A 461,373-nucleotide genomic window follows, 5' to 3' on the forward strand; every position below is an offset into this window, starting at 1 on the left:
ACATCGGCTTGTACCAGTCGCCTGATGAAAGCATTACAGCGGCAAGTCACCGCACGGTACAGCACATGGCGGACAAGCTTGACCTCAAACCCACCAGCAAGCTGCTGGACATTGGCGCTGGCTATGGCGGGGCTGCCCGTTATATCGCTACCCGGTTTGGCTGCAAAGTCACCGCGCTGAACCTGAGCGAAAAGGAAAACGGACGCGCCCGCCAACTAAACAAACAAGCCGGTCTGGATGGGCAAATTGATGTCGTTGACGGGAGTTTTGAAACCATACCGGCCCCTGATGCCTGTTTCGATGCGGTGTGGTCACAGGATGCCATCCTCCACAGCGGGCAACGCCAACAGGTCGTTAAGGAAGTCGCGCGGGTATTGAAACCGGGTGGCCATTTCATTTTCACCGACCCCATGCAGTCGGATAACTGCCCTGAAGGCGTGCTGGAGCCTATCCTTGGCCGTATCCACCTGGATTCCCTGGGTTCACCCGGCTTTTACCGTTCCACTGCGGCTGAACTGGGTATACAACTGCTTGGATTTGAAGAGCTGACCCCGCAGCTAACCCAACACTACACCTGTGTGCTGGAAGAGACGGTAAAACGTCAGGCCGAACTCGAAAAAACCGTGGATGCCGCTTATCTTGAGCGCATGAAAACAGGGCTTGGGCACTGGATTGAAGGTGGCAAACAAGGGTATCTGGCCTGGGGAATATTCGTTTTCCAAAAGCCAGCATGACACAGGAGCTGAACACGTCTGCCAAAACCCGCTATCAAGTAGGGCAGGATAATATCCAGCTTTGGGGATTCGACATCCATAACCCTGTATTCATGCTCAGTGCCATGCTGATTTTCATCTTTGTCATCGGCACCTTGCTGTTTCCTGTTGACGCCAAAAGCCTGCTGGAAGCCGCCAAGGAAGGGATCATCCAGCATTTTGACTGGCTGTTCATGTTGGCAGGCAACCTGCTGATCGTGTTTTGCCTGTTGGTCGCGGTATTGCCAACAGGCCGGATCCGTCTAGGCGGGAAGGATTCCAAACCGGATTTTTCCCGGCTTTCCTGGTTCTCGATGTTGTTTGCGGCAGGTATGGGCATTGGCCTCATGTTCTGGAGTGTGGCTGAACCGGTCGCTTATTACACGGACTGGTATGGGACGCCCTTAAACCTGACCCCCGGAACCCCTGAAGACGCCGACCTGGCCATGGGGGCAACCTTATACCACTGGGGTCTGCACCCGTGGGGCATTTATGCTGTGATTGGCTTGTCATTGGCCTTTTTTGCCTACAACTGGCGGCTCCCCCTGAGCATCCGTTCCGCCTTCTACCCCTTGCTCGGGGAGCGGTGCTGGGGTTGGGCAGGCCATATCATTGATTTGCTGGCTGTGCTCGCCACCATTTTTGGTTTGGCGACCTCCCTGGGGTTGGGTGCGCAACAAGCCGCGTCAGGGCTGCATTTTCTGTTTGGCATTCCCGACGGCATTGATCTCCAGATTGGCATCATCATTGGCGTCACATCCATCGCGGTGATTTCTGTCGTGCGCGGGCTGGATGGTGGCGTCAAGATACTCAGCAACATCAATATGGGGCTGGCGCTCCTGCTGATGCTGTTTGTACTGCTTGCCGGGCCGACCCTGGCAATTTTCTCGACCGCGCGCGCAACAGCCATGAGTTACGTCGAGAACCTGATCCCTTTAAGCAACTGGGTCGGGCGTGAGGACGAAACCTGGATGCACGGATGGACAGTCTTTTACTGGGCCTGGTGGATATCCTGGTCGCCCTTTGTTGGCATGTTCATTGCCCGCATTTCACGGGGACGCACAGTCAGGGAATTCATCATTGCCGTGCTGCTGGTGCCTACTTTGGTAACATTATTATGGATGTCGGTGTTCGGCGGAACCGCGCTGGAACAGGTAAAAGACCATATCGGCCCCTTGAGCGACGGTATCAGCAGCGTCTCGCTGGCCATGTTCCAGATGTTTGAAAACCTGCCTTTTACAGCCTTGATTTCATTTCTGGGTATTGTTCTGGTGCTGGTATTTTTTATCACGTCCTCGGATTCCGGTTCGCTGGTGATTGACAGCATCACTGCCGGTGGAAAACTGGACGCCCCAGTCCCACAACGCATTTTTTGGGCAACGCTCGAAGGCCTGATTGCAGCTGTCCTGCTGTTTGGCGGTGGCAATCAGGCACTCAACGCGCTTCAGGCTGGCGCTATCACAACCGGCTTGCCGTTCACACTGGTCTTGCTGCTCATGTGTGTCAGCCTGTTTTCAGGTTTGCGCTCGGAATTGCATAATCCGTACATTCAGGACTGAATCCAGCCTTCAATCGCTGCCTTGGAAGGCAGGCCGCCTGCATGCACCACCTGCCCGTCGATCACCACACCGGGGGTCGACATCACCCCGTAACTGAGGATCGCAGCCATATCGCTGACTTTTTCCAGCGAAATTTCCACGCCCTTGGCAGTGGCAGCTTCCTGAATCAGTTTGGCGGTTGTGTCGCAATTGGTACAGCCGCTACCCAATACTTTGATCTCTTTCATGTTGGTTTCCTCGATTAGCAACAGGGTTGGCCGGAAGCGGTCGGGCTACAGCAGGGCGTGGCTTCTTCCTTCACCGCAATGTTTAGCATTTTCGGTTTGGCTACCGCTTTTTCCGCACTGGTGTTGAGCGGACTCGAAGCACAACAATCAGCCTCATCCGGGCAGCATTCTTCGTTGAAAGTTGCATCCAGCTTTTGCGACGCTTCGTCGCGGATGTGGCGGGCAATCTCGATTACGGTGCGGATGTGCGCTTCCGGCACACCCATCTGGCGCAGCTTGTCGATCTGACACAGACCCATGTCAGGGTGCTTGGAAGCAATGCCGGACGCCAGCGATACCAGCGCGACAATAGATGAATGCAGGGATGGTTCAGACATATACAGTTCCTCAATAAAATAAGGCCAGCAGGTTGAAAGCCCAGCCGACCAGTGTGAAGGCAAGTGCCAGTACGGCGGCGTAAATACCCAGTGCTTTCCAGTGGATGACCTTGCGCAAAATCAGCATTTCCGGCAGCGATAACGCGGCGATGCTCATCATAAACGCCAGCGTCGTGCCCATCGCCACGCCCTTGCCAATCATGGCCTCCGCCACCGGAATCACACCGGTTGCGTTGGAATACAGTGGCACGCCCAGCAACACTGCCAATGGCACGGTATACCAATCATCGCCGCCCAGATGCTCCATCACCCAAGCTTCCGGCACGTAACCGTGGAATAGCGCACCAACAGCGATACCCAGCAGCACCCATTTCCAGATACGGCGCACGATTTCCTTTACTTCACCCACGGCGTAACGGTGACGACCCAACAGTGAAGTATCCGGCGCTGCCATCTGTAGCTTACCCATCTGGATTTTCCACACGTAATCTTCCACCCAGCGCTCCGGCTTGCACCATTCCATCACTACCCCACCGACGTAGGCAACCGCCAGACCGGCCAACACGTACAACGCTGCCAGTTTCCAGCCTAGGATTCCGGCAAGCATGACAACCGCGACTTCGTTGATCATTGGGCTGGCAATCAGAAAGGAAAAGGTTACGCCCAACGGAATGCCCGCTTCCACAAAGCCGATAAACAGTGGTACGGATGAGCAGGAGCAGAACGGAGTGACCGCCCCTAGCAGAATGGCCAGCGTGCGTGCCAGCCATTTGGGTTTGCCGCGCACGTATTCGCGCACTTTTTCCGGGCTGAGCAAAGCACGCAGCAGACCCATGAGATAAATGATGACGATCAGCAGGACGAAGATTTTCGCCACGTCCATGACAAAGAAATGCAGGGCAGCGCCAAAATGAGATTCGGGTGGCAGCCCCATTCGCTGGTAGACGAGCAGATTGGCGAAGGTTTCAAACATGGCTCTGGCCGGATTGAAAATGAGCCACCACTATATACGTTAAATTATATATATGAAATAGCAGATATATAATTCAGGGCCATTAGTTGCATGATGGGCAAACCAGATTCTGCCTCTCCGCACCCAACAGACGTATGCTGTCAGCTGCGAAAGGTTCCTGCCCTGCCCCAGCCGTTTGCAGAACATTCATAATATCTTCCACCCATTGCGGCAATTCCGGATGCAGACGGTAGTAAACCCATAACCCAGACTTGCGATCCAATAGCAAACCGCTTTCGCGCAGGATGGCGAGATGGCGCGAAATCTTCGGCTGTGCCAGTTCCAGCGCCTGCGTCAGTTCGCACACGCACAACTCTTCCTTGCCCACCAACAGCATGAGGATGCGCAAACGGGTCTGATCGGCCAGGGCTTTAGTGAAGGTTTCCAGTTGCATGTTCAGCTCCGCTTGGTAACATCTGGGCATGACATATTATGTATCACAATTCGGATTATTTATGGGTTGCCAGAATAATACCTTTGCCATATTCTCAAAACATTAGGGCTATATTGAAATAACATCATGTATTTTCATCATCAATCACGTTTGTTGGCAACCGCCATCATATTATGCCTCATGCTGACCGCTTGCGTGCCTTCCAGCATGATCCGCAAAGACAAAACGCAAGATGACCCCCATCTTGAAGCAGCCGACACCAACGCGCAAATCCTCTGGTGGAAAAGGTTCGATGACCCACTCCTGACTTGGCTGATCCAGGAAACACTACGGGCAAACCCGGATCTGAAGACAGCTGAAGCCAACCTGCGCAGTGCGCGCGCCAGACGGAAAATGGCTGACGCCAGCTTGCTACCCAACCTGTCAGCCAGCGCCTCCACCCCACTGGAAGAAGACAACAGCAACAGCTACAACGCTAATCTCGACGCCAAATGGGAAGCTGACCTGTTTGGCAGCAACCGCCTATCAACCCAAGCCTCCGCAGCCGATGTCGAAGTATCCAAAGCCCTGCTGAAAAGCCTGAAAATCTTTCTCGCCGCCGAAGTCGCCAGCACCTACGTCGACCTGCGCCTAACCCAGGCAGTGCGGGAAGCCTATCTGCAAAACCTCGGCTCCCGCAGCCAGGCCATCAACCTGAGCCAACAGAAACGCCAAAACCACTCACTGCGCAGCCTGGAAATCGGTCAGGCCCAACTGAACCAGGGTGAGCTGCAAGCCCAACTGCCCGCGCTGGATAACAGTATTGAGCAATTCCAACATGCGCTTGCCGTACTCAGCGGCATGGAACCACGCGCCATCAAGCCCTACCTGACGGCTTCCCGCCCCATTCCCGGCGATGCTGTGAATCTGGCACAAACGGTTCCCGGCCACGCCATCCAGCGGCGTCCCGACCTGTTGGCTGCCGAATACCGGGTCAAAGCCGCCAGCCTGCGTCTGGGCCAAGCCAAAGCCAACCTGAAACCGCGCATCGAACTGGGCGGCTCTTTCAACCTCAACGACCTTAGCCTGGATGTCGGCAGCATCGCCCGCACCCTGCTGACCTCGGTCAGCCTGCCGCTGTTTGACGGCGGCAAGCTCAAGCAGAATGTCGAAATCAGGAGCGCCGAATACGACAAGACCCTGTACGACTACCGCAAAACCATCCTGATCGCCCTGCAAGACATGGAAGACGTTTATTCCAGCCTGCAAGCCATCCGCCGACAGCACCCGCAAGTAACGCACAATCTGGAACTGGCACAAACAGTGGAAAAACTGTCGCAACGCAACTATCTGGCTGGTCGGGTCAATATCCAGAACTTGCTCGATGCCCAAACTGCCATGCTGGATAACCGCAAAGCTTTGTTAACCCTCCAGGCAGACAACACCCAGGCCATCATTACCCTGTACAAGGCCATCGGCGGCGCATGGTAGGCATGGTAAGGTGGTAACATTGCCCTAGACTACACCGACACAGAGGCCGCGCCATGCCACAGTACGAAACCTTCTACCGCGCCGAAGCCCTCGGCCATGAACCCCGCCAATTACCTGCGGAGCACTACAACGCCCTGCGCCTGCTACTGGATTTCAGTGGCAAACCCTGCGTGTTTGTACCCATCCGCAGTATGCAGTACATGGCGGTGATTGATCAGGAAGAAGTGATTTTCGTCGATGCCCAAAACAAGACCGACATTGAATTTGCCTGGCGGTATTTTCACCCACAAGTACGCGCAACCCTGCAAGACCCTGTGCCCTACACCTTCGAGTACTATCACCTACGGGGGCTGGAAACCATGAAACGGGCGCAGGGCGAATTTTTCCTTCACGTCCAACAGCTTGCCGGGCGTATGCGTCAGCAGCAACCCACCCGAGGCGAAAAGGTAATTAGCCTTGCTCCCCGCAAACCCTGATCATCCTCATTTCCCTGCCTCTACGTAGTGGGGCGCTTCCTTCATGACGAAACGTTTGAACTCCTGCGCAATCGGCGACAGGCGTTTACCCTTGCGCATGACGATGTGCCAATGACGGCGGATCGGGAAATGTTCCACGTTGAGGACAGCCAGCCGCCCTGCTTTTAGCTCGGGCTGGATGGTGTGCAAAGAAACGATCCCCAGCCCCAACCCGGCCTCCACCGCGTGCTTGATGGTTTCGTTGCTGCGCATTTCCAGGGTGGAAGTGCACACTTGGTTGAAGCGGTGAATATGGCGCTCAATCGCGCCGCGCGTGCCGGAACCTTTTTCACGGATGATGAAACGCTCGGTCATTACCTCTTCCAGCTTCAGCTTTTTGTGATGGGTAAATGGGTGGTTGGGGGAGGCAATCACCACCAGTGGGTTATCCATCAAGCGCTCGGATTGCAGATTATAGCCCTTGGGTGGCTCACCCATGATCACCATGTCCGGCTCGTGATTTTCGAGCTGATCCAGCAGCATGTGGCGGTTGGTGACATCCAGGGTGACATTGATGCCCTCGTGCTGGCGGGAAAATTCGGCCAGCAACTGGGTGACGAAATAATTGGCTGTGGTGGCAACCGACACAATCAGATGGCCACCTTTGATGCCCTTGCACTCCTCCATTGCCACCAGCATGTCGTTATACGCCTGCAATACCTGGCTGGCATAGTGCAACAGGTCGCGCCCGGTGTGGGTCAGGCACATACGTTTGCCCTGCCGCTCAAACAGCGCCAGCCCGCTGCTTTCCTCCAACTGTTTGATCTGCATTGAAATGGCTGGCTGGGTCATGTGCAGCTTCTCTGCCGCCCGCGTGTAACTTTCGTACTGGGCGACTGCCTCGAATATCCTTATTTGGCGCAATGACAAATGCATTTTTTGTGATTCCTCAAAACATCAGTTTTTCTTATTTTCAGACTATGCATTATTGAGTTTCAATTATACATACAATTCGTAATAATATGCCCCGTCGCAGCTATGCGAACAATTTCCCAACAAACATCAACCTCATTCTGGAGGCACACTTCATGGCAGTTAAGAACTACAGTGCGGGCGTTAAAGAATACCGCGAAACCTACTGGATGCCGGACTACACCCCGAAAGACACCGACATCCTGGCTTGCTTCAAGGTAACACCACAGGCTGGCGTTCCACGTGAAGAAGTTGCTGCGGCGGTTGCAGCAGAATCTTCCACCGGCACCTGGACAACGGTATGGACTGACCTGCTGACCGACCTGGACTATTACAAGGGTCGCGCTTATGCAATCGAAGACGTACCGGGCGACGACACCTGTTTCTACGCATTCATCGCTTACCCGATCGACCTGTTCGAAGAAGGCTCTGTAGTTAACATCATGACCTCCCTGGTGGGTAACGTATTCGGCTTTAAAGCCCTGCGCGCCCTGCGTCTGGAAGACATCCGCTTCCCGATCGCTTACGTCATGACCTGTAATGGCCCACCACAAGGCATCCAGGTTGAACGTGACATGCTGAACAAGTATGGCCGTCCGCTGTTGGGTTGCACCATCAAGCCTAAGCTGGGTCTGTCTGCCAAGAACTATGGCCGTGCGTGCTACGAAGGTCTGCGCGGCGGTCTGGACTTCACCAAGGACGACGAAAACGTCAACTCCCAGCCATTTATGCGCTGGAGACACCGTTTCGACTTCGTTATGGAAGCGATCCACAAAGCTGAAGCCGAAACTGGCGAGCGCAAGGGTCACTACCTGAACGTAACTGCACCGACTTCTGATGAAATGATGAAGCGTGCAGAATACGCCAAGGAAATCGGCGCACCGATCATCATGCACGACTACATCACTGGCGGCTGGTCTGCAAATACTCAACTGGCGCAATGGTGTCAGGACAACGGCATGTTGCTGCACATCCACCGTGCGATGCACGCGGTTCTCGACCGTAACCCGCACCACGGTATCCACTTCCGCGTACTGACCAAGATCCTGCGTCTGTCCGGTGGTGACCACCTGCACTCCGGTACCGTTGTGGGCAAGCTGGAAGGCGACCGCGACGCGACGCTGGGCTGGATCGACATCATGCGTGACAGCTACGTCAAAGAAGACCGTTCACGTGGTATCTTCTTCGACCAAGATTGGGGTTCCATGCCAGGCGTACTGCCAGTGGCTTCCGGTGGTATCCACGTATGGCACATGCCTGCGTTGGTTAGCATCTTCGGTGACGACTCCGTACTGCAATTCGGTGGCGGCACACTGGGTCACCCATGGGGTAACGCTGCGGGTGCTGCTGCCAACCGTGTCGCGGTTGAGGCTTGCGTTGAAGCACGTAACATGGGCCGTCATCTGGAAAAAGAAGGCAAGGACATCCTCACCAATGCTGCCAGGCATAGCCCTGAACTGGCTGCGGCGATGGAAACCTGGAAAGAAATCAAGTTTGAATTCGATACCGTTGATAAGCTGGACGTTTCCCACAAGTAATATCCAGACAGCATGAAGTGTATGGTTTGGGGGAAGCACTCCTTCCCCTGTTCCTCCCTCATGTTTTACGACATCGAATTGACATCATTTTTGGAGCTTTATCATGAGCGGAATGCAAGATTACAACTCAAGCCTGAGCGATGCAGCACAGAGCCGCAAGTTTGAAACTTTCTCTTACCTGCCAGCGATGTCTGACGAGCAGATTCGTCAGCAAATCCAGTTCATCATTTCCAAGGGCTGGAACCCTTCCATTGAACACACCGAGCCAGAAAACGCCCGTGGTTCATACTGGTACATGTGGAAACTGCCAATGTTTGGTGAAACCAGCGTTGACAACATCCTCGCTGAGTGCGAAGCCTGCCACAAGGCTCACCCTGATAACCATGTACGCCTGCTGGGTCTGGACAACTACGCCCAGTGCGCCGGTGCTTCCATGGTCATCTACCGTGGCACGCCAGCATAAGGCTTTGGCCTGATGCACAAAATGCTGTGCCGGAGGCAGATTTTCTCTATACTTCGGCACAGCATGTTCCCAAGACAGGATCCCCTCATGAACAAGAAACCAGACAGATACGTCGGCATCCACAACGACCTTAACGGCGGCATGACCACCATCGGCAAGATCATCCGCGACGCATGGCTGTTTGGGCTGATTCCTGAGACGGAAACCTGTGAAAACTGGAACCTAGCCGGGATTGACGCTTTACTGCAAAAGGTTAATGCCGAGTGGGACAAATACGGTTGTCTGGTCAGCAGACTGCCGCCGGAACTGGCCGAGCGCCATCACCAACTCTACGAAGCCGCCATGGCCAAAGCCCGGGCTGCTGGCTGGTCGGGTGAAACTGAAACCGACGACGAAGACTAAACTGCAGACGACCATTCCCAACAAGACAGACACACTATCGAGAGGCGTTTCCATGTCTACTGTAGATCCCAACCAGTATCTCGTTAAAAACGAACCTTACTACGAAGCCGTCGGCGATGAAATTACGCTGTACGAAGCTGCCTACAACGCCCGTATGCCCATGATGCTGAAAGGCCCGACCGGTTGTGGTAAATCCCGTTTCGTGGAACACATGGCCTGGCGTCTGAAGCGCCCGCTGATCACGGTTGCCTGTAACGAAGACATGACCGCCTCCGACCTGGTTGGCCGTTTCCTGCTCGATAAGGACGGTACCAAATGGCAGGATGGCCCGTTGGCCACCGCTGCCCGCATTGGTGCTATCTGCTATCTGGATGAAGTGGTGGAAGCCCGTCAGGATACCACTGTCGTCATCCACCCGCTGACCGACCACCGCCGCACCCTCCCGCTGGACAAGAAGGGGGAGCTGATCGAAGCGCACCCGGATTTCCAGCTGGTCATCTCCTACAACCCCGGCTATCAGAGCCTGATGAAGGATCTGAAGCAGTCCACCAAGCAGCGTTTCGGCGCACTGGACTTTGATTATCCGGCGGAAAATATTGAGGTTGCAATCGTTTCCAAAGAATCCGGCGTAGATCAAAAAACTGCGGGCAAGCTGGTGCAAATCGCCCACCGTGCACGTAACCTGAAAGGCCACGGTCTGGACGAAGGCATTTCCACCCGTCTGCTGGTTTACGCAGGCCAGTTGATCGGCAAAGGCATTTCTCCGCAGGCAGCATGTACCATGACCATGGTGACACCACTGACGGATGACCCGGATATGCGCGATACGCTGAACGCGGCTGTACAGACCTTCTTTGGGTAAAAAACCTGGGGGAAGAAACTTATGCCAATTCACCGGGAAGAATATCAGGAGTTTCTGGGAAAGTTTTCACCGGAAACGCGCGAAGTCTTTAACAGCACCTATCAGGAAGCGACTCGTGTCATGTCGCCAGCGGGTCTGACCGACTATCTGGATGGAGCCAAGGGCCTGTGCAAGCTGGGACGTGGCAACGATCTGGTCATGACCTTTTTGCAGGAAATGCCGATGGTCGCCAAAGAATGCGGCGAAGACATTATTCCTGATGTCGTTACCGCCGCCATGAAACTGTCTTCCATGGTATCCGGCGAAGTCATCAACCTGATGCTGGCTACGTTGCCCAATGCTGCCCGTCACCTTGGCGATGCAGAACTGGTGCGCGGCTACCTGACCTTTATCCACCAGTTTTCATCCACCGCCGCGCGTGGTTTGCGGCCCATGCTCAACCACATGGATGAGCTGCTGTCCAAACTGACCCTGAGTGGCTTACGTCGCTGGGCAAACTTTGGCGCACAGGCTTATCGCCGTGATTTCAATAACCTGACGGCTTATTTTAATCTGGAATCTGCGGACAGCAAGGCGACCTTGCAGAAAGAGCGGCGTGGTGTGCTGTTCGTCAAGACCCAACGCAAACTGAATTTCTACCTGCGTGCCTTGTGGGCGCGTGATTTCTTCCTGCGCCCGACGGGGGCTGATTACACCGATTTCCGCCCGTACATCGAACATCGCATCTTCCACATGCCGGATGCCGTTGATGATCTGGGCGATATTCCGGGGCTGGAACTGTATCGCGCCACCGCCGCGCACATGGCTTCACACCTGATGTATGCGCGTGCCGCGATTTCGGCGGAACAGCTTAGCCCGGCACAGATGTTTTTCATCGGCTTTCTGGAAGATGCGCGGGTTGAGTACAAAGCTGTGCAGGCATTTCCGGGCCTGAAAAACCTCTGGTCACGGTTGCTGACGGTCGACTATGAAGGCAATGTCGAGCATCCGACCATGAAAATTCTGGAGCATGTGGCGCTGATGTTGCTGGATGCTTCCGTGCGTTCCGGTGATGATGAAATCAACCATTTCGTCGACAGTTTCCACGCCAATATTGCCGACCGGCAGGATGACCAGCATTTCTCCTGGCTGATGGGGATGGAGCTGTTCAACATCTTCTCCGCCCGGCGTGAAGTGCCGAGCCTGCGTATTCTGGAACGCATCCGCATTCCGTACCGCGATGACAACCGTATCGTGTGGGAATTCGAGGAACTGACCTGGGATGTCGGTTTCGAATATGTTCCGGCCAGTCAGCGGCAAGTACGTAAAACCGTCAGCGTCATGGAAATAGCCAACGAGGTCGATTGCGAACTGGCCGGTGATGATGCACAGGAAATCTGGACGTGTTCCACCGAGATGTACCCGTATGAAGACGATCTGGAAAACACCAAGAGCTTCAACGAGATGTGGGGCAAGGAACCGGTTTCCGACCCCTTCCATTACCACGAATGGGACTACCAGATTCAGTTGCACCGCCCTGATTGGGTGACGGTGTATGAGCGCCGTCAGCAACGGGGCGATCCGGATGATATTCGCACCATCGTTGACGACTACCGCCCGGTTGCACATCGTATCAAACAGATCATCGACCTGCTGACGCCGGAAGGCGTACAACGTCAGCGCGGGCTGGAAGATGGCGATGAAGTCGACATCAATGCCGCTGTTGACGCGATGATTTCCATCCGCATGGGTGAGCAGCCGAACCCGCGCATCACCATGCGTAACGTGCTGAAAAGCCGCGATCTGGCGGTGGTGGTATTGCTGGATTTGTCCGAATCCACCAACGAGCCGATGAAGGGTTCCGACAAAAGCGTGCTGCAACTGACCCGCGAAGCGTCCACGTTGGTGGCGACCGCAATTGAGGGGATTGGCGACCCGTATGCGATTCACGGTTTTGCCTCCGATGGCCGCCACGATGTGCAGTATTATCGCCTGAAAGATTTCAACCAGCACTTCGATGATGAAGCGCGTTCACGTCTGGCTGGCATGAAAGGTGGCTTGTCTACCCGTATGGGTGCGGCTTTGCGCCATGCTGCCCACCACCTGCACAAGCAACCTGAACGCCGCAAGCTGATCTTGCTGGTAACGGATGGCGAACCTGCCGACATCGACGAACGCGATCCGCAGCACCTGCGCTTTGACGCCAAGAAAGCGGTGGAAGAGCTGTATACCACGGGCGTGCTGACTTACTGCCTGACGCTTGACCCGCACGCGGATGATTACGTGAAGCGGATTTTTGGGCAAAATAACTACACGGTTATTGATCATGTGGATCGGTTGCCGGAGCAGTTGCCGTTGTTGTTTGCCAGTTTGACGAAGTAACTGGAGATACCCCACCCCTACCGGCAGCCTCCTGATCAGGAGGCTCGCTTTGCCTGCATTTATGCCTTCGTAACTTCTCATTATCCACAGATAAATCCACCTTCCGATGCCGTCGAATGCGGGTTTTACCTGTCAGTAATGAGAAGTTACATACCTTCTTTATAACTACCTGTAATATAGATAATTAAAGTCAACGATCCAAGACCTTGCCTGGAAACCACTTGCTATCCAGCAAAAGATAGCTAGATGAGTAATAAACAATCTCATCATCAACGTCCAATCGTGAAAAGACATTGCCAATGTTTTGAAATGTCATTAAAAACCTGCCTGCTGTTACTGAGCCAATGACTTCCAATCATTATAACCTATTGAAAATAAATAATATTATTTCCAATTTTTATTATTGAATAATTAAATCATTGATTCGCTAGATTGCTGTTTATATCTATACTAACATCCCCTCCCGAAAGGGATAGATTGGCAGGTAAGGTTATATCCCTTTCGGCATTTACACATAAGAAAGCATAACCACCTTTAACCGCTAACCAGAGGATTGATCCATGAGTATGGATTTTCACGATACCGACCCGCAGGAAACGGGTGAATGGCAGGAAGCCATCGACGTGGTTGTCGAGCGCACCGGCGTTGACCGTGCCCGTTACCTGCTGCAAAAGACTGTCGAGGCCGCCGCCGAAGCCGGGGTGGAGCCACCCGACACGCATACCCCTTACATCAATACCATTCCGGTCAGCCAGCAGCCTGCCTACCCTGGCAATCTGGAGCTGGAGCGCCATATCCTGCGCGCCCTGCGCTGGAATGCCACCGCCATGGTGGTCAAGGCCAACCGCAAGCCTGCCGAACCCGGCGGCCATATCGCCTCTTTCCAGTCGTCCGCCATCATGTATGAAGTCGGCTATAACCACTTCTGGAAAGGCCACGATCACCCCAATGGCAGCGATATGCTGTTTATTCAAGGGCATACAGCACCAGGAACCTATGCACGCGCGTTTCTGGAAGGCCGTATCAGCGACAGCCAGCTGGAAAACTTCCGTATTGAGGCGGCTGGCAAGGGCATTTCCTCCTACCCGCACCCCTACCTGATGCCGGATTTCTGGCAGTTTTCCACCGTCTCCATGGGCCTTGGCCCAATCATGGCCATCTATCAGGCCCGTTTTTTAAAATATCTGGAAAACAGGGGTTTATCGAAGAAAGCTGAAAATCACGCGGAAGGCCGCAAGGTGTGGGCATTCCTCGGTGACGGCGAAATGGACGAGCCGGAATCCCAGGGCGCAATCGCATTGGCTTCCCGCGAAAAGCTCGACAACCTGGTGTTCGTGGTCAACTGCAACCTGCAACGGCTGGACGGCCCGGTGCGCGGCAACGGCAAGATTGTGCAGGAACTGGAAGGCAACTTCCGTGGTGCGGGCTGGAATGTCATCAAGGTACTGTGGGGTTCCGGTTGGGATCGCCTGCTGGACGACCCGAAATACGGCAAGCTGCTGCGCCAGCTGATGATGGAATGCATCGACGGCGAATATCAGAACTTCAAGAACAAGGGCGGTGCTTACATCCGCGAAAAGTTCTTCGGCAAGTACCCCGAGCTGAAGGCCATGGTCGCCGACATGAGTGACGACCAGATTTATTACGACCTGATCCGTGGTGGTCACGATCAGGCAAAGGTTTACGCCGCCTATCATAACGCAGTGAACAGCGTTGGCCGCCCGACTGTAATCCTGATGCACACCGTCAAGGGCTACGGCATGGGCGAAGCTGGCGAAGGCATGAACATCAGCCACCAGCAGAAAAAACTCAGTTCCAGTCAATTGGGCAAGCTGCGTGACCGCTTCCACATTCCGGTGACGGACGAACAGGTGGAAAAAGCCGAGTTCTACCAGCCAGCCGCCGACTCGCCGGAAATGCAATACCTGCACGCACGTCGTCAGGCGCTGGGTGGCTATCTGCCTAACCGTCCGCAGAATTTCGAGACGCTGGACGTGCCTGACCTGTCGCTGTTCGAGGCACTGCTGAAAGACACCGGCGAGCGCACCATGTCCACCACCATGGCGATGGTGCGGGTGATGGTTGCCATCGCGCGTCACAAGGAACTCGGCCCGCGTCTGGTGCCAATCGTGCCGGATGAAGCGCGCACGTTCGGCATGGAAGGCATGTTCCGTCAGGTCGGTATTTATGCGCCGGAAGGCCAGAAATATGAGCCGATGGATGCCAACGACATCATGCCGTACAAGGAATCGCAGAAAGGTCAGCTGTTACAGGAAGGTATCAACGAAGACGGTGCCATGTCCTCCTGGATTGCGGCGGCGACCTCCTACGCCAACAACCACAAGATGATGATTCCGGTCTACATCTTTTACTCCATGTTCGGTTTCCAGCGCATCGGCGATCTGGCCTGGGCAGCGGGTGACATGCTGGCGCGCGGCTTCCTGATCGGTGGCACCTCCGGGCGTACTACGCTGAACGGCGAAGGCTTGCAGCATCAGGATGGTCACAGCCAGCTGTTTGCCGGTTTCATCCCCAACTGCATGTCCTATGACCCGACCTTTGCCTACGAAATGGCGGTGATCTGCCACGACGGCATGAAGCGCATGTACCAGAATGGCGAAAACGTCTTCTATTACATCACCACCCTCAACGAAAACTACGCCATGCCTGCCATGCCGGAAGGTGCCGAGGAAGGCATCATCAAGGGCATGTACCAGTTCCGCAAGGCGGAAGGCAAGGCGAAACAGCGCGTGCAACTGCTGGGCTGCGGCTCGATCCTGCGCGAAGTGATTGCGGCGGCGGAACTGTTGCAAACCGACTGGGGTGTAGCCGCTGACATCTGGGCGACCCCAAGCCTCAACGAGCTGGCGCGCGACGGTGCTGCCTGCGCCCGCTGGAATTTGTTGCATCCGGATCAGGAAGCCCGCAAGCCGTGGGTCACGCAATGTCTGGAAGGCGCGGAAGGGCCGGTGATTGCTTCCACCGATTATATCCGCAACTTTGCCGAGCAGATTCGTGCGTATGTACCGGGTTCCTACAGCGTACTGGGGACGGATGGCTTTGGCCGTTCCGACAGCCGCGCCGCCCTGCGTGCGCATTTCGAGGTTGACCGTCACTACGTTACCGTTGCTGCCCTGAAAGCGCTGGCTGACCAGCAGCAAGGCAGTAAGGCCAAAGGCGCGATCACGGCCAAAACTGTGCTGGAAGCGATGGCCAAATACGGTATCGACCCGGAAAAACCCAACCCACTGTATGCCTGATGCGGAGTAGTAACCATGAGTATTGAAATTCACGTACCCGACATCGGCAATTTTTCCGATGTTGATGTTATCGAAGTGCTGGTCAATGTCGGCGACACCATCGCGATTGACGATGCACTGATCACACTGGAATCCGACAAGGCTTCCATGGACATTCCCGCCCCGCGCGGTGGCGTGGTCAAGGAGATCAGAATCGCCGTGGGCGACAAGGTTTCCGAAGGCAATCTGATCCTGTTGCTGGAAGATTCCGCCGAAACCAGCGTCAACGTGGCGTCGGCAGCGGCACAGCCCAAGCTGTCCAGCAGCGCGGCGGGTGCCACGCCGGTCACGGCCCCGACCGGCCTGGAAGAAATCCAGGTACCGGACATTGGCAACTTCAAGGATGTGGATGTCATCGAAGTGCTGGTACAGGTCGGCGATGAAGTGGCAGCGGAAGATTCACTGATCACGCTGGAATCCGACAAGGCTTCCATGGAAATCCCTTCCCCCAAGGCAGGCAAGGTCAAGGAAATCAAAATCGCAGTCGGCGACAAGGTTTCCGAAGGCAGCCTGATTCTGGTGCTGGAAGTGGCAGGTGCCAAGTCGGGCTTCGACTCCGCTCAGCCCTCGGGTGAGGTTCCACCCCGTTCCCTGAGCGGAGTCGAAGGGAACACCCCCACCCAATCACCCCCCGTGGATGCGGAAGCGTTCCGCAGAGCACATGCAAGTCCATCCGTTCGCCGCATTGCCCGTGAACTGGGTGTGGATGTGAGCAAAGTGGCTGGTACTGGCCAGCATGGGCGCATAACTGAATCAGACGTTCGCGCGTACTGCGGCACTGGAGGACAGCCGGTTGCCGCAGCTTCGGTTGCGGCACTGGCTACAACAAGCCCGGCGGCCAGTACCCCAGCCACGCCTGCCAAACCGGCAGCGAGTGGCGAAATGGGCATTCCACTGATTACCCAGCCGAACTGGAGCCAGTTTGGTGCGGTGGAAACCGTCCCGATGTCACGCATCAACAAGCTGTCAGCCAAGCATTTGCACCGCGCCTGGCTGAACGTGCCGCAAGTGACGCATTTCGACGAAGCCGACATTACCGAGCTGGAAGCCTACCGCAACAGCATGAAGGGCAAGGCCAAGGAACTGGGCTTCAACTTCACCCCGCTGGTGTTCATGATGAAAGCCGTGGTCGCCGGTCTCAAGGAATACCCCAAGTTCAACTCGGCAATGGATGACGCAGGCGAAAACCTGATCCAGCGCAAGTTCTACAACATCGGCATTGCGGTCGACACGCCGGATGGTCTGGTGGTGCCGGTCATCAAGGATGTGGATCGCAAGGGTCTGTTTGAACTGGCGCGTGAACTCGGCGAAGTGTCGAAAAAAGCCCGCGAAGGCAAGCTCAAGGCTGTCGACATGCAGGGTGGCTGCTTCTCGATTTCCAGCCTCGGCGGCATCGGTGGCACCAACTTCACCCCGATCGTCAATGCGCCGGAAGTCGGTATTCTCGGCCTGACCCGTGCGCAGGATCGCCTCAAGCGCGTGAATGGCGAAATCGTTGACCGGCTAATCCAGCCGCTGGCGGTTTCCTATGACCATCGCGTCATTGATGGCGCGTATGCCGCGCGTTTCGTCAGCCATATCGCATTCGTCCTGTCCGACGTGCGCAACCTGATTCTGTGAGGGGAAAGTCATGAGTAATATGAAAGCAGATATTAGCTGCCAGATGCTGGTGCTGGGCGCAGGCCCCGGCGGTTACACTGCCGCTTTCCGTGCTGCTGATCTGGGTATGCAGACCGTGCTGGTCGAGCGCTGGAGTACGCTGGGCGGGGTGTGTCTGAACGTGGGTTGCATTCCCTCCAAAGCGCTGCTGCACGCCGCCAAGGTCATGGATGAAGCGCACGAAGCGGCGGAATTCGGTATCGAGTTTGCCAAACCCGCCATCAACATCGACAAGCTGCGCAGCTGGAAAGATCAGGTGGTTGGTCGTCTGACCGGTGGCCTGAGCGGGCTGGCCAAGGGGCGCAAGGTGCAGGTAGTCAGTGGTGTTGGCACCTTCCTCGACCCGAACCATGTGGAAGTCATCGGCAACGATGGCAAGAAAACCGTAGTGCGTTTCGAGAAAGCCGTGATCGCGGCGGGTTCCGAAGCGGTCAAACTGCCGTTCATTCCGGATGATCCGCGCGTGATCGACTCTACTGGCGCACTGGCGCTGGAAAGCGTTCCTGAGCACATGCTGGTCATCGGCGGCGGTATTATCGGGCTGGAAATGGCTACGGTTTACGCCTCACTCGGTAGCAAAATCACCGTGGTCGAAATGCTGCCGAACATCATCGCCGGAGCCGACAAGGATGTGGTCAAGCCTTACTTCAACCGCATCAAGAAGCGTTACGAAAACATCTGGCTGGAAACCCGCGTCACGGCAGTGGAAGCGACTCCGGCGGGCATGAAGGTCAGCTTCGAAGGCAAAAATGCACCAGCCGAACCGCAGGTGTATGACCGCATTCTGGTCGCGGTCGGGCGCACCCCGAACGGTAAGCGCATCGGTGCGGAAAAAGCGGGCGTGGCAGTTGACGAACGCGGTTTCGTGCAGGTGGTGGATACACAGATGCGTACTACCCAGCCGCACATTTTCGCCATCGGTGACATCATCGGCCAGCCGATGCTGGCGCACAAGGCCGTGCACGAAGGCAAAACGGCGGCGGAAGCGGCTTCCGGCATGGCCAGCCATTTCGACGCACGGGTGATTCCATCGGTGGCCTACACTGACCCGGAAATTGCCTGGGTCGGAGTGACCGAGGAAGAAGCCAAGGCCAAAGGCATGAAGGTCGGCAAGGGCGTGTTCCCGTGGGCCGCCAGTGGCCGCGCCCTGTCATTGGGTCGCGACGAAGGCATGACCAAGCTCATTTTCGATGAGGAAACCGACCGCGTAATCGGCGCGGGCATCGTCGGCACCAATGCCGGTGATCTGATCGCCGAAGTCGCGCTGGCCATCGAAATGGGGGCGAATGCGGCTGACATCGGCCTGACCGTGCATCCGCATCCAACGCTGTCCGAAACGGTGGCGATGGCGGCGGAAATGTTTGAAGGCTCCATCACCGACCTGATTCCACCGAAGAAGAAACACTGAGGCTGAACTGAGTTAGGCGAAAAGGGCGGGATTTTCCGCCCTTTTTAATAAAAGCTTAACGTATCACCGGATATTTGATCGATCATTCCCTTGCTTTCAGTTAGGGAAACGGCTAAAGCCGACCATCAGCCTTGACGGCTACATAAAACCAGATTGACAGAATATTTTGCGAAAAATCAACATCATGATTTATTTCAGAATTTTGCATTTCGTCAATGCCACACTACTTCATCCCCAAGTAACTTTCTCGGAAATCCTGGTTTTGTGGAGCAAAACAAATGCAGAACGACAACACAGTCAACAAAGGCCGCCGCCGTCTCCTGATCGCCGGAACCTCGGTAGTCGGTGCAGCCGGAGCCGCTGCCATCGCCGCCCCTTTTCTCACTTCCTGGTCGCCCAGCGCCCGCGCACTGGCGGCTGGTGCACCGGTGGAAATGGATGTCAGCAAGGTCGAACCCGGCCAGCAAGTGCGCATCATCTGGCGCGGCAAACCGGTGTGGGTGGTCAACCGTACCGAGGAAATGCTGGCCAACCTGCCCTCCAACGACCCCAACCTGCGCGACCCTGCGTCCACAGTCGCCGAGCAGCAACCGGCTTACGCCCAAAACCCACACCGTTCGCGCAACCCCAAATATCTGGTGCTAGTCGGCATTTGTACGCACCTGGGTTGCTCCCCCACCTACCGCCCGGAAGTTGCGCCGGAAGATTTGGGTGCTGAGTGGAAAGGCGGCTGGTATTGCCCCTGCCACGGCTCCCGCTTCGACTTGGCCGGGCGCGTTTACAAGAATGTCCCTGCCGCCACCAACCTGGTCGTGCCGCCCTATTTCTACAAGGATGACACCACCATCCTGATCGGCGAAGACGGCCCGGCAGCAGCTTAACCAACGAGGTAACACACATGAAAACAGGTCATCTAAAAATCGGCGTCAGCAGCCAGAATTTCCGCACCATTACTGGCCACGCAGGCAAAGGCCGCCGCTTTTTCGTCTTTGAAGCGCCCGATGGCGCGGACGTGCAGGAAATCGGGCGGCTCGACATGCCCAAGGAAATGTCCCTGCACGAATGGAATGGCCAGGGCGAACACCCGCTGTTTGAACTCGACTACCTGATTACCGGTAGTTGCGGCGATGGCTTTATCCGCAAAATGGGTAGCCGTGGCGTGATGGTCAGAACTACCTCCGAAACCGACCCACTGGCGGCAGCCAAAGCACTGCTGGCGGGAACCCTGCCGGAAGGTGCTCCGCATACCCACGAGCATGGCCATGACCACCATCACGGGCATCACCACCATTAAAGATTCCAATAACCAGAGCCATTCTCACCTCCCAATGCCTGCCCGATAATGGGCGGGCTTTTTTTATGCAGGAGCACCACATGGAAGTTTTTCCAAAAACCCTGTTGCTGGCTGGCGTGTTGCTGGCCAGCGTTACCAATGCACAAGCACTGGAACTGCGTTACGGCAGCGGTGATTTCAACATGGGCGCAGCGGCCAAGCCATTGGTCGATATGGATGTCACGTTGGATGTCGACACATGGACACTGGCGGAACCGCACAAGAACATCAACGATTCGCGCTATTACTATCAGTTCCGCGCTGATTACTTTGATTCGGATACCGTCAACCGGGCAACTGACCTTACCAGCCTGCCACTGACCACCAGCTTGCCGGTGATTGGCAGCAGCGTGACCGACCTGATTGCCAACAACACCGAGATTCCGGTGCCTGCCGATTACCGTATTCATGGGCTGAATGTGGACGCTGGCATTGGCTACGACGTGATCAAAAACGACAAGGGGCATCTGGGCGTGGGTGTGAATACCGGCGTCAGCACCCCGTTCATGAAAGTCCGCAACATGCTGCCTGCCGCCAACCTGGCACTGGAAGTGATGGACACGTTCGACACCAAAGTGACCACCTACAAAGCTGGCGTCAGCGTGCAGGGCAGCTATCAGGCCACACCGTGGCTGGAAGTCAGCGGCAATGCCTCCCTCAACCACCAGACCGGCGAAATGGATAACGGGCTGGTTGGCTCAGGCGTGGATATTGACGGCAGCTACCGCACGCTTGAAGTCGCGGCCAAAATCCGCCCTGCCCCATTGCTGAAACAGCCGGTGCTGAAGAATGCTTTCGTCACCATCGGCCATAGCCGCAGTGATTGGGATTACGACGAGGCGGACATCACAACGCCGGTGGGTAATTTTCAGGTTCCCGGCCTGTTTGATGCAGATTTTGAACATTCCAGCACTTATGTTGGCGTTGGCTATGACTTTTAACCCTCGAATAAACCCGAGTGTTTTAGTTTGTTTTTTCTCAATGCCCTACGACTGACCGCCCATTAAACTGTCTCTCATTATTTGAACTATCCATACGAAAGGAATACCCATGAAACAAACCATGTTGATGGAAAAATACCCTATTTACACCATCGAAATCGGCAAGGATGAAATTGTCCACAACACGATGGACGGCATTCTAGGCTACTTCCAGGCCAAGATTGATGCACATCCGATTGCCAGCTTCATCGCCCTGTTCGACCATTACACCCACACCAAGGCGCTGGGTGACAAGGGCGAAATGAACCCTGAAATCCTCGACGCACGTGATGTCGTGTTCTGCTTCGGCCAGAAACTGCCAACCCCGCAGATGCTGGCCATCCGCCCACGTTCCATCGGCATCGCGGAAATGGCCGACAAGTTCGTCATCAGCTTCCTGGAAACACCCATGCCGCACGCTAACGAAGCGATGGAAGCCTGGGCCAAGGGGCTGGTAGCCAACTAAAGAGGTAATAATGATGGAAAACACGCCCGAACAACCGCAAGGCCGTCTGGCTCACTTCCCGATTTCCTTTTTCGCCATGGTGATGGGGCTTTCCGGCCTGACGATTGCCTGGGAAAAAGCCCAGCACGTATACCAGCTTGATTTTGGTATCAGCCCGTTGTTGGTGGGGCTGACGGTGTTGGTGTTCAGCGTGTTTGCCATCATCTACGCCAGCAAAGCGCTGGTATGCCGCGAAGCGGTGGCGCAGGAACTCAGCCACCCGGTCAAACTGAGCTTCTTCCCAACCATTTCCATCAGCCTGTTGTTGCTGGCGGTTGCCTTGCTGGAATTCATGCCGGAAGTCAGCCGGGGGTTGTGGGTAGTGGGTGCAGCCTTGCATCTGCTGTTCACCCTGTTTGTGCTCAATGCATGGATGCATCAGGAGCATTTCCACATCCAGCACATCAACCCGGCGTGGTTTATCCCGGCGGTGGGTAATGTATTGGTGCCGGTGGCGGGAATGCCGCTGGGTTACACGGATATTTCGTGGTTCTTTTTCAGCATCGGCATGTTGTTCTGGATGGTGCTGATGGTGATCATTTTCTACCGTATCCTGTTCCATACGCCGATTGATGCGCGTTTGTTGCCGACCCTGTTCATCCTGATTGCGCCGCCTGCTGTTGGCTTTCTTGCCTACGTGAAACTGACCAATGGCGTGCTGGATGGCTTCGGTCGTTTCCTGTATTTCGCCGGGCTGTTCCTGACCTTGTTGCTGTTCAGCCAGCTCAGCCGTTTTCTGAAACTGCAATTTGCGCTGTCATGGTGGGCGTATTCGTTCCCGACCGCCGCCATTACCATCGCCACTTTCCTCATGTATGAAAAGTCTGGCAATTCCTTTTACCTGGGGCTGGCAAGCATATTGCTGGCAATCCTGACCGGCGTGGTAGGCTTATTGCTGGTGCGTACCACCATGGCAGCCATGCGCGGTAAAATCTGCGTGCCAGGACACTGATATTGCCAGCAGGAGAAAACATAATGTCCAGAGAAACCTATAAAAGTCTGGTGGCGGGTGTTGCCCCGCTGGTCCAGGAAGTATTCCCCTGGGATGTGGCGGAAGAGCAGGAGGCAGGCAAGGATTTCCTGATTCTCGACATCCGCTGCCCGTCGGAATTTCAGGTGATGCACATCGACGGCTCACTGGATGTGCCGCGCGGCATTCTGGAAATGGCCTGCGACTACGGCTACGAGGAAACCGAGCCGAAACTGGTGGAAGCCCGCGCCCAAAACATCCTGGTGGTGTGCCGCTCGGGCAACCGCAGCATCCTCGCCGCCCACACCCTGCAACTGCTGGGCTACCAGCATGTTTACTCCCTCAAAACCGGGCTGCGCGGCTGGAGCGATTACGAACTGCCGCTGGTCTTTTCCAACGGAAATCCGGTTCCACAGGATACTGCCGACAAGTATTTCGAGACTGTGCTGGCGCCGGAGCAGAAAGGGCCAGTAGCAGCGTAACGGTTGCCCCCGCCGGATAATGGGGGGTGTTGGCACTGGACATCTGTCATGCATGGTAGTCTAATTCCTGCATTGCAATAAGCGACAAGAACTACCCAACATGAGCGAAACCAGCAAACCCCTGAACTTCATTGAGCGCATCATCGAAGACGACTTGGCCAGCGGCAAGCACACCAGTATCCGTACCCGCTTTCCACCTGAACCGAATGGCTACCTGCACATCGGCCACGCCAAATCCATCTGGCTGAACTTCGGGCTGGCGCAGCGTTACGGCGGCCAGTGCAACCTGCGCTTCGATGACACCAACCCGGTCAAGGAAGATGAGGAATACGTCGAGTCCATCCAGCGCGATGTGCAGTGGCTCGGTTATCAGTGGGACGGCGAGGTTCGCTACGCTTCCGACTATTTCGACCAGCTTTATGAGTGGGCGGTTTACCTGATCAAAGAGGGCAAGGCGTTTGTCTGCGACCTGAATGCGGATGAAATGCGCGAATACCGGGGCACGTTGAAAGAACCGGGAAAGGAAAGCCCGTTCCGCAGCCGTTCCGTGGCAGAAAACCTGGAGCTGTTCGAGAAAATGCGGGCTGGGGAATTCCCTGACGGAACCCGTACCTTGCGCGCCAAGATCGACATGGCGTCGTCCAACATCAATATGCGCGACCCGGTGCTGTACCGCATCAAGCACGCCAGCCATCATCAGACCGGTGATAAATGGTGCATTTACCCCTCCTACGACTATACACATGGGCAGAGTGATGCGATTGAATACATCACCCATTCCATCTGTACGCTGGAATTCGAGGCGCACCGCCCGCTGTACGACTGGTGCATCCAGAACCTGCCGGTGCCTGCCGAACCGCACCAGTTCGAATTCTCGCGCCTGAACGTCAATTACACCATCACCAGCAAGCGCAGGCTCAAGCAACTGGTGGATGAAAACCACGTTGACGGCTGGGATGACCCACGGATGCCAACCATTTCCGGTATGCGCCGTCGCGGTTACACGCCCAAGGCCATCCGCAACTTCTGCGACATGGCAGGCGTGACCAAGGTCGAAGGCGTGGTCGATGTCAGTATGCTGGAATACGCCGTGCGCGAAGACCTCAACGAAATTTCCCCGCGCGCCATGTGCGTGCTGCATCCGCTCAAGGTCACGCTGACCAACTACCCGGAAGACAAGGTGGAAACCATGACCGCGCCGGTGCACCCGCAGGATGAAGCCATGGGCACGCGCGACATGCCGTTCTGCCGCGAGATCCTGATCGACCAGGACGACTTCCGCGAAGAAGCCAACAAGCAGTACAAGCGGCTGGTGCTGGGCAAGCGCGTGCGCCTGCGCAACAGCTACGTGATCGAAGCCGAGGAAGCTATCAAGGACGCCGACGGCAACATCATCGAAGTGCGCGCCCGCGTGCTGGAAGAAACCCTCGGCAGCAACCCGGAAGACGGCGTGAAACCGAAGGGCGTGATCCACTGGGTATCCGCGCGTGAAAACGTCGACTGCGAAGTGCGCCTGTACGACCGCCTGTTCAATGACCCTGCGCCGGATGCGGGCGGCAAGAACTACCTGGAATCGCTCAACCCCGGCAGCCTGGAAATCCTGCAAGGCTGCAAGGGTGAAATCGGGCTGGCGAACGCCACGCTGGATGACCGTTACCAATTTGAACGGGAAGGGTATTTTGTGCTGGATTCCAGGTATTCCACAGCGGAAAAGCCGGTGTTCAACCGGGTGATCGGGTTGAAGGATACGTGGGAAAAGGCGGCATCCTAATACTCTCCAGCCACGTAATACCAGCGCCCGCCCTCTTTCACAAACCGGCTGGTTTCATGCAACTGGCCGGGTTGCCCGCCATCCTGATAACGGGCGATGAATTCCACGATACCTGCCGTATCCTGCTCCCCGCCCTGCTCCGTACGGACGATTTCCAAACCCAGCCATTCGGTTGGTGGCAGTTGCATCAGCCCTTTCTTGTTTGGGCGGGTGCTGCCGTGCCAGCTTCGGTGCAGGTATGCGCCATTACGCAGTACGTAAGCACTGTAACGCGAGCGCATCAGCGTTTCTGCTGTTGGCGCGGCCTTGCCATCGTGGTACTGGCGGCAGCACTGGTTGTAGGTCTTTCCCGAGCCGCATGGGCAACTGTCCATAAGCATCCGCTCCGTGTTTAGCCGTGTAAACCGCAGGATGTTACTGCGGAAGCCTTAGCCTGCCAACACATGGTGGTGATGAATACCCGACCTTGCTGTCGCGTTTGCCTGACGGGCTTCAAACCGCTTCCACGCCTTTTCGTGGAAATAGAACCCGACCGTGTTGATGGCAGGCTCGATCAAAGCCATCATCCCACCAATGAGGACGCTGCCGGTCAACACATACGCAACCGTGAAAGCAATGCTGAAATGCAAGATGGCGAAAGTGAATGTCTTGGTCATGGCGTTATCCTCCAGATGTTTCATAAAGGATAACGTTTCTCATTTAATTAAAAAATCAGATTGTTTTTATTATAACGAACCACTAAACAGAAGATTCATGCAACACCTGCCCATGATGCCTGGGCAAGCCTGCATTTCAGGACAGCAAACTCCACCTGCTGTTAAAATGCCCCTGACAACCACGAGAGAGGAAAGCCGCCTTGATCAAATTGCCTGAATTGCTGCAAGCCTGGGATACCCCCGGCTTTGCCCAGACCTTTACCACCACGATCCAGCAACTGGCTATTGCCGACCTGCCCTTGCAACAAGCCCTGGCGCACAGCAGCCACGTCAGCGATAGCCCGCGCACCGTTGTCATACTCGATTCCAGTGCCAGCGACGGCCACATCCGTATCAAGGCGGGCATTTTCTACGCTGGCCTGATTGCCGGAAGCTGCTGCGCCGATGACCCCTCCCCTGCCTGCGAACAAACCGAATACTGTGAGGTGCTGTTTGACATCGACCGGGAAACGGCGCAAACAATGCCGCACCTGTTAACCCCGTAACTGAGCCGTAGAATGCCCCCAGCCCTGACGCCACCCATTCTCCGCCTGCTGAAATTCCTCCAGCGTTCGCTGGCCGGTTTCCGCGCCAATCAGGGTATCCTGCTGGCTGGCGCAATTGCTTATTACACCCTGCTGTCGATCATCCCGCTGTTCACCCTGCTGATCGTGGCCTTGTCGCATTTGATCGACGAACAGCAACTGCTGACTATCGTGCAGAACAACCTCAGCCCAATCTTCGGCACGCAGGCCAAAGTCATCACCTACCAGATGGATCTGTTCCTGCAAAACCGCCAGACCGTGGGCTGGATCGGGCTGACAGTCCTGCTGTTTTTCAGCTCCATGGCGTTCACGGTACTGGAAAACGCCATGTCGGTGATCTTTTTTCATCGCGTCAACATTCACCGCCGCCATTTCCTGATATCAGCCATCATCCCGTATGCTTACATTCTAGTGCTGGGCATCGGCATCCTGCTGATCACCATTATCAGCGGGGCGCTGGATTTGCTGCATGGCGAAGTGGTCACCGTGTTTTTCTGGCGGCTGCAACTCGACCACATGACCGGCGGCATCCTGTATGGGTTCGGCATCCTGGGTCTGACGTTGCTGCTGACTTCGTTCTACATGGTGATGCCAGTGGGCAGGATTTCCTTTCACCATGCGCTGGTGGGTAGCTTCTGCGTGGCGGTGCTGTGGGAAATCACCCGCCACCTGCTGGTATGGTATTTTTCCACCTTGTCGATGGTGAACATTATCTACGGTTCACTGACGACTGCGGTGGTGGCCTTGCTGTTTCTGGAAGTGGCGGCGATCATCCTGCTGTTTGGCGCACAGATGATCGCGGAATACGAGCGGCTGGAGCGGGAAGACGGCAACAACGATACCGATTTGCACACGGGAGACTAAGGCTTGGATATTTCCATCGGCGTAGTGTTAATCAGCGCCATCGCCAGTTTTATCGCCTGTTTCTTTTCGGCACTGGCGGGCGGCGGTGCGGGGCTGATCCTGCTGCCCATCCTCATCATTGCCGGGTTGCCCTTTATCAACGCGCTGGCCTCGCACAAGCTGGCAGTGGGTTTCATCGGCATTGGCAGCACCTTCCGCTATGCGCGCGAAAACCTGATCGACTGGAAAATTTTCTGGTGGAATGCGTTGCTCGGTGCACCTTTCGTGGTGGCGGGCACGCTGTTCGCCACTGCCCTCGACCAGAACCTGATGCTGTTGCTGGCGGGACTATTCATCCTGCTGATGGCGGGTGTTTCCTGGCTGAAAAAATCCAGCGGGCTGCACCATTCGCCATATATCCAGCGCCAACAGGTTATTATCGGTAGCCTGCTGCTGGTTCCGATCGCGTTTTATTCCGGCTGGATTTCAGTCGCCAGCGGCGTGTTCACCACCATGCTGTATGTCTACCTGCTGCGCTACGACCAGTTGCACGCCACCGCCATGACACTGGCCGCCAACGGGCTGGTGTGGAATGCGATTGGCGCAATCGCGCACCTGACGCTGGGGCATATTGACTGGGAAATCGCGCCGGGGCTGGTGATTGGCGCGGTGAGCGGCTCCTACCTCGGTGCATCGCTAGGGATCAGGCAGGGCAACAAGTTCCTCAAGCCCGTTTTCCTGCTGTCGGCGGTGGTTTCCGGCCTAGTGCTGGTGTACAAGGCACTGTAAAAGCGTATTGCCCCGTGTTGCTCCGGTATTATCCATACTGCCTGATGCATCCTGTATAATGGCGCACGTTATTAACAACCGGTCACCTTTTCATGCTGTTATTCACCCTTGCTGTCCTCACCGGCCTTATCCTGCTGGCGTGGAGCGCTGACCGTTTTGTACTGGGCGCAGCCAGTCTCGCGCGCCTGACCGGCATATCACCGTTGACCGTCGGGATGGTAATCGTCGGCTTCGGCACCTCCGCCCCGGAGATCCTGGTTTCTGTCATTGCAGCGCTGGATGGCGCACCCGGCATGGCGCTGGGCAATGCGGTCGGTTCCAATATTGCCAATATCGCCCTGATTCTGGGTGTTACCGCCCTGCTGACGCCGCTGGCCGTGCATTCCCGCATCGTCAAGCGTGAGTTACCGATTGTGCTGGGAGTGGGGATTTTTTCCTGGCTATTGCTGCGGGATGGCGATGCATCCCGGCTGGATGGAGCCATCCTGCTGTCATTGCTTGTGGGGCTGCTCGTCTGGCTGGTGTACAGCGCCAAACGCTCCTATTTCCTGGAACCCCTGACGGCGGAAATGACTGGGGAGGTGCAGGAAATCCAGGCTGATTTAACCATGCCCCGCGCTATTTTCTGGACGGTAGCCGGGCTGATCCTGCTGGTCGCCAGTTCCCGTCTGCTGGTATGGGGAGCCAGCGGCATTGCCACGGCTTTCGGCATCAGCGACCTGGTGATCGGCCTGACCATCGTCGCCATTGGCACCAGCCTGCCGGAACTGGCAGCATCCATCGCCAGCGCCCGCAAAGGGGAAGCCGATCTGGCCGTAGGTAACATAGTGGGTTCCAACCTGTTCAATAACCTGGCAGTCATTGGCTTGCCTGCCATGATCCACCCCTTGGCCACGCCACCGGAGCTGCTAAGCCGGGATTTACCCATCATGATTGGCCTGACCCTGCTGCTGATCGTGTTCAACTATACGCCGCCGAAAAACAATATGATTACCCGCCCGGAAGGGCTGATCCTGCTGGCGGCGTTTATCGGCTACCAGCTTTTGCTGTACATCCAAAGCGTTCCCGCCGGATCCTGAAACCATGCCGCACCACGCCAAAGACCTGCTTGCACTGGCGAAAGCCGTGATTGATACCGAAATCGCCGCCCTCAGCGCCTTGCCCGCTCGGCTGGATGATGACTTCCTGCGCGCCTGCGAAGCCATGCTGAGCTGCCGGGGTCGTGTCATCGTCACCGGCATGGGCAAATCCGGGCATATCGGCAACAAGATTGCGGCGACGCTTGCCAGTACCGGCACACCCGCGTTTTTCCTGCACCCCGGCGAAGCCAGCCACGGCGACTTGGGCATGATTGTGAACGGCGATGTCATCATTGCACTATCCAACTCCGGTACCAGCGAAGAAATCCTCTCCATCATGCCCGTCATCCGGCGGTTGGATGTGCGCGTCATCGCCATGACCGGTAACCCCGCCTCCCCGCTGGCGGAAGCGGCGGATTTCCACATTGACACGGGTGTGGACAAGGAAGCCTGCCCACTGGGGCTTGCACCAACCTCCAGCACCACTGCCGCACTGGTAATGGGCGACGCACTGGCAGTTGCCCTGCTGGAAGCGCGTGGTTTTACCGCAGAAGATTTCGCCCGCTCCCACCCCGGCGGACGGCTGGGCAAGCGCCTGTTGGTGCATGTACGCGACATCATGCACACCGGCGAAGAAATTCCGCAGGTGCGCCCGGAAGTCAACCTGCAACAGGCGATTCTGGAAATGACCCGCAAGAAACTGGGCATGACCGCCATTACCGACACCTTCGGCACGCTGCTGGGTATTTTCACCGACGGCGACTTGCGGCGTTCATTCGAGAAGGGTTTGAACTTGCAGGAACAACCCATTGCCGCCCTGATGACCCCGCACTGCCGCAGCATCGATGGCGACAGCCTCGCAGTGGAAGCCCTCAACCGGATGCAGGAACACGCCATCACCGTACTGCCAGTCGTGCAGGACGGGCGCGTTACCGGTATCATCCACATGCATGACCTTTTACGCGCAGGAATCGCCTGATGTACCACTTCGACAAGCTCCCCGCCAACGTGCTGGAACGCGCCCGCAACACCCGCCTGGTCATTTTCGACATCGACGGCGTGCTGACGGACGGCAGCCTGTTCTACGACAATGAGGGGCAGGAATACAAAGCCTTCAACTCCAAGGATGGCCACGGCATCCGTATGTTGCTGGAAAGCGGGCTGGAAATGGCGCTGATTACCGGACGCCAATCCGAACTGGTGCTGCACCGTGCTGACAACCTGAAGGTTCCGCGCGACCGCATCTGGCAGGGTTATCGCGACAAACGCCCCGCCTTCGAGGATTTGCTGGCTAAAACCGGACTCAAGCCGGAAAACATCGCCTACGTCGGTGATGACGTGGTGGATTTGCCAGTGATGGCACAGGTCGGTTTCGCCATCGCCGTCAACGACGCCCATTACTACGTCAAGCAACACGCCCACTGGACAACGGCAACCCCCGGCGGGCGCGGCGCAGGCCGTGAAGTCTGCGAACTGCTGCTGCACGCCCAAGGCAAACTGCAAGCCAAACTGGAAAGCTATCTCACATGAAACGCCTGCTTGCCCTGATGGTCATATTGTTATCCATCCTGCTGATTACGCGGGTGGAAGACTATCTGGGCAAGACCGACCTCAGCAAATTGGCACTGGAAAAAGACCAGATCGACTATTACCTGTCGGATTTTTCCATTATGGCAGTGGCAGCGGACGGCAAACTCAGCTATGAACTCTCCGGGCGGCATCTGTCGCACTGGCAAGGCAAACGGCAAAGTGAAGTCATCCAGCCTGTGGTCACAACCAGCGACGGGTTAACATTGCGTACAGAGCAGCTTTTTTATGATCAGGCCACCCAGACCATTTCCACCCAGTCGGTAGTGTCGATAACTTCGCCATCCGGGGAGATGCAATCTACCGGCCTGACCGCTAAACTTGACCAGGATTTACTGAAATTTGACTCCAATGTACGTTCAACCTACCAAGTTAAATAAATGGCTGCTGAGCCTGCTTCTGGCGGGCATGGTTTCCAGCGCCCACGCGCTCAAGTCGGATGTGGCGGAGCCGGTCAATATCGAAGCAGATTCGGCTGTATTCGACAAAATGGCCGGTACAGCCACCTACGACGGCAATGTCAGCATCCAGCAGGGAACCTTGCGCATCCTGGCTGCACATATCGAAATCAATGCGCCAGACAACGAAATCCAGGCCATCATTGCCACCGGCTCCCCCGTCAGCCTGCAACAAAAAATGGATAACGGCAAACTGGTACAAGGCAAGGCGCAGCAAATCCGCTATCTGGTCAAGGATAAGCGCCTGATCCTCGACGGTGACGCCGAACTGATGCAGGACAAAGACCACTTCACCAGCAACCATATCGAATACCTGCCCGACACAGGCCAGTTGAAAGCCGGTGGGCAAGGCAAATCCGGGCGCGTTTCTGCCGTATTCTACCCCAGCAACAAAGCCACCAAATGAGCGATACCCATATCCTGGCTGCCCGCGACCTGCAAAAAAGCTACAAGAAGCGCCAAATACTCAAAGGCGTGGATTTGCACGTCAACAATGCCGAAGTGGTTGGCCTGCTCGGCCCGAATGGCGCAGGCAAAACCACCTGCTTCTACATGATCGTCGGCCTGGTCGGGGCAGATGCGGGGCAAGTGCTACTCAACGACAAGGACATCACCGCAGCCCCCATGCACGAACGCGCCCGCGAAGGTATCGGCTATCTGGCGCAGGAAGCCAGCATCTTCCGCAAACTGACCGTGGCGCAAAACATCATGGCGGTGCTGGAACTGCGCAAAGACCTGAACCGCGCCCAACGCCAGGACAAGGTCGACAGCCTGCTGGAAGAATTCCAGCTTACCCACCTGCGCGACAGCCAGGGCATCAGCCTTTCCGGCGGGGAACGCCGCCGCGCCGAAATCGCCCGGGCGCTGGCCAGCGAACCCGCCTTCATCCTGCTGGACGAACCCTTTGCTGGGGTTGACCCCATTTCGGTCCTGGAAATCCAGAAGATCATCCGCCATCTGGTTGGGCGTAATATCGGCGTCCTCATCACTGACCACAACGTGCGCGAAACCCTGGGCATCTGCCACCGTGCCTACATCCTCAGCGAAGGTAAAATTCTGGTCGAAGGCTCCCCCGATGCCATTTTGCAGAATGAACAAGCCCGCCGTGTCTATCTTGGTGAAAATTTTACCCTGTAAATCTGCTCAGCGCCCGTTCATCCCGCTTACCGCATCTTTGCACCAGCTAACGTTTAGAGTAGTATGAAAGCCATGAAAGACAGGATTCATCGGCTATAGGTAAAAGGAATAACAAGAACAATGCTTAAACAGGGATTTGATCTCAAACTCGGTCAGACCTTATCCATGACCCCGCAGCTTCAGCAAGCCATCCGCTTGTTGCAGTTGTCTTCACTCGAACTGCAAAATGAAATCCAGCAAGCGCTGGAAGAAAATCCCCTGCTCCAGCTCACCGATGATGCTGAAGACCATTCAGTCGACACTAACAACGACCAGAAAGCAGACACCGAAACAGACGTTTCCGAAACGGCCAGCGAAAACTCCTCCCTGGACGACGCCATCCCCAGCGAATTAAGCATCGATGCCGAATGGGAAGACGTTTACGACACCCGCAGCAGCAACAGCGACAGTGGCGGCGACGCCAACGGTTTCCTGGAAAACCAGGGCGATAGCGCCGATGATGGCTTGCAGGAGCACCTGCTGTGGCAAATCCACATGAGCAACCTCACCAGCATCGACAAACAGATTGCCGAAGCCCTGATCCGCTCGCTGGACGAGGCCGGTTACCTATGCGACCCGCTGGAAGAGATTTTTGCCACCCTCAACCAAGAATTGCTGATTGACCTGGAAGATGTGGAAGTTGTCCTCAAGTACATCCAGCAACTTGACCCGATTGGCGTAGGCGCGCGTGACCTGCGTGAATGCCTGCTGCTTCAGTTGCATCACCTGCCAGAAAGCCGCACCCGTTTCAAGGCGCAGCAACTGGTGGAAAAAAATCTGGACTTGTTGGAACGCCGCGACTATAAAGAAATCAAAAAGAGATTAAAAATAGAACAAAGCGAACTGGAGGAGATCATCCTGTTATTGCGTGGCCTGCAACCTAGGCCAGGTAGTGCTTACTCCTCATCCGCCGCCGATTATATTGTTCCTGACGTGTTCGTCCGCAAGTTGAAAGGAAAATGGGTGGTATCACTAAACGCGCAAGTCACGCCGAACCTGCAAGTCAACCAGTTCTACGCCGACATGCTGGGGCAGGTCAAAAGCGAAAATGACGCAAGCTATTTCAAAAGCAACCTGCAACAGGCACGCTGGCTGATCCGCAGTGTGGAAAGCCGCAACTCCACCCTGCTGAATGTCGCCAAGGCAATTGTTGAACGCCAGAGTGCCTTTATGCAATACGGGGAACAGGCCATGAAACCCCTGATACTCCGGGATATAGCAGAAGAGCTGGAGATGCACGAATCCACCATCTCCCGCGTCACCACCAACAAATACATGTATACCCCGCGCGGTATCTTTGAATTCAAATACTTTTTCTCCAGCCAGGTTGATACAGACACAGGGTCTAGCTGTTCATCAACCGCCATCCGGGCCATGCTCAAGAAATTGATTAGCGAGGAAGACCAACACTCACCCCTGAGTGACAACCAATTGACCACCCTGCTTAACCAGCAGGGCATCAACGTGGCGCGCCGAACCGTCGCCAAGTACCGTGAAGCCATGTCGATTCCTTCATCCCATGAACGAAAAGCATTGCTTCCAACCTGAACCGCGTTTTCTGCCCTGGCTGCGGGCTGGCAACCCCAGCTACGCCATGACGGTAACGTGGTTTCTTCCATGACCTGAACAAGGAGCTTGCATTATGCAATTAGAAATCACTGGTCATCATCTCGAAGTGACAGACTCCATGAACAACTACGTGCGTGAAAAGGCCGAGCGCCTGAAGCGCCACTTTGACCAGGTAATGAAGATCCACTTCATTCTGGAAGTCGAAAAACAGCGCCACAAGGCGGAAGCGACTTTCCACGTCAATGGCAACCACATGTTCGCGGACGCCTACGCCGACGACATGTATGCCGCCATTGACGCACTGACCGACAAGCTGGATCGGCAGATTGTCAAGCATAAGGAAAAACTGAAGAGCCACCACCGCCAGGAGGCTGCGCAAATGGTGGCAGCCGCTGACTCCGTGGAATAACCCCATGGACATTACTACCCTGCTTTCTCCCGAACGGGTCAGTTGCGAAACGGAAGTTTCCAGCAAAAAGCGTGCGTTTGAACAGCTCGCCGCTCTCTTGGTCACTGGCTATGCGGGGCTTGAAGCGGAAACCATTTTTCACGCACTGATCAACAGGGAAAAGCTGGGTAGTACAGCCATTGGCAACGGCGTGGCCATTCCCCACGCCTGCCTGCCCATACCACAACCCCTGGGGGCTTTGTTAGTGCTGGAAGACGGGATCAAAATGGATGCCCCGGACAAAAAGCCAGTGCAACTGTTCCTGGCCATCCTCGCGCCCGCCAACGAAGCCCCCAACTATTCCGAACTGATCACCCGCTTAACCGGCACGCTATTACAGAAATCCCTGATAGAACAAATGTGCCGTTATAATGACCGGCAAGGGATGCTGGATCAGTTCCGCGCTTTTTTCGACCCACCTGAGCGCCCTCCAGAGGGCGTGCTGGCAGCCTGACCATGCATTTGGTCATCATCAGTGGCATGTCGGGCGCAGGCAAAACATACGCTTTGCATACCCTGGAAGACAATGGCTATTACTGCATCGACAACCTGCCCTCCCAACTGCTGGAGGCTTTGCTCGGCACGCCACAAATAGCCAAGCAACCCCATCTGGCGGTTGGCATTGACATCCGGGGCGGGCGCGACAGCCTGCTGGATACCCCTGCCATCATCAAGCGCATCCGCCAGCGGATAGCCAACACCCAACTGGTTTACCTGTATGCCGAGCAGGAAATCCTGCGCAAGCGTTACAATGAAACCCGCCGTCGTCACCCCCTCACCAGCGAAACCCAGGAACTGGACAAGGCCATCCTGCTGGAAGCCGACCTGCTGGAACCGCTGGCGGTTGATTCCGACCTGCGGCTAGATACTTCACACATTGGTGTTTACGAACTGGGTCGGTTATTGACCGCCCGCATCTGCCAAAGCACACCCCAACGCCTGTCACTGATGATCCAGTCATTCGGTTTCAAGCACGGGACACCTTCTGATTCTGACTTCCTGTTCGATGTACGCTGTCTGCCCAACCCTTATTGGGAGCCTGACTTGCGCACGCTGACAGGCCGTGATGCTGGCATCATCCAGTGGCTGGAACAACACGATGACGTCCAGCGTATGTACACCGACATCGAAGGCTTCCTCAGCCATTGGCTGCCCTCCCACGATGCCAATTGCCAACGGGCTTACCTGACAGTATCCATTGGCTGCACAGGCGGGCGTCACCGCTCCGTCTACCTCGCGGAACGCCTGTACCAGCACTTCCGCCACAGCATGGGTGAAAGCGTTATCCTGCGCCACCGTGAACTCAGCTACGTCCGCTAATCCACCCTTCTCGGCCTCATCTGCGTGGTATCCCGTCTCCGGGCTGTTACAATAACGGCGCCAGTATTCCAAGGTTGCGCCATGTCTAAACTATTCCACCAACAAAACAGCGAACAACGCCTCAAAGCCATTGATGACGCCATCGAAAGCGGGGCGCTGTTTCAAGTGCGGCGTGCCCTTAATGCCCTGCATCCGGCGGAAATCGCCGACATGCTGGAAGCCGCGCCACACGGGCAACGTGAGCTGATCTGGGAACTGGTTGAGCAGGAAAATGAAGGCGAAGTCCTGATAGAGTTGAGCGAAGACATGCGCCACAGCCTGGTCGAGGAAATGGATGCAGGTGAAATCCTCAATGCTATCAAGGATCTTGACTATGACGACATGGCCGACTTCCTGCAAAGCCTGCCGGACGAGATCATCCAGCAAACCCTGGACGGGATGGATAGGCAAGACCGCGAACGGGTGGAAGCCGTACTCGCTTACGACGAAAACACCGCTGGCGGGATCATGGATACCGAAACCGTCACAGTGCGCGCCGACGTAACCCTGGATGTGGTATTCCGCTATTTGCGCCACCAGCATGAGCTGCCCACCCATACGGACAACCTGATTGTAGTCAGCCGCTATGACCAGTATCTCGGCATCCTCCCCCTTGTCGACCTGCTGACCAGCCAACCAGACCTGACAGTTGGCGCAGTCATGTCCACCGACCTGCCAGGCATCCCCGCTGATATGCCCGCACGCAACGTCGCCCGTTTGTTTGAAGACCATAACCTGGTTTCCGCCCCGGTCGTGGATGGCAGTGGCAAACTGCTCGGGCGCGTCACCATCGACGACGTGGTTGACATCATCCGCGAGGAAGCTGAACACTCGGTCATGAGCATGGCGGGTCTGGATGATGAAGAAGACCTGTTTGCCCCCATCATCAGCAGCTCCCGGCGGCGCGCCATCTGGCTGGGAACCAACCTGATTACTGCCCTGCTGGCTGCCATGGTCATTTCACGCTTTGAAGGCACGCTGGAAGCCAAAGTGGCGTTGGCCTTCCTGATGGGCGTCATACCCAGCATGGGTGGTGTAGCGGGAACCCAAACCCTGACACTGGTAATACGCGGGCTGGCGCTGGGGCAATTGGGGCAATCCAATACCCGATCACTGTTCTTTAAGGAACTGGCTGTCAGCCTCATCAACGGCATACTGTGGGGAGCTGCCATCTTTTTCGTCGCCTGGTTTTTTATGCAGGATGCAGGCATCGGTGTGGTCATCGGCATCGCCATGGTGATCAACCTGCTGGCAGCCGCCGTTTCCGGCGTTTATTTGCCAATTATTATGCGCAAGCTGAATATTGACCCGGCGCTGGCGGGCGGCGTTGTGCTGACAACGGTGACGGATGTGGTGGGGTTTGCTGCGGTGCTGTGGTTGGCAACCTTATTGTTGCCGCTCTTCCAGTAAAGGGAAATTGCCTGCCCCCCATCCTAACCTTCCCCCGCGAGGGGGGAAGGGACAAGAAGTATCCCTATCCGACTATTATTTCACCTTGGCGCGCACGCTTTCGGCCAGCAGGTGCACAGTCATGGCGTAGTAGTTGCTGTGGTTGTAACGGGTAATGACGTAGAAATTCTTGTAACCAATCCACGGCTCCTTATACCCACCCGGCACTGTGCTCAGCGCCAGCAAATACACCTGCCCGCCGGAACCGCGACCGTAACGCGGCGTAATACCCTTGCTGGCCAGCGTGCCGAGGTTGTACTTCACCTTGTAACCATCCGGCATACTGGCATAGGCCGCAGAGGTAACTTCAGCCGGAACCGCCACTTCCCCACCACGCTGCCAGCCATGTTTGGCGAAATAGTTGGCGATACTGCCGATAGCATCGACCGGGTTCCACAAATCACGCACCCCATCGCCATCAAAATCCACCGCGAAATCATGGAAGCTGCTGGGCATGAACTGGCCATAACCCATTGCCCCCGCGAATGAACCTTTGGGCGCGAGTGGATCCATGCGTTCGCTGCGGGTCATCAACATGTAATTCTTCAATTCGTCAAAGAAGAACTGGCTGCGGCGCTGGTTGGTCAGGGCAGAAGTCGTCAGGGCATCAATCACGCGATGCTTGCCGAAAATGCGCCCCCAGCGGGTTTCCACCCCCATGATGCCAACGATATATTCGGCTGGCACGCCGTACTTCTGCTCGGCACGCTGCAAATGACCAGCATATTGCTGCCAGAATTGCGCCCCACGTTGAATGTTGGCAGCATTGACGAAACGGGAGCGATAAGCATTCCAGCCTTGCGGGCTGCCTGCCGACGGCTTGCTCCAGAGCGCAGCCACATCATCACGGTTACGCACCTGACTGAAAACACCGTACAGGTAATTACGGTCAAACCCTTGCCTGCTCACCAAACCATCAATGAAAGCCAGCAAACGGGGATCGCCAGCAAAGTCGCCGCCCAAGCTGGCAGCAGAATAATTACCAACGCTTTTGCCACCGTAGCGGATAACCTGGGGCGCATCAGGCTGCGCTTTTTTTTGCGGCATCTGCTGCTGGACAACCTGTTGGGCGCTACCATCAGCAGATTCCTGTTTTTCGGGCGTTGAACTGCACGCCCCTAAACTTAGCCCTAATACCACAATAGCGCTGAGAGCAAGAGAACTCCTCGGCGAATACATGCAAGCCTCCGACATAAATTAATATTATTTTTCCAAATAACTAGGCTAATAGTCTAACACGATAGTTTTAGAATTTAAAAGGCGTCATATTGCCAACGTCATCAAGGGGTACCATATTACCCGCCTCTTCCGCGAATGGCGGCACCTGATTGGCAATCGCGTCACTCACTGTGACCGGGTCAGGCGAGCTGAAAGAAGGGAAGCGCCAGCCGCCCGGCATACGCCCCATATCAAAGGGGGCATTGATCATTTTGTCCCAGGCATCGCCGGTAAAATCTGTATAAAAATCAGGCCAGATATAGCGGGTATCCCCCCACGGATGGGTTTCTTTCTTCTTCTGCGGAACCCCCATGTTTTGCGGGACTGGCGGGCGTAAAGCGTAAGGCGTCATGCGCGGAACCATCGCATAAGGGCTGTAGGACGGGTACGCATAAGGGCTATAGTATTGCGCGTAATAAGCACTATAGGGCTGCTGCCCATAGGTGTAGCTGGAATACCCCGGATAAGCATAACCCGTAGACGGGTACGCCAATTGCTGCTGCACGTAAGCCTGGTTGGGAAATTGCACGCCCTGCTGCCCAACACCTGGGTATTGCACTTGGTTACCCATGTTCTGCTGGGGCGGGAAAGTCAATGTCTGCTGCGCTGCCTGTGGCTCCTGCGCCATCAGGTTATTGGCAGCCAGAAGCACCAGCATTAACGCCAACGCCATTCCTTGTTGTGTTTTCATAAGACTACTACCTGACAGGTTGAATATCTGGAAGAATACCAGACATGCCCCGGAAAAGCGCGGCTCCCCACCAAAAGAAAGGATGAACACATGACAGCCAGGCTAGACCCGACCGCCGCCAGCAGCGCCCTGCACCAACAGATGCAGGCATGGCGGCGCGACATCCATCAACACCCGGAAACCGCTTACGAGGAGTTCCGCACCAGCAAGCTGGTGGCCGAACGCTTACAAGCATTGGGGCTGGAAACCCACACCCAGATCGGCGGCACCGGCGTGGTCGGCATCCTGCGTGGCAAACACCCCGGCGACAGACACGTGGGCTTGCGTGCCGATATGGATGCCCTGCCCCTGACGGAGCTGAACACCTTCGCCCATGCCTCCTGCCATCACGGCAAGATGCACGGCTGCGGGCATGACGGCCATACCACCATGCTGCTGGGCGCGGCCACCATCCTGGCGCAGAACCCGGATTTCGCGGGTACGGTGTATTTCATCTTCCAGCCCGCCGAGGAAATGCAGGCAGGTGCCAAACGCATGATTGAGGATGGCCTGTTCGAGCGCTTCCCGATTGCCGAAGTGTACGGGATGCACAACTGGCCGGGCATTCCGGCGGGGCATTTTGCGGTACACCCAGGCGCGGTGATGGCCTCCACCGATGGTTTCGACATTGAAATCTGCGGCAAGGGTGGCCACGCGGCAATGCCCGACACCCTGACCGACCCGGTACTGGTCGCAGGCCACATCATTACCGCCACCCAGAGCATCGTTGCCCGCAACCTGAAGCCCACCAGCAGCGGTGTCATCAGCATTACCCGCATGGTTGGCGGCAGCGCCTACAACGTCATTCCGGAACAAGTCAGCCTGCACGGCACCATCCGCACGCTGGAGGAAAGCCAGCGCGAACTGATCAAGCAGCGCCTGCAACAACTGGTGGAACACACCGCCAGCGCGTTTGGCGCTTCCGCCAGCATCCGTTACAACCCCGGCTACCCCGCCACTATCAACCGGCAGGCCAATGCCGAAACCTGCTATCAGGTCACGACCGGACTGGTGGGGGAAACCTGCGTGCAATGGAACCCGCCGCCCAGTATGGGTGCGGAAGATTTCGCCTACATGCTGCAACAACGCCCAGGCGCGTACATCTGGATCGGCAATGGCGACGCCAGCGAAAGCCGCGCCCTGCACAACCCGCATTACGATTTCAACGACCAGATATTACCGTTGGGGGCAAGCTATTGGGTGCGGCTGGTGCAACACCTGTGCATTTAAGGCTTGCCGCCCTCCCCGGCCAGCGCTTTGCGCAATTCGCCCATGATGGGCCTTACCCGGCCATCGCCTGCCACGCAGGGGCGTGAATCCGCTGACGGGCGTTTGCACTCCAACGCCAAGTTCCAAATCATGACGCCCCCCAGCCCCTGTTGTTTGGCGTAACGCACCTTTGCAGCAACCGAACGCGGGTCGTTGAAGGAAATGAATCTGTCATCCGCTGTCCCCGGCTTATCAATGCTCAGATAGGAAACCTTGGCGTCATCATCCCAGTGGTAATACTCAGGCTTGTAAGCGTAACGCCCATGAGGGTCAACCAGGTTGGCGAAACTGTCGCGCTGCGTGCTGCCCTCATTCCAGTTTTTGGGTTTTACATCCCATGCTTCCAGGGGTCGGGTAACGCCATTGTCGGCATCCTCGACTTTGCCCCCCTGCCAGACGCGGATCTCCAGACTGATACCCAGACCCAGCTTGGCCGGGGAAACGCCCGCGCCGATGAATTGCTGTAGTGCCCTGTCCACAGACACCACCGAGCGCTTGGTATTGTCGGGGTATTTGTTGCCACCGTCATACAGGGCGGAGTCATGCCAGACGATTCCCTCAAAGGAGGTGGACAGGTCGTAGCCCATGACATTGATCTGGTCGAGCTTGTCCTGAAGCCGCGTCAGCAGCTTGCGCAGGGTTCCGCTATCCTTGTCCTCGGCATTTTCGATGCCGGTAGCAATGGTCAAAAGTGGGCGCGTGGCCAGCATGTTGGGGTTATTGTCCTTGTTGACGGCTTTCATGCCAGCGTGCAGCTCATCAATGAAAGCTTCGTAGGAAGGGTTATTACCGCCCCCGTCAGCCTTGATCGGCTCAAGGTCAATGTCGATGCCGTCGTAGCCCTCCTTGAGAATGCTGAGCAATTGCCCAACCAGCTTCTCGCGTTTGGCGCGCTTGTTCAACACCGGGCCATATACCGTTACCCAGGCAGCAACGCTGAACAGCACAGGCACGCCATGTTCATGCGCAGTGCGGATCGCGGCGGCGCGTCTGGCTGGGCTGAAACCCTCAGTGGTTTCATCCAGGCTGCCATCCTCCTTCACCCGCCCGGCGAAGTGGATAACATGGGTCAGACCTTGCCAGTCTTCCTCACCCATGAAGGCAATCTTGCCATCCTGATCCTGCTCATAGGCGGGCAGGTAGCCGGTTACCCAGGGTTTACCCCCCCTTTCACCCGCGTTCACGCTCGGGCTGGCCAGCATTCCCACCATTAACACAGAGATGGCAAGCTTACACATTATGTTCATTCTCATGGGGCCGTATCCTCCCTATTTCTTGTTGTCCTGAAAACCGCTATGTTAGCTGAATCGGCCTTTGCCGGTAAGAAACCAGCCCCTTAAATCCCTTACCCAAAAAAATTTTACTGGCATCCGTTCCCAGTCCTGTTGGAGAATACCAACGCGGCGCAGGAATCTTAGCTGTCAATAGAAAAAATAATGGCAGATCTCCTGAACCACTCAAATTGTTCCCAGTCTAACAAGACACCAGAGATTAGAAAAACCTGGCAGGCAAATGCCAACACAAACACATGCTTAATCAAGGAGCTATACATGAAAACCATTACTTACTCGTTGAGCGCCATTGCACTGGCGGCAATGCTGAGCGCCTGTGGCGCGCCGATGAACAATTCCCAGGCAGGTTCAATGGCGGGGGCTGTACTCGGCGGCGTCGCCGGCCACCAGTTTGGTGAAGGTGAAGGCAAAACTGCTGCCACCATCGCTGGCACTATGGTAGGCAGCTACGTCGGCGGCCAGGTTGGTTCGCAGCAAGACCGCTACTACCAACAGCCACAACCAGCACCTTACTACAACCGGGGCTACTAAGTCCCCGAGCTGGCGGGCAGCGCGAACAAGTTGCCCGCCATTCTGATACAAGAAAAGGAGTGTCCCCATGAACAAATCCATTACCCGTTCTTTGGCAAGCGTAACCCTGGCATCCTCACTGGCACTAGCCGGATGCGTAGGCACTGCCCCCATGAATAACGCCCAAACCGGTGCCATGCTGGGCGCAGTCCTCGGCGGTGTGGTCGGCAACCAATTTGGCAATGGTGAAGGCAATACGGCCATGACCATCATCGGCACCATGCTCGGCAGCTATCTGGGCAGTCAGTGGGGTGCTCAACTGGATACCCGCGACCAGCAGTATCTGGGTCAAGCAGTATACAGCGGGCGTCCCGCCAGTTGGTACAACAGCAATACCGGCTACCAATACAACGTCAACCCAGGCCAGGTTTACCGCGCCAACTACAATAACCAGGCAGCGCTGTGCCGCCCGGTCACGATTAGTGGCGTCATTGACGGCAGACAACAAAACATCCAGACCAAAGCCTGCCAGGATAGTAATGGCCAATGGCAACTGGCTAACTGATTAGCCCGTCATTATCAGGCAAATCCTCCAGCCCATACCCTTTCTAACAGGGTATGGGCTGGTTGTATTACAATCCATTCCCACACACTGACAACAAGAGCACGGTATGGATACAGTCTACGTGCGCGACCTGAAGATGGATGCCCGCATCGGCATCTACGAATGGGAAAAGCGCATCCGCCAAAAAATCCGCGTCGACCTGGAAATGGCCTGGGATAACCGCATCCCTGCCGCCAGCGACGACATCAAGGACACCCTCAACTACAAAACCGCCGCCAAACGGGTCATACAGCTAGTGGAAAACAGCCATTACGAGCTGGTCGAACGGCTGGCAGAAACCATTGCCACCACCCTGATGGACGACCTCGGCGTACCCTGGATCCGGGTCACGGTAGGCAAGCCCGGCGCAGTACGTGGCTCCAGCGAAGTCGGCGTGCAGATAGAACGGGGCAAGCGCGAATAATGCCGCGCGCCTACATCAGCCTCGGCAGCAATATCGACCCGGAAATGCATATTTGCGCCTGTATCCAGCGGCTACGGCAGGATTTCCCCGATCTCATCTGCTCCCTCGCCTACCAAACGCCTGCGGAAGGGTTCGCGGGTGCGCCATTCCTCAACCTGACGGCAGGTTTCACCACCGGCCAGTCGTACACAGAATTGAAACAGTATTTACGCACCCTGGAAGACGCCCAAGGACGGGTCAGGAATGGGGAAAAATTCAGTTCAAGGACGCTGGATGCAGACCTGCTGTTGTACGGCGACCTACTGTTACCGGAGCAGAACCTGCCCCACAAGGATATTCTGGGCTATGCTTTCGTGCTTTACCCACTGATGGAAATCGCCCCAGCACTGACCTACCCCGGGCGGCAGCAAACCGTATCAGAACTGGCCAGCCAGTCCGCCCTACCCCGCCATACACTAAGCCCGATTGACCTGGATTGCCTCAGGCAGTGAAGTGGGCTTGCAATTGGTGGATGAAATGATCCAGGCTGCGGTCAGGGTCGCCACTGATACGCGCCTTGATGCGCCCCCAAGGGGTACGGGTTTCCAACATTTCCGTGAACGTGACGCGCGTACCGCCCGGCACAGCGTTCAGGCGCGCCTGACGGGTACCTTTGCTGCCACGCTGGCGCATTTCCAGCAACAGCTCTTTCAGCGGCGTTTCCTTGAGTTTGCGTAGGGTAACGGCCTTGCCACCCTCTGACTGCTCGACCCAGCGCAGGCCAGCGTCGTCGTCAATCATCTGCATACTTTTCAGGTCAGAACGCCACTGCGCCTGACGCGGCAGGTCAGCCAGCGCTGCCCAGACCTCATCAGCGGAAGCCTTGATCAACTCAACCCGCGTGACCTGTTGATAGGGCGAAATCAATAACCCCAACAGCAGCGGCATTAACAAAAACAACAGGCTGACGCCCACAATAGCCCACATTAAACCATTTTCCATAGCATTTTCCACAAACGCAAAAACCCGGCAACGAGCCGGGCTTTGGAAAGAATCGCAGGAAACCAGACCAATTACTTGATCTTGGCTTCCTTAAACATGACATGTTTGCGCACAACCGGATCGTACTTGCTGAACTCCAGCTTGTCTGGCGTAGTACGCTTGTTCTTGGTTGTAGTGTAGTAAAAACCAGTTCCTGCGGAAGAAACCAGCTTGATCTTGTCGCGACCACCTTTCTTAGCCATTTGCTGTTACCTCCGTCAATTAAACTTTTTCGCCACGAGCGCGCAGGTCGGCAAGAATGGTGTCGATACCTTTCTTGTCGATGATACGCATACCTTTCGTAGAAACGCGCAGACTGACCCAACGATCCTCGCTTTCCACCCAGAAACGTTTGGAATGCAGGTTGGGCAGAAAACGGCGCTTGGTCTTGTTGTTGGCGTGCGACACGTTGTTACCTGTGATCGGACGCTTACCTGTTACCTGGCATACACGAGACATCGGGATACTCCAAATTCTGCGATTCTTGAACTCTAAAGGCGCGGAAGGATACCAGACCCCCCCCGCACAAGCAACCAGTACAAGCATTTTTTTACAACAGTACGGCCTGTTTCATCACGGCGACTGGCGCGGGCAAATCCGCCAGACCGTGAACCCGCTGCTGCAACTGCGCATGGAACATACGCGCCAGCTGCGGGGCAAGGTAGTTGTCGGGCGTATGCAGGAAAATCCGTGGGCGTTTGCCCTCTTCCAACCAACGCGCGGCCTGTGCCACCCAGCGGTCGAGCCAGGCATGGTTTTTCGCCAGCACGGGATGACCTATGTAACGCAGCACCGGCTGTTCCGCCGTCGCATCCAGCTGCACCGGCAGGCGCGGCTTTCTCGCCTGGGTTTCGCGGGTAGCAACATCCAGCGGCGGCGCGGCGTGTACCGGGCGGCTTTCAAAAATCACCCGATCCACGCCCAGGCGCTCCAGCAAAGCATTATAAGCCGCGCGTGCCTCCACCTGGGTGAAAAAAGCCGGATGCCGCACCTCCACCGCGTAACGGTAATCCGCTGGCAGACTGCGCAGAAAGCTTTCCAGCATCGGCATTTCACTGGGTGAAAAGGAAGCAGGCAGTTGCACCATCAGACCGTCCAGCCGCTGCCCCAGCGGCTCCAGACGTTGCAGGAACTCCTGCGTCTCCTTCCCCGCATGGATCAGGTGATGCTGATGGGTAATGGTGCGGGGAAATTTGAAGCTGAAACGGAAGCTTTCCGGCGTCGCATTCACCCAGCGCAACACCATCTCCACCGAAGGTACAGAATAGAAGGTGGTGTTGCCTTCCACCACGTTGAAGACCCTGGCGTATTGGGAAAGAAATTCCGCAGGCTTGGCATCCGCGCTGAACAGCGAACCCTTCCATTGCGCATTGGCCCACAAGGGTAAACCAAGGTAATAGGGCAGATTTTCCATCGCCATGATCTCAATATTTTAATATCAACAAGTTAACATAAAATATCAGTTACTTACAATAATGGCGCGACTAAACGGGCAATACTTTCCGCAAAACGTTGGCGTTTGCCCAAAAATTGGCGCTGTTGCGCCGTCACTTCGCGCACATTGGCGCAAATGGCCAGGAAATCCTGCTCCAGCCTGCCCGCGATTTCCGTGCCGTAAAAGAACACATTGCCCTCGAAATTGAGGCGGAAACTGCGCTGATCCATGTTCGCCGACCCCAAAGTGGCGAAATTGCCGTCTATCATGACCGCTTTGGCGTGCGGCATCGCCCGATCCATTTCAAACACCCGCGCCCCTGCCGCCAGCAGGTCGTCGATAAAGGAACGCCCCGCATACAACACCAACGGGTGGTCGGAACGCCCCGGCAACAGCAGGCGCACATCCACCCCGCGCAGCGCCGCCGTCTGCAAGGCCATCACAATCGGGCGGTCAGGCACGAAATACGGCGTCTCGATCCAGATACGCTGACAGGCCAGATTCATGGCAGCGAACAACAGGGTGTGGATGGCCTGCCAACGTTCATCAGCAGGTCCACTGGCAAGAAACTGCGCGCAAATGTCACCGGTTTCAGCAATGGCAGGGAAATAGGTTTCGCTGACCAAATCCTCACCAGTCGCGTGATACCAATCCTGACAGAACACTTCCTGCAAAGCGGAAGCCACCGGCCCACGAATACGTGCGTGCAAATCCTGCCATGGCTCTCCCCTGCCCGCGTACACATCCCCCACGTTCATGCCGCCAGTGAAGACCAGCTTGCCGTCAATCACCACCACCTTGCGGTGATTGCGGTTGTTCAGGTTCAGGCGACGGCTGAACAGGTTGACCTTGAGAAAGCGTTCCACTCGCCCACCCGCTGCCAGCAAGGGGGCAAAAAAGCGTTTGTTTGCCTGCCGCGAACCCACGTCATCGACCAGCAGCCGCACCTCCACACCACGCTGCGCCGCCCTGACCAGAGCATCACGCAGGCATGTCCCCGTGAAATCCGGTTCCCAGATGTAATAGACCAGATGGATGTGCAGGGTCGCGGCATCAAAAGCCTGTTCCAGCGCCGTAAACACGCTTGCCCCATCGCGCATGACCTCAACGGCATTGCCACCCAACGGGCCGACATCATCCAGTGTCCGCACCAGTTTCAGCAGGGAGGAGGAAAGGCCGTCGATTTGGCGTTCGCCATTCAGGCCAACCTGCACCCGTTGCAGCGCGGGAGCCAGTTTTTCCTCCACCTTGCGGCGTTTGCGGCGGCGCAAATGCAGCCGGGTAGTGCCAAACACCCAGAACCCCAGCAAACCGATGAATGGCAGCAACACAATCACCAGCACCCACGCCAGCGTCGCGCCGGATTCGCGGCGTTGCTGCACTACAGTGGGCAACAGGGTGGCGACGATCAGGATGTCCAGCAGTAATAGCGCCGAATTGAGGCCGCTGCTCAAATAAGTAAGCAACCTTGTTCCTTAACATTTTTCACAAGAACAAGGTTGTACAGGAATCTTCCCGCTTTTTGAAGATGGCGCTGCCAAGAGGCAATCTGACAGCAGTAACTGGCAAACTTACTCAGGGGCTTTCTCTATTTGCTGAATAAGCCCCTGAACCTCAGCTTGTTCCTCTGGACTGTCGTCCAACATCGGCAGCAGTTTTTTCCAGTGTTCCAGCGCTTTGGCCTTGTCGCCTTTTTCGGATGCGCCCAGCCCTGCCAGCCATAACGCGGTGACGTTTTCAGGCTCTTTCGCCAGTGCTTTGAGCGCCAGTTGCTCCCCTTCATCGGTCACTTTGCCGTCATTGCTCATCGCCAGCGCATCGGCCAGCAGCAGCATGACGCCCGCATCTTCCGGCTGTAACTCGTAGAGCTTGCGGTAGGCGTCGGCAGCTTCGGTGAATCGTTCCATGTTCATATAGGAACGCCCCAACATGTTCCAGCCATCCGGGTTGTTGGGGTTGGCTTCCAGCTTTTTACGCAAGCCTTCCACCATTTTGTTGATGTCAGGGGCTTGCTGCATACCACCAGTCATGGGGGGATGATCCGGGGGAAGTTCCTGTGCCTGCTGAGCGGTACTCTGCAAGGCTTCCGGCGTACCCAGCCAGCCATACAGGGCAAAGGCGGCTATCGGCACAAACAACCCTGTCACAATGGCTGTCATCTGCGGGGAAATGGTTTTGCGTGACGCGGGGGTGTTGTCCTGTTGCAGATCGATCAGCAGGGCTTTTTCCAGTTCGTCTTTGGAAGCCTGATATTCCGTAGCATCCAGTTCCCCGGCGGCGTTCATGCGCTCCAGTTCGGCCAGTTGTTCGCGGGCAATGCGGATGTTCTGTGCGTTGCGTTCCGAATCCTGTTGTGTCTTGGGTTGGCGTAACAAGGGGATCACCAGACCGGCAACCGCCAATACCACTAGCAGGAAAATGATCATCCAGAAAGTCATGGCTTGCCTCCGCCCAGCAGTTGTTCGGCACGTTGCCTGTCAGCCTCAGAGATGGGTTGACTGACCTGCCGGGATTTTTTACGCAGGAATGCGAACAGGATACCCAGCCCCAACAACATGAACAGTAACGGCCCTGTCCACAGTAACAGGGTGCTTTGCTTGACCGGTGGTTTATAGAGAACGAAATCCCCGTAACGGCTAACCATGAACTCAATGATTTCGTCGCGTGAAGAGCCAGCCATCACCAGTTCGTAAGTTTTGCCACGTAAATCGCGTGCCAGTTCGGAATTGGAATCCGCCAGATTCTGGTTCTGACAGACCAGACAGCGCAACTCGGCAATCATCTCGTTGTAGAGTGCTTCCTGTGTCGGTGTCTGGAACTGGTGAACTTCGATGCTGGCAAAAGCGGCCACGGGAGCCAGCAGCAACAGGATCAGCAACAGGCGTTTCATGGCGTGCCTCCCTTGCGCAATTCAGTCAGTAGCGGCAGGATTTTTTCTTCCACGGCTTTGCGGCTCATCGGGCCGATCTGTTTGTAACGGATAATGCCGTCACGGTCGATGATGAAGGTTTCCGGTGTACCATATACGCCCCAGTCCAGCCCCACTTTGCCTTTGGGGTCAGTCACAATGCGGGCAAACGGGTTGCCAAATTGCGCCAGCCAACGTTGTGCATCAGCAGGTGCATCCTTGTAATTCAGCCCTACTACCTTGATTTTTTGCTCCGCAACCAGATCGGTCAGCACAGGGTGTTCACGCTGGCATTCGCCGCACCAGGATGCCCACACATTCAGCAACCATACCTCACCTTTGAGTGAAGAGCTGGAAAATATATCGGCATCTGTATTCAGCTGTGCCGCATCAATTGCGGGGGCAGGTTTGCCGATAAAGGGGGAAGGCACTTCGCGCGGGTCAAGTTTCAGGCCGACTGCCAGCAACACGACCAGCAGCAGGAATGCACCCAATGGCAGGAAATATTTAAGCATTGGTTTCCCCTTATACTTTCAGGCGATAACGCCGGTCAAACGCAGCCAGTACCCCGCCGATGGACATGAAGATTGCCCCCAGCCAAATCCAGCGGATGAAAGGCTTATGGTACACCCGCAGGCTCCATGACTCGCCTTCCAGCGGTTCGCCCAGCGCCACAAACAAGTCGCGGAACAACCCGGCGTCAATTCCGGCCTCGGTCATCGGCATGGTCTGTACCCGATAAACCCGTTTCTGCGGTTCCAGATGACTAATCTGTTTGCCTTCACGGGTGATGTTCACCGCACCTTGATAGGCATCGTAATTATCCCTGGAAACCTTCTTTACGCCTTCAAACTTGAAATCGTAGCCAGCCAGTTGGTATTGCTGCCCGGCGGTGAGGCGCACGTCCTTTTCCATGCTGTATAGCGAGGTCAGACTGATACCGATGATGGTGACAGCCATGCCGACGTGGGCAAGGGCTGTACCCCACACCGAAGCGGTACGTTTCTGTCTCCATGCCCAGAATACGGTGGTGACAGTGATCCACATAGCCATGACCAGACCCACGGCTTCCATGATTTTCCAGTCGTATTGCAGCAGCAGGGAAAGCAACAGGCCAACGCCCACGGCAATAATCACCATCAAGACCAGATTGGCTCCCAATCGGTTGATAGTGTCACGTTTCCAGCGCAGCAATATGCCCAGTCCCATAACGATCACCAGCGGAATACCCAGCGGCACGATTACGCTGTTGAAATAGGGCGGCCCGACGGAAATCTTGCCGATGCCCAGCGCATCCATCAGCAGCGGATACAGCGTGCCCAACAATATGGTCGCGGCCATAACCACCAGAATCACGTTATTGAGCAGCAAGCCTGTTTCCCGCGAAAACAACTGGAAACTGACATCGGATTTGAAACGGTCGGCGCGCAGCGCATACAGCATCAGCGACAAGCCCACCACCACAGCGAGGAACAGCAGGATGAACAGCCCGCGCCCCGGATCGCTGGCAAACGCATGTACTGAAGTCAGCACCCCGGAACGCACCAGGAAGGTTCCGAGCAGACTCAGCGAGAACGCAAACACAGCCAGCAACACCGTCCACGCCTTGAAGGTGGCGCGTTTCTCGCTAACGGCCAGCGAATGGATCAGTGCCGTACCCACCAGCCATGGCATCAGCGAAGCGTTTTCCACCGGATCCCAGAACCACCAGCCACCCCAGCCAAGTTCGTAATACGCCCACCAGCTACCCAGTGCGATACCCAGGGTCAGGAATACCCAGGCGATATTTGTCCACGGGCGCACCCAGCGCGTCCACGCCGCATCCAGCTTGCCACCCAGCATCGCCGCCACGGCAAACGCAAACGCCACCGAAAACCCGACGTAACCCATGTACAGCATCGGCGGATGCACCGCCAAACCGGGGTCTTGCAGCAACGGATTCAAACTACGTCCATCCGGTGGGGCAGGAATCAGCCGCTCAAACGGGTTGGAAGTCACCAGCAAAAACAGCAGGAAACCTACCGCTACAAAGCCCATCACCCCCAGCACCCGCGCCAGCATGACCCGTGGAATGCTGCGGCTGAACACCGTCACCGCACCCATCCACAAACTCAGGATCAGCGCCCACAACAGCAAAGAGCCTTCATGCGCCCCCCACACCCCGGAAATCCGGTACAGCAACGGCAGGCTGGAATGCGACGTGGAAGCCACATACTTCACTGAAAAATCAAAAGTAATAAAGGCGTAAGTCAGGCAGCCATAGGAGAGCAGCATAAACAGTAACTGCATCCGCGCCGCCGGTTTGGCAATGCCTATCCAGCGTTCGTTGCCAAGCATTGCGCCCAGCAATGGCAACACAGTCAGCACCACCGACACCACCAGCGCCATGATCAGGGCAAAGTGACCGATTTCAGGGATCATTTTGCCTCCTGACCGGGTTTGTGGGGGAGGGAATCCGCCACTTCCGGCGGCATGTAGTTTTCATCGTGTTTGGCCAGCACTTCCTGCGCCTCGATCACGCCATCCGGCAGCAAGCGGCCACGTGCGATGATGCCTTGCCCTTCGCGGAACAGGTCGGGCAGGATACCGGTGTATTTCACCGTCACGGTTGCGGTCATGTCGGTCAGGTCGAAACGCACATCCAAGCTGTTGGGGTCACGCTTGACTGTGCCTTCCACTACCAGCCCGCCGACGCGGAAATCATGGTTGGCCGGAGCCTGCCCCGCCTTGATGTCTTTCGGTGAGTAGTAAAACATCATGTTCTGGTTAAAAGCCTGCAACACCAGCGCGGCGGCAATGCCAACCCCCAGCACCAGCGCCAGGATCAGCCACAAACGTTTCTTACGGACAGGTGTCATGGTGTATTCTCCAACTCATGAAAATCCGCCGCCTTGCGCAAAATCTCCCGGTGTTTCTGCATCGGCAACAGCACGTTCAGCAGCAACACCACGCAGGCAATGCCCAGCGCAGGCCAGACATACAGGGCATAGCCGCCCATGTGGAAAAACTCAGCCATCGTTTTCCTCCACCAGTTGTTTCACCCACTTGCGCGGCAGTTCGCGTTCCAGCAACTCATTGCGGGTACGCAGCAGCAGGCTGATCGCAAAAAATACCTTGAATGCGCCCGCCATCAGCAGTAACGGAATCAGCATGTCGATGTGGATGGAAGGCTTGTCGAACTTGGTCACGGTCGCGCCCTGATGCAGCGTGTTCCACCATTCCACCGAGTAATGGATGATCGGAATATTGACGATGCCCACCAACGCCAGAATCGCCACGGCGCGGGAAGCCATGCGCTTGTCTTCGATCGCGTTATACAGGCCGATCACGCCCAGATACAGGAACAACAGGATCAGCTCCGAAGTCAGGCGTGCATCCCACACCCACCAGGTTCCCCACATCGGCTTGCCCCACAGCGAGCCTGTCACCAGCGCGATGAAGGTGAAACTCGCCCCAATCGGCGCGCAACTGACCATCACCATTTCCGCCAGCTTCATGCGCCAGATCAGCGCAATCGCGCCGCAGACCGCCATCACCATATAGACGAACATCGACAGCCATGCTGCCGGTACATGCACGTAGATAATGCGGAAGGAATCCCCCTGCTGGTAATCCGCCGGTGCTGTTACCAGTCCGCCGTACAGCCCGGTTGCCAGCAAGACGGCAAACAACACCCATAGCCACGGCAACAATTTGCCGGAGATTTGATAGAACCAGACCGGCGAACCCATGCGGTGGAACCAGCGCATGAACAATCCGGGCTTTTTTGGAGAAACGGGGTTAATGTGTGAGGCATTACTATTCATTGTGAAACACTCATCCTCAAAGCGGCGGCAATTGCTACTGGAGCCAGCGTTACAGACAGCACCAGCATCGCTGCCAACAAGTACAGTTGCCCACTGACCGGCAATCCGGCAGCCGCAGCATCAATGGCGTTACTGCCAAAAATCAGTACCGGCACGTATAGCGGCAGCACCAGCAGAGCCAGCAACATACCGCTGCGTTTCAGGCTTACCGTTAGCGCCACGCCAATCGCGCCAACGAAACTCAGCACTGGCGTGCCCAGCAACAGGGTCAGCTCGGCAATGCCAATGGAATGTGCATCCAGCCCGAAGGACACTGCCAGTAACGGTGCCAGCAACAGCAGCGGAACTGCGCTGACCAGCCAGTGCGCCAGTACCTTGGCTGTCACCATCACCGGTAGCGGCTGTGGACTAAGCACCAGTTGTTCCAGCGTGCCGTCTTCATAATCCGTGCGGAACAGGTTGTCTGCCGCCAATAACGCCGCCAGCAATGCAGCTACCCACAAAATCCCCGGCGCAATGGTTTGCAGCAGCTTCGGGGAGGGGCCGACACCCAGCGGAAACAGCAATGTCACCAACGTAAAAAACAGCAACGGATTGAGGATTTCATTACGGTGGCGGAACGCGACCATGAAATCCTGCTTCAACAGGGCGGCGAAGGCGCTGGCTACCCGCATCAGGCCGCCAGTACCAGTCGCTGGACATGTGAACCTTGCAGCCCGACATCGTGATGGGATGTCATGATGGCGCTTCCCCCCTGTTGCAGATGTTCGCTGAGTATGGACTCAAACAGCTGGATTCCGGCTTTATCCAGTGCTGCCTGCGGTTCATCAAGAATCCACAGCTTGGCGCTGGAAAGCAGCAGGCGGGAAAGGGCAAGGCGGCGTTTCATGCCTGCCGAGAAGTGACGGGGAAAACGATTCCCGTTACCCGCCAGCCCCATCTGCTCCAGTACGTATTTCAGTGGGGAGGATGGGGAACGGGGGGGACTCAAAGCCTGCATCATCTGCAAATTTTCCAGCGCGGTGAGGTCTTCCTTGATGCCGTTGGAATGCCCCAGCCACACAAACTGCTGGCGGTATTCCGCACCCCATGCCGCAATCGGTTGCTGTTGCCACAACACCTGACCGGCATCCGCTTCCCGTAAACCGGCCAGTGTTTTCAGCAGGGTGGTTTTGCCGCTACCGTTGCGGCCTTCCACCAACAGCAACTGCCCGGCTTCCAGAGTGAAAGCCAGATCCCTGAACAGGGAACGATACCCTCGTGTGCAATGAAGACCTGCAACTTCCAGCAGCATGAAACCTCGCGTTTTACCCGAACATATCGGCGGTGATGTTTTTCAGCCAGCTATAGGCGTATTCCGCTTCCAGTTCCCGGTCGCGCTCAGATGCGCCCAGTGGTGAAATTCCCCCGGAATCAGGAACGGGGACTATTTGCCCACCTTCCAGCCTGTAGACTGCCGCCACGGAAATCCCGTGACCCGGTGCAATTACACTATAGCAAGTGTTGACGTAGGAGGGTTCGGGAACTGGCTGTCCATTGACGGATGTCACGATTGCGGCAGCGCACACCTTGCCTTGCGAATTGGCTGCATAGCCGGACTTGGGCATCTTGCCCGCCACGCTGGAATCGCCGATGACGTACACATCCTTGTGGAGGGTGGATTCAAAGGTGCGTTGGTCAACCGGACACCAGCCGCTTTCATCGGTAAGACCTGCGGCGAAGGCAATGGCTCCGGCTTTTTGCGGTGGAATGATGTTGATTACGTCACCGGTAAAGTCTTCCAGTTCGCCAGTTACGGTCATGGCATCCGGGTTGACTGCGCTGATTTTGCCGCCTTGCTCGCCGGACACCCACTCGATCATGTCACCGTAGTGCATCTGCCAGCCCTGGGTGAACAGACCCTGTTTGGAGAAACCAGCTTTGTCGTCAAGGATGATAACTTTGGACTTGGGATTGTGCTCCTTCAGGTAGCTGGCAATCTGCGCGGCGCGTTCATACGGCCCCGGCGGGCAGCGGAACGGGTCAGGTGGAGCAGTGATGATAACCGTGCCGCCATCTTTCATGCCTTCCACTTGTTTACGCAGCAGAGTGGTTTGCGCACCGGCTTTCCAGGCGTGGGTAATTTTGCTTTCGGCCAGTTCCGCGCTGTAGCCTTCGATCGCTTCCCATTTGAAATCGACGCCGGGGGAAACCACCAGCTTGTCGTAAGGGACTTCCTGACCACCCGCAGTGACGGATTTTTTCACCGGGTCGATGGCGGTGACTTCGGCGATGATGACTTTCACCCCATGCCCTTCCAGCCCCTTGTAGTTGAAGGTCAACGACTTGAGGTCGCGTTCCCCCGACAGGACTTCGTTACTGAGCGGGCAGGAAATGAATTCTGCGTTCTTTTCGATCAGGGTAACTTCAATGGATGGGTCGGCCATGCGGATGTATTTGGCGACAATCGTGCCGCCATAGCCGCCACCGACCACCACCACGCGGGCTTTGGCAGCGGCAGTGGTCTTTTCAGTATCCGCAGCGGATGCATACAGCGGGAAGCCGCAAGCCGACAGGAAAGCGATTCCGCCCGCACCCCTGATAAAATCACGGCGTGACATTTTGCTCATTTCTTCTCCTCCTGCTGGCTGGCGTAATAGTGGCTGAGGGCTTCAATTTCTTCCTGTGACAGTTTCTGCACCCGTTGGCGCATTTTCAGCGGCTGGGTGCTGGAACGCTTGATGTCGTGCAGGTCGATCAGCAGGTTGTTCAGGTAAGCACGCCATTGTCCGGCGATGCGTGGGGTTTCCTTGCTGCCGTTCACTGCGCCGCCCTGTTCGTGGCAGGATTCGCAGTTTTCCTTGTGAATTTTCTGCCCTTCCTTGGCCAGCTTGGGGTCAAACTCGGCCTTGGCGCTGACCCATTCCTGGTTAGCAAAAAAATCCGCCAGTTCTTTCACTTCCCTGTCGGAATAGCCTCGAGCCAGTCGCCCCATGATGGTGGAAGGGCGTGCGCCGGACTTGAAGTCCTGCATGGTTTTGACGAAATAGCGTTCATCCAGCCCTGCCAGTGATGGCATGGTTTCGCCAGCGCTGTGCCCATTCGTGCCGTGACAGCCTGCGCACGTGTTCGCCAGCATGGAAGGGGTGCGGATAACGTCGGGCGCTGCTGCCGGGGCAGGCACGGCGGCTGTTGGCGCAGCAGGGTCGGCAGGTGCGGCTGGCAACGGTTTTTTCACCGGGTCACAGCCACTAACCAGCGTACATTTGTATGGCGAGGATTTTTCAGCCGTATTGGCCGGAGACTTGTCGTCAGCGTAGGCTGTCTGGAACAAGGTCAGGGCAGCGAGCGCCACAATCAGTTTACTTGGGCGAGGATTCATGGCTTGACCTCCTTCTGCGGCTCAGGCTTGGGCAGACTGTGCGGTAATGCTTCCGCTTTTTCTTCTGCCGTCAGCCTGTTGTCAATCCAAGTCATGACCTCATCCAGTTCTTTTTTGTCCGGTTGCAGTTTTTTGGCTTCCTCGAAAGCAGCCCTAGCGGTGGTGTAGCGCCCGGTATGCAGGTAGGAAATCCCCATGCCGATGAATGCGCCTGCATTTTTGGGATCTTTGCCGATGGCCTGCTGGAAAATCGGGATGCTTTCGCTGTATTTCTGGGATGCCATCAAGGAGCCGGCCAGCCGCGAAAGCGCCAGCGAGGAGGCAGGTTCTTTTTCCACGGCTTGCCGGTAAAGGGTGGTGGCTTTTTCCCAGTCGCCACTGGTGGAGGCTTTTTCCGCCTCGGCCATCAGATCCTGGTTGTCGGCGGCGAACGCCCCGGCTGGGGAGCCGCATAACAGCAGGATGGCTAAAAGCGTGCTGTATCTGTTCATGTATAAACTCCTGAAACGGGTTAATGACACGCGATAAAAACCGCGTACCCCGTCGGGGCAGGATACGCAGTTACAGGAGGTTTATTTGAGCGCGCCTTTGCCGTAGCGCTCTTCGTAGCCTTTGCGAACCTTGTCGATCTGTTCCTTGCTCAGGCCGTTGAAGTACCAGTCGTGGCCTTCGATGTCGCCGAAGTGCTTTTTCAGCATTTCGTCCGCTTTGGCGGTGTTGCCATCCTTGTGCATGACCACTTCTTTCAGCTCAGGAATCCACTCGAAGTAGGTGTTCTTGGCTACATCGTAGATACCGTGCCACCAGGCGTAGTCCGGGCCACTCATGGATGCACCGTGACGGGCGCGGCGGCCTTCATGGTGCCAGATTTCCCACCAGACCCATTCGATCTTTTCGTCAAATGGTGCAGGGGTGATGTAGCCTTCTTTCTTCAGGTCTTCCATCATGGCGGCGATGGGTTTGGCGAACTTGTCGTTGTACAGGTCAACCAGATCATCGAACTGCTTGTAGTGGCCAGTCACCATGCCTTCGCTGTGGCAGGCCAGACACACGCTCTTCATCTTGTTGCGGCGGTCTTCCCAGGTCAGCACTTCAACGACCTTGGATTCCTTGGCGACATCGCCCACTTTGGGCAGCGGATCAGGGCCGCCTTCCGGTACATCGAATTCCTGACCGTTTTCCAGTTTGACCAGATTGAGCTTTTTGGAAATCGGTGGGCGCAACGTCCAGGAAATGCGTTCGCCGACGTTGTGGGTCTTGCCTTCCTTGCCGCCAGCACTCATGTGGCAGGTGGCGCAGGTGGGGGCGGCGGAATAGTCGATACCGGCAACCCATTTGTCAGAGTCGAGGTTCATTTTGTCTACGCTGGCACGGTAAACGATGCCATGCTTGGATTCGTTGTAAATTTCGATTTGCGGATGGTCAGGGCCGACGTGGCACTTGCCGCAGGTGTCAGGAGTACGGGCTTGTGCCTTGGAGAAGCCGTGACGGGCGTGGCAGGCGCTGCATGAGCCTTTGCTGCCATCCGGGTTGATACGACCGATACCGGTGTTTGGCCAGCTGCCGGGGGTCGGCTTGCCGTCTGCCCCGATTTCGATGGTGCCACCGTGGCATTGCTTACAGCCAACAGTTACCGCCGCAGGGCCGCCGATAACTTCACCCATCAGGTTATCCAGCGAATTGAGGATGTCACCAGCCTTGGCGTGGTGGGAGCCGTCCATTTCCTCGAATTCGGTCTTGTGGCAGGTGGAACAGTCTTTGGGGGTGACGATAACGGATATGCGCTCACCTTCGTGTTCAAAACCGTCCTTGTCTTCCGGCTTGGCTTGGTGGCAGTCAAGGCAGTTGACGCCGGACTGGCCGTGCTGGCTATGATTCCATTCCTGGGTCAGGCCGGGGGATTCGGCCAGATGGCATTCAACGCACTCCTTGCCCTTTGGGTTGCCCCAGTCTTTGCCGATTTCGCCAGTGGGGCGGGCGGCCTGAAGTGGATTGCTGAATAATAACAGGGCAAATAATAAACCCAGCCATAGCTTAATAGACGGATGGAATAACCCACCCACACGATACCGTTCCATTATGTGGCTCCTCTCTAGCGTGACAAAACACTTGTATCTAAAAACTTTTTTGTTTTTTTACCACAGTGTTTGAATGGAAATCCTTGATGGTGCTCAAGAACAAAAATATAAGTAAACGCTTATGTTTTAGAAAAATTGATTAATATCACAATGGTGGTGAGGCGCCATTTTCACCACCACTTGATTAAAGGTTCGTCTTATGAAAATCAGGTAACGTCTACTTCGGCAGAATCCGTTGCTCCCTTATTATCCTTCCAGGTGAGTTTTAATTTATCACCAACTGCACCTTTATATTGGAAAGACATAAAGGGATTCTTGGAAACAGACGCACCCCAATAAACATTTACCAATGGCGCATCTGCTTTGGTGACAGTAATTTCCTGGATGAAATGAGCCGGGACAATTTCGCCGGTCGCTTTGTCCTTGCGCAGGCCGGTTTCCATTGGGTGGGTGATCAGCGCCTTGACTTCGACGGTTTCGCCTTCCGCCTTGGCTTTCAGTTTGATGCTTGACATTACAGTGTTCCTCCCCGAATCAGGCGCAGCCGCCGACGGTTACCTTGACTTCTTTTTTGGCCGAATAAACCTTGTCGCCGGACTTGACCAGCACCACAACATTGGAGGTTTTGCCAAACTTGAGCACCACAGCCGCTACCGGGTCTACACCTTGAGTGAGTACGAAGGTTGAGGCTAGCGGCATCGGATTGGTTTCCACCAGGAAGCTGATTTCGGACACATCCGGCAGAGTGGTGGATGCCTTGACCCGAACGGTAGCGCCATTGGCGGCAACATCCGGGGCGTCAATGCTGATGTCGGCGGATTCTTCGGGAGTTGCGCCCATGGCTTTCAGGGCCTCATCCAGGGATTTGGATTCAAATGCGGTAGCGCGGGTTTCATCAGCCAGCAACAGGCGTGGAGCCAGCAAACCGGCATTGGCAGCGAGGCCGATTGTACCGGCTGCCAGCGTACCGCGCAGGAATGTTCTGCGGTTCATCTCAATGTTCCTCTCTAGCGTTTAATTAATATACTGCTTGCGCAGTTGTTCAAGGTCGTATACGTGTATGGATGTGCGCTCCACCCGGATCAGCCCCTTGTCCGACAGGACATGCAGCTCACGGGAAAAGGTTTCCGCCGACAGATTCAGGCTGGATGCGACCACCGCCTTGCTGACCGGCAATGAAACCACGCCTTGTGTCCGGTTTCTGCCAACCGGCTGGGCATTTTGCAGCAGGAAGTCGTTGACCCGCTGGTGGGCATTGCGCAGGCAGCAGACATACATGCCTGCCAGCAACTGGTTGATGCGCGCACATGCCAGTTCCAAAAAGATACTGCCCATTTCCGGCCATTGCTGGATTCCATCCAGGATGGCATTTCGGTCGATGCATAATAAGTCGGACTGGGTAATGGCCTGCGCGTAAACAGGCGCTTCATGGGGTTTGAAAATGCCTGCCTCGCCAAATGTTTCACCGGGCAAAACCACGTCAATGGTGCGTTCGTTACCGCTGGCGGCGATAATGCCCAGCCTGATTCGCCCTGCTTTTAAACAAAATATGCCAGGACATTGATTGCCGTTTTCAAACAGGCGTTCCTGCCGGGAAACTGCCAGTCGACGGGAATGGTCCAGTAAATATTCCTTTTGTGGGCGCGGCAATTTTTTAAAACACTTGAAGGCTGATAATCCGTCATCTCCCAAAAGGTTTCCCTCCTGCAATATAGGGTGAAAGGTTTTACACCCCTAAAGCCTGTATTTATTTATAGTGGGTTTTTCTTAATCGAGGTTGTATTCCTTCTTCTGTTCGTCACTCAAAGGGGAAACATCCGGCAATTCATGGGCAATACCTTTATGGCAGTCGATACAGGTTTTACCTTCCTCAAAGGCTGCCGGATGTTGGGCAGAGCCGCGCGGCCCCTGCATGGTGTAATCCATGTAGTCGTAGTTGTGGCAATTGCGGCATTCACGCGAGTCATTGGCTTTCATCCGTTCCCACTCGTGGGTGGCCAGTTCCAGCCGCTTGGCATCAAATTTTTCCGGGGTGTCGATTGTACCCAGCGCCTTGTGGTACAGCTCGTTGCTGGCCTTGATCTTGCGGATGATCTTGTGTGTCCAGTCCTTGGGCACATGGCAGTCCGGGCAGCTTGCCCGCACCCCGGTACGGTTGGCGTAGTGGATGGTGTTGCGGTATTCCTGATACACGTTGTCCTTCATTTCGTGACAGGAAATACAGAATGACTCGGTATTGGTCAGCTCCAGCACGGTGTTGAAACCGCCCCAGAAAATAATCCCGGCCACAACACCGATCAGCATGACGGTAATGACCGACCACTTGTTCAGGAAGCGTGACAAACCTTTCAACATGATGGAACCTCCATTTATTTCAGGGTGTTATTTGTTCAGTTCATCAACAGGTTTGAACTCGTTTTCAATCAGTGGCGCCGCATCAACCTGGGGTACATGGCACTGGGTGCAGAAGTAACGGCGGGCAGCCAGGGTGGAATGATCCTTGCCATCACGATCCTTGAAATGGGTCTGGCTGATCTTGGTAGCTCCTGACTCCTTGTACTTGTCCCAGCTATGGCAGGACATGCACTTGTTGTTGTTGACGGTGATGCGGTACTCGTCGACCTTGTGCGGAATCAGTGGTGGCTGCTGAAAGTAGTTGCGGTCGAGAGCCGCACCATCCAGACGGTGTTTGATTTCCGGGGCAGCGCTGTCAGCGTCAGGGGCAGCGCCGCCAATTTCACCGATCTGGCCAGTGAATTCGGCTACGTCAGTGGGAGCTGCGCTGGCGCTGGTATCCCCTCCGGTACTGGCGGTAGTGGTTTCCGCTGGTTTGGCTTCTTCGGCAGGCGCAGTAGCGGTATCTGCCGGTTTGGCTTCCTCTGCCGGAGCGGCTGCGCTATCCGCAGGTTTGGCCGCGTCTTCGGCATACAGATTAGCCGCCATCCCGCCCAATGCCAGGCTGAGAACAATGTTCAGGATAAATGTTTTTTTCATGACACGACCTCTTTCACTTCTTTGGCAAGTACGTTGTGAGTGGTGTTGTGCACACGCACGTCAAACCGGAAAACATCCTTGGCGCACACATCAATGCAGCGCCCACAATTGGTGCAATGGCCGGAGGTAATCACCGGGCCAAAGCCTTTGGCCTCCCCCTTGAGCGGCAGCTTGATCACCTGCGGCTCGGGGCAAACCTTGAAACAATCCATGCAGTCATCACACTGCGCCCGTTGGAAGGCGCTGACGCGCAGCACGCTGGCCTGACCCAACAGGCCGTAAAACGCGCCCACCGGACACAGGCTGCCACACCAGGCATGACGGCTGACCAGCAAATCCAGCAGGAAAATGGCGATGATCACACCCCAGCCCAGCCCCATGCCGAACACCAGCCCACGGAACACCATCGACACCGGGTTGACCAGTTCCCAGGCAAGCGTGCCGGTGATCAGCGCCAGCAGCAGGGTAAAACCCAGAATCCAGTAACGGGTGTCGCGGCTGATGTGAGCACCCCCCTTGATAGCCAATTTGTCGCGCAACCAGGCAGCGGCATCCGTCACCATGTTGATGGGGCAAACCCAACTGCAATACACCCTGCCACCGACCAGCAGGTAAAACGCCAGCACGATGGCCGCGCCGATAAAGCCGGTCGTGACCGGCCACAATCCGGCCAGCAGCGACTGCAACAGCACGTAAGGGTCGGTCAGTGGCAACACATCCAGCGTCAGGCTGGAAGCCAGATTGCCTTTCACCAGCCACACTTCGGTCTGCTTGGCGATCCACGGGCTGAGCATGAACAACGCCAGAATGCCGATCTGGCTGATGCGCCGCAGGATCAGATACTTGTGCGCACCGACCCAGCCTTTCAGCCTGACAGCCTCCGCCCCCACGATTTTCTCTTTTAGCCCCTCTCCCCTTAGAGGGTCGCCGCCATGGCGGCTGGGTGCGGGGTTGGGGTGAGGGGTTCTTCCGCCAGCCATCAGGGCGCTCCTTTGCGATTAAGCGTTTCCAGCGGATTGTCCGGGAATGGCGAATCGCTTCCGGCAGGTGGCGTGCTGCCTTGTGGCAAGCCTTCCTGCGGCTGCGGGTCAATCACCAGACCTTTACCTTCGTAGTCGTAACGCATCCCTTCCGGCAGGTTGAACTTGTGTTCGGTATCCGGCGCAACCAATGCTTCCCCGCCGTGTTTGGCTTTCTCTTTCCAGCCGAAACGGTAGTGGCCGGAACCACCGGATTTCGCCAGATGGGTCGGGATCACCTTGATGGCAGCCTCGCCGTCGACAATGCAGGCTTCCTCGCATTTGCCGCAGCCGGTGCAATCGCTGGAATGCACCACCGGAATGAAGAAAGCGTGCCTGCCGGTGCGGGCGTTATGCTGTTTTTCCAGCGTGATCGCCTTGCCGCGTACCGGGCAGACGTTGTAACAGACTTCGCAACGCAAACCCTGGAAGGCGATGCAACCTTCCTGATCGACAACCACGGCCAGCCCCATACGCGACTGGTTGATGTCGGTCAGATCATGATTCAGCGCCCCGGTCGGGCAGGCTTTTACGCAGGGGATGTCCTCGCACATTTCGCAGGGAATCTCCCGCGCGGTGAAATAGGGCGTACCCAATGCCACCGTTTCGCCCACTTTCGCCAGCTTCAGCGTGTCGTAGGGGCAATCCCGCACACACAAGCCGCAGCGCACGCACGCTCCCAGAAAATCCTCCTCCGCCAACGCACCGGGTGGGCGCAGGGCAGGTGCGGGCAGGGCGCGTGACTGGCGGCTGTACAGCCCCAGCACCAACGCACCCAGCCCGACCGCACTGGCTGTCTTCAGTGTGGAGAGAAGAAACTGGCGGCGGGTAGCTTCCATCGTTATGCCTTACGCCTTTTCCACCTTGACCGCACACTTCTTGTAGTCGGTCTCCTTGGAAATCGGGCAGGTGGCGTCCAGCGTGACCTTGTTGATCAGGCGGCTGGCGTCGAACCATGGCACGAAAATCAGCCCCTTGGGCGGCTTGTTACGGCCACGGGTTTCGAGGCGCGCGACAATATCACCACGGCGGCTGGAAACCTTGACCGGCATCCCGCGTTGCAGGCCGAGATCCTTGGCGTCATCCGGGTTCATGAATACTTCCGCATCCGGCACGGCGCGGTACAGTTCAGGCACGCGGCGGGTCATGGAGCCGGAGTGCCAGTGCTCCAGTACACGCCCGGTGCACAGCCACAGCGGGAATTCCTTGTCCGGTGATTCGGCTGGCTCTTCATACGGTAAGGCGATGATTTTGGCCTTGCCATCCTCGTTGCCGTAGAATTTGACCTCGCCTTTTTCGCCTTTGACGTGCGGGTCAAAACCTTCGCGGTAACGCCACAGGGTTTCCTTGCCGTCAATGACCGGCCAGCGTAGGCCGCGCGCCTTGTGGTAGGCGTCGAATTCGCCGAGTTCGTGGCCTTCATGGCCTTCCAGACCGAAACGGCGGTATTCCTCGAACAAGCCCTTTTGCAGGTAGAAGCCGAAGTCTTCCATCTCCTTGTTGGCGTAAACGTTGCCGGAGTCGTCTTTCACATCCTGTTTGGCGAACTTGTCGACGGAACCGTTGCGGTACAGGACTTCGTACAGGGTCTTGCCTTTCAGCTCGGGTTTTTTCGCAATCAGCTCTTCCGGCCAGGCTTCTTCCACCTTGAAACGCTTGGAGAACTCGACCAGCTGCCATACGTCGGAACGGGCTTCGCCCGGCGCGCTCACCTGTTGCCGCCAGAACTGGGTGCGGCGTTCGGCGTTACCATACGCGCCTTCCTTTTCCACCCACATCGCGGTTGGCAGGATCAGGTCGGCGGCCATCGCAGTCACGGTGGGGTAAGGGTCGGAAACCACGATGAAGTTGTCTGGGTTACGGTAGCCGGGCCAGCCTTCCTCATTCATGTTGGCGGCGGCCTGCATGTTGTTGGTGCATTGCACCCAGTAAACGTTGAGTTTGCCGTCTTTCAGCATCCGGTTCTGTAACACGGCGTGGTAGCCGATTTTGCCGGGGATGGTGCCTTCCGGCAGTTGCCAGATTTTTTCGGCGAAATCACGATGCTCTTTCTTGTTGACGACCAGATCGGCTGGCAGACGGTGAGAGAACGTGCCGACCTCACGCGCCGTACCGCAAGCGGATGGCTGACCGGTCAGGGAGAATGGCCCGTTGCCCGGTTCGGAAATCTTGCCGGTCAGCAGGTGGATGTTGTACACGAGGTTGTTTGCCCAGGTGCCACGGGTATGCTGGTTGAAACCCATAGTCCAGTAGGAAACCACTTTGCGGTTCGGGTCGGCGTATTGCTGCGCCAGCTTTTCCAGGTTTTCCTTGGGTACGCCGGATAGTTCGCTGGCTTTTTCAACCGTGTATTCGCTGACAAACTTCTTGTAAGCCTCGAAATCAATCGGATCCATTTTGCCGGGGTTGCCCTTCGGCTTGCCGTCTTCACCGGGGTAGCCGTTGGCGTTGGATGCCTGTTCCAGCGGGTGTTTAGGGCGCAGGCCATAGCCGATATTGGTCACACCCTGCATAAAGTTGACGTGTTTTTCGACGAAATCCTTGTTCACCGCATCGTGTTCGATGATGTAGTTGGCGATGTAGTTGAGGATGGCCAAATCGGTCTGCGGCTTGAACACCAGCGGATTGTCGGCCAGTTCAAAACTGCGGTGCTCGTAAGTAGACAGCACATGTACCTGCACATCCTTGCCAGTCAGGCGGCGGTCAGTCAGGCGCGACCACAGGATCGGGTGCATTTCCGCCATGTTGGAACCCCACAGCACGAAGGTGTCGGCGTGTTCCAGATCGTCATAACAACCCATCGGCTCGTCCATGCCGAAGGTACGGATGAACCCGGCCACGGCGGAAGCCATGCAGTGACGCGCGTTCGGGTCAATGTTGTTGGAGCGGAAACCGGCTTTCATCAGCTTGGAAGCCGCATAGCCCTCCCACACCGTCCACTGGCCGGAGCCAAACATGCCGATGGTGGAAACCATTTCGTCGACGGTTTTACCCTTGTTGATTTCCTGATCCTTTTTCAGTGCGGCCTTCCATTTTTCGGCCATGATGTCGAAGGCTTCTTCCCAGGAAACCGGGGTGAACTCGCCTTCCTTGTCAAACTTGCCGCCGCTTTTACGCAGCATCGGCGTGGTCAGACGGTCTTTGCCGTACAGGATTTTGGGCAGGAAATAACCCTTGATGCAGTTGAGGCCACGGTTGACCGGCGCATCCGGGTCGCCCTGGCTGGCCACCACGCGCCCATCCTTGACGCCGACCAGTACGGAACAGCCGGTGCCGCAGAAGCGGCAGGCTGCCTTGTCCCAGCGGATGTCCTTGTCGCCTGTGGCTTCTTCAGCTCTGGCGTTTAAGCCCGGAATAGTGATACCCGCAGCGGCAGCCGTCGCGGCAATTGCATTTGTCTTGATAAAGTCTCGGCGTGTCAGTTTCATGATTGGCTCTCACTTTGGGTAACTTCGAGTTCTTCGGCGTGGTGGTAGATCAGGGAGGCGGACAGCACGCCCTTCATGGTCTGTAACTGGTTGAGTGCTTCGGCGGCCTCGGTGTAATCGTCGGCTTCCACCGTCACTACCAGCTTGCCTTCCGGGCTGTCGGCATGAATTTCCAGCCCCGGAATTGCCAGTAACTGCTGTTTCATGGCCTCGCGCTGTTCGAGGCGGATTTGCACCAGCACGCCGCAGATGTTGGTAAGGGCTGTGTTGGGTGTGGCTGTCATGCGGCGATTTCCTCCTGACGGGGCATATTCTTGATGTCAACGGCGTTGACCGGGCAAACACTGAGGCAGGCTCCGCAACCGGTGCAGTTTTCCTGCTGGATATGGGGAACGGCGACGGCGCGAGTCTGTAGCTGGAAGCGGATGGCGCGTGCATCGCAGTGGTCACCACAGGTGCGGCATACCACGCCGTTCAGCGACAGGCAGGATGGCTGGATCGTGACCGACAGGTTCCAGGCATTGCGGGCGCTGTGTTCGCCGGGCTGGAAGGCTCCATCCTTGCAGGCATCGGCGCACTGGCCGCAGAAGGTGCATTCCCCGTTGCGGAAGCTGATTTCGGGGTAACCGCCATCGCCACGTTGCAGGATGTGTTGTGGGCAGGCAGCGATGCAGTCATCGCAGCGGGTGCAGGCATTGACGAATGCGGCTACGGGAAGCGCCCACGGCGGGCGGATGGCAGTTGGGCTGAAACGGGGGCTTCTGCCACGCAAAAATGCCCTCCGCCCCATATTGGGTAAGTGCATGTTGTTGCCCGCCGTGTCATTCCGTATCGTCATTACCCGTGGCCTATTCCCGGACTGTGGATGATTCCACTGTTGTTTTACGCCGAAGGCTTGCCGCTTTCCAGCCGGGGCAAGCTGGAAATGACAGGCGGATTACCACTAAAGTGGTATAGGTGCTATCATTTAACTAATTGTTTTTTATTTATTTTAAATTTTTTGATGAAACTTGCCGTCATACCCTTATGCTGAAGTGGTACAACCAATTACCCGCCCTTTCCACCAACAGGATGTATTAGTCTTGATGAAAGCAGATTCCCCCGTTCCATGGAGCATCCTTTTGGCGCGCGATATATGGCACAAATTGAAGAATTCCCTGCTGGTTCAGTTGGGCGGGATGATTGCAGCCATTACCCTGCTGGCGCTGGCCGGGATGTCGGTTTCCTGGCGGGTGGCGGAAACCATCCAGGGCAACGGCGAAGCCATCAACATTGCCGGTAGCTTGCGGATGCAAAGTTGGCGCATGGCCTCGTTCCACCAGCGCCTGTTGCAGGACGACACCCGTGATTATCGGGAAACCTTGCAGGAAGCCATTACCCGCTTTGAACATGATCTGGTGTCCGAACCCATCCTGGCTATTGTGCCGGATGATGACGATGTGCCCCTGCGGCAGGTTTACCAGGAAGTTGAAACCCGCTGGTTGACGCGGGTCAAGCCCGCCCTGTTGCCCAAACCGGAGGCGATTGGGCAACTGGCGGTACTGGATGAAATTCCTGTATTCGTCGACCGTATCAACGATCTGGTCAAACAGATGGAAGAAACGGTCGAGGCCAAAATCCTGTTCCTGCGGATTATCCTGGCCACCACCATCGTCGGCACGTTGCTGGTGGTGATGCTCTCGATTTACCTGCTTAACAACATCCTGTTCGCCCCGCTCAAAAGCTTGCTGGGGCTGACTGAGCATATCCGTCAGGGCGACCTTACCGCCCGTACTCACCTGACTGGCGAGGACGAAATCGGCCAGTTGGGGCAAGCTTTCAACCGCATGGCGGAAGACCTCGCCAAGCTTTACCAGAATCTGGAAACCCGGGTGGAGCAGAAGACGGCGGAACTGACCCGCAGCAACCGTTCGCTGGATTTGTTGTACCGCTCCATCACCCGCCTGCACGGCATATCCCCTGACCGCGAAGTATTCCAGAATGTGCTGCGGGACGCCGAAACCGTGCTGGGGCTGGGGCATGGCACGATCTGCCTGAAAGGGGATACGGAAAACCTTGGTCAGGTGGTCGCGACCACGGTGGAAGGCGGTGTCAGCCCGTTATGCCAGCACGCCGCCAACTGCGTCGAATGCCATGATGTCCATGCCGTGCGCATGAATACGTTGCCGGATGGGCGGCATGTGTTGCGGATGCCGCTGACGGATACCGACAAGCGTTTCGGCATCCTGGCGGTGGATGTACCCGCCGGAAGTAGCGCCGAACGCTGGCAAATCCAGTTGCTGGAAGCACTGTCACGCCACATCGGCATCACCATCGCTTCCGAGCAGCGCATTGAACAGCACCGCCGGGTTTCCCTGCTGGAAGAGCGCGCCGTCATCGCCCGCGAGTTGCACGATTCCCTAGCACAATCGCTGGCTTACATGAAAATCCAGGTCAGCCGCCTGCGCACTGCGCTCAAGTCTCCGGAAGAAGGTGAGGAAATTGCCGAGGCGCTGGAAGATTTGCGCGAGGGGCTGAACAGCTCCTACCAGCAATTGCGCGAACTGCTGTCCACTTTCCGTCTGCGCATGGAAGACGCCGATCTTGGCATGGCGCTGGCGCAAACCACGACCGAATTTGCCGAACGTGGCAATTTACCAATTACTCTCGACGCCAATCTGGACAGCATCAGCCTGACGCCCAATGAAGAAATCCATGTGTTGCAAATTGTGCGCGAAGCCCTTTCCAACGTCCTCAAACATGCCAAAGCCAGCCATGCCTGGGTAACGGTACATGGGCAACCTGACCACAGGTTGCGCCTGCAAATTACCGATGATGGCATCGGTATCCAGAAAACTGCGTCTATCCACCATTACGGCGTGGCGATCATGAACGAACGCGCCCGCGCCCTCAAAGGCACGCTACAATTTTTCCCACGGATCGGCGGAGGAACCTGCGTGCAGCTCGACTTTACCCCGGCCAATACCCATCATTTTGCGCCTGACCCAAGGATTGCCCATGCCGCCTGACACACCACAACGCCTGCTGATTGTTGATGACCATCCCTTATTCAGGAAAGGTGTCCGCTATCTGGTCAACATGGTTCCCGATTTCACGATCGTGGGCGAAGCGTCTTGTGGCCAGGAAGGCATCGAAATGGCGGCAGACCTTGAACCCGACATGATCCTGCTGGATCTGAACATGAAGGACATGAGCGGCATCGAGGTACTGAAAGTCATCAAGGCATCCGGCAATGATGCCCGTATCGTAATGCTGACGGTTTCCGACCAGGCAGAAGATCTGGTGGCTGCCCTGCGCGGTGGCGCGGACGGCTACCTGCTCAAGGAAATGGAGCCGGAGGATTTGGTGGCAAAACTGGCGGAAGCTGCCGCCGGGCGTATCACCCTGACCGAACGGCTGGTCAACCTACTGGCGCACGCCATGCGTTACGATGCCTCCCACCCGAAAACCCCTTCGGAAGCCGGTCTTACCGAGCAGGAACAGCGCATCCTTGAACTGGTCGCCGTCGGCAAGAGCAACAAACTGATCGCGCGCGAACTGGGCATTACTGAAGGCACGGTCAAGGTGCATGTCAAACACCTGCTACGCAAACTCAACCTGCGTTCACGGGTGGAAGCAGCAGTCTGGTATGTGGATCAGCAAAAATAGTTCTTGACCTGCATCAAGGATACGAAGATGAACCATCAGTACCCTGCCACATGTTGCATCCCGGTGAATTATGCCTTGCGCGTGCGTTCCACCTGCTTGACCCGCAAATGCAGTGCCGCCTTCGCCATCATGTGCGCACTTACAGGCGCAGTCATGAACAAAAACAACGTCACCAGCACTTCATGCAAACTGATCCCATCGGTATTAAACGAAAAATACAAGGCCGAAGCCACCAATACAGACCCTACCCCCAGCGTAGTCGCCTTGGTCGGCCCGTGTAGGCGCATAAAAAAGTCCGGCATTTTCGCCAGCCCCAATGAACCCAACAGCGTAAAAAACGCCCCGACCAGTACCAATATTGCCAAAACCGTATCCAGCATCGCCCTACTCCATAATATCGCCGCGCAGCAAATACTTGCTCAGCGCAATCGTCCCCACAAAACCCATGACGGCAATCAGCAACGCTGCTTCGAAATACAGCGCGCTGCCCTGCATCAAGCCAAACAAAACCAGCAAGGCAATCGTATTCAGATACAGCGTATCCAGCGCCAAAATCCGGTCAGGCACATCCGGCCCCACCAGCAAGCGGTACAAGCTCAGCAACAAGGCTAGCGATACCATCCCGAAAGCCCACGGCAATACCATGCTCAACATTCGCCTAATACCTCCATCAAGGGTTGCTCGTAACGCTGTTTCATTTCCCGGATACTCGCCGCCGCATCCGTCACATGCAGCGCGTGAACCAACAATTGCCGCCGGTCAGCCGACACCTCACATGAAACGGTTCCCGGCGTCAGCGAAATCGTATTCGCCAACAAACTCACACCCAACGGCGAACGGATATCCAGTTCCAGCACCATGAATGCAGGCTGGAGTTTACGGGTAGAACCCAGGATCAATACCGCCACATGCAGGTTTGCCACCACAATATCCCACAACACCACCGCCATGAACTTCAGCAACACCCACGGGCGGCGCACACATACCTGTTCCGGCCAAAAGCCTATGGTCAGAAACGGAATCACCAAAGCCAAGCCTGCACCCAGCACCACATGCCCCATAGCGATGGTATTGTTCAATAACAGCCAGACCAACAACAGCAGCAAACTCAGGAGAGGATGCGGCAACCATCGTTTCAACATGCTCATTTACCTCCTGCCGCAGGGTCAAAGACTGCTGCCCGATACCCCGACGCATCCAGCGTTTGCGCTGCCACCTGTTGCATCACCCCGGCAACCGGCTGCGCCAATACCACCAGCAAAGGGATAGCCGCCAACAACCACAACACGGCTACCAAGCTTGGCCCAAATGCCGGAATCTGCGCTGGCAATACCGGGTCAGCCGCATCCGGGCGATCTTTTACCTTGTAAAACAGCACTGAACCACTACGCGCCAAAGCAATCAACAACAAGGCACTACTCAGCAATACAGTTACCAATACCACCCAACGCCACGGATGCCCCAATGCTGCCTGCAAAATCCACAACTTACCGAAAAACCCCGACAATGGCGGCAAACCCAAGGCTGCCACCGCTGCAAACATAAACAAGCCACCCAGCAAACGATGGTGTGGCAAGCGCATACCGGGGTCAAAACGGTCGGCATACGCCCCGCGCCCCCGCACAATCACATCCGCCAACAGGAACAAGCCACCCGCCAACAAGGTGGAATGCACCAAGTAATACAAAGCCGCCGCCAGCCCCGCTTCAGAATGCAGCCCCACCGCAATCAGCAGCATGGCCACCGAAGCCAGTACCAGATAAGCCACCTGAAAACGCAAGCGGAACGCCGCCAGCACCCCCAGCGCCGCCAGCACCAAGGTGGTCAACCCCAACCCCAGCAACCACGGTGCATGGAAATACGCCAGACTGCCCGCATCCGCCCCAAACACCGTACCATGCACCCGGATAATCGCGTACACCCCAACCTTAGTCATGATCGCAAACAAGGCCGCCACGGGTGCTGATGTCCGTGCATATGCCACTGGCAACCACAAATACAGCGGGAACATCGCCGCCTTCAGCCCGAATACCAGCAACAGCAACAAGCCTGCCGCCATCACCAACCCTTCCCGCTCCGCAGGCAATGCTGCGACTTTTGCCGCCATATCGGCGATATTCAGTGTCCCCAACGCACCATATAACGCACCCAACGCAAACAGGAATACGGTCGAACCCACCAGATTCACCACCACATAATGCAGCCCCGCCACAGTACGGTTCTTGCCGCCACCGTGCAGCAACAAGCTGTAGGAAGCCAACAACAACACCTCAAAGAATACAAACAGGTTAAACGCATCCCCGGTCAGGAATGCCCCATTCAGGCCAAACAACTGCATCTGGAACAACACATGGAAATGGCTGCCCTGCGCATCGGTTTCCGTGACAATCGCATACCACAATGCACCTACCGCCAGTACTGCCGTCACCAGCAGCATCAAGGCCGCGAGTTGGTCAAACACCAGAGTGATCCCAAACGGCGCGGGCCAATTCCCCAGCGCGTACACCTGCCGGGATCCCGCCAGCGCAACATCAAACAGCCACACCGCCAGCAACAGCAAGGCAAACGCCAGCGCAAAACCCACCACGCGCTGTACCTGCAAACCCAGCGGGCGTAATAACAACAACAGAATCCCGGCCAACAGCGGCAACAGAATCGGAAGGATTGGCAAATGCATCATGGGAGCTTCCCCCCTATCTCCGGCTCTTTTCCATCCACATGATCACTGCCTGTTTCCCCGCGCGCCTTCAACGCCAGCACAATGCTGAACGCGGTCATGCCAAAGGCAATCACAATCGCCGTCAGCACCAGGGCTTGTGGCAACGGGTCAGCATAGCCCGGCGCATCCGGGCGCACAATCGCAGGCACGCCAACCGCCAGCCGCCCCATCGCAAACAGGAACAGGTTGGTCGCATACGACAACAAGGTCAGCCCCATCACCACCGGAAAGGTACTGGCACGCAGCACCAGATACACCCCGCACGCCACCATGACGCCAATACTCAAGGCAATCAGCAGTTCCATTACACACCTCCCGTTGGTGCAGGGGCAGGCGCATCCAGCCGGTTCAGCTTGCCCAGTTCCACCAGAATCATCACGGTTGCCCCGACCACCACCAGAAATACCCCGGTATCAAAGAACATTGCGCTGGCCACTTCAAACTCACCCACGACCGGCCAATGCAGATGCGCAAACGCCGAGGTGAGGAACGGGTAGCCCAATGCCACCGCCACCAGCCCCGTGCCTGCCGCCACCAGCAAACCCGCCGCCAGCCACGAATGCATATCGCTACGAATCCGTTGCGCCGTCCAGCCAATGCCGTTGGCTAGGTTCTGCAACACAATCGCCAGGGCCGCAATCAACCCGGCGATAAACCCACCACCCGGCAGGTTATGTCCACGCAGGAACACAAATACCGCCACCATCAACATCAGCGGAAACAAAATACGGCTAAAGGTTTGCAGGATGAAGGGGTTCGCCTCCAAAGCCCATGGCCGCCCACCGCTATCCGTAGCAGGCGCATACAAGCGGATCTGCTGCAACAAGGCAAAAATCCCCAGCCCCGCCAGCGCCAGCACAGCGATTTCCCCCAGGGTATCAAAGCCCCGGAAATCCACCAAAATCACATTGACCACATTCTTGCCGCCACCGCCCGGCACGCTTTGCGTCACGAAGTAATCCGCCAAAGTCGCGGTATCACGGGTCATCACTGCCAATGCCAGCACCGCAGCCCCCAAACCCAGCAAACCCGCCAGTACCCCATCACGCCACTTGCGCCACGTCACGCTCGTCCGCCGGGTATATTGCGGCAGGAAATACAAGGCCAGCATCAGCAACACAATCGTGACAATTTCCACCGACAATTGCGTCAATGCCAAATCTGGCGCGGAAAACTTCACGAATGCCAGTGACACCACTAGCCCCACCGCGCCCAATACCACCAGCGCAATCAGGCGTTCCCGATGCAATACCACGCTCAACAGGCTGGCAAGGATCAAGGTTGCCCCGACCACGAGACTCACCGCATCCAGCGGCAACAATGCCCGCCCACCCAGCAATGGCGCAGCACTGGACAGGAACCCAGCCCCCCCCATCAGCAAGGTGAAACCCAACACCCAAAACAGTTTGTCCTGCAAGGAATTACGATCCAGCCCCCGCACGACAGTGCGCGCCAACCTATACAACCTGTCGATGCCCCAGTCATACCAATGCCGCAACCACTGCCCCCTGACCCGCGCTTCATACCACGCAAACAGCGGCTGACGCACCGCATACACAGCAACCCCGCCCATCAGCGCGATAAAACTCATCAGCAAGGGTTCATTAAACCCATGCCAAATCGCCAGGCTGTATTCGGGGGGGCCACTTTGCAACGTCCCCTGCACCGCCACTGCCAGCAAGGGAGCCACCGTAAACATCGGCAACATCCCCACCGCCAAACACAAAACCACCAGCACATCCACCGGAATCCGCATAAACAACGGCGGCTCATGCGGCGTTTTCGGCAAATCAACCGGCTCACCATTGAAAAACACGTCATGGATGAAACGCAGCGAATACGCCACCGAAAATACCCCGGCCAAGGTTGCCAATACCGGAATGGCCAATGCCCACCACGAAGTACTGGATGCCACAACCGCCTGATCAAAGAACATTTCCTTGCTTAAAAAACCATTCAGCAACGGCACACCCGCCATAGCCGCCGCCGCAATCATAGCCAGCACCGCCGTATGCGGCAGGTATTTCAACAAACCATTTACCCGGCGCATATCCCGCGTACCGGCTTCATGGTCAATGATCCCCGCCACCATGAACAGCGACGCCTTGAAGGTGGCATGGTTGATAATGTGGAACAAGGCCGCCACCGCCGCCAGTTCCGTCCCCAGCCCGAACAGCAAGGTGATCAAGCCCAGATGGCTGATGGTCGAATACGCCAGCAAGCCTTTCAAGTCATGCTGGAACAAGGCGACGAACGCCCCCACCAGCAAGGTCAGCATCCCCACCGTACCAATCAGCCATGACCATTCCGGTGTCCCGGACAGTACCGGAAAAAAGCGCGCCAACAGGAAAATCCCCGCTTTCACCATCGTTGCCGAATGCAAATACGCCGACACCGGGGTGGGGGCAGCCATCGCATTCGGCAGCCAGAAATGGAACGGGAACTGCGCCGACTTGGTAAACACCCCAAGCGCAATCAACACCAGGGTCGGCAAATACAGTGCATGGGCGCGGATTTGCTCACCCGCCAGCAATATATCAGACAGGTTGTAACTGCCCGCCATCTGCCCCAACAGCAAAATGCCCGCCAGTAATGCCAGCCCGCCACCGCCGGTAATGGCCAATGCCATGCGCGCCCCTTGCCGCGCATCTTCCCGGTGTTGCCAGTAACTGATCAGCAGGAAGGAACTGAGCGAAGTCATTTCCCAGAACACCATCAATTGCAACAGGTTTTCCGACAGCACCACCCCTAGCATCGACCCCATGAAGACCAACATGTAGGCAAAAAACCGCCCCATCGAATCTTTGGCCGACAGGTAATAACGTGCGTAGAGGATGACCAGCAGACCAATGACCAGGATCATCAGCGCAAACAACGCCCCCAGACCATCCAGCCGGAAGGCGAAATCCAGCCCGATGGCAGGCATCCACGACCAGGACTGGATGAGGGTTTCCCCGGCAAACACGCGCTGCAACGCTGGCATCAACACCAGCAGCGAACCCAGTGTCACCAGCCCCGCCACCCATGCCGCAGCCACCCTGTGCCGTGTACTGAAAGCCGCCGCCAGCAATGCCCCTACAAAAGGCAAAAGGACTGCCAACAGCAAATCAAAACTTGTTACCATACTTCACCATTGAAAAAAGCGGATATTGGCTCACGGACGATTACATTCTAGCGCAAGCGCCTGCCGAAACCCGCATTACGCCACATTGAAGGGGTTAAATACCCCCGCCCCTGAAGAGGAATGACCCATATGAGCATGATTAGCGTTGAACAAGCGCAAGCCCACATCCTGGCGGCAATCACCGCCCTACCTCAGCATGAAACCGTCACCTTGTGGCAAGCGCAGGGGCGCATTCTTGCACAAACGGTCACTGCCCCATTCGACGTTCCCCCGCACCGCAACTCGGGGATGGATGGCTATGCGCTGCGCCACGCCGACATCAGCAATGGGCAATCCCTACGGGTCATCGGCAGCTCATTTGCAGGCCGTCCTTTCACCGGAACAGCCCAGGCAGGGGAGTGCGTGCGCATCATGACCGGCGCAGTCGTGCCCGATGGCACAGACACAGTGGTGATGCAGGAATATGTGCAGCGCGACGGCGATGCCATCCAGGTAGATAAAGCCCCCGAAACGGGTGAAAACGTGCGCCATCCCGGCGAAGACATGCGCACTGGCGACACGGTGCTGGCGGCGGGGCATAAGCTCAATGCAGCTGATCTGGGCTTGCTCGCCTCGTTAAGCCTTGGTGAAGTTGAGGTTTTACGCCGCCCACGGGTTGCCTTCTGCTCCACTGGCGATGAACTCAAAAGTATTGGCGAACCCCTGCAACCCGGTGACATTTACGACAGCAACCGTTACACCCTTCATGGTTTGCTCAGCAAACTGGATGTGGAAATCATCGACCTCGGCGTGGTGCGCGATACCCCGGAAGCGGTGGAACATGCTTTCCAGCAAGCCATGCAGCAAGCCGATGTATTCATCACCAGCGGCGGGGTTTCAGTGGGTGAAGCCGATTTCGTCACGGCCACCCTCCAGCGCCTGGGGAAAGTGGATTTCTGGAAAGTTGCCGCCAAACCGGGCAAGCCACTGGCTTTCGGCACGCTCGGCAACACGGTTTTCTTTGGCCTGCCGGGGAACCCGGTGTCGGTGATGGCGACTTTCCTGCTGTTTGTGCGCCCTGCCATTCTCACCCTGCGTGGCGAAACCGTGCCGCTGGTGCCGGAATACAGCGCCATCTGCGAAACCGGCCTGAAGAAAACACCGGGGCGCAAGGATTACCAGCGTGGTATTTGCGAACGCGATGCCAACGGCCAGTGGCGGGTGCGCAGTACCGGCGGGCAAGGTTCGCACATTTTGCGCTCCATGAGCCAGGCCAATTGCTTTATCGTTTTGCCGCTGGAATGGGGAGACGTGGAGGCGGGAACAACCGTGAGCATCATCCCATTTGACGGGCTGCTATAAACAAAGAGGGCTACTTACGTAGCCCTCTGGTTGCCATCCCGAATTATTGTGCAGCTGGAGCCGCTGCCGGTGGTGGCGGCGGTGGCGGCATGTCTGGTGATGCCGCAGGCACCGGGGCAACTGCGGCGGCTTCGCCTGCTGCCGGGGCTGCGTCTGGCGCACTGGCTTCAGCCGCTGGCGCTTCAGGCTTCGCTTCGGTGGCTGGCGCAGCAGCGGCTGGTGTAGCAGCCTTGGCAGCGGCAGCCTGACGCTCGGCCATGGCCTTGCGGCGCTCTTCCATCCACTTAAAGAAAGCGTCAGCCTGGGCGCGTTGCATCAGCATTTGCTGATACATCTGCTCATAGCTGGGAGCCTGCATCGGCATGGCATAGCCCGGAGCCATCATCATGGGCTGACCGGACATGCCAGACATTTGCCCCTGGGCTGGCGCGGCTTGACCCTGAGGCATCATCGGCATACCGCCACCGTAACCACCCCACGGGTTGTTCTGGTAGGTATTGCTATAGCCATACATGTTGTTGTAACCACTGCCATAACCGTCACCGTAGCCATACAGGTTAGCGGCGGTGTCGCCCCGGCCACTGCCTGACAGGTCGGAGGCCATATCGGTCTTGCCCTTGCCTTTCAGGGTGATGGTGAAATCGACCTCGCCATCGGCGTCGCCCTTGCCACGTCCCCAGCCGGACATATCACTAGCACCAGAACCATAACCCTGGCCGTAACCGCTGGTGTTGCCCTGGCCGGATCCGTAACCCTGCCCCATGCCACTGCCATTGTCAAAACCGTCCATGAATTCAGCAGAAGCCACGCCCGAAACCGCCAATCCTGCGATCAACAGGGCAATTTTTGTCTGTTTCATAATAATATCATTTCCTCTCTAAGATGGTTTCAGCCCACTTAATAGCGGACAGAACAATATCCCCGCCCTTGCGCCCAACCGGACGTCTCTCCGCAGGGTAGCTCATGATCACACACATGCTTCCGCCCTGGCAACAGGTGTATCAGGCAGTAAGGTTTTCCGGGTAGAATCCCGCAAAACACCACACGGATAGCCCCCATGAGCACCACCTTCCCTGCCAGACTCGAAAAAATTTCCCTCACCCTACTGGCACTGATCACACTCGCTGTCATCCTGCTGTTCATTGCACTGGGGCAATATGCGCACCCTTCCGCCGATGATTTCTGCATGGCCGAAGGCGTGCGGCGCGAAGGCTTGTGGCCGCATTTGTGGCATCACTACCAGGAGTGGAGCGGGCGTTATTCCGGCAATGCCTTTTACGCCATTTACCCGCTGTTGTCGGGTGGGCTGATCTATGGCTACAAATTCATTGCGTTGCTGCTGTTGCTGTCGTTGTTCACGGCTGCGGCGTTTTTCCTCTCGCGTTTGTTCCTGACCCGCATGAACGGGTGGCCGGTTGTGATAACGGCGTTGCTGTTCACCGCCGTGTACGTACTGGGTTTGCGCAGCCCAGCCAGCAGTTTGTACTGGATGGCAGGGTCGTTGTCTTACCTCACAGCCAATATCCTGTTACTGCTGATGGCGGGCTTGATGCTCCAGCTTACCGACCGGCAGCATGAAGGGAAAGGGCTGGCCTTACCCCTGGCAGCTTCGCTGCTTGTGGTGCTGCTGGCCGTTGGCGCAAACGAAACCGGGATGCTAATGACAGCCGCCGCAGTCACAGCCATGCTGCTGGCAAGGTTGCGCAAGGGCTGGCGGGCTGCCTGGCCGTGGCTGGTTTTGTTTGCCATCGCCGCTGCTTGCAGTGCCATTGTGTATTTTGCGCCGGGCAATACCGTGCGGGAATCCACCTTCCGCTATGGACATGACTTGGTGCGCGCCATCAAGGGCAGCCTGGGGATGGGGGCATGGACTATGCCAGGGTGGGTGCAGAACCCGGTATTCCTGCTGGCCACCATGTTGACACCGTTCATGGCTGCATTGCTGGCACGCAGCGGGATGCGGCAGTTCCAGCCACGCAAACAGCATCTGGCCTTGTTTGCCCTAGCGACCTTACTGTTACCGATATTGCTGGAATTCCCCGCTTGGTGGGCAATCGGCGGCTGGCCACCAGTACGTACAGTGGACGCCATTTATTTCGTGTTCCTGTGCACCTGGCTGTTTACGGTCGGGGCGTTTTCGTTGTATTTCATGCCCAACAGCTGGCGGGAAAATGGCTCGGCCCGACCCTGGACAGCGGGCATATTTCTGGCCGGGGTAGCGCTGTTCGCACTGGCGATATACACCAACGGCAAGTTCCAGCACGCCATCATGGACTGGCAGCAAACAGCGCCAGTGTTCAATAACTACATCCAGCAGCGCTATGCCCTGATTGAGGATGCAAACCAACGTGGCAAACGCCGCCTGATCGTCCCGGCTTTTGAGGGTGAGCGCCCGCGCACCGTTTATTTCAACGACATCATGCCGTTGTCGCATGACTGGCGGAATATCTGTTACGCACGCTACTTTGATTTGGATCTTATCAAACGCAAGCGTAGCCAGAACAAACCCCAGAAATCGAAGGTGCGCCCACCCTCCCCCGCATGGACACAAGCACCCCCTGAGGAAGAACCATAAACATGTGGGAAACCGGCCTGCTTTCCATCGCCGTACCCTGTTTCAATGAACAAAAGGGTCTCCAGCGTTTCGTGGAAGCCGTTACGCCAGCACTGGAGACACTCGGCCACCCGTATGAAATCCTGTTCGTGGATGACGGCAGCACCGATGACACGCTGGCGCTCCTGATTGCCTTGGCCAACGCTAACCCCCACATCAAAGTGATCGGCCTGACGCGCAATTTCGGCAAGGAAGCGGCGCTCACGGCGGCGCTGGATTTTGCCAGCGGCGATGCCGTCATCCCGATGGATGCCGACCTGCAAGACCCGGTGGAGTTGATCCCGCAGATGGTGGCGCACTGGCAAGCCGGAGCCGACGTGGTGCTGGCGCACCGCCAGTCCCGCCCCGGCGATACCCCTGCCAAACGCTGGGCGGCACGGCAGTTTTACCGCATCATTTCCCGCCTCAGCGCCATCCCCATCCCCGAAGACGTGGGCGATTTCCGGCTAATGGATCGCAAGGTGGTGGAATGCGTGCGCCAGTTGCCGGAAAAGACCCGCTTTATGAAAGGCATCCTCGCCTGGCCGGGCTTCCGTACTGAAACGCTCGAATACACCCGCCCTTCCAGGCAGGCTGGCAACAGCAAGTGGCCGTTGTGGAAACTGTTCAATTACGCGCTGGATGGGATTTTTTCGTTTTCCACCGCACCCCTGCGCATCTGGACGTACCTGGGCGCAAGCTTGTCGCTGTTATCGCTGGGCTACCTGCTCTGGGTCATCGGCAAAACCCTGCTGCTGGGGGTGGAGGTGCCGGGTTATGCTTCCATTCTCTCGGTGATCCTGTTTTTCAACGGAGTCATCCTGATCGGGCTGGGGATTCTGGGGGAATATGTGGGCAGGGTATTTATTGAGGTCAAGGGCAGGCCGGTGTATCTGGTGAAAACCCGGGTTGGTTTTCAAACAGAAAACCAACCCTGAGTCCGCCCTTCCTTTACTCCGATTCTTCAATCCAAGCCATCTGGATGGCTTCAAGGATTTTCTCGTTGGATTTGTTAGGGTCGTCGCTGAAACCGTCCAGTTCCATCACCCAAGCGTACAAATCGGTAAAGCGCACATAGCGCGGGTCAACATCCGGGTGCGCCTCAGTGAGCTGGATGGCGATTTCCAGCGTATCCGTCCATTTGATCTCATCCATTGCCTCCCCTCCTAGTGGTGTTCGGAAACCATGTTGATGGTGTATTTCGGAATCTCGATCACGAGGTCTTCATCCGCCACTTTGGCCTGGCAACTGAGGCGCGAATCCGGATCTACGCCCCACGCCTTGTCGAGGTAATCTTCCTCCTGGTCGGTGGCCTCGTCCAGCGAGTCGAAACCTTCACGGATGTAGACATGACAAGTGGTGCAAGCGCAGGATTTTTCGCAGGCGTGTTCGATTTCGATGCCATTTTGCAAGGCTGCATCGCAAATGCTGATGCCGGGTTCAACGTCAATGACTGCGCCTTCCGGACAAATGTCTTCGTGCGGTAAAAAAATCAATTTTGGCATGGCTTATTCCTTGAATTCATCAATCCGGTGCCCGGCCATAGCCGCGCGGATGCTGGCGTTCATGCGGCGCTCGACATAGGCTTCAGCGGCTTTTTCCAGCGCCTTGATGCCGTTTTCGATGGCCTGAAAGTCAGTTCCCTGACGCAGTTCCGCCAGCTTGGCGCGGGCGGCCAGCAGGGTGGCGTGTTCTTCCACAGTCAGCAAAACATCACCGTCGGCTGCGAGGGCAGCATCCAGCGCTTCGAGGGAACGGTCGGCTTCCACCTGCTGTTCACGCAGACGGCGGGCTTCCATGTCCTCACGCGCGTGGGTCATGGAATCGCGCAGCATGGTTTCGATTTCGTTGTCGCTGAGGCCGTAGGAAGGTTTCACTTCCACGCCCGCGCTGACACCGGTGGTTTGTTCCTGTGCCGTGACGTTCAGTAAGCCATCGGCATCCACCTGGAAGGTGACAAGGATACGTGCTGCCCCCGCCACCATCGGTGGAATGTCACGCAGCGAAAACCGCGCCAGCGAACGGCAGGTTTCCACCGTATCGCGTTCGCCTTGCAGGACGTGGATCGACATGGCAGTTTGCCCGTCCTTGAAGGTGGTGAACTCCTGCGCCCGCGCCACCGGAATGGTGGTGTTACGTGGAATGACTTTCTCGACCAGCCCACCCATCATTTCCAGCCCCAGCGACAGCGGGATCACATCCAGCAGCAGCATGTCGGAATCGGGCTTGTTGCCTGCCAATACGTCCGCCTGGATGGCTGCACCAAGAGCCACTACCCGGTCAGGGTCAATATCGACCAGCGGTGGCTTGCCGAAGAATTCGGCCACTTGCTCACGCACAGCAAGGACGCGGGTGGAGCCACCCACCATGACGATATCCTGCACATCTTCCTTTTGCAGGTTGGCGTCGCGCAGGGTGCGGCGGCAAGCCAGCAGGGTTTTCTTGATCAGCGGGGCAACCAGCCCGTTCATGTGGCTGCGGGTCAATTTACCCTGCCAGTCGCCTAAAGCGACCGGCGCACTTTCCGCTTCGGTCAGGGCTTCCTTGGCATTACGCGCGGCCACCATGGCAGTGCGCAATACCACCTGATCGGAACTGCCAACCAAACCCGCTTCCTGCAACAGCCACTCAGCAATCACATGGTCGAAGTCATCGCCACCCAGCGCGGAATCACCGCCAGTAGCCAGCACTTCAAACACGCCTTTGCTCAAACGCAGGATGGAAATATCGAATGTCCCACCGCCCAGGTCGTACACGGCAATAACATCTTCCGCCTTCCGGTCCAGCCCGTAAGCAACCGCTGCCGCCGTCGGCTCGTTCAGCAAGCGGAATACGTTCAAACCAGCCAGTTTGGCAGCATCCTTGGTCGCCTGCCGTTGGGCATCGTCAAAATAGGCGGGAACCGTAATCACCACACCGGTCAGATCGCCACCGAGGGTAACTTCCGCCCGCTGTTTCAACACCCGCAGGATGTCAGCGGACACCTCAACCGCAGACACGGCACCCGCAGCAGTTGCAACACGCGGCACAACAGAATCGCCCGTAACAAACTCATACGGCAAATGCCCCCCGAGCTGTTTTATATCGCCGACCCCACGCCCCATCAGGCGTTTGGCGGAGGCAATCGTATTCAAGGGATCAGCGGTAATCGCGGCCTTGGCGTCATACCCCACAACCGGCACCGCATCCGCCTGATAGCGCACCACGGAAGGCAGCAAATGACGCCCCTGATCATCGGGAAAAGTATCGGCCTGCCCACTACGCACGCTCGCCACCAGCGAATTGGTGGTACCAAGGTCGATACCTGCCGCCAGCCGGTGCTGGTGGGCAGTGGTGGACATGCCGGGTTCTGAAATCTGTAGTAATGCCATGATAGTCCTAGAGGCTGTCTTCCAGACGCTCTTCGCGTTGGCGCAAGTCTTCCAGTAGACGTTCGTAAAAACGCATCTTGAGCATAGTGTCTTTGGCGACGGGGTAGTTTTCCGCAACCCATGCCGCCGCGAAACCTGCCTCCAACTCACCGATGGTGTGGCGGATGTCCGCCCCCACCGCATCCAGCGCGGCAAAGGGGTCAGCCGCCTGCTCAGCGTCTTCCAACGCCTCACGTATTTCCATCTGCTGCATCAGGAAAGCGGGGTCGGACGTAATGTCGCGTTCGTCATTGATTTCCACCCCTGCCAGCGTCAGCAGGTAGCGGGCGCGCAAACGTGGTTGCCGCAGGGTTGCATATGCCTCGTTGAGGAAAGCGGTAATCTGCACCGCCAGCCGCCGTTCCTGGTCACTGCCACTGGCAAAACGGTCGGGGTGGTACTGCGACTGGAGTTCACGGAAACGCCGGGTAAGTGCGCCGTCATCCACCCCAAACTGGCGAGGCAAACCAAACAGCTCGAAGTAATCCCGCTTAAGATCCTGCAACATCATCAAACAGTGAAGCTCTCACCACAACCACAACGCGCCTTCTCATTGGGGTTAGTAAACTTGAAACCTTCGTTCAAACCTTCTTTCGCATAATCGACTTCGGTTCCATCCAGATACACCAGCGCTTTGGGGTCAACGATCACCTTGACGCCATTGCTTTCGAACACAGTATCTTCATTCTGAAGCTCGTCCACAAACTCCATGACGTAGGCCATCCCGGAGCAACCATTGGTTTTGACACCAAGACGTAACCCCATGCCTTTGCCACGGTTGGCAAGGAATTTGGCTACGCGGTCAGCAGCGGTTTCAGTCAGGGTAATCATGTCATGTCTCCTGTCGCTTGCTTACTGTTGCTGCTTCTTCTGGTAATCTTCGATCGCGGTACGGATAGCATCTTCCGCCAGTACCGAACAATGCACCTTGACCGGCGGCAGATCCAACTCAGCGGCGATGTCAGTGTTCTTGATGGCCCTGGCTTCATCCAGCGTCTTGCCCTTGACCCACTCGGTCAGCAGGCTGGAGGAGGCAATCGCGGAACCACAACCGTAAGTCTTGAACTTGGCGTCTTCAATAATGCCCTGCTCGTTGACCTTGATTTGCAGTTTCATCACGTCGCCGCAGGCAGGCGCACCTACCATGCCAGTACCAATGTTCACATCGGCCTTGTTGAAGCTGCCCACATTGCGTGGATTTTCGTAATGGTCAATGACCTTTTCACCGTATGCCATAGCTATCTACCTCTCAAACAAATCTTAATGCGAAACCCATTCAACCTTGCTCAGGTCGATGCCTTCCTTGAACATTTCCCACAGCGGGGAGAGTTCACGCAATTTGTCGACTGCAATATGGATGCGTTCAATCGCATAGTCAACTTCCTCTACTGTGCTGAAACGCCCCATCGACAAACGCAGGGAACTGTGCGCCAGTTCATCGCTACGCCCCAACGCACGCAGCACGTAACTCGGCTCCAGACTGGAGCTGGTGCAGGCGGAACCGGAAGACATAGCCAGCCCTTTCAGCGACATCATCAGGCTTTCACCTTCCACGTAGTTGAAGCTGATGTTCAGGATACCGGCCACCCGATGTTCCAGATCACCGTTGACATAATGCTCTTCAATGTTTCTCAGGCCATTATACAACCGATTGCGCAACATCAGGATGCGGTCGTTTTCGGCATTCATTTCTTCGCGGGCAATGCGGAAGGCTTCGCCCATGCCGACGATCTGGTGGGTCGGCAATGTCCCGGAACGCATCCCGCGCTCGTGGCCACCGCCGTGCATCTGCGCTTCGATACGCACACGCGGCTTGCGGCGCACGTACAGCGCGCCAATGCCTTTCGGGCCGTAAATCTTGTGGGCGGAAAAGCTCATCATGTCAACCTTGAGCTTTTCCATGTCAATCGGCACTTTGCCTGCGCTTTGCGCCGCATCGACGTGGAACACGGTCTTGTTGGCACGGCACATTTCACCAATGGCAGCGATGTCCTGAATCACGCCGATTTCGTTGTTGACGTGCATGATGGAAACCACCGTGGTGTCTTCGCGCATGGCGTCTTTCAGCTTGTTCAGGTCGATCAGGCCGTTCGGCTCAGGGTCGAGATAGGTCACTTCAAAACCTTCACGCTCCAGCTGGCGGCAGGTATCCAGCACCGCCTTGTGCTCGGTTTTGCAGGTGATAATGTGCTTGCCACGACGCTCGTTGAAATGCGCAGCACCCTTGATGGCCAGGTTGTCGGATTCGGTGGCACCGCTGGTCCAGACAATCTCCTTGGGGTCGGCATTGATCAGGTCAGCAACATGCACGCGGGCTTGCTCCACCGCTTCTTCCGCTCCCCAGCCAAAAGCATGGCTTTTGGAAGCCGGGTTGCCAAATACACCGTCCAGCGTCAGGTATTGCATCATTTTCTCGGCAACACGCGGGTCAACCGGGGTAGTCGCGGCGTAATCGAAATAGATGGGCGTTTTCAGTTCACTCATGGGGGCTTGTCCTGCACTGGCGTTTTAGTGGGAATGTGAATGGGAGACGAAATCAATGCGCTTGCGGTTTTGGCGGTCGGCGGTTTCCTGCACGTCCAGCCGTGAAGTCATGTCCGCCAGGGTAATTTCGGACAGGAACACACGAATCTGGTTGCTCAAATCCATCCACAAATCATGGGTCAGGCAACGCTTGTTGTCCTGGCAATCGCCGAGGCCGCCACAACGGGTGGCATCCACATGCTCATCAACCGCGCTGATAATGTCGGCAACCACAATATTTTCGGGCGCGCCATTGAGCTGGTAACCACCGCCTGGCCCGCGCATACTAACCACCAGACCGGCCTTGCGCAGCTTGGCAAACAGTTGCTCCAGGTAGGAAAGTGATATATCCTGCCTTTCCGATATTTCAGCCAGCGATACAGGGTTTTCGCCATTGTGCAGCGCCAAATCCAGCATCGCAGTCACCGCGTAACGTCCCTTGGTCGTCAATTTCATAATCAATGCTCTCCATTCAGGATGAAGTCATCCTAACAATACCCGACAAAACTAGTCAAGTATTAGGGTTTTGACTATCCCTTTTGGATGAGCCAGAAATACCACCTTCAGCCTGCTCTTCACCAAAACCTTCCGCCACCAGTTCCGGCAACGGCGTCACTTCCAGAACCCCGCCCAGCCGGTGTATTTCCTCGCACAATTTATCCATGCGTTCATCCATCTGGTGGATGTGGTCGAGCATCCGGTTGACAGCATTGGCTACCGGGTCAGGCATGTCCTGGGTCGCACCGTAGGCGTCGAAACCCATTTTCTGGGCGATTTCCTCGCGGCGCTTTTCATGCAGTTTGCGCGGCGTGACCACCTTGCCGGGAATGCCAACGACAGTAGCGCCTTCCGGCACATCTTTCACCACTACCGCGTTGGAGCCAATCCGCGCACCGTTGGCCAAGGTAATGGGGCCGAGGATTTTCGCGCCCGCGCCAATCACCACATCATTGCCAAGCGTGGGGTGGCGCTTGCCTTTCTGCCAACTGGTGCCGCCCAGGGTAACGCCGTGATAGAGGGTGCAATCGTCGCCAATTTCAGCCGTTTCGCCGATCACCACGCCCATGCCGTGGTCGATGAAAAAACGCCTGCCAATGGTTGCGCCGGGGTGGATTTCAATCCCGGTGAACCAGCGGGCGACATTGGATAGCACCCTTGCGAACCATTTGAAACCCTGCTCCCACAACCAATGGCTGATGCGGTGAATAATAATGGCATGGATGCCGGGGTACGTGGTGATGATTTCAAAGACATAGCGGGCGGCGGGGTCACGCTCGAAAATGCAGTAAATGTCTTCGCGGATGCGGCTAAACATACGACGCCTCAAACAGTTGCGGAATCAGGTTGCGTAGTATGCCTGCATCGGCAGTTTGACGCCAATCGTGGGGTTTGGCGGTCATTACAACGCCCCACCCCGCCCCCGCAGCCAGCCGGTAATGCTGAAACGTTCCCGCCGGGCAGGCATCACTTCGTGCCAGAAACGGGTACTGAGGAACAATGCCAGCGTACCCGCATGGGGAAATATATCGAGGTAATCGCCACCATTGTCGCCGGAGGTGTAAAACCGCAATTGCCCACCGTCACATTCCTGCCAACCCTCATTCAAATACAACACTGCGGTCAGCAAACGGGCGCTGGTTCCGCGAAAATTATCCACATGCGGTTTGTAGAAAGCCCCCGGCGGGTACACCGCAAAGTGGGATTCAAACTCATGCAAGCCCATGTACAACAGGCGGTTAAGGTTCTGGCGTAGTACTTCGATGAAAGCCTGGTAATCAGCCAACGCCCCGCTGCTGGCGCGCTCCAGCCACTGCACCTGGTCGCTGCGTACCGCTTCGTTGATATTCAGCGCTTGCCCACGGCCAATACCGGCGGCGTGAAACCCTCCTACCTGCCACTGTGCCTGGGCTTGCGTCCGCAATTCGCGCACATCGCCCAGCGACAAAAATTTCGGCAATACAATCCACCCTGTGTCAGCCAAGGCATCCGCAATCCGCTCCAGTTGTTCTTCCATCAGCGTTTCAGCCCCAGCCCACGCGCCAGCCGCGATTGCTGTTGACGCATCCCCATGCCTTGCCGCGCATTCCAGTGGCGCAGCGGCGCAATCCGGTCAACCGCCAGTAACCCCGCCGCGCGTGCATGAGCTAACGGCGCAAAATCGTTGGAAAATACCCGTACCAGCGTATCGGTGTAGCGCAACACTCCCTGCTGGTCTGGTTCCCGCAGCGTCTGGTAACGCGCCAGCAATTCCGCCGCTCCGGGGTCACCTCCCACCAACGCCGCCTCCGCCAGCAACTCCGCCAGTTGCGCCACATCCCGCAGCCCCAAGTTCAAACCTTGCCCCGATACCGGGTGTAGCGCGTGGGAAGCATTACCGATCACCACCGCGCGCCCCGCCACTTCCCGGACAGCTTTCTGCAACACCAGCGGATAAGCGGCGCGTTGCCCAACCCGGGTAAACATGCCCTGCCGGTAGCCAAACTCCAGCTGCAACCGATGCAGGAAACCTGCATCATCCAGCGCCAGGGTAGCGGCAACATCCTCATCACGGTGCGTCCAGACCAGCGAATAACGCCCTTCAGTCAGGGGCAGCAAAGCCAAGGGGCCATTGGAGGTGAAACGTTCGTAGGCGGTATTGCGGTGCGGTTCGGCGGTGGTGACATTGGCAATCAGCGCAGTCTGGTGGTATTCACGGCGGCTGGTTTCGATCCCCAAGGCTTCGCGCACGCCGGAATCGCGCCCATCCGACACCACCAGCAGGCGCGTTTCCAGCGTGTCGGCCACACCCTCACGTTCAATGCTGACCTGCACCCGGTCAGCCAGTTGTTCCACCTGAAAAACCTTGGCCGGAACGATCAGTTCAACGTCACCCTCTGCCAGCTCTTGGTACAGCAGCTTGCCCAGTACCCGGCTTTCCACCACGTAACCCAGTGCAGGCACGTTTTCCTCACGGGCTTCCAGCCGGGTAACGCCGAAATGCCCACGGTCGGAAATATGGATGTGCTCAATGCTTTCCACACCAGAACGCAGCTTGCCCCACAAGCCCATGCCCTGATAGATGCGGCTGGAACCATACGAGAGCGCAATGGAACGGTCATCGTAGCTGGGCTGTTCCGCCACCCCAAAGTTGAATGCTTCGATCAGGCCAACTTTCAGCTGCAAGGGCTTGAGCGCCACTGCCAAGCTTGCGCCCACCATGCCGCCACCCACGATCAAGACATCAAACATCCCGTTTCTCCCACTGGAATCATGCACCCATCGTTGGGTAAAGCTGGTCACCTGTCAAGCACTCTGCATTTCCGATAAAACGATATATAATCCAGATAAAGAGACAAGAATCCCATAGCATATTTCGTAACAGAGGGGCGCGAAATATACCCGGTTCAAGTGATTACCTTGTCGACATTTCCAGCATAGGCTAGAGGCTCACTTGTTCACACCAACCCCAAGCGAGAGGAAGTACCCCATGCGTAACAAACAAATGGGCATGTTGTTGCAAGATCCATCCGTGCCTGACCTGCATCAGGAATACCTGTTTTCACTGGAAACTGACTACCTTGCCGGAATGGGCTCCAGCAAACTGACGGTGCGCGACGCTGATGAGTGGGATAACCCGCTCTATCAGGGACTGGACTGGGCGAATACCGACCTGTCTTTCGCCACCATGAACGTCAAAGGCGATTTCATCGACAACCCCCAGTTCCACCAGGTCAATGTGTTTGCCGTGGCAGCACACACACTGGAGCTGGTGGAACGCGCCATCGGTCGGGAGATGAAGTGGAAAAACAACGCGCCACTGGTAATCCGCCCACACGCTTTCAATGATGCCAATGCCTACTATGACCCGATGTCGCCATCCCTCAATTTCGGCTCGTTCAACTCGCCGTTCCGGCGTGCGCCCATCTGGACCTGCCTGTCCCACGACGTGGTAACGCACGAGCTGGGGCACGCCATCCTCGATTCCTTCCGCCCGGATTTCATCTTTTCCGAGGAAGTCGATACCGGCGCGCTGCACGAATCGTTTGGCGACCTGGTTGCCCTGTTTGCCGCCCTCAGCCACAAGCCGGTAGTGGAACGCCTGTTTGCCGAATCCGGTGGCGACATGATGAACCCCAACCTGACCAGCGGACTGGCAGAAGAATTTGGCATCGGCCTGTGGGGCGTCAGCTTCCCGTTCCTGCGTTCCGCCCTGAAAGGCCCCAATTATGACGAAGCACCGTGGGAAATCCACGACCGCTCCACCGTCTGGACAGCCGCGCTGTATGAAATCCTCGCCACGCTGGTAAAACAGGCATTGTCGCCCGAAGTCATGGAAACCCTCTCCAGCTCGCCCACCACCAACCGGGCAGCCGTACAGATGGACATCATGCAACAAGCTCCCCTCAAACAGCCGCGCGCCCCCGAATTTGAAGCCTTCTACGCCCAGCCAGAAGTCCGCAACAACTTTGACACCTTCTACGACGCCATCGTCAAAGCCAGCGAACGGGTCAAGGGCATGATGCTGCGCGCCTTGCAAGATGTCCCCCCCACCGGCGTTACCTTGCTGACCTTGGCACGGGTACTGTACAACGCTGACGCCCGCCTGTTCCCGGACGATGCCAATCCGCGTGAGGTTGCCAAGGAAGTGTTCCAGCGCCGCATGTTGTGGTCGGAAGACATTGACCTGAGCGCCCCCGGTGGCCTCGGCCCACAGCTGGAAGAACCCGCCCATGCCGGTAACGCCGCCCTGATGCAAGCCGTTTACGAGAATGCCGACGCGCTGCGCATCCCGCTCGGCGAAGGCGCGCGCATCCTCAACGCCCGCGTCAGCACCGTCAGCCGCACCCTTGACGCCGCCGGTGAACAGCGCGGAGCCGGCATCAAAAGCGTAACCGAGCGCTACCTGTATTTCACCTATGAAACCTTGCAGGAATCCTGCTTCCCCACCCCGGACGGCGGCTTTGCCATGGGCATGGTCAGTATCCTCAAAGGCGGCACACTGGTGATGGATGAAGACTGGAACGACATCCAGCTCACCACCGACCCTGACCTGTGGATTACCCCGGAAGAAGACGGGGGGGATATCCCACCAGAAGGCGATAGCGTCGGCGCGCGCATGGTGCGGCGGGCAAAAAACCGTTTCGTCCGCATCAACCGGCGGGCGCTGCGGGCATACCGCGACGGCTTGGTGGATGCCCACGGCCACTTGCCGAGCGGTGAACTGGCGCTGCCGTTCAAAGTGGTGAGGCAATCCAGCGGCGCGGGCAGGCTGATCCGCCACCGTTGCCATTTGAAAGAGCACTTGCTGGGCATTGCTGGCAAGCATGGGGGGTTCCCGTTCAAGGTGGATTGAAGAAAACCCTTCACCCCTAGCCCCCTCTCCCCCAAAGGGAGAGGGGGAGCGAGAAAGACGCCCCTTAAGCAGTAGCATTTACCGCACTATTCGCCTTTTCGTGGCGGGATTCCCTATAATGCGCCCCAATCCATGCCAAGAGAGGAAAAAATCGTGCGCATCCGCCTGAAAACCAAATGGAACAAACAGGAACGTGAAGTTTCGCTGGAAGATACCGTCGGCGTACTGGCCTTCAATACCTGGAAAGTCGGGATGCAGGCGCTGCTGGAAATCGAAAACGAAAACTTCCAGACCGACACCCAAATGCAGCGGGTGATGGTGATGGAAGAAATCATGGCGTTCATGATCCACGTACTCGACCGCATTGCCCACGACGTGCTGAATGACGAAGACCGCGCCGCCCTGATCACTACGTTCGCCCTGAAAATTGCTGACCATGTGCAGGATAATGCACGTGATTTTGGTGGCCCCGGCGATTACCGCAACCCCTTCATCAACAAGCTGAACCAGCGCATGGGTGATTATGCGGAAACATCCTGGGGCAAGGTCGGGCAGGAACCGGGCTTTTCCATGGGGTTGATGTTCGGCAACTTCATCGCCGAAGCGCTTGGCCCGCGTGACCGCAAATGGGTGTTGGACTACATCCAGCGGGTGTTAATGCCCGAGATCCTCAGCACCTACAAGAAAGTGATTGCACGGCTGGGTTTCCTACAACCACCGGACATGGCTTAACGCAAGTTAGCAATAAGTTGTAAAACTGCAAAAACCGTTGATGACCAAAATAGTGAGGGGACGTTGCTCCTCTTCTTCCGGCCCGGTCTGCCCCGGCAACCCGGAACAGGCGGAAATCAGGAATAGAACAAGGAATATGGGTAGCCTAAACACTTTCATTGTGTGAATCCGTCGCAATTATCGTTTTCCAGAGTGTAGCGGATTCGATACAGGCGTGGGAAGTAGGCAACAAAACCCACTTCCCGGTAAGCATTACCAGGCAATAAACCCAGCCACCTTGTCGGCCAACTCATCGGCATACAGATCAAGGAAGAAATGATCCGCGCCATCCACGGTCTCAACCGTCAGGTTATCCTGCTTGACGCCTGCCAGCTTGGCGGGCAAATCAGCCACCACATCATCTTCAGACCCCACCACAATCAGCATCGGCTTATGGATTTTAGGCAGCAGGTTAGGGGTATTCTTGCGTTCGTCGTCGCTATAGTAAGAAACGATACTGGCAGCCGTCGCCTTGGCGTTTTCACAATAGACAAAACCAGGGACTTCCAGCGGGATTTCACCCTTGCCCTCTTCCACCAGTTTGCTGGCTTCGGCCATGATGTCCGCCAGCGGCTTTTTGTAGCGTTCTTCGTATTCCTTGCTGGTCTTGTCAGCATCAGCAGTGGCTGGCGCTACCATCACCACTTTTTCCAGCAGGCCGGTATCTTTTTCGGCTGCGTACCAGGCAACTTGATTGCCGCCACGGGAATGCCCGAGTAACGCGACTTTGCCAGCGCCCTGATCTTTCAGCCAGTTCATCCAGGTATCCAGTTCGGTCACGGCGTCTTCGTGTTTGTGCTTATGTTCGATGCTGCAATCCAACATTTCAGAGGGGCGCTGGTCGATGCCGAAGCTGAGGTTGACGCTGAGGGTGTTGTAGCCTTTTTCCTTTAACAGGCCAGCCAAAGACTGCATGATTTCCATCTTGTTGTTGGCCAACGTGCCATGCAACATCATGATGACGCCATCCTTGACGGTTTTACCTTCCGCCAGTTCCAGATCGGCACGCAAGGTGGTGTCACCCTGCTTGACGGTGACTTCTTCGGCGTGAAGGCTGGAAAATGCCGTCAGCAACGGCAACAGAATAATGCTGGCAACTCGACTCAAGGGCTTCATGGTTTCCTCCGGAAATTGTTTTGTCGTGCTGACGAAGTTTAGATACCCATCGCCCGCTTCGCCATCTCATATTTCAGGAAACCCATGCGGTTGACAAGATTCAACCCCGAATTACGGAGAATTTTCCACGGCGTCAGGGTGTTGCCGAACAACAGGCGGAAGCCTTCCATCGCTTTCTGGGTCAGCACGTTGTCGCCCCGGCGGGCGCGTTCGTAGGCGCGCAAGACTCGCAGGCTGCCGATGTCGCCGTGCGCCTGGTGGATCTGCGCCGCCAGTTCCACCGCATCCTTGATGCCCAAATTGACGCCCTGCCCCGCCAGCGGGTGAATGGTGTGGGCGGCATCCCCCACCAGCGCGATGCGTTCCAGAATATAAGGCTCGGCATGGCGGCCACGCAGGGAAAAAGCAGCGCGTTCGCCAACGGCGGTGATTTCACCCAAGCGATAATCCAGCGCCTGCGCCAATTCGCGGCAGAAACTGGCTTCATCCAGCATCACCAGCGCATCGGCACGGTCGGCAGGTAGCGTCCAGACGATTGAACAGGAGCCGCCCCCTAATGGCAGAAAGGCTAACGGGCCGTTTGGCATAAAGCGCTGCCAGGCTGTTTCCTGATGGGGAAACTCGGTTTGCACCACGCAAACCAGCCCTTTCTGACCGTAGTCGTTGGTTTCCAGCCCGATACCAGCAAGCTGGCGTACTTCGGATTGTGCCCCATCCGCCCCCACCAACAGCTTTGCCTGCAACACCGTGCCACTTTGCAGGGTTACCTCAATGGCGTCCGGGTTGACAGAAAAAGTAGCCAGCTTGTCAGGGCAATACAGGTCAACGTTTGCCTGTGCGTTGATGGCATCCAGCAAGGCCAGCTGAATCACCCGGTTTTCGACAATATGCCCAAGATCAGGCTCACCCAGATCGGCAGCATCGAAACGGATTTCACCATCGCCGGTCGCATCCCACACGAACATGGCTTCATACGGCGTAGCGCGGCGGGCTGCAACGCCAACCCATGCCCCGGCATTGACCAATGCCCGTTGCGAGGCACGGCTAATGGCGGATACCCGCAAGTCATAAGGGTCGGAGGGGGAAAACGCCTGTGGCTGATGCGCTTCCAGCACAGCCACGCGCAAACCCACATTGCCCAGCAGACAAGCCAGCGTGGAACCTACCATTCCACCACCGGCAATGATGACATCGTATTGTGTTGGCATGTTCGATCCTTCTTCAGACGGAGCCTTTTCCAATATGAAATGAGCCTGAAACAGCTGCTTGATCCCAGCATACAGTGAGCCAGGAAGTTTGAGTTTACCTGTTCACCGTCAGGAGATGAAGACAGCCATGAATCTCGATGAACCGTAGCAAATACTGGGCATACCCCATAAATCAGCGTGGTTATTTGGCAAGGTGACTTGAGAGCACCGGTCAGGTTGGCTAGACTCAGTGCGCTTGTCAACCATCAACAACGAGGGGCAAAACCGTGAAAGATCCAGTCGTCATTATCGGTATCGGGGAAATCGGGGCAGTCTTCGCACGCGGCTTCCTGCGCACCGGGCATCCCGTTTACCCAGTTACCCGCGATATGGATATGCAAACACAATGCAGCCACATCCCCGAGCCTGCCGTCGTCATCGCCGCCGTGGGTGAGACCGATCTGCACCCGACCCTGGCAAACCTCCCCGATGCCTGGAAACCCCGCGTCGCCCTGATCCAGAACGAATTGCTACCCGCCGACTGGCAACGTCACGGCCTGGCTAACCCCACCGTGATTTCGGTCTGGTTCGAGAAAAAGAAGGGGCAGGATGTCAAAATCGTGGTTCCCTCCCCGGTTTACGGCGAACATGCCGAACTGTTAACCGGCAGCCTGAATGCGCTGGATATTCCCGCGTATCTGGTGCATGATCAGGAACAATTATTATTCGAGCTGGTGCGCAAGAACTACTACATCCTGACAAGCAATATTGCAGGGCTGAAAGTCGGGGGCAATGTCAGCGGCCTTTGGGCAAACCACGAACCTCTGGTGCGCGCAGTTGCAAGCGACATCCATACCTTGCAGGAACACCTGACCGGCCAAAAGCTGGATCATGAGGAACTGTTGCAAGCCATGTTGACCGCATTTGAGGGCGACCCCCAGCACCAGTGCATGGGGCGCAGCGCGCCCGCGCGGTTGCAACGTGCCTTGCAAATTGCCGATGGTGCGGGTTTGGAAGTTCCGGCCTTGCGTGAAATCGCCGCCAGCCGACAGTAAACGGACAACAGGTTGTTAATGAAATCGCATAACAGGTTCAAATCCTTCCTTTCCACCGGGGTCATTGCCTGCTCCCTGTGGCTGCTGACAGCTAGCGCCGGTTTACAGGCCGAAGAGGCTACCCGCATCAACTTGCAGGATACCGACATCCGCCAACTGATCGACATCGTGGCCAGGAGTACCGGCAAGAACTTCATCGTCGACCAGCAGGTGCGCGGCAAAGTAACCTTCATTTCCGGTAACGGGCTGGACAAGGATGGCCTATACGAAGCCTTCCTGTCAGTGTTACAGGTACACGGCTACGAAGCAGTGCAATCCGGCGACCTGATCAAGATTGTCCCCTCCGGCAAGGCGCGCGGCAACGTCGCCCCGCTGGTGGCGGACGCCACCGAAAGCGATGCGGATGAAACCATCACCCAGGTCGTCAACCTCGATTACATCCCCGTGACTACCGCCATCCAGACCTTGATGCCGCTCAGTGGTCAGGGTGAAACCAGCATCCTGCCCAACCAGGCCAGCAATTCACTGGTCATCAAAGGCAAGGCGCAGAATGTGGCGCGCCTGCTGGATGTCATCGCCAGCGTCGACAAGCCCAACAACGAAGATTTCGAGCTAGTTCCACTGGAATACGCAGTCGCCTCGCAAGTCGCCTCCACCCTGCAAGGGCTGATGTCCGGCGGCGCAGCGGCAGCTGGTGGTGGCGTCATCCCCGCCACCGGCAAGGTGTCAGCGGATGAACGTACCAACAGCGTCCTTATTTCCGGCGACAAGCAAACCCGCGAACGCATGAAAAAAGCCATCATCCGGCTGGATGTGAAACGCGCCATCGAAGGCGATACCAAAGTCATCCAGCTCCGTTACGCCAAGGCAGAAGACGTGGTAAACGTCCTCAATGGCGTCGCGCCCAACCTGCAACAGTATAGCGGCAGCGGGGGTGGGCAATATTACGATTACAGCTACACCCCACCAGGCTCGGGCGCTGCCGCTGCTGGCGGAAGCGGGCAAGGTGCGGTCAGCGCAACTTCCGGCGGCGTCAAGGTACTGGCCGATAAGAGCAGTAATTCCGTCATTATCAGCGGCCCGCCTACCTTGCAAAAGAACATGATCGCGGTCATCAACCAGCTTGACCGCCGCCGCGCCCAGGTACTGGTGGAAGCGGTCATCGCGGAAGTTTCCACCGACCTGTCCAACCAAATTGGGGCAGCCCTGATATCCAACGGTGCCAACAATGGCGGTAACGGCGCGGTCGGTTACAGCAACTTTGGCGGTTTGAACACCCTAGCGGGGCTGTACAGCGGCGTTACCACCAGCACCCTGACTGGAGTCCCCAACGGTTTCCTGATGGGGGGCGGCAATAACAGTTTCGGGGCGATCGTCGAAGCCCTCAAAGGCGACGCCGCCACCAATATCCTTTCCACCCCAACCCTAGTGACCATGGATAACGAGGAAGCGGAAATCACCGTCGGCCAGGAAGTACCCTTTATCACCGGCCAATCCACCAGTGCCGCCAACACTACCACCAACCCATTCACCACCATCGAACGTAAGGATGTTGGCCTGACCTTCAAGATCACCCCGCAGATCAACCGGGGTGAAACCGTCAACCTGAAGATTGAACAGGAATCCTCCACCCTGGCTTCCAGCAGCACCGGCGCTGCCGACCTGATCACCAACAAACGCCGCATAGCCACCAACGTCATGGTGGAAGATGGGCAGATTCTGGTATTGGGTGGCCTGATCCAGGACAATTACCGTGATTCCGAAAACAAGGTACCACTGCTGGGTGACATCCCCATACTGGGCGGCGCATTCCGCAATAACACCACCAACAAAACCAAAAGCAACCTGATGGTGTTCATCCACCCCGTCATCCTGCCGGATGGGCAATCCGCCGACGCCTACACACGCATGAAATACCACACCATGCAACAGCAACAACAGCGCAGCAAGGTACTGCAACGCACCCCACTGGCCGAAGGCGCATCCACCCTGCCACCGGACATGAACCAGGTCAGCAATGGCACGGCTGACGCCCTGCACAACCCGCCGCCGCCACGCGCACCAGCCAAAAAGACCCAGCAAACCCAATGCAACAAGGCAGACCCGTTCTGTAACGGGACGCTATGAGCGACAGGGAAGCCGCCAATAGCCCGGAGCCACAGGCCACAGAACCCCTGAACCTGCCCTACAGTTTCGCCAAACGACATGGCGTGTTGCTGCAAACCAACGGGCAACATCCACAAGTGTTGTGCCGCAGCGGCGTTGCCCCGCTGGCGCTAGCGGAAGTGCAACGGCTGATCAGCGGTGACCTGTATTTCCAGCCAGTCGACAATGAAACCTTCGACCGGCTACTGGCCACCCATTACGACCGCAGCCAGGTTGGCGCGTCCATGATGCAGGACATTGGCGACGATGCCGACTTGCAGGACATCGCCGGTTCCCTGCCCGAGCCGGAAGACCTGCTGGAATCGGAAGACGACGCCCCCATTATCCGCCTGATCAACGCCCTGCTCACCCAGGCGGTCAAGGAAGGCGCTTCCGACATCCACATCGAAACCTTTGAAACCCGCATGTCGGTGCGGATGCGCGTCGATGGCATCCTGCGCGAAATCATCGAACCGCCACGCAAGCTTGCCCCCATCATCATTTCCCGCATCAAGGTCATGGCACGGCTGGACATCGCCGAAAAACGCCTGCCGCAGGATGGGCGCATTTCGCTGCGCATTGCCGGGCGGGGCGTGGACGTGCGCGTTTCCACCCTGCCCTCCGGCCATACCGAACGGGTGGTATTGCGTCTGCTCGACAAGCAGGCAGGCCGCCTGAACCTGTCGCATCTGGGCATGGAGCCACGCATTTACGCCCGCCTGCAAGCTCTGATCGAAAAACCGCACGGCATCATCCTCGTCACCGGCCCGACCGGTTCCGGGAAAACTACCACGCTGTATGCTGCCCTCACCCATCTGAATGACCAGCGCCGCAACATCCTCACGGTAGAAGACCCGATCGAATACTACATCGACGGCATTGGCCAGACCCAGGTCAACAGCAAGGTCGACATGACCTTTGCCCGCGGCCTGCGCGCCATCCTGCGCCAAGACCCGGACGTGGTGATGGTGGGCGAAATCCGTGACCTGGAAACCGCCGAAATTGCCGTGCAAGCCAGTTTGACCGGGCATCTGGTGTTTTCCACCCTGCACACCAACACCGCTATTGGCGCGGTCACGCGGATGCAGGACATGGGCGTGGAGCCGTATTTACTGGCTTCCAGCCTGCTGGGGGTGATCGCCCAACGGCTGGTGAGGTTGTTATGCCCCGAATGCAAGCAGCCAGCCGCCGCCGATGATGGCGAAATGCAAATCCTGCGCCTTCAGAATACGCCCGGTTCCCAGCGCCCCATCCTCTACAAACCTGTCGGCTGCCCCACCTGCAACCACCGGGGCTTCGTCGGTCGTTTGGGTATCTACGAGCTGGTGGAGCTGGACGACGGCCTGCGCCAGATGATCCACGACCGCCGCAGCGAAATGCAGATGGAAGCTTATGCCCGCCAGACCTGCCCCAGCATCCGCGAGGATGGCATCCGGCTGGTGCTGGAAGGCAACACGTCGCTGGATGAAGTGTTGCGTGTCACCCGCGAGGATTCCCATTAGTGCCTGCGTATGAATACCTCGCACTCAATGCCGCCGGCAAGGAAGAGCGCGGCATCATGGAAGCCGATACCCCCCGGCAAGTACGCCAATTGTTGCGTAATCGTGACCTGATCCCGCTGGAAGTCAACGAAGTCGCGCAAAAACAGAAAAAGGCTGAAAGCCGTTCGTTTCTGGGTGGTGGACGCCTCAACCCTGCCGATCTTGCATTGATGACCCGCCAACTGGCCACCTTGGTGCGCGCCGGTTCCCCGATTGAAGAAGCCCTCGGCGCGGTAGTGCGCCAGACCGAACGCAACTCTGCCCGCCGCATGTTTTCTGCCATCCGTTCGCGGGTGATGGAAGGGCATCCGCTGGCAGGCGCACTGGGGCTGTTTCCCGGCGCATTTCCGGTGCTGTACCGGGCGACGGTAGGCGCAGGTGAACAGTCCGGCCACTTGCCCGAAGTGCTGGAGCGGCTGGCCGATTACACCGAAAACCGCCAGCATAACCAGCAAAAAGTCACCACCGCGCTGGCTTACCCTGCCGTGTTGCTGGTGGTAGCCATTGGCGTGGTATCCGCCCTGCTGCGGTTTGTGGTGCCAAAAGTGGTGGATGCTTTCGCCACGCTGGACATTGAACTACCCCTGCTGACCCGGATGCTGATCGCCGCCAGTGAATTCCTGCAACATTACGGGTTAGCACTGCTGATCGGCGTGCTGTTGCTGATTGCCGGTATTGTCTGGTTACTCAAACGCCCCGTCTGGAAACGCCGCTACCATAAGTGGTTGTTACGCCTGCCGATGGTCGGGCGTATCGTGCGCGGTGTTAATACCGAAAACTTTGCCCGCACCTTCAGCATCCTCAACAGCAGCGGCGTGACAGTGCTGGATGCGATGAAAATTTCCGCAGAAGTTGTCATCAACATCCCCATGCGCGAATCGGTACTGGAAGCCGCCGAACGGGTGCGCGAAGGGATGCCGATCCACAAGGCGCTGGAACGTTCCGGCTACTTCCCGCCGATGATGATCTACCTGATCGCCAGCGGTGAAGGCAGCGGCAAGCTGGATGAAATGCTGGAGCGCGCCGCCATCCAGCAGGAACGCGAAGTCCAGACCAAAGTTGCCACCATGTTAAGCCTGCTCGAACCCGGCCTGATTCTGGTGATGGGCGGTATTGTCACCATGATTGTCCTTTCCATTATGCTTCCTGTCATGGGCGGCATGTCTCAAATAATGCACTAAGTGCCATTACTTACCCTGATCACGCATTTCGTCAGCTAAATAGCTGCGATTATAAGTCATTGCGTTGAGGCTGATCGCTCCACAGTCGCATAGTGCTCCTATCGCAAACAATAAATTTTTTATTGAATATCAAAAATAATGACCGCTGGGATTTCTCCGTAATCCCGCGATCCACATGTGGAGCAAACGTCATGTCAGATACAAGCCTAGCGTTTCGGTTGACAGCAGCTTCTTTCTTTCAGGAAGGGGAATCAAGCAAGCAGGCTGCCCCCAGCATCCTGTATATCTATGCGCCTGAATACGACGTAACCCACATAACCGAGGTACTTAACCGTCACGGCATTCCTCATCTCGTTAACCAGTATAATATCCATGAATATGCCGGAAAAACCTTCTGCTTTTACCGGCGTTCAGAGTTAAGCAGTAAACAGCTCGCCTTTCTAGTCAATGCCGCCAGCGCAGGTGGTCAGGTCAATGCCCTGCTGGATTACCTCGACCAGCAATTGCAATTTGTGGAAGTTGAATTGCTGCACGGTGACTATTTACTGGAAAGCAACCTGCTGCACCGGAAGCTGCACCGGCAAACCCAATGGCAACGGCGTCTGTTGGACATTGCCATGGCGACCAGCCTGCTGGCACTAACCTTGCCGATATGGATACTGGCCGCGCTGGCTATCCGGCTGGAATCACCCGGGCCGGTATTTTTCCGCCAACGCCGTACCGGATTATTCAACCGCGAATTCGACATCATCAAGTTCCGCTCCATGTGCGAAGATGCGGAAAAGAATGGTGCGCGCTGGGCATCCCGCAATGACAGCCGCGTGACCCGAGTCGGCCAGTTTATCCGCCGTACCCGGATTGATGAGTTGCCGCAACTGTTTAATGTGCTGAAAGGCGACATGTCCCTGATTGGCCCACGCCCGGAACGTGAAGTCTTCATCCGCGAACTGGAAAAGCACATCCCGTTCTACCGCTTCCGCCACATGGTCAAACCCGGCGTCACTGGGCTGGCGCAGGTACGTCATACCTACGGTGCTTCCATCGAAGACGCCATGCACAAACACCGGCACGACATGTATTACCTCAAACATCAAAGCGTGTGGCTGGATCTGAAAATCCTGCTGAAAACCATCCAGATCGTGGTGACAGGCCAGGGGGTGTGAACCGCTGCGATCAAGCGGTTGAGGGCAGCACGGATTTTCCCGTATCATGCTGCCCTTCACCCTGACAAGGATTGCCGCGCATGGACACCCCTATCCGCATGACCGAATACAGCCACGGCTCTGGCTGTGGCTGCAAGATTGCCCCCGCCGTACTGGATGTAATCCTGCACAGCCAGCTTCCCGCCGATGTTTGTGACGCCCTGCTGGTGGGTAACAGTTCCCGCGATGACGCCGCCGTTTATGACCTTGGAAACGGCACTGCCGTCATCAGCACCACCGATTTCTTCATGCCGATTGTCGATGACCCATTCACCTTTGGGCGTATCGCCGCCACCAACGCCATCAGCGACATCTACGCCATGGGCGGCAAACCAATCATGGCAATTGCCATTTTCGGCTGGCCTCTAGATAAACTACCGCCGGAAGTCGGGCGCGAAGTGGTGGAAGGCGGGCGCAAAGCCTGCCAGGACGCAGGCATCCCACTGGCTGGCGGCCACAGCATCGATGCCCCCGAACCCATTTTCGGCCTGGCAGTCACCGGCATCGTCGAAACCCGCTGCCTCAAGCAGAACAGCACCGCTAAAGCTGGCAACAAGCTGTTCCTGACCAAACCCTTGGGTATCGGTATCCTCACCACGGCGCAAAAGCGCAAGGTATTGCTGCCGGAACACGCCAACCTCGCCATTGATGCCATGTGCCGCCTGAACACTATCGGCGCGCAATTTGGCGCTATGGAACACGTCAGGGCACTGACCGACGTAACCGGTTTCGGCCTTGGCGGCCACCTGCGCGAAATGTGCGAAGGCAGCGGCTTGCAGGCTGTCATCCAGTTCGACAAGGTTCCCGTACTGCCCAATATCCACCACTATCTGGAACAGGATTGCTCCCCCGGCGGTGCCCAGCGTAATTTCGACAGCTATGGCTATGCACTAGGTGACATGAATGAGCGCCAGCGGCAAATCATCTGCGACCCACAAACCAGTGGCGGCCTGCTGGCGGCAGTTGACCCTGCTGGTGAGGCGGATTTCCTGATGACCTGCCACGATGCGGGTCTGGATTTGCAACCCATCGGCTACCTACGCGAAGCCGTCGCTGGCGCAGCCTTGATCACGGTCGAATAAACCATGCCCCTATCCTCAGCAGGCAAAGGTTTACCGGTCGTGGAAGATTTGCAGGCACTGTTCCTGCAAGACCTGCCCATGATCGACGTGCGCGCACCGGTTGAATTTCGGGAGGGCGCATTCCCGCACAGCGCCAACCTGCCACTGATGAATGACGCTGACCGCGACGCCATCGGCAAGCGCTACAAACAACTCGGCCAAAACGCCGCCATCGAGTTGGGTTTACAGCGGGTCAGCGGTGACATCAAGGCAACAAGGGTCAACGCCTGGGAAACTTTCGCCCGCCAGCATCCTGAAGGTGTACTGTACTGCTTCCGTGGTGGGCTGCGTTCGCGCACTTCCCAGCAATGGCTGTACGAGCAGACCGGCATTGCCTACCCACGTGTACAAGGCGGGTACAAGGCCATGCGCCGTTTCCTGCTGGAGCAGCTGGAAAGCCTACCTGCGCAACTTCGCCCCGTGATTCTGAGTGGGCGCACCGGCTCGGGCAAAACCCGTTTCCTGCGCACTTTCCAGCAACAGATTGACTTGGAAGCATTCGCCAACCACCGTGGTTCGGCATTCGGCACGCAACCGACCCCCCAGCCCACCCAGATCCATTTTGAAAATGCGCTGGCCATAGCCATCATGCGCAAATTACATCAAGGGCAAAGCGCACTGCTGTTTGAAGATGAAAGCCGCATGATTGGTTCGGTGCATATTCCCGAGATTTTTTTCAACGTTTTGCGGAATGCGCCGCTCGTTCTGATGCAGGTAGCGGATGAAGAACGGGTAGAAATCAGTTATCAGGAATATGTGGTGGATAATCATGCAGCATTCACCGCGCTTGCTGATGGTAACGCCGAGGCTGGCTTTGCTGCGTACAGCGCCTACCTGCTGGGCAGCTTGGATAAAATCCAGCGGCGGCTGGGCGGGGTACGTTACCAGCAGGTACGCAAGATTATGCAGACAGCGCTGGAACAACAAGCCGCTACAGGTTCAACGGAAGCCCATTACGATTGGGTACGCTTTATACTGCTGGATTACTACGACCCGATGTATGACTACCAGATCAGTAAGAAACAACATCGACTGGTGTTTAGCGGTTCACCAGCCGATGTGCGGGAATACCTGCGGGATCAAAACATTACGTAATCACATCGGCAGCTTCGCGCCCGGTCAATTCCTCGATCCGCGCGACCTGCTGGGCAATGGCGAGCAGATCCGCCAGCGCTTCCTGCACATCCTGATCATGCTTGCTGGCATCCGGTTCGTATTTTTCCAGATAGACGCGCAGGGTTGCGCCTTGTGTGCCAGTTCCGGACAGGCGGAAAATGATGCGCGAACCATCGGCAAACAGGATGCGGATACCCTGGTTCTTGCTGACGGAGCCATCCACCGGGTCGGTGTAGGTAAAGCTGTCTGCCTTGTCAACTGTCAATGCACCGAACTGTTTGCCTGCCAGTGAGGGCAACTGCCCCAGCAAGGCATCGACCAGCACATTGGCGTCTTGCAGCTCAATCTCTTCGTAATCGTGGCGGGAATAGTAATTGCGGCCATATTCAGCCCAGTGGCTACGCACGATATTTTCCACCGAATCCTGCTTTTCCGCCAGCAGGTTGAGCCAGAACAGTACTGCCCACAGCCCATCCTTTTCGCGTACATGGTCGGAACCGATGCCGAAGCTTTCTTCGCCGCACAGGGTGATTTTGCCTGCATCCAGCAGGTTGCCGAAGAATTTCCAGCCGGTGGGCGTTTCATAACAAGCCAAACCCAACTTGGCGGCTACCCGGTCTGGTGCCTGGCTGGTCGGCATGGAACGCGCCACCCCGGCAATACCGTTACGGTAGCCCGGAACCAATGTGGCATTCGCCGCCAGCACCGCAAGGCTGTCACTGGGTGTGACGAAAAAGCGCTTGCCGAGGATCATGTTGCGGTCGCCATCGCCATCCGAGGCTGCGCCGAAATCAATCTCCGAATTGCGGGCGTAGAGCAGGTTCATCAGCTCCTTGGCGTGCGCCTGGTTGGGGTCAGGGTGGCCGCCACCGAAATCCGCCAGCGGCTGGCCATGAATAACCGTGCCAACCGGAGCACCCAGGCGCTGTTCCAGAATCCTGTGCGCATAAGGGCCAGTCACCGCGTGCATGGCGTCAAAACGCATCTTGAATTTGCCGGATTGCAGCAACGCAGCAATCTTGTTGAAATCGAAAATGGTTTCCATCAGCGCCAGATAGTCACTGACGGAATCAATCACTTCGATCTTCATGCCAGCGAGTTCATAGCTACCCAGCTTGTCAACAGGGATAGGTTGGATCGGCGCAATGTGGTATTCCTGAATCTGTTTGGACGCAGCAAAAATGGCCTCGGTCATACTTTCCGGCGCTGGCCCACCGTTCGGCCCGTTGAACTTGACGCCAAAATCGCCTTCCGGCCCACCTGCATTGTGGCTGGCTGACAGGATAATGCCACCCGCCGCCTGATACTTGCGGATCAGGTTGGAAGCCGCCGGGGTCGACAGTATGCCCCCCTGCCCCAAGATGACCCGCCCAAAACCTGCTGCCGCCGCCATCCGCAGAATGATCTGGATGGCCTCACGATTAAAATAACGCCCGTCACCACCCAGGATCAGGGTGCTACCCCCAATGTTGTCCAGGGTATTGAAAATGGCTTGTACAAAAGTTTGCAGATAATCCGGCTTCTTGAACTGTTTGACGCTCTTGCGCAAACCGGAAGTACCGGGTTTTTGGTCATCAAAAGGTGTGGTCTTGATTATCTGGATAGTCATGGGAGTACGCTTGCCAGTTGGTTTTTGTTAGGATCAGGAATTGTCTGCACAGCATCGCAGCCGTACAAAATGTTGACCCATTATGGATTTATGTTAGTTAAAGAACAACCCGCAAACATATCCCCCCAGCCAAAATCTTTTGCCGCGCTGATGGAGATGTACGAAATTAATTACATGCAACTGCGTCTGTTATGCGGCGACATCCGTATATTGCCTAAAGACACGGTTTCCAGGGTCGAAGGCAGCATCCCTGTGTTGCTGAGCATTGAGGAAAACACCCGCCACACCACCACACTGCTGCTGACTTACCTGTTCCATGAGAACGACGGCAGCCAGGATAACCGCCCTGACATGCTGGTTCGGGTTTACCACGACTCCCGGCAGGCGGAGGTCATCAGCCACCGCTGCCGTTTGTCGGAAGACCGCATTCAGTATTGGGGCAAGGAGCTCGACACCATGCTGCTATGCCGTTGGCGCATGAACCGCTTTTTATACAAATGGACAAATTATTTACGGCGACAAGGACATTGCTTTTCGTGATACATATTATGTACAATTTTTGAATAATTAAAATTTTGTAATCTTTCTCTTGTTATACAAAATAACACATAACATTTCATATTTTGTATAGATATTGTCTGTCAATATTCTTGACTACCCCACTCGGATTAATTACAATACCAACTAATTCAGTCGGGAATTGAAATGCATAAGGAGCATAGACATGAAGCTGTCGACAAAAGGCCGGTACGCAGTTACCGCGATGATGGATCTGGCGATCCATGACCATGAGGGCCCAGTTACCTTGGCCGACATTTCCCAATGCCAAGGCATATCCCTGTCTTATCTCGAACAATTGTTCGCCAAATTGCGCAAGGAAGGTTTAGTGGAAGGTGTACGTGGGCCAGGTGGCGGATATCGCCTGGGGCGTCCTGCCAGCCAGATCAGCATCGCGGAGATCATCAACGCGGTTGATGAAAACATTGATGTTACCCGTTGTCTTGGCAACAAGGATTGTCACGGTGGTGAAAAGTGCCTGACCCATCAATTGTGGGAAGACCTGAGTAACCGGTTGTACGAATTCCTGGATAACCTGACATTGGCAAATTTTATCAACCGCCCTGAAATCCGCGAGGTATCGCGTCGGCAGGACACCATTGCCAGCCGCATTGCGACCATGTTCCCGCCCCGCCCCAGCATTGGCGCAGTTGCGAACTTCTAGGTTAGGGTTTTAGGGGTTGGGAAGGCGGCCACTGGCCGCCCAACTATTACGCGGGAGTATGTTCTTCTGTCTCGGTACGGACATTGAACTGATGCAAGGTCATGACCGGTTGTATTTGCAGCATAGTCAATTTGCCCAGGCTTCGGTCATCCAGCAGTGATGCGCCCGTATCAATGTAGTAAAAATTTGCCGTGCGCAAAGGTTTGCTGACCGGGGTATGGCCGAACACCACAAGATCAATCCCTTCTACTGGGACTGTCCGTCCCATCATTTTGAAATGCTTGTAGCGGTTACGCGACCACAGGGCATATTCTTCCATATCCGGGTCGGCTTCCAGCGTGCGGATGAACTGATGCCATGGGATGCCAGTGGGAATATCAGCGTGGACAATGCCAATATGCCCATTAGCGGTTGATACCTCAAAAGCCAGCGGCAATTTCTCCACCACGTTGCGGATACGTGGGCGCATATTCTCGGGAACTTGTCGCCACCAAGCGCCGCCATTGTAGCGTGTCCAGTTTTCAAGAACTGCCTGACTGTATTCAGAATCCAGCAACATGCGCTCATGGTTACCCATGATTGCATGGAACCAATCGTAATTCAGGAACTCAATAACCCGATGCGATTCCTGCCCCCGGTCAATCAAGTCACCGACGGAAAATACCCGGTCGCGGCTGCGGTCAAAAGCAAGCCGTTGCAACATTTGTTCAAACGCAGAAAAAGAACCATGGATATCGCCCACGACGAAGTCGCGTCCATTTGAATTCTTACCGAAAAATTTGAAAGGCGTGTAACACATGGTTTGATCTCAGGAATAACCCAACTAAAAATTAGCCAGTCAGAACAGGCTTGGTAATTTTCTTTGTTATGACACCCACTTTACCAGCATTCCTTCTGGAAAAAAGCTTACCGCATATAACTGTAATAAGAAATAACTTTCCACTATATTTTTTCTGAATTAAAGGAATTTAGCGCGGCAATAAATACCAGCGCCCAACCGATGATAAAGCTCGCCCCGCCCACTGGGGTTACTGCGACGATACTTTTATATCCTGTCAAAACATAAACATACAGGCTACCGGAAAACAATACAATACCCAGTGTAAAAGCGTGGCCAGCATAGTTGATCAATTTATTCTTCACTTGATTATAAAATATATTTATTATTAATAATGCTAACGAATGATAAAACTGGTACTCGACACCGGTATGAAATCGTTGCAACATCTTGGCGTCCACCAGTTTCTCCAGCCCATGCGCCCCGAATGCCCCCAACATGACTGCGAGCATTCCCGACAGGCTGCCAATCATCAGAAAATAGTTTTGCTGCACAACTTAAGACCTATGGATACACACGTAAAACGCCAATTATACCGCATCATCCTCAAACTGATGGCGTGGCTGGGGATTTTTCTATTGCTAGGCGTGTTCTTGCGCAGTTGCTTTGCCTAAGTAAACATCATAACGGACTGCCTTCCCGCCAATCACGAAAGCAGGCTGGCTCCCCGCCAGCACTGGCGCGTGGCGCGGGCGCTTCACCACTACCCGGTGTTTGGCGTAACGGCAAGCCAGCCCCAGCAGGCTGTCGCTGTCTGCGTCAGCCCCCACTACCGCGTGGAAAAAGCGCATTTCTTTTTGTACCAAGGCTGTCTTGCGCCGTTCCGGAAACATAGGGTCGCAGTAGATTACGTCTGGCTGGGAAACAGCGCCAAATTGTTCCAGCCATGCGTGCGCATCGGCCAGATGCAAGGTCATGCGGCTGACAGTTTCCAGCACTTCGGCGCTATCGCTTGCCAGGGCGCGCTTCATGGCATCCTCCAATAACGCATGGACAATGGGTGAGCGTTCCAGCATGGTAACGCTGCAACCCAGGCTGGCTAACACAAAAGATTCGCGCCCAAGTCCGGCAGTTGCGTCAATAACATGCGGTTGTTTGAATTTGTGCAGGCCAATGGCTTTGGCGATATTCTGGCCTTTGCCACCACCGAACTGTTGGCGGTGGCGGGCTTTGCCCTCCAGAAAATCCACATAAACAGAACCAATTTTGGCGTCCTGCGTGTCGCGTAGTTCCAACCGTTCGGGTGTCTGCACCAGTTGATAACGGCCTGACATTAATAATGCGGGGGCGGGGGTTCGTCAGCCGAGCTACCCAGCAAGGCGGGTTCAAGCGCTTTGAGCTTGTCTTTGAGACGCTCGATTTCACCCAGAGCGCGGGTGATTTCCTGCTGTTGCAAGTAAACCTGCTGACTGAGGACTTCAATGGTTTGCTCCTGTTGCATGAACAGGAGCTCCAGTTTTTCCAGACGTTCTTCCATGGAAAAGATTAACGCCCCTTGTTGGCCGCAATCCGCATACGCAGGGCGTTGAGCTTGATGAAGCCTTCCGCATCTTTCTGGTTGTATGCGCCGCCATCATCATCGAAGGTGGCAATGGCGGAGTCGAACAGGCTGTCGTCAGACTTGCGGCCAGCGACAGTGGCAGCACCCTTGTACAGCTTCATGCGCACGATACCGTTAACGTGTGCCTGGGATGCGTCGATCATCTGCTGCATCATCTTGCGTTCAGGACTCCACCAGTAGCCGTTGTAGATCAGTTCGGCGTATTTCGGCATCAGGCTGTCTTTCAGGTGGGCAACTTCGCGGTCGAGAGTCAGGGATTCGATGGCTCGGTGGGCTGGCAGCAAGATGGTGCCACCAGGGGTTTCGTAGCAGCCACGGGATTTCATGCCGACGTAGCGGTTTTCCACCAGATCCAGGCGACCGATACCGTTGGCACCGCCCAGTTTGTTGAGGGTTTCGAGAATAGTCGCCGGGGACATTTCCTGACCGTCCAGCGCGACTGCATCGCCGTTGCGGAAGGTGATTTCGACGTAGGTTGGCTTGTCAGGGGCAGTTTCCGGGGAAACGCTCCAGCGCCACATGTCTTCTTCGGCCTCGAACCATGGGTCTTCCAGCGGGCCGCCTTCGTAGGAAATGTGCAGCAGGTTGGCGTCCATGGAGTAAGGGGATTTTTTGCCAGCCTTTTTGAAGTCAACCGGAATATTGTGCTGTTCAGCATAGGCCATCAGGGCTTCGCGGGAATTCATGTCCCATTCGCGCCACGGGGCAATGATTTTGACACCTGGTTTCAGTGCATACGCGCCCAGTTCAAAGCGTACCTGGTCATTACCCTTGCCGGTAGCACCATGGGAAATGGCGTCAGCACCGGTGGCGTTGGCGATTTCCACCAGACGCTTGGCGATTAGCGGGCGGGCAATGGAAGTACCCAACAGGTATTCACCTTCATAGATGGTATTGGCGCGGAACATGGGGAACACGTAGTCGCGCACGAACTCTTCGCGCAGGTCTTCGATGAAGATTTCTTCCGGCTTGATGCCCATGGCGAGGGCTTTGGCACGGGCTGGCTCGACTTCTTCGCCCTGGCCGATGTCAGCGGTGAAGGTAACAATTTCGCATCCGTAATTTTCCTGTAGCCATCTGACGATGATGGAGGTATCCAGCCCGCCGGAATAGGCCAGCACGACTTTCTTGACTGACTGTGCCATGTCTGTGTTCCCGTTTGGTGATCGAAACGGGGCATTATATGCGCTACACTCCTGCCTTGCACTACCAACAAAATGTATTCGGAAAACACCCCCGACAAACCGATGGAGGAGACACCATGGAACGCCGTTCATTCCTGAAAAAAGCGGCGGGCGCTGCCGCACTTGCCGGTACTGCCCCTGCCACCCTACTGGCGGCTGATGAAGCCAAATCCGCCGATCTGCCCACCATTAGCTGGCGTCTGACTTCCAGCTTCCCCAAATCACTCGACACCATTTTCGGTGCCTCCGACGTACTCGCCTCAGCCCTCGACAAAATGACCGGTGGCAAATTTACCATCAAGGTATTCGCTGCCGGTGAAATCGTCCCTGGCCTGCAAGTACTGGATGCGGTGCAGAATGGCACGGTGGAAGCCGGCCATACCGCCTCCTATTACTACTTCGGCAAAAACGCCGCGCTGGCGTTCGACTGCGCCGTACCCTTCGGCCTCTCCTCCCGCCAGCAAACCGCGTGGATGCTACACGGCAACGGCATGAAACTGACCCGCGAGCTGTTCGCCGAATACAACGTAGTCAACTTCATGGGCGGCAACACTGGCGTGCAGATGGGCGGCTGGTTCAACAAGGAAATCAACACCGTCAAGGATCTGGAAGGGCTAAAATTCCGCGTCGGCGGCTTCGCAGGCAAAGTACTGAGCAAACTGGGCGTGGTGCCGCAGCAATTACCCGGCGGCGACATTTACCCGGCACTGGAAAAAGGCACTATTGATGCGGCGGAATGGGTAGGCCCATACGACGACGAAAAGCTCGGTTTCGCCAAGATCGTCAAGAACTACTATACCCCCGGCTGGTGGGAGGCAGGCCCGCAACTTTCTTTCTACGTCAACAAGGAACAGTGGGAAAAACTGCCCGACCCATACAAAGCTGCTTGGGAAGCCGCCTGCCAACTGGCACACAACGACATGCAGGCCAAGTACGACGCCAATAACCCGCAGGCACTGGCCAACCTGCTGCAAGGCGATGTGAAACTGCGTTCCTTCAGCGACGAAATCATGGAAGCCTGCTTCAAAGCCACAATCGAAACCTTTGACGAAGAAGCCAAGAACAATGCCTCCTTCAAGAAGATTTACGACGACTGGAAAGTTTTCCGCAATAATCAGGCGCAGTGGTTCAACGTGGCGGAACAATCCTTCGCCAAGTTTGCCTTTAACAAAAAACTGTAACGTTTCTTGCATTCAAGCTGGTGGCGACAATACCACCAGCAATTACCCGCCTTGCCGCTGCATCAACCGGAACCTGCGGGCACGCAACTTTCCGGCAAGCATAAAACCCTATCGGGCAAATGCCCCAAAACCGCATCCCCTGACCGTTTGCCGCCTCACCCCCCTGCCATTCCATATTTATACTGCCCGCTCATCGACAGGATTCGGGAAGTATCATGCTCAACTGGTTCACAGAATTTTCCCTCGCCCAACGCTGGTTGGTGCTAGGCGTAACGCTACTGCTGGCCGCACTCGGTATCCGCGCCTTCCAGCAACTGCCGATCGACGCCTTCCCGGACGTTTCCACCACCCAGGTTAAGCTGATCCTGAAAGCCCCCGGCATGACTCCGGAGGAAGTCGAAAACCGCATCACCCAGCCGGTCGAAACTGAACTGCTTGGCATCCCCAACCAGACCATCCTGCGCAGCGTGTCCAAATACGCGCTGGCCGACATCACCATCGACTTTGCGGAAGGCACCGACATTTACTGGGCACGCAGTCAGGTTTCCGAACGTTTCGCCAACGTCAAGGGTGACTTGCCGGATAACGTCGGCGGCGGGCTTGCGCCCATTTCCACCCCGCTGTCGGAACTGTTCATGTTCACCATCGAAGGCGACTTGTCCTTACAGGAAAAGCGTACCCTGCTGGACTGGACAATCCGCCCGCAACTGCGCGCCCTGCCTGGCGTGGCGGACGTGAATGCACTGGGCGGACGTGTCACCACCTTTGAAGTCACCCCCGACCTCGCCGCCCTTAACGCGCGTGGCCTCACCCTCGACGACCTACGCGTGGCGCTGGAAAGCAACACCCGCAACGACGGCGCAGGCCGCGTCAACGAAGGCGAGGAAACCTGGGTGGTACGTATTGAGGGCGGCGTCAAGGAACTGGACGACCTGCGCCATATCGCCATCAAAAGCATGGGCGACGTGCCGGTCACGGTTGCCGACGTTGCCAAAGTCGAACTCGGCGAACTCACCCGCTACGGCGCAGTCACCCAAAACGGCAAGGGTGAAGCTGTTGAAGGTCTGGTTCTCGGCCTGCGCGGCGCGAATGCCGGTCAACTGATCACCACGCTCAAGGCCAAGCTGGAAGAAATTTCCACCACCCTGCCGGAAGGCACCACCATCGAGCCGTTCTACGACCGCGCCACCCTGGTCGACAAAGCCATCCACACTGTGAGCAAGGCATTGCTGGAAGCCGCCGTGCTGGTCGGTGTCATCCTGTTCGCCTTCCTCGGCAACGTGCGCGCCGCGCTGGTAGTGGCACTGATCCTGCCGTTGTCAGTCCTCGGCACCTTCATCCTGATGCGCCAGTTTGGCCTTTCCGCCAACCTGATGAGCCTCGGCGGGCTGGCCATTGCCATTGGCCTGCTGGTTGACGCCGCCGTGGTTATCGTCGAAAACATCGTCGCCCACCTTGCCCACGACGACGAAAAGGCCAAGACGCCGCAAGCGCAGAAAGTGCTGTGGGCAACCCAGGAAGTTTCCGCCCCGGTCAGTTCCGGCATCCTCATCATCGCCATCGTGTTCCTGCCGCTGCTGTCGCTGGAAGGGCTGGAAGGCAAGCTGTTCGCGCCGGTCGCCATGACCATCGTGTTTGCGCTTTCCGCCTCGCTGCTGTTTGCGCTGACCACCATTCCGGTCATGGCCTCGTGGCTGCTGAAGAAAGCCTCGCACGAAGACCCGTGGCTGCTACGCATTTCCCGCAAAATCTACATCCCGGTACTGGATGGCGCGCTGAAATTCCCCAAGCCCGTCTACCTGCTGACCAGCGTATTGCTGGCTGCAGCGGTCGCGGTTTACCCCCTCATCGGCAAAACCTTCATGCCGGTGATGGACGAAGGCGACATGATCGTGCAGCTGGAAAAGCTGCCGTCCATCAGCCTTGAGCAAAGCGTTGCCATCGACCAGAAAGTGCAGGCCGCGCTGCTGGCAAAGGTTCCCGAAATCAAACGCATTGTCGCCCGCGTCGGCTCGGATGAACTCGGCCTCGACCCGATGGGGTTGAATGACACCGATTCCTTCCTCGTCCTCAAGCCACTGGAAGAATGGCGAAACCCCGACAAAGAATGGTTGCAGGAAGAAATCCGCCAAGTGCTGGATACCTTCCCCGGCATTGCCTACGGCTTTACCCAGCCGATCGACATGCGCGTATCGGAAATGCTCACCGGCAGCCGTGGCGATGTCGCCATCAAGGTATTCGGCCCCGACCTCAACAACCTTAACGACTACGCCCAGCAAATCGCCACCTTGCTGGAAAAGATTCCCGGCGCAACCGACGTATACACCCAACAAAACGACGGCGTGCAATACCTGAAAGCGGAAATTGACCGCGCTGCCGCCGGGCGTTTCGGCCTGACTGTGGATGACATCTCCGCCCTGCTGCGCACCCAGCTTGAAGGCGAAATTATCGGCACGATCCAGCAGGAAGGCCGCCGCATTCCGCTGCAACTACGCGGTTCCGCCGACCTGCGCAACGCTCCTACCGCATTGCAGAATATCCGCCTGACGCTGAATGATGGGCGCACCATCAGCCTTGATCAGGTGGCGAAACTGATCCGCACCAACGGGCCGGTTGCCATCAAACGCGAAAACGCCGGGCGCTTCGTCACCATCCAGAGCAACGTTACCGGGCGCGATCTGGTGAGTTTCGTGGAAGAAGCACAGAAGGCCGTAGCGGAACAAGTGAAATTACCCGCCGGTTACAACGTTACCTGGGGCGGCCAGTTTGAAAACCAGCAACGCGCCGCGCAACGCCTGATGGTGGTCGTGCCTCTGGCACTGCTGCTAATCGGTTTGCTGTTATTCCTGACTTTCCGCGACCTGCGCCAGACCGTGTTGGTGATGGGAAATGTGCCGCTGGCGCTCATCGGCGGCATTTTCAGCCTGGGGATTTCCGGGCAGTACCTGTCAGTACCAGCTTCGGTAGGCTTCATCGCATTGCTGGGGATTGCAGTACTCAACGGCGTGGTGCTGGTGACGTTTTTCAATCAGCTGCATCAGCAGGGGTTCCGTGGCACGGCTGTGGTTCGCGAGGGGGCGCTACGCCGCCTGCGCCCGGTACTGATGACGGCAAGTATTACTACCTGGGGTCTGGTTCCGCTGCTGTTTGCGACTGGCCCTGGTTCCGAAATCCAGAAGCCGCTGGCAACGGTGGTGATCGGCGGGTTGGTCAGCTCCACCACGTTGACGCTGATTTTGCTGCCGTTGCTGTACCGCCAGTTCATCCTCAAGGGTGAAAAGTCGCGGATGCCGTCGGCTGCGCACGGAACCCACGCCTGACATATAAACTTACCGTTACGGAGATAACCCCATGTTCAAACCTGCCAGCAACTTTCTTGCCATCCTGACACTGCTGGGTGCAACTGCTTGCGTGGCTGCCCCCCACTCAAGTAACGATACCATGTTCATCACCAATACCCACGCGGCATCCGTCGCTTTCCGCTCGCTGCGGATAGAAAATGGCACGGATGGCCAGCCAACAGTTGTTAAAGGACAGATCCACCTGACTGGGCGTGATCCAGTATATGTCGGCCACGTAGATTATGCGGTGCTTGAGGCCAGCGGCAAGGCACGGGAACAAGGCTGGGTAGAACACACATCAGCTATCCGCTTACGCCAGGCACACCGGCCTTCACTGTTCAGCATCAACCTGCAACAGCCATTGGCACAGGGTGAAAGGGTGCAGTTGACTTATCATATAGGGAATCATTAACTTGCTTCCTTCATCATGCAAAATGCACCTGATCTTTATTATTTGGTGTGGCGGTAACCCGTTAAGAGCGCTACCATGGCCGTATCCACATAACGCTAACAAGGGGGGAACCCAATGGATACCACTACTTTATTCTGGGGGTTGTTGTTCAGTTCCATCGGCTTGGGTTATTTCGTGTACGGCAAAAAGCAACACAGCCCAATACCCTTGCTATGCGGCATAGGATTGATGGTTTACCCTTACTTCGTTTCCAGTAATCTGTTGATGGTCATTGTAGGTAGCGTCCTGGCTGTGATCCCTTATTTCATCCGCTTGTGAAACAGCAAAGCATTCTCGATTTACGAACCTACCTTCATCAACTTAGGTGATTTACCTCAAAGACATTACCCAAAAACAGGGCGAATCAGAATGTCCCATTTTGGTAAAGCAGCATTTCTTTCCAGCCTCGCCTCAACAGCCTCCATAGCTTTTTTGCTGAGGGTCACACCCTTCTCATAAACCTTGTGGCTGAATTCGACCATGGGGTTGATGCCTTTCCAGGTCATGGTTTTTGCCCATTCCAGCAGGGTTTCGGCATCCTTGAGCTGGGTGCCGTTCCAGTGTTGTTCCAGAATCCCCCAGCAGCGTTCAATCGGGTTGTACTTGCTGTGGTAAGGCGGGTAGTACAGCAGGTGGACTGTCTTACCGGTATGGTTGGCGAATTCCACCATGCGCTTGAGGAATTGCGTCCTGATCCCGCTGCTTTCCGGGCCATTGTCCGCTTTGATCTGGATGCACTGGCAGGCGTCCTTGTCAGCAGAAGGCATCTGTTCCCATACCCGGCACAGGGAATCCACGATGAAGTCACTGGTTTTGCTGGAACTGCCGAAGGTCAGGTAAACCTGCCCACTGTCCTCATCCAGTACGCCAAAAGGGATGTATTTCTCTTTGCAGCCCATCTCATGGTCAGCGGCTTTATTGTCACCCCGTGTTTTCCCGCCCCGTGAGTAGTCACCGATGTTGACGGTCGCCTTGCAGTCCATGCTCAGGCGTTTGACCGCCCCATCGGCAAACTGCCCATCGTTGGCCTGGATATTGGCGAAGATGGCGTCGGTTTCTGGAATTTTTTTTGCGGCTTGGCTTTCTCCACCTTGCGCAGGCGGTAGCCATTCCGGTTGAGTATCCGCGCCATGGTGCTGGGGGCGGGCACTTGTCCACCGCTGAAACCCATGGCCTGTAACTGCCGGATGGCTTCCGCCGCCGTCAGGCGGGTGTAGGCGATGCTGCTGCGGAATGTCGGGTCTTGCTGGCTATGTGCTTCCGCCAGCGCCAGCAAGGCGGCTGCCGCTTCCGGCTGGGTTTCCTCCCAGCGCTTCTGGCCACAATACGCCGCCTGCGCACCCACGCAAACCATGCCGCTGCGCTGTTCCTCCAAACCCAACTGCACCCCCTCCCGACCCCAGCCAAAACACCTTTCAGTCTGGCGGGCGTTGCCTGCACAATATTTCCGGCTCATGTCCGCCTGGAACGCACGGCGGGTGCTGCCAGACATTTTCGAGGCCGCCAGTTTCAGGTCGGCTATCTGGGATTCACTCAGGATCGGGTTAGCTGTTTGGGGTTCGGGGGGCATGGGGATAGGGACTCCGCTTGTCGATAAGACAAGTGTAGCCATTGCGGGGGAATCTTTCAGGGAAATCCCCTTACCGCCTTGCTTGTAAGCCAGTGTCTCCAGAATGATACCGTTGGTGTTGGCTGTGATAGCCTTGTTGGGTTCGCCACTGACCTCATACAGACCGGAATACCAACCACGTTGTGGGTCAGCCAGAGATGATACTTTTTCAACCAGCTTTTGAGTGTACGCGGTTTCATACAGCATATGCCAACCAAACGCCGCCTTGGTGCTCAAGCTCTTGAACTTGCTGGCGTCTTCCCCTGTTTCGGTAATTGCGTTCCATGCCTTGCCGCTGGTAAACACGGTGTTGTAAACGAAGTACGGTGGCTGGTCGATGTTGTCTTCGGAAACGGCTGTCAGGATGCCCGTTTCGGCAGCACGCTTTTCCTGTGCCTTATAGACGCGCCATGCCAGTTCCTGCGAAATATGATCCCAACCAAACTCGATGCCATCAAGGATGTATGGCTCGCTCACCACGTAGTTGTGCGCCCCGTATTGCTGCGGGTCACGGCTATCAGTAGCAACCTGGATACCGCCAATATCCACAAACTTGAGGAAGTCGGTGTAGCGCAACGAATTGGAAACATCCAGCCCCATCAGGTTGAAAGACTTGGCTGCATATTCCTCATAACCAAGGCGGCCTTCCTGCGGGTATTGGGTTTTACCAGAATCTGATACTGCCGCGCCGTGCAGGACACCATCGACCAGCAATGGCTCAGTATTCCAGCTTTCCAGCACTTTTTTCACGGAAGTCGTGTGCTGCGGGTAATTCCAGGCCAGCGTATTGAATGGCACCAGAATGCGGCCAATATCAATGGCCGACCAGCCAATACCTTTTTCGCTGGGCTGATTGGTGTAATCGACCATTTGCAGGGAAAGGGTATTGTAAGATTTATTGGGCAGCTTGCCTTCAAACAACGGTATCTTGGCGAGAGAATCCAGCGCCTTGAAAATACGTGCGTCGAACTCAGTCTGGTCGATAATACCGAGGCGTTGCGCGGCAATCACCGCCATCAAGTAGGATGACGTATCCCACAGGGTCGAAGCATTGTAGTTATCAACGGAATTGACCAGCCCGGTAGCGGGGATGGTGTTGTTCTGGAAATAACGCCATGCCGTGCGTGCCCATTCCATTTCCTGCGCAGTCAGCGGGCGGCTGGGGGCAATGTTCACGTCCGCGCTGGTTTCGACCACCGCTTCCGGCGTGGCTGCATTGCCCATGCTAACGCCCTCCAGCCAGCCGACCAGCCCGAAGGCTGTCACCAGTCCGGTCAAAAAAATGATGTGGCTGCGTGCGCGAACCAGTCCCTGTTTGAAACTCATGCAATAACCCCTTTATTGTTATAAGCAGGCGCGGGTTGTATTTCCTCAGCAACGGCTTCCTCCTCTTCCGGTTTCCAGAAAGCCGCCAGCACAATCCCGCTGAGGGCAAAAACATTGTTCAAACCCCAGAAAATATTGACCAGAATCCCACCCAACGAATAGTCGTTATTACCCAGCGCGAAATACTGTACCGACGCATACGCCACACCCACTACCGTTAATACGATCACGGCAAACTGCGGTAACACCAGATGGAAAAAATTGCCCTCCTGCCGGTCTTTGGGCGTGACCGGAAACTTGATTTTCTCACCTTTCAGCACTGTCCAGATGGCTTGCAGGTTCACTGGGAAAAACGACAAATAGCTGGCTTTGGAACGGTAGCCTGCGATCCCCCACGTCCCCACCATAAAGGCCAGCTCCATGAAAATCAGGAAGGGTAGAATGTGCTTGAAAAAATCGCCGGTATACGCGCTGACCGGCGCAATCCCGCTAAACAGGTACACTAACGGCGCGATCAGGAAAACCGCATTCCAGATACCGCCGAGGTATGACCACACGGTTGCGCCATACATCAGGCGTTGCGGCCAGCTCATGCCGGGGCGCGTTACCGGGCTGTCGTGCAGCGCGATGTCAAGCGTACCGCCTGCGTACTTGAAGCGCTGCACCGTCCAGCTCAGCAAATCCTGCGGTGACAGCATCTTGGATTCGACCGCCGGGTGCATCACCGATTTCCAGTTGCGGTCTGCGTCCGCGTGCAGCACGATCGAGGTGTAAATGTCTTCAGAAACGTGGAAGCGGTAGGGGGTGAATTCGTGTTCGCCTGCAACCTGATGACGCATTTCCTGCACCAACCCACCGTCGAGATCAGCACCGCCCATAAGTTTCTGTAACTGTTTCGATTGTTTGCCGACTTGCTTCTCAATGGTGTCGGCATAGCACTTGAGGGCGGCTTCCATCACGGCTTCACGGCGGTGGATCGAGCCTGCGCCACAGCAAAAAGAGGCATTCGCCCAGTTACGACGACGCTGGATCACATCGTAGAACATTTTCGGCTCATTGACGAAAGGATCTTCACCCACGCGCACTGCACCGATCACCGCTTCCACACCCTTACCCAGCCAGCGACCCGGCGCCTTCAAGTATTTGCCCAGGAAATCAGGCAGGCGCTTGCCTTCCGGCAAATCAAAAAACCACTGAGGGGTTTGCACCCACGCTACATCGGGGTCACGGAAATAGCCCAGCGTATGTTCGAGAATGGTCGGAAACGGGCGTGTATCCGCGTCACAGATCACGATGAAATCACCGTGGGTCTGTTCCATCGCATTGCGCAGGTTGCCCGCCTTGAAGCCGATGTTGTTGGTGCGGGTAATGTAACCAACCCCTTCTTCGGCGGCGACCTGCTTCATCTCCGGACGTTTGCCGTCATCCAGTACGAAGATGTTGAGGTCGATCGGGTGCGGATAGGTGACTTTCTTGGCGTCGATGATGCTCAAACGCACCAGTTCGACTTCTTCGTTGTACGTGGGGAAAAACACATCCACCTTGATTGGGCGGTCTTCCGCATGATCGGGGCGCACCACCTCGCTGAAATTAGCAGGCGGTGGCAATTGCTCGTAGTCTTTCACCTTCCACAGGTTGAAGACGAACAGCCCCAGGCCGAAATAAGACGCCGTTTCCGCAACTACCAACGGCACGGCATACCACAGCGCTTCCGGGTTAAGGGATGCCGTCCAGCGCCACCACAAATACCACGCCCCCAGTGTCATGGCGATCACGGCGAGGAATTGCCAGATGCTTTCCGTTACAGCGGAATACCGCAACGGCGGCTCCGGCTGCCGATCTTCAAACTTGTCGAAATAGAATCCCATAACGGTACGTCTTATTGTTGTGATTGGACGGTAAAACGGTATTCGTTGCGGCTGATCAGTTTGCCCTGCGCATCCAGAATTTCGGCTTCAAGGCGGTACTCACCCGGCTCCGCGACGGGTGCGGTGTAGTCGCGCAAATGCCGGTACATATCGGGCGTCAGGTCAACTTGCCAGTTTTGAGTATCCAGCTTTTTACTTCCCTGGAACAGTGAAACCCGATAGCGGGTAGCAGGATAGCTGGAAAAACTGTCATTCAGTGCCCATAAACCGATATTGACCGCTTCACCTGCGGCGTATTCCACTTTGTTCCAGGCAAGGCTGGGCAGCACGGGTTGGTAAGCACGTTGCAAGGCAAAATAGCCCGGCTTGGGTTTGCGCCAGAAATCGACGACGCCCCAATTCATCGACGGCCAGTCTTCCACCAGCATGAACTGGAACAGCGAACCTACCGGGCGATAGGCTTGCCGCCGGTAGGATTCCGCTGCCAACTGGGTCAATTGCGCCTGATACTGTTGGGTATTGGTGATGAATTCGTCCAGCGTTTTGCCTTTGGGTACTTTGGCGATTTCCAGCGTCTCTTTGCGCTGGAAGTTGTGGAACAGCCATTCCTCCCAATCGGCATCGGTTTCCGGCAGCTTCGGCGCATGGCCAAGAATCCTGGCCAGGGTCGCTTTATCAGGCAGGGCTTGCGCGCCAAATTCGGCAATGGTGGGGTGTTTGGTGGGCTTGGCGTAATCCAGCCAGCTTCCCGAGTACCAGCCCAGCCAAGGATGCGATACTGTGGAGGAAATCCTGTCGATCGGGCGGGTCTTGTCCAGCGTCATGGCGGCCTGATACAGCTTGCTGTCCAGCACCTTGTTCTGCTGCGGATCGTATTCATCCTTGTATTTCCACTTCATCCAGTCAGCGTCCCACGGTGGTTCGTTGTGCAGTGTCCACTGGATGATGGAAGGGTGCTGGCCGAACTGGCGGATCATGTCGCCGACTTGCGCCACTGCTTGCTGGTGGAATACGTCCGTATCCTGATAGCCCCATTGCAGCGGGAAATCCTGCCACACCATGAGACCCATTGCGTCGCACAAACGGTAGAATTCGGGGCTGGTGACGTGGGCATGAACACGCACGGTGTTGATGTGCGCATCCTGCATCAACTGGATGTCGTGGCGGAAATCTTCCGTACCCATGTCCGCCAGCCACTGGTTGGCGATGTAATTCGTGCCCTTGAGCAAGATGCGCTGGTCGTTGATGTACCAGATTTCCTGCGGCGTTTTACGCAGCTTGCGGAAACCGATGTCACGGCTGAAGCTGTCGAGGAGTTTACCGTTTTGTACCGCACTGACGGTCAGCCGGTAGAGGTTGGGTTCGCCGTAACCTTTGGGGAACCAGAGTTTGGGGTTGGTGATATTGAAAGAGGGCGTATGCAATACGCCCCTACGCGGACACTGTAGGGGCGTATTGCATACGCCCTTTTCGGTAAACCCAACCGGCTCCAGCTCCCATTGCAGCTGAGTACCCGCAGGCCATTTCCCGACCCTATCCAAATCAACGCTGACCAGCCACCGCTCCAATCCCTTGGTCGGCTGTACCTGAATCTGCCGTGGCGCAATCTGCACCTGCTGCGTCTGCCGCAAGCGTACCTCGCCCCAAATGCCGCCAGTATTACGCTCCTGCCCGCGCTCCGACCATGCACCGCCAGGGCGCGTATCATGATGGGAAAAAATCCCCTTTATCAACCGCTTGCGTAGCGAAAAATCTTCCGGCTTTTCCAGCGGGCTGTTGACCCGCACCAGCAGAGTGTTGTCCCCGGTTTGCAGGTGTGGCGTCACGTCGAAGGAAAACTGCTGGAAATAACCCTCATGCGAACCCAGTTTCTGCCCATTTAGCCAGACATCGGCGAAGTAATCGACACCCGCAAAATGTAGGCTGGAAACCGTTTCCGGAGAGGTTACAGCGGTGAATCTCAGCCGATACCAGGCAATGCCGTGATGGTCATAACCCTGCGTGTACCAGTTGCCGGGAACCTTGATGTGCTGCCAATGGGCGTTATCAGCAGGCATATCCGCCGCACCGGACGGGAGGAATTCCCACATTCCGGCCAATGAACCATATGTGGCAAAAGGCTGCATGGACGGCATGACGCTACACCCCTGCAACAAAAGAAACAGTAACGCCACCCAAATTCCTGCAACCTGTTTCATCTCACACCAGTTGCTTGCTGACGTACAGGTGATTGCCACGCGCATCACGGATATAACGGATGGAATCCGCCAAGGCATGGATCAACCCCATGCCCCAACCACCCTCCGGCAGGTCTTCCGGATCGGGCATGTCACGGGCTTCAGCGTGCAATTCATCCGGCATGGCGTGACCGTGATCGGAAATGATCAAGTGCACCTCCTGCGGGTTGTATTCCACCCGGACATGCACGTCATTGCCTGCCTGTAACTGGTAGGCATGTTCGATGACGTTATTGACGGCTTCCACCATCATCAGTTCGAGTTGCCCCAGTTTGTCATCGGAAAGCGCCAGTTCCTGCCCGATGCCGCGCAAAGCGCCGGAAAGAACCCGCACCTGCTCCAGACGGCTATCGATGGAAAGGCGAATATTGTATTCCTTGAAGGTGGTATCCATCAGGCTGCCTCCTTCTCCCGTGCCTCAGTTCCATAGAAACTGAGCATATTGCTGAACAGCATCATGTCGGTATTGATGGTGTTGGAAACGGCTTCTTCCGGTTTGGGTTTTTCCTGGAATTGCACGATGCGCTGCTGTTCGTCGAGCTTCACCACGCCGTATTCGATCACCGGCTTGCGCAGGATCAGGATCATCGGTTTCGCTACTTCATGGGTAATGGGGCGCACCCGCGTCCCCTTGCCTGCCGCTAGAATCATGGCTTTCATTCAGCTATCCCTTTCAGCATACCGCCAGTCAGATTATCAGGCAGCAACCATGCCCAATGCGGCATCCACGTCAGATGCCATACGGAATACACGATCCATACGGGTCAGCTTGAACAGGTCGGCGACAATGCCCCTGGCCCCAACGATGATGAGATCGCCCCGATTGCCGGCCATTTTCAGCAAACTAACCAATGCACCGAGGCTGCTACTATCCATGAAAGTAACGGCGCTGATGTCCAGCATGATGTGGCTATTCCCGTCATTGAACAGCTGGGCAACACGATTTTTGAGTTCGGGGGCAATGGCAGCATCCATGCGTGCATCAAGGATAGTGGCCACGGTGAAACGGCCTTCGGTACGGGTGGAGAATTGCACTGTTATTATCCTCGTTGGTAATTGGAGTGTATTGAAACTTATCATTTTAATTAATAAAGCCATTGTATACCGATCAGAGAACTGGCAGCAACAGGTGGATTAATACGCTTACCTTATTGATAGAACTTTCTTATAAATAGAGGCTTGGGTAGAATACCGGGATAGTCATCATAATAATAACGGTATGTAGGATCTCCACTATGCTTGCATCTCAGCCACCAGCCCATCTGTTTGTTGACACCAGCGGCAGCTGTGAGGGTTTGTTTGCTTTGCTCGGTCGCGCTTTGGAATACGGAGCGAAAAGTCTGCTGGTCTTGGCTGCTGATGCCAACAATTTTACGCCAGTGCAATTGGACGCACGCTTGCAGGCACTGCCGATCCCGGTGTTTGGTGGCATCTTCCCGGAAATTATTGCGGACGGGCAACACCTGAAGCGAGGAAGTTTGGTGTGTGCGTTGCCGATTGTGGCGCAAGTGCACCACATCGACGCGCTGTCTGATCCGACCGTGGATTACTTTACCGACGCGGAAACCTTGAAAGCACGCACCCCTCCCGGTGCGACCTTGGTCACATTGGTAGATGGGTTGAGTAAGCGTATTGCGGCTTTACTGGAAAACCTCTATGAAGTGTTTGGAGACCGTTACCGCTATATTGGTGGTGGCGCAGGTTCGCTCAGCTTCACGCAAAAGCCGTGCCTTATTAGCAATCAAGGTCTGCGTGTGGATTGCGCCCAAATAACGGCACTATCTGTACCGATTAGCCTCGGCATTGATCATGGCTGGCACAAATTTGCAGGGCCATTTTTTGTAACAGGGGCATACGACAATACCATCACGGCGCTTGATTACAAGCCAGCTTTTGAGGTCTACCGTGCTGTGGTGGAGGCTGACAGTGGTAAGCAGTTTGGCACAGATAATTTCTTTGATTTGGCGAAAGCCTATCCGTTCGGTTTAGAGCGTTTAGCGGGGGATGTGGTGGTACGTGACCCCTTATTCCATGATGGCAACAAACTGGTGTGTGTTGGGGAAGTGCCGCCTAACCATATCGTGTATATCCTCAAGGGCGAGGCGGATAGTTTGTTGGAAGCCTCTCGCCGTTGCGCGCAGCGTACTCAAACGGATGCTCCGCCATTGATTGGGTTATTGTTTGACTGCATCAGTCGTACCCTGTTTTTGGAAGCGCGCTTCATTGAAGAGGTGAATAATATCCACCAAGCTTTGCCTTCAGGTCTTCCATTAGTGGGGGGGTTGTCCTTGGGCGAAATTGCGGATGCAGGGAATACTTGTCTGGAATTTTTCAATAAAACGGCGGTATTGGGGATTCTCAGCAGTGAGGAGCAAGGGACATGAACATGACTTTAGAGCTGGTTTCTGTCCAATATGCGTTGGCGTTACTGGTTGGGCAAGACCTGGATTTACGCACTATGCTGCGCAAATTTTTGCCTCCAGCATTGAAATTACTCAATTGCCGTCGTGGCTACATTTGGTTACACAATGGCAATATTCCCGCAGATATTACCAATATTGCCCCAAACCCTTGCTATGGCTACCCGGCATTACATGGCACACTTGAGCAAGACCAACCTTTGCTCGCAGCCGAAATCCAATCTATTGCCGCACAGGGATGGCACGTTAATAAACCGGGTGACATTCGCACACTGGCGGGTGTGCATTACCATTTTATGCCTGTGGGGATAAACGCCTTATTGGTATTGGTACGTGACCCGCCCTTGCCGGAAGCCTATTTGTTAGCATTAGGCTTGGTATTGAAGCGTTTGGAAACAGCTTGTTTAGCATGTCAACAACATGCCCATTTAGAGGAGGCGCGTGCCGAAGCACTCAGGGCTAAAGTAGCAGCTGAACAGGCGAGTAAAGCTAAAAGTGAATTTTTGGCAATGATTAGCCATGAAATCCGCACACCCATGCACGGCATTATTGGTTTGACTGACTTGATGCTGTATAGCGACATTTCGGTATCGCAACGTGAATATTTGGAAATGATCCAGTCATCATCCAATGCCATGCTTAATATTATCAACGAAATTCTTGATTTTTCACGTATTGAGGCAGGGACATTGACACACAATCCTGCTCCGTTTGAATTGAGAACAGTGCTGCAAGAGGCTTGTGTTCCGTTACAGGTTCGAGCACAGCAAAAACAGTTGGCGTTTCGTTGGTCAGTTGCCGCTGAAGTGCCGGACTGCTTGGTTGGCGATGCAGGGCGTTTACGTCAGGTGATGATTAACCTGATTGGGAATGCCATTAAGTTCACGGAGCAGGGGGAGGTGGTTGTCAATATCTCCCTGTACAGCGGTGCGCCGCCGGGGCAAGCACATTTGCTGTTTGCGGTGCGTGATACAGGGATTGGCATTCCGATGGATAAACAAATCAGCATTTTTCAGCCCTTCCAGCAGGCTGATGGCTCTATTAGTCGCCGTTACGGTGGGACAGGGCTGGGTCTGACGATTTCTTCGCAATTGATTGGGATGATGGGGGGCGAGTTACGGGTGGAAAGTGATGCGGGGCAAGGCAGCATTTTCCATTTCAATCTTCCGTTACCTATTGTGGATCAGGTTGTTGTGCCTGCCTTTGATCCACGACCACGCCCTAAGGTGATTTACCTCAAAGACATTACCCAAAAACAGGGCGAATCAGAATGTCCCATTTTGGTAAAGCAGCATTTCTTTCCAGCCTCGCCTCAACAGCCTCCATAGCTTTTTTGCTGAGGGTCACACCCTTCTCATAAACCTTGCGACTGAATTCGACCATGGGGTTGATGCCTTTCCAGGTCATGGTTTTTGCCCATTCCAGCAGGGTTTCGGCATCCTTGAGCTGGGTGCCGTTCCAGTGTTGTTCCAGAATCCCCCAGCAGCGTTCAATCGGGTTGTACTTGCTGTGGTAAGGCGGGTAGTACAGCAGGTGGACTGTCTTACCGGTATGGTTGGCGAATTCCACCATGCGCTTGAGGAATTGCGTCCTGATCCCGCTGCTTTCCGGGCCATTGTCCGCTTTGATCTGGATGCACTGGCAGGCGTCCTTGTCAGCAGAAGGCATCTGTTCCCATACCCGGCACAGGGAATCCACGATGAAGTCACTGGTTTTGCTGGAACTGCCGAAGGTCAGGTAAACCTGCCCACTGTCCTCATCCAGTACGCCAAAAGGGATGTATTTCTCTTTGCAGCCCATCTCATGGTCAGCGGCTTTATTGTCACCCCGTGTTTTCCCGCCCCGTGAGTAGTCACCGATGTTGACGGTCGCCTTGCAGTCCATGCTCAGGCGTTTGACCGCCCCATCGGCAAACTGCCCATCGTTGGCCTGGATATTGGCGAAGATGGCGTCGGTTTCTGGAATTTTTTTTGCGGCTTGGCTTTCTCCACCTTGCGCAGGCGGTAGCCATTCCGGTTGAGTATCCGCGCCATGGTGCTGGGGGCGGGCACTTGTCCACCGCTGAAACCCATGGCCTGTAACTGCCGGATGGCTTCCGCCGCCGTCAGGCGGGTGTAGGCGATGCTGCTGCGGAATGTCGGGTCTTGCTGGCTATGTGCTTCCGCCAGCGCCAGCAAGGCGGCTGCCGCTTCCGGCTGGGTTTCCTCCCAGCGCTTCTGGCCACAATACGCCGCCTGCGCACCCACGCAAACCATGCCGCTGCGCTGTTCCTCCAAACCCAACTGCACCCCCTCCCGACCCCAGCCAAAACACCTTTCAGTCTGGCGGGCGTTGCCTGCACAATATTTCCGGCTCATGTCCGCCTGGAACGCACGGCGGGTGCTGCCAGACATTTTCGAGGCCGCCAGTTTCAGGTCGGCTATCTGGGATTCACTCAGGATCGGGTTAGCTGTTTGGGGTTCGGGGGGCATGGGGATAGGGACTCCGCTTGTCGATAAGACAAGTGTAGCCATTGCGGGGGAATCTTTCAGGGAAATCCCCTAACATTTTGGCACAGGAAAAGCGTTCGTTGCGAGTGTTATTGGCAGAAGACAATCCGGTTAATCGGATGTTGGCAGTACGTTTATTGAATAAGGCGGGACACCAGACCATCGTCGCGGAAAACGGGCGTGCAGCGGTGCAAGCGTGGCAAACCCACCCAACCGACGTGATTTTGATGGATGTGCAAATGCCTGAGATGGATGGTTTAGAGGCTACTCGCTTGATCCGCAAAGCCGAACAGCTCGGCCAACTTGCCCCCACCCCTATCATTGCCCTGACTGCGAATGCCATGGAAAGCGACAAGCAGCACTGTCTAGTGGCAGGGATGGACGACTTCCTCAGCAAACCATTCCAAATCCAAACCCTGCTGGAGACTTTGCAACGTGCCTGCCCCAATACGGAACCCAGCAGCAGCATCCCAAGAGCCTGCATAGCAGTAAAATGAAAATGGAAAACCATAACAGGCATACTTCCCAGGGTGATGGCTTCTTCACCCGCTACATTGTATACATCCTCTCATTCCTGCTACTGATTGGCTCGGCAGTGGTGTTCTGGGTCAGTTACCAAAAAAGTCACAGGATCAATCAGGAAATCGCGGTTTATGAAGCCAGTCAATTCACCTCTTCCGTCAGCCGCTTCCGCACGTTTTATTCCCAGCAATTTGTACCGCGCGCCCAGAAAAATGGCATAAAAATCACCCATGACTACCAAGCTAACGAGGATACCCTGCCCCTGCCAGCGACCATGATAATGGATTTGGGTAAATTTCTGGGCGAAGGCAAGGAAAGCGCCTACAAAATACGGCTATACAGCGACATGCCTTTCCCTTGGCGCAAGGATGGGGGTGCGCGTGATGACTTTGAAAAATGGGCTCTTGGGGAGCTACGCAAAAATTCAGAGCAAGCGGTATGGCGGTTTGAAGGGGAAGGCGATGCCCAAGTGTTACGTTATGCCCGTGCTGACCGTCTGGGGGAAAGCTGTGTGGGCTGCCATAACACTTACCCCGGCACGCCCAAAAAAAACTGGAAGATAGGGGACGTGCGCGGCGTGCTGGAAGTCAGTCGCCCCATCAACGGTTTTGAAAAAGTTACCCAACAGGCGATGATGGAATCCTTCCTGATGTTGGTGGGCTTGGGTTTGGCCTTGTTGGTGATGTTGGGGATCGCCTTGCGTAGCCTGCGCGTTTCCCTTAAGGCATCCGAAGAATCCGCCGTTGCAACCAGAGTTGCCAACCAGAAATTAATGCTGGGGATTGAGGAACGTGAACGCCTGACAGAAGCCTTTAAAGCCAGCCAGATCAAGAGCCGTACTGTTATTGATTCAGTGCTTGACGCCATTATTGTGATCAACTCACAGGGCGTCATTATCGAAACCAACCAGTCAGTTGAACAGGTACTGGGATACACATCAGAAGAGCTGCTGGGGAAAAACGTCAGCATACTTATGGCAGACACAAACCAAGCGCAACATGATGGTTATCTCCGGCACTACCTGCAAACGGGTGAGCAGCAGATTATCGGCAAACCCCGCCAGCTAACCGCACGGCGTAAAGATGGCTCATTGTTCCCTATCGACCTTTCCGTAAACGAGGCACGCTTCGGCGACAATGTTGTGTTTACCGGCATCATCCGCGACATCAGCCACCGTATTGAAGCGCAACAGGAACTGGCTAAAGCCCGCGATGCAGCACTGGAATCGGCCCGCCTCAAATCCGAATTTCTTGCCAACATGAGCCACGAAATCCGCACCCCCATGAATGGCGTCATTGGCATGACGGAACTACTGCTGGGTGGCAAACTGAACCGCGAACAGCGCGACCAGGTACGCACAGTGCAGCATAGCGCGGAATCCTTGTTGAGCATCATTAATGACATACTGGATTTTTCCAAGATTGAGGCAGGCAAACTTTCCATCAGCAACACCCAATTTGAGCTGTTGCCCATCATCGAAAGCGTGATGGACTTGTTGATGGAAGATGCGCAAACCAAAGGCATAGAACTGGCATTTTTTATTGACCACAACGTGCCGAAAGCCATGGTCAGCGACCCTGTACGTATGCGCCAGATTTTGCTCAACTTGCTGAGCAACGCCATCAAATTCACCGAACGTGGCTATGTCATCCTCAAAATCAGCACGCTGGATCTGGAATGCAGGCCACCCGGTGAAGCGCAGCAACTGCGTTTTGAGGTGCTGGATACCGGCTGCGGCATTCCGGAAGAGGCGCAAGCCAAACTGTTCAGGGCATTTTCCCAGGTAGATGGGTCAGTAACCCGCCAATACGGGGGCACGGGTTTGGGTCTGGCCATCAGCAAACAGCTTGCACAGCTCATGGGTGGGGGTATTGGCCTGCTCAGTAAGGTTGGCGTTGGTTCGAGCTTCTGGGTGACGATTACGGTGGAAGTCAGCGCTGTTGGCGAACGCCCCGCCGTTGCCCACCCACTATCGGTATTACTGCTGGGTTCCAAACCGTTGATGAATACCTACTATGAAGCCCAGATGCGGGAATGGGGCATGGAGCCGGTGACGGTAGACTCCCTCAACAGCCTGCTGGTAAGGCTAGAAGAAAACAACCATGCATACGATGTAATCGTGCTGGATGCCGACATGTTTTACCACAAACCCGAGCATCCCCTGGGCGTGCGAACCCTGATCCATTCGGTACGCGAACACAGCCAGTCACCCCTAATCATTTACGGTAGCAGCAGGCAAATAGCCCAACTGGAAATATCACAGCAGCTGGGGCGTCAGGTTCACTTGCTGCCCAAACCGATCAAACATTCATTGGTACTGCGTTATCTGTCGCGTTTCCAGATTCAGCCCGCTCCGGTTGAACCCATCATGCAAACAGATGGCGCAACCATCCTGGCAGTGAACAAGAAACGCATCCTGCTAACTGAAGATCATTCGGTCAACCAGAAAGTGGCACTGGCCATGCTCAAAAAACTCGGCCATACCCATATCGACTGCGCCCTCAACGGCGAAGAAGCCCTGCAAGCCGTACAACAGAACGCTTACGATCTGGTGCTGATGGATTGCCAAATGCCCAAAATGGATGGCTATGAAGCGACCCGCCAAATCCGCCAATTACCAGCCCCACTCTATCAAGCACTGCCTATCATTGCCTTGACGGCTCATACCATGAAAGGTGACGATGAAAAGTGCTATGCCGCCGGCATGAATGACTACCTATCCAAGCCTGTGCGTCTGGATGAATTACAGAAAAAACTGGAAAAGTGGCTCACAGTGAAACTGGAACAAACTACCCCGGCCTGATCCAGGTTCAGTTTCAGGGTTCTGCTGCCGCCAAATCCATGATTAACAGGGAGATGTCATCCGGGCGCAGCGCAGCTGATTGCTCCAGCCCGAGCTTGCTGCGTAACTGCCCGATAACCTCAGCCGCTGGCTGGCTGTTGACGGTTTGCAGACAGTCCATCAGAGCGGCCTCAGTCAGTATGCCGCCCTTGGGGGATGGCAATTCCAACAAGCCATCAGAATACAGGATAAAACGGCTACCACTGGGAAAGGGGACACTGATGGCATCATATTCCACCTCTTGCAGCAAGCCGATCGGGAAACCGGTACACGCTACCTGAACCAGCCCTTCGTTGCCTGGAGTGTAGAGGAATGGCTGCGGATGGCCAGCCTGCACAAAATGCAGCTGTTCCTGTTTAATGTCGATTACGCCCAGTATCAGCGTCAGGTAATGGTCTCCTGTATCCAGCTGTTCATGCAGGTGCTGGTTCAGCCGGGTCGCCAGTCGTGCCGGAATCAAGGCAACATCATGAGGGGATGTAAGCTCCTCAGGGCAGTGTAGCTCGCTGGTGGCGCTCAACAAGGTTTGCAGGCACATCGACAACAAGGCGGAAGCAATACCATGCCCTGAAACATCAATCGAATAAAAAAAGAATAAATCCTCATTGATCGGAAAATAATTAAAGGTATCGCCACCAATGTACTGCGCCGGTTGAAAGAACCAGTCGAGTTTAATGCGCCCAAACTGTTTCTGGTTGGGCAAAACGCCCGTTTGCAGGATGGCAGCGCGTTCCAGGTCGCCTTGTATCAGGCGTTGGGCAGCGGACAGCGATTGGTTAGCCTGTTCCAGATGGCGGTTTTTGTCTTCCAGATTGCGCTCCAGTTCCAGTACCCGTTGGGCGGCCCGCAGGCGTACTTCCAACTCCTCGCGCACAATCGGTTTGGTGGCGAAATCGTCTGCGCCCGCCTCCATGCCCTGGATCAGGTTTTGCTTGCCTGACATGCCGGTGAGCAAGATGATGTACACGTAATGCGGCAGGTTGGCAGAGCGTACCTTGCGACACAGGGTGGGCCCATCCATGATGGGCATTAACCAGTCACTAATAACCAGTTGGAAATGCTGTTGCTGGATTAATTTCCAGGCAATTTTGCCATTATCCGCCAACACTACCTGATGTCCCATCAGGGTAAGTGTGCGGCGCAGAATCAACTGCATATCCCTAGCATCGTCGACAACAAGAATATTCATGCGTTAAGTTTTTTATGATCTAGTTAACACTCAGTCATGACTATGCTACCATCAATAATTAAAATGTCCATATAGATAGAAACTATAAATTACGATTCCGGCAGGCGGTACATGCCGGGCTACCTAATAATCTTTAAATATAACAGGTTGCCAAAATGACAATAATGCCAAGCTCCCCCATTGATGAAGAAACCTACTCACAATTACTCGACATCATGGCGGACGAGTTCGCGGAATTGGTCAATTGCTTTCGTGACGACTCGGATCAAGCCCTTCGGCTCCTCCAACAGCATGTCAACGCTGAAGATAGCGCTGCGGTTGGGATTATATGCCACAAACTGAAGTCCAGCAGCAAACTGATTGGTGCTTTCAAAATGGCTGAATTCGCCCGCCTGCTAGAGGATTACAAGGACGATAACGACCAACAACTGGCCGAAACCCATGTGCAACAGCTGTGCGACGAGTACGCCCGCGTTCAGGAGTGGCTGGACGCGCACGTTGTTGCCTGTTAATAACCACCCACCCATCGATAATCGACGCTATTCCAGGGGAAAAATATGAAGGGCTTGGTATTTACCGAATTTATGGAAATGGTAGAGCAAAAATTTTCTGCCAACATGGTTGACGACATTATTGATGCATCGGAATTGTCATCTGGCGGAGCCTATACTGCGGTGGGCACTTACCCGCACTCCGAGATGGTATCGTTAGTACAAAATCTTTCCAGCCGTACCGGCATTGCCATACCACTCTTGATCAAAACGTTTGGACAATATCTATTTAGCCGTTTCGTGAGCTTGTACCCGGTATTCTTTGAGAACACCCCAGATGCGTTTGATTTTCTAGAGTCCATTGAAAATCATGTTCATACCGAGGTACGTAAACTCTACCCTGACGCTGAATTACCCACCTTTGAAACCTTTCGTGAAGGGGAACGCTCCCTGGTCATGATCTACCGTTCCCAACATCCCTTTGCATCGCTGGCGGAAGGGTTGATCGAAGGCTGTCTGGAACATTACCGAATCAAAGCGCAGGTCGAAGTTATAGACCGCTCAGACGGGCGCGGCACACAGGTCGAGTTCCACATCACCCGCATAGATGTGTAATGAACGACGAAATCAGCCGCCTGCAACGCCGTCTGGAACGCGAAAAAAGCGCCCGTAAACAGGCCGAACAGCTACTGGAAAACAAAAGCCTGGATCTTTACCGGGCTAATCAGGAGCTGCGTGCGCTGGCGGATTCGCTCGAAAACACCGTCGGGGAACGTACCCGCGAACTGGTTGAAGCACGTGACCAAGCAATGGCTGCCAGTCGTGCCAAAAGCTCGTTTCTGGCTGCAATGAGCCACGAAATCCGCACCCCCATGAATGGCATCATTGGCATGGCGACCCTGTTGCAGGATACCCGGCTCGATGCAGGCCAGCAGCACCAGGTTGCCACCATTCTGCAATCCGCACAGGCATTGCTGGGGATACTCAACGATATTCTCGACATTTCCCGTCTAGAGGCAGGCAAACTAGAACTGTTGTCAGAAACTTTCCGCCTGTATGACATACTGCCAGGGATGCTTGAGACCATGCAAGCGATAGCCCGGCAGAAGCAACTGGAACTGCTCAAGGACATCCACGCACAGACGCCAGATATCATGTGCGGGGATAGTTTACGCATACGCCAGATTCTGACCAACCTGATCGGCAATGCCATCAAGTTTACCCCGCAGGGCACAATTACTCTACGTATCCATCCATCCGCCACACATCCGGGCAGTATCCGCTTTGAAGTACAGGATACCGGTATCGGCATTCCACTGGAAAAGCAAGCCGACCTGTTCCGCGCTTTCAGCCAGATCAGCCGCTACGACCAACACAATAGCAGTGGCACTGGGCTGGGGTTGGCCATCTGCCGCAGGCTTGTCAATTTGATGGACGGCACCATCGGTCTTGTGAGTACACCCGGTGTAGGCAGCACATTTTGGTTCGAAATTCCTCTGGCCGCTTCGCCCACGCAGATCGCAGTAAAGCAGGCCGGACATGAAAAACTGCCCGCATCTGCCACAATGCAATACGCAAACACTGGCCACCATGTACTGGTGGTTGAAGACCATAAGGTCAACCAACTGGTCGCCAAAGGTATGCTGACGAAACTGGGCTACAAAGTCACGCTGGCAGAAACCGGCTTCCAGGCAGTCGAACTGCTACGCAGTCAGGATGACTTTGACCTGGTACTGATGGACATCCAGATGCCAGGCATGAATGGCGTAGAAGCAACCCGCATTATCCGCAATGAATTCCCTGATCGGCCACTACCCATCCTGGCCCTCACCGCCAACGCCATGAAAGGCGATGAGCAGGAATACCTGGCTGCTGGCATGGATGCTTGCCTGACTAAACCAATCCAGATTGTCCAACTGGCAGCAGCACTCAGGGAATGGTGCCGGGCAACAGCTGGATAACAATAACCATGACAGAGCCAATGCTAATGAACAGTTTGCACCATGTATTGATAAGCACCTTGCTGGTTTTGCAGACGTATCTGGTGTTCCAAAACCAGCAACTACGCACAGAAATGGATGGGGTCAAAACCCTGCAACGCGATTCTGCTTCAGTACTCGCTGAATCACTTACCCCCCTGAGCGAAAAGCTGGAAACCATCGACGCCGTCACCACAAAACTCGGCGGCGCAACAGATGAGGAAAGCAATAAGAAAATCAGTGCCCTGCAACAGCGTCTCGACTTGCATGGAATCCTGATCACGGTCAATCAGGCCGATCAGCTGCGCGCGGAAGGCAAAAGCGGGGCAGCCGCAGACAAGCTGAAAAGCGTCAAAGAACCCATCTGGCAGGCAGGCGACACACTCAAGGAACAAAAAGCCCGCTTGCAGGGGTTGATGCAACCCATCGACACACTGGTCGCCGCTTGGCAAGGGAACGATACCACCACCGCCCCTGACACAATCCGTAAAGAACTTGAAACGGTTCTGGGAGAACTTGGCAAATGAGCGAAAACAATAACAATAAACGGACTGACCTGTTTACGCACCTCCCAGTCAGGATTGGGCTGGCCTGGCTAAGTGGTCTGGCACTGGCAGGCATTATCATCTACCTAATCAACAGCCACGCACCAACAACCACTGTCGCCGGTAATGCCAACATCATGCAAATGTTGAAATCCGGCAGCGAGGCAAACCCCGATTCCTTCTGCGCTCTGACCGTCAGCCCTGACAATGCCTGCCTGGGCGTCCCAACAGCGTTGTGCAGCAAGGATCTGGAAATGGCGCAAATTGCCTGGAAATATTTCGAAAACAACTACAACCCTAAAACCGGCCTCTACAATGCGGCGGATAAATACCCGTCCACCACCATGTGGGATACCGGTTCGGCATTAGCAGCCACCATCGCCGCGCATGATTTCGGTTTCATCGATGACAAGGACTTCGATGAACGTATCCAGACCATGTTCAAGACCCTGGTCAACATGGAGCTGTTCAACAAAGAGGCACCTAATAAAGCCTATAACACCGAACAGACTGAAATGGTGGATTACCGTAACCAACCAACCACTGACGGTATTGGCGTTTCAGTACTGGATTTGGCACGTATAGTGTCGTGGCTGAACACCCTGAGCTGTATGCACCCCAGGTACGCCTATCCCGCGCAAAAAGTCATTGAACGCTGGGACATGAAACGCCTACTGGCCGACGGGCAAATGTACGGCCTGTACCGCGACCCAGTGTCCAAAGAGATAAAAGTGGTACAGGAAGGCCGCTTGGGCTACGAACAATATGCTGGCAAGATTTTCCGCTCCCTTGGTTACGACCAACGCATTTCCGCCACTTACGACAATGAATTCCGTGCGACCATCAATATCTATGATGTGCCGGTTGCGTATGACCAGCGCGATCCGCGTGATCTGGGGGCATATAACTATGTTGTTACCGAATCCTACGTCATGGATGTGGTGGAAAATGGTCTTGATGCAGAAAACCGCCCGTTGCTGGACAACATCTACAAAGTGCAAAAACGCCGCTGGGAACAAACTGGTATTGTTACTGCCGTTTCGGAAGACAATATCGACCAGGAACCATACTTCCTCTATAACACCATTTTTACGGCTGGTTTGCCGTGGAATACCACCACCGATAAAGGTGTGCGTTACGACAACCTGAAAACGGTTTCCACCAAAGCCGCCCTGGCACTGGCAATGCTGTTCCCGGATGACCCGTACAGCAAGACGCTGGCTTACACCGTCGGCAATGCGTATAACCCTGAACGTGGCTGGTATTCCGGCATTTACGAAAATGGCGGCGGCTACAACACGTCGATTACCGCCAACACAAACGGCATCATCATGAGCTTGTTACTGTATAAAAAGTATGGGGAATTTTATCCATCCTGCCGGGCGTGCAAGCGTGGATTAACCTCGAAGCTTGCTAACACCCAGCCCTGCGATGCCTGCGCAACCCAATAAATACTGGCTGCTGGCGCTGGGGGCAGCGTTGTTGATAACGCGGGCGGCGGCAACCGAACCAGCGTCGTCGCCCCTGCTGCAAACGCTCGAAAAGCTGGAATGCGCCCCGGATGCCAAAGCCGCCCGGTCAGTGCTGAATAAACTCTTCAACATTTCACCACCAGGCCAGGAGTGGCCGGACGAATGGATGGGGACAAAACCTGAAAACCCTGCCCTCTACGCCGGTACGCTGGACATTGCTCTCAGCACACTTAGCTCCACCGCTAAACGTTTCCCCACATTACGTGAAGAAAGTGAACGGGTTGTCCTGCAATGGAATTACTGCGATGTGCTGGAAGATCAACGTTTCCAGAACTTGCGGCTGAAGAATAATAGTCTCCAGAAAATAGCGGCGGCCAACGATGCACCACTGAAATGGGATGGTTTTCGCCATTGGGGGTTCCTGTCCCCCGATCCCAAAGACCGGCTCGTACCCTTGTTACTGGCTGAAATCCGTCTGGCTCCCGAAGCCTATCATTTGTTTCTGCACCGCGTATATCGGCAACACTGCTTCCCCCATCCTGAAAGCGGTTTGCGGGTAAGCGAGGAAGACGCGCCACGCGAGCCATTAGCGCCACATTCCATTACAGGGGATATCCAGGAAGCCCAGACAGCGGAACCCGCACCATACCCGTTTCTCTGGAAACCTTCCTGCCGGATTGCGCAACAGAAGCCCATAAAAAAACCAACCCTGCAAGTTGCAGCAGCCTACCCATCTGAAAAACAATCCGTAATTAACAACGAAACACCCAAAAAACCGGCAAAATCCGCTGTAAAAAAAACGGCGCAAAAAGCTGAAACAAGCAGTAAAACTAACCGTATCAACAAACAGGCAGCCTCTCCTGCACCTATCCAACATACAGAACCCCCACCCCCGCAAACTGCTGCCGAAATAACCCTGCCTGAGCCTGGAACACCAGTGATACCAGCACCTACTAAACACAGCGACGCTTCCACAGAGGGAGCCAAAGGTGATACTGGCTCCGCCACGAAGCCGGAAATATCGTTGGAAGAACGGGGCAAACTGCCTAGCCCGCCGCCTGGCCTAGCCATATTGCCAACCATTGCCCAGACAGCACCAGACAGAGCCATTCCCATGTTCTACGAAGAGGAAGAGCTGGAAACACAGGAACAAGCCCATAGCACAACTGGCATCATCAACGAACCCGGCAAGGGTGAGAACAAAGACAAAAAGAAAAAGCTGCGTCTGGCAGGTTCAATCTCAGACACCCTTTCACTCAAGGATGGCAGCAATTCATTTTCAGCCAGCGCTACCTGGTCACCCGCCCCCAACTGGTTTGCAAGTGGCAATGTCTCTGTCAGGAATGGCGAGTTGGGTTATTCATGGAGTGCGGGTTATGCCGACTGGGAACCGGGCACATGGTCAGCGCAGATCAACAACTGGGGGCCATTGAAGCCGGGTGAAGGGCTGGCTCTAGATAAGGCGGTCACCAATATCGGCTACAAGTTCAAATCTAATACACTGGAAAAGCACAAAATGGCGGCTTCCGGCAATCTAAGTGTTCCGGTCAACGGCGAACCCAGCGTTAGTGGAACCGTGCAATGGTCACCAAAACACAACTGGTACGGACGCGCCACCGCCAGCGTTCCACTGGATGGCGGCAAACCAAACTGGAATTACGGGCTCGGCTATACAGACCCACGCCCCGGCAAATGGCGGGTCGAATATTCTAATTACGGCCAGAACGATTTTCTGGGCGACAATCCTGGGGATGGTTCCATCATCATCAGCCGGGGTTGGCAATTCTAGCCGAAACCTGTTGCGGTGAATTCGTATCATAAGTGCATAACCCGTGAACCGAGACGGGAGGCTGCTTTCCTCCAGGGGACAGAAGCGAGATGAGGTAAAAAGCATCCCGAAAAACCAGCTGGGCTGATTCTTCATTCCGTTGGGGCAGGCATCGCTGTATGTGTTTTTCATCCACGTCTTCCTGCTGCTGGCAATCGCCAATACGCCGCTGCCGGGGTACGGCAATTTCTGGATAAACACCGGTATCCATGCAGGTTTGCTGTCGCTGGTATGGGTGATGGTAAAAAAGGAATTCCTGTTCCGCTGGATTCCGCACTAAACTTGACGAAATGAATAGTATCGCATCTTATGCCGCTGATCCTGCCTACACACAGGGTCGCTGTTATTCGGAACCCGCGCCGCAATACCGCAGCGAATTCCAGCGCGACCGCGACCGCATCATCCACGCCAAGGCGTTCCGGCGGCTGGAATACAAGACGCAGGTGTTCGTCAACCACGAAGGCGACCTCTACCGCACCCGCCTGACCCATTCGCTGGAAGTGGCGCAGATTGCCCGTTCCGTCGCCCGCAGCATGGGGCTGAACGAAGATTTGACCGAAGCGATTGCGCTTTCCCACGACCTCGGCCACACGCCGTTCGGCCATGCGGGGCAGGATGAACTCAACGACTGCATGAAAGCCTACGGCGGCTTTGAACACAACCTACAATCGCTGCGGGTGGTCGATGTGCTGGAAGACAGCTATGCCGATTTCCCTGGCATCAACCTGACGTTTGAAACCCGCGAAGGCATCCTCAAGCATTGCGCAGTCAAACATGCGCAGCAGCTTGGTGATGTGGGTCAACGCTTCCTTAACAAAACCCAGCCCTCGCTGGAAGCACAACTCACCAACCTGGCTGACGAAATCGCCTACAACAACCACGACATTGAGGATGGTTTGCGTTCCGGCCTGATCACGCTGGAACAATTGCAGGCTGTGCCGGTGTTTGCGGAGGAATATCAGCGCGTGTTGCAGGCATATCCCGGTTTGCAGGGGCGGCGGCTGATCCGCGAAGTGTTGCGGCGCATGATCGGCAAGATGGTGATTGACCTGATCGAAAGCAGTCAGGCTGCACTTCAGGCTTCCGGCGTGCAGACGCTGGCGGAGGTGCGCCGTCAGCCCGCCGCGCTGATGCGCTACGGCGACGACATGCGCCAGCAGAAAAATGCGCTGAAGAAATTCCTGCGCAACAACCTGTATTTCCACCCCACCGTTTATCGCATGACCTGGCGGGCGCGCAAGGTGGTGCGGGCGCTGTTCGATGCTTACATGCAGGATACGCGCCTGCTGACGCCAAAGTTCCAGGCATTTGCCCGACAATATGAAGCCGACGATGGCGAGGCCGGGCGGGCGCGGGCAATTGCCGATTTCATCGCGGGCATGACCGACCGTTACGCGATGCGCGAATACGGGCAGTTGTTTGATTTGTCAGGCTTGCGTTGAGGCACTTTCCCTGTCCAGCAGTTGCTGCACGGTCAGGTGCTGATTCTGCGCCACCGCTTCCAGCCACTGCTCATCCAACCCGGTGCGTTGCCGGATTTGCTGTGCCTGCCGCTGCTGTTTAGCGCTTCCCTGCCAGAAATGGCGGCGGATGTCGGCCACCGTCAAAGTATCCGGCGCAACCCGCAGCAGGTAATGTGGCGGTTCTTCATCGTCACGGCTGAGGATGCCGTAGCCGATCAGTTCCCGCAATGAATCTTCCAGCAGAAAACGGGACACCGGAATGCGGCGGCGCAATTCATCCAGCGTGGGCGGAGCCTGCTGGCCAAGGAAACGCTGGCCGATTTCCCGCAGTACCAGCACTGCCAGCAATTCACGGGTTTGCACGCTGGTTTCCTCTGGCTGCTGGCTCATGCGCACCGCATCGGGGTACTGGAAATAGTACGCCAGCCGCGAGCCGGTCAGCACAATGACCCAACCGACATACAGCCACAACATGAACAAAAACAGGCTGGCAAAAATGGAATAAATCGCCGTCTGCTGCCCGGAACTGACCACGAAAGAAGCAAACAGCCAGCCCGCCACCTGCCACATGATGCCCGCGATCGCTGCGCCGCCCAGCGCTGCCAGCGGTTTCACCCGCGTGTTGGGCATGAACAGGTACAGGAAAGTAAATGCCAACACCACCAGCATCACCGGCAGCAGTTTCAGCAAGCCCGCCAGCACCATGCCGAACGGCTCGGTCTGGGTAATGGTTTGTACCAGGTTGGTATTTTGCAGGGAAGTCCACAGCCCCAGCGCCGTGAACATCAGGATTGGCCCGACCAGGATCACGCTCAGGTAGTCACGGAACTGGCTCACCAGCGAACGTGGCTGTTTCACATGCCAGATATGATTGAATGCGCTTTCGATCTTCTGCATGAGACCGATGACGGTATAAAGCAGGACAGCGAGGCCGGTCACGCCCAGCACCCCAACCTGGATGTTGTCGACGAAACCGAGTATCTGCCGGGTGAATTCCTCCGCCTTTCCCCCCAGTGGCGTCAGCAGGCTGAGCAGCAGCGGCTCCATCTGGTTATGGACGCCGAAGCCTTTCAACACCGAAAAGCTTAGCGCCAGCAGTGGTGCAAGCGACAACAGCGTAGTGTAAACCAGGCTCATGGCACGCAGGGTGATTTCGCCGCGCTGGATGTCGTGGAACAGCGCGACGGGCAGGGCTTTGAGGAAGTCAGGGAGCTTGTTGGGCATGGAGACTGTCATCAATTTCATCCGGGATGTCGGCTTACCATAGCACTTTCAAACAATGGCCAGCCATTTTTTGTCATCAATCTGGACTTTCTTGATGTCGGTCAAGAGCGCTAATAGGTGAGGAACATAGCATACGTGCCACGACCTCACCTTCAGATAAAAGGATAAATAGCGCATCATTGACCAGCGCCTGAAAGCTACCCTTCTATAGGAATACTCATGGAATACCTGCTGCTAGCCGTGGCATCCATTTTCGCCAGCGCCCTGACCGGGACGGTTGGCGTCGGTGGCGCGCTGCTCATTGTTCCCGCGCTGACCGCGACGGCTGACCTGTTCGGCCTGCTGCCAGCGGAAATCCGCTTCATTGGCTACACGATGAATTTCATCAGCCTCGCGCCCATCGTTTACAAAAACCGCCAGCAAATCGACTGGAAAATTGCCCGGCTACTGACGGTAACGGCGATGACAGGCGCAGTGATCGGGGCGAATATTCCCCAGTTTGCCAGCGCGAAAACCCTGTCATTGGGGCTGGTGGCAACCTTGGTGCTGGCTATCCTGCTGCTGATCCGCAAGCTGGGGGATAAAACCCCGGCAAAGCCTGATTTCCCGCATACACAACGCGGCTGGATCAGCATCATGCTGATTGGCGGCATTGTCGGGCTGGCTTCGGGGCTGTTCGGCATTGGTGGCGGCATTTTCATGTTGCCGCTGATTTCGCTGCTGCTGGGGGTGAAGCCGACAAACATCGTGCTGCTGACGCCGGTCATTGTGTTGTTTTCGACCGGAACCGGCATCCTCACCAGCCTGTGGCATGGGGCAACGTTCAGCAATGCAGCGCTTGCCGTGATCGTGGTGCTGGGGGCAGTGATTGGCGCGGGCTGGGGCGACAAACTGCGTGGTACGCTGCCGGATAAAGCGCTCAATATCCTGATGATTGGTCTGCTGGCATTGCTTGCTGTACGGATTTTTATACAGACGATTTAATGGATGTTGGTGGTTTCTGTACATAAAATGGAATCCATAACGCCAAAAAACCCTGTAAAATGGCATTACGGACTCCATTTTATGGTGATATAGATGTATAAGCGGCTGTTTACCCCACCCAACAACAAAAGCTTTTTCCTGTTCGGCCCACGCGGCACAGGCAAAACCACCTGGCTGAAAACACATTTCAAGGATGCCATCTACCTCGACTTCCTGCGCCCGGATTTGTATCAGCGTCTGCTGGGATCGGAAAACCGGCTGGAGGAATACATCCCGTCGGACTACAGCGGCTGGGTGGTGCTGGATGAGGTACAGAAAATCCCCAACCTGCTGGATGAAGTCCACCGCCTGATTGAGGAACGCAAGGATTTATTCTTTGTCCTGACCGGCTCCAGCGCCCGCAAGCTGCGCCGCAGTAACGTCAACCTGCTAGCGGGACGCGCCTTGCAATACCACCTGTTTCCCCTGACCGTGCGGGAAACAGGCGGTGATTTCGTGCTGGAACAAGCCCTGCGCTACGGGATGCTGCCCTCCGTGTTCAGCGAGGAAAATCCCAAACATTACCTACAAGCTTACATCCAGACCTATCTGGAACAGGAAGTGCAACAGGAGGGTCTGACCCGCAACATCGGCGCGTTCAGCCGCTTTCTGGAAGTCGCCAGCTTTTCCCAGGGCGAATCGCTGAACATTTCCGAAGTGGCGCGCGAAGCCAACATCAACCGCAAGGTGGCGGAAAACTATTTCACCATCCTCGAAGACCTGCTGATTGCCTACCGCCTGCCGGTGTTCAGCAAACGCGCCAAACGCAAGCTGACCCAGCACCGCAAGTTTTACCTGTTCGACACCGGTGTTTATTACCACGTGCGCCCCAAGGGCGTGCTGGACAGCCCGGAAGAACTGGAAGGGGTCTGTCTGGAATCACTGGTATTGCAGGAAATCCGCGCCATGAACGCCTACCGCGACTGGGGCTACAGCCTGTCCTTCTGGCGCACGGCGACCGGCGTCGAGGTGGATATTGTCTGCTACGGCGAAAACGGCTTTTATGCGATTGAGGTCAAGCGCAACCGGCAGGTTTCCGGCAAGCACCTGAGCGGGCTGAAAAGTTTCCGCGAGGATTACCCGCAAGTGACGCCGTATCTGCTGTATGGCGGCGAGGATGTGCTGGAGGTGGATGGGGTCAAGGTGATTCCGGTTGTGACTTTTTTGCAGGGAATGGAGCGGCATTTGATGCCGGGGCGGGAAGGGTGAACCGCATCATGCATCCGGTAACTCATTTTTCCAGCAGATCAGCCATCTGTCGCGCCGTAATAATGCGGGTGTGGGCATGATTTTGCAGGGCCAACAAATCGCTTTTGTCGCCTGTCACCAAATAATGGGCTGATGCTGCCTGCGCCGTTGCCAGCAGGTAATCATCATCGGGGTCGGGGGAACGTTCGACCACCGGCAAAGGGTCGAACATCAACGCAAGGCGGCGGATGTCGTTGACCATGCGCCCCATTTCACTGGGTTTCAGGCGTGCCTGAAAAAAGGGGTAGCGTGAAACCCGGTTGAGTTCATCCAATTGCCGCTCGGTGGAGGCGAGATCAAAGCGCCCTTGCCGCCAGGCTTCATACAGGTAATCCGGGGGAGTCCCGCATACCATCAAGGCAGATAGCAGGATGTTGGTATCCAGCACCACGATCATCCGTTTTGCGCCGTTGCCTTGCGTTCAGCCCGTACCGCCCGCACGGCTTCGTCAATCATGGTTTCCAGCGCATCAGTGGCAATATCCTGATTCCGCGCCTTCACCATTTGCACGGTACGGTCAAGCATCCGCCAGCGTACCGCATCTTCAACAAATTTGGACAAGTCGCCTTTTTTCATGCCTTGCGCACCCAGAAAACCACGCAGGGACAAGTCGGTTTCCGGGGAGACAGAAATTGTCCAACGAACTGTATCAGCCATTGCATAACCTCCTATCAGGATAAGCATATAAACATCTATCCATCCAAGTTTAGCGGGCTGGCCAGCTTACAGCAAACTGTATGGCTGGTACGACTGCGCCTCTTGTCGTTTTCACAGGTATCGGTGCGCTATAACCCCCGAAGCGCTGGAGTATTGCCGCTCCACGGGCAAGGGTTGGCAGACGCGGATGGATGAGGTGCTGAAGGAATATGTGGTGCGGTAAACTGCTGCGTAACACCTGCCTTCGACTGCGCTCAGGCAACAGGGAGTCTGGTGGCTGAGCGCACCCGAAGCCACGTGCAGGCAATCATTCCAGTTCCTTTAACCGCCTCCGCATATCCTCCGGCCAGCCTTGCTGGGAAGCATTCAACAAGCCCGCTTTTTCCAGTGGCTCCAGCACAACCAAGGCGGCCTTGATGTGTTTTTTCGCTTCCTTTTTGTCGCCTTGATCCAGTGCGATAAACATCAACTTGGCACGTGAAACCACCACATCCGCCTGCCAGCCCGCATTGCTGGGGTCGTTCTCCGACAGCGTTTGTCGAATCGAACGGCTTTGCTCAAACACCGCTTTGGCCTCGTCGAGCTTGCCCTGAGCGGAGAGGATGTCGCCGATCTTGTTAAGGCTGACCGACAGGTCGCGTTGCCAGCCTGCATTGCTGGGGTCGTTGTCGGCGCGTTGCTGGTCGGACTGAAGAGCTTCGCGGTACAGCTTTTCGGCTTCCGGCAGTTTACCTTGGGCAGCTAGCGTATCGGCTTACTGTTTCAGGTTGGTGGCGCATTGCCGTTGCAGTTCGTCACCCTGGATGTTGTCGCCCAGATTGTCGTAATAGCTGCTCACACGCGCCTGTACGTCATTCATGATGTCCAGCCGCCCGATGGGCCGCAGTTTGTCGCGCAGGTCGAAGTTGATGAAGTTGATCACGTTGTTCGCTTCATTCAGCGATAGCTCCGCCCGTTGTTCCGAGGCTCGTGCGCTGAACGCTTGCCACATCGCCAGTGCGGCAACCATCGCCAACATGATGACACCCCCGATCAGCCGTTGCCGCTCTTTTTTACGGCGCTGTTCTTCGGCTTTGCGTTTGGTTTCTTCAGCCTGATGACTGTGGCGGATGTAGTCCTTTTCCGCCGCGCTCAAACCCGCCCGGTTGGCGAACAGCCATTCCCGCGCCCGTTCCAGTGCGATGCCCTGCAACAGCCCCTTGTTGCGCTGCGCTTCCGGCAGTTGCAGCCAGTCGCGCAGGCTGTGTTCCAGTTGCTGCTTGCCGAGCAGGAAGTCGTGTTCTTCGCGCAGCCAGCCGTTGAGCAGCCGCCAGTGGCGCAGCAGGGCTTCGTGCGCGACTTCCACCCGCTTGCCGCGTTCGTCGCTGCGCTGCACCAGCAGGCGGGCGTTGGTGAGCTGGTCAAGCAGCGGTTGCGCCCGCACGGACAGGTCGTCCCAACGCGCCGGTTGGCGCGCGTAGTCCCCGGCGTCGTTGACCCGCACCATGTGGGGGATGAAGGCGTCGCGCAGGGCTTGCAACGCTTCCGCACCGAGCCGGTCGGGCTGGATGGCCTCGCTGGCCTTGTGCTGCACGGCGTTTTCCAGCGGGTTGAGCGTGTCGGAGCCGAGGCGGCGGTATTCATCCAGCGTCAGGTCGCCGTCCGCGCCGAAGCGCTCATACAGTTCGCGCAGGGCGAAGGCCAGCAGCGGCAGGGCGTCGGCGGTGGCGGCATCGTGGGTGGCGGCGGTGATCAGGCCGTCTTCGACTGCCAGCCCCACCACTGCCGCCGGGCCACGGATCAGGTCGCTGACCCGTTCCAGCGGCAAGGGGTCGAGCGCGAACAGGCTGAACGGCGGTTTGTCGGCAACGGTTTGCAGAGCTTCCAGATAATCGCTGCGCAGCGCCATCAGGGTCAGCAGTGGCAGGCGTTCGGCTTGCGCCCGCGCCAGCAGTTGCAACAGTTGCGTGGTTTCGGCGGGTGGCGCGGTGCTGAACAGTTCCTCAGCCTGGTCGATACTCAGCAGCAGGGTGGCTTCGCGTTGCTGGCTGCGGCTACGCAATTGCCTGATGCGTTGCTGCAAGGCATCCAGCGCCTGTTCGCCCTGCAATTGTTGGTATAGGGATGCTTCGGCTGTTTCGTCGGTTTCTCCGGCTACATCCAGCAACACTTGCGCCAGTTTGCGCAACGGCTCCTGTTCCGGGCGCAACGCATCCAGCACGATCCAACGCTGGGCGTCACGGCGCAAGCGCGGCAGCAACCCGGCTTTCAGCAACGAGGACTTGCCCGCGCCGGAAGCCGCCAGCATCACCAGCAAGCTGTCGCCGCCCTGGGTGCGGAGCTGCTGGAGGCGTTCGCGCAGACGGTTGATTTCCGCATCGCGCCCGAAAAATACCGGTGCGTCCGCTTCCTCAAACGCCAACATGCCGGGATAAGGCGGGCGCTCCTTATCCCACACGAAACGCTGCTGGATGTTGAGGGTCAGTTCGGTGAGTCCCGTCAGCAGGCGTTGCAGTTTCTCCTCACGATCCTCCGTCAGATCAAGATGCTGGATGTCGCTGGCGATGCTGGTTTGCAGCCCGGCCTGAATGCGCAGCGGGAAAATGCTCTTGCCCAGCGCCCGCGCCTGCATGAATTCAAACCCGCACCATTGCGAGCTGATCCAGTGGTCGCTGAGCAGGAAGATGAAAGCGTCAGCGCGGTGGATTTCGTGATACAGGGTTTTCTCCCATTCGCTGCCTGCTTTGATGCCATGCCGCGCATCGGAGTCGAGGAACAAAAACTCGAAGCCCTTGCTTTCGAGCCATTGCATGAGTTGTACCGCTTCCGCCTTGTCTTGGGAGGAATGACTGATGAAGATTTTCGCCACGGTTTGGTTTACTCGTGGTTGAGGAACGGAGTGAATATTTTATAGACGCGCCAGCACCGTAAGTCCAGTGCAATAGACGGTGGATTTTTCCATGGCGGGAGAGAACGCCACCTCCCGTGCTATTATCCAAACGTAGCCATTTGCAGGAACCCGCATGAAAATCCCCTACGGCGAAAGCAATTTCAAAACCGTCCTTACCGGCGGTTACGTGTACGTTGACAAGACCGCTTACATCCGCAAGCTGGAAGAGGCTGGCAAGTACCTGTTCCTGCTGCGCCCGCGCCGTTTCGGCAAAAGCCTGTTCGTTTCCATGCTGGAGCATTACTACGATGTGTTGCGCCGGGATGAGTTTGACGCACTGTTCGGCGGGTTGCATATTGGGCAACACCCCACTGCGTCACGCAACGGCTATCAGGTGCTGGTCATGGATTTCAGCGGCATCAGCACCGATTCCCGCGACAATATTTTCGATGCGTTTTGCAGTAAGATAAACAACACGCTGCTCGGTTTTCTGGAGCGCTACGGCTACCCCAGGGACTACCATGCCGCCATTAGCGCAGAAGCGTTGCCCGCCAACAAAGTGGAAGCCCTGCTGCGCATTTGTCAGGGGCAGAAAATCTATCTGCTGATTGATGAATATGACCATTTTGCCAACACACTGCTGGCGGATGACCTTGAGTACTTCCAGCAAATCATGGGCAAGGGCGGGTTTGTGCGGGCATTGTTCGAGGTGCTCAAGACCGGCACGCGGCAAGGCATACTGGATCGGCTGTTCATTACCGGCGTCACCCCGCTGATGCTTGACAGCCTCACCAGTGGCTTCAATATCGGCGAAAACCTGTCACTGCATGAAGATTTCAATACCGCGCAGGGTTTCACCAAAGAAGAAGTCGCCGGATTGCTGCACCCCCTGCTGGCGGAGTGCCCGCTGGGCGAGGCGCAATTGATGGCCGACATCACCCGCTGGTACAACGGCTACCGCTTCAACGCACACACGGAAGAAACTGTCTACAACGCCGACATGGTGCTGTATTTCCTGAAAAACTTCCGCCGCAAAGATTGTTCCTATCCCGAACGGATGCTGGATGAGAACATAGCCTCCGATTACCGCAAAATCATGGCCATGTTCAGTATCGGCGACCGTGACGCCAATTTCGCGGTGCTGGATGAGCTGATCAACCAGGGTGAAGTGGTTACTCGGCAACGGCGTAAGTTTGAGTTCGACAAGGGCTTTGACCGTGATGATTTCATCAGCCTGATCGGTTACAAGGGCTTCGTTTCACTGCAACGCAAGACACTGGCAGGCGAGGTGTTCGGCATCCCCAACCACGTCATGGAAGAACTGTATTTCCAGTATTTCAAGGTGGAACTGGAACGGCGCAACCAGATCAGCATCTCCAACCGGGCGCTGGCGCTGGCGGTGGAAGCGCTGGCTTTGCACGACGACATGCAGCCGCTGGTAACGGAAATGCAGCAGGTATTGCAGGCGCTTTCCAACCGTGATTTCACCAATATGGATGAAAAGCACCTCAAGACGCTGCTGCTGACTCTGCTATACCAGAATCCGGTGTATTTCATCCAGAGCGAGCGCAAACTGAACCAGCGTTATCCCGACATCCTGCTGCTGGAGCGCAGCCCGTTTGTAGTCAACCATCAGCACCTGATTGAGCTGAAATACGCCAAGAAAAGCGGCGGTGAAGCGGCTTGGAAGTACAAGCGGGAACAGGGCGTCCAACAGGTGCAAGGCTATTTGCAGTTGCCGGAAGTAGCCGCCCTCGCCAAGCTCAGCGCGTGGCTGGTGTTGACAGATGGGGAACAGGTGGAAGCAGCCAAAGTGAAATAGATCACTCCCATTTCCGCCGCCCTGCCAATTGCTGCCGCGAAGCACGAACTTCATCCAGCAACTCCAGCGCCAGCGCCGCGCCCGCCAAGTTCACGCCAAGGTCGCGTTGCAGGCGCATCGCCCGCTGGATACGCACCACGCTGCTGCCAGAAAACTGCCAACGCGAATGCGTGACGCGGGTTTCCAGCGGTTCGACAATGCCGTATTCGACCATGACCATGACTTCCTCGGCTGGCAGTGAGCAGCAGCGGCACAATTCAGCCAGTGTCACAGTCTGGGTTTCATCAACGACCAAACCGGTCAGCAAATCCATAACATCTTTCCTCATGGGTTCACCCCCAGTTTTGCGCGCGGATTAAAGCCCTGATAGGCTTGTTGCAGGGCTTCGTACAGCTTTTTGTCCTGCTCGCCGATATTGTCCGGCAAGACGATTTCCAGCGTCACGTAGAAATCACCCGGCGTTTGCCCCGGAATGCCGCGCCCTTTCAGGCGCATGCGTTTGCCGCTGGATGTGCCGACGGGGATTTTCAGGTCAACCTTGCCAGCCGGGGTAGGAACTTGCACCTTGCCGCCCAGTGCCGCTTCCCATGGCGTAACTGGCAATTCCAGCGAAACATCGCGCCCTTCCACCTGATATAGCGAATGCGGGTTGAAAGCAATTTCCAGATACAAATCGCCCGCTAGACCACCACCGATGCCGGGGCTGCCCTGCCCTTGCAGGCGGATATGCTGGCCTTCGCGCACACCCTTGGGGATTTTCACATTGATACTGCGTTCATGCACTTGCGGACGGCCATCCGCCCCCACTCCAGCGGAACGTAAGTTGAGGCTACGGGTCGCGCCCTGATAGGCGTCTTCCAGGTCGATGAAAACCTTGGCATGACTGTCTTCGCCGCGTGTCTGCCAGGTTCCGCCAGCAGAATGGCCAGCGCTGCGGTGGACGCCACCGCCACGCCCGAACAGGCTCTCGAAAAAGTCGCTGAAATCGCCCGCGCCGGTGTAGCCACCGCCATGGAACTCGAAACTGCCATCCCAGTCCGGCGGCGGCTGGAAGCCTTCCTGCCCGGCTTTCCAGTTAGCGCCGAGCTGGTCATAGGCAGCACGTTTTTCCGGATCTTTCAGCACTTCGTAGGCTTCACCGACTGCCTTGAAACGGTCTTCGGCGTCGGTTTCCTTGCTCACGTCCGGGTGGTATTTACGCGCCAGCTTGCGGTAGGCGCGTTTGATGTCGTCCTGCGCGGCGTCTTTGGCCACGCCCAGTATCTGGTAGTAGTCCTTGTATTCCACGGTGATCCTGCTCTCGTGTGGTTGCACTCATTACCTTCAAATCTGGGGATAATATTCGTGATTTCAAAGCTAATCAGGATACCTGCAAGGCATGATGGATTTTCTCTACCAGCATGTCGATGTTGAAAGGTTTTGACATGTAATCATCCATACCCACCGCTTCACAACGGGCGCGGGTTTCATTCTGGACATCGGCGGTCAGCGCGATGATCGGAATGCGGGGCAGATGCTTGTCCTGTTCGAATTGACGAATCGCTTGGGTGGCATCGAAGCCATCCATTTCAGGCATGTGGCAATCCATCAGGATCAGGCGATATTCTGTGCGTTCACGCGCATCCCTGGCCGCTACCCCGTTATCGACGGTATCCACCTCGAAACCCAGTGTTTCGAGATGATCGCGGGCAATGATCTGGTTAATCACGTTGTCTTCCGCCAGCAATACATGACCCGTGAAAGCGGATGCCTGACTGCCGCTGGCTGGCACTGCTGCAACAATGGACGGAGTAGCCACCTGTTGCGGAATGGTAAAAGGTAGCTCACAGTGAAAGGATGAGCCGACACCTTTGACGCTTTCCACACTGATCTTGCCACCCATGGCCTCCACCAGACTGTGGGTGATCGACAAACCCAGGCCGCTACCACCAAAGCGCCGGGTAATGGAACTGTCTTCCTGGGTGAATACGTTGAAAATTTTGCCTAACGCGCCTGCCTCGATACCGATACCGGAATCCCTAACGGTAAACCGGATGCGGCAGGTATCCCCTGCCCGTGCTGTCTGCATCAGTATCAGTTCGACGCCGCCCCGCTCGGTAAATTTCATGGCATTACCCAACAGGTTGAGCAAAATCTGGCGCAAACGGAACGAGTCACCCAACAGGAGCAGAGGCAGCAGCTCAGGTGGTGGCTTGAACACCAGTTTCAGCCCCTTTTCCACCATGCGAGGCTCAACCAGTTGTAGGGACTCACGGCACACGTCCACCAGATGAAAAGACTCGTTCACCAGCTCCAACCGCCCACTTTCGATCTTGGAGAAATCCAGAATGTCATTGATCAGACGTAACAGGTTAGTGGCTGATTCCTGTACAATCGTGACATAGTGATGGTGACGCGGCTCCATTTGCGCCGACAGTAACAGTTGGGTCGCGCCAATGATGCCATTCATGGGTGTGCGGATTTCATGGCTCATGCTGGCCAGAAACTCACTCTTGGCACGGCTACCGGATTCGGCGGCCTCCTTGGCTTCCTGCAATTCTGCCGTGCGCTGCAAGACCTGCTGTTCGAGGTCACGCTGGTGTTCCTCCAACGCCTGCTGCGCATGACGGCGTTGGAGGATTTCCTGTTCCAGCCGCGCATTGAGCCTGTCGGCATTTTCCTTCTGTTTGCGCAGGAAGTTGGCCAAAGAAGCCTTCTCGAAACGCAAATGCAGCGCCGTCATGAGAATTTCAAAATAATTGTTGGCCGTGCGCATGATAACCAGGATATAAACGAGCATGCCCACGTTGAGGAGGTAATAATCGAGCTTCTGTTCTGCTATGTACAGCATAAACGTAACCAGCGCTGCCGGACCAAAATAAAGCAGCAGTATAGTTGGGAAAAATGACAGCACAGGTACAGCCAGTGCCCCCATGCCAAACGTCACCAGCAAGGTCAGCACATTAAGCCAGGTATTAATGCCGTAAGCAATCCAGACAAACCATGCCCAACACAGGCCAACCATGGCAGTATGCAAAGCATAACGTCTTACCCAGGTCAGGGTAGTGGCGGATGCACTGGAACGTATGTAGCGACGCACCAGGAATATTCTGGCAATTGCCATGGTAACAATGCTGGTTAACCACAGGAAATTGGTGCTATTGGGAATATCCCCGTATAGCATGGCAGACAACAACAAACTGGCAGTGATGACGATGACATTTGACATAATACCATTTGTGTACAAAAGCCTGAGACGCTCTGCATACATTTCCTGCGTAATCGTATCTGTCTCCGGCAATTCCCAGTTGGCCAGAAACGCTGCATCATCCCTGTATACTTTCACAAATGAGCCGAGTTTAGTGCTCAAAAAACCCATGGGTTGTCGTTACCTTGTTATCTTTGATCTATCGGCCTGATCGCCTTTCATGGCGAAGCTACTTCAATGTTGAACCCTGCTTGCCTTTCTTCGGTTAATTTTTATGACTTGAAAAGCGTTATGAATCATAGTAACCCAAAGCAGCCCTTTACGTCATGTTCTGCGCGCATATCAGCAAAAACTTATGGATAATTCGGGTTTTCCCAACAACCCTGTTACATTGCCGTTATCACGATTTCCGGAGTTACCCCATGAATGCAAAAGTTTACATGCAGGAACTGAAAGAGCGCGTCAATAACCATCCCTTTTTGCACCACCCCTTCCTGCAACGGATCTCCACCCAGCAGGTGACGTTCGAACAGGCGCGCACCTTTGCCCTGCTGTATTACCCACACATCCTGCGCACCCGTTTGTATCAGGCCAACGCGCTGGGGGTAACGCCGGATGAAGGCATTCAGGCCGTGCTGGCCGACATCCTCTACGACGAATACGGCAACGGCGACCCGTCAAAATCGCACATGGAAGTTTACCGCAAGCTGCTGCGGGCGCTGGATTTCAGCGAGGAAGAAATGGCCAATGCGCCGATCACGCCAGAGCAGCAAGGCTACATCGACACCATGATGCGCCTGACCCAAGGAACCGACTGGCTGGCGGCGGTCGGCGTAGCCGGTATCGCCGGGGAATGGCCGATACCACCCTATTACCGCATGTTGCTGACCGGGCTGCGCACGGTTCCCGGTTTGAGCGAAGACGCACTGGAACTGTTCGTCGGCCACATCGACCTCGACATCCACCATTCCCAGATTGTGGAAGACGCCATCCTGCCGTATCTCGACAGCCGCGAAGGGCAAGCATCGCTGTGGCGCGGCATCGAGCTGAACCTGAATGCTCGGCTGGTGCAGTTGAATGGCTTGCAAAGGGAAGTGTTCGGCGCAGCCTGAACAATAAAGTTTCCCTACCCCCCAAACGTGCGGCCACCCATTGATGGCGGCCACACGTTAATCAGCAAAGCCTTTAACGCAAGGTTCTGCCAATCCGTTGCGCGAAATCCAGCCCGATTTTCAGGCGCGTAGCCTGCGCATCAATCCCTTGGTGCAAGGCTTTTACCATACGCTCCTGCAACGCACCCCTGATGTTGTCAGACAGCCCTTCCGCCAGCACTTTGCGGGCTTGCTCTTCCGTTATATCAGCAGGCAACATCCGCGCCACTTCCGCCAGCAATGCGCCATATGCGCCTTCCACCAGTTCGGTACGCCCCAGCACGCTACCCCCGGCAGTCAGTAAATCTGCCGTATCCTGAAGCCCCTTGTCCGCATTCAACAGGCCGAGAATCTGATCATCCAGCGCTTCGCTGCCCTGCACCTGCGCGATGATGCGCTTGGCTTCCTGCCCCAGCCCCACCAGGTCACGCCAGTTTTCCATACGGTCGACCTCCAACAGTTCCTCGAAAATGGCCGGGGTAAAACGTACCGCCACCAGATCCCAGAACAGCCCGCACCAAACCCGGTTGGCCGGTTGCAGCCACAAGGCAATATTGCGGTAGTAAGCGTAGATTTTTTCCAGCGCGGCGGAAGGTGTGAAGCTAGCACCACTGCCTGAACCCAGCCCGGAACGCCCGGAACCCGTACCATCCAGATTGATATTCACGAAATGATGCCAGGTGGAATCACAGGCAATCCGCCCCGGACGCTGGTTGTTGCCAGGGTAAGGCTGCGCCAGCCGACCGTCATAGGCTGAAATCACCCCGAACATGCGCGGCTTGACCGGCGGTTTCCAGACCCCATTCAAAACCGCACGCCCGCCCGCAACCGCATAGGCGACGATTTCAGCCCCGACACGCTGGGCAGGATTGGCCGCACTGGGCTGGAATTCAGCAAAGTTCTGCCCGCTAATGTTATAAGCGCCCGCCAGGGTGGTGGCGGCAGTGACTTCGTAGCAGACGCTTTCATGCGGATGGTCCGGCAACACGTCAATATCCTTGCTGAAACCTTCCGGCACATTGGCAGCACTACTGCTGCGGGTAGCCAAAGCCCCTGGCAGCATCAGCAACGGATGCACGCTGGCTTGCCACGCCGAGCCTGCCAGACCGTCGCTATCCGTCACCTTGTAATGGGGGTAGATACGCTGTGGGATACCATCCGATTGGTCGTCGAACTCGTACAAACCGTTCGCGCCGGGGTCAACCACCGTATCAATGCGCATGACCGCGCGGTTAACATCCGTCTCTGTCCCCATCGGCACGCCGCCGCTATTGGCGTCACGCCATTCCCGCATATGGCGGATACGCGGCAGGGAACCGCACAGGGAGCGCCCCAGGGAAGCATGGTCGCCGGTCGCAAACACACCGCCGCCACCATTCATGAACGCAGAAACTACCCCCACTTCCGCGCCGGACAAGGCAAAGCCCCCGGAACCAATCCCGAAAATCCAGATCTGGTCATAATTCGCCAGCGTCACCGCCGGGTTGGCCGTATCAAACCTGAAATTATTTTGTACATTGTAGGTATCCGCCCCCACTGTCACGCTGGCCGTTGGATGGAACCCCCGATGTGCCAGCGTCAGCACTGGCTTGTTGGTCACGCCAGCCGCCACGGTCAAACCATGCAGGAAACGCCACAGCCCAAAACCATTATTTTCCCGGTAATCCAGCCCATCCACCAGCATCAGGATGCGTGGGTGGCAACGGAAACGCCATTTGAAAATCAGCTCCTGGTTAAAACGAGCAGCCAGCGCATCCGTCAGGATGTCCCGTTTGATTATGTTCATACCCTATCCCTCTTTCGCTTTGAAATATTTGCTATGCCAACAACGGCATCCATTTGCCGCCGTCAGGGACAGTGTGGCTGAAACGCTTCCCGCGCATAATCACGCCAACCCGGTATTTTCCGCCCGCCCGGCTACCCTGTTTTAGTGAAAGGAAAACGCTGAAACACAAAGAAAACCGCTGACAGGCAAGCCCGCAGCGGTGAAACGCAGATGAAATGAAAGAGCCGGGGCTACAGCATCCCCAATGACTGTACTATAGCCCCGTTTCCCGTTATCCCTGAGAAGAGAGTCAAGCAGGAATGTGACCATTATTAACCTGATCCATCCTTGGTGACAGCCCACGAACAGGGTAATTTATTCCGCCATATCCCCAGAACAGGGGATTAAATCCGATAAGGCACAAAATTAGACTGCTTGCTAAACTTACACCTACCCCCATGACCGCGAGCATTCCCCATGAGCAAGCCGACCCGAGTCATCATTGTGGAAGACAACCCCGAAGTCCTCCAACGCTTCACCAACATGATTGTTGTTAGCCCCCATTTCCAGCTGATCGCAGCCTGTGACAATGCCACTGACGCCAGCAAGGCCATCGACAATTTCCAAGCCGAAGTCTTGCTGACCGACCTTGGCCTGCCCGATGGCAATGGGCTGGATTTGATCAGGCAGGCATACCAGGCCCATCCCGACATGCACATCATGGTGATCAGCGTGTTCGGCGACGAAAAGCATGTGGTGGCCGCGATTGAGGCAGGCGCGACCGGTTACATCCTCAAGGACGACGACCTCGCCGAAGTGGAAGGCGCCATCCTGCAAATGTGCGCAGGCGGTTCCCCGATCAGCCCAGCGGTCGCCAGCCACCTGCTGAAACGCCTGCGCCCGGAAACCGACAGCGCCAACCTGACCAAAACGGAACTGGAAGTCCTGCAACTGATAGCCAAAGGCTTCACTGCGCAGGAAGTCGCCGACATGAAACACGTTTCATACCACACCGTTACGTCCCACATCAAAAACATCTACCGCAAACTGCACATCAGCACCCGCGCCGAAGCCGTGCAGGAAGCCATCCGCAGGCGGCTACTGTGAAAGCATTGCGTTTCCTGCGCGTATTCTGGTGGCTGCCACTGTACATCGCTGGCCTGTACCTGCTGACCCAGCAACTCGACCGGTTGGATTTCGCCCCCGATGCGCAATGGAAGGTATCACTCAAAGGCGAACAAGACGGTCTGACCTACACCACCCGCCTGCCCGCTTACATCACCCAGGTCGACAAACCCAGCCTGTTGGTGCTGAACGTGCAGCAGAACGTCGCCATTTATTACGCAGATAATGCCCAGGCAGGCGGCAGCGGCAGGATGCAAAAACCGGTATCGCGCAACAAGCATCGCCCGCTGCTGTTTCCCCTCTACGATAGAACTACCCTGCAACCCGGCGAATTGCTTACCCTGAAAATCGCCACTACCAGTACTCACCGCCCCTTTGTAGCCAATGCCTACCTTGGCCCCGCCGCTGCACTGGAGCGCTCCTTTGACCTCAACAAACTGTGGCGGCAGGAAACGGTCAAGGCGGTAGTTGCCATCCTGCTGCTGACCTCGCTGGTAATCGGCAGCATCTGGCTGGTATACCCGCGCCGCAAGGAATACCTGTGGTACGCGATCGGCACATCGCTGTGGGCAGCGCACAGCAGCAACCTGTTGGTGCGCGACATTCCGGTATCCGACGAAGTATGGGCAGGTCTCGTACCTCTCTTGATCGGGCTGAGCATGGTGTCGCTGATCACCATGATTTACTACTATGTCGGCCTCAACAAACGTACTTCACGCCCCTACCGGCGCTGGCTGCGCTACCTGTGGGCAAGCGTGCTGGTGCTGGCGATACCGCTGTTCCCCGTACCCGGCATCCCCCGGCTGGAGTTCGGCTACAGCCTGATCTGGAACAGCATCCTCAGCCTGCTGTTCAGCCTGGTGCTGCTGTACTTGCTGTGGCTGTACTGGCGGGAACAGAACATCCGCCGCCTGCTGCTGGTGCTGTGTGCCTCCGCCATGCTGGTGTTTGGCGTGCATGACGCCATCGCCGCGCAGACCCCGTATTCCACCAGCCCGTTCCTGCTGCATTTTGCCGCCATGCTGACCTTGCTGGCGCAGTATTATTTGCTGGTAAAACGCTTCATTTACAGCCTCAAGCAAAGCCAGTATTACGCCACCCATCTGGAAACCCTGGTGGCGGAACGCGAGCAGGAACTGGAGCAACGCTACCAGCAAATCCGCCAGATGGAGCAGGAAAAAGCCAAGGCGGACGAACGCGAACGCATTATGCGCGACATCCACGATGGTTTCGGTGGGCATCTGGTTTCCACCCTCGCCATGCTGGAACGCCCCGACGCCCGTCTTCCCGAGATCAAAACCAACATCCAAGATGCGCTCAGCGATTTGCGGCTGGTGATCGACTCGCTGGATTTCGACTCGCAGGACATCACCACCGCACTCGGCATGTTCCGCAGCCGCAACATGCGCAAAATCAAGCAGGCTGGTTTCGACCTGAAATGGGGTATTGAGGATATTGCAACGCCAGCGGATTTCGGCGCGGAAAAGACCCTGCAACTGCTGCGTATTGTGCAGGAAGCCATCACCAACAGCCTCAAGCACAGCGGCGGCAACAGCATCACCGTCAGTACCGGCACGGATGAAAACGGCAACAGTTTCGTGCAGGTTGCGGATAATGGCAGCGGCATTCCCGTCAGCTATCAGGCGGGCAAAGGGCTGGCCAGTATGCACAAGCGGGCGGCGGCGATTAGCGCGGGCATTGACATCCGCAACGCGCCCTCAGGCAAAGGCGCGCAAATACACATTACGTTGCCAGCAAATGATCCAGCACCTGCGCAATCACCGCATACGCATAAACAAGAGGCTGCCGTAGGTATCTGATCCAGCACCTGAGCAATCACCGCATACGCATAAACAAGAGGCTGCCGTAGGTATCGAAAAAGCCGGAGCCTTTGCCCGCCACATTGCCCCCACCGTATCGCTGTGGTAGCCGCCGTCAAATGCCAAGAAACGGGTACGACGGGAGCGCCCTGGTTTGGTTACGCCAGTATTGCAGCGCCATTTTCAGCGGCACCCGTAACCCAACTTGAGGGCTTCCACCGCTGCATAGACACGCCGATCCTTCTCGCTGAGCGTACTATAAAACCGTTGCTTCGCTTGTTCCATTTCAGGGCGGTATGCGCATATCACTGTTTAAATCACCAGATGGAGGATGATGCCAGAGGATAGCGACATACCGGTAGGCTGGCTATGCAGACTTTGGGAAATTGTTTCGTGCACGTTCCTAAATGCGCTTAGTGGGGTGTCCGGTTTTACTTGACCAGAACAACCGCATCCGGGCGCACATCGCCGGACTTGAGTTCAACCTGAGCATTTTCACCTTGGGAAATTAATTGACGAATAACGTCACTCATCCTGCTTATTCCTGCATTTTGGACAATCAAATAAGCCCTAGCGTAACACGGAACAACTCACCAGACACTCGTACCATTTGACCACAACACAACCAAAACCTACCAGCAACAAGTTTTATGGGCTAGAATGCCCCGATGTCAGTTATTTACAGAGTAGTGTTAGAAATTTACCTATGAAAACAAGGATGTCGATCCGACAACTCCTGATGGCTGTTGTCTTGTTATGTGTATCCATCAACGGTTTTGCCGCTTCATGCGACCAGCAGCATGTGAATGTGCTGCTCCAGAAGGCCGCCACCTACAACGACGCCATTAACGCCGCCGCCAAACGCCACCGCATCAACCCCGCCCTGATCAAGGCCGTCATTACCGCCGAAAGCTGTTTCAGGAACGAAGCCCGCTCCAACAAGGGCGCTGGTGGCCTGATGCAGCTCATCCCCGCCACTGCCAAGCGCTTTGGGGTCAATGACCGCTTCGACCCAGCGGAAAACATTGAGGGTGGTACACGTTACCTGCGTTGGCTGTTGAACCGCTACGGCGGCAGCGTCCCCCACGCTATTGCGGCTTACAATGCAGGGGAAGGCCGGGTAGACCAGTACGGTGCGGCAGTGCCATTTCAGGAAACCGCCATTTATAGCCGCCGGGTATTCAATGCGTATAACAAGCTGGCTAATAATGGGCGCAAACCTGCACCTGCCAAACCTGTGAAAGTGGTTCACCGACCCGCACCGAAACCGGAAAACCGCTGGCAATGGGATGAATACGGCGACTAACAGGTGGCATTAGCCTGCATCTGATAGTGTATAATTGGCTCATTTGCTATTGGATAAACAGGAAGCACAAACATGAGTTGCATACTGCCCCCTGTCTGCGTTTTCTGCCAGCATTTTCTGGAGAATGACCCTGACAGGGAATGTCGGGCATTCGCCGAAATCCCCGGCGTGATCATAGAAGGTAAGTGCGACCACATTGACCCCTACCCCGGCGATGGCGGCTACCGCTTTGCCCTGATCCCCACTGAGCTGGAAACCTTCCTGGAATTGAATGAAGTCAGGCGCGAATTCAACCTGACCGAGTACCGCCTGCCAGCAGCTTAAGCCTCTCCCAACCCCTGCATCAGGTCACGCTGTATATCCTGAATATTTTCCAACCCGACCGATACCCGCAACAAGCCATCGGCAATGCCGGACTGTCGCTTTTGTTCAGCTGACAACCTACCATGAGTGGTAGTCGCAGGGTGGGTAATAGTGCTTTTCGCATCGCCCAGATTCGCGGTAATCGACAACATACGGGTGGAATCAATCACCTTCCAGGCCGCTTCCTGCCCTCCTCTGACAATGAAGGAGACAATCCCGCCGAAACCGCTTTGCTGCTGCCGAGCCAGTTCATGCTGCGGGTGTGCGGCAAGGCCGGGGTAAAACACCTGCCCGATTGCCGGATGCGCCTCCAGCCAATGGGCAAGTTGCATAGCATTGTCGCAGTGCGCCTTCATCCTGAGGCTCAGGGTTTCCAGCCCCTTGAGGAAAATCCACGCATTGAATGGGCTCATGCTGACGCCGCCGGTGCGCAACACACCGTACACATCCTTGCCTACCCGTTCGGCATCGCCAACGATAGCACCACCCAAAGCGCGCCCCTGCCCATCCAGATACTTGGTGGCGGAATGCACTACGATGTCCGCACCCAGTTCCAACGGGCGCTGCAAGGCCGGGGTACAGAAACAGTTGTCAATCACCAGCAGGCTGCCGTTGCGGTGGGCAAGTTCCGCCAGTTCGCGGATGCTTACGACCTCGGTCAACGGGTTGGCGGGCGTTTCTGCAAACAGCAAGCGGGTATTGGACTGTAAACCTGCCTCCCAGTCAGCCAGGTCGGTCAGGTCAGCGAAACTGATTTCCACTCCGAATTTGCCGATATAGTTTTGCAGCAGCAGCGTGGTCGTGCCAAACACGGAGCGCGAACACAACACATGGTCACCCGCTTTCAGCAAGCCCAGCATGACCGCAAGGATGGCAGACATGCCCGAAGACGTTGCCACGCAACTTTCACCGCCTTCCAACGCTGCCAACCGTTCCTGGAAATAGCGTACAGTCGGGTTGGTGAAACGGGCGTAGATATTGCCCGGCTCGCTGCCACCAAAACGTGCTGCCGCCTCCGCCGCGCTGCCAAACACAAAACTGGAGGTGGGAAAAATAGCCTCAGAGTGTTCCCCTTCCGCAGTGCGCACATGCCCCGCGCGGATCGCCAGGGTTGCAAATTCCCATGCATTGTTATCCAAAACTGCTTGTCCTGCCTAGGGTTTACGGGCGGCGATGACCACCAGCGTGTCTTCGCCTACCCGGTCGAACAACTCCATGACATCGCGGTTGCGCATACGGATGCAGCCGTGCGAAGCAGGCCGCCCCAGCTTACCTTCTTCGTCTGTACCGTGGATGTAAATGTAGCGTTCGTAAGAATCGACACTACCACCCTTGTTGAAACCGGGTTCCAAACCATCCAGCCACAGGATTCGGGTGGTCACGTTGTCTTCACTGCTATCCTGATCAGGGCGGGTGAGGATATTAGCAATGCGGCCACTGTTCTGACGGGCTTTGAAAATGGTGCCCAGCGCTGCGCCTGCGCCAATTTTCTGCGCTATCCTGTGTACGCCGAGGGGCGTCTGCTCGCTACCCTTGCGGCTTCCCACCCCCTTGAGCGCGGTTGAAACCACCCATTCACCGCTAACACGGCCATTTTCCACCAGTTGCATTGTTTGCGCACTGGCATCCACCAACAGGAACCTGTCAGCAGAGTAAGCAGGAAAGCGCTTTGCCAGGTCGTGGGCGATAAAACCCATGTTTGCCCCTTGTTCATGGTTGGCTGCTGCCATCGGCGGTGACGGCTGGGGCGCTGGTATTGGCCGGGGCTGGGCTTGCGGCGGCGGCATCATCACCATGCCTGCACCCCCTGTTGGGCCTGCCGCGCTGCACCCTGCATTAAGCACTATCGCAAATATCAATGGCAGCCATATCCTTGTCGCGTTTAGTTTGTTCTTCATCATTGCGTAAAGCCTCCAGTTCAGCAAAATAATCACCGTCTTCCCCTGTTGCATAACAGCCGGTGAATACCGAGCAATCAAACGCTTTCAGGCGGGTATTGCCTTTGCTGACCGCTGCAATCAGGTCTGGCAACGGCAGGTAGACCAGCCAGTCAACGCCGATGGCCTCCCCTACTTCCTGATCATTACGCCCGTGGGCAATCAATTCCCTGGCGGCTGGCATGTCAATGCCGTAAATGTTGGGGAATTTGATCGGCGGCGATGCTGACGCAAAATACACCTTTTTCGCCCCGGCGTCGCGCGCCATTTGCACGATTTCGCCCGAGGTCGTGCCTCGCACGATGGAATCATCCACCAGCATGACGTTCTTGCCCTTAAACTCCAGCCCCAGCGGGTTGAGTTTCTGGCGTACCGACTTCTTGCGCTTAGCTTGCCCCGGCATGATGAAAGTACGCCCGATGTAACGGTTCTTGATGAAGCCTTCGCGGTAGGGGACACCCAGGGTATAAGCCATTTCCAGCGCTGAGGTGCGGCTGGTGTCGGGGATCGGGATCACCACATCAATGTCATGCTCCGGCCACTCGCGCATGACGTATTCCGCCAGCTTGCGCCCCATGCGCATCCGCGCCTTGTGAACAAATACATTGTCGATGATCGAATCAGGGCGGGCAAAATACACGTATTCAAAAATACAGGTCGAATATTGCGGGTTAGCACTGCACTGGCGGGTAAACACTTGCCCATCCGGGCAGATGAAAATGGCCTCACCCGGCTCAATGTCGCGCACCAGCTTGTAGCCCTGCGCATCCAGTGCCACGCTTTCCGACGCCAGCATGTATTCCTTGCCATTTGCGCTTTCACGCATCCCATACACCAGCGGGCGGATGCCATGCGGGTCGCGGAAACCCACCAGACCGTCACGGGTCAGCATGGCCACTACCGCATACGCTCCCTTGCAACGCTTGTGCACGCCCCCCACCGCCGCAAAAATGTCATCTGGTGTCACATGCAGGGCATTCTGGCGCAACAATTCCTGGGCAAACACGTTCAGCAGGATTTCGGAATCCGACTCGGTGTTAATCTGGCGGCGGTCTTGCTGGTACAACTCCTTTTTCAGCACAGGCGCATTGGTCAGGTTGCCGTTATGCGCCATCGAAATACCGTAAGGGCTGTTGACGTAAAACGGCTGCGCTTCGGCAGAAGATGACGAGCCTGCCGTCGGGTAACGCACATGCCCAACACCCATGTTTCCTTGCAACATACGCATATGCCGCTCATGGAAAACATCTTTTACCAACCCGTTTTCACGTCGCAGGTAAAGCTTGCGCCCATCGCTGGTGACAATCCCTGCCGCATCCTGCCCCCGGTGTTGTAACACAGTCAAGCCATCGTACAGCGCCTGGTTGACTGGCTCTTGAGCAATAATCCCGATAATTCCGCACATAACTATGCCTTCACGCGCAACGAAAACGTCATATTCTAACCCCGTAAAAACAAAACAGCCATGCACGATACATGCATGGCTGCAAACTGTCCTGCGGAACCCGCTTTTGCCTATGGCTGGGCTGGAGCGCTGACCGGACGTTCAAGATAATTGGAGAAATCCTGCGGGATCATGCCCCTGACAACCGTCGCTGTATTTTCAAACCAAGGCATCAGGATGGAGTCCTTCCACCACGCCTGTTTCGGGTAAGCCGTCAGCCCCATCAGCAACACCAACAGGGTAATGATCAGACCACCACGCAACACACCAAACGCTCCGCCCAGCAAGTGGTCAACCCCGCCCAACCCAATGGAAGCCACGGCAGCACTGAGCAAGTAATTGATGAAAGCGCCAATGATCAGCACACCGAAAAAAATGATGGCGAACGCAATACCCATGCGCACCACCTCACTTTGCACGGCAAACGGCAACTGGCTGGACAACGGCTTTACATACAATATTGCAAAGCCGAAGGCCGCTACCCAGGTCGCGAGGGAAAGCGCTTCCCTGACGAACCCCCTGATCAGGCCAATAATGGCCGACAATACGATTAGGACAATGATGCCCAGATCCAGGATTTCTGCTGTCATTGCTTAGTTATTTGCTGGTCACGAAGCTGCTTTGCACGTGCTGGTTCTGGGAGTAACGTGACTTCATTTTGGCCTGAGTGGCTTCGGCAGCGGCGCGGTCAGTGAAACCGCCAATGCTGACACGATAAACAGTCTTGCCACCTACATTGGCAGGTGAAACCCGTGCATCATAACCGTCAGCCCTGAGCGGAGTGGCGACCCCCTCTGCCTTCGCCTTGTCGGAACTGGCAATAACCTGTATGGAGAAATTACCCTTACCTGCATTTGCAGCCGGGGTGGCAGCCAGATCCTTGGCTTTTGCTGCGGCAGCCTTCTCAGCGGCAGCCTTCTCAGCAGCGGCTTTGGCGGCGGCACTTTCCGTAGATTGTGCTTTTGGCACCGGCCTCTCGTTCACCAGCACAACCTTGGAACTGCCAGATGACGCTGGCTTGCTGGTCGGCGGGGTGCTGCTGGCTGGTTTGTCCTGCTGGGCCAGGGAAGCGCTGCCGCCTGTTGCGGGCTTGCTGGCAGATGCCTGTTGCTTCCCCTGGGTTGCACCACCAGCGGTATCCGACCCCGCGCCACCCATATCCACTGACTGGGCATCACCGGTTCCCATACTGCCAGTGCCTTTCTTGACCTGACCGTCAGTATCCACTACGTCACGGACTTCACCGCCCGGGCGCACACTCAAACCGGTGGTATTGGCAACCGTCTCAGGCATTTTCACCTCAACACCAGGAATCAGGCCACCATTCTGCTGGGCAGCACCTGCTTGCTCTTGGGAACCATCCGTCCCGGTCATGCCGATACCTTGCTGCTGGGTTTGGTCGCCGACATTTTCGCCTTCACCCACCACGCTTGGTTTCTGTTCATCACCACCACCAACACCAGGGAATCCTAGAATCGGTTTGGTTTCGGCTGTCTGGTCCATCGCCATGCCTTGCTGGCCATCACGGTTTTTGCCTTTCAGCAACCACGCCAATAACAACGCCGCGACCAGCACCAGTACGACTGCGCCGATCATGCGTTTGGTTGTAGCCTTATTATCCATATTGATTCACTGCTCCTTTATATGTGACTGTGAAATGACACTCAAAAACGTTTTTGCTCAAATGTTATGACTGGATGACGCTTGATCTGCCCTGTGGTGGGGCAGTAATTCCAACATACCGGATACTACCAGAAAAGAGCCGAAAGCAACCACCCTGTCCTGTTTTCCCGCGCTTAAGCGCAACGGCTCCCAGGCTGACTGAAAATCAGGGCAGACATGGATGGGCGTTTCCACCCCGGCTGCACGCATGGCCGTTTCCAGTGCTTTGATCTCAGTGGCTCTACCCGTCGGCAGGGAAACTAGCCACCAAGCATCCACGCACTCCGCCATTGCCGTTACTACCCCGGCAAGATCCTTATCCGCAAGTATAGAAAAAATTGCAAATGTTTTACCCTTCACGCCATTTTTTTTCAGCCAGGAGGCCAGTTCCATGGCGGCCTGGGGATTATGGGCAACATCCAGGATCAATTCAGGCTGTTCGTGCACGTGCTGCATACGCCCGGTCAGGGTAACGGCAGCCAAACCGCTGGTGACCACCTCCCCCGACACCGGCAAGCGACCTGCCAATTGTTGCAAAGCAGTGATGACACAAGCCGCATTGCGCACCTGCACTTCCCCACGCAAGGCAGGTGCTGGAACACCTTCCGTACTAAAATCACGCCCGTATTGCAACAGCTTTGCACCAACCCGGGCTGCTTCGCTGGCGATGGAAGCCGGTGGTTGCGGGTCGCCACACACGACCGGCTTGCCAGCACGCATGATGCCGGCTTTTTCCTTGCCTATGTCTTCACGGTTATCGCCCAGCCAGTCGACGTGATCAATGCCAATACCGGTAATAATAGCAACGTCGGCATCCCACAGGTTACAGGCATCCAGCCGCCCACCCAGACCGACCTCCAGTACCATGACATCAACGTTTTCTTGCAGGAAACACCAGACTGCCGCCAGCGTACCAAACTCGAAATAGGTCAGGTCAGTCTTGCCCCTGGCCTTGTCGATGGTTTTAAAGGCGGCACAGATGGCAGCATCCATTACCGGCTCGCCATTGATGGCAATACGCTCGTTGTAGCGCAACAGATGGGGGGAGGTGTAAGTGCCGACCTTGTAACCCTGCTGCCGCAGGATTTGTGTCAGCATGGCGCAGGTGGAACCTTTGCCATTGGTGCCGCCTACCGTGATGACGGGTACGGGAAGCTGGAGCAGCCCCATGCGCCCCGCCACCAGACGGATGCGTTCCAGACCCAGTTTTATCGCTGACAGGAACAGATTCTCCTGCCAACGCAGCCAGTCATCAAGTGTTTTCAAGCAGCTTCCGGTTGTTGGATAGGGCTGGGCTTATGTTGCAACATGGAAACCAGATCGGCAATGGTTTCGCGCATTTTATTCCGGTGCACGATCATGTCAATGGCACCCTTTTCTTGCAGGAACTCGCTGCGCTGGAAACCTTCCGGCAATTTTTCGCGCACGGTCTGCTCGATAACGCGCGGCCCTGCAAACCCGATCAGCGCCTTAGGCTCACCAATCTGAATGTCACCCAGCATCGCAAAACTGGCGGAAACCCCACCCATGGTCGGGTCGGTCAATACCGAAATGAACGGCACATGCTTTTCGCTCATGCGCGTCAGCACTGCACTGGTTTTGGACATCTGCATCAGGGAGAACAGTGCCTCCTGCATCCGTGCCCCGCCACTGGCCGCAAAACAGATGTAGGGCATTTTCCCCGCCATGGCAGCTTCCGCCCCACGCACAAAGCGCTCACCGACCACCGACCCCATGGAGCCGCCCATAAAACGGAAATCGAATGCAGCCACCACCATCGGCACGCCCACCACCGTGCCTTTCATCACGATCAGGGCGTCTTTTTCACCGGTTTCCTTCTGCGCGGCCATCAAGCGGTCTTTGTATTTTTTGGTATCCTTGAACTTGAGCATGTCGGTCGGTGCAACATTGGCCGCAACCTCTTCGCGCCCGTCATTATCCAGAAAAATATCCAGACGGCGGCGGGCATTGATACGCATATGATGCTCGCACTTGGGGCAAACATCGTTGTTGCGCTCCAGCTCAGCCCGGTACAACACCGCTTGGCAGGAGGGGCACTGATGCCACAAACCTTCCGGAATGGATTTTTTCTCGGTAATTGCCGTATCGGTGCGAATGCGTGACGGCAGCAGTTTTTCAAACCAACTCATGGAATGTGTTTACTCTTGGGTTCAGGCATCCATTGCAGTGCGCATGGATGCCAGCAAATGACTGATATTATGCATAATGGCGGCATGATCATCAGGTGTTGCCTCAATCTGTTTGATCACGGCACTACCAACCACCACGGCGTCAGCGACTTTGGCAACGGCAGCAGCGGATTCGGCATCCTTGATACCGAAACCAACACCCAGCGGCAAATCGGTATGTTCGCGGATTTGGGCTATGCGTCCGGCGACTGCGCCAACGTCCAGCGTGCTTGCGCCGGTGACACCTTTCAGCGATACGTAATAGACGAAACCACCACCGGCTTCCGCCACGCTTTTCATGCGCATGGCTGGTGTGGTGGGCGACAGCAGGAAAATCGGATCAATGCCGTGCTCCTTGAACATCGGTAGTACCCCCATACCCTCTTCCGGTGGCAAGTCGACGGTCAACGCACCATCTACACCCGCCTCTTCGGCTGCTTTGGCGAATTCCTCATACCCCATGATTTCGATCGGGTTCAGGTAACCCATCAGCACCACTGGCGTGGTCTGGTTGGTCTGGCGGAATTCTTTCACCATGGCGAGGATGTCTTGCAGGCTGGTTCCGTGTACCAAGGCGCGTTCGTGCGCCTGCTGGATAGTCGGACCATCCGCCATCGGGTCGGAAAACGGCACGCCCAGCTCAATGATGTTGGCTCCGGCTTCCACCATGCGGTGCATCAGCGGTACGGTAATGGAAGGGTGTGGGTCGCCAGCAGTGACGTAGGGAATCAGCGCGGTCTTGCCCTGCGCTTTCAGGTCGGCGAAACAGGCTGCGATGCGGCTCATAGGGTGATGCCCTCCAGACGCGCGATGGTGTTGATGTCCTTGTCGCCACGCCCGGACAGGTTGACGATGATGATTTGATCCTTATCCATGGTCGGTGCGAGTTTCATGGCGTAGGCCAATGCGTGGCTGCTTTCCAGCGCCGGAATAATACCTTCCTTGCGGGTCAGGGCGTGGAAACCTTCCATCGCTTCCTGGTCAGTCACGGCGACGTAGTTGGCGCGGCCTATATCTTTCAACCATGCGTGTTCCGGCCCGACACCGGGGTAATCCAGACCAGCGGAAATGGAATGCGTTTCGATGATCTGGCCGTTGGTATCTTCCATCAAATAGGTACGGTTGCCGTGCAGCACGCCCGGCTTGCCTGCGCACAGCGGTGCTGCGTGCTTGCCGGTTTCGATGCCATCACCGGCAGCTTCCACGCCGTAGATTTTCACGGATTCGTCTTGCAGGAACGGGTGGAACAAGCCGATGGCATTGGAACCACCACCGACACAGGCAACCAGCGCATCCGGCAAACGGCCTTCCAATTCCTGAATCTGTTGGCGTGCTTCACGGCCAATCACGCACTGGAAATCACGTACCATCGCAGGGTACGGGTGCGGCCCTGCCACCGTACCAATGATATAGAAAGTATCGTCGACGTTCGTCACCCAGTCGCGCATCGCTTCGTTGAGCGCATCCTTAAGGGTTTTGGAACCGGATGTGACCGGAACGACTGTCGCCCCCAGCAATTTCATGCGGAATACGTTGGGAGCCTGACGCTGCACATCCTCTGCACCCATGTAGACCACGCATTCGAGTCCAAGGCGGGCGGCGATGGTGGCGGAAGCCACGCCATGCTGACCCGCGCCGGTTTCAGCGATGATGCGTTTCTTGCCCATGTATTTGGCGAGCAGTGCCTGACCGATGGTGTTGTTGATCTTGTGCGCACCGGTGTGGTTCAGGTCTTCGCGCTTGAGGTAAATTTTTGCGCCGCCCAGTTCACGCGTCCAGCGTTCCGCCAGATACAACGGGCTGGGGCGACCGACGTAATATTGCAGGTCACGGTCAAACTCGGCCTGGAATACCGGGTCGTTTTTGAGCTTTTCGTAGGCTTGTTCCAGTTCATAGATCGGCTCCATCAGCGTTTCCGCGACGAAACGCCCGCCGTATATGCCAAAATGCCCCGCGTTGTCGGGCATGGCGTTCCAGTTGAATTCGCTGAATTTCACTGACCAGCTTCTCCTGCGTATCGGTCGTACAAAACGGGGTAAGTTACCATAAGCGGCAAAACCTATCCATGCTGCAAACGGGCTATCAACGCAGAACTGCTTTGGCAATTACCTGAATGTCAGGAATATTGGTATTCGAGCCATCCTCCTTTGCAAAAGGAGGAGGCTGGGGTGGTGGGGATTTTACTCCGCCTACATACGGCGAAGGTCAAGCGTATACGGATAATCCGCATTCGTCTCTTCCTGCGGCGGAGCCATCGGGCGTGCCGGATGCGTGTAGAACTCGCGGGTAGCATCCGACAGGAACTTAGGCTCCAGCATCCCCGGCGTATGCTGCTCACGGAAGCGTGAGAAACGCCGCCCTTCTGCCTCATACGCATTCACAGGGAAGGTGTCGTAGCTACGCCCACCCGGATGCACCACATGGTAGGTACAGCCGCCGATCGAGCGCCCTGTCCAGGTGTCGATGATGTCGAACACCAGCGGTGAATGGATGCCAATGGTCGGATGCAGCGCGGAAGGCGGCTGCCAAGCACGATAACGTACCCCGGCCACATACTCACCCTGCACCCCGGTCGGATTCATCGGCACACGCCGCCCGTTGCACGCCACCACGTAGCGCGAATCGGTCAACCCGTTGATCTTGACCTGCAAGCGCTCAATAGAGGAATCCACGAAACGCGCCGTACCCATGTTACTGAGTTCTTCACCCAGCACATTCCAAGGCTCCAACGCCGCACGCAGTTCCAGTTGCACACCGCAATACTGCACCCGCCCGTAAACCGGGAAGCGGAACTCATGGAACGGCGCAAACCACTCCTGCTGGAACGGATAGCCCGCCGCCTGCAAATCCTCGCACACATCGCGCATGTCATCCCACACGTAATACGGCAGCATCCAGCGGTCATGCAGTTCCGTGCCCCAGCGCACCAGACGGTGTTTGTACGGCACATTCCAGAAACGCGCCACCAGCGTGCGCAGCAGCAGCATTTGCACTACCGACATACGCGCGTGCGGCGGCATTTCAAACGCACGGAATTCCACCAAACCCTGACGCCCGCTGAAAGAATCCGGCGAGTACAGCTTGTCGATGCAGAATTCAGCGCGGTGGGTATTACCGGTCACGTCAATCAGCAGGTTGCGCAGCAAACGGTCGACAATCCACGGCTGGCTGTTATGCCCACTCGGCATTTGCTGGAAAGCGATTTCCAGCTCATACAGCGCCTCATCACGCGCCTCATCGACACGCGGAGCCTGACTGGTCGGGCCGATAAACATGCCAGAGAACAGATAGGAAAGCCCCGGATGGTGCTGCCAGAACGTCAGTAAACTGCGCAGCAAATCCGGCTGACGCAGGAACGGGCTGTCACCCGGCGTCCACGAGCCCAGCGTGACGTGATTGCCACCGCCAGTGCCGGTATGACGCCCATCCAGCATGAATTTTTCCGTGCCCAGACGCGCTTGGCGTGCTTCTTCATACAGCACCTCGGTATTGTCGACCAGCTCCTGCCAGTTGCTGGCCGGGTGAATATTAACCTCGATAACACCCGGATCAGGCGTGACCTTGAAGGATTTCATGCGCGGGTCGCTCGGCGGCTCATAACCTTCCAGCAGCACCGGCATATTGAGTTCGGCAGCCGTCTTTTCGATGCTGGCGACGATCATCAGGTAATGTTCCAGATAATGCAGCGGCGGCAGGAATACATGCATACGGCCTTCGCGCGCCTGGATGCACAGAGCCGTGCGTGGCACATCGCGCCATTCCTTTGCCAGTGGGCGGCTGTCGGCGTGCTGTACTTGCGGTTCCGGCGGGGCGACCAGCTCGCGGTAACGCCATTCCACTTCGCCGTGAAAATCCGGCAGTGGCGGGCGGTCTTCAAACGGGCATGGCTGGGACTCTATGTCGCGCTCATCCTCGGTAGACCACGGCAGTGAATCCAGCGGCATCCGGAAACCCATCGGCGAGTTGCCGGGAATCAGATACATGTTTTCGCGGCGGAACTCCCACGGCGCACTGCTCCAGCCCTGCTTGCCGTAATCCCAGCGTACCGGCAACGCATAGCCAGTCGGCACGTCCAGCCCGTGTTGAAGGGCCAGTACCAGATCGTTGCGGTTTTTGCTGTCGCGCAAGTTCAGGGTCAGCCAGTCGACGTTGGCGGGCTGGTTAGCCTCTTTCCACAGGTAATACAGACGATCTTCGTAACCTGGCACGAGGTATTTGCTCTTCAGACCAAGGTGGCCGCACAGGGTTTCGGAAAACTGTTTCGCCTCAGCATCGCCGAAGCCGTAATCCTTCTGGTCATCAGCGATCAGGCGCTGGTTTTTCCAGATCGGCAACCCGTCGACACGCCAGAAACAGGCCAGTGCCCAGCGCGGGAACGGTTCGCCCGGATACCACTTGCCCTGCCCGAATTGCAGTACGCTGCCGTCGTTGGAAAACACTTTTTGCATCCGCCGCAGCAAATCGCCCGCCAGCGCGCGTTTGTGTTCACCCAACGCGGCGCTGTTCCACTGCGGTGATTCCATGTCGTCGATGGAAACGAAGGTCGGCTCGCCACCCATGGTCAGGCGCACGTCACCCCGGATCAGGTCGGCTTCCACCTGATTACCCAGCGCCTGGATGTGCGCCCATTGCTCGTCGGAATACGGCTTGGTGACACGCGGGTCTTCGTGGATACGGGTGACGGTGTTGCTAAACTCAAATTCAACTTCGCACTTGTCGGTCATGCCGTCGATCGGCGCGGCGCTGCCCGGTTTTGGCGTACAGGCCAGCGGAATGTGGCCTTCGCCCGCGAACAGGCCGGAGGTCGGGTCAAGCCCTACCCAGCCCGCGCCCGGCAGGAACACTTCCGTCCAGGCGTGCAGGTCGGTGAAATCGGCCTCCGGACCACTGGGGCCATCCAGCGATTTTTGATCGGCAGTCAACTGCACCAGATAGCCGGAAACGAAGCGTGCCGCCAGCCCCAGATGGCGCAGGATTTGCACCAGCAGCCACGCCGTGTCACGGCAGGAACCGCGCTTGATGGTCAGCGTTTCCTCGCACGGCTGGATGCCCGGTTCCATGCGGATGTTGTAGCCGATGTCCTGCTGCAAACGCTGGTTGAGCGCAACCAGAAACAGGATGGTATTGGGCTGCTCGAAATCCACACCCTTGAGCCATTCCTGTAATTTTTCACCATCTTCGGTGACTTCCAGATAAGCATCCAGCTCACGCTTCAGTTCCGGTTTGTATTTGAACGGGTACTCCTGCGCGTAATCCTCGACGAAAAAGTCGAACGGGTTGATCGTGACCATATCGGCCACCAGATCGACTTCCACGCTCAGCTCGGTGACTTTTTCGTTAAATACCAGCCGCGCCAACCAGTTGCCGAACGGGTCTTGCTGCCAGTTGATGAAATGATTTTCCGGCTTGATATTGAGGGAGTAAGCCAGGATCGGGGTACGCGAATGCGCTGCCGGGCGCAGGCGCACCACATGCGGCGACAGGTTGACGGGACGGTCGAACTTGTAGACTGTGCGGTGGTTTAAAGCGACGTGAATACTCATTTAAAGCCCTTGTGATTGTGACTGCTGTTGTTCATCCCGGTCAGGGTGGAACCATGTTTTGGCAATTTCGGCATGTAACAAGCCCAATTCACCCTGCAAATAATCCATCACGGTATGTACCTGCCCTTCCGGCAACAGGCTGGAAATATCCTGTTCCTTGAGGTAATCAACCAGACGCTGCTGCATGACCAACGGTATTTCCGGGTCAGGCAATTGCCGCAGATAGTGCCCGGTAGCGGTCAGTGTGTAAAACAGGGAACGCGGGAAATCCCCATCCATCATCAGGAATGGCAACACATCACTGCCTTTGACGCGGGAGCGTACCCGTTGCTGGTACATCTGTCGCGCGCTCAATGCCTGCAACAAGTTTGTCCACAGAATGCCTTCGTACTTGCGCAGGTTGTCGCTACGGCCTTTCGATAACAACAGGGAGGTCATTTCCAGTATCCGGCTGGTCATGTCCGCACGTTCCAGGTACTTGCCCACCTGCATGAAACGGAAAGTGTGGTCGCGGCTCATATGGCCGTCGATAATGCCGCGCATGGTCTGACACTGCTTAAGCAACATCCGCAGCAAGTTTTGCCGCGCATGGCGATTGGTCAGGGAAGCCATGGAATTATTCATGTTGATGTGGGTCTGGTTAACCTGTTCCCAGGTCGCATCCGGCAGCAAATCCAGTGAGGTGCGCACGTTTTCACGTACATACCAGAAAGTGCTGGCCAATGAACCAGGATTATCCCGGTCAGCGATCAGGAAGTTCATTACGTTGGCTTCCGTGGCCCGGTCGTATTTCTCGAAAAACAACTTATCTGCATTGAACAGGCTGATCAGTGTATACCAGTTGATTTCCATCTCGCCCGGCAAATCCAGCAACAACAGGGAGTGGACATTGGCCAGACGCGCCACGTTTTCGGTGCGTTCCAGATAGCGCGACATCCAGTAAACGCGCTCGGCTACACTTGACAGCATCATGCTTCGTCCTCCTCTTCCACTTCCTGCACGGTTCCTTCGTCCACAATCCAGGTATCTTTACTGCCTCCACCCTGGGAGGAGTTGACCACCAGTGAACCTTCCACCAATGCGACGCGGGTGAGGCCACCGGGGGTGACGTAAATATCCTTGCCACTGAGGATGAACGGACGCAGGTCAAGGTGACGCGGCGCAATGCCGCCCTTGTCAGTATGGGTTGGTGTCACCGACAGGCTCAAAGTCGGCTGGGCGATGTAGTTATTGGGGTTTTCCTGGATCAGGGAGCGGAACTCCTCAATCTTTTCCGGGGTGGAATGCGGGCCGACCAGCATCCCGTAGCCGCCGGATTCGTTGGCCGGTTTCACCACCAGTTCGGCCAGGTGTTCCAGCACGTATTCGCGCTCTTCGGGGCGGCGGCACACCCAAGTAGGCACGTTCGGCAAGCTGGGTTCCTCACCAAGGTAATAGCGGATCATGTCAGGCACGTAAGCGTAAATTACCTTGTCGTCCGCTACCCCGCAACCGGGCGCATTGGCAATAGCAACCTTGCCCTGTTTCCACGAACGCATGATACCGGGCACACCGAGGATGGAGTCTGCGCGGAACACTTCCGGGTCAATGAAATCGTCGTCGATACGGCGGTAGATCACATCCACCCGCTCCAGTCCGTGGATGGTTTTCATGTAGACGTAATCATCCTTGCCCACGATCAGGTCAGCACCTTCCAGCAACACCAGACCAGCCTGCTGAGCCAGGAATGCGTGCTCGAAATAGGCCGAGTTATAAATGCCGGGGGTCATCAGCGCAATGGTGGGCTTGTCCAGATCAGGGCGCAGGGATGCCAGCATTTCATACAGATGGGCGGGGTAATCACGCACCGGGCGGATCGGCAGGGTGTTGAAAATTTCCGGCAATACCCGTTTGGTAATGTTGCGGTTTTCCAGCATGTAGGCCACGCCGGAAGGAACGCGCAGATTGTCTTCCAGCACGTACATGACGCCATCACTGTGACGCACCAGATCGGAACCGCAAATATTCGCCCACACGCCGTGCGGGGGGGTGATGCCGAGACAGGCTTCGCGGTAACCTTTGGATTGCATTACCACCTCTTCCGGAACAACCCCATCCTTGATAGCTTTACCACCGTTGTAAACGTCCTGGATGAACATATTAAGTGCGCGGATGCGTTGCTTCAGCCCCATTTCGGTGCGATCCCATTCTGAGCCTGGAATCACGCGCGGAATGATGTCAAACGGCCATGCCCGGTCGATATTGCCCGCGTCGCTGTAGACGGTGAAGGTAATCCCCATTTCGCGGATCACGGCCTCCGATTCCTGTACGCATTGGTTAAAGTATTCCGGGGTAAGATGTCTAAGGTAATCAACCAGTTTGTAACTGGCCTTACGCGGTTGATGCTGGGCTACGATCAACTCATCGTAGAAAGCCCCAGGGTTGTAGTCATTCCATTCTTGTTTCATATTTATATCCAGGCGTTCAGGACATTGAACAACAACACCAACCAATGGCGTTGCTTATTATAAGTGCACTGCAATATGCGTGCCTGTAAGCCAGAGCCATAACGTTTACAATCATTTATTGTTGTTATGAATCAGGGCAAAGTGCATAACCACGGCATCTTGCAATGCAGCAATATTATATCACAGTACCCGTTTTGCCAGCCTGATAAGCGGCTTTCAATGCATTTTTGAGTTCAGGATGCCCATCCAGATCCACAATGTGCATGTGTTCATGGGCAATTTGAGCCAACAGGGGATCTCCAGCAGCAGAAGCTGCCTCCCGACAGGCTTGCAAGTAGGCAGGTGAATCCAGTTTGCCATCCTCGATAAAACGGCTGATCAACCCTGTGGAGTCAGAAAAGTGGACGGGCTGCATCTCCATGGCTTCATAAGCGTAGGAATAGGTATCCAGCCCACCTTTGCTGGCGATGATGCGGTAAATCGCACCTTCATTACCGTTTTCCAGCAACTTTGTCAGATAGGCAACTTCCAGTTTCACCACCAGTTTGTAATGTTTGCCCTGGAAAGAAAATTCGACCGTTGCGGTGATGGTATCGCCACCCAGGTTCATTTTACCCACCCATTCAGCCCTGGTATTCGCCTACCAGATGGTAGCTACGCACGGTGCGGCCATCCGGCTCTACCGAATGCAGGTGCACATCATACCCCCACAGCCGGTGGACGTGACGCAGCATTTCGTTGACATCATTGTTCAACGGGCGGCGCTCATTCAGCATGTGCTGTAAGGTCAACGAGCGGTCACCGCGCACATTCACCTTGTAGACCTGAATATCCGGCTCCTGCTGGCTGAGGTTGTATTGCTGGGAAAGCATTTCCCGCACCCGCCGGTAACCGTCGTCATTATGGATCGCCATCACGTCGATGGTATTCTTGCGGTCATCGTCTTCCAGCGCAAAGAAACGGAAATCACGGATCACTTTCGGTGACAGAAATTGCAGGATGAAGCTTTCATCCCGGTAATTGCGCATCACGTAATCCAGCGTCACCAGCCAGTCGGAACCGGCAATATCCGGGAACCAGCGTTTGTCTTCTTCATTCGGATTTTCGCAAATACGGCGGATGTCAGTCATCATCGCAAAACCCAACGCATAGGGATTGATACCGCTGTAGTACGGGCTGTCGAAACCGGGCTGCATCACCACGTTGGTGTGGGAGGTAAGGAATTCCATCATGAAACCTTCGTCCACTAACCCTTCGTCATACATTTCGTTAAGGATGGTGTAATGCCAGAAGGTCGCCCAGCCTTCGTTCATCACCTGGGTCTGGCGCTGCGGGTAGAAATACTGTGCCACCTTGCGCACGATACGGATGATTTCACGCTGCCAGGTATCCAGCGCCGGGGAATTCTTTTCGATGAAATACAGCAGGTTTTCCTGTGGCTCTTCCGGAAAGTGTCTGGCTGCGTGCTCCTCTTCGCGCTCCTTGCCACGATGCGGCAGGGTGCGCCACAAGTCATTCAGGTGTTGCTGGATGTAGCGTTCCCGCTCCTTCTGCCGCTGTTGCTCCTCCGCCGCTGAAATCGGCGCGGGGCGCTTGTAACGGTCGACCCCGTAATTCATCAGCGCGTGGCAGGAATCCAGCAGCAGCTCCACCTGCTCCACCCCGTAACGTTCTTCGCACTGGCTGATGTATTTCTTGGCGAACATCAGGTAGTCGATGATGGCTTCAGCATCCGTCCAGGTGCGGAACAGGTAGTTGCCCTTGAAAAAGGAATTGTGCCCATAACAAGCGTGCGCAATCACCAGCGCCTGCATGGTCAGGGTATTTTCCTCCATCAGGTAGGCAATGCAGGGGTTGGAATTGATGACGATTTCATACGCCAGCCCCATGCGCCCACGGGTGTAGTTCTGTTCGACATTGACGAAATGTTTGCCGTAAGACCAGTGATTGTAGAACACCGGCATCCCAATGGAGGCATAGGCGTCCATCATCTGGTCAGAACGGATAATCTCGATCTGGTTGGGGTAAGTGTCCAGCTTGAACTTGTCGCGGGCAATACGGGCGATTTCGCGCTCGTAGGTTTCGATAGTTTCAAACGTCCACTCCGAGTCGGTCGAGATGTAGTTTTTTTGCTTACCTGCCGTTTCCATGTTGTCCATCAACCAACCTCCTCACCGGCATGTTTACGGAACAGCTCACGGAATACCGGGTAAATTTCAGCATTGTTACGCACCCGCTGGATGGCAAAGCGGTCAACGAAATCACGCTGCAAGTGTTCATACAGATACCACAAGCCCTGCGGGTCGCGGTCGCCAATCTCAATGTAGGTGTAATACTGCACGAATGGCAGGATGCTGCTCACCAACGCATCATGGCAGTGTTGGTTGTCTTCGTGCCAGTTATCGCCGTCGGACGCTTGCGCCACGTAGATGTTCCACTGGTTAGGTGAATAGCGTTCCTCGATGATGTTACCCATCAGGTTGAGGGCACTGGACACTACCGTACCACCGGTTTCGCGGGCGTAGAAGAAGGTTTCCTCATCCACTTCCTGCGCCTGGGTATGGTGGCGGATGAACACCACCTCGATCTTTTCGTAGTTCTTTTTCAGGAACAGATACAACAGGAAAAAGAAGCGCTTGGCGGTATCCTTGATGTCCTGGGTCATCGAGCCAGATACATCCATCACACAAAACATGACCGCCTTGGGAGAAGGGCGCGGCATTTTGACCTTGAGGTTATATTTCAGGTCAAAGTCATCCAGCCAGGGAATGGCGTGGATTTTAACGTTCAGATGCCCCAGCTCCACTTTCAGCAGAGCGCGCTGTTCTTCCACTTCATCAGTGGTTTCGAGCAGGGATAGCGCCTCCAGTTCCGCCAGAATCTCGCGGCGGCGGCGGCGATCCTTGCCACGCAGGGCAATACGGCGGGCATGGGCGCTGCGCATGGAACGCACGATATTGATCTGCGACGGATTGCCCACTTCGCTGACGCCTGCACGGTGGAAATCAAACGAATCCATACTCAGCAACTGGCGCTTAACCATATTGGGCAATGCCAAGTCCTCAAACAGGTATTCAAGGAATTCCTTCTGCGAAATCTGGAAGACGAAATCATCCATGCCTTCGCCGCCACTAGAAGCATCACCAGAGCCACTGCCACCACCGCCCCCCCCACCGGGTGGGCGCTGGATACGGTCGCCTTCGACGAATTCCTTGTTGCCGGTATGCACAATCTCGCGCTTACCGCCCTGACCGTGACGGAAAACCGGCTCGGAAATGTCACGCTTGGGGATCGTGATACTCTCCCCTTGCTCCATGTCCGTGATGTTGCGGCGGCTGACAGCATCCGACACGGCGCGGCGAATCTGTTTCTGGTAACGCTTGAGGAAACGCTCCCGGTTTACCAGACTCTTGTTTTTGCTGTTCAGCCGACGGTCGACGATATAAGCCATGGTTGCTCCTTTACTGCGACTTGCGTACTCGCAGATACCATTCGGCCAACAGACGCACCTGTTTCTCGGTGTAACCACGTTTCATCATACGCTCGACGAAATTGTCATGCTTGCGCTGCTCATCCATGCTGGATTTTGCGCCATAGGAAATGACCGGCAGCAAATCTTCAGTGCTGGAGAACATTTTCATCTCGATGACACGGCGTAACTTTTCGTAGCTAGTCCACGCCGGGTTACGGCCATTGTTGTTGGCACGGGCGCGCAGCACGAAGTTAACAATTTCATTACGGAAATCTTTCGGGTTACTGATGCCAGCCGGTTTTTCGATCTTTTCCAGATCGGCATTGAGCGCGGCGCGGTCAAGGAATTCACCGGTTTCAGGGTCACGGAATTCCTGATCCTGAATCCAGAAGTCGGCGTAAGTGACATAGCGGTCGAACAGGTTCTGGCCATACTCGGAATAAGACTCGAGGTAGGCAGTCTGGATCTCCTTGCCGATAAAGTCGACATAACGCGGAGCCAAGTATTCCTTGATGAAGCGGATGTAACGCGCCTGCAACTCGGCCTGATACTGCTCTTTCTCGATCTGGCGTTCCAGCACATACATCAGGTGCACCGGGTCAGCCGCCACTTCGGTAGCATCGTAGTTGAACACCTTGGAAAGGATCTTGAAGGCAAAACGGGTGGAAAGCCCGCTCATACCCTCATCCACGCCTGCCGCATCCTGGTATTCCTGGATAGTCTTGGCCTTGGGGTCAATATCCTTCAGGTTTTCACCATCGTAAATGCGCATTTTGGAATAGAGACTGGAATTTTCCGGCTCCTTCAGACGCGACAACACGATAAACTGCGCCAGCATCTTGAGCGTATCGGGCGCACACGATGCCTGTGACAAGGAACTGTTCACCAGCAGTTTTTCATAAGGCTCAATATGCGTTTCAGGGTCTTATCCCAACAGCAGCGAAAGCAAGGACTGTAAGGCAGCTTGCCCCCGTTTCCTGATGTTGTGAAGAGACTCGAAGAATGCAAGGTAACACGGTAGCTTTTCTTGTGAGATCCCCCGATGAGGTCGTAACCATGAGCGTAACAGTGACCAAAAACCTTCCATCGTATTGACGTGGACTTCATGGAAACCGTCACCATCTTCGTCACGGGCATATTCGCCTGCGCCATGGTTGACGGTTTGTGGGCATAGCCCATTCTTCCAATCGGCTGTAAATGTTGTACTCATCGGTGTAGACCAGCGTGCCTGCTGCCACCGTTTCCACAATCAACGGCTTGATCGTCGTCTGTTTCACATTCGCCAGCATACGGATCACGACCTCCCCGGAACGCTGGATCATGCCGAAAATGGGTGGTTTGTCCTTTTCCAGTGTCCCACGCCCCGGCGCACCTTTCAGGGCGCGGCGGCGACCTTCACGCCCAGCATCCGCGACGGCTTCGGGGTTTCCCTTGTGTCCAGCCTTGACATAAACCTCATCAAATTCAACATTCCCAAACAGGTTTACTGGCGTTTTTCTCGACACCACGCCGTAACTGTTCCGTCATCGCCTGAACATCATCCTTGTTCAACCCCAATTCGCGGGCGATTTGTTGGTTGGACAGGTTCAACGACATCAGGTACAGGCACAACACCCACACCTTCAGCGGCTGGTGGTGGCCTTCAAACACCGTTCCCGTCAGGTCATCAAAACGCTTTTGGCAATCCTTACACTGGTAACGCTGGCGTTCCTGCTGGGTGTCATCCTTGCCTCGACGGATAGTGTCCTGTGAACCGCAGTGCGGACAAATCACCCCATTAGGCCAACGCACGGAACGGACTTGCTCGAAACAGGCGGCATCACTGGTCAGGCTGGAAATACTGATGAGCGAGGTCATAAAGCCTCTCCTTGGCTATCGGAAATGACTAACTTTACCGCTATCCATCACGTTTGCAATGCCGGGGAAAACAAGACCCTGAAACGCATATTGAGCCTTTTTATTTTTCTTGGCTTAGGTGTGATTTCCACAGCCATACCAACATTAGGTTTTGCAATTGTTTCAAAAAAACTACCTGCCATTATAACTTCAATGATTTCTCTATTCATTCCATTATTTTCGGCAATCTTTGCTTATCTAATACTTAAAGAAGAACTTTCTATTATATTTTTTATTGGTTGTACTTTTGTTCTTGGGGGAGTGGCTATTATTATGAATAAAAGACAAATAATAAAAAAAGTCTAACAATTATGTCGACGACGGACGCGGTGACAGCCCGCGACTTCGCACAATTAACTCCCCGCCGCGCCCGTCACACATGACGTTAGCGCGGTACACCGGCACGCCGAATGGGCGTCCCGAAGAAACATACAGCAAGATCATGGCAACGACAAATCAATGACTTACAGGCATGTTTCTTAAGAGGGAACCTCTAAAAAGCCGGAGTAGCGCAGCACTTAGCTTTACCCTTCCGGTATTTTGTTAAAAAATAATCAAGCCAACCCATTTTTGGGGTGTATCAAGCCTACTTTATGCCTATTTTCCCGCCTTCTTGCGGATTCTGGGGGGATTTCCCCTCAAATGGGCGCAACTCCGCTTTCTTTGAGCGAACAAAGCCGCCGCAGGTTGTAAACAGCCGCCTTGATGCTTAGGCCAAATTCTGCTCGCGCCAACCCAATGCTGCGGATCCGTTTCCGCCCATCGCCAACATCGCCCCAAACACATGCTCGACCCGTGCACGTGGTTTGGCGATACGGGTATTGCGGCGTTTCTGGCATTCGGATGGCGGCTTGCCACGTTTGGCTTTGTGCTGGATGTGCAACCGCCAACCGTTTTGCTGGAGGCGTTGTTCTCGCGCCCTGTCCTCATACCCCTTGTCCGCCCACACGTCACGGCTGGTGTTAGCGGGATCAAGTACGTCTTCAAAGTGGTTGGTGTCGTGTTCTTTGGCGGTGCTGACGTGGCGTTTGCGGATCAGTTTATATTTCCGGTCGGCACTGATGCTGAGCTTGTAACCGTGGTGGCTTTTGCCATGCTTCTTTGTCCAACTGGCTTCGGTGTCTTTCTGGCGGCGTTGCGCGTCCGTCCACTCCGGTGGTGTTTCACCCTGTACCAGCTTTTCTTTCTCCGCTTTTGCGGAAATGTTGCCGGGGAGCCTCCACCAGCGTGGCGTCAACGATTTGCCCGCCACGGGCAATGAACCCGTGTTGCTGCAACTGACGCTGCACGGCATCAAATAAGGCATCAGCACCTCCTGCCGCGCTGATCCGTTCACGGAAGACCCACAGGGTGTTGGCATCCGGGATGCTGCTGGAATGCCGCAGACCGCAGAAGCGCTGGAAGGACAGCCGGTCAAGCAGTTGGTATTCCAGCGCTTCGTCCGACAGGTTATACAGATGCTGCAGTACCAACACCCGCACCATCAGTTCGGTCGGGTAGGGCGGACGGCCTCCCTGTTTTCGGTTGGGGCGCGGGGCAATCCGGTCGATTTCAGCAGCCAGATCGGAAAATTTGACGTGTTTTTCCAGCGTGGACAACAGGTCCCCCTTACGGTCGAGTTTCTGTTCCCGCTCTTCAGCGGCAAATAGACTGGTTTTGATGGCGCTTTCTTACTCATCGTGATCGGGGCTGTTTGTCGGTCAAGTGGCTATTTTCGCATAGTCGGCGCGGGAACGGGGGTTTTTAGAGGTTCCCAAGAGAATATGAACCAAGTAGAAAATAAATTAAGGCTCAATATGCGTTTCAGGGTCTTATCCCAACAGCAGCGAAAGCAAGGACTGTAAGGCAGCTTGCCCCCGTTTCCTGATGTTGTGAAGAGACTCGAAGAATGCAAGGTAACACGGTAGCTTTTCTTGTGAGATCCCCCGATGAGGTCGTAACCATGAGCGTAACAGTGACCAAAAACCTTCCATCGTATTGACGTGGACTTCATGGAAACCGTCACCATCTTCGTCACGGGCATATTCGCCTGCGCCATGGTTGACGGTTTGTGGGCATAGCCCCATTCTTCCAATCGGCTGTAAATGTTGTACTCATCGGTGTAGACCAGCGTGCCTGCTGCCACCGTTTCCACAATCAACGGCTTGATCGTCGTCTGTTTCACATTCGCCAGCATACGGATCACGACCTCCCCGGAACGCTGGATCATGCCGAAAATGGGTGGTTTGTCCTTTTCCAGTGTCCCCACGCCCCGGCGCACCTTTCAGGGCGCGGCGGCGACCTTCACGCCCAGCATCCGCGACGGCTTCGGGGTTTCCCTTGTGTCCAGCCTTGACATAAACCTCATCAAATTCAACATTCCCAAACAGGTTTACTGGCGTTTTTTCTCGACACCACGCCGTAACTGTTCCGTCATCGCCTGAACATCATCCTTGTTCAACCCCAATTCGCGGGCGATTTGTTGGTTGGACAGGTTCAACGACATCAGGTACAGGCACAACACCCACACCTTCAGCGGCTGGTGGTGGCCTTCAAACACCGTTCCCGTCAGGTCATCAAAACGCTTTTGGCAATCCTTACACTGGTAACGCTGGCGTTCCTGCTGGGTGTCATCCTTGCCTCGACGGATAGTGTCCTGTGAACCGCAGTGCGGACAAATCACCCCATTAGGCCAACGCACGGAACGGACTTGCTCGAAACAGGCGGCATCACTGGTCAGGCTGGAAATACTGATGAGCGAGGTCATAAAGCCTCTCCTTGGCTATCGGAAATGACTAACTTTACCGCTATCCATCACGTTTGCAATGCCGGGGAAAACAAGACCCTGAAACGCATATTGAGCCTTTTTGAATTTTCAGATCCACCTTTAGGGCGAATATGAAATCTAAATATGGTCATGTGTTGTCCTTTGGAAATCTAACGTCTCGGTTGACGGGCGCGGCGGGGAGTCAGCGAATCGGAGTCGCGGGCTGTCACCGCGTCCGTCGTCGAATGATGGAATGGTCTCCACAGCCCCAGCACGGCATCATAGTGCCACTGTTAAACGCTGAAAACCATGGAGACCAAGCATGAAAATACCATTATCACCATCGACCTTGCCACTTCTGTTTTCGAGTTGGCGATTGCCACCCCACAATACCGCATCACCCAGCGGCGGCGGCTTGACCGCGACGCTTTCCGTCAGTTTATCCATGAACAAGAGCCAGCCCTGCTGGTGATGGAAGCCTGCGGCAGTGCCCACCATTGGGGCAGGTTATTCCGTGAATGGGGGCACGAAGCCCTGTTGCTGCCCGCACAATATGTCCGCCCCTACCGCCGCCGCAACAAGACCGACCGTACCGATTGCGAAGCCCTGCTGGAAGCGTACCGCTGTGAAGGGATCAAGCCGGTGGCCATCAAAAGCATCGGGCAGCAGGAACTGCAACAGATGCACCGCTTGCGTGAACAATGGAAACGCACCAAGGTGGCACGGATGAATTTCCTGCGCGGCGTGTTCCGCGAACAGGGCATCCCGTTGCCTGCCAGTGACCGCGAAGCCTTGCGGGAAGCCAACCTTCATGTGGGCAGTTGTCCTCACTCACCTTGTACATGCTGCGCCCGTTGATGCAGGAACTGGAAACGCTGGAAACCCATATGGCAGGACTGGACAGCAGCTCATCCATGCCACCCGCCAGAATGAAACGGTTGCCAACCTGCAAACCATCCCCGGCATTGGGTTGCTGACCAGCACTGCCCTGGTCGCGGCGGTCGGCAAAGCCGAACAGTTCCAGTCCGCCCGCCAATTTGCCTCATGGCTGGGGATCACCCCACGCGAAAGCAGCAGTGGCAACCGCCGTTTCCTGGGCAGCATCACCAAACAAGGCAACACCTACTTGCGTACCTTGCTGGTCCACGGGGCGCGGTCGGCTTTGGTGGCTGCCAAGCGGCAGGCGAAATCCGGCAAACCCCTTGCCCGCTTGCAGGAATGGGCGGTGAAGCTGGAACAGCGCAGCGGGCATAACAAAGCCGCTGTCGCCCTTGCCAACAAACTGGCGCGGACCGTGTGGGCGTGCTGGAAAAGCGGCAAACCTTACCAAGCGGGGTACTGCCCAGCCTGATACCCCGTTTTCCCCTCCCTGACCTTGCGTAGACGACAGTACGTTCATGGTTTGACAGGTTAAACCAGTAGCAGGAAAGCCGGTAACGAGAGTGGCGCAATCCAAGCCCGGTCGAACGATAGGCACCTGCTACGCGGTTTCCATGATGGCTCAGGGGCAATGCGCCCCGCGTAAAGAAGCCGGATATACGAATGCAGTTTGGTCTGTCCAATGCCTGTCCTTGAGCAAAACCGTCACCCGCAACACAGGGGGAAAACACACATGACGAAGACAACAGCCCGCCAACAGGATGCCTTACACACCGGCATTGTCAAGGAGCTTCCCTGCGGGACTCCTCCTTGACAATACCGGCGTTTCAGGCAAAGAAGCCAGCATGGGCTGTTGCACCAAAAGGCACAGGAACTGCGCCTTGAGGGTTTTTATTGGATCTTTGCTGGAAAGGGTTGACTGTGGAGACCATATATGCTCGTTATGTTTTTTTGCTCTTTTCAATTAGCTCATATGCTTTAGCTCTAAGTGAAGCATCACAAGCACCAGTAATATCAATCATCTCAATTAATCTATCAATTTGCTCTTTTGACTTGTATTCGTAAGACAGAAGTTCTTCTAGTTGCTTATTTGTCAGATATTGAGAAAGATAAATATATGGGTCTTGGCTCAATATGCGTTTCAGGGTCTTGTTTTCCCCGGCATTGCAAACGTGATGGATAGCGGTAAAGTTAGTCATTTCCGATAGCCAAGGAGAGGCTTTATGACCTCGCTCATCAGTATTTCCAGCCTGACCAGTGATGCCGCCTGTTTCGAGCAAGTCCGTTCCGTGCGTTGGCCTAATGGGGTGATTTGTCCGCACTGCGGTTCACAGGACACTATCCGTCGAGGCAAGGATGACACCCAGCAGGAACGCCAGCGTTACCAGTGTAAGGATTGCCAAAAGCGTTTGATGACCTGACGGGAACGGTGTTTGAAGGCCACCACCAGCCGCTGAAGGTGTGGGTGTTGTGCCTGTACCTGATGTCGTTGAACCTGTCCAACCAACAAATCGCCCGCGAATTGGGGTTGAACAAGGATGATGTTCAGGCGATGACGGAACAGTTACGGCGTGGTGTCGAGAAAAAAAACGCCAGTAAACCTGTTTGGGAATGTTGAATTTGATGAGGTTTATGTCAAGGCTGGACACAAGGGAAACCCCGAAGCCGTCGCGGATGCTGGGCGTGAAGGTCGCCGCCGCGCCCTGAAAGGTGCGCCGGGGCGTGGGACACTGGAAAAGGACAAACCACCCATTTTCGGCATGATCCAGCGTTCCGGGGAGGTCGTGATCCGTATGCTGGCGAATGTGAAACAGACGACGATCAAGCCGTTGATTGTGGAAACGGTGGCAGCAGGCACGCTGGTCTACACCGATGAGTACAACATTTACAGCCGATTGGAAGAATGGGGCTATGCCCACAAAACCGTCAACCATGGCGCAGGCGAATATGCCCGTGACGAAGATGGTGACGGTTTCCATGAAGTCCACGTCAATACGATGGAAGGTTTTTGGTCACTGTTACGCTCATGGTTACGACCTCATCGGGGGATCTCACAAGAAAAGCTACCGTGTTACCTTGCATTCTTCGAGTCTCTTCACAACATCAGGAAACGGGGGCAAGCTGCCTTACAGTCCTTGCTTTCGCTGCTGTTGGGATAAGACCCTGAAACGCATATTGAGCCTTTCATAAATTTTGATTTCTTCGGTCACGCGCAAGCAGTAAGGCACCTTAACGATGGATACACGATCAATGAATGCCTCATTATTGCGATTATTTTTGAACGTCTGCCACTCAGACTCGTTGGAATGCGCCAAAATGATGCCTTGGAACGGAATTGCACCAATACTTTCCGTGCCATTGAAATTGCCCTCCTGGGTCGCGGTCAGCAATGGGTGCAGCACCTTGATCGGAGCCTTGAACATTTCCACGAATTCCATCAGCCCCTGGTTAGACAGGCACAGACCACCGGAATAGCTGTAGGCGTCGGTGTCATTCTGCGGGTAATCTTCCAGCTTGCGGATGTCGACCTTACCGACCAGCGAGGAAATGTCCTGGTTGTTTTCATCGCCCGGCTCGGTCTTGGATACCGCAATCTGGTTGAGCCTCGACGGGTAACGCTTGACCACGCGGAATTTAGTGATGTCACCGCCGTATTCGTGCAGGCGCTTGACCGCCCACGGTGACATGATGGTCTTCAGGTAACGCTGTGGAATGCCAAAATCTTCTTCCAGGATCGCGCCGTCTTCCTCGACGTTGAACAAACCCAGCGGGGATTCATTAATCGGCGAACCCTTGATGCTATAAATTGGGGCTTTCTCGATCAATGCTTTCAGACGTTCCGCCAGTGAGGATTTACCGCCCCCGACTGGCCCCAGCAGATACAGCACCTGCTTGCTTTCCTCCAGCCCCTGCGCGGCATGACGGAAGAAGGATACGATCTGCTCGATGCAGTCCTCCATGCCATAGAATTCGGAAAAAGCCGGATAGCGGCGGATAATTTTATTGGCGAAAATCCGGCTCATGCGCGGGTCGCGGGAAGTGTCGATCACCTCCGCCTCGCCAATGGCAAACAGCATCCGCTCGGCGGCGGTCGCGTAGGCCATGGAATCCTGCTTGCAGATATCCAGATACTCTTGCAACGAATATTCTTCTTCTTGTAAGGCTTCGTATCGGGATTGATAGTGATTGAAAATGCTACTCATTGTGTACCTCTTTCACGGTAACTAAACAGGCAGTCTCCTGCCCTCATATCATTATTGCCAGACGACTATCTTCGTTTGATATTGACAGTTTGCAAGTCAAATGCCAAGTGACAAGAATCTGGCTGCGGTTGAATTTATCCATGTGCCTAACTTTAGACTACAGCTATCTGGAAAAGTCTAGTACCGCTCAAGCTTTATACAAAACTTCCTGCCCCATGCCATGGCCTGAACACAATTTACCCCTAAGCAAGCTTTTCGCACACCTTGGGCAGATAAACGGAAGCATCAACGCAAACCTGGCAGAAAAGTTCCTTCCCTAACGTTGCTTTATCTGTTATACCGGATAGCGTCAAAGTGCCAATGATAATTATTGATTTTTTCAATAGTCATAAGTGAGGAGGAGATTTTACATGTTGAAACGGATAATGCCCGCAGTTTGCCTGCTGGCAACGCTTTCCAGCCCGGCCTTTGCCGGTGAATTCATGGACGTTGCCTGGGCAAAACAGGCTTGCGCTGCCTGGAATGCTGATAGCACCCTGACTGCCGGACTGGTCGATACCGACGGTTATTCCTGGATCGGCAATGACAACAAGCGTGGCTATAAACTTATCCAGATGTACCGCACTGATTGCGGTGAAAGCACCAAGGTGCAACTGAACATTGCCCTGCAAGACGGCAAAGCCACTTGTATCTATGGCGGCTCACCTGACGGCAAAACCATGGACTCTAGCTACGATTATCTGATGCACGCCACCGACGCCGACTGGACCTGCATGGGCGAAGGCAAGTTTGGTTGCGGAGCCATGGGCGCAATGGGAACCGGCAAACTGAAATTCAACGGCCCCAAAATGGAAGCCATGAAAGTCATGTCGCCGTTTGAAAACTTCCTGAAACTGACCGGCAAGGTAGCGGGAACCAAAACCGAGTGTAAAGCCAAGTAAATCCAGCCATGACGGGGTGTAAGCCCACACCCCGTTTCATGCTATCATCTGCCCCGTCAATATCAGGATCAAGATACATGCCGGAGCTGCTTCCCCTACCCTCCCCCCCCAGTCACCCACCCACCCCGCCAAGCCTCCCCGGGCTGCGTATACTGGCGATTGCCCTGCTGGGCCTACTGATGCTGATACCTCTGTTCATGGCAGGCAAGGTAGTGGAAGAGCGCAGTGCTTACTACAACAATGCCTTGCGCAATATTGCCAATGCATGGGGAACCAGGCAAACCATCACCGGCCCCATTCTGGTGCTGCCTTACGTTGAACATTTCACCAGCGTTGACACCTTGACCGACGAAAATGGCGAAAGCCGCGTCGTCAGCAAAGACATCTACAACGACCGCACGGCCATCCTGCTGCCGGAAAAGCTGGAAATCCGCACCGATTTGAAGCAAGAGCACCGCCAGCGGGGCATTTACGACGCCTTGGTGTATACCGCCAATATCAGCCTGAGCGGAACCTTCAACCACGAGGCAATCTCCAACGCCAACGCAGGGGAACGGCGCATCCTGTGGGATAAGGCATTCATCACCATCGGCCTGGATGACACCCGCGCCATCAACACCGCCTCCAGCTTTTCCTGGAATAACGCCCGCATCGGGCTGGAACCAGGCAGCCGCATCAGCACATTGTTGCCCACCGGTTTCCATATACCCCTGCCGGTCAGCAACGAAAGTAATACCAGCAATGATTTCAAACTCACCCTTAGCCTGCGGGGCAGCGACAGCCTGTTTTTCGCGCCACTGGGTGAAAATACCTCCATCCGCATGACCTCCCCCTGGACCCACCCTAGCTTCCAGGGGGAATTGCTGCCAGACAAACACGAAACCACGGAACAGGGCTTCCATGCTGAATGGGACATCCCGCATCTGGCGCGCAATTACCCGCAATTCTGGGTACTGGAAGACAAGCAGGAATATGACCTGCGGAAAGTAACGGCAGGCGTCAGCCTGTACGAGCCGGTTTCCCTGTACGCACGCATCAGCCGTGCGGTGAAATACGGCGCACTGTTCATCGGCCTGACGTTTCTTGTGTTGCTGATGTTTGAACTCAGCCTCAAGCAGCGCCTGCATGTGCTGCAATACACATTGGTTGGGGTAGCCTTGTCGCTGTTTTACCTGATCCTGCTGGCGCTGGCGGAACACCTTGGCTTTGTTTACGCCTATCTGGCCGCTTCAGCCACCACCATTTTCAGCATTACCCTGTATATGGCCGCCATTTTGCGTAACAGCCGCCATACGCTGGGGATGCTGCTGATATTGGCAGCGCTATATGGCTTGTTATACCTGTTGCTGCAAACGGAAGATTACGCCTTGCTGGCAGGCGCTGCCCTGTTGCTGCTGGCAACCGGCATCACAATGTATGTGACTCGCCACCTGCCCCAACCTGATTGACCCTGCCCATACCCATTCCTGCGAGACACCTATTCCTGCGGCGATGGGGCGGAAGTAGTGGCTGACCTGGGCCGTCTGCGGCGGCGTCTTTTTTTCTCCGCGCCCGGCTCATGACCAACATCACTACTCGCCGACACTGTGCTTGCCGGGGAGGCTGGGGGATTATCATCCCGTTGTGGTTTAATCCTGCTGCGGGGCGGACGCTTGCCATTACTGTGCCGGTCATCATGCGGACGCCCTGCTCGCTCACGCTGGGTACGCTGCGGGCGCTGCAAATCGGCGGGAATCAGGTCAGCCGTGATTTTTTCCACCGGGATAGCCTTGCCGGTGTATTCCTCGATTTCAGGCAGGTAAAACGCGGTATCCTCACAGGCAAAGCTGTGCGCTTCACCCGATGCGCCCGCACGCGCGGTACGCCCGATACGGTGGACGTAATCTTCCGCCATTTGTGGCAGGTCGAAGTTGAATACGTGGGAAACATCCGGAATGTGCAAGCCACGCGCAGCCACGTCGGTGGCGATCAACACCTGAAAATCGCCCGTCTCGAACGACCTCAGCAACTTTTCACGCTTGTTCTGGCGCACATCCCCCGAAATCAGGTCGGAACTGATGCCATTGCCGCGCAGATAATCATCAATTTTCTCCGCGATGTGCTTGGTATTGACGAACACGATCGCCCGGAACGGGTTGAGCTTGCGGATCAGCCCAATCAGCAGCGGTACTTTTTCCTCATTGGCGGGAAAATAGACATGCTCGGCAATGTTGTCCGCCCGCACCGATTCGGCCTCAATAACAATCTGTTGCGGATTGTTCATGTGCTCATAGGCCAGCTCCAGCACCCGCTGTGACAGGGTGGCGGAAAACAGCATATTGAGGCGCTTGGTAGGTGGCGGCATCTTGCGGATCAGGTAGCGCACATCGGCAATGAAACCCATGTCAAACATACGGTCAGCTTCATCCAGCACCAGCGCCTGTGCATATTTGAGGGTGAAAACGTGCTGCTTCCAGTAGTCAATCACCCGCCCCGGCGTACCAATCAGCACATCCACCGACTCTTCAAACTGACGGCGCTGCTTATCGTAACCCGCCCCGCCGTACACCAGCACCGAACGCAGGCCGGTATGCTTGCCCAATTCCTCAGCATCGCGCGCAATCTGGATCGCCAGCTCGCGGGTAGGTGCAAGGATCAGGCTACGCACCGAACCGCCTTCCGCATTCGGCAACGGGTTCTTCAACAGATGCTGGAAAACGGCGACCAGAAATGCACCGGTCTTGCCAGTACCGGTTTGTGCCTGCCCGGCCACATCCCGACCCGCCAATGTCAGTGGCAGGGTTTCCGCCTGGATACGGGAACAAAATTCAAAACCGGTCTCCCTGATGGAGGCTAATAACTGTTCATCCAGCGGGAATGCATCGAAACGTGTTTGACTTAAGTAGAAATTTTCCATGTTGCGAGAATATCACACTGACCGTGCACAACGTCACAAAAAGCGCAACGATCCCCCGGATTTTTCAGGAAAATACGGAACCCGCTAACATTGTCGACATTTAGTATTTCTTATGTCGACAATATAGGGAAATTTTGACTGAAATCAGACGAATGATATTCTAAAAGTCAACATTATCTACTATCATCTTTTGCCTTCTTTGAGTATTCAGACATTATTGTCGACATTAAAAGCGCTACCGGAGGCGTCACATGACTACAACAGCCGCACTGGCACAACATCTTGCCAGCACTTTGGGGCTTCAAAACCTGCAACATATTTACTGGAACCAGTCTTCCCCCGTCCTTTACGAGCAGGCCCTTAACAGGAGTGAAGGCAAAATCAGCGAAAATGGCGTGTTTGTCGCTTATACCGGTGCTTTTACCGGGCGCGCGCCGAATGACAAATTTATCGTCGACGATGCTGACAGCCATGACAAGGTATGGTGGGGAAAAGTCAACAAGGCACTGACTGAGGCACAGTTCGACCGGATGCTGACAGACGCCCTCCAGTTCCTGGACGGCAAGGAAGTGTTTGTGCAAGACCTGTTGGCAGGGGCAAATGAGGCCGATGAGCTGCCAGTGCGCGTCATTACCCAATATGCCTGGCACGCCCTGTTTGCCCGCAACATGTTCATCCGCCCGGACGACCTGAACCGCACACTGGAGGTGGCAGAACCACGCTTCACCGTCATCCATGTGCCTGACATGCTGGCTGACCCGGCCATCCACGGCACCCATTCCAGCGCTTTTGTGCTACTGAACCTGACGCGCGGCCTGATCCTGGTTGGTGGCACCCACTATGCTGGTGAAATCAAGAAATCCATTTTTTCAGTGCTCAATTACCTGCTGCCGCAACGCGGCATCATGTCTATGCATGCTTCCGCCAATGTGGGTAAGGAAGGGGATGTCGCCATCCTGTTCGGCTTGTCCGGTACTGGCAAGACCACCCTCTCCGCCGACCCCAACCGTGCCCTGATCGGTGATGACGAACATGGCTGGAGTGACAACGGCGTCTTCAACCTGGAAGGCGGCTGCTACGCCAAGGTCATCAACCTGTCGCCGGAACAGGAACCCCTGATTTATAAGACTACCCAAACTTTCGGTACCGTGCTGGAAAATGTGGTCATGGATCAGGCTACCCGCAAACTCAACCTGGATGACAACAGCATCACCGAAAACACCCGTGCCAGCTACCCGATCACCCAGATTCCAGGTGCGCTGTACCCTGGCAAGGCAGGCCACCCCAAACACATCATTATGCTGACCTGCGACGCTTTTGGCGTTTTGCCACCGATTTCAAAACTGACGACTGAGCAGGCGATGTACCATTTCATTTCCGGCTATACCGCCAAGGTGGCAGGCACGGAAAAAGGCGTCACCGAACCCACAGCCACCTTCAGCACCTGTTTCGGTGCGCCGTTCATGGCATTGCACCCATCCGTATATGCAGACCTGCTGGGGCAGAAAATCAACGGGCATGGCGTCACCTGCTGGCTGGTCAATACCGGCTGGACAGGTGGTGGCTACGGCGTTGGCAAGCGCATGAACATCCACCATACCCGCAGCATGGTCAATGCGGCACTGAATGGCGAGCTGGATGGGGTGGAAACCCGCACAGACCCGGTTTTCGGCCTGAACATTCCGGTATCCTGCCCCGGCGTACCAGCAGAAGTACTGGAACCTTCCTCCACCTGGGAAAACCAGGCAGCCTATCTGGACAAAGCGACCCAGCTGGCCATGTCATTCCACCAGAATTTCACCCAATACAGTGACGGTATTGCGGAAACCATACTGGCGGCTGGGCCTGTCGCTGGGCGGACATAATCACAGACAAACCGCCCAAAACTTCCCCTCACCCTATCCAGGCCGCATTGCACTGTAAATGCGGCTTTTTTATGTCCACCAAATAATCAGCTCAATATATCGCTAGCAAATACATAAAATTTTTCTGTTCATAATATGTTTAAAATAGCGCCATCACTTCCCGAAATGTACTATTTTTACTCAATAGCAAAAGAGGATACTGACAACACAAGTCAGGATTGACGTTATGCATTAACAAAAGGATGGTTGTTTATGAATAGTAACAAATGGTTGGCGATTCTTTTGTCTGGCATCCTGTTGTCGGGAATCGGTACTGCATTTTCAGCACCTGAAGCAAACGACAGCAATACCGCCAAAGCTTTCATCATGACCACGCTGAACAATGGCCCGGTGATGAACGCCATTGAATTGGAAATCAGGCAAACCGACGCCAATAACAAGCTTGTTGAAAAGACCCACAAGCACACCACTGTGCTGGCATTGACGCCAGGCACATACATGGCCACAGCCAAGATGGACAATGTTACCCGTTACCGTCAGTTCTCAATTATCGACCAGAATCTGGTGAATATTGTCATTGCAATGGATGCGCAGTAAAGACAAAAAAAAGCCCAAGCATTATCGGCTCGGGCTTTCAGAAATGGTGCCGGCAATCGGATTCGAACTGATGACCTACTGATTACAAGTCAGTTGCTCTACCAACTGAGCTATGCCGGCTAAGGAGTGCGAATTTTATAGAATAGATTTTGGGCGCGCAACTACTTTTTTCATTTTCAACCAAGCAATGCCGCAACTTTCTTGCGATCAGCCCGTTTCATCCCCTTACCTGTCACAGGGCTGATCGGGGGGCTGGCAAAACGGCCATCATGCGGGAACACCATCAGTTCTACCTCCACATCGTCCACATAGAAACGCAGTAACGGGAAATATTCCTGTTTCTTGTTGCCCATACGGGTACGCCGCTCATGCACCTGAAACGGAATACGCTGATCTTCGAGGAAAAACATGACCTCTTCCACGCCTTCTGCAAACAGGGACAGGGTAACAGCGGAATGCGGGCTGGACGTGCCTTCCAACGCCGCACCGGTAAGATAAGGTTGGTAGTGCTGCAAAAACTCCATGGCTTCCAATGCCACTTCCCGGTGATGGCGCAATAGGGCTGGCTGGGTTTCAGCATCGAATAGCCGGATACGCTCATGGATGGCGGCTTCAACTTCCTCGTTGGAAGGCTGTACGCTGCCCCCCCGCGAACTGACGCCCAGCTGCTCCGCTGCCCTTTGTTTGGCCAGACGGTAATCCCGCATCCCCTCTTCATAGATGAGGCGGGCAGCTTCCTCCGCCAACAAGTAACGGAGTTCTTCCCGGGTATTGCGCATCAGAAAAGCTGCTCAGGAATTTCCACCCGCTCCGGAGGGCGTCTAGGTACGGCAACCTGCTGTTGCTGGGCTGGCCTGCGCGGCATAACATCGCGCTCGCTCTTGTACTGGAAGCCGCTGCCTTGGGAACTGCTGGCTGACGCCTCCCGCCGGTAACGCCGACTGGGGGTAGCGCCCGGCTCACCCAGATCAGCTGCTTTCAGATCCACTGGCCTTTCCCATTCTTTCGATGGTGTCCCTTCCAGTGCCCGGTGCATAAAGTCAATCCACATGGGCAATGCCACGTTGGTCGCGGTTTCACCCTCCCCCAACTTGGACATGTCATCAAAACCGACCCACGAAACGGTCACAATATCAGGCGTGAAACCGCAAAACCAGGCATCTTTCTGGTCATTGGTTGTACCTGTCTTGCCGGCGATGTCTTTACGCTGCAAGCTGCGCCCGGCGCGTGCTGCCGTGCCGAATTGCGTGACACCTTGCATCATGCTGACAATCTGGTATTGGGTACGGTTATCCATAATCCGTTCGGCTGCCGGGTAAACGTCTTTGTCGCCCAGTTTTGGCCCAACAACAGCCTCAGTTTCCCAGATAGGTTTGTCTGCCAGCTCTGCCTTCTGCTTGTCAGGACTGTTTTCACCTTCCTTGTCTTTTACGCCCTTACCATCCACGCCTTCCGCCCCGGCTGCTTTTTCCTGCGTGGTTTTTTTGATAACGCAGACTTTGGCATCACCCCCACAAATACGCGGCGAGGTTTCTTCAAACAGCTTGTTGTGATGACGGTCTTCGATACGGGTGATAAAATATGGCTCAATCTTGTAGCCACCATTGGCAAAAGCGGCATATGCCCCCGCCATTTGCAGCGGCGTTGTCATGCCTGTACCCAATGCCAGGGTCAGGTTGGGGGGCAGATGTTCACGCGGGAAACCAAACCTGGTCGCGAAATCCACCGTATAATTGATCCCGACACTGCGCAACAAGCGGATGGAAACCAGATTGCGCGACTTGGCTAGCGCTTCCCGCAAAGTCGTCGGGCCTATATATCTGCCACCAAAGTTCTCTGGCTTCCAGTTACTGCCGGGAATGGTGATGGGTGCGTCATTGACCACGCTGGTTGGCGTGAACCCTTTCGTCAAAGCCGCAGCATAGATGATTGGCTTGAAACTGGAACCCGGCTGGCGCAGCGCCTGGGTAGCGCGGTTGAACTTGGAGTGGTAAAAATCAAACCCCCCCATGACTGCGCGCACCGCCCCGTCACTCGGGTCAAGCGACACCAGCGCGCCGCCAACCGCCGGAATTTGCGATAATGTCCAGACATCCTTTTCCTTATCCGTCTGCCGCACACGTACAATATCACCGGCTTTAAGGACATCGCTGACCCGCTTCGGCGCACTGCCCCGCCGGTCTTCGGTCTTGAACGCCCGCGCCCACTTGACTGCATCCAAGCCCAAGTGGATACGGGTTTCGCCGACCAGCAGCTCTGCCCCACCTGCATCGGCGCTCAACACCAAGGCAGGATGCAAATCACCAAACATCGGATAGCTAAACAGTTTGTCGCGCATTTCATCTTCATTGTCCAGCTCACCCAGGTTAACCGTCTCTTCAGGGCCTCGGTAACCATGCCGCCGGTCATAGGAGAGCAGGGAACCCCGCAGCGCTTCCGCCGCCTGCTGCTGCCGCGTGGAATCCAGCGTGGTGTAAACGTGGTAGCCTTGCGTGTAGGCATTGGCTTCCCCAAACCGCCTGACGATTTCCGAACGTACCATTTCCGCCAGATAAGGGGCCTCGGTTTCAATTTCGGTCTTGTGTTGCTGCGCGGTATTGGGTTCATTGATGGCTACCTGATATTCCTTCTGGCTGATATGCCCCAGTTCCAACATACGCTTGAGAATGTAATCACGCCGGATCATGGCGCGTTCCGGGTTGGCCAGTGGATTGTAACGGGAAGGTGCTTTCGGCAACCCGGCAATCATCGCGCTTTGCGCCAGGGTCAGCTCATCCAGCGTCTTGCCATAATAGGTTTCTGCTGCAGAGGCAACACCATAAGCCCGATTGCCCAGGTAAATTTTGTTCAGATAAAGTTCCAGGATCTTGGCTTTGCTGAGTGTCTGTTCGAGCTTGATTGCCAGCAACGTTTCCTTAAATTTGCGCTCAAGGTTCTTGCCGGAATCCAGAAAGACATTCCGCGCCAGCTGCATGGTAATGGTACTGGCACCCTGACTGGCCGACCCGGTGGACAAGACACTGCGGATGGCGCGGGCAACCCCTTTCACATCCACGCCCTGATGCTCGTAAAAACGGGCATCCTCAATATCCAGGAAAGCCAGTTGCAAACGTTCCGGCACATCGTCCAGCTTCACCGGGCGGCTGCGGCGCTCGCCATATTCAGCCACCAGCTCCCCCTCGCGGGTATAAATGCGCAAGGGCACCTGTATCTCAATTTTTTGCATTTCTGCCTCATCCGGCAGTTGCGGCGCATAATGTGAATACAAAGCAAACAGGCCGACCGCCCCAAGCGTCAGGAGCGCAAAGAAAGCGCCAAAAATAATTTGCAGGAGTTTGAAGATGAACCGCATATATAGATTAACTTTTATTCGTTTACGCACGGCTCCCGTTTATCTGAAAGCACGCCACCCAAGGCTGGCAGAGTAGACTATTTTAACATTCGACGCTACCATGGGCATGCAAATAATTAAAAGACTTAACCACTACGCTCAATAATAACAATAACCTTGGGATTACCTGTGTTTTCATTTTACCCACGCAAAGAAAGCCTGCTTGGCCTCGACATCAGCTCTTCAGCCGTCAAGCTGGTTGAAATGACCCGCAGGGGACGCGATTACCGCATTGAAAGCTATGCAGTCTCCCCGCTACCAGAAGGCGTCGCCAACGAAAAGGATATTGTGGAACCAGAGCCGGTTGGTGAGGCTATCCGCCGTACCCTGCGCGACAGCCGCACCCGTATCAAGCGTTGTGCCCTGGCGATCCCCACCTCGATGGCAATCAGCAAGATTATCCCCATGCCCGCCACCATCCCGCCTGCTGAACTGGAAGCACAGATGTCGATGGAAGCCGAGCAACACATTCCCTACCCCATGAATGAAGTCAATTACGACTTCGAAATCCTCGGCCCCTCCGCCAATTCACCAGAAACCGTCGATGTCCTGCTGGCCGCCACCCGCTCGGAAAATGTCGAAGTCCGGGTTGCCGCTGCCGAAATGGCTGGCCTGAATGTGGAAGTTGTCGACACGGAAACCCATGCGCTGGAAAAAGTCCTGCGCCACCTGACCAATGAACTGGAACAACATGATTCACTGGCCATCGTCGACTTCGGTGCCACCATGACCGGCATCAGCGTATTCGAACAGAGCCGCCTGACCTTTTCCCGCGAACAGGCATTTGGCGGGCGGCAATTGACGGAAGAAATCATGCACCGCTACGGGCTGACCTGGCAGGAAGCCGGGCTGGCGAAAAAGGAAGGCAACCTGCCTGAAAACTACGTATCCGAAGTACTGGAGCCGTTCAAGGACAGCATGGTGCGCCAACTGCACCGCTTCCTTCAGTTTTATTACGCCTCCAGCCAGAAGGACAACGTGGCGCAAATCCTGATTTGCGGCGGTTGCGCGCGGATTCCGGGGGTGGACGAGCAAATCCAGGCCGCTATTGGCATCCCTGTCCGGGTCATCAACCCGTTTACTAGGGTCGCCCTTGGCTCACGGGTAAGCCCGATCCGCTTTACCAATGACATGCAAGCCTTGCTGATCGCGGCTGGCCTTTCCCTGCGAGGACTTGAGTAATGGCCGGATTGAACCTGCTCCCTTGGCGGGAAAAAGCCCGGGAACAAAAGAAGAAGCAATTCTTTACCCTGGTTGGGATGAGCGTCGCGCTAGCCGCAGCAGGCGTGTTAGTCGCGCACCAACTGATGCTGCTCACCATGGAACACCAGCAAGACCGCAACCAGTTACTGACCAGCGAAATTGCCCAACTGGACAAGCAAATCAAGGAAATTGAGCAGCTGGACACAACCCGCCAGTCGCTGCTGGATCGGATGCAAGTGATCGAAGATCTGCAAAGCACCCGTCCGGCCATCGTGCACCTGTTTGATGAAATGGTAAACGCCCTGCCCAAGGGCATGTACCTGCTGCACCTGAAACAGGAAGGCACCAAGGTGCAACTGGAAGGTAAAGCGGAATCCTACGCGCGGGTTTCCAGCTATATGAACCGGCTGGATGCCTCGCCGTGGCTGAGTTCCTCCAATCTGAACATCATCTCGGCTGCCAGCGACAGTAAAAAAGAAGATGACGACATCCAGCTACGGGAATTCAAACTGGATGTCACGCAACTGTTGCGCCAAACCCAGGATGAACCTCAGAACGGGGAACAACCCCAAGGCAAAACCAACACCACAGTAGGTGAAAAAACCAACGGCAAACAGGGGGGCAGTTCATGAACATCCAGGAACTCAACAACCTGGTTGACGACCCGGGCAGCGTTTCCTGGTCGATCAAGTCGCTGGCGCTGATCGCCATCATGGCGGCCCTATTATTCCTTGGCTACCAATTGGTAGTCGTCAAGCAACTGGAAGGGCTGGATGGGCTGGAACGCAAAGAACAAGAACTGCGTAAAGACTTTGATAGGACTTACGCATTGACGGCGGCCTGAAATTGTGGGTTGAGGTGCTGCTTGCCTTGCATGAAGCGGCTGACAAAAGCAGCCACAGCATCCGTGTACAAGTCGCGTTGCCATTGGTAGGCGTTGCTGATGATGTCAACAAACTGCATCTGTTGCAGGTGGACATAGCTGCACAAGGCGGCAAAGATATGGTTACGTATCGGGACGTTGCCGCGTACCTGGAATTTCTCGATATGGCAGACCTGCTTGATCATGCGGTGGTATTGCTCAATCTGCCAATGCTGGTCATGCAGGGTCTGGAAATCCGCTTGCTGGAAGGTGTCATAGGCGTCAGCATTCGGGAGGAAAACCACGTAATGGCGCAGTTGGTCTTTTAACTGCGTCCGAAACAGCTTTACCTCGCCAAATTCGCGTAACCAGACCCTCAGCCCGTCAGCAGGGATGTCCAGTTTCTGTACCTGCACCCATGACCCCTTTTCGGTGGATACCCGGCGGTTGCTTTCCACAGCGAACAGGAACCCCATGCGGTGGTTTCTTACCGTTTTGAGGTTGCCCACACAGGAATACCAGCTATCCCCGGTCATGAAGGCGGGTTGCAGCCCCCATGCCAACACGTCCTCCAGCATGTCGAGGAAATAATCATTCTTGGTCTTGCCCTCTGCCTTGTCATACACCCGGTAGTTGACCGGCAGGCTGCGCCCTTGCGGGTCACTGTAATACAACGTGATCAGGTTCAGCCCCTTGACCACCCGGTGGTGCTTGCCTGACCAGAAGTGTCCAACCAGCTCCATATGCTGGCTGTAGGGTTTGTCCAGCGTACTGTCATCCACATTCAATGTCCCGCCCACCAGGTTCAGCAGCCGCGATGCTTCGTTGAACAGGTCTTTTGGCTCATAGGCTTCCCGCAACAGGAAGCGGTTTACACTGTCATGCGAGATGCCCATCACTTCCGACAGGCGGGTGCAGGTGCTTGATTTCGGTTCACTCATCAGAAACCCCATGTACATTGGCAGGGTGCAATTGGCTGTCGGTGGGCGTTTGGGCCTTCTTATCATTGGCTTTTATGTCGCGTGAAAAACTTATTCCTGACACAGACAGGGCTGCTTCGTCAATGCGTAAGTCCTATTTGAAACCAAACAACAACGTGCCAGCCAGCTGCCACAGTACAAAGACCAACTGGAAGAGATGCAGCGCTCATTCGGCATCCTGTTGCGCCAGCTGCCCAGTGACACCGAAATTCCGGGGCTAATCCTCGACATATCGGAAAAGGGCCTATCCAACGGTCTGGAGCTGGAACTGTTTGAACCCCAAAGCGAAATCACGCGGGAATTTTACGCCGAAAAGCCCATCACCATCATCGCCAATGGTTCATACCGTGAACTGGCCACTTTCGTCAGCGACATTTCCGGTCTCTCCCGCATTGTTACCATCAACAATATCGACCTGAAACTGGCGGAAGACAGCAGCCGCCTGCGCATGGAGGCAACCCTGAAGACCTTCCGCTACCTGCAAGATGGCACGGAAGAAAGCACCACGCCAGACAAGGGCGAAAAAGGGAAAACCAAACAAAAGGCAACCACGCAGCCTGACAAAAAATCTACCACCGGGGAAAAGGGAGTCAAAAAAGGATGAAAGGCAATACCACCCCCGCCGGCCTGAACACGGGAATTAAGTTATCAGCAGGTTTCGCCCTGCTAGTATCGCTCGCTGCCTGTAGCAAGGACATGAGCGACTTGAACCAGTATATACAGACAGTAAAAGCGAAACCTGCTGCGGTCATTGAACCCATCCCGGAAATCAAGCCGTATGTACGCTTCATTTACCCCGGGCATGAACTCGACCCGTTCGACTCCAAGATACTGGCACCGGACACCAAGCCCGAAGCAGGCAGTGCCATCGCGCCAGACAAGGATCGTATACCGGAATTTCTGGAAAGCTTCCCGCTGGACAGCTTACGCATGGTCGGCACCATCAACCAAAGTGGCGCACTGTGGGCGCTGATCCGTATTCCCGATGGCGCTGTGCACCGGGTCAAGGCTGGCAATTACCTCGGCAAGAACTACGGGAAAGTAACCAAAGTGGAAGAAACACGGGTCAGTGTACAGGAAGTTATCGAAAACGGGTTTGGCGGCTACAAGGAACGCGACAACAGCATTGCCCTTTCCGACCCGCAAGACACAAAACAATAATATTTCAACAATAATAACGACTTGTGTAGAGACTCAATTAAGGACTGGCAACCAATGAAAACAATAAGACAAAGCGTTGCTCTGGCAATCATGATAGCCTGCATCCCCACCAGCAGCCTGGTTATGGCAGCGGACAAACAGTTGCAGAATATTGCTGTCCAAGCTGTCGGTAATAACAAAACCCAGATTCAACTAAAATTCAATACCCCGGTGGAACTCCCCAAGGGTTTTGTGATGGAAAACCCATCACGCATTGTCTTTGATTTCCCCGCCACGGAAGTTAGCCCCAACAGCCGCGGCAAAGCCGTTAACCTGGGGCAAATCCAGGCTATCGACGCCGCCAACAATAAGGGTAAGGCAAGGGTCGTAGTACATTTGAACAATCTCGTTGACCACACCGTTGAAACACGTGGTAACCTGGTCGTCATGACCTTTGACAATTCTGGCAAGGTAGAACCCGCCGCACCCCAAGTACAGCGTAGCAGCAAAGCCATGGAACCCAGACTGGCAACACCGCAGCCAGTGGAAAACAGCAAACCCTATTTCGTCATACCCCCGCCAGCACTGGTATCCAGTACGCCAAGCACTACGGTAATGCCAGCGAAAACCAGGCCTGTGTGGGAAGCAGCGGCGACCACCAGAGCCGCGCTGACCCTACCAGAACTGCCAGTACCTGCGGCACCCGTCGCCAGGCAAGCACCGGCCCAGCCAGCCATGCCACCGGTATCCGCTGCGCCTGACGTTACCAGGCCAGTGCCCACCCCCAACAACCTGGCAATGCAGCAACCCGTTTACACCCCGCCACCCATCACAGCCAGCGTACCAACCGCACCAGTAACCCCTGTTTTGCAGGGTGTGGATTTCCGGCGTGACCCAGATGGTGGTGGCCGGGTCATTATTAACCTACCGTCAACCAACACCCAGGTTTCCGACGACAAGCGCGGCAACGTCGTCACGCTGACCCTGACGGATGTCGACGCGCCAACACACCTGCAAAAACGCATGGATGTGACCGATTTCGGTACCCCGGTCAGTGACATCAATGTATCGCAACGTGACTCGGGAACCCGTATCCAGATTTCGGCACGCGAAGGCTTCGACTACCACACCCGCCGCAGTGGCAGCGAGTACACGGTTTACCTGGACAAGCTCAAAGTTTCCGCTGAAGACAAACTGGCGGCGGAACAGAAGAAAAAGACCTTTAGTGGCGAAAAACTGTCACTCAATTTCCAGGACATTGAAGTCCGCGCCGTCCTGCAATTGCTGGCGGATTTTACCAACAAGAACATCGTAGTCAGTGATACTGTCACTGGCAACATCACCGTGCGCCTCAAAGACGTGCCTTGGGATCAGGCACTGGACATCGTGCTCGAATCCAAAAACCTGGCTATGCGTGAAAACGGCAACGTCATCTGGGTCGCACCTGCCGAAGAACTGGCGGCCAAGGAACAACAGCAGTTGGAATCCCTCAAGGCCAAGCAGGAACTGGAACCGCTGGTGACGGAATACATTGCCGTCAACTTCGCCAAAGCGGTTGATCTGATGGCGCTGATTGAAAAATCCAAGGGCGAAGACAAACAGTCCCTGCTCTCCCCGCGCGGCAAGGTATCGGTGGACGAGCGTACCAACACACTGCTGGTACAGGATACCGCCAGCCAGGTCAGGGCTATCCGCGATCTGGTCAAAGTGCTAGATGTACCGGTCGAACAGGTGCTGATTGAATCCCGTATTGTCATTGCCAACGACACCTTCGGCAAGGATTTAGGCGCACGCTTTGGCGTCACCCCCAAATGGATGAACAGTGACAGTTACGGCATCGCCACTGGCAATCTGGGCGACGGCACAACCGAATACTTCAACAGCATCGCCGCAGCACAAGCTGACGCCATCAAAAACGGAGGCACAACCGACAAGATCATCACCATCCCGGGGCTGGACGACCGTTTGAGCGTCAACCTGCCCGTCACTGGCGCGGCGGGCAGCTTCGGTTTCTCCATCCTCAGTTCCGACTTCATCGTCGACCTGGAACTGTCGGCCTTGCAGGAAGAAAGTAAAGGTGAAATCATCGCCACACCGCGTGTGATCACCTCTAACCAGACCAAGGCACTGATTGAGCAGGGCGTGGAAATCCCCTACCTGCAAGCATCTTCCAGTGGAGCCACCAACGTGGCCTTCAAGAAGGCAGTGCTGAGCCTGGAAGTCACCCCGCAAATCACGCCGGATGAGCACATTTCGATGGATCTCAAGGTCAACCAGGATACCGTCGGGCAAGTCTTCGCCGACATCCCCAGCATCAACACCCGTGAGATCCAGACCCGCGTACTGGTGGAAAACGGCCAGACCGTCGTACTGGGTGGTGTGCATGAAGAAGAAAACCTGCACGGCGAAACCAAGGTGCCGGTTCTCGGCGATGTGCCCATCCTCGGCAACCTGTTCCGCAGCAGCAGCAACAGCAACAAGAAACGGGAATTGCTGATCTTCGTCACCCCGAAGATTGTGGATAGCAAATCCTGATAAGCGCTTGATTCCCGCGCCCGGTGCTGGCATAAAGCCGGGATGCAACACAACATCATTCTGGTGGGTCTGATGGGCGCGGGAAAATCCACCATAGGTCGACAACTCGCACGCCGGCTCAACCTGGAGTTCTACGATTCCGACAAGGTCATTGAGGAACGCACCGGCGTCAGCATACCTACCATTTTTGCAATTGAGGGCGAACAAGGCTTCCGTGACCGCGAGGAACAGATCATCGAGGAACTGTGCGCCCTACCCGGCATCCTGCTGGCGACGGGCGGTGGCAGTGTGTTGCGTGAAACCAACCGCGCCCACATCAAGGCGGGCGGTTGCGTCATTTACCTGCGGGCCAGCGCCGACCAGCTTTTCCAGCGCATCAAGCACGACAAAAACCGCCCCCTGATGCAAACGGATAAACCGTTGCAAACCTTGCGCGACCTGCTCAAGGCGCGGGAACCTTTGTACATGGAAGTGGCCGACCTGATCGTGCCCACCGGCAAGCAGAAAGCCAACATCATCCTGCGCGACATCCACAACAAACTGAAACAGTTACAGGAAACCTCCCATGCAAACGCTCCATCTTGACCTTGGCGACCGCAGCTACCCCATCCACATTGGTCAGGGCCTACTGCAACAGACCGAGCTGGTCAGACCCCACATCCTGGGCAAAAGCGCCGTTATCGTTTCCAACACCACGGTCGCACCCTTGTATTTGCAGGCTGCCCAACAGTTGCTGGATGGCCTGAAACAGTCCGCCGTGACCCTGCCGGATGGTGAGGAATACAAAAACCTCGACACCCTCAACCAGATTTACACCCATTTGCTGGAGCAAAAAGCTGACCGCAAAACCACCCTGATTGCGCTTGGCGGCGGCGTGGTGGGCGACATGACCGGATATGCAGCGGCCAGTTACCAGCGTGGCGTCAACTTCATCCAGATTCCGACCACCCTGCTGGCGATGGTGGATTCTTCCGTCGGCGGCAAGACGGGCGTCAACCACCCGCTGGGCAAGAACATGATCGGCGCGTTCCACCAACCCAGATGCGTGCTGATCGACACCGATACGCTCAACACGCTGGCAGACCGCGAACTCAGTGCCGGGATTGCCGAAGTGGTGAAATACGGCCTGATCCGCGACCCTGCGTTCCTGCAATGGCTGGATGCGAACATGGACAAACTGCTGGTGCGCGACCCGGCAGCGCTGACTTATGCCATTTACCGCTCCTGCGAACACAAGGCGGAAGTAGTGGCGGCGGATGAACGCGAATCCGGCCAGCGCGCGCTGCTGAACCTCGGCCATACTTTCGGCCACGCCATCGAAGCCGCCATGGGTTATGGCAAGTGGCTGCATGGCGAAGCGGTCGCCACCGGCATGGTCATGGCGGCGGAACTATCACAGCAAATGGGCTGGCTTGCCGCTGATGACGTGGCTTACGTGCGCCATATCCTGCGACGCGCGCGGCTGCCGGTTGCCCCACCGGTGGAGATGTCCGGCGATGATTTCATGCGTTACATGTCGGTGGATAAAAAAGTGCTGGATGGCAGCTTGCGGCTGGTCTTGATGAAATCGCTGGGTGAATCCATTGTCACGGCTGAGTTTGACACTGAAGCGCTCAAACGAGTACTTAGCCGGAATAGCTGAGAACGGAGCCTGAAAACCGCATGATTGCAGCGAATCCCCCCAGCCAATAAAATACAGCGTTTTCGCCCCAGGAATTCCACACACATGACAATTGCTGCTTCCAATCTGCCCGTCACCCGCGCCCTTCTCAGCGTGTCTGACAAATCCGGCGTGCTCGAATTCGCCCAGTTCCTGCATGGCCAGGGCGTCCACCTCCTGTCCACGGGCGGCACCGCCAAACTGCTGGCGGATAACGGCGTGCCGGTCACGGAGGTTTCCGACCATACCGGTTTCCCCGAAATGATGGACGGGCGCGTCAAAACCCTGCACCCAAAGATCCACGGCGGCATCCTCGGGCGGCGCGGTACTGACGACGTGGTGATGCAGGAACACGGCATTGGCCGCATCGACCTGATCGTGGTCAACCTTTACCCATTTGAAGCTACCGTCGCCAAACCCAGCTGCACCTTTGAGGACGCGGTGGAAAACATCGACATCGGTGGCCCGGCCATGGTGCGTGCCAGCGCCAAGAACCACGCCCACGTCACCGTCGTGGTCGAGCCTGCCGACTACGCCCGCATCCAGTCCGAAATGGAAGCCAACGGCAACTGCATCAGCCCGGCTACCCGTTTCGACCTCGCCATCAAGGCGTTTGAACACACAGCCCATTACGACGGCATGATCGCCAACTATTTCGGCTCGCGGGTCGCGGACGGTACGCACGAACAGCCTGCCGCGTTCCCGCGCACCTTCAACCTGCAAGTACGTAAACAACAGGATTGCCGCTACGGCGAAAACAGCCACCAGGGCGGCGCGTTCTACGTGGAACCCAACGCACCGGCAGGCACCATCGCCACCGCGCGCCAGATCCAGGGCAAGGAACTGTCCTACAACAATATCGCCGACACCGACGCAGCGCTGGAATGCGTGCGCCAGTTCGAGTTGCCTGCCTGCGTCATCGTCAAGCACGCCAACCCTTGCGGTGTGGCGATCGCAGCTGACATCCTCACCGCTTATGACCGCGCCTATGCCACCGACCCGGAATCCGCTTTCGGCGGCATTATCGCCTTCAACCGCGAACTGGATGGCGCAACCGCACGCACCATCGTCGAACGCCAATTCGTGGAAGTCATCATTGCCCCCAGCGTTTCCGAAGACGCCGCCAACTTTATCAGCCTCAAGAAAAACGTGCGCCTGCTGGAATGCGGCAAGCTGTCTGGCCATATCGACCAATTCGATTTCAAGCGGGTCACCGGCGGGCTGTTGTTGCAACACAATGACGCGCTGCTACATGCTGACCTGAAAGTCGTCACCGAGCGCGAACCCACTACCGAAGAATATGGCGACTTACTGTTTGCCTGGAAAGTGGCCAAGTTCGTCAAGTCCAACGCTATCGTCTATGCGAAGGACAGCATGACCATTGGGGTGGGCGCAGGCCAGATGAGCCGGGTGAATTCAGCGCGCATTGCCGCCATCAAGGCCGAGCACGCGGGGTTGAAAGTGCCGGGTTCGGTGATGGCTTCCGATGCCTTTTTCCCGTTCCGCGACGGTATCGACAATGCGGCGGCGGCGGGTATCAAGGCCGTCATCCAGCCGGGCGGCTCCATGCGTGACGAGGAAGTGGTTGCTGCTGCCAATGAACATGGCATGGCGATGATCTTCACCGGAATGCGCCATTTTAGGCACTGACCCAAAGCAAAACAGGGCTTGATTACTCAAGCCCTGTCATATACTTTGCCCGTGAATAGCTGTTAAATAATGAGAAGCCCTCAAGCAAAGTACGGCTGTTATTGGCAACCGGTCGTCCTTTCCATGATCCAGATAGACTTCAGCGAATCCGATCAAACCGCCTTGAATGAGGGGCGTTACCGCCATGCCCACCCTCGCGTCCGCCAACGGATGGAAGTGTTGTGGCTAAAAAGCCAGGGAATGGCGCATGGGGACATTGAACGGCTGGCACAGGTGAGTTCAACGACCGTCACCCGTTATTTGAAACGTTACCAACAAGGCGGGATCGCTGCCTTGGAACAACTGGATTTCCATCGCCCAACCCGCCGCTTGGAACCTTTCCATGAACCCCTGAAGAAACATTTTGAGAAGCATCCACCAACCCGGATCAGTCAGGCGATCGCTGATATACAGCGCTTAACCGGCCTTGAACTCAAGCGGGAAGCCGTGCGGCTATTCCTGCATGACTTGGGTTTGTCCGTCAGGAAGGTGGGGATGATACCGGCGAAAGCCGATCCTGCTGCCCAGGAGACTTTTAAAAAAAGAGCTGGAGCCGCGTCTTGAGGAGGCCAAGGCCGGAAAACGCGCCGTTTTCTTTGTCGACGCCGCCCATTTTGTCCTGGCCCCGTTTCTGGGGTTCCTGTGGTGTTTCACCCGGCTGTTCATCCGCGCCCCTGCCGGACGCCAGCGCTACAATGTCCTCGGTGCGTTGAATGCAGTCACCCATGAACTGGTCACCGTGACCAATGACAGTTACATCAACTCCCAAAGTGTTTGTCAGTTGCTTCGGCAAATCAAGGCATTGGCCCTGAATGTCCCGGTGACCTTGGTGATGGACAATGCCCGTTACCAGCGCTGTAGCCTGGTACAAACATTCGCCCAAACACTCGGGATCGAACTGTTGTTCCTACCCGCTTATTCCCCCAACCTGAACCTGAACCTGATTGAGCGCCTGTGGAAGTTTGTGAAGAAGGAATGCCTGTATTCACGTTACCATGAAAACTTTACCGCCTTTGCGCAGGCCATTGATGCCTGTTTGTCACAAACCCACACTACGCATAAAAAAGCCTTGGACTCTTTGCTGACCCTCAACTTTCAGACCGTAAGCGCTTCTAAATCCCCCTCCTTTCAGCGCCCCACGTAATCCCGGACACTCAGCCCATCAGCAACAGATTGCATGGGAGAACACGATGAATCCAGGTCAAGATGGGCGTCTGGCGTACTGGCAAGCCCAGCTCCAACGCTTCCAGTCCTCCGGCCTTTCCGGAGTCCAGTATTGTGAACAGGAACAGTTGAGTTACCACGGCTTTGTCTACTGGCGGCGCAAATTATGCGGTACGGCGGGCAAGCCGCCCGGGGATGGCAAACGCCCGGTATTGCCAGAGCCTTCCGGTTTCGTGACTGTCCGCCCGGCGCAGCCGGGGACAGACGCCCGGACGGGCGATGGCCTGGAGCTGTCCCTGCCGAATGGCCTGGTGATCAGGAATATCCACCCCGGCAATGTGGCCTTGCTGCGCCGGTTGCTGGGGCAGTTGTAATGGCCCGTTATTTCCGCCCCGCCGGGGAGATGCCGGACATTTACCTTTACCGCCCGCCCATTGATTTCCGCAAGGCCGCCCAGGGGCTGGCGGCGATCGTGGCGCAGGAATTGGGCCACGACCCGTTTGCCGGGGCGCTGTACGCCTTCACCAACCGCCAGCGCACGAAAATCAAATGCCTGTATTGGGAAGACAATGGCTTTGTGCTGTATTACAAAGCCCTGGCGGAAGAGAAGTTCCATTGGCCGCAAACGGGGGATGGCGGGGTGATGGCGCTGACGGCCCAGCAGATCAACTGGCTGCTGGACGGTTATGACATCAGCCTGCTCAAAGGGCATAAAAAGTTGTGCTACGGGGCGCTGTTTTAGCGACTTATCCTGATGATTTTGTTATCATTTAACCCATGGATTTAGCACCGCCGCCAGCCCCCAAAACCACATCCCATAGCGACCTGGACGCTGCCCGCCTGCGCCAGTTGCTGGCGCAGCAAGAGGCGGAATTTGCCGCCGTCCTGAAACAGCGTGACCACCATATCCAGCTCCTGGAAGAAATGCTGCGCCTGGCCAAAATACAGCGGTTTAGCGCCCAGTCTGAAAAGCTCCCCTTCCAGATTGACCTGTTTGATGAAGCCGAGTTGGCAACCGCGCTGGAGGACATCGCCGGACGACTGCCGGAGGCGGAACCCGCCAGGCCCCGCCCCAGCCAACGCCAGCGCGGCTTCCCGCCCGGGCTGAAGCGCCAACGGGTGGAGCTGTTGTTGGGTGATGCGGAAAAAGCCGGGGCGACCCGCACGTTTTTCACCAAGGTCAAGGAAGAGCTGGACTACATCCCGGCGCAACTGGTGGTGCTGGAATACTGGCAGGAAAAAGCCGTGTTTGCCGCCGGGGCCAGCCAGGATCCCGCCCCGGCAACGGCAGATGGCGGGCCAACGCTGGTCGCCGCCGCCCGTCCGCCCCATCCGTTGGGCAAATGCCATGCCAGCCTCAACCTGCTGACGCAGGTCATCATCGCCAAATACGCCGATGGCCTGCCCCTGTACCGCCTGGAGGGCATTTTCAAACGCCACGGCGCGGAACTCAGCCGCAGCAGCATGGCCCACTGGATCATCCGTCTGGAGGACAGCTTCAAACCCCTGCTCAACCTGCTGCGCGAAACCCAGAACAGCGGCGCTTACCTGCAAGGCGATGAAACCCGCATCCAGGTGCTGAAGGAGGACGGCAAAACCGCCCAGGCCGACAAATGGATGTGGGTGGTGCGGGGCGACCCGCCGAACCAGGTGGCGGTCTTGTTTGAATACGACCCCAGCCGGGCGGGGAGCGTCCCCGAACGCCTACTGATGGACTTCCACGGCATTTTCCAGGCCGACGGCTATTCCGGTTACGCCGCCGTGTGCCGCAACAACGCCATCACCCGCATTGGCTGCTGGGACCATGCCCGCCGCAAGTTCGTGGAGGCCGTCAAGGCGGCGGGCGGCAAACAGGCCCGTGGCAAACCCACCCTGGCGGATATTGCCCTGGGCATGATCCGCAGGCTCTACCGCATCGAGGACAACATCAAGGGCCTGGACACGGCGGAGAAATACCGCCTGCGCCAGCAGTTGAGCGTGCCCCTGCTCAACGAACTGAAAACCTGGCTGGAAACGCAGGTCGGCAAGGTGATGAAAGGCGGCCTCACCCGCAAGGCGATGGAATACTGCCTCAACCAGTGGGAATACCTGAGTGGCTACTGCCAACGCGGCGACCTGCATATCAGCAATGTGCTGGCGGAGAACGCCATCCGCCCCTTTGCCGTGGGCCGCAAAGCCTGGCTGTTTGCCGACACCCCGCATGGCGCGCGCGCCAGCGCCGCCTGTTATTCCCTGATTGAAACCGCCAAGGCCAACGGCCTCGAACCGTATGCCTATATCCGCTATCTGCTGGAGCATATCGCCCAGGCCGACACCCTGGAAAAATGGGAGGCCCTCCTGCCATGGAATGTGCCGCTGGAGAAATGTGCGAAAAAAGTCCCTTTTTTTGACAAGGGCAAGTAGGGCGATTTAACGGCGCTTACTTCAGACCTTTGAGGAATCTGCAATTATGGGCGGTTAAAGTATATGTGCAGCCAACCGGTTTGCAAACAATTCAGAAATGGGCCGGGAACAAGTGGCGCAGGCTTTCCTTCAAACGGCGGCTGGCGGGTTCCGCCGGTTGCGGCTTGCCAGGGAAAATCTCCCGTGGCCCATAGCCGTAAGTTTCGTTGAACATGCTGAAGTCGATTTTGAAACTTTCCCCTTCCACATAAAAGGAAAGCAGCTCTACCAAGGGCATTTCACGGTCATTGTGTGGTTTGACCGTCTTGATGAAACCCTGTCGGCTCAGCTCTGTGACAGCACTGACTGCACGCTTACGGTTATTTTCATCGGTTATGTGCCAAGTGATTGAACCCTGCTCAGGGGTATCCTGATCATGGTCAATGGCGTTCAAGGTGAATGTCTTAATCATATTTGTATTCCTGTGACCCACCAACAGAAACAAGTTATCATAGAATTATTTTATAATACATACATACCATTAACCATTACTGAACAAATATTAATTACTGCGTAACTACTCAGTCTATGCCAAAACCGATCTGAGGGACTCAAACGGATTCCGTCCCTGCAGCTTGTTGGTTTCCCAAACGGAACGGATGACACAGAAGGCATCGGCACCACCGATAGCCCGGAATCCGCCCGCCACCTTGAGTTTGACTTTCACGGGGCGCACTGCCCGCTCGGCGAGGTTGTTGTCAAACGGCACGTCAAACCGCTGGATGAACAGCAACACCGAATCCTTGAAGTCGCGCAAGCGGCATAACAGGTTTCTGGCCGGGTGCTGCTTCGCTTTACCCTGTTTGGGGTGGGTTTTGGGCAGTTCAGGGAAGACCAGCAGGCCGTGGTTCACCCATTGGTCATAACGCTGCCCCAGTTCTGCCATCTGGTCAGGCGTCAGGGAGTCATGTTGTGCTGCCCTCGCTTGTGCCACGGCGGTTTTGGCATCAACCAGGACTTGTTTGAGCTGTGCAGGCCATTGGTGCCGGAGGGTTTCGTCAAAGTAGTTCAGCTCACGCAGCAGGTGTGCCCCACACAGGCCATGCACCACGTTGTCGAAGCGGAAGTAAGGTTTCCAGTGGTCATGCACGGCAACCCCGTTGAAGACAGGCAGGATACCGGCGGCGACCATGGCTTCCTGTCCCCGCTTGGCATGGGCGGTGTAGTACACCGCTTCCGGGGTGGCGGCCACATGCAGCCATTGGGTTTTGCCTTGGGCCCGGATACCGCTTTCATCAAAGTGTGCCACCGGGCTGGTGCTGATGGTTTGCCGGATGTCGCCGTAGGTGGCGGTGAGGCTGCCGCTGGCCTGGCTGACCCAGCGTTGCACACTGCCATCGGAAGGCTTGATGCCATATTGGTCAGATATGACCTCCGTTACCCGCGACAGCGAGATGAAATGCCCATGAACCAGGCCGACCGCATACGCTTTCAGGCGTGCCCCATAACTGATGTACGGGGGCAGTGATGCGGGGAATTCCCCTGCATGGGCTTTGCCACAACGGCAAGTGCTGATGATCTGGCGATATTCCGTCACCACGATTTGCGGGGCGGGGATGTCCCATTGCTGGCGGCGTTCAGCCACGGCCACAGCCGCTTCGGATAGCGGCAGGCCACAACCACAGTAGCCGACGGCACGGCAATCCTCAACGTAATCGGGCGATGGGTGCATGACAAGGCTATGCCCCTTGTGTCCCGGCTGGCCACCTTTGGGGCGTTGGCCTGCTTGACGGGGTTGGGCTGGTTGGCGCTTCAGCCCATCCGATGACGGCGGTTTGTGCGAATTCTTGCTGTTTTTGCCCAACTGCGCCTCCAGTTCAGCTACCCGGGTTGCCAGTGACGATAGCTGTTCTATCGTGTCAAACAGCGACAACACCAAATCCACCAGCTGGGCGTGGCTCAACTGCTGCAAATCTTCTCTCGTGGGGTGGATGAACTGGTTCATAAGGATAGCGTAGCTGATTTTTTAGGGAACTGAGTAGTTACATTACTGCTTATATTTTAGCGGGCAGGTGGCTCCAGTTGCCATTCAGCAAGCCTTCAATTGGCTGAAAACAAGTCTTGTAACGCATCTTGGGGGACTCGGCAATCCAGTAGCCAGGGTAGACATACGCCAACCCGAGCCGTTGCGCCTGCCCAATCTGCCACAGGACAGCATAGACGCCCAAGCCGCGCTGCTCACCTTCCTCCGGGGCAAAAAAGGTGTAGACCGACGAAAGGCTGTCTTTCAACTCATCCACCGCTGCCACTGCCAACAACCGGGGACCATCCCAGAACTCCACCAGCACGGTATTGCACCAATGCGTCAGCAGGAAGCTGGCGAAAGTGGCAGTACTATCAGAATCCATCCCACCCCCGGCATGACGCTGGTTGATATAGCGCCGGTACAGGTCGTCGTATTCCGGCTTGAAACCCGTCCGATTGACGACCACGCTCAAATCACTGTTACGCTTGAGGTTACGCCGCTGGGAACGGTTGGGCATGAAACCCTGCACGGCAATGCGGGTGGAAACGCAGGAACTGCAACCCTTGCAATGTGGCCGGTAGACATCTGCCCCGCTGCGGCGGAAGCCGCTTTCCAGCAAGCGCGCATACAGGTCGGCGGTCATGCGGTAACAAGGGTCGACCAGCAGGTTCATGGCCTGCCGTTCGGGGAGGTAAGGGCAAGGATGCACGGCAGTGATATACAGGTTCAGGCTTGCTTCCGCCGACATCCGGTTCATGGATCAACAGCTCCCGCTGGAACAGGCTGCCTTGCGCAACCCGTCAATATCCTCGATCTGGATGCTGCCGCGCTGCTCGTTGATGTAGCCTTGGCGTTTCCAATCAGACAGAAAACGGCTGACGGTTTCGATGGTCAGACCCAGCAACTCACCGATTTCCCCGCGCGAGAGCGGCAAGGGTGACCAGCCGCCGTTGCTGTTTTCACACCAGCGGATCAGGAAAGAGGCCAGGCGCTCGGCAGCCTTCTTGGCCCCCAGCTCCAGCATCATGTCCTCGGCTTCGCGCAAGTGCTGAATCCAGCGCCGCATCATGGTGTTCTCGATTTCAGGGTTTTGCTTCTTCAGTTCTGCCAACTCGCCCAAGGGCAAACGGCAAACCTCAATTTCACTCAAGGGAATGGCAGTATGGTTGTAGGATTCACCGGCGAAACCATCAAAACCGAACAGGTCGCCGGTACGCAGCACGCGCACGATCTGCGTGCGGCCATTGGGTAGTGTCTTGATCAGCTTGACCAATCCCTTGCGCAGGGTGAAGGCGTTTAAGGAAGCGTCGCCTTGGTGATAAATGGTTTCGTCAACAGCGTAGATGACGACCGAAGGCTGGAACGCCTGTATTTCAACCAACCTGTTAATCGGCAACTGGGCGAAAATGCTCAGATGCCTGATTTGACAGGATTGGCAGTGTCCCCTGCCCTTGATGTTTGACATACCCTCTCCTTAGCTTGTTTCTACCGGCGAACACCCCCAACAGAGGATATTACTGCGTTCAACCGCGCAGGACAAAGCCTAAGTGTAAGGAAAGGGTATGGCAAATAGCCAGTGTCAGGGCGCGAGATTTTTCACGACGACGAACGCGCCGCGCAAGTCGCCTTCCTTGAAACCGGTCGCTTTGTCATCAGGGTACAGCTCGGTCAGTTTGGCGGAAACTTCCGGGCTGATCTCGGTTCCATGGCATTTCAGGCAAACCGCGCCGGTCGGGATAGCTTTCATGAAACGGAATTCATTGCCCGCCACTTCCGCATAAGCCAGTGCTGCCGGGTCTTCGCCTGCCGCCTTGCGGGTTTCAAACTCATTCAGTACCTGGGTTTGCCATTCGTTGGGTGCGCCCATGACAGGATTACGGTTTTTCAGGCTGACGCGGCTGACCTGCATCCCTTTGTCGGCGGAAACGGCCTTGGCAATTTCAGGGGCACGGGTATGGCAAACATCCAGCGCCTCCACTGGGCCACCCGCTTTCATCGCGGTTTCCAGTTCACCTTTCAAAGTACCACCGAGTGCCTGCACTGCGGCTTTGGCTTCTTCGGCCAGCGCAGCCTTGTCAACAGCCGGTACAGCCCCCTGTTCTGCCGATGCCTGTTGCATGGCTTGCTCTGCCGGGGCGGCTGCCTGTTGTTCGGTTTTAGGTGCTTCCGCCTGTTTTTCTGCGCCACACGCGGCCAACAAGGCTGAGAGGCTGATCATCAATACGTGTTTTTTCATTATCAGTTCCTTTGTGCTCTACAAACTCGTAAGAGAAACTGCCACACGATGAAGAGCATTACATTGGGATATGTCAAAGCCTGGCTTACCCATTGCACCGAGTGGGCGCAAAGTGAGCCTATAAACCCTTCACCCCGCATGAAAATAATGGGGGAGTTCATAACCACAAAAATATACCTGCCCGAAGCGGGCTGTCGTTGGGGTAGGGGTTGCGAGTCTTCATCGCTTGACCAAAAAAACACTGCGTCTAGCAGTGAAGAAAATTATGAACAGGTTCTAAAAAATATGCAATTTACGCAAAATTTACTGACAAACTGCACACAACCTGCATTCAAAGATTGATTTTGTCGACAATATAAAAAAATTCGCTCAATTTATTAACAAATTTTACTGCTTTTGTCCTACAATATTCAATGCATTTTGATGAAATGCCCCGAAGAGAAACCTCGCTCCATTCAGCAACAGCATGGGGTGAGGGAGGAGAATCAAACATTGAGAGGAATGACCCCAAATGAACAAATTAACATCCATTTTTGGCGCAACCCTGATTGCTTTTAGCCTGAACGTATTTGCTGACGATGCCCCAGCCATGGGTACTGAAGCGGAAGCACAGGCAATGAGTGAATCTGCCGCTGAGCTGGTCAACAAGGATGGTGAAGCCGCTTTCGATACCTTTGGCAAAGAAGGCGACTTCCAACAGAAGGATCTGTATGTGTTCTGCATGGACATGGAAGGCAAGATGCTGTCACACCCCAAAAAGCCGGAACTGGTTGGGCAGAATCTGCGTGACTTCGACAAATACGGTGACAAGCTGTTTGACAACATGATCAAGCTGGCTGAAACCGACGGCAAGGGCTGGGTTGCATACAACTGGCCGTATCCCGGCACTGAAGATTTGAAAGAGAAGAAAAGCTACATCATCAAGAATGATAAAGGCTTCTTCTGCGGCGTGGGTGCATACGCTGCTGACAGCGCAGCGGCCCCTGCTGATGGTGCGGCTCCAGCAGCGCCACCCGCGGCTGGTCAATAATTCCGACTAACCCTTGATAACAAACAGGGGGCTGCCTCGCAAGCAGCCTCCTGTTCCCCTGTGAACAATCGAACCAGCAAGCGGGCATCAAGCGCCTGGCCACCGAAACCGGCGCTGGCCAGTGGGGCAGTTCACTGGCACTGGCGGGGCAAATGTTCGGCCTCGACGTGCGTGTCTACATGGTGAAAATCAGTTACCAGCAAAAGCCCTACCGTCGCTCCATGATGCAAACCTGGGGCGCGGAAGTGTTCGCCAGCCCCACCGACATGACCAACTCTGGCCGCGCCATTCTCGCCGCCCACCCGGATTCCGAAGGCTCACTCGGCATCGCCATTTCCGAAGCCGTAGAAGAAGCCGCCAGCCGCGCCGACACCAACTATGCGCTCGGTTCCGTGCTCAACCATGTGCTGCTGCACCAAACCATCATCGGCCAGGAAGCACGCAAGCAATTGGAAATGGTCGGCGATTACCCCGACATGATTTTCGCCCCGTGTGGTGGCGGCTCCAACTTCGGTGGCATCGCCTTCCCGTTCTTCGCCGACAAGGCCGCAGGCAAGGATGTGAAACTGGTCGCGGTCGAGCCAACTTCCTGCCCAACCCTGACCAAGGGCGTGTATGCGTATGATTTTGGTGATGTGGCGGGCTATACCCCGCTAATGAAAATGTTTACCCTCGGCCACGACTTCATGCCACCCGGCATTCATGCGGGCGGCTTACGCTACCACGGTGATTCCCCACTGGTCAGCCAGCTACACCAGGAAGGACTGGTGGATGCAGTAGCCGTACCACAGCTGGAAACCTTCGCCGCAGGCATCATGTTCGCCAAGTGCGAAGGCATTATCCCCGCACCGGAATCGACCCACGCCGTTGCTGCCGCCATCCGTGAAGCCAAAAACTGCGCCCAGACCGGCGAAAGCAAAACCCTGTTGTTCAACCTATCCGGCCACGGCCATTTCGACATGACTGCATATGATCGCTATCTGCAAGGTGAGTTAACCGACTTCGACTACCCGGAAGAAGCCATCAAGGAGTCGTTAGCGCATTTGCCAAAGGTGGGTTAAACCTCATTCAGTGGGTTCCCTTTGGGGCGGACTCCTCCGCTTCAAAGGCGCTCCATTCCACCCATTTTTCTACCCGTTTTTTGCCGTTGAATCGGATCAGGAACCATTCGGAACCGTCCTCGTTTTCCCGATAATCCAGCAGTGTGGGTTTGTCACCCTTGATCAGGTACATCCTGGTTTTGCTGTCCGCATCCGGCTTGTCATACAGCGGAGCCTTGGCAACGACAATCTTGCGCACTGCCGCTGGCGTTTTTCCATCAATGCTGGAGGGGTCTTGCGTTTCCGCCACGACCTTTTTTAAAATCTTGCCGGCGGAATTGTATAATTTGGCGAAATACAGGTCGCCTTCACTGCCCACCATCGCACTTTCCGAATAAACATAAGGCTTGTTATTGCGGAAGCGGTAATCTGTCGTGTACCAGCGCGGCCCGGAACGCTGACCAGTGCTAAGGGTCTTGGTCTCCTTGGTCAAAGTTGGGTTGCTGATGGTTTCCTTGAATTCCTGAAACGTGCCAGCAGCTTTGTCCCACAGGTAGAGGCGGTAAAACAGGTTGACCCCGCCATACCCTACCCCATCCAGCACAGCGACATCGCCCAGCCCGTCGAAATTGAAATCATCCTGTAACAACAAACCATCTATTTCCTGGCTACCTTCCGGCACATCCGGCATTTCCCCCAGCAGCTGGGTTTTGCCATTTGGCAACTTGGCGATGACGGCATTTTTCTGCTGCTCTACACGCACTTTGAGCTTGGGAACAGGCGAATAACTGACCGGCAATTTGGCGTAACCTTTGGGGGTTGTGAATGCTGCGGCATTCAGGGAAAGCAGGCTGATGCCCAGTAGAATGATGCCGACCCGGGAAATGCTGTGCATGTTGCTTTCACCTCGTTGAATAATGCCAGTCTTGCAAATTAGACTCCTAAATCCCGAATCGTTCAACTGCACTCAGATAATGGCAAGCAGCACCAGCGGCAGGGTCAGCATCCCAAACAGGGTTTCACCGGTAATCAACACTGCCATCATCGCCGCATTGCCACCCAGCTGGCGGGCAAGGATGTAAGCCGAAGACGCCGTAGGCAACGCCGCGAACGTCACCAACACTGCCTGTTCCAGTTCACCCACCTGCCACCACGCACACAGGCCGAATACCAATGCTGGTAATAGCAGCAGTTTGGCCACGGAAGCCACAAACAGCGGCGCACCGGAAGCTTGCAGTGCTTGCAGCCGCAAGCCAGCCCCAACCGCCAGCAAGCCCATTGGCAAAGCCATCTGCCCCAGCTTTTCCAGCACCTTCAGCACGACTTCGGGGATAGCGAACGGCAACAGGTTCAGCGCAATACCCAACAGACTGGCCATGATCAGGGGGTTTCTGAGGATGGATACCAGCAAGGGCAGCAAGCGCATCTGCCCGGCAGTAAAATACGCAAACACGCCAATGCACAACACATTCACCAGCGGAATCATCACCGCCACCACAATCGCCGCCAGCGTAAGGGCTGATGCAGGAAAAGCCGCTGCCACCACCGCCAGCCCGATGTAGGTGTTGAAACGGATGCTGCCCTGATAGAAAGAGGTGAAATCCGCCCCGTTGAGGCGCAACAAGGATGCTGCCAGGAAAGCCAGCACCGATGCCAACAGCGGCGTCAGGGCAGCCAGCAGCAAGACAGTTCCGGCGGAGGCAAAATCCATCTCCGCAGTTGCCAACCGCCCGACCAGCAAGGCAGGAAACAGGACGTAGTAAGTGCCTTTTTCCGCCTCCTGCCAGAAACTGTCCGGCAGAAAACCGCTGCGGCGTGCCACATTCCCCAGTACCAGCAAGGCAAAAACGGGGAAGATGGCAGCCAGAACCAGACTCATTTAATCGGGGTAAAGTTTGGCCAAACCGGCAGTATCCTTGTGCTGGCCTTGGGTTGCAGGTTTGAAACCCTGGATAGACCCCCACAAGCCAGTGCCTTTCCAGCCATCGCTGCTACGCCCGTACAAGACGGCATTCAGGGCATCGATTTCTGCCCGCAGGCTCGGGCTGGCCTGTTCCCGCAAGCTGGAAATCAGGGCGGGGTGGATGCCCAAACCCACATCCATCCATTGCACCAAGGCATCGTGGGCTGCTTGCGGCTTGTTTTGCTGGCAAGCCTGCTCCAGCTTCTTCAGCACGGCTTTCGCGTCGGGTTTGCGGTCATTACCGGGAACCACTGTTGCGGCTATCTGCGCAGCCTTTTTCAACACCCCTCCGGACTTTTTCCACCAGCGCCATACCAACCAAGCTACCGTCAAGCCCAGCCAGATCAACAGCAAAGCCATCGCATACCAGTCCCACGAAAACCATGAGAACCAGCCTGACTCTCCAGAAGTTTCAGTTTGTCCGGCAGCTGTGTCAGGCTTGGCCGCAGCCTGCGGCTGGGTGGTAGCGGTTGTCTGCGAGGTTGCGTTGGCCGGTGCAGCCTGCCCGCCAGTCACCACCAGTTTCACGGGGTCAACCTTGGCGGTTTCCTGCTTGCCGCTAGTAGTGTTCCACCAGTCTACTGACAGACCAGGGAATCCATACTCGCCATTGTAAGGGGCTACCACCACCCACTTTTCCTGGCGCACGCCGATGACGCCGCTGTTGCCTGCTTCATTGCGCAGTTCCGGCTGGTCGGTGTATGCCTTGATGCCAGTGGGGGCCTGTACTTCCAGCTTGGGCAGTTGTTCGGCTGCCAGCCCATCGGCAACGATGGCCAACGTCAGGGTGACAGGTTCGCCTGCCTTGAGCTTGTCGGGCGGGATTTGCCAGTGGGCGTTGAGGGTGATGCTGCGGGCTGGCAGCCATTGCTTGCCGGCATAAGCAACGGGTTGCCCCTGTACCTGCAAGGTCAGTGGCTGGGAAAAGCGGCGGATGCGTTTGCCGCTAAGCCCAAACGGGTCATAGGTGCTCGGCCCCGGCTCGGCGAGGATACCTTCAAACACCGTGCGCCCCAGTGTCAGCTCACCGCTTTGCTGCGGGATCAGCGCGTAACGGCGCTCGATTACCTGATAATTACGGCCATTGCGCATGATGGTGGTATTGCGGGTGCTACCGATTTGCTGGATGCTACCCTTGCCACTTTCAACCGGCGGGTGGCTAAGGCTGGCTTGCGGCTGCAATGGCGAAACGTGGTACATGCGCTGAGTGATGACGGTTTCCTGCTGCACGTAAGGTTGTTTCGGCTCAGCCTCCAGTTCAATAAAGATGTCGGGGGCATTGCCAGTGGCGGGCGTGGGTTGCTCTACCACCTGCAAATCCAGCGCCTGGCTCTGGTCGGCTCCGAAATCAATGGGCGGAATGGGTATGGTGCCGGTCTTAAGCGGTAGCAGGGTCAGTTCCCAGGTCGTATTGGCACTGCTGACCCCATTGACGAAGCTGAAACTGGTGCTTTGGGAACGACCCCGGATTTCAAAATCCTGCTGCAAGGGGGAGAAATCCGGTTCGCCCGAGGTGACGCCAGTAGCGGTGAACTGGATAACAACCGGGTCACCCAGTGCCACCGGATTGCGGTCAAGCTGCGCGATAATGGTGGCGGCCTGTGCCCACAGCGGGGAAAACCACAATAGTGCAATCAATAGCAACCTTACCATTCGTCACCTCTCGCCTGTGCGCCATGCTGCTGGTACTGGTACTGGAATTTGCGACGCCACAAGCCTGACGGGTCGTCGGGGATACGCCGTAGCCATTGTTCCGTAGCCTGATCCTGCTCACGCTGTTGCGGGTCTTCCTCGCCGGGTTGCGGTTGCTGGCTGGCTGGCTGCTTGTCTTGGCCGTCTTCGCCGCCTTCCTTGCCCTGTTGTTTTTCCTGTTCAGCCTGCTGTTGTGCGTCCTGTTGCTGCTTGTTCTTGTCCTGATCCTGCTGGCCGGATTGCTGGTTTTGCTGTTGATCCTGTTGCTGACCCTGGGCATTGTTTTGCTGCTGGTCCTGCCCCTGCTGGCCTTGTTGCTGTTGCTGGTTGTTACCGGCATGGGGCTGCTGTTGCTGGCCGGACTGATCCTGCTTGTCCTTGTCCTGCTGCTGGTTGGAAGACTGGCTTTGCTGTTGATCCTGCTGCTGTTTCAGCGCCTGCTCCACTACTTCCAGATTGTGTTTGGCGTCTTCATGCTTGGGGTCGGCTTCGAGTACGCGCTTGTAAGCGGTAATGGCTTCCTGGAACTTGCCCTGCCTTGCCTCGGCATTGCCGTAGTTGTACTGGCCGGTGATGTCCTGCTGGCTGGCGTATTGCTCGGCAGCGGTTTTGTAATCCTTGTTTTTGTAAGCGGCAGCACCTTTCCATTCCTGATTCTGGAACAGTTCGGCAGCACGCGCAGGCTGCCCGTTATCCAACGCTGTTTGTGCCTGCTGGTCGGGCGTCTGCCACAGGTCATTCCAACCGAAAGCATAGGACGGTTGCGGTTGCGGCAGCAGCACGCAAACCAGCGCCATACCCAGCCAGCCGCGCCGGAAAGCCAGCGCCGCCAGCGGCAACAGCAGCAATACCAGCCAGTAGCCTTCATTCACCCACACATCGGTTTGCCGCCCCTGCGCATCACTCAGCTTGCCATCAGTAGCAGCTTTCCACGCCTCACTCAGGGCAGTTACGTCAGCATCCCCCAACGCCGCTTGCACGAATACCCCACCGCCAGCCTTGGCGATGTCCCGCAAATCATCCACATTGACCTTGGCAACCACGGTCTTGCCAAAACTGTCGAGCAAGAAACCACCATTGGGGCGCGACACCGGTGCGCCATCCGCCGTGCCAACCGCCAGGATTGACACGCTATAACCACTGCCCCATGCCTCATCCGCTGCCGAAACTGCGCTGGATACGTCTGCGGCCCCATCGGTAATCAACAGGATGCTGCCTTTTTTCATCCCTGCTTGCTGGAGCAGTTCGACCGAACGCTGGATGGCAGGCGTCAGCAGGCTACCCGGCGCGGGCATAATGTCAGGAGTCAGATTTTTCACCTGTTCCTCAATGGTGGCGACATCATCCGTCAACGGCGAAACGGTAAAGGCATCACCAGCAAACACCACCAGACCATTCTGCGCATCCCGACGGGCATTGAGGATATCGAGCAACTTGAAACGCGCCAGGGTCATGCGGTTGGGCTTTTCATCTTCAGCCAGCATCGAGGTGGAAAAATCCATCGCTACCACCAGCGGTTGCTGGTTACGGAACACCGGCACTTCGCGTTTTTCCCAGGCTGGCCCCGCCATCGCCATCACGGCAACCAGCAAAGCCAGCGACAGCAGCACCAGCGGCAGCCAGCTTTGCTTGCCTGCCTTACCACTGAGCACGAACGGCATCAGGTGCTTGTCGACAATGCGTTCCCATTCCCCCTGTCGGTGGGAACGCAACCACCGCATACCCCAAACTGCCGGTATCAGCAGCAGTAGCCAGAGCCATTCAGGGTGCAGAAAATGCAGGTCGTTCACGTCTTACTCCCGTTCTATCCGCAATACGGCAGTCAGTAAAGTCAGCACGAAAGCCGCCAGTAAGGGCCAGCGGAACAGTTCCTGTTGCGGACGCCAATGTTCCGCTTCTTTTTCGACGGGTTCCAACCGATCCAGTTCGGCATAAATATTATGGAACTCCTCGGTGTCACGGGCGCGAAAATACAGTCCACCGGTTTTTTCGGCAATGGCCTTGAGGGTGCGCTCATCCAGATCAGCGGCAGGGTTCATTAACTGAAAACCGAAAATGCTGCGCATCTGGTCACTTTCCGAACCAATACCCACCGTATAAATTTTCAGGCCAGCAGCTGCCGCCATGTCCGCCGCTTCCAGTGGGCTGACGCTACCAGCGGTATTGGCTCCGTCAGTCATCAGGATCAAGACGCGGTTTTTCTCCGGGCTGCCTTGCAGACGTTTAAGGGCAAGGCCGATGGCGTCACCAATCGCAGTGCGCTCCCCCGCCAGCCCGATCGCGGATTCGTTCAACAATTGCAGCACAGTCTGGCGATCAAAGGTCAGTGGAGCCTGCAAGTAAGCCTGATCGCCGAACAGCACCAAACCGATCCGGTCGCCGGTACGCTTGCGGACGAATTCCCCTGCCACCGCCTTGGTCGCCGTCAGCCGGTCAACCACCTGGCCGTTCAGGATGAAATCCTGCTCCTGCATACTGCCTGAAAGGTCAACCGCCAGCATCAGGTCACGCCCGGAAACCGGCATCGCCACAGTATCGCCAATCCACACCGGGCGCGCCGCCGCCACGACCAGCATTAGCCAAGCCAACGTTCCCAACAGCAACGCCAACAAACCATACCAGGAACGCCCCAACAGCTTGCCACCCTGCTGGAAATCGTCCAGAAACGGCACTTTCAACGCTACGCCAGCACTTGCCTGTTTTACCGGCTGCAGCAACCAACGTACCAGAAATGGCGCAGGCAACAGCAGGAACATCCACCACCAGAGGAACTCATACATGTTCCTTCCCCCGCTGCATCCTGATCCAATAGCGTACAGCCAGCACCAGAGTGGATGTTTCCGCCTGGGTTTCCCGGCGGTAAGGCATTTCCGTCAGCAAGTGTTCCAATTTGCCGCTGAACAGTTTTTCCCCCACTTTATCATCGAGAAATTTGACCCAGGCACTGCCGGTCAGGCCGGATACCTGCCGCCGCCCGTAACGGCTGATGGCAACCCGGCGCAGCAACACAGAGAGTTCGCGCAGCAATTCCTTCGTATTCGCGCCATGTTTGGCCTGCAAGCGTTCCAGCTCAAGCAAAGCCAGATCCAGTGACTTTTCGCCACGCTGCTGCCGCCACCGCTTCCAGAACAGGAAGGCAATCACGGCCAGCATCAGCAAGGCCAATCCCCACCAGCCCGGCGCAGGTGGCCACCAGCTAACTGGGTCAGGCAAATGGATGTCGTGCAGTGGCAAGTCTTCCGGATTCATCGCAGCCCCCGCGACAGTTTCAGCAGGCGTTCGTTGTCATTATCGGCAGTTGAAATCTGCACCAGCGGAATGCGGTGGCCACGACTGAAGTCGAGCAGGGTTTTGGCAGCCTGCGTAGCACGCTGGGTATATCGATCGCGCCAGAGCCTTTGCCCCAAGCTGAGCAGCAGGTTACGCTTGCCATCGGTCAGGCGCAGGTTGCCCTGTTGCGGCAGCGTTTCCTCAAACGGGTCGTGGATCGAAAGCAAAGTCACTTGCGAGTGGCGCGCAATCATCGCCAACTGGCGCAATGCATTGGGCGTAGCCTGCCGGAAATCGCTCAGCACAAACACCTGGCTGCCTGGCTGCGCAACCCGGCGCAAGCGCGTCCAGCTGGTTTGCAGGTCTTCGCCCCTGTAAACCACGCCATTTTTCCCCAACGGCTGGATGCGGGTCATATCGCTCAACTGGCGCAGGAAGTGCAAGGCAGCAGAACGGCTGCGGGAAGGCTTGAATTCCACATGTTCGCCGTTTTGCAGGATGCCGCCAATGCGGTCGCCATCCTTGAGGGTTTTCCACAGCAACAGGGCGGCAGTTTCGGCGGCCAGCACCGACTTGAAACGGCCACGGGTGGCGAAAAACATGGAGGGGCGCAAATCCAGCCACAACAGCACCGGCTTTTCGCGTTCTTCCTCGAATACCTTGGTGTGGACGCGCCCGCTGCGCGCCGTCACCCGCCAGTCGATGGTGCGGATGTCGTCGCCGGGCTGATACATGCGCGATTCGGCGAAATCCATCCCACGCCCTTTGTAAACCGAACGGTGCAGACCGGCATGACGGGCGCGGATGTGCTTTTTCGCCAGATACAAAGTGCTGACTTGCGCCTGCAAGCGCAGCAGGGATTGCAGGGAGCTGAAGATGATGCCTTCGCCCCCCCTGCCCCCTTCAACCTTGCTTTGGGTATGGCGTCCGGCAAACGGTACGGCCATCAGGGTACTGCCACCAGTGCCAGCAATTCGTCGATAATGTGGTTGGAGGTCATACCGTCAGCTTCCGCCTCGAAGGTCAGCAGCAGGCGATGGCGTAACACATCGTGGGCGATGGCTTGCACGTCTTCTGGGCTGACGAAATCACGCCCGGCCAGCCAGGCATAAGCGCGGGAACAGCGGTCGAGCGCCAGTGTGGCGCGCGGGCTGCCACCGTAGGCGATGCTGCCAACCAGTGACTTGCCGTAGCGTTCCGGGTTGCGGGTGGCCATTACCAGTTGCAGCAGATAGGTTTCCACTTTTTCTGCCATGTAGATGTTGAGCACATCCTGGCGCGCGAGACGGATATCTTCGCGGCTGACCAACGGGGCAATCGTCTCCTGCTCGTGCCGTACCTGTTGCATGGCCTCCTTGCGCCCCAGGTGCAGAATGACTTTTTCTTCCGCTGGGGTTGGGTAATCAACAACCACATGCATCAGGAAACGGTCGAGTTGCGCCTCCGGCAGGTGGTAAGTGCCTTCCTGTTCGATCGGGTTCTGGGTTGCCATGACCAGGAAAGGTTCGGGCAACTTCCAGGTCGTGCCAGCCACCGTGATCTGGCGCTCGGCCATCGCTTCCAGTAGGGCGGACTGCACCTTGGCGGGCGCACGGTTGATTTCATCAGCCAAGATCAGGTTGTGGAACAGCGGGCCTTTCTGAAAATGGAATGAACCATCGTTGGGGTGGAACACTTCCGTCCCAGTAATATCGGCTGGCAGCAAATCCGGCGTGAACTGCACGCGATGGAAATCCCCCTCAATGCCCTGCCCCAGCATCTGGATAGCACGGGTCTTCGCCAGCCCTGGCGCACCCTCCACCAGCAAATGCCCATCAGCCAGCAAGGCAATCATCAGACGGTTGATCAACGATTTTTGCCCGATGATTTTGCTCTGCAAATACTGGGACAACTTGTCAAAACTTTGTTTTTGGTTCATGTTCGCGGGTAATTTTACGTGAGTGTGGGGCGAAATATACGCGCCCTGTTCCGGTCGTTTCAAGTTAATCATCGTTAATCCATTAGCCCATTTAGAGCCTTATCCATGAACATGCAGACACAGATTGAGCAGAAAATCCAGCAGGCCATGCAACCTGATTTCCTCGAAGTCATCAACGAAAGCCACATGCACAACGTACCGCCCGGCTCCGAGTCGCATTTCAAGGTGACGGTTGTCAGCGGGCAGTTCAACGGGAAAATGCTGATTGCGCGGCATCGGCAGATCAATGGCATCCTGGCGGAAGAGCTGAACGGGAAGATTCATGCGCTGGCGCTGCATACCATGACGCCGGAGGAGTATTTCGAGAAAGCAGGCAAGGTGGCGGATTCGCCGTTGTGCATGGGTGGCGGGAAAGGTTAACGTGCTATTCTTGCCGAAGATAAATCCCCCTTCCCCCTTTTGCAAAGGGGGGAGCAAAAGTTGAGGCAAGCGAGATGGCTTACAGTGATTTTTCCTTAAAGAAAGTGAAAGACAGCTTTGGCTTACAGTTGGTTGAGGGTGATTCACTTTTTGCGGCAGTGCCGCCGGTCGCTGTCAGCCAGTTATTGCAGGCGACGCTGGCGCGCAACCTGCCGCTGGCGCAGGCCATCAATACCGAGAAAGCCCGTTCTGAGTTGTTAATCATTAACTTGCTGTTGGAAGTTAAAGAGCAATTGCAAGGCAGGATCAGCCTATTTTCCGGCATTGATTTCACCGTGGACAAAGAACGCGGGCTGGCTGGGTATTGCGACTACATCATTGGCGGCTCACCGGAACAATTTTATCTGGATAGCCCCGTTGTTGTCGTAGTGGAAGCCAAGAACGAAAACATTGTTTCCGGGCTGGGGCAATGTGTTGCGGAAATGTACGCCGCGCAGCTTTTCAACCAACAGGAAGGCAAGCCGCACCCCTATATTTATGGCGCGGTCACAACTGGTGATGAATGGAAATTCCTCAGACTGTCCGGCAATGCCGTTTCCGTAGACAAAGACAGCTACTTCATCAGTGAGGCAGGCAGGATTATTGGGATTCTAGTGATGATGGCGGGTGGTTAGTCCTTCCTGAGGGGCTAACCGTTAATTGTTAACCACGAACCCTGGGTGGGTGGTAATTGTAGTACCTCCCACGTTTGGCTTTTACTGTTTTGTTTGGATTCCTCCGTTCAGTAGCCTTGACAACATCCAGCACAACCCATGCACCATTACATAGCCTCCTCCCTACATGACAGCAATCACTATCAATGGTGGTATTGATAGCAACAAAATTAGTCGAGTTTGAGCCAATATTGGAACGTGGCAGGTACACTACTGGTGGTATAAAACATACACACCCCTAAAGTAATAAAGAAATTACAAATTTCATCATGATAAAATAAATAGCACGTGTGATTACCCTAGGAAGGTGTGTGGCTTTGGAAAACGGACAACAAAATGGGACTAATTACTGGAAAATAGGACTACGCATCATACAGACATTTGTAGGTGTGGTTGTCAGTTTCTATGCCTCACTACTCACGATATTTTTTGCTTTCGAAAAAGTAAACCAAGTATTTGATCTTCCTGAGAAAATTAATAAAATAAGTAATGAGATTCATGAAAAAAGCACAACATTTGAGAACAAAGTAGACGCAACAAACAAAGACATCATACAAAGATTAGAAACCGTGGATAAAAACATAAAAGCAATGGACGCCGAAGCGCAAAGTTCCCACACAAACTCATTTCTTGCCAACGGTTTTAAAGATATTAAAATCAGAAAGAGTGACAAAAGAGATAAAGATCAAACAACCATTTATTATGACGCAAGTAGTGGTAATTTTTCAGAACTGATTGAAGACGGGGCAAAACATAAATACTTCATTATCCTCAAGAATGAGAACGGTGATTCCCAGCCTTACCTGCTTTCCAAGTTTAGAGGCATAAGCAATAAGAATAAATCTATAAACCAATCAGGTACAGACATAACATTTGAAGTGTCTGAATCAATTTTTAATGCTTTAGGTGGGACTGACGGCTCAATCTTCCTGCAAGTGCAAGCAAAAACAATACTTCGGGAGAAAATCTCACCTTAGAAACCTGAACTGCCTGCGTAACCCCAAGAAACTTTTAAAATCAATTGGCTACATCAAAGAAGCAGGGTTCCCGTTTTCCATGAAATCCAACAGTTCGTCAATTAAATATTGATGGCTGGCGATGGCTGACCTATACTACTTCACACATTAAGTAATAATGGATAATCCATTATGGACAGTTTATACCTTGCATTACCCATAATAGTAGGGGTGGCAATTGTTTTCGCTATCGAAGTTGTCTTGAAGAAAATGGGCAAGAATGGAAAAAGACGGATAAAACATGACGCTAAGCATGTTTATGAACACCACTAAAGATTTAGGTGAATCCTCCGTCTGTTCATTGCGTATAGTTAACCCTCCTATTTTTTCATCACAACTTGTACAGGTGAATGAGTTTTTGCGTAGATTGTATAGAAATTTATATACATAACGTGCACAACTTCCTCTGCCAGCAAACTGACTCCACCCTGCGCTGATACCCATCGAACCGGGAAAGCCCGGAGATACCGGGCTTCTGTGAAACATGTTTCAAAATGTATTCGTGCTGGCTTTAGCCTATCCCCAACACAAACAGCACCACATCACACTTGGTAATGATCCAGTTTACCAGTGCCGTTTCCGTGAAGAAGATGCCCAGTGCAGCATCCATAGATGAATTTTTGACCGTCAAGCAAGCACGACATGCTTCTGGAAAGGAAATCGCTTTCCTGCTCTTTAAGTCAGGTAGAATTACTTGTTGCATCAATTTCTGCATAAAATGATGCCCACATAATACAGACAGATACACCACCATGCGCACAACCCTCAACCTCGATGATGAACTATTATACCACGCCATCGAACTGACCGGCATCGCCGGGAAAACCACGTTACTGCGCGAGAGCCTGAAAGCTCTGATTGAACGCGAAAGTGCGCAGCGGCTGGCCTTGCTGGGCGGTTCCGAACCACAACTGGAAGCAATACCCCGCCGCAGAGCCACGGAAGAAGCCCTGTGATTCTGGTCGATACTTCGGTCTGGATTGATCACTTGCGGCAAAAAGAGGAATGACTGGCCTTGCTGTTGCAACAAACACAAGTTTGTATGCATCCCGTGGTGTGGGGTGAATTGGTCTGTGGTTGCCTGAAAAACCGGCCAACCCTGCTACGCTTGTGGCAAAACCTGCCGGGTATCATCCAAGCTAGTCATGCCGAGGCCATGTATTGTCTGGAACAGCGCCAGTTGATGGGCAAAGGTATTGGATATGTGGATTTGCACTTGCTGACCGCTGTACTGCTGTCACCAGGAACCCAGCTTTGGGCGTCTACGGGGTATTGCAACTGAATCAGGAATTGGCTGGCAGGAGTCGCATTAAAAAAAGCGAGGCTGCTGGCTCAGGGCAACCCCGCTGAGGGATGCCGCCCGGAGGAGTCGTGGGCGACATTGAGAGCAACTTAAAATACTTACATTGCTATTTGAGCGCCGAAAGCGGGTTTTGGTTCACGCGCGGGGAACATTCTTGCAATCATGCTGGCAGTTTCCCCCATCTTGAAGGTCTTGCGCGGCAATTCATGCCCTTCCAGCAGGCTGTCCAGCGTAATGTTTTCCATGAAGCGGTAAAACTGACCGCTCAGGTCATCCCACATCTGCTGCACCAGATGCTGGTCCACTGAATCAGCAGGTTTGCGCCGTTGTTCAACTTCCGGTTCGTCTTCCGCCGCCAGCACGATGTCGGCCAGCGTGATGTCTTCGGCATGGCGGCTCAGGCGGTAACCGCCGCCCGGACCACGGATGCCTTCCACCAGACCTTCGTTGCGCAACCTGGCGAATACCTGTTCCAGATAGGACAGCGAAATTCCCTGCTTTTCAGCCAGATCGCTCAGGCGCACCGCACCGTCATCTTCGTGAACCGCCAACGCCAGCATTCCCATGATGGCATGTTGACCTTGTGTGGATAGTTTCATGTCTGTCTCCTGAAAATTCATTTCATGAATCCTTGACAAGAACTATACGGCGACACGATGATAAGAAAAAGTCGAATTTGATACATAAATACATCGAAAAAACCGAAGAATTGGGTGGCCGGATATGCTCAACTACAAACACCTGTACTATTTCCGCGAAGTGGCGACAGTCGGCAGCATTGCACGCGCCAGTGAAAGCCTGCACCTGATGCCGCAAACCATCAGCGGACAACTGACGATGCTGGAAGAATCCCTGGAAACCAAACTGTTCCAGCGCAATGGCCGCCATCTGGAATTAACCGAAGCTGGTCAGGTAGCCTTGAAATACGCCGATGAAATCTTCCAGATCGGGGAATTGCTGGAAGAAGCGATCAAGCACTACCCCAAAGATGGTGCTCAAGTGTTCCGGGTAGGCGTGTCGGATGTCGTACCCAAATCCATCGCCTACCGGCTGCTGGAACCGGCAATGAACCTGTCAAAACCCATCCACATCGTCTGTACCGAAGGCAAGCTGCCCGACTTGCTGGCGGAACTGGCCGTGCACCGCATGGAACTGGTCATTGCCGACAGCCCGATGCCACCGACCATGAACGTGCGTGGTTTCAACCACGAATTGGGTTCCAGCAGCATCAGTTTCTTCGCGGGAAAAGCCGTGCGGGAGCAATTGCAAGGTGATTTCCCCTACTGTCTGGATGGTGCTCCGCTACTGATCCCCAGCGAGGGAACGGCGGTACGCAGCAAGTTGCGGGAGTGGTTCCATCAGCAACAGGTTCACCCACGGATCGTCGGCGAATTCGATGACAGCGCGTTGATGAAAGCCTTCGGCCAGGCTGGTACGGGCGTATTTGTCGCACCTACTGCGCTGGAAGCCACCATGATGCAGGAAGCCCCGGTGGAATTGCTGGGGCGGGCTGAGGATATTAATGAGCAGTTTTTTGCGATTTCGGTAGAACGGCGCATTACCCACCCTGCGGTGATGGCAATTACCAAACACGCACAGGACTGGTTACGCAAGGGCAGGGTTCGCAAGGCCAATAGCAATTAGCTCTTACGCAACATATCCAGATTGCGCCGGGCGTCGGCGTTACCACTGCGGGCGGCCTCCGTGAACAGTTGTTCGGCACGCTTGGGGTTTTTATTCACGCCCTTGCCGAGGACAAACAAAACACCAAGGTTGTTCTGCGCTTCCCCAAACCCGGCACGGGCGGCTTTGTCATACCAATAGGCTGCCTGTTTGTGATCCTGTTTTACGCCACGGCCATCCTCATACAACAGGCCAAGGTTGTACTGGGCTTTCGGGTAGCCCTGACGTGCGGCCTGCTCATACCAGTAGGCAGCTTCGCGCAAATCAGAGGGCAGACCACCCACGCCGTCTTCGTACATGGTTCCCAGCATCAGTTGCGCCTGCTTGTCGCCTGCTTCGGCTGACTGCTTCACAACGGCTGGCTCAATACCCGTCAAATCCATGCTGGCGGATGCGCCGGAACCGTTATCCGCAGGCGTTTGCAGGGAGGCGTTCATGAGCGCAGGTTCCGGGCGGCTGGCCGGGTCAGCCAGCGGTGCTGTTTTGGGCATCAGCATCGGTGGTGCAGATGGCTCGGCTAGCGCAGCAGCAGACGGGGATTCCTCCAGTTGTAGGGCGGCAAGCTTTTGCGTGGTGCCTGCGGCAGGCGGAGACGGCGCAACCGGCACTGCTGGCTGGGCCGCCAACCTGACTGGTTCAGCATCGTTACGCAATTGGGTGGAAGCAGCAACCGCCAGGGCGGATGAACCATTGTTCAGCGATACCAAGGCGAGTTTGGCGGCGACATGCCCTTGCTGCGCCGCTTTCTGGAACCAGTTGCGTGCAAGGTTGTTATCTGCCGGGACATATTGGCCATTGGCGTAGAGAACACCCAAACCATATTGGGCTTCGGCATTCCCACCAACGGCAGCACGTTGCTGCCAATCCAGGGACTTTTTGATGTCAGCGTTGGGATTGTCACTACCACGCAATTGCATAGCCAAGCGGTATTGGGCACTGGCATCACCTGCCTGCGCGGCACTTTGCAGGGCTGACAGTGAGTCCTGCGGGTTGCCGGTGGAAGGGCGGCGGTTGCGGTACCAGCTTTCCACGCTGGAACCAGACTCTACCGTTGCGGGTGCGGCGGCAACTGCAGGCGCTGCCTCTACGGGAGCTGCCGTTTCAGCACCCGCCGACGGCAAGTTGGCCCACGGCGGCGCGGCTTCACTCATGTTGACTGGCGTTGGTGGGGCAATGTCCCGATTGGCAGCAGAGGCTGATGTAGGCAGCATGGAGCAGGCAATGCCCAACAGCAGTATTTGGGAGGTTAACAGGGAAAAACCCCAATGTGTTGTTCCTATGGTTTTCATGGCGGCCCTGGTCTACGATCAAGCTGTACGGTTTAGAATGATGGACATGGTTTATCAGCATGTATGCATAAAGCCAGTTATACGGACAAACAGCCTAACCGTGGATGAACACCACCCGGTTTCCCGACGGGCTGCAAAAACTTTCCCACCCCACGCAAACTCGCCTAGACTAGGCACATGAATGATGAACTCTTGCTCCGGTATAGCCGCCAGATCCTGCTGCCTGATATTGATGTCGGCGGGCAGGAACGCTTGCAAGCAGCCCGCGTACTGGTTATCGGTTTGGGTGGGTTAGGCGCGCCGGTCACACTCTACCTGGCGGCGGCGGGTGTTGGCCAGTTGACACTGGTGGATTTTGACACGGTGGATTTGAGCAACCTGCAACGGCAAATCATCCACGACACCGCAAGCATCGGCCATGCCAAGGTGGCCTCAGCCGCGCGTGCCGCGCAAGCCCTGAACCCACACATACAAGTCCGCACCATCCAGCAAAAACTGGATTTTGGGCAACTGCTGGCACAGGTGGCCGCGCACGATGCAGTAGTTGACTGCAGCGACAATTTCCCGACCCGTTTTGACCTCAACCTTGCCTGTCAACGTTCAGGCAAACCATTGGTTTTGGGGGCTGTCATCCGCATGGAAGGCCAGGTGACCACGTTTGATTTCCGCCAGCCGGGCACTGCCTGCTACCACTGCCTGTACGGGGAGGAAGGCGAAACGGAGGATACCTGTTCCACCACCGGCATCCTTGCACCGGTGGCGGGCATTATCGGCAGCATCCAAGCAACGGAAACGCTCAAGGCATTGCTGGGTTTGCCTACCCTGCATGGCCGTTTGCTGTTGCTGGACGCCAAACGGATGGCCTGGCGGGAAATGCGTTTGCGGCGTGACAATGCCTGCCCGGTCTGCAATAGCGGGGCTAGGCCGTTGCCCCCCAGCCCTGATTGACATCGCGCACCGTCGGGTACAAGCGCTCAACTTCATCCTCGATCCGGCGCAGCACCAGCTCAAACATTTCACGGGTTTCCTTGACGAACTGGGCATGATCCTTGATGCGCAATTCCTTGTTCTTGCACCAACGCTTCAGGTATTGGCTGAAGACACGTTTGATTTCGCCAGAACCGGACAGGAACATCCGTGCAGTGTTGCACACCTTGTTATCCTTGTGGCTCAACAACGCCTGGTACAACTCCCGCTCCTCAACATCCAGATGCATGCGTACCCTGTCCACATAGTCAAAAAACAACTCACATGTCACGCTGGTGTCGCATACCGCCCGGTCATCAATCAGATAACTCAGTACATTGGAAAGCTCGGTAATTTTGTCATTCTGGGCATTCAACTCATTAAACGAAATCATTATTGTCCTCCTGTGGTGCGCAAACTGGATTTTACCTGGTGCAGGATACCCACTCTGCTACAAACCGGCTTGATATTTATCAAGCGATATCAGTGCCTGCGCTTTCATGCCGGAAAGCTTGACCATTATCGGAAAAAACGTGGCAGATTGCCCGCAGTGAGCTACCCTCCATTGATGCAGGCTGGAATCACATTCGTCCTGTCAGATATACGGGTTTAATCAATCAATAATTGGAGGTATGCATGAGCTTTGTAAGCGAATTCAAAGAGTTTGCCATGAAGGGTAATGTGGTGGATCTCGCCGTTGGCGTGATCATTGGGGCTGCATTCGGAAAAATTGTCTCTGCTTTTGTCGAAGGTATCGCCATGCCACTCATCGGCCTGCTGGTTGGTGGGGTTGATTTCACCAAAATGGGCATCCTGCTGAAAGCTGGCGACCCGAATGCGAATCCGCCCGTACCGGATCTGATGCTGGCGTATGGCACATTCATCCAGACCGTTTTTGATTTCGTTATTGTGGCGCTGGCCATTTTCATCGCCATCAAGGCCATGAACAAGCTCAAGCGCAAACAGGAAGCCGCTCCTGAAACACCACCAGCCCCTTCCAATGAAGAAGTGCTGCTGGGAGAAATCCGTGACTTGCTGAAAAAGCAATAAGCCCTGTGCAAAGGGCGTAGCCATCACGCCCTTTGTCCCCGCCTGCACGATCTTGCCGTGACAAACCCAGCCCGGCATTGCACAATGTCTGTCGGACAAAATTCCAGTCTGGTAGACAACTAAACGAAATGCACCTTAAAACGAAACATCTCGACCTGCTTGCCGATAACAACCTGCCCCAAACCGTCCTGTTCAACGTTTTCGACACAACCACCATCCAGCGCGGCATCGAATACTTTGATACTGGAAGGGTCATCAGTTTTCGCGCAGAAAAAATCAGCAACGGCAATGTTTCCATCACCGCCAAAGTGCAAGGCAGCAACCAGAACCCCTACGTCACTACTGTCAACTATAACGATCTATCCCCACGCTGGATCACCGGGGTCTGTACCTGCCCCGTCACCGTAGGCTGCAAGCACGCGGTCGCTGCCCTGTTTGAATACCTTGACCATGCCCGCAAGCAAAAAGCCCGTGAGCCACAGCGTAAGCCCGCACCCAGCTTCCTGGCCGCTACCATGCCCACCGCTGCGGTCAAACCTGTCACCCGATCGCCAATAGATACATGGCTGCAGTCGCTAGGCAGCGCCGACCAAGCGCCCTTATCCATCTATGCTGCTGACGAGCTGAATGAACCCCATGCCAACCTGCTTTACCTGCTGGGTTCCGAGGCTCATCACCCCGACCTGATCACGCTCAGCCTTTACCGGGCCAACGTGCTGAAAAAAGGCGGCTACGGCAAGCCTGGCCACGTGCAACTGGAATCCCTACTGACGCCTTACCGGGCGCGCAATTACCAGTACGAGCCGCAAGACCTGATGATTGCCCAGCTGCTGGCCCTGCCCGGAATGCGCTTCCTGCATCACTGGAACAAGGGCACATTAACCGGCAAAGCGGGCGAACAAGTCCTGCTCGAAGTCCTGAAAACCGGGCGCGCTTTCTGGGCCAATATCGACACCTGGCAGCGTAACAACCAGCCCTTGCACTATGGTGACGTTATCAATTTCCAGTTTCAGTGGCGAGAAAATGCGCAGGGGGAATATGTTACCGCGCTGGAGCCGGATATTCCCATCGACAAGCATTTCTGGCTGAATGGCAAACTCTGGTACATCGACAACCTCAACCTGACCTGCGGATGGTTGGAACACCCCGACCTGACACCCGCACAAGTGGAAAAATTCCTCAACGCGCCGCCCATCCCTCCTGCACAGGTGGATTCCGTCAGTGAGCGTTTGCTGGAAATCTTGCCTGATACTGACATTCCTACCCCCTCCCCCAACGTCCTCCAGCAAATTGAAGAAGTACAGGCCGAATTAGTACCAGAACTTTACCTTCGCACCACCACCCTCCCGGACACCGATACTGCCACCCCGATTGCCAGCCTGCGTTTCAATTACGGTGGCAAACTGCTGCAACCTGAGCAGAACAAGGCCAGCAGCTTGCTGAAAACTGGTGGCAAACGTTACCGCATCCAGCGCGACATGGCTGGCGAACAGGCCGCGCTGGAAGCACTGGAAGAATACGGCTTTGAACCCGCCTCCAACCGTTTCAGCCACCTCAAACGGCTAGAACTGCTGATGCACCCAGACAACCCCGGCCTGACCGCCCTGCGCTGGCACGATTTCCTTGACCACGGCGTGGCAGCGCTGCGGCACGAGGGCTGGGACATCACCCTGGATGACAATTTCGACCTGCAATTCGACGTGGTGGGCGACCTCGACGCCGCCTGGGAAGAAAGCGAAACCGGTAACGACTGGTTTGAAATCAGCCTCGGCTTCGAGATCGAAGGCCAGCGCATCAACCTGCTGCCAATCCTGGTCAACATGCTGCACGACATGGAAAGCCCGCAGGCACTGCGTGAACTGCTGCAACGCCAGCCCTACCTGTTTGTGCCACTAGCGGGCAACCGCTGGGCCAAATTGGAAGCGCAACGCATTGGCGGCATCCTCGACACCCTGGTGGAACTCTACGACCAGCAACCGCTCAATGCTAACGGCAACCTGGAACTGAGCAAATACCAGGGAACCAGCCTCGGCGAACTGCTCAACGCCCCCGGCATGAGATGGAAAGGCGCGGAAGAACTGCTGGCCTTGACACAAAAACTGCGCGACTTCCAGGGCATCCAGCCGGTAGCGCTGCCGGAAGGCTTGAACGCCGACCTGCGCCCCTACCAGCACGAAGGTCTGAACTGGCTGCAATTCCTGCGCGAATACCAATTCAACGGCATCCTCGCCGACGACATGGGGCTGGGCAAAACCCTCCAAACCCTTGCCCATTTATTGCTGGAAAAACAATCCGGGCGTTTGCAGGAACCCGCCCTGGTGGTCGCCCCCACCAGCCTGATGGGCAACTGGCGGCGCGAGGCGGCACGCTTCACCCCTGACTTGCGGGTGCAAATTATCCACGGTACTGACCGGCACAGGCATTTCGACAGCTTCGGTGATTATGACCTGATCCTCACCACCTACCCGCTGATGGTGCGCGATGAAGAGCAATACCTGAAACACATTTTCCATTACCTGATCCTGGATGAAGCGCAAGCGATCAAGAACGCCGCTGCCCGCACCACCCAGATCATTTACGGCTTGAAGGCAAACCATCGCCTATGCCTGACCGGCACCCCACTGGAAAATCACCTCGGCGAACTGTGGTCGATGTTCCATTTCCTGATGCCCGGCTTCCTCGGCCAGCACGACAAGTTCACCCGCCTGTTCCGCACCCCGATTGAAAAGCAGGGCGATGGCGACCGCCAGTGGCAACTGCGCAAACGTGTGCAACCCTTCATGCTGCGCCGCACCAAGGAATTGGTCGCCCATGAACTGCCACCCAAGAGTGACATCATCCGCAGCGCCACCCTGGAAGGCAAACAACGCGACCTGTACGAAACTGTACGACTGGCGATGGACAAAAAGGTACAGGACGAAATCAGCCGCAAAGGGTTCGCCCGCAGCCAGATCATGATCCTCGACGCCCTGCTCAAGCTGCGTCAGGTGTGCTGCGACCCGCGTCTGGTCAAGCTGGAAAAGGCTCAGAAAGTCAAACAATCCGCCAAGCTGGAATTGCTGATGACCCTGCTGCCGGAAATGTTGGAAGAAGGCCGCAAGGTGCTGCTGTTTTCGCAGTTCACCTCTATGCTGGCGCTGATCGAGGAAGAGCTGGAAAAAGCTGGCATCGTTTACAGCAAGCTAACCGGCCAGACCAAGAACCGCGACGAAGCCATTGCTGCTTTTCAGGAAGGCGACGCCAAGGTATTCCTGATCAGCCTGAAAGCAGGCGGCACTGGCCTCAATCTGACCGCTGCCGACACCGTGATCCACTATGACCCCTGGTGGAACCCGGCGGTGGAACAACAAGCTACCGACCGCGCCCACCGAATCGGGCAGGACAAACCCGTATTCGTCTACAAACTCATCACCGAAGACACGGTGGAAGAAAAAATCCTCAAATTACAGGAAAAGAAACAGGCGCTGGCGGACGGCCTGTATTCCGACAGCGAAACACGGGAAGGGGTACATTTCAGTTCCGACGACCTGATGGATTTGCTGAAACCGCTGGAGCAATAGTCTTGCCGCAGCGGGTACAACTGCCAAGCCTGTTTACTTCACAGTAACCTTGACAGTGAACTTGCCACTCCACGGGTCAGCCTTTTTGCATTCAACCAACTGGATTGCGTAATCACCCGCCAGAGTGGGTTCGACGGTTGCACGGCTATGGCAGGAAAGGTCCAGATCGTTGGCATTCTCACCTTTGGGATCAGTGATATAGATAGAGACAGTTCCGGCACTTTTCTTGTCCAGTTGCTCTACTGTCATGGTTTGGCCTTTACCTACTTCAATGACGAAGTTCTTTTCATCATCAAAACCGGATAGTTTGCCACTAACCACAGCGCTGACCGCGCCTTTGGCAAATTTGATGCGCTCTGCCGCTTTCTTGCTGCTTTTAGGCTTGGCGGGCTGCTTATCCCATGCGCAGACTTTGCCTTGCTTGCCAACCCAGCACGCACCATCGCGCTTGAAGTCCTCACCCAACAATTCCTGGGCATGGGATGCCTGCGACTTACCATTCCAGGACACGTTGGCATACCCGTCATCAAGCGTACCCAGATAAACAAAATACTTGTCGCCAAACAGACGGAAAGAGCCATCCTTGTCAGCATCGTACATGCAGGTACCCTTCAGGTAGGTTTTGCCTTTGACTTGCAACAGACAATCGACTTCACGGCCTTCAGCGCCTTTGCGCCAGTCATCGGCGTGGGCAATTGTCACCGCCACCGGAAAAGTTGCCATCAGCAACATGGCGACTGCTACTGATTTCAGCCCATTCCTCATAACAAACTCCCTCTTTTCAGTAAAAAAGATCACCAATGTACACTACAAGCTGTTTTGATGATTATCAATGTCAAACTTAGCTCACTTGGCCTGCATTCCCGCCTCCAGCGGATTACTGCTAAACTTCACCCCTTGATTTGCAGCCCCGGTCAGACATGAGCAAAGAGACGCAACACACCCCGATGATGCAGCAATACCTACGCATCAAGGCCGAATACCCCGACATCCTCTTGTTCTACCGCATGGGGGATTTCTACGAACTGTTCATGGAGGATGCGAAAAAAGCCGCAGCCCTGTTGGACATCACCCTCACCTCGCGCGGTTCCTCCGGCGGCGAACCCATAGCGATGGCAGGCGTACCCTACCATGCGGTAGAACAATACCTCGCCAAACTGCTAAAGCTGGGCGAATCCGTTGCCATTTGCGAACAGGTTGGTGACCCGGCCAAATCCAAAGGCCCGGTCGAACGCAAGATCACCCGCCTGCTCACCCCCGGCACAGTTACAGATGACTACCTGCTGGACGACCGCCGCGACAACCTGCTGATGGCCGTATGCGGGGAAAAAGGGGGGAAAACCTACGGTATCGCCTGCATCGACCTCAGCACAGGCCGCTTCACCGTGCAGGAAGCCGAGTCCGACACCACCCTGCACAATGAAATCGAACGCCTGCAACCGGCGGAAATCCTGCACGACGAAGACTGGCGGCCAGCCTTCTCCCGTAACCACCACTGCACTGCCCGCCCCACCTGGCATTTCGACCGCGAAACAGCCCAACGCCTGTTACTGCGCCAATTCGGCACTCACGATCTCTCCGGCTTCGGCTGCGACCATCTGCCGCTGGCCATCACCGCCGCCGGAGCCTTGCTCAACTACGTGCAGGAAACCCAGCGCACCGCCCTGCCCCACATCAACAGCCTGACGGTGGAGCTGAGCGACGAAGGCATCATCCTCGACGCTGCCAGCCGCCGCAATCTGGAACTGGAAAGCAGCCTCAGCGGCGAACACAAAAACACCCTGATTTCGGTGATCGACAAGACTGCCACCAGCATGGGCAGCCGCCTGTTACGCCGCTGGCTGAACAAGCCGCTGCGCGACCGCAACACCTTGCGCAACCGCCATCAGGCCGTTGGCACGTTACTGGAACAATACCGCTACGAAGACCTGCACAATACCCTGCGCGGTATCGGCGACATCGAACGCATCGCCAGCCGCATCGCGCTCGGTTCCGCCCGCCCGCGTGACCTGTCCACCCTGCGCGATTCACTGCATGTCCTGCCGCACATCCATGCGCAAATCCAGCCGTTGGATAACCCGCGTCTGCAAGCTTTATTGCAGGACATCAACCCGCACGCAGAACTCCGCCACCTGCTGGACAGCGCCATCATTGACAATCCACCGGTCGTGATCCGTGACGGCGGCGTCATTGCCAGCGGTTTCGACGCTGAACTCGACGAACTGCGCAACCTTAGCGAAAACGCTGACCAGTACCTGCTGGATCTGGAAACACGCGAAAAAGCCCGTACCGGCATCGACAAACTCAAAGTCGCCTACAACCGCGTGCATGGCTATTACGTGGAAGTGCCGCAAAGCCAGCTCAGCCGCATTCCCGCCGACTACATCCGCCGCCAGACCCTTAAGGGGGTGGAACGCTTCATCCTGCCGGAACTGAAAAAGTTTGAAGACAAGGTGCTCTCCGCCCGCGAACGTTCACTGGCGCGGGAAAAAGCCATCTACGAAGACCTGTTGCGCACACTGGCCGAACACCTGCTTCCGCTGCGCCAAAGCGCCCAAGCCATTGCCGAACTGGACGTGCTGGGCAATTTCGCCGAACGCGCCAGCACCCTCAATTACAACTGCCCCGCACTGGTGGAAGGCTCAGGCATCCAGATTGAAGGCGGACGCCACCCGGTTGTCGAACGCACCCTCGATGCGCCCTTCGTCCCCAACGACCTGTACATGGACTCACGCCGCCGGATGCTGATGATCACCGGCCCCAACATGGGCGGTAAATCCACTTACATGCGCCAGGTCGCGCTAATCGTGCTGCTGGCGCATATTGGTAGCTACGTGCCTGCGCAAACCGCCCGTATCGGCAACATCGACCGCATTTTCACCCGCATCGGCGCACACGACGACCTCAGCACCGGGCGCTCGACCTTCATGGTGGAAATGACCGAAGCCGCCAACATCCTCAACAACGCCACCGCCCACAGCTTGGTGCTGATGGACGAAATTGGGCGCGGCACCAGCACCTTCGACGGCCTGTCGCTGGCCTGGGCATTCGCGGAATATCTGGCGCGTGAACGCAAGGCTTTCACCCTGTTCGCTACCCACTACTTTGAGCTGACGGTTTTGCCGGAACAGATCAGCACCATCGTCAACGTCCATATCGACGCGATTGAACACGGCGACAAGATCGTGTTTTTACATGCGGTCAAGGAAGGCCCTGCCAACCAGAGTTACGGCTTGCAGGTAGCGCAACTGGCGGGCGTACCCAAACCCGTGATCGCTCAGGCCAGAAAGAAACTGGTATCGCTGGAAAAGCACAGCCAGCAAGCCCCGCAGCAAGGCCAAACCCTGCCGCTAATGTTTGGCACACCACCAGAACCTAAAGATGAAATCGCGGAAAAAGTGAAGGCCGCGCTGGAAGCCATCGACCCCGATGACCTGACCCCACGGCAGGCACTGGATGAGCTATATCAGTTACGGAGATTATTGAAAGGATAGGCGAATCTACCTCCCCCTTCCGGGGGAAGGGGTCGGGGATAGGGGTAACTCCCGCCATCAATTCGTCTTGGTCTTATCCTGTGAATCCAGCATCTTGACCAGCTGGTCAGCCGGACGGAAACCCGGGATCATCAGGCCATCCGCCGTCACCAGCGCTGGCGTGCCATTCACGCCCAGTTTCCGGCCCAGTTCAAAATCAGCCGCCACCGGGTTTTCGCATTCCTTGGCTTCGATGGTTTCACCACTTTTTACCTTGGTCATGGCTTCCTGCTTGTTGTCAGCACACCAGATATTCACCATTTTCTTGTAAGCCGGTGAACCGACTCCCGCACGCGGATACGCCAGATAACGGACTGTTACACCCTTTTCATTGAGGGCCGGGACTTCCTTGTGCAGCTTGACACAGAACGGGCAGTCCACATCGGTAAAGGCGTACAAGACATGCTTTTCCTCGCCCTTGGCCTTGAACTCGATGGTCTTGCCGACGTCAATGTCTTTCATGATGGCCTGACGGTCAGACGATCGGGACTCTTCCGTCAGGCTGGTTTTGGTCTGGGCATCAATCAGGTCACCGGCCAGCACATAGCGCGCATCCGCGCTGACGTAAATGATTTCACCGCCGAATTTAGCCTCGAAAATACCCGGCAACGGCGTTGACTTGAGGGAATCCGGTGCGCCACCAAACAAGGGTTTCATCTTTTCGCCAAGATCGGCTGGTACATCATCAGCCATCGCCCCATTGGCCAGCAGCGCCATGCCAACCACCGCGCCCAGAATCATCTTCTTGTACATCATCTCTTTAGTTCCTGAAATAAAAATGGATACTGCGAAATTGCTTATTGTTTAATCACATAGGCATAGTACATTACCATGCCTTACTGTAGTGTGTATACGTTTCCCCAGTTTGGATGGATGCAGCCGCAGCAAGTTCCCGCCTCAGCCACGCGGATGGTGTTGGCGGTGCAATTCCTGCAAACGCGCCTTTGCGACATGGGTGTAAATCTGCGTGGTGGAAAGGTCACTGTGGCCGAGCAACATTTGCACTACCCGCAAATCCGCCCCGTGGTTCAACAGGTGAGTGGCAAACGCATGGCGCAGGGTATGGGGGGAAATATGCCGCACCATGCCCGCTTCCGTCGCATAGCGCTGAATCAGCACCCAGAACATCTGCCGCGTCATGCCAGTACCACGGTTGGTGACAAATACGTGTTCATCCAGCTCCTTGCCTTCCACCAGCAGCGGGCGGGCATCGCGTAAATAGGTCTGCACCCAGTCGTGAGCCTCCTCGCCCATCGGCACCAGTCGTTCCTTGTTGCCCTTGCCGGTAATGCGGACTATGCCGTTTTGCAACATCATCTCCCCCAAACGGATACCCACCAGTTCGGAAACCCGCAAGCCGGTGGCGTATAGCAGTTCCAGCATGGCACGGTCGCGCAAGCCCAGCGGGTTGCCAGTATCCGGAGCCTGCAACAGTGCCTCAACCTCCGACTCCGCCAGCGAACCGGGCAACATCCTGCCCTGTTTCGGTGTTTCAATCTGAGCGGAAGGGTCATCCTTACGCAAGTTTTCCCGCACCTGCCAGCGGTAAAAACGCCGCAAGCTGGACAACAAACGGGCAGTCGAGGACGCTTTTGCCCCTTCGCGCACGCGGATAGCCAAGTATTCCAGCAAATCGCCACGGCTGGCTTGGTCAAGCGCCATTCCCCGCCCATCCAGCCAGTGGCATAACAGGCGCAGATCGCGTTCATAGCTGGCCAGGGTATTACGGCTCACGCCCCGCTCCGACCAAAATTCATCCAGAAAACGGTCAATTAATGCCTGATTCAGGCATTTTGAACGAATGATAGCGGCTGGGGATTTTTTTTCGGGTTTCATTGTCTTATCCGGGGAGAATGAAATTTAGGCATCCTCTATCCACATCCAAGGTACTAACAATAATGGCTAATAATGACTATCAGACCCTGTTGATGTCGCATTACATGCTGCGGGAATTCCAGGAGCAACGCAAGCAACAAGAAGAGGCATCAATGGAACCGCCAGCAGTAGGCGAATACCAGCACTTCCCCGATGAAGCGTTGGCTTACCCGATTTTCTCCAACCATGCGTGCGGGCAACAAAATGCCAGGGAATTGCTGGCTGTCGGCAGCGATACAAACTATGGCGAGCGGTGGCGGTTTTTCTACTCGCCTGACCCTCTGCAACTGCCCCATATCAATTACCAGCAACAACTGGAGCAGGAAGTAGCAGCATTGCAGCAACGCCTGCGCACCCTCAATTCCCCCCGCCTGATCCTGTTCGCCAGCATTTTTTTCATGGTCATTTTCCTAGTGATGCGTGGCCACTTCATACTGCCGGCCATACCGATCATTGCCCTGGCTTGGTATTGGTATGTGTCCGAAGTCAAAATCCACCAAACCCAGGCGCAATTGCGCCAACATCACCACGAATGGCAGGTACTGGCCAGCCAGACAGACAAGATAGCGCAACAGCTAGACAACTTGCCTCGCCCCGCCGGTCTGGAACACATGCAGCAGCAATACCAGCTGGCGGTAGAACACCTGTTCCGCAATACCTTGTTGCAGACACTGGCCCCACATGAGCTGGGCGATCTTGCCCTCACCCTCAAAAACCGCCAATGGGAAGGCTTCATTACCGAAAGTTGGGGCTACCTGCAAACACCGTTGGCAGCGCAATCCGGCAGCGCCATCAAGCATTTGCTGCTGGATGCCAACCATGTCAGCCTGAGCGCCTTGCAACCCGACCCACATGGGCGCAAGGGGCACAACCTGTACCGGGTGCAATACCTGCATGTGTGGATTCTGACCCAGCGTGGCCTGTTGATGGGGCAAGGCTACTACGACCGGGTAGCCAACCAGTTCCTGAGCGAGGAGCAGGAATTTTACCCTTATGCCCGACTGACCCATATCCATCTGGCGGAACAGCCCACGCCAGAATTGCCCGTGCTGCAGGAATGTCTGCCGGAGCGTATTTACCAGCGCCATTTCGGCCAGCCTGTCAGCATCCTGACAGTGGGTGCGGCGGACGGGAAAACCTACGAATGCGCATCATTGCCAGTCAGTGAACGCCCGTTCCGGCAAACGGAATGGCAAGACCGTTACGAGCTGGATGCTGACATGCAGCGGCTGAACCGCCGTCTGCATGAGCGTGTTTACGGCACGGCAACGATGGCTAGCTAGTCATCAACGCAGCAATTTTTTCGGCACTGGGGTGTTCGACCACCCCTTTCTCAGTCACCAGTGCATCCACCAGGGAGGCAGGGGTCACGTCAAAGGCAGGGTTCCATGCCTGGGTGTGATGGGCGGCAATCCGCTGTGTGGCGACGTTGAGTACTTCTTCCTGCGGGCGTTCCTCAATCGGGATGTCATCACCGCTAGCCGTACCAAGGTCGATGGTACTGGTTGGGGCAACCACCATGAGCTTGACGCCGTGGTAACGGGCATTGACCGCCAGGCTGTAAGTGCCAATCTTGTTGGCTACGTCGCCATTGGCGGCAATACGGTCGGAACCGACAATCACCCAGGAAACCTTGCCCTGCTTCATCAGGTGAGCGGCAGCGCCGTCGCATAACAAGTGGGCAGGGATTTTGTCCTTGGCCAGTTCCCAGGCAGTCAGGCGCGAGCCTTGCCACCACGGGCGGGTTTCATCAGCATACACGTGCTCAATCTTGCCGCTACTGTAAGCGCTGCGGATAACGCCCAGCGCAGTGCCATAGCCACCGGTTGCCAGTGAGCCGGTATTGCAGTGGGTCAGCACTGAGTGGGAAGGCTCGATCAGGGCGCTGCCCAATTCACCCATGCGGTAGTTGGCGTCAATGTCTTCCTGATGCAGGCGCTGGGCTAGCGCCAGCAGCGGCTCTTCGGGGTCACCTTGAACATTTTCCACCTCGGCACACATGCGCTTCAGTGCCCACATGAGGTTGACGGCGGTGGGGCGGGCGTTCCGCAAGGTTTCAATTTCAGCTTCCAGCCGGTTGCGCCAGTCGCTCGGATACTGCTTGTAACTCTTGCGGGCTGCCATCACCACCGCATAAGCAGCGGCAATGCCAATGGCCGGAGCACCCCGTACCACCATGTTGCGGATAGCTTCAGCAGTATCCTCCGCGCTGTACAATTGCACGAACTGCTCGTTATGTGGCAGTTTGCGCTGGTCGAGCAGCACCAGATGATTATCCTTCCATTCCACTGCACGGATCGAATCGTGTTGACTCATGAAGATTTTCAGCATAAATAGGTTGCTTTAAAGTGGCGATCTTACAACACCCAGATGGAAATTGAATTACTTATCATTCCCGAATGGATCATTACGGTCAATCCGGAAAACCAGGTTCTGCGACACCACGCTTTGGCTGTGAATAATAGCAGGATTGTCGGCATCCTGCCTGCCTCTGAGGCAGAAAAACACTACCGCCCGCGTAAAATTGTCGCTTTACCGCAACATGCCTTACTACCTGGGCTGGTCAATGCGCATACCCACGCAGCCATGGCGTTGCTGAAAGGGCTGGCTGACGACCTGCCGCTGATGGACTGGTTGCAAAACCACATATGGCCTGCCGAAGCACGTTGGGCGGATGCCGAATTCGTCCACGACGGCACGCAACTGGCGATTGCCGAAATGCTCCGCTCCGGCACGACCTGTTTCAACGACATGTATTTTTTCCCGGAAGCCACCGCGCAGGCCGTGGATGAAGCCGGTATCCGCGCCTGCATCGGTCTGATCGTCATCGACTTCCCTACTGCCTGGGGCAGCGGCCCAGAAGAATACCTGCAAAAAGGGCTTGCCCTGCACGACCAGTTGCTGGAAAAACCGTTGCTGACCACTGCACTGGCCCCCCACGCCCCCTACACGGTGTCGGATGAGCCACTCAAGCAACTGCTGCACCTGGCCTGCGAGATGGACATCCCCGTACACATGCATGTGCACGAAACCGCGTTTGAAGTCCAACAGGCGCAAGAACAGAACGGCGCGCGCCCACTGGAGCGGCTGAATCAGCTTGGCCTACTCGACAAACATTTCCTCGCCGTGCACATGACCCAGCTCAGCGAGGACGAAATTGCGTTACTGGCACAAAAAGGTACGCACGTCATTCACTGCCCGGAGTCCAACCTGAAACTGGCCAGCGGTTTCTGCCCGGCAGCGCAACTGTTGACGGCTGGCGTCAATGTCGCCCTCGGCACGGATGGCAACGCCAGCAACAACGACCTCGATATGCTGGGCGAAATACGCACAGCCGCCCTGATTGCCAAAGCCGTAGCGCAGGACGCCAGCGTCGTACCCGCCATGCAAGCATTGCGCATGGCCACCATCAACGCTGCCAAAGCTTTGGGGCTGGAGCAGGAAATCGGCTCGCTGGAAGTTGGTAAGGCAGCTGACATGATCGCCATCAACCTTGGTACACTGGAAAGCCAGCCGCTGTATGACCCGGTTTCACACCTGGTTTACTGCACCAGCCGTGATCAGGTTACCCATGTCTGGGTAGCAGGCAGGATGTTGTTGGAAAACCGCAGTCTGACCACACTGGACGAAACCGCCCTGATCGCCAAAGCCCGCCAATGGCGCAAAAAAATCGGAGAAACCCCATGACTAGCACAACCGCCAACGTCGACCCCAACGAAATCCGCAAATTTGAAGAACTGGCCTGGCGCTGGTGGGATCGTGACAGCGAATTCAAGCCCCTGCACGACATCAACCCCCTGCGCCTGAACTACATCGACGACCGTGTCCGGTTACAGGGCAAACAGGTTATCGACGTGGGCTGTGGCGGCGGCATCCTGGCCGAAAGCATGGCGCGGCGTGGCGCGCAGGTAACCGGCATCGATATGGGTGAAACCCCGTTATCCGTTGCCAAGCTGCACGCGCTTGAATCCAGGGTTGAAGTCAATTACCGGCAGATCAGCGCCGAAGCCATGGCGGAAGAAGCCCCCTGCCAGTTCGATGCTGTCACCTGCATGGAAATGCTCGAACACGTCCCCGACCCTGCATCCGTCATTGCCGCCTGCGCCCGCATGGTCAAGCCGGGTGGCGACGTGTTCTTTTCTTCCATCAACCGCAACCCCAAGGCATTCCTGCTGGCCATTGTCGGCGCGGAATACGTGCTTAACATGTTGCCCAAAGGCACGCATGAATACGGCAAATTTATCAAGCCCTCCGAACTGGAAGGCTGGGCGCGTTCCGTCGGGCTGGAACTGCGCAATATCTCGGGGATGACATACAATCCGCTGTTCCAGAGTTATCGTCTGGGGCGGGATGTTGATGTCAATTACCTCATGCATTTCAAAAAGGAAAACTGATTGATGCTTAATCTGAAAAGGCTGTTGTTGGCGTTGATGGCTGTGCTCATGGTCAGTGGCTGCGCCGTCCATTACGACGAGGTCTACCTGACCAAGGATGGCAACCCACGCCTGACAGCGCTTAGCCCCAAAATGAAAAAGCAGATGGATGAACTGACCGGAGCACTGATCGCCCTGGATCCAGCCATCATTGACCCGCGCGAAGCACAGGATGTCGCACATGACGCCTATGTTTACCCCATGTACCTGGCCAATGACTGGAACCTGACCTGGCCACCCCTGATCCACAACACCCTGCGCAATTCCAAGGAACGCAAGGCTGGCCTGTGCGTAGACTGGGCGCGCGCCATGCGGGCAAGGATGCGCAGCAAGCATCTGAAAACCTTTGACCTGTGGTGGGGCGTCGCCTACAAGGGCAACCCATGGCGCGAACACAGCACCCTGATCGTCACTGCCAAAGGCAAACCGTTTGCTACCGGCATCCTGCTCGACCCATGGCGCAACTCCGGCGACTTGTACTGGAGCACCATCCCGGATGACCTCCACTACCCCTGGAAATACTTTGAAGGCCCAGGCTAAGCCTGCTTGTGGAAGGTCAACACCAGCACATCCCGCCACGCAGGTTGTGCTGGGTCTGCGGGGCTGATTTCCGTCACGCCATGATAGACTGCATGGTCATTCACCAGCATCAAATCCCCCGCCTGCTCCAGTGAACCTTCAGCCAGCGGGCGCATGTCATTGCCGAAAACACAGCTGACCCCACCCCGAATATTTTGCCGATCCATCATCATGATGAGGATGTATTCCGCACCATCCTTATGCACACCCTCTGGCGTCGGCTTACCCAGCTGGTCTTCACGCGCCACGATGCGGAACTGGTGCGCCTGAATCCGCCACAACTGCGCTGGGCCACCTGAAAACTGGCTAGTCGTCCAGCGGATAATTTCCTTCAGTACCGGGTTTCGCAGGGTAGTCGGCAACCACTCGCGAAAATGCCGGTTAAAGCCGCCGTGCACCTGATTGTAGTGGGTGCTTTGGTAATGCGGCTCGTGCGGCAACACCTCCAGCTCAGCGTTTTTCCAGTGAAACACGGAATAGCGCCGGTAACGGTAGCTGCCACCATCACGCAAATAAGGATCAAGCAACAAACCATCCCAGCTTTGCCGGAAACGCCTGTAAGCCTGCCCCATGCGGCGGACAAGCTGCTGGTGCAGACAGCTGGTTTCACCCATTGCCATCATGAATCCTGGTTTTTGCAGTTGCGTATTCACTCGACCCACTTCAACGTTAATGTCTCATCATATTGTAATAAACCAATATACCATTGAACAGTTAACCCGGTGCATTGGCCAATACGGTGGCGCGCACTGGCGCTGGGTAGCCTTCAACCGTGCTGCTGCTGTCTGCCGGATCAAGAAAATCAGCCAGCGACTCGCCCTTGCTCCATGGCGTGCAGCGCTGTTCTTCCACTGTCGTTGTGGTGACATCCACTACCCGAATATGGGCGAAACCCAGCCTTTTCAACCACAATTCCAGCATGGGCACGGATGGGATAAACCAGACGTTGCGCATTTTGGCGTAGCGGTCGTGCGGCATCAGCGCGGTATGCTCATCCCCCGCCACCACCAGGGTTTCCAGCACCAGTTCTCCGCCGGCGCGCAGGGCGCGGCGCAGTTCCTGCAAATGCCCGAGAGGATCACGGCGATGATACAGCACGCCCATCGAGAATACGGTGTCGAAACCTTTCTGGTGAAAATCAGGCAGGTTTTCGCTTTTCAACGGCAGCATCCAAACTGGCAGCTGTTCTCCCGCATAATGCTTGATTAACTGAAACTGGGCCAGGAACAGCAGGGTCGGATCGATACCGATGACGGCTTCAGCGCCCGAGCCATACATGCGCCACATGTGATAGCCACTACCGCAACCGACATCCAGCACCAGCCGCCCGTCCAGCGGACTGAGGTAGGGAAACACCCGCTCCCATTTCCAGTCAGAGCGCCATTCGGTATCAATCGGGATGCCGAACAGTTTATACGGCCCCTTGCGCCACGGGATCAGGGACTTCAGGCTTCCCATCAACCGCTCTCGCACTGCTACATCCGTATCATTTTCTACACCAATCCGCATTGTGTTGCTGTTGAAATCTACACTGGAAGCCGATATTTCTGGCAAAGCATCCAGAATTGCCCGCCATTCTGCTTGCCTGCCGTGTGGGTTTTCTGCCGCAGCCTGAATTAGTTGAGCAGGCAAACTATCAAGCCATAGTGCAAGCCGGGAGGTTTGCAGAAAATGGGACACAGTTCCAAGCATATTGGCATTCATTCTTCAACGTGTGGCAGGGAAAGAGATACTACCCATTCATACCCACCGCTGACAACCGGCAGAATGGGCATCAGGGTTTACCCCTGTTTGTCATCCGCTTATTTTCCATACAAATTATAGACATATAAGTGACAACTCTTTTGCTTGCACTATAGTCTGTTAATTAAGCAAGAGGGAGATTTTGGCTATGTTCAATGTCATGGTGGTGGAAGATGTTGAGTCAACCTGCAACTGGATGCAGGTCTTGCTCGGCAAAGCATTTCCTGATGTGAAAGTAGTGTTTGGTCATACGCTGGCGGAAGCACGGGGACAGTTGGGCCAACAGTTTCTCGCTTTGGCACTGGTCGACCTTAACCTGCCTGACGGTAGTGGGCTGGAATTGATTCCGCATATTCGTAGGCACAGCCCGGAAACCAGGATTATCGTCATGACCATCTTTGATGATCACGAGCACATCTTCAACGCTATCCGCGCCGGGGCGATAGGCTATCTGCTGAAAGACCAGTCCGAGAAAATCCTGATCAACAAGCTGCGCGGCGTTATGGAAGGCGACCCGCCGCTATCGCCCCTGATTGCCCGCAAGATTCTGGAACAGGTACGTGACAGTGATCCGATACAGGAGAATCATGCAGTTAATCCTCCGCTGCATATCGACCTGAACCAACGCGAAGAAGAAATTCTGGTGCTGATCTCCAAAGGCATGAACCGCACGGAAATTGCCGAAATACTCTCCCTCTCGCCGCATACCGTCGCCCGCTACATCAAGGATGTGTATCAAAAGCTGGATGTTAGCTCGCGGGCGGAAGCAGCGATTATGGCCTGCCGGATCGGTCTGGTCAGGATGTCCTAACTCACGCAGGTATTCACAGCCTGCCGTAAACGTTGAAATTGGCTTTATGAATTGGCGACTTTCGCCCGTGCAGTTTATTGTTACTGTTCTAAGCGGGTTCCTGGTGATTGCAGTTCTGGTTATCTGGCAGGTGACAGATCAGCTATGGCTGGGGGTGCGTTTTGAAGCTCCCCCTGTCGGTGAGCAGGGCGGGCTGATTGTTGCCAAGGTTGATAAGAATGGGCCTGCTGCAGGAAAACTGGCGGTAGATCAGCGCCTATTAGCTATCTCGGATGAAAACCAGAGTATCGTTTTGCTGGAACGCTTACTGGAAGCGCCTGACGTGTTTCCGACTTATGCCGGGTTCAATGCTTTTCTTCAGGAGCAGCAACAGGCGGCAGAGATTTTGTCGTCCAAAACGGTCACTTTTCTGCTGGCGGATGGCAGTACTGTTGTCGTAAACCCGGAACCCCGCCACTCACCTGCCAGTATCCCCGGTCTTTATCTGCTTTACATCCTGTGTGGTTTTTTCTGTTGCGGGATGGGACTGTTGTTATGGTATTACCGTGCCGGACTGTTTGTCAGTTATCTGGTATTGGTGGCCGGAATCGGCACCCTGATCTATTACCTAAGCGTGGTTTTACAGTATCGGGAACTTGCCTTGCCGTTGGCATGGATGAAGGCTACTGCAGCTACCAGTATTGTTGGCACCAATCTGTTTGCCTGGGGGTATTTATCCATCTTCGCGGTTTATCCGTTGCGTGTGGCGAGCAACCGGGTTGTTTGGGGAATATTAGGTGTCATGACCCTGCTGACGTTTAATAACCTGGAACAGTGGGTTGACCTGCCACTCCATACCTATATGCTTCAGTTTCTTTTTGTTGGAATCGGAATATATTGGCTGCTGGTGTTGCAGTGGCGAGTTACGCGCAAACATCCAGTAGAGCATGCAACGGTACGTCTGTTCATTATGACGATGGCAGTGCCTTCGGTATTGATCATTTTGGTGTGGTTGGTTCCGATACTTCTGGGTAAACAGGCTTGGCTGTCGCATGAGTTTGCAAGATTGATTTTTGTGCCAATCGCTACTGGCTGGGCGATTGCAGTTTTCCGCTACCATTTGTTCAATGTTGAATGGTGGTGGTATGTGAGTGTTATGTGGCTGGTCGGGGTCACTGTTATTCTGGTTCCCTATGCCATTCTTGTCTATTTGTTCGATTTTGAACCTCTGTTAGCATTGAGCCTGACTTTATTGTCAGCCGTGTTCTTGTACTTTCCTGTAGAACGTAAAGTTATCCTTCGTGTTCGCCATGACTTACCAAGTTCAGCGGATGCTGCTGTCTCAACACTGGTTAAATGTTTGGGTAAGGCTTCGACTGATAAAGATATCCAAGAGATATGGCATAAAACTCTTGAGTATAATTTTCGGCCTATTTCTATTCGTCACGGCTCTGAATGGCAGAAACACGTCTTTTTTAAAGATGAAGGTGTATGTCTTTGTGTTCCTGATGTTGTGGGAGAGGGGTGTTATGAGCTGGAGGGTAAGCAACAAGGTGACTGGCTTTTCAATGAAAGGGATGTACAGGTTGCACAGTCTCTGTTTGAGCTGACTCATGCGATTCTGAAAGCCACCCACGCGCGTGAGGAAGCGACCCTGGCAGAGCGTACCCGAATCATGCGCGACCTGCACGATTCGCTGGGTGCCAAGCTGCTGTCGATGGCGCAGCGTTGTCGGGGGGTGGAAAGCGAAGACCATGCGCGCGAGGCGCTGCAAACCCTGCGGGATACGGTGCATCTTTCCACGACTGCGGAGCAGCTGGATTTGGCCGCTTTGTTGGGGGAATGGCGGGTGGAAACACGCGAGCGAGTGGAGATTGCCGATGCAAAACTGCACTGGAAGGTCGATGGGGTGGGTGAGGGTTTGTATCTCAGCTCGGCAAGGGTGTTGCTGTTGCGTAGTTTCCTGCGGGAAACGGTTAGTAATGCCCTGAAGCACGTGCGGTCTGAGAATTTGTATGTCCGGTTTGCAAGAGAGGATAACGTGCTGTATTTGTGTGTGGGGAATGATAGTGTTAGTGCCGATCCCACGAGCTGGAAACTGGGGTTTGGGTTGAGCCATTTACGGGATAGGTTAGTGCGGGCTGGTGGGGAACTAAAGATTATTCAGCGGCAAGTCGCGGGTGGGGGAACTGTTGACGAGATTTGGGCAAAAATTCCTTTATGACCCAAGTGGGTAACTCAGGTAGGGCTATTAAATTTATCGGACGAGGGTAATCTTTGAACTTCATGCGGTTGATCGGTCTATGAAGGAGTAAACCCAATGAAAAACTTTACCTGTAAATTTTCAACAAATGTCACCGGATATAAGTGGGAGAACTAGACCATGAAAGCGACACGGGTGGGTGGTATGTTACTGTCGGGTTGTCTGATGTCAATACAGGTTTTGGCAGAGCTGGAATACCAAGGGCAAGGTGGCTGGCGTACCAGTGATGGGCAAGGTGGCTGGGCGCAAAACGATATGGGCGAGAACCTGTTTAACATCGGTATCGCGGCTTGCAAGCAGACTTGTGAGGATGACAACGCTTGTAAGGGTATCGAATACGTTTCTGATCCTGCGGGTTGGCAAGAAGCGGGAATGCAGGTTTTCAACAAGTGTGAGATTCACCATGACGCTTATGCACATTGTGACAGTAACGCGGGAGGTCGGGGTTCTGACGATGACGGTTGCTGGGTAAAGAAACCCAAACCTAATTTCCCTAATGGACCTGATGACGTTACACCTAAAACTGGCGGACTTAACGATACGGGTATCATCAAATATGGAACTACTACGGCATCTTCCCGCCTGCAAGAAGATGCCAGCTCTGGTCGAGATCGAACACTTAGGGATGACAGTGACGGTCATGCCGGGTTCAGTTTTATCAAAATTAGTAGTAGTGGGCAGGTATTAGCTGCTGACGTAGCAGACTGGAGTTGTGTCAAAGACAATGTCACGGGTCTGCTGTGGGAAAAGAAAACAGAAAATGGTTTGCATAGCAAGGGCTGGTCGTATGCCTGGTATGAACCGGATAGCAGTAAAAACGGAGGTGACTCTGGTGATCTAGGACCTGCTGGCAATGATTGCGGCTTGTCCGATAATTGCAATACCTGGGAATACGTCAAGGCAGTAAATGAAGAAGGCTTGTGTGGCAGAAACGATTGGCGGTTGCCAACTCTGGAGGAACTCAATTCCATCGTTAATTTTGGTACTCGTTCACCAACTATCGATCTCAAGTATTTCCCCAATACACAAAAAGAATTTCATTGGAGTTCAGATACGGTGCCTGATGCGAGAAATAACTGGAGAGCTACCGCAGCGGGTGGTACCGGTTTTAAAGATGGCTGGAGTGGTGCTACGCCTAAGCGAAATATTAGTACCGATTTCAAAGCTGTCCGCTTGGTTAGTGGGCAATAAAGGAGTAACAACATGAGTCTGTTTAATAATGGAAGATCATGGATTGGAATAGTGTTGAGTTTAAGCTTGCTGCCATTGGTTAGTCACGCGCAGGAATGTCTGTCAAATGTCGAACGAAGTACACCCACTAGTCGTTTTACCCTGCACGATGACGGTACTGCCACTGACAATCGAACAGGGCGAACCTGGAGGAGATGCAATGAAGGTGAAACTTGGAATAGGTCGACAAAAGCTTGTGTAGGTGCTTATAAAACTTATACATGGAAAGACGCACTCTTGCACGTAAAAGCGCTTAATGCTGCTGGTAGGGGAAATCCGGTTGGCAACTGGACGACAGAAGTATTAGAAGCGTCTCCAGATACTGAATGGCGCTTACCCAATATCAAAGAGTTACGGTCGATCATCGAGGTCACTTGTGTGGAGCCGAGTGTCAATCTTGCTGTTTTCCCGACCACGCCCGTTACGGTCGCCTCAACCAAACCAGACAACTACCCGCTTTATTGGTCTTCGTCACCCGCTAAAGATAAGGAAAGAGAAGCTGCATGGGCGATCTATTTCTCTGACTTGCCAACCAATGCAATTAATGGGGAATCAAGCGAGTGGAATAGAAAAGATACACGCTTAGAGCAGAACGGCAAGTTGTTGATTCGGTTAGTAAGAGACTAAGCCAAAGCGCTATCTGTTTAAACTCATATGAGTAGCACAGATGGGTCTGTTTATTGAGAAGTAGTTAGATAATATTGCGACGTTACAAGTTCATTGGTCATGTCGTGTTTAGGAAAAAATTGTCATGAATATTTTAAAGCTTATATTGTTTTTTACGTTCTTGATCCCCATTCAGAGTTTTTCTGAAGTCGTCAGGCTATCCGATAGCACAGGGAATGTAGTTGATAAGTTATCGGCAATACCCGTCAATAGCCATATTCTGGTGACGACAGCCAAAGAAGGTGTAGGTGGGAATCTGCTATTGCAAAGCTGGAGGGTGGATGATGATGGCAGTATGACTGAGCGTGATTCAATTGCTGCTGGAGCTGTTACTGCCATTGATACGGTTTTGGTTAGTCCTGGCAAAATAGTTAGTGCGGTACGGCAAAATGACAGCAATTTAAAAGTTATCGCTTGGTCAGTTGGTTCGGGAGGTGCTATAGATCGTTTAGGCTCTGAAAGTGCAGGTAATGTTTCTGCATTAGCAGTATCCAGGTATGCGAACGACAAGTTTGTAATAGCTGCGAAAGACGGGGCAGGTGAGCTGAAGCTTATTTCCTGGCAAATACGCGCAGATGGCTCTGTTATTCGACTGGGTAGCAGTTCGGCGGGTGCTATCAAGGATGTAAAGCTGGAATATGTTGGTGCAGACAGAGTCGTCACCGGCGTAAAAATGATGAATGACAAGCTAAAACTGATTTTGTGGCGAGTTGCTGAAAATGGCAGTATTGAAAGGTTAGCTGATAGTGGCGATCAAGCCGGAGAAATCGGTGATGTTGACTTGCGTGCGGTATCTCCTCAGTTTCTGGTGTCAGCTATTTCAGAAAAAGCCAATGAAAATTTGAAGCTAATTACCTGGGATGTAAGCAACACTAATATTAAGCGACTGGCTTCGGTTGCTGCTGGAAGCGTTAGTGGTTTATCCATTTTTTCCAAAAATCAGGGGAATTTTGCTGACTTGTATACTGCCGTAAAAACGAAGGATAAAAGTGCGCTGAGTCTGATACTCTGGTCTTTTAATGGCGATGATTATTTTCATAAAACGACAGACAAGGTTTTCTTGGATAGAATAACAAGTACATCGGCAGGTCAGATTGGTCTTGTTGATGTGAGCTATATGTATGATAAAGATGTTATTGTAACTGTGGTGAAAGATTCGCAGGGTTTTATGAAATTGATTTCCTGGCGTTATATTCCTCCTCCTCCGGCTGAATAAAAGTTTCCAGCAAATCCAGAAACCCAGATGTGTATCGGACTTCGTTTTCAGTGGGAAGGTAAATTCAACCTGCACAGCGAAGGCGATCCTTAAGTAAGTAGCTATCAAAGATTATGAGAAAAATTCTTCATGGGAATTTCTAAAGAGCCAGAATTATTTATAGTCTTAAATGGGTAAGTCAGTTGGGAGCTACGAAATCTGCCGAACGACAAATGAGAGTAATCTCGAGCCTTATCCAATCTATCAATCCATAAAGGAGTAAATTCAATGAAAACATTTACCTGTAAATTCTCAGTAATGTCCCTGTTTATTGCCATATTGGGTACGGCTTCCGTAACGGCAACGGCCGGCGTAGTCTGCAAATGCGGAGATGCATACAGCATCAGGCTGGGAAAATGTTATGAGGTAGTCGCCAAGAATGTAGAGAGCAAATATCGTAGCGATAAGGGTTGTTCAAGCTTAGGTGGAGATACATACGACAAAGAATATACCCAGTGCCTTAAAACTTATAAACCTCAACAGGGGGAATAGTAAGTACATGAGCCAAAGTTTTCGCGTATTCCATTCTCATAACTCATTGAATTTCAATGTACCGAATGCACGAAAACTTTTTTCTGGTTACTTAATTCACTATTGTTCATCCCCCTCATCGTCTCGATCTTACTACAGATGACAGATCAACGAGTTATGCGGGAAACGAGGCGGCTTTAGCGGAGGGGGCTGAACAACTACTTTAGGAGAGTAGTAATGAAAATATTAGCTTTGCTAGTGGGTATCGCATTGACAGCGACTTTTACTGTTCAGCCCGTAATAGCTAAAAGATTTTCTGATGGTGGTAATTTTGCCGCCCCAGGTATTGATGGAGGGAGGAAAGAAGGAGGAGACTACGCTGAATGTTTTCCTGCGGATAGTGCGCGCTGTGATGAATTCGTTACGTCATGTGATAACGATGATTGCGGCGTTGGTAGTGTGGAGGGGAGTGGTGTTTCTTGCTCTTGTCCTGATGGTAAAATAGCTCCCCGGGTTCCAGATAAGTTTCGCTCTCCTCAGTAAGAGTTCGTAGATTTCGTCGGATAGATAGGGGGCGAAATGAATTTCGGTAGTGACTGGCTTGTAATCAGTCCTTCACTGCTAGCAAAGAGGCAAAGTTAAGCCCTTGGAACCATTTCACAACCTGCCTAAAACCAGCCGACTGCAAACGCTCAACATGTTCTTCAAACGTATCAGGAACCAGCACATTTTCCAGCGAGGAACGCTTCTGGCTAATTTCCAGCTCGCTGTAACCATTGGCACGCTTGAACTCCAAGTGCAGATCGGTCAGCAAAGCCTGTTCGGTGGCATCAGCAAAGCGCAGCTTTTCCGACAGCACCAACACGCCACCAGGGCGCAGACCTTGGTAAATCTGGCGCAACATCTCCAAACGGTCATCGGGTTTGAGGAATTGCAGGGTAAAATTCAGCACCACCACCGAAGCGTTTTCCAGCACGACATTCTGGATGTCGTCGCAAACCACCTCGAAGTGACCATCAGGCAAGCGGCGCTGGATGATCTGTTCACAACGGCTGGTCATGGCACTGGAATTATCCACGCATACAAAACTAACACCCGGCACACGGATTTGAGAAGCCATCGACAAAGTTGCCGCCCCCAGCGAACAGCCAAGATCATAAATCCGGCTATCCGCCTGGGCATAGCGGCGCGCAAGCACGCCCAACAAGCTGATGATGGTTTCATAGCCGGGGACGGAACGGCGGATCATGTCGGGGAATACGTCCGCCACCGCTTCAGTAAAAGCGAAATCCGCCACCAGCCCATGTGGCTGGGCGTAGATGGAATCGCGTTTCATTGCCGCCTATGCCGTCCCGCCTGGCCAACTCGCATCGGCAGGCTGACGCGCCAGTTTCAGGTGTTCGCCAGTACGTTGCCCCGCGTCCGGGCCAAGGTAGTACAGGAATGGCCCTACCAACGCAGCTGGCTGGGCAACGCTATTCGGATTTTCGCCAGGGTAATTCAGCACGCGCATACTGGTACGGATCGGTCCGGTATCGACCGTATTGACGCGGATGAAATGCTTGGGGTCGTCGTATTCCGCCGCCAGAATGTCGCAGTAGGCATTCATGCCCGCCTTGGCCACACCGAATGCGCCGAAATACGCCTTGTTGGATTCATGCGCCGCAAACACGATAGACGCATCCGGCGCTGCTTCCAGCATTGGCAGCACTGCGCGGGTCAACAGGAAATTAGCATGCAGGTTCACCATAATCATTTTTGACCACATTTCGGCGTCATAATGTTTGATCGGGGTAAAAGCGGATAGCCACGCCGCGTTCAGCACCACGCCATCCAGCCGCCCGAGTTGTTCGCGGATATTATTAGCCAGATCGTCGTAATCCTTGGCGGTAGCGCCCTGCATGTCGAGGGGGTAAATGGCCGGTTCCGGGTAGCCTGCATTGACGATTTCGTCATAGGTTTCCTCGGCATGACGCACTTCCTTGTCGAGCATAACAATGGTCGCACCGAATTGGGCACAAGCCTTGGCGATGGCCTTGCCCAGCCCTGCCGCCGCCCCTGTCACCAGAATCACGCGCCCTTGCAATGCGCCTGCCGCAGGCACATAGCCCAGTAAATCTTCCTGCATTCCTGTCTCCGCTTGGGGTCAACCTGAAAAGGGGTAGAGTTTAGCGCTTATCACAGCAGTGGAGTAGGAGAAAGGTCAAAAAAGAGCGGGACACCCCCCTGCCACTTTCCCCAACCCTCAGTCAAGCCGCCAGCAAATATTGGGAAGCTAGCACGCCCTGATTGACAACGCCCAGAGCAATGAACAGACATCCCCCTGTTTTGGTAATGCTGTGAAACCAGTCTTACAATATAATAGTATGCAAAATAACCAACAGTATCAGGAGACCCACCATGCCCATACTAGGCGGCTTACTCGTTCTCATCCAGATCGCCTTTGCCATTCACGTCATCCGCAGCGGGCGCGAAATGTATTGGCTTTACCTCATCCTGTTCTTGCCCGGTATCGGCTGCGCAATTTATTTCTTCACCCAGGTCATGCCGGACATGCAGAACAACTACACTGTCCGCAAGGCTGGCAATCGCCTGCTGAAAGCCATGGATCCCGCGCGGGAATTACGCCACCGCAAGGATGAGCTCGAAATCGCCGATACTGTCGAGAACCGTGTCAAACTGGCGGATGAGTGCATAGAAGCAGGTTTTCACGATGAAGCCATCAACTTGCTGCAACGCTGTCAGCAAAACGGGCATGACGACCCCGACATCCTACTGAAACTGGCGCAGGCACAATACGGGGCAGACCAGTATCAAGCCAGCGTCGACACCTTGGACACCCTGATTAGTACTCACCCCAATTTCCGTTCCCATGATGGGCATCTGCTGTATGCGCGCGGCCTCGAAGCGCTCGGAAATATTCCGCAGGCGTTGGAGGAATATCAGGCACTAGCAACCTCTTTCCCCGGTGAAGAAGCACGCTGGCGCTATGCACGGTTACTGCAACAGCAAGGCCAAAACGGGCGGGCACGGCAAGTGCTGGAAGAAATTCTGCTGCGCGTAAAACGCGCCCCCAAGTACTACCGGCGCAAGGAGCAGGAGTGGGTCAAGCAGGCAGAGCAAACACTGAAAGACACACGCCCCCCCTCAGCATAATTTTGCCGTTATTGGCAGCGGTAGCCGCTATGCCATGCTTTATAAGTAACCTTTTTTTTACATAAGACAGAATATGGGGTTCGCAGGGGAAAAGGATGAAATGTACCGATTCAGGGTTAATAGGCCAGCAACCGTTTGGGAGCCAGCACGCCGTTGCCGCAAACCCCCAAGCCAATAAACTCACCGGATTCGCTGTAAAAGCGCATCAGCGCGGCATCTGCCGGAACCGGCTCCATCCGTACTTTCTGCCCTTGGCGCAAACGCAGTATGGTTGCTTTTGACAAAACCAGCGCTGGCAGGTGCGGCACAGCGCTGTCCAGCGGCAGCAGCACGGCATCCAACGCTTCCCGCCCCTGTCCCACCAGCGCCCGCAGACTTTCCAGCGTATGCATGGGTAAGCCGCCAAATGGCTCCACCGACTCACGCCGCAGCATCGACACATACGCGCCACAGCCGAGCGCTTCGCCTATGTCTTCCACCAAAGTGCGGATGTAGGTTCCCTTACTGCAAGCCACATCCAGTGTCAGGGTGGTGGCAGTACGCTCCAGCAATCGCAAGGAATGGATGCTCACGGCTCGGGCTTCCCGTTCCACCTCCACGCCTTGGCGCGCCAGCTTGTATAGCGGCTGACCATCCTTTTTTAGCGCGGAATACATCGGTGGGATCTGCATGATATCGCCCCGGAAGCGCGCCAACACAGCTTCGATGGCAGCGTCGGCCAGTTCCGGAACCGGGCGCGGATTGACCTTTTCACCCTCGGCATCGCCCGTGGTGCTGGTATAGCCCAAGCTAGCCGTCGTGACATAACGTTTGCCGGAATCGAGCAGGAAAGCGGAAACCTTGGTAGCCTCGCCAAAACAGACCGGCAACATGCCGGACGCAAGCGGGTCAAGGCTGCCGGTATGCCCGGCTTTTTCCGCCTGAAACAGGAAACGTGCATCCTGCAACGCCTTGTTGCTGGACACGCCCAACGCCTTATCCAGCAGCAGGATACCGTTGAGCTTACGGAACTGGCGGCGGCTCAATCTTCGGCCGCACCATTGCCGCCACCCTCGCTGCCATGACGGTCGGAAGCAACGGCCTTGTCGATCAGGGCAGACAACACATTGCCACGCGACTGGGTGTCGTCGTAGAAAAAGTGCAGGGCAGGCGTCACCCGAAGTTTCATCATGTGACCCAATTCATGGCGCAGGAAGCCGGCAGCATGGTTGAGCGCTTCCTGCGCCTCCAGGCCATGCTCGGCTTGCAGCACGTCGAACCACACCTTGGCATGGGCAAGATCTTTGGACACTTCCACATCCAGTAGTGTGACCATGCCGACGCGCGGGTCTTTCACCCGGTCGCGCACCAACATGGAAAGCTCGCGGTGGATTTGTTCGGCTACCCGGTCAGTGCGGGCGTAGCCGTGATGCGAATGGCGGGCTGGCATGGGTTAGAGCTTCCTCGCCACTTCGATGCGTTCGTAGCATTCAATCTGATCGCCCTTGCGCACGTCGGTGTAATCCTTGATCGCGATACCGCACTCAGTACCCATCGGCACTTCCTTGACATCATCACGATGGCGGCGCAGGGATTCGAGTTCACCCTCGAAAATGACCACGTTGTCACGCAATACGCGAATCGGGTTGCCACGCTTGACAGAGCCATCCACCACCAGACAGCCTGCTACTTGGCCGAAGCCGGAGGCACGGAACACGTCGCGGACTTCCGCGATACCCACGAAGACTTCGCGGACTTCAGGCGACAACAAGCCGCTCATGGCTTCCTTCACGTCGTTGAGCACGTCGTAAATGATGCTGTAGTAACGGATTTCCACACCTTCATCGGAAGCTGACTTGCGCGCCGTAGCGTCCGCCCGCACGTTGAAGGCCACGATAATGGCCTTGGAAGCGGCAGCCAGATCCACATCGCTTTCATTGATGCCGCCGACACCGGAAGACAATACCCGGACTTCGACTTCATCGGTGGATAACTGGAGCAATTCGCTGCGGATAGCTTCCACACTGCCCTGTACATCGGCCTTGACCAACAGGTTGACCTGGGCACGCGTACCTGCCTGCATCTGACTGAACAGGTTGTCGAGCTTGGCGCTGCTTTGGGCGGCAAAACGGCTGTCGCGCTGCTTTTCGCGGCGCAGCTCGGCAATTTCCTTGGCCTTACGCTCATCGGTGAGTACAACGACTTCATCGCCAGCCTCGGGCGCTGCTGACAAGCCCAGCACAGAAACAGGGATGGAAGGCCCAGCTTCCTTGACCGGACGCCCACGCTCGTCAAACATGGCACGCACACGGCCATACTCGGTGCCGCACAATAGCAGGTCGCCCTTTTGCAGGGTTCCCTTACGCACCAGAATGGTGGCTACCGCACCACGGCCTTTTTCGATACTGGCTTCGATGACGTTGCCTTGCGCAGGTGCTTCAACCGGCGCACGCAGTTCCTGGACTTCGGCAACCAGCAGCAAGGTTTCCAGCAATTCATCGATGCCTTGGCCGGTTTTGGCGGAAACGCGCGCTACCGGCACGTCCCCCCCCCATTCCTCGGTCAATACGCCGTTCTGGGACAATTCGCTCAATACCCGCTCAGGATCAGCTGCCGGTTTGTCAATCTTGTTGATCGCCACCACCAATGGAACACCCGCCGCCTTGGCGTGCTGGATAGCTTCCTTGGTTTGCGGCATAACACCATCATCTGCTGCCACGATCAAAATCACGATGTCAGTTACCTGAGCACCACGCGCGCGCATTTTGGTGAAAGCTGCGTGACCCGGCGTATCCAGAAAAGTGACCGTGCCATGGTCGGTGTCAACATGGTAAGCACCGATATGCTGGGTAATGCCGCCCGCTTCACCTGCTGCAACGCGGGTTTCACGGATGTAATCCAGTAATGAGGTCTTACCGTGGTCAACGTGACCCATGATGGTTACGACCGGCGGACGCGGCGACTCCTCGTATTCGGCATCCTGATCGATCATCGCCGCCAGCATGGAAGCGTCATCCATTTCCTGCATTGGCTTGGCCTTGTGACCCAGTTCTTCCGTTACCAGAATGGCTGTATCTTGGTCAATGGACTGGTTAATGGTCACCATCATGCCCATTTTCATCATGGCCTTGATGATTTCAGTGGCGCGGATAGCCAGCTTTTGCGCCAAATCAGATACGATAATGGTAGGTGGAATTTCTATCTCACGGATAACCGGAGCAGTCGGCTTTTCAAAGCCATGCTTGGCCTGTTGGCGTAAATCCGGTTTGCTGACTTCCCGTCTGCCGCCTTTCTTTTTGCCAGCACGGTTACCCGCCGGAACATGCAGTTCTTCACGGCTACGACCACCTACTTTCTTGACCACTTTTTTGACAGACTTTTTATCGCCACTACGGTCGGATTCACTATACTTGTCTGTGCTGGCTTCCTGCTCAGGCTCTGGCGCACTGCTGTCAGCAACCTGACGCGGTGCCAGCGACTGCTTGGGCTTGGCTTTGGAAGGCCGACGCTTCAGGGCCGCCGCAGCCTCTTCCCGCGCGGCAGCGGCAACAGCTTCACGCTGCTCCCTTGCACTCAAGTTTTCGCCAACAGCTGGTTCAGCAGCTGCCGCTTCAGTGGCGGGAACGGTTTCGGTGGGTGCTTCAGTGGTGGGAACGGTTTCAGTGGTGGTAGCTGTTTCATCCGCACCCCCAACAGATTGTTCTTGTGCTGGCGCATCAGTCATTACGGTCGCTTCAGATGCCATCTCAACAGCAGGAGCCGATATCGGTTCCGCGTGCTCTTCAATCTGCGGTACGGCGGGGAGTTCTTCTTCCTGCGCTGCTGGCTCAGCAACAGCCTGGCGCTGCTGTTCAAAACGCTGCGTTTCCCGTTGGCGACGCTCCTGCTCCGCTTTCTGGATGAGGGCTTCCCGCGCTTTGCGCTCAGCTGCCATTTGGCGTGCCAGCTCCTCGGTGCGGCTGGTACGCGCTTCCGGGGCAAAGGTTTGCCCACCTGACCCGGCAGGTTTGTCCGTGTCAGTGGAAATGGTTTTCTTGCGCCTGACTTCCACACTGACGGTTTTACCGCGCGTACCTGGGCCAACCGTCATTTCACTGGTGGAACGACGTTTGAGGGTAATCTTGCTGCCACCACCAGCAGGGGCGGCAGATGCACCCTGGCGAATATGCGCCAACAAGGTTAACTTTTGCGCATCGGTAATCCATGCGTCAGGGCCATCAACGTGAATCCCGGCATCCTGCAATTGCTTGAGCAGGACTTCAACGGGAGCATTGACTATCTCGGCAAGTTTTTTGACTGCTATGTCCGACATTACTTTCCTCCCGCAGAATCAGGCTTCTGCACTCTCATCCGACGCGAACCAAGGTTCCCGTGCTTTCATTATCAAGCTGGCGGCACGGGTTTCATCAATCCCGGCCAGTTCCATTAATTCATCCACTGACTGTTCGGCCAGATCTTCCATGGTGCAAACACCACTATTGGCCAGTTTGAAGGCCAGTTCATCATCCATGCCCTCCATGTGCAACAAATCTGCCGCCGGGAGGTGAGTATCCTGGGATATGGCCTGGGACAACAGGGCTGTTTGGGCACGGTCACGCAACTCATTGATAATGTTTTCATCGAAACCTTCGATTTCCATGAATTCTTCAATCGGTACGTAGGCAACTTCTTCCAGAGTGGAGAAGCCTTCTTCCACCAGAATAACCGCGACTTCCTCATCAACATCCAGTTTTTCCATGAACAGGTTGACGATAGCCTGCTGCTCAGCCTGGGTCTTGGCTTCGGCGTCTTCCACGCTCATCACGTTGAGTGTCCAGCCGGTCAGTTCGCTGGCCAAACGCACATTTTGGCCGCCACGGCCAATCGCTTGTGACAGCTTGTCGGCATCCACACCGATGTCCATGGTCTTGGTTTCTTCATCGACCACGATGGAAAGGACTTCCGCCGGTGCCATGGCGTTCATGACATAGGTGGCGATGTCCTCATTCCACAACACGATATCGACGCGCTCCTTGCCACCCAACTCGTTGGTGACGGTCTGGATACGGGAGCCGCGCATCCCGACGCAAGCGCCAATCGGGTCAATATTGGGCAAATTGGCGTGCACCGCGACTTTGGCTCGTGAACCCGGGTCGCGCGCCGCACCCATGATATCGATCATTTCCTGGCTGATTTCAGGTACTTCCAACTTCATCAGTTCAATCAGGAAATTCACGTCGGAACGGCTGATAATAATTTGCGGGCCACGCGCATCCTGGCGGATTTCTTTCAGGAAACCACGCACCCGTGCACCGACATGTAACATTTCACCCGGCACCATTTCTTCGCGCGGAATGAAGGCTTCAGCATTTTCACCCAAGTCAAGGATAACACCTTTGCGGTCGGCACGTTTGACCACGCCCATGATCAAATGGCCGATGCGGTCGCGATAAGCAGACACCACTTTTTCGCGTTCGGCCTCGCGCACCTTGGCGACAATGACCTGTTTGGCCGTCTGGGCAGCAATACGGCCAAATTCAACGGATGGAATCGACTCTTCGATATAGTCGCCGATTTCTACATCCAACCCGCGATCCTTGGCGTAACTGAGCAGAATTTGACGCTCCGGGCTTTCAAACTCAGGGTCTTCATCATCCATGACCTTCCATCGGCGGTAGGTTTCATAGTCACCGGTTTGCCGGTTGACGGCAACACGCGCATCCATACCCATGCCATAACGCTTGCGGGTGGCCATGGCGAGTGCAGTCTCAACCGCCGAGAAAATCAGTTCCTTGCTGACGCTTTTCTCATTGGAGACTGCATCAACAACATAGAGGATTTCTTTGTTCATGTGTGCTTACCGCCCTTACGCTGAGGTCGAATATCCAGTACCAACCTTCCCCGGTCGATCAGATCGTAGGGAATTTCATAGGTGACGCCTTCTACCTGCATGGCAATCCGGTTGTCATCAACATCCGTCAGTGTGCCGACAAAGTTGCGCCGTTTTTCCACCGGCATACGGGTACGCACCTTGATTGGCTGGCCAGTGTAACGGGCATAGTGCGCCGGGATGAATAACACCCGGTCAAGTCCAGGCGAAGATACTTCAAGAATATAGGCAACAGGAATCAGGTCTTCCACATCCAGCGCTGCACTCAACTGGTTACTGACACGCCCGCAATCATCTACAGTAATACCCTGATCAGAATCAATGAAGATACGCAGCAGGGCGCTCTCTTTCTGCGGGCGGTATTCATACCCCCACAAGTCATAACCGAGACCGGTTACCGTTGTATTGATCAGTGTATCCAGTTGTTCTTGCATCAGTTTTTTTCGTGCCTTCCTGTGCGTAGATAATAAAAAAGCCCCTGATAGGGGCCTTCTTGTATTTGGTAGCGGGGGCAGGATTTGAACCTGCGACCTTCGGGTTATGAGCCCGACGAGCTGCCAGACTGCTCCACCCCGCATCAGAGGTGTGAACTATAGAGAAAACCGGCTGGACTTGCAAGGGCAATATTAACGGAATTTGAAATTAGCGGATGTGACGGTAGATAAAGCCCGGAAAGGCAAACACCATGAACAGGAACAAAGTCACCCAGTAAAACTCCCAGTCCTGCGTATGCAGGGAACCGGTCACCCGCTGCTCCAGCAACAAGCCTAGCCCCCCTGCAATGGCATACAAGGCCAGCCATTCAACCAGCCGCACCCACACCGGCTTATGTTCACATTGCAGTATCAGGAAACAGCGCTGGCTCAACCACGGCAGGTTGGCCAACAGCAAGGCAATGGCGAGGAAACCCCATTGCAGGACAGACAAACTCATAAGCGACTGGCGACCATGGCAGCGGAACAAATACCCATCAGTGCGCTCGGGAGGATTCCCAACAGCACCATGAGCACGCCATTAACGCTGATCAACACATTAAAATCAAGTTCTGCCCGGATAGGTGCGGCATGTTCCGGCGGCTCATCAAAATACATCATCTTGATGGCACGCAGGTAATAGAACGCCCCCACCACCGACATGACCACCATAAACACCGCTGGCCACAGATAGCCCGCCTGCATCACAGCCTGGATAATGGAGAGTTTGGCGTAGAAACCAACCGTTGGCGGAATCCCCGCCATGGAAAACAGGAACAGCATCATGAGGAAGGCATACCATGGGTTGCGCTCATTCAAGCCCTTGATGTCATCCAACGTTTCTGCCTCCACGCCATCCTTGCCTAACAGGATCAGGATACCAAAACCGCCCGCCGCCATCATCGCGTAAGTAATGGTGTAAAACAGGGCAGCCCCGTACCCTTGCGTGGTTCCGGTCAGCGCCCCCATGAGGATGAAACCCATGTGTGCAATGGTGGAGTAAGCCAGCATCCGTTTTAGGCTGAACTGGGCAATCGCCACCAGATTACCCAGGAACACCGACAACAGGCCAAATACCAGCAGCAACTGCGCCCAACCCGGCTGGGCACTACCCATGGCTTCCGCCAGCACCCGTAGCAACATTGCCAGCGCCGCCACTTTCGGCACGCTGCCAAGGAACATCGTGACAGCCGTCGGCGCGCCCTGATAAACATCCGGCACCCACATGTGGAATGGCACAGCCCCGAACTTGAAGGCAATCCCCGCTACAATGAACACCAGCGCAAACAGCAATGGGGTATTTTGCATGACATTCTGGGAATTGACGTATTCCAACACGCCAGCAAACTCCAGCCGCCCGCTTAGGCCATACAGGATGGAAATGCCATACAACAACAAACCGGAGGCTACCGCACCCAGCACAAAATATTTCATTGCCGCTTCGGTGGAACGCCCGTCATCACGGTTGAACGCCACCAGCGCATACATGGACAAGGCCAGCAGTTCCAACCCCAGGTACACCACCAGCAAATTGTTGGCGGACACCATGACCAGCATCCCCAATACCGCAAATAAACCCAACAGGAAAAACTCACTATGCCAAATATGACGGTCTTTCAGGTACTTGCGCGCATAGACAAACACGCCTGCCGTCAATAACAGGATGCTGATTTTCAGCACACCCGCGAGGTCATCATGCATATACATGCCATACAGGCCAGTGACCTTGCTACCATCCATCATCGCAAAGACCAGCAAGGCTGTCGCCAGTACAGCTACCTGAGTCAGCAGGTAAGTCACCATGCGGCAGTCTTCACGCAGGAATAAGCCTATCAGCAAAATAAAGCAAATGGTGCTGAGCAGAAAAATTTCCGGCATTGCAATAGCAATATTCATAACTGGCACCCCCCTACGAAGCCCGTACAGAGCTTGCTTTGCAAAGCCTGGGACAACAGGTTTTCAATTGATTTTTCCATGACATCCGTCAACGGCTGGGGCCACAGACCCAATACCAATACCGCGACCGCCAACACCGCCAGCATGATGAATTCACGCTTGCCAATATCCTGCAATTTAGCTACTTCGCCATTACCGATGTCACCGAAAATAATGCGCTTTACCAACCACAGCGTGTAGGCAGCCCCCACAATCAAGGTAGTCGCCGCCAGGAACGCAATCCACGGGTCAGCACGGAAGCTCGCCAGAATCACCATAAACTCACCGACAAAGCCGGAAGTGCCCGGAAGCCCGGTATTTGCCATCGCAAACAATACATAGAACGCCGCAAATACCGGCATCTTGTTGGCCACCCCACCATAGGCATTGATGTCGCGGGTATGCATACGGTCATACAGCACGCCAATACAAAGGAACATTGCCCCGGAAATGAAACCATGCGACACCATTTGCACCATACCGCCCTGCACCGCCAGCACCGCGCTGTTCATGCTGGCGCTATCCTGCGCTTTCAGTGCGATCATGTACACTGCGAAGAAACCCAGTGTCACAAAACCCATGTGCGCAATCGAGGAATACGCCACCAGTTTTTTCATGTCCTGCTGCACCAGCGCCACAAAACCGATATACACCACCGCCGTCAACGACATGAAAATCACCAGCCAATCCAGATGCTCAGCCGCATCCGGCACAATCGGCATGGCAAAACGCAGGAAAGCATAACCACCCACTTTCAGGGTAATCGCCGCCAGGATCACCGAACCACCGGTCGGCGCTTCCACGTGCGCATCCGGCAACCAGGTATGCACTGGCCACATTGGCACTTTCACCCCGAACGCCAGCAGGAATGACAGAAAAATCAGGATCTGCGGCAGCATATCAATTTTCAATACATGCAGATCAGCCACCGCGAAACTGCCACCCAATTGGTACATGTAGATCAGGCTAATCAGCAGAAATACCGAACCGAAGAACGTATACAGGAAAAACTTCAAACTGGCGTAAACCCGGCGTGGCCCACCCCAAATACCGATAATCAGGAACAGCGGAATCAGCATCCCCTCGAAGAAGATATAGAACAACATGGCGTCGAGTGAAGCGAACACACCATTCACCAACCCTTCCATGATCAGGAAAGCCGCCAGATACTGGGAAATGCGGTACTTGATCACCTCCCAACCGGCGATTACCACCAGCACGGTAATGAAGGTATTCAACAGGATCAGCGGCATGGAAATGCCGTCCACGCCCAAAGAATAGTTAATGTTGAATGCTTCTACCCACGGCATCAGCTCACCAAACTGCATGGCAGCCGTCGTGCTATCAAAACCGGTATACAAAGGTATGCTCAGCAGGAAAGTCAGAATCGCAATCCCCAGTGCAAACTGCCGCGCACCCGAACGGTCGCCGACAATCAAGACACCCATGCCGCCGACAATCGGCAGCCAGATCAGAAAACTCAGTATTGGCAAATCAAGCATGTGTATTTCCAGGTAAATCCAAGGCGCTTATCTGAAGAACAGGAACCAGGTAAGCATCAGCAGGATGCCCGCCACCATCGAGAAGGCATAATGGTACAGATAACCCGTCTGGAGATGACGTGCCAGACCGGAGAACCACCCCACCACTTTAGCCGATCCATTCACGATCAGGCCATCAATCACCAGACGCTCACCAAACGCCATCAGTCCGTTGCCCAGACCAACAGCCCCTTTGGCAAATACCGCCTGGTTGAAGTCGTCCATGTAATATTTCCGGTCCAGCAAGCTATGCAGCCAGCGGAATTTGTCATACGCCCAGCGGGCAATCGAGTCATCTTTCATATAGATGAACCAAGCAGATGCCAAACCCGCCATCGCCAGCCAGAATGGCGGAGCCATCAGGCCATGCAGGATAAAGGCCATCACACCATGGTATTCCTTGCTGATTTCCTCGATACCTTCATGCGCCGACAACCAGGCAGCCCAACCAGGGTCAAAACCATGAGCCGCATCATTCACATAAATGGCGTTGCGGAAAAACTCTCCCACCACCATCGGATCCAGCAAATACCCAGCCACCACGGACGGAACCGCCAGCATCATCAACGGCACAGTCACCACCCATGGAGACTCGTGCGGCGTACCGCCGTGCCCATGATGGTCATCGCCGTGGCCGTCATGATGCCCATGATCATCGTGGTGGCCATGCGTATCGAAACGCTCCTTCCCGTGGAACACCAGGAAGAACATGCGGAAACTGTAAAACGCCGTCACAAACACGCCCAGTAACACCAGCGTATAGGCATAACCCGCTGCGCCCAGATGTGACTCATGTACCGCTTCGATGATCAAATCCTTGGAGAAAAAGCCGGAGAACCCCGGAAAACCGATCAGCGCCAATGAGCCGATCAATGAAGTCCAGTAAGTAATCGGCATGTACTTCTTCAAGCCACCCATCTTACGGATGTCCTGCTCATGGTGCATTGCTATAATCACCGACCCTGCCGCCAAGAACAGCAGCGCCTTGAAGAACGCATGGGTCATCAAGTGGAACACTGCTGCCGAATAGGCCGACGCACCCAGCGCCACCGTCATATAACCCAGCTGCGACAGCGTGGAATACGCCACCACCCGCTTGATGTCATTCTGCACAATGCCTATCAGCCCCATGAAGAAGGCCGTGGTTGCGCCAATCACCAGAATCACATTCAGGGCGGTATCAGACAGCTCGAAGATTGGTGACATACGCGCCACCATGAAAATACCCGCCGTCACCATGGTCGCCGCGTGGATCAAGGCCGAAATTGGGGTTGGGCCTTCCATCGAATCCGGCAGCCATACATGCAAAGGCACCTGCGCCGACTTGCCCATCGCGCCGATGAACAACAGGATGGCGATCAGCGTCACCACATTCCATTGCCAGCCCGCGAAAATTTCAATGTCCACACCGGCCACATTGCGGATATTGGCGAAAGTTTCCGCGTAATCCAGTGTACCGCAATACATCAGCACCGCCGCAATCCCCAACAGGAAACCGAAGTCGCCCACCCGGTTGACCAGAAACGCCTTCATGTTGGCATAGATAGCCGTATCCTTCTTGAACCAGAAACCGATCAGCAGGTAGGACACCAAACCGACAGCCTCCCAGCCAAAGAACAACTGCATGAAGTTGTTGCTCATGACCAGCATCAGCATGGAGAAGGTAAACAACGAAATGTAACTGAAGAAGCGCTGATAACCGGGGTCATCGTGCATGTAGCCGATGGTGTAGATATGCACCATCAGGGACACGAATGTCACCACCAGCATCATCATGGTACTGAGGTTATCGAGCAGGAAACCCACCTCAAAGCGGATGTCGCCGATCACCGCCCAAGTATACACCGTGCCGTTATAGGTATTGCCGTTGAAAATGACATCATTCGCCACCACCACCGACAACACGAACGCGATGGCCACGCCCAGAATGGTTACCCAGTGGGAAGCTGTGCGCCCGATTTTCCAGCCAAACAAACCCGCGATAATCGCACCCAGCAAAGGCGCAAGTGGAATTGCTGTATAGATTGCTCCCATTCCCTTACCCCTTCATCGCGTCAAGTTCTTGGACATTGATGGTGCGGCGGTTACGGAACAGCGTCACCAGGATCGCCAGACCAATGGCTGCTTCCGCCGCCGCCACCGTCAGAATGAAGAATACGAACACCTGCCCCGCCATATCCCCCAGATAATGGGAAAAGGCAATGAAGTTCATGTTTACCGACAACAGCATCAGCTCGATGCACATCAGCAGGATCAGCATGTTCTTGCGGTTCAGGAACATGCCCGCAACGCTGATGGAGAACAGCACGGCGGCAACTATCAGGAAATGCGACAAAGGGATCATGCTCGTTACTCGCTTCTCTCGGACTTCATTTTGACCAGACGTACACGGTCTTCACGGCGTACCTGCACCTGCTGGGATACATCCTGTTTTCTGGAATCAGGACGGCGGCGCAAGGTCAGGACAATCGCGGCAATGATCGCCACCACCAGAATCACGGCGGCAATCTCGAACGGGTACACATACTCGGTATACAGCAATGCACCCAGCGCTTCGGTATTATTGGGCGCAGCCGGAGCCGCAGGCACGGTTGCCTGGAATGGCCCGCTATTTACAACCAGGATCATTTCCACCGCAACCACGGCAGCCACCAAGAAACCGACCGGTAAATAACGCGCAAACCCTTCCTTCAACAGGTCAAGGTTCAAATCCAGCATCATAATGACGAACAGGAACAGCACCATGACCGCCCCCACATACACCAATACCAGCACGATGCCGAGGAATTCCGCCTCCAGCAGCAACCACAGCGCCGCACTGGTAAAAAAGCACACAATCAGGCTGAGTGCTGCATATACCGGGTTACGCACCGTCACCATACTGATCCCCGCAGCTACCAGCGTGACAGAGAACAGGTAAAAAATGAGTTGTTCAAATGACATATCTATTTGAGTCCCTGCCTTATCGATATGGTGCGTCGGCTGCTTTCATCTTGGCGATGTCGGCTTCGTACTTGTCGCCAATGGCCAGCAGCTTGTCTTTGGTCTGGATGTTCTCGCCGCGATTCTCGAAGTGGTACTCGAAAATATTGGTTTCGACGATGGCATCCACCGGGCAGGCTTCCTCACAGAAACCGCAGTAGATGCACTTGAACATGTCGATATCGTAACGGGTGGTACGGCGCGTGCCGTCCGGGCGCTCTTCCAGATCAATCGTGATCGCCAGTGCAGGACACACCGCTTCGCACAGTTTGCAGGCAATGCAGCGTTCTTCCCCATTCGGGTAGCGGCGCAGCGCATGATGCCCACGGAAACGCGGCGAAATCGGCGTTTTTTCTTCCGGATACTGGATTGTGAACTTGCGCTCAAACAGATACTTGCCCGTTACGCTCATGCCCTGCATCAATTCCCGCAGGGTGAACGACTTGAGGTAATGTTTCAGGTTAAAACCCATCTCAACCTCCATGCAGCCAAGGCTGCCAACCGAGAGCGACTGCCAGCCCTTCGCCAAAAATCCACACCAGCGTCACCGGGATCAGGATTTTCCAGCCCAGCCGCATGATCTGGTCATAGCGGTAACGCGGGAAAGTGGCGCGGAACCAGAAGAACAGCAGCATAAAGAACGATGCCTTCAACAGCAGCCAGTGAACACCATCACCGAACAATAAGCCGATAACCGGTGTATCCGTCAGGAATGTCAGCCCCTGGAACGGCGACAACCAGCCACCCAGGAACATCAGTGAAGTCAGCGCCGCGATCAGCCACATATTGGCGTATTCCGCGAGGAAGAAAATCGAGAACGCCATGCCGGAATATTCCACATGGAAACCCGCCACAATCTCGGATTCACCTTCTGCCACGTCGAACGGCGCACGGTTGGTTTCCGCCACCCCGGAAATGAAATACACCAGAAACAGCCCAAACAGCGGCCACACAAACCAGCTGAAAATGCTGCCGGATTGCGCCATCACGATGTCGCCCAGATTCAGGCTGCCGGACGCCATCAGCACCCCAACCAGCGCAAAGCCCATGGCGATTTCGTAGGAAACCATCTGCGCCCCGATCCGCAGCGCCGATAGTTGCGCGTACTTGGAGTTGGATGCCCAACCTGCGAGGATAACGCCATACACGCCCAGCGAAGTCAGCGCCAGCAGGAACAACAGGCCGGCATTCACATTCGCCAGCACCATGCCATCACTGAACGGGATTACCGCCCAAGCTGCGAACGCAGGCCCCATCGCCAGCAACGGCGCGATCAGGAACAGGAAGCGGTTGGATTTGGCCGGAACCACAATTTCCTTGAAGATCAGCTTGAACATGTCCGCAAACGGCTGCAACAAGCCCTTGAAGCCTACCCGGTTCGGCCCCATACGCACCTGCATATACCCGATAATCTTGCGTTCGGCGTAAGTCGCGTAAGCCACCAGCAGGATCAGCGGCAGGATGATCGCCACAATCTTAAGCACGATCATCACCAGCAACGCTAGCCAGTCCGGCAGGAAGCTGGATAACAGGTTGTTCAGAAATTCGACCATTCTATTACCCCGCCTTTGCTATCTGGATGGAACCGAAGGCTGCACCCAATACGCTGGATACTTCGATACCGGACTGCAAGCCTGCGCAACCTGCCGGGATGCCTGCATCGACAGCGGCAGGCAGCGTGATGGAAACACCGTTTTGCGTCACCTTGACGGTATCGCCAGCGGCAACACCCAGCTTGTCGGCATCCGCCGGATTCAGGCTGACCGCAGCTTCCGGCATCATGGCCTGCAAGGCTTTGGCGCGGCGTACCAGCGGGTCAACGCGGTACATTTCCACATCGCCGATGCGTTGGAAATCTCCGGAAGAAACCCCTCCCGACCTCCCCTTATCAGGGGAGGAGGAAAATCCGTTATCGGCATTGTTGCAGACTTCTACGCCATGCAGTTCCAACTTCAGTTCAGCGGTGATTTCTTCAGTCGTTACCCAGTCAAACTCGGGTACACCGGCGTTGTTACCGAGGACGCGCAAAATTTTCCAGGTAGGGCGTGCATCACCCAGAGGTTCAGTTACGCCCTTGAAAGATTGCCAGTAACCGGCGGCATTGATGAAAGTGCCGGATGTTTCGGCAAACGTCGTGCCCGGCAGTAGCACGGTTGCATACTTGCGGGTCACGTCATCCGCAAACGGTGAAATCACGATCACGTTGTCGGCAGCAGAGAATGCCTGCATCGCCTGCTGCGGATTGGCAAAATCACCCAGCTCTGCATTCAGCAATACGAAAGTGCGGGTGTTGTCGTGCAACACTTCATTGACCGGAGCACCAGGCTGCTTGAGTTCGCGGCCTGCGGACAAACGATGCGGTACGACACCGGCAACCCACGCCCCGACGCTGTTGGCACTTTCCGCCAGATAACCGAATTTAGCGCCAGTCTGTTTGGCAATCTCGCTAGCCAACGCCCGTAAGGATGCAAAATCAGGATGCTGGGCTGCCACGTTACCCAACAGCACCACCGCATTTTCAGCGTCTTTCAGCACTTTCATCACCGGATGACCAGCGTCACCCGCCATCGCAGCCAGTGTTTGCAGCATATCCGCCGGAGCCACCGCCTGCTGGTCGATGTCGTAGTTGAAATCGAAAGCGCGTGGGTTCAACGCCATGACTTGCCCGCCGTTCAACGCAGCCTTGCGGATGCGGTGGTTCAGCATTGGCTGTTCCTGACGCACGTTGGAACCAATCAGGAAGACGGCGTTTTGCTGCTCCAACTCGGCGGTTTCCATGCCCAGATACGGGCAAACCGGCGCAGCGTTCTGGTCGCTGAAATCGGTCTGGCGCAGACGATGGTCGATGTTGCGCACATTTAGTCCGCGCATCAGGCGCTGGAACAGATAGAGTTCTTCCAGCGTGGACGTAGCATTTGCCAACGCTGCGGTTGCTTCCGGGTTAGCCGCACGCAGGATTTCAGCGGTCGCTTCCAGAGCCTGTTGCCAGCCGACCTCCTGCCATTCGCCGTTACGCTTGAGCATCGGCTTGCTGATACGGTCAGGGCTGTTAATGCCTTGATAGCTGAAACGGTCACGATCAGAAATCCAGCATTCGTTGATGGCTTCGTTGTCGCGCGGCACGGCACGCACCACTTCCTTACGGAAGGTATGGACGTGGATGTTGGAACCAACCGAGTCATGCGGGGCGATGGAATCGTGCGATTTCATTTCCCAAGCACGCGCCTTGTAGCGGGAAGGCTTAGCGGTCAACGCACCGACCGGGCACAGGTCGATGACGTTGCCGGAGAGTTCAGACTTGAGTGACTTTTCGATGTAAGTGCCGATTTCCAGACGGTCGCCGCGCCCTACCCCGCCCATTTCGCGCATCCCGGCGATTTCGTCGCCGAAGCGCACGCAGCGGGTACACTGGATGCAGCGGGTCATTTCGGTTTCGATCAGCGGGCCGATGTCCTTGTCTTTGACGACGCGCTTGATTTCAGCGTATTGGGATTTGTTGCTGCCGTAGCCGACGGAGACATCCTGCAACTCACATTCACCGCCCTGATCGCAGATCGGGCAATCCAGCGGGTGATTAATCAGCAGGAACTCCATGATGCCTTTCTGTGCGTCTTTCGCTTTCTGCGAGCGCGTCCAAAACTTCATGCCCGCGTTGACCGGCGTGGCGCAGGCGGGAACCGGCTTCCAGGATTTTTCCATTTCCACCAGACACATGCGGCAGTTAGCAGCAACTGACAGTTTCTTGTGATAACAGAAACGTGGAATGCTGATCCCGTTGTCGTCGGCCACTTCGATCAGCATCGCGCCTTTGCGTGCTTGTACCGGCTGGTCGTTAATCTCGATTGTGACGAATTCTTCTGCCATGTATTACCCCTTCGCCACCATGCTACGCCCGTGCTCGACGTAGTATTCAAATTCTGCGCGGAAGTTTTTGACGAAACTCCACACGGGCATCGCCGCCGCTTCACCCAGTGCGCAGATGGAGCGCCCTTCGATGTTGTGGGAAATTTCTTCCAGCCGCGTAACGTCTTCCGGCTTACCCTTGCCTTCCACGATGCGGGTCAGCATCCGGTACAACCAGCCGGTACCTTCGCGGCATGGCGTGCATTGGCCACAGGATTCGGAGAAGTAGAAGCGCGAAATGCGTTGCAACACCTTCACCATGTCGGTGGTTTCATCCATCACGATCACCGCGCCGGAGCCGAGGTAGGAACCTGCCTTGGCGATGGTGTCGTAGTCCATGGTCAGGCCCATCATCACATCGCCGGGCAGCACTGGCACCGAAGAACCACCGGGGATAACCGCTTTCAGCTTGTGGCCGTTGCGCACCCCGCCAGCCATTGCCAGCAGCTCAGGGAACGGTGTGCCCATCGGAATCTCGAAGTTGCCCGGATTATTCAGGTGGCCGGACATGGAAAACAGCTTTTCGCCCCCGGAATTCTTCACGCCCATATCGGCAAACCATTTGCCGCCGTTGCGCAGGATGATCGGAATGGAGGAAAGCGTTTCCGTATTGTTGATGGTGGTCGGGCGACCGTACAGGCCGAAGCTGGCCGGGAACGGCGGCTTGAAACGCGGCTGGCCTTTCTTGCCTTCCAGTGATTCCAGCAGTGCGGTTTCTTCGCCGCACACGTAAGCGCCCGCACCCAGCGTGCCGTGCAGGTCGAAATCGACACCGGAACCCTGAATATTTTTACCCAGCAAGCCGAGTTCGTAGGCTTCCCTCACCGCCTGCTCGAAGCGGATGAAAGGCTCATCCATGAACTCGCCGCGCATGTAGTTATAGCCAACCGTCGCGCCGATGCTGTAACCGGCAATCGCCATGCCCTCCACCAGTGCGTGCGGGTTGAAGCGCAGGATGTCACGATCCTTGCAAGTACCCGGCTCAGATTCGTCCGAGTTGCAGACGATGTATTTCTGACCCGGCATCTTGCGTGGCATGAAACTCCACTTCATACCGGTCGGGAAGCCTGCACCGCCACGACCACGCAGGCCGGAATCCTTGATTTCTTCGATGATGTTTTCGGCAGACGTTTTTTCCTCGAGGATTTTTCTCCACGCCTGATAGCCGCCCGTTTTTAGGTAGCTCTCCAGCGTGTGCGCCTGGTCGCCGAATTGTTTGGTGATGAAACAGACCTGATTTGCCATGCGATTACTCCAGTCCGTCCAGAATCTCATCCACCTTTTCCGGGGTGAGATCGGTGTGGTACACGTGGTTGACCTGCATCATCGGGGCGCTGCTGCACGCGGCCAGGCATTCTTCTTCCACCTTGAGGAAGAATTTGCCGTCGGGTGTGGATTCGCCCAGCTTGATGCCAAGTTTGTTTTCGACATGTTCCAGAATCTGGTCGGAACCGCACAACATGCAAGAAACATTGGTGCAAACCGAAATGCTGTATTTCGCCGCTGCCTTTTGGTCAAGTTCATACATAGAGTAGAAACTGGCAACTTCGTATACGGCGATTTCCGGCAGGCCAAGGTAGTCGGCAACCGCGTCCATTTTTTCACGTGAAAGATAATGGTCTTCATGCATGACGGCGCGTAAAGCTGCCAGCAGCGCGGACTGTTTTTTGTCTTCGGGATAGCGCTTAATCCAAGCGTCAATATCTTCACGCTCGTGATGGCTGAGCCGGTCGCGTTTGCGTTTGAGTTCAGTCATCAGCGGTCAACCTCCCCGAATACGATGTCTTGTGTGCCGATGATGGCTACTACGTCCGCCAGCATGTGGCCTTTGGACATTTCGTCCATGCCGGACAGATGGGCGAAACCCGGTGCGCGGATTTTCAGGCGGTAAGGTTTGTTAGCACCATCCGAGACGATGTAGCAACCGAACTCGCCTTTCGGATGCTCAACAGCAGCGTAAGCTTCGCCTGCCGGAAGGCAGTAACCTTCAGTCATCAGCTTGAAGTGCTGAATTAGCGCTTCCATATCTTCTTTCATGTCGGTGCGCTTGGGCGGCGCGACCTTACTGTCTTCCAGCATGACCGGCCCCGGATTTTTGCGCAGCCAAGCAATGCACTGTTTGATAATACGGTTGGATTGACGCATTTCTTCCACCCGTACCAGATAGCGGTCGTAGCTATCGCCTTGCACGCCAACCGGAATATCGAAGTCCATTTTGTCGTAAGCGGCGTAAGGTTGTTTCTTACGCAAATCCCATTCGATACCTGAGCCACGCAACATCGGCCCGGAGAACCCCAATTGCAGGGCGCGTTCCGGAGAAACCACACCGATGCCGACCAGACGTTGTTTCCAGATACGGTTGTCAGTCAGCAGGGTTTCGTATTCGTCCACATAGCCGGGGAAACGGTTGGTAAAGTCTTCCAGGAAGTCCAGCAACGAGCCGCCACGGTTGGCGTTCAGGCGTTTGGCTTCGGCTTCCGAACGGAAACGGTTGGACTGGAACTGCGGCATGGAATCCGGCAGGTCTCGGTACACGCCACCCGGACGGTAATAGGTTGCGTGCAAACGTGCGCCGGAGACGGCCTCATACGCATCCATCAAATCTTCACGCTCGCGGAATGCGTACAGGAACATGGTCATCGCGCCCACGTCCAGCGCATGAGCACCGATCCACAACAGGTGGTTGAGGATGCGGGTAACTTCGTCGAATAAGGTGCGGATGTAGAGCGCACGTTCCGGCGCGGTAATCCCCAGCAGCTTTTCGATCGCCAGCACATAACCGTGTTCGTTACACATCATGGATACGTAATCGAGACGATCCATGTAACCGATACTTTGGTTGTAAGGCTTGCTCTCCGCCAGCTTTTCCGTGCCACGGTGCAGCAAGCCAATGTGCGGGTCGGCACGGACGATGGTTTCACCATCCATTTCCAGTACCAAGCGCAGCACACCATGCGCAGCGGGGTGAGCCGGACCAAAGTTCAGCGTAAAGTTGCGAATTTCAGGCATTAGTCATCACGCTCCTCTGCCGGGGAGAATCGTTGATCATTACGGATGGTACGCGGAACCAACACACGCGGATCAATGGAGACAGGTTCGTAAATCACCCGCTTTTGCTCGGCGTCGTAGCGCATTTCCACCTGCCCGATCAGCGGGAAATCCTTGCGGAAAGGGTGGCCGACAAAACCATAATCGGTGAGGATACGGCGCAGGTCAGGGTGGCCGCTGAACATGATGCCGAACAGGTCGAAGGCTTCACGCTCATACCAGTTGGCGGAACTCCAGATTTCGACCAGCGAAGGAATGACCGGGAAAGCATTATCTGCACACCAGGTGCGTACCCGGATACGCATATTACGGGAAACGGATAGCAAATGAATGACTACTGCGTAGCGTTTACCCTGGACTTCCGGCTGCTCTTCCTGCTCGCCGAAGTCGAACGGGTCAGCGTCATCTGCCTGTACCGCGCGGCTAAAACCACTGCGGGTTGCGGTCGTCACATCCCACTCGGCATCGCCATAAGTCAGGTAGTCAACACCACACAAATCGGTCAGTTGCGCACAATCCAGCATGTCGTCATGGCGCAGGAAACGGGCAACCTCGATCCAGTGTGAAGCAGGCACTTCCAGCGTCAATTCGCCCACCGTCAGACTGGCTCCTGACAACTTGTCGCCCAGCCCTTCCTTGAGGTAATCCCGGATGAATTCGAGTGATACAGTCATGAATTATCGCGCTATGGTATTGGTTCGACGGATTTTGTTCTGCAACTGGATGATGCCATACAGCAGCGCCTCAGCAGTCGGTGGGCAACCCGGCACGTAAATATCGACCGGCACCACGCGGTCGCAACCGCGCACGACTGCATAGGAGTAATGGTAATACCCCCCCCCGTTGGCACAGGAACCCATGGAAATCACCCAGCGCGGCTCTGCCATCTGGTCATAGACCTTGCGCAATGCCGGAGCCATCTTGTTGGTCAGCGTACCCGCCACGATCATCACGTCAGACTGGCGTGGGCTGGGACGGAACACGATGCCGAAACGGTCAAGGTCGTAACGTGAAGCCCCTGCGTGCATCATTTCCACCGCGCAACAGGCCAGACCAAACGTCATCGGCCACAATGAGCCGGTACGTGCCCAGTTGATCAGGGCATCGGCTGTCGTGGTGACGAAGCCTTTTTCCAGAACTCCCTCTACTCCCATTCCAGCGCCCCTTTCTTCCATTCGTAAACGAAACCGACAATCAGGATAGTCAGGAAAATACCCATGGCGATAATCCCTGGAACGCCAATGGTGTCAAGCACCACTGCCCAAGGGAACAAAAAGGCAATTTCCAGGTCGAAGATGATGAACAGGATGGCAACGAGATAATAGCGCACGTCAAATTTCATACGCGCGTCTTCAAACGCGGGGAAGCCGCATTCAAAGGGCGAATCTTTCTCAGCATCCGGTCGACGCGGCCCTGCCAGCAAACCCAACCCCAGCAATACTACTGCCAAAGCAAAGCCAACTGCCAGAAACACGAGAATAGGAAGGTATTCTCCTAGCATGGTAACTCCTGGTGCAAACCGTTCGTGCCTCTCTCTCACTTCCGGTTATCTGTCGTCATGATCACAAATCCACACGATTTGTGCCATTGTTCATTATCAACCGAATATAACGGTGCATGAACAACAGATTAACTCCCCAAAGTGGGTATTGTCAGTATATCAGCAATACAGAGTTTTGGGGCATGTGAAGCCACTATCATGGTATCTAGCAATGCATAAACATGACTGTCGACAATATACCTCAAAGTGGATAGATTCAAAGTAAATATTCCATAAAAATGTCGACAATTATCATGCAAAACCATGTATCGCGTTAGACGCACAAAAAAAAAGCCCGTTACTTTTGAGTAACGGGCTTTTTTTTGCGTATGGTACCGACGACCGGACTCGAACCGGTACAGCTTTCGCCACTACCCCCTCAAGATAGCGTGTCTACCAATTCCACCACGTCGGCAAAGCAGGCGGGCATATTACCCTAGTCTTACTTGTCTTGCACGGACTTTTCATCCGCCGCAGGCAGTTCCTTCGCTTCAGCACCAGCAACCGGTTTGTCTTCGGCTGTAGCCGCAGGCGGAACATCTGTCTTGACCTGTTCCGCATCTGGCGCGGGAGGCACATCAGAACCAGCCGCATCAGTGCCCGGTACTGGCGGAACATCACCGGCAGCTACGGGCGATTCCACCGCCTGCTGGGTTTTGGACTCCAGCTGCGCGGCAGAGTCCATGATGCTGCCATTTTCTATCGTCCGCCCGGAAGCCAGGAACGCCAGAGCAATGGAGTTCAGGAAGAAAACCGTCGCCAAAATCGCCGTGGTGCGGCTCAAGAAGTTAGCGGAACCCCGCGCCCCAAACACCGTACCCGAAGCGCCGCTACCAAATGCAGCCCCAGCATCCGCGCCTTTACCCTGCTGCATCAGCACCAATACGATGATACCGACAGACACAACGATCTGAACAATCAGTAAGACATTATATAACATAAAGTTTTTGCTTAACCTTAATTACCGGCTTGGCAAATGGCCAGAAATTCTTTCGCATCCAGGGATGCGCCACCAATCAGGCCACCGTCAATATCCGGCATTGCAAACAATTCAGCGGCATTCGCGCCCTTGACGCTACCGCCATATAAAATTTGTACTTTTTCCGCCACGTTTGCATTCAGCGCAGCCAGCTTACCACGGATGAAAGCGTGCACATCCTGCGCCTGCTGCGGGCTGGCTGTTTTGCCAGTTCCGATAGCCCAGACAGGTTCGTAGGCAATCACGCCATCAACCAAGGCTTCCACCCCTTCCAAAGCGATCACAGCATCCAGCTGACGGGCAACTACCTGCTCGGTAATGCCACCTTCGCGTTCTTCCAGCGTCTCGCCCACGCACAGGATGGGTTTCAAGCCATGCTTGCGGGCAGCAGCAAACTTGCGGGCAGTATCTTCATCCTTTTCACCGTACAACGCACGGCGTTCGGAGTGGCCGACAATGGCGTATCCACAGCCAAATTCATTCAGCATCGGGCCGGAGACTTCGCCGGTAAATGCGCCGGAGTCCTGATCCGCAATGTCCTGGGAACCCAAGCCAACCTTGCTGCCAACCAGCAAACCCTGCGTCATCGGAATGTAAACATAGGGCGCGCATACGGCAACACCAACGTTATTCATACCATCCATACCAGCCAGAATCCCACCCACCAAGGCTTCGATACTTGCCTTGGAACCGTTCAGTTTCCAGTTACCTGCTACCAGTTTTTGACGCATGATTTCACCTCTCCTTCAAAGCAAGGGCGAAAGAGTACCTGCATAAAGCGTGGAAATCAATCTTCATTCCGGGCAGGTCAGGCAGCGGCGCGGACAGCACTGGCGATTTCCTCTGCCAGCTGGGCTGTTTCCTGCCCGTCTTCACCTTCCACCATGACGCGGATCAGCGGCTCAGTGCCGGAAGCGCGCAACAACACCCGACCCCGGTTACCCAGTTGCTGCTCAACCTGACGTACTGCATCCTGAATACCCACTGACTCTTCCAGATTGATCTTTTGCCGGGTAGGCACATTAACCAGGGTTTGCGGGTATTTGGACATAACCTTTTTCAGGTCACGCAGGGGCTTACCGGAAACATTCATGGCGCGCAGCACCTGCAAGGCGGCAATAATGCCATCCCCCGTCGTAATGAAATTGCGCACAATGATATGGCCGGACGATTCCCCCCCTAACTCACAGCCATGCTGGTTCATCAGCTCCAACACATAGCGGTCGCCAACATTGGCCCGATAGAACGGCACATCCAGCGCCTGAATGGATTTCTCCAACCCCAGATTACTCATCAGGGTTCCAACCACCCCGCCCTGCAATTTGCCTTCCGCGTGACGCTGATGGGTAATGATCGCCAGGATTTCATCGCCATCCACAAGCTGTCCACGATGGTCAACCATGATCAACCGGTCACCATCACCATCCAGGGCAATCCCGGCATCAGCTCGGTAGCGTGATACGGCCTCCTGCAAGCTATCCACATGGGTTGCACCACAGCTGTCGTTGATATTCAAACCATCAGGGTCATTGCCAATGGCAATCACTTCCGCACCCAGCTCACTGAATACATCCGGCGCTACGTGATAGGTGGCACCATTCGCGCAATCCACCACCAGGCGCAAGCCCTTGAGGGAAACGGCATTAGGCAGGGCACGTTTGCAGAATTCAATATAACGTCCGGCAGCGTCCTTGGCGCGTTCAACCTTGCCAAGCTCGTCGGATGAAACAGTCTTGAAATCTTTTTCCAGCCAGCTTTCGATTTCTTCCTCCACTGCATCCGGAAGTTTGGTGCCATCACCAGAGAAGAACTTGAGGCCGTTGTCATCGTAAGGGTTATGGGAGGCACTAATAACAATACCAGCTGAAGCACGGAACGCGCGGGTGAGGTAGGCCACCGCTGGCGTTGGCATCGGCCCCAGCAAACGGATGTTGACACCTGCCGCCACCAGCCCGGCTTGCAGGGCGGACTCCAGCATGTAACCGGAAATGCGCGTATCCTTGCCAATTAGCACCAGTGGATGCCCATTGGTAGCCAGCACTTTGCCAGCCGCCCAGCCCAGTTTCAGCACAAAGTCTGGCGTCATCGGATAACGGCCGATTTTGCCGCGGATACCATCCGTACCGAAATATTTCCTTCCCATTTTTCCCGTCAACCTCGTTGTTGATTGCTTATGACAGCAGCCACCAGCTTGATGGCGTCGGCTGTCGCCAATACATCATGCACCCTAAGAATACTCGCGCCCTTCATTGCCGCGATAACTGCTGCGGCTACGCTGCCATACAGCCGCCCATCTACCGGGCGATTACCCAGCAATGCACCGATCATGGATTTGCGTGAAATGCCCGCCAATATCGGCAAGCCAAGCGATGAAAACTCATCCAGCCTGCTTAACAGCGCCACATTGTGCTGCAAATTTTTGCCAAATCCAAACCCAGGGTCAAGTATTAGCCTCTCCCGTGCAATCCCCACCTGCCCACAAGCCGCTATCCGCTCGACAAAAAAACGGCTGATGTCTTGCACAACATCATGATAGTGGGGAGATTGCTGCATGGTGCGTGGCTGCCCCTGCATGTGCATCAGGCAAACCGGAACCCGCAGACGGGAGCAAGCCTCCAGCGCCCCCGGCTCCTGCAAGGCACGTACATCATTGACCATATCAGCACCAGCCCCAACTGCCGCCAACATCACTTCGGGTTTGCTAGTATCAACCGACACCACTACCTCAAAGCGCTCACGGATAGCGGCAATTACCGGCACAACCCGATCCAGTTCCGCCTGCACCGACACCGGCTGCGCACCGGGACGGGTGGATTCGCCGCCTACATCAATGATGTCAGCGCCGTCCACCAGCATCTGCTCGACCTGCCGCAGAGCGGCCTCCCGCTGCTGGAACAAGCCGCCATCAGAAAATGAATCCGGGGTGACATTAAGGATGCCCATTACCTGGATGGAGGACTCAATCGTCTGCCACGCCATCTTACCTACCAAAGAAAAAGGCGCGGATTCAACATCCGCGCCTTGTGATTACCTGATTAGCTCAGTGGGAACTGGCCGCCCCACCGATGACATCATCGCCAGCACCCGCCTTCTTGCCATCATTCGGCTGAATGGAATGCGGCGTACCCTTACCACCGGAAGAATCATCATCCTTCCAGTCAGCCGGTGGAGGCGGCTCTTCCCCTCGCATGATGGCATCAACTTGTGCACGATCAATGGTTTCATACTTGACCAACGCCTTTGCCATAGCGTGCAGAATATCGAGCTTCTCATTTAGAATCTGCTTCGCACGGCTGTAGTTACGGTCAATGACCTCACGAATTTCGCGATCGATCGCGTGAGCCGTCTCATCCGACATGTGCTTGTGCTGGGTAACGGAACGGCCAAGGAATACCTCGCCTTCATCTTCCGAATACGCCAACGGCCCCATGCTGTTTGACAAGCCCCATTTGGTCACCATGTTGCGGGCAATACTGGTGGCACGCTCAATGTCATTGGAAGCACCCGTGGTGACACCCTCAAAACCATAGATCAGCTCTTCAGCGATACGGCCACCGTACAGGCTGGAAATCTGGCTTTCCAGGCGCTGCTTGCTGGCACTGTAACGGTCTTCTTCCGGCAAGTACATGGTCACACCCAAGGCACGGCCACGTGGAATGATGCTGACCTTGTACACTGGATCGTGCTCAGGCACGCTCAGACCCACAATGGCATGACCCGCTTCGTGGTAAGCCGTCGCCAGCTTTTCATCTTCCTTCATCACCATGGACTTGCGCTCAGCGCCCATCATGATTTTGTCCTTGGCCTTTTCAAACTCGGCCATGTCAACGGTACGCTTGTTGGCACGTGCCGCGAACAGGGCAGCTTCGTTGACCAAGTTAGCAAGGTCTGCACCAGAGAAACCGGGCGTGCCACGAGCAATCAGGGACGGCTTGACATCATCACCCACGGGAACCTTGCGCATATGTACCTTGAGGATTTGCTCACGGCCACGCACATCCGGCAACGGCACCACGACCTGACGGTCAAAACGACCAGGGCGCAACAAAGCAGCATCCAGCACATCCGGGCGGTTGGTGGCAGCAATCACGATAATGCCTTCGCTACCTTCAAAACCATCCATTTCCACCAGCAACTGGTTGAGGGTTTGTTCACGCTCGTCATGACCACCGCCCAAACCAGCACCACGCTGGCGGCCTACCGCATCAATCTCGTCAATGAAAATAATGCAAGGTGCGTGTTTCTTGGCCTGATCGAACATGTCGCGCACGCGGGATGCACCCACACCAACGAACATTTCCACGAAATCGGAACCAGAGATACTGAAGAACGGTACTTTGGCCTCGCCCGCAATAGCTTTCGCCAGCAAGGTTTTACCGGTACCTGGGGAACCCACCATCAACACACCACGCGGAATCTTGCCACCCAGTTTCTGGAACTTGCCGGGGTCACGCAGGAACTCAACCAGCTCGGCCACTTCGTCTTTGGCCTCTTCACAGCCTGCCACGTCATTGAAGTTAACCTTGACCTGATCTTCAGTCATCATGCGGGCGCGGCTCTTACCAAACGACATGGCCCCACGGCCACCGCCACCGCCTTGCATCTGGCGCATGATGTAAATCCACAGCCCGATGATCAGCAGGAAAGGCACCCAGCTGATAATGATTTCCCACAGAATGGAACGCTCTTCCGGCGGAGCCGCCTGGAACTTGACGTTATATTTGACCAGATCATCAACCAGCTTGGGGTCATTGGGCGGGCTGTAGGTAACAAAACGGCTGTTGTTGTTATCCAGACCAATGATCTTTTGCCCCTTGATTTCCACTTCCTTGATGCTGCCATTGTGGACATTGGTCAGGAAGTCAGAATAAGGGACTGACGATGCCTGTTGGGTAGGCACACTAAATTTGCTGAAAACTGCAATCAGGACGAATGCAATCACAGCCCATATCAGCAAATTTTTGGTTAAATCGTTCAACTGATTTCTCCACTGTCAACTGGCGTTATCCATTATGTAACACCGATACCTGACATATTACAACACAAAACCCTGTGCTAACACATAAACCTCCCGGCTTCGCGGTCTTGAGGCCGCCGGTTTGCGCACTTTTACTGTCCGAAAACTGCTGCGGACATCCCGGAGAAATGCTTCCGAACCATCTCCCTGGAATAATTTCACCAAAAAGGCTCCATTTACCTTTAATACCTGCTTTGCCATATCCAGTGCAAGTTCACACAGATGAATGGCGCGCGGTTGGTCGACAGCATCCACCCCACTCATATTGGGGGCCATGTCGGAAATAACAAGGTCAGCCTTCTCTTCCCCCAATAAACCCAGGATTTCCGCCAGCACGGCATCTTCCCGGAAATCACCCAGCACGAATTCAACGAATGGCAACGGGTCTAGCGGCAGGATGTCACTTGCCACAATCCGGCCTTTTTGCCCCACTACCTGGGTGGCGTACTGGCTCCAGCCGCCGGGCGCGGCACCGAGATCCACCACTTTCATACCCGGTTGCAGGATGCGGTCTTTTTCCTGGATTTCCTTCAACTTGTAAACCGCGCGCGAACGGTAACCTTCCTGCTGCGCCTTTTTGACGTATTCATCACTGAAATGCTCGCCCAGCCAGCGGTTACTGCTTTTGCTTCTTGCCATGCCTCGTTGTCACTCATACACTTGCTGAATTTACGGAAGCGTACCATGGAACTGAACGAAGCACAGAGAAAACGCCTGCGTGGCCGCGCCCACGACCTCCACCCTGTCGTCATGATTGGCCAGCACGGCCTGAAGCCTACCGTACTGGAAGAAATCTCCAGCGCCCTTGACCATCATCAATTGATCAAAATAAAGTTGAACGTCGGCGACCGCGACTTACGCGATGAAATGATTGAACAAGTCACCCAATACAGCCAGTCGCAACTGATTCAACGGATAGGCAATGTTGCCGTGCTGTATCGTCGTAATCCGGACAGGCCAGACATCCTCAAAGAAGCGATATAACCGTCACAGTCGGGGCAAGCGCTTTTACCCGGGTAAACCATGCAAAACAATGATACAAAAAAACCGTCCCGACCCGTTACTCGCCAGGGTCAGATTGAACACATCCTCAGCCAGCTTACACCCGAACAATTACGGGCGTTTGTACAGGAAAAAGCCCTGCAGGATACGGACTTCCGCGACACCCTGCTGATCTGCTTTTCTGACCTGTTGGGCAGTGATGAGCCTGCCGAACCGAAATACCGGCAAATGCTGATGGATATGGCACAACGTTACGCCACCAGCGAAGGTTACATCCATGCCACCAATGCGCAAAACCTGACGGATACCATCCGTAAAATGCTGGAAGTCGCCCGCAAGGCCACCACACCCACCCGCGAAACCACCGACCTGTGCCTGGCCGTGATTGGCAGCCTGCCGCAACTGGCGGACAGGATAGAAGACCCGGAAGAACATGTGTACACCCTGATGCGCACGGCCTGCACAACGCTGTGGGAATGCTCCAGCATGCTGCCCGCCGAACGTCAGGAACAATTGTTTGAGCGTATTGTGCAGGAATATGGCAACCCGGCTTATGTCGACCTAGACCTGGACAACTCCCTGCTATCCCTACTTAAAGATTGGGCAAGGGATGACAAAAAACGTCAAACCGCCTGCCTGCGCCAACTTGAGCAACTGCTGAAATCGCCCGAAAAAGACAACTGGCGCAAAAACTATTTGCTGGAACAGACCAACAGTTTGATCGGATTCTGGAAAGACAAGTAAGTTCGGTGTGCCTTGCCTTTACGGTAAACCCACAGTAGCCATCCGCAAATGACCCAGCTCACTTGCTGGAACCTGCACCAACACAGGATTTGCCGCAGGTTTCAGCCACACCAGCACTTCCAGCAGATTTTCCTTCGACATTGCCGTACAGCCGGAGGTCGCCGCCTCAGGATCAAGCCAGACATGCAGGAAAATGGCGCTGCCCCGCCCCGCTACAGTGCCCAGCATATTATGGCCAACGATCATGCCGTATTCGTATTGGTGGTCGTCACGGCGCATCCGCTCAAAAGAGTTCCAGAGCTGTTTGGGTTCGTTAGCTTGCGAAAGTGGAATGCTTCGCCAGTGGTTATAGTCGGGTGAGTCGGTTGCATCGACAAAATAATCGCGGTCGCCAGCCTGACGGTAAAGCATTTGCACACCTGCCGGAGCTTGCCGCGCATAGCCAAAGACTGTTCCCAACGGAAAGATGCCCGCAGGGGCTTTGCCATCACCCTCCCTCTTTTGTACACCCGCGCCATCGACATGCAAGCCACGCCCCCAGCCGAGGCCGTTACGCCCTATCCTGACCGGGATGCTACCCCCAACCACATGCCACTGACCTCCGGTTTTTTCCATCCGTTGCAGACTGGCAGTGGAAACATCCCAGTCGACAGCCGTAACCAACAGAACCTGGGTAGTAGCGGCGGGAAGGTCGGGCATACCCACCGCCAGCTCGGGTTTTGGAGAACAGGCAGCAAGCAGCATAGCCAGTAAACTGGGGAAAAGCCGAAAAAGGTTAGACATATCGGGAGGATCCCATATTGAAGGCGAGGATTGCACATTACACATGATGACTAATAATTATAGAGTTATTAGCAGCTAAAACTAGGGGTATCAACAGGATAGGGATACCTTCTGCTACTTTGGTTCGAGCCTGAAAACTTGCTATGGTTAGAAGCGAAAACACACACTAGTTAATGATAACAATTTCGACCCTCACACACTCCCTCGGCCACCCAGTGGGTGGCCTTTTTATTTTCAACAACCCGTCATCTCATCATAAAAACCATTGATTATCTCGTCATATAACGTTTGGGCTGGTTGATAACCTTGTCCAGCTGCCGTATAAGCAAGACTCTTTGCTTTATCCCTATCCACAGGCACACCATCCCCATGCAAATATTGCAGGCTCTCACGGTACAAGCTGGCAGCCTCATCTGACTGCTGGCCTATGCCCGGTTTTCGGTCAGTTTTATCGCAAGCGCTGAGGGTAGCGCTGCCAAAGGCGGATAACACCAGCCCGACACCGCATAAAGCCTTAATCAGCTGTTGGCAAAACATGGCTCGGCTGTGGCTACGCTGCAAACGCAGGCTGAGGAAAATCGCCCCAGTGCTGCCCGCCCGGATGGCGTGGGCATTATGCAGGGTAGTCAGACCCACGCAGCCCTCACCGGCAAACAGTACTTGACAGTCGGGTGTATGACTGCGCCTACCTGTCAGCGTATCCACTGAATATTGTTCAACCTCAATGGAACCATCCACTGCCAGCAACAGATTGAAGATGCCAGGGTGGGCATGGGGCGGAATCTGCATACCTTGCGGTAGCGCATGGGCCGCCATTTTCCAGCCCAGATCTTCCGCAAACTGCATGACATGATACTGTTGCGGATGCTGGAACAATCGCTGCCGTAACTCCGTCAGACCACGCTGCACATGCTTATCATGGCACAAAACGGGGGATAATTTATGTAGATAACACAGGACTTTGCCCTGATAGCCAGCAGTCTCGGCATAGTAAGGGGGGGTTGCCTGCAATTGGTGGCGCAAGCGCCATAACCCGAACTGTAGCCGGGGTGAAAAACATCTGTTGTTGTGCATGATTGCCTCTCCAGATTACTGGTTCAGTCATCAAGTCCCGCTAGATATTTAGTTGGCTATGCTTGACCAAATAAATCCGACCAGTGCGGAACCGGCCTTATCACCAATACCACGCGCCCCAGCATTCAAAGAAGGTGGTCATAAATATAATTCTATCAATATTTTCACCCTATTAATCCAATTCACACCCCCCCATCCTTCCACAAAAATCTGCTTTTACAGATTCATAGTCCATATCCATATAACTTTGAGGTTGTGATGCTAAATTTGTCGGGGTAAACCCAAGCAGAACCAAGGGCGTACTTCCAGTTGAATAAAACAAAGCTCCATTAGCTGGATTATGAAAATAATAGCCACTAGGGGCTGTATAACCCAAGGCTATATCCAGAATAGGATATTCGTATTCACTAGCCATTATTCCATTAAACATTATTACGCGGCTATCGGCATTAACGGATACACTTCCAAGGGTAAGAGTTAGTCCAAAAAAAGCCAAGCGAAAGAATTTTTTGCCAAACATGATAATACCTCCTTAAAATTCAAAACTGTTGTTGCGTTTAGATTAAAAGGGTTATGCTGTACCGGCAATGATACTTAAGTACCATCCAAAATCCCTGATAACCAGCTATAAATAAAACAAGCCCACAAAACTGGAAGACGGAGCCTGTTGTGCCTGATTCCCCTGAACACGCCATCCAGCATGAAAAGCTCAGGTTGCTCTACCGCAACCTGAAAGCCTCCCTGCCCGGCAACCTGGTGGTGTGCTTCATTCTCAACGGCGTATTCTGGGAAGAAGTTAGCCAAGCCTACATCGTGGGGTGGGCGCTATCCCTGAAAGCCTTGCTGCTGGCACGCTACCTTGACTACCGCCAGTTCTGGAGCGGGCAGTTTGAAAAGCTTCCGACCCGCTACTGGGAGTGGCGTTTCACTGCCGGGACAGCCCTGACAGGGGTGATGTGGGGTATCCTGTTTACCCTGTTCCTGATGCCGGAAAAACCGGATTATGTGTTGTTCATCCTTGGCATCTACACCATCCTGATTACAATAGCGAATATCACCACGGCGGCGCGGATGCCTGCATTCCTGGCGTTTTTGCTGCCAACCTCTCTGCCCTTGATTGTCAGTCTACTATGGGTCGGGGAAACGCTGTACACGGTGATGGGCATTAGCTTCCTGATGTTTGTCGCGGTGAATGTCTTCATTTGTCACATCTACAGCCGCAACATCCATCGGACTATCAAGCTCCAAATTGAAAATGCCCAGTTGATCCAGCGCTTGGAGAATGAAAAATACCGCGCTGAAAAGAACCAGTCGGTTGCCGAGCAGGCGATGCAAGCCAAGGATAAATTCCTCGCCGCCGCCAGCCACGACCTGCGCCAACCGCTGCATACCCAAGGGCTGTATCTGGATGCCATCGAATCCTTTGTCCACCCCAAGGGTGTTGGCCATCTGGGAGCTTTACGCAAAACCAATGCCGCGCTTTCCAGCCTGTTTGACAGCCTGCTGGATGTGTCGCGCCTGAATGCAGGCATTGTGGAAGCTGCCCCCATCCACGTTTGTCTGAACCGCGTCCTGCTACGGCTACGTGACGAATTTCAACCCCATGCAGCCAGGAAAGGGCTATTCCTGAAGCTGGAGTGTGAAAACCTGCCGGTATTTACCGACCCGGTACTGCTGGAACGGATTGTGCGCAACCTGCTCGCCAACGCCATCCGCTACACCCATGCGGGCGTCATCGCGCTTTCCTGCCACCAGGTAGGCAAGGATCAGGTACGGGTACTGGTATCCGATACCGGCATTGGCATCCCGGAACATGAACAGCCGCATATTTTCGATGAATATTACCAACTGGATAATCCGGAACGTGACCGCAGCAAAGGCTTGGGGCTAGGGCTGGCCATTGTCAAAAAGCTGTGCCAATTGCTGGACATCAGCATAACCTGCCAGTCAGCGGTGGGGGAAGGCTCCACCTTTACCCTGCATGTACCGCTGGGCGACGCCGAACTGGTAAGGCAAGAGCGCAAACCCGCCCAGATCATCCCCCTGGAAGGCGTGCGGGTGCTGGTGATTGACGACGAGCCGGACATCCTCGCCAGTATGGGGCATTTGCTGGGAAGTTGGGGATGCCTCCCTATCACGGCGGAATCAGCCACGGAAGCGTTGCAAACCATCGACCGCAGCGGCCTGCAACCGGATCTCATCATCGCCGACTACCGCTTGCGGGCAGGGCAAACCGGCGCGGAAGCAATTGCCACCATCCACCGGCACTGCCAGCGTGCAATCCCCGCCATGATCGTCACCGGCGACACCAGCCGCGAACGCCTGCGCGAAGCCAACGCCAGCGGTTTGTACCTGCTGCACAAGCCGGTCGCGCCGGGGCAGCTACGCGCTACCATGAACCAGTTGATCAAAGCGTAAAATATGTCCCTTACAGATTGTCGTGCTTTTGTGGACTGTAGCTGTCTATGCACTAAACTTTATCTACCCTCCCCATAAATAACCTCTTGGCAAAGAGGCGCAAGAAAAAGGTTTGGTATGCAGGAAGCGTTGGTTGTGGAAGACGTGGCCGAATCAGGCCGCTGGTTACGCTGTTTGCTGGAAGAAGCCTTCCCCGGCATAAAGGTTTCCGTGTGCCGCAATTGCCGTAGTTCCGTTGAATATTTGTCAGCAAACCACCCTGACCTAGCGTTGGTCGACATCAACCTGCCGGATGGCAACGGCCTGCACCTGATTCCCCACATCCTGCAAACATCGCCCCAAGCATCCGTCATCGTCACTACGATACTGGATGATCAGGAACACATCCTCACCGCTTTGCAGGCAGGCGCGCATGGCTATCTGCTGAAAGACTTGTCTGAGCAACAATTTATCCGCAAGCTGCGCGGCATCCTCAAGGGCGACCCGCCGCTATCGCCCAAGGTGGCGCGCAAAGTGCTGCAATACTTCAACGGCAACGGAGCATCCGCAACCAACAAAGACATGACCGCCTCCCCAACAGCAACGGAAGTGGAAGGTCTATCGGAACGCGAACGCGAGGTCTTCGTGCTGATCGCCAAAGGCTTGAGCCGCAAGGAGGTGGCGGAACTGCTGCACCTGTCCGACAACACCATCGCCACGCATGTGCGTAATGTTTACCGCAAGCTCAATATTTCCAGCCGGGCGGAAGCCGCGCTGGAGGCGTGCCGTTTGGGGCTGATCAGCACGGAGTTTTGACCGTGGTTATGTTTCTGGCGAAAGGTCACTGCCCTGCCCGTCGGTGCAGGTGATATGCGAAAAATGATGCCCGCCGGTCACTGTGCCCCATTCGCCGTCCAAGGCATCGCCGTCCTTGGTATTATGTATCCAGATGGCGTGATCTTCCGGCCAGTTAAGGCTAATGCTCCAAGCATCCTGGCTGGGATGGGCAACACCCTTGAAACCTTGTTGCCGACAAAATGCAGTGGCGATATGACGTTGACTGGCAGCGCCGCAACGTTCACGGTTCAGGGGATTAAACAAGTCAGTCGGATCGCCCCAACCGGAGCCAGCAACACACTTGTCGATCGGCAGGCCATTGGTTTCAGGAGGTTCAAAGCGGGTCTCCGTGGCATACAGCAACTGACCCGATAATAGCAAGGGTAACGTCAGGAGTTTGCTTGTGATTGACAGATGGTTGATTTTCAAGAGATGGCTTCCGGCTTCTGTTTTTGTTCTGTTTATTGTAACCAGCCAGCTAGTAGCCTTCCACTTGTTGCTGACACAGCCGTGGACAGGTTTGCGTTTACAACCCGACCCCGAATCAGGCTTCCTGCGGGTTACAACAGTGATAAGCGGCTCACCCGCAGAGGAAATCATCCAAACAGGCACTATCCTGACTGCATTACAAGGGGAAAACCTGCATATTCCACTAACGACCGATTTACTGATGTTCCCTTTTTTGAGCCATGCTCCGGCAAAACATACACTGTATCAGGCAGCATTCGATGGCGTGCGACATATTCTGGAACAGGAAGCCCTCCCCATTTTTCAGGGAAGAAACGGGGAACACTATGTCATTGCGCCGATGCAAAAGACCCCATTTTCCGCCCTCCCGCCAGACTTCTGGCTTTTCATTGGGCTGTTCACGTTTGTACCCGCAGCCTGCCTGACAGTTTGGTGGAATAAACCGCTAACCTGGGAAACAGGGTGCTTATTAATCGCAGGGGCAGCTTATTATGCCTTTTTCCTGGCACTGGCAGTGAGAACATCCAAAGAAGTTTCCCTGGGTGCATGGGAAAGCAGCATAGCAAATGTACAATGGCTGACATTGTGCGTGTTCATGCTAACGTTATTGCTATTAGCCCTATTACATCCCCACCAACTTCTAAAGCATAGGTTCACCAAGTGGCTATTGTTGGCAACCGCTTGCATAGGACTCAACGCCTTTTTTTCCTGGTTGCCTTTTATCTTGCATGACAGTTTCATCCTGCAATATCTGGTGTTATTAGCCGGGCTACTGATGGTTGCCCATATGCAGGTACGCAAAACGCTTGGCCAACCACTTGAATATGCTGCTGCCAGAATGGAGCAGTTGGCGCTAATGCCTTTATTTTTCATTTTTTTCCTGTTTGCCTTGCCGGTTAGTCTACAGATGACTCCCCTGATCAGTTACTGGTTTTTGTATCTGCTCGCCAGTACCGTATTTATCGGCTTGGCTCTCGCCCTCTTGCGTTACCGTTTGCATGACATGGAATATGGCTGGTTCCAGTTATGGCTATGGCTATCGGGCGGCAGCATTGTCATTTTGTTTACCATTCTGTTAATTTGGCCCTTTGGATTACCGAATACTTATGCCATGGGAATAGCGATGGTGTTGGCTGGCTTCTTATATTTCCCGTTAAGAAGCTGGTTATATCAACGTTTACTGCCGCTGGATAATCAAACCCTGAATGAGTTTTTACCCCTGTTCAGTGCAGCCGTATCACAAGCCAAAACCCAGCAGGCTTTTGACGACAGTCTGGAAGCCGCGCTACGCAAACGTTTTTCCCCCCAGACATTACGTAAATGGCGGGCAGAACTTGAGGCTGCCGAAGTTACCGAGGGTGGAGTAAGTTTATGGGTTCCGGCAGTACAGCCCGGTTATGCCTACCAGTTGAGCGGTAAGCAGAACGCTGCCCGCCTGTTTAGCGGCATAGACATAACAGCCGTGGAATCATTGCACGGTATTGCCCGCATGGCTTTCAACGCCAGCGAAACCCGCCAACAGGCCGTATTGGCTGAGCGCGAACGTTTGCTGCACGAGATGCGCCACACAATCGGCAAACGCCTGCAAACGCTGGCGGAGGAACTCCCCAAACCGTATCAGCGCGCAGCCGCCAAGGAAACCCTGCAAACCCTGGATGAAACTGTGCGCCTTTCGCTGCCCAACACCTCGCTGCAATTAACGGATCATCTGGCGAAGTGGGAAACGGAAACCCGGCAACGAACACAAGCCGCCGGAACCAGCCTGAACTGGCGCGCAGACCGACGCCTTGCCGACAAAGAACTCTCCCCCCGGCAAGCGCTGGAACTGATGCAGTTTGTGCGCGAAGCCGTCAGCAATGCGCTCAAACACGCCAACCCGACCTATCTGTTGGTGGATTTCACCCGCAGGGATGAACATATACACATACAAATAAGCCACGACGGTGATATTAAGCCGCCCGAAACCTGGTGCGCGGGAACCGGCTTGCGTAGCATGGAAGCGCGCATCAACGCCCTGAATGGGGAATGGGGCATCCAGCCGCTGCCCGACCAGCAAGGCATCAGCATTAACGCCAAGGTTCCACTTTAAGCCAGCTATTCAGCACTGTTCCCACGGCAACCCATGCAAACGTATCAAACCAGAACGTATTTCACGCCAATGCCCGTAATCACAACACCCAACAAGGCCTGCAACCAGCGCTCCCTCGCCAGCCGGTTCAAGCGGGGGCCAATAATCGCCCCCACAACCCCACCGATAGCCAGCAACACCAGCACGCCATAATCCGGCTCTGCCCCCAGCCGCAAGTAATTTGCCACCGAAACAGAGCAACCAATCAGGATCGGGATCGCAGCAGTGGCCGGTACAATGTACATCGGCATCCCCAGCAAGGAGGCCATAAAAGGCACCAGCAGAAACCCACCACCCACACCAAACATGGCCGCCACCATCGCAATCAGGAACCCCGCCAGTAACGGATGCCAAACTGCGATATGAAACGCCCGCGTTCCGTGACTGAAATCCAGATGCCCCTTGCGTAGCGAAAACCCATGCACGCCTTGGCTAACAACCGGCTGTTTTGCCGCTGACGGGCGGAACAAGACTTTCCAGAAAATCTGCACGGCAATCAACACCGCCAACACGCCAAACAAGGGGCGGAACACCTGCATGTCATGCAAATACTGGCTCGAAAACGAGCTACCCAGCCACGCCCCCGCCACGCTGCCAACACTCAGCAACAAACCCATGGAAGGCACGCAGGCGGCGCGTTGCCAATAAAGGGGCAAAAAGGTCATCACCATCACCAGCGTCATGATTTGCGCCATCGGCTTCACCGCGTTCGGGTCAGTCACCCCAACCAGGGTCATCAGGCCAAACGAAGCCAGGATGCCGCCCGCCGCGCCAATGATGGAGAAGACCACGCCCACCAACAGTCCCCAACCCAATAATAATGCAATGCTTTCAAGCTCCATGTGCAGTCTCCCACCGCAGTCTGGCGTTGTTTCCGATACATTTTTCTGTTTATCGGTGCATGTCACTTATTCTTGATCAGGTGGAAATAATCGCAATGGTACTTAAGTACCATGTTCCATCAGCTATCAGCGTCTATAATCAGAAAAACAAGGTATTTCAGAGGAGTAACGACCATGCCAAAAATTACCGGGCGCTGCTTGTGCGGTGCAGTCCATTACGAATCCGACGCTGAGCCTGTCATGGTGGCTGCCTGTCATTGCACGACTTGCCAGAAAAACACCGGCTCGGCATTTTCCCTCAATGTCGTTATGCCCACTGGTAGTGTCACCATCCATGGCGACAGCCTGAAAACCTATGCTGAACAAGCCGATGACGCGGCAGAACCATTCTACCGTTCTTTCTGTACGCAATGTGGCTCACCCATTACAGGCCAAGGGGCAGCCTATCCGGGGATTATGTTCATCAAGGCGGGGACGCTGGACGACCCGTCCTGGGTAAAACCGGATATGCATCTCTGGTGTTCAGAAAAACAGCCGTGGCTGCAAATCGTGGATACGGGTAAACAATGTCAGGCTGGGCCTGAATAACGCCTTTCCGCTATGCCTTTCAAGTTTCGCAGTGCAAGGCGCAAGCTATAAGGTGATTGAGAACGCAGCCCATCAATGGCCGGGCAAGCCCGCACTTTCCCCCGCCAACATCATGTTACTCACCCTGCTGTTCATCCTGCTATTGCAGGCAGTGGCAGCCTACATCTTTACCCATCAACCCTGGACTGGGCTGAGGCTGGAACCTGACCCACATTCCGGCTTTTTGCGCGTTACTTCCGTTGCCGAAGATTCACCGGCTGAAGGCATCATCCCGCCGGGTACACTGTTAGCCACCCTGCAAACCGCCGAAAGGCAAATCCCCCTGACGCCCTTCGCACTGATTGATCTGCGGGAACTCAACAACCACAACATTTATGCCGACAGCATACGCTTGCAACAGCAATTACATGCTGCCGTGAAGTTTGGCGAACCTCTACGCTTTGCAAGCGACAGCGGCAATGTATTTGCCGTTGAGCCCAGGGAAACCATGCCGGTTCGGGCCATACCCACCTACTATTGGGTGTTATGGTCACTTGGGTGTGTCGGTTTGTTGATTTGCTCGCTGGTCTGGAGCTACCAGCCTTTCCGTTTGGAGGCGTTATTCCTATTCATTACCAGCGTTGGTTATTACGGGTTTTCGATCACGCACAACATCCTCAGTAACCGGGAATTGTTCATGGCTGCGGATGTATTGGACGGTTTGAATTTTGGCGCGGTATTATTCACACACTATTTCATCTTTGGCATGTTCATGCTTCAGGTTTCCTACCCGGTCAGGCTATTTCCGCTGCGGCTGTTATATGTAGTCGCCTTGCTGGATGTGCTGTTATCCGTGAATTATTACCTCAAAATCATTGAGCTGCCGTTGCATATTTTCTTTCTGCAATACGTCCCGTTTTTCATGGTGGCGTTGGGGTTTACGGTGTGGCAGTGGCGGGCTTCCAAAGGGCATCCGCTCAACCGTGTTGCCCTGTTGCTGTTACAGATTTCCATTATGTTCCCCAGCCTGATTGCGGTAGTGTTTTACGCCATCCCCCTGATCATGGGGAAAACACCCCTACTTAGCCATACAATGGTCATACAGGTGATGTCGCCCATTATTTTCATCGGCTGGGCAGGTGCCGTTTTGCGTTACCGGCTGTTTGAAATTGAATACTGGTGGTTCAAATCCTGGCTGTGGCTGCTGGGCGGAGCCTTGGTTATCCTGCTGGATGTAGTGCTCGTCACCCTGTTTTATACGCCGCAGGTGTACGCGCTGGGTTTGTCGGTGGTACTGGCCGGTTTCCTGTATTTTCCGCTGCGCCAGTGGCTGCTGGGCAAGCTGATGCCGCTGGATAGCCAGTCGGTGCAGGATTTTCTGCCGACCTTCGGTAACCTGATGTCAGGGGCGGCATCCGGCGAAGAGTTTGAGCTGCGCTGGCAGGCGGTCTTGCAAAAGCGCTTCCGCCCACTGCATCTGGATGCCCAGCCTGATGTACTGAAGCACCCCATGCTGGCGGAAAACGGTTTGCACCTGAGCGTACCCGCCCTGGATAACGCGGGAAGTTACCGCCTGACCGGCAAGCAGATGGCCGCCCACCTGTTCAGCAAGGCCGATGTGCATACGGTCGCTTCCCTGCTCGACATTGCCCGCATTGCCAGCAACGCCAGCGCCACACGTAAACAGGCCGTGCTGGCCGAACGCCGCCGGGTAATGCACGACTTGCACGACACCATCGGCGCGCGCCTGCTCAGCCTTTCCCATGACATCACCAGCCCACAGCACCGCAAGGCCACGCAGGATACCTTGCAGCTGCTGCGTGACATGATCCACCTGACCCTGCAAAAAACGCCCTACCGGCTGGAGGAACACTTGGCCGACTGGCGGGCGGATACCGTGGAGCAGACCGAAGCGGTGGATGCACAGTTGCGCTGGCAAACGGAACCGCAAGTAGAATCCCTGGCTCTGCCCCCCAGCCAGCTAATTGAGTTGATGCTGTTTGTGCGTGAAACCGTGGATGCGTTTTTGCAACAACCCGACATCCAGTCCCTGGATATTGCGTTTCGACTGGAAAGCGACGCATTACTGGCCGACATTTCCATTAACAACCAGCCGTTGACGGCAAAAAATCTGACGCTTGCCCTAACTGGCCAAGCATGAGTTCACGGCTGTAGCGATCAACAATCATCCCCTCCCCCGAACACTTCTACCTCTTCCTTCTGCGGTTCCCGGCTATCGATAAAGCGGCTTAACTCCTTTTCTGTCAGCGCCCTTGCCTGTACTGTCACCAATTTGCCGTCGGGGTTATAAAACAGGAACGTGGGCGTGCCGACAAAGCCTTTCCCAGCAGCATCAAACAGGTACTGGTTCATTTCCTCCTTGTCGCTGAGGAGATTGGGAAACCGCAGCTCCTGATCATCAATAAAGCGTTGAGCGTTGGCTTTGCCGCTGACGCCATCCATCGAGATGCCGAAAATACCCACGTCCGGGTGTTTGGCCTTGAAGTTGACGATGTGCTGGATGCTAAGCTGGCACATGCGGCAGTCTGATGCCCACACCTCGGCCACGCTCCATTTTCCTTTTCCGGTCAATGACTTGATATTGACTGGCTTGCCATCCATATCCGTCAGGGCGGATGCGGGTGCAGCCAACGTGGCCAAACCCATGAACATCATGCCAAACCAGGCTGTCTGGATGCGTTTCATACCTGAGTCTCCTGTATTGCTGTGATGGCTGACAGCTTAGAGCAGATAGCATCCCTTTCAATGGTACGTTCGTATGACTTGCAACGCCGGAATCACGCAAACGGCTTTTTTCACCCAAAAGGGTGAGGCCGACGTGACAACCCTGAACGTATAATCGGGATATAAAAACCAGGCATCACTTGCGTTGCAGTTAGGGGATTTCCCTGAAAGATTCCCCCGCAATGGCTACACTTGTCTTATCGACAAGCGGAGTCCCTATCCCCATGCCCCCCGAACCCCAAACAGCTAACCCGATCCTGAGTGAATCCCAGATAGCCGACCTGAAACTGGCGGCCTCGAAAATGTCTGGCAGCACCCGCCGTGCGTTCCAGGCGGACATGAGCCGGAAATATTGTGCAGGCAACGCCCGCCAGACTGAAAGGTGTTTTGGCTGGGGTCGGGAGGGGGTGCAGTTGGGTTTGGAGGAACAGCGCAGCGGCATGGTTTGCGTGGGTGCGCAGGCGGCGTATTGTGGCCAGAAGCGCTGGGAGGAAACCCAGCCGGAAGCGGCAGCCGCCTTGCTGGCGCTGGCGGAAGCACATAGCCAGCAAGACCCGACATTCCGCAGCAGCATCGCCTACACCCGCCTGACGGCGGCGGAAGCCATCCGGCAGTTACAGGCCATGGGGTTCAGCGGTGGACAAGTGCCCGCCCCCAGCACCATGGCGCGGATACTCAACCGGAATGGCTACCGCCTGCGCAAGGTGGAGAAAGCCAAGCCGCAAAAAAAATTCCAGAAACCGACGCCATCTTCGCCAATATCCAGGCCAACGATGGGCAGTTTGCCGATGGGGCGGTCAAACGCCTGAGCATGGACTGCAAGGCGACCGTCAACATCGGTGACTACTCACGGGGCGGGAAAACTCGGGGTGACAATAAAGCCGCAGACCATGAGATGGGCTGCAAAGAGAAATACATCCCTTTTGGCGTACTGGATGAGGACAGTGGGCAGGTTTACCTGACCTTCGGCAGTTCCAGCAAAACCAGTGACTTCATCGTGGATTCCCTGTGCCGGGTATGGGAACAGATGCCTTCTGCTGACAAGGACGCCTGCCAGTGCATCCAGATCAAAGCGGACAATGGCCCGGAAAGCAGCGGGATCAGGACGCAATTCCTCAAGCGCATGGTGGAATTCGCCAACCATACCGGTAAGACAGTCCACCTGCTGTACTACCCGCCTTACCACAGCAAGTACAACCCGATTGAACGCTGCTGGGGGATTCTGGAACAACACTGGAACGGCACCCAGCTCAAGGATGCCGAAACCCTGCTGGAATGGGCAAAAACCATGACCTGGAAAGGCATCAACCCCATGGTCGAATTCAGCCACAAGGTTTATGAGAAGGGTGTGACCCTCAGCAAAAAAGCTATGGAGGCTGTTGAGGCGAGGCTGGAAAGAAATGCTGCTTTACCAAAATGGGACATTCTGATTCGCCCTGTTTTTGGGTAATGTCTTTGAGGTAAATCACCTTAGCTGAGTGGATAGGAGTATCGTATGAATATCCTGATCCTTGATGATCACCCGTTATTCGCCGAAGCCTTGCGGCAAATTTTGCTGCGGTTGGGCAACCATGTGTTTGTGCATGTGACGGATCATGCGCATCGTGCGATTGGCTTGATAGATGGAGGCAAAACGTTTGACCTGATTCTGCTGGATCTCAAGCTGCCGGGGCTGGATGGCTTTGCTTTCATGCGCCTGTTGCGGGATCGGTTTGTCACCGCACCGGTGGTCATCGTGTCGGCGTCACGGGACGCAGACAAAAGCCAACAAGCATTGGAACAGGGCGCGATGGGTTACATCCACAAATCTTCTGATGCAAAAACTATCCTGTCAGGTATCCATCAAGTACTTGCTGGAAATATGTACTGCCTTCCCCTACAGCCAGCCGCTCAACCCATCAACTTCCCGAACGTTGGCAATCTGTCGCCCACTGAAATCGGCATCAGCGAACGCCAGTTCGACACGCTATTGCTGATGGATCAGGGTTTTTCCAACAAGGAAATTGCCCGCGAAATGGGGATTACGGAATCCACCGTCAAAACCCACGTATCCCGCCTGATTTCAGCCTTGGCGGTACACAACCGCACCGCCTGCGTGTTGGAGGCCAAACGGCTCGGTTTGCTGTAAAACCGTGGCGGTTAGCCGACATCCACCCCATGCTCACGGGTGGAATGGAACTGGATGTCCGGCCATTTTTCCTGCGCCAGTTGCAGGTTGACGCGGGTCGGGGCGATATACACCAACTCGCCGGAATGGTCGTAAGCCAGATTCTGCGCCGCCTTGTTTTTGAACTCTTCCAGCTTCTTTTCATTGGTGGACGTAACCCAACGCGCCGTCTGCACGTTCACGCCCTCGAAAATAGCGTCGACCTTGTATTCATCCTTCAGACGCTGCGCCACCACGTCGAACTGGAGCACACCGACCGCACCAAGAATCAGGTCGTTGTTATTGATGGGTTTGAATAACTGGGTTGCACCCTCTTCGCACAATTCTGCCAAACCTTTCTGCAACTGCTTCATTTTCAGCGGGTCACGCAATTGCGCCCGGCGGAACAGTTCCGGCGCAAAGTTGGGGATACCGGTAAATTGCAGGTTTTCGCCCTGGGTAAATGTGTCACCGATGCGGATGCTGCCATGGTTGTGGATGCCGATGATGTCGCCGGGGTAGGCATCTTCCACATGCTCACGGTCGGAAGCCATGAAAGTGAGCGCGTCGGGGATTTTCACATCCTTGCCGATGCGCACATGTTTGGCCTTCATGCCCTTCTCGAACTTGCCGGAACACACCCGCAGGAAGGCGATACGGTCACGGTGTTGCGGATCCATGTTCGCCTGGATTTTGAAAACGAAGCCGGTGAACGGCTCTTCGCCCGCTTCGACCCTGCGGGTAGTGGTCGGGCGGGCTTGCGGTGCGGGCGCGTGTTCCACGAAGTCGTCCAGCAGTTCACGGATGCCGAAGCTGTTAAGCGCAGTGCCGAAATAGACAGGAGTGAGCTTGCCATCAAGGTATTCCTGCAAGTCAAATTCGTGGCTGGCACCTTGCACCAGCTCAATTTCGTCACGTAAATCCTGCGCCTGGGAACCCAACACTTCGTCCAGACGCGGGTTATCCAGCCCCTGGATTTCCTCGTATTCCTGACGGCGTTCGGTGTCGGGCTTGTAGAGGATCACCTTGTCCTGATATAGGTGGTAGATGCCCTTCAGTCGCTTGCCCATGCCGACTGGCCAGGTGATCGGCGCGCATTTGATCTTGAGAACGGTTTCCACCTCATCCAGCAGTTCGATCGGTTCCTTGCCCTCGCGGTCAAGCTTGTTGATGAAGGTCATGATTGGCGTGTCGCGCAAGCGGCAGACTTCCATCAGGTTGATGGTGCGTTCCTCGACGCCCTTGGCCACGTCGATCACCATCAGGGCGGAATCGACGGCGGTCAGTACGCGGTAGGTATCTTCCGAGAAATCCTCATGCCCCGGCGTATCCAGCAAGTTGACGATGCGCCCGTTGTAGGGGAACTGCATGACGGATGAGGTGACGGAAATCCCGCGCTCCTTTTCCATCGCCATCCAGTCGGAAGTGGCGTGGCGGGCAGCCTTGCGCCCCTTGACCGTCCCGGCCAGCTGGATTGCGCCCCCGAACAGCAGCACCTTTTCGGTCATGGTGGTCTTACCGGCATCCGGGTGGGAAATGATGGCGAAGGTGCGGCGGCGGGCGGTTTCTTGCAGGCGGTCGGTCATGGTATTTCGGGGCTAACAGATTGGAAAGGAGGCGATTATAACCGTACTTGCAGATTCATGCCTTACAGCGATGCAGGTTTTTGGTCACTTTCCAAGGCAGCCTTCAATTCCTGCTGTATGGTTTTCCTTACCACATCAGCCAATGCCTGCCCCTGAAGGAATTGCTTCAGGGCGTCGTTCATCATGCTTTGGTAGCTACCACCCGCCATTTCAGCGCGCGCCTTGAACATGGCCAATACCGTGCTATCGACACGCATGGTGATGCGGGTCTTGCCGCCTGATTCGGCTTGCAATTGCGCCAAGGCAGGGATTTGCGCAACAGGTTTGGCATCGGCAAAATCATCATCTTTGAATTTTTCGTACATATCATCTGAACTGGCTTTCATAGCGCCTCCGTTGTGGCTGGTTGGCCTTCCACGCGGAAATAAGGCGTTACGCCTTCGTGGTTGATTGGGTTAAGGGCGGCTTTGTCCGGATCGAATTCTATTTGCATACGTTAATGATATGTACAAAAGTACATATTAACAAGATGAACTATATACCAAACCAACCACCAAGCTATTATGCGTCAGGTGTGGCGGCAGGCGCTCTCCTGTAAACGGCCGGTCATGTCGGGTTAGGTTCTGAAGGGGAAGCCAACGCTTAATAGCGGAAAACACGAATAGCTGGTACATTTCTACAGCCGTGCCCCCCTACCCAATACATTTATAAATACAGCCCCATGTTTGACGAACAGAAATTCCTCCAGTTACCTGAAGCCAACCAGCAGTTGCTGGAATTCATGTCCATTATCTACGCGCCGATTGCCGCCACGCCCTTGTCGAAGCTGTCCCCGGTAGCGACAGATCCCAAGGTGTTGCGCCCCGTTCTGGCAGAAATGGCGGAGGATGGCTGGCTGACCGTTAGCACGAACAATTATTTTGCCTGTAACCCTGACATCCGTGATGAACTGACCCGCCGCAGCATTCAGGAAGGGCGCTTTGCCGGACTGGCGAAAATCGTGCTCGACGCCCTAGCCCCGGAAGCACCCAAGGGGTGGTATCAAAAGCGTTGGCCAACGGTAGAAGCCGCCCTGCGCGATTTGCGCCTGAATGCGCTGCTGGGGGAAACTCATAAACTCTCCAGCCTGTTATCAGAGGCCGACCAGCAATGCAGCAATAGCCCCAAATTCCAGCCGCACCCCTGGTTTACCTTGTGGGGGCATCCGCTGGATGAAGCCTGGCTGGACTACCTGCCCGAACCGGTATTTCTGCAAATGGTCGCCCCGGCTTATCTGCGGCAGGCCGACTGGAAAATGGAAAATGCCAGCAACTTGTGGGAACGGTACAGTGCTTTGTTGCGAACGGCGGGGTCTGGGATGTCAACCGTATGGGCGAACTTCGGCGGCACGATTTACTGGCAATTGTTCCAACGCTACCAATGGGATAGCGACCTGGCCGCCGTACCGCCAGGTGATGGCGGGGTACGGATGGAACATTGGCACCTGTTCACCGCTATCCGCGCCTTGTCGCAGGGCAAGCGGGACGAATGCATGGCCTTTTACCAAGCCGGGCTGAAACTGGTGCGCAAACGCCAGGGCAGCCGCAAGGCGCTGTATGGGACACCACTGGAATCACTGTACGTCCTTGCCCTGCTGGTTGACGGCTCAGCCGCAGCATTTAAGGAAATTACCTCCTATTTCAAGGAATTTGCTGCCAACAACCGGGGTTACCTGGCACTGGCCTATTTCGCGGATGCACGGCTGACAGGCAAGGCTCCGCCTATGGAGGGTGATGTCACTTTCTACCAGCAGACACCCCTGACTTTCCTGCTGGCCCTGATCGTGCGCCACTGGATAGGGCAGACGCTTCCTGCCGAGTGGCTGGACGGAGCCGCAAGCTACTACCAGAAGCTGAATGGCATAGGCTACCTGTGGCTGGCCGGGGAATATGCTGCCGTTCTGGCACAAGCCCTGCCTGACAAGGACAAGCGCAGATCCCTGTACCAGGGGCTAGCTGAAGCCACCCACAGCAAGGCAGGCACACAACCCCTGATCAATTTGTACCGCCCACAACAGGAATGGGAACGCACCCTGCTGGCCCTTCAACGCCTGGGCAGTGCCGCCGCCGTCAAGACGCCAGCCACCAAGGCGGGGGTAGAACGGGTGGTCTGGTTGCTGAGCCGCCACAAATATGGCTCCGGCGCAGTCGAGTACAGCATCGTGCCCAAATTGCAGAAAAACACCAAAAAAGGTTGGACGGACGGGCGCAATATCGCCCTCAAACGTCTGGCGACCGAGCCGGAGGCATTCCCGTTCCTGACGGCTGAAGACCGCCATCTCTGCCAGTCCATCAAACTTTACAGCTACGGCTATTACGACAAAAGCTACGAATTGCACATCCAGGACGCCTGGCCACACCTGATCGGGCATCCCCGCGTGTTCTGGGCTGATGCGCTCAATTCCCCGCTGGACATCCAGCAAGGCAGGGAGGAACTGCTGATCCTCAAGGAACGCGGCAAGTTGCGCATCAAGCTCTCCCCCGACATTCCCACCCACCATGACTGGAAGCCCGACAGCCATTTCGTGGTGGAGGAAACCACCCTCCAGCTGAAGCTGTACCGGCTGACGCCGAACCTGCTGCAACTCCTGCAAATCCTGGGCAAGGATGGCCTGCTGGTGCCAACGGAAGCCGAAGCCAGCGTGCGCCAGACACTGGAAGTGCTGGCTCCGATGATCACCATCCAGTCCGACATTGCGGGCATGGATAACGCCGCTACGGTGGAGGCTGACCCGCGCACACATGTGCACATGCTTCCGTGGGGCGAAGGTGGTCTGCGTTTCCTGATGCGGGTGCAACCATTGGGTGAGGCCGGGCCGACATTCCCACCCGGCGCGGGGCGCGGCAACGTGATGGCAGAAGTTGACGGCAAACTGCTGAAAACCAGCCGCAACCTCAAACAGGAACGCAAACAGGCCGATGCGCTGTTGCAGGATTGCCCCGCCCTATCGGGCTGGGAGGATGTCAACGACGACTACGCCACCGACGACCCGGAACAATGCCTGGAAGCCCTGCAACAACTGCACGAACTGGGCGAACGGGTGGCGCTGGCGTGGCCGGAAGGCGAAAAGCTGCGCGTCACCCCACAAGTCGGTGCCAACAACCTGACACTCAAAGTCAGGCAGTCCGGTGACTGGTTTGACCTGGACGGCAAGCTACGGGTGGACGACCAACTGGTGCTAAGCCTGCGCCAGTTGCTCGACCTCAGCCAGACGGCGACCGGGCGTTTCGTGCAACTCGGGAATGGTCAGTTCCTGACCCTGACTCGGCAATTCCAGAAAAAGCTCGAACTGCTGCGGGCATATGCGGAAACCACCGGTAAACAGGGGCTGAAAGTCGGCGCTCTGGCCGGCATGGCACTGGAAGACTTCATTGATGAGGCGGGCGAACTCGATGCCGACAAACACTGGAAAGCGCAGGTCAAACGGCTGAACAAAATCCGCCAAAGCCAGCCCGGCGTTCCCGCTGATTTGCAGGCCGAACTGCGTGACTATCAGGAAGAAGGTTTCCGCTGGATGGCGCGGCTGGCGGAATGGGGCGTGGGCGGCTGTCTGGCGGACGACATGGGGCTGGGCAAGACAGTGCAAACACTGGGCGTGTTGCTTGCCCGTGCCAATCAAGGTGCGGCGCTGGTCGTTGCGCCTGTGTCGGTGTGCAACAACTGGTACAGCGAATGCCAGCGGTTTGCCCCATCCCTGCGCCCGCTGTTCTATCGCGGCAAAGACCGCCAGCAACTGCTGGAAGGCTTGCAACCCCACGACCTGCTGATCGCCAGCTACGGCCTGTTACAGCAAGACGCGGAAGCTTTCCAGACTATCCGCTGGTCGACCATCGTGCTGGATGAAGCGCAGGCCATCAAAAACACCGGAGCCAAGCGCACCCAGGCGGCTTACCAGTTGCAGGGCGATTTCCGGCTGGTAACTACCGGTACACCGATTGAAAACCATCTGGGCGAATTGTGGAGCCTGTTCCGTTTCCTCAACCCCGGTCTGCTGTTCTCACAGCAACAGTTTGGCGAACGTTTCCAGACACCGATTGAACGCGACAACGACGACAAGGCACGTCAGCATCTGAAAAAACTGGTGCAGCCTTTCATGTTGCGCCGCACCAAGAACCAGGTATTACAGGAATTACCGCCGCGCACCGAAATCACCCTGACGGTCAGCCTCAGCGACGCGGAACTGGCGCTGTACGAAGCCATCCGCCAACAGGCACTGGAGCGTTTCGCCCAACAGACCGAAGAGGCGGAAAACCGGCATCTGGAAGTGCTGGCTGAAATCACCCGGCTACGCTTGGCCGCCTGCCACCCACAACTGGCGATGCCGGGCAGCCCGCTGCCATCCAGCAAATTGCAGGCGTTCGGTGAACTGGTGACGGAATTGCGCGAAAATCAGCACAAGGCACTGGTGTTCAGCCAGTTCGTCAAGCATCTGGAGCTGATTCGGGCGTGGCTGGATGGGCAGGGCATCCATTACCAGTATCTGGACGGTTCCACCCCGATGGAACAGCGCAAGCAGCGGGTGGACGCTTTCCAGCGCGGCGAAGGCGACATCTTCCTGATCAGCCTTAAGGCGGGCGGTTTTGGCCTCAACCTGACGGCGGCGGATTACGTGATCCACATGGATCCGTGGTGGAACCCGGCGGTGGAAGATCAGGCATCTGACCGCGCCCACCGCATCGGCCAGCAACGCCCGGTCACGGTCTACCGGCTGGTGGCCGAAGGCACGATCGAGGAAAAGATCGTCAAGCTGCACCAGCAGAAGCGTGACCTGGCCGACAGCCTGCTGGAAGGCAGCGATGTCAGCGGCAAGCTATCGGCGAAGGAAATGCTGGAGATGATCCGGGGTGGCGTGTAAGAAAGAAACTGACAGGCCATGTTGCGCCACCCGGATGGCCGTTGAACCTTGATGCCAGCATCCAAATGACGGATTGCCCGCATTGTCACAGCTTATTAATCCCAAAATGCAACATGCATTCATTTATGCATTGCGCCCACAAAACACCAGGCCGTTAGAAGGCACCAGACCAGCGCAACCATTCCCCCGACCAAGCGTCCGTCCCATTCCCCTCCCCCGGCCCGATCTGTTGTAACCTACATCCACGGGGTAATTTTAAAAATGACAAGGAGTCGTTAATCATGAATATTAATGGAATAAATTCCCAGACAAGGGCAATGGATAGCCAAAATTCTGCGAATACCGGGGTGAAGGAGTCGCCTTCCGCCAGCAGTGTCCAGTCCTTCAATCAGGCGATGGGCAATGAAAAAAGCGCACAAACAGAAAATACCGCCAGCAGTCAGACATCCGGCGGGCAATCCTGCAACCAGGGCAACATGGACAGCCAGTTGCAGGAACTCAAAGACCTACTAACCCAACTCGCACAGATGCTGACGCAGATGCTGCAAGGCGGGCAAACTGGCGGTTCTCCGCAAGAGGCAAGCAAAACCGGTGGCAGTGGTGACAGCAAATCACACGGTGGCAGTACCCCCAACGGTGAAAATGGCGGTATCCGCCCAGTGGAAGGCAGCGGCCCCGGTGGAAGTGCTGGCAGCAATGAACTGGTTCCCCTGCCCCAGGATAACCTCCAGACCCTGAACCTTGGTGGCAAGCAGGTCACTGTTGGCGGCGATGGCACAGGCAATGCCAGTGCCGCCGAAGTCCAGGCTACGGCCAACACCATCCAGAACCTTTACAACAACAGCCCAAGCTTCCGTAACATGATTGACAGCTCCTCCGACCCGTCTTTCACAGTCTCGGTCGGCAGGCGTGATGACAACACCAGCTGGGGCAATACCACCGGCAAGGTGTTTATGAACCTCAACAACGTCAACCCTGGCAACAACGATGCCTTCCAGTCGCTGCTGGGGCATGAATTCGCCCATGCATCCATCGACCTGGGGCATGGTTCACAAATGGAACAGGTCGAAACCGCAGTAGCGCAAGAAGCATGATTGCCTTGCATTACTGTATAGGTATTAAACACAAACGACAAGGAGTCGGCAATGATGAACGTTAACAATGTAGCCAGTTATGGGGCAGGTTCTGGTTCTTCCACCAATAGCACTACGGCTTCGCCCTCCCAAAGCGGCGTACAGGCTTTTGACAAGGCCATGAGTGGTTCCGGTACTGAAAAATCCAGCAAATGCAGTAGCGGTTCCGGCCAAGGCGGCCAGTCCGGCGGCGCTGACCTGCAAAACATGTTGCAGCAGATCATGCAGCTCATTCAGCAACTGATGCAGAAAGTGCAAGGTGGCAGCACCAGTACCAGCGGAGCCGAAGGTTCCCAAAGCAGCAAAGGCAGTGAAGGCAACCAGTCTGGCCAGTCCGGCAACGCCAACAGCACGGCTGAAAGCACTGGCACACATGGCGGCAAATCCACCATCCAGAAAGGCGGCGAATCTGCTGGTGGTCAGGGCTGCGGCTGCGGCAGTTAAAGCCTGTTAGGAAACCCCGCCCCTCCCCCTATCAGGCGATAAGGGGGGGGGCAGGGAGGCGGGTTATTCTCACCCCTTCACCTGTTGGGCGGCAGTATAGCTGCCCACCTTGTGAAAATACTCCGCCGGAAAATCATCCACCCTAATCGCATTCAGCACAGCCTTGCGGGCAGCCAGCAAACGTTCCGCGCTAAACTTGTCCAGCAAGCCCTTATCCCGCGCTTCGGCAATAGCCTCATCCGTCGTATGCGCTTCCAGCTTGCCCTCCTTGAGCAGCTTGCGCAGCTGTTTCTCGATGTCTGCCGCCGCCAGTGTCTTGTGTAGGGCATCCTCAATCCGCCCCATCCGGTCTGCCGGGTCATTGGTGATATAAACGCCCGCCGTCAGCCGGTCACGGGTAGCGGAAGGCTCCAGCGCCAGCCGCGCCACCTGATGGATCAGTTGGTCATTCGGTGGGCCGAACGGTTTGCCATACGGGAACATCAGGGTGCGTAGCGTTTTCGCCAGCCACGGATACGGCAGGTTATGGAACGCCGCCAGCATCGCCTGTTGCGCACGGTGAATGGTCAGGGCGCAGGCGTATTCCATCAGCGGCAGATCAGCCTCCGGTTCACCCTGATCCTCGAAGTGCTTGAGTACAGCGGAACACAGGTAAAGGTTGGCGAGGATGTCGGCCATGCGTCCGGACAAACGTTCGCGCCGTTTCAGGCTACCGCCCAGCGACAGCGCCGCATAATCCGCCAGCAAGGCAAACTGGCTGCTCAAGCGGCTCAGGTTACGGTAATGGCAGCGCGTCAGCGGCGAACCGGATACCACGAACACCGCATTGCTCAACCCATACCAGATACTACGCCCAAGGTTGGCGAAAATATGCTTCACATGCCCGAGAAAAGCGTGGTCGAAAGCCGCCACATCATCCGCCTGCACCGCCTGGATTTCCTTCAGCAACCACGGGTGGCAACGCATCGCACCCTGCCCAAACACAATCAGGGAACGGGTTAGGATGTTCGCCCCTTCCACCGTAATCCCGATTGGGATCGACTGGTAAGCCCGCGCCAGGTAGTTGGATGGCCCCATGCAGATGCCCGCGCCACCGGAAATATCCATCGCATCATTGACCAGCCGACGCATCCGTTCAGTCAGCTGATATTTCAGCATAGCGGTAATCACCGCAGGCCGCTGCCCCTGATCAATGGCGGTAGCAGTCAGAATCCGCCCCGCATCCATTAGGTAGGTGTTGCCAAGAATCCGTGCCAACGGCTCTTCCACCCCCTCGAAATAGCCAATCGGCATCCCGAACTGCTGGCGCACCCGCGCATACGCGCCGGTATAACGTGACGCCACCTTGGCCGCGCCGGTAGAAAGGGCAGGCAGGGAAATGCCGCGCCCCTCGCCGAGACACTCCACCAACATACGCCAGCCATTGCCTGCCTGCTCACGACCGCCAATCAGCCAGTCCATCGGGATGAAGACATCGCGCCCCCGGTTGGGGCCATTTTGGAAGGGAATATCCAGTGGGTAATGGCGCGTGCCGATTTCCACACCCTTGTGGTCGGTGGGAATCAGCGCCACCGTGATACCCATTTCCTCTTTGTCACCCAGCAGATGCTCCGGATCGTAAAGCTGGAACGCCAGCCCCAGCAATGTTGCCACCGGCCCCAGCGTGATATAGCGTTTCTCCCAGTTGAGGCGGATGCCCAGCACATTTTTATCGCCATTGAAATCCTGCCGACAAACCACGCCATGATCAGGGATGGAACTGGCATCACTACCCGCCTCCGGCCCGGTCAGGCCGAAACAGGGAATCTCGCGCCCATCCGCCAACCGTGGCAGGTAGTAATCCTTTTGCGCCTGCGTGCCGTATTTCATCAGCAATTCGCCGGGGCCAAGCGAATTCGGCACCATCACCGTGACGGCAGCTGTCGCGCTACGGCTGGAGACTTTCATCACCACCTGCGAGTGCGCGAGCGCGGAAAAACCCAGGCCACCGTATTGCTTGGGGATGATCATGCCGAAAAAGCGGTGCTGCTTGAGGAAATCCCAAATATCAGGCGGCAGGTCACGCAATTCATGGGTAATCTGCCAGTCATCCAGACGGCGGCATAACGCTTCCACCGGGCCGTCGAGGAATGCCTGCTCCTCAGCGTTCAGCTTGCTGATGGACAGGTCGCGCAAGCGACGCCAGTCCGGTTTGCCGGAAAAGAGTTCGGAGTCCCACCAGACGTTGCCACTGTCCAGTGCGTCCTGTTCGGTGCTGGATATGGGGGGCAGTTGCTGTTTCATCAAGCGCATGACCGGGTGGCTGATGTACTTCTGCCGGTATTCGGTTAGCCAATTCATGGAATTCCTCCTCCTTGTCCTGATGCCAGGGCAGCGTGCGGTAAGCCGGTTCGCTGCCTGCGCTCCAGGCCGGGTATTTGATGACGGAAAAATACGGTGAGTAATCAAAATCACTGGGCGTAAACAGGCGGAAATTACGCTCGTAAAACCTCACTTCATCTTGTTGTGGGGTATGCACAATCGGCAGGATCGGGTAATGCACCTGCTGGAAACAGCGCGCAATCATGCTGGAACACACAATATGGGTCGGTTGCCCCGCGTTGTGCTGGAACAGGCTGGAACGCCAGCGACGTGGCAGGATGGCATAGGGAAACAGGAACCGCGCCAGATCAATCAGCTGCCGCACGTCATAGCCCATGCCCAGATGCTCGATGGCGAAATTGACTACCTTGTCGGTATCCTGCCAGGTCAGGCTGGCGGGGCGGCAGATGCGCAAATGCTCTTTGCGATACTTGCGTAAGGGGGTCACAATCGTGCCCTGCCCCAACAGGGATTCCACCACCAGCGGCTCACTCAGATCGCCATCGTAATAGGCAGCCAACCGGGAACGGGCACGTGGGTCGCGAATGTCATTGAGACGCCCGATATACAGCGCGGCGTGCGTCCACGGCGACAACACCACAGTCTGGATCACCTTGCTGACGCGTGACTGACCCGCAAACAGGAGCACGTCACCAGGGCGGATTTCCCGTTCCAGAAACTCGAAATTACACAGTGCGCTGAAATCTTCCTGCTGCGGGATGGCGTTCAGCCAGTCGATGCCCTGCTGCCATAACCAGTCAGCGAAACCTGCAACACTTTGGCGGATGTGGACAAGCATACCTCCTCCTACGGTCTCCGCAGGCGCAGGCTTTACGTCGCGCCTGCAGGAATACTTGACTATTTATATACACTAATTCCTATCTCTAAAGGTATAGACCATGGGCGCAGTGATTTAATTCCCTTTCGGATAACCGGTTGTAAACTCAAGCACTGAGCTTCCCCCAACAACTTGGGCATTCACCCAGAGGCTGACATGGAAACCTTCGGCAAACGCTACCACCCGCCCGGCACGCCGCCCGGAACCCTCGCCCGCCACGGCGAAGGCGACACAACCCGTGTCTGCCTGCTGGAATATTCCAGCGAACAGTGCACGGAAACCCTTGCCCCCACGCCAGAACAATGCCGCGCTGCCATGCAAAACGACCGCGCTGACTGGCTGGATGTCACCGGCGTCAACGACCCCGCCGCCATCCGCGAACTGGGCGAAACCTTCGGCCTGCACCCGTTGGCGCTGGAAGACGTACTCAACAGCGGCCAGCGCCCCAAGATCGATTTCCACGCAAAACATGCCTTCCTGATCCTCAACCTGCCGCACCTGATCGACGACGAAATCGTGTTGGAGCAAGTCAGCCTGTTCGTCGGCGATGGCCACCTGCTCAGTTTTTGCAGTGGCGATGGCGCGGCTTTCGAGCCGGTGCGGCAACGCCTGCGGCAGGGATTCGGACGCATCCGTAGCCGTGGCGTCGATTACCTGCTGTATGCACTGGTGGATGTGATCATCGACTCCGCCTTCCCGCTACTGGAAACTCTCGGCGAACAGATCGAAGATCTCGAAGACCAGGTGCTGGAAAACCCTGACAAATCCATCCTCACCACCTTGCACCTGCTCAAACGCGACCTGTTACTCTTACGCCGGGCGCTGTGGCCGCAACGCGAAGTCATCAGCCGCCTGATCCAGCACGACGCGGAACTGGTCGACGAAACCATGCGCCCCTATTTCAGCGACTGTTACGACCATGCCGTACAGGTCATTGACCTGATTGAAACCTACCGCGAAATGCTCAGTGGAATGCTCGACATCTACCTTTCCAGCCTCAGCAACCGCATGAACGACATCATGCGCGTGCTGACCGTGATCGCGACCCTTTTCATTCCGCTGACTTTCATCGTCGGCGTCTATGGGATGAATTTCGTCAACATGCCGGAACTGCGCTGGCGCTACGGCTATTTCATCGTCTGGGGCATCATGGCGGTGTTGGCGATTGCGATGCTGATGGCCTTCAAGCTGCGTAAATGGCTGTAACCATGCCTCTTGTTACACCCAAGGGATCGCCATGCGCGACCTCGCGGCTTTTCCTTGCGTAACAATTCCTTCAACTAGTATCTTGCACGTATAACAACGACTTGATCCGGGAGGAGTAACCCATGCCGCCACTCAAGCGCATTTACGGGTTCATGGTTTTTATTGCTGCGCTGCTGTTCGCGCCCGCCATCCACAGCGGTTTGGCACACCTGTTTGCGGGGCAAGACCCGCTATTCCTGAATGCCTGGGCCGTGTTGCTGGCCGCCGCGCCGTTTGCCATTTTCGCCATAGTCCGCTACTCGCGCTCGGGTAACACAACACTGGACTGGCAAACCGCCCGCCAGCATTCCGACCTGTGGCTGACCATTATGGGGCAAGGCGTGTTCTGGGCGATCCTGCTGGTGCTGCTGGCCCTGTATCCTGCCTTCGCCAAATCTTCCCTTGGGTTGGAACACATTGCCGCCATCAGTGTGCTGTTGGGCTTTGTTGCCATTGGCATTGTTATCGGCATCCTGATTGCCAACCATTTGTCGCAGACGCATGTGGAAACCGGTGTCGCCCCCATCGGCGCATTCGGCATCGTGGCGGGGTTGCTGCTGTTCGGCTTCGTGCCGACCGTGCCGCTGCAAGCCACCCTGTTGCTCGGCATCGGCATCATGGGGGGGCTATTCGTCGCGCCGATGTACGCGCTGCTGCATTACCACATTCCCGACGAACAGCAGCTGGCAAAAATGCTGCCGCTGAATGACATGGTGCAAATGCTGGTGGTGCTGGCATTCATCAGCGTCGCCGCCGCGCTGGCCTGGGTCGGGCTGGATGCGCCGCACCTGCTGACTATGTTGACCGGTGTGACCATCGCCGGTGCCTTGTATACCTTCTATCATTTGCCGCAATCGCTGTTGCGCTTCGTCGTTAGCCGCTTTTTCCACGCCCGTTACCGCCTGAAAGTGATCGGCTTTGAACACCTGCCCGCGCGCGGCGGCGTGTTGCTACTGGGCAACCACATCAGCTTCATTGACTGGGCGCTGGTGCAGATGGCCAGCCCCCGCCAGTTGCACTTCGTGATCGAAAAAGGCTATTACGAACGTTGGTATCTGAAAGGCGTACTCAAGTGGCTGGGCGTCGTGCCGATCAGCAGCAGTGCCAGCGCTGACTCTCTGGAAAAAGTGACTGAACTGCTCAAAGCCGGGGAAGCCGTATGCCTATTCCCGGAGGGCGCGATCAGCCGCACCGGGCAACTGGGCGAATTCAAGCGTGGTTACGAAAAAGCCGTGAAGGATACTGATACAGTGATCGTACCGTTCTACCTGCACGGGCTGTGGGGCAGCCGCTTCTCACGTTCCAGTGGTTTCCTGCGCCAGAACCGCCACTCCGGCTTCAAGACTGACATCGTGGTGGCATTCGGCAAGCCCTTACCCCGGAACATTCAGGCGTATGAGCTGAAGCAGAAAATCTTCGACCTGTCATTCACATCGTGGGATGCCTATTCCCACATGATTGACCCGATTCTGCTCAACTGGCTGCGTTCCGCCAAACGGCAGAGCTTCCGCATTGCTGCATCTGACGTGATTGGTGAACCGATGAGCCATCACCGTTTCATCACCGCCGTGTTCCGCTTCGCCGCCGAGATCAACAAGCTCAGCCCGGAACAGAATATCGGCATGTTGCTGCCGACCAGCGCGGGTGGGGCGATTGCCAATATGGCGGTGCTTTCGCTGGGCAAGACCGTCGTCAATATCAACTTCACTGCTAGCTCCGAAGCCATCAAAAGTTCGGTGGAACAGGCCGGTCTGAAGAAAATTTACACCTCAAAACGTTTCCTTGACAAACTCAAGGAACGCAATGTCCATATTCCTGACATTCTGCCCGACACGCCGCTCATTTTCCTGGAGGATTTGAAAGAAGGCATCCCCAAAGCCAAGCTACTGGGTACACTGTTGATGGTGATGCTGCTGCCGACCCGCGTGTTGCAATGGCTGTACCTGCCGAAAATCGACATGGAATCGACCGCTGCCATCCTGTTTTCCAGCGGCAGCGAAGGCGCGCCCAAGGGCATCGAGCTTTCCCATCGCAATCTGGCCATCAATGCGCGCCAGGTGGCGGATGCACTCAACACCCTCGACAACGACGTGATCATGGGCACGCTGCCGACCTTCCATGCCTTTGGTTTGCTGGCCAGCACGCTGATGCCGCTTTCCGAAGGTATCCCCATCATCTGTCACCCTGACCCGACCGATGCGGTCAATATCGGCAAGGGCATTGCCAAATACGAGGCCACCTTGCTGTTCGGCACCAGCACCTTCCTACGCCTGTATGCCAAAAACTCGCGGGTGCATCCGCTGATGTTCCAGAGCCTGCGCTACGTGGTGGCGGGCGCGGAAAAGCTTTCGCCGGACGTGCGTCGTTTATTCCTCGACAAATTCGGCAAAAAACTGCTGGAAGGCTACGGCGCGACCGAAACCTCGCCGGTCGCCAGTGTCAACCTGCCCGATCAGCTCGACACCCGCTACTGGAAAGTGCAGGCGGCCAACCGCGAAGGCACGGTCGGCCTGCCGCTGCCCGGCACCAGCTTCCGCATTGTCGACCCGAACACACTGGAAACCCTGCCTACCGGCTCTGACGGCCTGATCCTGATCGGCGGCCCGCAAGTCATGAAAGGCTACCTGCACAACCCGGAAAAAACCGCTGACGCCATCGCCGAACTCGACGGCCAGCGCTGGTACAAAACCGGCGACAAGGGGCATGTGGATGAAGACGGTTTCCTCACCATCGTCGACCGCTATTCCCGCTTCGCCAAACTGGGCGGCGAAATGGTCAGCCTCGGCGCCATCGAGCAGCAGGTACGTAATATCCTCGGCGAACCTGAACTGGAACTGGTCGCCGTCAACCTGCCGGATGAGAAGAAGGGCGAAAAGGTTATCCTGATGATCGCGGGCGAACGGGATGAGGCGGAAGTCCGCCGCAAGCTGGTGGAGGGCGGGATGAATGCGCTGATGGTTCCGGCGCTGATCCGCTGTGTGGATGAAGTGCCGAAGCTGGGGAGCGGGAAGACGGATTTTGCGAATGCGCGCAAATTGGCGTTGAGTGTTGTCTGAACCGGGATTTATCGGATTTTCAGGATTCACTATGATGGGAGATAGGACTTACGCATTGACGGCCACCTGATATTGTGGGTTTAGGTGCTCCTTGCCGAGCATGAAGCTTTTGACGAATGAAGCCACGACCTCTTTATACAGTCCGCCCTGCCATTGGTAAGCGTTGCTGATCATGTCGGCGAACCGCATCTGTTGCAGGTGGATATAGCTGCACAGGGCAGCAAACAGGTGGTTGCGTATGGGTACTTTACCCCTGACCTGGAACTTCTCGATATGGCAGACCTGCTTGATCATGCGGTGGTATTGCTCAATCTGCCAATGCTGGTCATGCAGGGTCTGGAAATCCGCTTGCTGGAAGGTGTCATAGGCGTCAGCATTCGGGAGGAAAACCACGTAATGGCGCAGTTGGTCTTTTAACTGCGTCCGAAACAGCTTTACCCCGCCAAATTCGCGTAACCAGACCCTCAGCCCGTCAGCAGGGATGTCCAGTTTCTGTACCTGCACCCATGACCCCTTTTCGGTGGATACCCGGCGGTTGCTTTCCACAGCGAACAGGAACCCCATGCGGTGGTTTCTTACCGTTTTGAGGTTGCCCACACAGGAATACCAGCTATCCCCGGTCATGAAGGCGGGTTGCAGCCCCCATGCCAACACGTCCTCCAGCATGTCGAGGAAATAATCATTCTTGGTCTTGCCCTCTGCCTTGTCATACACCCGGTAGTTGACCGGCAGGCTGCGCCCTTGCGGGTCGCTGTAATACAACGTGATCAGGTTCAGCCCCTTGACCACCCGGTGGTGCTTGCCTGACCAGAAGTGTCCAACCAGCTCCATATGCTGGCTGTAGGGTTTGTCCAGCGTACTGTCATCCACATTCAATGTCCCGCCCACCAGGTTCAGCAGCCGCGATGCTTCGTTGAACAGGTCTTTTGGCTCATAGGCTTCCCGCAACAGGAAGCGGTTTACACTGTCATGCGAGATGCCCATCACTTCCGACAGGCGGGTGCAGGTGCTTGATTTCGGTTCACTCATCAGAAACCCCATGTACATTGGCAGGGTACAATTGGCTGTCGGTGGGCGTTTGGGCCTTCTTATCATTGGCTTTTATGTCGTGTGAAAAACTTATTCCTGACACAGACAGGGCTGCTTCGTCAATGCGTAAGTCCTAGGAGAAAGAACCTCCCCCATCGCTGGTAGCAGCTTAGCCGTCTGAACATCTATCCGCCAATAAACGCTCAACAGAGCCTTTGATCTTGCTGCTGCCACGGAAGGCTTCGATGGCATTAGGCTTTTCGCCATCTGTCTGCTCCATTAGAAGGCCGGTTGCCAACCTCGCCGCCTCCAATTTATTTGGTTCAACGGAGGTCACACGGTCAGCCTGCCCTGCTTTCATTTCCTTCACGGCTTGTAGTAGTTTTTTACCCAACTCTTCACCAGTTATGTCGTTACGTTCAGCCATTTTCAATCGTCTCCCTGATGGTTTTCAAGATAATTGCCGTCAATCGAAATACTCAGACAATCAATACCGCCACCTTTCATCCAGTTGCGCACACCAGCGATCCCGCTCCTGTTTCAACGCATCCAGCCCGTCGGTCAAGCCCAGCTTTTCACGTCGCCAGATTTCGTTGCGATACCAGGAATATTTCAGCCGGATGTACATCTGGTCGTAAACATCCTCAAAACCGAAGGCATGATGCCAGCAGCGACTGGCTTCGTTGCAGATGTGGTAGGTGCTGGTCAGCGTTTCGACCCCAATCTGATGCAGGCTATTGACTGCTGTTGCCACCATATTGTTGGCAATCTTGCGGCGCTGCCAAGCGGGTAAAACATACAGCAAATCCAGGCATACGTTACCGTCTTCGTCCGTTAGCAGCAGCGCCAAGCCAAGCAGGTTACCATCTTCCGCCAGCGCCATCACGGAAGCAGGATGGGGTTCGCCGCGCTTACCGGCAAAGTAATTCTTGATGTTGTTTTCGGCGTGTTCATGGATTTTATGCCCGTACCAGTCGCAGAATTCAACTGTATCGTGGAAAGCTGCGAAGAATGCCTCAATCATTTCCTGTTGGCGGGCGGGATCCAGCGGGACAATACGGCAAGCAGGGGATACAGCGCGTTCAGTCACTGCCAGTTGGGTGGTGATGGGATTGTCGCGCGGCGTGATGACGGTGTGGCCATCCCAGTATTCCACCTTGTAGCCGAAGGGGTGCTCCAGCAATTCGTATTCTTCGATGGTCATCGGGATGCGTTGGTGTTTCACAATGGCGGATATCTCCCCGCCGCAGGTGGCGTCCTGATGCCCAAATCCTGCATCAGGGTGGTCAATGGAACCTGACGTAACTTCGCCAGTTCACTCAGGTTCTGTATCCGTTCGACATTTTGTTGTTCCATCAACTCAATCAGAGCAAGCAGTTCCTGGTGTTCCTCGTCAGTCAGCGATTCACCCTGACGCTTCTGGTCAAGCTCGGCAAAACGCTGTTGCCGGGCAGAGGGCAAACCTACGTTGATTCGGGTCAACAGTCTGGCTTCCCCCCTTCAGGAATGCTGGGTGCTTTCAATTTGGCGCGCAGCGCAAGCACCCGCATTACAAACTGTTCCAACTCCGCCACCGGACGACCGGCGACGCTGTGCAACAACTCATCTGTCGAAACCTGTGATGTGGTGTGTACCATGGACATGGATAGTTCCTCTGTTGAACCTCAAGCATAGCATAACGCCGCCTGACGGCGGCAGGGGCGCTGCCCCTGCACCCCGAAGAGTGGCGCGGTCTGCTCCACCAAACGCTGGGGCTGCTCGACACGCCCCTGCATTTGGCTACGCTGCCCGCACCACAAGAGCTGCCTCCGGCAGTCTGCGGCTCCGCCACCCTGAGCAACGGTCTATCGACCTTTGGCGAGCCGGAAACCCACGTAGCTGACCCGGTTGTCCGGCGCGCCCCTGAGACGGTTGGCAGAACGCACGATCCTCGGTCCGTGGTCCAACGAGCCACCGCGAATCACACGGTTAATGCCATCAAAAGTGCTATCAAAAGAACTTACAGGAGAACCCTGCGGGTTTCTGACCGGCTCCGCCGGATACGCACCATACACATCCTGACACCACTCCCACACATTGCCATGCATATCATACAAGCCGAACGGGCTGGCCGGGAAACTACCGACCGGAGCCGTATTGGGGTTAGTATCCTTGCAGGAAAAATCATCACAGTTGGCGTTACCCCCCCACGGATAGGCGGTATCCGTCCCGGCGCGGGCGGCATACTCCCATTCAGCTTCGGTAGGTAAACGGTAAGCTTGGCCTGTGCGTTCCTTCAACCACTCCGCATAAGCCGTGGCATCGTCCCAACTGACATTGATGGCCGGTTTGCTGAAACGGCCATAACCCGCATCCGGTGGATAATCAACCTGCTTTCCCTGCCGCTGCTGATCCCACACGTAGTAGTCATATTGCATGAAAGTGAGTTCATATTTACCAAGCTGGAAAGGTTTGGTCAGCGTAACCTCATGAGGTGTTGCCTCCATGAAGTAATCTGCACATTTGCCCAAGCCCTTCACATTGTCGCGCCCGTCCACACAGCCCATCGTAAACGTTGCCTCCTGCCCCGGCTTGATGATTTCAACCATTTCTGGCAAGGGTGGCGCATAACCCAGTTCCCACAATGGCTTGATCAACGCATAACTGAACGGCAGTTTGTTCTCGTCCGCCCACCAGGCCGAATGAGCCAGCACACCTAAAATACCCACCAGCAGCGAGGTTTGCGCCCACGCCACCCAGCGGCTACGTCGCAAATACCGCCCTTCCACACTCTCAGGCCGTGGCCGCAGCTTGCCGAACACCCGCAAGTCACGCCACCCCGCCAGCCCGAACCAGCGCCCCAGCCGTGAGCGTTCCCGCCAGCGTTGCGCATCCACCTGCAACTGCTGGCGCTGGTAATCGCGGTCACGGTTGGCGAACACGTAGTCGTACAGCGTCGGCCAATAGCCGATGGTACGGCCCTGTTCATCCTTGCGGCCACTGGGACGCACCAGCATTTCGTGGACAAGTTCGACAGAAGAAAATCCTCCCCCAACCCCTCCTTTTTCAAAGGAGGGGAGCAGACCCAGTTTCCGCCCAACTCGCCAGATAACACCCTCTTGCTTCCCCCTTTGCAAAAGGGGGACTGAGGGGGATTTCTCCCCATCCGTCACAATCAGCCGCAACGGCCCGCCCACCGCGCCACCGCCCTGCCGCACCCGTTCACCCGCCAGCGTCAATATCACCTGTTCGCCGCGCTCGCCGCCGCCCGCTTCATGCACCGCATCCGCCCGCGCCAGCCGCCGCCGCGTATGCCGCCCGCCCTCGTTGATGCGCGTCAGCGCCAGCAGCAGGTTGAGCGCCTGTTTGCGCCCGCGTTCGCCCAGACTGCCGATCAGCGCATCCGCCTGTTTCGCCAGCATCCCGACCACACCGTTATGCTGCGCGTAATACGCCTTGCTCAGCCGCTGGCTGCCGTGCGCCTGCGCGTCGTTCCACAATTCCGCCAGGGCGCTTTCCACCAGCGGCAACGCGCCCGGTTCGTCACGCGCGTCATGCACAATGGCTTCCACCAGATCGGCATCGACCTGCAAACCCGCCAGCCGCGCCGGATACACGATCAGTTCGCGCAAACCGGCCTCGGAGATGGTCGGCAGCAGGTAGTCGCTCTTGTGCGTGTTATACAGCCGCAGCAGTTCCGGCAGGTATTCAAACCGGTCGAGGAAATCCGAACGGATGGTGCTGATCAGGAACAGCGGGCAGTCCGGGTCGGCCAGCGCCGCCGCCAGCAGGCGGTCGAACTGGCTGCGCTCGGCATCCTTCGCCAGCGTGAACAGCTCCTCGAACTGGTCGACCACCAGCAGCGCCGCCTTGCCCGCAGGCAGCAACGGACGCAGCGCATACGCCAGCGCCGACGGTTTGTCAGGTTGGTTGAGTTTGCCCAGCCACGCATCCATGTCGTTTTGCGGAAACGCCTTCGCCAACTTTTCCGCCAGCATCTCCACCGGCTTTTCACCCGGCATCATCGGTTCGAGGATGTTCCAACCGGCATAACCGGTGCGCCGCCACAGCAGCCCCTGCTCGATCTTCGGCAACAACCCGGCACGTACCAGCGACGACTTGCCTGCGCCACTGGCGGCGTGAATTTGCAGCCAGCGGTAGTAACGCGAATGCGGCTGGGCGGAAGTTTCCGGCGTCAGGTCTTCGGCGAAACCCAGGCCGCGCAGGGCTTGCAGCACTTCCTCATGCCGCCCGAAAAAGCGGTCGGCGTCTTCGCGGCGGAAATAGCTCAGGCCACGGTAGGGTTCGCCCTTCAACAACGGCGGCGCGGTTTGCAGGGAGGTTTGCGCCTGCAACGCCTCCAGCAAGGCTTGCGGCAATTCGCTGTCGGGATGCCAGACCATCGACTGGATTTGTTGCAAGAATACCGGCAGGTCATCCAACGCCGCGTCTGGAAGCAAGACGGGGAAAACCGGCAGGCGTTCGCGGTCATCATGCGGCGACAGCTTGCGGCTGAGGGCCACTTCGACTTCCGCCCCCACCCAGCGTTGTTGCTGCACGCCATCGCGCCCGACCAGCAGCACGAAGGCGGAACAGCCTTGTACCGCAGTCTGCAAGCTTTGCAGCCAGTTATCGCCGATGCGGATGGATTCTTCGTCGCGGAAAACCTTGAAGCCAGCGTCAATCAGCCGGGAACGGAGCATTGCAGCCACGTTCTTGTCGGTACGGCTGTAGCTGAGAAAGATGTAGCCGGTTTGGGCAGGCACTGTCATTCCGTTTTTCCAGATGGGTGGAATATCGGCATTATGGCATATTTGCTGCCTATCAGGCTTACGGCACTTTACGCCAGCCCCCTAAGCCGCTATTTTGACGCGCATCCAGACAGAACCGACGAAAACAATGAGCAACAACACCTACGACGCCTCCGCCATTGAAGTCCTCACCGGCCTTGACCCGGTACGCAAGCGCCCCGGCATGTACACCGACACCACCCGCCCCAACCATCTGGCGCAGGAAGTGATCGACAACAGCGTGGACGAAGCCCTCGCCGGGCACGCCAACCAGATCGACGTAACCCTGCACGCCGACGGCTCGCTTTCCGTCACCGACAACGGGCGCGGGATGCCGGTCGACATTCACCCCCAGCAAGGGATACCAGGTATCGAAGTCATCCTCTGCACCCTGCACGCAGGCGGCAAGTTTTCCGACCAGAACTACCAGTTCTCCGGCGGCCTACACGGTGTGGGCGTATCGGTAGTTAATGCCCTTTCCCGCAAGTTGGAAGTCAGCATCAAGCGCGACGGGCAGATTTACAACATGACATTCGCCGACGGCAACAAGGCCAGCGAACTGGAAATTGCCGGTAAAACTGCCAAACGCGATACTGGCACCACCGTGCATTTCTGGCCGGATGCAAAATACTTCGACACGGTGAAATTCGCCGTCAACCGCCTCAAGCACAACCTGCGCGCCAAAGCGGTGCTGTGCCCCGGCCTGCGCATCCGCTTCACCGACGCATCCGGGCAGGAACCGGATGTTACCGAGTGGTACTACGAAAACGGCCTGCGTGACTACCTGCGCGATGCGGTCAACGAATACATTACCCTGCCGGAAGACCCTTTCACCGGCTCACTATCTTCCCCGCGCGAAGCCCTCGACTGGGCGCTGGTGTGGCTGCCGGAAGGCGGCGAAGCGGTGCAGGAAAGCTACGTCAACCTGATCCCCACCGTGCAGGGCGGCACGCATGTCAACGGCCTGCGTACCGGCGTGACCGACGCCTTGCGCGAATACTGCGAATTCCGCAATCTGTTGCCGCGCGGCCTCAAACTGACGCCGGATGACGTGTGGGACAACATTGCCTTCGTGCTCTCCTTCAAAATGCAGGAACCGCAGTTCGCCGGGCAAACCAAGGAACGCTTGTCGTCGCGTGAAGCCGCCAGCTTCGTCAGCGGCTCGATCAAGGACGCTTTCAGCCTCTACCTCAACCAGCACACCGACATCGGCGACCAGTTGGCACAAATGGCGATCAGCAACGCAGGCCGCCGGATGCGCGCCAGCAAAAAGGTCGTGCGCAAGAAAGTCACCGCTGGCCCCGCCCTGCCCGGCAAACTGGCAGATTGTTCCTCGCAGGACACCAGCCGCACCGAACTGTTCCTGGTGGAAGGCGACTCCGCAGGCGGCTCGGCCAAGCAGGCGCGTGACCGCGAATTCCAGGCCATCATGCCCCTGCGCGGCAAAATCCTGAACACCTGGGAAGTCGACCCGGAGCAGGTGCTGGCCTCACAGGAAGTCCACGACATTTCCGTCGCCATCGGCGTAGAGCCGGGTAACGTGGATTTGAGCCAGCTACGCTACGGCAAGGTGTGCATTCTCGCTGATGCGGATTCGGACGGTGCGCACATCGCCACCCTGCTGTGCGCCCTGTTTGTGAAACACTTCCGCCCGCTGGTGGCTGCCGGTCACGTCTTTGTCGCCATGCCGCCGCTGTACCGCATCGACATCGGCAAGGAAGTCTATTACGCACTGGATGAAGCCGAAAAGCAGGCACGCCTCGACATTATCGTCGCCGAAAAGAAACGCGGCACGCCGACCGTTACCCGCTTCAAAGGCTTGGGCGAAATGAACCCGCTGCAACTGCGCGAAACCACCATTTCCCCCGACACCCGCCGCCTGGTGCAATTGAGCATCGACGACAGCGACGCCGCCGACCTGGTGATGGACATGCTGCTGGCGAAAAAGCGTTCTGGTGACCGTAAGCAGTGGCTAGAAACAAAAGGAAATCTGGCAAGTGTGTAACTGCTGCCCGGATCCGCTCATCGAGGATAGCCATGGACTATTTCCCCACCCCCTCCGCCGACAACCAGTACCTAGCTGGCCACTTGCACCTCTTGCACAGCAGCTTCCACCACTACGTTGGGCGCAATCTGTCCGGCTTGGGCTGGGAAGGAGAGACCACCGCCCGCGCCTTGTGGGAAGCCCCCGTCGTCTTACTCTCGCACAACACTAACGCTGATCCTATATTTACCTATGGCAACCAGAAGGCGCTGGAACTGTTTGCCATGGACTGGGAAACCCTGACCCAACTCCCCTCCCGCTATTCCGCCGAACCACTGGCGCGGGAAGAACGCGAACATCTGCTACAAACCGTCAACCGGCAAGGCTATATCGACAACTACAGCGGGGTGCGCATCGCCAGTACTGGCCAGCGCTTCCTGATCCGCGACGCCATCGTCTGGAACCTGCGGGATGAAAGCGGCAATTACCGGGGGCAGGCGGCGTTTTTCGACAACTGGCAATTTCTGCCCTAAATTATACGGGCGAACTATACTCAGTGGCAGAATAACAGCCCCACCATCCATCTTCACCGACCCAAGGCACTCACTGCGAGGACAAGGAGAAACCAAATGTCTGACACCATCGAACATCAGGTCAATGCTGATCTGGCCGAGTTTGTTGCCGACCCGGTAAGTTTCATGAACCGCCAACCACCGAAACGGGATACCCAAGGCAACCCGGTCGAGGGTGTGACGCTGTTTTCCGCCGAAGCTATCGACGACCTGAGCTTTATCGACGCGCATGACACCCAGCGTATGCACATCCTGCAACCTGATGCAGGTGAACCGGGCGGCGTTTCCACCCGCGCGGCCATCGGTTCCAACGACAAGCCTGCCGATCTCGTCGACGCCCTGAAATACACCCGACTCGACCAGATGGAAGCTGCCGGGCTGATGAAAGCCACCCTGGCGGAGTCGCCCTGGTCAGATGATTACTGGGGCATTTACAAAGGTATTTTGGGCGCACGCTATGCTGACCCCAATTTCCCTGAATCTTCCGACTGGAAGGAAAACTCCGATTACATCCGCAATCACCCCGCCGCCACCATCCTGGCCAGCGGCAATGCCAGCAAAATCAACCAGCTTTCCCCGGCGGAAAAATACGATGCTTTGGTTGGTGACAGCAGTTTTTCCCTGACCATGGCAATGTGGCTGGAAGGCAAAGGCTATTACGACAAGTACGGTTCCGTGGAATCCTGGATGGGCATCTGCCACGGCTGGGCACCTGCCGCCTACATGCTGGCGCGCCCCACCAAAAGCGTGACCCTGAAAACGCCGGACAATGTTTCCATCAAGTTTTACCCCTCCGACATCAAGGCGCTGGGTTCGCTGCTGTGGGCAAAAGCCCCCAGCCGTAACCGCTTCATCGGTGGGCGTTGCAATGACAAGGCTCCGCCAACCGACCCGGCCACCGGGCGCGTCAAGTCCAGCCAGTGTTTCGACACCAACCCCGGCACTTGGCATCAATCCATGGTCAACCAGATTGGCTCAGCCCCGCGCAGCATGGTGATGGACGTTACCTTCGACTATGAAGTGTGGAACCAGCCGGTCTATGCCTACAAGTATGTCTATTTCAACCCGCAGAAAATGGTTTACGCCAGCACCCTGGCGGAAGCGACTGTCAGCATGGCGGCGTTCACCAGCGACAAGTTCCGTTCTTTCCGTGGTTCGTCAGCCAAATCGGTGGTCGGCGTGCGCATGGATGTTTCCTACGTGGTGGAAACCCGCCCCAGTCAGGCAGAAACCGACAGCCCCAGCCATGATGCCATCCAGGAAGTGACGTATTACTACGATCTGGAGCTGGATGCTTCCAACAACATCATCGGCGGCGAATGGTATACCAACAAGCACCCGGATTTCCTGTGGACACCGGGCAAGGGTTCGCACGCCGCCACGTCTTACGAGTCACAAGCCACCGGCTCCTGGGCGCAAGGCAGCGCGGTTCCCAGTTCCTGGCGCGCGGCAGCGAAACAGGCATCCAGCAGGCAGCGTGCGCCACTGGCAGCTATCGTCGAGCAGATCATCAGTTTTGCCAATGGCGGTACGCAGGCAACGCCTCATGCCGTAGGCTCCAACGTGACGACCGAAGCAACGCCCGCGCCCACTCCTACGCCCCCCACGACACCAGCGCCGCCGACCAGTACGCCTACGCCTTCCACGCCGCCGACCAGCACCTCAAACCCCACGACATCCGGGGCGGGTTCCTCCAGCAGCAGTTCAGGCACAAGTTCCTCCTCCTTACCTTGGTGGCGGCGTTTGTTGAATGCCCTGTTTGGCGGCTGAAGCTGCCGTGCGCCGTTCGCGGAAGAATGCCTGCAACAAGGCAGCGCATTCTTCCTGCAATACGCCCCCTTGCACCGCTGCTACCTTGTGGTAGTGGCGGGTATCCTGCAACAGGTCAAACGCGCTGCCCGCCGCCCCGGTTTTCGGGTCATAGGCACCAAATACCACCCGTTCCACCCGCGCGTGCAGCATTGCACCCACACACATCAGGCAAGGCTCCAGCGTGACATACAGGGTTGTGCCGGGCAGGCGGTAGTTGATGTCGTGGATACCTGCTGCCCGTAGCGCCTGCATTTCGGCGTGGGCAGAAGGGTCATGCAGGGTAATCGGCTGGTTCCAGCCCTCCCCCAGGATTTGCCCGTCGCGCACCACCACGGCACCTACCGGCACTTCCCCCTGCTTCCAGGCTCGTTCCGCCAGTTGCAGGGCATGGCGCATCCAGTTTTCGTCATCCATTCAATCTTGCCCCTTGGGTTGGACATGCAGGACACCGGGGATAATCACCAGCTGTTCGCCGACATGGATCAGGGGTAAACGCTCACGCTCCCAGGGTGCTACCCCCGCCTCCTGCAACAGGTGTTTGAGGGAATGATGCCCGCCCCGGTGCGGTAACCACACCGATTCTCCGCCCTGACGGAAGCGGACGGTAACGGTTGCCGGGTTCTCCTGCACGTGTTTTTGCCAGCCGCCCAATAGCGCTGGTGACAGTGTGCGCTGCAAGGAAGGGATGACCAGTGGCTGAGTGACATCCCATTCCAGTATTTGTGTGGAGTCATGTGGCAGCGGGGGTTGCAAGGCATACACATCATCACGATAGCGGCGGATTTCGCAGCCCTCCCAATGCACACAAGGCATGGCGTCAGAGCTGCTCAGCAGCACGTCATGCAACACATGCAGCAGCTTTTTTTCCTCCGGCATCTGGAAACCCTGCCCCGCCAGCCATTCGCGCACCAAGGCTTTCTGCATAGCGGTATCCTGACCCAGCAAGCGGCTGACCGACAAGGTATTGGGCTGGTTTCCCTGCATGTCTGCCAGTTTAGGTTGCAGGAAACCGGACAACAACTGGCGGCTTTCGGCCTGTAACTGGGCAGCGCGCGCCAGGGTTTTCTGCATGGCAGGCCAACGCTGCTGCAACACCGGCACGACTTGATGGCGCAGGAAATTGCGGTCGAAACGCCGATCCAGATTGCTGGGGTCGTCGATGTAATCCAGTTGGTGACGCTGGGCGTAATCCTGCAATTCCGGACGGCTGCACGCCAGCAGCGGACGCCCCAGACTGCCGGGCGCGAACGGGCGCACTTGCGGCATTGCCGCCAGCCCATCCACGCCGCTACCGCGCAGCAGATGCAGCAACAGGGTTTCGGCCTGATCCTGCTGGTGATGCGCTGTCAACAGAATTTCCCTGGCTTGCAGATGACGGCTGAAAGTTGCGTAACGGGCTTCGCGCGCCACTGCTTCCACGCTTTTCCCCGCTGGAGCCGCCAGATGTAGGTGTTCCACCAGCAAAGGCATCTCCAACCGCTCGCATACGCCCTGACAATGCAACGCCCAGCTGGCGGAAACTGCTTGCAAGCCATGATCAATGTGCACGGCACGGAATTTCAGGTGTGGCAACTGCCGTTGCAACAGGGAACAGGCGTGCAGAAGGACGTGGGAATCCATTCCCCCGCTGTACCCGATCAGGTAGGCAGGGGCAGGGTATTGCCGGAAGAATGTCAGCAGATGGTCAGTCGGGGCGTTGTGCATCCGCCCACCTTTATTCCTCGAACTGGCCGAAGCCCATGATGCGCTGGTAACGCTTGTCCAGCAGTTTGTCGACGTTCATCGCTTTCAGTTCGCGCAGACTGGTTTCCAACGCTGCGCCGATGTTGCGGGCGGCGGCTTCCATATCGCGATGCGCGCCACCGAGTGGTTCGGGGATGATCTGGTCAATCAGGCCGAGGGATTTCAGGCGGTCAGCGGTGATGCCCATGGCATCGGCGGCATCGGCAGCCTTGTCCGCACTTTTCCACAAGATAGAGGCACAACCTTCCGGGGAAATGACCGAGTAGGTGGCGTATTGCAGCATCATCACCCGGTCGCCGACGCCAATTGCCAGCGCGCCGCCGGAGCCGCCTTCGCCGACTACCGTGCAGATGATGGGGGTGCGTAACTTAGCCATTTCGTACAGGTTACGGGCGATGGCTTCGCTTTGGCCACGCTCTTCCGCGCCGATGCCGGGGTAAGCGCCAGGAGTGTCGATGAAGGTGATGACAGGCAGGTGGAATTTCTCAGCCAGACGCATCAGGCGCAATGCCTTGCGGTAACCTTCCGGGCGTGGCATCCCGAAGTTGCGCTTGATGTTTTCGTTGGTGTCGCGGCCTTTCTGGTGGCCAATCACTACGACTGACTGGCCGCGAAAACGCGCCACACCGCCGATAATGGCCTTGTCATCGGCAAAGGCGCGGTCGCCATGCAGTTCCTGGAAATCAGTGAACAGGTATTTGATCAGATCCAGCGTGTAGGGGCGTTTGGGATGACGGGCAAGCTGGGAAATCTGCCGTGGCGTCAGTTTGGAAAAGATCGAACGGGTCAGCGAATTGGCCTTTTCTTCTAACTTGCCGATTTCTTCGCTCAGGTTAATTTCAGCGTCACCGACGTAACGCAGTTCTTCGATTTTCGCCTGCAATTCGGCGATAGGTTGTTCAAAATCAAGAAAATCCGGGTTCATGCCTGTTGTTTATCCGTAACCCTGTCACAGTGAAGCGGCTAATTTTACATAGCTTGAACCCAGATTACGACTTTAAAAATACTGTTCCGTGGTGATATGCCCCGGTTTGTGGCGCAAATGGCGCTGTAGCCCGCGCTGCCCCAGCAGTTCCTTCATTTCATTGAGCATGTTGTGGTTGCCGCAGAGCATGACGTGGGTGTTTTCAGGGGAAATCGTCACGCCAGCGGCTTCTTCCAGCGTACCGAAAGCGAAGTTGGTGGTGATGCGCCCTGCCAGCCCTTGCGGGTTGGGTTCGCGGGTCACGCAGGAAATGAAACGGAACTGCCCAGGGTGCTGATCAGCAAACGACTGGATCAGGTCGGCGTAGGCCAGTTCTTCCATCAATGGCACGCCATGCACCAGGGTTATGTGGCGGAAGCGTTCCCACGCCGCCTCTGTTTTGAGGATGGAGAGGTATGGCCCCAAACCGGTGCCAGTGGCAAATAGCCACAAGTTGGGTACATCGGGAATTTCATCCAGCACGAAAAAGCCTTTGGCTGGCTGGGAGATTTCCAGCTGATCACCAGGGCGCAGGCGCGCCAGCGCATTCGACAGCTTGCCGTTGGGGACGATGTTGTAGAAGATTTCCGTGGTCAGCTCGTGCGGGGCATTGATTAGGGAATAGGATTTGGCCACCAGTTCGGTTTCGCCATTATCCAGTGTCACCAGCAGGCGCAGGGTGACGAATTGCCCCGCCTGGAATGGCATGGGTTCGGCATTGAGGCGCAGGCTGAGCAAGCGCTCAGTCCATGGGTGGTTTTGCAAAACTTCTGCGTTGTGCCAGCTGGTGCGGACGATGGCTGTCATTCCTGCCTCCTAAAACCAAGTAATTTAGTACAGTTTAAGGCGAAGGAAGGAAATCCCCCTCAATCCCCCTTTTTCAAAGGGGGAAGTTGGGAAGTACCCACCTATTGTTCCCCCCTTTGCAAAAGGGGGGTTAGGGGGGATTTTTCCCCAGCATGGCTTCCGCCACTGCTTCAGCAATTCGGATGCCATCCACGCCCGCTGACAGGATACCGCCCGCATAACCTGCCCCCTCGCCTGCCGGATATAAGCCTTTCACATTCAGGCTCTGCATATCCTGCCCACGGGTAATGCGCAGGGGCGAAGACGTGCGCGTTTCCACCCCGGTCAATACTGCGTCATACATGGAGAAGCCCTTGATCTGGCGCTCAAAGGCAGGCAAGGCTTCACGGATGGCTTCGATTGCGTAATAGGGTAGGCTCGTTGCCAAATCCGTCAGATGCACGCCCGGTTGGTAGGAAGGTTCCACCGAACCCAGTTGGGTAGATGGAATGCCCTTGATGAAATCGCCCACCAGTTGCCCCGGCGCTTCGTAATTGCCGCCGCCAAGCTCATAGGCGCGGGATTCCCACTGGCGCTGGAATTCCAGCCCTGCCAGTGGGTTGCCGGGGTAATCCTCAGGGGTAATGCCAACCACGATACCGGCGTTGGCGTTGCGTTCGGCGCGGGAATACTGGCTCATGCCGTTGGTCACGACCCGTCCCGGTTCCGAAGTTGCCGCCACCACCTGTCCACCAGGGCACATGCAGAAACTGTAGACCGACCGCCCGTTTTGGGCATGGTGTACGATCTTGTAATCCGCCGCCCCCAGCAGTGCATTGCCAGCGTACTTGCCAAAACGTGCCTTATCGATCAGGGTCTGCGGGTGTTCGATACGGAAACCGACCGAGAACGGCTTGGCTTCCATAAATACCCCACACCCAAACAGCATCTGGAAGGTGTCGCGGGCGCTATGCCCCAGCGCCAAAATCACATGATCCGTGCGGATTTGTTCGCCACTGGCCAGCACTACACCACGTAGTTGGCCGTCTTCAATCAGCACATCCGCCACCTGTTGCTGGAAACGGATTTCGCCGCCCAGCGCTTCGATTTCACGGCGAATGTTTTCCACCATCTTCACCAGACGGAACGTGCCGATGTGCGGCTTGCTGACGTAGAGAATTTCTTCCGGCGCGCCTGCCTTGACGAATTCGGCCAGCACCTTGCGCCCGTAGTGCTTCGGGTCCTTGATCTGGCTGTAGAGCTTGCCATCGGAGAAAGTGCCTGCACCGCCTTCGCCAAATTGCACGTTGGATTCCGGGTTGAGCTGGTGCTTGCGCCACAAACCCCAGGTATCCTTGGTGCGCTCGCGCACTTTTTTGCCACGTTCCAGGATGATGGGGCGGAAACCCATTTGCGCCAGCACCAGCCCGGCCATGATACCGCAGGGGCCAAAGCCGACGATGACCGGGCGTATTTCCGGCGGCCCCTGCAAATTGGCGACGAATTTGTATGTGGTATCCGGTGCTGGATTAATGTGCTGGTCTTTGTTGAATTTCGCCAGTATTCCGGCTTCATCCGTTACCGTCGCATCGATGGTGTAGACCAGCACGATGGCATCGCGCTTGCGGGCATCATAACCACGCTTGAAAACAGTGAAATCCAGCAGGCCAGCAGGCGCAATGCCCAAACGCTCTGTGATGGCGGCAGGCAGGGCTTCGGCAGGATGTTCCAGCGGCAAACGCAGTTCGGTGATCCGTATCATGGGGTTTGGGCATTGGTACAGCAAAAGCGGGATTATACACAGAAAGGCCATATGCCGAATCAGGGCTGCAAAACTTCAGCAAGACAAAGATGTTATTTCTTGCACAAGCCTAATGAATAAAGTATTACCCATCATGTTTACTTTCCCCTCTCCCCAACCCATCAGGAAGCCATCCAATGTACAACCTCGACATGACTGCACTCAGTGAATTCGCCCGAAAAAACGTTGATATGTCATCGCTATGCGAGTATGCCCGCCAGTTTTCGGGGCTGGACGCCAGAAAAATTTCCCTGTTGCACCGCATGTATGAAGATGTCATACCCAGTCTGCAACGTGTCACCCACAATTTCTATTCCCGCCTGCAAAATATCGCCAAGGCGCACGAATATCTGGAAGGCCATCAGATTGAGAACCTGAAGCAAACCCACCTTGCCTGGGTGCATGAACTCTTCAATACGGATTTTGATGTCACCTATACCCGCAAAATGTACATGGTGGGCGATATTCATGTGCGGGTAAAACTACCGGTTGAATTCATGGGCGCTTCCATTGGCATAATCCAGTCGGAGCTGGTGCGCTTGTTCGGGGAAATGTACGTTGACGACCAGGAAGCAACGCTGGATGCGATCCAGGCTATCAACGCGGCAACCGCCTTTTCGCTGCTGGTCATGCAGAAATCCTATCACTCCTTTACGCTGGCGGCGCAACTGGAAAGTTTCCTGCTGATTACCGGGATAAGCCAGAACCTGTTCGACGACATGCGCAAGGATTACCGTACAGGCTTGCATGAACCCCTGAAGCGCAACCCTATCCTCGGCGGCGATTGAACGGCGATACCCGCCCGCAGCGTAAGGTGTTACCATACGCTGCTTCGCACAACCTGGAACAACCATGAGTACCCTCCCCCACTGCCCGCAATGCAATTCCGAATATACCTACGCAGACGGCGCGATGTACGTTTGCCCCGAATGCGGCCACGAATGGCTACAGGATGCAGCGGCAGAAACCGGCAGTGACGAGCACCTCATCAAGGACGCCAACGGCAATATCCTGCAAGACGGCGATACCGTCACCGTCATCAAGGACTTGAAAGTGAAAGGCTCCTCACTGGTCGTCAAAGTCGGCACCAAGGTCAAAAATATCCGCCTGGTCGACGGCGACCACGACATCGACTGCAAGATTGACGGCATCGGCGCAATGAGCCTGAAGTCGGAATTCGTCAAGAAAGTTTAGGCATTCCGCCCCCGCCCTTGTCACGCTGTTTCTTGCCGGGGCGCACCTGTATCTGCCCCGGAGGATGCTTAATCACAATGGGCTGCGCGCAATGCGGGCAATTGACGTAAGTCTGCAAGCGGATTTCCTCTTTGACATCCTCAAACACCAAGCGGGCATCCGCGCGGCTGATGCCGATCTTGACGCGCATCTTTTCCAGATAGCGCAAACGGCCAAAATCCAGGCTGCCATCTTCCATCGCCCGTACCAGTTCGCGGCGGAAGCTTTCCCGCCGCCGCTTCAGCTCATTGATCATGCCAGAAGCCAGGATAGCCGCTGGCAAGGCCGCGACAGCAATGCCACTGATGATAATCATGCCGCTGAATAATTTCCCGATGATAGTAGCGGGGACTACATCACCATAGCCGACCGTCGCCAACGTCACGGTTGACCACCACAGGGCGCGCGGGATACTGCCAAACCTGTCCGGCTGTATATGCCCTTCCACCAAGTAAATGCCGGTCGCTGCCAGCAGTATCAGCATACAAAGGATAAACAACGCTGAAACCAGGTTTTCAGCTTCCTGCCGCAGCACCGCCAGCAGCAGTTCCAGTGAGTGGGAATAACGGGTCAGCTTCAGCAGGCGCAACAACCGCAAGCTGCGCAGGATGCGCAAATCCGCCACCCCGAAGAAAAAGCTCAGGTAAAACGGCAGGATAGCCACCAAATCCACCAGCGCCATCGGTGACAACAGGTAACGCCCCCGCCCCGTGAGCGGATGCTGGAAATCCACGTTACCCGACTCGACACAAACCCACGCCCGCACACCGTACTCAACACTGAAAATGAGCACCGAAATGACTTCCAGCCACCCGAACAACTGTTCATGCGCCACATAAACGCGATGTTCGGATTCGACCACCACCGCAACCACATTTACCACGACCAGCGCTAACAAGCCGTGGTTGATGAGCCTTCCCCATTTACCCCCTTTTTGCGCTTCCAGCACCTGATACAGCCAACCCCGTATGTTGTGCATACACTGCCTTCGCCCCTTGGTTGGAGTCATCACTAGCACATTATTCTGTCGAGCCGTTCACCCCTTATTTGAAACGTGCGCGGATTTTCTGGTACAAGTCCGCCAGTTCCTCACCCAGCTCGTGCAACTCTTCCACCACTTCTGTGCGCAAGTCCGTCATTTTGTCACTCAGCCGGTGCTGGAGCTTGTCGACCCCTTCGCCCAGATCGTGAATTTCATCCCGGGTTTCCAGTTGCAGTTTGTAACCGGCGTCGCGCATACGCGTTTGCAGCTTATCCCATTGGGTTTCGGCCTTTTCCCATTCCTCCCTGGCTTCCATCCCCAGCAAATGCATACCGGCACGGAACTCGTCCCGCTCGGCTGCCAGCGCGTGCAACAGTTGCTGTAATTTCTCGTTCATGATGCTTCTCTCCTGCGTGTTGGGCTTACTTTGTAATATAACTTTCCTGTACCCCAACAATAGCGGCATTGATCAATGAATGGAACTTTCAGCACAACCAGTGCTCTATCTGGATACATTGACGCGGGTATTCGGAACGGATACCGATATTTTCACTTGAAGGAAACCATAGGGCTTAACATGAAAAAAATACTGCTTTCGCTGGCTGTCGTCGCGGGTCTGGGTCTGTCTGCTTGCGCGCCAATGACCCAGGTAACCCAACCCCAACCGACCGTCATTCCCGCCAAAGATTTGAACTGGATTGCCGATAAAGTGTACAAAAACGAAACCAGCGGCAACCCCGCCCTGCTGGTGGTATGGAACGACCGCGAAGAGTTTGCCTCCCTCGGTATCGGCCATTTCATCTGGTATCCGGCAGGCCACCGCGGCCCTTACACCGAAACTTTCCCCGGCCTGATCGATTACACCAAGGCGCAAGGTGTGCCACTTCCTCAATGGCTCACCAACCGCACGGTCAGTACCGCGCCATGGCCTGACAAAGCTGCTTTTGAGCGCGCCAAAAATGATACAGAAATGCAGCAATTGCGTAATTTTCTGGAACAAACCAAAAATATCCAGGCTAATTATATGTCAGAGCGCCTGACCCGCGCCCTACCACTGATGCTCAACCAGCTGCCACCACAAGACCGCGACCGGGTATTGCAAAACTACCAGGCAGTGGAGAAATCACCCAGTGGGCTGTACCCGTTGCTGGATTACGTCAACTTCAAGGGCGAAGGCACCAGCCCCAGCGAACGCTACAACGGCCAAGGCTGGGGCCTGTTGCAAGTCTTGCAGGCCATGAACCCGGTCGCAGCAGGCCCGCAAGCGCTAGATGAATTTGCGCGCGCGGCAGAGAATGTACTGATGCGCCGCATCGCCAACGCCCCGACAGAACGTGGCGAAGCCAAATGGCTGCCTGGCTGGCGCAACCGCCTGAATACCTATCGCGCCCAAAACCTGTTAAGTGGCTACTAACCGTGTTTATTAGTTACCGCTTATCTTTGAATCCCTAGCGGTGGGAAGCTGCACCCTTGTCACGCCAGCTCCGGCTGGCGTATTTATTTCCTGAATTTTCTCATGGAATAATCGACAAGGACTCAACTATGCAAACCATTGACAATCGCGCCCTGAGCCAAGGCTCACGCTACGGGCAAGCTACCAGCACGGGTAGCAGCAATGGGAGCACCCGCAACACCACCACCCAGAACAATTCCTCGCTAAACAAGCAGGGAAGCTACAACGGTGGTTTCGGCCAAGGCTCCGAAGAAATAATGAACATGATCCAGGGCCTGTTAGGACAGTTTGAAGGTAAAGGCTCTGGCAACGGATCCGGTGGCAACACCAACACCGGTTATAACAAACCTGCGGACAACAATTCCGGCAGTAGTAACACCAACACTGGCTGGAACAACGGCAACTCCGGCTGGGGCAACGACGGTGGCTGGAACAACGGCAACTCCGGCTGGGGCAACGACGGTGGCTGGAACAACGGCAACTCCGGCTGGGGCAACGACGGTGGCTGGAACAACGGCAACTCCGGCTGGGGCAACGACGGTGGCTGGAACAACGGCAAATCCTGCTGGGGCAACAACACAGGAAACCCCACCAAACCCAAACCGGGCGAATACCGCAGCATCGATGGGACTGGCAACAACCTGAAAAACCCTGAACTGGGGTCAGCCGATCAGGCTGAAATACGCATTATGCCAGTCGACACCAGCCGTGAACCGGGTGGAACCACCTTCAACAATCTGCCAAGCCCCCGCGAAGTCAGCAATGCCGTCTCTGCACAGGAAGGCAGCACCACCAACAGCAAAGGGCTGAGCGACATGTTCTGGGTCTGGGGCCAATTCCTCGACCACGACATTACCCTCGTCCACACCACTGCGGATGAATACGAAAATATCGCCATCCCGTCCCCCGATCCGTACTTTGATCCAAACGGTACAGGAACTGCCACCATGGGCTTTACCCGCAGCGCCTATGAACTGGATGCAAACGGCCAACGCCAGCAGATCAACAGCATCACGTCTTTCATCGACGGTTCCAACGTATACGGTTCTGATGAAGCGACCGCTGACAGCTTGCGGGCGCATGAAGGCGGTAAAATGATCATGAATGGCGGGGAGCTAATGCCAGAAGACGCAACCGGCCAATACATGGCGGGCGACGTGCGCGCCAATGAAAACCCGGCGTTGACCTCCATGCACACCCTGTGGGTGCGGGAACATAACCGGATTGCAGATGAACTCGCCCAGCAACATCCTGAGTGGAGCGACGAGCAACTTTATCAGGAAGCCCGCAAGACCAACGTTGCCCAGATACAGGCCATCACTTACAACGAGTTCCTGCCCGCGTTGGTAGGCGAAGACGCCATTGCAGACTACAAAGGCTATGACCCGAACGTAGACCCAACCATCAGCAACGAATTCGCCGCAGCTATCTACCGTCTCGGCCACACCATGCTCTCCCCCAACTTGCTGAGGCTGGATGAAAACGGCGAAACCATCCCGGAAGGCAATCTGGCTTTGCGTGACTCGTTCTTCAATCCATCTGCTGTATCCGAAGCGGGTATCGACCCGATCCTGCGCGGCGCGGCCACCCAGACCGCACAGGCTGTCGATACCATGATCGTGGATGATGTGCGCAACTTCCTGTTCGGGCAACCGGGGGAAGGCGGCTTTGACCTCGCCTCCCTCAATATCCAGCGTGGCCGCGACCATGGCCTACCAGGCTATAATGATGCCCGCGAAGCCATGGGCCTGTCACGGATTGAAAGTTTCGACGACCCCATCTGGCGTGATGGCGTTGGCGCGAAGCTGGCACAGGTCTATAACAGCCCGGACGATGTCGACCTGTGGGTTGCTGGCCTCGCGGAAAAGGAAACCGGCGACTCACTGGTGGGTGAGCTTTCCACCGCTGTTCTGGTTGACCAGTTTACCCGCCTGCGTGACGGTGACCGCTTCTGGTATGAAAACCAGTTCAGCGGCCAGCAACTGCGCGAACTGAACAACCTGCAACTGTCGGACATCATTAAACGCAACACCGACATCCAGAACATTCAGGATGAGGTAATGGTGGCACCCACCGCTAACCAGGAAAATCAGCCAACGACACCACCAACCCAGCAACCTGGGCAACACGGTACCGGTAGCGGCAATACCCCCTACAACAGCACCTTCCCAGGATTTAACCGTGGCGGGTCACAGACGAATGGCGCATTCCCATCCATGATGCAGAACCGCTTCTTCATGCTAAATCCGCAACAGATATTCAACTTCCAGCAGGCTTTCTGGAAAGGCCATCTTGGTTAAACACCTGTTGCAGTAGTGGCACGGTGACGCAGGTATAATCGCCTGCGTCACCCCCCAACACGGTAAACGGCATTTCCGGCTCGCCAAACTGGTCAAGCACCAGTGCCGCCTCACTGAAATCATGGTCACGGGTGTAATCATTCACTGTCACGATGGTTTTCAGGTTTGCCGCTAGCGATGAGCGGATGCCATTCTCCGAATCTTCAAACGCCAGGCACTCTTCCGGCTGCAAGCCCATCATTTCCATCGCGTACAGGTAAATGTCCGGCGCGGGCTTTTTCGCAGGCACAATATCACCAGCCGCAATGCACTCAAACCAGCCGATGGATTCCTCACCCAGGGTCGCTTTCAGCAAATACGTCACATTTTCCGGTGTAGTGGTGGTGGCAATGCCAAGACGCAAACCGGCGGCGCGGGCTTCATCCAGCAAACGGGCAACGCCAGTGCGCAACGGGATCTCCCCCGCCTGCAACATTGCCAGATAGAAATGGGTCTTGCGCTTGTGCATCCGCGCCGCAAATTCAGCAATGCCCTCTTCCGGCGTGAATTCCGGCAAGTATTTTTCCAGGAAATAGCGGATGCGCTCCTTGCCGCCGGTAACGGTCAGCAAATCGGCATAAAGTTCCACCGTCCAGTCCCAATCCAACCCGGCTTCCCGGAATGCCTTATTGAAGGCGGGGCGGTGACCATCACGTTCCGTATCGGCAAGCGTGCCATCGACATCGAATAACAGGGCTTTCAGTTGTGGCATGTGGTTCTCCTCATGTTTGCGCTGGGCGCATTCTAGCCCAGTGGCAAAAGTGGGGGAAATAACCCGGCAGTACTATCTGCGCGCTGCCCGCCACAAACCCCTGACGCAGATAGCGTGATTGGTAATCCCGTTGGCTTGCCCTACAATACAACCAAAACCGGTTTACCAAGGAAGCCTTATGCAAGCCCTGCTGATCATTGCCCACGGCAGCCGCCGCCCCGAATCCAACGACGAAATCCGCGCCCTCGCCCGTAAGGTCGCCGCGCAATCCGGCGACACCTACAGCCACGTCAGCAGCGCTTTCCTCGAACTGGCCGAACCTTCCATCCCGAATGGTATCCAGCAGTGCATAAACCAAGGTGCAACCAGCGTCACCATCATGCCATTCTTCCTGTCCGCAGGCCGCCACGTTGTCAATGACGTACCGGAACTGGTGCGGGAAAAACAGCGCGAACACCCCAACATCCAGATTCGCATGGCACCCTACCTCGGCGTTTCCAGCCTGATGCCTGAGCTGATCCTGCAATCCGCCACCACCGCCTGCAACTGTACGGGCGCAGACTGCACCTATCCGGCTTGCCTTACGGGCTAAGGTAACTCCAGCCCTGTTCCTGTAACTCAATAATCCGCGCAATCCCCGCCTTGGTGGTTTCCACCCCGTCCAGTAGGGTTGGACGCACGCCGCTTTTGGCCTCCACCGTATCCATGGTATTGCCGCAAGCGGTGAACACCACATTCTGCATCATCAGGCTTTCTACCCGCCCGGCGAAGTTGCTTTTGTCCGTCACCAGCCAGATGCCGGGGCCGTAGGCCACCACTTCGATTTCGATGTTGTCCAACCCATAGTGCTTTTGCAGATTGACGATGTTGGAAAGCACATGATCCTGGGCATCCATGCTGTCGGAATTGACCTGGATAACCAGACGATGGCTTTGTTGCCCGGCCTGTTCGCTGGCTTCAGCCTCCTCTGCGGCATGGGTTACAGGCAAACACCAAGGCGCAGCCATGGCGACCGCAAGCATCGCGGCAGATACAGGTTTGATAATTGGCATATTTGATTCCTCCTGCTTCCAGACTATAGCAGGACGAAACGGGCAGCGTTAGCAGAAAAGAGCAGAATACCCGAACCAAAGGAAGGTGGGACACACCCCAAAGAATCGTGGAAGACTTCGACCTTGAACCAATGGTTCAAGTGGGTGCAGCGAACAGTTTTCAGGCTTACCGTCATGCGGTCATGCACACCAAGCTGTTACAACTACTCCCGGGGTAAGAAATTAGGCTCAAGGATTATACCCATCCTCTCACGGGTTCCCCAGTTGTGTGTCCTTGAATCCCATACTATTACAATTATCTGGTTGGGGGAAGAATTGACAAATATTCAGGATTTGTGCTTTCCCAACACATTGTCCAACCGTTGTTGCAATTTTTGCAATTGCTCAAGGGTTTCGGTGTCGGCAGCATGGTTGTGCTTGCTGTGCATCAGCTCGTGGGCGAGGTTGAGTGCCACCATCACGGCGATGCGGTCAGTCCCGACCACTTTGCCGGTATCGCGGATGCGGCGCATTTCCTTATCCACCCGTTGGGCTGACGCCAACAGAGCATGTTGCTCACCTGCCGGGCAGGCAACCATGTAATCCTTGTCGAGGATGCGGATATTGACAGGCTTGATGTTTTTGTCCATGTATTTTATGCCTCGATTGACTGGCTTTTCAGGCGATGGATCATGGCTTCAAGCTGGTTGCCGGCTTTTTCATTGCGGTTGCGCAACTCCTGGCATTCCCGCACGAGGGATTTCTCCTGTTTTTTCAACTCACTGTTTTCAGTGGCAAGTTTTTCGACCAAGCCAAGCAAACGCCCCATGCGTTCCTCGATGGCGTTGATCTGCTGTTGTAGCGTCAAATCAGGAGTTTGTGTGTTCATGTGACAATGGTAGTAAAGAGTGCGAAAGTAGGTCAATGCTCTCATAATAGCGTTTTGCAACAGAGGATTGTGTTTTGAGTGACAAGTTGCCGGATTATGTAGCGCTGGAGCGGGCGCTGGGCCATGCGGAGGTGACCCTTTCCAGCGCAGAAATTCATGGCGTATGCTGCGGAATGCTGGTGGTGAACCAAGCCGCCAGCCATGATGCATGGCTGGCCGAGGTGCTGGATGGCGACCCACGGGATTTTTACGTACAGGAGGCACGTACACTGCTGCGGGAATTGTTTACCTCCACCCGCTTGCAGTTGAATGATGCAGAAATGGGCTTCGACTTATTCCTGCCCGAAGACGATGAGTTGCCAGACCGTCTGGAAGCGATACAGGAATGGTGTCAGGGTTTCAGTTACGGCCTGACGCTGGCTGGGGTGAAGGATATGCGCAAGCTGCCCGCCGACTCGCGCGAATGGGCGCTGGATGTGGTCAATATTGGCTCTTCCGGCGAGTTCGACCTGAATGACGAGGAAGAATCCGAAAACGCATTGGCCGAAATCACCGAATACCTACGGGTTGGTGTGCTGATGATGAATGAAGAAATGCAGCCGCTGAAGGCAGCACCACAAGTGCATTAGGGGAATGACATGCAAAAACCCGTGATACCCAAAGAAGAATTTGCTGCCCGCCGCCGCCGCCTGCTCGACCGGCTGGGCAAGGACGCGATTGCGGTAGTGCCATCCGGCAGCCTTAAGGTGCGTAACCGCGACGCCGAATATCCGTTCCGTCAGGATAGCGATTTCCACTACCTAACCGGGTTTAACGAGCCGGAGGCGGTGGCTGTGTTCGCGCCAGGCAGGGAAAAAGGTGAATACGTGCTGTTCTGCCGCGAGAAAAACGACAAGGAAGAACGCTGGACAGGCATCCGCGCTGGAACCGAGGGAGCCAAACACTGGCACGGGGCGGACGACGCCCACCCGATCAGCGTACTCAACAAGCTGATGCCGGAACTGCTCACCGGGCGTGATCAGGTACATTACGACTTGGGTGTGAACAGCGCTTTTGACCAGCGCATCATCCAGTGGGTCAACCACTTGCGCATGAAAGCGCGTGCCGGTGTCCGCGCACCGCATTCCATCGTCATGCTCGACCGCATCGTGCACGACATGCGCCTGTTCAAATCGGAGGCTGAAATTGCCGTCATGCGTTTCGCCGCGCAGACCTCCGCCCGCGCCCACACCCGCGCCATGCAGGTATGCCAGCCGGGTATGTACGAATACGAGGTCGAGGCGGAACTGTTGCACACCTTCCGCCAGCAGGGCATGGATACGGCCTACACCTCCATTGTCGGTGGTGGCAAAAATGCCTGTATCCTACACTACATCGAAAACCGTGATGAACTGAAGGGCGGCGACCTGCTGCTGATTGATGCCGGGGCAGAACACGAATGCTACGCCAGCGACATTACCCGTACATTCCCGGTCAATGGCAAGTTCAGCCCCGAACAGCGCGCCTTGTATCAGCTGGTACTGGATGCACAGCAAGCTGCCATCGCCGCCGCCATCCCCGGCAATACTTGGGATCACCCCCATCAAGCAGCGGTGAAAGTGCTGGTGCAAGGCTTGCTGGAGCTGGGCATCCTCTCCGGCACACTGGAGGAAGTCATGCAGAAGCCGGAAGTGGCCGAAGGCGAGGAGCCGAAGGAAGAAGCCTACCGCCAGTTCTACATGCACAAGACCGGCCACTGGCTGGGTATGGACGTGCACGACGTGGGCGACTACAAGACCGGCGTTGGTGATGACGACTGGCGGGTACTGCAACCCGGCATGGTACTGACGGTGGAACCGGGGCTGTACATTTCCGAAGCCGAAGGCATCGACCCCAAATGGTGGAACATCGGCATCCGCATTGAGGACGACGTACTGGTAACAACAGATGGCAATGACGTGCTTAGCCGTGATGTGGTGAAAGAAATCAGCGCTATTGAAGCCCTGATGAAGCGACAACCTTAGCAGCCCATATCACGTTTTTAAGCAAGCACACCTACCATCAACAGGCGGCTGGAAGCACATTCCAGCCCGTCTGCCATCCACGCCCGTTTATCTTTTGCTTATCCGCTTAATCTGCATTTTCAGCCGTAGAATACAAAAAACTAGAAAATATATTTATAACGTATATCTACTGGAATCCAACCCCATGAAAAAATTCATTGCAATTAATGCCGGGATCGCAGCCCTCGTAGGCTCCGGTATAGCCGAAGCAGGCTACTCGCCCTATTACATCGGTGGCGCTCTCGGCAAAGGCCAGAACAACGCCAATGAAACCCAGTTTTGCCCGCCGTGCGGGGACTCCCAGTTCACCGTCAACAAAAAAAGCAGCGGCGCAACTAAAGTTCACAAAATTTACGGCGGTGCCAACCTGACCAGCACATTTTCGGTCGAAGGTGAATACGCCAACCTCGGGGACACCTATTCACTCGACATGTACCGCCCTGAAAATGGCGTCCCCGGTGGCCGTGCCGAATTTGCCAAAGCCCGGCAAAAAACCCGGGGCATTGGCGTCAGCGCCAAGGCCAACCGCCGCGTGAGCAGGAAGACAGCCGTCTTCGGCAAAGTAGGCGCATTCGCCTGGGAAAACAAAAACAGCATGGACTACACCAACCTTGATGGCATCAATGAAACCTACAAGACAACCGACCGGGGCATTAGCCCTACCCTGGGTGTCGGCGTCGAACACGAACTCGGCAATAACTGGAGCGTGCGGATGGGTTGGGACCGTTACTTCAACACCGGCAAGGGCGAACAGTTCCTACATCTGGATGACAACCGGAATTTCACCGACCTGCGCAGCGTCAAAACTGATACTGACATGATCTACGTCGGCGCAACCTTCAACTTTTAAGCTTCACCGGCGAACAGGCATTTACCGGCTGATTTGGTAATGGCGGCGACACGTTCTGCGTGCGCCGCCAGCTCTTTTTCGCTGGCGCTGATAACACGCAAACGGCTGGTGTCGATGGCTATGCGGCGGATGCCACCTCCACCGGCGGCAGATTGGCCTGCATTTTCCGCATCCCCACCCAGCAACAGGCTGACCTGACCCCCGGTCATTGCCAGGTAAACATCTGCCAGAATCTCGGAGTCGAGCAAAGCGCCATGCAGGGTACGGTGGGCATTATTGATTTCGTAACGCTTGCATAACGCATCCAGGCTAGCCCGCTGGCCGGGGAACATCTGCCGTGCCATCACCAGCGTATCCGTCACCGAACAATAATCGGTAACCGGCTTGCTGCGCGGGTCAACCAGTTGCAGTTCATTGTTGATGAAGCCGATATCGAACGGTGCGTTATGGATAATCAGTTCCGCCCCGTTGAGATAGGCCAGCAGGTCTTCGGCAATTTCCTCGAAACGAGGCTTGTCGGCAAGAAACTCGTTGGTGATGCCATGCACCTCAATGGCTTCGGCATCAATTTCCCGGTCAGGTTGCAGGTATTGGTGGAAATTGTTGCCGGTCAGACGGCGATTAATCATTTCCACGCAGCCGATTTCGATGATGCGGTGGCCTTCCTTGGGATCGATACCAGTCGTTTCCGTATCGAGGATGATCTGGCGACTGTTATTGCTCATACACTTTTTTCTCGTCGATAGCTTTGTTGGCTAGCTGGTCTACCCGTTCGTTTTCGTCATGGCCGCTGTGACCCTTGACCCAGTGCCAGCTGACCTGATGCCGGGCTGCGGCTGCATCCAGACGCTGCCATAGCTCCTTGTTTTTGACCGGCTTGCCTGCGGCAGTTTTCCAACCCTTGCGTTTCCAGCCCGCCACCCACTCGGTAATGCCCTGGCGGACGTACTGGGAATCGGTGGTCAGACTTACCGCGCACGGGCGGGTCAAAGTCTCCAGTGCCTGTATCGCCGCCATCAGTTCCATCTGGTTATTGGTGGTTTCAGGCTGATAGCCATACAACTCGCGCTCACGGCCATTGTAGCGCAATAAAGCACCCCAACCGCCCGGCCCCGGGTTCCCCCGGCAAGCGCCATCAGTAAAAATGTTAACCACATCATTATTTGGCATTGTCTGGCTCCTGACGGGAAACGCGCCCCGCGCCCGGATTGACGATCATGCCTGGTTTCAGCAGCGGCTTGACCTTGCGTGCAGGTAACAGTGGCGTCATGTTGGAAACCTTTTTCTGCGCATGGATGATATAAACATTGCCCGTCATGAAATGGAACTTTTCCCCCAGATGATCCAACCAGCGGGTGCGCTGGAACAGGTAGTTGCCCCCCAGCACCGGACAGAAACCGGCGGAAACCGTTTCGCGCACATCAAACCCTAATACGCTCAACCAGTCACGCACACGGAAAGTCGAGTAAAAGTGGCAGGGTTGCGCATCCCAGTTATGCAGGTGGCGCAGCCGCCCTACGCCCTTGAAACTGAAGGGGTTGAAACCAACCAGGATGCAATGCCCCTCCGGCACCAGCACACGCTCAATTTCACGCAGCACCTGATGGGGTTGGCCGGTACAATCCAGTGCATGGCTGGCAATGACCAGATCAATATTGCTGAAGGCAAACGGCAACTGTTCGGGTGTGCCGACAACGCTGCCGTTCTCACCCGCCGCCACGCCCAAGGCAATCTGGTGGGCAATCCGCGACTCCTGTAAAAACGTGTTCTGCCCAGCCAGCACGCCGGTTTCCAGCGCGTGGTAACCAAAAATGTCCGCTGTCATCCTGCCCACCACGGACTGCACCCTCGCCAGAGCTGCCTGTCCCGCCGGGGTGGCGTACCAATCCCTGCAAACCTTGACTCCCATCGGGGGCATGGATGTTCTGGAGGCAACGTTCAGCGATTTTTCCTTGTTCAAAGACATGAGACGTATTATATTCGCAGCAGCTTTTAAAATTAAATTAACTTATGGATAGCATGTATGCTCTCCGGCGATCCGCGCAAACATTATAACAACGCGCCTGGATCGGGCTAAGAATAACAGGTTACTGGGGTCTAAATAATGATAACAATAAGCAAGTATGCGTTCATCGCAATATCTGTTGTTGCAGTTTTCACCGGCTCAGGCTGTTCCAGCACCATTGGCAAACCTGACCAACAAACCAATACCACCGGCAGAATCCAGCATACCAAAACCAGCCAGAAAAAAGCTGTCCTGCAAAAAGCTTCCCTGCACGGCAATGCCCAGGCCAACCAATCCCAACGGCTCAGTTACAACCAGGAGCAAAAGGCCACTATCGACGAAGATTTCGACACCTGGGAAAGGGTTTTCCACGGTTTCCAGATCAGCAACCACTACGCCCGCCATCCTCAAGTACAGCAGTTTGTCAATTACTATGGTCGTAAACCGGGTCAGCTCAATCTCCTGTCTGAACGCGCCAGTGTCTTCCTGCACATGATTGTGCATGAAGTTGAACGCCGCGGGATGCCAACTGAAATTGCCCTGCTACCGTTCGTGGAAAGTGCTTTTGACGCGGATGTTTTTTCCCATGCTGGCGCGGCAGGGCTGTGGCAATTCATCCCCGACACCGGCCGCCGTTATGGCCTGCAACAGGTAAAATATTACGATGCGCGTATGGATCCCTTCGCCGCCACCGGTGCTGCCCTGAGCTACCTGCAAAAACTGAACCGCGATTTCAATGGCGACTGGCTACTGTCGCTGGCCGCCTATAATTGCGGGGAAAAGCGCGTGGAGCGGGAAATCGCCCGGAACCGCGCCAAAGGCTTGCCCACTGACTTCTGGAACCTGACCAACCTGCCGAAGGAAACCCGCGAATACGTACCGCGCCTGCTGGCCTTCAAGGAACTGATCAGCAACGCACCCCGTTACGGCATTACCCTCGCCGATACGCCCAACCGTGCGCGGCTGGCGCAAGTGCGCATCAACAAACCGATTGACTTGCGTAAGACCGCACTGATGGCGGGGCTGGATGCAAACCACCTGGTTAACCTGAACCCCTGCTTCCGCACCGGCATCACCACCCCGGAATATTCCAACCGGATTGTCTTGCCGCGCCGTAACGCTCAGCAACTGATCCAGATTATGGAAGCCCTGCCCGCAGCCGCCAACGACCGGGTTTACGCCAGTAAACCGTCCTCGGGTTACAACCGCCTGGCAACCACCAAAACTGGCAAAAAGTCTACCCAGGTTGCCAAGGCAAAAACCCGTACCCATACTGTCCGCCGCGGTGAAACCCTGCAAACCATTGCCCAAAAGCATGGCGTTAGCGTGCAGGCACTGATGAAACAGAACAGTAAACGCACGTCCAGAATCCTGGTCGGTGAACGCCTGAGCATTGCCTGAAACACTGGAGCCACCCCCACCCATGAACCAACTGATTGTAATGCTTGACAAACAAATCCTGCGCCGCTTTCCGGTCAAGGCGACAAGCGTTACTTTTGGGCGGAGCAGCAAAAGCGACATTGCCCTGCCTGACCGCACCATCAGCAACCACCATGCGCGCATCACGGTGGTACGGGAAGACTGCTTTCTGGAAGATCTGGAGAGCACCAATGGCACTTACGTCAACCAGTTGCTGGTTGACCGCCACTTGCTGGAAGACGGTGACGTTATCGGGTTGGGAAAATATCAGGTCGTTTTTCGCACTGAGCTGGGGCTGGAATCACAACTGAAACGCCTCAGCCTGCACCCGAAGCTGATGGACAGCACGCACACTGTCTGGCTTCAGGTGCTGGATGGGCGCAAAGCGGGCTACATCATCCCCCTGCTTCAGGAACGGGTGGTTCTGGGCAACCTGACGACCGGGCAACTCCTGATTGAGCCAGATTCGCAAGGGCAGTATATTATGCGCCACGTAGGCATGAACGCCCACGCCAACCGCACACTTGCCCCTGGCGACGAAATCAGGGTGGAAGATGTTACCTTCCAGTTTTGCCGGAAAGCCCCGAATGCCAACAGCGAACCCCAGCCCCCTGAGCAACCCGCAGATACGTAGCACCATCCGCCGACAACGGGCAAGCTTGCCCCATCATGAACAACAGTACCGTTCCCGCAGGGCGGCTGGCCATATCGGCTCCCAGGCGCTGTTCCGTAACGCACGCCATATTGCCCTCTACCTGCCGGTCAAAGGCGAAGCAGACCCGACTTTCCTACGCAAGCTGGCACACCCCCGCCAACAATTGTATTTGCCGGTGCTATCCCCATTCGGTGACAATCGTCTGTGGTTTGTACGCTGGGACAAGCATACCCACTTACGCCTGAACCGCTTCCGGATTCCCGAACCCTATCCCCACTGGCGGCACAGCCGCCCTGCCCGCTGGCTGGATCTTGTGATCACCCCGCTGGTAGCATTCGATGGGCACGGTTCCCGCATGGGGATGGGTGGTGGTTTTTACGACCGCACTTTTGCGTTTAAACGGGGGCAAAGCCACTGGCAACGCCCCAGCCTGTGTGGCTTTGCTTATGCGTTCCAGCAAACCGTCCACCTCATTCGGCAACCCTGGGATGTCCCGCTGGATGCAGTGGTTACCGACAACGGATTTTTTCAGTTTAACACTAGACTATATTAGAATATACTGATATAGTGCTTTCATGGTCAGGGTTGTCCTGATAAACTATTACACCGCATAGGAGATATTCAGATGAAAAAATTACTGGTTGGTTTGAGCCTGCTGGCTCTGTCCGCTACCGCAAGCGCAGACTTTTTTGGTGGCAACAATGGTGAATGGAAAATGGGCCCTTACGGCCCTTACTACGATGAAAGTGATTGGCCAGAGTGGACACCAATGTACTGGATGGATGAATTCATGAATGAATGGGATGGCGACGACGACTACGGCAGCTTCGGTGGCCCATTCGGCGGTGGTATGCCATTCATGGGTGGCGGCTACCCTGGCATGATGCCTTACGGCGGCGCGCCAATGATGGGAGCACCGATGATGGGCGCTCCAATGCCGATGCAACAGGCTCCAATGATGGCTCCGCAAATGGGCGCTGCGCCAATGATGGCACCAATGCCGATGCAGCAAGCCCCGATGATGATGCCACCAATGCCAGGCTCACTGCCTGGCCCTGGCCCTGGCGCAGCCCCAGCACCTATGGCGGTGCCTGCCCCAGCTGCTAACTAATCCTGCCAGAAAGGGTTATACTAAACAGGCCGGTTTATCCGGCCTGTTTTCGTTTCAGCGCACTAAACGTAATTAAGAATGATAGGGAGCAGCATCATGAAAAGAATTATTGCAGGCATTGTAATGGCCATGGCCGCAGGTGGCGTAAATGCCAAGGGCTGGAGCATGGACAGCTTCGACTGGGACTGGAGCCCCAACATGAACTGGAGCAGTAATGACGGCCCAGGTAATGGCTTCAACTGGGGCAACGGCCCCTCTTGGGGGAGCAACCCTTATTGGGGCAGCAACCCAAACATGGGCTGGGGCAACAACCCTGCCTGGGGCAACAACCCTGCCTGGGGCGGCAACTCATTCGGCTGGAACAACGGCCCCTCTTGGGGGAATGGCCCTTCCTGGCGTAACGGCCCCACTATGCCTTTCTGGAACAACGGCCCCGACATGCCATTCTGGAATAATGGGCCTTCCTGGAACAACGGCCCTAACATGCCTTTCTGGAACAACAATAACCGCTACCGCCGCTCCCCGCGCCCAGTTGCGCCGCCCGGAATGCAACCCGGCATGAACAATGGCTTACCACCGTTCATGATCCCGCCTGCACCACCGGCAGCACCAACTCCACCAGCGCCTGAAGCCACAACAATCCCGGCTTCACCAGCAACAGCCCCGACAGCGGCAACTCCCGAAGCGGCAGCCACAACATCTGCCGCCACGGCAACAACAACCGCTGAAACTGCGGCAACAACGCCTGCCACCCCAGCTCCTGAGGCTACGGCAGCAACAGAGGCTGCCAGCGCAGGCAACACCGCCCCTGACCCGACTTCAGCCCACTAAAGGGGCAAGGCAACACGGTAAGTGGGAAGAGGCTAGCCTCTTCCCGTTTCCATAGGAGGCTGTTTGCTCAGTTACCGCCACGCATTCCACGCCGGCAACCATGCGGATGTCCTCAAGCATCTTGTATTGGTGTTAACACTGGAATACTACCTGCGTAAAGACAAGCCTTTCTGGTACATTGATACCCATGCGGGCGCTGGCCTGTACCAGCTTGGCAGTGCGGAAGCGCAGAAAACCCACGAGTTTGCCCACGGCATCCAGCTGTTATGGGATGCAGATGCCCCTCCCGCTGCCCTGCACCCCTACCTGTCTCTGTTGCAACAACTCAACCCCCACCCACATTTACAGCAATACCCCGGTTCCCCCTGGATTGCGGCGCAAATGCTGCGCCCAACCGACCAGTTGCGCCTGTTTGAACTACACCCCGCAGATTTCGCTGCACTCGGTGGCTTGCTGGGTAAGGACAAGCGCACCCAATTCTGTAAACAGGATGGGCTACAGGGGTTGCTGGGGCTGCTGCCTCCGCCCGCCCGCCGTGCAGTTATCCTGATTGACCCGTCCTATGAGCTGAAAACGGACTATCAGGGGGTTGTAGACACACTAGCCAAAGCCCATCAGCGCTTTGCCACCGGAACCTACCTGTTATGGTATCCCGTTATTAGCCGGGCACGGGTCGGGCAAATGTCGGCAGCATTACAAAACAGCGGTATTACCGACATCCTACAAATCGAATTCTGCCCCTTGCCGGACAGCAATGCCCTTGGCATGACTGGCAGCGGCATGTTTGTCATCAACCCGCCCTGGCTACTGGAAAACCAGATGCGAGATATTTCACCCTGGCTGCACCAGCAAATGGCCACTCACGGCGGGCATTTCAGCATTACCAGCTCGCCCCCAAAATAAAGCACCTAAGGAACACCATGCAATACTGGCTGATGAAATCGGAACCTGACGTATTTGGTATTGATCACCTGCGAAAGGCAGTTATCGAGCCGTGGGATGGGGTGCGCAATTACCAAGCACGCAATATGATGCGGGATCAGATGCAAGTCGGCGACCAGATATTTTTCTACCACTCCAACTGCGATGTACCCGGCATTACCGGCATCGCCGAAGTCGCCACCAGTGGCTACCCGGATAAAACAGCCTTCGACCCGGCAGCAAAATATTTCGACCCCAAAAGTGACCCCAATAACCCGCGCTGGTATCGGGTGGATGTGAAATTTGTACGCGAGCTAAACCGTACCATCAGCTTACAGGAACTGCGCGAGCACCCTGAACTGGAAAACATGCCATTGGTGCGCAAAGGTAACCGCCTGTCTGTCATGCCGGTCACGGAACAGGAATGGCAGTACATACTCTCCCTCGAATGAGAACAAACACCCACACGAGCTGTTGCACCCACCCAGTTACCCGTTACGGCTTTTTCTCATCCGCTCCTGGCTTGCAGGCAGCTGCCCCAGGACCAAACAGCGGGCAAAAATCGGCTGGCAGATCAGGTTTGGCCTCCGCCGCACCAACCGGGGTACTGGTCGGCTGGGCAACATTATCCGCCACGCCACCGGTTACCTCCGGTTGCCTGGGGGATAATTTGGATGCAGATACCGGCTCCGTACCGGCTATCGCTGGGGGAGCCGCCTGCATGAAACGTGCAAGACGCAAATCATGGAAAACCCGCTTGGCCTCCCAATAATCCTGCTGGTACTGGTTGCGTGCCAGCAACACCTGCTTATCCTTTGCCGCAATGCCGAGACCTTCGGCAATGCCATCCATTTCCACCAGCTGTTGCAGGATCTGGCTTGCCTTGTCCAGCAGGGCGGCGTGTTTGTCATGGCCATCCACCCCCTCCCGTTCCTGCGCGTCAAATTCGCTGACCATGGCCTTCAGGCGCTCTTCCTGCCGCTGATAGACTGGGGGTGGCTCAAACCCGCTGCTCGCCGGTGCAGCCAGTTGTGTGGCTTCCGGCTCACGTACCAGATACAGCGATAATGCGACCGCCGCCGTCACAACCAGCAACAACACCGGCAAAACCAGGCGCAATACACCTTCCAGTTTTTCCTGGGTGGAGGGTTCCGGTAAATCTTGCTTGATGACTAATTTGGGCATGGCGGGGCTTCCATTGCAGTTGATCAGGGCATTTAAAAATGCATGACGCCAACATAACATCCCTTTATTTTCATGCCAGTACATGACTGACAGAGTGGCGATTTTAGGCTTTATACGGATATTCACCCTATATAAGCCTGAATTTTGCCTGAATGCAATAAGAATTCACCACATTGGATATCCAACCCAAAGGATTGACTATTTTTTATTCTTAAATAGCCTGTTTGGAGGGTGGTGGCATAGTTGCCGGTGGTGTTTCAGGTTCTGAAGCGGGTGGTTTGGACAATTCTTTCTTCAATTTATCAACGCCCTGCTGCAAATTCTGGTTTAATTTACCAACACTTTCGGCCAAGGAACGGTCAAGGTCTGTTAGCCCGTTTTCCATGAACTGGTTCAACTGGTCTACAACCGCACCCATCGCACCACTAACCATGGAACCCAGCGTCTTCTGGACATCAACCTGCCATTTATTGTCTTTGCCGTAGACCAGGACAGTCCTCAGCGGGATCACCATATCGCCTTTTTCCCCGCCATACAGCACTGTGGCAACTTCAGCAGTTCCGCCTTCAACCTTGATTTCACCCGTTTCAAAACGCTGGGCAGACACACTTTTGCTGCTAAGGAATTGCAGGTACTGGGCGCTCTCCCATGTCACCAAATCTTTGGCGGTATCCATGTCTTCAGCCAGCACCGCCTGCCAGAATTTCTCTGTCGTTTCACGCGCCTGCTGTGATTCGGATGAAAAGATGCAACCCGACAACAACACCCCCAGCATCAACAGAAAAATACCTACCAACCAGTGCTTAACCTTCATTGCTCAACCTCCCTTGCAGCACGCCATCAGCATCCACGCTCAGCAACAGGGTAGGTGTAACCGTATTACCAAGCTGGCTATTCTTTGGCACAGACACACTTACCTTGCAGTAATTGGGTGTATAGCCGGTATAAGTTTGCCGTCCGTCGCCGCTTTCACGGCCATATTCCCATAATACAGGAATATACCCGCCTACCTGCTGTTGCAGCCATTCCTGCTTCATGAGCTCGCCAATCTCATGCAAGGTTTGACTGCGCTGCTTCTTGACAGGTTCCGCCACTTGCCCCGGTAGTCCGGCAGCCTTGGTACCTTCGCGCACGGAATAGCTGAAAATATGCAGGTGACCAAACCCGACAGACTGCACAAAAGCCAACGTCTGCTCCCACTCCTCGTCGGTTTCGCCGGGAAAACCGACGATAATGTCGGTAGTGACGTTGAACCCCGCTACGGCAGTGCGTGCCTGCTCCACCAGCCGGGCAAACTCGGCGGTCTTGCAACGCCGCGCCATCCGCCGCAGCACAGAATCCGCGCCACTTTGCAGGGGCAAATGCATGTGCGGCATCAAACGCGGATCGGCAAACAGGGCAAAGAAATCCTCCGGCAAATCCCACGGCTCAACCGAGGCAAAGCGGATGCGGGGTATGTCAGTTTCCCGCAGAATGGCTTGCACCAACGCATACAGGGAACTGCTCGTATCGCTGCCATAGCCACCGACATGTACGCCGGTCAGCACGATTTCCTGTACACCCTGCCCATACAAGCCATTGATTTCGGAAATAATGTCGGCTTCACTGCGGCTGCGTTCTTCCCCACGCGCCAGCGTGACAATACAGAAAGTGCAGCGATAACGGCAACCATCCTGAATTTTGATGAAAGCACGTTGCCGACCACGCAGGAACAAGGGCGTTTCACCCGGCTCGGTCGCCATCGCGGGCATGATGGGCGAAGCGAATTGCTGCATGACGGTCTGGGGAAGGCGATCTTTGTCAGCATTTGGCACTACCAGATCGACCCCGAGCGCCTGCGCCACTTCATCGGTTTGCAGGCTGGCGTAACAGCCGCTCACCACCAGCTTGGCGGCAGGGTTTTCACGGTACAGGCGGTGCATCAGGCGGCGCGACTTGCCCGCTGCCTCATTGGTGACAGCACAGGTATTCAGTACCAACACGTCTGCATCCGGGACGCTGGCGACAATTTCATGCCCACCAGCACTGAACTGTTGCGACCATTGCTCCAGTTCCGCTTCGTTTAGGCGACATCCCAATGCTTTCAGGTGGATTTTCATTTAACCGTTTACAGGTTCTCGGGGTGGGTGACCACTTCAGCGCTGTCACGCAGATCTTGCAGGAAAGCACCCAGCTCGCGTGAACCAACACTTTGCTCAAACACAGCAGCTGCATCCGCACTCAAGTTGGCTTCACCAGCCTTGACGGATTTAAGGGCGACAACAGCATAGTCACCATTGCCCATCGCCACGCCAGTCCAGCTGGACTTACCCGCAGCGGGATGGTTCATGGCAAAAGCTTTTTCCAGCACTTCCGGTGGTAACTTGTTGTCCGTGCGGCCAACTAGGCCAAATTTTTCCACCGCCGATTCTGCCCCCAGACCGGTTTCAGACAAGGTTGTCCAAGTTTGACTATCAGACAGTTTCTTCAGCAAGTCTTCGCCTTTCTGGGCTGTCAGCTTACGTGCTTCCTGCGCCAACAACGCCGTGCGGATGTCTTCGCGCACCGCATCCAATGGTTTCTGTGCCGCCGCTTCGTGATTGACAACACGGATGACAGCGGCTTTCCCGTCTTCCAGCTCCAGCACATCGGAATTTTTACCGGATTTCAGCACATCATCGTCAAAAGCAGCCTCACGCACTTTGGCACTGGCGGCAATGCCTTCACCCTGTATCCGGCTGAGCCAGTCAGTTTGCTGTACCGTCAAACCCACTTCCGTGGCAGCAGGGGCAAGGTCACCATCCTGCTCATAAGCAACCCGACCCAGGGTTTCACCCTTGTCCAGAAATTCCTTTTCGGCCAGTTCATTACGGTAATCTTTCTCTGCTGCCTCACGCACTTCAGCCAGAGTTTTGGACTGGGCAGGCTTGATTTCATTGACACGGATGATTTCATAGCCCGCTTCGGTTTTGACCGGGGCTGACATTTCGCCTGATTTGAGGGCAAACACGGCCTTCTCGAATTCCGGCCCCCAGTCACCGGCCACGACCGAACCAATCAGGCCGCCTTTTTCTGCCGCGATCTTGTCATCGGAATCAGTACGGGCAATGTCTTCAAACTGGCGGGTTCCTGCCTGTATGTCGGCATACAGGGCATCAATGCGCTTTTTGGCATCCGCGTCTTTGGCGGGGCCATCCACACCTACCAAAATATGGCTGGCAACAAACTCTTCCGGTTGCGCGTAATGCTCGGCATTGTCATCAAACCAGGCTTGCAGGGCGGCTTCATCAACTGCCACCTTTGCAGCCAGATCGTCACGGTTGAGTTCCAGATAAGCCAGCTGAACTTTTTCGTCGGTCATGTAGCTGGCCTTGTTTTGCTCGTAATACTGGGCAATCTGTTCATCGCTGATCTGTACTTGCGTCTGGAAATCAGCCATTTTCAGGGTGAAGACCTCCAGCTCACGTTGCTGGTTACGCAATGCCTGATATTGCTCGGCTTCCGCCTTGGGCAAAAAGGCCGTAGCCTGGACAGCATTGCGCAGTTGCTGCTGCGACAAATCATTGCGCACCTGGAACTCAAATTCCACCGGGTCACGACGCTGCATTTTCAGGAAGTTTTCGTAAGTCGCCTTGTCAAATTTGCCGTCTTTCTGGAAGACCTCGATAGCGGTGATAGCGTCCGCCACTTCCTGGTTGCTGGCACGGTAGCCGCCTTCAGTGATTTTCTGGCGCATCAGAGCCTGGTTAATGACCGACTCCAACGCACTGCCCTTCAGCGCTTCGTCCATACCCGGAGGCAGCTGGCCACCGAACTGCTGCTTCATTTGTAACAGGGCATTCTGGACTTCCTGTACCAGGATTTCTTCGCCATTGACAACAGCAGCTGCGCGTTTGCCGCCACCCTCGAAATATTGGTTGATGCCGAACAAGGCAAATGGAACGATGATCAAACCTACGATAACATAGGCAATCCAGCCTTTGGCTTTATCATGAATCGATTGCAGCATGGTCTTTTATGTTTTTGTCAGTAATGTTGATGGATAGATAATGCGCACGCCCCACGCACGCAGAAACGCAATCATACAGCAAGAAACAAGGGGATGAAATGGAAAAAGTTGGCGGAGCGGACGGGACTCGAACCCGCGACCCCCGGCGTGACAGGCCGGTATTCTAACCAACTGAACTACCGCTCCGTGATGGTTTGAGACAAGTAAAAAGGATGTCTTGATGACATCCTTTTTTAAAGAGTTGGCGGAGCGGACGGGACTCGAACCCGCGACCCCCGGCGTGACAGGCCGGTATTCTAACCAACTGAACTACCGCTCCGCGATATAAACTTTAAACAACGATGGTGGGTAGTGAGGGGCTCGAACCCCCGACATTCGCCTTGTAAGGGCGACGCTCTACCAACTGAGCTAACTACCCGTCGTTGGAAAGGGCGCTAGTTTACTGCATCCTTCAGAGCTTTGCCAGCCTTAAATGAAGGAATTTTTGCAGAAGCGATAGAAATTGTTTCTCCGGTACGCGGGTTGCGGCCAGAGCGTGCCTGACGCTCACGCACCAGGAAAGTGCCGAAACCTACCAAGGCAACTTGGTCACCCTTGGCCATTGCTTCGCTGATAACCTCGACGAATGCTTTGAATGCACGATCAGCGTCAGCTTTGGTCAAGCCGGACTTGTCTGATACTGCATCAATCAGTTCTGATTTATTCATAGAAACTTTCCTTATGAATTCATTATTGGGGAAAACCGAAACACTCCTGCCAGTCCTAGATCAGCAGAGCCACCCATGCGGATACGCCCGACAGTTATACCAGCGACATCTAAAATATGTCAACAAAATGACGGACTTCAAACGCACAGAAGCATTTCACCACAAAGTGTAGACCATTAATGTGGCCTTGCCGGGGTGGAGTCCTCCTCTTCAGTCACCGGTGCAGACGCCACCGGCTGGCTTTCCCCATCATCGTCGAGGTCTTCATCATCAGCCAATGGCTCGGGCGCACGCTCCAGCGCCAGTGCCAGCACTTCGTCGATCCACTTGACAGGTCTGATCTCCAAGCCCTTCTTGACGTTATCCGGCACTTCTGCCAAATCCTTTTCGTTTTCACGCGGAATCAGCACCAACTTGATGCCGCCACGGTGCGCAGCCAGCAGTTTTTCCTTCAGCCCACCAATGGGCAACACTTCACCGCGCAGGGTGATTTCACCCGTCATGGCGACATCGGCATTGACCGGGATACGGGTCATGGCCGATACCATCGCTGTTACCATGCCGATACCTGCACTTGGGCCGTCCTTAGGCGTGGCACCTTCCGGCACATGGATATGCACATTGTGCTTGCGCAGGAATTTGCGGGTGATACCCAAGCTACGGGCGCGGCTCTTGACCACGGTTTCAGCCGCATGGATGGATTCTTTCATCACCTCACCCAAGCGGCCAGTGCTCTTGATCATGCCGTTACCCGGCAGCAGCGCGCTTTCAATGGTTAGCAGATCGCCACCTACGGAAGTCCACGCCAGCCCGGTGACCTGACCGATCTGGTTGCTCCTGTCGGCACGACCGTAATCGAAACGCTTCACGCCAAGATACTTTTCAATGTTACGTGGTGTGACCGAAGTCTTTTTCTTGTCGTTCAGCAAGTGATCCTTGACCGCCTTGCGGCATAACTTGGAAATTTCCCGATCCAGGCTACGCACCCCGGCTTCGCGGGTGTAATGGCGGATAATGTCCAGCACCGCGCTGTCGCTGATGCTCAACTCGCCTTTTTTCAGGCCATTGCTCTTGACCTGTTTGGGAATCAGGTAATTGCGGGCAATGCTGAGCTTTTCATCTTCGGTATAGCCCGGGATGCGGATGACCTCCATACGATCCAGCAACGGCCCCGGAATGCGCATACTGTTGGATGTGGCCACAAACATGACATCCGACAGGTCGAAATCGACTTCCAGGTAGTGGTCGGCAAAGGTGTGGTTCTGTTCCGGATCCAACACTTCCAGCAGGGCGGAAGACGGGTCACCACGGAAATCGGTGGACATCTTATCGATTTCATCCAGCAGGAACAGCGGGTTACGGGTTCCTACCTTGGACAGGTTCTGGATGATCTTGCCCGGCAAGGAGCCAATATAAGTGCGGCGGTGACCACGGATTTCCGCTTCGTCACGCACCCCACCCAGTGCCATGCGGGTAAACTTCCGGCCAGTGGCGCGGGCAATGGATTGCCCCAGGGAGGTTTTGCCCACCCCCGGTGGCCCAACCAAGCACAGGATTGGCCCTTTGATCTTCTTGACCCTCTGCTGCACGGCCAAGAATTCGAGAATGCGTTCCTTGACCTCTTCCAAGCCGAAATGGTCTTCGTTCAGCACCGTCTCGGCTGACGACAGGTTGTTGTTGACCTTGGACTTTTTCTTCCAGGGCAGGTTGGCCAGCCAGTCAATGTAATTACGCACCACCGTGGCTTCCGCCGACATCGGTGACATCATTTTCAGCTTTTTCAGCTCGGCGTCGGCCTTTTCGCGGGCGTCTTTGGGCATTCCGGCATTTTCCACCCGGCGTGCCAGTTCTTCCATCTCATTGGGCGCACCCTCATCCAGTTCGCCCAGCTCTTTCTGGATGGCCTTGATCTGTTCATTGAGGTAGTACTCACGCTGGCTACGTTCCATCTGCTGCTTGACGCGGCCACGGATTTTCTTTTCCACCTGCAACAGGTCAATTTCACCCTCGATCAGTTCCATCAAGTGCTGGATACGTTCCTCCACATCCAACATTTCGAGAATTTTCTGCTTTTCAGCAATTTTCAGCCCCAGATGGGCAGCGATAGTGTCCGCCAAGCGCACCGGGTCGTCAATGCTGGACAGGGAAGACAGGATTTCCGGTGGAACCTTTTTATTCAGTTTGACGTATTGCTCAAACAGGCTGATCAGGGAACGGCTCAGGACTTCAACCTTGCGCTGGTCACCCGGCAGGGAGGCGCGAACTTCCACCTTGGCTGCCGAAAAGTCGCCAGCATTGTCAATGGCCATGATTTCGGCACGCTCCAAACCCTCCACCAGCACTTTCAGGGTACCATCCGGCAGCTTCAACAATTGCAGGATGGTGGCTAGGGTTCCCATGGTATGCACATCATCCAGTTCCGGCGCATCCACTTCAGCACTTTTTTGTGCGACCAGCAGGATTTGCTTGTTGTCATCCATAGCCATGTCAAGCGCCTGGATGGATTTGTTCCGCCCCACGAACAGGGGAATGACCATGTGCGGGTAGACAACCACATCACGCAGGGGGAGAACGGGAACAATGATAGATTTAGCCATGGTAACAACTCGCTGTTGCAGATGGAGACTACGCGCCCAGCAGAAAGCCGGACGCGCCAACACATGTTATTCGCCGGCAGCCAGCTGCTGCGGTTCAACATTCTCATAGATCAGATAAGGTGTGGACTCACCCTTGACGACGGATTCATCCACCACTACCTTGCCGACATTCTGCTCGGATGGCAGGTCATACATGGTATCCAGCAGGATTTTTTCCATGATGGAACGCAAGCCGCGCGCACCGGTTTTACGCTCCATGGCCTTGCGGGCAATGGCGTGCAGAGCATCGTCGCGGAACACCAGCTCAGCACCTTCCATGTCAAACAGTTTGGCGTATTGCTTGGTAAGGGCATTGCGTGGCTCGGTGAGGATTTGCACCAGCGCTTCCTCATCCAGCTCTTCCAGGGTTGCCACGACCGGCAAACGCCCCACAAATTCGGGAATCAGCCCATAATGCACCAGGTCTTCGGCCTCGATGTCGCGAATGACTTCGCCAAAACTACGGCTTTCATCCGGGGCCTTGACCTTCGCGGAAAAGCCGATGCTACCCTTTTCGGTGCGGCGGCGGATGACCCTATCCATACCGGCAAACGCCCCGCCGACGATGAACAGGATATTGCGGGTGTCAACCTGTAAGAACTCCTGCTGCGGATGCTTGCGCCCACCTTGTGGCGGTACCGAGGCAATGGTGCCTTCGATCAGTTTCAGCAATGCCTGTTGCACACCTTCACCAGACACATCGCGGGTAATGGAGGGGTTGTCAGCCTTGCGGGAAATCTTGTCGATTTCGTCGATGTAGACAATACCGGTCTGCGCCTTTTCCACATCGTAATCGCATTTTTGCAGCAGCTTCTGGATGATGTTTTCCACATCCTCGCCCACGTAACCGGCTTCGGTCAGAGTGGTGGCATCGGCGATGGTGAAAGGCACATTCAATAGGCGCGCCAAGGTTTCAGCCAGCAAGGTTTTGCCGCTACCGGTCGGCCCGATCAGCAAGATGTTGCTTTTGGCCAGCTCGACATCATCCTTGCCACCTTTCTTGTAAAGGCGCTTGTAATGGTTGTAGACGGCTACTGACAGCACCCGCTTCGCCAGCTCCTGACCGATGACATATTCATCAAGGTTGGCCTTGAGTTCATGCGGTGTCGGCAGAGAGGATTGTTCGTCAGACCCCTGTACGGCATGCATCTCCTCCTGAATGATGTCATTACACAAATCGACACATTCATCACAAATGAAGACCGAAGGCCCCGCAATCAGTTTGCGCACCTCATGCTGGCTTTTTCCGCAGAAAGAGCAGTACAGCAATTTGCCGCTATCATGATCGCCTCGTCTATCTTTGCTCATCAGAACCTCTATCCCGTGCCAGCAATGGGCACATCAACACTAACCAAAGGGACTATAGTAATGTCCGCCTGTCTGTTTTCAAACCATATTATTGAGATAATCCTGTCTACTGACAAGAATACATGGCTTTGAGAAGTATTTTACGCTTCTTTTCCTTAAAAACACCTGTCCAGACACGAAAACAGCCTGCAAAAACAGGCTGTTTTCTGATAAAAGGATCACAAATCCGGTTCGGTGCATCAAGAACGGACTGTCAACACCTCATCTATCAAGCCATATTCACACGCCGTTGGCGCATCCATGAAATTATCCCGGTCGGTATCCTGCTCAATGCGCTCCAGCGGTTGACCGGTGTGGCTGGCCAGCACCCGGTTCAACTCTTCACGCATCTTGAGGATTTCACGGGCGTGAATCTCGATATCGGACGCCTGACCACGGAAACCACCCAGCGGCTGATGGATCATCACCCGCGAATGCGGCAAAGCAAAACGCTTGCCCTTGGCCCCACCCGCCAGCAACACAGCACCCATACTGGCCGCTTGGCCAATACACAAGGTGCTGACATCCGGCTTGATGAATTGCATGGTGTCATAGATGGCCATGCCGGAGGTAATAACGCCACCCGGAGAGTTGATATACAGATGAATGTCCTTTTCCGGATTTTCCGACTCCAGGAACAGCAACTGCGCCACAATCAGGTTGGCCATGTAGTCTTCAACTTCGCCCACACAAAAAATGACGCGTTCCCGTAATAAACGGGAATAAATGTCGAAGGCGCGCTCGCCGCGCGCGGACTGTTCGATAACCATTGGCACGCCAACAGCGCGTGGCTCAATCGGATTTTTTCCAAACATTACAACCTACCTTATTTATGTACAGCAACTCAGGCCGCAGCCTGCCCTTGCTTGTCCGGGTTCATGACACTGTCAAAGTCACGCTTTTCATCGGTCACTGTCGCCTTTTCCATCGCCCACTCAACAATCATTTCTTCCATGACTGCCGCTTCAATGGTTTGCATGGCCTGACGGTTGCCACGGTAATAATTTTTCAGGGCATCCGGGTCTTCGTAGCTGGCAGCGACAGTTTCCAGCATCGCCTCGACGCGCGCAGGGTCACGTTGCAGGTTGTTCTGGCGGATGATTTCACCCACGATCAGCCCCAGCTTGACACGGCGCTCGGCTTGCGGCACAAACATCTCATCCGGCAGATTATCTGCTTTGGTACCGGTATTTTGCGAGAACTCATCACGAATGTAACGGATTTCATCCTTCACCAGCGCATTGGGAATATCAATTGCATGCAGGTCAGCCAAACCATCCATTACCTGCTGCTTGAGCTGGGTCTTGATGGCTCCATCCAGTTCGCGCTGCATGTTCTTTTTGACTTCGGTACGGAATTCGTCGGCGGAACCACTTACCACCCCGAAGTTCTTGATGAAATCTTCATCCACTTCCGGCAGGGCAGGTGCACGTACCTGTTTCATGGTGAGCTTGAACTGAGCCGTTTTACCTTTCAGGTTATCCGCCTGATAGTTATCAGGGAATGCCACGTCGATAGTCTTTTCATCGCCAGCCTTCATGCCCAGCAGACCATCTTCAAAGTCTTTCAACATCCGGCCTGCACCCAGTTCGACCGCATAGTCTTCGGCTGCTCCCCCTTCAAAAGCCTCACCATCAACGCTACCAGCAAAGTCCACCTTTACCATATCGCCAGCGGCGGCGGCACGGTCAGTTTCCTGCCACTCCTGGTTTTGCTTACGGATAACGTCAACCATCTTGTCAATGTCGGCCTCTGTAATCTCGGCAAGCGGACGAGTGACAGCCAAGGTTTCAACGCCAGCGATAACAATTTCCGGGTACACCTGAAAAGTGGCAACAAATTCCAGATCCTTGCCTGCCTCCATGGATTTCAGGTCGATTTCCGGCAGACCTGCAACGCGCAGGTTTTCCTTGCCAGCCGCTTCCTGGAAACTGGAACCCAGCAGTTTTTCCACCACTTCAAAACGCACGGAATCACTGTAACGCTTTTTCACCACGGAAAAAGGCACCTTGCCTGGGCGGAAACCATCAATCCGCACACGACCGGCCATGCCCTTCAGGCGCTTATCCACTTCCTTGTCAATCTGCTCGGCAGGGACTGCCACTGTCATCTTGCGATCAATGTTACCGGTTGTTTCAACTGAAACTTGCATGTAAAAAAACCTCATCAGCGCCTGCCGCCACAGGACGCAGGCATCATTTATAACTATTGGTTGGATGGGATGGTGCGAAAGGAGAGACTCGAACTCTCACGCCTTACGGCACTGGAACCTAAATCCAGCGCGTCTACCAATTCCGCCACTCTCGCACGTATTCAGTCACCGGTTCCCCATCAGCAAGCCTGACCAGAAACCGTAAAGGAGGCGATTATACACAGCAGAAATGCTCTTGTATAACATTAAGCAAGGGGGATAAGTGGGGTGACTGATGGGACTCGAACCCACGACCACCGGAATCACAATCCAGTGCTCTACCAACTGAGCTACAGTCACCACTGAAAACTGTTGCCTGCGGGACGGGGAAGTGGCACGCCCGGCAGGGCTCGAACCTGCAACCTACGGCTTAGAAGGCCGTTGCTCTATCCAATTGAGCTACGGGCGCAGAGTTGATGAATTTGAAAATGGTCGGAGTAGAGGGATTTGAACCCCCGACCACCTGTACCCAAAACAGGTGCGCTACCAGGCTGCGCTATACTCCGACTGTAAAGAGGCAGGATATGCTGAATCCATTCCTCAATCAAGAGCGCGAACTATACGGAGCATCTGCCGTGGCGTCAAGCTCCATATAGCTGCAACCCCGAATTTTTTTAGCTGCGCGCCGTCAGCCACTCGCCAATGGTGGGCGGAATGGTTTTCTGCGCTTTACCACTGACGTAGATACCGATATGGCCGCCCTTGAAAGACAGCTCGGTATAATCAGACGAACCAATCGCACCCTTGAGCGCACGTGAAGCATCCGGCGGCACCAGATGGTCGTACTCAGCAAACACATTCAGCACAGGCGCGGTAATGTTCTTAAGGTCAACCGTATAATCACCAATCTGGACTTCGCCCTTCAGCAATTTGTTCTGCTGGAAGAAATCCTTGATGAACTGGCGGAAGGTTTCGCCCGCCTGATCCGGGCTGTCGAAAATCCACTTTTCCATACGCATAAAATTTTTCAGCGTTTGGCTGTCGCCCATCACGTCAACCATGCCCAAGTATTTCTGCCCCATCAACTGGTAAGGTTTCAGATTGAGGAATGTCCAGTTGAGCATTTCCCCCGGAATATTGCCGATGGTGTCGACCAACTGGTCAATATCCACATTCTGCACCCAATGGCTGAGCATATTATCCGGCGTATGGTAATCGACCGGCGTCACCATGGTGACCAGATTCTTGACCTTTTCCGGGTGCATGGAGGTGTAGCACAGGCTGAAAGCGCCACCCTGGCAGATTCCCAACAAGTTGATGGCATCGACACCATGACGGGCGCAGATTTCATCGACGCAATTGTCCAGATAACCATTCAGGTAGTCATCCAGGGTCAGGTAACGGTCAGACGCGTCCGGGTAACCCCAGTCGATCAAGTACACATCCTGCCCGGAATCCAGCAAACCCTTGATAGTGGAACGATTTTCCTGAATATCGGTCATATAGGGGCGGTTAACCAGCGCATACACAATCAATACCGGCACTTTATTGGTTGGCTCGGCAGTACCCTGATAGCGCAACAGCTTGAGCTTATCTTCCTGATACACCACCTCGGACGGGGTAACGCCACTGGAAATCTCGCCAACTTCCATCAGGTTGGTCATACCCTGGGCGAGCTTCTCGTTGAAGGCTTTAACTTCGTTCAGAACTTCATCTGGACGCATTTGAAACGGCATATTCGTTCTCCTTGAATTCAGTCCGATGATCAGGTCAGGCAGACGTGGCAGGCTTCTTGCTGCTGGCACGGGTGATTTTAGGTTTGGCAACGGCCTTGGGTTTGGTATCAGCAGGCACTTCTTCAGCCTCAGCCTCAGCCTCAGCCTCAGCCTCAGGTGCTGTCTCTGGCATTGGAACTGGTGCAGGAGCCGCCGCCATGGCATCAACCTTGCGCGCCAATTCCTGTAACTGCTTACGCAGGGAACGGTTTTCACGGCGGATTTCCTGCTGCTTCTGGAAAGCGGCGTTCATATCCTTGCGGGTTGGCAGATTGGCAGCCTCGTATGCACTATCCATCTCAGCATTGATGCCCTGCTTCAGCGTCATCAATGCATTCACCAAATCGCCGTACACCACCTGATATTCATCCGTCATGGCGAACTTGCCATAGACCTCTTCATTTACATCCACCCATAAGTCGTAGAGTTCACGCAAGGTGTTGATCTTTTTGCCTTCCTCGCGCAGTTTGGTGACGCGTGCGCGCAAGGCAGTCACGGATTCAATACCCTGTTTGGCGAAAGCCTCCAGATAATCATCCATCGCTTCCTGATAGTTAGCCCCCAGTTGCGCCAGCTCCTGCAAACGCTCTTGCGACTCACGGTTGAAACCGACCGCTGGAGTAGCGAGCATCTTGTGCAGTTGCTCCTGCCAGTTTTCGGAAGTCGGCATGTGGAAACCACCAGCACCCATTTGCTGGAATGCCTGCATTCCCATGCTTTCCAGCACGTGCTTCCAGCTATCCAGTGCTGCCTGGCCAACGCCAAAACCATGGGCGGTATACTTGCCCGCTTCCAGCTGGGTGCAGCAATTGCGGAAACCGGCTTCCATCGCATCCATCCACGCATTCATGGCTTCTGCGCCGGTGGAGCCAGCTTTCTGCACGCTGTAGGCGTTTTCGGCGAGGTTCATATAGGTCTTGCCCATATCCACCATGCGCTGAAAAGCATCTGTAGATGCACCTGGCGTGGTGTGCTGACTGACCGCCTTCCACCATTGCTCCAGCCCTTGCGTCCAGGCTGGAACGCCCATGCCGGGCATGGCTTGTGCACCAGGCTGCCCCATTTTGGCCAGATCCGACCAGGCATCCCAATAACGTTTTTGCGTGTCAGACCAATTTTTCATCATTTCTTCAGACCAAGCTTCCATCACTGCTCCCATCCTCCGCGTAAAAAAGGTTGATTTTCACAAGCTTAACATGCTATTTTGTGCGTCGCAACATTGTTGACAGATTTACTCATATACGGCTTGCAAAAACAAACCGTAAGGTATTATTGTTGACAACTGTAGCATTACACCACAAGGATCAATAGGATTTTAACCCTGGGAGAACGTTTCATGCGCGAAGATATTGTTATCGTGGCCGCAGGCAGAACTGCACTTGGTACTTTTGGCGGTTCCCTTTCCTCCATTCCTGCGTCCGAACTCGGCGCAAAAGTCATTAAAGGGTTGCTGGAACGTTCCGGCCTGAAACCTGAGCAAATCAACGAAGTCATCCTCGGTCAGGTGCTGACCGCTGGTGTTGGCCAGAACCCTGCCCGTCAGGCAGTGTTGTCGGCTGGCCTGCCAGTGGAGGTTCCGGCCATGACCATCAACAAAGTCTGCGGCAGTGGCCTGAAAGCCGTACATCTGGCCTATCAGGCGGTGGCTTGTGGCGATGCTGACATCGTAATCGCGGGTGGCCAGGAAACCATGAGCGCTTCCGCCCACGTCCTGCCCGGTTCCCGTAACGGCCAGAAGATGGGCGACTGGAAAATGGTCGACACCATGATCAAGGATGGCCTGTGGTGCGCCTTCAACGACTGCCACATGGGCATTACTGCCGAAAATATCGCCGGCCAATACGGCTTCAGTCGTGAAGCGCAGGATGAATTCGCCGCTGGCTCCCAACAAAAAACCGAAGCAGCGCAAAAAGCTGGTGTATTCACCGATGAAATCATCCCGGTCGAAATCCCGCAGCGCAAGGGCGACCCGCTGGTGTTCGACACTGACGAATTCCCGCGTGCTGGCACCACTGCCGCCTCTCTGGCGAAACTACGCCCTGCCTTCAAAAAGGATGGCACTGTGACTGCCGGCAACGCTTCCGGCATCAACGACGGCGCGGCAGCCGTGGTTGTGATGACCGCTTCCAAAGCAAAAGAACTCGGCCTGACCCCAATGGCACGTATCGTGTCGTTCTCCAGCGCGGGCGTTGACCCGGCCATCATGGGCACCGGCCCGATCCCCGCCACCACCAAATGCCTGGAAAAAGCGGGCTGGAGCGTGGCTGACCTTGACCTGATCGAAGCCAACGAAGCGTTCGCGGCACAGGCCATGTCCGTCAACGAAAGCCTTGGTTTCGACCTGAACAAGGTCAACATCAGCGGCGGCGCGATTGCCCTCGGCCACCCGATTGGCGCATCCGGCGCGCGCGTGCTGGTCACCCTGCTGCATGGCATGAAGCGCACCGGCGCGAAGAAAGGTCTGGCGACGCTGTGCATCGGCGGCGGCCAGGGTGTGGCGATGGCAGTTGAAGCAATTTAAATTATATTTTGAGGAGTAATAATTCATGAGTAAAGTTGCACTGGTAACAGGTGGTACTGGCGGTATCGGTAACGCCATTTGCAAGCAATTCGCGGCAGACGGCTACAAGGTTGTCACCACCTATTTCGAGCCGGAAGAGCAAGCGAAAGCATGGCAGGAAAAGCAGGATTATGAAGTCACCATCTACCCATGCGATGTCAGCAGCTATGATGACTGCGTGAAACTGAAAGAAGCGGTGGAAGCCGATTTCGGCCAGGTCGACATCATCGTCAACTGCGCAGGCATCACCCGTGACGCCACCTTCAAGAAAATCACCCCGGCACATTGGGCAGCGGTGATGAAAACCAACCTTGACAGCATCTTTAATGTCACCCACCAATTCGTCAACCAGATGGCTGACCGTGGTTTTGGCCGCGTCATCAACATCTCCTCCATCAATGGCCAGAAAGGCCAGTTTGGCCAGACCAACTACAGCGCGGCCAAAGCAGGCGTACACGGTTTCACCATGGCGCTGGCGCAGGAAGTCGCGCGCAAAGGCGTAACCATCAATACCCTGTCCCCTGGCTACATCGCCACGGAAATGGTGATGGCGATTGCCGAAGACGTGCGCAACAAGATTATCGCGCAAATCCCGGTAGGCCGTCTGGGCACGCCGGAAGAAATGGCCGCGATCGTTTCCTTCCTGGCTTCTGACAACGCCGGCTTCATCACTGGCGCGAACATCTCCGCCAATGGTGGGCAATTCATCCATTGATGACTGTAGGGGCGGAAGATTTTTCGCCCCTACCCCCTCCACAATCCCCTGTTCTTGCCAATCATTCACCGCTTTTGTGCATAAAGGCATGGTTTTTGTGTGCATAACAAAACGTTAACCTATAGAATCAAACGCAGAAGCTGCACCAGAAGGCAGCCTGAAAACCTGACTCACCACAGACTAGCCCTGACGAATGACCCTATGGCCGAAGAACGCATTATCAAGAAATACCCTAACCGGCGCTTGTATGACACCACCCAGAGCTGCTACATCACCCTCAACGATGTGCGCGATCTGGTGTTGAAGGAACTCCCCTTCAAGGTGATCGACCGCCAGTCAGGTGAAGACATCACCCGCAGTATCCTGCTGCAAATCATCATGGAACAGGAATCGGGCGGGCAACCGCTGTTCAGCGCCGAAATCCTGGAGCAATTCATCCGCAACTATAGCGACACCACCCGCAAGGGTTTCACCGAATACATGGCGCAAAGCGTCCACCTGTTCAACCAGCAGCAAGCCGCCATGCAGGAGCAAATGCACAAGATTCTGGCGGGCACGCCACTGGATACCTGGCTGAAGGTGGGCGAGCAGAACATGCAGACGTGGCAGAAAATGCAGGAAAGTATTCTTTCCAATTTGCAGCCCAAGAAGTAAGCAGCCGATATTTACCCTCGTACAGATCAGGCTCTGTATGCAGCCTTCGGTGTGCCTGAGTGGGTATACGATGGCAGGCCAGACAAGTGACAAAACCCTGCCAACCGACGGCGTGGGATATGTTGCTGACCTGGACAAGCCAAATCACCATTACCCACGAACAAACATGGTATCTGACCCCACCGCGGCGCATCGGCATGCCCAAACTGCTGGCGGCTTTCCAGCAGTTTTTCCGCAAAAACGCCGAGAGCTGGATCAAGCGCTTCGCCCACAAGGAAGCTGGGCCGCAATTACTGCGGCAAGCCTTCCTGCAACGTATCATCAACGGCGGTGGGCGCATCAGCCGCGAATACGGGCTGGGCAGACGCCGCACCGACCTGTTCCTGGAATGGCCGGTCAGCGAAGCCGACGGCTATCACGGTTAAGTCCAGCGGGTGGTGCTGGAGCTGAAAATCCTGCACAAATCACTGGAAGCCACGCTGGCGGAAGGACTGGACAAACAGCGGATTACGCCGCCAAATGCAAGGCCGAAGAGGCTCACCTGATCATTTTCGACCGGCGGGAAAACATACCGTAGGAAGAAAAAATCTGGCGACGTAATGAACACATTCACGGAACGACAATCAGTGTTTGGGGGCACTGCCATTAAGTTAAGCCCCGTAGGTCGGACTTCAGTCCGACATTCTTCATGTTTTGGCGGGGAAGTTGTTGGGCTGAAGCCCGACCTACAGCTAACCAAAATCCTTAACTTAATGGCAGTGGTGTTTGGGGGGGGTAGCCTGCCCCACAATACATGGATTCGCGTAGCCCATTACGCGCCCTACACCTTCATGGATTAACCCTGGAAAGTTGTTTTCGTGCACGTTCCTAACACATCATCCACTTATCTGTTTTTTATTGCCGCCAAGCTCTTTTATGCTGGATCATTGCTGCATAATTTTTCATACGGCTTCTGCGCGGTCATGAACATATACCATAAAAAAGACTGAATAGACCATTGCTAGTAACGCTTACGCTCTGACAGACAAAACAACAAAGGCTAACAACATGAATACCAAAAAGCTTCTCCTGGTCGCCACCATCCAATCTATCCTGCTGCTTTCCGCCACACCTGTTTTTGCAGGCGATGTGGAAGTCACCCTACCCGCCGCAACCGACGCCTTCACGGTTGACCAGCCCGCCGGAACCGAACTGATGCGCGTCAACGGCGCTGGCAACGTCGGCATCGGCACGGCAACGCCCAGCGACGGCACTGCCAACGGCGGCCAATCTCTTAAGCTGGATGTAGAAGGTGCTGTCGGCGCCAAACACTACTGCGACGAAAACGGCGAAAACTGCCAGACCGCCGCCAGCCTTGCCTCCGGGAACGCTGGTACTGCTATGGCTTTCAAGGTCACGAGTACCGACACAACCACTGTTCAAACCCGTAACGAGTGGTGGAAAATGGATGCCGAATGGGATACAACAGCAGAAATCAACACTTTCAGCAACAGTACATTTGCCAATGGCGCTTTTACTGTTGGCGCGGGTGAAGGCGGTCTATACGAAATCTTTGCAAAAACCAACGTTGCAGCAGATGAAGGGCGAGACCAAACGACTATCCATGTCAACGGATTAAGCGTCGGCAGCAGCTCCTATATTGACGGTCTTAGCGTTGTGCCCTCACCGGCTTATGCTCTGGTCAACCTAGTAGAAGGGGATACGGTTGAGATATACGGACACTACAACCACAGCACAACCGATGCACGCAATAACTGTTCCATCAGTAGCTGCTACCTCACCTTACAGAAAATCGGCGCAGCCGCAACCGGCGGCGGCGCAGCCGATAACCTTGGCAACCATACCGCCACCCAGAACATCAACCTCGCCGCCAACAAACTGGTCGGCAACGGCGGTACGGAAGGTATCACCATTGATGCCACCGGCAACGTCGGCATCGGCACCACCACCCCAAGAAATTCCCTCGATATCAGTAAGGACAGCGGCAATACAGAGGTTATCGTAAGTACGGATGATGCTTCTGAATCCCGCTTGGCCCTGCTTAACAGTGTCAGGCAATGGAGACTGCAAAATACAGCATCTGGTGGATTTTCCCTTTTCGATTCGACTGCCAACGCATCCAGAATATATGCCGATACCACTGGCAATGTCGGCATCGGCACAACAAGCCCGACAACAGATTTACAAGTCGCTGATACTGACAGCAGTGGTTATGCCCATTTACAGGTGGGTACAGGTACTACAGGTGGCATTCTGGAAGTCGCTGGCTCAACAGGCACAGCCACCCTGGCCGCCAAGGGCGGAACCCGTGGCGAAATGGAGCTGAGGGATATGGGAGCTACTGCTGACTTGCAACGCTCTGTCATACGCAATGACGATGGCAAAACCTATCTGGCAAATTTTACCGATACCGGCACTCTCGTGAACTACGGCATGATGTTTGATCACGCGACTGGCAACGTCGGTATTGGCACGGCAACACCAGCCACAAAACTGCATGTAAATGGAAGCCTCGAAGTAGACAACGGCGGCGGGTCAATACTGCTGAAACGCAATACTGCATACACCACGGTGGGTCACGGCAATGGCATCATGTCTGGCGTTTCTCCAACTGACAAAATGCTGGGTAATATTGGCTTCATCAATACCACCACGGATCCAGATGATCCTCAAGGGTCATTTTTCATACTTACCGACACCAATAATGATGGTGTTAGCAGTAATACAGAGCGTCACCTTGTTGTTACCCAGGCTGGCAAAGTTGGCATTGGAACAATGACACCTACAGAAAAACTGCACATCATCGGTGGAGTCAAATTTGAAGGTTTGGCAGCAGGGTCAACAGGAAACTACGTATGCCGCACCCCAGATGGCACTATTACACACGGCGGCTCCTGCTCCACTTCGGACGTTCGCTTGAAAAAAGATATTCAGGTTGTGGAAGGTGCATTAGATAAGGTGAGTCAATTACAAGGCGTGACCTACACATGGAAAGATGAGGCACGCGGTACACGTACCGAACTTGGCTTGATTGCCCAAGAGGTTGAGAAAGTGATTCCTGAAGTTGTTGATACCAGCAATGACGAGATGGGCACGAAAAGCATCCGTTATGAAAACCTCGTGGCATTGCTGATCGAGGGGATGAAAGAACAGCAGCAACGCATTGAGGCGTTGGAAAAACAACTGAAACAACAATAAAATAATACGGGTTAAACAATGAAAATCAATAAATTCCTGCTTTTTATGGCCGTCCAAGCCATCCTTGCCAGCACCTCTGCCATGGCAGGCGATGTGGAAATCACCCTGCCCGCAGCCACCGACGCCTTCACCGTTGACCAGCCCGCCGGAACCGAACTGATGCGCATCAACGGCAACGGCAACGTCGGCATTGGCACGGCAACGCCCAGCGACGGCACTGCCAACGGCGGTCAAGCTCTGAAGCTGGATGTGGAAGGTGCTGTCGGCGCCAAACACTACTGCGACGAAAACGGCGAAAACTGCACCACCTCCGCCAGCCTTGCCGCAGGAAATGCCGGTACTGCGATGGCATTCAAAATCACTACTGACGACACCACGACCACCCAAACCCATAATGATTGGTGGAAAATGGATACGGAATGGAGCGCCTCCCCGGAAATCAACAGTTTTGCGAACAGCACTTTCACCAACGGAACCTTTACCGTTGGCGCCGGAGAAGCAGGACTCTATGAAATTTTTGCAAAAACCAATATTTTTCAAGATGAAGGATCGGACTATACCGCAATTTACATCAATGGTATCAAGACAAGCACCAGCGCCTTCGTTGATGTCGCAAACGTCGTAACTTCATCAGCTTACACATTGGCCAACCTGAATGAGGGGGATACCGTCGAGGTCTACGGCTATTACAACCACAGCACCACAGACCAGAACCTTAGCTGCTCGGTAGGCCGTTGCTACCTCACCTTGCAAAAAATCGGCGCAGCTGCGGGCGGTGGCGGTTCTGCCGACAACCTCGGCGATCATACGGCCACCAAAAACATTGACCTTGCTGCTAATAAGTTAGTCGGCAATGGTGGCACAGAAGGGATCATTATCAACGCTACTGGTAACGTTGGCATTGGCAACGCTGCACCATCAGGCAAGTTGGACGTAAAAGATGCTAACGGGGGTTTGGGCTTATTTGGTGGGGCAACCTTTGCCGTGCGAGATAGTGGCAATGTCTTGGTGACGCGCAATACGAGTACCAATACAAGTAATCTGGGGCAAATCATCATGGAGCGTGGCAACGGTAGCGGGGACGACATGGCATTGACTACCGAATACGACGGTAGTAATGGTGTGCAATCCTTAGGTGTTGCTTCTGGTAATAATATGCTGATGAGCATTTTCAAAGGCGGCAAAGTAGGTATCGGTACAACCAACCCCGCCTCAAAACTGGAAGTTGAAGGTGGTGGTATCCGTACAAACTATAATGCAAGCTATGATGTCTGGATTCAGGGTGGCCCGACAACCGCAGGCGGTGATTCTCGAAACCTAGCACTGGTCGGTGCAATCGCTACAGGCAATGATCGGCTAGTTCTCAACTGGAACGGTGAATACAAAGATGGTACACAAGTCCAATCTAACTTGGCAGTTGCCGGAACCGTTACCCAAAGCTCTGATGAACGCCTGAAAACCGACATTCAGCCCGTCACGGAGGCACTGGCTAAAGTCAAGCAACTGCAAGGCGTCACGTTTAAATGGAAAGACCCTACCGGCAAGGACGCCGACACCCAACTTGGCCTGATCGCACAGCAGGTAGAAAAGGTCGTGCCAGAAGTGGTAGAAACCGCTAATGATGAAGACAAAACCAAGAGCGTTTCTTACGCCAACCTCGTCGCCCTACTGATTGAGGGCATGAAAGAACAGCAAGCGCAAATCGAAGCGCAGCAGCAACGCATCGACGCACTCGAAGCCAAACTGAAATAACAGCAAACGCATCGGTGGGGGTGCTTCGCCCCCACTATTGCCCTATCACAACAATAAACAGGTGCGTATCCATGAACAGATTCCCACATCCGGATTTGCCATGTACTGGCAAGCCCCTCTTGCTCACTTCCGTTTCCGCCTTGCTCGCCATCCTGGCACTGCCACCCTCCGTTTCGGCAGACCAGACCATCGGCGATGGAACCACAACGGTTATCGGCGCAGGCGCAACCCAAGACATGAACTGCCAGGCAGTAACTATCAGCAGTGGCGGCGTACTCGACATGTCTGCGGGCGGAACCTTGCAGGAAGTCACTGCCCTGACTATTACCGGTGAACTCAAAGGCGGCTCCGGGCAAATCCTCAAATTGGCAGGCTGGGCCAATAACGGAACGGTCAGTTCCCTTCCAGCCAATATCGAATTCACCACCGATTGCGGCCCGATCACGGTGGCGGGAACCAGCGACACCGACGGCGACGGCATCAGCGACGACCTGGAAGGTGGCACGGACATCAACGGCGACAGCCAGCCAGACCTAGACGTGGATAACGACGGCATCTACAACTTCCTGGATGATGACTCGGATGGTGACGGCACGAATGATGATGCCGAAGGGACGGGGGACAACGATAGCGACGGCATCCCCAACTGGCTGGATGCAACCGATGCAATCCCGTTAGACACGGATGGCGATAGCATCAACAATATCAGCGACCTGGATGATGACAACGACGGTATCCCGGATTCCATCGAGCGACCAACTGTCAGCCCGGTTGACTTCACGGGGCTGACAACCTCAGGTGGTATATATATCCAAACAACCAACAACGAAACTGTTGCGGATGTTACCGTTTCAGGCTTCAGCACTGATGACCCAGAAGGGGGTGACTTACTGGCTGACGGCAGCCTGATCAAATGGGGTGAGATGGGCCCCCTGACCAATCTGAAAACAACCTCGGTTAATTTTGCCTTTGAACAACCCAGCACCATCCACCTGACCCTTGGGGCTGCTGAAGCCGTTCAGTTAAATATTAATGACACCGTTCGCTTCCAGGCCGTTGGCGTCCAACCCGGTTTTAGCTGGACTGTAAAAAGCAGTAGTGATGTGACAATAACCTACGCCACCCGTATTGTGCCGAATGACGTCATAATCCTGCGGGGTAGCTCCACCGCCAACGCAGCTTTCGACATCAGCACAAATCAAGAAGCAAGCGGTTTTGTTGCTGAACACGTAAATAGAATTGACAAGGTGGATGGAATCAATAACTTCGCAGGGTTCCACTTGACCGTATCCGGAGTCAGGGATGACGATGCGGATAACATTTACAACCACCTGGATCTTGACTCCGACAACGACGGCATCCCGGATAACGTCGAAGCTCAACTTACCGGCAGTTATGTTGCTCCAAATGGTGATGCGGCTGGCAATAACGGCCTGGATTCTGCCTATGGCGCAGGTCTGACCCCTGTCAATACAGACAACGCAGATGAACCAGACTACCTGGATACCGATTCCGACAACGAAGGCGGTGACGATGCCACCGAATCCGGCAATGTCGATGCAGGTGAAACCTATGCGGATGTGAATGGCTCGCTGGACAACGGTGCTGGCGACCTCCCGGATACTGATGCGGCGGTGGACGATGACGCTCAACCTGACTTCCGTGACGCCGACGCTGACACCGCCCCACCGTTTACCTGTGACGGCACGCTTTACCAAAGCACCACACCCGACTTTTACGACCCTGCAACCCTGATGGGCATTACGGTTACCAGTTCTGGAGCTAGCGCCACTTCAATCGGCGATGACAGCCACGGGGTTTCCTACAACTCCATGGGCTACAACACCCAGGACAACCTGTTGTACGGCATTTCTACCGATGACCAACAACTGGTAGTGATTGACGCCACCGGCAAAGCCGTCAAGCTGGGCGCGGTCAGCGGCGTTACCATCACCGGCACATCAGCGGGCGACATGGACGACAGCGGCAAGCTGTACATGAAAGGTGGCAGTGACGACCAATTGCATATTATTGATGTCGCCACCCGCAGCGGCACGACCGTCACGCTTTCCCAATCATTCAAGACCGGCGACTGGGCGTGGAACCCGGCAGACGGCCTGCTCTACGCCATTAATACTAATGACCTCATGTTGTACACCATCGACCCGGCAACCGGTATGGTAACGAAGGTCAGCGATAAAGCAGGCGAGCTTTTCGGTGCAACATTCTTCGACAGCGCCAACAACCTGTACGGCATCAGCAATTTAACCGGCAACCTCTACCGTGTTGACATTACCGATAACTCACAATCTGTCATAGCCGAAGGGCTGTCACCTGCCTCGGGCAATGATGGAGCCAGTTGCCGGGGTGACTTTGCCAGCGATTTGGGTTTAGCGGTAACCGCCGACAAAACCAACCCGCTACCGGGAGAAACTGTCACCTATACCCTGACCCTGAACAACCAGGGGCCATCCACCGCAACCGGTATCCAAGTATCCATTCCTCTACCGGCAGGGCTGACTTACGCTTCAGACGATGGCGCGGGAACCTTTGACCCCGGAACCGGCATCTGGAACAGCGGTGACCTGGCGAACGGCAACTCGACCACATTGAGCCTGACGGCTACCGTCGGGGCCAGCGGCCCTTACCTCTTCACGGCGGAAGTCTCTGCCACCGATCAGGTAGACAACAACTCCAACCCGTCCCTGAGCTTTGCGGATGACGACCTGAATGACGGCGTACCGGACAACGACGAAGCTACGTTTGATGTGATGGATTCAGACGAAGACGGTATTCCGGACTCCACCGACATCGACAACGACAACGACGGCTTCCTCGACGCTGACGAAGGCACGGCGGATACCGACGGCGACGGCGTGGCCGACAACTTTGACCGCGACAGCGACAATGACGGCATTCCGGATGTCACCGAAAATGTCTGTGGCTGGTCAGAAGGCCGCTGGGTGCTGGGCGCTGCGAATGGCGATGGCAATGTGCAAACAGCTTCTTACCAGCACCCGAATGGCTCGATTCTGGCTGAGTTGGGCAGCGGTATGCCGATTGGCAAGCTGTATAACAGCCCGATTGCACCACCCCATGAATACACTGCCTTGTTTGGCACGTCCGACCCAACTATCGAAGGCCGTTCCATTCTAGGGGTCGGTAGTGGAGCAGCCGGAGCTAACAACGGTACAGCCATCACACTGGATCTTTCTGGCTTTACACTGACACATGAATTGACTTTCGGCATTGAGAATCTCGCAGCAGGCACACCGACCAACCCTTACAAATACAAGCTGGAGTTACTGGACAGCGCCGGTCAACCCATGAATCTCGCAACCATGAACTTTATGGGAACCGAGTACGCAATTCAGGGCGGAAAAAACACGACAACCGGCGAACCATACAACGAAGCCCTCTCGCTGGATACAGCCACTGGCATTATTACCATTACCCCGGACGGCGTGAATTCCTACAACTCACTGGGTGCGTTCTGGAATCACTTACCGGCAGGCGTCACCAAAATACGCCTGTCAGTTCAGGATGCCACGACAGGTTTCGGCGATTCGATCCGATTGTATGTAGGTGTGCCGGATGCCAGCAGTTGCACCAACGACACGGATAACGACAACCTACCTGATTACCGCGACCTTGATACGGATGGCGACGGTATTCCGGATAACATCGAAGCGCAAAGCACTGCGGCTTATATTGCACCAGGTGCAGATACCGACAACGATGGGCTGATCGACAACTACACAGAGAAAGATGTCAACGGCAACTGGGTAAAACTGGGGCTTGACCCGGTAGACACCGACGCAGACGCACTGCCTGACCTGCGTGATCTGGATAGTGATGGCGACAATGCACCTGATACCCAGGAAGCGGGCGTCATCCTGCAACACACAGACCAGGACAATGACGGGCTGGATACAGCGGTGGACGACAATGATGCACAATACGGTTCCGCCAACGCCGACATTACCGATATCATGGCAGCTTATCCTAATGACAACACCAACGTTAGCTGGCGCGTTGCCGATACCACCCCTCCAACTCTCGGCATTAATGCCGTCGCTACTGATGACATCATTAATGCAGCGGAAGCGAGTACCGACCTGCCAATTACCGGTACTACCGATGCTGAAGATGGCCAGACAGTGACATTACACCTCAACGGCAAAGACTACACTGGCACTGCCAGTGGTGGCACCTGGTCTACCACAGTACCAACAGCGGATGTCGCCACATTAGCCAACGGCCCGGTTACTGTAACCGCTGATGTTTCCGACAAGGTGGGCAACCCGGCGACTCAAGCAACCCGCAACATCACCGTGGACACTACCCCACCGGCTGCACCGCCTGTGAGCGGCCCGGCTGTCACGGCAGACAACACGCCGGACATCACCGGCACGGGCGAACCGGGTGCGACCCTGGACGTGAAGGACGGCAACGGTGTTAGCGTTTGCTCCACCACCGTGGACGCCAACGGCGACTGGACTTGTACACCGGCCAACCCGCTGCCTGAGGGCGACAATCCACTGAATGCCACCCAGACCGACCCGGCGGGCAACACCTCACCGGCCACCCCGCACACCGTGACCGTGGACACCATTGCCCCAGCCATCACGGGAATTGATGTACCCACCACCAATAACCCGCAACCTGCCTTGAGCGGCACAACCGACGCGCCGGAAGGTTCCACCGTCACTGTTACCAACGGCAACAATGCCTCAGTGTGTACAGCGACCGTGACTGTAAATGGCGATTGGTCATGCACACCAACCGTTGCGCTGCCTGAAGGCAACAACACGCTACTGGCGAGTACTACCGATGCCGCAGGCAACACCGGCACGGATACTTTTACCGCCCTGATCGACATTACACCACCTGCTATCACCATCACGGCCATTTCCAGCGATGACTACATCAACGCCCTGGAAACCAAATCTGATGTACCCGTAACAGGAACCAGCACAGGGCTGGAGCCGGGGCAGACGCTTACCGTCACACTCAATGGCCAACCCTATTCCAGCGCTGTACAAGCAGATGGTCACTGGACGGTCATGATGCCGACGGCAATCATCGATGCCCTGCCTGAAGGCCAAATCAGCGTAACCGCTGATGCCAACGACAAGGCAGGTAATCCGGCACAGCAGGTTAACCATAACGCTACCATCGACAAAACTGCGCCTACTATCCAGGTACAAGACGTTGACATTACCAACAACCCAACCCCGCCACTATCCGGCAATACCACCGCTGGTGAAGGCCAAACCGTGAGCGTGACGGACAGTCAAGGGAATCCTGTCTGTAGCACCACCGTCGGCGTGGATGGCGTATGGTCATGCACCCCAACCGGCAACCTGCCTTCCAACAACAACACATTGACCGCCACTGTCACCGACCCGGCTGGCAACCCGGCCAGTGACACCTTCACGGCCAATGTGGATACCGGTTTACCGAGCATCACCCTCGACACTATTGCTGGTGACAACATCATCAGCGCAGCCGAAGCCGCCAACGATATTCCGGTCAGTGGCTTCACCGATGCAGAAATCGGCCAGACCGTCACTGTCGGGGTAAACGGCAAGACCTATGCCGCCACTGTTGGGGCGAATGGCCAGTGGTCGACCGTTATCCCGGCCACCGATGCCGCCCTGTTGCCAGACGGCGTTATGCCGCTGACAGCCGATGTCAAGGATCTGGCCGGGAACGCAGCGCCTACCTCCAGCCGCGACCTGACCATCGACCAGACCGGCCCGGCGATTACCCTGACGGATGTCCCGGCGACTAATAACCCGCGGCCTCTGCTGTCCGGTACAACGGCTGCCCCGCAAGGCGCTTCCGTAACCGTCACCGATGCCAACGGCGCAACCGTCTGCTCCACTACCACTCAAGCGGGCGGCACATGGTCTTGCGTACCCGCGACTGACCTGCCTGAAGGCCAGAATGACCTGACTGTCAGCACCATTGACGATCTGGGCAACCCTGGCACTGGCACGGGAAGCGTTACCATTGACCTGACCGCGCCAGTGATCACCATTGATACCATCAGCAACGATGACCGCATCAATGCACAAGAAGCTAATGCTCCGGTGCTCGTCAGTGGTACCAGCATCGGGCTGGCTGCTGGCCAAAACGTTGCCCTGTTCATCAACGGCAAAACCTATGCGGCTACCGTGGGCGCAGATGGCAAGTGGGGAACCAATATCCCGACTGTGGATGTTGCGGCCCTGACCGAAGGTACGGAACCGGTCACTGCCAGTGCCACAGACCCGGCGGGCAATGCCGCCACGCCGGTTATCCGTGACGTGACAGTGGACAAGACCGCGCCCACCATCCTGGCACAGGACATCAGCGTTACCAATAACCCGAAACCACCACTGACAGGCATCACGACTGCCGGAGCCGGCCAGACGGTCAATGTTACCGACAGCGCAGGCAACCCGGTTTGTAGCGCCGACGTCGCAGCGGATGGCAAGTGGTCTTGCACACCGGAGGCCAACCTGCCATCTGGCACAGTCACCCTGACCGCCACGGTAACAGACCCTGCAGGCAACAGCGCCAACGACACCTTTGTGGTCACGGTTGATACCGGCTTACCCAGCATCTCGATTGCCCCCATCGCTATTGACAACCGCGTCAACGCTACTGAAGCAAGCGCCCCTGTAATTATCCAGGGGAACACGGATGCTGAACTCAACCAGGCCGTGAGCGTGACGCTGGGTGGAAAAACCTACACCACCCAAATCACAACCGGTGGCCAGTGGTTGGTCAGTATCCCGACTGCGGATCTTGCCTCTCTTGCTGACAGCACCCAGACCGTTACCGCGGATGTCAAAGACCGGGCAGGTAATGCAGCACCGCAAGCCTCCCGCGATCTGATCATTGACATCAACCCACCTGCCCTCGCTGGCAATGACATTCCGGCCACCAACAACACTCTGCCATTGCTGTCCGGTACGACGGATGCAGGGGACGGCACGTTGGTAACGGTCAAGGATGCGGGTGGAGCAAGCGTTTGTCAGGCAACCACCCAGGCAGACGGCACATGGTCATGCGTACCGTCCACTGCACTGGCTGAAGGGGTAACACCCCTGACTGCCAGCGTCACCGACCTGTCGGGCAATACCGCCAGCGACAGCTTCGATGTCACGGTGGACACTACGGCTCCAACCATCGCCATCAATGCCATCGCTACCGATGACATCCTGAATGCTACCGAGGCTGCCAGCCCGGTCAGCATCAGTGGCATCACCAGTGGCGTGGAAGCTGATCGTACAGTCACCCTGGCGCTTCATGGCAAACCCTACAGCACCACTGTTGCAGCGGATGGCACCTGGACGGTGACAGTTCCGGCGGCAGATGCGCAAGCCCTGAACGACGGCATGACCACTCTCAAGGCAGATGTCAGCGATGCCGCAGGCAACCCGGCAACGGCCAACCGCGACCTGACTGTAGATACAACATTGGTCATCACCGCCGTGGGGATCCCGTACAGCTATGAACCACGCCCTGCCCTTGCCGGCACTACGGATGCGGGGACTGGCGCAATCGTCACTGTCACTGACAAGGATGGCAACACATTGTGTACGGCAACCACCGCTGCGGATAGCCGCTGGACTTGCCCGCCCGATACCGACCTGCCAAACGGTGAAAACCTGTTGGCGGCCAGCGTTAGCGATCCGGCTGGCAACCAGGCATCAACCGGCTTTACGGTGGTGGTGCATCATGTGCCAGTCTTTACCACGCCGAACACGGCTTCTGTCCCGGAAAATAGCACCGGCATGGTCATGGATATCGAGGCCAGCCCAGGCACAGGCCTGACATTCAGTTTCTCCGGCGGGCTGGATAACGGAAACTTCACGCTTGACCCGGCAACCGGCAAGCTGAGCTTCAAGGAAACGCCAGACTTTGAGAAACCGACCGATGCCAATACTGACAATACCTATATCGTGGGAATAAAAGCCTGCGACACGCAAGGCAATTGCGCAGAGCAGATCGTCATCGTGAGCGTCACGGATCTCAATGAGCCGACGCCAACCATCAAGTTGCAAGCACGCGCCTTCCTGCAAGGGGCTTACAACAGCGATACCGGCCTGATGGCAGATAACTTGCGCACACAGGGCATCTTGCCGGTGAATCAGCCTTACGTAGCCGCGCCGACCAGCCATGCGGGAGCGGAAACCCTGAACCCGTACATGGCAACCCTGGAAGGTGACAATGCCATCGTCGACTGGATGCTGGTGGACTTGCGCGATGCGGCTGACCCGAAGACCATCCTGAAAACGCAGGCGGTCATGGTGCAGCGGGATGGCGACCTGGTGGACGCGCAGTCCGGCAGTGCCGACATCACCTTCGCTGACATGCAAGCGGGTGATTACTTCGTCAGCGTGCGCCACCGCAACCACCTGGGTGTGATGACGGCCTCGGCGGTGCGCCTGGGCGACCTGGCCAACATGGTGGACTTCACCCTGACGGCGACGCCAACCTACGGCAGTTATGCGCGCATCGAGGCGGGTGCGACTGCCCTGCTGTGGGCGGGTGACGCCAACCAGACCCAACAGGTCATTGCCAACGGCCAATACGCCGATGTGAGCGTGATCTTTGGTAATGTACTGATCAAGGATGGCAAAAACCTGGAGGCATCCGCCAACTACCAGTTGATGGGTTATGAGGTGACTGACATCAACATGGATGGCGTTACCCTCTTCGCCGGACCGGGCAATGACATTAACCTGCTGCTGGGCAATGTCTTGCTGCATCCGGCTAATGCCAACACCGCCGCCAATTATATCATTGACGGAAAGTTACCCCACTAAAGGGAACGGCTAACGGTAACCAACGATGGCTCCCTCTCTTCGAGGAGAGGGGGAGAAAGCTGGGAAGAACTTATTTAAAAATTTTACTTTTACTGAATTTTCAACAATATCCGTTTGTCAGCAAATCCTTGCTGACAACCTAGAAATTTATGGATTATTAACCCCCATGAAAAATTCCAAAGAATTACTTTATGTTACTGAGGAATTTCTGGGAACCCCGGACAACACAGAAAAAACCGGTCGCTTTCAACAAATAACAACATTGGGCTAACGCAACAGGAGACAACACATGAACAATAACAAATTCCTCCACTTAATAACCAAGGTTTTAGGGGGTATCACCTTGGCCATGACGGCAAGCTCAGCTTTCGCGGATGCGACGCTGGAATACAAACTGGCACTGGCCGAAGATGGCAAAACCTACCAGGTATGGATGAAGCCTGCCGCCACCCCAAAACCTGACATCAGCCTGACTGGCCAGGTCACCATCAAGGCTCCGACCGACGCCAAGTTTGCCCCGAAAAACGTTACCAGCACAGTTGAGGGTATCAACTGGGTAGCTGCTTCCCGCGTTGATGCGCCGAAGGAAGATGCTGCCAGCGACTACCTCTCTTTCTCATTCGTCGGCTTGCAGGGTACCAGCTCCCGTAACTACGCCTGGGAAAAAGGCGAGGAAAAACTGGTGTTCAGCTTTGAAAACGAAGGTGGCTGCGTAGATGGTGTAACGTTGATGGCGGACGATGACGCCTTCAATACCGCCTCTCCTAACTCCGCCAACACCAATCCTGGTAACCAGTTCACCAACCTGGGCTGGGGCGCGGTCAGCGAGAACCACTACAAAGGCAACTACGGCGAAGCGGTTTCCTGCAAAAAATAAGCGATATATGCGGCAGTTACCTATCCTGGGGTAGCTGCCACACACATCATGACAACAACTACATAAAGAGAGCCAGCCATGCAATCCAGAACAACACTCCGCAAACTCCTGGGTCTGAGCACCTCGGCACTGTTGCTTGCGGGCAATAGTGCCTGGGCTGCCCAGACACTGGAATACACTATCCGTTGGGATACCTCGGATAACCGCTATCACGTCTTCATGAAGCCAAACGCCACCCCTACCCGGGACATGAGCCTGACAGGCCAGATCACGATTATTGTTCCCCATGCGGAAGGCACGGATAAATTCACGGTTACCGGCAAAAAAGTGCCCGTGTTGGACACCAACTGGAAAAATGACTCGCGGGTGGATACCCCATCCGAAAGGCCGGACTCTGACTACATCTCATTCAGCTTGAGTATTGATGAACCCAGCGCATTTGCCTGGCAGGCAGGCGTTGAACAGGAAGTCCTCAGTTTCAACAATAGCGCAACGTGTCTCGGCCCAGTTAGTCTGATGGATAACACCGACCCCTTCATGCCACCCAACTCCACCAACACCAACCCGGGCAACCAGTTCACTAACTTGGGCTGGGGGACAGCCGGTGAGAACAACTACCTGGGCAACTATGACTCCAATATCGCAGATTGCCGGGATAGCCTTGATGACGATGGTGATGGCCTGAAAAATGGCGATGAACGGCTAGGCGGCACTGACCCGGGCAACCCGGACAGCGATGGCGACGGTCTGTCCGATGGCGTGGAAGTCAACACCACCAAGACCGACCCGAAAAACCCGGACAGTGATGGCGACGGCATCGACGACAAGACCGAAGTCGGCACTGACCCGAACAACCCGACCAACACCGACAGCGACACCCTGATCAATGCCCTGGATCCGGATGACGACAATGACGGCGTCCTCACCAAAAACGAGAACTACAACGGCGGCACCCCGCTGGATGACGACACTGACGGTGACAAAATCCCGGATTACCTCGACACCGACGATGACGGTGACAACATCCCATCCGCTTCCGAGGGCAATGACCCCAACAAGGACGGCAGCCCGGCTGACGCCATCGACACCGATGGCGACAAGATTCCGGATTATCTGGACAAGAACAACACCGACGGCCCCAAGGCTGACCCGGATGGTGATGGCCTGACCAATGAGCAGGAGCAAGCCCTCGGCACTGACCCAACCAAGGCGGACACTGACGGTGACGGCCTGCCCGATAATGTCGAAGTCAACACCACCAAGACCGACCCGACCAAGGTTGACAGTGACGGTGACGGTATCGACGACAAGACCGAAGTCGGCGCTGACCCAACCAAGCCAACCAATAGCGACGGCGACACCCTGATCAACGCCCTGGATCCGGATGACGACAATGACGGCGTCCTGACCAAGAACGAGAACTACAACGGCGGCACCCCGCTGGATGACGATACTGACGGCGACAAAATTCCGGACTACCTCGACACCGACGATGATGGCGACAACATCCCATCCGCTTCCGAAGGCAATGACCCCAACAAAGATGGCAGCCCGGCTGACGCCACCGACACCGACGGTGACAAAATTCCGGATTACCTGGACAAAAATAGCACCGACGGCCCCAAGGCTGACCCGGATGGTGATGGCCTGACCAATGAGCAGGAACAAGCCCTCGGCACTGACCCAACCAAGGCGGACACTGACGGTGACGGCCTGCCCGATAATGTGGAAGTCAACACCACCAAGACCGACCCGACCAAAGTTGACAGTGACGGTGACGGTATCGACGACAAAACCGAAGTCGGCATTGACCCAACCAAGCCAACCAATAGCGACGGCGACACCCTGATCAACGCCCTGGATCCGGATGACGACAATGACGGCGTCCTGACCAAGAATGAGAACTACAACGGCGGCACCCCGCTGGATGACGACACTGACGGTGACAAAATTCCGGATTACCTCGACACCGACGATGACGGTGACAACATCCCGACTGCTTCCGAAGGCAATGACCCCAACAAGGACGGCAGCCCGGCTGACGCCACCGACACCGACGGCGACAAAATCCCGGATTACCTCGACAAAAATAGCACCGACGGCCCCAAGGCTGACCCGGATGGTGATGGCCTGACCAATGAGCAGGAACAAGCCCTCGGCACTGACCCAACCAAGGCGGACACTGACGGTGACGGCCTGCCCGATAATGTGGAAGTCAACACCACCAAGACCGACCCGACCAAGGTTGACAGTGACGGCGACGGTATCGATGACAAGACCGAAGTCGGCTCTGACCCAACCAAGCCAACCAATAGCGACGGCGACACCCTGATCAACGCCCTGGATCCGGATGACGACAATGATGGCATCCTGACCAAAAACGAAAACTACAACGGTGGAACCCCGCTGGATGACGACACTGACGGCGATAAAATCCCGGATTACCTCGACACCGACGATGACGGTGACAACATCCCATCCGCTTCCGAAGGCAATGACCCCAACAAGGACGGCAGCCCGGCTGACGCCACCGACACCGATGGCGACAACATCCCGGATTACCTTGATACCAGTCCCAATGGCGTAAAACTGCAAGTAAAAGTCATGTTGCAGGGTGCATACGACAGCACTACCGGAATGATGAAGGACACCCTGCGCAGCCAAGGGCTCATCCCGCTGGCACAACCATACAACATGGGCATTTACTCGTATGCAGGCAAAGAAACCACCACATTGGCACGGCTGGCAACGACAGGCAATGATGCGCCAGTAGACTGGGTGCTGGTTGAGCTGCGTGACCCAACCACACCGACCACGGTCAAAGCCCGCATGGCTGCACTAGTGCAGCGCGATGGCGATGTGATGGATGCCACCACGGGCAGCACTTCATTGTTGTTGCCGGGCATGGCAAGCGGTAACTACTACGTTGCCATCCATCACCGCAACCATCTGGGCGTAATGACTGCTGGCCAGGTCAACCTCAATACGGTTTCGCCCACCATGGTCAACTTCATCGCCAAGACAACGGCGACCTGGGGCGAGTATGGTCGCTATGACCCTAGCGCGGCAGGTTCCACCGCACTGCTGTGGGCCGGTAACGCCAATATCGACAAGCGTGTCATCGCCAACGGCCAGAATGCAGACACCACCCTGATCCTGGGTACTGTCCTGCCTCTGGAAAACCTGTCTTCCAGTACCAACTACCGATTGCCAGGTTATTTGACGACAGACACTAACATGGATGGCGTAACCATCTTTGCAGGGCCATACAACGACGTGAACCTGCTGCTGGGTGATGTACTGATGCACCCCAACAACAGTTTGATCCCTAACGCCAACTTCATCATCAACCGTCAGGTTCCTTAACGGAATCTAGCCAACCCAGGTTACGGGCTGCTCGCCCGTAACCTGATTAACGCTACGCTGCCAAGCAGACAAGCCGCAGCAGGCCATTCATCAGGAGTTTATTTTATCACTTGGCAAATAGTTTTATGATCGGACGAAACAAGCAATGGACAAGCAACCGGAGACTATATTCAATGAATACTAAGAAGTCCGCGCTCCTGCTGTGCCGTGTTGTTGGAAGCATCGTGTTGGCCACAGCTGGCAATGCTGCTTTTGCAGACAACGGTTTGGAGTACAAATTGGCTCTGGCTGAAGATGGCCAAACCTATCAGTTATGGATGAAGCCTGCCAGCACGCCGAAGCCTGACTTTAGCCTGACCGGCCAGGTCACCATCAAGGCTCCACACACAAGCAATTTTTCCGTCACCAAGCTTGCCAGTGGCATCGAAGATGTCAGCTGGGTTGAAGCCTCCCGGGTAGACGCACCTGCGGAAGATACCGGCCACGATTACATTTCCTTTTCCTTCATTGGTGTGCAAGGCAACAGTGCACGCAACTATGAATGGCAACAGGATCAGGAAAAACTGGTATTCAGTTTTGAGAACAAAAACGGCTGTCAGGAAGGTGTAGCCCTGATGGCAAATGACGACCCATTCAATATCGAGACAAATTCCGCCAACACCAACCCGGGCAACCAGTTCACCAACCTGGGCTGGGGTGCAGTTAGCGAGAACAATTACACGGGCAATTATGGCGAGACCATTACCTGCAAAAAATAAACAATAAGCAGACTGAGGCTAATAGACCCTCAATGACTACCACGGGTCAGGACTCGTAATATTTATGGATAAGAAAACTTACATCACATCCCGTCGCACCATGTTCAAAGGCATGGTTTTCCTGTTATTGATGCAAGGCTGCCAGATTGCGTTCGCTGTTGAAGGTGGCGTGGAATACCGTATTGCCTGGGATGCCAACGATAGCCGCTACCATGTCTACATGCGCCCTACCAGTACCCCTGACCCTGATCTGAGCCTGACAGCCCAGGTTACCCTGCGCGTCCCGCACGCCACGGCGGGCAACCGCTTTCAGGTGACAGACATTCAGCCCAAACCGGGCACTGCCTGGAAACTCGGCTCTAACGTACCGGCTCCTGTCGAAAACCCTTTGTATGATTACCTCTCATTTAACTACGACGCTGACGATGCCCACGCCTTCGTGTTCAAGGCAGGTGAGGAACAGGAAGTTTTTAGTTTCCGCAACAAAGGGCCTTGTGTGGGCGACGTGGAGTTGATCGACAATGCTACCGACCCGTTCAGCCAGCCATCGGGTAATTCTGTCGGTACCAATCCCCGTAACCAGTTTTCCAACACCGGCTGGGGCAGCATCAACGACAATGACTATCGGGGCAACTACGGTGAGCCAGCAAGCTGTAGCGCTGGCTGCGGGAATACACCGGTAGCACCACTGGCAGATCATGTTTATTACCGTGTCGCCTGGAATATCAGCGACCAGCGTTATCATGTTTACATGTACCCGGGTAGCACCCCCACCCGCAACCTGAGCCTGACCGGCCAGGTGACACTGAAAATGCCACATGCCGCCAATGCTGCCGACAGTTTCAAGACAACTGGCATCCAGTCCACTTCCGCAGCGATTGAATGGAAGCAAAGCTCCCGGGTCAATGCACCCACAGAAGATACTGGATCCGACTACCTGTCTTTCACCATGAACCTGAGCGACCCACAAGCACTCCAGTGGCAGGCTGACCAGGAATTGGAAGTCTTCAGCTTTGCCAACAGTAACGCCTGCCTCGGCCCGGTAGTGCTGATGAAGGACAGCGACCCCTTCAACGCCATTCCAAATTCTGCGGATACCAACCCAGGCAACCAGTTTACCAACCTGGGCTGGGGTTCAGCGGACAAAAATAATTACGCCGGTAACTATGGTTGTGAGGCCGTCTGTATTGACCCTGAGCTGGATTCAGACAATGACGGCCTGACCGATGCACAGGAAGCAGAAATCGGCACCGACCCGCAAAACCCTGACACCGATACTGACACTTTGCTGGATGGAGAGGAAATTGCGCGTGGAGCCAACCCCTTGAAAGCGGATATTGTCCGCTTGCAAGCCCGTGTGATGTTGCAGGGAGCTTATGACAGCAAACCCAACTGATGCGGGATACCTTACGTGCCAACGCGCTTATCCCCGCGCAGGAACCTTATGGCATTACCAGCAACACGGCCAGCGACACTGCGGCCAGTAACCTGCTGGGCAGCAGTGGCAATGACGCACCGGTAGACTGGGTAGTGCTTGAACTGCTCGATCCCAACAACCCGACAATAACCAAGGCCAGGCTAACAGGATTGGTTCAGCGCGATGCTGATATAGTAGACGCCCAATCGGGGGATGGCTCTTTCCTGTTGATTGGCGTGGAACCGGGGAGTTATTACGTCGCCGTCAAACACCGAAACCATCTAGGTGTCATGACCGCAAATCCAGTTGCCTTAGGGGGGGTTCCAGCCATGATAGACTTTACCAAGGAAAGCACCAGCACATACGGAAGCCACGCACGTGTTTCCCTTGGTGGGACTGCATTGCTATGGGCAGGTAACAACAATAACGATGGCCTGATCATCTCGCAGGGGCCATCCAATGATTTGACGCAAGTGCTCAGCAATATTTTGGCAGCCGAGGGGAATGTCACCTACAACACCAATTACAAGCTGAGCGGCTATCGTGCAACAGACATCAATATGGATGGCATCACAATCTTCGCAGGGCCATCCAATGATGTGGATTTAGCGCTGGGTAATGTCCTGACCCACCCGGCCAATATCTCTTTCAGTTCAAATTACATTATCAGGCAGCAGTTGCCTTGATAGACAGGGCCTTATCATCCAATCAACAATAAAGAGAATCGGTACAGAACAATGAAAACAAAAATCAGTCAAGCAGTTTCAAAGGGGCTGGTATTGCTGGCACTAACACAGACAGGCCAAGCATTTGCCGGTGTTGAGGGCGGTCTCGAATACCGGGTGGACTGGAGTGCTGCGGATAGCCGCTATCACGTATACATGCGCCCAACATCGCTGCCAGACCGCGATTTGAGCATGACGGCGCAAGTAACCTTGCGCGTTCCCCATGCCACCGGGACTAACAAGTTTACTGTGGCTGGCATCCAGTCCACCGTCATCTCGGAAACGACCGGACAACCGGGGGCTAGTTGGTCGCTAAGCTCAAAGGTAGCCGCTCCGGATGAGGACACCAGCGTCGACTACCTGTCTTTTACCATGATTCCTGATGACGTGCGCTCCTTCAAATTCCAGCAAGACGTTGAACAGGAAGTGTTCAACTTCAAGAATACCGGCCCCTGCCTAGGCAGTGTTGCATTGATGAATAACAGTACTGACCCATTCAACCAGCCGCCAGAAGCGCCGGTCAACTCGGCAGGTACCAACCCTGGCAACCAGTTTGCCAACGTAGGTTGGGGGACGCTGGATGATAATGATTACATCGGCAACTACGGTAACCCGGCAGTGTGTGTTCCGTCCAACGGAAACAATACGCCAGTTGCTGCCGCTGATAGCGTGACTATGGCGGCAGGTTCCGTCATCAGCGTTGATGTGCTGGCCAATGACACGGACGCCGATGGCGATACACTGACCATTGCCAGTTTCGGCCAAGGCACTAACGGCAGCGTTACCCAGACTGGCAACAACCTGGTGTACACGCCTGTAGCAGGCTTTACCGGCACGGACACCTTTACCTATACCGTCACTGACACAGCCGGGGCACAAAGCACCGCAACAGTCACCGTGACAGTCAGTGCAGTACCTGTGAACAATACCCCGGTCGCCAACAGCGATAGCGCAACGGTAACCGCTGGCTCAACTGCCACTATCAATGTGCTGGCCAATGACACGGACGCCGATGGCGATACACTGACCATTGCCAGCTTCACCCAGGGCAGTCATGGCAGCGTTGCCCAAACCAGCAGCGACCTGGTGTATACACCAACAGCAGGCTTTACCGGCACGGACACCTTTACCTATACCATCACTGACACAGCCGGGGCACAAAGCACCGCAACAGTCATGGTCACAGTGGCAGCAAGTACCCAGGATACCGACGGCGATGGCCTCACAGATGCTGAAGAAGAAGTGCTCGGCACTAACCCGAACAAGGCCGATTCGGACGGCGATGGCGTGCCGGACAAAGATGAAATCGGCTCCAATATCGGTGCGCCACGGGATACCGATGGCGATGGCACAATTGACGCGCTGGACGAAGATGACGACAACGATGGTATTCTGACCAAGAATGAGAACTACAGCGGCTCCCCACTGACCACCGACACTGATGGCGATGGAACCCCCGATTTCCGTGATGCGGATGATGATAACGACGGCACGCCGACCAGTTCGGAAACACCTGATGCCAATGCGGATGGCTCCCCAGATGATGCAACCGACACCGATGGTGATGGCATTCCGGATTACCTGGATACTGAAAACACGCCTAAGGATACAGATGGTGACGGCCTCACAGATACAGAGGAAGCCACCCTGGGTACTGACCCGGCCAAATCCGACAGCGACGGCGATGGCGTGCCGGACAAGAATGAAGTTGGCTCCAATATCAACAGCCCACTGGACACTGATGGCGACGGCACAATCGACGCACTGGACGAAGATGATGACAACGACAGCATTCTGACCAAGAATGAGAACTACAGCGGCTCCCCACTGACCACCGACACCGATGGCGATGGCACGCCAGACTTCCGCGACAAAGATGATGACAACGACGGCATCCCCACCGCACAGGAAGCACCTGATACCAACGGTGACGGCTCCCCGATTGATGCACGCGATACCAATGGCGATGGCACACCAGATTATCTGGAATCCTACCAGGCCAGTGTCACAACAACAGGTGTTGCTGTCCCGACCCTGACGCAGTGGGCGCAGATTCTGCTTACCCTGTTGCTGGGTGCTGTTGGCTTGCGCCGCTACATGAAGGCAGATAAATAATTAATTGAATTAATAGCTACCTCTTGTTAGCATCTTCAGCCACCGACTTGACGAATATCAAGCCGGTGGCTGATGTTTTTGTCGTACAAATACAACTTGCACTGAAAGTTATATAAGCATAGGCTTATGCACTTTATTTTCGATTAATGAGAATCTGATTACGATGAAAATGGCAACCGGGCAATTGAGCCCGTTAATCCGTTTAATTGCTAAATTGGAACTGCAATTTAAGGATATGCCTCCTACAATAAGGGTTACCCCTACCATGAATATAGTCGCCGACCTGACAGAGCGATCCATCGAAGAGTGTGTTTAAGTATAGAAGTTGAGGGTTTTACATGAAACTGATCAAACGGGCGTTTGCCCTTGCCGTGTTTTTGTTAGCGTCAGCCACCGCATCCGTGGCTGCTGAGTCCCAGCAGGTGGGGAACTTCACTTTCAAGGATATTGACGGCAAAAATCACCAGTTTTCCGAATACCGTGGCAAATGGGTCATCGTGAACTACTGGGCCACCTATTGCGGCCCTTGCATTGCCGAACTCCCCGCCCTGAACAGTGTCGCCAACCGTTTCAAGGACAAGGCTATCGTCCTGGGTATGGAAGCTGGCGAAACTCCGGTTGAGGAACTGAAACAATTCGTCAAGCAACGGAAAATCACTTACCCGGTAGCGCCAACCCAGGACAGCACCATGTTCGCATTGGGTTTGCTCTATGGCGTACCCACCACCTTCGTGGTCAACCCCAAGGGTGAAATTGTCGGTAGCCACATGGGAGCGGTTACATCCGCCATGTTGCAGAATTACCTGCGCAATGACAACAACTCCTCCTTGGCCAAGGATAAAGACAAGGATGAGAATTGCAAAAGCGTGTACTGCTGATCCAGCGTTCGCTTGAATGACAAAAAAGCCCGCTGCATTGACGGGCTTTTTTGCTTATAGGGAAATGGTTTACTTCAGCTTCAGTGTCTGACCCGGGACAATCCGGTAATCAGGCGCTTGCAGGTTGTTCAGGCGGATAATATCTTTCCAGTAAACACCCGTATTACGCATGACCTGGAATACCGTGTCGCCCTGCTTGACGGTATAGTACCCGGAAGCAGGTGCTGCCGACACCGGCGCTGGCGTTGCCGAGCGATAAGTGTTGCTAGTGGTGGTCTTGGGCGCATTGTACGCCGAGTAATCATAGGTAGAAGAGGTCGTGTTGTTGCTGCTACCGCCACTATTGCCGCCGCTGTAATCATAATACGGTGTGCTGGTTGGCGTAGAGTAGTTGTAGGTGGTGGTAGCAGCTGGCTGCTGCTGGTTATAGCCATAATTGTAGTTTGGCTGGGTTGTTGTTGTCGTGGTCGTAGCACCACCGGAACCAGCCATGCAGCCATCGCCATGGTGATGCGCCAGCCCCTCGGGCGGCAACGGGTGGCTATGTGTCCGGCCACAGTGCGTATGGCTGACCGCTGCACGATTGACGACCGTTCCCGTAGTTGTTCCCGCCCGGTAGCCATTATTGTAACCGTTATACCCATTATTGTAGTAAGGGTTCGGCGTGCAACCCACAGCAGTTACAGCAAGCAGGGAGGTGGCGGCTGCCAGTTTAATGGTTCTATCCATGATTTTTTACACCTTCAGTTATTGGGTTCAGGGGTGTGAAGACACTCACATATTCTTGAATAACTTGGAATATATACCAAATTTAAGAAAATATTTCTCAATAATCACATAACGTTCGTATTCATTCAGGGTTTACCGCTGACCATAGGCACAAACTGCACATATTCATGGTCAAGTATTGTATAGCTTGTCTCACCCTGCCGGGTAATGACCTGCAACACTTGCACCTCCCCTTGCTTGCCCACCGGGACTATCAACCTGCCGCCCATGGCAAGTTGTTCCAGCAGCGCTGGCGGCACGGTTTCTGGCGCAGCAGTGACGATAATGGCGTCATAGGGGGCTTCCCGCACTATTCCCCAGCTGCCGTCGCTCAAATAAGCAGACACATTGCGGTAACCGAGGGCATACAACAACTCGCAGGCAGCACGGAACAGCGGCTCGATGCGCTCAACCGTATACACCTTTTCCACCAGCGACGACAGTATCGCGGCCTGATAGCCTGAGCCTGTACCGACTTCCAGCACCTTGCGGGGTGGCAGGGCGCTTTCCAGCAACAGCTCGGTCATGCGCGCGACAATATAGGGCTGGGAAATGGTTTGCCCGTGGCCAATCGGCAGGGCGGTATCCTCATAAGAACGGCTGGCCAGCGCCTCATCCACGAACAGGTGGCGGGGCGTGCGGCTGATCACCTGTAACACTGCCTCGTTGCGGATACCTTTTTCGCGCAACCGCCCCACCAACCGGTTGCGGGTGCGCTGTGAGGTCATGCCTATCCCTTCAATATCCAGCTTACGCCGCATCGTGGCAAGCCTCCAGCCAATGCGCTGTGTCTTCCAGCGCCCGGTGACGGGTCAGGTCGGCATGGATCGGGGTAATGGAAACGTAACCGGCCTGCACGGCGTGGAAATCCGTCCCTTCCCCGGCGTCCGCCGCGTCACCGGCAGGCCCGATCCAGAAAATTTCCTTGCCACGCGGGTCTTGCGCCCGCACCACTGGCTCGGAGCGGTGGCGGCTGCCCAGCCGGGTAACGCAGAAACCGCGCACCTGTTCCCAGGGCAAATCCGGCACATTGATGTTGAGGATCATGCTGCTCCTGTCCGGGTAATTTTGCACATGCCCCAACAAATGCAGCACAGCCTGGACGGCGCTATCGTAATGGCTGACCGCCCCACCACGCCCCAGCGCGGCCAGCGACACCGCCAGTGCCGGATACCCCAGGAAACGGCCTTCCATCGCTGCTGCCACCGTTCCCGAATACAGCACGTCATCCCCCATATTGGCCCCGGCATTGATGCCGGAAATCACCATATCGGGGTCATCCGCGTACAATCCCAAGCCAAGGTGCACGCAATCGGTCGGTGTGCCGTTGACGCTGTAAAAATTTTCCGCCTGACGGGTCAGTCGCAGCGGGTTACGCAAGGTCAGGGAGTTGCTGACCCCGCTGCAATCCTGGTCGGGCGCAACTGTGATAACATTGGCAGCTACCGCCAGCGCTTCCCGTAGCCGGTTAATGCCGGGAGCCATAAAGCCATCATCATTACTGAGCAGTATGTCCATGAGCGCTAAAGAATTTTTCCTGTTCCGTGAATCCATGCAAGACGTGAAGCCGTTGCGGCACACCAATCATGCGATACATGATAGCGCAAAACCACCTGCCATACCCGTCAAGACACAGGAAGATGAGAAACAGGTGCTGAAAGACATGCTGTCGGATGAATACGACCCGGTGGAACTGCAACCCGGTGACATGCTCAGCTATTACCGCCCCGGCCTGCAAAACCGCATTATCCGCAAACTGCGTACTGGGCAATACCGCATTGCCAGCGAACTCGACCTACACGGCCTGAATGCACGGGATGCGAAACAGCAATTGCTGCAATTCCTGCACGACGTTCACCCCGGGCAAGGCGAATGCGTGCGTATTATCCACGGCAAGGGCAACCGTTCCAACTACAAAGGCCCGGTAATCAAGACCAAGATCAACAACTGGTTACGCCAACATGACCGCATTCTGGCTTTCCATTCCGCCCGCCCGGTCGACGGCGGCACGGGCGCAATTTACGTGTTGCTGCGTCGCTAAATGCGGGGCACTAGCATATAATCCGACAAGTTTATGGATTCATCAGAGCTATTATAAATGAAATTTTTTGGGGCAATACTGGTACTTCTGTTCAGCGGAACCGCCAGCGCCGGGCAATCCGCCTGGCAGGACATTCAGGCGCGCGGCGCAACTACTTCTGCTTCAATCACCACGCCCATCCAGCACTTCCGTTTGCTGGGGCTGGACGAAGGCCGCCTGCGGGAGCAACTGTTCCAGTCACAGACTGGCGTGGCCAGCGGTTTGCAGGCGCGCGCAGGCCAGCAAACCTTGTCACTGCCATTACCGGAGGGTGGGTTTGCCGAGCTTACCGCTACCCCCAGCGAAGTGCTGGCTCCGGAAATCGCCGCCAACCACCCCGACATCCAGACCTGGAAAGTGTATGGCGTGGACGGAACCATCATCAGCGGCAGCGTTGATTTTACCCCATCTGGCTTCCACGCCATGCTCGATACAGCCAGCGGTGACACCCTGTTCATCGACCCACAAGCAACAGACGACGGACGCCACTACCTGAGCTTTAGCAAAAAAGCCAACTGGGAAGCGTTCCGGGCTGATGGCTGGTCATGCACTACCCACGACGACCCTGCCGACCTTGCCACACCCGCTGCGTCTTCCCCCAGCATAGCGGCGCGCGCACTGGCCGCCAAAGCGGGCGAAACCCTGCATACTTACCGTATCGCCATTGCCACCACCGCCGAATACACCGCCTATTACGGCAGTAAAAGTGCTGCCTACCAGTCGATTGTCACGGCAGTCAACCGGATCAACCAGATTTACGAGCGGGATCTTTCCATCCGCCTGCAACTGGTCAGTGATGACAACACCATTTACCAGAACGCCAATACCGACCCTTACACCAACAACACATCCGATACCCTGTTGTCTGAGAATGTCAAAAACCTGAATGACGTGATCGGCTATGCCAATTACGACATCGGCCATGTGCTGGCCACCAGTGGCGGCGGCCTGGCCAGAGTGGCCAGCACGTGCGGTGCATACAAGGCCGAAGGGGCAAGCGGCTGGCCCAAACCGCAGGGGGATGCGTTTATCATTGATTACATGGCACATGAAATTGGCCACCAACTGGGTGCTGCCCATACCTTCAATGGCGTAGCGGGTGCCTGCTACGGCGGCAGGGAAACAGCAAGCGCCTACGAACCCGGCAGCGGCAGCACCATCATGGCCTATGCTGGCGTGTGCAGCGGTGACAACCTCCAGACCGGCAGCGACAGCATGATGCATTCCGCGTCCATCCAGCAAATCCAGGATTACCTGCATAATGGGGCGGGTGCGGCCTGTGCAGCCAAAACCAGCCTCGCCAACAACAACCCGACGGTCAATGCCGGTGCGGATTACACCATTCCGGCAGGCACGCCTTTCATACTCACAGGCTCAGGCCAGGATGCCAATACCACAGATACCCTGAGCTATTCCTGGGAACAGGTTGATGCTGGCACTGCCTCGCGCGTCAACGTGGATACGGGTAACAATGCCCTGATCAGGACACATTTGCCATCCGCCACACCTACCCGCACCATTCCACAGATGTCTGACCTGACCGGACGGGTACAATCAGCGGGGGAAACCCTACCCACCACCAACCGCACCCTGAATTTCCGCCTGCTGGCGCGGGATAGCCACGGCGGCACAGGCTACGACGACATGAAAATCACGGTTGTGGATACCGGTAACAGTTTCGCCGTCACCACCCCCAGTAGCACAACCCTGACCAAAGGCAGCCAGCAAACCGTCAGTTGGAATGTCGCCGCCACCGACCAGGCTCCCATTCATTGCAACGCGGTCGATATTGACCTATCCACTGACAACGGCAATTCGTTCAGCAATTTACTGAGCAATACGCCCAATGACGGCTCGGCCAGCGTCACCTTGCCATTCACGCTCGGCAACAAGAATTACATCCGCGTCAGCTGCCGCAACAATATTTTCTTTGCCCTGTCGGCCACCAACCCTGCTGAAGCCAGCAGTAGCAGCAACACTGCCGGCACCAGCGCCATTTACGGCAACCCGATCAGTAGCACCGGGGGTGGCGGTTCTGTTCCTCTGGAATGGCTGTTGGCTAGCGGCAGCCTTTACGCCCTGCAACGTCGGCGCAAACGGAGTATGCGATGAAACGTTTCGTGCCATTATTACTGCTATGCGCCCATAGCCTGAGCGGCTGCCACGAGCCGGTTGTACCTGATAGCGAGGCTGTTTCCGGAAGTAACGGCAATAATGTCCACATCCCCTCAGCCGCTGAAATCATGGCCAACAAGGAGGCGTACTACGCCACCCTGCTGCCGCCATTGCAGGCACGTGACCCGGCAGCCGATGCGCGCACGGCCATCGCCAAGGGTGAGCGTTATTTCCTTTGCAATGCTGGCCGTAACGCCGCCCCCGCCGGTATCGCCCCCGAAATTTTCGCCCAGATAGGCGACGCCTGCCCTGTCAAATGTCTGGACGGGGTAACAGACGCCATCTACGGGGACAACCACCGCCGCTACCTCAGCCTGGCGCTGGACTATTCGGCCCAATGGAACCAGGTCATGCTGGCAGCCTGCCGTTAGGCCGACGTTCCCGCCAGCACTTCCGGCAAGTAACGCAGCACCATCGCGCTCAAGGCACGGGAGGCCGTTTGCGGCACCACCCCCGGCATGTTGGCCACGCAGTAATGCAAGCGCCCCTCCACCTCGAATACCGGCTCAGTGTGCGTGGTCGGGCGGGACGTTGCAAAGCAACCGCCTTCGTCTATCGCCACATCCACCAGCACCCTGCCCGGCCTCAGCCGTTGCAAATCATCGCGGGAAATAACCTTGGGGGCAGGCTGGCCGGGAACCAGCACCGCCCCCACCACCAGATCCGCATCCGGTAAATGGCGGCGGATCACTTCGGGCGAAGCCAGCGCCGTTTCCACCCGAAACCCCAGCAACTGCTGGATGCGCTGCAAGGCCGCGCGGTTGCGGTCAAGCACCACTACCCGCGCGCCCTGCCCTGCTGCCATGATGGCCGCTTGCGTACCGACATTGCCCGCGCCGATCACCAGTACTTTGCCCGGTTCCACGCCGGGGACGCCTGCCAGCAACACGCCCGCCCCACCTTGCGCCTTTTCCAGCCAGTGCGCGCCTGCCTGTACCGCCAGCCGCCCGGCAATTTCCGACATGGGCGCGAGGATCGGCAAACCACCCTGCCCGTCCCGCACCTGCTCGAATGGGATGTAACGGGTACGGTGCACCTTGAGGTAATTTTCCAGCCCCGGATTGGCCGCCAGATGCAGGAAACAGAACAGGGTATGGTCGGAACGGAGCAGGGAATATTCTTCCGGCTGCGGCTCTTTCACCTTGATGATAAGTTCGGCGAAATTGTAGACCGAGCGGGCATCCAACAGCAGTTTCGCCCCCGCCTGTTCGTAATCAGCGCCAGTGAAGCCAGCCCCGACGCCCGCCGTGGGTTGCACCGCCACTTCATGCCCTTGCCGCACCAATGCCGCCACCGCATCCGGCGTCAACGCGACGCGGTACTCGTGATTTTTGATTTCCTTGGGAATTCCGATACGCATGGCAAACCTCCCTCCTGACCAACGCATATGCAATGATAATGCGCCCGTGCGCCAACAGACTCAAGAAAGCCTGCCGCGGGTGTGCCCCCACACAATCAGGCCAACAAACATGCCCAGCACCACCACTCCATACACCAGCCCAAAGCGGAAAAAATAATCCAGCGGAAACAGGCGGATCAGGAGGCTGTCATCCGGAAATACCCAGTTACCCGCCGGAAACAGCCAGTAATGCAGCAGCACAAACAGCGGCACAAAACCACCCAGTGCCATCAACAGCCCCAGCAACAGAATGCAGGCCAGCCCCAGGTAACCGCTGTGCAAGGCCAAACACCCGCCCGCAAACCGTTTCCACCCATACAGCAACAGCAGGCAGCAAGCCAGCACCCCAACAAACAGCCGATCCACACGCGCAAACAACTGCCGCACATCCAGCAGATGGAAAGCTTCGGCAGGATTCAGGTATGCCATTTCCGGCAGCTCATTCCCCATGCCGCGCAGCAGGTAAGACACAATGGCGTGACGTTGGGCATCCACTTCCGGCAGCCAGTGGTAGCCATGCAGCAACACCACCCATGCGCCCAGAAAAATGGCGAGCACCAGTGCGGTACTCGCCATCCATGTCAGCAGCCAGCGTGTGAAAGCAGCGCCCATTTACCCCACTGTGCGCGCGCCGTCGGGGCCGCCAAGGATCAGCACATCCGCCGGGCGGATCGCAAACAGGCCGTTGGTAACAACACCCGGAATCTGGTTGATGCGGTTTTCCATCGTTACCGGGTCGGTGATTTCCATGCCGTGGATGTCGAGGATAATATTGCCGTTGTCGGTGGTGAAACCTTCACGCAGCACCGGGTTGCCACCCAGCTTGACCATTTCACGCGCGACCAGTGCTTGTGCCATGGGGATAACTTCGATCGGCAACGGGAACTTACCCAGCACTTTCACCAACTTGGTGTCATCGGCAATACAAACGAATTTATCAGCCGCACCAGCCACAATCTTTTCGCGGGTCAGCGCACCACCACCGCCCTTGACCAGGTGCAGGTGCTCGTTGGATTCATCCGCGCCATCGACGTATAACGACAACTGGCCAGCTTCGTTCAAATCCATGACCCGGATGCCATGGCCTTCCAGACGCTTGGCACTGGCGATGGAACTGGCAACCGTGCCGTCGATCTTGCCCTTGATGCCCGCCAATAGGTCGATGAAGTGGTTGGCAGTGGAACCGGTACCGATACCGACAATCATACCGGCTTCAACATAGGCGAGTGCGGCTTCTGCTGCCGCTTTTTTCATTTCGTCCTGGGTCATAAAGCTATCCTGTGATGTTCAAAAATGGTTATCGTGCCTGAGTTTGCAATATACTAGCCCGCACGTAAAGCACAGCTACACAAGATTACCCCGATGAACAAATCCCTGATCAAACGCATCCTCACCGCCCGCGTCTATGACGTGGCTATCGAAACCCCACTGGAACGGGCGCGCAACCTGAGCACCCGGCTAGGCAATGAGATTTACCTCAAGCGCGAAGACCTGCAACCGGTGTTTTCCTTCAAGCTACGCGGTGCTTTCAACAAGATGTTTGCGCTGACGCCGGAAGAACGCGCCCACGGTGTGGTGGCTGCCTCTGCGGGCAACCATGCGCAAGGTGTGGCGCTATCCGGTTCACGCCTCGGTATCAAGACCACCATCGTCATGCCCAAGACCACGCCGGAAATCAAGGTGAAAGCGGTGGAATCTTTTGGCGGTACGGCGGTACTGCATGGCAGCTCCTACGACGAAGCCTACGCCCACGCGCGTGAGCTGGAACAAGAGCAGCACATGACCTTCGTCCACCCCTTCGACGATCTGGACGTGATCGCCGGGCAGGGCACCATCGGCATGGAACTGCTGCGCCAGCATTCCGGCCCGATCGAAGCCGTGTTCCTGTGCGTCGGCGGCGGTGGCTTGCTGGCTGGGGTTGGCAGCTACCTCAAATACCTCTACCCCGACATCAAAATCATCGGGGTGGAACATGAGGAAGCGCCAACGCTTTACACCTCCCTGCAAGCGGGTGAGCGCACGCAATTGGCGCAAGTTGGCACCTTCGCTGACGGCGCGGCAGTCAAACTGATCGGGGAAAAAACGTTCGACATCGCCAAAAATATCGTCGACGAAGTGATTTTGGTCAGTACCGATGAAACCTGTGCCGCCATCAAGGACGTGTTCGAGGACACCCGCACCCTGCTGGAACCGGCAGGCGCGCTTTCCGTGGCTGGCATGAAAAAATACGTCGCCCGCGAACAGGTTCAGGGCAAGCACCTGATCGCTGTCGCCAGTGGCGCGAACATCAATTTCGACCGCCTGCGCCATGTGGCCGAACGCGCCGAGCTGGGCGAAGGCCGCGAAGCCTTGCTGGCCGTGACCATTCCGGAACGCCCCGGCAGTTTCCGCGAATTCTGCCACGCCATCAGCAACCGCCCGATCACCGAATTCAACTACCGCTATTCCGATGACCGGGATGCGCAGGTATTCGCCGGGGTGAAGATTGTGGGCGGCAAGCAGGAGCGCGAAACCCTGTTGAAAGACCTGACCGGCAGGGGCTATCCAGTCACGGATCTGACGGATAACGAAGTTGCCAAGATTCATTTACGTTATATGGTGGGTGGGCACTCCAACGGCGCAAAAAACGAAGTGTTGTACCGTTTTATGTTCCCGGAACGCCCCGGTGCATTACTGCATTTTCTCACCAGCATGAGCGCGGGCTGGAATATCAGCCTGTTCCACTACCGTAATCACGGCTCGGACTTCGGGCGGGTGCTGGTGGGGATTCAAGTCCCACCGGAAGAGCGTGATGAGTTCTGCCAATTCCTCGACAAATTGGGGTATGACTATTGGGATGAGACGGAAAATCCGGCATATCAGAGGTTTTTGGGGTAAGAACCTCTGATAACCACGATATTCTCCATCATTCCAGCAGCAACTGCATGATGATGGGGATAACCTTGGCGGGATCCGGCTGCGCCGGAGGCTGGACATTGACATCGGATGGATCATTTGGGTTACGGCCCGCGTCCAGTTCCTGCTTGTCATTCATGCCATCGCCATCACTATCCGCCTTGTTCGGGTTGGTCTGATACGTGTATTCCTGCTTATTGCTCAAGCCATCCTTATCGTTGTCCAGCGCCGCATCAGCTTTATTCAATGGGTCGAGGCCGTTATCCTTTTCCCACTGGTCTGGCAGGCCGTCACCATCATCATCAGTGTCAGCATTGTTGCCAACCTTGTCGCCATCCGTGTCCAGCCATTCAGCAGGGTTATCCGGGAAGGCATCCGCACCGTTTGCCACATTGTCACCGTCACGGTCTGGATCACAAACATCGCCCAAGCCATCATGGTCGATATTGGCTTGGTCGGCATTGCTGTCCAGCGGGCAGTTGTCGCTTGCGTCCGGTACGCCATCCTCATCAATGAATTCGTAAGCAGGCGGCGCTGGAGGCGTAAACGCATAAGCTGAAGACAACAAGCCTGAATAAAACCCAACCCCAACAGCAAACAAGGCAATTGTTCCCTTTTTACGCTCGAATAAAGTCGTCATGTTGATTTCCCCTGTTTACCTATTGGACGACACCCAAAATAAGCAGCCCCCCAGACCAATCCGCCACATACACTTTTGAACCATCATTAGAAAGTTGCACTCTCAATGCATTACCCGGCGTATTGAAACTACTAATCAAAGCAGGATTGTTCGCTGTACTAATATCCACCATATGTAAGCCCGCGCTAGAGTCTGCGACAAAAGCTATTGTCTCGTCGTTGGAAAGGTCGATACCCTGTATTGAGCTTAATGCACTGTATTCGCCCAGCAAAGAAAGTGAACTCGGATTTGTAATGTCCACAACCTTCATACCACCGCTCTGCGCGGCAACGAATGCCTTGCTTTCATCGGAAGATAATGTCAGATATCGTGCATAATCTGCTTGGATGCTTCCGATAATTGAGATATTTTCTGGGTTACGGACATCAAGCACCTTCATGCCTCCCGAATGGGCAGCGACATACAGCTTTTCACCGTCACCTGAAAGTTTTGATGCCCAAACTACCCCTAGCCCACTTACTTTACCCAGTGAAGACATACTTCCCAGATTAGAAATATCAACAGCATCTATACCATCACTAACATTGGACAAATAGGCTACTTTCTCATCTTTGGAAAGGGTTACTCCCCATGTCTCCCCACTTGTTATCGAATAAGTACCTGATAACGAAGGGCTGGCAGGATTACTGACATCAATGACTTTCAACCCCTTGTCAGAGTCAGCAACATAAGCCCGTTTATTATCTGCTGACAATGTAACCCCTCGAGCCTCCCCATCAGTATCAAAACTGCTAAGCACATAAGGTTGCGCCGGGTTTGTTATGTCGAAGATGATCAACCCCGCTAAATATCCAGCGGCAAATATCTTCGTCCCGTCATTGGATAAAGCAATATCAAAAACATAGCCCCCGCTAGTCCTAATGCTGCCAAGTAACGTCATGTTGTCAGTGACTACCCGCACAAGCCTGGTTTTAGTCGCAGTATTACCAGCATTATCTGTGGCCGTATAGGTCAGCGTGTAATCCCCTGCCTCGGCGGTATTGACCGTACCACTGATATTTACGGCAACCACGCCATCAACATCATCCCTGGCTGAAGCACCGGGTTCGGTATAGGCATTGCCAACTTTGACAACGACAATGCTATCCCCGCTTAACGTAAGATGTGGAGGATCATTATCCACAATGACCGACACAGTGACGGTCACGGTATCTGTTACCTGATTGCCATCATCATCCGTCACCGTGAGCGTAATGGTATGCGTGCCAACGCCAAAATCAGCCTTGGCGAAACTACTGGCGTTGCTGAGCACCGTACTGCCCTCCTTCCAGACATAGCTGGCGATAGTACCATCACTATCCGCAGCTTCTGCCGTCAAGGTAACAGTGTCACCCCGGTAAACAGACTGGTCTGCACCAGCATTCACCGTTGGCACAGCCCCATCCGGTATATCGGTCACGGTAATCGTCAGGGCAACCGGCTCACTGGCTCCCTGGGTATTGGTGGCCGTTACCTGCAAATCAAAACCGCTGACCTGTTCGGCGTCCAGCAAGCTGCTATCGGCAACCGTGACATAGCCTTGCGCATCCACGGCGAATGCTTCAGAACCAGTTCCTGATAACGTAAAGCCGGTAATCGCGCTGTTGCCAATCGTCACTACCGGTACAATTGCCACACGCTCACCTACCACAGAATTCTCAATCACAGCGATACTGCTGCTCCTGAGCGTAGGCGCACTGCTGTAGACAGTGATATTGACACTGGTAGCTGCGGTACGCCCCAGGGAATTGGTTGCTTGCGCCGTCAGGCTATAGACGGCTGTGCTGGCGCGGCTCAGGTTCGCGCCTTCCGCCACTGTCACCAAACCATTGCCATCAATGGCAAACTGTTCCGCACCTTCCCCCGTCAGGGTGAACTGGACAATAGGGCTGACGCCATAACTATAACCCAGCTTGCCCACCTTGGTTCCGGCAACACTACCCTCCAGAATACTGCTGGACATGGGGTACAGCTTGGGAACATCGTCCTTGACATTGATCTTGATGGTTGCCGTGTTACTTTCAGCACCGTAAGCATTGCCCGCTTTCACTGTAAAACTGAGTTCTTGCCCTGCCTTGCCTTCCAGCACGCTGTTGTCAGTGAGCACCAGGGTACCATTAGCAAGAATGGCAAACCCTGCGGAATCATCCCCACTGAGTTCAAACGTGCTGGCCGGATGCAATGCATAGGTGTAACCAACAATGCCCACCGCAGTATTGTTGGGTGTATGGATAAAAACATCCGTGGAGAAATTATTAACAACCAGGGCATTGGCGTCAGAGCTTTGCAGCACGTCAACCGTCATGTCCACAGGCGCACTGGTTCCCCGGTCATTGGTAGCCGTGACCTGTAGGCGGTAAGTGCTGATATTGTCATTCTGGATGGGTTTTTCGTTTGAGTTGCCTGCTATGTGGATATAACCACCTGTATCCACCGTGAACCGTTCAGCCCCGATGCCACTGACAGTGAATGCGTTGATAGGCGTTAGGCCCGGATAATATCCCAACCTGCCAAGCCGGGTTCCGCCTGGTATTTCCTCCGTGATCCGCGCGTAAAATGGCGACGGCAAGGTCGGCACATCATCGTAAACCTTGATTTTCACCTGCGCCGGGCCACTGTCACCGGCTGCATTGGTGGCAATCGCCTGCAAGGTGTAGTTTGGAACCAGGGCATGATCAAACTGCGCACCCGTTTTCACTGTCATTACCCCAGCACTACTGACGGCAAAGTTGCCCGCGCCAGTACCCACCAGACGGATTGCCGTTACCGGCGAAGCACCTGCCGTAACCGGCAAGGTTCCAACCTCCGTACCCCCGACAGCCCCTTCAGTCACAAAGGCATCCAGTGTGCCCAACAGTGGCGAGCCATCGGCAGTTACCGTCACGTACACCGTGACCGGCAGGGAGTCACCGTAGTCATTGCTGCCAGTAACATACAAGGTATAAATACGTTGTGTTTCGTAGTCCAGGCTTGCCGTGGCTGACAAAGACAAAACGCCATCCGTGCCGATCTGGAAGTTTTCCGCGCCAGCACCGCTAATACGGTAGGCCGTTGGCGCCTGCTCCAGCGCACAATATTTGACTTGGCCAATAGCACTACCACGAGCCAAATCCTCCTGAATGGTGAAGCTGCCCCCCTCCAGCACCGGTTTGGCCGCCAGATTGAACATATCAGCGTAGACATTTTCACCGTTACGCATCCTGGCCATGATCGGCAGGAAGTTGTCATGATAGGGGCGGAACAACTTGCCGGTATTACCGTTAGGCGTCCACACCAAGGCGTCCAGATGGTTAATCGCGCCATCGGCATTCATGTCATTAGACAGCAGGCAACGGGATGTCTGGTTCATCCGGGAACGCAGGGCAGCGCGTTCCCCACCCAACAAGCCCTTGCCAAGCTGGTAAGCGAACTCAGTCAGGATATTGACCTTGAAACCCAGCGCTTTGAGTTCCGCCCCTGTCACCAAAGCGTGCAGGCTGGCTTGGGAATTCACCACCCCAGAGTTGACCTGCTGGTCAGAATCCGGGTCAATATCAGCCCCTCCACGTACCCGGACAACATACAGCTTGTCGTCCTGCAAGGCAGCCCGGACAGTCCCCGGTACAACGATGATCCCTGCCGTATAGGCCGATGAACCGTAGGATGCAGTAGTGGTGTATAGACTACTGCTGCCATCATCCAGCACGGTGTTATAACCATCGGCGTCAAACAAGTCTATTTGTGCCCCCGCCAGCGGCCCGCCTAGGATAGCTTGGCTGATATTCCAGATCACATCGAACAAAACATTGCCGCTGTAGCCCTGTTGGGGCAACTGACCACTCCAGCCGGAACTGTACTCAGTACTGCTGGTTTGGCTACCCGCACTGAACTGGGCGTAAGCCTGTACGTAGATTTCACTGTTTTCTGTCCGGTTATAGAGCACCACAGCTTCACGCTCGAAGTTATCCACCGGAACGAATTCCACACCATCCTCACTGATCACGATGTCGGCAATCTTGCCTTCCGTCAAATCGTCCAGCAGATTCAGGCTGACCATGCGCGACTGATTGGAACCAGGAACCTTGATGGTGACAATGGTATTCAGTTCATTCTTGTCAGCCGGGCTGCCAGTGTAGGCGACCTTTACCGGATAAGACCCCGGACTGACCTCTGCTCCCACGGGTATGTAGTAATGTTCCAGGAGACAATCGGCATCCTGGATGTCAAAGTTACCCACCTGCTGTGACAAATCGGTGGACAAATCCATATTCAGACTCTGATCAGTCCAGGCCAGGGTAACCTCGATATATCCCTCTTGAGTAGCAACGCCACTGCAATTTTCAGCATCACTGACCGTAATGGTGACAGACTTATCATTTTTCGCACCATCATCATCCGTGACAGTAAGATTGAGCACATGTGCGCCTGGCGGTAGCGGGTCTAACGTAAAAATGGCGTCATGACTGACAACGTTAGAACCATAGCGCCATTCATAGGCAATGATGGAACCGTCCGGATCATAACTACTGCTACCATCCAGCCGGATAGACTCATTCTGGGCAACCGTCTGGTCACTACCCACACCCGCAACAGGAGGCTTGTTGAAAAAATATTTGGCGTCAGCAGTGATGTCCTGATTCTGATGGATCTTGTTAATGATCGGTTCTATCTGAGCGGAATAATCAATACCATTCAGTTTGGCTTGATCATTAGCTGGATTCCATTTAATCAGATCACCGGAATCAATGACATTATCGCCATTAATATCGCCATTACTCGCTAAATTGTAACTACTCAGTTCCCTAAAAAATCAGCTACGCTATCCTTATGAACCAGTTCATCCACCCCACGAGAGAAGATTTGCAGCAGTTGAGCCACGCCCAGCTGGTGGATTTGGTGTTGTCGCTGTTTGACACGATAGAACAGCTATCGTCACTGGCAACCCGGGTAGCTGAACTGGAGGCGCAGTTGGGCAAAAACAGCAAGAATTCGCACAAACCGCCGTCATCGGATGGGCTGAAGCGCCAACCAGCCCAACCCCGTCAAGCAGGCCAACGCCCCAAAGGTGGCCAGCCGGGACACAAGGGGCATAGCCTTGTCATGCACCCATCGCTAGGGCAATCGCATTAAAAACATCTTGTTTTACAATGGTCTAAATTTTAATCTTGGTAGCCCCCAGTCTGCCGGTGACAATTTTTAGCAGATAATCTTCATCCCACCCGGCATTGAGGCGTTTGTTTTTCACACCGACCTTGATGGTTTTGTCAGTTTTAACCAGATTGAGGGCAATGTGGCGGACGACAGCCATGTTGGCGTCGCTGTTGCCGGAACGCATCCGCTGGTCATCTTCGCGGAAAGCGTAATCCAGCACCCAGTGCAGGTTGTTTTCAATGCCCCAGTGTGCCCGCACGACCTGTCCCAGCCGCTCCGGGTTGGAGGCATCCATGCTGCTGATGAAGTAACGGGTTTCTTCAGTGGTCTTATCCTTGCATTCACGGATGGCAGTGACAGCGATAATGCTGGTCAGTTTTGTCCAATGGGGATGGTCTTTCTTCAACCAGCCAATGTTGGAGGTAGCCCGCACGATGCGGGTTTCAATCCGTCCATGCCCGCCGTCATAACGGGTATGGCCAATGGGTGGGCAGGTGTTGGCCGATTCAAAAAATAGCTTCACGTCCTGATGGAGCGTGCCCTGGTTGCCTTTCAGGCTGAGCAGGTAATCGGCTTGCTGGTCGATGATCTGCCTGGCAATGGCCGTTTGGCAACCCATCGCATCCAACGTCACTACCGCTCCTGTCATGTTCAGTTGCATCAATAGTTTAGGGATGGCAGTGATTTCGTTGGATTTATCATCCACCCGCTGTTGTCCCAGCACCAATTGATTCCGGGTCGCCCAGGCACTGACCATGTAGATGGCCGCTTTGTCCGAAGCACTGTCCAGGCTGCGGCGCAGGCATTTGCCATCAATCGCGATGATTTCGCCATCACTGAGGTCGGACAGGTCAGCCACCCAGCGGCTGAAACATTCACTGAACTGCTGTGTGTCGATCAGGCCAAAAACCCGGCCAAAGGTATCGTGTGACGGGATGCCGTGTTGCAACCCCAACACCTCCGTGAACCATTTTCGTTTGGATTTGCCGAACAGCTCAATGGAAGCCCAGTCATCCGCCCCGCAAATCACTGCGCACAGGGTAATGAAGAAGATGTCACTGAGTTTGTGCCGCTTACGGCGGTTCAGACGTGGGTCAGGGATGGAGGCAAAATGGTCAACAATAGCGGCGGTTGGGTGGAGTTTCATGGGCTACCAAAATACCCGCAGCTAACCCTCGGCACAGCAGTTTGTCAATAGCGTTTTAATGCGATTACCCTGCACCCATCGCCCGATTATGTTGAGGATTGCCGTGCCGTCGGCTACTGTGGTTGTGGCCTGCCGCTATCCGAAGCGGCTGTGGCCGTGGCTGAACGCCGCCAGCAATGGGACATCCCCGCCCCGCAAATCGTGGTGACGGAATATCGCCAGATCATCAGCACTTGCCGTTGTGGCAAAGCCCATGCAGGGGAATTCCCCGCATCACTGCCCCCGTACATCAGTTATGGGGCACGCCTGAAAGCGTATGCGGTCGGCCTGGTTCATGGGCATTTCATCTCGCTGTCGCGGGTAACGGAGGTCATATCTGACCAATATGGCATCAAGCCTTCCGATGGCAGTGTGCAACGCTGGGTCAGCCAGGCCAGCGGCAGCCTCACCGCCACCTACGGCGACATCCGGCAAACCATCAGCACCAGCCCGGTGGCACACTTTGATGAAAGCGGTATCCGGGCCCAAGGCAAAACCCAATGGCTGCATGTGGCCGCCACCCCGGAAGCGGTGTACTACACCGCCCATGCCAAGCGGGGACAGGAAGCCATGGTCGCCGCCGGTATCCTGCCTGTCTTCAACGGGGTTGCCGTGCATGACCACTGGAAACCTTACTTCCGCTTCGACAACGTGGTGCATGGCCTGTGTGGGGCACACCTGCTGCGTGAGCTGAACTACTTTGACGAAACCCTCCGGCACCAATGGCCTGCACAGCTCAAACAAGTCCTGGTTGATGCCAAAACCGCCGTGGCACAAGCGAGGGCAGCACAACATGACTCCCTGACGCCTGACCAGATGGCAGAACTGGGGCAGCGTTATGACCAATGGGTGAACCACGGCCTGCTGGTCTTCCCTGAACTGCCCAAAACCCACCCCAAACAGGGTAAAGCGAAGCAGCACCCGGCCAGAAACCTGTTATGCCGCTTGCGCGACTTCAAGGATTCGGTGTTGCTGTTCATCCAGCGGTTTGACGTGCCGTTTGACAACAACCTCGCCGAGCGGGCAGTGCGCCCCGTGAAAGTCAAACTCAAGGTGGCGGGCGGATTCCGGGCTATCGGTGGTGCCGATGCCTTCTGTGTCATCCGTTCCGTTTGGGAAACCAACAAGCTGCAGGGACGGAATCCGTTTGAGTCCCTCAGATCGGTTTTGGCATAGACTGAGTAGTTACGCTAAATTTAGCAAATAATCCACATTATTCTCAATTTTCAGGGAAATATCGTCTTCACTAACCACACCAGCAGGAACTGCTGCGACTTTATCCTTAATATCTTGATAAACCAGCTCTGTCAGGATATTCACCGTAAAATCACGATTCTTGATTTGCTGGGCACTCAAAATACCGTGGATACTGCCAGTATTTGCCGTGGGCATTGCATCCCACACCTTATCATCGTTAGCGTCGACATCATTACCGCCAGAAATGGTTAACTGATACAACCCATTTTCCAGTTGGTCAGTAATAATATCAGGGACTGCAATTAAACCTGATGTCGCAATATCACTGCCATTTCCTTGGGAAGTAACACCATTGTAAATAGTCTGACCGTCGCTCACACGTTTCAGGCTGAATACAGCATTGTCCAAAGGCCCGAGTAACGCACGACCCACAGGAACAGGAGGCTCCGGGGCAGGTATCAGCAAACGCGGATTTAACCCATAACTGCCTGGAAGTGAAGCTATCCAGAAACCTTGCCAAGGTTGAAAAGTGCTTCCATCCCCTATCGGTTCGTATTCCATGCCACTGAAGTGGGCAAAACGGTTATGCACCAACTTTCTGGCTTTGGCTGTTGCCAAGTCACATCCGGTGGGGCAACCATCAACACTGGTGGAAGCATCCGTCACCACCCTGACCTTATCAGCACCATTAGCGACATCAAAAGGATAACCAGCCATGTTCCAGACTTTTTGATTACCAGCAGCCGCCAAGGGAATTTCAAAACATCCATCAGGAGAAGCACATGCACTTGATGTATTGAGAGACGGTATCTGGCAACCCTCTGGCATATCCAGTATTTTATCTGTGCCAGACTGTTGCATTATCCAGTAAGATTTGTTTTGTTGCAGAACAGTATTTATCTGGATACTTTCACTACTTCCGCTTGCCCCATCGAAACCAAACATTATCCAGTCTGTGCCATACTCCCCAGCAAGGTCATCACCAAAAATACCGGCAACCGTTTGTTTAGCTGCGGGAGGAGTACAAGGCAATGTAATTTGATGCCATTTACCTGAAGGTAAAACATGAGCGACCCCGGAAAAAGCTAAAGCCTCTGATCCCAAGAGTAGAAAAACCAATGAAAATAACAGATTCAACTGCTTATTTCGATACAACATAATGACAAGCCCCACAGCTTTATCCAGGGTATTTAGTCTAAACCTCGGGGCATCACGCTGACACAAGACATAACGGCATTAATCCGCTGGCAGCATACAAACCATAAACTCAAGTGCTATCAAATGCTTACTATAGCCATCGACAAACGCAAGTTACTGACTTTAATTGAAGCCCACATAAAGATCAGTTACCAATCTGCGTGTATACTAATACAGTCAATAGTTAATATCAATGAGCAAATTAATTAAGAATATCCTATCAATATCCATTCTATCGGGCTGTACTCAGCACACTTCCCAAACTTTACCCACGCCCAGGACGCTTAATTATTAACCAACTTTTGACATGAATCAAAAAAATTATGCCTTACAGCATCCATAGAATATAATTCTGACGTATCTACCTTCATCCACGGGCTTTCCGAAGAGGCGTTATGGGGCTGCGAGCTTTCATTATTGGTGTAGTGCTGTATTTTTCATCCATCATGGCGGGAGCCACGCCCTCCCACCAACCACTGCCCGCTCCTGACACTGTTATCAAAAAAACAGACGCCAGCGCCACATCCGGGAGTGTGCGCCCCTTGCTCACCAGCACTGATAAGACACCGCTGCCCTTGCTGTTGCAGGGGAATAATATTGCTTACGACAACACCACAGGCTCCGTAGTCGCCGCTTACTTCCCGGAATGGGGGATATGGACTTCCGACTTTAACGTGGAAGACATACCGGCACAAAACCTGACCCACGTCCTCTATGCGTTCTTGGCCATTTGCGGCCCCAATGTTGCCCTGAAAAATTCTTACAAGCCTGGCTGGGATCAGTTGCAAACACGTTGCGAAGCGCAAAACGGCACGGCTAATAAAGATGACCCAACCGTCATGCTGTACGATTATTACACGGCGGTGCAGCACCCTTTTCCGGGCGACAGCAGCTCTGACCCTATCAAGGGGCAGATCGGCCAGCTGATGCGCCTGAAACTGGCCAAACCGGACATCCAGATACTCGCCTCTATCGGCGGCTGGACACTATCAGACCCGTTCTACACCCTGGCGAGCAATACTGCCAATCGGCAAATTTTCGCCAATTCCGTGCTCAAATTCCTGCGCGACTATCCTGTATTCGATGGTATTGACATTGACTGGGAATACCCCGGTGGTGGAGCCACCGCCAGCCCCGACCCACAAGCGGATTATCAGGGGTATGCGGATATGATGCACGATTTGCGTCAGGTGCTGGATACCCTGGAAAGCGAAACAGGGCGTACCTATGAATTAACAGCAACTGCCGGTTCATGGCAACCCACCATTCAAGCCATCCACTACCAAGCCGCCAGCCCTTACATGGATTATGTCTTTGCCATGAGCTACGACTATTACGGGACATGGAGCAATACCCTGGGGCATCATGCTGCCCTCTACAATTATCCGGGGCAAAAAATAAACTGGGCAAATGGCGACAGCATGGTTAACAACCTGCTGGATGCAGGTGTACCAGCCAGCCAAATAGTACTGGGGGTCGCCATGCATGGCATAGGCTGGGCCAACGTCACAGGCGTGGCTACCGGTGAGTCACCATTCCTGCATGGCACTGGCGGGGGAGCATTGGGAAGGTTTGAATACCAAACCATCGCCAATGATTATCTCGACAGTGACGGGCAAGGCAAAAACGGCTTCGCCTATTTCTATGACGCACAGGCAGAAGCCCCTTATTTATGGAATGCCAGCAGTGGCGGGCTGATTACCTACGATAACCCGCGTTCGGCCAAGGCCAAATCAGCCTATGTGCTTGAAAATCAGTTGGCTGGCGTCTTCAGTTGGGAACTGAACGGTGACAATGGCGACATCCTCAACGCCATGCATGAAGGGTTGGGGCATCCGCAATCGGCCCAACGCCCTTACCCCCAGCAGGTCAGTTACGCGACCGGAACCCTTTACCCCAACCATGTCCCGCAGGCAACCCAGGCCACACAGGTAGCGGCCTTCTACGATGACTGGAAGCAAAAATACCTGAAAACGGCTGGCAACAACGCCGCAGGCAAGGCCATGTACCGAATCGCAGATGGCCAGGACTCCACCAGCACAGTATCGGAAGGCCAAGGCTACGGCATGATCATCACCGCGCTGATGGCAGGCCATGACGCCATCGCCCGGACACTATTCGATGGGCTGTGGTATTTTTCCCGCGCCCACCCCAGCGGGGTTGACACCCGCCTGATGACCTGGAAAGTCGATGGCGGGCAAGCCGTGGGGGGCAATAACTCAGCCTTTGATGGCGACGCCGACATTGCCTACGCCCTGCTGCTGGCGGACAAGCAATGGGGCAGTGATGGCAGCATCAATTACAAAGCTGAAGCCTTACAAGTCATGCAGGGCATCCTGGCTTCAACCGTGGGCAGCAGCAGCCATTTGCCCCTGTTGGGCGACTGGGTTAACAGCTCCTCCGCCCCCACCCAATACAACCAGTACACACCGCGCTCCTCAGACCTGATGCCCGCCAGCTTCCGGGCATTCAATACCGCTAGTGGTGATAATATCTGGAATGAGGTCATCCAGGCCGCGCAAACCGGGGTTCAGGCCATCCAGGGCAATTACAGCCAGACCACGGGGCTATTGCCAGATTTTATGAGCGGCTGCCAACCGGCCAGCCAATGCCAGCCCACCGCCGCCAATTTTCTGGAAGGCCCACATGACGGCCATTACTACTACAATGCCGGGCGCGCACCGTGGCGTATCGGGCTGGATGCCTTGCTATACAACGACCCGGTTTCCAAAACCCAGGCGCGCAAGCTGTCAGCCTGGATGCTGAACCAGATCGCAAGCGACCCGCAAGCGCTCAAATCAGGCTACACCCTGGACGGCCAACCGATTGGAAACTATTTTTCCAGCTTCTTTGCCGCCCCCCTCGCCGTGAGCGCCATGCTTGACCCCAGCAGGCAACAAATCCTCAACAACCTTTACGACGCCCTGATCAACAAGCGGGAAAACTATTACTCAGACACCCTCAACCTGTTAAGCCTGTTGGCCGTTACGGGCAATTTCTGGCATCCGGATAGCTGCTCCGCCACCGATGGCGATGCCGACCATGACGGGGTGGGGGATGCCTGTGATGCAGACCGCGATGGTGATGGCGTACCGAACTATTCCGACCGTTTCCCTGACAACCCCGCAGAATCCGTGGACACCGACAACGATGGCGTCGGCAATAACGCGGACACTGACGATGATAACGACTGGATTCCAGACAGCTGGGAAATTACGCATGGCTTAAACCCACTGGATGGTAGTGATGCGGGGCTGGATCCCGATCATGACGGGTTATCCAACCTGCAAGAATTCCAGAACGGCACCAACCCGAACAATGCCGACAGCGATAGCGATGGCATGAATGACGGGGATGAGCTAGCGGCGGGCCGCAACCCTAACGACCCCACCGATGGTGACATTAACGCCAATGCCAGGAAGATCATTCCCATTATCATGGAGTTGTTGCTATCCCCCTAACACTCTGCACCCATGGTAGCTACTCCAGCAGTAGCTGCATGATGTCAATAGCGTTTTAATGCGATTACCCTGAGAGTATACCAATTAAGCATTTGCATATAATATAAATTTATAGTATAAAGTATACTTATTTAAGCACAGATTAACGCTTAAGTTCCCCATAAGCAGCATTTCGTAATGGCTCTTTGGGGATTTCCCGTAGTTTTGCTGTTTATTCTTGAAGCAGTCAGAAAGCAACAGACTCAGGTTTGCAAGTGACTGATTATGATGAGTATCCTATATGCTTTTTAAGCGAGCAAAAGCATAATTGCTGGAAATCCCTAAAGAGCCAAGCTTATGCAGCTGTAATTAAACTCTAGCTTGGCTTAAAGAGGAAGGTAGTCATGCAATTTTTGGCGAAAGTAATAATAGGAGCTTGCCTTTGTTTTGCGGATACAACAATGGCAGAAAATGTCAGTGATGGTGTGCTAGGACAACCTATTCAGCCACCCATCAATATTAAAAGTCCGCTAACACAAAACACGGGATCAGCTTCTCCGGCAACAAATCAGAACAATAATATTTATTATTACTTTCTGCGTAATGGTCAGAGTGCTAATTTCCAAGCCAAAGGTAACTTATATGTATTAATCCCTCCAAAAGATAAGGCTTCCATCAACAGTATGGCGCAACAAATCGAAGCCCAATTTGGACAGAAAATATCTATCACCAAAGATACCCTCCTTTCCCAAAGTATTGTTTTCAAATTGAACGACCCATCAGACCAGGAAAATCAGTTTGCCTCCCTCAAACAAATAGCCGGTGACGGTTCTTTCATTTCCCCACTGTTGGAACCCATCAAAGGAGTGGGTGAACTAGCCGTTGTCCCCAGAATTATTGTCCGTTTCAAGGCGGAATCCTCCATCGACTCCAATCTACAAGAATTGCGCAACACCTATACGCTGGAAGATGTGACCCCCCTCAAATTTACGGATCGGGAATATGAAATCAGCCTTGGGAGCGATATTCCTGATGCAGCGACAGTTTTCAAAATCAGCCGCGAATGGTCGGGCCTGCCATTTGTCGAATGGACAGAACCCGTTATGTTGACGGCACCGATCAAAAAGGACTTTATGCCGAACGACCCGCTATTCCTGAACCAGTGGCATCTGCACAATACAGGACAAAACGGTGCCTTGGTGGATGCCGACATTGATGCTCCTGAAGGCTGGGGGCTGGCAAAAGGGGATGGGGCAGTAATCGCTATTTTTGACGATGGGGTGCAGACCGACCATCCTGACTTGGCCATATGGGCCAACCCTGGTGAAACAGGAGACGGCAAGGAAAGCAACGGGCTTGATGATGACGGCAACGGTTTTATCGACGATTACCAGGGATGGGACTTTGGCGACAACGACAATAATCCCAACCCGGCGGGAGCAAATGATAATCACGGCACAGCCGTCGCCGGTGTGGCTGGCGCAAAAGGCAATAATGGGCTAGGTGTTACAGGTAGCGCCATGGGGGCACAAATTTTACCTGTCCGTAGTGGTGATATGTCCTGCGCTGATTTTGGCAACGCCATGCGTTACGCGGGTAAATATGCCGATGTCGTAAATAACAGTTGGGGTATTGGTGGTTGTCAGAACGAACTGGATTCCGCCATTGCCGATGTTGTCCATGGCAATATCCCGGAAGCACGAAGAGGTACCAAGGGGACACCTGTCCTGTTTGCTACAGGCAATAGCGCCAGTGGCTGGAGGAAGTTCACCTTAAGCGGTTTTCCAGTAGGCACTTACACATTCGAGTGGGTATTTTCCAAGGATGAGGACGTTTCTGAAGGGTATGATACGGTATGGCTGGATGATATTGTATGGCCGGGAGGCGAAACAACAGATTTCGAGACAAGCACAATAGGCACCGTACCCAGCGGTTTTAGCAGTAGTGGCGGCGCTTCATGGCAAGTGGTTTCCGATGGTGTCCATGCGCATGGTTCTCCAACTGGCAACTCTGTGAAGGCGGGGTTAATTACGGATAACCAAGTGACACGTTTGACTACTACCCGTGCGACAGGAGCGGGAGCATTAAGTTTTTGGTATTGGGCATCATCTGAATATAACTATGATTACTTTAAATTTTATGTTGACGGTGACCTTTATTATTATTACGCCCCCGGCCAATATGGACACCATAATGAAGTTGGCTATCCCGCCTCCAATTCTGACACCATCGCAGTTGGCGCCAGCACGGATGGTGCCCTCAGCGGTCAGGAAGAACGTGTTGATTATAGCCAGTTTGGTCCGGAAGTGGATGTAGTCGCGCCTTCCGGCAATCAGAACCAAGGCATCACCACCACTGACCGCACAGGTTCAGCAGGCTATGACGCCAGTTCCAATTACACCAATGGTTTTGGCGGCACATCATCCGCAACGCCATTGGTCAGTGGTGTGACTGCCGACCTCCTGATGTTTGATCCCTCCCTAACGGCTACCGAAGCGAGGCAGATTCTCCGTAATGGCGCAGACAAAATAGACCCCTACGCCTATGCCAATGGCCGAAACGATTACCATGGTTACGGACGTGTCAACCTCTATCAATCCTTGCTCTTGCTGGATAATGATGCAGATGGCACCCCCAACAGCACTGATCCAGACGATGACAACGACGAGATGCCAGACGCATGGGAAATAGCCCACAACCTGAATCCACTGGATCACAGCGACGCCATTCTCGATCCAGACCATGATGGGCTGAACAACAGGGAGGAATTCAACCACAGCACCGATCCCAATGATGCCGACAGCGATAATGACGGTATGAATGACGGAGACGAAGTCAGTACTGGACGTAATCCCAATGATCCATCTGATACCGACGGTAATAATAATGCTACCAAGATTATTCCAATTCTCATGGACATGTTGTTGCAATAAGCCAGCCCTCAGTGAACTTATTTTCCCCGTTGCAACTCCTGCCATTCTCCGGGCAGGAGCTCTGGATCAAGCGCCCATTCCCCTACCCGTTCCCGATGCAACGCCTCCACGCGATTCCCCACTGCCGCCAACATCCGCTTCACCTGATGGTATTTGCCTTCAGAAATCGTAATCCGCACCTGCTGCTCAGACAGAATTTCCACCACCGCCGGTTTGGTCAGCCCCTTTTCACCGTGCAATTGTACCCCGGCGCGTAATTGTTCCACCGCTGCTTCCGTCAACGGTTCCGCCAGCGTCGCCAGATAGGTTTTCGGCACATGGTGTTTGGGCGACATCAGCCGGTGAGACCATTCACCATCATTGGTGATCAGCAGCAGGCCAGTCGTATCCTTGTCCAGCCTTCCCACTACATGCAGAGCCTGCCGGTGCGGATGATCGATCAAATCCAGTACAGTGCGGTGTGAGGGGTCTTCAGTAGCACTCACTACCCCTGCCGGTTTATGCAACATGATATAAATATTGCCGGGAAGCGTGATGCACTCATCATCCAGCATCACTTCGGATTCGGGGTCAATATGGGTCGCAGTTTTGGTGATTTTCCTGCCATCAACCTGCACCAACCCTCTGCGGATGACTTTTTGTGCTTCAGCGCGTGGAATAGCGGCTGCCTGACTGACGAACTGATCTAAACGCATACCTGCATCTTCGGGGAAATTTGCGAAAAACTGAGCGGCGCGGATTAACCTCAGCCGCTGTCAGGCATTATGATCTATTACGCTTCTTCACTACCAATAAAACGGTAGATAGCAGCGCCAAGCAATGCCCCCACAATGGGTGCTGCCCAAAACAGCCAGAGTTGGGAAATCGCCCAATCGCCTACAAACAATGCAACCCCGGTACTACGAGCCGGGTTCATTTTCACCCTCTGAACGTAACCATTCTGGCTACCCGGCTGACGAGCAGCTCTAAACGGATGGGGTTTTGCTGTTACAATAGGCTGGAAAGTGCATAACAATAAGGGAACAGCCCAATGAAACTCAAAGAATACCTGCGCATTCTCGCCCATTATGACGGTTCCGACCTGTACCTGACCGCTGACCTCGAACCCAAAGCCAAATTTCAGGGCAAACTGAAGGCGGTCGATAAAGTGATCATGACCCAGGAAATGCTGCATGAGATGGCTTATGGCCTGATGAACAAGGAGCAGCAACACCAGTTTGAACAGAAACCGGAAATGAACCTCGCCATCAGCGAAGAAGGCATTGGCCGTTTCCGCGTCAACATTTTCAAGCAGCGCCACAAGATCGCGATGGTGATCCGTAACATCAAGACCGAGATTCCGAATGCTGACAAACTCGGTCTGCCGCAAGTGCTGAAAGACGTAATCATGGAAAAGCGCGGCCTGATCCTGTTCGTCGGTGGCACGGGTTCGGGCAAATCCACCTCACTGGCGGCGCTGATCGACCACCGTAACAGCAACCACGACGGCCACATCATCACCATCGAGGATCCGGTGGAATACGTCCATCCGCACAAGAAATCCATCATCAACCAGCGCGAGGTTGGGGTGGACACCGACAGCTACGAAGACGCCTTAAAAAACACCCTGCGTCAGGCCCCCGATGTCATCCTGATCGGCGAAATCCGCGCCCAGGAAACCATGGAACACGCACTGGCTTTCGCCGAAACCGGCCACCTGTGTCTTTCCACCCTGCACGCCAACAATGCGAACCAGGCACTCGACCGCATCATCAATTTCTTCCCCGAAGAACGCCGCCACCAGTTGCTGATGGATTTGTCGCTGAATCTGAAAGCCTTCGTCTCGCAGCGCCTGATCCCCACCGTTGACGGCAAGCGCGTGGCCGCCATCGAAATCCTGCTCGGCACGCCAATGATCCGCGACCTGATCATGAAAGGCGAAGTTCACGCGATTAAAGAAATCATGGAAAAGTCGGAAGAACAGGGGATGCAAACCTTCGACAGCCACCTCTACCGGCTGTATCTGGAAGGCCGTATTTCGCTGGCCGAAGCGCTGCGCAACGCCGACTCGCCCAGCAACCTCAAGCTCAAGATCAACCTGTCGGGGAATCTGCAAAAGCCACGCCCTGCGGCTCCCGCGCCTGCTGCAACAGCCCCCACTCCCACAGCGTCAGCACCAGCCGCGCAGCCTCAACGCCCGAAAGCAGACCCGGATTTCATGTCGAAGTTATCGCTGGCACCGAAAGAGGAAGAAGACGCGCTGTAATGGAAGATGATCAAGTGATTAGTGAGACTCCTGCCAGCCACAACCCAGTTCGCTGGCAATCCCATGCAGACGTTTATTCTGAAGCAGTAACCGTTCCAGACGCTCCTCTTTGGCGCGCAAATGGTCGATCCAGACCGACGTATCGACCAGCATCACAACACTTCTTCCGTCATCCGACGGCGCGGGGGAGCTTCCAGTTGCGGTTCGGAACCACCCAGCAAGGCAAGACGACGGGCGCTTTCGCGTTCGATCAGGGCTTTCACGCAGCAGGGCTGTCTTTTCGGCAATGCCGGTCAATTCGATTGCCTGATTAAGCAAATCATCATCAAGGTTAAGCGTGGTGCGCATGGCAATATCTCAAATCATCACTTACTGACATCATGTTATGCGGATTTTGATGCATCAGACAAGCCGGAACTTTGTGACCTGCTGTTTTTTACGGTGAATTCAGGTATACATTAGTCTGATTAATTGGCTACCGGACTCCTCATGTCAGAAGCAACCCCGCTATTTTCCAGTGCCTTCCTGATGTCCTGCTGGGCGCAGGAATATACCGCCTATTGCGAGGGTGATACCGATGCCCGATTACTGCAAATCCTGAAAAACTGGGCGGAAAAAGACTTCCAGAAAGAAACCGTTTCCGAAGGTGGTTTCATCCAGACGTTTTTCGTGAACCTGTGGGGCTACGCCCGCTCCGGTGAACAGGAGCAGGCGACGGGTTATACGCTGGAGCAACAGTTTGCCATCGACAAGGCCGGGCAGAATGGCGGGGTGGGTAAGGCCGATGCGGCGCTGGGCTGGTTTGGGGCAAGTGAGCTACCAGCCACCCCGCAAGTGTTGTGTGAGTTCAAGGACATCCGCTCAGGTTTGGATGCGAAACAGAACCGCAAAGGCAACGACCGTTCCCCGGTAAAACAGTGCGCCGATTACCTGCACTTCTCCAAACAACAGTTCACACCCTATGGCACGGAAAAAATCCAGCCAACCTGGGGTATCGTCACCGACATGAACGAATTTCGTCTGTACTGGAATGCGCGAATGCCGCACCAGTATGAGCGTTTCCTGATCCGCAAGCACTCATTGGCGGAAAGCGGAATTGCGCTGCTGGACACTGGCGAGCGCAATGGAAATACGTCATCCGCTCCACCAATATCACCCCCAGCGTCACGGCTGAAAAACGGCTGGGCGAACTGCTCAAGCTGAAAAAGACCGGCAACGCCAGCCTGCAAAAGCAGATCGTCGATCTGGACAAAAAGCTGGATGGGCTGGAACAGCAGATTGAGGCGAAAGAGCGGGAGATGAATGCGCTGGTGTATGGGCTGTATGGGTTGACGCAGGAAGAGATTGCACAGGTGGAGAGGAGGTAGTCATGTACAGCACGTCATGGAAAATTGGCAGCCTCACCGCAACAGCCTACACTAAAATCATCACGCCGATTGTTTTTGGCAGGAGTACGTTATGATGCAAATCACGATGGATATACCCGAACAGTTCGCGCTGGATAAAACCAGACCGGAGATTGTCAGCACGCTCAAGCTGTACGCTGCATTGGCGTTATTTCAATCGGGCAAGTTATCCGCAGGCGCGGCAACCGAGTTGGCAGGCATAGACCGCTACAGCTTTATGGCTGAGTGCAAGAAGCACAATATTCCGACAATCAACTATGCGCCGGATGATCTTGATGCCGAACTCGCTGATTTTCGGCTGGCTTCCTGATGTTGGTTATTGCGGACACTTCCGCGTTGGTTGCAGTAGCAGCGTGCAGATGTCTGGAAAACATGCTTTAAGCCTTCCCGACCTTCGCTCCCTGCTCTCCGCCTTCAAACAGCAGCATGGCACGGAGTACTGCCTACGCTCCCTCGGCTACTTTGGCTCCTACGCCCACAACACCGCCACCCCCGAAAGTGACGTAGACATCGTATTCGAGACGGACAACCCCAACCTGTTCCTGACCGCCATGATGAAACAGGACTTGGAAGAAGTATTGGGCCGCCCCGTGGATGTTCTGCACTTACGCGGTTTACAGAATCCCCGCCTGAAGGAGCGTATCGAGAAGGAAGCCGTCTATGTATGACCGCGAACTGCTGATCGAAAAGCTGCAAACGCTGCTATCCGCGCTCGGACGCATACCTATTTTCAAGTTGATGCAGAGCAGTTGTTCAATATTTGCAGGGACGACATTCCGCAGATGATTGCCACCTTGCAAACCATGATGCAGGATTTATCCCAGCCATTTGAAAGCTAACCGGGCAAAAAGCCTTGCGCGGAACCAGCCCAATATCTGTCACTGCTGGCCGTTTCGCTATAGAATCAGTGCTTTGTTTCCACATGGATGAACCAATGGCTTTCGATATTTACGCGCTGGATGAACAGGAAGAATTCAACGACGATGTTTTCGCCACCTATCAGGATGGCTTGTTGCAACTGTTTGCCGAATCAACACAAGGCAAGCAGTTTCAGGCGGACACAGGCGAGGAACCCGGAAACTGGGCCGGTCATCTCCTTTACTACGGCTATGCCTATCTTGGAACCAGCCCACCGCGTATGACGCCGGGGGAAATCAGCGAAATCGTCAACGACCTGTTCCCCCGCAAGATCACCCTGTTCAGCGAGGATGACGCCCGCTACGCCATGGCGGAATTGAAAGCATTTTGGCTGTTTCTGGAGGAAATGTTCCAGCTTGGGGGAAACAAGGCCATTATTCAGGTGTTGGAAAAAGCTGAACCAACCTTTGGTCAGTGCATGATGGATCCCGCCAATGCTGGCATGGCGAAATCGTTTGTCATGCTGGGAAAACAAGCCGGATTTGACACCACGACACAGGCAGGGCTGCACGAGGCCATGCTGGCTTACAATATGGGGCAACTGGGTAGCAAGCTGTCACCAGTCGGGTTGCCGCCACTCGCATGGGATGGCGGTGGTTTCCCTGATGAAGACGCCAACCAAAAAGGCCATACCAAATCCGAGTGGGAGAAAAAGAAGAAAAAACTCAAGGCGCAAAAAGCCGCCCGCCGCAAAAGCCGCAAGAAAAAATGACAGGGGCATAGTCCAGCCGGATCACCGGTCTGGCCGTTTAAGCCAGCCCGAAATCCACATCTTCGTAAACATCCCGCATCCGGCAATGGAGGTTGATGCTGGCAAATTCCACTTCAGCCTCTTCCCCCGCAAAATTGAACAGCTCCCAGCGATTCTGGGCATTGCGACGGAACACTTCGACGCGATGGGTTTTCGCGCTGATCAACACATATTCCTGCAAACTGTCGAGCTGGCGGTAAAACGCAAACTTGTCGCCCCGGTCGTAGGCTTCGGTACTGCCGGAAAGGATTTCGATAATCAGCAGCGGGGATTGCTTGACGTAATTGCGCTTGTGATCAGCAGGATCGCAGGAAACCAACAGATCGGGGTAATAAAAAACCTCATCCTCCCCAATCCGCACCTTCATGTCATTCTGATAAGCCTTGCAACCTGAACCGCGCAAATGTGGCTTGATCAGGGTAATCAGATTGGCATTGATAGTAACGTGCGCGTCGCTGGCATCCGCCATCGCATAGACTTCACCCAGCACATATTCACTGCGGAAAGACGCATTCATCTCGCCCGCCAGATACTTTGCGGGTGAAATACTTAGCTTTTTTGCAGGTACGGACATGGCGAACTCCAGCGTTTGTTTTCACCAATGTTAGTCTGATTACAAACGGTTGGCAAAATACTGCTTACATCCGCTCCATCACCCCAATCCCCAACAGCCCCAACCCCGCTTGCAGGGTTTGCGCCGTCAGTTCCGCCAGTTGCAAACGGCTGTTACGCACCTCTTCCGCCACACCCTCTTTCAGGATCGGGCAGGCTTCATAGAAACTCATGAAGTTGCCCGCCAGTTCATACAGGTAAGTACAAAGGTGATTCGGCAAACCCTCTTTCGCCACGCTGTCAGTCGCCTCAGCAAATTGCAGCAGCTTGACCGCCAGGGTACGTTCGGCAGCTTCCTGAAGGGATATCTTCGCCCCCTCCCCTGACAAGGGGAGGGTTGGGGAGGGGGTTCTTTTGCGGAAAATGCTCCGAATCCGCGCATACGCATACTGCAAATACGGCGCGGTGTTACCCTCAAAACTGAGCATGGATTCCCAGTTGAAGATGTAATCGGAGTTACGGTTTTTCGACAGGTCAGCGTATTTGACTGCACCAATTCCCACCTTGTGGGCGATGTCCTGACGCTCGGCTTCCGGCAGTTCCGGATTCTTTTCGGAAACAAGGGTAAAAGCGCGTTCCTGCGCTTCGGTGAGCAACTCCGCCAGCTTGACCGTACCACCGGTGCGGGTCTTGAACGGCTTGCCATCTTCGCCCAGCATGTTGCCGAACGGCATGTGTTCCAGTGCCATTTCCTCACGCACGAAGCCTGCCTTGCGCGCCAGTGTGAAGACCTGCTGGAAATGCAGCGACTGGCGGGCATCGGTGAAATACAACACGCGGTCGGCATTCAGCGAACCGCTACGGTAACGCAGCGCCGCCAGATCGGTGGTGGCGTACAGGTAGCCTCCGTCGGATTTCTGCACGATGATGGGTGTAATACTGCCATCCTTGTTCTTGAATTCGTCGAGGAAAGCGCACTGCGCACCCTGGTCTTCCACCAGCAGGCCATTGGCCTGCAACTCGCTGACAATATTGGCAAGATCATCATTGTAAGCACTTTCCGGCTTCACATCGGCACGGGTCAGTTGCACGCCGAGACACTCGTACACGTCTTCGCAGTGGTGCAGGGAAATGTCGATGAACTGCTGCCACAGTTTCAGGCATTCCGCATCGCCGGATTGCAGCTTCACTACATAATCCCGCGCGGTTTTGGCGAAATCAGGCTCGTCGTCGAAACGCTTCTTGGCTTCGCGGTAGAAGGCTTCCAGATCAGACAATTGCATGGAAAGTTCGCCACCCTGCGCTTGTAGGCTAACCATATGCGCAATCAGCATCCCGAACTGGGTTCCCCAGTCACCGACGTGGTTCTGGCGAATGACCTTATGCCCCTGAAACGCCAGCACCCGTGCCACCGCGTCGCCGATGATGGTGGAGCGCAGGTGGCCGACGTGCATTTCCTTGGCGAGGTTGGGGCCGGAGTAGTCGACGACGATGGTGGAAGAAACCCCTCCCAGCCTCCCCTTCTCAGGGGAGGAGCCAAGAGACTCCGCCAACCACGCATTCTTCAAATGAATATTGATAAACCCTGGCCCGGCAACCTCCAGCTTCTCTGCCATATCCGACAAATCCAGCACCTCCAGCAAGCGGGTAGCCAGTTCGCGCGGGTTGGTTTTCAACTGCTTGGCAGCTGCCATAACGCCGTTGGCCTGATAATCGCCGAATTCAGGGCGGGCAGAAGGCTTTACGATGGCGGAAACGGTTTCTGGCGCACCCAGCGAATGCAGGGCGGCGGTAATGCGGTCATCAAGCAGTTGGCGGATATTCATTCTGGCGCTTCGGGTCTGATCAAAAAGGCGATTTTAGGCGGGTTACACGCTAGAATCCACTTTCTGAACCGGGATTCACAGGATTAGAGGATTGGCAGGATGGGATATCTGACCTTGGCCGACGGGCGCACGCTGGATTATCAGGTGCGGCAATCGGCGCGGGCAAAGTACATGCGGATGCATTTGTCGGCGGCAAAAGGGCTGGTCGTCACCCAACCGCAGGGGGTATCAACACGCCAATTGCAGCAGTGGATCAACAGCCAGACAGACTGGATTACCACCCACCTGCCTAGGATCGAAGCACAGGCCAAAACCCATCAGCAAGCCCTGAGCCTACCCGATTCCATGCATTTCCCCATCACTGGCGAGCACCTCAAGGTCATTTACAAAACTACGGATAACAATGACATTAGCTGGTCATACCACGCACATGACGCACTACATCTGAGCGGCGCGGTTGAAGACACGGCATTTTGCTGTCAGGTCTTGCAGAAATGGCTGCAAGGCTACGCGCGCCGCCACCTGGGCAAGCTGCTGGAACAAATCGCTCAGGAAACCGGCCTGCACTACGGCAGCTACCGGGTGAAGGGGCAGGCAACCCGCTGGGGAAGCTGTTCCACCCGCAGCAATATCAACCTCAACTACAAGCTGATGCTACTGCCGACGGAGTGGGTACGTTACACCCTGATCCACGAGCTTTGCCACACGGTGGAGATGAATCACTCCAAACATTTCTGGGCACTGGTGGAACAGTTCATACCGGATTACAAGACGACCCATATGCAAATGAAAACGGCAATGAACCAGCTTCCCGCCTGGGTAAACGCCAAGTAGCACGATAGGCAGTGTTTAGACGAAGTGGTGGCTGGCCGCGAAATGATTCATCGCATCGTGGACTTCATGGGAACGGCGCGCATCCTCGTGGGCTTCCACATACTCCAGATAGGTCTGCATACAACTGAGTAAATGCCGACAACCCTTCGGGGTATCTGCTTCATGTTCTGCAAGCGCACAGGCTTCAATCGAGGAAATGTGGGCACCGTTGGCAATGGCTTCCACTTCCTTCTCAGTCAAGCCACATATACCCTCACAGTCAACGTAACTGATCATGGGCTATCTCCCGTTATGTTTTATCTTCCCTCTATTGCATACCATTTCAGCTGGAAAAGCCCTCCTGACCAATACCTGCACCATCAAGGGTTAACACTTGGTTAAGACTGAATACGCCTGCCCCAAGTCAGCCATTTGCGACCGGCAACACCCACCTGCAACAGCAGGGAAAGCCCATTGTAATCAGACCGGCAAACCTTCGTGGCCAGCGTGGACATGCGCAGCAATATCAATGCCCCATGCCTGCACCAGCGCATCTGTCAGCAGACCAGCCGTTATCGCGTTACCCCCGCGCCCAGCAGATATAGCCACATGCTACGTTGCCGGTTCAGCCTATGAGAGTGGACGCTTGTTACCATGCTCGTCAATGGCGACGTAGGTGAAATCGGCCTCCGTCACCTGCCAGCGCAGTTCGGTATCGCTGCCGTGCCATAGCGGCTTGACCCACACCTGCAAGTGTAGGGTGACGGAAGTCGTGCCGGTTTTCACTACATCGCCGTAGCAGCACACCACATCACCGACATTGACCGGGCGGATGAACCTCATGCTGTTGACTGCAACCGTCACTACCCGGCCTTTGGCAATTTCCTTGGCGAGGATGCCGCCCGCGATGTCCATCTGCGCCATGATCCAGCCGCCGAAGATGTCGCCATTGGGATTGGTGTCCTTCGGCATGGCGAGGGTGCGCAGCACCATGGTTCCGCGAGGGTGAGATTGGTCAATCATGGTTCAGAAACCTCCGCTAATTGTTTCGCATACCCCGCCGCACCAGAAAACCGGTAAACGCCAGCGGCGCGCCCAGCGTACCCAGCAGCCACGGCAGGATCAGTTTGGCAGAGGAAATTTCATCCGCCACTTTGTTGAGCAAGTTGGCGACCAGGTAGGCGAAAAAGTTACGCGGCTGATGATGGCAGGCAGAAGTGGGGATGTCCTTACAGACACGGGCGTCTTCATCGCCCGTGACGTAATCGTACAGCCGGTCGAGCAGTTCCTTGCCTTGCAAGCGAAAACTCCTGTACAGGTGGAAGGGGTCAGTGGTGGGCAATAGGCTTGTCGGTGAACAGGTAGTCTTTCAGCTCATGGTCGAAGCGCGGATCCTTGCGGCGAATCCATTCCAGCACCATCGCGGCGTGTTCCTTTTCCTCGTCGCGGTTGTGGGCAAGGATAGCTTTCAGCTCTTCGTCTTTGCAGGCATCCACGCGCTGGTTGTACCAGTCGACAGCTTCCAGCTCCTCCATCAGGGACGTGATGGCGCGGTGCATGTCGCGGGTTTCGTCGCTCAGTTCTTCGATGGGTTCATGATAACCTTCGTTGGCCATGCGGCATCTCCTTGTCATTGTCAGTCAGGGGTGCGGGTATTATAGCCCAACTAGATACCCGCAACGCCACCGATTAATGGCAATTAATCCAGCCTATTAAAACGACGAATGGTCTATGCTATTGTCAGGTATACTGCCTGCAACGAACACCCAGACAAGGGGAAAAAATGGCGACTGAAATCCGTTTTGGCTCTTTTCTGCGCGAAATTACCGTGCAGCAGGAACGTATTTCCTACAACAGCCTGACCCCGAAACCCTGGCGTGATGGTGATGGGGCCATCATCCCCTATCAGGCTCCCAGAATCCACTTGCGCTGGATTGACGCCTACCGCCTGATCACGCCCTACATCAGCAAGCGCCTGCTGGAACAGGTACGCGCCGTAATACCACTGGCGTTATATCTGGTGCTATTCCAGATTTTCATCCTGCAACAGGGCATTGCGGACGCCAGCCTCATCAGCGGCGGGCTGGTCGCGGTGATCCTCGGCCTGATGTTTTTCATGGAAGGCTTGCAAGTTGGCCTGATGCCACTCGGGGAAACCATCGGCAACACCCTGCCCGCCAAATCCACCCTGCGGGTCGTGCTCGGCATCGCTTTCATCCTCGGCATCGGCGTCACCTTCGCCGAACCGGCCATCGGCGCATTGAAAGCCGCCGGGCAAACCGTGCAGGTGGAATCCGCCCCCTACCTGTACGCCATGCTGAATAGCTGGGCGGAAATCCTGGTGTTGGGCGTGGGTATCGGCGTCGGCGCGGCGGCAGTGCTGGGAACCCTGCGCCTGTTGAACGGCTGGAGCCTGAAACCGCTGATCTACGCCTCCCTGCTGCCCGTCATCGGCCTGACGGCCTACATGGAAACCGACCCGGAGTTGCAGAAAACGCTGGGGCTGGCGTGGGATAGCGGCGCAGTCACCACCGGCCCTGTAACCGTACCGCTGGTGCTGGCACTGGGCATCGGCATCGCGTCTGCCGCAGGCCGGGGGCGCACGTCGCTATCCGGCTTCGGCATTGTCACGCTGGCCTCGCTGTTTCCCATCCTCAGTGTGCAACTGCTGGCGGTTTACCTGTCGCTTGCCTACACACCGGCGGACATTATCGCCGCCGCCAGCCATGCCAGCCGCATGGCCAGCGAGCCGGGCTGGTTCCAGCAAACCCCTTATCTGGAAATCATCAGTGGGCTGCGTGCGATCGTGCCACTGGTGCTGTTCCTACTGATCGTCATGTGGCTGGTGTTAAAGGAAAAAATCCAGCACGCCAACCAGATTGCTTACGGCATTATCCTCGCGCTGCTGGGCATGGTCGTGTTCAACCTGGGGCTGAGCTTTGGCCTGACCCGGCTGGGGGCGCAAGCAGGCAGCCTGATACCGGCGGCCTTCATGGCGATTGAGGACGTATTGCACAGCCCCTTGTACAGCACCGTGCTGGGTTTGACGCTGGCGTTTGTGTTCGCTTGGGTGCTGGGCTTTGGCGCTACCCAGGCGGAACCGGCGCTCAATACACTAGGGCTGACGGTCGAAAACCTCACCAATGGCGCATTTCGTAAAGCCACGCTGGTACGTGCCGTTTCCGCCGGGGTCGCCTTCGGCCTCGCCTTGGGGGTAGCCAAAATCGTGTTCGGGCTGCCGCTGGCCTGGCTGCTGGTACCGGGTTATTTGCTGGCGGCCATCCTGACGTTTTTTTCCAGCGAGGAATTCGTCAATATCGCCTGGGATAGCGCAGGCGTCACCACCGGCCCCATCACTGTACCACTGGTGTTGGCCATGGGGCTGGGTTTCGGCAAGGCGGTGGAAGCGATTGAAGGTTTCGGCATCCTCTCCATGGCGTCCATTTGCCCCATCCTGTCGGTGTTGCTGACCGGTTTGTGGATACGCTGGCAAGTCAGCCGCAAACAGCGTTACCATGACTAAGCATTCAACCCTCCAGAGGCAAACCTGATGAACAAGCGTGAAATCGTTGTCCTGACCGATGTCGCCCTGATTACCGCCGTCGTCCAGCGCGGGCTGGCCGATACCATTGTCAGGGCTGCCCAGGAAGCGGGCGCACAAGGTGCCAACACCCATTACGCGCGTGGGCGCGGGGTGCGCGAGCGGCTGGGGATTTTGGGGCTGGCGATCGAAGCGGAAAAAGAAGTCATCAACATCGTAGTTTCCACCGACCAGCTGGATCAGGTATTCGAGAAAATGTACCTGGCCGGCCAGATGGATACCCCCGGCATGGGCTTCATGTGGGTTACGCCGTTGGAAAAGGCCGCCACTTTCATCCCACCAGAAATTGTCGAGCGCCTCAACCAGAACAAATCCTGGCATGGTTTGTAAGTGCATGAAAACAGCGCTTACCCACAAACTGATTACCTGCATCCTGCCCAAAGGCCGCGCCCAATCACTGATGCGCGTGCTGATCCGGGAACATGGCCTGACAGCAGTAGATGTGCATTATGCCCGTGGCCACGGGCGTCTGACGCCACAGCAGTATCGCGGTATTGAGGAAACGGCGGAAAAAGAGGTATTGACTGTCGCCGTCCCGACGGAACAGGCTGAAGCCATCTTTGAACTGATTTACGATCAGGCAGAAATCAACCGCCCCCACGGCGGCCTGATGTACATGCACCCGCTGCTGGCGACAACCCTCTACACGCTGCCGGAACTGCCGGAAGAAAAAAATTAGTGCCTCAGGCGTAGATGCCTTCCACTTCCACCATCAGGTCGGAACGGCATACATCGCCCTGCAAATACAACACATCCACCCCATGGCCTGCTGCGGCTTGCGTTCACGTATCTTGAATGGCTTGCTGAAGCTGAAAGCGCCAGATTATGGCATGTTCCCGCCTGATACCTTAAGCGAAATCAAGCTATGCTGCCCCCATCCCCGCCATAAATGCCTGCACCAGGGCTGGAGCCTTGACGCCTGGGGCAGATTCCACCCCACTACTCACATCCACCGCATACACGCGGCTGAGCCGGATCGCTTCCGCCACATTTTCCGGCGTCAAACCACCCGCGAGGATAATGGGTTTGGGGTAATCCTGTGGAACCTGTGTCCAGTCAAAGGTTTCGCCTGTCCCACCAGCAGCGCCCGGCGCATGGCTATCGACCAGAAAACCCTGTGCATCGGGATAACGGTCAGCGTAGGCCGTGAAACCACCACTTTCCGCCAGCCCTTTCATCCCCACCGCCTTCATGTACGGGCGGGGAAACTGGCGGCAGTATTCCGGCGATTCCGAACCGTGAAACTGCAACACGTCCAGCGGCACGGATGCCAGCACTGTGCGCACGAAATCCGGCTGCGCATCCAGAAACAGCCCTACCGTAGTGACGAAAGGCGGCACGGCACGGCAGATTTCCGTCGCCTGCGCGATGTCGACATGACGCTTGCTTTTGGGGTAGAAAACCAGCCCGATGGCATCCACGCCCGCCGCCGATACCATCAAGGCATCGGCAACCGAGGTAATGCCGCAGATTTTGGCGCGGCAACGCATTACTGGAAGATTTCCTTGAAGAAATCCTGCATCCCCTGCCAGGAACGCTTGTCGGCAGTTTCATTGTATTGCAGGTTTTCGATGCCATATTTGCCCGCATCCGGGTTAGTAAAGGCATGGCGTGCGCCACCGAAGGAGGCAAATTCCCAGTTAGCACCAGTCTTTTCCAGTTGTTCCTTGAACTTGTTGACGGTATCCGGCGGCACCATCGCGTCAGCATTGCCGTGGAAAGCCAAGATCTTGGTGTTGATTTCCGTACCATCCGGCGCAGAAGGCAGGGAACCATGAAAACTAACCACGCCTTTCACATCGCTGGTGCCACTGTAGGCCATTTGCAGGATAGTACCGCCACCGAAGCAGTAACCGACCGCCGCCAGTTTGCTGGCATCTACCTTGTCACTTTTCTTGAGCTGCTCCAAACCGGCCAGCGCCGTGCCACGCCATGCGTCCACGTCGGAGGTGGCAGCGGTCATCCATTCACGCGCCTGATCGGGCTTGTCGGTGACATGGCCATCGCCATACATGTCGGCAGCAAAGGCAACGTAGCCCAGTTCGGCCAGCATTTCCGCACGTTTCTTGGCGTAGTCGTTCAGACCCCACCATTCATGCACCACCATGACACCAGGGCGCTTTTCAGTCACGGCGTCATCGTAGTAGAGGTAGCCGGTGAGTTTGGTTCCCTCGTATTCGTAATTGACTGGCTCGCTTTTGATGGCTGCCCATACGTTTGTTGCCAGCAGAGACAAGCCTGCGATGGCAACCATGCCTAATCTTTTCATTTAACACTCTCCTTTGGTTCAACCATACGTTTTTTGTACATACGTTTCGACCAGCGCCTGGAATTCCTGCGCAATCGAATCGCCTTTGAGCGTAACCGTTTTCTGCCCATCTTCGTAGACTGGCGCTACCGGGGTTTCGCCGCTGCCGGGCAGGCTGATACCGATGTTAGCGTGTTTGCTTTCGCCTGGCCCATTAACCACACAGCCCATCACCGCGACTGACATACTTTCCACACCTGGATACTGGTCTTTCCACACCGGCATTTGTTCGCGTAACCAGCCCTGGATTTGTTCCGCAAGGCGCTGGAAGTAGTCGCTGGACGTGCGCCCGCAGCCAGGGCAAGCCACCACTTGCGGGGTGAAGGAACGCAGACCCAGCGCTTGCAGGATTTCCTGCCCGACAATGACTTCTTTCTCGCGCTTGGCGTGCGGCTCGGGCGTGAGGGAAATGCGGATGGTGTCGCCGATGCCTTCCTGCAACAGGATCGACAACGCTGCGGTGGAATAGACGATGCCTTTGCTGCCCATGCCTGCTTCGGTCAGGCCGAGATGCAGCGGGTAATCACAGCGTTTTGACATGTCGCGGTAGGCACGAACCAGCCCCTGCACGTCACTGAGCTTGCAGGAAAGGATGATGTGGTCGTGCGGCAGGCCGTATTCTTCGGCCTTGGCGGCGCTGCTGAGGGCGGACTCCAGCAGGGCCTCATGCATCACTTCTTCCAGCTCCAGCGGCTTGGCCAGCTTGCTGTTGTCATCCAGCATTTTCGCCAGTAACTCCTGATCCAGCGAACCCCAGTTGACGCCGATGCGCACCGGCTTGTCATAACGGACGGCGAATTCGATCATTCGCGCAAATTGTTCGTCACGCTTTTTGCCACGGCCTACGTTGCCAGGATTGATACGGTATTTGGCGAGAGCTTGCGCGCATTCCGGCACGGCGGTCAGCAGCTTGTGGCCGTTGAAATGGAAGTCACCAATCAGCGGCACGTCGCAGCCCATCTTATCGAGGCGTGCGCGGATGTCGGGGACGGCCTGCGCGGCTTCCAGGCTGTTGACGGTGATACGCACCAGTTCGGAACCGGCGCGGGCAAGCTCGAAGCATTGCGCGGCAGTGCGGATGGCATCCGCTGTGTCGGTGTTGGTCATGGACTGGACGACGACAGGGGCATCGCCGCCGACGGTGATATTGCCTACTTGGACGGAGACGGTGCGGTGACGCAGGATTGGAGTATTGCTCATTGGAGTTATGCAGTCTTTTTCAACGGTAGTTCGATGCATTGTATTATGCATGAATTTGGGGGAAAGAAACCCCTCCCAGCCTCCCCTTATCAGGGGAGGAGCCGGACGTGCCGCCATCATTGGCCGGAATGAAGAGGGCGCATGAAATACGCCCTCTTCCGCTCACATACCGCGCAATTCTGCTTGCAGGCGTATTTCCGGCTCATCCTCGGCGACCATCTGTTTGAACAGCGGGATGCGGAAATAGTAGCGCTGCTTGTCCCGCCCCAGCACGAAGCCCAGTTCCAGGCGCTTGAGGCTGCGTTGCAGGTCGTCAGCTTCGGGGGTGAAACCGTGGGTCTCCAGCGCGGCCAGCATGTTGCCGAAGGTGAAGCTGTCCAGCCCGATGCCGGTGTAGACAGCCCTGTGCCAGCAGATTGCGCGCCAACACTTCCACCCATTTAAGGTGATTTACCTCAAAGACATTACCCAAAAACAGGGCGAATCAGAATGTCCCATTTTGGTAAAGCAGCATTTCTTTCCAGCCTCGCCTCAACAGCCTCCATAGCTTTTTTGCTGAGGGTCACACCCTTCTCATAAACCTTGTGGCTGAATTCGACCATGGGGTTGATGCCTTTCCAGGTCATGGTTTTTGCCCATTCCAGCAGGGTTTCGGCATCCTTGAGCTGGGTGCCGTTCCAGTGTTGTTCCAGAATCCCCCAGCAGCGTTCAATCGGGTTGTACTTGCTGTGGTAAGGCGGGTAGTACAGCAGGTGGACTGTCTTACCGGTATGGTTGGCGAATTCCACCATGCGCTTGAGGAATTGCGTCCTGATCCCGCTGCTTTCCGGGCCATTGTCCGCTTTGATCTGGATGCACTGGCAGGCGTCCTTGTCAGCAGAAGGCATCTGTTCCCATACCCGGCACAGGGAATCCACGATGAAGTCACTGGTTTTGCTGGAACTGCCGAAGGTCAGGTAAACCTGCCCACTGTCCTCATCCAGTACGCCAAAAGGGATGTATTTCTCTTTGCAGCCCATCTCATGGTCTGCGGCTTTATTGTCACCCCGAGTTTTCCCGCCCCGTGAGTAGTCACCGATGTTGACGGTCGCCTTGCAGTCCATGCTCAGGCGTTTGACCGCCCCATCGGCAAACTGCCCATCGTTGGCCTGGATATTGGCGAAGATGGCGTCGGTTTCTGGAATTTTTTTTGCGGCTTGGCTTTCTCCACCTTGCGCAGGCGGTAGCCATTCCGGTTGAGTATCCGCGCCATGGTGCTGGGGGCGGGCACTTGTCCACCGCTGAACCCCATGGCCTGTAACTGCCGGATGGCTTCCGCCGCCGTCAGGCGGGTGTAGGCGATGCTGCTGCGGAATGTCGGGTCTTGCTGGCTATGTGCTTCCGCCAGCGCCAGCAAGGCGGCTGCCGCTTCCGGCTGGGTTTCCTCCCAGCGCTTCTGGCCACAATACGCCGCCTGCGCACCCACGCAAACCATGCCGCTGCGCTGTTCCTCCAAACCCAACTGCACCCCCTCCCGACCCCAGCCAAAACACCTTTCAGTCTGGCGGGCGTTGCCTGCACAATATTTCCGGCTCATGTCCGCCTGGAACGCACGGCGGGTGCTGCCAGACATTTTCGAGGCCGCCAGTTTCAGGTCGGCTATCTGGGATTCACTCAGGATCGGGTTAGCTGTTTGGGGTTCGGGGGGCATGGGGATAGGGACTCCGCTTGTCGATAAGACAAGTGTAGCCATTGCGGGGGAATCTTTCAGGGAAATCCCCTAAAATGGCTGCTACGGTAACTGATAAAGATGTCGGGGGTTTGCGGGGTATTTTGCATCAGCGTCTGGTCGTTTGTTGCTCTCACTGAAGTATACCGCATAAACCCGCTGAATTTGGACAAAATGGAAACCCAACCAGACAACAAGGTATTGCATGAAAACACTATTTTCCTTGATCGAATCCCCCGCCCACCCCAACCTCAGCACCCTATACCAACAGCTTGGAATTGCAGAAGAACGCTTCACTGCCGCCCGCAAGCTGCACAAAGCCTTGCAGAAACAACAGCCCGATTTTCTGGTGGGAGAATTCATCTACGGCTACGGCAACAACTACGCCGGGGCGAACGTGTGCAACCTGGACGTGACCTTGCGTACCTTGCAACGCTTTTCACCCGATACCAAAGTGATCGTGTTCAGCAGCAAGGAAGAAATGCCCTACATCGGCAAACTGGCAGAACTGTTCCCGCTCCATACCGTGCTGCAATACCCGGTGTCAGAACAAGCGCTGCGGCAACGCCTGGAAAGCACGACCTGATCCTGTAAACAAGGCGGCGGATTCAGCGCGTAATCTCATCCACCCAGGTTTGTTCCATCGCCAGCAACTGCTCCAACTCCTCCACCGTGAAACCGGCCTGCAAGCGTGCCTCGGTGTAAAACGGCCCACGCAACGGGGCTTGCATCACCTCACGCAGCAACTGGCGGAAGGTGGCCTCCGGTTCCAGCCCACGCTGTTCGCAGCAATGGCGAAACCAGCGCGAACCGATGCGCACATGGCCGATTTCATCGCGCAGGATGATTTCCAGGATGCTGACGGTGGCTTCATCCCCAACCTCGCGCAAGCGTTGCATCATGCCGGGGGTAACGTCCAGCCCGCGCGCCTCCAGCACCCGTGGCACCAGCGCCATCCGCACCAGCACGTCATAGTCTGTCTTGCACGCCTGCTCCCACAGGCCATTATGGGCGGGCAGGTCACCATAGCGGCAACCAAAATCCGCCATGCGCTCATGCAGCAGGCTGAAATGGTAAGCCTCTTCAGCCGCCACTTGCAGCCAGTCGCCGTAGAAGGCGTCGGGCATGTCGCGGAAACGGTAAACCGCATCCAGCCCCAAATTGATGGCGTTGAATTCGATATGGGCGACGGCGTGCAACAAAGCGCGGCGGCCTTCCATCGAACTAAGTTTGCGCTGCCGTACTTCGCGAGGGTGCACCAGTTCAGGTTTGGCGGGGCGTCCCGGTTCCGGCACGGCTTGCACCGGGCAATCTGGCGTTTCCACCCGTTCTAGCCTGCCCGCCTGCCAGTCGGCGTAGAGTTGGGCGGCGCAGGCAAGTTTCTGCTCCAGATCGGTTTGCATCAGGCAGGCGTGGGCTGCTGCGTACAGGTTTTGCATTACAGTTTCAGGCCAATGACCACATCCATGACGTTGGTGCCAGTCGGGCCGGTGTGGATCAGGTCACAACTGGCGTCAAGGAATGTACCGGCATCCGCCGCCTGTAAACAAGCTTCTGGGTCAAGGTTTTGGCTGCTTCCGCGCTTTGCCGTGCCATTATCCACCAGCGCGCCGGTATCCTCGGTGACACCATCGGTGCCATCGGTGCCCGCCGCCAGCAGCCAGAGGTTTTCATCCGGCTGGATGTGCAAAGCAGCAGTCAGGGCAAGGTGCTGGTTGCGCCCCCCGCGCCCGGGGTTGGCGGGCAACTGCACGGTGGTTTCCCCGCCCCACAGGTAAATGCCCGGCGCACTGTTGCGCAGGTGGTCTATGCACAGCAGCGCGGCCACTTCGGCATTGCCTTCCTGAAATTCGGGCATGATGGTGACGGGCAATTCTGCTGCTTGCCTACTCGCTGCCATCGCTTCCAGCATTTGCTGGTTGCTGGCAACGATTTCCCAGTCAAAATCTTCTACCGGCGCGGGAAACAGCAAGCCGGAACCGATCACCGCCGGGTCGTCGCCGGGTACATCGGAAACCAGTAGGCAGGCGACACGGCGCTGGCCAATAAAGTTCCACAGCTTGCCGCCCTTGATCAGCGACAGACTACGGCGCATGGCGTTGATTTCGCTGATGGAGGAACCGTCCGCCAATAATGCCTGGGTGGTTTCCTGCAATTTTTCCAGCGTCCAGCCCTCTTCCAGTACCTCCACCAGGCTGGATGCGCCGCCCGACACCAGTAGCAGGAGCGGCTCGTTTTCCGGCAGATTTTGCAGCCACTGCAACAGCGCCTGCCCGGCTTGCAGCGAGGATTCGTCGGGAACAGGGTGGGATGATTCAATCACCGTAACGCTTTCCGGCAACGCGGCTGGCGTGGTCACATGACCCTGCTTGGTAATCAGCAAGCCACTGCGCAGGCCGTCACACAGGTAGCGGTATGCGCCGCTGAACATGGCCTCAGCGGCCTTGCCAATGGCGGCAACATGGCGGGGGCTGCGCTCCCCCCTGGCGTGCAGTGCCCGGTAAACCGCCTGCTCACCGTTAACGGCGGCGAGACCGGCGGCATACATTTCCAGCAAGCGGGTACGGGGATCATTCATGCGGGTCGTCCTGTTCGTGGTTTATGCAGGCAACATACAGCAGCAGTCCCGCCAAGTCGATTTTCCGCCATCCCGGCTACCTCAATGCACGCGCACTGTGAATGCACCCGTGCTCCCCGCCGCATAGGTGGTCGCTTCGAGCGTATACGTGCCTGCTGACAGGGTACGGGTAATCTGCGAATTCAGTGTGCCATTACTGTCATCGTTGAAGGCCAGCACCTCACCCTGGCTACCGCTGCCTTCCAGCAGGTACAGGAAGGTATCCTGCTCCAGCGAGTTCAGGTCAAGGGTGACGGTAGCAGGAGCGGCCAAGCTGAAACGGTAGTAACCCGCGTAATAGGTGCTGCCACGATGGGCGGAAACGCAAGCGGCATTCCAACACCCTACGGTGTTTTGCCCAAGCGTCAGGCTGGCTGGTACGCAGCTATCCGTTTCACTGACCGTTGATAGCCCAAGGGTAAACGTGCCAGTGCGGGCGGCAGCATAGGTCGTGGCCTCCAGCGTATAGGTTCCGGCGGGCAAGGTACGCACAATCCGTGAGTTGAGCGTGCCGTTGCTGTCGTCATTGAAAGCCAGCAGCGCGCCCTGACTGTCATTACCTTCCAGCAGATACAGGAAAGTATCCTGCTGGCTGGCAAGATCAATCGTGACCTTCGCCGCCGCTGTCAGGGTGAAGCTGTAGTAACCGGCGTAATGGTTGCTGCTGCGATGCACGGAAGCGCACCCCGCTGCCCACTGGCCACTGGCCTGTTGCCCCAGTCCGAGCGGGTTGATGGTGCAAGGCTGAGTCACCGGATTACTGGCGGTGGTCGTCAGGCTAAGGGTAAAGGAACCAGTCCGCTGGGTGTAATAGGTGGTGGCTTCCAGCGTGTAGGTTCCGGCAGGCAGCGCACGCACAATCCGCGAATTGGTTGAGCCATTGCTGTCATCGTTGTAAGTCAGCACACTGCCATCAGCACCACTGCCTTGCAGCAGGTAGAGGAAGGTGTCCTGCGTTGAAGCCAGATCCACCGTCACGGTTGCTGGCTGGTTGAGGGTGAAGGTGTAATAGCGCGCGTAACGGTCACTGCCGCGATGGCTGGAAGCACAGGCCGTATCCCACTGGCCGGGTGCGCTACCCCCGGGCGTCAGGCTGACCGGATCGCAACTGCTGCCACCAGTTGCGGCAACCGTCACGTTGGTGTAGCTGCTGCTGCCCAGCCCCACGTTGTTGGTGACAGTCAGGCGGAAAGTCAGGGTTCCTGCCCCAGCAGGCGCGACAAATACCGGGTTGGCGCTGTTGCGGTTGCTCAGGCTAACCGGCATCCCGGCGGTTTGTTCCCAGTCATAGCGGGTAATCGCACCCGCTGGCGTGTTGTCCGCGCCGCTACCGTGCAAGGTGACACTTGCACCCACCTGCACTGCCTGGTTGGCTCCGGCATTGGCGGTCGGTGGGGTTTTGACTGCCATCACGGCACGGTAAGCATCCAGCGCCCCCGTGCCGCAGGTGCTGGTGGTGCAATCGCTGGCGGTTCCACGCACGAATGGGCGTGCGCTGGCCTTGAGTTTCTGTTTCAACAGCAGCGGCAATTCGGCTGACGGGATGCTGCCATCGGTCAGGCGGCTATTGGCGGCCAGCATCAGCGCCAGCACACCGGATACATGCGGCGCGGCCACGCTGGTTCCCTTGTAATAAGCATAGGCATTGTCGTTGGCCGGGCCGGTCTTGCCACCATCCAGCGTCGACAGGATGGAGACACCTGGTGCAGCAATATCCACCCGGCTGCCGGTGTTGGCGAAGCTCGGCCTGCTGCCATCCCGTTCCAGCGCCGTCACCGTAATGACATTGGTGCAATTGGCCGGGCGGTGGTTGCTGACATCCGTACCACCATTGCCCGCTGTCGTTACCAGCACGGCACCGCGCGCCATGGCGGCGTCAATGGCGTCCTGATAGGTAGGGCCACACGCACCACTGCCACCCAGGCTGAGGTTGATGATATGGGCGGGGTTGGGGTTGCTGACGCCATTGATGGTTTCCCCGGCAGACCAGCGGATGGCTTCCGCAATATCCGACAAGTAGCCGCCACACTTGCCCATGGCGCGGGCAATCAGCAGGCGCGCATTCCAGTCGACCCCGGCTACCCCCTGGGCATTGTTGCTGACCGCCCCGATCGTGCCCGCCACATGTGTGCCATGCCAGGAACTGTTGCGCACGCCGCAGGTGCTGTAAGACGGTGTGGCAATATCCTCAAGACCCACCCAGTCGCCAGGGTCGATGGGGTTGCTGTCGCGCCCATCACCATCATTGCCAACCGTCGCGCGGGAAATGAAATCGTAACCGGCCAGCGCGGCGCTTCCGCCCACCAACCGTGGGGCCAAGTCGCGGTGGTTGATTACACCGCTATCCACCACGGCCACCACCACGTTGGCGGAACCACTGGTTTCACCCCAGGCGGCGGGCAGGTTATCCGCACCCGCATATACGTTAGGGGAAGCGTGCTGCCACTGGTTAGTGAACGCGCTGTCATTGGGCGTAATCACGGTGTCGGGGTACATCAGCACATCCGGTTCGGCGTATTCCACTGCCGGGTCTGAGCTTAGCACCGTGGCGTAATCACTTGCTTCCTGTAAGGTCATGGGGGCTGGCAACTGGATGACATGGGTATCCGCTGTCATCGCCCGCCCGTAACTGGCGTGGATGCCAAGCCCGACCGCATCCACCGCCGCCTCAACCACAGCGCGAGGGGATGATAGCCGCCGGGTCTGCGGGAGTGGTTTCAGCTTGACGATAATCTGGTCGGTCGCCGCTATGGGCTGCATGGTTACCGGGGTGGACTCCGTGGCGAAAGCACTGGAAAACAGGCACGCGCACAGCACGCCTGCCAGGATTTTTTTCAGCATGGTTATCATCCTTGTTGGTCAGGAACAGGAACAGCCAAACCATTAACAATCAATGGGATGGGTGGCGTTCGCAAGATTGCTGGCTACAGGATAGGAAAACCCGGAGAATAAATATTTCCGACCATGGATAGATGATATTTATTATTGGATCAAGGAAGCCGACGTATACAAATCGGTGACAAGCGGTAAATAAACTGCACGGCGTGTGCGCGGATATGATCAAGCATAAAATGTAGTTGATTTTGACAAAGATCAACCACACTCATAGCGTGCTTATGGTCAAAACCTGTAACAGGAGACGTACCATGAACCATTACGATGTAACCGTCGTCATGCATATTGATGAAGAACTGTCTGACTCAGAAATCCACAAACTCGAACACGACCTGTCCTTTTCCCCCGGCATCCGTTCTGCGTGCGTCAATGAACGTACCCGTCATCTGATGCTGGTGGATTACGACCCCGAACGGGCGTATGCTGGCGATATTCTCAATAGCGTCAAGCACCAAGGCTACCATGCTGAATTAATAGGACTTTAGTTGATAACGCCGGGTTGCCCCATCTTCTCCCGAGGGGCAACCCTATAGGAAAAAAATTTCAGTTCCCCCACCCAACTGTTAAGGTTGGAGCCTCGCAGAAAAGCGGAATTTCAATAATAAAAACTATCCATAACCACCATTAGGAGAGTCCAGTATGGCTATCGGAAACGCAGTGCAAAAAGGCACGCTGATTTACGTATATGACCAGGATGGCAGGCAAGTAACATCCATTTCCGCCCCCGGGCGCTTTCCGGAAGACGGCCTCAAAGGCTATACACCAAACAGCATCCATGTGCAGAAAGGCGAACTCATTTACGCCTATGACGAAACTGGCCACCAGGTCGGCAGACCCATTCCCGTACAACGTGGCAATGTCGAAAGTATCCAGGCGGCCAAGCGCCCCCCTGCCAGGCAACCCGAATACATGCCCGCGCGTCAAGTGCATGACGCCCGCCGCGCCATTCCGGCCTGAGGCAGGCAACAGGCTCACAATACAGCAACTGCCTTCAGGCCGCCGAGCTGTTCCGAACGCCCGAAGGCCAGCGTCCCACCGTATAATTTGACAATATCCTTGCAGATGGCAAGCCCGAGCCCGTGGCCTTCCACTGACTCATCCAGACGCACACCGCGCGCCGTCATTTGCTGTAATTCGGCGTCGGTTCTGCCTTGGCCGTCATCTTCCACCGTAATTTGCACCTTATTGGCAATGCAGGCCAGCCGACAGCTGACCTGTTCCTGCGCCCACTTGCAGGCATTGTCCAGCAGGTTACCAATCAGTTCCAGCATGTCTTCGCGGTCGCCGAAACGGGTGATTTCCGGGGCTATCTCCAGCGTGATGCAGCGGGGGGGTTTTTGATGGATACGCGCCAACACATCAACCAGGGTCGGCAGTTCCTCATGCGGATCAAAACGCTGGGTGCTGTTGCCCTGCCCGGCCATACGCGCCCGCTTGAGTTCGCGCTCGGTGAGTTGCCGGATGCGTTCCGCCTGTTGCCTGGCATGGTGGTTACCATCAGTATCCTCCTGATCCAGATGTTGCACCAGCAGGTTGAGCGGCCCTTTGAGGGCATGGGCAAGATTGCCAAGGGAGTTGCGGGAACGTTCCAGCCGTTCCTGCATCAGGCTTAACAGGTGGTTCAACTCCACCACGATCGGGTGGATTTCCGCCGGGACGGATTCATCCAGGCGGCTAACCTTGCCTGCCTCCAGCTGCTGGAGTTCGGCGCGCAAATGATCCAGGCGACTGAACGTGCGGCGGATGACAACGCCTTGCACGGCCAATACCACCCCTACCCCACCAAGCGCCAGGATCGGGAACAGCCATTTGAAACGCTGCGGACGGTGCGGCAATGCCTGGGTATCCGCCACCGGATCCGCTGGCATACCAACATAACCCGGTGGGTGCAAGAATTTGTTTTCAGACAGGAAATAAGGCATGGCCATACCAATCAACCAGATCACCCCCATGACCATGCCCAGGGTAATGGCGAGGTTGACCTGCAACTGGCGTTCAAGCGATTTCATACGGGTGGCTCCGGCTTGGCTGGGTCAATGAAAATATAGCCCTGCCCGCGCCGGGTCTGGATGCGCCATTCGCCCAACTTGCGGCGCAAATGGCGCACGTAGACTTCGATCACATTGCTGTCGCGGTCGCTGTCATTGTCGTAGACGTGTTCGGTCAGGCGGGATTTAGTGAGGATTTTGCCGGGGTGCAGCATGAAATAGCGCAACAGGCGGAATTCCGTCCCGGTCAGGTCGAACACATCGCCTTCCGGGGTGGTGACTTGCTGGTGCTCTTCGTCCAGTTGCAAACCGCAACAGTCCAGCACCTGGTTTTGCACACTGACCTGATGGTTGCGGCGGATCAGCGCTTGTACCCGCACCAGCAATTCCTCGAAATGGAACGGTTTGCCGAGGTAATCGTCCGCCCCGGCCTTGAACCCATCCACCCGTTCATGCCAGGCGTCGCGGGCGGTGAGGATAATGACGGGGACGCGGTTGCCACGTTGCCGCCAGTGTTGCAAGACCTCCAGCCCGCTGCGTTGCGGCAGGCCGAGGTCAAGGATGATGGCGTCGTAAGGCTCCTCATCCCCCATGAATTCGCCATCCACGCCGTTACTGGCGACATCAATGGCAAACCCTTCGCGTTTGAGGCGCTGCTGCAAGTTCGCGCTCAATTCCGCATCATCTTCCACCAACAACAACCGCATCCACGCTCCTCACCTTACGCCATCACCTGGAGGGGAAATTATCTCCTCCCCCGTCCGCCAGCATTGATATTACCACGCTCAGCTTCGCTGTTGGCGATGGCATCCACCTCCGCCTGCGGCAGGGCTTGCGCGGCATAATCAATGCCTTGCCCTTCGATCAGGCCGACGAAGGCGCGCAGGTGGTTACGCGAACCTTTCATCAGGTTGCTGTAGGTGTTGGCGATGTCGGCATGGGTAGTCCCGGCAATTGCACCTTGCAAATCGCTGATGTCAGTTTCTTCAATAAATGCACCGACATACAAGGCATCCAGCATCGACTTTTGCCCTTGCGCTACCAATTGGGTGTAAAGACCCAGCAAACGGCTATCCTGAAACACGCCCACGGTATCGTTTGTCACCGGGTCGGCTACCCCGTAGGTTTGCAGCAGAGCCTTGATGCGGTCGGTATGCTTTTGTTCAGACTGGGAAATGTTGTTGAACACCGCCAGCCCCCACTGGTTGTGGAGCGTGATGTAAACATCACGCGCCAGCTTCTCCTCTTCCCGCATGAAACGCAGGGTTTCAACTTCCGTGCTGCTAAGGTGATTTACCTCAAAGACATTACCCAAAACAGGGCGAATCAGAATGTCCCATTTTGGTAAAGCAGCATTTCTTTCCAGCCTCGCCTCAACAGCCTCCATAGCTTTTTTGCTGAGGGTCACACCCTTCTCATAAACCTTGCGACTGAATTCGACCATGGGGTTGATGCCTTTCCAGGTCATGGTTTTTGCCCATTCCAGCAGGGTTTCGGCATCCTTGAGCTGGGTGCCGTTCCAGTGTTGTTCCAGAATCCCCCAGCAGCGTTCAATCGGGTTGTACTTGCTGTGGTAAGGCGGGTAGTACAGCAGGTGGACTGTCTTACCGGTATGGTTGGCGAATTCCACCATGCGCTTGAGGAATTGCGTCCTGATCCCGCTGCTTTCCGGGCCATTGTCCGCTTTGATCTGGATGCACTGGCAGGCGTCCTTGTCAGCAGAAGGCATCTGTTCCCATACCCGGCACAGGGAATCCACGATGAAGTCACTGGTTTTGCTGGAACTGCCGAAGGTCAGGTAAACCTGCCCACTGTCCTCATCCAGTACGCCAAAAGGGATGTATTTCTCTTTGCAGCCCATCTCATGGTCAGCGGCTTTATTGTCACCCCGTGTTTTCCCGCCCCGTGAGTAGTCACCGATGTTGACGGTCGCCTTGCAGTCCATGCTCAGGCGTTTGACCGCCCCATCGGCAAACTGCCCATCGTTGGCCTGGATATTGGCGAAGATGGCGTCGGTTTCTGGAATTTTTTTTGCGGCTTGGCTTTCTCCACCTTGCGCAGGCGGTAGCCATTCCGGTTGAGTATCCGCGCCATGGTGCTGGGGGCGGGCACTTGTCCACCGCTGAAACCCATGGCCTGTAACTGCCGGATGGCTTCCGCCGCCGTCAGGCGGGTGTAGGCGATGCTGCTGCGGAATGTCGGGTCTTGCTGGCTATGTGCTTCCGCCAGCGCCAGCAAGGCGGCTGCCGCTTCCGGCTGGGTTTCCTCCCAGCGCTTCTGGCCACAATACGCCGCCTGCGCACCCACGCAAACCATGCCGCTGCGCTGTTCCTCCAAACCCAACTGCACCCCCTCCCGACCCCAGCCAAAACACCTTTCAGTCTGGCGGGCGTTGCCTGCACAATATTTCCGGCTCATGTCCGCCTGGAACGCACGGCGGGTGCTGCCAGACATTTTCGAGGCCGCCAGTTTCAGGTCGGCTATCTGGGATTCACTCAGGATCGGGTTAGCTGTTTGGGGTTCGGGGGGCATGGGGATAGGGACTCCGCTTGTCGATAAGACAAGTGTAGCCATTGCGGGGGAATCTTTCAGGGAAATCCCCTAAGACGCTGGACGCTCATGGCAGCCCCACCGCCCTGGCCTTGGGCAAAACTGGCCGGGGAAGCGGCCATCCCCATGCAAGTAACGGCAATCATGCTGGCGATCAGTGTTTTTTGAATGTTCATGTCATGTCTCCTTCTATTTATGATTGGGATAATGCTTATTGGCCACACTGCTCTTCAGACGTGGAAACAATCGCATCGACGCTTGCCTGCGGCATGACCTGCGCCACATAGCCCACGTTGTTTTTCTCAATTTGCCCGACAAAAGCCCGTAGGTGATTGCGCGAACCGCACATCAGGTTTTCATACGCCTGGATAACATCTGCCGGGGCGGAACCCGCCTTCGCTTCGTCGATGGCTTCCTGCAAGTCATTGATATCGAACTCTTCAATAAAACCACCCACTTTCAAACCATCCAGCAGGGTGAAAGAGCCTTTCATAACCAAATCCTGATACAGGGCGAGAATCTGTGGGTCGGTAAATGCGCCCACCGTATTGTCGACCACTGGATCCACCAGGTTGTAATGGCTGATCAGCGATCCCATCACATCCATGTGCTGTTGCTCAGAACCCATGGCAATATTTTCAAACACCTGCTGTTCCCATTTGCCGTACAGGCTCAGGTAAACATCGCGCGCCATTTTTTCCTCTTCACGCACAAACAACAGGGTATTGATTTCATCCGTGGTAAGTGGGCGTGAGGCGGAAGCATCCGTACTGCCGGTGGTGGCACTACTGGCTGTACTGGTGGCGGTGGCAGCCTGCGCGGTATTGGCAGTCGTGGTGGTATCAGCGGAACTGCTGCCACCACACCCAGCCAGCAGGGTAATGGAACAGGCAAGCAGCAGATTCCGTGTTGTCATGAAAGCGTTCATTGTTAAACTCTCTTGTTTCGTTAAGTCATGCCTGAACCTTAACTAATGAGTCTGAAATGAAGCTGAAAAAAGCGGGGGTGTAGGCCGATCGGGACTAATACAGCTTACAAGTGGTCAACTGGCTGGTTGAAAGGGGGCACATATCAGGACACCCCCTTCATCAAGGCCACAACTATTGCACGTTTTTCTTGCCCGTCACCATCGCCCGCACCAAGTTTTCACCGTGCAGGCGGCTGCTGACAATAACGCCCAGTACGTGGATGATGATCAGGAACAGGGTCAGGTTGGCGGTGACTTCGTGGATTTCTTCCCAGAACTCCTCACCTTCTTCTTCGCCTCCCATACCCTCATGGCCTTCATGTTCCTCCACACCCATGATTTCGGTGCGTTCGCGTGCTTCGTCGCGGTCATTGTCGGCCTGCGCAACGCTGATCAGCGCTGGTACTTCCAGCGTGGCAAACGGGCCTTCACCCTCTTCCACTGCCAGCAGTTTCAGGCCGGAAAGGCCAGTGGCCAGCACGCCCGCCAGCAACAGCATGACCATCCAGCCGCCCGCCGGGTTATGCCCCAGATAATGCTTGGGGTGAGTGGTAAGCAGGGATTTGAGGTATTCGACAACGGCTTTGGGGGCGTAGAGAAAATCACTGAAACGCGCATGTCTGGAGCCGACAAAGCCCCACACGATACGGAACAGGATCAGGCCGACAGCGGCGTAACCGGCGATTTCGTGGACTTCTTCCCACGCACCCCATTCCTCGCCCGTCAGGTAAGCGGCGGCAAACGCCAACACCAGCGACCAGTGGAAAATGCGGACTAGCGGATCCCACACCTTAACTTGCTTGCTTTCCATAAAAGCTCCCGTGATAGTAAAAACCTGTGGGGGAGCATAGGCATCTGCCTGCGCAAAGAACAGTAGACAAACCACCTACCCGGCGGTTTGTCTACAATCGCCAGCAAGCATCAGATGTTTGTACCAGCCTGTCAGGAATAACTGGGGCGGCACGCACCGGGAATACGGCCAAAACCGATCAGGCGTTTTTCCCAATAACCTTTCAGCTCACTGGTGGTAATTGCCTTACCGGTGCGGGGCGCATGGACAAAACGGTTCTTGCCCAGATAAATGCCCACATGACTGACCCGTTTGCCGCTGGTATTGAAAAACACCAGGTCGCCTTTTTCTGCCCGCCCGCGCGGAACCTTGACCGCCGCCGCATACTGTTCCGCCGCAGTGCGGGGAATCGCTACCTGCGCGCCATTTCTGAAGGCATATTGGGTCAGGCCACTGCAATCAAAACCGGTGACAGGGCTAGTCCCCCCCCAACGGTACATCTTGCCCTGCTGCTTCTGGGCATTCCACACCACCCGATCCAGCAATGTAACGGATTTTTGCTGGGCGGGAATCTTCGTGGCCTTGGCTTCCGCCACTTTAACCTGATTGCTTTCATCACTTAGGGAACTGCAACCAGACAACACCACCGCCAACAGAATAGCGGCTCCTTGCGCAATTAAACGATGATACATCCTTCCATCCTCGACTGAACACACACTCACAACACTCTCAAATGATACTAGACTAAAAGCTGAATGTTTGCTGAATTGAAATTACAGATTATTGACAAAAATCAGCAATCCCCGCGCCTGCCCCGCCTGTGTAGAACGATGGGTTTGCAGGTTGAAGCGGGCAAAATCTATGCTGGCCTCGGCTTCCTGCTCCAGATAAACCATCCCGTCACGGCTCAGTAGCCCACGGGCAAAAATGGCCTCCAGCAGCGGCTCCAGCAGATTTTTGTGGAACGGGGGGTCAAGAAAGATCAGGTCAAACGCCCCCGTTGCCCGTTGCAGGTAACGGAAAGCATCATCATGCACCAACACGGCATTCTGCGCCCCCAGCAGGGCAATGTTTTCCCGCAAGGCGGCGACGGCGGCAGGATGTTTTTCCACCATCACCACCTCCTGTGCGCCGCGCGACAAAGCTTCAAAACCGATTGCGCCACTACCGGCAAACAGGTCAAGGCAGCGGCTGCAGGGAACCTGTACCTGCAACCAGTTGAACAGGGTTTCCCGCACCCGGTCAGGCGTGGGGCGCAAGCCAGGGGCGTCGGCGAATTTCAAACGGCGGCTGCGCCATTCCCCGCCAATGATACGTAACAGGTTATTTTTTTTCATCTTCCCCGACGATCACCGTCACCATCTTGTCCGGCTGCATCCTGCGGGTGAAGGCATCAGCAATCTGCTCGCGGGTCAGCGCATTGATCTTGCCGGTAAAGGCATCCAGATAATCCAGCGGCAGGTTGTAGAAACCGATTACCCCCAGATACTCGACAATCTGGCTGTTGCTGGCAGTACGCAGCGGGAAACCACCGGTCACATCCTTCTTGGAAGCATCCAGCTCTTCCGCCGTTGGCCCCTCCTGCTGGAACTTGCCCAACACATCGCGCACTACCTGCAAGGCTTCGCCGGTCTGTGTCTGTTTGGTTTGCAAGCCAACCTCAAACACGCCGAGTTGCGCATACGGGGCGAAATAGCTGTACACGCTGTAGCTGAGGCCGCGTGCGTCACGCACTTCTTTCATCAGGCGGGACGTGAAGCCGCTACCGCCTAACACCTGGTTGCCCATGTAGAGAGTGAAATAATCTTCATCGCCGCGCTTGTCGCCGACCTGCCCAACCAGGATATGCGATTGGGCGGAAGGGTAAGGGATGCGCACAGTCTTGGCTTCCGCCAGCGGCTTGACCTCCGGAATAGCGGGCGCGGCGATGCCTTCCGGCAGCACGGCGGCCACTTGCTCAGCCAGGGCTTCCGCCTGCTGACGACCAACCGCGCCGACAATCGCCAGCAAACCGTTTTTCGCCACGTAATATTGCTGGTAAAAAGCTTTCAGGTCAGCCACTGTCAGCGCCTGAAGGCTTGCTTCCGTGCCATTCTGCGGCTGCCCGTAAGGATGGTCGCCGTAGACCGCCTGATAGAACGCTTTGCTGGCCAACGCTTCCGGATCCTGTTTTTCAGCTTGCAAACCCACCAGCATCAGTTTTTGCACGCGCTCGAATGCGGCTTGCGGGAAATCAGGCTTGGCCAGTATTTTCAGCCAGGTATCCAGCGCGGTTTTCTGCTCTTTTTCCAACGTAATGGTGCGTAACCCAGTCCAGCCCATGTCCATGCTGGCGTCGGATGAAAATTGCGCACCAATAGCGTCAAACTGTTCGGCAAGCTGGTCTTCGCTCAGGCCATCCGCGCCCTTGTCCAGCATACTGTTGGTGATCAGCGCCAGCCCCTGCTTACCGCTATCACGGGCGCTGCCCGCGTCAAAGATCAGGCGTAAATCCACCATCGGCAGGTCAGGTGCGCTAACGTAGTAAACGCGCAGGCCGTTACTGGTTGTCCAGTGTTCGATTTTGGGGCCTGCGTGGGCAAATGGCGCAAACAACAGCACCCACAATACCAGCGGCATGGCTAACAGTGTTTTCAACATGCTTATCTCGCAAATCTTGGTTCATTTTTCGGCTTGTTCGGGTCGATCGGTTGCGGGTCGAGTTCCGCGATGGTCAGGTGATCTTCGATCAGGTATTTTTTCGCCACGTCCTGCACCTGCTCCGCCGTCACCGCCAGGATGTTGTCGACGTAGGCATCCGCCACCTGGTAGCCCAACCCAACGGTTTCCAGCGAACCCAGCAAGTTGGCCTGGTTTTGCTGGAAGTCACGCTCGTAAATTTCGCTGGCGATGACCTGCGCTTTGACACGTTCCAGTTCAGCGGCGGAAACCGGCGCGCTTTTGACGGCTTCCACCTGTTCCAACAGGGCAGCTTTCAGGGTTTCCAGCTTCTGGTCTTTGGCAGGCGTACCGGTGATGGTGAACATGTCCGGCAAGCGGCCATAACCACTGTACCAGGCGTTGGCGTCGGCAGCGATTTCCTTGCCGCGCACCAATTCCCGGGCAAAGCGCGAACTGCTGCCACCATCGAGGATGCTGGCCAACACTTCCAGCGCATACGGCTCCCATTTGTCTTTGGCGTTGATCAGCGCGGGCGTTTTGAAGCCCATCATCACGTAGGGCAATTCCGCCGGAGCCTTGACCTTGAGGGTACGCAGCCCTTTTTGTTCCACCTCAGTCTGCGGTTTGGGGGGTGGAATGTTGTCGGTGGGCTTGAGCGGGCCGTAATATTTTTGCGCCAGTTCAAACACCTTGTCAGGCTCGACATCGCCAACGACAATCAGGGTGGCGTTGTTGGGCGCGTACCAGCGCTCATACCAGGCACGCAGGTCTTCCACCTTCATTGCATCCAGATCTGGCATCCAACCAATCACCGGGTTCTTGTAAGGGCTGTTGAGGAAAGCGACGGCCTCGAACTGCTCACGGGTCAGCGCAGTCGGCTTGTCTTCGGTGCGCCAGCGACGCTCCTCTTTCACGACCTCGACTTCTTTTTTGAACTCGGCGGGTGGCAGGGTGAGGTTGCGCACCCGGTCGGATTCCAGTTCAAACGCGACTTCCAGCCGGTCGGCGGCGATGATCTGGTAATAGGCGGTGTAATCCTGGCCGGTGAAGGCGTTATCCTGCGCACCGTTTTCGGCAATAATGCGGTTGAATTCGCCGGTCGGGTGCTTTTCCGTACCCTTGAACATCATGTGTTCGACCACATGCGATACGCCCGTCAGGCCGTTCTGCTCGTAGCTGGAGCCGACTTTGTACCATAACTGCACCACCGCAATGGGCGCGCGTTTGTCCTGCTTGACCAGCACTTTCAGGCCGTTATCCAGCTTGTATTCGTGGACGGGTACTTTCTGGTCGAGGCGCTCGATGGCGTGGACAGGCGACATCGCAAAACTCGCCAGCAGTGCGGAAACCGCTAATAGTGTTTTGATATTCATTACTTTCACCTGATGGCATAACGAGGCACAGCGCCCGATTGTACGACGTTTGGGTTCGGGAGGGGCATTGTTTCTGTGCTAAAGTAGGCGCATCAGGATCGTGGATTGCAAACAAATGATCAAGTTTCCCTACGGCATCAGTGATTTTCACCTCATCCGCAAGGAGGGCTACCTGTATGTTGACCGCAGTGCCTTTATCCCCTTGCTGGAAGATGCGGGCAGGCAACTACTCTTCCTGCGCCCTCGCCGCTTTGGCAAATCGCTGCTGCTGTCGATGCTGGCAAATTATTACGATGTCCGCACCACGGACGCATTTTCACTGCTGTTTGGGGATTTGGCGATTGGGCAGCAACCTACGGCAGAACACAACCAGTACCTGATCCTGCGCTGGGATTTCTCCAAGGTGTCGGCGCAAGGTGATATTGAGCAGATTAAAAGCAGCCTGTTTGTGCACCTCAACATCGCCATCCAGGAATTTTCGTTGCGCTATAAATCACTGCTCAATCATCCAGTGAAAGTGAATGGCACCGATGCGCTAGGCTCCTTCCAGTCACTGCTGAATATGGCTCAAGACAGCGGCTACCCTGTTTATCTGCTGATCGACGAATACGACAATTTCGCCAATGACGTGCTCATGCAGGATGCTTCCGACGAACGCCGTTACCGCAATTTGCTGGAAGGCGAAGGCATCCTCAAGACATTGTTCAAGATCGTCAAGGCCAGTGCCTCCGAAGGGAAAATTGCGCGGGTGTTTATTACCGGCGTTTCCCCGGTCGTGTTGAGTGACATGACCAGCGGTTATAACGTCGCCACCAGCATTTACCTTGAACCGCGCTTCAACGAACTGTGTGGGCTAACCCAGGAAGAACTGATCCCGCTGACAAGGCAAGTGCTAACCGAATGTGGGCAGGATACTACCGAGCAGACCAACATGCTGGAAACCCTACGGCAGTTTTACAATGGTTACCGTTTTTGCCACCGAACCGAACACCCACTGGTGTATAACCCTACCCTCTGTTTGTATTTCCTGCGTCATTACCAGCTGGAATCCGAACCGCCGCGCCAGATACTGGATGGAAATCTGGCGATGGATGCGGGACGTATGCGTTATATTACCGCGCTGCCCAACGGACATTGCGTCATTGAGCAGATCATGGATGACGAACACCCCGTCAGCGTACAGGCATTGGAAATCCAGTTTGGGGTGGAAAAATTGCGCGAAGTACAACAGGACAGCCGTTACCTTCTCTCGCTGATGTACTTTTTCGGCATATTAACAATCCACGCCATTAGCGGTTTGGGCAATCTGGTTCTGGGCGTACCGAATCTGGTTATCCGCGCATTGTATGTCGAGCGCCTGAAACGCCATGCCCTGCCCCGCCCGCAGGATGACCAGTTGGCGGAAAAGCTGGCGGAACAATTTTACCAGACCGCCGATTTGCAGCCGCTGGCGGATTTCATGGAGCAAAAATACTTCGCCGTCTTCAGCAACCGCGATTACTGCTGGAGCAATGAACTGACAGTCAAGACTGCCTTCCTGACGCTGCTGTTCAATGACATCTGGTACATCATGGATTCGGAAACCGCGCTGCAACGGCGTTATTCCGATCTGGTGATGGTCATCCGCCCCAGTATGCGCCATTACGCCACGCTGAAGGATTTCATTTTTGAATTCAAATACCTCAAGCTGGATGAATTGAAACTGACGGGTGAGCAGTTACGCGGGAAAAGCAGGGCAGAACTGGAGGCTATGCCACAGGTGCAACAGGCATTACGGGATGCACTGTCACAATTGCGGCAGTACCGCCCGGTGCTGGAGAAAAAATACCAGCAACCGGAACGGTTGGAGTGCCTGGCGGTGGTTGCGCTTGGTTTTGAACGGGTGGTTTGGCAAGTGTTGTCAGCATAAAAAACCCGGCAAACTACCCGGAAACCGCTAAAATTGTTTTGGTATTACGGTTTTGCGCGGCAAATGGTAGTATCCTTCGCATTCTTTCACCTGACGATATAACAAAGCTGAGCGGTCGATTGTACGATGTTTGGATTCGGAAAGAAAAAAAACCAGGAAACAGCCCAGGGCGTCCCACCAGCACCGCAGCCTGCCGCCGAGCCGGAGGGTTTGTTTGCGCGCCTGAAACGCGGCCTGTCCAAAACCAGCCATAACCTCACCGAGGGCATGGACACCTTGGTAATGGGCAAGAAAAAGGTCGACGACGAGGTTCTGGAAGAGCTGGAAACCCGCCTGCTGACTGCTGATGTCGGCATCGACGCCACCCGCGCCATCATGGGCGACCTCGCCAACCGGGTGAAACGCGCCGAACTGGACGACATGGACGCCCTGATGCAGGCGCTCTACAACAAGATGCACCGCATCTTGCGCCCCTCCGCCCAACCGCTGGAAATCGACACGTCCCACCAGCCCTTCGTGCTGCTGATGGTCGGCATCAACGGCGCGGGCAAGACCACTACCATCGGCAAACTGGCGAAAAAATTCCAGCAGCAAGGCAAGTCGGTGATGCTGGCCGCAGGCGACACTTTCCGCGCCGCTGCGGTGGAACAACTCACCATCTGGGGTGAACGCAACAACATCCCGGTGATTGCACAAGGCAGCGGGGCTGATTCCGCCTCGGTCATTTACGACGCCGTGCAAGCCGCCAAGGCGCGCAAGATCGACATCCTGCTGGCCGATACTGCCGGACGCCTACATACCCAGACCAACCTGATGGACGAGTTGAAAAAGGTCAAACGGGTGATCCAGAAATTTGACCCTTCCGCCCCGCACGAAACCATGCTGATCGTCGACGCCAGCATCGGCCAGAACGCGCTGGTGCAAGCCAAGCAGTTCAACGAAGCCCTGGGGCTGACCGGCATCACCGTCACCAAGCTGGACGGCACTGCCAAAGGCGGCATCCTGTTCGCCATCGCAGAACAACTGAAAATCCCGGTACGCTTTATCGGCGTAGGTGAAAGCATTGATGACCTACAGGAATTCGATGCCTACGAATTCACCAGCGCCCTGCTGGCCGGGGACAATTGAGCACCATGATTGAATTCAAGCAGGTCAGCAAGAAATACCCCACCGGGCAGCTAGCCCTTTACAACATCAACCTCACCCTGGAAGCCGGGGAAATGGTATTCATCACCGGCCATTCCGGCGCGGGCAAAAGCACCCTATTGAAACTGGTCGCCCTGCTGGAACGCCCCAGCAAGGGTGATGTCCTGATCGGCGGGCGTTCGCTGAACCGCCTGGGCAGAAACCACATCCCCAATTACCGCCGCCGCATCGGCTTCATTTTTCAGGATCCGCATCTGCTGTACGACCGCAGCGTGTTCGACAACATCGCCCTGCCGTTGCGGATCGCTGGCATGGGGCAAGGCGAAACCCGTCGCCGCGTGCAAGCCGCGCTCGACAAGGTAGGGCTGTCAGGCCGTGAAAAAACCTTCCCGCTGATGCTCTCCGCCGGGGAAAAGCAGCGCGTCGGCATCGCCCGCGCCATGGTCAACAAACCCACCATCATCCTAGCCGACGAACCCACCGGCAACCTCGACCCGGAACTGGCGCAGGACATCATGTATACCTTTGCCCAATTCAACGAACTCGGCGCTACTGTCATGATCGCCAGCCACGATCACGCCTTGGTTGAGCGCATGAAAAAGCGCACCATCGTGCTGCAAAAAGTGGAAGCATAATGGCCAACACCAGCAACAAGAAAGCCGCCCCCAAGCGCAACGTTTCCTCCAGCGCCCACCCGTTCAGCGCCTGGCTCAACCAGCAGATGGGTGCAATCAAATTCAGCATGGAACGGTTGTGGTTCAACCCGGTTTCCACCTGGATCACGCTGGCGGCGATTGCTATTGCGCTCTCCCTGCCCACCAGCCTGCACCTGCTGCTGAAAAACATGCAGACGCTGACCGACGACAAGCGCGAAGTGCCGACCATTACCCTGTTCCTGAAACAGCCGGTCAGCGAGCAGCAGGCCAAAGACCGGGCGGAACTGTTGTCGGAACTGCCTGAAATCGACAAGGTACGCGTCGTCACCCGCGACGAAGCGATGGCCGATTTCCGCAAGATCACCGGTTTCGCCCAGACGCTGGAAACCCTGGACGAAAACCCCCTGCCCCACGTGCTGATCATCACCCCCAAGCTGGGGCTGCTGGACGACCTGGACATGGACGTGGACAATTTTTCCAAAAAACTCAAAGCCTACCCCGAAGTCGACGATGTGCAGATCGACGTGGAATGGGTGCAACGGCTGCGCGCCATCCTGCGGATTGCCGAACGTATCGTGCTGGTGGTTTCCATCCTGCTCGGCCTGACGGTGCTGCTGGTGGTGGGCAACACCATCCGCCTCGACATCGAAAACCGCAAGGATGAAATCCGCGTCACCCGCCTGATCGGCGCGACCAACGCTTATATCCGCCGCCCGTTCATCTACAACGGCATCTGGCTGGGGCTGTTTGGCGGCGTACTCAGCTTGGTGATCGTGCATGTCGCCCTGCTGTTCTTGGTGGAACCCGTCACCAAGCTGGCCAACCTGTATGGCAGCACCTTCACCCTCAGCGGCGTGGATGTGTTCATGACGCTACAAATCCTGCTGGCCAGCAGCATCCTGGGGATCATCGGCTCGTGGCTGGCGGTCGGGCGCTACCTGTGGCAAAGCGATGACGGCGTGGCGTAATGCCAGTTGTTGGGAACAGACTCAATATAAGCGTGGGTAAAACATGGGCGTCACCCCCATGGGCGACATGCCCGGTAGCCCATACGGATATGGCGTGGCGATGCCATAAGCGGCAGACGGGTTCGATGCATAAAGGCTAAGCGCTGGTGCGGCTGGCATTCCATAAGGGCTATACCCCGGCAAACCATACATGCTGTAGGGCGACAGGCTGAAAGGATTGCCCATACCAGAAACCATCGGCAGACTCCCCCAAGGTGAACCACCAAAGGGCGACCCCATCCTGCTGCTGAAAGGCGAGCCACCAAAAGGTGACCCCATGCCGGAGAGCGGTGAGAAAGCTGTAAACGGTGAAAAGCCGCCCCCAAGCAGCGGTAAGCTGCTGCCACCCCATGGGTTCAACATGGAAAACGGCGAACTCCCCATCCCAAACGGGCTTTGGAAAGGATTAGCGCTCATGAACGGCAAACCATTGCCAAACGTCGCTGCGCTCAACGATGTGGCTGACAGGATGCCAGCGATACCCATTACCCATTGCACTTGTTTCACGGCTTGACTCCTCCCTTTTCCCGATTGTACAGCAGAAACCTGCCGCATGGCGTCAAACCGTCAGGCGCGGAACGGCAGCCAGCAACTTTTGCGTATAGGCGTCCTGCGGATTGCCACAGACCTGTGCGGTTTCGCCCTGCTCGACGATTTTGCCCTTGTACATCACCACGGTCTGGTCGCTGAGGTATTCCACCACGCCGATATTGTGGGTAATGAACAATAGGGTCAGGTCATGTTCCGCGCGGATTTCCAGCAGCAATTGCAGGATTTCAGCTTGCACCGACACATCCAGCGCGCTGGTAATTTCATCGCAGACAATGAAGTCAGGGTTCAGCACCAACGCCCGCGCCAGCCCGATACGCTGGCGCTGCCCGCCGGAAAACTCGTGCGGGTAGCGCCACAGGGTGTCGCGCGGCAACTGCATGTCTTCCAGAATCCGGGCGGCGCGTTCGACGCGCTCCTCATGGCTTGCACCCATGCCGTGCGCCTTGAGCGGCTCGGTCAGGGTGGTTTCGACCAGCAGACGCGGGTTGAGGGAGGATTGCGGATCCTGGAAAGCGATCTGCATTTTCGGGCGCAACGGGCGCAGTTCCCGTGCTGACAAACCGGTCAACTCCTGCCCGTGTAGCTGGATACTGCCAGAAGTCGGTTTTTCCAGTTGCAACACCGCCCTGCCCAGCGTGGTCTTGCCACAGCCGGATTCGCCTACCAGCGCCACAATCCGGCCTTTGGGAATGTCGAGGGAAACGCCATCCACGGCGCGCACATGATCGACCGTGCGGCGGAAAATGCCTTTGCGGATCGGGAACCAGACGTTGAGGTCGTGGATTTGCAAAAGAAACCCCTCCCCACCCCCCCCCTTATCAGGGGAGGGAGCCAAGAGTGACGTGGCTTCTTGTTCCTCCCCTGATAAGGGGAGGTTAGGAGGGGTTTCTTCTCCTGATAAGGGGAGGGGTGGGGAGGGGTTTCTCCCCAAATTCTCCGGCACTGCCGCCAGCAACTGCCGCGTGTAAACGTGTTGCGGGTTGCGCAATACCTGTTGCGTGCGCCCGACTTCCACCAGCCTGCCCTGCTGCATGACCCCGACCTGTTGCGCCATCTGCGCCACCACACCGAAATCGTGGGTGATGAACAGCGTGCTCATGCCGGTGTCATCCTGCAACTGGCGCATCAGGCGCAGGATTTCCGCCTGCACGGTCACATCCAGCGCCGTGGTAGGCTCGTCGGCAATCAGCAAGGCCGGTTCGCAGGCCAGCGCCATCGCAATCATCACCCGCTGGCGCTGCCCGCCGGATAGCTGGTGCGGGTAATCGCGGAAACGTTCGCGCGCCTTGGGGATTTGCACCTGCTCCAGCACCTGTATCGCGCGTTCCGCCGCCTCTTCTTCACTCATCAACGGATGGTGCAATTGCAGGGCTTCGGTAATCTGTTCGCCGATACTAAACACCGGGTTTAGCGAAGTCATCGGTTCTTGGAAAATCATCGCAATTTGCGAACCACGAATGCCGCGCAAGGAAGCTTCCGGCAACTTGAGCATATCCTGCCCATCCAGCAGGATTTCACCACCCGGATGCGTAGCAATCCCCTCCGGCAACAAGCGGATCACCGACAGCGCCGTAATCGACTTGCCGCTACCCGACTCGCCCACCAGGCAAAAGGTTTCACCCTTGGGGATGCTGAAACTGACATCCTCCACCGCTTTCACGACGCGCCCGCCGGTGTGGAGGTAGGTACGCAGGTTCCTGACTTCCAGTAGGGGCGGTTCGCGAACCGCCCCTACAACATCTCCGGTTCCCTGATTACTCTTCATCAGTTTACCCCCGCATTACGTGACAGCTTGGGGTCAATGGCGTCGCGGAACGCCTCGCCGATCAGGTTGTAGGCAAACACGGTGAGGAAAATAGCCCCGCCGGGAAACGCCGCCATCCACCAGTTAAAGGTGGAGGACTTGATCGCCTGATCCAGCATCTGCCCCCAGGACGGCTCGCCCACCAGCCCCAAGCCGAGGAAGCTCAGGGTCGCTTCCGCCAGGATTGCCGACGCCACCCCGAAACTGGCCGCCACCAGCAAGGGCGCAACGCCATTGGGCAACATGTGGCGGAACAGGATCGACGGCAGGGTCAAACCACTGGCCACCGCCGCCTGCACATACTCCTGCTTGCGCAGCTTGAGGAATTCGGCACGGATGTAGCGCGCATACCCCGACCAACTGGTGACACCAATGATCACCATCATCATGTACAGACTGCGCCCGAAAAACGCCACAAACGTCAGCAACAGGAACAAGGTCGGGATCGACTCGAAAATTTCCACCAGCCGCATCCCAATCATATCGACCACGCCGGAAAAATACCCCATCAAGCCGCCCAGGATTACCCCGATCACCATCGCAATCCCGGTGGCGATCAGGCCAATGCTCAAGGCAATACGCGAGGCGTGGATCATGCGGCTGAATACATCCGCGCCGTTTTCCTCCGTCCCCATCAGGTGCACCCTGCCCTGCCCCAGCGCCTTACTGGCCAGCGGCTTTTCCAACCCGGTGTCACCAAAGTCGCGCAGATAATCAGTGGGCGCGTAGGGAACCGGCGGCATGATGCGCCAATCCACTTCGGTATACGCCGGGGTACGGAACGTATCGTAAATCCTCACCTGCGGCGGCTTGACCAACACATTGGTCAGCACCACCGCCAGCGCGGTTCCAGCCACAAACAACAGGATACGCCTGCCCCCGCTGAGCGGAAACCAGGCCAGCACCACCGCCAGTGCGAACAGCGCCAGCACCACCACATCCTCCACGCTCAGGTAATCCAGCACTGGTGCAGAAATTTCCCCGTTTTTGCTCATCAGCAAGGGCATGGAATTGGCCAGGAACGGCGCAAACACGCCCATCAGCACCAGCAGCGCCACCCAGACAAAACCCAGCTTGATGCCCACGCCGCCCCACGCCTTGCGCATGATGCGGCGGAAAAAGCTTTCACGGCTCACCACATGCTCAGTCATACGTCACCCTCGGATCAGCCAGCGTGTAACAGAAATCCGCAATCAAATAGCCAATCAGGGTCAGGAAACCGCTGATCCAGGTGATGGACAGCACCAGTTCACGGTCGCGGCCTTTCACCGCTTCCACCGCCAGTTGCCCCATGCCGTTGATGCTGAAAATGTATTCCACAATCAGGGAACCGGCCAACAGGCTCGGCAATAATCCTGCGGAGACGGTAATCAGCGGCAGCAGGCTGTTGCGGAACACGTGTTTCCACAGCACATCCTGTTCCGCCAGGCCCTTAGCGCGGGCAGTGCGGGCATAATCGGCATTGAGGTTTTCCAGCACCGAAGTACGGGTCAGTTTCGCCAGCCCCGCAAACCCGGCGTAGGACAGACAAATGACCGGCAGCACCAGATGCCAGAGGCGATCAAGCAGGTAGCCGGGAACCCATGCGCCGTTGATCAGGTGCGGCAGGAATGGCATATCCTGCGCTGCGCGGCTGGAAATCCCCGCCGTCGGGAACCACTGGAAATATTGCGTATTAGCAAAGAAACCCAGCAACAGCACCCCCGCCAGCATGGTGGGGATAGACCACAGCGCCAGCATCGACACGCTCGACACCACATCGAAACGCTTGCCGCGTTCGGTAGCGGCCTTCACCCCAACCACAATCGCTATCGCGTAAATCAGCGGGATGGTAATGAGGTTGAGCAACAGGGTGATAGGGATGCGTTCGGCCAGGATTTCACTGACAGGCCGCCCGTACATGAAGCTGGTTCCCAGATCCATGCCTTTGCTGACGGAAAAACCGGCGTATTTGCCATTTTCATCCTGGGTGAAACCGATGGGGGAAACGTTGTTCAGCCAGCGCAAATACTGGAGGGGGGCTGGCTGGTCGAGGCCGTAGCGCTTGTTGTAATAGGCCATCAGCGCCTGCTTTTCCTGCGGCTTCATGTTCGCCCCGCCGACCAGGGTCTGCGCGGTGATGCCGCCGGGCGACATGGCCATGACGGCGAATACCACGACAGTGATTCCCAGCAGGGTGGGGATCATCAGCAACAGGCGGCGCAGCAGGTAGGTTAGCAATGGGTGGATTCCTGACTGGAGGTGGAGGGGTCAGATTACACAAGCGACGGGAGGGCGTCCAGTTGGAGGGCAAGATGCAGCAGGGCAATCGCATTAAAACGCTATTGACAAAATCCCCTTTTGGGGGTTGTCTGCGGGGATTTTGGTATCCTGATGAAACGCTGCCCAACCGCCTCCATTGTTGACCATTTCGCCTCGATCCCTGACCCACGTCTTGACCGCCGCAAGCGGCACAAACTGAGCGACATCTTCTTCATTACCCTGTGCGCGGTGATTTGTGGTGCAGACGACTGGGCCGCCATCGAACAGTTTGGCAAAGCCAAGGAAAAGTGGTTTACCGAGGTGTTGGGGTTGCCATACGGCATCCCGTCCCACGACACCTTTGGCCGGGTTTTCAGCCTGATTGACACCCAACAGTTCAGTGAATGTTTCAGCCACTGGGTGGCCGACCTGTCCGGCCTCAGTGGTGGTGAAATCATTGCCATTGACGGGAAATGCCTGCGCCGCAGCCTGGACAGCGCCTCCGACAAAGCCGCCATTTACATGGTCAGCGCCTGGGCGACTCAGAACCAGTTGGTGCTGGGGCAACAGCGGGTGGATGACAAGTCCAATGAAATCACTGCCATCCCCAAGTTGCTGATGCAATTGAACATTACCGGTGCGGTGGTGACGCTGGACGCGATGGGTTGCCAAACCGCCATTGCCCGGCAGATTGTGGATCAGGAGGCCGATTACCTGCTCAGCCTGAAAGGCAACCAGGGCACGTTACACCAGGATGTGAAGCTGTTCTTTGAATCGCCCAGCACTTGTCCTCCCATTGGCCATACCACTTATGATGGCGGACATGGGCGGATTGAAACCCGCATCGTGCGGGTCACTTCAGACATCGGCTGGCTTAAGAAAAACCATCCCCATTGGCCAAAGCTAACCAGCATCATCGCTGTCACAGCCATCCGTGAATGCAGAGATAAGACTACAGAAGAAACCCGCTGCTTCATCAGCAGCATGGATGCCTCCAATCCGGAGCGGCTGGGGCAGGTCGTGCGGGCCCACTGGGGTATTGAAAATAACCTGCACTGGGTACTGGATTACGCTTTCCGCGAAGATGACCAGAGGATGCGTTCCGGTAACGGTGATGCCAACATGGCAGTTGTCCGGCACATCGCACTCAACTTGGTCAAGACCGAGAAAACCGTCAAGCTCGGCGTCAAAAACAAGCGCCTTAACGCAGGCTGGGATGAAGACTACTTGCTAAAAATCGTCACAGGCAGACCGGGGGCAACCAAAGCTAATTCTTAGTGAATTGTAAAACAACATATTTTTAATGCGATTACCCTACAAGATGCAGATAGAAAAATAAACGCGGCCTGAATGTGAGGTGCGTCACAGTCGAAAGCAGAACCTCATAGTAAGCTTTGTCTATCGACCTGATAAGGGGGCTGAGCCTAAATCAGGGGGCAGATTATTCCCTATGACAAATTGCAGTCTCGAACATGGAATACCACTAAAACATGGTAGGGCGGTAGCGTGTCTGGGCAATATGAACAAGTAAAATTAACACCATATGAATCTTGTATTTTGCTGTAGACAATTTACAGATAACTGGTATAGTTTTGCCGACAAGATCAAGATATGGGCAAGAAAAGCCGGGCTTAACCTCTAATAAATTTTATGTGCGTGGGTAACACCATTCACACGTTCCTTCAACCCTATACCTGCGTCGGGCTCGTTTGGATGGGGAACAGCCGTTAATTTCTGTTTTTTAAAGATTGCCAGTTGACATGGTAGGGCGGTAGCATGTCTGGAACATTTTTATACCTGCCGAGTTTTGAATGCATCCAGATACTACCCCTCTGAATAAAGTCGCCCTGATCACTGGTGTTACCGGGCAGGATGGAGCCTACCTTGCCGAACTACTATTGGCGAAAGGCTATACCGTTCACGGCATCAAACGACGCACATCACTGTTCAACACTGACCGGATTGACCATTTATACCTGGATCCTCATGAGGATGGGTGTCGACTGATACTACACCATGGCGACCTGACGGATACCAGCAGCCTGATCCGGATTATCCAACAGGTGCAGCCGGATGAAATTTACAATCTGGCAGCCCAGAGCCACGTTGCCGTCAGCTTTGAAG

The 461,373-nt window shown here is 55.6% G+C and carries 423 protein-coding genes, 10 tRNA genes, 1 other RNA gene and 16 pseudogenes (2 of these 450 only partly in view); 196 read left to right on the forward strand and 254 right to left on the reverse strand.

Annotated features, from left to right (window positions below; genetic code table 11):
- Positions 1-734, forward strand: the 3' portion of a protein-coding gene (locus THINI_RS05915) for an SAM-dependent methyltransferase (protein WP_002707740.1). Its footprint begins 103 nt before the window's first position; the window shows 734 of its 837 coding nt (coding positions 104-837); the start codon falls outside the window, past its left edge; its stop codon occupies positions 732-734.
- Positions 731-2,311 carry a BCCT family transporter gene (locus THINI_RS05920; protein ID WP_002707741.1) on the forward strand — a complete coding sequence of 527 codons (1,581 nt, stop codon included), beginning with the start codon at positions 731-733 and terminating at the stop codon, positions 2,309-2,311. The genes THINI_RS05915 and THINI_RS05920 overlap by 4 nt, the downstream gene beginning before the upstream one ends.
- Here THINI_RS05920 and THINI_RS05925 read toward each other — a convergent pair.
- From THINI_RS05925 to THINI_RS05940, 4 genes are all read right to left on the reverse strand, one after another.
- Positions 2,302-2,538 carry a thioredoxin family protein gene (locus tag THINI_RS05925; RefSeq protein WP_002707742.1) on the reverse strand — a complete coding sequence of 79 codons (237 nt, stop codon included), beginning with the start codon at positions 2,536-2,538 and terminating at the stop codon, positions 2,302-2,304. The two genes, THINI_RS05920 and THINI_RS05925, sit on opposite strands and share 10 nt — an antisense overlap.
- Before the next feature lie 14 nt (positions 2,539-2,552).
- Positions 2,553-2,915, reverse strand: a complete 363-nt coding sequence (locus THINI_RS05930; RefSeq protein ID WP_002707743.1) for a hypothetical protein — start codon at positions 2,913-2,915, stop codon at positions 2,553-2,555.
- Between the two features lie 10 nt (positions 2,916-2,925).
- Entirely contained in the window at positions 2,926-3,888 is a 963-nt protein-coding gene (locus THINI_RS05935) for a permease (RefSeq protein WP_002707744.1), read from the reverse strand.
- An 82-nt stretch (positions 3,889-3,970) separates the two neighbouring features.
- A complete protein-coding gene (locus THINI_RS05940) occupies positions 3,971-4,321 on the reverse strand; it encodes a metalloregulator ArsR/SmtB family transcription factor (RefSeq protein ID WP_002707745.1) in 351 nt (116 codons plus the stop codon).
- A 126-nt stretch (positions 4,322-4,447) separates the two neighbouring features.
- Between THINI_RS05940 and THINI_RS05945 the strand changes: the two genes are divergently transcribed.
- Together THINI_RS05945 and THINI_RS05950 are read left to right on the forward strand one after the other, a co-directional pair.
- Positions 4,448-5,791: an efflux transporter outer membrane subunit gene (locus THINI_RS05945; RefSeq protein ID WP_002707746.1), complete on the forward strand. Its 1,344-nt coding sequence runs from the start codon at positions 4,448-4,450 to the stop codon at positions 5,789-5,791.
- A 53-nt stretch (positions 5,792-5,844) separates the two neighbouring features.
- On the forward strand, positions 5,845-6,267 hold the full coding sequence (locus THINI_RS05950; RefSeq protein WP_002707747.1) for a hypothetical protein: 423 nt from the start codon (positions 5,845-5,847) through the stop codon (positions 6,265-6,267).
- Positions 6,268-6,273: 6 nt separating this feature from the next.
- On the opposite strand, the gene THINI_RS05955 is transcribed toward THINI_RS05950, so the two are convergent.
- Positions 6,274-7,182, reverse strand: a complete 909-nt coding sequence (locus THINI_RS05955; RefSeq protein ID WP_002707748.1) for a LysR family transcriptional regulator — start codon at positions 7,180-7,182, stop codon at positions 6,274-6,276.
- Between the two features lie 152 nt (positions 7,183-7,334).
- Here THINI_RS05955 and THINI_RS05960 point away from each other — a divergent pair, with 152 nt between their 5' ends.
- From THINI_RS05960 to THINI_RS06030, 15 genes are all read left to right on the forward strand, one after another.
- A complete protein-coding gene (locus THINI_RS05960; protein WP_002707749.1) occupies positions 7,335-8,756 on the forward strand; it encodes a form I ribulose bisphosphate carboxylase large subunit in 1,422 nt (473 codons plus the stop codon).
- Between the two features lie 103 nt (positions 8,757-8,859).
- Positions 8,860-9,219, forward strand: a complete 360-nt coding sequence (locus THINI_RS05965; protein WP_002707750.1) for a ribulose bisphosphate carboxylase small subunit — start codon at positions 8,860-8,862, stop codon at positions 9,217-9,219.
- An 87-nt stretch (positions 9,220-9,306) separates the two neighbouring features.
- On the forward strand, positions 9,307-9,621 hold the full coding sequence (locus THINI_RS05970) for a hypothetical protein (protein WP_002707751.1): 315 nt from the start codon (positions 9,307-9,309) through the stop codon (positions 9,619-9,621).
- 52 nt (positions 9,622-9,673) lie between these two features.
- Positions 9,674-10,483, forward strand: a complete 810-nt coding sequence (locus tag THINI_RS05975) for a CbbQ/NirQ/NorQ/GpvN family protein (RefSeq protein WP_002707752.1) — start codon at positions 9,674-9,676, stop codon at positions 10,481-10,483.
- Between the two features lie 21 nt (positions 10,484-10,504).
- Positions 10,505-12,844, forward strand: a complete 2,340-nt coding sequence (locus tag THINI_RS05980; protein ID WP_002707753.1) for a nitric oxide reductase activation protein NorD — start codon at positions 10,505-10,507, stop codon at positions 12,842-12,844.
- A 560-nt stretch (positions 12,845-13,404) separates the two neighbouring features.
- Positions 13,405-16,104 carry a pyruvate dehydrogenase (acetyl-transferring), homodimeric type gene (gene aceE / locus THINI_RS05985; RefSeq protein ID WP_002707755.1) on the forward strand — a complete coding sequence of 900 codons (2,700 nt, stop codon included), beginning with the start codon at positions 13,405-13,407 and terminating at the stop codon, positions 16,102-16,104.
- A gap of 15 nt (positions 16,105-16,119) precedes the next feature.
- Complete coding sequence (locus THINI_RS05990; RefSeq protein WP_002707756.1) at positions 16,120-17,763, forward strand: dihydrolipoyllysine-residue acetyltransferase; 1,644 nt, start codon at positions 16,120-16,122, stop codon at positions 17,761-17,763.
- Positions 17,764-17,773: 10 nt separating this feature from the next.
- Positions 17,774-19,210: a dihydrolipoyl dehydrogenase gene (lpdA, locus tag THINI_RS05995; RefSeq protein ID WP_002707757.1), complete on the forward strand. Its 1,437-nt coding sequence runs from the start codon at positions 17,774-17,776 to the stop codon at positions 19,208-19,210.
- 278 nt (positions 19,211-19,488) lie between these two features.
- Positions 19,489-20,091, forward strand: a complete 603-nt coding sequence (gene petA / locus THINI_RS06000) for a ubiquinol-cytochrome c reductase iron-sulfur subunit (protein WP_002707758.1) — start codon at positions 19,489-19,491, stop codon at positions 20,089-20,091.
- A gap of 17 nt (positions 20,092-20,108) precedes the next feature.
- On the forward strand, positions 20,109-20,504 hold the full coding sequence (locus THINI_RS06005; protein WP_002707759.1) for a NifB/NifX family molybdenum-iron cluster-binding protein: 396 nt from the start codon (positions 20,109-20,111) through the stop codon (positions 20,502-20,504).
- 80 nt (positions 20,505-20,584) lie between these two features.
- Entirely contained in the window at positions 20,585-21,484 is a 900-nt protein-coding gene (locus THINI_RS06010) for a hypothetical protein (RefSeq protein WP_002707760.1), read from the forward strand.
- Between the two features lie 109 nt (positions 21,485-21,593).
- Entirely contained in the window at positions 21,594-21,989 is a 396-nt protein-coding gene (locus THINI_RS06015) for a DUF6858 family protein (protein WP_002707761.1), read from the forward strand.
- A gap of 10 nt (positions 21,990-21,999) precedes the next feature.
- On the forward strand, positions 22,000-22,980 hold the full coding sequence (locus THINI_RS06020; RefSeq protein WP_002707762.1) for an SLAC1 anion channel family protein: 981 nt from the start codon (positions 22,000-22,002) through the stop codon (positions 22,978-22,980).
- A gap of 23 nt (positions 22,981-23,003) precedes the next feature.
- Positions 23,004-23,480, forward strand: coding sequence for a rhodanese-like domain-containing protein (locus THINI_RS06025; RefSeq protein ID WP_002707763.1), 477 nt, complete (start codon positions 23,004-23,006; stop codon positions 23,478-23,480).
- 100 nt (positions 23,481-23,580) lie between these two features.
- Entirely contained in the window at positions 23,581-25,251 is a 1,671-nt protein-coding gene (locus THINI_RS06030; protein WP_002707764.1) for a glutamine--tRNA ligase/YqeY domain fusion protein, read from the forward strand.
- Here THINI_RS06030 and THINI_RS06035 read toward each other — a convergent pair.
- On the reverse strand, positions 25,248-25,625 hold the full coding sequence (locus THINI_RS06035) for a YchJ family protein (RefSeq protein WP_002707765.1): 378 nt from the start codon (positions 25,623-25,625) through the stop codon (positions 25,248-25,250). The two genes, THINI_RS06030 and THINI_RS06035, sit on opposite strands and share 4 nt — an antisense overlap.
- A 54-nt stretch (positions 25,626-25,679) precedes the next feature.
- Positions 25,680-25,907, reverse strand: a complete 228-nt coding sequence (locus THINI_RS06040) for a DUF2061 domain-containing protein (RefSeq protein WP_002707766.1) — start codon at positions 25,905-25,907, stop codon at positions 25,680-25,682.
- 200 nt (positions 25,908-26,107) lie between these two features.
- Here THINI_RS06040 and THINI_RS06045 point away from each other — a divergent pair, with 200 nt between their 5' ends.
- From THINI_RS06045 to mgtE, 14 genes are all read left to right on the forward strand, one after another.
- Complete coding sequence (locus THINI_RS06045; RefSeq protein ID WP_002707767.1) at positions 26,108-26,452, forward strand: hypothetical protein; 345 nt, start codon at positions 26,108-26,110, stop codon at positions 26,450-26,452.
- 12 nt (positions 26,453-26,464) lie between these two features.
- Positions 26,465-27,355, forward strand: a complete 891-nt coding sequence (locus tag THINI_RS06050; RefSeq protein WP_002707768.1) for a YihY/virulence factor BrkB family protein — start codon at positions 26,465-26,467, stop codon at positions 27,353-27,355.
- Between the two features lie 3 nt (positions 27,356-27,358).
- On the forward strand, positions 27,359-28,123 hold the full coding sequence (locus THINI_RS06055; RefSeq protein WP_002707769.1) for a sulfite exporter TauE/SafE family protein: 765 nt from the start codon (positions 27,359-27,361) through the stop codon (positions 28,121-28,123).
- 92 nt (positions 28,124-28,215) lie between these two features.
- Positions 28,216-29,202 carry a calcium/sodium antiporter gene (locus THINI_RS06060; protein WP_002707770.1) on the forward strand — a complete coding sequence of 329 codons (987 nt, stop codon included), beginning with the start codon at positions 28,216-28,218 and terminating at the stop codon, positions 29,200-29,202.
- A gap of 4 nt (positions 29,203-29,206) precedes the next feature.
- Positions 29,207-30,181 (forward strand): KpsF/GutQ family sugar-phosphate isomerase, encoded by a 975-nt coding sequence (locus tag THINI_RS06065; RefSeq protein WP_002707771.1) that lies wholly within the window; start codon positions 29,207-29,209, stop codon positions 30,179-30,181.
- Positions 30,181-30,732 (forward strand): 3-deoxy-manno-octulosonate-8-phosphatase KdsC, encoded by a 552-nt coding sequence (gene kdsC / locus THINI_RS06070; RefSeq protein ID WP_002707772.1) that lies wholly within the window; start codon positions 30,181-30,183, stop codon positions 30,730-30,732. The genes THINI_RS06065 and kdsC overlap by 1 nt, the downstream gene beginning before the upstream one ends.
- Positions 30,729-31,169 (forward strand): LPS export ABC transporter periplasmic protein LptC, encoded by a 441-nt coding sequence (gene lptC, locus THINI_RS06075; protein ID WP_002707773.1) that lies wholly within the window; start codon positions 30,729-30,731, stop codon positions 31,167-31,169. The genes kdsC and lptC overlap by 4 nt, the downstream gene beginning before the upstream one ends.
- A complete protein-coding gene (lptA, locus tag THINI_RS06080; RefSeq protein WP_002707774.1) occupies positions 31,141-31,653 on the forward strand; it encodes a lipopolysaccharide transport periplasmic protein LptA in 513 nt (170 codons plus the stop codon). The genes lptC and lptA overlap by 29 nt, the downstream gene beginning before the upstream one ends.
- Positions 31,650-32,384: an LPS export ABC transporter ATP-binding protein gene (gene lptB / locus THINI_RS06085; protein ID WP_002707775.1), complete on the forward strand. Its 735-nt coding sequence runs from the start codon at positions 31,650-31,652 to the stop codon at positions 32,382-32,384. The genes lptA and lptB overlap by 4 nt, the downstream gene beginning before the upstream one ends.
- Positions 32,385-32,504: 120 nt before the next feature.
- Complete coding sequence (locus THINI_RS06090; RefSeq protein WP_002707776.1) at positions 32,505-33,971, forward strand: RNA polymerase factor sigma-54; 1,467 nt, start codon at positions 32,505-32,507, stop codon at positions 33,969-33,971.
- Positions 33,972-34,065: 94 nt separating this feature from the next.
- Positions 34,066-34,401, forward strand: coding sequence for a ribosome hibernation-promoting factor, HPF/YfiA family (gene hpf / locus THINI_RS06095; RefSeq protein ID WP_002707777.1), 336 nt, complete (start codon positions 34,066-34,068; stop codon positions 34,399-34,401).
- Positions 34,402-34,405: 4 nt separating this feature from the next.
- Complete coding sequence (locus THINI_RS23220; RefSeq protein WP_002707778.1) at positions 34,406-34,894, forward strand: PTS sugar transporter subunit IIA; 489 nt, start codon at positions 34,406-34,408, stop codon at positions 34,892-34,894.
- A 2-nt stretch (positions 34,895-34,896) separates the two neighbouring features.
- The gene (rapZ, locus tag THINI_RS06105) at positions 34,897-35,760 is read left to right on the forward strand and encodes an RNase adapter RapZ (RefSeq protein ID WP_002707779.1); all 864 of its coding nucleotides are present in this window, start codon (positions 34,897-34,899) and stop codon (positions 35,758-35,760) included.
- Between the two features lie 81 nt (positions 35,761-35,841).
- Entirely contained in the window at positions 35,842-37,209 is a 1,368-nt protein-coding gene (mgtE, locus tag THINI_RS06110) for a magnesium transporter (RefSeq protein ID WP_002707780.1), read from the forward strand.
- 75 nt (positions 37,210-37,284) lie between these two features.
- Here the strand turns inward: mgtE and mltB are convergent, their stop codons facing one another.
- Both mltB and THINI_RS06120 read right to left on the reverse strand, forming a co-directional pair.
- Entirely contained in the window at positions 37,285-38,427 is a 1,143-nt protein-coding gene (mltB, locus tag THINI_RS06115; protein ID WP_002707781.1) for a lytic murein transglycosylase B, read from the reverse strand.
- A gap of 67 nt (positions 38,428-38,494) precedes the next feature.
- On the reverse strand, positions 38,495-39,157 hold the full coding sequence (locus THINI_RS06120) for a hypothetical protein (protein WP_040839152.1): 663 nt from the start codon (positions 39,155-39,157) through the stop codon (positions 38,495-38,497).
- A gap of 90 nt (positions 39,158-39,247) precedes the next feature.
- Between THINI_RS06120 and THINI_RS06125 the strand changes: the two genes are divergently transcribed.
- Positions 39,248-40,426: a M20 aminoacylase family protein gene (locus THINI_RS06125; protein WP_002707783.1), complete on the forward strand. Its 1,179-nt coding sequence runs from the start codon at positions 39,248-39,250 to the stop codon at positions 40,424-40,426.
- Here the strand turns inward: THINI_RS06125 and THINI_RS06130 are convergent.
- A complete protein-coding gene (locus tag THINI_RS06130) occupies positions 40,423-41,718 on the reverse strand; it encodes a glycosyl hydrolase family 18 protein (protein ID WP_002707784.1) in 1,296 nt (431 codons plus the stop codon). The genes THINI_RS06125 and THINI_RS06130 overlap by 4 nt on opposite strands.
- 297 nt (positions 41,719-42,015) lie before the next feature.
- Here THINI_RS06130 and THINI_RS06135 point away from each other — a divergent pair, with 297 nt between their 5' ends.
- The 4 genes from THINI_RS06135 to folK all read left to right on the forward strand — a co-directional run bounded on the left by THINI_RS06135 (position 42,016) and on the right by folK (position 43,786).
- On the forward strand, positions 42,016-42,288 hold the full coding sequence (locus THINI_RS06135) for a glycine zipper 2TM domain-containing protein (RefSeq protein ID WP_002707785.1): 273 nt from the start codon (positions 42,016-42,018) through the stop codon (positions 42,286-42,288).
- A gap of 67 nt (positions 42,289-42,355) precedes the next feature.
- Positions 42,356-42,832, forward strand: coding sequence for a glycine zipper 2TM domain-containing protein (locus THINI_RS06140; protein ID WP_002707786.1), 477 nt, complete (start codon positions 42,356-42,358; stop codon positions 42,830-42,832).
- Between the two features lie 106 nt (positions 42,833-42,938).
- Positions 42,939-43,295, forward strand: coding sequence for a dihydroneopterin aldolase (gene folB / locus THINI_RS06145; RefSeq protein ID WP_002707787.1), 357 nt, complete (start codon positions 42,939-42,941; stop codon positions 43,293-43,295).
- On the forward strand, positions 43,295-43,786 hold the full coding sequence (gene folK / locus THINI_RS06150; protein WP_002707788.1) for a 2-amino-4-hydroxy-6-hydroxymethyldihydropteridine diphosphokinase: 492 nt from the start codon (positions 43,295-43,297) through the stop codon (positions 43,784-43,786). The genes folB and folK overlap by 1 nt, the downstream gene beginning before the upstream one ends.
- Here folK and THINI_RS06155 read toward each other — a convergent pair.
- The 28 genes from THINI_RS06155 to napF form a co-directional block, all read right to left on the reverse strand.
- Positions 43,776-44,276, reverse strand: a complete 501-nt coding sequence (locus THINI_RS06155; RefSeq protein WP_040839158.1) for an SRPBCC family protein — start codon at positions 44,274-44,276, stop codon at positions 43,776-43,778. The two genes, folK and THINI_RS06155, sit on opposite strands and share 11 nt — an antisense overlap.
- Positions 44,277-44,347: 71 nt before the next feature.
- Positions 44,348-44,518 carry a 50S ribosomal protein L33 gene (gene rpmG / locus THINI_RS06160; protein WP_002707790.1) on the reverse strand — a complete coding sequence of 57 codons (171 nt, stop codon included), beginning with the start codon at positions 44,516-44,518 and terminating at the stop codon, positions 44,348-44,350.
- Between the two features lie 19 nt (positions 44,519-44,537).
- Positions 44,538-44,774, reverse strand: coding sequence for a 50S ribosomal protein L28 (rpmB, locus tag THINI_RS06165; protein ID WP_002707791.1), 237 nt, complete (start codon positions 44,772-44,774; stop codon positions 44,538-44,540).
- A 91-nt stretch (positions 44,775-44,865) separates the two neighbouring features.
- A complete protein-coding gene (locus THINI_RS06170) occupies positions 44,866-45,735 on the reverse strand; it encodes a DUF72 domain-containing protein (protein ID WP_245536579.1) in 870 nt (289 codons plus the stop codon).
- A 47-nt stretch (positions 45,736-45,782) separates the two neighbouring features.
- On the reverse strand, positions 45,783-47,216 hold the full coding sequence (cls, locus tag THINI_RS06175) for a cardiolipin synthase (protein WP_002707793.1): 1,434 nt from the start codon (positions 47,214-47,216) through the stop codon (positions 45,783-45,785).
- Positions 47,217-47,321: 105 nt separating this feature from the next.
- Positions 47,322-48,188 (reverse strand): c-type cytochrome biogenesis protein CcmI, encoded by an 867-nt coding sequence (ccmI, locus tag THINI_RS06180; RefSeq protein ID WP_002707794.1) that lies wholly within the window; start codon positions 48,186-48,188, stop codon positions 47,322-47,324.
- Entirely contained in the window at positions 48,185-48,640 is a 456-nt protein-coding gene (locus tag THINI_RS06185) for a cytochrome c-type biogenesis protein (RefSeq protein ID WP_002707795.1), read from the reverse strand. Before THINI_RS06185 ends, ccmI begins: the two co-directional genes overlap by 4 nt.
- Positions 48,637-49,173: a DsbE family thiol:disulfide interchange protein gene (locus THINI_RS06190; RefSeq protein ID WP_002707796.1), complete on the reverse strand. Its 537-nt coding sequence runs from the start codon at positions 49,171-49,173 to the stop codon at positions 48,637-48,639. Before THINI_RS06190 ends, THINI_RS06185 begins: the two co-directional genes overlap by 4 nt.
- 10 nt (positions 49,174-49,183) lie before the next feature.
- Positions 49,184-51,079 carry a heme lyase CcmF/NrfE family subunit gene (locus tag THINI_RS06195; protein WP_002707797.1) on the reverse strand — a complete coding sequence of 632 codons (1,896 nt, stop codon included), beginning with the start codon at positions 51,077-51,079 and terminating at the stop codon, positions 49,184-49,186.
- Positions 51,076-51,516: a cytochrome c maturation protein CcmE gene (gene ccmE, locus THINI_RS06200; RefSeq protein WP_002707798.1), complete on the reverse strand. Its 441-nt coding sequence runs from the start codon at positions 51,514-51,516 to the stop codon at positions 51,076-51,078. The genes THINI_RS06195 and ccmE overlap by 4 nt, the downstream gene beginning before the upstream one ends.
- Positions 51,513-51,674, reverse strand: a complete 162-nt coding sequence (ccmD, locus tag THINI_RS06205; RefSeq protein WP_002707799.1) for a heme exporter protein CcmD — start codon at positions 51,672-51,674, stop codon at positions 51,513-51,515. The genes ccmE and ccmD overlap by 4 nt, the downstream gene beginning before the upstream one ends.
- Positions 51,667-52,407 carry a heme ABC transporter permease gene (locus tag THINI_RS06210; RefSeq protein WP_002707800.1) on the reverse strand — a complete coding sequence of 247 codons (741 nt, stop codon included), beginning with the start codon at positions 52,405-52,407 and terminating at the stop codon, positions 51,667-51,669. Before THINI_RS06210 ends, ccmD begins: the two co-directional genes overlap by 8 nt.
- A 53-nt stretch (positions 52,408-52,460) precedes the next feature.
- Positions 52,461-53,138, reverse strand: coding sequence for a heme exporter protein CcmB (gene ccmB, locus THINI_RS06215; protein ID WP_002707801.1), 678 nt, complete (start codon positions 53,136-53,138; stop codon positions 52,461-52,463).
- Complete coding sequence (ccmA, locus tag THINI_RS06220) at positions 53,138-53,758, reverse strand: cytochrome c biogenesis heme-transporting ATPase CcmA (RefSeq protein WP_002707802.1); 621 nt, start codon at positions 53,756-53,758, stop codon at positions 53,138-53,140. The genes ccmB and ccmA overlap by 1 nt, the downstream gene beginning before the upstream one ends.
- Before the next feature lie 13 nt (positions 53,759-53,771).
- Positions 53,772-55,073 carry an NAD(P)/FAD-dependent oxidoreductase gene (locus THINI_RS06225; RefSeq protein ID WP_002707803.1) on the reverse strand — a complete coding sequence of 434 codons (1,302 nt, stop codon included), beginning with the start codon at positions 55,071-55,073 and terminating at the stop codon, positions 53,772-53,774.
- A complete protein-coding gene (locus tag THINI_RS06230) occupies positions 55,070-55,825 on the reverse strand; it encodes a c-type cytochrome (RefSeq protein ID WP_002707804.1) in 756 nt (251 codons plus the stop codon). The genes THINI_RS06225 and THINI_RS06230 overlap by 4 nt, the downstream gene beginning before the upstream one ends.
- Positions 55,822-56,316, reverse strand: coding sequence for a tetratricopeptide repeat protein (locus THINI_RS06235; protein ID WP_002707805.1), 495 nt, complete (start codon positions 56,314-56,316; stop codon positions 55,822-55,824). The genes THINI_RS06230 and THINI_RS06235 overlap by 4 nt, the downstream gene beginning before the upstream one ends.
- 81 nt (positions 56,317-56,397) lie before the next feature.
- Positions 56,398-57,903 (reverse strand): multiheme c-type cytochrome, encoded by a 1,506-nt coding sequence (locus THINI_RS06240; protein ID WP_002707806.1) that lies wholly within the window; start codon positions 57,901-57,903, stop codon positions 56,398-56,400.
- Between the two features lie 206 nt (positions 57,904-58,109).
- On the reverse strand, positions 58,110-58,418 hold the full coding sequence (soxZ, locus tag THINI_RS06245; protein WP_002707807.1) for a thiosulfate oxidation carrier complex protein SoxZ: 309 nt from the start codon (positions 58,416-58,418) through the stop codon (positions 58,110-58,112).
- A gap of 19 nt (positions 58,419-58,437) precedes the next feature.
- Entirely contained in the window at positions 58,438-58,896 is a 459-nt protein-coding gene (soxY, locus tag THINI_RS06250; protein ID WP_002707808.1) for a thiosulfate oxidation carrier protein SoxY, read from the reverse strand.
- Positions 58,897-58,917: 21 nt separating this feature from the next.
- Entirely contained in the window at positions 58,918-59,553 is a 636-nt protein-coding gene (locus THINI_RS06255) for a Crp/Fnr family transcriptional regulator (protein WP_154724366.1), read from the reverse strand.
- A 117-nt stretch (positions 59,554-59,670) separates the two neighbouring features.
- Positions 59,671-60,258: a NapC/NirT family cytochrome c gene (locus tag THINI_RS06260; protein WP_002707810.1), complete on the reverse strand. Its 588-nt coding sequence runs from the start codon at positions 60,256-60,258 to the stop codon at positions 59,671-59,673.
- A 27-nt stretch (positions 60,259-60,285) separates the two neighbouring features.
- The gene (locus THINI_RS25945; protein WP_002707811.1) at positions 60,286-60,897 is read right to left on the reverse strand and encodes a nitrate reductase cytochrome c-type subunit; all 612 of its coding nucleotides are present in this window, start codon (positions 60,895-60,897) and stop codon (positions 60,286-60,288) included.
- Positions 60,894-61,877, reverse strand: coding sequence for a quinol dehydrogenase ferredoxin subunit NapH (gene napH, locus THINI_RS06270; protein WP_002707812.1), 984 nt, complete (start codon positions 61,875-61,877; stop codon positions 60,894-60,896). The genes THINI_RS25945 and napH overlap by 4 nt, the downstream gene beginning before the upstream one ends.
- A complete protein-coding gene (gene napG, locus THINI_RS06275; protein ID WP_002707813.1) occupies positions 61,877-62,755 on the reverse strand; it encodes a ferredoxin-type protein NapG in 879 nt (292 codons plus the stop codon). The genes napH and napG overlap by 1 nt, the downstream gene beginning before the upstream one ends.
- A gap of 9 nt (positions 62,756-62,764) precedes the next feature.
- The gene (gene napA, locus THINI_RS06280; RefSeq protein WP_002707814.1) at positions 62,765-65,344 is read right to left on the reverse strand and encodes a nitrate reductase catalytic subunit NapA; all 2,580 of its coding nucleotides are present in this window, start codon (positions 65,342-65,344) and stop codon (positions 62,765-62,767) included.
- Positions 65,341-65,628, reverse strand: coding sequence for a chaperone NapD (locus tag THINI_RS06285; RefSeq protein ID WP_002707815.1), 288 nt, complete (start codon positions 65,626-65,628; stop codon positions 65,341-65,343). Before THINI_RS06285 ends, napA begins: the two co-directional genes overlap by 4 nt.
- The gene (gene napF / locus THINI_RS06290; RefSeq protein ID WP_169314588.1) at positions 65,625-66,116 is read right to left on the reverse strand and encodes a ferredoxin-type protein NapF; all 492 of its coding nucleotides are present in this window, start codon (positions 66,114-66,116) and stop codon (positions 65,625-65,627) included. The genes THINI_RS06285 and napF overlap by 4 nt, the downstream gene beginning before the upstream one ends.
- Before the next feature lie 313 nt (positions 66,117-66,429).
- Here napF and THINI_RS06295 point away from each other — a divergent pair, with 313 nt between their 5' ends.
- Entirely contained in the window at positions 66,430-68,352 is a 1,923-nt protein-coding gene (locus tag THINI_RS06295) for a histidine kinase (protein WP_002707817.1), read from the forward strand.
- Complete coding sequence (gene narL, locus THINI_RS06300; protein ID WP_002707818.1) at positions 68,342-68,992, forward strand: two-component system response regulator NarL; 651 nt, start codon at positions 68,342-68,344, stop codon at positions 68,990-68,992. Before THINI_RS06295 ends, narL begins: the two co-directional genes overlap by 11 nt.
- Before the next feature lie 68 nt (positions 68,993-69,060).
- Here narL and THINI_RS06305 read toward each other — a convergent pair whose 3' ends face one another.
- Genes THINI_RS06305 through THINI_RS06330 form a run of 6 tightly spaced genes read right to left on the reverse strand, consistent with a single transcriptional unit; the run spans position 69,061 to position 74,835 of the window.
- Complete coding sequence (locus THINI_RS06305; RefSeq protein ID WP_002707819.1) at positions 69,061-69,372, reverse strand: Na+/H+ antiporter subunit G; 312 nt, start codon at positions 69,370-69,372, stop codon at positions 69,061-69,063.
- A 4-nt stretch (positions 69,373-69,376) separates the two neighbouring features.
- On the reverse strand, positions 69,377-69,646 hold the full coding sequence (locus tag THINI_RS06310) for a K+/H+ antiporter subunit F (protein ID WP_002707820.1): 270 nt from the start codon (positions 69,644-69,646) through the stop codon (positions 69,377-69,379).
- Positions 69,640-70,134, reverse strand: coding sequence for a Na+/H+ antiporter subunit E (locus tag THINI_RS06315; protein ID WP_002707821.1), 495 nt, complete (start codon positions 70,132-70,134; stop codon positions 69,640-69,642). Before THINI_RS06315 ends, THINI_RS06310 begins: the two co-directional genes overlap by 7 nt.
- 2 nt (positions 70,135-70,136) lie before the next feature.
- Entirely contained in the window at positions 70,137-71,672 is a 1,536-nt protein-coding gene (locus THINI_RS06320; RefSeq protein ID WP_002707822.1) for a monovalent cation/H+ antiporter subunit D, read from the reverse strand.
- Positions 71,669-72,016: a Na+/H+ antiporter subunit C gene (locus tag THINI_RS06325; RefSeq protein ID WP_002707823.1), complete on the reverse strand. Its 348-nt coding sequence runs from the start codon at positions 72,014-72,016 to the stop codon at positions 71,669-71,671. The genes THINI_RS06320 and THINI_RS06325 overlap by 4 nt, the downstream gene beginning before the upstream one ends.
- Positions 72,016-74,835 carry a monovalent cation/H+ antiporter subunit A gene (locus THINI_RS06330; protein WP_002707824.1) on the reverse strand — a complete coding sequence of 940 codons (2,820 nt, stop codon included), beginning with the start codon at positions 74,833-74,835 and terminating at the stop codon, positions 72,016-72,018. Before THINI_RS06330 ends, THINI_RS06325 begins: the two co-directional genes overlap by 1 nt.
- Positions 74,836-74,964: 129 nt before the next feature.
- Between THINI_RS06330 and moeA the strand changes: the two genes are divergently transcribed.
- Positions 74,965-76,176, forward strand: a complete 1,212-nt coding sequence (moeA, locus tag THINI_RS06335) for a molybdopterin molybdotransferase MoeA (RefSeq protein WP_002707825.1) — start codon at positions 74,965-74,967, stop codon at positions 76,174-76,176.
- Positions 76,177-76,219: 43 nt separating this feature from the next.
- Here the strand turns inward: moeA and THINI_RS06340 are convergent, their stop codons facing one another.
- Positions 76,220-77,035 carry a hypothetical protein gene (locus THINI_RS06340; RefSeq protein WP_002707826.1) on the reverse strand — a complete coding sequence of 272 codons (816 nt, stop codon included), beginning with the start codon at positions 77,033-77,035 and terminating at the stop codon, positions 76,220-76,222.
- Positions 77,036-77,233: 198 nt separating this feature from the next.
- On the opposite strand from THINI_RS06340, the gene THINI_RS06345 reads away from it, so the two are divergent.
- Together THINI_RS06345 and THINI_RS06350 are read left to right on the forward strand one after the other, a co-directional pair.
- Positions 77,234-78,751 carry a DUF6056 family protein gene (locus tag THINI_RS06345; protein WP_002707827.1) on the forward strand — a complete coding sequence of 506 codons (1,518 nt, stop codon included), beginning with the start codon at positions 77,234-77,236 and terminating at the stop codon, positions 78,749-78,751.
- Positions 78,752-78,753: 2 nt separating this feature from the next.
- Positions 78,754-79,707 carry a glycosyltransferase family 2 protein gene (locus THINI_RS06350; RefSeq protein WP_002707828.1) on the forward strand — a complete coding sequence of 318 codons (954 nt, stop codon included), beginning with the start codon at positions 78,754-78,756 and terminating at the stop codon, positions 79,705-79,707.
- 13 nt (positions 79,708-79,720) lie between these two features.
- On the opposite strand, the gene iscX is transcribed toward THINI_RS06350, so the two are convergent.
- The 11 genes from iscX to ubiH all read right to left on the reverse strand — a co-directional run bounded on the left by iscX (position 79,721) and on the right by ubiH (position 87,930).
- Positions 79,721-79,924, reverse strand: a complete 204-nt coding sequence (gene iscX / locus THINI_RS06355; RefSeq protein WP_002707829.1) for a Fe-S cluster assembly protein IscX — start codon at positions 79,922-79,924, stop codon at positions 79,721-79,723.
- 11 nt (positions 79,925-79,935) lie between these two features.
- A complete protein-coding gene (fdx, locus tag THINI_RS06360; RefSeq protein WP_002707830.1) occupies positions 79,936-80,274 on the reverse strand; it encodes an ISC system 2Fe-2S type ferredoxin in 339 nt (112 codons plus the stop codon).
- Positions 80,275-80,277: 3 nt separating this feature from the next.
- On the reverse strand, positions 80,278-82,140 hold the full coding sequence (hscA, locus tag THINI_RS06365) for a Fe-S protein assembly chaperone HscA (protein WP_002707831.1): 1,863 nt from the start codon (positions 82,138-82,140) through the stop codon (positions 80,278-80,280).
- 7 nt (positions 82,141-82,147) lie between these two features.
- A complete protein-coding gene (gene hscB / locus THINI_RS06370; RefSeq protein WP_002707832.1) occupies positions 82,148-82,690 on the reverse strand; it encodes a Fe-S protein assembly co-chaperone HscB in 543 nt (180 codons plus the stop codon).
- On the reverse strand, positions 82,690-83,010 hold the full coding sequence (iscA, locus tag THINI_RS06375; protein ID WP_002707833.1) for an iron-sulfur cluster assembly protein IscA: 321 nt from the start codon (positions 83,008-83,010) through the stop codon (positions 82,690-82,692). Before iscA ends, hscB begins: the two co-directional genes overlap by 1 nt.
- A gap of 21 nt (positions 83,011-83,031) precedes the next feature.
- On the reverse strand, positions 83,032-83,415 hold the full coding sequence (gene iscU, locus THINI_RS06380) for a Fe-S cluster assembly scaffold IscU (RefSeq protein ID WP_002707834.1): 384 nt from the start codon (positions 83,413-83,415) through the stop codon (positions 83,032-83,034).
- A 24-nt stretch (positions 83,416-83,439) separates the two neighbouring features.
- Positions 83,440-84,663 (reverse strand): IscS subfamily cysteine desulfurase, encoded by a 1,224-nt coding sequence (locus tag THINI_RS06385; RefSeq protein WP_002707835.1) that lies wholly within the window; start codon positions 84,661-84,663, stop codon positions 83,440-83,442.
- A 24-nt stretch (positions 84,664-84,687) separates the two neighbouring features.
- Positions 84,688-85,158, reverse strand: coding sequence for an Rrf2 family transcriptional regulator (locus THINI_RS06390; RefSeq protein WP_002707836.1), 471 nt, complete (start codon positions 85,156-85,158; stop codon positions 84,688-84,690).
- A 55-nt stretch (positions 85,159-85,213) separates the two neighbouring features.
- Positions 85,214-86,017: a serine O-acetyltransferase gene (gene cysE / locus THINI_RS06395; RefSeq protein ID WP_002707837.1), complete on the reverse strand. Its 804-nt coding sequence runs from the start codon at positions 86,015-86,017 to the stop codon at positions 85,214-85,216.
- A gap of 84 nt (positions 86,018-86,101) precedes the next feature.
- Positions 86,102-86,716: a 2OG-Fe(II) oxygenase gene (locus THINI_RS06400; RefSeq protein ID WP_002707838.1), complete on the reverse strand. Its 615-nt coding sequence runs from the start codon at positions 86,714-86,716 to the stop codon at positions 86,102-86,104.
- A complete protein-coding gene (gene ubiH / locus THINI_RS06405; RefSeq protein ID WP_002707839.1) occupies positions 86,716-87,930 on the reverse strand; it encodes a 2-octaprenyl-6-methoxyphenyl hydroxylase in 1,215 nt (404 codons plus the stop codon). The genes THINI_RS06400 and ubiH overlap by 1 nt, the downstream gene beginning before the upstream one ends.
- Before the next feature lie 238 nt (positions 87,931-88,168).
- Between ubiH and THINI_RS06410 the strand changes: the two genes are divergently transcribed.
- Together THINI_RS06410 and THINI_RS06415 are read left to right on the forward strand one after the other, a co-directional pair.
- Positions 88,169-90,034 (forward strand): gluzincin family metallopeptidase, encoded by a 1,866-nt coding sequence (locus THINI_RS06410; RefSeq protein ID WP_002707840.1) that lies wholly within the window; start codon positions 88,169-88,171, stop codon positions 90,032-90,034.
- Positions 90,035-90,166: 132 nt separating this feature from the next.
- A complete protein-coding gene (locus THINI_RS06415; RefSeq protein WP_245536580.1) occupies positions 90,167-90,766 on the forward strand; it encodes a hypothetical protein in 600 nt (199 codons plus the stop codon).
- Positions 90,767-91,018: 252 nt separating this feature from the next.
- Here the strand turns inward: THINI_RS06415 and THINI_RS06420 are convergent, their stop codons facing one another.
- Together THINI_RS06420 and THINI_RS06425 are read right to left on the reverse strand one after the other, a co-directional pair.
- Complete coding sequence (locus tag THINI_RS06420) at positions 91,019-91,921, reverse strand: alpha/beta hydrolase (protein WP_002707843.1); 903 nt, start codon at positions 91,919-91,921, stop codon at positions 91,019-91,021.
- A gap of 38 nt (positions 91,922-91,959) precedes the next feature.
- Positions 91,960-93,129, reverse strand: coding sequence for a UbiH/UbiF/VisC/COQ6 family ubiquinone biosynthesis hydroxylase (locus THINI_RS06425; RefSeq protein ID WP_002707844.1), 1,170 nt, complete (start codon positions 93,127-93,129; stop codon positions 91,960-91,962).
- Positions 93,130-93,395: 266 nt separating this feature from the next.
- Here THINI_RS06425 and THINI_RS06430 point away from each other — a divergent pair, with 266 nt between their 5' ends.
- From THINI_RS06430 to mnmH, 7 genes are all read left to right on the forward strand, one after another.
- A complete protein-coding gene (locus tag THINI_RS06430; protein WP_002707845.1) occupies positions 93,396-94,163 on the forward strand; it encodes a hypothetical protein in 768 nt (255 codons plus the stop codon).
- Between the two features lie 18 nt (positions 94,164-94,181).
- A complete protein-coding gene (gspD, locus tag THINI_RS06435) occupies positions 94,182-96,290 on the forward strand; it encodes a type II secretion system secretin GspD (protein ID WP_002707846.1) in 2,109 nt (702 codons plus the stop codon).
- On the forward strand, positions 96,287-97,810 hold the full coding sequence (gene gspE / locus THINI_RS06440; RefSeq protein ID WP_002707847.1) for a type II secretion system ATPase GspE: 1,524 nt from the start codon (positions 96,287-96,289) through the stop codon (positions 97,808-97,810). Before gspD ends, gspE begins: the two co-directional genes overlap by 4 nt.
- Positions 97,810-99,030: a type II secretion system inner membrane protein GspF gene (gene gspF / locus THINI_RS06445; protein WP_002707848.1), complete on the forward strand. Its 1,221-nt coding sequence runs from the start codon at positions 97,810-97,812 to the stop codon at positions 99,028-99,030. Before gspE ends, gspF begins: the two co-directional genes overlap by 1 nt.
- Before the next feature lie 191 nt (positions 99,031-99,221).
- Positions 99,222-100,193 (forward strand): sugar transferase, encoded by a 972-nt coding sequence (locus THINI_RS06450; protein ID WP_002707849.1) that lies wholly within the window; start codon positions 99,222-99,224, stop codon positions 100,191-100,193.
- A gap of 80 nt (positions 100,194-100,273) precedes the next feature.
- On the forward strand, positions 100,274-101,314 hold the full coding sequence (gene selD, locus THINI_RS06455; protein ID WP_002707850.1) for a selenide, water dikinase SelD: 1,041 nt from the start codon (positions 100,274-100,276) through the stop codon (positions 101,312-101,314).
- A 3-nt stretch (positions 101,315-101,317) separates the two neighbouring features.
- Positions 101,318-102,448: a tRNA 2-selenouridine(34) synthase MnmH gene (gene mnmH, locus THINI_RS06460; protein WP_050988004.1), complete on the forward strand. Its 1,131-nt coding sequence runs from the start codon at positions 101,318-101,320 to the stop codon at positions 102,446-102,448.
- Here mnmH and THINI_RS06465 read toward each other — a convergent pair.
- Positions 102,441-104,078, reverse strand: a complete 1,638-nt coding sequence (locus THINI_RS06465; RefSeq protein ID WP_002707852.1) for an alpha-D-glucose phosphate-specific phosphoglucomutase — start codon at positions 104,076-104,078, stop codon at positions 102,441-102,443. The two genes, mnmH and THINI_RS06465, sit on opposite strands and share 8 nt — an antisense overlap.
- 174 nt (positions 104,079-104,252) lie before the next feature.
- On the opposite strand from THINI_RS06465, the gene THINI_RS06470 reads away from it, so the two are divergent.
- A complete protein-coding gene (locus THINI_RS06470) occupies positions 104,253-104,618 on the forward strand; it encodes a DUF1249 domain-containing protein (protein WP_245536581.1) in 366 nt (121 codons plus the stop codon).
- 184 nt (positions 104,619-104,802) lie between these two features.
- Entirely contained in the window at positions 104,803-105,300 is a 498-nt protein-coding gene (iscR, locus tag THINI_RS06475; protein WP_002707854.1) for a Fe-S cluster assembly transcriptional regulator IscR, read from the forward strand.
- A gap of 46 nt (positions 105,301-105,346) precedes the next feature.
- Here iscR and THINI_RS06480 read toward each other — a convergent pair whose 3' ends face one another.
- From THINI_RS06480 to THINI_RS06500, 5 genes are all read right to left on the reverse strand, one after another.
- Positions 105,347-106,042, reverse strand: coding sequence for a metallophosphoesterase (locus THINI_RS06480; protein WP_245536582.1), 696 nt, complete (start codon positions 106,040-106,042; stop codon positions 105,347-105,349).
- Between the two features lie 200 nt (positions 106,043-106,242).
- Positions 106,243-106,611, reverse strand: coding sequence for a DUF423 domain-containing protein (locus THINI_RS06485; RefSeq protein ID WP_040839168.1), 369 nt, complete (start codon positions 106,609-106,611; stop codon positions 106,243-106,245).
- 108 nt (positions 106,612-106,719) lie between these two features.
- Positions 106,720-107,412, reverse strand: a complete 693-nt coding sequence (locus THINI_RS06490) for a class I SAM-dependent methyltransferase (protein WP_002707857.1) — start codon at positions 107,410-107,412, stop codon at positions 106,720-106,722.
- A complete protein-coding gene (locus tag THINI_RS06495; protein ID WP_002707858.1) occupies positions 107,412-107,615 on the reverse strand; it encodes a SlyX family protein in 204 nt (67 codons plus the stop codon). The genes THINI_RS06490 and THINI_RS06495 overlap by 1 nt, the downstream gene beginning before the upstream one ends.
- Before the next feature lie 8 nt (positions 107,616-107,623).
- Positions 107,624-108,844 (reverse strand): argininosuccinate synthase, encoded by a 1,221-nt coding sequence (locus THINI_RS06500; protein ID WP_002707859.1) that lies wholly within the window; start codon positions 108,842-108,844, stop codon positions 107,624-107,626.
- Positions 108,845-108,960: 116 nt separating this feature from the next.
- On the opposite strand from THINI_RS06500, the gene THINI_RS06505 reads away from it, so the two are divergent.
- The 4 genes from THINI_RS06505 (at position 108,961) to THINI_RS06520 (ending at position 114,135) form a co-directional block, all read left to right on the forward strand.
- A complete protein-coding gene (locus tag THINI_RS06505; protein ID WP_002707860.1) occupies positions 108,961-110,064 on the forward strand; it encodes a TRAP transporter substrate-binding protein in 1,104 nt (367 codons plus the stop codon).
- 215 nt (positions 110,065-110,279) lie between these two features.
- The gene (locus THINI_RS06510) at positions 110,280-113,384 is read left to right on the forward strand and encodes an efflux RND transporter permease subunit (protein WP_002707861.1); all 3,105 of its coding nucleotides are present in this window, start codon (positions 110,280-110,282) and stop codon (positions 113,382-113,384) included.
- A 31-nt stretch (positions 113,385-113,415) separates the two neighbouring features.
- A complete protein-coding gene (locus THINI_RS06515; protein WP_002707862.1) occupies positions 113,416-113,817 on the forward strand; it encodes a hypothetical protein in 402 nt (133 codons plus the stop codon).
- Between the two features lie 114 nt (positions 113,818-113,931).
- Positions 113,932-114,135: a hypothetical protein gene (locus tag THINI_RS06520; protein WP_002707863.1), complete on the forward strand. Its 204-nt coding sequence runs from the start codon at positions 113,932-113,934 to the stop codon at positions 114,133-114,135.
- Positions 114,136-114,200: 65 nt separating this feature from the next.
- On the opposite strand, the pseudogene THINI_RS06530 reads toward THINI_RS06520, so the two are convergent.
- The 6 genes and pseudogenes from THINI_RS06530 to THINI_RS06555 form a co-directional block, all read right to left on the reverse strand.
- Positions 114,201-116,791, reverse strand: a pseudogene (locus tag THINI_RS06530) (ISAzo13 family transposase).
- Positions 116,788-118,659, reverse strand: coding sequence for a glycosyltransferase (locus tag THINI_RS06535; protein WP_002707864.1), 1,872 nt, complete (start codon positions 118,657-118,659; stop codon positions 116,788-116,790). The pseudogene THINI_RS06530 and the gene THINI_RS06535 overlap by 4 nt, the downstream one beginning before the upstream one ends.
- An 11-nt stretch (positions 118,660-118,670) precedes the next feature.
- A complete protein-coding gene (locus THINI_RS06540) occupies positions 118,671-120,794 on the reverse strand; it encodes a glycoside hydrolase family 2 protein (protein ID WP_169314589.1) in 2,124 nt (707 codons plus the stop codon).
- Positions 120,795-120,858: 64 nt separating this feature from the next.
- Positions 120,859-121,290 carry an ATP-binding protein gene (locus THINI_RS06545; RefSeq protein WP_002707866.1) on the reverse strand — a complete coding sequence of 144 codons (432 nt, stop codon included), beginning with the start codon at positions 121,288-121,290 and terminating at the stop codon, positions 120,859-120,861.
- Positions 121,290-121,556, reverse strand: coding sequence for a sugar phosphate nucleotidyltransferase (locus THINI_RS25950; protein WP_002707867.1), 267 nt, complete (start codon positions 121,554-121,556; stop codon positions 121,290-121,292). Before THINI_RS25950 ends, THINI_RS06545 begins: the two co-directional genes overlap by 1 nt.
- Positions 121,557-121,592: 36 nt before the next feature.
- A complete protein-coding gene (locus THINI_RS06555; RefSeq protein WP_002707868.1) occupies positions 121,593-121,931 on the reverse strand; it encodes an STAS domain-containing protein in 339 nt (112 codons plus the stop codon).
- 200 nt (positions 121,932-122,131) lie between these two features.
- Between THINI_RS06555 and THINI_RS06560 the strand changes: the two genes are divergently transcribed.
- Both THINI_RS06560 and THINI_RS06565 read left to right on the forward strand, forming a co-directional pair.
- Positions 122,132-123,280 (forward strand): FIST signal transduction protein, encoded by a 1,149-nt coding sequence (locus tag THINI_RS06560; protein ID WP_002707869.1) that lies wholly within the window; start codon positions 122,132-122,134, stop codon positions 123,278-123,280.
- Complete coding sequence (locus THINI_RS06565) at positions 123,277-124,644, forward strand: ATP-binding protein (protein ID WP_040839172.1); 1,368 nt, start codon at positions 123,277-123,279, stop codon at positions 124,642-124,644. The genes THINI_RS06560 and THINI_RS06565 overlap by 4 nt, the downstream gene beginning before the upstream one ends.
- On the opposite strand, the pseudogene THINI_RS27180 reads toward THINI_RS06565, so the two are convergent.
- Positions 124,562-125,829, reverse strand: a pseudogene (locus tag THINI_RS27180) (ISAzo13 family transposase). The gene THINI_RS06565 and the pseudogene THINI_RS27180 sit on opposite strands and share 83 nt — an antisense overlap.
- A gap of 62 nt (positions 125,830-125,891) precedes the next feature.
- Between THINI_RS27180 and THINI_RS06580 the strand changes: the two are divergent.
- Positions 125,892-126,302, forward strand: coding sequence for a response regulator (locus THINI_RS06580; protein WP_281054691.1), 411 nt, complete (start codon positions 125,892-125,894; stop codon positions 126,300-126,302).
- A gap of 2 nt (positions 126,303-126,304) precedes the next feature.
- Positions 126,305-129,130 carry a response regulator gene (locus THINI_RS23230; protein ID WP_169314590.1) on the forward strand — a complete coding sequence of 942 codons (2,826 nt, stop codon included), beginning with the start codon at positions 126,305-126,307 and terminating at the stop codon, positions 129,128-129,130.
- Between the two features lie 13 nt (positions 129,131-129,143).
- Here THINI_RS23230 and THINI_RS06590 read toward each other — a convergent pair whose 3' ends face one another.
- Entirely contained in the window at positions 129,144-130,358 is a 1,215-nt protein-coding gene (locus THINI_RS06590) for a PP2C family protein-serine/threonine phosphatase (protein WP_002707871.1), read from the reverse strand.
- A gap of 155 nt (positions 130,359-130,513) precedes the next feature.
- Between THINI_RS06590 and THINI_RS06595 the strand changes: the two genes are divergently transcribed.
- The 8 genes from THINI_RS06595 to THINI_RS06630 all read left to right on the forward strand — a co-directional run bounded on the left by THINI_RS06595 (position 130,514) and on the right by THINI_RS06630 (position 138,115).
- Positions 130,514-130,870, forward strand: a complete 357-nt coding sequence (locus THINI_RS06595) for an Hpt domain-containing protein (protein ID WP_002707872.1) — start codon at positions 130,514-130,516, stop codon at positions 130,868-130,870.
- Between the two features lie 45 nt (positions 130,871-130,915).
- Positions 130,916-131,464, forward strand: coding sequence for a heme NO-binding domain-containing protein (locus THINI_RS06600; RefSeq protein ID WP_002707873.1), 549 nt, complete (start codon positions 130,916-130,918; stop codon positions 131,462-131,464).
- Entirely contained in the window at positions 131,464-132,810 is a 1,347-nt protein-coding gene (locus THINI_RS06605; protein WP_002707874.1) for an ATP-binding protein, read from the forward strand. The genes THINI_RS06600 and THINI_RS06605 overlap by 1 nt, the downstream gene beginning before the upstream one ends.
- Before the next feature lie 26 nt (positions 132,811-132,836).
- Entirely contained in the window at positions 132,837-133,355 is a 519-nt protein-coding gene (locus THINI_RS06610) for a hypothetical protein (RefSeq protein ID WP_040839179.1), read from the forward strand.
- Entirely contained in the window at positions 133,352-134,824 is a 1,473-nt protein-coding gene (locus THINI_RS06615; protein ID WP_002707876.1) for a DUF3131 domain-containing protein, read from the forward strand. Before THINI_RS06610 ends, THINI_RS06615 begins: the two co-directional genes overlap by 4 nt.
- Positions 134,784-136,634, forward strand: a complete 1,851-nt coding sequence (locus tag THINI_RS06620; protein WP_154724367.1) for a hypothetical protein — start codon at positions 134,784-134,786, stop codon at positions 136,632-136,634. The genes THINI_RS06615 and THINI_RS06620 overlap by 41 nt, the downstream gene beginning before the upstream one ends.
- 139 nt (positions 136,635-136,773) lie before the next feature.
- Positions 136,774-136,953 carry an OpgC domain-containing protein gene (opgC, locus tag THINI_RS06625; RefSeq protein WP_040839183.1) on the forward strand — a complete coding sequence of 60 codons (180 nt, stop codon included), beginning with the start codon at positions 136,774-136,776 and terminating at the stop codon, positions 136,951-136,953.
- Between the two features lie 10 nt (positions 136,954-136,963).
- Positions 136,964-138,115: a deoxyguanosinetriphosphate triphosphohydrolase gene (locus THINI_RS06630; protein ID WP_002707878.1), complete on the forward strand. Its 1,152-nt coding sequence runs from the start codon at positions 136,964-136,966 to the stop codon at positions 138,113-138,115.
- Here the strand turns inward: THINI_RS06630 and THINI_RS06635 are convergent.
- On the reverse strand, positions 138,101-139,360 hold the full coding sequence (locus THINI_RS06635; protein ID WP_169314591.1) for a YihY/virulence factor BrkB family protein: 1,260 nt from the start codon (positions 139,358-139,360) through the stop codon (positions 138,101-138,103). The two genes, THINI_RS06630 and THINI_RS06635, sit on opposite strands and share 15 nt — an antisense overlap.
- A 219-nt stretch (positions 139,361-139,579) precedes the next feature.
- Here THINI_RS06635 and THINI_RS06640 point away from each other — a divergent pair, with 219 nt between their 5' ends.
- Together THINI_RS06640 and THINI_RS06645 are read left to right on the forward strand one after the other, a co-directional pair.
- Positions 139,580-140,344 carry a sulfite exporter TauE/SafE family protein gene (locus THINI_RS06640; RefSeq protein ID WP_002707881.1) on the forward strand — a complete coding sequence of 255 codons (765 nt, stop codon included), beginning with the start codon at positions 139,580-139,582 and terminating at the stop codon, positions 140,342-140,344.
- A gap of 93 nt (positions 140,345-140,437) precedes the next feature.
- Positions 140,438-141,592: an ATP-binding protein gene (locus THINI_RS06645; RefSeq protein ID WP_002707882.1), complete on the forward strand. Its 1,155-nt coding sequence runs from the start codon at positions 140,438-140,440 to the stop codon at positions 141,590-141,592.
- A gap of 22 nt (positions 141,593-141,614) precedes the next feature.
- Here THINI_RS06645 and THINI_RS06650 read toward each other — a convergent pair whose 3' ends face one another.
- Positions 141,615-142,028 carry a putative toxin-antitoxin system toxin component, PIN family gene (locus THINI_RS06650; RefSeq protein ID WP_002707883.1) on the reverse strand — a complete coding sequence of 138 codons (414 nt, stop codon included), beginning with the start codon at positions 142,026-142,028 and terminating at the stop codon, positions 141,615-141,617.
- Positions 142,025-142,288 carry a ribbon-helix-helix domain-containing protein gene (locus tag THINI_RS06655; RefSeq protein WP_002707884.1) on the reverse strand — a complete coding sequence of 88 codons (264 nt, stop codon included), beginning with the start codon at positions 142,286-142,288 and terminating at the stop codon, positions 142,025-142,027. Before THINI_RS06655 ends, THINI_RS06650 begins: the two co-directional genes overlap by 4 nt.
- A 145-nt stretch (positions 142,289-142,433) precedes the next feature.
- Between THINI_RS06655 and THINI_RS27185 the strand changes: the two genes are divergently transcribed.
- Positions 142,434-142,511 carry a BrnA antitoxin family protein gene (locus THINI_RS27185; RefSeq protein ID WP_425358293.1) on the forward strand — a complete coding sequence of 26 codons (78 nt, stop codon included), beginning with the start codon at positions 142,434-142,436 and terminating at the stop codon, positions 142,509-142,511.
- A gap of 84 nt (positions 142,512-142,595) precedes the next feature.
- Here the strand turns inward: THINI_RS27185 and THINI_RS25605 are convergent.
- Positions 142,596-143,036: pseudogene (locus THINI_RS25605) on the reverse strand (tetratricopeptide repeat protein); the annotation flags it as partial.
- Between the two features lie 6 nt (positions 143,037-143,042).
- A complete protein-coding gene (locus THINI_RS06670) occupies positions 143,043-145,136 on the reverse strand; it encodes an nSTAND1 domain-containing NTPase (RefSeq protein WP_040839192.1) in 2,094 nt (697 codons plus the stop codon).
- A gap of 154 nt (positions 145,137-145,290) precedes the next feature.
- On the opposite strand from THINI_RS06670, the gene THINI_RS06675 reads away from it, so the two are divergent.
- Positions 145,291-146,979 carry an ATP-binding protein gene (locus THINI_RS06675; protein ID WP_002707885.1) on the forward strand — a complete coding sequence of 563 codons (1,689 nt, stop codon included), beginning with the start codon at positions 145,291-145,293 and terminating at the stop codon, positions 146,977-146,979.
- A gap of 1 nt (position 146,980) precedes the next feature.
- On the opposite strand, the gene THINI_RS06680 is transcribed toward THINI_RS06675, so the two are convergent.
- The 3 genes from THINI_RS06680 to THINI_RS23235 all read right to left on the reverse strand — a co-directional run bounded on the left by THINI_RS06680 (position 146,981) and on the right by THINI_RS23235 (position 150,187).
- On the reverse strand, positions 146,981-147,307 hold the full coding sequence (locus tag THINI_RS06680; protein WP_040839194.1) for a chaperone modulator CbpM: 327 nt from the start codon (positions 147,305-147,307) through the stop codon (positions 146,981-146,983).
- A complete protein-coding gene (locus tag THINI_RS06685; RefSeq protein WP_002707887.1) occupies positions 147,304-148,266 on the reverse strand; it encodes a DnaJ C-terminal domain-containing protein in 963 nt (320 codons plus the stop codon). The genes THINI_RS06680 and THINI_RS06685 overlap by 4 nt, the downstream gene beginning before the upstream one ends.
- A gap of 73 nt (positions 148,267-148,339) precedes the next feature.
- Positions 148,340-150,187: an ATP-binding protein gene (locus THINI_RS23235; RefSeq protein WP_169314593.1), complete on the reverse strand. Its 1,848-nt coding sequence runs from the start codon at positions 150,185-150,187 to the stop codon at positions 148,340-148,342.
- 401 nt (positions 150,188-150,588) lie between these two features.
- Between THINI_RS23235 and THINI_RS06695 the strand changes: the two genes are divergently transcribed.
- Complete coding sequence (locus THINI_RS06695; RefSeq protein WP_002707889.1) at positions 150,589-151,278, forward strand: iron-containing redox enzyme family protein; 690 nt, start codon at positions 150,589-150,591, stop codon at positions 151,276-151,278.
- Positions 151,279-151,351: 73 nt separating this feature from the next.
- Here the strand turns inward: THINI_RS06695 and THINI_RS06700 are convergent, their stop codons facing one another.
- The gene (locus tag THINI_RS06700) at positions 151,352-153,103 is read right to left on the reverse strand and encodes a hypothetical protein (RefSeq protein ID WP_002707890.1); all 1,752 of its coding nucleotides are present in this window, start codon (positions 153,101-153,103) and stop codon (positions 151,352-151,354) included.
- Between THINI_RS06700 and THINI_RS25065 the strand changes: the two genes are divergently transcribed.
- The 5 genes from THINI_RS25065 (at position 153,096) to THINI_RS06725 (ending at position 157,657) form a co-directional block, all read left to right on the forward strand.
- Positions 153,096-153,248 carry a hypothetical protein gene (locus tag THINI_RS25065; protein ID WP_154724369.1) on the forward strand — a complete coding sequence of 51 codons (153 nt, stop codon included), beginning with the start codon at positions 153,096-153,098 and terminating at the stop codon, positions 153,246-153,248. The two genes, THINI_RS06700 and THINI_RS25065, sit on opposite strands and share 8 nt — an antisense overlap.
- A gap of 311 nt (positions 153,249-153,559) precedes the next feature.
- A complete protein-coding gene (locus tag THINI_RS06705; RefSeq protein ID WP_002707891.1) occupies positions 153,560-154,189 on the forward strand; it encodes a response regulator in 630 nt (209 codons plus the stop codon).
- Positions 154,186-156,027, forward strand: a complete 1,842-nt coding sequence (locus THINI_RS06715) for a sensor histidine kinase (protein WP_002707892.1) — start codon at positions 154,186-154,188, stop codon at positions 156,025-156,027. Before THINI_RS06705 ends, THINI_RS06715 begins: the two co-directional genes overlap by 4 nt.
- Positions 156,028-156,745: 718 nt before the next feature.
- Positions 156,746-157,333, forward strand: coding sequence for a lytic transglycosylase domain-containing protein (locus tag THINI_RS23240; RefSeq protein ID WP_002707894.1), 588 nt, complete (start codon positions 156,746-156,748; stop codon positions 157,331-157,333).
- A 72-nt stretch (positions 157,334-157,405) separates the two neighbouring features.
- Positions 157,406-157,657, forward strand: coding sequence for a hypothetical protein (locus tag THINI_RS06725; protein ID WP_002707895.1), 252 nt, complete (start codon positions 157,406-157,408; stop codon positions 157,655-157,657).
- On the opposite strand, the gene THINI_RS06730 is transcribed toward THINI_RS06725, so the two are convergent.
- From THINI_RS06730 to THINI_RS27195, 17 genes and pseudogenes are all read right to left on the reverse strand, one after another.
- Positions 157,654-158,835 (reverse strand): O-succinylhomoserine sulfhydrylase, encoded by a 1,182-nt coding sequence (locus tag THINI_RS06730; protein ID WP_002707896.1) that lies wholly within the window; start codon positions 158,833-158,835, stop codon positions 157,654-157,656. The genes THINI_RS06725 and THINI_RS06730 overlap by 4 nt on opposite strands.
- 15 nt (positions 158,836-158,850) lie before the next feature.
- The gene (locus THINI_RS06735) at positions 158,851-159,492 is read right to left on the reverse strand and encodes a L,D-transpeptidase (protein ID WP_002707897.1); all 642 of its coding nucleotides are present in this window, start codon (positions 159,490-159,492) and stop codon (positions 158,851-158,853) included.
- A 40-nt stretch (positions 159,493-159,532) separates the two neighbouring features.
- Positions 159,533-161,038: an amidophosphoribosyltransferase gene (gene purF, locus THINI_RS06740; protein WP_002707898.1), complete on the reverse strand. Its 1,506-nt coding sequence runs from the start codon at positions 161,036-161,038 to the stop codon at positions 159,533-159,535.
- Between the two features lie 110 nt (positions 161,039-161,148).
- On the reverse strand, positions 161,149-161,667 hold the full coding sequence (locus tag THINI_RS06745) for a CvpA family protein (RefSeq protein ID WP_002707899.1): 519 nt from the start codon (positions 161,665-161,667) through the stop codon (positions 161,149-161,151).
- Positions 161,668-161,674: 7 nt separating this feature from the next.
- On the reverse strand, positions 161,675-162,700 hold the full coding sequence (locus THINI_RS06750) for an SPOR domain-containing protein (protein ID WP_002707900.1): 1,026 nt from the start codon (positions 162,698-162,700) through the stop codon (positions 161,675-161,677).
- 57 nt (positions 162,701-162,757) lie between these two features.
- Positions 162,758-164,005, reverse strand: coding sequence for a bifunctional tetrahydrofolate synthase/dihydrofolate synthase (gene folC, locus THINI_RS06755; protein WP_002707901.1), 1,248 nt, complete (start codon positions 164,003-164,005; stop codon positions 162,758-162,760).
- The gene (accD, locus tag THINI_RS06760; RefSeq protein WP_002707902.1) at positions 164,002-164,889 is read right to left on the reverse strand and encodes an acetyl-CoA carboxylase, carboxyltransferase subunit beta; all 888 of its coding nucleotides are present in this window, start codon (positions 164,887-164,889) and stop codon (positions 164,002-164,004) included. Before accD ends, folC begins: the two co-directional genes overlap by 4 nt.
- A gap of 21 nt (positions 164,890-164,910) precedes the next feature.
- Positions 164,911-165,714: a tryptophan synthase subunit alpha gene (gene trpA, locus THINI_RS06765; RefSeq protein WP_002707903.1), complete on the reverse strand. Its 804-nt coding sequence runs from the start codon at positions 165,712-165,714 to the stop codon at positions 164,911-164,913.
- Positions 165,711-166,895, reverse strand: coding sequence for a tryptophan synthase subunit beta (gene trpB, locus THINI_RS06770; RefSeq protein ID WP_211207018.1), 1,185 nt, complete (start codon positions 166,893-166,895; stop codon positions 165,711-165,713). Before trpB ends, trpA begins: the two co-directional genes overlap by 4 nt.
- A gap of 222 nt (positions 166,896-167,117) precedes the next feature.
- A complete protein-coding gene (locus THINI_RS06775; RefSeq protein ID WP_002707905.1) occupies positions 167,118-170,471 on the reverse strand; it encodes a transglutaminase family protein in 3,354 nt (1,117 codons plus the stop codon).
- Positions 170,472-171,443 (reverse strand): alpha-E domain-containing protein, encoded by a 972-nt coding sequence (locus tag THINI_RS06780; RefSeq protein ID WP_002707906.1) that lies wholly within the window; start codon positions 171,441-171,443, stop codon positions 170,472-170,474.
- On the reverse strand, positions 171,440-172,918 hold the full coding sequence (locus tag THINI_RS06785; RefSeq protein ID WP_002707907.1) for a circularly permuted type 2 ATP-grasp protein: 1,479 nt from the start codon (positions 172,916-172,918) through the stop codon (positions 171,440-171,442). Before THINI_RS06785 ends, THINI_RS06780 begins: the two co-directional genes overlap by 4 nt.
- A 175-nt stretch (positions 172,919-173,093) precedes the next feature.
- Positions 173,094-173,528, reverse strand: a complete 435-nt coding sequence (locus THINI_RS06790; RefSeq protein ID WP_002707908.1) for a hypothetical protein — start codon at positions 173,526-173,528, stop codon at positions 173,094-173,096.
- Positions 173,529-173,541: 13 nt separating this feature from the next.
- Positions 173,542-175,077, reverse strand: coding sequence for a SpoVR family protein (locus THINI_RS06795; protein WP_002707909.1), 1,536 nt, complete (start codon positions 175,075-175,077; stop codon positions 173,542-173,544).
- Complete coding sequence (locus THINI_RS06800) at positions 175,077-176,369, reverse strand: YeaH/YhbH family protein (protein WP_002707910.1); 1,293 nt, start codon at positions 176,367-176,369, stop codon at positions 175,077-175,079. The genes THINI_RS06795 and THINI_RS06800 overlap by 1 nt, the downstream gene beginning before the upstream one ends.
- Positions 176,370-176,379: 10 nt before the next feature.
- Positions 176,380-177,300, reverse strand: a complete 921-nt coding sequence (locus tag THINI_RS06805) for a PrkA family serine protein kinase (protein WP_281054693.1) — start codon at positions 177,298-177,300, stop codon at positions 176,380-176,382.
- Between the two features lie 15 nt (positions 177,301-177,315).
- A pseudogene (locus THINI_RS27195) lies at positions 177,316-178,247 on the reverse strand (IS1595 family transposase).
- 24 nt (positions 178,248-178,271) lie between these two features.
- Between THINI_RS27195 and THINI_RS06820 the strand changes: the two are divergent.
- Positions 178,272-178,592 (forward strand): EamA family transporter, encoded by a 321-nt coding sequence (locus tag THINI_RS06820; RefSeq protein ID WP_040839203.1) that lies wholly within the window; start codon positions 178,272-178,274, stop codon positions 178,590-178,592.
- Between the two features lie 332 nt (positions 178,593-178,924).
- Here the strand turns inward: THINI_RS06820 and THINI_RS06825 are convergent.
- Positions 178,925-179,947: pseudogene (locus THINI_RS06825) on the reverse strand (IS5 family transposase).
- 150 nt (positions 179,948-180,097) lie between these two features.
- A pseudogene (locus THINI_RS27200) lies at positions 180,098-181,032 on the reverse strand (IS1595 family transposase).
- A gap of 309 nt (positions 181,033-181,341) precedes the next feature.
- On the opposite strand from THINI_RS27200, the pseudogene THINI_RS06840 reads away from it, so the two are divergent.
- Positions 181,342-182,383 (forward strand): annotated as a pseudogene (locus THINI_RS06840) (IS110 family RNA-guided transposase).
- A 469-nt stretch (positions 182,384-182,852) separates the two neighbouring features.
- On the opposite strand, the gene THINI_RS06845 reads toward THINI_RS06840, so the two are convergent.
- Complete coding sequence (locus THINI_RS06845; protein ID WP_002707911.1) at positions 182,853-183,110, reverse strand: lyase family protein; 258 nt, start codon at positions 183,108-183,110, stop codon at positions 182,853-182,855.
- Between the two features lie 24 nt (positions 183,111-183,134).
- On the opposite strand from THINI_RS06845, the pseudogene THINI_RS27205 reads away from it, so the two are divergent.
- Positions 183,135-184,070: pseudogene (locus THINI_RS27205) on the forward strand (IS1595 family transposase).
- On the opposite strand, the gene THINI_RS06860 reads toward THINI_RS27205, so the two are convergent.
- A complete protein-coding gene (locus THINI_RS06860) occupies positions 184,038-185,114 on the reverse strand; it encodes a PrkA family serine protein kinase (RefSeq protein ID WP_002707912.1) in 1,077 nt (358 codons plus the stop codon). The pseudogene THINI_RS27205 and the gene THINI_RS06860 overlap by 33 nt on opposite strands.
- 410 nt (positions 185,115-185,524) lie before the next feature.
- Here THINI_RS06860 and THINI_RS06865 point away from each other — a divergent pair, with 410 nt between their 5' ends.
- Both THINI_RS06865 and creD read left to right on the forward strand, forming a co-directional pair.
- Positions 185,525-186,055, forward strand: a complete 531-nt coding sequence (locus THINI_RS06865) for an SCP2 sterol-binding domain-containing protein (RefSeq protein WP_002707913.1) — start codon at positions 185,525-185,527, stop codon at positions 186,053-186,055.
- 77 nt (positions 186,056-186,132) lie between these two features.
- Positions 186,133-187,503, forward strand: a complete 1,371-nt coding sequence (creD, locus tag THINI_RS06870) for a cell envelope integrity protein CreD (protein WP_002707914.1) — start codon at positions 186,133-186,135, stop codon at positions 187,501-187,503.
- Between the two features lie 29 nt (positions 187,504-187,532).
- Here creD and THINI_RS06875 read toward each other — a convergent pair whose 3' ends face one another.
- Complete coding sequence (locus tag THINI_RS06875; protein WP_002707915.1) at positions 187,533-188,951, reverse strand: DEAD/DEAH box helicase; 1,419 nt, start codon at positions 188,949-188,951, stop codon at positions 187,533-187,535.
- 251 nt (positions 188,952-189,202) lie between these two features.
- Between THINI_RS06875 and pckA the strand changes: the two genes are divergently transcribed.
- Together pckA and THINI_RS06885 are read left to right on the forward strand one after the other, a co-directional pair.
- Positions 189,203-190,816, forward strand: a complete 1,614-nt coding sequence (gene pckA / locus THINI_RS06880) for a phosphoenolpyruvate carboxykinase (ATP) (RefSeq protein WP_002707916.1) — start codon at positions 189,203-189,205, stop codon at positions 190,814-190,816.
- A gap of 252 nt (positions 190,817-191,068) precedes the next feature.
- Positions 191,069-191,413, forward strand: a complete 345-nt coding sequence (locus THINI_RS06885; RefSeq protein ID WP_002707917.1) for a hypothetical protein — start codon at positions 191,069-191,071, stop codon at positions 191,411-191,413.
- A gap of 44 nt (positions 191,414-191,457) precedes the next feature.
- On the opposite strand, the gene THINI_RS06890 is transcribed toward THINI_RS06885, so the two are convergent.
- The 3 genes from THINI_RS06890 to THINI_RS06900 all read right to left on the reverse strand — a co-directional run bounded on the left by THINI_RS06890 (position 191,458) and on the right by THINI_RS06900 (position 194,765).
- Positions 191,458-191,533: transfer RNA gene (locus THINI_RS06890), tRNA-Thr, on the reverse strand.
- A 56-nt stretch (positions 191,534-191,589) separates the two neighbouring features.
- Positions 191,590-192,192, reverse strand: coding sequence for a hypothetical protein (locus THINI_RS06895; RefSeq protein WP_002707918.1), 603 nt, complete (start codon positions 192,190-192,192; stop codon positions 191,590-191,592).
- On the reverse strand, positions 192,192-194,765 hold the full coding sequence (locus tag THINI_RS06900) for a penicillin-binding protein 1A (RefSeq protein WP_002707919.1): 2,574 nt from the start codon (positions 194,763-194,765) through the stop codon (positions 192,192-192,194). Before THINI_RS06900 ends, THINI_RS06895 begins: the two co-directional genes overlap by 1 nt.
- A gap of 168 nt (positions 194,766-194,933) precedes the next feature.
- Between THINI_RS06900 and pilM the strand changes: the two genes are divergently transcribed.
- Genes pilM through THINI_RS06915 form a run of 3 tightly spaced genes read left to right on the forward strand, consistent with a single transcriptional unit; the run spans position 194,934 to position 196,851 of the window.
- On the forward strand, positions 194,934-195,986 hold the full coding sequence (gene pilM / locus THINI_RS06905; RefSeq protein WP_002707920.1) for a type IV pilus assembly protein PilM: 1,053 nt from the start codon (positions 194,934-194,936) through the stop codon (positions 195,984-195,986).
- On the forward strand, positions 195,986-196,639 hold the full coding sequence (locus THINI_RS06910; RefSeq protein ID WP_002707921.1) for a PilN domain-containing protein: 654 nt from the start codon (positions 195,986-195,988) through the stop codon (positions 196,637-196,639). The genes pilM and THINI_RS06910 overlap by 1 nt, the downstream gene beginning before the upstream one ends.
- Positions 196,636-196,851, forward strand: a complete 216-nt coding sequence (locus tag THINI_RS06915) for a hypothetical protein (RefSeq protein WP_040839208.1) — start codon at positions 196,636-196,638, stop codon at positions 196,849-196,851. Before THINI_RS06910 ends, THINI_RS06915 begins: the two co-directional genes overlap by 4 nt.
- Here THINI_RS06915 and THINI_RS06920 read toward each other — a convergent pair.
- Complete coding sequence (locus tag THINI_RS06920; RefSeq protein ID WP_081485941.1) at positions 196,830-197,873, reverse strand: IS701 family transposase; 1,044 nt, start codon at positions 197,871-197,873, stop codon at positions 196,830-196,832. The genes THINI_RS06915 and THINI_RS06920 overlap by 22 nt on opposite strands.
- A gap of 133 nt (positions 197,874-198,006) precedes the next feature.
- Between THINI_RS06920 and THINI_RS06925 the strand changes: the two genes are divergently transcribed.
- The 10 genes and pseudogenes from THINI_RS06925 to tnpC (THINI_RS06975) all read left to right on the forward strand — a co-directional run bounded on the left by THINI_RS06925 (position 198,007) and on the right by tnpC (THINI_RS06975) (position 208,440).
- Entirely contained in the window at positions 198,007-198,453 is a 447-nt protein-coding gene (locus tag THINI_RS06925; RefSeq protein WP_050988007.1) for a type IV pilus inner membrane component PilO, read from the forward strand.
- Positions 198,450-199,010 carry a pilus assembly protein PilP gene (locus THINI_RS06930; protein ID WP_002707922.1) on the forward strand — a complete coding sequence of 187 codons (561 nt, stop codon included), beginning with the start codon at positions 198,450-198,452 and terminating at the stop codon, positions 199,008-199,010. The genes THINI_RS06925 and THINI_RS06930 overlap by 4 nt, the downstream gene beginning before the upstream one ends.
- A gap of 54 nt (positions 199,011-199,064) precedes the next feature.
- Positions 199,065-201,524, forward strand: coding sequence for a type IV pilus secretin PilQ (locus THINI_RS06935; protein ID WP_002707923.1), 2,460 nt, complete (start codon positions 199,065-199,067; stop codon positions 201,522-201,524).
- Between the two features lie 42 nt (positions 201,525-201,566).
- Positions 201,567-202,109: a shikimate kinase AroK gene (gene aroK / locus THINI_RS06940; RefSeq protein ID WP_002707924.1), complete on the forward strand. Its 543-nt coding sequence runs from the start codon at positions 201,567-201,569 to the stop codon at positions 202,107-202,109.
- Positions 202,090-203,166, forward strand: coding sequence for a 3-dehydroquinate synthase (gene aroB / locus THINI_RS06945; protein ID WP_002707925.1), 1,077 nt, complete (start codon positions 202,090-202,092; stop codon positions 203,164-203,166). Before aroK ends, aroB begins: the two co-directional genes overlap by 20 nt.
- 84 nt (positions 203,167-203,250) lie before the next feature.
- The gene (gene purH / locus THINI_RS06950) at positions 203,251-204,834 is read left to right on the forward strand and encodes a bifunctional phosphoribosylaminoimidazolecarboxamide formyltransferase/IMP cyclohydrolase (RefSeq protein ID WP_002707926.1); all 1,584 of its coding nucleotides are present in this window, start codon (positions 203,251-203,253) and stop codon (positions 204,832-204,834) included.
- A 123-nt stretch (positions 204,835-204,957) separates the two neighbouring features.
- A pseudogene (locus THINI_RS24150) lies at positions 204,958-206,017 on the forward strand (IS630 family transposase).
- A gap of 46 nt (positions 206,018-206,063) precedes the next feature.
- Positions 206,064-206,411, forward strand: a complete 348-nt coding sequence (gene tnpA, locus THINI_RS25615) for an IS66 family insertion sequence element accessory protein TnpA (RefSeq protein ID WP_002706643.1) — start codon at positions 206,064-206,066, stop codon at positions 206,409-206,411.
- The gene (tnpB, locus tag THINI_RS25620; RefSeq protein ID WP_002706841.1) at positions 206,411-206,779 is read left to right on the forward strand and encodes an IS66 family insertion sequence element accessory protein TnpB; all 369 of its coding nucleotides are present in this window, start codon (positions 206,411-206,413) and stop codon (positions 206,777-206,779) included. The genes tnpA and tnpB overlap by 1 nt, the downstream gene beginning before the upstream one ends.
- Before the next feature lie 35 nt (positions 206,780-206,814).
- A complete protein-coding gene (gene tnpC / locus THINI_RS06975) occupies positions 206,815-208,440 on the forward strand; it encodes an IS66 family transposase (RefSeq protein ID WP_002707928.1) in 1,626 nt (541 codons plus the stop codon).
- 91 nt (positions 208,441-208,531) lie between these two features.
- On the opposite strand, the gene THINI_RS06980 is transcribed toward tnpC (THINI_RS06975), so the two are convergent.
- The 5 genes from THINI_RS06980 to THINI_RS07000 form a co-directional block, all read right to left on the reverse strand.
- Positions 208,532-208,891 (reverse strand): hypothetical protein, encoded by a 360-nt coding sequence (locus tag THINI_RS06980; RefSeq protein WP_002707929.1) that lies wholly within the window; start codon positions 208,889-208,891, stop codon positions 208,532-208,534.
- 114 nt (positions 208,892-209,005) lie between these two features.
- Positions 209,006-210,424, reverse strand: a complete 1,419-nt coding sequence (tnpC, locus tag THINI_RS06985; RefSeq protein ID WP_002707930.1) for an IS66 family transposase — start codon at positions 210,422-210,424, stop codon at positions 209,006-209,008.
- 49 nt (positions 210,425-210,473) lie between these two features.
- The gene (locus THINI_RS06990) at positions 210,474-211,202 is read right to left on the reverse strand and encodes an arginyltransferase (protein WP_002707931.1); all 729 of its coding nucleotides are present in this window, start codon (positions 211,200-211,202) and stop codon (positions 210,474-210,476) included.
- 3 nt (positions 211,203-211,205) lie between these two features.
- Entirely contained in the window at positions 211,206-211,910 is a 705-nt protein-coding gene (locus THINI_RS06995) for a Crp/Fnr family transcriptional regulator (protein ID WP_002707932.1), read from the reverse strand.
- A gap of 114 nt (positions 211,911-212,024) precedes the next feature.
- Positions 212,025-212,681, reverse strand: a complete 657-nt coding sequence (locus tag THINI_RS07000) for a Tll0287-like domain-containing protein (protein WP_002707933.1) — start codon at positions 212,679-212,681, stop codon at positions 212,025-212,027.
- A 511-nt stretch (positions 212,682-213,192) separates the two neighbouring features.
- Here THINI_RS07000 and THINI_RS07005 point away from each other — a divergent pair.
- Both THINI_RS07005 and THINI_RS07010 read left to right on the forward strand, forming a co-directional pair.
- Positions 213,193-213,711 carry a cache domain-containing protein gene (locus THINI_RS07005; RefSeq protein ID WP_002707934.1) on the forward strand — a complete coding sequence of 173 codons (519 nt, stop codon included), beginning with the start codon at positions 213,193-213,195 and terminating at the stop codon, positions 213,709-213,711.
- A gap of 50 nt (positions 213,712-213,761) precedes the next feature.
- Entirely contained in the window at positions 213,762-214,772 is a 1,011-nt protein-coding gene (locus THINI_RS07010) for a TrpB-like pyridoxal phosphate-dependent enzyme (RefSeq protein WP_281054694.1), read from the forward strand.
- A gap of 7 nt (positions 214,773-214,779) precedes the next feature.
- Here THINI_RS07010 and THINI_RS07015 read toward each other — a convergent pair whose 3' ends face one another.
- The 8 genes from THINI_RS07015 to THINI_RS07050 form a co-directional block, all read right to left on the reverse strand.
- Complete coding sequence (locus tag THINI_RS07015) at positions 214,780-215,646, reverse strand: XAC2610-related protein (protein WP_002707935.1); 867 nt, start codon at positions 215,644-215,646, stop codon at positions 214,780-214,782.
- A 72-nt stretch (positions 215,647-215,718) separates the two neighbouring features.
- Positions 215,719-216,630, reverse strand: coding sequence for an AEC family transporter (locus THINI_RS07020; protein ID WP_002707936.1), 912 nt, complete (start codon positions 216,628-216,630; stop codon positions 215,719-215,721).
- On the reverse strand, positions 216,631-218,367 hold the full coding sequence (locus THINI_RS07025) for a BatD family protein (protein WP_002707937.1): 1,737 nt from the start codon (positions 218,365-218,367) through the stop codon (positions 216,631-216,633). It abuts the gene before it with no gap.
- On the reverse strand, positions 218,361-220,196 hold the full coding sequence (locus THINI_RS07030) for a VWA domain-containing protein (protein WP_002707938.1): 1,836 nt from the start codon (positions 220,194-220,196) through the stop codon (positions 218,361-218,363). The genes THINI_RS07025 and THINI_RS07030 overlap by 7 nt, the downstream gene beginning before the upstream one ends.
- 3 nt (positions 220,197-220,199) lie before the next feature.
- Positions 220,200-221,186, reverse strand: a complete 987-nt coding sequence (locus tag THINI_RS07035; RefSeq protein WP_002707939.1) for a vWA domain-containing protein — start codon at positions 221,184-221,186, stop codon at positions 220,200-220,202.
- Entirely contained in the window at positions 221,179-221,655 is a 477-nt protein-coding gene (locus tag THINI_RS07040) for a DUF4381 domain-containing protein (RefSeq protein ID WP_002707940.1), read from the reverse strand. The genes THINI_RS07035 and THINI_RS07040 overlap by 8 nt, the downstream gene beginning before the upstream one ends.
- Positions 221,652-222,623 carry a DUF58 domain-containing protein gene (locus THINI_RS07045; protein WP_002707941.1) on the reverse strand — a complete coding sequence of 324 codons (972 nt, stop codon included), beginning with the start codon at positions 222,621-222,623 and terminating at the stop codon, positions 221,652-221,654. Before THINI_RS07045 ends, THINI_RS07040 begins: the two co-directional genes overlap by 4 nt.
- Entirely contained in the window at positions 222,623-223,594 is a 972-nt protein-coding gene (locus THINI_RS07050; protein ID WP_040840242.1) for an AAA family ATPase, read from the reverse strand. The genes THINI_RS07045 and THINI_RS07050 overlap by 1 nt, the downstream gene beginning before the upstream one ends.
- A gap of 105 nt (positions 223,595-223,699) precedes the next feature.
- On the opposite strand from THINI_RS07050, the gene THINI_RS07055 reads away from it, so the two are divergent.
- The 3 genes from THINI_RS07055 to THINI_RS07065 all read left to right on the forward strand — a co-directional run bounded on the left by THINI_RS07055 (position 223,700) and on the right by THINI_RS07065 (position 225,704).
- Positions 223,700-224,014 (forward strand): BolA family protein, encoded by a 315-nt coding sequence (locus THINI_RS07055; protein ID WP_002707943.1) that lies wholly within the window; start codon positions 223,700-223,702, stop codon positions 224,012-224,014.
- Between the two features lie 74 nt (positions 224,015-224,088).
- Positions 224,089-224,688 (forward strand): hypothetical protein, encoded by a 600-nt coding sequence (locus THINI_RS07060; RefSeq protein WP_002707944.1) that lies wholly within the window; start codon positions 224,089-224,091, stop codon positions 224,686-224,688.
- A 350-nt stretch (positions 224,689-225,038) separates the two neighbouring features.
- Positions 225,039-225,704, forward strand: a complete 666-nt coding sequence (locus THINI_RS07065) for a hypothetical protein (protein ID WP_002707945.1) — start codon at positions 225,039-225,041, stop codon at positions 225,702-225,704.
- A gap of 550 nt (positions 225,705-226,254) precedes the next feature.
- Here THINI_RS07065 and THINI_RS25080 read toward each other — a convergent pair.
- Entirely contained in the window at positions 226,255-226,497 is a 243-nt protein-coding gene (locus tag THINI_RS25080; RefSeq protein WP_154724371.1) for a hypothetical protein, read from the reverse strand.
- Here THINI_RS25080 and THINI_RS07070 point away from each other — a divergent pair.
- The gene (locus THINI_RS07070; RefSeq protein WP_002707947.1) at positions 226,496-226,699 is read left to right on the forward strand and encodes a type II toxin-antitoxin system VapB family antitoxin; all 204 of its coding nucleotides are present in this window, start codon (positions 226,496-226,498) and stop codon (positions 226,697-226,699) included. The genes THINI_RS25080 and THINI_RS07070 overlap by 2 nt on opposite strands.
- A 59-nt stretch (positions 226,700-226,758) precedes the next feature.
- Positions 226,759-227,025 carry a hypothetical protein gene (locus THINI_RS07075; RefSeq protein WP_002707948.1) on the forward strand — a complete coding sequence of 89 codons (267 nt, stop codon included), beginning with the start codon at positions 226,759-226,761 and terminating at the stop codon, positions 227,023-227,025.
- 119 nt (positions 227,026-227,144) lie between these two features.
- On the opposite strand, the gene THINI_RS07080 is transcribed toward THINI_RS07075, so the two are convergent.
- On the reverse strand, positions 227,145-227,645 hold the full coding sequence (locus tag THINI_RS07080; protein WP_002707949.1) for an Rrf2 family transcriptional regulator: 501 nt from the start codon (positions 227,643-227,645) through the stop codon (positions 227,145-227,147).
- 124 nt (positions 227,646-227,769) lie between these two features.
- Here THINI_RS07080 and nhaR point away from each other — a divergent pair, with 124 nt between their 5' ends.
- Positions 227,770-228,690, forward strand: a complete 921-nt coding sequence (nhaR, locus tag THINI_RS07085; RefSeq protein ID WP_002707950.1) for a transcriptional activator NhaR — start codon at positions 227,770-227,772, stop codon at positions 228,688-228,690.
- Here nhaR and THINI_RS07090 read toward each other — a convergent pair.
- Entirely contained in the window at positions 228,687-230,018 is a 1,332-nt protein-coding gene (locus THINI_RS07090) for an SEL1-like repeat protein (protein ID WP_002707951.1), read from the reverse strand. The two genes, nhaR and THINI_RS07090, sit on opposite strands and share 4 nt — an antisense overlap.
- A gap of 177 nt (positions 230,019-230,195) precedes the next feature.
- Between THINI_RS07090 and moeB the strand changes: the two genes are divergently transcribed.
- On the forward strand, positions 230,196-230,966 hold the full coding sequence (gene moeB, locus THINI_RS07100; RefSeq protein ID WP_002707952.1) for a molybdopterin-synthase adenylyltransferase MoeB: 771 nt from the start codon (positions 230,196-230,198) through the stop codon (positions 230,964-230,966).
- Here moeB and THINI_RS07105 read toward each other — a convergent pair.
- Positions 230,938-231,378 carry a hemerythrin domain-containing protein gene (locus THINI_RS07105; protein ID WP_002707953.1) on the reverse strand — a complete coding sequence of 147 codons (441 nt, stop codon included), beginning with the start codon at positions 231,376-231,378 and terminating at the stop codon, positions 230,938-230,940. The two genes, moeB and THINI_RS07105, sit on opposite strands and share 29 nt — an antisense overlap.
- A 242-nt stretch (positions 231,379-231,620) precedes the next feature.
- Between THINI_RS07105 and mscL the strand changes: the two genes are divergently transcribed.
- The gene (mscL, locus tag THINI_RS07110) at positions 231,621-232,034 is read left to right on the forward strand and encodes a large-conductance mechanosensitive channel protein MscL (RefSeq protein WP_002707954.1); all 414 of its coding nucleotides are present in this window, start codon (positions 231,621-231,623) and stop codon (positions 232,032-232,034) included.
- Positions 232,035-232,162: 128 nt separating this feature from the next.
- Positions 232,163-235,594: a DEAD/DEAH box helicase gene (locus tag THINI_RS07115; RefSeq protein ID WP_002707955.1), complete on the forward strand. Its 3,432-nt coding sequence runs from the start codon at positions 232,163-232,165 to the stop codon at positions 235,592-235,594.
- A 33-nt stretch (positions 235,595-235,627) separates the two neighbouring features.
- Here the strand turns inward: THINI_RS07115 and THINI_RS07120 are convergent, their stop codons facing one another.
- On the reverse strand, positions 235,628-236,359 hold the full coding sequence (locus THINI_RS07120) for a hypothetical protein (RefSeq protein WP_002707956.1): 732 nt from the start codon (positions 236,357-236,359) through the stop codon (positions 235,628-235,630).
- 155 nt (positions 236,360-236,514) lie between these two features.
- On the opposite strand from THINI_RS07120, the gene mutS reads away from it, so the two are divergent.
- Positions 236,515-239,088, forward strand: coding sequence for a DNA mismatch repair protein MutS (gene mutS / locus THINI_RS07125; protein WP_002707957.1), 2,574 nt, complete (start codon positions 236,515-236,517; stop codon positions 239,086-239,088).
- 57 nt (positions 239,089-239,145) lie between these two features.
- Here mutS and THINI_RS07130 read toward each other — a convergent pair whose 3' ends face one another.
- Both THINI_RS07130 and xerD read right to left on the reverse strand, forming a co-directional pair.
- The gene (locus THINI_RS07130; protein ID WP_002707958.1) at positions 239,146-239,883 is read right to left on the reverse strand and encodes a DsbC family protein; all 738 of its coding nucleotides are present in this window, start codon (positions 239,881-239,883) and stop codon (positions 239,146-239,148) included.
- 141 nt (positions 239,884-240,024) lie between these two features.
- Positions 240,025-240,963, reverse strand: coding sequence for a site-specific tyrosine recombinase XerD (xerD, locus tag THINI_RS07135; RefSeq protein ID WP_002707959.1), 939 nt, complete (start codon positions 240,961-240,963; stop codon positions 240,025-240,027).
- 62 nt (positions 240,964-241,025) lie between these two features.
- Here xerD and THINI_RS07140 point away from each other — a divergent pair, with 62 nt between their 5' ends.
- Positions 241,026-242,285, forward strand: coding sequence for a hypothetical protein (locus THINI_RS07140; RefSeq protein ID WP_002707960.1), 1,260 nt, complete (start codon positions 241,026-241,028; stop codon positions 242,283-242,285).
- Here the strand turns inward: THINI_RS07140 and mtnA are convergent.
- Positions 242,278-243,333 (reverse strand): S-methyl-5-thioribose-1-phosphate isomerase, encoded by a 1,056-nt coding sequence (mtnA, locus tag THINI_RS07145; protein WP_002707961.1) that lies wholly within the window; start codon positions 243,331-243,333, stop codon positions 242,278-242,280. The two genes, THINI_RS07140 and mtnA, sit on opposite strands and share 8 nt — an antisense overlap.
- A 39-nt stretch (positions 243,334-243,372) precedes the next feature.
- On the opposite strand from mtnA, the gene THINI_RS07150 reads away from it, so the two are divergent.
- From THINI_RS07150 to THINI_RS07160, 3 genes are read left to right on the forward strand one after another with little or no spacing between them, the layout of a single operon-like run.
- On the forward strand, positions 243,373-244,689 hold the full coding sequence (locus THINI_RS07150; RefSeq protein ID WP_002707962.1) for a TRZ/ATZ family hydrolase: 1,317 nt from the start codon (positions 243,373-243,375) through the stop codon (positions 244,687-244,689).
- Entirely contained in the window at positions 244,686-245,396 is a 711-nt protein-coding gene (gene ubiG, locus THINI_RS07155; RefSeq protein WP_002707963.1) for a bifunctional 2-polyprenyl-6-hydroxyphenol methylase/3-demethylubiquinol 3-O-methyltransferase UbiG, read from the forward strand. The genes THINI_RS07150 and ubiG overlap by 4 nt, the downstream gene beginning before the upstream one ends.
- A 3-nt stretch (positions 245,397-245,399) precedes the next feature.
- Entirely contained in the window at positions 245,400-245,975 is a 576-nt protein-coding gene (locus THINI_RS07160; RefSeq protein WP_002707964.1) for a hypothetical protein, read from the forward strand.
- Here THINI_RS07160 and THINI_RS07165 read toward each other — a convergent pair.
- Positions 245,972-246,628: a 2OG-Fe dioxygenase family protein gene (locus THINI_RS07165; protein WP_245536588.1), complete on the reverse strand. Its 657-nt coding sequence runs from the start codon at positions 246,626-246,628 to the stop codon at positions 245,972-245,974. The genes THINI_RS07160 and THINI_RS07165 overlap by 4 nt on opposite strands.
- A gap of 100 nt (positions 246,629-246,728) precedes the next feature.
- Positions 246,729-247,718 (reverse strand): tRNA 5-methoxyuridine(34)/uridine 5-oxyacetic acid(34) synthase CmoB, encoded by a 990-nt coding sequence (gene cmoB, locus THINI_RS07170; RefSeq protein ID WP_002707966.1) that lies wholly within the window; start codon positions 247,716-247,718, stop codon positions 246,729-246,731.
- A 187-nt stretch (positions 247,719-247,905) separates the two neighbouring features.
- Here cmoB and THINI_RS07175 point away from each other — a divergent pair, with 187 nt between their 5' ends.
- The 6 genes from THINI_RS07175 (at position 247,906) to THINI_RS25085 (ending at position 254,975) form a co-directional block, all read left to right on the forward strand.
- The gene (locus THINI_RS07175; protein WP_002707967.1) at positions 247,906-248,568 is read left to right on the forward strand and encodes a response regulator; all 663 of its coding nucleotides are present in this window, start codon (positions 247,906-247,908) and stop codon (positions 248,566-248,568) included.
- A 67-nt stretch (positions 248,569-248,635) separates the two neighbouring features.
- Complete coding sequence (locus tag THINI_RS07180; protein ID WP_169314594.1) at positions 248,636-250,771, forward strand: sensor histidine kinase; 2,136 nt, start codon at positions 248,636-248,638, stop codon at positions 250,769-250,771.
- A 159-nt stretch (positions 250,772-250,930) separates the two neighbouring features.
- Complete coding sequence (locus THINI_RS23245; protein WP_002707969.1) at positions 250,931-252,001, forward strand: Lcl C-terminal domain-containing protein; 1,071 nt, start codon at positions 250,931-250,933, stop codon at positions 251,999-252,001.
- 12 nt (positions 252,002-252,013) lie between these two features.
- Positions 252,014-252,667, forward strand: coding sequence for an Lcl C-terminal domain-containing protein (locus THINI_RS24155; RefSeq protein WP_002707970.1), 654 nt, complete (start codon positions 252,014-252,016; stop codon positions 252,665-252,667).
- Between the two features lie 124 nt (positions 252,668-252,791).
- Positions 252,792-253,922, forward strand: a complete 1,131-nt coding sequence (locus tag THINI_RS07190; RefSeq protein WP_002707971.1) for a hypothetical protein — start codon at positions 252,792-252,794, stop codon at positions 253,920-253,922.
- Between the two features lie 747 nt (positions 253,923-254,669).
- Positions 254,670-254,975 (forward strand): hypothetical protein, encoded by a 306-nt coding sequence (locus THINI_RS25085; RefSeq protein WP_154724374.1) that lies wholly within the window; start codon positions 254,670-254,672, stop codon positions 254,973-254,975.
- Positions 254,976-255,039: 64 nt separating this feature from the next.
- Here the strand turns inward: THINI_RS25085 and cmoA are convergent, their stop codons facing one another.
- On the reverse strand, positions 255,040-255,768 hold the full coding sequence (cmoA, locus tag THINI_RS07205) for a carboxy-S-adenosyl-L-methionine synthase CmoA (RefSeq protein ID WP_002707974.1): 729 nt from the start codon (positions 255,766-255,768) through the stop codon (positions 255,040-255,042).
- 6 nt (positions 255,769-255,774) lie between these two features.
- Positions 255,775-256,560 (reverse strand): SDR family NAD(P)-dependent oxidoreductase, encoded by a 786-nt coding sequence (locus THINI_RS07210; RefSeq protein WP_002707975.1) that lies wholly within the window; start codon positions 256,558-256,560, stop codon positions 255,775-255,777.
- A gap of 272 nt (positions 256,561-256,832) precedes the next feature.
- Between THINI_RS07210 and THINI_RS07215 the strand changes: the two genes are divergently transcribed.
- Positions 256,833-257,588, forward strand: coding sequence for a tetratricopeptide repeat protein (locus THINI_RS07215; RefSeq protein WP_002707976.1), 756 nt, complete (start codon positions 256,833-256,835; stop codon positions 257,586-257,588).
- A 116-nt stretch (positions 257,589-257,704) separates the two neighbouring features.
- Here THINI_RS07215 and truB read toward each other — a convergent pair whose 3' ends face one another.
- The 28 genes from truB to rlmE all read right to left on the reverse strand — a co-directional run bounded on the left by truB (position 257,705) and on the right by rlmE (position 285,493).
- Positions 257,705-258,613 carry a tRNA pseudouridine(55) synthase TruB gene (truB, locus tag THINI_RS07220; protein WP_002707977.1) on the reverse strand — a complete coding sequence of 303 codons (909 nt, stop codon included), beginning with the start codon at positions 258,611-258,613 and terminating at the stop codon, positions 257,705-257,707.
- Entirely contained in the window at positions 258,610-259,017 is a 408-nt protein-coding gene (rbfA, locus tag THINI_RS07225; protein WP_002707978.1) for a 30S ribosome-binding factor RbfA, read from the reverse strand. The genes truB and rbfA overlap by 4 nt, the downstream gene beginning before the upstream one ends.
- A 3-nt stretch (positions 259,018-259,020) precedes the next feature.
- On the reverse strand, positions 259,021-261,879 hold the full coding sequence (gene infB / locus THINI_RS07230; RefSeq protein WP_002707979.1) for a translation initiation factor IF-2: 2,859 nt from the start codon (positions 261,877-261,879) through the stop codon (positions 259,021-259,023).
- An 18-nt stretch (positions 261,880-261,897) separates the two neighbouring features.
- Complete coding sequence (nusA, locus tag THINI_RS07235; protein WP_002707980.1) at positions 261,898-263,397, reverse strand: transcription termination factor NusA; 1,500 nt, start codon at positions 263,395-263,397, stop codon at positions 261,898-261,900.
- Positions 263,394-263,870 carry a ribosome maturation factor RimP gene (gene rimP, locus THINI_RS07240; protein ID WP_002707981.1) on the reverse strand — a complete coding sequence of 159 codons (477 nt, stop codon included), beginning with the start codon at positions 263,868-263,870 and terminating at the stop codon, positions 263,394-263,396. The genes nusA and rimP overlap by 4 nt, the downstream gene beginning before the upstream one ends.
- A 66-nt stretch (positions 263,871-263,936) precedes the next feature.
- Positions 263,937-264,013 (reverse strand) — tRNA-Met (locus tag THINI_RS07245).
- Between the two features lie 65 nt (positions 264,014-264,078).
- Entirely contained in the window at positions 264,079-264,369 is a 291-nt protein-coding gene (locus THINI_RS07250) for a DUF2818 family protein (RefSeq protein WP_002707982.1), read from the reverse strand.
- Positions 264,366-265,805, reverse strand: a complete 1,440-nt coding sequence (gene nuoN, locus THINI_RS07255) for an NADH-quinone oxidoreductase subunit NuoN (protein WP_002707983.1) — start codon at positions 265,803-265,805, stop codon at positions 264,366-264,368. Before nuoN ends, THINI_RS07250 begins: the two co-directional genes overlap by 4 nt.
- Positions 265,802-267,346 carry an NADH-quinone oxidoreductase subunit M gene (locus THINI_RS07260; protein WP_002707984.1) on the reverse strand — a complete coding sequence of 515 codons (1,545 nt, stop codon included), beginning with the start codon at positions 267,344-267,346 and terminating at the stop codon, positions 265,802-265,804. The genes nuoN and THINI_RS07260 overlap by 4 nt, the downstream gene beginning before the upstream one ends.
- 27 nt (positions 267,347-267,373) lie before the next feature.
- Positions 267,374-269,419, reverse strand: coding sequence for an NADH-quinone oxidoreductase subunit L (nuoL, locus tag THINI_RS07265; RefSeq protein ID WP_002707985.1), 2,046 nt, complete (start codon positions 269,417-269,419; stop codon positions 267,374-267,376).
- Positions 269,420-269,423: 4 nt separating this feature from the next.
- Positions 269,424-269,729 (reverse strand): NADH-quinone oxidoreductase subunit NuoK, encoded by a 306-nt coding sequence (nuoK, locus tag THINI_RS07270; protein WP_002707986.1) that lies wholly within the window; start codon positions 269,727-269,729, stop codon positions 269,424-269,426.
- 5 nt (positions 269,730-269,734) lie between these two features.
- The gene (locus THINI_RS07275; protein WP_002707987.1) at positions 269,735-270,328 is read right to left on the reverse strand and encodes an NADH-quinone oxidoreductase subunit J; all 594 of its coding nucleotides are present in this window, start codon (positions 270,326-270,328) and stop codon (positions 269,735-269,737) included.
- 19 nt (positions 270,329-270,347) lie between these two features.
- Positions 270,348-270,839, reverse strand: a complete 492-nt coding sequence (gene nuoI, locus THINI_RS07280; protein WP_002707988.1) for an NADH-quinone oxidoreductase subunit NuoI — start codon at positions 270,837-270,839, stop codon at positions 270,348-270,350.
- A gap of 1 nt (position 270,840) precedes the next feature.
- On the reverse strand, positions 270,841-271,920 hold the full coding sequence (gene nuoH / locus THINI_RS07285) for an NADH-quinone oxidoreductase subunit NuoH (RefSeq protein ID WP_002707989.1): 1,080 nt from the start codon (positions 271,918-271,920) through the stop codon (positions 270,841-270,843).
- 4 nt (positions 271,921-271,924) lie between these two features.
- Positions 271,925-274,231 (reverse strand): NADH-quinone oxidoreductase subunit NuoG, encoded by a 2,307-nt coding sequence (gene nuoG, locus THINI_RS07290; RefSeq protein WP_002707990.1) that lies wholly within the window; start codon positions 274,229-274,231, stop codon positions 271,925-271,927.
- Between the two features lie 3 nt (positions 274,232-274,234).
- Positions 274,235-275,515: an NADH-quinone oxidoreductase subunit NuoF gene (gene nuoF / locus THINI_RS07295; RefSeq protein ID WP_002707991.1), complete on the reverse strand. Its 1,281-nt coding sequence runs from the start codon at positions 275,513-275,515 to the stop codon at positions 274,235-274,237.
- A gap of 4 nt (positions 275,516-275,519) precedes the next feature.
- Positions 275,520-276,026 carry an NADH-quinone oxidoreductase subunit NuoE family protein gene (locus THINI_RS07300; protein WP_002707992.1) on the reverse strand — a complete coding sequence of 169 codons (507 nt, stop codon included), beginning with the start codon at positions 276,024-276,026 and terminating at the stop codon, positions 275,520-275,522.
- Positions 276,026-277,279 (reverse strand): NADH-quinone oxidoreductase subunit D, encoded by a 1,254-nt coding sequence (locus tag THINI_RS07305; protein WP_002707993.1) that lies wholly within the window; start codon positions 277,277-277,279, stop codon positions 276,026-276,028. Before THINI_RS07305 ends, THINI_RS07300 begins: the two co-directional genes overlap by 1 nt.
- Positions 277,279-277,992, reverse strand: coding sequence for an NADH-quinone oxidoreductase subunit C (locus THINI_RS07310; protein WP_002707994.1), 714 nt, complete (start codon positions 277,990-277,992; stop codon positions 277,279-277,281). The genes THINI_RS07305 and THINI_RS07310 overlap by 1 nt, the downstream gene beginning before the upstream one ends.
- A 3-nt stretch (positions 277,993-277,995) precedes the next feature.
- Positions 277,996-278,472 (reverse strand): NuoB/complex I 20 kDa subunit family protein, encoded by a 477-nt coding sequence (locus tag THINI_RS07315; RefSeq protein WP_002707995.1) that lies wholly within the window; start codon positions 278,470-278,472, stop codon positions 277,996-277,998.
- Positions 278,463-278,819 carry an NADH-quinone oxidoreductase subunit A gene (gene ndhC / locus THINI_RS07320; protein WP_002707996.1) on the reverse strand — a complete coding sequence of 119 codons (357 nt, stop codon included), beginning with the start codon at positions 278,817-278,819 and terminating at the stop codon, positions 278,463-278,465. Before ndhC ends, THINI_RS07315 begins: the two co-directional genes overlap by 10 nt.
- A 369-nt stretch (positions 278,820-279,188) precedes the next feature.
- A tRNA-Leu gene (locus THINI_RS07325) sits at positions 279,189-279,273 on the reverse strand.
- 27 nt (positions 279,274-279,300) lie between these two features.
- Complete coding sequence (gene secG / locus THINI_RS07330; protein WP_002707997.1) at positions 279,301-279,798, reverse strand: preprotein translocase subunit SecG; 498 nt, start codon at positions 279,796-279,798, stop codon at positions 279,301-279,303.
- A gap of 17 nt (positions 279,799-279,815) precedes the next feature.
- Positions 279,816-280,568, reverse strand: a complete 753-nt coding sequence (tpiA, locus tag THINI_RS07335) for a triose-phosphate isomerase (RefSeq protein ID WP_002707998.1) — start codon at positions 280,566-280,568, stop codon at positions 279,816-279,818.
- A 77-nt stretch (positions 280,569-280,645) separates the two neighbouring features.
- On the reverse strand, positions 280,646-281,980 hold the full coding sequence (glmM, locus tag THINI_RS07340) for a phosphoglucosamine mutase (RefSeq protein WP_002707999.1): 1,335 nt from the start codon (positions 281,978-281,980) through the stop codon (positions 280,646-280,648).
- A gap of 8 nt (positions 281,981-281,988) precedes the next feature.
- Positions 281,989-282,816 carry a dihydropteroate synthase gene (gene folP / locus THINI_RS07345; RefSeq protein WP_002708000.1) on the reverse strand — a complete coding sequence of 276 codons (828 nt, stop codon included), beginning with the start codon at positions 282,814-282,816 and terminating at the stop codon, positions 281,989-281,991.
- Positions 282,817-282,877: 61 nt separating this feature from the next.
- Positions 282,878-284,815 carry an ATP-dependent zinc metalloprotease FtsH gene (gene ftsH, locus THINI_RS07350; protein WP_002708001.1) on the reverse strand — a complete coding sequence of 646 codons (1,938 nt, stop codon included), beginning with the start codon at positions 284,813-284,815 and terminating at the stop codon, positions 282,878-282,880.
- Positions 284,816-284,872: 57 nt separating this feature from the next.
- On the reverse strand, positions 284,873-285,493 hold the full coding sequence (gene rlmE / locus THINI_RS07355) for a 23S rRNA (uridine(2552)-2'-O)-methyltransferase RlmE (RefSeq protein ID WP_002708002.1): 621 nt from the start codon (positions 285,491-285,493) through the stop codon (positions 284,873-284,875).
- Between the two features lie 45 nt (positions 285,494-285,538).
- Here rlmE and THINI_RS07360 point away from each other — a divergent pair, with 45 nt between their 5' ends.
- Positions 285,539-285,838: a YhbY family RNA-binding protein gene (locus THINI_RS07360; protein ID WP_002708003.1), complete on the forward strand. Its 300-nt coding sequence runs from the start codon at positions 285,539-285,541 to the stop codon at positions 285,836-285,838.
- A gap of 39 nt (positions 285,839-285,877) precedes the next feature.
- Complete coding sequence (locus tag THINI_RS07365) at positions 285,878-286,600, forward strand: hypothetical protein (protein WP_002708004.1); 723 nt, start codon at positions 285,878-285,880, stop codon at positions 286,598-286,600.
- Between the two features lie 18 nt (positions 286,601-286,618).
- On the opposite strand, the gene THINI_RS07370 is transcribed toward THINI_RS07365, so the two are convergent.
- The 3 genes from THINI_RS07370 to THINI_RS07380 all read right to left on the reverse strand — a co-directional run bounded on the left by THINI_RS07370 (position 286,619) and on the right by THINI_RS07380 (position 288,977).
- On the reverse strand, positions 286,619-287,383 hold the full coding sequence (locus THINI_RS07370; protein ID WP_002708005.1) for a L,D-transpeptidase family protein: 765 nt from the start codon (positions 287,381-287,383) through the stop codon (positions 286,619-286,621).
- Between the two features lie 234 nt (positions 287,384-287,617).
- On the reverse strand, positions 287,618-288,457 hold the full coding sequence (locus THINI_RS07375) for a cupin domain-containing protein (RefSeq protein WP_002708006.1): 840 nt from the start codon (positions 288,455-288,457) through the stop codon (positions 287,618-287,620).
- Between the two features lie 172 nt (positions 288,458-288,629).
- On the reverse strand, positions 288,630-288,977 hold the full coding sequence (locus THINI_RS07380; RefSeq protein WP_002708007.1) for a hypothetical protein: 348 nt from the start codon (positions 288,975-288,977) through the stop codon (positions 288,630-288,632).
- A 149-nt stretch (positions 288,978-289,126) separates the two neighbouring features.
- Between THINI_RS07380 and THINI_RS07385 the strand changes: the two genes are divergently transcribed.
- Both THINI_RS07385 and THINI_RS07390 read left to right on the forward strand, forming a co-directional pair.
- The gene (locus THINI_RS07385; RefSeq protein ID WP_002708008.1) at positions 289,127-290,875 is read left to right on the forward strand and encodes an ATP-binding response regulator; all 1,749 of its coding nucleotides are present in this window, start codon (positions 289,127-289,129) and stop codon (positions 290,873-290,875) included.
- Positions 290,876-290,992: 117 nt separating this feature from the next.
- Positions 290,993-291,670, forward strand: a complete 678-nt coding sequence (locus THINI_RS07390) for a response regulator transcription factor (protein ID WP_002708009.1) — start codon at positions 290,993-290,995, stop codon at positions 291,668-291,670.
- 6 nt (positions 291,671-291,676) lie between these two features.
- Here THINI_RS07390 and THINI_RS07395 read toward each other — a convergent pair whose 3' ends face one another.
- Positions 291,677-292,120 (reverse strand): hypothetical protein, encoded by a 444-nt coding sequence (locus THINI_RS07395; RefSeq protein ID WP_154724376.1) that lies wholly within the window; start codon positions 292,118-292,120, stop codon positions 291,677-291,679.
- A 763-nt stretch (positions 292,121-292,883) separates the two neighbouring features.
- On the opposite strand from THINI_RS07395, the gene THINI_RS25090 reads away from it, so the two are divergent.
- The gene (locus tag THINI_RS25090; RefSeq protein WP_154724377.1) at positions 292,884-294,248 is read left to right on the forward strand and encodes a sensor histidine kinase; all 1,365 of its coding nucleotides are present in this window, start codon (positions 292,884-292,886) and stop codon (positions 294,246-294,248) included.
- A gap of 44 nt (positions 294,249-294,292) precedes the next feature.
- On the opposite strand, the gene THINI_RS07405 is transcribed toward THINI_RS25090, so the two are convergent.
- Positions 294,293-295,129: a sulfite exporter TauE/SafE family protein gene (locus THINI_RS07405; RefSeq protein WP_002708011.1), complete on the reverse strand. Its 837-nt coding sequence runs from the start codon at positions 295,127-295,129 to the stop codon at positions 294,293-294,295.
- Between the two features lie 174 nt (positions 295,130-295,303).
- Between THINI_RS07405 and THINI_RS07410 the strand changes: the two genes are divergently transcribed.
- A complete protein-coding gene (locus tag THINI_RS07410) occupies positions 295,304-295,717 on the forward strand; it encodes a GFA family protein (protein ID WP_002708012.1) in 414 nt (137 codons plus the stop codon).
- Positions 295,718-295,769: 52 nt separating this feature from the next.
- Positions 295,770-297,857, forward strand: coding sequence for a sensor histidine kinase (locus THINI_RS07415; RefSeq protein ID WP_040839235.1), 2,088 nt, complete (start codon positions 295,770-295,772; stop codon positions 297,855-297,857).
- 17 nt (positions 297,858-297,874) lie between these two features.
- On the opposite strand, the gene THINI_RS07420 is transcribed toward THINI_RS07415, so the two are convergent.
- Positions 297,875-298,402 (reverse strand): TlpA family protein disulfide reductase, encoded by a 528-nt coding sequence (locus THINI_RS07420; protein ID WP_002708014.1) that lies wholly within the window; start codon positions 298,400-298,402, stop codon positions 297,875-297,877.
- Between the two features lie 479 nt (positions 298,403-298,881).
- Here THINI_RS07420 and THINI_RS24160 point away from each other — a divergent pair.
- Positions 298,882-299,891 (forward strand): annotated as a pseudogene (locus THINI_RS24160) (ISAzo13 family transposase).
- 45 nt (positions 299,892-299,936) lie between these two features.
- The gene (locus tag THINI_RS07435; RefSeq protein ID WP_002708015.1) at positions 299,937-300,569 is read left to right on the forward strand and encodes a response regulator; all 633 of its coding nucleotides are present in this window, start codon (positions 299,937-299,939) and stop codon (positions 300,567-300,569) included.
- A gap of 11 nt (positions 300,570-300,580) precedes the next feature.
- Here THINI_RS07435 and THINI_RS07440 read toward each other — a convergent pair whose 3' ends face one another.
- Complete coding sequence (locus THINI_RS07440) at positions 300,581-302,173, reverse strand: peptide chain release factor 3 (RefSeq protein ID WP_002708016.1); 1,593 nt, start codon at positions 302,171-302,173, stop codon at positions 300,581-300,583.
- A gap of 62 nt (positions 302,174-302,235) precedes the next feature.
- The gene (locus THINI_RS07445) at positions 302,236-302,559 is read right to left on the reverse strand and encodes a BrnA antitoxin family protein (RefSeq protein ID WP_002708017.1); all 324 of its coding nucleotides are present in this window, start codon (positions 302,557-302,559) and stop codon (positions 302,236-302,238) included.
- Between the two features lie 335 nt (positions 302,560-302,894).
- Between THINI_RS07445 and THINI_RS07450 the strand changes: the two genes are divergently transcribed.
- The 3 genes from THINI_RS07450 (at position 302,895) to THINI_RS07460 (ending at position 308,644) form a co-directional block, all read left to right on the forward strand.
- The gene (locus THINI_RS07450; RefSeq protein WP_002708018.1) at positions 302,895-307,067 is read left to right on the forward strand and encodes a DEAD/DEAH box helicase; all 4,173 of its coding nucleotides are present in this window, start codon (positions 302,895-302,897) and stop codon (positions 307,065-307,067) included.
- 281 nt (positions 307,068-307,348) lie between these two features.
- Entirely contained in the window at positions 307,349-308,161 is an 813-nt protein-coding gene (locus THINI_RS07455; protein ID WP_002708019.1) for a hypothetical protein, read from the forward strand.
- Between the two features lie 51 nt (positions 308,162-308,212).
- Positions 308,213-308,644, forward strand: a complete 432-nt coding sequence (locus THINI_RS07460) for a hypothetical protein (protein ID WP_002708020.1) — start codon at positions 308,213-308,215, stop codon at positions 308,642-308,644.
- Between the two features lie 69 nt (positions 308,645-308,713).
- On the opposite strand, the gene THINI_RS07465 is transcribed toward THINI_RS07460, so the two are convergent.
- Entirely contained in the window at positions 308,714-310,984 is a 2,271-nt protein-coding gene (locus tag THINI_RS07465) for an acyl-CoA dehydrogenase (protein ID WP_002708021.1), read from the reverse strand.
- A gap of 352 nt (positions 310,985-311,336) precedes the next feature.
- Positions 311,337-311,804: pseudogene (locus THINI_RS26375) on the reverse strand (YiiX/YebB-like N1pC/P60 family cysteine hydrolase); the annotation flags it as partial.
- A 195-nt stretch (positions 311,805-311,999) separates the two neighbouring features.
- Between THINI_RS26375 and corA the strand changes: the two are divergent.
- Together corA and THINI_RS07480 are read left to right on the forward strand one after the other, a co-directional pair.
- A complete protein-coding gene (gene corA, locus THINI_RS07475) occupies positions 312,000-313,049 on the forward strand; it encodes a magnesium/cobalt transporter CorA (protein ID WP_002708023.1) in 1,050 nt (349 codons plus the stop codon).
- Positions 313,050-313,171: 122 nt separating this feature from the next.
- Complete coding sequence (locus tag THINI_RS07480) at positions 313,172-316,144, forward strand: AMP-binding protein (protein WP_002708024.1); 2,973 nt, start codon at positions 313,172-313,174, stop codon at positions 316,142-316,144.
- Positions 316,145-316,192: 48 nt separating this feature from the next.
- Here THINI_RS07480 and THINI_RS07485 read toward each other — a convergent pair whose 3' ends face one another.
- The 7 genes from THINI_RS07485 to THINI_RS23255 all read right to left on the reverse strand — a co-directional run bounded on the left by THINI_RS07485 (position 316,193) and on the right by THINI_RS23255 (position 321,924).
- Positions 316,193-317,236, reverse strand: coding sequence for an IS701 family transposase (locus tag THINI_RS07485; RefSeq protein ID WP_081485957.1), 1,044 nt, complete (start codon positions 317,234-317,236; stop codon positions 316,193-316,195).
- Between the two features lie 106 nt (positions 317,237-317,342).
- Positions 317,343-317,600, reverse strand: coding sequence for a hypothetical protein (locus THINI_RS25955; RefSeq protein ID WP_002708026.1), 258 nt, complete (start codon positions 317,598-317,600; stop codon positions 317,343-317,345).
- Positions 317,601-317,660: 60 nt separating this feature from the next.
- Positions 317,661-318,398 (reverse strand): GNAT family N-acetyltransferase, encoded by a 738-nt coding sequence (locus tag THINI_RS07495; RefSeq protein ID WP_002708027.1) that lies wholly within the window; start codon positions 318,396-318,398, stop codon positions 317,661-317,663.
- A complete protein-coding gene (locus THINI_RS26380; protein ID WP_050988010.1) occupies positions 318,395-318,655 on the reverse strand; it encodes a hypothetical protein in 261 nt (86 codons plus the stop codon). Before THINI_RS26380 ends, THINI_RS07495 begins: the two co-directional genes overlap by 4 nt.
- Entirely contained in the window at positions 318,652-318,816 is a 165-nt protein-coding gene (locus THINI_RS26385) for a hypothetical protein (protein ID WP_245536590.1), read from the reverse strand. Before THINI_RS26385 ends, THINI_RS26380 begins: the two co-directional genes overlap by 4 nt.
- Before the next feature lie 21 nt (positions 318,817-318,837).
- Positions 318,838-318,972, reverse strand: a complete 135-nt coding sequence (locus THINI_RS26975) for a hypothetical protein (protein WP_281054669.1) — start codon at positions 318,970-318,972, stop codon at positions 318,838-318,840.
- Positions 318,973-319,017: 45 nt separating this feature from the next.
- Positions 319,018-321,924: an nSTAND1 domain-containing NTPase gene (locus THINI_RS23255; RefSeq protein WP_002708029.1), complete on the reverse strand. Its 2,907-nt coding sequence runs from the start codon at positions 321,922-321,924 to the stop codon at positions 319,018-319,020.
- 127 nt (positions 321,925-322,051) lie between these two features.
- On the opposite strand from THINI_RS23255, the gene parE reads away from it, so the two are divergent.
- From parE to THINI_RS07520, 3 genes are all read left to right on the forward strand, one after another.
- Positions 322,052-323,947: a DNA topoisomerase IV subunit B gene (gene parE / locus THINI_RS07510; protein ID WP_002708030.1), complete on the forward strand. Its 1,896-nt coding sequence runs from the start codon at positions 322,052-322,054 to the stop codon at positions 323,945-323,947.
- A 32-nt stretch (positions 323,948-323,979) separates the two neighbouring features.
- On the forward strand, positions 323,980-324,459 hold the full coding sequence (locus THINI_RS07515) for an MEKHLA domain-containing protein (RefSeq protein WP_002708031.1): 480 nt from the start codon (positions 323,980-323,982) through the stop codon (positions 324,457-324,459).
- Positions 324,460-324,555: 96 nt separating this feature from the next.
- Positions 324,556-326,268, forward strand: a complete 1,713-nt coding sequence (locus THINI_RS07520) for a hypothetical protein (RefSeq protein WP_002708032.1) — start codon at positions 324,556-324,558, stop codon at positions 326,266-326,268.
- On the opposite strand, the gene tadA is transcribed toward THINI_RS07520, so the two are convergent.
- The 5 genes from tadA to THINI_RS07545 form a co-directional block, all read right to left on the reverse strand.
- The gene (gene tadA, locus THINI_RS07525; RefSeq protein ID WP_002708033.1) at positions 326,224-326,724 is read right to left on the reverse strand and encodes a tRNA adenosine(34) deaminase TadA; all 501 of its coding nucleotides are present in this window, start codon (positions 326,722-326,724) and stop codon (positions 326,224-326,226) included. The two genes, THINI_RS07520 and tadA, sit on opposite strands and share 45 nt — an antisense overlap.
- Positions 326,725-328,014, reverse strand: coding sequence for a tRNA lysidine(34) synthetase TilS (gene tilS, locus THINI_RS07530; RefSeq protein ID WP_002708034.1), 1,290 nt, complete (start codon positions 328,012-328,014; stop codon positions 326,725-326,727).
- Positions 328,015-328,024: 10 nt separating this feature from the next.
- On the reverse strand, positions 328,025-328,978 hold the full coding sequence (locus THINI_RS07535) for an acetyl-CoA carboxylase carboxyltransferase subunit alpha (RefSeq protein ID WP_002708035.1): 954 nt from the start codon (positions 328,976-328,978) through the stop codon (positions 328,025-328,027).
- A gap of 72 nt (positions 328,979-329,050) precedes the next feature.
- The gene (locus THINI_RS07540) at positions 329,051-329,824 is read right to left on the reverse strand and encodes a ferredoxin--NADP reductase (RefSeq protein ID WP_002708036.1); all 774 of its coding nucleotides are present in this window, start codon (positions 329,822-329,824) and stop codon (positions 329,051-329,053) included.
- 130 nt (positions 329,825-329,954) lie between these two features.
- Positions 329,955-331,565, reverse strand: coding sequence for an NAD(P)/FAD-dependent oxidoreductase (locus tag THINI_RS07545; RefSeq protein WP_040840274.1), 1,611 nt, complete (start codon positions 331,563-331,565; stop codon positions 329,955-329,957).
- Between the two features lie 176 nt (positions 331,566-331,741).
- On the opposite strand from THINI_RS07545, the gene THINI_RS07550 reads away from it, so the two are divergent.
- Together THINI_RS07550 and THINI_RS07555 are read left to right on the forward strand one after the other, a co-directional pair.
- Positions 331,742-332,392 (forward strand): protoglobin domain-containing protein, encoded by a 651-nt coding sequence (locus THINI_RS07550; protein WP_002708038.1) that lies wholly within the window; start codon positions 331,742-331,744, stop codon positions 332,390-332,392.
- A gap of 64 nt (positions 332,393-332,456) precedes the next feature.
- Positions 332,457-332,798 (forward strand): zinc ribbon domain-containing protein YjdM, encoded by a 342-nt coding sequence (locus tag THINI_RS07555; RefSeq protein ID WP_002708039.1) that lies wholly within the window; start codon positions 332,457-332,459, stop codon positions 332,796-332,798.
- Here the strand turns inward: THINI_RS07555 and THINI_RS07560 are convergent.
- A complete protein-coding gene (locus THINI_RS07560) occupies positions 332,785-333,816 on the reverse strand; it encodes a potassium channel family protein (RefSeq protein WP_002708040.1) in 1,032 nt (343 codons plus the stop codon). The two genes, THINI_RS07555 and THINI_RS07560, sit on opposite strands and share 14 nt — an antisense overlap.
- A gap of 64 nt (positions 333,817-333,880) precedes the next feature.
- Positions 333,881-334,216 carry a hypothetical protein gene (locus THINI_RS07565; protein WP_002708041.1) on the reverse strand — a complete coding sequence of 112 codons (336 nt, stop codon included), beginning with the start codon at positions 334,214-334,216 and terminating at the stop codon, positions 333,881-333,883.
- A 180-nt stretch (positions 334,217-334,396) separates the two neighbouring features.
- Between THINI_RS07565 and THINI_RS07570 the strand changes: the two genes are divergently transcribed.
- Together THINI_RS07570 and THINI_RS07575 are read left to right on the forward strand one after the other, a co-directional pair.
- A complete protein-coding gene (locus THINI_RS07570; RefSeq protein WP_002708042.1) occupies positions 334,397-335,233 on the forward strand; it encodes a hypothetical protein in 837 nt (278 codons plus the stop codon).
- Positions 335,234-335,361: 128 nt separating this feature from the next.
- Positions 335,362-337,572, forward strand: a complete 2,211-nt coding sequence (locus tag THINI_RS07575) for a peroxidase family protein (RefSeq protein WP_002708043.1) — start codon at positions 335,362-335,364, stop codon at positions 337,570-337,572.
- Here the strand turns inward: THINI_RS07575 and THINI_RS07580 are convergent.
- On the reverse strand, positions 337,532-338,323 hold the full coding sequence (locus tag THINI_RS07580) for an HAD family hydrolase (RefSeq protein ID WP_002708044.1): 792 nt from the start codon (positions 338,321-338,323) through the stop codon (positions 337,532-337,534). The two genes, THINI_RS07575 and THINI_RS07580, sit on opposite strands and share 41 nt — an antisense overlap.
- Positions 338,324-338,501: 178 nt before the next feature.
- Between THINI_RS07580 and THINI_RS07585 the strand changes: the two genes are divergently transcribed.
- On the forward strand, positions 338,502-338,915 hold the full coding sequence (locus THINI_RS07585; protein WP_002708045.1) for a sirohydrochlorin chelatase: 414 nt from the start codon (positions 338,502-338,504) through the stop codon (positions 338,913-338,915).
- Here the strand turns inward: THINI_RS07585 and THINI_RS07590 are convergent.
- The 4 genes from THINI_RS07590 to THINI_RS07600 form a co-directional block, all read right to left on the reverse strand.
- Positions 338,905-339,375 carry a DsrE family protein gene (locus THINI_RS07590; RefSeq protein WP_002708046.1) on the reverse strand — a complete coding sequence of 157 codons (471 nt, stop codon included), beginning with the start codon at positions 339,373-339,375 and terminating at the stop codon, positions 338,905-338,907. The two genes, THINI_RS07585 and THINI_RS07590, sit on opposite strands and share 11 nt — an antisense overlap.
- Before the next feature lie 89 nt (positions 339,376-339,464).
- Positions 339,465-339,645, reverse strand: a non-coding RNA gene (gene ssrS / locus THINI_RS24170) — 6S RNA.
- A gap of 56 nt (positions 339,646-339,701) precedes the next feature.
- On the reverse strand, positions 339,702-340,004 hold the full coding sequence (locus THINI_RS07595; RefSeq protein ID WP_002708047.1) for a cell division protein ZapA: 303 nt from the start codon (positions 340,002-340,004) through the stop codon (positions 339,702-339,704).
- Positions 340,005-340,009: 5 nt separating this feature from the next.
- Positions 340,010-340,243, reverse strand: a complete 234-nt coding sequence (locus THINI_RS07600) for a hypothetical protein (protein ID WP_040839244.1) — start codon at positions 340,241-340,243, stop codon at positions 340,010-340,012.
- Positions 340,244-340,317: 74 nt separating this feature from the next.
- Between THINI_RS07600 and THINI_RS07605 the strand changes: the two genes are divergently transcribed.
- From THINI_RS07605 to THINI_RS07615, 3 genes are all read left to right on the forward strand, one after another.
- A complete protein-coding gene (locus THINI_RS07605; protein ID WP_002708049.1) occupies positions 340,318-340,872 on the forward strand; it encodes a UPF0149 family protein in 555 nt (184 codons plus the stop codon).
- A 9-nt stretch (positions 340,873-340,881) separates the two neighbouring features.
- Complete coding sequence (locus tag THINI_RS07610; RefSeq protein ID WP_002708050.1) at positions 340,882-342,246, forward strand: aminopeptidase P N-terminal domain-containing protein; 1,365 nt, start codon at positions 340,882-340,884, stop codon at positions 342,244-342,246.
- 184 nt (positions 342,247-342,430) lie between these two features.
- Positions 342,431-343,135, forward strand: coding sequence for an outer membrane protein (locus tag THINI_RS07615; RefSeq protein ID WP_002708051.1), 705 nt, complete (start codon positions 342,431-342,433; stop codon positions 343,133-343,135).
- Here THINI_RS07615 and dnaQ read toward each other — a convergent pair.
- Genes dnaQ through THINI_RS07630 form a run of 3 tightly spaced genes read right to left on the reverse strand, consistent with a single transcriptional unit; the run spans position 343,132 to position 345,053 of the window.
- Positions 343,132-343,860: a DNA polymerase III subunit epsilon gene (gene dnaQ / locus THINI_RS07620; protein ID WP_002708052.1), complete on the reverse strand. Its 729-nt coding sequence runs from the start codon at positions 343,858-343,860 to the stop codon at positions 343,132-343,134. The genes THINI_RS07615 and dnaQ overlap by 4 nt on opposite strands.
- Entirely contained in the window at positions 343,850-344,305 is a 456-nt protein-coding gene (gene rnhA / locus THINI_RS07625) for a ribonuclease HI (protein WP_002708053.1), read from the reverse strand. The genes dnaQ and rnhA overlap by 11 nt, the downstream gene beginning before the upstream one ends.
- On the reverse strand, positions 344,295-345,053 hold the full coding sequence (locus THINI_RS07630; protein WP_211206964.1) for a class I SAM-dependent methyltransferase: 759 nt from the start codon (positions 345,051-345,053) through the stop codon (positions 344,295-344,297). Before THINI_RS07630 ends, rnhA begins: the two co-directional genes overlap by 11 nt.
- A 186-nt stretch (positions 345,054-345,239) precedes the next feature.
- On the opposite strand from THINI_RS07630, the gene THINI_RS07635 reads away from it, so the two are divergent.
- The 7 genes from THINI_RS07635 to THINI_RS07665 all read left to right on the forward strand — a co-directional run bounded on the left by THINI_RS07635 (position 345,240) and on the right by THINI_RS07665 (position 350,529).
- Positions 345,240-346,541 carry a transglycosylase SLT domain-containing protein gene (locus THINI_RS07635; protein ID WP_002708055.1) on the forward strand — a complete coding sequence of 434 codons (1,302 nt, stop codon included), beginning with the start codon at positions 345,240-345,242 and terminating at the stop codon, positions 346,539-346,541.
- Positions 346,542-346,563: 22 nt separating this feature from the next.
- Positions 346,564-347,193 (forward strand): FHA domain-containing protein, encoded by a 630-nt coding sequence (locus tag THINI_RS23260; RefSeq protein ID WP_002708056.1) that lies wholly within the window; start codon positions 346,564-346,566, stop codon positions 347,191-347,193.
- The gene (locus THINI_RS07645; protein WP_002708057.1) at positions 347,147-347,767 is read left to right on the forward strand and encodes a 5-formyltetrahydrofolate cyclo-ligase; all 621 of its coding nucleotides are present in this window, start codon (positions 347,147-347,149) and stop codon (positions 347,765-347,767) included. Before THINI_RS23260 ends, THINI_RS07645 begins: the two co-directional genes overlap by 47 nt.
- A gap of 72 nt (positions 347,768-347,839) precedes the next feature.
- Positions 347,840-348,325, forward strand: a complete 486-nt coding sequence (locus THINI_RS07650) for a hypothetical protein (protein WP_002708058.1) — start codon at positions 347,840-347,842, stop codon at positions 348,323-348,325.
- Between the two features lie 96 nt (positions 348,326-348,421).
- A complete protein-coding gene (locus tag THINI_RS24735) occupies positions 348,422-349,156 on the forward strand; it encodes a hypothetical protein (RefSeq protein WP_002708059.1) in 735 nt (244 codons plus the stop codon).
- A 63-nt stretch (positions 349,157-349,219) separates the two neighbouring features.
- Complete coding sequence (locus tag THINI_RS07660) at positions 349,220-350,059, forward strand: 23S rRNA (adenine(2030)-N(6))-methyltransferase RlmJ (RefSeq protein WP_002708060.1); 840 nt, start codon at positions 349,220-349,222, stop codon at positions 350,057-350,059.
- 17 nt (positions 350,060-350,076) lie between these two features.
- On the forward strand, positions 350,077-350,529 hold the full coding sequence (locus tag THINI_RS07665) for an EVE domain-containing protein (RefSeq protein WP_002708061.1): 453 nt from the start codon (positions 350,077-350,079) through the stop codon (positions 350,527-350,529).
- 43 nt (positions 350,530-350,572) lie between these two features.
- Here the strand turns inward: THINI_RS07665 and THINI_RS07670 are convergent, their stop codons facing one another.
- The 18 genes from THINI_RS07670 to phaE all read right to left on the reverse strand — a co-directional run bounded on the left by THINI_RS07670 (position 350,573) and on the right by phaE (position 364,993).
- Positions 350,573-351,262, reverse strand: coding sequence for a hypothetical protein (locus THINI_RS07670; protein WP_002708062.1), 690 nt, complete (start codon positions 351,260-351,262; stop codon positions 350,573-350,575).
- A gap of 211 nt (positions 351,263-351,473) precedes the next feature.
- Positions 351,474-352,076 (reverse strand): hypothetical protein, encoded by a 603-nt coding sequence (locus THINI_RS07675; RefSeq protein ID WP_002708063.1) that lies wholly within the window; start codon positions 352,074-352,076, stop codon positions 351,474-351,476.
- The gene (gene mtaB / locus THINI_RS07680) at positions 352,066-353,361 is read right to left on the reverse strand and encodes a tRNA (N(6)-L-threonylcarbamoyladenosine(37)-C(2))-methylthiotransferase MtaB (RefSeq protein WP_002708064.1); all 1,296 of its coding nucleotides are present in this window, start codon (positions 353,359-353,361) and stop codon (positions 352,066-352,068) included. Before mtaB ends, THINI_RS07675 begins: the two co-directional genes overlap by 11 nt.
- Before the next feature lie 8 nt (positions 353,362-353,369).
- The gene (locus tag THINI_RS07685) at positions 353,370-355,250 is read right to left on the reverse strand and encodes a SurA N-terminal domain-containing protein (RefSeq protein ID WP_002708065.1); all 1,881 of its coding nucleotides are present in this window, start codon (positions 355,248-355,250) and stop codon (positions 353,370-353,372) included.
- Positions 355,251-355,359: 109 nt separating this feature from the next.
- Positions 355,360-355,436, reverse strand: a tRNA-Asp gene (locus THINI_RS07690).
- A gap of 56 nt (positions 355,437-355,492) precedes the next feature.
- Positions 355,493-355,569 (reverse strand) — tRNA-Asp (locus THINI_RS07695).
- A gap of 23 nt (positions 355,570-355,592) precedes the next feature.
- A tRNA-Val gene (locus THINI_RS07700) sits at positions 355,593-355,668 on the reverse strand.
- Positions 355,669-355,684: 16 nt separating this feature from the next.
- Positions 355,685-355,972: an HU family DNA-binding protein gene (locus THINI_RS07705; protein WP_281054695.1), complete on the reverse strand. Its 288-nt coding sequence runs from the start codon at positions 355,970-355,972 to the stop codon at positions 355,685-355,687.
- A 161-nt stretch (positions 355,973-356,133) separates the two neighbouring features.
- Positions 356,134-358,554 (reverse strand): endopeptidase La, encoded by a 2,421-nt coding sequence (gene lon / locus THINI_RS07710; protein ID WP_002708067.1) that lies wholly within the window; start codon positions 358,552-358,554, stop codon positions 356,134-356,136.
- 66 nt (positions 358,555-358,620) lie between these two features.
- The gene (gene clpX / locus THINI_RS07715; protein WP_002708068.1) at positions 358,621-359,901 is read right to left on the reverse strand and encodes an ATP-dependent Clp protease ATP-binding subunit ClpX; all 1,281 of its coding nucleotides are present in this window, start codon (positions 359,899-359,901) and stop codon (positions 358,621-358,623) included.
- 239 nt (positions 359,902-360,140) lie between these two features.
- Positions 360,141-360,755, reverse strand: a complete 615-nt coding sequence (gene clpP / locus THINI_RS07720; protein WP_002708069.1) for an ATP-dependent Clp endopeptidase proteolytic subunit ClpP — start codon at positions 360,753-360,755, stop codon at positions 360,141-360,143.
- Positions 360,756-360,784: 29 nt separating this feature from the next.
- Positions 360,785-362,092 carry a trigger factor gene (gene tig / locus THINI_RS07725; protein WP_002708070.1) on the reverse strand — a complete coding sequence of 436 codons (1,308 nt, stop codon included), beginning with the start codon at positions 362,090-362,092 and terminating at the stop codon, positions 360,785-360,787.
- A gap of 70 nt (positions 362,093-362,162) precedes the next feature.
- Positions 362,163-362,247, reverse strand: a tRNA-Leu gene (locus THINI_RS07730).
- Between the two features lie 108 nt (positions 362,248-362,355).
- Positions 362,356-362,431: transfer RNA gene (locus THINI_RS07735), tRNA-His, on the reverse strand.
- 32 nt (positions 362,432-362,463) lie between these two features.
- Positions 362,464-362,540: transfer RNA gene (locus THINI_RS07740), tRNA-Arg, on the reverse strand.
- 20 nt (positions 362,541-362,560) lie between these two features.
- Positions 362,561-362,637 (reverse strand) — tRNA-Pro (locus THINI_RS07745).
- A gap of 108 nt (positions 362,638-362,745) precedes the next feature.
- Positions 362,746-363,807: a class III poly(R)-hydroxyalkanoic acid synthase subunit PhaC gene (locus THINI_RS07750; RefSeq protein WP_002708071.1), complete on the reverse strand. Its 1,062-nt coding sequence runs from the start codon at positions 363,805-363,807 to the stop codon at positions 362,746-362,748.
- Positions 363,808-363,841: 34 nt separating this feature from the next.
- Positions 363,842-364,993, reverse strand: a complete 1,152-nt coding sequence (gene phaE / locus THINI_RS07755; RefSeq protein ID WP_002708072.1) for a class III poly(R)-hydroxyalkanoic acid synthase subunit PhaE — start codon at positions 364,991-364,993, stop codon at positions 363,842-363,844.
- Between the two features lie 189 nt (positions 364,994-365,182).
- Between phaE and THINI_RS07760 the strand changes: the two genes are divergently transcribed.
- The 15 genes from THINI_RS07760 to THINI_RS07835 all read left to right on the forward strand — a co-directional run bounded on the left by THINI_RS07760 (position 365,183) and on the right by THINI_RS07835 (position 391,686).
- Positions 365,183-366,367, forward strand: coding sequence for an acetyl-CoA C-acetyltransferase (locus THINI_RS07760; protein WP_002708073.1), 1,185 nt, complete (start codon positions 365,183-365,185; stop codon positions 366,365-366,367).
- Positions 366,368-366,392: 25 nt separating this feature from the next.
- Positions 366,393-367,121, forward strand: a complete 729-nt coding sequence (gene phbB, locus THINI_RS07765) for an acetoacetyl-CoA reductase (RefSeq protein WP_002708074.1) — start codon at positions 366,393-366,395, stop codon at positions 367,119-367,121.
- A gap of 201 nt (positions 367,122-367,322) precedes the next feature.
- Positions 367,323-367,775: a polyhydroxyalkanoate synthesis repressor PhaR gene (gene phaR / locus THINI_RS07770; protein WP_040839248.1), complete on the forward strand. Its 453-nt coding sequence runs from the start codon at positions 367,323-367,325 to the stop codon at positions 367,773-367,775.
- A gap of 86 nt (positions 367,776-367,861) precedes the next feature.
- The gene (locus THINI_RS26390) at positions 367,862-368,200 is read left to right on the forward strand and encodes a hypothetical protein (RefSeq protein ID WP_245536591.1); all 339 of its coding nucleotides are present in this window, start codon (positions 367,862-367,864) and stop codon (positions 368,198-368,200) included.
- A gap of 622 nt (positions 368,201-368,822) precedes the next feature.
- Complete coding sequence (locus THINI_RS07780) at positions 368,823-370,973, forward strand: tail fiber domain-containing protein (protein ID WP_002708076.1); 2,151 nt, start codon at positions 368,823-368,825, stop codon at positions 370,971-370,973.
- Positions 370,974-370,991: 18 nt separating this feature from the next.
- On the forward strand, positions 370,992-372,725 hold the full coding sequence (locus THINI_RS07785; protein ID WP_002708077.1) for a tail fiber domain-containing protein: 1,734 nt from the start codon (positions 370,992-370,994) through the stop codon (positions 372,723-372,725).
- A 71-nt stretch (positions 372,726-372,796) separates the two neighbouring features.
- On the forward strand, positions 372,797-381,550 hold the full coding sequence (locus THINI_RS07790; RefSeq protein WP_002708078.1) for an Ig-like domain-containing protein: 8,754 nt from the start codon (positions 372,797-372,799) through the stop codon (positions 381,548-381,550).
- 25 nt (positions 381,551-381,575) lie between these two features.
- A complete protein-coding gene (locus THINI_RS07795) occupies positions 381,576-381,821 on the forward strand; it encodes a hypothetical protein (RefSeq protein WP_040839255.1) in 246 nt (81 codons plus the stop codon).
- A gap of 18 nt (positions 381,822-381,839) precedes the next feature.
- Positions 381,840-382,427: a hypothetical protein gene (locus THINI_RS07800; RefSeq protein ID WP_002708080.1), complete on the forward strand. Its 588-nt coding sequence runs from the start codon at positions 381,840-381,842 to the stop codon at positions 382,425-382,427.
- Positions 382,428-382,505: 78 nt separating this feature from the next.
- A complete protein-coding gene (locus THINI_RS07805) occupies positions 382,506-385,793 on the forward strand; it encodes a hypothetical protein (RefSeq protein ID WP_002708081.1) in 3,288 nt (1,095 codons plus the stop codon).
- 173 nt (positions 385,794-385,966) lie between these two features.
- Entirely contained in the window at positions 385,967-386,551 is a 585-nt protein-coding gene (locus THINI_RS07810) for a hypothetical protein (protein ID WP_002708082.1), read from the forward strand.
- A 64-nt stretch (positions 386,552-386,615) separates the two neighbouring features.
- Positions 386,616-387,947 carry a thrombospondin type 3 repeat-containing protein gene (locus THINI_RS23265; protein WP_002708083.1) on the forward strand — a complete coding sequence of 444 codons (1,332 nt, stop codon included), beginning with the start codon at positions 386,616-386,618 and terminating at the stop codon, positions 387,945-387,947.
- Positions 387,947-388,654 carry a hypothetical protein gene (locus tag THINI_RS07825; protein WP_002708084.1) on the forward strand — a complete coding sequence of 236 codons (708 nt, stop codon included), beginning with the start codon at positions 387,947-387,949 and terminating at the stop codon, positions 388,652-388,654. Before THINI_RS23265 ends, THINI_RS07825 begins: the two co-directional genes overlap by 1 nt.
- Before the next feature lie 93 nt (positions 388,655-388,747).
- Positions 388,748-390,808, forward strand: coding sequence for an IPTL-CTERM sorting domain-containing protein (locus tag THINI_RS07830; RefSeq protein WP_169314595.1), 2,061 nt, complete (start codon positions 388,748-388,750; stop codon positions 390,806-390,808).
- A gap of 338 nt (positions 390,809-391,146) precedes the next feature.
- A complete protein-coding gene (locus tag THINI_RS07835; RefSeq protein WP_002708087.1) occupies positions 391,147-391,686 on the forward strand; it encodes a TlpA family protein disulfide reductase in 540 nt (179 codons plus the stop codon).
- A 69-nt stretch (positions 391,687-391,755) separates the two neighbouring features.
- Here THINI_RS07835 and THINI_RS07840 read toward each other — a convergent pair whose 3' ends face one another.
- From THINI_RS07840 to surE, 3 genes are all read right to left on the reverse strand, one after another.
- Positions 391,756-392,415 carry a LysM peptidoglycan-binding domain-containing protein gene (locus THINI_RS07840; protein WP_002708088.1) on the reverse strand — a complete coding sequence of 220 codons (660 nt, stop codon included), beginning with the start codon at positions 392,413-392,415 and terminating at the stop codon, positions 391,756-391,758.
- 125 nt (positions 392,416-392,540) lie between these two features.
- Entirely contained in the window at positions 392,541-393,215 is a 675-nt protein-coding gene (locus THINI_RS07845; RefSeq protein ID WP_002708089.1) for a protein-L-isoaspartate(D-aspartate) O-methyltransferase, read from the reverse strand.
- On the reverse strand, positions 393,205-393,972 hold the full coding sequence (surE, locus tag THINI_RS07850) for a 5'/3'-nucleotidase SurE (RefSeq protein WP_002708090.1): 768 nt from the start codon (positions 393,970-393,972) through the stop codon (positions 393,205-393,207). Before surE ends, THINI_RS07845 begins: the two co-directional genes overlap by 11 nt.
- Between surE and THINI_RS07855 the strand changes: the two genes are divergently transcribed.
- Genes THINI_RS07855 through THINI_RS07865 form a run of 3 tightly spaced genes read left to right on the forward strand, consistent with a single transcriptional unit; the run spans position 393,971 to position 397,080 of the window.
- Positions 393,971-394,495, forward strand: coding sequence for a Smr/MutS family protein (locus THINI_RS07855; protein ID WP_245536592.1), 525 nt, complete (start codon positions 393,971-393,973; stop codon positions 394,493-394,495). The two genes, surE and THINI_RS07855, sit on opposite strands and share 2 nt — an antisense overlap.
- Before the next feature lie 57 nt (positions 394,496-394,552).
- Entirely contained in the window at positions 394,553-396,646 is a 2,094-nt protein-coding gene (locus THINI_RS07860; RefSeq protein WP_002708092.1) for a reprolysin-like metallopeptidase, read from the forward strand.
- Positions 396,643-397,080, forward strand: coding sequence for a hypothetical protein (locus THINI_RS07865; protein ID WP_002708093.1), 438 nt, complete (start codon positions 396,643-396,645; stop codon positions 397,078-397,080). Before THINI_RS07860 ends, THINI_RS07865 begins: the two co-directional genes overlap by 4 nt.
- Here THINI_RS07865 and ald read toward each other — a convergent pair.
- Genes ald through rpiA form a run of 3 tightly spaced genes read right to left on the reverse strand, consistent with a single transcriptional unit; the run spans position 397,077 to position 399,377 of the window.
- A complete protein-coding gene (ald, locus tag THINI_RS07870) occupies positions 397,077-398,069 on the reverse strand; it encodes an alanine dehydrogenase (RefSeq protein ID WP_002708094.1) in 993 nt (330 codons plus the stop codon). The two genes, THINI_RS07865 and ald, sit on opposite strands and share 4 nt — an antisense overlap.
- Before the next feature lie 60 nt (positions 398,070-398,129).
- The gene (locus THINI_RS23270; protein ID WP_050988012.1) at positions 398,130-398,720 is read right to left on the reverse strand and encodes a lipoprotein intramolecular transacylase Lit; all 591 of its coding nucleotides are present in this window, start codon (positions 398,718-398,720) and stop codon (positions 398,130-398,132) included.
- Positions 398,721-399,377, reverse strand: a complete 657-nt coding sequence (gene rpiA / locus THINI_RS07880) for a ribose-5-phosphate isomerase RpiA (RefSeq protein ID WP_002708096.1) — start codon at positions 399,375-399,377, stop codon at positions 398,721-398,723.
- Positions 399,378-399,470: 93 nt separating this feature from the next.
- Between rpiA and ilvA the strand changes: the two genes are divergently transcribed.
- On the forward strand, positions 399,471-400,985 hold the full coding sequence (ilvA, locus tag THINI_RS07885; protein WP_002708097.1) for a threonine ammonia-lyase, biosynthetic: 1,515 nt from the start codon (positions 399,471-399,473) through the stop codon (positions 400,983-400,985).
- Between the two features lie 28 nt (positions 400,986-401,013).
- Here the strand turns inward: ilvA and THINI_RS07890 are convergent, their stop codons facing one another.
- Both THINI_RS07890 and THINI_RS07895 read right to left on the reverse strand, forming a co-directional pair.
- Positions 401,014-401,643: a thrombospondin type 3 repeat-containing protein gene (locus THINI_RS07890; protein ID WP_002708098.1), complete on the reverse strand. Its 630-nt coding sequence runs from the start codon at positions 401,641-401,643 to the stop codon at positions 401,014-401,016.
- A gap of 19 nt (positions 401,644-401,662) precedes the next feature.
- On the reverse strand, positions 401,663-406,459 hold the full coding sequence (locus THINI_RS07895; protein ID WP_342610123.1) for a PKD domain-containing protein: 4,797 nt from the start codon (positions 406,457-406,459) through the stop codon (positions 401,663-401,665).
- 29 nt (positions 406,460-406,488) lie between these two features.
- On the opposite strand from THINI_RS07895, the pseudogene THINI_RS07905 reads away from it, so the two are divergent.
- Positions 406,489-406,758: pseudogene (locus THINI_RS07905) on the forward strand (DUF6444 domain-containing protein); the annotation flags it as partial.
- 55 nt (positions 406,759-406,813) lie between these two features.
- Here THINI_RS07905 and THINI_RS07910 read toward each other — a convergent pair.
- The gene (locus tag THINI_RS07910; protein WP_002708100.1) at positions 406,814-407,959 is read right to left on the reverse strand and encodes an ISAs1 family transposase; all 1,146 of its coding nucleotides are present in this window, start codon (positions 407,957-407,959) and stop codon (positions 406,814-406,816) included.
- Between the two features lie 69 nt (positions 407,960-408,028).
- Here THINI_RS07910 and tnpC (THINI_RS07915) point away from each other — a divergent pair.
- Positions 408,029-409,174, forward strand: a pseudogene (tnpC, locus tag THINI_RS07915) (IS66 family transposase); the annotation flags it as partial.
- A 9-nt stretch (positions 409,175-409,183) separates the two neighbouring features.
- Here the strand turns inward: tnpC (THINI_RS07915) and THINI_RS07920 are convergent.
- Entirely contained in the window at positions 409,184-410,368 is a 1,185-nt protein-coding gene (locus tag THINI_RS07920; protein WP_040839267.1) for a hypothetical protein, read from the reverse strand.
- Positions 410,369-410,787: 419 nt separating this feature from the next.
- Between THINI_RS07920 and THINI_RS23275 the strand changes: the two genes are divergently transcribed.
- Together THINI_RS23275 and THINI_RS07930 are read left to right on the forward strand one after the other, a co-directional pair.
- Complete coding sequence (locus THINI_RS23275) at positions 410,788-413,853, forward strand: glycosyl hydrolase family 8 (protein WP_002708102.1); 3,066 nt, start codon at positions 410,788-410,790, stop codon at positions 413,851-413,853.
- 383 nt (positions 413,854-414,236) lie between these two features.
- The gene (locus tag THINI_RS07930; protein ID WP_002708103.1) at positions 414,237-416,765 is read left to right on the forward strand and encodes a S8 family serine peptidase; all 2,529 of its coding nucleotides are present in this window, start codon (positions 414,237-414,239) and stop codon (positions 416,763-416,765) included.
- Positions 416,766-416,782: 17 nt separating this feature from the next.
- Here THINI_RS07930 and THINI_RS07935 read toward each other — a convergent pair whose 3' ends face one another.
- Together THINI_RS07935 and THINI_RS25960 are read right to left on the reverse strand one after the other, a co-directional pair.
- Entirely contained in the window at positions 416,783-417,460 is a 678-nt protein-coding gene (locus tag THINI_RS07935; protein WP_002708104.1) for a pseudouridine synthase, read from the reverse strand.
- A gap of 77 nt (positions 417,461-417,537) precedes the next feature.
- Complete coding sequence (locus THINI_RS25960) at positions 417,538-417,831, reverse strand: aquaporin (RefSeq protein WP_211206965.1); 294 nt, start codon at positions 417,829-417,831, stop codon at positions 417,538-417,540.
- Between THINI_RS25960 and THINI_RS07940 the strand changes: the two genes are divergently transcribed.
- On the forward strand, positions 417,796-419,010 hold the full coding sequence (locus THINI_RS07940) for a PilT/PilU family type 4a pilus ATPase (protein ID WP_002708105.1): 1,215 nt from the start codon (positions 417,796-417,798) through the stop codon (positions 419,008-419,010). The two genes, THINI_RS25960 and THINI_RS07940, sit on opposite strands and share 36 nt — an antisense overlap.
- Positions 419,011-419,028: 18 nt before the next feature.
- On the opposite strand, the gene THINI_RS26980 is transcribed toward THINI_RS07940, so the two are convergent.
- A complete protein-coding gene (locus tag THINI_RS26980) occupies positions 419,029-419,163 on the reverse strand; it encodes a hypothetical protein (RefSeq protein WP_281054670.1) in 135 nt (44 codons plus the stop codon).
- A 147-nt stretch (positions 419,164-419,310) separates the two neighbouring features.
- Positions 419,311-419,358 (reverse strand): annotated as a pseudogene (locus tag THINI_RS27210) (type II toxin-antitoxin system VapB family antitoxin); the annotation flags it as partial.
- Between the two features lie 141 nt (positions 419,359-419,499).
- Between THINI_RS27210 and THINI_RS07950 the strand changes: the two are divergent.
- From THINI_RS07950 to THINI_RS07965, 4 genes are all read left to right on the forward strand, one after another.
- Positions 419,500-420,213 carry a hypothetical protein gene (locus THINI_RS07950; protein WP_040839270.1) on the forward strand — a complete coding sequence of 238 codons (714 nt, stop codon included), beginning with the start codon at positions 419,500-419,502 and terminating at the stop codon, positions 420,211-420,213.
- A 255-nt stretch (positions 420,214-420,468) separates the two neighbouring features.
- The gene (locus tag THINI_RS07955) at positions 420,469-420,726 is read left to right on the forward strand and encodes a UPF0175 family protein (protein WP_002708106.1); all 258 of its coding nucleotides are present in this window, start codon (positions 420,469-420,471) and stop codon (positions 420,724-420,726) included.
- Positions 420,727-420,775: 49 nt separating this feature from the next.
- Complete coding sequence (locus THINI_RS07960) at positions 420,776-421,084, forward strand: nucleotidyltransferase family protein (RefSeq protein ID WP_040839272.1); 309 nt, start codon at positions 420,776-420,778, stop codon at positions 421,082-421,084.
- A gap of 266 nt (positions 421,085-421,350) precedes the next feature.
- Positions 421,351-422,046, forward strand: a complete 696-nt coding sequence (locus THINI_RS07965; RefSeq protein WP_002708108.1) for a hypothetical protein — start codon at positions 421,351-421,353, stop codon at positions 422,044-422,046.
- A 37-nt stretch (positions 422,047-422,083) separates the two neighbouring features.
- On the opposite strand, the gene THINI_RS07970 is transcribed toward THINI_RS07965, so the two are convergent.
- Together THINI_RS07970 and argS are read right to left on the reverse strand one after the other, a co-directional pair.
- Positions 422,084-422,659 carry a Uma2 family endonuclease gene (locus THINI_RS07970; RefSeq protein ID WP_002708109.1) on the reverse strand — a complete coding sequence of 192 codons (576 nt, stop codon included), beginning with the start codon at positions 422,657-422,659 and terminating at the stop codon, positions 422,084-422,086.
- 64 nt (positions 422,660-422,723) lie between these two features.
- Positions 422,724-424,463: an arginine--tRNA ligase gene (gene argS, locus THINI_RS07975; protein WP_002708110.1), complete on the reverse strand. Its 1,740-nt coding sequence runs from the start codon at positions 424,461-424,463 to the stop codon at positions 422,724-422,726.
- A 99-nt stretch (positions 424,464-424,562) separates the two neighbouring features.
- Here argS and THINI_RS07980 point away from each other — a divergent pair, with 99 nt between their 5' ends.
- The gene (locus THINI_RS07980; RefSeq protein WP_002708111.1) at positions 424,563-425,297 is read left to right on the forward strand and encodes a M48 family metallopeptidase; all 735 of its coding nucleotides are present in this window, start codon (positions 424,563-424,565) and stop codon (positions 425,295-425,297) included.
- Between the two features lie 15 nt (positions 425,298-425,312).
- Here the strand turns inward: THINI_RS07980 and THINI_RS07985 are convergent, their stop codons facing one another.
- From THINI_RS07985 to THINI_RS08000, 5 genes are all read right to left on the reverse strand, one after another.
- Positions 425,313-425,573 (reverse strand): hypothetical protein, encoded by a 261-nt coding sequence (locus THINI_RS07985; RefSeq protein ID WP_002708112.1) that lies wholly within the window; start codon positions 425,571-425,573, stop codon positions 425,313-425,315.
- A 183-nt stretch (positions 425,574-425,756) separates the two neighbouring features.
- A complete protein-coding gene (locus THINI_RS26985; protein WP_281054671.1) occupies positions 425,757-425,885 on the reverse strand; it encodes a hypothetical protein in 129 nt (42 codons plus the stop codon).
- Positions 425,886-425,906: 21 nt separating this feature from the next.
- Positions 425,907-426,299: an acyl-CoA thioester hydrolase YciA gene (gene yciA, locus THINI_RS07990; protein ID WP_002708113.1), complete on the reverse strand. Its 393-nt coding sequence runs from the start codon at positions 426,297-426,299 to the stop codon at positions 425,907-425,909.
- Positions 426,300-426,315: 16 nt separating this feature from the next.
- On the reverse strand, positions 426,316-426,576 hold the full coding sequence (locus THINI_RS07995; RefSeq protein WP_002708114.1) for a hypothetical protein: 261 nt from the start codon (positions 426,574-426,576) through the stop codon (positions 426,316-426,318).
- A 28-nt stretch (positions 426,577-426,604) separates the two neighbouring features.
- A complete protein-coding gene (locus tag THINI_RS08000; RefSeq protein WP_002708115.1) occupies positions 426,605-426,892 on the reverse strand; it encodes an encapsulin-associated ferritin-like protein in 288 nt (95 codons plus the stop codon).
- Positions 426,893-427,059: 167 nt separating this feature from the next.
- Here THINI_RS08000 and THINI_RS08005 point away from each other — a divergent pair, with 167 nt between their 5' ends.
- Genes THINI_RS08005 through THINI_RS08015 form a run of 3 tightly spaced genes read left to right on the forward strand, consistent with a single transcriptional unit; the run spans position 427,060 to position 429,556 of the window.
- Positions 427,060-428,799 (forward strand): DUF1538 domain-containing protein, encoded by a 1,740-nt coding sequence (locus tag THINI_RS08005; protein ID WP_002708116.1) that lies wholly within the window; start codon positions 427,060-427,062, stop codon positions 428,797-428,799.
- A gap of 27 nt (positions 428,800-428,826) precedes the next feature.
- Entirely contained in the window at positions 428,827-429,207 is a 381-nt protein-coding gene (locus THINI_RS08010; protein ID WP_002708117.1) for a P-II family nitrogen regulator, read from the forward strand.
- Positions 429,208-429,211: 4 nt separating this feature from the next.
- Positions 429,212-429,556, forward strand: a complete 345-nt coding sequence (locus THINI_RS08015; RefSeq protein ID WP_002708118.1) for a P-II family nitrogen regulator — start codon at positions 429,212-429,214, stop codon at positions 429,554-429,556.
- Positions 429,557-429,740: 184 nt separating this feature from the next.
- Here the strand turns inward: THINI_RS08015 and THINI_RS08020 are convergent, their stop codons facing one another.
- The 5 genes and pseudogenes from THINI_RS08020 to THINI_RS27215 form a co-directional block, all read right to left on the reverse strand.
- Complete coding sequence (locus THINI_RS08020) at positions 429,741-430,367, reverse strand: phosphoribosylanthranilate isomerase (protein WP_002708119.1); 627 nt, start codon at positions 430,365-430,367, stop codon at positions 429,741-429,743.
- Positions 430,367-431,146 carry a dienelactone hydrolase family protein gene (locus tag THINI_RS08025; protein WP_002708120.1) on the reverse strand — a complete coding sequence of 260 codons (780 nt, stop codon included), beginning with the start codon at positions 431,144-431,146 and terminating at the stop codon, positions 430,367-430,369. Before THINI_RS08025 ends, THINI_RS08020 begins: the two co-directional genes overlap by 1 nt.
- An 18-nt stretch (positions 431,147-431,164) precedes the next feature.
- Complete coding sequence (gene ispG / locus THINI_RS08030) at positions 431,165-432,385, reverse strand: flavodoxin-dependent (E)-4-hydroxy-3-methylbut-2-enyl-diphosphate synthase (RefSeq protein ID WP_002708121.1); 1,221 nt, start codon at positions 432,383-432,385, stop codon at positions 431,165-431,167.
- 162 nt (positions 432,386-432,547) lie between these two features.
- A complete protein-coding gene (locus tag THINI_RS08035; RefSeq protein ID WP_040839277.1) occupies positions 432,548-432,742 on the reverse strand; it encodes a hypothetical protein in 195 nt (64 codons plus the stop codon).
- Between the two features lie 107 nt (positions 432,743-432,849).
- Positions 432,850-434,117: pseudogene (locus THINI_RS27215) on the reverse strand (ISAzo13 family transposase).
- 181 nt (positions 434,118-434,298) lie between these two features.
- On the opposite strand from THINI_RS27215, the gene THINI_RS08050 reads away from it, so the two are divergent.
- Positions 434,299-434,679, forward strand: a complete 381-nt coding sequence (locus THINI_RS08050) for a hypothetical protein (protein ID WP_002708122.1) — start codon at positions 434,299-434,301, stop codon at positions 434,677-434,679.
- Between the two features lie 22 nt (positions 434,680-434,701).
- Here the strand turns inward: THINI_RS08050 and THINI_RS08055 are convergent, their stop codons facing one another.
- The 3 genes from THINI_RS08055 to THINI_RS23280 form a co-directional block, all read right to left on the reverse strand.
- The gene (locus THINI_RS08055) at positions 434,702-435,532 is read right to left on the reverse strand and encodes a ferritin-like domain-containing protein (RefSeq protein ID WP_002708123.1); all 831 of its coding nucleotides are present in this window, start codon (positions 435,530-435,532) and stop codon (positions 434,702-434,704) included.
- On the reverse strand, positions 435,532-436,671 hold the full coding sequence (locus THINI_RS08060) for a glycerate kinase type-2 family protein (RefSeq protein WP_002708124.1): 1,140 nt from the start codon (positions 436,669-436,671) through the stop codon (positions 435,532-435,534). Before THINI_RS08060 ends, THINI_RS08055 begins: the two co-directional genes overlap by 1 nt.
- An 81-nt stretch (positions 436,672-436,752) precedes the next feature.
- Complete coding sequence (locus tag THINI_RS23280) at positions 436,753-439,551, reverse strand: S8 family peptidase (RefSeq protein WP_002708125.1); 2,799 nt, start codon at positions 439,549-439,551, stop codon at positions 436,753-436,755.
- Between the two features lie 305 nt (positions 439,552-439,856).
- On the opposite strand from THINI_RS23280, the gene THINI_RS08070 reads away from it, so the two are divergent.
- Both THINI_RS08070 and THINI_RS24740 read left to right on the forward strand, forming a co-directional pair.
- Positions 439,857-440,090 (forward strand): hypothetical protein, encoded by a 234-nt coding sequence (locus THINI_RS08070; protein WP_002708126.1) that lies wholly within the window; start codon positions 439,857-439,859, stop codon positions 440,088-440,090.
- 154 nt (positions 440,091-440,244) lie between these two features.
- Positions 440,245-440,562: a hypothetical protein gene (locus tag THINI_RS24740; protein WP_002708127.1), complete on the forward strand. Its 318-nt coding sequence runs from the start codon at positions 440,245-440,247 to the stop codon at positions 440,560-440,562.
- A 14-nt stretch (positions 440,563-440,576) separates the two neighbouring features.
- Here THINI_RS24740 and THINI_RS08080 read toward each other — a convergent pair whose 3' ends face one another.
- The 11 genes and pseudogenes from THINI_RS08080 to THINI_RS08125 form a co-directional block, all read right to left on the reverse strand.
- On the reverse strand, positions 440,577-441,614 hold the full coding sequence (locus tag THINI_RS08080; RefSeq protein ID WP_002708128.1) for a sensor histidine kinase: 1,038 nt from the start codon (positions 441,612-441,614) through the stop codon (positions 440,577-440,579).
- Positions 441,611-442,300, reverse strand: coding sequence for a response regulator transcription factor (locus THINI_RS08085; RefSeq protein WP_002708129.1), 690 nt, complete (start codon positions 442,298-442,300; stop codon positions 441,611-441,613). The genes THINI_RS08080 and THINI_RS08085 overlap by 4 nt, the downstream gene beginning before the upstream one ends.
- Positions 442,301-442,338: 38 nt before the next feature.
- The gene (locus tag THINI_RS27220; RefSeq protein WP_425358295.1) at positions 442,339-442,980 is read right to left on the reverse strand and encodes a DUF2202 domain-containing protein; all 642 of its coding nucleotides are present in this window, start codon (positions 442,978-442,980) and stop codon (positions 442,339-442,341) included.
- Positions 442,972-444,167: pseudogene (locus THINI_RS27225) on the reverse strand (ISAzo13 family transposase); the annotation flags it as partial. The gene THINI_RS27220 and the pseudogene THINI_RS27225, both read right to left, overlap by 9 nt.
- Positions 444,168-444,181: 14 nt before the next feature.
- Complete coding sequence (locus THINI_RS25100) at positions 444,182-444,319, reverse strand: hypothetical protein (protein ID WP_154724380.1); 138 nt, start codon at positions 444,317-444,319, stop codon at positions 444,182-444,184.
- A 35-nt stretch (positions 444,320-444,354) separates the two neighbouring features.
- Positions 444,355-445,059, reverse strand: a complete 705-nt coding sequence (locus tag THINI_RS08100) for a DUF2202 domain-containing protein (protein ID WP_040840313.1) — start codon at positions 445,057-445,059, stop codon at positions 444,355-444,357.
- Between the two features lie 184 nt (positions 445,060-445,243).
- Entirely contained in the window at positions 445,244-445,921 is a 678-nt protein-coding gene (locus THINI_RS08105) for a cytochrome b/b6 domain-containing protein (RefSeq protein WP_002708131.1), read from the reverse strand.
- 131 nt (positions 445,922-446,052) lie between these two features.
- Positions 446,053-446,592, reverse strand: coding sequence for a C40 family peptidase (locus THINI_RS08110; protein ID WP_002708132.1), 540 nt, complete (start codon positions 446,590-446,592; stop codon positions 446,053-446,055).
- 81 nt (positions 446,593-446,673) lie between these two features.
- On the reverse strand, positions 446,674-447,237 hold the full coding sequence (rsmD, locus tag THINI_RS08115) for a 16S rRNA (guanine(966)-N(2))-methyltransferase RsmD (protein ID WP_002708133.1): 564 nt from the start codon (positions 447,235-447,237) through the stop codon (positions 446,674-446,676).
- Entirely contained in the window at positions 447,224-448,540 is a 1,317-nt protein-coding gene (locus tag THINI_RS08120; protein ID WP_002708134.1) for a M16 family metallopeptidase, read from the reverse strand. The genes rsmD and THINI_RS08120 overlap by 14 nt, the downstream gene beginning before the upstream one ends.
- 2 nt (positions 448,541-448,542) lie before the next feature.
- Complete coding sequence (locus tag THINI_RS08125; protein WP_002708135.1) at positions 448,543-449,934, reverse strand: M16 family metallopeptidase; 1,392 nt, start codon at positions 449,932-449,934, stop codon at positions 448,543-448,545.
- 115 nt (positions 449,935-450,049) lie between these two features.
- On the opposite strand from THINI_RS08125, the gene THINI_RS08130 reads away from it, so the two are divergent.
- The 4 genes from THINI_RS08130 (at position 450,050) to ftsX (ending at position 454,613) form a co-directional block, all read left to right on the forward strand.
- The gene (locus THINI_RS08130) at positions 450,050-451,843 is read left to right on the forward strand and encodes an AAA family ATPase (RefSeq protein ID WP_002708136.1); all 1,794 of its coding nucleotides are present in this window, start codon (positions 450,050-450,052) and stop codon (positions 451,841-451,843) included.
- Positions 451,844-451,969: 126 nt separating this feature from the next.
- A complete protein-coding gene (gene ftsY / locus THINI_RS08135; RefSeq protein ID WP_002708137.1) occupies positions 451,970-452,971 on the forward strand; it encodes a signal recognition particle-docking protein FtsY in 1,002 nt (333 codons plus the stop codon).
- A 5-nt stretch (positions 452,972-452,976) separates the two neighbouring features.
- Positions 452,977-453,624: a cell division ATP-binding protein FtsE gene (gene ftsE, locus THINI_RS08140; protein ID WP_002708138.1), complete on the forward strand. Its 648-nt coding sequence runs from the start codon at positions 452,977-452,979 to the stop codon at positions 453,622-453,624.
- A complete protein-coding gene (gene ftsX / locus THINI_RS08145) occupies positions 453,624-454,613 on the forward strand; it encodes a permease-like cell division protein FtsX (protein WP_002708139.1) in 990 nt (329 codons plus the stop codon). Before ftsE ends, ftsX begins: the two co-directional genes overlap by 1 nt.
- 21 nt (positions 454,614-454,634) lie before the next feature.
- Here ftsX and THINI_RS25105 read toward each other — a convergent pair whose 3' ends face one another.
- The 4 genes from THINI_RS25105 to THINI_RS08165 are packed head-to-tail and all read right to left on the reverse strand — an operon-like array spanning position 454,635 to position 459,228.
- Positions 454,635-455,159, reverse strand: a complete 525-nt coding sequence (locus tag THINI_RS25105; protein WP_154724381.1) for a hypothetical protein — start codon at positions 455,157-455,159, stop codon at positions 454,635-454,637.
- 52 nt (positions 455,160-455,211) lie between these two features.
- A complete protein-coding gene (locus tag THINI_RS08155; RefSeq protein WP_002708141.1) occupies positions 455,212-456,969 on the reverse strand; it encodes an ABC transporter ATP-binding protein in 1,758 nt (585 codons plus the stop codon).
- Positions 456,969-458,159, reverse strand: a complete 1,191-nt coding sequence (locus THINI_RS08160) for an ABC transporter permease (RefSeq protein WP_002708142.1) — start codon at positions 458,157-458,159, stop codon at positions 456,969-456,971. Before THINI_RS08160 ends, THINI_RS08155 begins: the two co-directional genes overlap by 1 nt.
- Positions 458,152-459,228 (reverse strand): ABC transporter permease, encoded by a 1,077-nt coding sequence (locus tag THINI_RS08165; protein WP_002708143.1) that lies wholly within the window; start codon positions 459,226-459,228, stop codon positions 458,152-458,154. The genes THINI_RS08160 and THINI_RS08165 overlap by 8 nt, the downstream gene beginning before the upstream one ends.
- Positions 459,229-459,381: 153 nt before the next feature.
- Between THINI_RS08165 and THINI_RS08170 the strand changes: the two genes are divergently transcribed.
- Both THINI_RS08170 and gmd read left to right on the forward strand, forming a co-directional pair.
- Positions 459,382-460,527, forward strand: a complete 1,146-nt coding sequence (locus THINI_RS08170; RefSeq protein ID WP_002708144.1) for an ISAs1 family transposase — start codon at positions 459,382-459,384, stop codon at positions 460,525-460,527.
- A 533-nt stretch (positions 460,528-461,060) separates the two neighbouring features.
- Positions 461,061-461,373, forward strand: partial view of a GDP-mannose 4,6-dehydratase gene (gene gmd / locus THINI_RS08175; RefSeq protein WP_002708145.1) — the beginning only. 794 nt of this gene lie beyond the right edge of the window; only the first 313 of its 1,107 coding nucleotides appear in the window; its start codon is at positions 461,061-461,063; the stop codon falls past the right edge of the window.

It is taken from the genome of Thiothrix nivea DSM 5205, from assembly GCF_000260135.1.
Lineage (GTDB): Bacteria > Pseudomonadota > Gammaproteobacteria > Thiotrichales > Thiotrichaceae > Thiothrix > Thiothrix nivea.

What these genes read in the sequence shown, in the direction of transcription:
- THINI_RS05920 (WP_002707741.1), top strand. Translation starts at nt 731, where the DNA reads ATGACACAGGAGCTGAACACGTCTGCCAAAACCCGCTATCAAGTAGGG.
- THINI_RS05925 (WP_002707742.1), bottom strand. Translation starts at nt 2,538, where the DNA reads ATGAAAGAGATCAAAGTATTGGGTAGCGGCTGTACCAATTGCGACACA.
- THINI_RS05930 (WP_002707743.1), bottom strand. Translation starts at nt 2,915, where the DNA reads ATGTCTGAACCATCCCTGCATTCATCTATTGTCGCGCTGGTATCGCTG.
- THINI_RS05935 (WP_002707744.1), bottom strand. Translation starts at nt 3,888, where the DNA reads ATGTTTGAAACCTTCGCCAATCTGCTCGTCTACCAGCGAATGGGGCTG.
- THINI_RS05940 (WP_002707745.1), bottom strand. Translation starts at nt 4,321, where the DNA reads ATGCAACTGGAAACCTTCACTAAAGCCCTGGCCGATCAGACCCGTTTG.
- THINI_RS05945 (WP_002707746.1), top strand. Translation starts at nt 4,448, where the DNA reads ATGTATTTTCATCATCAATCACGTTTGTTGGCAACCGCCATCATATTA.
- THINI_RS05950 (WP_002707747.1), top strand. Translation starts at nt 5,845, where the DNA reads ATGCCACAGTACGAAACCTTCTACCGCGCCGAAGCCCTCGGCCATGAA.
- THINI_RS05955 (WP_002707748.1), bottom strand. Translation starts at nt 7,182, where the DNA reads ATGCATTTGTCATTGCGCCAAATAAGGATATTCGAGGCAGTCGCCCAG.
- THINI_RS05960 (WP_002707749.1), top strand. Translation starts at nt 7,335, where the DNA reads ATGGCAGTTAAGAACTACAGTGCGGGCGTTAAAGAATACCGCGAAACC.
- THINI_RS05965 (WP_002707750.1), top strand. Translation starts at nt 8,860, where the DNA reads ATGAGCGGAATGCAAGATTACAACTCAAGCCTGAGCGATGCAGCACAG.
- THINI_RS05970 (WP_002707751.1), top strand. Translation starts at nt 9,307, where the DNA reads ATGAACAAGAAACCAGACAGATACGTCGGCATCCACAACGACCTTAAC.
- THINI_RS05975 (WP_002707752.1), top strand. Translation starts at nt 9,674, where the DNA reads ATGTCTACTGTAGATCCCAACCAGTATCTCGTTAAAAACGAACCTTAC.
- THINI_RS05980 (WP_002707753.1), top strand. Translation starts at nt 10,505, where the DNA reads ATGCCAATTCACCGGGAAGAATATCAGGAGTTTCTGGGAAAGTTTTCA.
- aceE (WP_002707755.1), top strand. Translation starts at nt 13,405, where the DNA reads ATGAGTATGGATTTTCACGATACCGACCCGCAGGAAACGGGTGAATGG.
- THINI_RS05990 (WP_002707756.1), top strand. Translation starts at nt 16,120, where the DNA reads ATGAGTATTGAAATTCACGTACCCGACATCGGCAATTTTTCCGATGTT.
- lpdA (WP_002707757.1), top strand. Translation starts at nt 17,774, where the DNA reads ATGAGTAATATGAAAGCAGATATTAGCTGCCAGATGCTGGTGCTGGGC.
- petA (WP_002707758.1), top strand. Translation starts at nt 19,489, where the DNA reads ATGCAGAACGACAACACAGTCAACAAAGGCCGCCGCCGTCTCCTGATC.
- THINI_RS06005 (WP_002707759.1), top strand. Translation starts at nt 20,109, where the DNA reads ATGAAAACAGGTCATCTAAAAATCGGCGTCAGCAGCCAGAATTTCCGC.
- THINI_RS06010 (WP_002707760.1), top strand. Translation starts at nt 20,585, where the DNA reads ATGGAAGTTTTTCCAAAAACCCTGTTGCTGGCTGGCGTGTTGCTGGCC.
- THINI_RS06015 (WP_002707761.1), top strand. Translation starts at nt 21,594, where the DNA reads ATGAAACAAACCATGTTGATGGAAAAATACCCTATTTACACCATCGAA.
- THINI_RS06020 (WP_002707762.1), top strand. Translation starts at nt 22,000, where the DNA reads ATGATGGAAAACACGCCCGAACAACCGCAAGGCCGTCTGGCTCACTTC.
- THINI_RS06025 (WP_002707763.1), top strand. Translation starts at nt 23,004, where the DNA reads ATGTCCAGAGAAACCTATAAAAGTCTGGTGGCGGGTGTTGCCCCGCTG.
- THINI_RS06030 (WP_002707764.1), top strand. Translation starts at nt 23,581, where the DNA reads ATGAGCGAAACCAGCAAACCCCTGAACTTCATTGAGCGCATCATCGAA.
- THINI_RS06035 (WP_002707765.1), bottom strand. Translation starts at nt 25,625, where the DNA reads ATGGACAGTTGCCCATGCGGCTCGGGAAAGACCTACAACCAGTGCTGC.
- THINI_RS06040 (WP_002707766.1), bottom strand. Translation starts at nt 25,907, where the DNA reads ATGACCAAGACATTCACTTTCGCCATCTTGCATTTCAGCATTGCTTTC.
- THINI_RS06050 (WP_002707768.1), top strand. Translation starts at nt 26,465, where the DNA reads ATGCCCCCAGCCCTGACGCCACCCATTCTCCGCCTGCTGAAATTCCTC.
- THINI_RS06060 (WP_002707770.1), top strand. Translation starts at nt 28,216, where the DNA reads ATGCTGTTATTCACCCTTGCTGTCCTCACCGGCCTTATCCTGCTGGCG.
- THINI_RS06065 (WP_002707771.1), top strand. Translation starts at nt 29,207, where the DNA reads ATGCCGCACCACGCCAAAGACCTGCTTGCACTGGCGAAAGCCGTGATT.
- kdsC (WP_002707772.1), top strand. Translation starts at nt 30,181, where the DNA reads ATGTACCACTTCGACAAGCTCCCCGCCAACGTGCTGGAACGCGCCCGC.
- lptC (WP_002707773.1), top strand. Translation starts at nt 30,729, where the DNA reads ATGAAACGCCTGCTTGCCCTGATGGTCATATTGTTATCCATCCTGCTG.
- lptA (WP_002707774.1), top strand. Translation starts at nt 31,141, where the DNA reads ATGTACGTTCAACCTACCAAGTTAAATAAATGGCTGCTGAGCCTGCTT.
- lptB (WP_002707775.1), top strand. Translation starts at nt 31,650, where the DNA reads ATGAGCGATACCCATATCCTGGCTGCCCGCGACCTGCAAAAAAGCTAC.
- THINI_RS06090 (WP_002707776.1), top strand. Translation starts at nt 32,505, where the DNA reads ATGCTTAAACAGGGATTTGATCTCAAACTCGGTCAGACCTTATCCATG.
- hpf (WP_002707777.1), top strand. Translation starts at nt 34,066, where the DNA reads ATGCAATTAGAAATCACTGGTCATCATCTCGAAGTGACAGACTCCATG.
- THINI_RS23220 (WP_002707778.1), top strand. Translation starts at nt 34,406, where the DNA reads ATGGACATTACTACCCTGCTTTCTCCCGAACGGGTCAGTTGCGAAACG.
- rapZ (WP_002707779.1), top strand. Translation starts at nt 34,897, where the DNA reads ATGCATTTGGTCATCATCAGTGGCATGTCGGGCGCAGGCAAAACATAC.
- mgtE (WP_002707780.1), top strand. Translation starts at nt 35,842, where the DNA reads ATGTCTAAACTATTCCACCAACAAAACAGCGAACAACGCCTCAAAGCC.
- mltB (WP_002707781.1), bottom strand. Translation starts at nt 38,427, where the DNA reads ATGTATTCGCCGAGGAGTTCTCTTGCTCTCAGCGCTATTGTGGTATTA.
- THINI_RS06120 (WP_040839152.1), bottom strand. Translation starts at nt 39,157, where the DNA reads ATGAAAACACAACAAGGAATGGCGTTGGCGTTAATGCTGGTGCTTCTG.
- THINI_RS06125 (WP_002707783.1), top strand. Translation starts at nt 39,248, where the DNA reads ATGACAGCCAGGCTAGACCCGACCGCCGCCAGCAGCGCCCTGCACCAA.
- THINI_RS06130 (WP_002707784.1), bottom strand. Translation starts at nt 41,718, where the DNA reads ATGAGAATGAACATAATGTGTAAGCTTGCCATCTCTGTGTTAATGGTG.
- THINI_RS06135 (WP_002707785.1), top strand. Translation starts at nt 42,016, where the DNA reads ATGAAAACCATTACTTACTCGTTGAGCGCCATTGCACTGGCGGCAATG.
- THINI_RS06140 (WP_002707786.1), top strand. Translation starts at nt 42,356, where the DNA reads ATGAACAAATCCATTACCCGTTCTTTGGCAAGCGTAACCCTGGCATCC.
- folB (WP_002707787.1), top strand. Translation starts at nt 42,939, where the DNA reads ATGGATACAGTCTACGTGCGCGACCTGAAGATGGATGCCCGCATCGGC.
- folK (WP_002707788.1), top strand. Translation starts at nt 43,295, where the DNA reads ATGCCGCGCGCCTACATCAGCCTCGGCAGCAATATCGACCCGGAAATG.
- THINI_RS06155 (WP_040839158.1), bottom strand. Translation starts at nt 44,276, where the DNA reads ATGGAAAATGGTTTAATGTGGGCTATTGTGGGCGTCAGCCTGTTGTTT.
- rpmG (WP_002707790.1), bottom strand. Translation starts at nt 44,518, where the DNA reads ATGGCTAAGAAAGGTGGTCGCGACAAGATCAAGCTGGTTTCTTCCGCA.
- rpmB (WP_002707791.1), bottom strand. Translation starts at nt 44,774, where the DNA reads ATGTCTCGTGTATGCCAGGTAACAGGTAAGCGTCCGATCACAGGTAAC.
- THINI_RS06170 (WP_245536579.1), bottom strand. Translation starts at nt 45,735, where the DNA reads ATGGCGATGGAAAATCTGCCCTATTACCTTGGTTTACCCTTGTGGGCC.
- ccmI (WP_002707794.1), bottom strand. Translation starts at nt 48,188, where the DNA reads ATGACTTTCTGGATGATCATTTTCCTGCTAGTGGTATTGGCGGTTGCC.
- THINI_RS06185 (WP_002707795.1), bottom strand. Translation starts at nt 48,640, where the DNA reads ATGAAACGCCTGTTGCTGATCCTGTTGCTGCTGGCTCCCGTGGCCGCT.
- THINI_RS06190 (WP_002707796.1), bottom strand. Translation starts at nt 49,173, where the DNA reads ATGCTTAAATATTTCCTGCCATTGGGTGCATTCCTGCTGCTGGTCGTG.
- THINI_RS06195 (WP_002707797.1), bottom strand. Translation starts at nt 51,079, where the DNA reads ATGATCCCTGAAATCGGTCACTTTGCCCTGATCATGGCGCTGGTGGTG.
- ccmE (WP_002707798.1), bottom strand. Translation starts at nt 51,516, where the DNA reads ATGACACCTGTCCGTAAGAAACGTTTGTGGCTGATCCTGGCGCTGGTG.
- ccmD (WP_002707799.1), bottom strand. Translation starts at nt 51,674, where the DNA reads ATGGCTGAGTTTTTCCACATGGGCGGCTATGCCCTGTATGTCTGGCCT.
- THINI_RS06210 (WP_002707800.1), bottom strand. Translation starts at nt 52,407, where the DNA reads ATGCGCTGGTTCCACCGCATGGGTTCGCCGGTCTGGTTCTATCAAATC.
- ccmB (WP_002707801.1), bottom strand. Translation starts at nt 53,138, where the DNA reads ATGCGGGTAGCCAGCGCCTTCGCCGCCCTGTTGAAGCAGGATTTCATG.
- ccmA (WP_002707802.1), bottom strand. Translation starts at nt 53,758, where the DNA reads ATGCTGCTGGAAGTTGCAGGTCTTCATTGCACACGAGGGTATCGTTCC.
- THINI_RS06225 (WP_002707803.1), bottom strand. Translation starts at nt 55,073, where the DNA reads ATGAGCAAAATGTCACGCCGTGATTTTATCAGGGGTGCGGGCGGAATC.
- THINI_RS06230 (WP_002707804.1), bottom strand. Translation starts at nt 55,825, where the DNA reads ATGAATCCTCGCCCAAGTAAACTGATTGTGGCGCTCGCTGCCCTGACC.
- THINI_RS06235 (WP_002707805.1), bottom strand. Translation starts at nt 56,316, where the DNA reads ATGAACAGATACAGCACGCTTTTAGCCATCCTGCTGTTATGCGGCTCC.
- THINI_RS06240 (WP_002707806.1), bottom strand. Translation starts at nt 57,903, where the DNA reads ATGGAACGGTATCGTGTGGGTGGGTTATTCCATCCGTCTATTAAGCTA.
- soxZ (WP_002707807.1), bottom strand. Translation starts at nt 58,418, where the DNA reads ATGTCAAGCATCAAACTGAAAGCCAAGGCGGAAGGCGAAACCGTCGAA.
- soxY (WP_002707808.1), bottom strand. Translation starts at nt 58,896, where the DNA reads ATGAACCGCAGAACATTCCTGCGCGGTACGCTGGCAGCCGGTACAATC.
- THINI_RS06260 (WP_002707810.1), bottom strand. Translation starts at nt 60,258, where the DNA reads ATGTTGAAAGGTTTGTCACGCTTCCTGAACAAGTGGTCGGTCATTACC.
- THINI_RS25945 (WP_002707811.1), bottom strand. Translation starts at nt 60,897, where the DNA reads ATGAAAAAAACATTTATCCTGAACATTGTTCTCAGCCTGGCATTGGGC.
- napH (WP_002707812.1), bottom strand. Translation starts at nt 61,877, where the DNA reads ATGGCTGGCGGAAGAACCCCTCACCCCAACCCCGCACCCAGCCGCCAT.
- napG (WP_002707813.1), bottom strand. Translation starts at nt 62,755, where the DNA reads ATGGAAGCTACCCGCCGCCAGTTTCTTCTCTCCACACTGAAGACAGCC.
- napA (WP_002707814.1), bottom strand. Translation starts at nt 65,344, where the DNA reads ATGAAACTGACACGCCGAGACTTTATCAAGACAAATGCAATTGCCGCG.
- THINI_RS06285 (WP_002707815.1), bottom strand. Translation starts at nt 65,628, where the DNA reads ATGACAGCCACACCCAACACAGCCCTTACCAACATCTGCGGCGTGCTG.
- THINI_RS06295 (WP_002707817.1), top strand. Translation starts at nt 66,430, where the DNA reads ATGAAAGCAGATTCCCCCGTTCCATGGAGCATCCTTTTGGCGCGCGAT.
- narL (WP_002707818.1), top strand. Translation starts at nt 68,342, where the DNA reads ATGCCGCCTGACACACCACAACGCCTGCTGATTGTTGATGACCATCCC.
- THINI_RS06305 (WP_002707819.1), bottom strand. Translation starts at nt 69,372, where the DNA reads ATGCTGGATACGGTTTTGGCAATATTGGTACTGGTCGGGGCGTTTTTT.
- THINI_RS06310 (WP_002707820.1), bottom strand. Translation starts at nt 69,646, where the DNA reads ATGTTGAGCATGGTATTGCCGTGGGCTTTCGGGATGGTATCGCTAGCC.
- THINI_RS06315 (WP_002707821.1), bottom strand. Translation starts at nt 70,134, where the DNA reads ATGTTGAAACGATGGTTGCCGCATCCTCTCCTGAGTTTGCTGCTGTTG.
- THINI_RS06320 (WP_002707822.1), bottom strand. Translation starts at nt 71,672, where the DNA reads ATGATGCATTTGCCAATCCTTCCGATTCTGTTGCCGCTGTTGGCCGGG.
- THINI_RS06325 (WP_002707823.1), bottom strand. Translation starts at nt 72,016, where the DNA reads ATGGAACTGCTGATTGCCTTGAGTATTGGCGTCATGGTGGCGTGCGGG.
- THINI_RS06330 (WP_002707824.1), bottom strand. Translation starts at nt 74,835, where the DNA reads ATGGTAACAAGTTTTGATTTGCTGTTGGCAGTCCTTTTGCCTTTTGTA.
- moeA (WP_002707825.1), top strand. Translation starts at nt 74,965, where the DNA reads ATGAGCATGATTAGCGTTGAACAAGCGCAAGCCCACATCCTGGCGGCA.
- THINI_RS06340 (WP_002707826.1), bottom strand. Translation starts at nt 77,035, where the DNA reads ATGAAACAGACAAAAATTGCCCTGTTGATCGCAGGATTGGCGGTTTCG.
- THINI_RS06345 (WP_002707827.1), top strand. Translation starts at nt 77,234, where the DNA reads ATGAGCACCACCTTCCCTGCCAGACTCGAAAAAATTTCCCTCACCCTA.
- THINI_RS06350 (WP_002707828.1), top strand. Translation starts at nt 78,754, where the DNA reads ATGTGGGAAACCGGCCTGCTTTCCATCGCCGTACCCTGTTTCAATGAA.
- iscX (WP_002707829.1), bottom strand. Translation starts at nt 79,924, where the DNA reads ATGGATGAGATCAAATGGACGGATACGCTGGAAATCGCCATCCAGCTC.
- fdx (WP_002707830.1), bottom strand. Translation starts at nt 80,274, where the DNA reads ATGCCAAAATTGATTTTTTTACCGCACGAAGACATTTGTCCGGAAGGC.
- hscA (WP_002707831.1), bottom strand. Translation starts at nt 82,140, where the DNA reads ATGGCATTACTACAGATTTCAGAACCCGGCATGTCCACCACTGCCCAC.
- hscB (WP_002707832.1), bottom strand. Translation starts at nt 82,690, where the DNA reads ATGATGTTGCAGGATCTTAAGCGGGATTACTTCGAGCTGTTTGGTTTG.
- iscA (WP_002707833.1), bottom strand. Translation starts at nt 83,010, where the DNA reads ATGATTACCCTGACTGAAACCGCTGCTGACCGCGTAGCCAAATTCCTT.
- iscU (WP_002707834.1), bottom strand. Translation starts at nt 83,415, where the DNA reads ATGGCATACGGTGAAAAGGTCATTGACCATTACGAAAATCCACGCAAT.
- THINI_RS06385 (WP_002707835.1), bottom strand. Translation starts at nt 84,663, where the DNA reads ATGAGTGAACTGAAAACGCCCATCTATTTCGATTACGCCGCGACTACC.
- THINI_RS06390 (WP_002707836.1), bottom strand. Translation starts at nt 85,158, where the DNA reads ATGAAATTGACGACCAAGGGACGTTACGCGGTGACTGCGATGCTGGAT.
- cysE (WP_002707837.1), bottom strand. Translation starts at nt 86,017, where the DNA reads ATGTTTAGCCGCATCCGCGAAGACATTTACTGCATTTTCGAGCGTGAC.
- THINI_RS06400 (WP_002707838.1), bottom strand. Translation starts at nt 86,716, where the DNA reads ATGGAAGAACAACTGGAGCGGATTGCGGATGCCTTGGCTGACACAGGG.
- ubiH (WP_002707839.1), bottom strand. Translation starts at nt 87,930, where the DNA reads ATGTTTGATGTCTTGATCGTGGGTGGCGGCATGGTGGGCGCAAGCTTG.
- THINI_RS06410 (WP_002707840.1), top strand. Translation starts at nt 88,169, where the DNA reads ATGCGTAACAAACAAATGGGCATGTTGTTGCAAGATCCATCCGTGCCT.
- THINI_RS06415 (WP_245536580.1), top strand. Translation starts at nt 90,167, where the DNA reads ATGCCAAGAGAGGAAAAAATCGTGCGCATCCGCCTGAAAACCAAATGG.
- THINI_RS06420 (WP_002707843.1), bottom strand. Translation starts at nt 91,921, where the DNA reads ATGAAGCCCTTGAGTCGAGTTGCCAGCATTATTCTGTTGCCGTTGCTG.
- THINI_RS06425 (WP_002707844.1), bottom strand. Translation starts at nt 93,129, where the DNA reads ATGCCAACACAATACGATGTCATCATTGCCGGTGGTGGAATGGTAGGT.
- gspD (WP_002707846.1), top strand. Translation starts at nt 94,182, where the DNA reads ATGAAATCGCATAACAGGTTCAAATCCTTCCTTTCCACCGGGGTCATT.
- gspE (WP_002707847.1), top strand. Translation starts at nt 96,287, where the DNA reads ATGAGCGACAGGGAAGCCGCCAATAGCCCGGAGCCACAGGCCACAGAA.
- THINI_RS06450 (WP_002707849.1), top strand. Translation starts at nt 99,222, where the DNA reads ATGTCAGATACAAGCCTAGCGTTTCGGTTGACAGCAGCTTCTTTCTTT.
- selD (WP_002707850.1), top strand. Translation starts at nt 100,274, where the DNA reads ATGGACACCCCTATCCGCATGACCGAATACAGCCACGGCTCTGGCTGT.
- mnmH (WP_050988004.1), top strand. Translation starts at nt 101,318, where the DNA reads ATGCCCCTATCCTCAGCAGGCAAAGGTTTACCGGTCGTGGAAGATTTG.
- THINI_RS06465 (WP_002707852.1), bottom strand. Translation starts at nt 104,078, where the DNA reads ATGACTATCCAGATAATCAAGACCACACCTTTTGATGACCAAAAACCC.
- THINI_RS06470 (WP_245536581.1), top strand. Translation starts at nt 104,253, where the DNA reads ATGCAACTGCGTCTGTTATGCGGCGACATCCGTATATTGCCTAAAGAC.
- iscR (WP_002707854.1), top strand. Translation starts at nt 104,803, where the DNA reads ATGAAGCTGTCGACAAAAGGCCGGTACGCAGTTACCGCGATGATGGAT.
- THINI_RS06485 (WP_040839168.1), bottom strand. Translation starts at nt 106,611, where the DNA reads ATGATTGGCAGCCTGTCGGGAATGCTCGCAGTCATGTTGGGGGCATTC.
- THINI_RS06490 (WP_002707857.1), bottom strand. Translation starts at nt 107,412, where the DNA reads ATGTCAGGCCGTTATCAACTGGTGCAGACACCCGAACGGTTGGAACTA.
- THINI_RS06495 (WP_002707858.1), bottom strand. Translation starts at nt 107,615, where the DNA reads ATGGAAGAACGTCTGGAAAAACTGGAGCTCCTGTTCATGCAACAGGAG.
- THINI_RS06500 (WP_002707859.1), bottom strand. Translation starts at nt 108,844, where the DNA reads ATGGCACAGTCAGTCAAGAAAGTCGTGCTGGCCTATTCCGGCGGGCTG.
- THINI_RS06505 (WP_002707860.1), top strand. Translation starts at nt 108,961, where the DNA reads ATGGAACGCCGTTCATTCCTGAAAAAAGCGGCGGGCGCTGCCGCACTT.
- THINI_RS06510 (WP_002707861.1), top strand. Translation starts at nt 110,280, where the DNA reads ATGCTCAACTGGTTCACAGAATTTTCCCTCGCCCAACGCTGGTTGGTG.
- THINI_RS06515 (WP_002707862.1), top strand. Translation starts at nt 113,416, where the DNA reads ATGTTCAAACCTGCCAGCAACTTTCTTGCCATCCTGACACTGCTGGGT.
- THINI_RS06520 (WP_002707863.1), top strand. Translation starts at nt 113,932, where the DNA reads ATGGATACCACTACTTTATTCTGGGGGTTGTTGTTCAGTTCCATCGGC.
- THINI_RS06535 (WP_002707864.1), bottom strand. Translation starts at nt 118,659, where the DNA reads ATGGGATTCTATTTCGACAAGTTTGAAGATCGGCAGCCGGAGCCGCCG.
- THINI_RS06540 (WP_169314589.1), bottom strand. Translation starts at nt 120,794, where the DNA reads ATGCCGTCCATGCAGCCTTTTGCCACATATGGTTCATTGGCCGGAATG.
- THINI_RS06545 (WP_002707866.1), bottom strand. Translation starts at nt 121,290, where the DNA reads ATGGATACCACCTTCAAGGAATACAATATTCGCCTTTCCATCGATAGC.
- THINI_RS25950 (WP_002707867.1), bottom strand. Translation starts at nt 121,556, where the DNA reads ATGAAAGCCATGATTCTAGCGGCAGGCAAGGGGACGCGGGTGCGCCCC.
- THINI_RS06560 (WP_002707869.1), top strand. Translation starts at nt 122,132, where the DNA reads ATGCTTGCATCTCAGCCACCAGCCCATCTGTTTGTTGACACCAGCGGC.
- THINI_RS06565 (WP_040839172.1), top strand. Translation starts at nt 123,277, where the DNA reads ATGAACATGACTTTAGAGCTGGTTTCTGTCCAATATGCGTTGGCGTTA.
- THINI_RS23230 (WP_169314590.1), top strand. Translation starts at nt 126,305, where the DNA reads ATGGAAAACCATAACAGGCATACTTCCCAGGGTGATGGCTTCTTCACC.
- THINI_RS06590 (WP_002707871.1), bottom strand. Translation starts at nt 130,358, where the DNA reads ATGAATATTCTTGTTGTCGACGATGCTAGGGATATGCAGTTGATTCTG.
- THINI_RS06595 (WP_002707872.1), top strand. Translation starts at nt 130,514, where the DNA reads ATGACAATAATGCCAAGCTCCCCCATTGATGAAGAAACCTACTCACAA.
- THINI_RS06600 (WP_002707873.1), top strand. Translation starts at nt 130,916, where the DNA reads ATGAAGGGCTTGGTATTTACCGAATTTATGGAAATGGTAGAGCAAAAA.
- THINI_RS06605 (WP_002707874.1), top strand. Translation starts at nt 131,464, where the DNA reads ATGAACGACGAAATCAGCCGCCTGCAACGCCGTCTGGAACGCGAAAAA.
- THINI_RS06610 (WP_040839179.1), top strand. Translation starts at nt 132,837, where the DNA reads ATGAACAGTTTGCACCATGTATTGATAAGCACCTTGCTGGTTTTGCAG.
- THINI_RS06615 (WP_002707876.1), top strand. Translation starts at nt 133,352, where the DNA reads ATGAGCGAAAACAATAACAATAAACGGACTGACCTGTTTACGCACCTC.
- THINI_RS06630 (WP_002707878.1), top strand. Translation starts at nt 136,964, where the DNA reads ATGAATAGTATCGCATCTTATGCCGCTGATCCTGCCTACACACAGGGT.
- THINI_RS06635 (WP_169314591.1), bottom strand. Translation starts at nt 139,360, where the DNA reads ATGCCCAACAAGCTCCCTGACTTCCTCAAAGCCCTGCCCGTCGCGCTG.
- THINI_RS06640 (WP_002707881.1), top strand. Translation starts at nt 139,580, where the DNA reads ATGGAATACCTGCTGCTAGCCGTGGCATCCATTTTCGCCAGCGCCCTG.
- THINI_RS06645 (WP_002707882.1), top strand. Translation starts at nt 140,438, where the DNA reads ATGTATAAGCGGCTGTTTACCCCACCCAACAACAAAAGCTTTTTCCTG.
- THINI_RS06650 (WP_002707883.1), bottom strand. Translation starts at nt 142,028, where the DNA reads ATGATCGTGGTGCTGGATACCAACATCCTGCTATCTGCCTTGATGGTA.
- THINI_RS06655 (WP_002707884.1), bottom strand. Translation starts at nt 142,288, where the DNA reads ATGGCTGATACAGTTCGTTGGACAATTTCTGTCTCCCCGGAAACCGAC.
- THINI_RS06675 (WP_002707885.1), top strand. Translation starts at nt 145,291, where the DNA reads ATGAAAATCCCCTACGGCGAAAGCAATTTCAAAACCGTCCTTACCGGC.
- THINI_RS06680 (WP_040839194.1), bottom strand. Translation starts at nt 147,307, where the DNA reads ATGAGGAAAGATGTTATGGATTTGCTGACCGGTTTGGTCGTTGATGAA.
- THINI_RS23235 (WP_169314593.1), bottom strand. Translation starts at nt 150,187, where the DNA reads ATGTCAAATGTCATCGTCATCACTGCCAGTTTGTTGTTGTCTGCCATG.
- THINI_RS06695 (WP_002707889.1), top strand. Translation starts at nt 150,589, where the DNA reads ATGAATGCAAAAGTTTACATGCAGGAACTGAAAGAGCGCGTCAATAAC.
- THINI_RS25065 (WP_154724369.1), top strand. Translation starts at nt 153,096, where the DNA reads ATGTTCATACCCTATCCCTCTTTCGCTTTGAAATATTTGCTATGCCAA.
- THINI_RS06700 (WP_002707890.1), bottom strand. Translation starts at nt 153,103, where the DNA reads ATGAACATAATCAAACGGGACATCCTGACGGATGCGCTGGCTGCTCGT.
- THINI_RS06705 (WP_002707891.1), top strand. Translation starts at nt 153,560, where the DNA reads ATGAGCAAGCCGACCCGAGTCATCATTGTGGAAGACAACCCCGAAGTC.
- THINI_RS23240 (WP_002707894.1), top strand. Translation starts at nt 156,746, where the DNA reads ATGTCGATCCGACAACTCCTGATGGCTGTTGTCTTGTTATGTGTATCC.
- THINI_RS06725 (WP_002707895.1), top strand. Translation starts at nt 157,406, where the DNA reads ATGAGTTGCATACTGCCCCCTGTCTGCGTTTTCTGCCAGCATTTTCTG.
- THINI_RS06735 (WP_002707897.1), bottom strand. Translation starts at nt 159,492, where the DNA reads ATGGTGATGATGCCGCCGCCGCAAGCCCAGCCCCGGCCAATACCAGCG.
- purF (WP_002707898.1), bottom strand. Translation starts at nt 161,038, where the DNA reads ATGTGCGGAATTATCGGGATTATTGCTCAAGAGCCAGTCAACCAGGCG.
- THINI_RS06745 (WP_002707899.1), bottom strand. Translation starts at nt 161,667, where the DNA reads ATGACAGCAGAAATCCTGGATCTGGGCATCATTGTCCTAATCGTATTG.
- THINI_RS06750 (WP_002707900.1), bottom strand. Translation starts at nt 162,700, where the DNA reads ATGGATAATAAGGCTACAACCAAACGCATGATCGGCGCAGTCGTACTG.
- accD (WP_002707902.1), bottom strand. Translation starts at nt 164,889, where the DNA reads ATGAGTTGGTTTGAAAAACTGCTGCCGTCACGCATTCGCACCGATACG.
- trpA (WP_002707903.1), bottom strand. Translation starts at nt 165,714, where the DNA reads ATGAGCCGCATCGCAGCCTGTTTCGCCGACCTGAAAGCGCAGGGCAAG.
- trpB (WP_211207018.1), bottom strand. Translation starts at nt 166,895, where the DNA reads ATGCCCGACAACGCGGGGCATTTTGGCATATACGGCGGGCGTTTCGTC.
- THINI_RS06775 (WP_002707905.1), bottom strand. Translation starts at nt 170,471, where the DNA reads ATGAGTATTCACGTCGCTTTAAACCACCGCACAGTCTACAAGTTCGAC.
- THINI_RS06780 (WP_002707906.1), bottom strand. Translation starts at nt 171,443, where the DNA reads ATGATGCTGTCAAGTGTAGCCGAGCGCGTTTACTGGATGTCGCGCTAT.
- THINI_RS06785 (WP_002707907.1), bottom strand. Translation starts at nt 172,918, where the DNA reads ATGAAACAAGAATGGAATGACTACAACCCTGGGGCTTTCTACGATGAG.
- THINI_RS06790 (WP_002707908.1), bottom strand. Translation starts at nt 173,528, where the DNA reads ATGAACCTGGGTGGCGATACCATCACCGCAACGGTCGAATTTTCTTTC.
- THINI_RS06795 (WP_002707909.1), bottom strand. Translation starts at nt 175,077, where the DNA reads ATGGACAACATGGAAACGGCAGGTAAGCAAAAAAACTACATCTCGACC.
- THINI_RS06800 (WP_002707910.1), bottom strand. Translation starts at nt 176,369, where the DNA reads ATGGCTTATATCGTCGACCGTCGGCTGAACAGCAAAAACAAGAGTCTG.
- THINI_RS06820 (WP_040839203.1), top strand. Translation starts at nt 178,272, where the DNA reads ATGACTAACTTTACCGCTATCCATCACGTTTGCAATGCCGGGGAAAAC.
- THINI_RS06845 (WP_002707911.1), bottom strand. Translation starts at nt 183,110, where the DNA reads ATGACTAACTTTACCGCTATCCATCACGTTTGCAATGCCGGGGAAAAC.
- THINI_RS06860 (WP_002707912.1), bottom strand. Translation starts at nt 185,114, where the DNA reads ATGAGTAGCATTTTCAATCACTATCAATCCCGATACGAAGCCTTACAA.
- THINI_RS06865 (WP_002707913.1), top strand. Translation starts at nt 185,525, where the DNA reads ATGTTGAAACGGATAATGCCCGCAGTTTGCCTGCTGGCAACGCTTTCC.
- creD (WP_002707914.1), top strand. Translation starts at nt 186,133, where the DNA reads ATGCCGGAGCTGCTTCCCCTACCCTCCCCCCCCAGTCACCCACCCACC.
- THINI_RS06875 (WP_002707915.1), bottom strand. Translation starts at nt 188,951, where the DNA reads ATGGAAAATTTCTACTTAAGTCAAACACGTTTCGATGCATTCCCGCTG.
- pckA (WP_002707916.1), top strand. Translation starts at nt 189,203, where the DNA reads ATGACTACAACAGCCGCACTGGCACAACATCTTGCCAGCACTTTGGGG.
- THINI_RS06885 (WP_002707917.1), top strand. Translation starts at nt 191,069, where the DNA reads ATGAATAGTAACAAATGGTTGGCGATTCTTTTGTCTGGCATCCTGTTG.
- THINI_RS06895 (WP_002707918.1), bottom strand. Translation starts at nt 192,192, where the DNA reads ATGCGCAATACCCGGGAAGAACTCCGTTACTTGTTGGCGGAGGAAGCT.
- THINI_RS06900 (WP_002707919.1), bottom strand. Translation starts at nt 194,765, where the DNA reads ATGCGGTTCATCTTCAAACTCCTGCAAATTATTTTTGGCGCTTTCTTT.
- THINI_RS06910 (WP_002707921.1), top strand. Translation starts at nt 195,986, where the DNA reads ATGGCCGGATTGAACCTGCTCCCTTGGCGGGAAAAAGCCCGGGAACAA.
- THINI_RS06915 (WP_040839208.1), top strand. Translation starts at nt 196,636, where the DNA reads ATGAACATCCAGGAACTCAACAACCTGGTTGACGACCCGGGCAGCGTT.
- THINI_RS06925 (WP_050988007.1), top strand. Translation starts at nt 198,007, where the DNA reads ATGCAGCGCTCATTCGGCATCCTGTTGCGCCAGCTGCCCAGTGACACC.
- THINI_RS06930 (WP_002707922.1), top strand. Translation starts at nt 198,450, where the DNA reads ATGAAAGGCAATACCACCCCCGCCGGCCTGAACACGGGAATTAAGTTA.
- THINI_RS06935 (WP_002707923.1), top strand. Translation starts at nt 199,065, where the DNA reads ATGAAAACAATAAGACAAAGCGTTGCTCTGGCAATCATGATAGCCTGC.
- aroK (WP_002707924.1), top strand. Translation starts at nt 201,567, where the DNA reads ATGCAACACAACATCATTCTGGTGGGTCTGATGGGCGCGGGAAAATCC.
- aroB (WP_002707925.1), top strand. Translation starts at nt 202,090, where the DNA reads ATGCAAACGCTCCATCTTGACCTTGGCGACCGCAGCTACCCCATCCAC.
- purH (WP_002707926.1), top strand. Translation starts at nt 203,251, where the DNA reads ATGACAATTGCTGCTTCCAATCTGCCCGTCACCCGCGCCCTTCTCAGC.
- tnpA (WP_002706643.1), top strand. Translation starts at nt 206,064, where the DNA reads ATGAATCCAGGTCAAGATGGGCGTCTGGCGTACTGGCAAGCCCAGCTC.
- tnpB (WP_002706841.1), top strand. Translation starts at nt 206,411, where the DNA reads ATGGCCCGTTATTTCCGCCCCGCCGGGGAGATGCCGGACATTTACCTT.
- tnpC (WP_002707928.1), top strand. Translation starts at nt 206,815, where the DNA reads ATGGATTTAGCACCGCCGCCAGCCCCCAAAACCACATCCCATAGCGAC.
- THINI_RS06980 (WP_002707929.1), bottom strand. Translation starts at nt 208,891, where the DNA reads ATGATTAAGACATTCACCTTGAACGCCATTGACCATGATCAGGATACC.
- tnpC (WP_002707930.1), bottom strand. Translation starts at nt 210,424, where the DNA reads ATGAACCAGTTCATCCACCCCACGAGAGAAGATTTGCAGCAGTTGAGC.
- THINI_RS06990 (WP_002707931.1), bottom strand. Translation starts at nt 211,202, where the DNA reads ATGAACCGGATGTCGGCGGAAGCAAGCCTGAACCTGTATATCACTGCC.
- THINI_RS06995 (WP_002707932.1), bottom strand. Translation starts at nt 211,910, where the DNA reads ATGTCAAACATCAAGGGCAGGGGACACTGCCAATCCTGTCAAATCAGG.
- THINI_RS07000 (WP_002707933.1), bottom strand. Translation starts at nt 212,681, where the DNA reads ATGAAAAAACACGTATTGATGATCAGCCTCTCAGCCTTGTTGGCCGCG.
- THINI_RS07005 (WP_002707934.1), top strand. Translation starts at nt 213,193, where the DNA reads ATGAACAAATTAACATCCATTTTTGGCGCAACCCTGATTGCTTTTAGC.
- THINI_RS07015 (WP_002707935.1), bottom strand. Translation starts at nt 215,646, where the DNA reads ATGCACAGCATTTCCCGGGTCGGCATCATTCTACTGGGCATCAGCCTG.
- THINI_RS07020 (WP_002707936.1), bottom strand. Translation starts at nt 216,630, where the DNA reads ATGAGTCTGGTTCTGGCTGCCATCTTCCCCGTTTTTGCCTTGCTGGTA.
- THINI_RS07025 (WP_002707937.1), bottom strand. Translation starts at nt 218,367, where the DNA reads ATGGTAAGGTTGCTATTGATTGCACTATTGTGGTTTTCCCCGCTGTGG.
- THINI_RS07035 (WP_002707939.1), bottom strand. Translation starts at nt 221,186, where the DNA reads ATGTATGAGTTCCTCTGGTGGTGGATGTTCCTGCTGTTGCCTGCGCCA.
- THINI_RS07040 (WP_002707940.1), bottom strand. Translation starts at nt 221,655, where the DNA reads ATGAATCCGGAAGACTTGCCACTGCACGACATCCATTTGCCTGACCCA.
- THINI_RS07045 (WP_002707941.1), bottom strand. Translation starts at nt 222,623, where the DNA reads ATGGCCGTACCGTTTGCCGGACGCCATACCCAAAGCAAGGTTGAAGGG.
- THINI_RS07050 (WP_040840242.1), bottom strand. Translation starts at nt 223,594, where the DNA reads ATGAACCAAAAACAAAGTTTTGACAAGTTGTCCCAGTATTTGCAGAGC.
- THINI_RS07055 (WP_002707943.1), top strand. Translation starts at nt 223,700, where the DNA reads ATGAACATGCAGACACAGATTGAGCAGAAAATCCAGCAGGCCATGCAA.
- THINI_RS07060 (WP_002707944.1), top strand. Translation starts at nt 224,089, where the DNA reads ATGGCTTACAGTGATTTTTCCTTAAAGAAAGTGAAAGACAGCTTTGGC.
- THINI_RS07070 (WP_002707947.1), top strand. Translation starts at nt 226,496, where the DNA reads ATGCGCACAACCCTCAACCTCGATGATGAACTATTATACCACGCCATC.
- THINI_RS25080 (WP_154724371.1), bottom strand. Translation starts at nt 226,497, where the DNA reads ATGGTGGTGTATCTGTCTGTATTATGTGGGCATCATTTTATGCAGAAA.
- THINI_RS07080 (WP_002707949.1), bottom strand. Translation starts at nt 227,645, where the DNA reads ATGAAACTATCCACACAAGGTCAACATGCCATCATGGGAATGCTGGCG.
- nhaR (WP_002707950.1), top strand. Translation starts at nt 227,770, where the DNA reads ATGCTCAACTACAAACACCTGTACTATTTCCGCGAAGTGGCGACAGTC.
- THINI_RS07090 (WP_002707951.1), bottom strand. Translation starts at nt 230,018, where the DNA reads ATGAAAACCATAGGAACAACACATTGGGGTTTTTCCCTGTTAACCTCC.
- moeB (WP_002707952.1), top strand. Translation starts at nt 230,196, where the DNA reads ATGAATGATGAACTCTTGCTCCGGTATAGCCGCCAGATCCTGCTGCCT.
- THINI_RS07105 (WP_002707953.1), bottom strand. Translation starts at nt 231,378, where the DNA reads ATGATTTCGTTTAATGAGTTGAATGCCCAGAATGACAAAATTACCGAG.
- mscL (WP_002707954.1), top strand. Translation starts at nt 231,621, where the DNA reads ATGAGCTTTGTAAGCGAATTCAAAGAGTTTGCCATGAAGGGTAATGTG.
- THINI_RS07115 (WP_002707955.1), top strand. Translation starts at nt 232,163, where the DNA reads ATGCACCTTAAAACGAAACATCTCGACCTGCTTGCCGATAACAACCTG.
- THINI_RS07120 (WP_002707956.1), bottom strand. Translation starts at nt 236,359, where the DNA reads ATGAGGAATGGGCTGAAATCAGTAGCAGTCGCCATGTTGCTGATGGCA.
- mutS (WP_002707957.1), top strand. Translation starts at nt 236,515, where the DNA reads ATGAGCAAAGAGACGCAACACACCCCGATGATGCAGCAATACCTACGC.
- THINI_RS07130 (WP_002707958.1), bottom strand. Translation starts at nt 239,883, where the DNA reads ATGATGTACAAGAAGATGATTCTGGGCGCGGTGGTTGGCATGGCGCTG.
- xerD (WP_002707959.1), bottom strand. Translation starts at nt 240,963, where the DNA reads ATGAAACCCGAAAAAAAATCCCCAGCCGCTATCATTCGTTCAAAATGC.
- THINI_RS07140 (WP_002707960.1), top strand. Translation starts at nt 241,026, where the DNA reads ATGGCTAATAATGACTATCAGACCCTGTTGATGTCGCATTACATGCTG.
- mtnA (WP_002707961.1), bottom strand. Translation starts at nt 243,333, where the DNA reads ATGCTGAAAATCTTCATGAGTCAACACGATTCGATCCGTGCAGTGGAA.
- THINI_RS07150 (WP_002707962.1), top strand. Translation starts at nt 243,373, where the DNA reads ATGGAAATTGAATTACTTATCATTCCCGAATGGATCATTACGGTCAAT.
- ubiG (WP_002707963.1), top strand. Translation starts at nt 244,686, where the DNA reads ATGACTAGCACAACCGCCAACGTCGACCCCAACGAAATCCGCAAATTT.
- THINI_RS07160 (WP_002707964.1), top strand. Translation starts at nt 245,400, where the DNA reads ATGCTTAATCTGAAAAGGCTGTTGTTGGCGTTGATGGCTGTGCTCATG.
- THINI_RS07165 (WP_245536588.1), bottom strand. Translation starts at nt 246,628, where the DNA reads ATGGGTGAAACCAGCTGTCTGCACCAGCAGCTTGTCCGCCGCATGGGG.
- cmoB (WP_002707966.1), bottom strand. Translation starts at nt 247,718, where the DNA reads ATGAATGCCAATATGCTTGGAACTGTGTCCCATTTTCTGCAAACCTCC.
- THINI_RS07175 (WP_002707967.1), top strand. Translation starts at nt 247,906, where the DNA reads ATGTTCAATGTCATGGTGGTGGAAGATGTTGAGTCAACCTGCAACTGG.
- THINI_RS23245 (WP_002707969.1), top strand. Translation starts at nt 250,931, where the DNA reads ATGAAAGCGACACGGGTGGGTGGTATGTTACTGTCGGGTTGTCTGATG.
- THINI_RS24155 (WP_002707970.1), top strand. Translation starts at nt 252,014, where the DNA reads ATGAGTCTGTTTAATAATGGAAGATCATGGATTGGAATAGTGTTGAGT.
- THINI_RS07190 (WP_002707971.1), top strand. Translation starts at nt 252,792, where the DNA reads ATGAATATTTTAAAGCTTATATTGTTTTTTACGTTCTTGATCCCCATT.
- THINI_RS25085 (WP_154724374.1), top strand. Translation starts at nt 254,670, where the DNA reads ATGAAAATATTAGCTTTGCTAGTGGGTATCGCATTGACAGCGACTTTT.
- cmoA (WP_002707974.1), bottom strand. Translation starts at nt 255,768, where the DNA reads ATGAAACGCGATTCCATCTACGCCCAGCCACATGGGCTGGTGGCGGAT.
- THINI_RS07210 (WP_002707975.1), bottom strand. Translation starts at nt 256,560, where the DNA reads ATGCAGGAAGATTTACTGGGCTATGTGCCTGCGGCAGGCGCATTGCAA.
- THINI_RS07215 (WP_002707976.1), top strand. Translation starts at nt 256,833, where the DNA reads ATGCCCATACTAGGCGGCTTACTCGTTCTCATCCAGATCGCCTTTGCC.
- rbfA (WP_002707978.1), bottom strand. Translation starts at nt 259,017, where the DNA reads ATGCCAGCCCGCCATTCGCATCACGGCTACGCCCGCACTGACCGGGTA.
- infB (WP_002707979.1), bottom strand. Translation starts at nt 261,879, where the DNA reads ATGTCGGACATAGCAGTCAAAAAACTTGCCGAGATAGTCAATGCTCCC.
- nusA (WP_002707980.1), bottom strand. Translation starts at nt 263,397, where the DNA reads ATGAACAAAGAAATCCTCTATGTTGTTGATGCAGTCTCCAATGAGAAA.
- rimP (WP_002707981.1), bottom strand. Translation starts at nt 263,870, where the DNA reads ATGCAAGAACAACTGGATACACTGATCAATACAACGGTAACCGGTCTC.
- THINI_RS07250 (WP_002707982.1), bottom strand. Translation starts at nt 264,369, where the DNA reads ATGAGTTTGTCTGTCCTGCAATGGGGTTTCCTCGCCATTGCCTTGCTG.
- nuoN (WP_002707983.1), bottom strand. Translation starts at nt 265,805, where the DNA reads ATGAATATTGCTATTGCAATGCCGGAAATTTTTCTGCTCAGCACCATT.
- THINI_RS07260 (WP_002707984.1), bottom strand. Translation starts at nt 267,346, where the DNA reads ATGCTTGATTTGCCAATACTGAGTTTTCTGATCTGGCTGCCGATTGTC.
- nuoL (WP_002707985.1), bottom strand. Translation starts at nt 269,419, where the DNA reads ATGGGAGCAATCTATACAGCAATTCCACTTGCGCCTTTGCTGGGTGCG.
- nuoK (WP_002707986.1), bottom strand. Translation starts at nt 269,729, where the DNA reads ATGATCCCTTTGTCGCATTTCCTGATAGTTGCCGCCGTGCTGTTCTCC.
- THINI_RS07275 (WP_002707987.1), bottom strand. Translation starts at nt 270,328, where the DNA reads ATGTCATTTGAACAACTCATTTTTTACCTGTTCTCTGTCACGCTGGTA.
- nuoI (WP_002707988.1), bottom strand. Translation starts at nt 270,839, where the DNA reads ATGGGTTTTAACCTGAAACATTACCTCAAGTCGTTCACCCTGCGGGAA.
- nuoH (WP_002707989.1), bottom strand. Translation starts at nt 271,920, where the DNA reads ATGGTCGAATTTCTGAACAACCTGTTATCCAGCTTCCTGCCGGACTGG.
- nuoG (WP_002707990.1), bottom strand. Translation starts at nt 274,231, where the DNA reads ATGGCAGAAGAATTCGTCACAATCGAGATTAACGACCAGCCGGTACAA.
- nuoF (WP_002707991.1), bottom strand. Translation starts at nt 275,515, where the DNA reads ATGGCAAATCAGGTCTGTTTCATCACCAAACAATTCGGCGACCAGGCG.
- THINI_RS07300 (WP_002707992.1), bottom strand. Translation starts at nt 276,026, where the DNA reads ATGACTGAACTCAAACGCAAACGCGACCGGCTCAGCCATCACGAGCGT.
- THINI_RS07305 (WP_002707993.1), bottom strand. Translation starts at nt 277,279, where the DNA reads ATGCCTGAAATTCGCAACTTTACGCTGAACTTTGGTCCGGCTCACCCC.
- THINI_RS07310 (WP_002707994.1), bottom strand. Translation starts at nt 277,992, where the DNA reads ATGACTGTATCACTCGAATTCATCCGGGATTACCTCAAGGAAGGGCTG.
- THINI_RS07315 (WP_002707995.1), bottom strand. Translation starts at nt 278,472, where the DNA reads ATGGGAGTAGAGGGAGTTCTGGAAAAAGGCTTCGTCACCACGACAGCC.
- ndhC (WP_002707996.1), bottom strand. Translation starts at nt 278,819, where the DNA reads ATGCTAGGAGAATACCTTCCTATTCTCGTGTTTCTGGCAGTTGGCTTT.
- secG (WP_002707997.1), bottom strand. Translation starts at nt 279,798, where the DNA reads ATGTTATATAATGTCTTACTGATTGTTCAGATCGTTGTGTCTGTCGGT.
- tpiA (WP_002707998.1), bottom strand. Translation starts at nt 280,568, where the DNA reads ATGCGTCAAAAACTGGTAGCAGGTAACTGGAAACTGAACGGTTCCAAG.
- glmM (WP_002707999.1), bottom strand. Translation starts at nt 281,980, where the DNA reads ATGGGAAGGAAATATTTCGGTACGGATGGTATCCGCGGCAAAATCGGC.
- folP (WP_002708000.1), bottom strand. Translation starts at nt 282,816, where the DNA reads ATGGCGTGGCAGACGATTGAGTCCTCCATCCAGGTAATGGGCATCCTT.
- rlmE (WP_002708002.1), bottom strand. Translation starts at nt 285,493, where the DNA reads ATGGCAAGAAGCAAAAGCAGTAACCGCTGGCTGGGCGAGCATTTCAGT.
- THINI_RS07360 (WP_002708003.1), top strand. Translation starts at nt 285,539, where the DNA reads ATGGAACTGAACGAAGCACAGAGAAAACGCCTGCGTGGCCGCGCCCAC.
- THINI_RS07365 (WP_002708004.1), top strand. Translation starts at nt 285,878, where the DNA reads ATGCAAAACAATGATACAAAAAAACCGTCCCGACCCGTTACTCGCCAG.
- THINI_RS07370 (WP_002708005.1), bottom strand. Translation starts at nt 287,383, where the DNA reads ATGTCTAACCTTTTTCGGCTTTTCCCCAGTTTACTGGCTATGCTGCTT.
- THINI_RS07375 (WP_002708006.1), bottom strand. Translation starts at nt 288,457, where the DNA reads ATGCACAACAACAGATGTTTTTCACCCCGGCTACAGTTCGGGTTATGG.
- THINI_RS07380 (WP_002708007.1), bottom strand. Translation starts at nt 288,977, where the DNA reads ATGTTTGGCAAAAAATTCTTTCGCTTGGCTTTTTTTGGACTAACTCTT.
- THINI_RS07390 (WP_002708009.1), top strand. Translation starts at nt 290,993, where the DNA reads ATGCAGGAAGCGTTGGTTGTGGAAGACGTGGCCGAATCAGGCCGCTGG.
- THINI_RS07405 (WP_002708011.1), bottom strand. Translation starts at nt 295,129, where the DNA reads ATGGAGCTTGAAAGCATTGCATTATTATTGGGTTGGGGACTGTTGGTG.
- THINI_RS07410 (WP_002708012.1), top strand. Translation starts at nt 295,304, where the DNA reads ATGCCAAAAATTACCGGGCGCTGCTTGTGCGGTGCAGTCCATTACGAA.
- THINI_RS07420 (WP_002708014.1), bottom strand. Translation starts at nt 298,402, where the DNA reads ATGAAACGCATCCAGACAGCCTGGTTTGGCATGATGTTCATGGGTTTG.
- THINI_RS07435 (WP_002708015.1), top strand. Translation starts at nt 299,937, where the DNA reads ATGAATATCCTGATCCTTGATGATCACCCGTTATTCGCCGAAGCCTTG.
- THINI_RS07440 (WP_002708016.1), bottom strand. Translation starts at nt 302,173, where the DNA reads ATGACCGACCGCCTGCAAGAAACCGCCCGCCGCCGCACCTTCGCCATC.
- THINI_RS07445 (WP_002708017.1), bottom strand. Translation starts at nt 302,559, where the DNA reads ATGAAAGCCAGTTCAGATGATATGTACGAAAAATTCAAAGATGATGAT.
- THINI_RS07450 (WP_002708018.1), top strand. Translation starts at nt 302,895, where the DNA reads ATGTTTGACGAACAGAAATTCCTCCAGTTACCTGAAGCCAACCAGCAG.
- THINI_RS07455 (WP_002708019.1), top strand. Translation starts at nt 307,349, where the DNA reads ATGAATATTAATGGAATAAATTCCCAGACAAGGGCAATGGATAGCCAA.
- THINI_RS07460 (WP_002708020.1), top strand. Translation starts at nt 308,213, where the DNA reads ATGATGAACGTTAACAATGTAGCCAGTTATGGGGCAGGTTCTGGTTCT.
- THINI_RS07465 (WP_002708021.1), bottom strand. Translation starts at nt 310,984, where the DNA reads ATGAATTGGCTAACCGAATACCGGCAGAAGTACATCAGCCACCCGGTC.
- corA (WP_002708023.1), top strand. Translation starts at nt 312,000, where the DNA reads ATGGAAACCTTCGGCAAACGCTACCACCCGCCCGGCACGCCGCCCGGA.
- THINI_RS07480 (WP_002708024.1), top strand. Translation starts at nt 313,172, where the DNA reads ATGCCGCCACTCAAGCGCATTTACGGGTTCATGGTTTTTATTGCTGCG.
- THINI_RS25955 (WP_002708026.1), bottom strand. Translation starts at nt 317,600, where the DNA reads ATGGCTGAACGTAACGACATAACTGGTGAAGAGTTGGGTAAAAAACTA.
- THINI_RS26385 (WP_245536590.1), bottom strand. Translation starts at nt 318,816, where the DNA reads ATGTCCATGGTACACACCACATCACAGGTTTCGACAGATGAGTTGTTG.
- THINI_RS23255 (WP_002708029.1), bottom strand. Translation starts at nt 321,924, where the DNA reads ATGACAGTGCCTGCCCAAACCGGCTACATCTTTCTCAGCTACAGCCGT.
- parE (WP_002708030.1), top strand. Translation starts at nt 322,052, where the DNA reads ATGAGCAACAACACCTACGACGCCTCCGCCATTGAAGTCCTCACCGGC.
- THINI_RS07515 (WP_002708031.1), top strand. Translation starts at nt 323,980, where the DNA reads ATGGACTATTTCCCCACCCCCTCCGCCGACAACCAGTACCTAGCTGGC.
- THINI_RS07520 (WP_002708032.1), top strand. Translation starts at nt 324,556, where the DNA reads ATGTCTGACACCATCGAACATCAGGTCAATGCTGATCTGGCCGAGTTT.
- tadA (WP_002708033.1), bottom strand. Translation starts at nt 326,724, where the DNA reads ATGGATGACGAAAACTGGATGCGCCATGCCCTGCAACTGGCGGAACGA.
- tilS (WP_002708034.1), bottom strand. Translation starts at nt 328,014, where the DNA reads ATGCACAACGCCCCGACTGACCATCTGCTGACATTCTTCCGGCAATAC.
- THINI_RS07535 (WP_002708035.1), bottom strand. Translation starts at nt 328,978, where the DNA reads ATGAACCCGGATTTTCTTGATTTTGAACAACCTATCGCCGAATTGCAG.
- THINI_RS07540 (WP_002708036.1), bottom strand. Translation starts at nt 329,824, where the DNA reads ATGACAGCCATCGTCCGCACCAGCTGGCACAACGCAGAAGTTTTGCAA.
- THINI_RS07545 (WP_040840274.1), bottom strand. Translation starts at nt 331,565, where the DNA reads ATGATACGGATCACCGAACTGCGTTTGCCGCTGGAACATCCTGCCGAA.
- THINI_RS07550 (WP_002708038.1), top strand. Translation starts at nt 331,742, where the DNA reads ATGTACAACCTCGACATGACTGCACTCAGTGAATTCGCCCGAAAAAAC.
- THINI_RS07555 (WP_002708039.1), top strand. Translation starts at nt 332,457, where the DNA reads ATGAGTACCCTCCCCCACTGCCCGCAATGCAATTCCGAATATACCTAC.
- THINI_RS07560 (WP_002708040.1), bottom strand. Translation starts at nt 333,816, where the DNA reads ATGCACAACATACGGGGTTGGCTGTATCAGGTGCTGGAAGCGCAAAAA.
- THINI_RS07565 (WP_002708041.1), bottom strand. Translation starts at nt 334,216, where the DNA reads ATGAACGAGAAATTACAGCAACTGTTGCACGCGCTGGCAGCCGAGCGG.
- THINI_RS07570 (WP_002708042.1), top strand. Translation starts at nt 334,397, where the DNA reads ATGAAAAAAATACTGCTTTCGCTGGCTGTCGTCGCGGGTCTGGGTCTG.
- THINI_RS07575 (WP_002708043.1), top strand. Translation starts at nt 335,362, where the DNA reads ATGCAAACCATTGACAATCGCGCCCTGAGCCAAGGCTCACGCTACGGG.
- THINI_RS07580 (WP_002708044.1), bottom strand. Translation starts at nt 338,323, where the DNA reads ATGCCACAACTGAAAGCCCTGTTATTCGATGTCGATGGCACGCTTGCC.
- THINI_RS07585 (WP_002708045.1), top strand. Translation starts at nt 338,502, where the DNA reads ATGCAAGCCCTGCTGATCATTGCCCACGGCAGCCGCCGCCCCGAATCC.
- THINI_RS07590 (WP_002708046.1), bottom strand. Translation starts at nt 339,375, where the DNA reads ATGCCAATTATCAAACCTGTATCTGCCGCGATGCTTGCGGTCGCCATG.
- THINI_RS07595 (WP_002708047.1), bottom strand. Translation starts at nt 340,004, where the DNA reads ATGGACAAAAACATCAAGCCTGTCAATATCCGCATCCTCGACAAGGAT.
- THINI_RS07600 (WP_040839244.1), bottom strand. Translation starts at nt 340,243, where the DNA reads ATGAACACACAAACTCCTGATTTGACGCTACAACAGCAGATCAACGCC.
- THINI_RS07610 (WP_002708050.1), top strand. Translation starts at nt 340,882, where the DNA reads ATGCAAAAACCCGTGATACCCAAAGAAGAATTTGCTGCCCGCCGCCGC.
- THINI_RS07615 (WP_002708051.1), top strand. Translation starts at nt 342,431, where the DNA reads ATGAAAAAATTCATTGCAATTAATGCCGGGATCGCAGCCCTCGTAGGC.
- dnaQ (WP_002708052.1), bottom strand. Translation starts at nt 343,860, where the DNA reads ATGAGCAATAACAGTCGCCAGATCATCCTCGATACGGAAACGACTGGT.
- rnhA (WP_002708053.1), bottom strand. Translation starts at nt 344,305, where the DNA reads ATGCCAAATAATGATGTGGTTAACATTTTTACTGATGGCGCTTGCCGG.
- THINI_RS07630 (WP_211206964.1), bottom strand. Translation starts at nt 345,053, where the DNA reads ATGCCCCCGATGGGAGTCAAGGTTTGCAGGGATTGGTACGCCACCCCG.
- THINI_RS07635 (WP_002708055.1), top strand. Translation starts at nt 345,240, where the DNA reads ATGATAACAATAAGCAAGTATGCGTTCATCGCAATATCTGTTGTTGCA.
- THINI_RS23260 (WP_002708056.1), top strand. Translation starts at nt 346,564, where the DNA reads ATGAACCAACTGATTGTAATGCTTGACAAACAAATCCTGCGCCGCTTT.
- THINI_RS07645 (WP_002708057.1), top strand. Translation starts at nt 347,147, where the DNA reads ATGCCAACAGCGAACCCCAGCCCCCTGAGCAACCCGCAGATACGTAGC.
- THINI_RS07650 (WP_002708058.1), top strand. Translation starts at nt 347,840, where the DNA reads ATGAAAAAATTACTGGTTGGTTTGAGCCTGCTGGCTCTGTCCGCTACC.
- THINI_RS24735 (WP_002708059.1), top strand. Translation starts at nt 348,422, where the DNA reads ATGAAAAGAATTATTGCAGGCATTGTAATGGCCATGGCCGCAGGTGGC.
- THINI_RS07665 (WP_002708061.1), top strand. Translation starts at nt 350,077, where the DNA reads ATGCAATACTGGCTGATGAAATCGGAACCTGACGTATTTGGTATTGAT.
- THINI_RS07670 (WP_002708062.1), bottom strand. Translation starts at nt 351,262, where the DNA reads ATGCCCAAATTAGTCATCAAGCAAGATTTACCGGAACCCTCCACCCAG.
- THINI_RS07675 (WP_002708063.1), bottom strand. Translation starts at nt 352,076, where the DNA reads ATGAAGGTTAAGCACTGGTTGGTAGGTATTTTTCTGTTGATGCTGGGG.
- mtaB (WP_002708064.1), bottom strand. Translation starts at nt 353,361, where the DNA reads ATGAAAATCCACCTGAAAGCATTGGGATGTCGCCTAAACGAAGCGGAA.
- THINI_RS07685 (WP_002708065.1), bottom strand. Translation starts at nt 355,250, where the DNA reads ATGCTGCAATCGATTCATGATAAAGCCAAAGGCTGGATTGCCTATGTT.
- lon (WP_002708067.1), bottom strand. Translation starts at nt 358,554, where the DNA reads ATGGCTAAATCTATCATTGTTCCCGTTCTCCCCCTGCGTGATGTGGTT.
- clpX (WP_002708068.1), bottom strand. Translation starts at nt 359,901, where the DNA reads ATGAGCAAAGATAGACGAGGCGATCATGATAGCGGCAAATTGCTGTAC.
- clpP (WP_002708069.1), bottom strand. Translation starts at nt 360,755, where the DNA reads ATGTTTGGAAAAAATCCGATTGAGCCACGCGCTGTTGGCGTGCCAATG.
- tig (WP_002708070.1), bottom strand. Translation starts at nt 362,092, where the DNA reads ATGCAAGTTTCAGTTGAAACAACCGGTAACATTGATCGCAAGATGACA.
- THINI_RS07750 (WP_002708071.1), bottom strand. Translation starts at nt 363,807, where the DNA reads ATGCCGTTTCAAATGCGTCCAGATGAAGTTCTGAACGAAGTTAAAGCC.
- phaE (WP_002708072.1), bottom strand. Translation starts at nt 364,993, where the DNA reads ATGGAAGCTTGGTCTGAAGAAATGATGAAAAATTGGTCTGACACGCAA.
- THINI_RS07760 (WP_002708073.1), top strand. Translation starts at nt 365,183, where the DNA reads ATGCGCGAAGATATTGTTATCGTGGCCGCAGGCAGAACTGCACTTGGT.
- phbB (WP_002708074.1), top strand. Translation starts at nt 366,393, where the DNA reads ATGAGTAAAGTTGCACTGGTAACAGGTGGTACTGGCGGTATCGGTAAC.
- phaR (WP_040839248.1), top strand. Translation starts at nt 367,323, where the DNA reads ATGGCCGAAGAACGCATTATCAAGAAATACCCTAACCGGCGCTTGTAT.
- THINI_RS07780 (WP_002708076.1), top strand. Translation starts at nt 368,823, where the DNA reads ATGAATACCAAAAAGCTTCTCCTGGTCGCCACCATCCAATCTATCCTG.
- THINI_RS07785 (WP_002708077.1), top strand. Translation starts at nt 370,992, where the DNA reads ATGAAAATCAATAAATTCCTGCTTTTTATGGCCGTCCAAGCCATCCTT.
- THINI_RS07790 (WP_002708078.1), top strand. Translation starts at nt 372,797, where the DNA reads ATGAACAGATTCCCACATCCGGATTTGCCATGTACTGGCAAGCCCCTC.
- THINI_RS07795 (WP_040839255.1), top strand. Translation starts at nt 381,576, where the DNA reads ATGGCTCCCTCTCTTCGAGGAGAGGGGGAGAAAGCTGGGAAGAACTTA.
- THINI_RS07800 (WP_002708080.1), top strand. Translation starts at nt 381,840, where the DNA reads ATGAACAATAACAAATTCCTCCACTTAATAACCAAGGTTTTAGGGGGT.
- THINI_RS07805 (WP_002708081.1), top strand. Translation starts at nt 382,506, where the DNA reads ATGCAATCCAGAACAACACTCCGCAAACTCCTGGGTCTGAGCACCTCG.
- THINI_RS07810 (WP_002708082.1), top strand. Translation starts at nt 385,967, where the DNA reads ATGAATACTAAGAAGTCCGCGCTCCTGCTGTGCCGTGTTGTTGGAAGC.
- THINI_RS23265 (WP_002708083.1), top strand. Translation starts at nt 386,616, where the DNA reads ATGGATAAGAAAACTTACATCACATCCCGTCGCACCATGTTCAAAGGC.
- THINI_RS07825 (WP_002708084.1), top strand. Translation starts at nt 387,947, where the DNA reads ATGCGGGATACCTTACGTGCCAACGCGCTTATCCCCGCGCAGGAACCT.
- THINI_RS07835 (WP_002708087.1), top strand. Translation starts at nt 391,147, where the DNA reads ATGAAACTGATCAAACGGGCGTTTGCCCTTGCCGTGTTTTTGTTAGCG.
- THINI_RS07840 (WP_002708088.1), bottom strand. Translation starts at nt 392,415, where the DNA reads ATGGATAGAACCATTAAACTGGCAGCCGCCACCTCCCTGCTTGCTGTA.
- THINI_RS07845 (WP_002708089.1), bottom strand. Translation starts at nt 393,215, where the DNA reads ATGCGGCGTAAGCTGGATATTGAAGGGATAGGCATGACCTCACAGCGC.
- THINI_RS07855 (WP_245536592.1), top strand. Translation starts at nt 393,971, where the DNA reads ATGAGCGCTAAAGAATTTTTCCTGTTCCGTGAATCCATGCAAGACGTG.
- surE (WP_002708090.1), bottom strand. Translation starts at nt 393,972, where the DNA reads ATGGACATACTGCTCAGTAATGATGATGGCTTTATGGCTCCCGGCATT.
- THINI_RS07860 (WP_002708092.1), top strand. Translation starts at nt 394,553, where the DNA reads ATGAAATTTTTTGGGGCAATACTGGTACTTCTGTTCAGCGGAACCGCC.
- THINI_RS07865 (WP_002708093.1), top strand. Translation starts at nt 396,643, where the DNA reads ATGAAACGTTTCGTGCCATTATTACTGCTATGCGCCCATAGCCTGAGC.
- ald (WP_002708094.1), bottom strand. Translation starts at nt 398,069, where the DNA reads ATGCGTATCGGAATTCCCAAGGAAATCAAAAATCACGAGTACCGCGTC.
- THINI_RS23270 (WP_050988012.1), bottom strand. Translation starts at nt 398,720, where the DNA reads ATGGGCGCTGCTTTCACACGCTGGCTGCTGACATGGATGGCGAGTACC.
- rpiA (WP_002708096.1), bottom strand. Translation starts at nt 399,377, where the DNA reads ATGACCCAGGACGAAATGAAAAAAGCGGCAGCAGAAGCCGCACTCGCC.
- ilvA (WP_002708097.1), top strand. Translation starts at nt 399,471, where the DNA reads ATGAACAAATCCCTGATCAAACGCATCCTCACCGCCCGCGTCTATGAC.
- THINI_RS07890 (WP_002708098.1), bottom strand. Translation starts at nt 401,643, where the DNA reads ATGACGACTTTATTCGAGCGTAAAAAGGGAACAATTGCCTTGTTTGCT.
- THINI_RS07910 (WP_002708100.1), bottom strand. Translation starts at nt 407,959, where the DNA reads ATGAAACTCCACCCAACCGCCGCTATTGTTGACCATTTTGCCTCCATC.
- THINI_RS23275 (WP_002708102.1), top strand. Translation starts at nt 410,788, where the DNA reads ATGGGGCTGCGAGCTTTCATTATTGGTGTAGTGCTGTATTTTTCATCC.
- THINI_RS07930 (WP_002708103.1), top strand. Translation starts at nt 414,237, where the DNA reads ATGCAATTTTTGGCGAAAGTAATAATAGGAGCTTGCCTTTGTTTTGCG.
- THINI_RS07935 (WP_002708104.1), bottom strand. Translation starts at nt 417,460, where the DNA reads ATGCGTTTAGATCAGTTCGTCAGTCAGGCAGCCGCTATTCCACGCGCT.
- THINI_RS07940 (WP_002708105.1), top strand. Translation starts at nt 417,796, where the DNA reads ATGAAACTCAAAGAATACCTGCGCATTCTCGCCCATTATGACGGTTCC.
- THINI_RS25960 (WP_211206965.1), bottom strand. Translation starts at nt 417,831, where the DNA reads ATGGGCGAGAATGCGCAGGTATTCTTTGAGTTTCATTGGGCTGTTCCC.
- THINI_RS26980 (WP_281054670.1), bottom strand. Translation starts at nt 419,163, where the DNA reads ATGCTGGTCGATACGTCGGTCTGGATCGACCATTTGCGCGCCAAAGAG.
- THINI_RS07950 (WP_040839270.1), top strand. Translation starts at nt 419,500, where the DNA reads ATGTCAGAAGCAACCCCGCTATTTTCCAGTGCCTTCCTGATGTCCTGC.
- THINI_RS07955 (WP_002708106.1), top strand. Translation starts at nt 420,469, where the DNA reads ATGATGCAAATCACGATGGATATACCCGAACAGTTCGCGCTGGATAAA.
- THINI_RS07960 (WP_040839272.1), top strand. Translation starts at nt 420,776, where the DNA reads ATGTCTGGAAAACATGCTTTAAGCCTTCCCGACCTTCGCTCCCTGCTC.
- THINI_RS07965 (WP_002708108.1), top strand. Translation starts at nt 421,351, where the DNA reads ATGGCTTTCGATATTTACGCGCTGGATGAACAGGAAGAATTCAACGAC.
- THINI_RS07970 (WP_002708109.1), bottom strand. Translation starts at nt 422,659, where the DNA reads ATGTCCGTACCTGCAAAAAAGCTAAGTATTTCACCCGCAAAGTATCTG.
- argS (WP_002708110.1), bottom strand. Translation starts at nt 424,463, where the DNA reads ATGAATATCCGCCAACTGCTTGATGACCGCATTACCGCCGCCCTGCAT.
- THINI_RS07980 (WP_002708111.1), top strand. Translation starts at nt 424,563, where the DNA reads ATGGGATATCTGACCTTGGCCGACGGGCGCACGCTGGATTATCAGGTG.
- THINI_RS07985 (WP_002708112.1), bottom strand. Translation starts at nt 425,573, where the DNA reads ATGATCAGTTACGTTGACTGTGAGGGTATATGTGGCTTGACTGAGAAG.
- yciA (WP_002708113.1), bottom strand. Translation starts at nt 426,299, where the DNA reads ATGATTGACCAATCTCACCCTCGCGGAACCATGGTGCTGCGCACCCTC.
- THINI_RS08000 (WP_002708115.1), bottom strand. Translation starts at nt 426,892, where the DNA reads ATGGCCAACGAAGGTTATCATGAACCCATCGAAGAACTGAGCGACGAA.
- THINI_RS08005 (WP_002708116.1), top strand. Translation starts at nt 427,060, where the DNA reads ATGGCGACTGAAATCCGTTTTGGCTCTTTTCTGCGCGAAATTACCGTG.
- THINI_RS08010 (WP_002708117.1), top strand. Translation starts at nt 428,827, where the DNA reads ATGAACAAGCGTGAAATCGTTGTCCTGACCGATGTCGCCCTGATTACC.
- THINI_RS08015 (WP_002708118.1), top strand. Translation starts at nt 429,212, where the DNA reads ATGAAAACAGCGCTTACCCACAAACTGATTACCTGCATCCTGCCCAAA.
- THINI_RS08020 (WP_002708119.1), bottom strand. Translation starts at nt 430,367, where the DNA reads ATGCGTTGCCGCGCCAAAATCTGCGGCATTACCTCGGTTGCCGATGCC.
- THINI_RS08025 (WP_002708120.1), bottom strand. Translation starts at nt 431,146, where the DNA reads ATGAAAAGATTAGGCATGGTTGCCATCGCAGGCTTGTCTCTGCTGGCA.
- ispG (WP_002708121.1), bottom strand. Translation starts at nt 432,385, where the DNA reads ATGAGCAATACTCCAATCCTGCGTCACCGCACCGTCTCCGTCCAAGTA.
- THINI_RS08035 (WP_040839277.1), bottom strand. Translation starts at nt 432,742, where the DNA reads ATGCTGGCCGCGCTGGAGACCCACGGTTTCACCCCCGAAGCTGACGAC.
- THINI_RS08050 (WP_002708122.1), top strand. Translation starts at nt 434,299, where the DNA reads ATGAAAACACTATTTTCCTTGATCGAATCCCCCGCCCACCCCAACCTC.
- THINI_RS08055 (WP_002708123.1), bottom strand. Translation starts at nt 435,532, where the DNA reads ATGCAAAACCTGTACGCAGCAGCCCACGCCTGCCTGATGCAAACCGAT.
- THINI_RS08060 (WP_002708124.1), bottom strand. Translation starts at nt 436,671, where the DNA reads ATGAATGATCCCCGTACCCGCTTGCTGGAAATGTATGCCGCCGGTCTC.
- THINI_RS23280 (WP_002708125.1), bottom strand. Translation starts at nt 439,551, where the DNA reads ATGCTGAAAAAAATCCTGGCAGGCGTGCTGTGCGCGTGCCTGTTTTCC.
- THINI_RS08070 (WP_002708126.1), top strand. Translation starts at nt 439,857, where the DNA reads ATGAACCATTACGATGTAACCGTCGTCATGCATATTGATGAAGAACTG.
- THINI_RS24740 (WP_002708127.1), top strand. Translation starts at nt 440,245, where the DNA reads ATGGCTATCGGAAACGCAGTGCAAAAAGGCACGCTGATTTACGTATAT.
- THINI_RS08080 (WP_002708128.1), bottom strand. Translation starts at nt 441,614, where the DNA reads ATGAAATCGCTTGAACGCCAGTTGCAGGTCAACCTCGCCATTACCCTG.
- THINI_RS08085 (WP_002708129.1), bottom strand. Translation starts at nt 442,300, where the DNA reads ATGCGGTTGTTGTTGGTGGAAGATGATGCGGAATTGAGCGCGAACTTG.
- THINI_RS27220 (WP_425358295.1), bottom strand. Translation starts at nt 442,980, where the DNA reads ATGGAGGCTGTTGAGGCGAGGCTGGAAAGAAATGCTGCTTTACCAAAA.
- THINI_RS25100 (WP_154724380.1), bottom strand. Translation starts at nt 444,319, where the DNA reads ATGAACATTCAAAAAACACTGATCGCCAGCATGATTGCCGTTACTTGC.
- THINI_RS08100 (WP_040840313.1), bottom strand. Translation starts at nt 445,059, where the DNA reads ATGACAACACGGAATCTGCTGCTTGCCTGTTCCATTACCCTGCTGGCT.
- THINI_RS08105 (WP_002708131.1), bottom strand. Translation starts at nt 445,921, where the DNA reads ATGGAAAGCAAGCAAGTTAAGGTGTGGGATCCGCTAGTCCGCATTTTC.
- THINI_RS08110 (WP_002708132.1), bottom strand. Translation starts at nt 446,592, where the DNA reads ATGTATCATCGTTTAATTGCGCAAGGAGCCGCTATTCTGTTGGCGGTG.
- rsmD (WP_002708133.1), bottom strand. Translation starts at nt 447,237, where the DNA reads ATGAAAAAAAATAACCTGTTACGTATCATTGGCGGGGAATGGCGCAGC.
- THINI_RS08120 (WP_002708134.1), bottom strand. Translation starts at nt 448,540, where the DNA reads ATGTTGAAAACACTGTTAGCCATGCCGCTGGTATTGTGGGTGCTGTTG.
- THINI_RS08125 (WP_002708135.1), bottom strand. Translation starts at nt 449,934, where the DNA reads ATGAATATCAAAACACTATTAGCGGTTTCCGCACTGCTGGCGAGTTTT.
- THINI_RS08130 (WP_002708136.1), top strand. Translation starts at nt 450,050, where the DNA reads ATGATCAAGTTTCCCTACGGCATCAGTGATTTTCACCTCATCCGCAAG.
- ftsY (WP_002708137.1), top strand. Translation starts at nt 451,970, where the DNA reads ATGTTTGGATTCGGAAAGAAAAAAAACCAGGAAACAGCCCAGGGCGTC.
- ftsE (WP_002708138.1), top strand. Translation starts at nt 452,977, where the DNA reads ATGATTGAATTCAAGCAGGTCAGCAAGAAATACCCCACCGGGCAGCTA.
- ftsX (WP_002708139.1), top strand. Translation starts at nt 453,624, where the DNA reads ATGGCCAACACCAGCAACAAGAAAGCCGCCCCCAAGCGCAACGTTTCC.
- THINI_RS08155 (WP_002708141.1), bottom strand. Translation starts at nt 456,969, where the DNA reads ATGAAGAGTAATCAGGGAACCGGAGATGTTGTAGGGGCGGTTCGCGAA.
- THINI_RS08160 (WP_002708142.1), bottom strand. Translation starts at nt 458,159, where the DNA reads ATGACTGAGCATGTGGTGAGCCGTGAAAGCTTTTTCCGCCGCATCATG.
- THINI_RS08170 (WP_002708144.1), top strand. Translation starts at nt 459,382, where the DNA reads ATGAAACGCTGCCCAACCGCCTCCATTGTTGACCATTTCGCCTCGATC.